The sequence below is a fragment of the Altererythrobacter ishigakiensis genome, from assembly GCF_001663155.1.
In the GTDB taxonomy this organism is placed as follows: Bacteria; Pseudomonadota; Alphaproteobacteria; order Sphingomonadales; family Sphingomonadaceae; genus Erythrobacter; species Erythrobacter ishigakiensis.
On record NZ_CP015963.1, the window covers coordinates 451798 to 910241 of the forward strand.

A 458444-nucleotide genomic window follows, 5' to 3' on the forward strand; every position below is an offset into this window, starting at 1 on the left:
GTATTGGAAGCTGTCATTGCCTAAGGTCTTTCCCGCAGCAGACAGATAGGCGACAACGATAGGGCGGCCCTTTTGCGGGGTGTGGACGACTGGGGAGTGAAACACCGCATCTTCGCGCATTATTGAAGCAAGAGCGGCGGGGTCACTTCCACCTTCGATTACCTCATGCCAGCGTGTGAGCCCGACGGCTGCGGGGCTGCTCACGCCAGATGCTCCGCGAAGAATTCTCTTGTTCGTCCGTCCGCAAGCTGCGCGCCAGCTTCATCACGGCGATTGCCGCTTTCGGTCGCGAATCCATGATCGAGTCCTTCGTAGTCATATAGAGTCACGCGGGGATGATCGTCTAATCCGGCATGCATCGCAGCTTGCGCTTCCGGACCAACAAAATGATCTGCGGTGGGAACGTGCAGCAAGAGCGGGTTCGCGATACCGTGTTTCTCATCCAGCATCTGGTCGATCATCACACCATAATAGCCGACCGATGCATCGATGTCTGTTCGTGCTGCGGTCATATAGGCAAGCTTGCCGCCTAGGCAGTAACCGACACAGCCAACCTTTGCGACGCCGGCTTCCTGGCGGATCCAATGGATTGTTGTCTCGATATCCTTTACGCCGTCATCGGGATTATATTTGCCAAAATATTCAAGTGCTTCATTGAATTCAGCCTCGACATCTGGGTCCAGTTCAATTCCCGGCTTCATGCGGAAGAACAGGTCTGGTGCCACCGCGAGATACCCTTCGGCGGCCCAGCTTTCGCACTTGTTGCGGATGCCAGGGTTCACACCGAAAATTTCCTGAATAACGATTATGGCGGCCTTGGGCGCGCCTTCAGGCCGGGCGACGTAAGCGCTGAAATTGGCGTCGCCATCAAGGGTGGAAATGCTAACCATCTCGGACATTTGGGGGCTGCTCCTTTGATTCTTCGTGAAAGCGGCTTATCGCTTGGCAGGTAGAATTGCCAAACCCAAATGTAACAGGGTTATAGCGCGTTGTAGCACGGAGATGATGTCATGAAGGTCAATATTGAGATCGACTGTACGCCGGAAGAGGCGAGGGCCTTCATGGGTTTGCCCGACGTGTCTGAAGCCAACAAAGTCTATGTGGACACCATGACCAAAGCGATGAAGGGTGTTTCAAGCCCCGAACAGTTGCAGGAGTTTGCCACACAACTGGCCCCGATGGGGCAAGCTGGTTTGAAAATGTTTCACAACTTTATCGAATCTGGGCTGACAGGTGGATTCGGAAAGTCATCAACCCGAAAGTCGGGCGACTGAAGCCACTGGAAACCGTTCGCTTATGAATGACACTGTCTTCGCTTTGTCGAGTGGGGCACCCCCCGCCGCGATCGGTGTGATCCGCATCAGTGGCCCTCAAGCCGGGGCTGTGTTGCGCCAACTCATTCAGCGCGAGATCGAGCCTCGCAGGGCAAGCTTGGCTAAATTGCGCGGTCTGGATGGCGCCTTGCTAGATGAGGCCCTGGTGCTTTGGTTTCCGGGTCTGGAGACAGCGACTGGAGAGGATCTGGCCGAGCTCCATTGCCATGGCGGCCGAGCTGTGATCGCAGCGGTAGAGGCTGAGCTCGCAGGCATTGATGGTCTTCGCAAGGCGGAGCCGGGTGAGTTCACTCGCCGCGCCTTTACCAATGGCCGGATCGATCTGGCCGAAGCTGAGGGTCTTGCGGACCTCCTGAACGCTGAGACAGAGCTTCAACGCAGCGCCGCTATGGCTATGGCGGGAGGGGGCTTTTCGCGCCAAGTTGAGTGTTGGCGAGACGCACTGTTGCGGCTGGCTGCAGAGGTTGAAGCGGCGCTTGATTTTTCGGACGAGGATGATGTCGCCGGTCTTTCCGATGACTTTGGTGCGCGTTTGAGTGACCTGTCTGGCGAATTGGCCGATTGGCTTGCGCGCCCGAGGTCGGAGCGGCTGGGTGGAGGCTATCGAGTGGTGCTGGCGGGTCCACCGAATGCAGGAAAGTCCACTCTTTTCAACGCTTTGATTGAAAGTGAGGCGGCGATAACGTCGCCGATTGCGGGGACAACCCGAGATGTAATTGAGCGTTCGGTATCAATTGCCGGTATCCCGTTCACTTTCATCGATACCGCAGGTCTCCACGAGGGTGTTGGCGATGAAATTGAGGCTATCGGCATCGACCGCGCGCGAATGCAGCTGGAAAGTGCCGATCTGGTTCTTTGGCTGGGTGCTGAACACGAAGGGCCGGAAGGTGTTTGGGAGATTGAAGCACAGGTTGACCATAGCGCGCATTTGGTTAAATCTGATCCGAAGTTTCGTGTTTCTGCGCGAACGGGCGAGGGACTTTCAGAGTTGAAGCGCGCCTTGGTTCAATCTGCGCGGGCCAGCCTTCCAAAACCGGGAGAGGCGGCGCTCAACACCCGACAGCATGCTTTGTTGAATGAGGCTATGGGGGGTCTGAGCGATGCAGGCTCATCTGCCGATCCCTTGATCATTGCAGAATGTTTGCGCCGGGCGAGGGTTGCGTTTGATCGCTTGATTGGGCGGGCAACGACCGAAGATATGCTCGATGCGCTGTTCGGGCGCTTCTGTATCGGCAAATAGCCAAGAATGTGGGGCAGTGTTCCACGTGAAACATGCCGGGAAAAGAAAGTCCTTTGACCCGCGGGTGTGCTGCGAGTATCGGGCGGCGCATGCTAGACTTTGATGTCCTCGTTGTCGGCGGTGGTCACGCCGGTGTCGAGGCGGCCTGCGCAGCCGCCCGCATGGGCGCGCGTGCTGGCTTGGTAAGCTTCGATCTCGAAGCCATCGGGGCAATGAGCTGTAACCCTGCGATTGGCGGTCTGGGCAAAGGGCACCTCGTACGCGAAGTCGATGCACTTGATGGGGTTATTGGCCGGGCTGCTGATGCCGGCGCGATACATTACCGCATGCTCAACCGGTCAAAGGGTAGTGCGGTATGGGGTCCGCGGGTTCAGGCGGACAGGGTTTTGTTCAAGGCCGCCGTTCAGAAGGTGGTGACGGCGCAAGCAGGCCTGACTCTGATCGAAGGTGAGGCGGCGGCATTAAAGATGCGCGGCGAACGGGTTGCTGGTCTGGAGCTGGGCGACGGAACTGTGCTTGAAGCGCCCACGGTTATACTTTGCACCGGTACGTTTCTGGGTGGAACGCTGTTTCGCGGCGAAGAGCGGTTTGAGGGCGGGCGGATCGGCGAGAGTTCAGCCCGTAAGCTCGCCGAGCAATTGCGCGGTGCAAACCTACCCATGGCACGGCTGAAGACGGGCACGCCTCCGCGTCTTGATGGTCGCACTATCGATTGGGCGAGTTTGGAAGAGCAGCCCTCTGATACGGATCATTGGACGATGTCGCCACTAACCGAGCGACGTATCAATCCGCAGGTCTTTTGTGCAATTACTCGCACGACCGAGGCTGCGCATGAGGCAATCCGGGAAAATCTTCATCGTTCTCCGATGTTTACCGGTGCAATCGGGGCGGCGGGGCCGCGATACTGCCCCTCGATTGAGGACAAGATCCATCGTTTCGGGGATCGTGATGGGCACCAGGTTTTTCTTGAGCCGGAGGGCTTAAGGACGCACCTTGTCTATCCCAACGGGATCAGCACATCATTACCGGTTGACGTTCAACTCACGATGCTCCGCGCCATGCCTGGGCTTGAGCGCGTTGTGATGGAAGTGCCCGGCTACGCGGTTGAATATGATCACATCGACCCGCGTGCATTGACAGCGGATCTGCAGTTGCGCGTCATTCCCGGACTTTATTGTGCAGGCCAGATCAATGGTACGACCGGGTATGAAGAGGCTGCAGCGCAAGGGCTTGTTGCGGGCCTTAATGCGGCTTCAGCTGTGTTAGACAAGGAGCCACCAAAGCTCGATCGTGCGAACAGTTATATCGCGGTGATGGTCGACGATCTGACGCTACAGGGTGTAAGTGAGCCCTATCGTATGCTCACCGCGCGTGCCGAATACCGCCTGCGGCTTAGGGCGAACAATGCAACGACTCGCCTGACCCCGCTGGGCATGAAGGCGGGTAGTGTCGACAACGAACGGGCGGAATGGTATGTTTCACGTGAAACACGCCGCGCTGAACTCGCACCGCTGTTTGAGGTGGAGCTGAGCGCGAAAGACCTGAACGACGCGGGGCTTAATATCCGGCGTGACGGCGGCATGAAGCCCGTGGCCGAGTGGCTGAGGCACGATGGTGTGGGCCTTGACGATCTGGCCCCTTGGCTAGACGCGGATCTGGACCCCAGGGACGCTCTGGTTTCTGAAATGGCGGAGGATGCCGCCTACGCGCCCTATCTGGCGCGTCAGGACGCGGAGCTGCGGGATCTGCGCGCGAGCGAAGCTTTGGAGCTTGGCGCGAACTTCCCTTTCGGTGATGTCCCGGGACTTTCCAACGAGATGGTGGAGCGCCTTCAGGCGGCGCGACCGGCAAGCCTGGCTGCTGCGGGCCGGGTTCCTGGCATCACGCCAGCTGCACTCTCTGCTTTGCTTGTCCACGCACGCCGAAGGCAGCAGGCCGCGTGAGCCACAGGATCCTGATCAGCGAAGCTGGTGCCCGTGATTACGTGGCCGGCCTAACCAATATGGATGGTGTGGAGCGTCTTGAAGCGCTGATCGCGGCGCTAATCGAAGAAAATCAACGACAGAACCTTATTTCCAAGCCATCCGAAACCCAAATGTGGGTGCGCCACATAGCGGATAGCGCGCAGCTGTTGCGGTTTGTTCCACGTGAAACATCCGGCTCCTGGCTCGACCTTGGGACCGGAGCTGGATTCCCCGGTCTGGTAATCGCGGCGCTTCAACCGGAGCGAGAGGTTGTTCTGGTGGAATCGCGTGCGCGACGGGTCGAATGGCTTGAGCGTATGACGGAGGAATTGAGTTTGCCTAAATGCCGGGTGGAGGGGCAGCGACTTGAGCTTGTTACACCCTTCAAAGCCCGTATCATTTCGGCACGCGCCTTCGCCCCGCTCGAAAAACTCCTCCGTTTGTCCGCACCCTTTTCCACAAAGGCAACCACCTACCTGTTGCCCAAAGGACGTTCCGCGGCGCAAGAATTACAAGCGATGCGGCGCAAGATTCGCAAGATGTTTCACGTGGAACAGTCCTTGACCGATGATGAGGCGGGGATCATCGTAAGCACATAGCTGCACAGAAAGGCGGGTAGGGCCCATGATAACGATCGCGATTGCCAATCAAAAAGGCGGTGTGGGCAAAACCACGACCGCGATCAACATTGCCACTGCCATGGCAGCTATCGGCTGGCGCACGCTGTTGATTGACCTCGATCCGCAGGGAAACGCCTCGACCGGCCTGGGTATCGGCAGCGAAGCCCGTACGGCGTCAAGTTATGATGTCCTGGTTGATGGCATTCCTCTGGCAGAGGCTATGGTGCCGACCAGCATTCCAGGCCTCGACATTGTACCGGCAACTGTCGATCTTAGCGGGGCAGAGGTGGAACTTGTCTCTATGGAAGAGCGTACTGCGCGTCTGTCACAAGCACTGGCTCAACACCGCGGTCATGACATTTGTTTTGTCGATTGCCCGCCGTCACTGGGTTTGCTGACGCTTAATGCACTATCTGCGGCCAATACATTGCTGGTCCCTCTGCAATGCGAATTCTTTGCATTAGAAGGGCTTAGCCAACTTTTGCAGACGGTCGAGCAGGTGCAGCAACGCTTCAACCCCAGGCTTGGCATCGTAGGCGTGACGTTGACCATGTTTGATCGACGCAACCGCCTTACCGATCAGGTTGCAGAGGATGTGCGTGAATGTTTGGGCAATCTTGTGTTTGAGACCGTCATTCCTCGCAATGTTCGATTGTCCGAGGCGCCCAGCCACGGCCTGCCAGCGCTGGTCTATGATCATTCCTGTGCGGGAAGCCGCGCCTATATCGCTTTGGCGCGAGAGTTGATTGGCCGCCTGCCCGAAGAGAGGAAAGCCGCGTGAGCGACTCAACTGACCCAATTCGATTCTCCGTACCGGCACGCAGCCCCGCCGATCGAAAGAAGAAGCTGGGGCGCGGCCTGGGGGCCTTGCTGGGTGAAACTAATCGCGAGGAGCCACTTGCGCAGCCAGAGACGAATGAGTCTGGAGAATCATTCGAAAATTCAGATGTTTACTCCAAATCAGGACTAAGCTCACTACCGATTGCCTCAATCGAACCATTGCCCGGGCAGCCCCGCCAGCGCTTTGATGAAGGCGCCCTTGACGAACTGGCTGCCTCGATCGCGTCGCGTGGCGTGATCCAGCCAATTATCGTCACGGCCAAGGGGCAGGGGCGGTATCAGCTTGTGGCGGGCGAACGGCGCTGGCGTGCCGCACAGAAGGCGCGCCTGCACGAAATTCCCGCTCTGGTGCGCGAGCTCGATGAACGTGAAGTCATGGCGTTGGCTTTGATCGAGAATATCCAGCGCGAAGACCTGAATCCGGTCGAAGAGGCGCGAGCCTACCACCGGTTGAGCGAGGATGAAGGTCTTACACAGGCCGAAATCGCGCAAATGGTTGAAAAATCGCGCAGTCACGTTGCTAACCTGCAAAGATTGCTCGCATTGCCGGAGGGTGTTCTTGCCCTGGTCGAAGGCGGCGAGCTGTCGATGGGTCATGCGCGCGCGCTGATCGGGAATGATGATGCGGTAAAAATCGCCAGGCAGGCCGTGCGCGAAAAACTGTCTGTGCGTGAGGTCGAGGATCTCGCGCGCGGTGATGCAGCTCCAAAAGCCCGCAAATCACCCAGGCGCAGCACGCGTGACCCGGCGAAGGATGCGGATATTGCGGCGGTTCAGGCCCATCTGGAAGAATTTCTGGGGCTGACAGTGCGGATCAAGACCGAGGCAGATCCACGCAAGGGCGCTGTTACGATCAAATACCGCACGCTCGACCAGCTTGATCTGATTTGTCAGCGGCTGACTGGTGGCGATATCTAGAGCAGAGCTAGTTGCGCCGCGCGACTTCAAGGGCAGTTGAAGCGGGGCGAGAAGTTGCGCCGCGCAACTCTCGTGTCCCTAAATCTCTGATTTGTCGTGTGAAACTAGATTCTGTTGGCCATAATGCCGGCCAAGTCTTCTAGACCGGTCGCATCGTCAGCGGTGAACCTCGCTGGTTCAGGAGAATCAAGGTCAATAACCGCGATGACTCGCCCGTCGCGTTTCACAGGAACAACCACTTCGGATCGGCTGGCTGCATCGCAAGCGATATGCCCCGGAAACGCGTGAACATCTTCCACCAATTGCGTCTTACCCGACTGTGCCGCTGTGCCGCACACCCCGGCACCCATCGGGATGCGGATACAGGCAGGTCGGCCTACAAACGGGCCGAGGACGAGTTCCTCGGCTTCGTTCCCTTTAGGAACCACCCGGTAGAAACCAGCCCAATTCAACTCTGGCACAAATTCCCAGATTAGCGCGGCAACGTTGGCCATATTGGCGACGGAATCGCTCTCGCCTTCGGTTAGGGCATCGGCAGCATCGCGCAACTGCCGATAACGCTCGGCGGGTTCCAGATCGGCATCGGGTCGAAAATCATACATCGCTGGTGAACTAAGGCGGTCTTCGCGAATAACAACCCTCAAATGCCAAACCCATTGCCGCCGGCGAGCGGCTCGCTTATGCCTCTCTTTCATGAGCATTCTCAAGAAAACCCTGATCACGCTGCTTGTTATCCTGGTGTTGCTGGCAGCTGCCTTGTGGTGGTTCTCTCGCGGAGACACCGCCGATCTATCGGTCGATGAAGTCGCGGGTACAGAGCCCACGCTGGAGGAACCCAATGCGGAAAGCTTCCCGACAGTCCAGATCGCCAAACCCGTAGGCTGGGAAGATGGCGATGCGCCGCAGGCTGCCGAGGGTCTGGCGGTGGGACGTTTTGCGCAAGGGCTCGATCACCCGCGTGTGCTGCAAGCACTCCCCAATGGTGACATTCTTGTTACCCTAACCCGGTCCCCCAAAAGCGAAGAGGGCGGCGGCATTACCGCCTGGATTGCGGAATGGCTGATGACCCGCGCCGGAGCAGTGGGAGACTCCGCCAATGAAATCGTACTTCTGCGTGATGAGGATTCCGATGGAGTGGCGGAAACGCGACTCACAATTGCCAATGAAAGCAATGGTTTGAATTCGCCATCCGGTATGGGATGGCACGAGGGCAAACTCTATGTTGCGAACCACAACGCTCTGCTCGCCTATGATTATGAACTTGGCGCTGAAAGTGTCTCTGGCGAAGCAACCAAGCTGATGGATCTTCCGCCGGGCGGTGGCCACTGGATGCGCAATCTTGAACTAAGCCCTGACGGCACGCGGATCTATGTCGCTGTCGGATCAGTCTCGAACATCGGTGAGCAAGGCATGGAAGTTGAAGCCGGTCGCGCGATGATCTGGGAATATAATCTGGAGACAAATCGTCAGCGTCAATTTGCTGCCGGCCTGCGCAACCCGAATGGTTTGGCGTTCAGCCCGTGGTCCGGCGAACTTTGGACCACTGTGAACGAGCGCGACATGCTGGGCAGTGATCTGGTTCCTGATTACCTGACCAATGTCCCGGTCGGTGCGCAGTATGGCTGGCCATGGGTATATTGGCGCAACAATATCGATGAACGCGTCGATGCACCGCGGCCGGCCTATCTGGCTGAATATGCGCGCGAGCCTGTCTATGCCCTCGGGCCGCATGTAGCGGCGCTGGGAATGGTATTTACGCAAGATGGCCATTTGATGGGGACTGAATTTGCCAGTGGCGCATTTATCGCCCGCCACGGCTCATGGAACCGCAAGCCTCCATCAGGCTATGACCTGATTTATGTGGACTTTGATGAGCGTGGCAACCCCCAAGGAAAGCCGGTGCCTGTCCTCAGCGGCTTCCTGAACGACGATGGCACGACCAAAGGCCGCCCGACCTGGGTTGAATGGGCGGGTGATGGCTCTTTGTTGATGACCGACGATACCGCGGGAATTATCTGGAGGGTTCACGCTTCAGGCGCAGAACCCGGTCCGGGCATCGCCCGGCTGAATTCAGAGCGATTGCCTCCGCGCAACCAATTGACAGGAGAAGCGCGGGCAACATTCGCTGAAGACGATTTTGCGCGTGAAGTACCCGCGCAATAGTGTGCGTTAAATCCGCTTTCCGGCGCGCCCGGCGATCTCGACTACAAACTGCCATGCGGCGCGCCCTGAGCGCTGTCCACGCTGCATGGCCCATTCGAGCGCTTCCTCCTCGCTGAATGTAAGCTCCAGCGGGTCGGCATATGCTCGTACGATCTCGATGTAGTCCGTCTTGCTACACGGGTGGAAACCTACCGTCAGACCAAAACGGTCCGCCAGTGCAAGCTTATCATCGGTCGCATCGCGGCGATTGAGCGGGCTTTCGCCGGAATCGGTGCTTTGTTCATTGGCTTGACGGACCAGAATAGCCCGACGGTTTGAAGTGACTGCCAATCGGCAGTTTGCTGGCCTCGCTTCGACACCACCTTCAAGCCAGCTGCGCAGACGCCTCGGGCCGACGGTATCTTCCTCCGCGAAACCCAGGTCATCGATAAAGATCAGAAACCGGCGCCTCTCTTCGCTAAGCCGCGAAAACAATTCCGGAATGGTGTCTAGCGCATCTGGTGCGACTTGAACGAGCCCCAGCGCCATCGGTGCGCCATCCTGTACCCGCCGCGTGGCAGAGCGGATCAGCGCGGATTTTCCCATCCCGCGCGATCCCCACAGCAACATATCATGCGCTGCCTTGCGCCATGCAAACCGGTCGATGTTCTCAAGAACCCTCTCCTTCTGGCGGTCAATCCCGCGCAACTTGTCAAGATTGGGTGCCGTAATCTTGTCAAGCTCTCGTGCATTGCGGCCATCCCACACATATGCCGGCTGGGTCCGCCAATTGGTTGTTACCGGAGCGGGAGGAGCCAATCTCTCCAGAGCATTCGCAATACGTCGCAGTGCATCGCGATCAGAGGCTTGGTCGTTGTCCACGCATATCTACCTAGCTTGCGAACGCCTCCGCCGGAAGAGCGTATAGCAGGTCGGCTCCCGCGGTCGCCGCTACCTTCAATCCGCTGGCTTCAGGCACGATCCGTTCAAGGAAGAAACGCGCGGTGACCGGCTTGGTCCGTTCAAGGGCCGGCGCTGTACCCTGCGCCACTGCGTCTGCCTGTCTCTTGAGCTGCCATCCAGCTACAGCAACCGCAAACATGGTGCAGAAAGGCACGCTGCCAGCCAGCCGGTCATCCAGGCTTGCTTCAGATGTCATCCATTGCGCGATAGCCACGCAGTCCTGTGCGAGAGCCTGCAATTGCGGCTCGTCGCTTGAATCCCTCACGATATCCGCGATCAGCGACTGCACGACGCCACCTGCTTCAAGCCCCAGCTTGCGCGTAACCAGATCGGCGGCCTGAATGCCGTTCGTACCTTCGTAGATTGGCGCAATCTTGGCATCGCGCCAGTGTTGGGCCGCGCCGGTTTCCTCGATGAAGCCCATCCCGCCGTGAACCTGAACACCAATCCCGGCGACTTCGATGCCGACGTCGGTGCCCCATGCCTTGACCAGTGGAACCAGGACTTCGGCGCGAAGCTTTGCGGACTGGTCGCCCAGCGTCCCGCGATCGACCTGCCCTGCACAGTAGTAAAGCAGAGCGCGTGCACCTTCGGTGAGCGCTTTCATACGCACCAGCATGCGCCGTACATCGGGATGCTCGATGATCGCGACAGGGTTCTTGTCAGGCGATCCGGCGCGAGCTGACTGGACGCGATCTGTCGCGTAAGCGATGGCCTGTTGGGTTGCGCGCTCGCCGATCTGCACTCCCTGGTTGCCGACATTGATGCGCGCATTATTCATCATAGTGAACATGGCCATCAGGCCACGATTTTCAGCACCAACCAGTTCGCCAATACATTCGCCATTGTCGCCATATGACATGACGCAGGTCGGCGATGCATTGATGCCCAGCTTGTGTTCCAGGCTGACACAGCGCAGGTCATTCTTGGGCCCCAGCGATCCGTCATCCTTCACGTGATACTTAGGCACGAGGAATAGCGAGATGCCGCGTGAGCCTTCCGGCGCGTCCGGCAGACGCGCGAGCACAAGGTGCACGATGTTCTCTGCCAGCTCGTGCTCCCCCCAGGTAATGTAGATCTTCTGGCCCTGAATTCGATATTTTCCCGCGTGCTCGCCTTCCTCAATGGGCGTGGCTGTGCTGCGCAGCGCGCCGACGTCACTGCCCGCCTGCGGTTCCGTCAGGTTCATCGTCCCTGACCATCTGCCACTGACCAGATCCGGCAGATATTTCGCTTTTTGCGCGTCTGAGCCGTGGTGCTCCAGCGCTTCGATCGCACCCACACTCAGCATTGGCAGCAGGTTGAACGCCATGTTTGCGCTGCCCAGGTTTTCCAGCACGTTGCAGGCAAGTGTGAAGGGCAGGCCCTGCCCGCCGAACTCTTCAGGCGAAGCAATGGCGTTCCAGCCTTGCTCCACATACGCGGCATAGGCTTCCTTGAAGCCTTCGGGCAATCGCACCACCCCGTTCTCAAGCTTCGCACCTTCCAGATCGCCCAAGCGATTCAGCGGCGCGAATTCGCCGGCAGCAAACTGGCCCACACCTTCGACAATCGCTTCGACCAGATCAGCTTCTGCAGCGGCGAAATGTTCGCTCTCGGCCAGCTCTTCGATCCCCGCATTTACGCGAATGGCTAACAACTGGTCCTGTGTTGGCGGTGAATAGGGTGTCACGTCTCTTGGTTCCTTGGGTTCGGGAATCTCTTGGCAATTGGTGGCGCTCTCTATAGCGGGCAGGCATGGCAACGAACAAGAACGCTACGGAAGTGCTGCATGCCGATGCTCAGGGCATTGCCCGTGCAGCTGCGATTCTTGAACGTGGCGGGCTTGTCGCGGTTCCGACTGAAACAGTTTACGGGCTTGCAGCACGCGCGGACAGCGCTGATGCAGTGGCGAAGATCTACAAAGCGAAGGGGCGGCCAAGCTTCAATCCACTGATCGTCCATACCCGCGATGCAGAGCAAGCAGCTGACTTTGCGGAGTTTGGCAAACAGGCTTTGGCGTTGGCAAACGCGTATTGGCCGGGGCCGCTGACCATGGTTTTGCCCTTACGGTGCGATGCGGGATTGGCACCTGCTGTAACCGCCGGTCTGCCAACTCTGGCAGTTCGATGTCCTGAACATCCGGTGATGCAGCAACTGCTCAGTACAGTGTCATTCCCGCTCGCCGCACCCTCAGCCAATCGCAGCGGGTACATCAGTCCCACCAGCGCTGCGCATGTGCTGGAAACACTGGAGGGCCGGATTGACGCGGTGATCGACGGGGGCCGATGTGTAGCTGGTCTGGAATCCACTATCGTAGCAGTTCGCGAAGACGGTTCGCTTCACGAGTTGCGGCCAGGCCCGATCGAAATTCGCGGAGCGCACGGCCACAGTGGCGGTCCGGTCGAAGCTGGTATCGAGTCTCCAGGCCAACTTGCGAGCCACTATGCCCCAGGCAAGGACCTAAGGCTCAATGCAACCGACGCGGAAGATGACGAATTTCTGATTGGCTTCGACACAATCGATGGTGATTGCAACCTGTCGAATTCGGGCGATCTTACAACCGCTGCTGCACGGCTATACGACTGCCTGCATCAGGCAGCCGCCAGCAAGAAACCTCGGATCGCTGTTGCACCGATCCCTGATCAGGGTGCCGGAAAAGCGATCAATGACCGGCTCAAACGGGCGGCTACGCCCGCCGACTGATCAGTCCGCTTCAGTCGGCGTATCCGCATTGCCTAGGGCTGGATTGTTTCTGAGCAGAATCTGGATTTCTGAATAGGTCTCACGCGCAGCAAAGCACTCGCGATCATCGCCCTCGCGGCAATTCTCCATCTGGCGCTCATAGCGACGATTGAGTTTGCCCAGCTGCTCCTCGGCCTCGCGCAACTCGCGGCCCCGCTTTGCATCAGCTTCGGACTGGCTGGTGGTCGCAGCATCAACTCCTGCGCTCACCACTTTGACTGGTGCCGTCACGACGTCGGCCGCTGCACGAACCAGACATCCATTGAGCATGAAGGAAGAGAACACGAGTGCAATACAGGAAAGGCCGCGCATGAGCATTGGCTTCTCACACGCGGCCTGCAAATGTCCAGCCTCAGCCGTCGCGCCTGCGACCAGCCGCCCCTGTTCGGGGGTTATTCTGCTGTTTCAACCGTTTGGCACTTGAGCGTGCCAGACCCCATCGAGCTGATTTCGCAGGTCGCATTGCCGTTTACGGTGACATTGCCGGAACCAACGATATTGGCTTCGACGGTCCCATCCGATGCGAACTCTGCGTCACCCGATCCGGCAACGGTAACCTCCGCATCGTCAACGCTCAGGCCGGCCATCTCGCTTTTCCCTGAGCCAACGATGTTCAACTCCATGCGTTCGGCGGTACCAGCTGCTGACATCGAGCCGGAACCGGCGATGGTCACTTCGAGCTTGCTGGCAGAAAGGCCAGAGACATCAGCCCGGCCAGAACCGGCAATCGTTATGTCGGCGTCGTCCGCCATGGCTGATGCTTCAACCTTGCCGGAACCGGCGATCACGATTGTTTTGGGAGCAGGCATGGTGACCCGCACGATTGCTGTACCGACATCGCTCCATTTGCCGTTGGCCCTCGAGACAGCAAGTGTGCCATCCTTATTCGAGAAGCGCACCAGATCCACAGCCTCGCTGTCACCCTCTACATTGATATCAAGCGTGTCACCTTCGGTGAGGACAACCTGATCAGGGCCAGCAAGCACCAATTCGTTGGGCGGCTCGCCGGACATGTCGAGTTCTGCGAGGGGCACACCCTCTTCACCATTGATTTCGATATTCATGTCGCCGCAACCGGCAACAGTAGCTGACAACGCGATGGCGGCCACAGGGGCCAGGCCTTTGACGAGTTTCTTGAGCATTTCGGTGGTTCTCCCAACTTTGCGTGTTGCTGATGTAATACACCTCAACGCCAACTTCAACTGCGCAACGAAAAAGGGCCGCCGAGATGGCAGCCCTTGATCGATTTAAGAATGCGTTTGGTCGAGTTACGCCTCTTCGGCATTCTCGTAATATTGCGGCGCATGCTCACGCAGCACTTCGAGGATCTTCTCAAGCGCCGTCGGTTCGTCCGTCTCTTCCATCGCGGCCAGTTCACGGGCAAGGCGGCTGGAGGCTGCTTCGAAAATCTGGCGTTCTGAATAGCTCTGCTCGGGCTGGTCATCCGGACGGAACAGGTCGCGCGTTACTTCGGCAATCAGAACGATTTCGCCTGAGTTGATCTTCGCTTCATATTCCTGAGCGCGACGCGACCACATGGTGCGCTTTACCTTTGGCTTGCCCTTCAGGGTTTCCATCGCCTCTTTCAAGGTCTTGTCCGATGACAGCTTGCGCATGCCGATAGACTCAACCTTGTTGGTGGGCACGCGCAATGTCATGCGCTCTTTCTCAAAGCGCAGAACATAAAGTTCCAGCTGCATTCCGGCGATCTCTTCGTTCTGAAGCTCGATCACACGGCCTACACCATGCTTGGGGTATACAACGTAGTCGCCGACACTGAAGGCGAGAGCCTCGTTTGCCATGCAGAATCCTTTCATGTGGTGCGACCTTTTCAGACAGTCGACGGGGCCTTATCGGGCCTGCCGGGGCAGACGCCGCACGAGCTCTATCGATGTTTGCTGTTGGCCGTACCTTCCTAGTTTCACCCGAACGCCGGGACCAATCCGGCGCGATTGTTTGATTATATAACACAATTGCAACAAAATTGCGAGTCGCAACCTAATAGGTGCGAAAAATCGCTCGAGCGGGGTGATTTGGTGCTGAAGGCCGGTTGCAGCGAGGGTGATTGCCGCTGATTCGAATCAGTCGCCTTCGCCGGGCTCTTCGCTGAAGTATTTTTCGAACTTGCCTTCTTCACCCTTGTGATCATCTGCGTCAGCAGGCGGTTCCTTCTGGCCGGTGATGTTGGGCCATTCAGCAGAAAACTTGGTGTTGAGCTCAAGCCACTTTTCCAGACCGTCTTCGGTATCAGGAAGGATTGCCTCTGCCGGGCATTCAGGCTCGCAAACGCCGCAATCGATGCATTCGGAAGGATTGATGACGAGCATGTTCTCGCCTTCATAGAAACAGTCGACCGGACACACCTCTACGCAATCGGTGTATTTGCATTTGATGCAGGCCTCGGTGACGACATAAGTCATGTGGCGATATTCCCTTTTCAGTCGCGGTCTTTGTTGCTTGCTATGGCGTTTTTGTCGCCGCGGTCAAGCTCGCGATAGTGAGAGCGAGCCATTCCAGGCGGCCCGCGTCGGTCAGGCAATCCGAGTACTTCAATAATCTTGACCTTACTGCCCATCATGAAAGTCAGTACGTCGCCGGCCCGCACTTCCTCGCTGGCCTTGCTGATATGTGTGCCATTGCAGCGCATATGACCTTGCTCGACCATTGCAGAGGCCCGGCTGCGGGTGCGGGCAAAGCGCAGATAGACCAGCAACCGATCGATCCGCATTGCGCCCTCGTGCATCAGCCAAGCAAGTCCTTGAGCGCATCAAACGCACCGCTTGCCTTGGCGGGTTGATGGGCGGGCTTACCGGCATGCTTGCCGCTTCGCGTGTGGGGCTTTCGTTGCCTGTCGCCGCGATCGCCCTGTTTTCCGCGATTTCCAGTCTCACCACGCCGGTGCGGCTTTTTTCCGTTAGCGCGCCTCGGGCGCCAGCTCCAGCTATCGGGAGTGGCGGGGCCGAATGCACCTTCGGCCAAGCCAGGGGCTGCGAAGCGTTTGAACCCAGCGCTGCCTAGCAGGCGCGGCACATTGGACGCCTCAAGCCCGATCGAGATTGGCAAGGCCGTGTCGAAAAAGAACCGCTGAGGGGGCTTGCCATCTTTCGGCGTTGCCTTGGCGCGCGCATCAAACGCGGCGCGCAAGACCTTCTCGGCCAGATCGACACGAATCATTTGCGAACCGGCCGGGCGGTAACCGGCGGGGGTTTGCTTCACGTCTTTCAGCACCGGCAGCATCGCGTCATTGAGAGGCCGTTTGTCGATCCCCAATGTATGGAGCAACTGTCGCGGCGCAGGCTTGAGCAGAGCGTGAGCAAAGATGTCGAGCGCGCCAAACACAACTCCTAGCTTACGCAAATAGGGGCGCATTTCCTTGGGAAGATGTTGCAGCCCGGCGTCTTCGCGCGACACCACACCGTGACCTGCGATGACCGCGTGGAGTAATGCACGGGCCTCTGAACCCGCGTCCGGGTCCTGCGCGGCCGCGGCCAGTTTGCGCAGCGGCTCCAGCGGTTCAAGCTTTTTGTCGAGCCAGTTTTGCAGGGCGGCCTCGAAGCTCGTTCTGGCGGCGTCGGGCAGGGCGCTCAGTTCGCGTACGAACACAATGCGCGCCGTACCAAAATCATCGGAAAGCTCGATTGAGGCCAGTCTGTGCTCTCCCCACATGATCGCGCCTTCGGCGATACTGAGTTCGCTCAGGCCCTCGCTTGCGAGCCATGCGGCCCGCTGAGCCAGGATCGAAGGCAGCGCCTTCTCGCCCGCAGCAAGCAGCATCTTGCGATCCGACACGGTCGCATCCGAATCAACTGCAAAGCGGAAGCCATCCAGTCGCCCGATTGGCTCACCATCAACTGTCAGCGCACCGTCTGCGCCAAGTTCGACAGGCAATGCACTTCCATCCTGACCCAGTGATTTCATCAAAAGCGACGTCCTTCGGTTTACAAATCGTTCGGTTAGCTGCGCGTGGAGCGCGTCCGATAGCTTGGCCTCGACCGCGCGGGCACGGGCAAACATTTCATCTCGTGCCAGAACCCAGTCAGGCCGCTGGCAGATATAGGCCCATGATCGGATCGCGGCTATCCTTCCTTGCAAAGTATCTATGTCACCTTGCGTCCGATCAAGATCGGCAATCCGGGCAGCAACATAGTCTGCACCCAGATAGCCTTCGCGCAAGTCCTGCCACAGCCGCTTTACAAAACCGGCATGGACGCCTGCACCAACAGAGCGGAAATCGGGCAGCGAACACGCCTCCCAGAACCGCCGGACAGAACCTGCTCCAGATACGCTTTGTGCAACAGGATCATCGGCAAGGCGTTTCAGAACAGCCAGATCTATCGCTTCAGGAGCAGGGCGGAGCTCGGGCTCGTCCGGCTTGGCCTCCAGATCCGAGATCAGGATCGACAGACTATCAAAACGCGGCTCCGCCTCACGCCAGAACAGATGTGTCAGCGGGGCAAACTTATGCTCTTCGATCGCATAGATCTCTTCGTCGGTGAATTCGGGGGGAGAGGCGTTGTTGCCGCGCATGCCCGTTACCGTGCCAAAAGTGCCATCACGCTGATGCCGCCCAGCGCGCCCGGCAATCTGCCCCATCTCGGCAGGGGTCAGCCGGCGCTTGCGTTTGCCGTCGAATTTGGACAGCCCCCCAAATGCGACATGGTGCAGGTCAAGGTTGAGCCCCATACCGATTGCGTCGGTGGCAACGATATAATCCACCTCACCATTTTGGAACAGTTCGACCTGCTTGTTGCGCGTCTCAGGTGAAAGTGCACCCATGACAACTGCAGCGCCCCCCCTGAAGCGGCGCAAAGCCTCAGCCATGGCGTAGACCTGCTCTGCACCAAAGGCCACGACCGCGCTGCGCGGAGGCAGGCGGGACAGTTTGCGGCTACCGGCATGTTTCAGGGTCGAAAACCGTGGGCGTTCCACCATTTTGGCACGTGGTATCAGCGCCCTGACGAGTGGTTCGAGCGTGGCGGAACCCAGAATCATTGTTTCTTCCCGGCCGCGTGCATTCAGCAGTCTGTCTGTGAATATATGACCGCGCTCCGGATCAGCCGCGATTTGCGCTTCATCAAGCGCGACAAAGGCATGAGGGCCGTTCTTGCCGGCGCCCAGACGATCCATCGCCTCGGCTGTGCAGCAGAAATAGCGGGCCTTGGGTGGTTCGATCCGCTCTTCTCCGGTGATCAATGCAACTGCCTTGTCACCTTTGATCGCGCGCACCCGATCATAGACTTCGCGCGCCAGCAAGCGAAGCGGAAAGCCCATCATCCCGCTCGAATGGCCACACATCCGCTCGATGGCCAAGTAGGTCTTGCCGGTGTTTGTGGGTCCAAGAACCGCTTTGATGGTGCTGTCGCTCACGGTGTCGTAGTGGCACCGCGCAGCAGGCGCGGCAACCGCATCGAGAGCGTGCGGGGCTGCTTCTCAACATTTCGCCGCTTGAAGGACTCGCTTGATCGCTGCTTAAACCGAAATTTACTTTGATTTGAGACGATCTTCAGCCATTTAACAACACGGGATGCGGTGCCTAGGCACCACTTGGGAGTTTTGGGTCAGTTGGATCATTTGCGCGACATCGACAGCCAATTGGGCGAGCCGATTGATGAGCCGAAAACCGATGAACCCATGCTCGATTTCGGCGAGCCGGGCGCGGGAGATCGTTCGCGAGAATCGAAAGCGTATAGCTCCCGCAGGATCATGCTCAAGCGAGTGAGTGACTGGCGCGCGCGCTACGAAGACTGGCGCGATGAAACTTCACGCAAGCTGGATAGTGTGGATCTCGCACCCGACCTTGCGCAAGATATCGGCAGTGGGCGCTGGTTTCGGGGATTGGGCACCATGCTTGGTCTTGGGGCCGTTGCATTGTTTCTGTGGCCGGACCTCGCCCCGCTTGAAGCGCGACCGGCAATGGCGATTGACGATGTAGCGCGCGATGAGTTTCGCAGCCATATGATTATGCCGCTGGCACTGGGTGCGGACAGCGGCCGCCAGATGGGCGCAGGCCCCAATGTGCGCGCACTCGAAGCTGCGCCTGAACGCCCGCAATTGGAACTGGTGGCCACCTTGGGTCGAGGCGACAGCCTTGACCGTATGTTGCAGCGCGCTGGTTTGCGCACAGCCGATGCGGAGCGCGTTGAGGAACTGATCGGCGGTGCGATCGTGCTTGACGAGCTTGAGCCCGGGACGCGCTTCGACATCGTTCTGGGCCGGCGCGACGAGCAAGGCGGGCCACGCCCGCTAGAACAGCTGTCCTTCCGCGCAAAATTTGAGCTTGAGCTCCGGGTCGAGAGCAACAATGGCAATCTCTCACTTCGCCGCAACACAATCCGAGTGGACGACACGCCGCTGCGCATCCGTGGCCGGGTCGGTTCAAGCCTCTATCGCTCGGCGCGTGCGGCTGGCGCGCCTGCCAGCTCGGTTCAGGATTTCATCAAGGCGATGGACGGATATATCAATCTGAACCGCAATGTCGGCTCGAACGACGAATTTGACATGATTGTCGAATACCGCCGCGCTGCGACAGGCGAGCGGCAGGCTGGCCGTGTGCTCTATGCTTCAATCGAACGCAACGGAGAACCGCGGGCGCAGATAATGCGCTGGGGGGAAGAGGGTATCTTCTATGACGCAACCGGTGAAGGTGAGCAGCGCAATGGCCTGATCGCACCAGTTCCAGGAAGAATGACCTCCCGATACGGAATGCGGCGCCACCCTGTGCTTGGCTATCGACGCATGCATTCAGGCGTAGACTTCCGCGCGCGAACAGGAACGCCAATTGTTGCAGTCACTGACGGGCGTGTTAGCGGTGCCGGCCGAATGGGTGGCTGCGGCATCGCCGTAAGGCTTGATCATGGCAATGGGCTGGCGACACGTTACTGCCACATGAGTCGCATGGCTGTCAGTCGCGGCCAGCGCGTGCGCCGCGGCCAGGTAATCGGATATTCCGGGTCTACCGGCCTCGTTACAGGGCCACACTTGCATTACGAGATGTATCGCAACGGGCGCGCGATTAACCCCGAGAGCGTGAAGTTTGTGACGCGCGCCCAGCTTGAGGGCGGAGAGCTGATCGCTTTCCGCTCTGCGCTCGCGCAATTGAAAGAAATCGAGCCAGGTGCTGCATTGGAAGATCTGGAGCAGCGCCCGAGCGAGATTGAAGAACCACAGCGAGAGATCGAAAAGCTCGATAACCGCCGCGAAGTGCGCTGATCCGTTGCTAACCCGGCAATAATGCGGCAACAATCAGCGGCATGAGTGGATCGTACCCCAATCTGCGCATGCGGCGCACAAGAGCTAGCGGCTGGAGCCGCGCAATGTTTCGTGAAACCGTTATGACTCCGGCCGATCTGATCTGGCCGCTGTTTGTTACCGATGGGTCAGGTGTCGAGGAACCGATCGCCACGCTTCCAGGTGTATCGCGTTGGTCAGTTGACGGGATTGCGACACGTGCAAAAGAAGCGGTGCGACTAGGTATACCGTGTGTCGCGCTATTCCCCAACACCCCCGCTGATAAGCGCAACGATGACGGGGCAGAGGCGCTCAACCCGGACAATCTTATGTGCCGCGCGATCAAGGCCATTCGCGACGCATGCGGGAACGATATCGGCATTCTCACCGATGTTGCGCTTGATCCCTACACAGCCCATGGTCAGGACGGGCTGATCGACGAGGCGGGATATGTGGTCAATGATGACACAGTCGCGGTGCTGGTAGACCAGTCGCTCAATCAGGCGGAGGCAGGCGCTGACATCATCGCGCCGTCTGACATGATGGATGGGCGTGTGCATGCGATCCGCATGGCGCTTGAGATGAATGGCTACCCCAATGTCCAGATCATGAGCTATGCCGCTAAATACGCCAGCGCGTTCTACGGCCCCTTCCGCGACGCGGTTGGATCAAGCGGCCTGCTGAAAGGCGACAAGAAGACTTATCAGATGGATCCGGCCAATAGCGATGAAGCGCTGCGTGAAGTGGCGCTCGACATTGCCGAAGGAGCCGATAGCGTAATGGTGAAGCCGGGGCTTGCCTATCTCGACATCATCTATCGGGTTAAACAGGAATTCGGCGTGCCGGTCTTCGCGTATCAGGTGTCTGGTGAGTATGCGATGATCGAAGCAGCAGAGGCTGCGGGCATTGGTGATCGTGACGCGTTACTGATGGAAAAACTGATCGCATTCAAACGCGCCGGCTGCAGCGGCGTGCTAACCTACCATGCGCCGATTGCCGCGCGCATTCTCAATGGCTGAAACTGAGGCAGAGTTCCGGCACGAGACCGAACGGCTAATCCTGCGCGATTGGCGTGAGGCTGACTGGGTGGATTTCTGGGAAGGCACCAATACACCCAATGTCATGCGCTGGCTTGGCGGGGTGTGTGACGCGGAAAAGCGACAGGCAGCGCAGGACCGGCTTTTATCCTACACCTTGGATCACGGGCACACTTTCTGGTGTGTCGAGCGCAAGGCTGATGGTGCCATACTGGGCTTTTGCGGGCTCAAGCGCTGCAATCAGAAGGGTGGCCCAATTGGCATGATGGAGGTCGGCTGGCGATTGCGCGAAGATGCCTGGGGGCAGGGTTATGCGAAAGAGGCGGCGCTTGCCTCGCTAGATCTGGCGTTCGACCGTTTTGGCGCGGATGAAGTGATTGCGCTGACCGTTCAAGGGAATGCGCCAAGTTGGGGTTTGATGATCAAGCTTGGCATGCGGCGGCGCGAAGACCTCGATTTCGAAAACGCCGATTTCACGCCCGATACTCCCGTGATCATCGTCTACTCGATTGATCGTGCAAGCTGGGAAGCGCAGCATGCCTGATATCGTGATCGAAACCGAGCGGCTGATTCTGCGAAAGATCGGGGAAAGCGACGCCGCCCTTCAGTATGAATTGCTCAATACTCCAACGGTGATGGAATACCTTGGTGGAGTGAAGGAGCTTCACGAGATCGAAGCCAAGCATGCCAAGTCAATGAGCTGGTTCGCGCGCGAAGGGTTTGGTTTCATGATGCTAATCGAAAAATCGACCGGCGAGCTTGTTGGCCATTGCGGCATGAAGCGGATCGACAATCCGCTTGCGCCTAACGTTGGTGATCATGAGATCGGCTGGCTGGTGCGCGAAGACCGTTGGCGCCACGGCTATGCAAACGAAGCCATGCGCGCGGTGATTGATTGGGCATTTCAATCGATTGGTGTGCCGCATATTGTCGCATTGACTTGTGAACGCAACGTTCCGAGCTGGCGTTTCATGGAAAAGCTCGGGATGGAACGCCGCGGGGATCTGGACTTTACCGATCCGTCCTATGATCTGCGCGACAATCCGACGATTCAGTATTCGCTTACCAGGGCTCAATGGGAGACAGTACAATGCACCGACCAGGCGTAAACATCATCCCGATTCATGGCAAAGTGCCACATATTCACGACACCGCTTTTATCGCGCCGGGCTGCACGATCATCGGCGATGTCACGATCGGGGCGGAAAGCTCGGTCTGGTACAATTGCGTGCTGCGCGCCGATGTCAGCCGGATCGAGATCGGGGAGCGTACAAACATCCAGGACGGGACGGTGTGTCATTGTGACCCGCCGCGCCCGGGAGATGAAGATGGCTCCCCTCTGATCATCGGTGATGACGTGCTGATCGGGCACATGGCGATGGTGCACGGATGCACGATCAAAGACCGCGGCTTCGTGGGCCTGGGCGCGATTGCGATGAACAAGGCGGTGATCGGCCATGATGCGATGCTGGCCGCCGGCGCGATGCTGACAGAGGGTAAGGTCATGGAAGACCGCATGCTGTGGGCAGGCCGACCGGCCAAACCGATGAAAGAGCTCTCCGAAGCGGCGATCGCCGGCATGCGTATGGGCGTGGCGCATTACGCCGAGAACGCAAGGCACCACGCGGTCGCTGTATTCGAGGCGGGGCTCGACTAAGTCAGCGATTATTCGTTATTATCACCGCTGCGGTACTTATCGAACCACTTGATAACCGAATCGGTCTTCGCGGCGAGCTGGCTCGGTGACATCGTAAGATCGCCGTGGCTCCCGCCGGGCGTGACCAGCAAAGCTGTGTCTACGCCCAGCACCTGTAATGCGCCGTAGAGCTGTTCAGCCTCGCTGCGCGGTGTGCGATAGTCTTCCGCAGCCACCAATACCAATGTTGGTGTCTTGATGTTCGCTGCTGCGGCCAATGGGGAACGCCGCCAATAGTCGTCCGGGCGTTCCCATGGCTGACCCTTCATCCAGTACTTGCCGAAGAAGGCATACCCGTCGCTCATCAACGCCATGCTGGTCCAGTTGATCACCGGCTTGTTGGATGCGGCCGCCGCAAATCGGTCCGTCTGGCCAACAATCCACGCGGTCAATATCCCGCCGCCAGACCCGCCTGTCACAAACAGATTATCAGGATCCGCATAGCCGGCTGCGATTGCGGCATCGGCCGCAGCCATCAACTCGTCGTGGTTTGAAATCGGGTAGTTGCCTTCGATCCTGTCGGCGAAAGCATGACCATACCCGGTTGATCCGCCCGGATTGGTGAATAGCGTTGCGTAGCCGGCGCTGCCGTAAAGCTGATAATCTGTGCTGAAATGTGCACCGTAAGCAGCATAGGGGCCGCCGTGAATCTCAAACACCAGCGGCACGCGCGTACCCGCCTCATAGTTAGGAGGCAACGTGATCCAGCTGGGAATTCTCGTTCCGTCTTCTGCCGTTACGTCCAGTTCAATCGTCCGCCCCAGCGTTTTCCCGGAAAGCCAGGTTTCGTTGAGCGCCGTCAGACGACGGGCATCGCGTCCGGTCAGAACGGATACGTCTGTGGGCCGGGTTGCTGATCCAGATGTAAAGGCCAGTTCGCCGCGATCTGCCACGCTCCATTGCCCGCCAACGTAAGGTCGCGAATAGCCAGGGTCGGCGATCCGCGCATTCAGCATATCGACCTTTCCGGTCGATGAAACCCGGGCAACGCGGTAGACGCCCTCATCCTCAAACCCGGCGTAGAGGCCGCTTTCGGTCCATTCCAGACTGTCAAAACTGCGGTCAAAACCGCCTGTAATCCGCCGCTTTCCCGAACCATCGCGGTTCATCAGGTAGAGTTCGCTTTGCTGATATGCCATCGAGCGATCATCGAAACCGAGATAGGCAATCTGCCGTCCGTCCGGGCTGATCTGCGGCGCATAATCCGGTCCGTCGCGATCAGTGAGTGCGGAAATCTTGCCCGAAGCCAGATCAATCGCGTAGATCTCGCTATCAACGCCTGAGAGCTCCCAGTCGTCATCGCGGTTGCCGCTGATCAGGATTGTTTTTCCATCGGGCGACCATTCCAACGCTCCGCCGTGATGGCGGTCCCCAGATGTTAGCTGGCGCGGTGCCCCTCCTTTGGCGGAAACGACGAATATCTGAGTGAAACCTGGTTTCAGGTAGCCGCCGCCATCGATGCGATAGGTGACTCTTTCGGTAATACTGGGCGGGGATTTCCACTCAGCCCCCTCAGGTTTTGCCGGTGCGCTGCCGAGCGTTGCGGCCTCGCCTGCAACGCGCGCAGAATATGCAATTTGTGATCCATCGGGGGACCAGCTGATCCCCCCGGGGCTTTCGGGAAGCGCTGTGATGTTCGCTGAAACGCCGCTATCCATCCAGCGCACGTGGAGTTCAGGCCCGCCGCCGCTTTCAGTCGAAATATAGGCGAGCCGCGCTCCATCAGGGGACCAGCGTGGCGAGAAATGTGCGCCCGTTCCGGTAACCAAAGGCGTTTCGACCCTGCTGGCAATGTCAATCAGCCAGATCGACGTGACCGCACTATCGGTCATGATGTCATTCGCTCTGCGGACATAGGCGATCTTGCGCCCGTCCGGGCTGATCTGCGGATCTGTGGCGACGGTCAGATTGAACAGATCTGCCCCGGTAAAGAGGGCAGGATCCGATTTGTTTTCAGCATGATCGTCGCCAGCCAGCGGCGCCAATGGCGCGGCGAGAATTAGAGCAGCGGCAGAGAGTTTGAATGAGTGCATGAGGGGCCCCTGAACACATAAGATTGAGGGACGCACTCATGCATATCTGTGGCCTGAATGCCAGCGAAGAAAGATTAGGACTTGTCGCCCTTGTCGCCATCCGCACCGCTACCGGCGTCTGCATCAGGCTTCTTCTTGGTCGGGGCCTTCTTTGCCGCCGGCTTCTTCTTCGTAGCCGGCTTGCGCTTCGGCTTGGCCTTAGGCGGCGCAGGCGTCAGCTCGAAACTCGGCTTGCCATCCTTGATTGTGACATGGACTTCCCCGCCATCGGCCAGCTTACCGAACAGTAACTCTTCGGCGAGCGGTTGCTTGATACGGTCCTGCAACAAGCGGCCCATCGGGCGCGCACCGTAAAGGCGGTCATAGCCTTTGTCCGCCAACCAATCACGCGCATCCTTGTCAAACTGGATGTGCACATTCTGCTCAGCCAGCTGCAACTCAAGCTGCAGAATGAACTTGTCGACCACACGGGCAACGGTGCTCTTGCCGAGATAGGCAAAGGGCACAATCGCATCCAGTCGGTTGCGGAATTCAGGGGTGAACATCTTCTTCACCGCTTCCTCGCCCGCGTCCTCCTTCGACACATCGCCAAAGCCGATACCTTGCGTCGCCATCATCGCCGCGCCGGCATTAGTGGTCATGATCAACACGACATTGCGGAAGTCGACCGTCTTGCCATGATGATCGGTCAGACGACCGTTATCCATCACCTGCAGCAGGATGTTGAACAGGTCAGGGTGTGCTTTCTCGATTTCGTCGAGCAGCAGCACGCAATGCGGGTTCTGGTCGATCGCATCGGTCAGGAGACCGCCTTGGTCGTAACCAACATAGCCCGGAGGGGCACCGATCAGGCGTGATACGCTGTGGCGCTCCATATATTCGGACATATCGAAGCGCTTCAGTTCAATGCCCATGATTGACGCGAGTTGGCGAGCCACCTCTGTCTTGCCGACACCGGTCGGGCCGGAGAACAGGAACGAACCGATTGGCTTGTCCGGATCACGCAGGCCAGCTCGGCTGAGCTTCATCGCGGTAGAGAGGCGGGTAATCGCTTCATCTTGTCCGAACACAACGTGCTTAAGATCGCGTTCGAGATTCTCGAGCGCCTTCTTGTCATCCTTGCTGACCGATTTTGGCGGAATGCGCGCCATAGTTGCAATGACTGACTCGATTTCGCGCGCAGTGATCTTCTTCTTGCGGCGGCTGGGCGGGACCAGCATCTGCATCGCGCCGACTTCATCGATCACATCGATGGCCTTGTCGGGCAATTTGCGGTCATTGATGTACCGGGCCGAAAGTTCAACCGCAGTCTTCAATGCATCGGGCGTGTATTTGACCTTGTGGTGGTCCTCGAAAGCGGACTTCAGACCTTTCAGAATTTTGACAGTCTCTTCGATGGTCGGCTCATTCACATCGATCTTCTGGAACCGGCGTAGCAGTGCGCGGTCTTTCTCGAAGTGATTGCGGAATTCCTTGTAGGTTGTTGAACCGACACAGCGGATCGCACCTGAAGACAGCGCCGGTTTGAGCAGGTTGGACGCATCCATCGCACCGCCGCTGGTTGCGCCAGCACCGATGACCGTGTGGATCTCGTCAATGAACAGGATTGCGTCCGGCATTTGCTCAAGCTCGGCGACCACCTGCTTCAAACGTTCTTCGAAATCGCCGCGATAGCGTGTTCCGGCGAGCAGCGCGCCCATGTCCAGCGAGTAGATCACTGCGTCTTGCAGAACTTCAGGAACGTCGCCTTCCACGATCTTACGCGCCAGGCCCTCTGCGATTGCGGTTTTGCCCACGCCCGGATCGCCGACATACAGCGGGTTGTTTTTACTGCGGCGGCACAGAATCTGGATCGTCCGATCTACCTCCGGACCGCGGCCAATCAGTGGATCGACCTTGCCGGCCTCAGCTTTGGCGTTGAGATTGACGGTAAACTGATCAAGCGCGGTCTCTTTCTTCGTGCCGCCTTCCTTGGCCTGATCGCCGCCTTCAACTTGCGGATCTTCCGCACCTTGCGGTGTTTTGGCCTCCAATTGACGACCGCCCTTGCCGATGCCGTGACTTATGTAACTAACGGCATCCAGGCGGCTCATGTCCTGCTGCTGCAGGAAATACACAGCGTAGGAATCGCGCTCGCTGAAAAGAGCAACCAGAACATTGGCGCCGGTTACTGTATCCTTGCCCGAAGATTGCACGTGCAGGATTGCACGCTGGATGACCCGCTGAAATCCAGCGGTCGGTTGCGGGTCTGCGCCATCTTCTGTTTTGAGCGACTGATATTCCTGATCGAGGTACTGCTTCACCACTTCGCCCAGCTCGGCCAAGTCCACACCGCAAGCTGCCATGACTTGCGCTGCATCCTCATCATCGATCAGCGCCAGAAGCAAATGCTCTAGCGTGGCATATTCGTGCCGACGCTCGGAAGCATTTCCAAGAGCATTGTGCAGCGTTCTTTCGAGGTTCTGGGCAAAACTTGGCATGTGTCGACTCTATATCGGGGGTTGGCACTTCTCCCTTGAAGGAGAGAGTGAAGTGAGTTGGTTAAACGATCTTAAGCGCTTGCCCTTGATATGGGCAGTGATTGCATGATTGCGAATCTGGAACGCGTGAAAAGCCTTCATGGGTCCGATTTCTTGAAAAGGGCGTCGGCGGCGCTGCGATGCGCTGCAGCTTTACCATGGTGGGCTTTGACGCGCGCGATCTCGGCTTCGAGCAGCGCGACCCGCTCTTCCAGCTCGTCTTGTGAGTAAGGTGAGAGATCTTCCATCGCGAGCTTGCTCGCGGCATCGCCCTTGGGGCGCGGAAGGTCCTCCAGATCCATCGTGTTCCTAACATCCTGCGATGGCGGCTTGCTGTCAATGCACTGCGCCGCTAGTTCACAGCGCAATTTCGACAAGGGCTACCAGGTGTCGCCATGGAGACACAGCAGTCCTGCCACAGGAAACGCGGGGGCTTTAGGGAAATGGCCGGACAAGTTCTGCCGGAAATGATGCAAGCGGTCGGATTTGATACGCCGGGCGGACCCGAAGTGCTCGCGTTGCGAGATATGCCTCTCCCGGACATCAAGCCTGCCGATGTCTTGATCAAGGTTGCCTATGCCGGAGTCAACCGACCTGACTGCATCCAGCGCGCAGGCCACTATCCGGCGCCTCCTGGCGCATCACCACTGCCCGGGCTCGAGGTTGCTGGCGAAGTGGTGGCCATCGGCAGCGAAGTGCCTGAGGAGATGTTGGGACAGACTGTCGCCGCGCTGACGCCAGGCGGTGGGTATGCCGAATATTGCACCGCGCCTTGGGGTCATTGTCTATCCGTACCGGAAGGCATGCCACTCGCAGAGGCTGCCGCGCTGCCGGAAACGCTGTTCACCGTATGGCATAACGTATTTGAGCGCGGCATGTTGCGTGATGGCGAGACATTGCTGGTGCATGGCGGCACATCGGGCATTGGAACAATGGCGATAATGCTGGCGAAGGCTTTCGACGCGCAGGTCATCGCGACCTGCGGCGATGAAGCGAAGTGCCGCGCGGCGCGAGAATTGGGCGCGGATCTGGCAATCAACTACCGCGAGACAGATTTCGTTGATGCAGTCACAGATTTCACCGACGGGAAAGGTGTCAACGTCGTGCTCGACATGGTCTCTGGCGACTATGTTCCGCGCAATCTCAAATGCTTGGCGCAGGATGGTCGCCATGTGACTATCGCGGTTCTGGGTGGGCCTAAGGCAGAACTCAACATGGCCTTTGTCATGATGCGACGCCTGACGCTGACCGGATCGACGCTCCGCCCGCGCTCGGACGGGTTCAAGACTGCGCTGGCAGACGAGATCGCGCAGGCTGCCTGGCCGCTGTTCACTTCGCGCGAATTGCAGCCGGTGATGGATCAGGTTTTCCCTTTGGCCGATGCCGCTGCGGCGCATTCGCGGATGGAAGCCGGCGATCATATTGGCAAGATCGTGCTAAAGGTCGGGCATGGCCAATAAGGCGCCCTGAAATGGGTAGACGCACCTGTCTTTCAGATGTCGCAGTTACCCCAAACAGTCATCTAAATGTGAATCGGCTGTAACAATATGCTGCCATAGCTCCTGAGCGAGAAGCCTTGTTTGGGCCAAGATCGCAGGAGTTCTCATGGACGATCTCGCATCCTCAGCTTTCCCGTCGTTTTCAGTTGACAGCGGCTTGGGCTCCGTCGCCAAACTTCCCACCAGGCGACTGCAAACGCCCGAGCCCGAAGGTATCAAGCGTCGCAAGTATCGGACCATCTGGATCAGCGATGTGCACTTGGGCACCAAGGGCTGCAACGCTGAGTTGTTGACCGACTTTCTCGACCACACCGACAGCGAGACCATGTACCTTGTTGGCGACATCATTGATGGCTGGCGTCTCAAGAAGAAGTTTTTCTGGCCGCCTGAGCACAACGATATCTTCTGGCGCGTACTAAAACGCGCCCGACGCGGAACGCGGATTGTCTATATTCCAGGTAATCATGACGAGATGTTCCGACAGTTCACTGGGCTGAACTTTGGTGGCGTCGAGATCCGCCGCGCGGCGTTCCACGATACTGCAGATGGTCGTCGCCTTATGGTGCTGCATGGCGACGAGTTCGACGCTGTAATGCTCGCCCACCGTTGGCTCGCTTTCGTTGGAGACACGCTATACCACGTGATGATGGGGCTTAACCAATGGGTCAACAAGGCACGCCGAGCGCTGGGTCTGCCCTATTGGTCGCTCTCAAAAGTGGCCAAGCACAAGGTTAAGAATGCAGTTGAGTTTATTGGCCGCTACGAAGAAGTGGTTGCCAAAGCCGCGGCAGAGCGCGGTGTCGATGGTGTGGTGTGCGGGCACATCCACACTGCCGAGTTTCGCGAATTCACCTACAGCGGCAAGACCATCGAATACTGGAACGATGGTGACTGGGTCGAGGGCTGCAACGCGCTGGTGGAGCACTTTGACGGGCGAATGGAGATTCTCAACTGGCCCCAAGAGATCGCGGCGCGCGATGGCCAGAACAACCCCCACATCCAAAGTGAGCCTAAAGAGTTGGAGGCAGCATGAACGCGTTTGGTGCTTTCGCCTCTGACAGCTTTATTGCTGCCCCCCACTCCCCGCACACAATTACAATTGTGACTGACGCATGGCATCCGCAGACGAACGGCGTCGTTCGTACGCTTTCCACCACTTGTGACATCCTGCGCCGCTGGGGGCATGATGTTACGGTAATTTCGCCTGATAACTATGCGTCGGTACCATGCCCGACTTATCCAGAAATCAGGTTGGCAATTACTTGGCCGGGCGCAGTAGGGCGCCGCTTGGCGCGACTCAACCCTGACGCAGTGCACATTGCAACCGAAGGTCCACTCGGTCTTGCCGCACGTAAATATTGTGTGAGGCGCGATATTCCTTTCACCACCGCGTATCACACGCAGTTTCCCGATTATGTCGCTCGGCGCACCGGTCTTGATCCGGATCGAATCTGGCCGTTCATCCGCTGGTTCCATAAGCCTGCGCAGCGCGTGATGGTGGCGACGGGCAGTATTCGCACCCAGTTACGGGCACAGGGCTTGCACGAGCTGCATCACTGGAGTCGCGGTGTTGACCTGAAGTGTTTTACGCCCGATGCGCCGCCCCCGCCCGAGTTCCGCAATCTCGAGGGGCCAATCCTGCTCTACGTCGGGCGGGTCGCCGTAGAAAAGAATATCGAAGCATTCTTGTCTTGCGACTACCCCGGAAGCAAAGTTGTAGTCGGAGATGGCCCGGCGCGGACTGAATTGGAAGCGAAATTTCCAGATGCGATATTCCTTGGGAAACGGACTGGGCGCGAATTGGCAGGATGCTATGCCGGGGCGGATGTGTTTGTCTTTCCCAGCAAGACCGACACGTTCGGCCTGGTCATGATCGAAGCACTGGCCTGCGGTACACCGGTGGCCGCATTCCCTGTCGCTGGCCCGGTCGACATACTGACCGAGGAGGTCGGCGCGATGTGCAGCGAACTCGCGCGAGCAATTGATGTTGCTCGATATTCTGATCGCGCAGCTTGTGCCCGTCTTGGCGCCAGCTACAGCTGGGAAACAGCCGCGCGACAGTTCATCTCAGGTCTCGTGCCGTTGGAGGAGCAGGAAGCGGAAAGCGCTGAAGTTATACTCGCCTGAACGGCCGGCCTAATTGGCTTGCCGAATCCGAAGGTTTTCCCTATCTAAGCTGGTGCAACGGCCGCTCCGAAAGGGGCGGCCCTTCTATTTTTACGCCCGATCTGGATCGCGGCGAGACTGTCTGAGGAATTTTCATCATGGCCCAACCAACACCGTTGATGCCGCACGCGACCGCCACCTGGCTGGTCGATCACACTGGCCTGTCGTTTGAGCAGATTGCCGAATTTTGCGGCCTCCACATTCTGGAAGTGCAAGCGATGGCAGACGATCTGGCAGGCAGCAAATATACCGGCCGTGACCCTGTGCACTCTGGTGAACTGACGCAGGAAGAGATTGCGCGCGGCGAAGCCGACGCGAGCTATGAACTCAAGATGCAAAAGGCGCCTGTTGAAGTGACCCGCACTAAGGGGCCGCGCTATACGCCGGTGTCAAAGCGCCAGGACAAGCCGGATGGCATCGCCTGGATCCTACGGAGCCACCCTGAAATGTCCGACGCTCAGATCTCGAAGCTGATCGGCACGACGCGCAACACGATCAATGCGATCCGCGACCGCACGCACTGGAATATTCAGAACATTCAGCCGAAGGACCCGGTCACTTTGGGCCTGTGTTCGCAGCGCGAGCTTGACGCTGTAGTCGCAAAGGCAGCGAAGCGGGCCGGTATCGAAGCAACCGAAGCTGCAGAAGGCGACAACCGTAGCGACAAGGAAAAGCTGATCGAAGAGCTGCGCGCAGAGCGTGAGGCTGCCACAAAAGCCGCTAATGAAGCCGCGCAAGAAGCCGAAGCTGAAGCATGGCTGGAGGCGAAGCGCGCTGCAGAGGCAGGCGAAGCGACAGACGGCGGCGAATAAGCGCTGAATTGGGGCGTTTTCGCTTGTCTGGTGGGAACGTATCGGCCACCATGCTTACATGGATGTAAGTAGGTCGCACTATCATCACCCCACGCCTTGGGATACGCAGTTCACACCCGTGACACTGCCAGAAATGTTCGCGCGTACCGCTGAGGTGCGCGGTGAGGCAGCATTCCTGCATTTCCTTGGCCGGACTTACACCTATTCCGAGGTGTTTGCCGAGGCGCAACGCTTTGCCGCAGGCCTTGTCTCTGCCGGGATCTCCCCGGGGGACAGAGTCGGGCTTTTCCTTCCCAATGTGCCGATTTACGCCAGCGCCTATTATGGCGCGATGATGGCGGGCGCCATCGTCGTGAACTTTTCTCCGCTCTATTCGGTCGAGGAACTGTCTTGGCAGGTTGCAGATTCAGGCACCAAGCTGCTCGTGACAGTGGACGTGCCTGAGCTTTTCCAGACGGCCAGCGAAGTTCTTGCAGCCTCCGACCTTGAGACGCTGGTGGTGGGTTCGCTTGCAGACATGCTGCCAACGCTGAAGGGTCTCGCGTTCAAACTGTTGAAACGGGACCAGATCGCAAAGGTCAATTTTGGTAATACGATCAACCGCTGGGATGAGGTTGCCAGGACCGGACAGCCGGCCCCGCAAATCTCAGTCACAGCTGAGGATGTGGCCTTGCTTCAATACACTGGTGGCACAACGGGTCGACCAAAAGGCGCGATGCTGACACATGCGAACCTGTCGGTGAATGCGCAGCAGGTTGTTGCGATCAATCCTTTCGAAGATCCATCAACTGAAGTGTTCATGGGTGCGCTGCCGTTCTTCCATGTCTTTGCGAACACGGCACTGCTTAACCACGCAGTTGCAAGCGGCGCTTCAATCGCGATGGTGCCGCGTTTCGATGCGGGTCAGGTCCTGAAAACCATCGCCAGGCACAAGGCGACTGGCTTTCCCGGCGTGCCGACCATGTTTCAGGCGTTGCTTGATCACCCTGATCTGGCGAAGACGGACCTGTCATCGCTGAAGGTTTGCATCTCCGGCGGCGCGCCGATGCCAGCCCCGGTTCATGAGAAGTTCGAAGACGTCACAGGCGTTCGGCTGGTAGAAGGCTATGGCCTCACTGAAAGTTCGGGGGTCGTTTCGGCCAACCCATACGAAGGAACACGCAAACGGGGCACAATCGGGCAGCCGGTCGCTGGCACCGAGTTGCTTCTGCTCGACAAGGAGGATCACACCCAACTCGCACCCGAAGGCGAACCGGGTGAACTGGCGGTGCATGGGCCGCAGGTCATGCGCGGTTATTGGAATCGTCCGGAAGCGTCGGCTGATGTTCTGATTGAGCGCGACGGTAAGGTTTGGCTTCGTACCGGCGACGTGGCGGTGATTGATGAAGACGGCTTCCTGAAGATCGTCGATCGCATCAAGGACATGATCACGGTCGGTGGTTTCAAGGTATTTCCCAGCCAGGTCGAAGACGTGCTCCTGCAGAACGACGCAGTTAAGGAAGCTCTCGTGATCGGAGTTCCCGACGACTATCGGGGCGAAGTGCCGCGCGCTTTTGTGACTCTGAACAGTGACGCGACTGCTACCGCAGAAGACCTGGGTGATTGGCTTAACGATCATGTTGGAAAGCACGAGAGAGTGGATGAAGTGGTAATTCGCGAAAGCCTGCCGAAAACGCTGATTGGCAAGCTTGATCGCAAAGCGCTGCGCGCCGAAGTCCTTTAGGACTGCTCAAACAAATGTTGGTCCAGCAGGCACCGGCGACCCATTCGGGTACGTAAAATGGCGCTGAAAATTAAGCGCCCTAACCTCCCGTCAGAAATCCGACTTAGTTGCTAACCAGACCCAACTTGGGTTCATCGCCTTCCGATTTCGGCTCATCACCCGCAGGCTGCGCCGGCTTGGCGGCAGTCTTCACCGCTTCGTTGGCCTTGGTGCCATGTGCGAAGCGCCCATCAACTTGAGCGCCTTGCTCTATTGTTAGCGCTTCGTATTGAACGTCGCCGTGGATCTGCGCGCTACGCAGAATCACAAGCTCCCGCGCGCGGATCGATCCATTGACTTTACCGGCAAGCCTTGCGGTCTCTGCGATTACCCCGCCTGCGATGGCACTCGTCTCGCCCTGCACAAGCGAGGAACATTTGATGTCGCCTTCGATCGTGCCGTCAACATGAAGGTCGGCAGATGCTTCAACATCCCCTTTGATCTTCACATCAGAGCCGATGACGGAAAAGGTCGAGCTGGAACTGCTGCTGGCCATGGTATTACTTACCGGTGCCGGCCGCGTCGGATTCGCGGGCTTCTTTGAGAACATCTTGCGCTGTCTCCAAAAAGGGGCGCGGATTGACCGCGCGATCATTGATGCGCACTTCGAAATGCAAGTGCGGGCCTGTTGAGCGGCCAGTATTGCCTAGCTTGGCGATTTGATCGCCCGCTTCGACTTCGTCACCGACTTGTGACGTGAACCCAGAAAGGTGCGCGTAGCGGGTCAAGACACCATTGCCATGGCGAATCTCGACCACCTTGCCATAACCGGCCTTGCGGCCGACAAAGCTGACCCGGCCATCGGCTGCGGCATAGATCGGCGACCCGCGTGGACCCTTGAAGTCCAGGCCGCGATGCATCGCGCCGCGGCGGGTAAAGGGGTCGCGGCGATAGCCAAAACCAGATGACATGCGGGTTTGCCCGGGATTGGTCGGCGTCACCTGCGGAATGGCGTCAAGGCTTGCCTCGAGCGCTGCCATACGCGCCAGGCTGAGACCCAAACGCTCGAAACGCGGGTCAACCTCTCCGCTGGCCGATGTCGCCAATATTTCAAGCGGACCACCCATGGCCTCTCGTTCAGCGCGGCGCAGCGTTGCCTGCGGGTCGAGGCCCAATTTACGCATCGCGTCTGCGGTACGCTCAGCCCGGCGGTCAGCAAAGCGGGTCAGGCGTTCCACAAATGCAAGCTGTCGTGCTTCGATTTCAGCCAGACCACGCGCTTCAGGGATCAGCGCACCGACCTTCTCGATTGTCGCCGCCGCCTCACTCGTCGAATCTGATACAGTCTCGCCTTCGCGAATATCTTCCGGCAACATCGGTTCGATTGCTTCAAGGAAGTCTTGCCGGGCCTTCAGGTCCTCAACGACGCCTTCTATGTCACCGCTATAGGCATCCATCCGCTCTTGCCAGGTTGCGACGGTTGCTTCGCGAGCCAGCAATGAAGCACGGTCAGCCGATGCGCGATACTGCGTCCATGCCATCGCCGCCATCGAAATACCCCAGCCAACGAGCAGCGCGAGCACGATTGATGCTGCAGCCATCTGCACACGAGAGGATATCTTGATGAAGCGGACTTGACCCTGTGACCGCATGAAAAATTCGCGGTCTGGGAACCATCGACGCAAGCGGTTGCCCCACCCGCTTACGGATTGTTCGTTTTGCAAAGCGACCCCTCTTCGTGGTGCGTTATTTTTACCCTCTACGATGCGTATCGGGGCTAATCGGAAAAATCGAATCAAATCTTAACGTCCACGTCGAATCGATATGATGCTGCGATGAACTGCACCGACACGGGAAAACCTTAAGCTTTGGCGCGATTTGATTCACCAAAGAAGCCCGCGAAGCCAGAGTTTCTGCGGCGTAAGGATTCGCGCGCTGACAGCAAGAGGCCGCGCTGCTATTGATGGCAATATGGCCAAAGACTTAGACTCCGGTAAGACAGATTTTACCAGCCTTGTTGAAGGTCTGGCGCGCAAAGGGCGTGCCGCGCAACGTATGATTGCGGCGATGCCCAGCGCCAGCAAGGCCGATGCCCTGATGCGCGCAGCATCTGCTATCCGCGAATCTGCCGAAGCCATCCTCGCCGCCAATGAACAGGATTACGCCTCAAGTGAAGCGCGGGGTCTCGCGCCAGCGATGCTTGATCGGCTGAGGCTGGATACGGGCCGTCTGGAAGACATTGCCGCGGCGGTTGAGGCTGTTGCGCAGCTTCCCGATCCGGTTGGCGACATCATTGATGAATCTGAGCGGCCGAACGGTTTGCGGATGCGCCGCGTAAGGGTTCCAATCGGCCTGATCGGCATAATTTACGAGAGTCGGCCTAATGTAACTGCTGACGCGGCGGCGCTTTGCGTGCGTTCTGGCAATGCTGCTTTGTTGCGCGGTGGCAGCGAAGCCGTTCACACCAACCGCGCCATTCACGAATCGTTTGTTCGCGGACTGGGTGACGCGGGTGTCTCGCCCGAACTGGTACAGTTGATGCCGACACAGGATCGCGATGCGGTGGGTGCCATGCTAATGGCGTCAGGGCTGATCGATATGATTGTGCCGCGTGGCGGTAAGAGCCTGGTCGAAAGGGTGCAGAATGACGCCCGCGTACCGGTGCTCGCTCATCTTGATGGCATCTGTCACACCTATGTGCATGCCGCAGCCGATCCGGCAATGGCACGCAGGATCGCCGTCAATGCGAAGATGCGGCGCACAGGCATTTGCGGTTCGATGGAAACACTTTTGATCGATCGTGGTTATTCAGCGCCGGCAGAATTGATTGGCGATTTGATTGATGGGGGCTGCGAAGTGCGCGGCGATGCACAGGTTCAGGCACTCGACAGCCGGGTTATGCCAGCAAGCGAAGATGATTGGAGCACTGAATATCTGGCCGCGATCGTGTCCGTTGCGATGGTTGAGGATATCGATGCAGCGATGCAGCATATCGAGCAATATTCCTCGAGCCATACCGAGGCGATCATTACTGACGACCAGTCAGCTGCTGAGCGTTTTATGGCGCAAGTCGACAGCGCGATCGTGATGCACAATGCTTCAACCCAGTTCGCAGATGGCGGGGAGTTTGGGCTGGGCGCAGAGATAGGCATTGCCACCGGCCGGCTGCATGCGCGCGGCCCCGTCGCGCTGGAAGGACTTACCACCTACAAATGGCAAGTTCGTGGCGCCGGGCAGGCGAGGCCTTAGGCTCTGCGCAGCATGACCCCCATCCGCACAGGCTTGCTCGGCGGCAGTTTCAATCCTGCACATGGCGGGCATCGCCGGATTTCGCGCTTTGCGATGGAGGCGCTTGGCCTGGATGAAGTCTGGTGGCTTGTTTCCCCCGGCAACCCCCTGAAGCCGAAGAAGGGAATGGCGCCGCTAGCTTTACGGCTCAAATCGGCTCGAGATCAGGCGCGCCGGCTGCCAATTGTGCCAACCGCGATCGAGCGCGAGTTGGGCACACGCTACACAGTCGAGACGCTGCAGGCACTCAAGCGGCGATACCCGAAGCGCGAATTCGTCTGGTTGATGGGGTCAGATAATCTCGCGCAGTTTCACCTCTGGCGCAAATGGCGCACAATTGCCCGCACAATGCCGATTGCGGTCATCGCAAGGCCCGGCTATGATGCGGATGCTATGGCGAGCCCCGCCATGGCCTGGCTAAGGCGCTATCGGGTGCCGAAGGCCAGTCTCTTTAACGGGGGCAATGGGAGCGCACCGGCACTGGTGTTATTGCGTTTTGATCCCGATCCGCGTTCGGCCACGGCGATCCGCCGCGCCGTTCCAGATTGGTCTACGCACTACGCCGGAGCTCCTCCTCGCGATCCGCTGACCCATCGCCTGGTGCATACCAGGTGTGAAGTTATGGCAGAGGAGGGTTCATGATAGAGCGCATGGGCGTTCCATCTGATCCCGTGCGGCTACTCGCACCCGTTTCCACTAACAGGAGTATCGCAATCGCCTATGAATCAGGCGCAAACCACTTCGGCATCTGCCGATCACGCCAGCCACGGGATGCAGCCCATGGCTAAACCCGATCTTTCATCAGATGCACTTCACGACCTCGTGATGGGCCAGCTTGATGATGATCAGGCCCAGGAAATTGTCTCGATTCCGCTTGAGGGGAAGAGCTCGATTGCTGACCATATGGTGATCGCCTCGGGTCGTTCGACCCGTCAGGTTGCCGCAATGGCGCAGAAACTGGCTGAAAAGATCAAGCAACAGGGCTTTGGCTCTGCGCGCGTTGAAGGACTCCCGGCCGCTGACTGGGTGCTCATCGATGCGGGCGACGTTGTCGTGCATCTGTTCCGTCCGGAAGTCCGCAGCTTCTATAATCTGGAACGCATGTGGGGTTTCGGCGAAGCTGAGCCGGCTGCCGGCACGGCATAAATTGCTTCGCCGCAAGCGCTGGCGGACGCATTGGTTGCCTTGAGCTTACGCGCCAGTCGGCGCGTCGGGCAGCCACCCATTGGCTCGAGACTGCATGTCAGCCGTTCAGGCCTCCCTTCGGAGGCATTGGTTAAGGCCAAATGCCGTTAGAGAAAGGAAGTCCATGCTTCTGCACGTTATCGCACGCGGCAAGATCGCTCGTTCGCCAGAGGCCGATCTTGTTGCAAGATACGAAAAGCGCCTCACCTGGCCGGTCAAGCTGACAGAGTTGCCTGAAACAGGCGGTCGCATTCCTGATGCGCAATCACCTTTCAAGACTGTTCTTCTTGATGAGCGTGGCAAAAACCTGAGCTCTGCCGAGCTGGCCTCAACCATGGATAAGTGGCGCGACGACGGCATGCGCGAAGCGCGTTTTGTGCTTGGTGCAGCCGACGGGCACAGCAAGGGGGAGAGGGCCGAAGCGGATCTTTTGCTGGCATTCGGCAAAGCGACATGGCCGCATCTGATGGCACGCGCGATGCTGATGGAGCAGCTCTATCGTGCGACGACGATTCTTGCCGGCCACCCCTATCATCGGGCATGAATGACGCCATGGAAGGGCTGACATCACGACTGACTGCAATGGCCGTCTCGGCATTGGGCCTGACGCTGGCTGGATGGGGCGCTGTGACTGCCCAATCTCAGCTCTTTGTGAGCACAGCTGCTGTGTCCGGCTTTTCCAGTCAGAATGAAGCCCGCGAGGCACTGGAGCGAGCACAAGCGTCAGCAGGTTTTGCTCAGCAGCGCGCACAGCAATTCTCTGAAGCAGCCGCCAGTGCAACAGCTGAAGTGGATCGGCTGGCTAATGAAAGCGCGGCGCTTGCGGCTCAAATACAGCAAAGCGAAGCGGACATTCTTGTCGCAACCGCTCAGCTCTCTCTGATCGCGGATCAACGGCGGGCGCTGGATGCACGGCTGGCAGAAAAGCAGCAGCCCTTGGTCAAGCTGACAGGGGCAATACAGAATATGGCCCGCAGACCTGTCGTCCTCTCCGCCTTTCAACCCGGATCGCTTCGCGAGACAGTCTATGTGCGCGCGGTGCTGGAAACCACGCTTCCCACTATTCGCGAAAAGACCGCGGAATTGCGCAGTGAAGTTGAGCAAGGCCGCGCGCTGGAGCGTGACGCGGCGCGGACGCTAGCCAATCTTCAAAGTAGCGAAGCCGCACTGCAGACGCGCCGCAACGAATTGACGGCATTAATCTCGCAGCAGCAACAGGCTTCGCGCAGCAACAGCGCGATGGCTCGCCGGGAAGCGCAACGAGCGCTCGCCTTGGCCGAAGAAGCCCGCGATCTGGATGAATTGGTCGGCGAGTTTGATCGTGCAGGATCGGTGCGTAGTGCGCTGGCGGCACTTCCCGGCCCGATTATCAGGCCCGAGCGACCCGATGCATCGCGCGTTATGCCCGCAGCGGTGCAGTCTGCACGATCGCAAGACACCTCGCCCCCGGGCGAATTTCAGTTGCCGGTCCAGGGCCGTACTCTCGCGGGGTTCGGTGCGACAGACGGGGCGGGGATGCGAAGCAAAGGCCTCACGATTGCACCTTCACCTGGTGCGCAAGTGGTTTCTCCGGCTGCGGGTCGCGTTTCCTTCGCGGGGCCTTATCGCGGATTCGGGCGAATCGTGATTATTGAGCATGCAAATGGCTGGACCAGCCTCATCACAGGTCTGTCCCGAAACAGCATTGAAACAGGCGATCTGGTTATCGCGGGCGCACCAATAGGCACTGCCGGTCTTAGTCAACCGGAAATCGGATATGAAATTCGCGAAAGCGGCAATCCTGTTAACCCTCTGAACTTACTATAATTATCGGGCTGTTTGCGTCGGGAAATTACACGCAATTCGGCTGCTCCAATTAGACTTTGTATCGAATTGCGAACCATTGCGGGACGACCTTTCATCATCATCTGGCATTCAGGCGCACTGCGCGATACTATGTGCATATAGCTTTGGAGAGCACGACTGATGAAGATGGCTAATCTGCTGCGTAGCGCTGCTTTGGTGACAGCGGTGGCTTTGATCCCGGCGACCACGGCCGGAATGGCTCAGATTGATGGGCGCGCGGGTCCGGAGTTTGCCAAGCTTTTTGCCGCTTATCAGCAAGTGAAGGCCAACTATGTTGAAGACGTCGAAGATGATCAGCTGATCCGTGGTGCCATCAACGGTATGCTCGGTTCGCTCGATCCGCATTCGTCTTACGTTGATGGCAGTGCGCTTCAGCGTCTTACGACAATGATTGACGGCAATTATTCCGGACTTGGTTTATCAGTCGTGCTGGATGACGGCGCGGTGAAGGTTATCTCGCCATTCAAAGGCAGTCCTGCGGACAAAGCGGGCATCAAGGCCGGCGATTTCATCACGCATCTCGATGGTGAACTAATTTACGGCAATGATCTTGATTCCTCGGTTGCGCGGATGCGCGGTGAGGTGGGTACATCGATCGAGCTGACAGTTTTCCGCCCGGGCCGCGAAGAGCCGCTTGAAGTCAGTGTGACGCGCGGCGTAATCGAGCTGGAGCCGGTTACCTATGAATTGCAAGGCGGAAATGTAGGCGTCATTTCGGTCAACGAGTTCTCGACCAATGTCGGGCGCGATGTTTACACGGCATGGGAAGCGCTACAGCGCGAGGCAGGCGGGAGCCTTTCCGGTCTGATCCTCGATCTGCGCTCAAACCCGGGCGGATCGCTTGACGAAGCGGTTGGTCTTTCGGACCTGTTCCTGAGCGAAGGGCGCATCGTAACCCAGCGCGGCCGTGCACGTGGAGAGAACGTGCACTACGATGCGGACAAGCTGTCGAACTATCGCCATTTGCCGCGTCAACAGGCGCAACGCTACATGGGCGAGATTGCAGCTGACCTGCCATTGATCGTGTTGATCGACGCGGGCTCAGCGTCCGCTTCTGAGATCGTTGCCGGCGCATTGCAGGATCATCGCCGCGCTCTGGTTATGGGTGAACGCAGTTTCGGCAAGGGCAGCGTGCAGTCGCTGTTACCGCTGGGCCGTGATGCCGCGATCAAGTTGACGACCGCACGTTACTATACGCCCGCCGGTCATTCAGTACAGGAAGGCGGGATCAAACCGGATATCGCTGTGCCTCAACTGTCTGATCCGGATCTTGAACTCCGCAACAAGTATCTGATGCGCGAAAGCGATCTGCGTGGTCACCTGGTCAATGATCTTGGCATCGAAGTGGAAGCGCTCGAAGATGATACGATCGATGATCCGCGCTTCAAGATCACCGCCGCTGAGCTTGAGGAGCAGGGGGTTAAAGACTTCCAGCTGCATTATGCAGCGGAAACTTTGCGCCGCACTACGCTGGCAACGGTTGCGTTGCGCAATACAGTGGAACTCAGAAACTAATTGAGCTAGCGGCCTCTGCATGGACCACTCGCAAGCGGAAAAACCCGCCGACCTTTTCGCACAACACCTGGCGCTGAGCATTCCCGCTTTGTTGCTGGGCGGTGCCTACCTCTCTCAATACGGCTTCGGTCTTTATCCATGCGAGATGTGCTGGTGGCAGCGCTACCCGCACTTTGCCGCCCTGGCCCTCGCATTTATGTCATTCTTCGCGCCGCCCCGCAGCCTTTGGATCGCACTGGCGGGCCTTTCGATCTTTATCTCGGGCGCTATTGGCGGTTTTCATGCAGGCGTCGAATACGGTTGGTGGGAGGGCCTCACCTCTTGTTCAAGTGCAGTGCCTGCAGATGTTGATCCGATGGAAGCAATCATGAGCGCGCCGATCATCCGCTGTGACGCATCGCCATGGGACCTTTTCGGAATTTCACTGGCAGGTTGGAATTTTCTGATCTCATGCGGAACCGGCGTTCTGATCTGGGCGCTTCTGGCAAAGAGCAGCAAGGCATCTTAAGTAGGGCAAATGACTAAAGACGAAATGCATCGCATGATCCGTGTTGACCAAGCTGGTGAGTTTGGTGCGACCCGGATCTATGAAGGCCAACTGGCGGTAATGGGTGAACGCGGACCGCACGCTCAGGAAATCGTCCATATGGCGGAACAGGAAAAGGTTCATCGCGAGAAGTTCGATGCTCTCATGGCAGAGCGCGGTGTTCGCCCCACCGCGCTGCAACCGTTCTGGTCTGTAGCAGGCTACGCATTGGGTGCGGGAACGGCATTGCTGGGCCCGGAAGCAGCCATGGCGTGTACCGCGGCTGTCGAAGAAGAGATCGACAAGCATTATTCGGAGCAGCTTGATCGATTGGCGGAGACCGGTGAAGATCCTGAGCTCGCCGAGATGATACATCAATTTCGCGAGGAAGAGCGCGAGCACCGCGATACCGCGCTGGAGCATGGCGCAGAGAAAGCTCCCGCATATCCATTGCTGTCTGGCGCCATCCGGCTGGGTTGTCGCGCGGCGATCAAGCTGGCTGAACGCATTTGATTGCAATCAAAGCGCACGCCTGCGCTTAATATGCTATTCAACTGTGCGCCGCTTTAAACGGTTATTTATTATCGACTCAGAAAAGGAACGCTCACCATGAAATGCGTGGCTTCACTCGGTGTATTGGCAATGGCTGGAGTGGCTTTTTCTGCCGCACCCGCATCCTCTCAGGAAGAGGGCGGCGACCGCGTCAATATGGTCATTGCTTATGCTGAAGACGAGTGCCCTGAGCCGGTAGACGACGAAGAGATCGTCGTTTGTCAGATCCTGGTTGAAGCGGAGCGCTATCGCATTCCGTCCAATTTGCGCACCAGCTCCAGCCCTGAGAACACGCCTTGGGCGGAACGGGTTGAGCAATTCAAGATGATCGGTGCGTTTGGAACAATGTCATGCAGCCCAACCGGTGCGGGCGGTTTTACCGGCTGTACGCAACAGATGATTGATGCGGCCTATGCCGATAAAGCAGAAAGCTCACGTGTCCGGTTCAGCCAGCTTATTCAGGAAGCACGCGAAGAGCGTCTTTCGACCATCGATGCTGATGCAGCGGCAGAGCAGGAGCGGGTTGAACAGATCGAGCGTGAGTATCTTGAGCGGCTCGAGCGAGAGCGACAGCAACCCCTGCCGGGCGAAGAGGCTGAGGCCCCGCTGCCAGATCTCGGTCCCGAGAATGCAGAGGAAGCGCCTTCGGACCCGAATAACGGCTGACCTGCGTTTGAGAGATGAGCGCGTTCGCGCTATGACTGATGTGAAGTTCGCATGCTTCGCAGGAGTTCATCCATGATTGAGCGCAATCCTTTTCTGGCACTGGCGCTGACCACATTGGTCGGAATTGGCATCATCATTGCGCTATATATTTCGCTGAACGATCCGGGTCCTCCGCCAGAAACCGAGCAAGAGCGCTTTGATCGTGTGCACACGGTATTTGTAGAAGCTTTGGCAGGCGGCGCGGCATGGTCGGGCCGGGTCGAAATCTTAGGGCTGCAAACCAATCGGACGGCTGCGCATACGCCTGGCTGGCAGGTCACCGGGACTGGCGGCGCGTGCGACGCCTCGGGGAGCTACACAATCCGCGATCGTCCCGCCAATCCACTGGCTATAATGGCTCCGCATAGCCAGTCAGACGTCAATACGGGCGAATTGGCGCAGCTTTTGTTCGAACAGGCCAATGCTCGTGCTGTGGCGTTCAACACAGCGCCGCGCAGGGCAACAGATGAATGCGAATCCGGCCTTGATCTGACGACCGACCGTTGGAACCCATTCTCTGCATTCGCATTGGCATTTGCGGATTCGAACCGAGACGGGCTTGTTGTGCAGCTGCATGGGTATGAGGAATCTGGCGGCAATGCCGGCCAGGGAGTGGAGGTCCTCATTGGCGCAGGGTTGGGCGCTTCGCAGCCGGTGAATGCGTCCCTATCTTCGTGCTTTGCCGAAGTGCTTGGTGGAGGCGATATCAGGGTTTTGGCCAGTGATGCGGCGGCAAACAACGCGCAAGGCAGGGTGCTACAAGTGCGGGGGCACCGCAATTTCGTCAATATTGAGCTGTCAGAAGAACTGCGCCAAGCCATGCTCTCTGATGCAGGCTTACGAGGTAGCTTCGCAAACTGCCTGGTCGCCGCAACCAATGCCTAGACAGAATAATACTCGCGGTACCAGTCGACGAATTTTTGCACGCCCTCGCGCACTTCAGTTTCCGGAGTGTAGCCGGTTAACGCCCGCAGAAGCGAATTATCCGCCCATGTGGCCGGCACGTCCCCCCTTTGCATGGGCATGAAATTCTTGATGGCTTTGCGCTCGCATGCCGCCTCGATAGCCTCGATGAAATCGAGCAGCCTGACTTTGTCGCCATTACCGATATTGACCACACGATGGGGTGCATTGGGAGATAGGCTGTCGCCTTCGATTGCCCGGCCGCGGGCGCTAGGGGCCTCGGGCGGTTGATCGATCAACAGTTCGATACCGCGCACCAGATCGGTTACATAGGTGAAGTCTCGGTGCATATTCCCGTCGTTATATACGTCGATCGGCGTGCCCTCGAGAACCCCCTTGGTGAATTTGAATAGCGCCATGTCGGGTCTTCCCCAAGGTCCGTAGACTGTAAAAAAGCGAAACATGGTGGTGGGGATGCCATGCAAATGCGCGTAGCTATGCGCCATAGCTTCGTTTGCTTTCTTGGTCGCTGCATAAAGCGTCATTGGCGCATCGGCTTTGTCGGTTTCCGCAAAAGGGATTTTCTCGTTGGCGCCGTAAACCGAACTGGTCGATGCCATCAGCAGATGCGCGACTGAAAGTTCGCGCGCCACTTCGATCACGTTGAAGGTGCCGACCAAATTGGCGTCAACATAGGCGCGCGGGTTTTCCAGGCTGTATCTGACGCCGGCTTGCGCAGCGAGATGGACGATGACATCGGGCTGTTCCTCAAGCGCGATGGCACGCAATCGATCATAGTCTTCGAGCATACCCTCTTCACGTCGAAACTGTTCGTGCTGTGAGAGCAATTGGTGGCGACGCTCTTTGAGCCTCACATCGTAATATGATGTCATGCCATCATAACCGATGACGCGGTTTCCCGCTTGAAGCAAAACTTCGCTCAAATGAAAACCGATAAACCCTGCAGAGCCAGTGATAAGAACTGTCATTTTGGCCTTTGCTCTGTGACTAAAGTCATCAGGCTATTTCATAATCTTGGGCCTTGGCAAGTGATCGACATAATTCTATCTCTCGCTTCGCCATTAGGCGCTTACTTCTTAAGCTAAATGAAAAAGATGGAACCGACCCGTTTGATCAGCCGATTAACTTAGGTGGAACGATAACGCTCATTCTTTGACAATGGAAAGCGCCCGCCAAGTAGCTCCTCATCTAGCTCCCATGCTTCAGGCCAGACGAGAATTTTTTGAAAGTGCATCAAGTGGAAATAATCCAATGAGCGAAGCAGCGCTCCTAACTCGCAAGGCCGTCGCAAAGCCTTGGGGGCGTACTGCTCTGCCTCCTCCATTTGATATCGCACAATCTGGAACAATTGGCGAAATTTGGTTTGAACACGCAGGCAAGCCGCTCGACTTGCTAGTCAAATACCTTTTCACCAGCGAGAAGCTCTCAATACAGGTTCATCCATCCGATGAACTGGCTGCCGTCAAGGGCTTGCCTTCAGGTAAGGAAGAATGCTGGTTGGTGCTCGATGCTGAGCCAGGTGCAGTGCTGGGAATTGGAACGCTCGAGCCGCTATCCTCTGATGAGCTGCGCACTGCAGCGCTCGACGGCTCCATTGAACACATGATCGACTGGAAACCTGCAACTCGTGGAGATTTCTATTACATCCCCGCCGGAACTGTGCATGCGATCGGAGCGGGTGTCACCCTGGTTGAAGTGCAACAGAACTCCGACATCACTTATCGATTGTTCGATTATGGCCGGCCTCGCGAACTCCATTTGGACAACGGCGTTGAGGCCGCATCGGCCGCACCCTATCCGGACAAGTTGGGAGCAAAGATTGATCTTACTGTTGTGCAGCAACTTGTCGCTGGGCCCAAATTTGACTTATGGCTGGGCCATGGTTGGCCGTCACGGGGGCTGACCGGAGAATTGGCGCATTTGGTCCCGCTCACCGGTTCAGTCACTGCGGACGGAGTGACCGCTCGGGCTGGCGAATGTCTGATCTGTTCACCCTGCTCCGAACTTCGGATAGGGCACGACGCCCAGCTTTTAATTGCGCAAGCGCGCTGCGACAATCGAGGCGCAAATGCCTGATAGGATCACCCCTCTTGTGCTGTCAGGCGGCTCCGGAACACGTCTTTGGCCGCTTTCGACTCCCGAGCGCCCCAAGCAATTTCTACGCCTATATGGTGATGAGACTATGATCGCTCAGACGCTGCGACGGGCGGAGGGTCGCGATATGTTTGCGCCACCAATTATTGTTGGCGCGGCGCGGCACAAACCTCTTCATCTCGAGGCTCTTGCTGAGGTAGGGGTGGAGGGTGGTGTAGTCATTCTGGAGCCGTGTGCCCGCAACACCGCTCCCGCCATTGCCTTGGGCGCGATGGAAGCAGGTGATGACGCTCTTGTACTTGTGATGCCCAGCGACCATGTCATTCGGGACGTCCAAACCTTCCATGCGGCTATCGAACGGGCGTTGCCTGCTGCAAAAGAAGGGTGGTTGGTGACTTTCGGAATTGAGCCCACCGGCCCCGAAACGGGCTTTGGATATATGCAGGTAGGTGATGCGCTCACCGGTATGAATGGCGTTTTCCGATCCCAAGGTTTTACCGAGAAGCCCGACCTAGCGCGGGCGCAGGCTATGTTGTCTTCTGGCGATTATTATTGGAACGCTGGCATCTTCCTCTTTCGAGTTGATACGTTTCTTTCTGTCCTCGAACAATTGCAGTCGGAAATGTTTGCCGCTGTCAAGGCAGCCATGGCCCGGGCGAAAAGGCAAGGCGCAATCATTATGCCTGATCAGGGTGAATTTGCTTTGTCACCCCCGAACTCGATCGACTACGCGGTGATGGAACATGCTCCAGAAGTTGCCGTGGTGCCGGTATCTTGTGGCTGGTCTGACGTTGGCAGTTGGGACGCTCTTGCTGATATTTCCAGTACCGACGAAGAGGGCAATGTGTTTTTCGGCGAAACCAACGCGCTCGATTGTTCGGGCACCTTTACAAACGCAGATGGCATGCGGATCAACGCGGTGGGCTTAAGAGATATGATCATCGTTGCAGCGGGCGGTGAGATTTTGATCATGCCGCGTGGGGCATCGCAGCGCGTCAAGGACTTGCTGTCATGAGCAATTATTTAGAAAGCCTCACTATTGGGCGGATTGGAGCGCAAAGCGCAATTTTAGGCGATCTGACATGAGGGTTTTTGTCACGGGCGGTGCGGGCTATATTGGAAGCCACACCATTCTCGAGCTGCTGCGCGCAGGTCATGAAGTGCACTCCTGCGACAACTACTGCAATAGCTCCCCTGAGGCGCTTCGCCGTGTTCGGCGGCTTGCAAATGCGGATCTAGGCGAAGCCAATATTGATGTGCGGGACTGCGAGAAACTGACGCAGGTTCTTGCGAATTTCTTGCCAGAGGTCGTCATCCATTTTGCAGGACTAAAAGCGGTCGGCGCCTCAGCAGAGGAGCCGCTCAACTATTACGACAACAATGTCTCCGGGACGCTGAGCCTTCTGAAGGCGATGGACGGCGCCGGTTGCGAAAAGATTGTCTTCTCTTCCTCGGCGACCGTCTACGGTGCGCCAAGGTACTTGCCTTACGACGAGGCCCATCCGCTCGCTCCAGCCAATACCTATGGGCGCACCAAGCTCATGGCGGAACAGGTCATCAATGACTGGCATGGCTCGACGCCTGGCTCATCAGCCGCGCTGTTGCGCTACTTTAACCCGGTGGGAGCGCATCCGTCAGGCGAGATTGGAGAGGATCCCAACGGCGTTCCCGACAATCTGATGCCATATATCGCGCAGGTGGCCGTCGGCAGGCGTCTTAGCCTCAGTATATTTGGCAATGATTATGATACGCGTGATGGGACAGGCGAGCGCGACTATATCCACGTGGTTGATCTTGCCCGCGCGCACGTCGCTGCGATAGATTTTGTATCTGCAACTGCGGTCTGCGAAGCCTTCAATATTGGTACCGGTACGGCCTATTCGGTGAAGGAAGTCGTCAAGGGATTCGAGGCTGCCTCTTCGAGGACCATCCCGGTCGAGGTTGCGCCGCGCCGAGCTGGAGACCTTGCAAGCTATTATGCCGATCCGAGCAAAGCCCTGGATCGCCTAGGCTGGCGGGCTGAATATGGCCTTGAAGATATCTGCGGATCAACTTGGGCTTGGCAATCGCGCAATCCTCAAGGGTATCAATAGTTTGCAATACAGAGCATTTGCGCAGCTCTTTGCGTGTTGGGAATTTTTTGAAGCCATCCGGAGAGCATCGCCGAAAGTGCGGGTTGCAATGCTTCAAGACTTCGCCATTCAATCTGACCTTGCGTGGCGAACGGCCGACTGCGTGTTCCTGGATCAACTGCGCGCCTCGTGCTAGTCAAGGTAGGGTTAGCTTGATCGAATCAATCGAGAGGTCTGAACGACGATCGCCCGACTGAGGGCTGCCGCCTATGAGGAGTTCAGGATAGTCGCATGGGGCCCCGGCTTCCGCTTGGTAGTAAGCGGAGCGGCGATCCATACCCGGGCTACCTACTGAGCCAGCCATTTTGCGCACAAACAATACTTCCCGCTCTCCAGGGCAGGCAAGGGTGAAGCGTAGAGATTCCAATCCGCGCAACTGGCTGCCTGCGCTGAGCGCAACCTCAAGTTCAGGTCGCTGGCCCTTGATCAAGAAAGTCATGGTTCGTGCAATTGTGGGCGCACCACGGCCGCTCCAGCGAAGGACAAGGCGGCTGCCCCATTCTTCGCTAATAATTTGGGTCGAAAGCCCCGACTTGTTCGTCAGGCGCCAATCTTGGGGTGCAGTCGCCCAGCGAGTTTCGGATGGCTCTCCGAGCCATTGATCGAAACCCGGATCAAAGAGGAGCTGCGATTTCCTTTCTGTAGGAAGTTCAGACCTGGCTAAATCTGCAATGGCTTTTCTCCGGCCTGCAGCAAACAAGGCATAGAACGTCGCTTGCCTCTCGACGCGGCTGACCGAAATGTTTTGGTCAGACATATATCGCAAAAGCCGCAGGCGCGCATCGAGAACCTCTGGGTCAGCAAGCGGTTCGGCGAAGCGAAAGTAGCGCTCACGCCATATTGGATCCTGCGCTAGCCAATCGACCATAATTCTTGTTCCAGCGGGATCGACTTCGATTTGTGTAAGCAGAGGCATGATCTGCTCGACCAATTTGTCCCGTCTTAAGAGAGCATCGATGTGATTTAGCGCGGCTTCGAGATCATTGCGCTGGGCCGCTTCATACAAAAGGTTCTGCTGGGTTGGCGTGTTACGCCACCCCATCTTGCTGAGGGTAGAAATATAAGCGCGGCGCCGAGTGTCATCTAGCCCTCTTTTCACTTCGCTTGCAAAGATTGCATTGAGAAGTGACTGGTCTAACGGCTGGCGATTAAGTGCCCGCATCGCGGCGCTAAGTTGGGCAGTGCTCATAGCCTCGCCCTCAGAAACAAACTGGTTGACACCAGAGCGTTCGACTACGTCCGGACCCTCTTTCTGATAAAATACAAGAAATACCAGTGCGGTTATCGCCAACGCCCCGCCTGTGAGGCCAATCGCCTTTAGTCTGACAGTGCGATCGCTCCATACCGGTGACTGGCTAAAGCTTTTATTAGAGGACGGACGCTTGCGATGGAGAGAAAATAGAAATCCGCAAGACATGGCGAATAGGACTGCGTGGCTCTGCGTGCGAAGCGGATAGTCTACTATTGAATGCAATGCGACTAATCCAATGCTCACTGCGGCCGGTAGCGCGAATACCCCTATGTCAACACTGCTCCGTAACCCCTCCAAAATTCGCCTCAGATAGAGAGCGGCGAAAAGCAGTAATAGGATCAATCCGGGCACGCCAAATTCGATTAAGACTTCGAGGTAGTCGTTGTGGATACGATTGAAGTAGAGCGGATTGACGTCTTGCAGCCGTTCGATCACAGGATAGACGCTGGTATAGCTCCCAAGACCGGCACCCCAAGGTAGGTACTGTTCGATGAGCGGCGAGGATTTCTGCCAGATCTCCAGACGGCCGTTTTCCTCGATTTGCGAGAAGCGATCGAGTGCGGTCTGTGTCGTTGAGCTGAAGGTCACAAAGTAGAGCGCTAAAGCTGCGGCGAACCCACCGGCAGCGACGTAGGGCCATTTTAGCTTGTCGTGTTTAAAGATCGCAAAAAGCGTGATACAAAGTCCAAGCATAGTGAGGCCAATGCCGGCACGCGACAGCGTTCCCACAGCGGCTGTGAAAAAGACTATTGCTGCGAGAGCTGCGAGAGCAATTGTTAGCCGATGACTGTCGAAGCGTTCCTTGATGGCTGCGACGGCAAATACGCCCCCAATAGCCATGAGTAGGCCTTGATGATTGCGATTCGCAAAAAAGCCCAGAAAGCTGCCGCGATGACGAGAGTTGTATATATCAAGTGCAGAGCCATTAGACCCAAATTGGATCAGGCCGACTAACAGCGAAATCATTACAACGATTATCATCGCCCATACGACCTGTCTGCGTCCGCTTCGGTCTAATGTTATAGAGGCAAGAAAAGCTGCAGCGGCAGGCAAGATCATCGCAAAACCGAACAGGGTGTCCCGGGGGACGAGAGAAAGCCCGCGCCAGTCACTCGAGGTGCCAAGCAGATCGAAAATCTCGCCCGCAAGTTCGCGACCGTGCAATGAACGCCAAACTTCGGGTGGCAATGGGGCCAGTTGCAAAACCGGCAAGAGCACAATGGAAAGCGCCAATCCCCTTGCTGCCAATGGCATCGACGCAAATTGAGCGCTGCCACCGGCCGCTAGCGCGATTGGCAGCAGAATCGCGGCTAATATGCAAACGAGAAGAACCAACCAGTTGGCGTCATTAGGGGCGCCCCCAAAGGCAATTGCCGCAGAAATTAATCCGCACAATAGGTATTTGGCGACTGATTGCCATGGGTTCTCAAAGTGCGATTGATTCGCTTTTTCCTGAGCCAACAGTTCTTCTCACCATTTGAGGCCGATTACGGGACAAACCAAGCCGACCAAATCCAAATTTTCAGCGTCTTAGGGTATCGGTTATGGTCAGTCCAGCTGGCTGGTTTAGGGCAGTGGCGCTGCATTGCATCTATCCGTCCGGTTGAATTCCTTGCCATGAATAACCAAACAGCTACGAAGTCGTCGACGCCGCAGGGTGTGACTATATACTTGTAGAACAACGTTAGGGGAGCGCCCATTTCGGCCGAACATCAAAATCCCGATCATTCAATCGGTGGTCTCGAACCTTTGCTCAGCAATCTTCGGGCAAAGCGCTCTCTCCGCCACAGAGTCAGTATGATCGCGATCTTTCTCGACTTGGTTGCTATTGCAACGGCGTACATCGTGGCTAGCATTGTGTACTTAGCAGACATTGACGCAGAGCTACTTGTCCGAAGCTTGGCTGCGATAATCCCGATCTTCTTTCTGTTCGCCCTTGCGACGCAGAGCTACCCCGCGAACATACTATTGGACGGCTACCGCAGCGCGTGGCGCGCCGCCTCCGCCCTCGTCTGGGCCTCACTCTTGATGCTCTTGATTTTCTTCTTTCTCAAGATCAGCGATGAATTCTCTCGGGTAGTGCTGGCTCTAGGGACTGTATTTTCTGCCATTCTTATCAGCGCTACTCGGATGAACGTGGCTCGGTCGGCAGCACAGGCGCTAAGCTCCAAGCCCTTTGCGCACCTCTATCTCTTTGATGACGTTCCAGTTTCTTCGCTTGAGACCGAAGAGTCATTGAAAACCGGCGATATCGGATTGGAGCCAATGCCGGACAGCCCCGCTATGCAGGATCTATTGGGGCGCCTAGCGCGGGGTCTTGACGGTATCGTAGTTCATTGCTCGCCGGAGAAGCGCGAGCAATGGGCTTTTATGCTTAAGTCACTCGACGTGCGTACAGAAATTGTGGTGCCAGAACTGAGCGCATTGAACCCGTTGATGATCGAAAGTCGACAAGGGGAAGCCAGCCTCGTCCTTGGTAGCGGACAGCTTTCCTGGAGCCAGCGAGCGGTCAAACGCTGCTTCGATCTGATTGTTACCATCTCACTGTTGCCGGCTCTGGGCACATTAGCGATCATGATTGCCGTATTGATCAAATTAGATAGCAAGGGGCCGGTCTTGTTCAAGCAGGACAGAATCGGACTTAGCAACCGCAAATTCAAGATCCTGAAGTTCAGGACAATGCGAATCGATATGCTCGATGCAGAAGCCAAGACTCTTACGAAACGCGACGACCCAAGAGTAACGCGCCTGGGGAGTTTCCTGCGTAAAACCAGCCTTGATGAGTTACCGCAATTTCTGAATGTTCTGATGGGAGATATGAGTATTGTTGGCCCTCGCCCGCATGCAGAGGCCGCGAGAGCCGGCGGCTCACTTTACTGGGAGGTCGATCAATCTTATTGGCACCGACATGTGGTTAAACCTGGGATCACCGGGCTAGCGCAGATACGCGGGTACCGAGGGAATACGCTTGATGAGAAGCACCTTCAGGACCGGCTGAACGCCGACTTGGAATACGTGTCAAACTGGTCGGTGACAAATGACCTAGTGATTATCTTGCGCACATTGGGCGTCGTCGTACACCGGAATGCTTTTTGATCATCGCGATTGGTACTAGGAGCAGGGACGCGTGGCACGAAACAGGGTTTCGCCCAGTCCAAATCTTCCTATATCTTGATCACCCAGATCGCTACTTTCGAATAACTCGACATCGAAGCCGGCGGCTCTCAAACGACTGACGATGTCGCGGCCATACTGCCTAACATGGTCCCATTGCCCAAATAGCTCCTCTCTGACCTTGGGGGGCATTCCTAAATCGCCGTCCTCAGTAGGCTTTTCCCAGAGCGGCACTATCAACCAGGCTTCGCCTCCAGGTTTTAGCGCATTGAATATGTTGGCAAGCACAATTGCGTCATCCGGAACGTGTTCAAGAACATGGCTTGCATAGAAAATATCGAACTCTTCAATGCCGAATGGCTCCATCAGATCAATCCGCTTGATCGACGGTACCGGATAGAGTTCGGGGGAGAGGTCGGCCGGAATATAGTTTGTAGATTTAGCGCGAAACCTGTCGACGAGACTTGGCTCACCAGGCGCGACGTGCAGGACCGATGCTCCTTTGGGTATCGAAAGTTGGCCCTTGCTAAGAAGGAAATTCACCAGTCGTTCCCGAGGAGACGCCTGACATAGCGGACACCCCCATTCACGAACGCCGCCATATCGAAAGAAGCCAACTATGGGCTTCGAACATGCCGAGCAGAACTTTTGCTTTTCAAGGACGAGCCCACCGAGGCGCAATGTGGCCAAGCTTAGCCGTTTTGATGCGGCCTTTTGAATTCGGTTTATTGTTAACATGATTCAAACGTCCAAATAGGTCAGTTAGGGCTACAGGACGACAATTTGTTCGTCGAGCTCAATTGGTTTTCGTAGTACCTGGGCAAGGCTTGAGCCACCAGAGGGTTTTCAGAAAGGCGACCATAGAAATAGATGCCAGCTGCCGCGTCGAGTTGAGATCTTTTGGGGCCGAAGCGATCCAAAAATCGCAGCCAGAAGAATGGTAAGGTAAAACAAAGCGCGAGGGCCCCGCTCCCCGTCCAAGCGCGTATCGCGTACCGAATGGCCAGGAGCAAGTTTTGGCCAGCACCGCTCGAATAGCCGCTTTCGATTTCATCGAAGTCTCTAAGCAACCAGCGGTAACCGTTCATCGTCCACCGCGTGAAGTCATAGGCGCCCTCGTGTACGGGCCACAGAAACGGGGTGTCGGCAAAGATCACGCCGCCAGGTTTTAGAATGCGCTTGATTTCGGAGACTACTTGCTTCGGTTCGAGAACGTGCTCGAGGACGGCCTGTATCCAAACTGCATCAAAAGCTTCGTTCGCAAAAGGAAGTTTATGCGCATCAGCGACAACGTGAGTCAGTTCTGAGGCATAAATATCCGTCCCAAATAGCTCTAAATGATCCGAGCTATAGATAGCGTCTGTGCCCTTCCCCTTTTCCCCACCACCAATAACCAGCAATCTGGGGTTCGACAGGCCGCGGAGATCCGCGTCCAGCCGAGCGGCGAATCTAGCAGCAACAGGATTCCCACCCGACAAAATTCGACTCAGCAATTTTGGCAATCCACCGCGCCTTAATACCGATCCGCCTTTGCGCTGAAATAGAGCCAGCTCGCTGACAAGGCTATTTGAAAAGTCAATTAGGACAGGCTGCCCCATCACGTTTCGAAATTGCCGCCGACATTTACCAGCGCACTTTGACTCTTCGCTGGATACTTTCATCATGCCGCCGCACATGGGGCAGGCCAACAGCTCTTCGATCTTTGTCTCTCTTTCTGATTGCACTTTAGGGCTATCCCTTTCCAGACGCATCTTTGGATTCCTCTTGTCCTGGATGAGTTGGCCCGGTCAAACGGTATCTCCAAGCAAACAGGGCGAACAAGAATAATCCTTCGACGATAGCGCCGACCAAGACTATATCGAAAAGGTCACGAGAGAATGCGAACGTCGCGATCCTCCAGCAATTTGCGACTACATATGCCGTGATCATTACCGTAGTGTAACTCACTTCGTTGCCGGCGGCGAAGGACGAACGTGAAATGATCGTGTTAAGCCCAATAGGCACCAGCCACGCTGCATATGCAGGCAATATAGAAAGCACCAAGAGAGCTTCCTGCGAGGTTTTGAAGTCCGGGAAAAGCAGCTTCGCAGCCTCTCCCACAGTGACAATTACGAGGGCAAAGGTGCAAAGAAACGCAGCACCCAGCATGATACCCTTGCGAGCCACTCTGAACTTTTCTTCTCCGCTTTTCATTATTTTGATCATCAAGAGAGTGGCAAACGGAGAAACGACCAGACTCAAGACAGAGAAGGCTATCCGCTGTGATAAGGCAACCGCAGAAACCCAACCAGTTCCAACCAGCCCAGCCAATGCGACTATGAGAGCCTGGGTTGCGATGAACGCAATTGATTCGCCACCAGCAAGAGAAAGTGACTTGGGCAAGTCCGGTAGCGGCTTCCGAGGCCTTGACTTCAAAGGCGCACCCCTCCCATTTTGCGATCGACAGAACAAGAAGCCACTCAGGGCTGCGATGCCGGCAGATGAAGAAAGTATGGCCGGAAGGGCCAAATCACTATCAGTGAAGTCGAGATGCCAGCATAGCAGTAACGCTAAAAGGAAAATGCTGCTCATGAGCAACTGCACGGTAGCGGCGATAGCGATACGGCCATGAGCCGACAGCTCAGCAAGAAAGTACCCTTGTAGTACAGCGAATGCGGCGCCAGGTGCAATAACCGCCATCACAGGCGCAAGGTCGCCCCCAAGGCCTCCGAGTCCGACTACTATCGCCAGCGCCAAGTAGGCCAAGCTGGCAGCAAAGGAGATGCGCAACAGTAGATGACGGTAATACCCTAAGTGACTGCCGCGATTGGCCTCTTCCGATTGGCCAAGCTTAGCGGTGAAAGCTGTCGTAAATGGCCCAGCGAATACTGCCAAAACAGCAAAAAGAGGGAAAGAAACAAGGTAATACAAGTCAGTACTTGCAGTAAACCCAATCAAGAGGGCAATAGAAAGTTCTCTCGCAATTCCAACAAGGCGAGAAATTGCGATTACAAGAAAACCTATGGAAAATGCGCGCTTCACGGTTCCATCGGCCCCTAGTGCGAGGCGGAATACTTAAGCATATGGGTCACTTGGCGCGTCTTGCTAGTTCTGCCGCGAGTTGGCCAGGCAATTTTGAGCGAGACGGGAAGAAAAAGAAGTTGTTTATATAGTTCCTGTCTTTCTCACTCCCTTCGAGATCGATTGCGTCAGGGTTCTGATGGTCTTCGATCTTGAACTCCGAAACCGATTTAAGGTTATTGCCCAATATGAAGAATCCTTCATATCCGATTTCCGCGAAGAACTCGAACACGGAGAGCGGGGCTCGTTTGGCGTGCCTCGCCTCCGACTCGATTAGGAACGCTGGAGCATATGCATCGATCGTTCCCAATGTTCCTCGCAGTACATCAAGCTCATGACCTTCGACATCGATTTTGATGAAAGAGCAGCGTTCACGGATCTCATTATCAATGGTTGATACAGGTACATTATGGACAACGAAGTCAGGACCAAAGAAGTTTTCAGGAGCCATGCTGGCATAACCGTAGACCGGTCTATTGTTTGAAATTGGCACCCGGATCTCAGCTTCGCCACCGCGATTGGAGATCGCCTTTTGTCGCCATTCGACAGAACGTCCGGTAGTGCGCTCGATCACCAGACCGACTTCCGGGAACGGCTCAAACGCTAAGACTTGAGCCCCAGCGCGCTCAAGCGCCCTCGTATAGAGCCCGTTATGCGCTCCAACGTCAATTGCTACGTCGCCAGGTTTGATTATTGCATTTAGGAACAATCGCTCACGCTCTTGATTTGGCGAGCGCAACGCATCTGAAATCTTCGCCCAAGTTATCGGGGCGAGAGTGTATAATAGTCGGCTTAATAGATGAAGTGATCTCCGCGTCAATTCCCTTTTCCTTGCCAAGTGGACGATCGAACCCAACTGGTTGAGTCCCAACTTCTTTTAACTGATTGCTAGCGATCCGAAGGAGGCTGCCAAGTCTGGTACTTTCTCCCGCGCAATGCATCCATAACCCCAAGTTGCGTTGCGGTGAAAGATAGGACGATATCGCCGATTTGAGCAAAGGTCTTTGGTCCAAACAGACATAGCAGTAAGAGCAGGCTTCCGATAGCTCCGACGGTTAAGCCGGTTGGAGCTCCTGCGAAACTCACTATCCATGCCAATCCGAAAATGCCTGACAAGCTGAGCCAAAGCCCACTGTTCCATCGCAACCACCGATGAGAGTAGTACTTGTACTGGTCCAACAAAGGCAGTGATCTGACTTCTTTCGATATATGTCGGTGACTAGAGAACGCGCGACAAGCAATCCGGCGCTTTCTGCGAAATTCTTCCGAACTTTTGGCTGCTGTTTGCTCGTATGCGAGCGCGTTTGGCGCTGAAACAAATCTCTTGCCTGCGAACACAACACTCATCGAAACGATGAAATCGTCGAGCAGATGCGACGGTACATCGGGGTATAGAGATCTCCGAACGGCGAAGATCGACCCGTCCGCCCCTAATGTTGAGCCGGTACGACCCTCTTCTCGCTTTATGAACTCCTCGATCCGCCAGTACGCGGAATTCGCTTGAGCCATCGAGCTATCCCTACTGTTGGTGTAGACTAGTCGGCCACAAACACCACCAACGTCTGGATCAGCAAAGCATTTTAATAGCTCGGCGGGTGCTTCGGGTGCCATCTCCACGTTGGCATCAGTACAAATTAGAATATCGGAGTTAGCCTGTCGCGCCATCTTTCCCATCCCGACAGCCTTGCCGGTCCGCTCGCTTGCCGCAACGACCCTAACTACGTCGGGGTGCGCCTGCCACATCTCAAGTGACCCATCTGAACTCTGGTCAACATAAACCATGGCATCGATATTTGAAGTGAGCTCCCGAATTCGACGAATGTTTTCAACTTTCTTTCTAACCGCCCCAGCTTCGTTGAAGGCCGAGAAAATGATGGTTGCAGTCAGATTTGGTTGTGCATTCTCAGCCCTTATTGGCATGGTTCGCAACAGCCGCAACGAACACGGATAAACTGTGAATGGGAAGATGAGAAGGAGGAAGAAAATCGCAAAAAGAGCAAAAAGTACGATATTCATGCCAGTTCTTTCCTAGCAATATCACCAGCCGAAGCCTTTTGATTGCGCTTCTGAGATGGCTGTTGATGAGATGTGCGAGAATGGGTTAGCACCCAGGCGAAAAGGACCGTCACAATAAGATCCTCGGCTGAGTTGGCACCCCCAAAAACTCCGCTCGCCTCGACAAAGCTTCGCATGAGAACCAAGACTATCAGTATTTGCAGGTAGGCGAAGCGCACTCCAAAGCGAAAAGTCGCAACGATCAGCCCGACAGCAGAGAGGGCCGTGCCAACGAGACCGATAGTTCCATAACGGACCAGCCCTTCAATCCAAATGCTATGGAATCCCCCGCCGGAGAGATTCGAGAGAACCCTGAGCTCCCATGAATAGAGGAAAGATAACTGTCCTGCATTCCGGCTTAAGGCCTCCGATACTGAGGTCGAGTAATCGCCAACTAACCACGCATCCCTAGATTCGATTAGTCCCGCTTGCCACATCGGCACACGGCCAGTGAAGAGACGCGCAACGTTCGGATCGCTAAGCGAATTTGAGTTAAGCTGAGCCAGAAGGAGCACGGCAAAGATACTTACCGTAATCACCGCGCCCAAGATCCAGGATTTTCGCGAAGCTTTATAGTGTCGACCGAAAACCAGCCTCTGAGCGACGATCCCCATGCCGATAACAGCAGTGGCACCAACAAAAGCAATAATTGGCGTCCTCGTAGCAAGTGCGAAACTTGCGGCAAGGACAAATAAGGAGAGCAGGGCTAGCGGTATTCGCGAGCGATTCTTGCTAGGCCAAAAGTAAAGGAGTCCACACGCAAGGAGGAAAAGCGCAGAATTTGCCTGAAAGCTATCTTCGTTGAGCTGCGCCTTGACTAGCCGGGCCTGCCCCCAATTCCAATTGCCCAAGTCTCCGATGGCGAACACGAGATAGGCGCAGATCAAGATTGAGCCGACAAAAACAGCTCTCAGGAACCCCTCAACCAACGCAAAGCCCTGCCGAGTAGCGATTAGGATGGCGGCAGAGCAGCCGGCCAGCAACATTATCAAGGCCCTTACTAACTCAAGCCAGGCTTCGCTATTGGAGAATTGTAGAATCGTTGCAGTCGCGATTGCCAGGAACCATGGAATGAATGGCCACAAGAACTTGTAGGCAAGGCTTAGGCTTCGCGCTGAAAAGAATGCAAGGATGACTAGAATGACTTGGCTCAACCTCCACGCGGTGCTGTCGAACCCACCTTCTGGTGACGAAAAATAAAGGCTTGTAAGCACCGGAATGGAAAGAAGGAGCCCCACAATCTGCGGCCACATTATATTGACGGAGCTTAATTTGATGGAAGTTGCGCTCGATCCTAATCCAATGGGCGGCCTTTTATTGAAGACGAATCCGCTCACGATTGAGTCCTGTGCCAACCCAGAATCTTGCTGGCTGCGTCTCGCCAAAGCTCAGCAGCGCCCTTGTTTTGCTTTATTTCTCTTGCCGTCTCGAGGCGCTGTTCTCGCGGAACTTTGAGGAAACCTCGCACCGCCTCAACAATATCTTTGGTTCTAGCCTCTGCGTTTATCATTGGCCAAGCAGCCGACACGCCGCCCGTATTTCCAGCGTACGAAGAGGGTGTTCCTATAACCGGAATTCCATTGGACATTGCCAACGCGGCTACTCCGCTTTGAGAATCGAATCCGTGATAAGGGCACAGCATTCCGTCCACTCCGGATAAGATGATCGGTAATTCTTCTTCAGGTACGAAGCCAACCCTGACCTCGACGTCCGGCAAGCCGTCAAGAATCTCAGCGCACTTGTGCCAATAGCTACCTTCTTCTCGATGCGGAGTGACACAAACCCGTAAATTCAGCTTTACCCGCTCCGCCTTCAGCTCTTTGTAAGCGAGCAAGCTCTCCTTGATGCGTTTATTAGCGCGAACTGCACCAAACAGCATGATCGTTGCGTTTTCGTTAGCACTAGGCGGCAGTATTCCTTCGACAACAAATGGGCCGTGATCTATCCGGGTGATTCTTGATGGCGCCACCTTAGCTTCCGAGGAGAGGCGCGACACCTGAACATCTGTCATAGCGAAGATTTGGTCAAATCTCCGGTATATCCAGCGCCGCAATGACTTCTCAAGCCAATGGAAACCGTAAGGATAGCGCATTCGGTGTGCATAGAAATCGTGTAGGTTCAATGACACCTTAGCCCCTTTAAAACTTGCAATCAGAGCGGGTAAAAAAGAAAATGGGATAAATGGGTGTAAATCTATAAGTAAAAATGTCGAATGGGCATGCAATTTCTTCCAAACATTGAACGAAATTTGGAAATTCATCTTAATCATCACGGCAATTCGGATGAGGAAGAATTGTTCCCGTTTTGGCTGTGAGATTACAATTCTTTCAGAAACTTGCGGCTCCAGGTCCATCTTAGGCGCGACAAGCGTAACACTTTCGCCTTCGGCAAGCACTTGAGTGAGCTCGCTCGCGAAACGGCCCATGCCCCCCTCCCAAGCCATTGTGGCGACCAGAATGGGCATCCGCTCAACGATTTTTTTGGTTGGCGCGGCCTTCGTCATCCTCAGCCCACCAGATCGCGTGATGTCGATGGGAGTGATTCGGCGATTCTACGCCGCAATCGAGCCGCACACGCAGCGATGCTGAACTCTTCGCTGACCTTCACTCGACCGGCCTTCGCCTTCCTCTCTCTGAGCGTCTCGTCTTCGCATAGCGCCTGGATCGCATGGGCGATGCTCATTGCGTTCTTCTCAGGAACTAGGGAGCCGGAAGTGTTGTCGATAAGCTCGCTGATGCCTCCGTTAGGCGTTGCAATGACGGGGACGCCCGCCGCCATGGCTTCCATTAAGAAAACTGGAATACCTTCTTTGTCTCCATCAGATGCTGTGACACTGGGCAATGCGGCGATATCAAACTCTCCGCCCTGCAGCTGTCTCAAAAGCTCGCTGTGTGAAACCGGCCCGGCGAAGAAGACGCACTCATTTAGATTGAGTCTATTCGAAATTTGGAGGAGCGTTTCCTCCAATGGGCCGTCGCCATAGATTGTAAGTTTGGGCTTCAGTCCATTGCTCCGCAACTTGGCGATCGCCTGGAGCAAATAGACGTGCCCTTTCTTCTCGATCAGACGTGCCCCAATCACGATTCTTGGGTCGTCCAGTCTACCAGTCCGGGTAGGAGCTGAAGTCTCATCGACCTCAACTCCCATCCTGATGATTTCGGGTGGTGTTTGGCCAGGTTGAAGCTGGGCTACGAGCTCATCATGACCCGGTTTATCAATTGCCCGAACGAACTCTGCCGAAGCGAATTTTCTAGATATTAGGTTTCCTTGTGCGATGTCATATCGGTGAGCTGTAATGCTCCAAGGTAGTCCGGCAAGCTTTGCCGCGATCATGGCCATAGTCGCTGGAACTGCGATCCAATGTGCGTGGATGTGATCGACCATTTGTTCTCGGGCATAACCGGAAAGCCAAACTGCCTTGGGCCAAACTGCAAGATTCCGCAAAGTCAGTTTCAAGCTCCGAGGCTCGACGGCGACCACCAAGCTCCTTAGAACCGCGATTGGTTGTCGGAGTATCTCGTTTAGAAAGCCCCTTGAGATATCCCAAGAAAACAGATCGGGAGAGACGGATTTTTGGTAATACGGCCAATCATGGGTCTGCCCCGCCGGAAGTGTAGGGCAAATCAAGACCTCGACACCGCTGTTTAAGTGCTGCTGAATCTCAGGTGCAATAAACGCCTCTGCAGAACCGAAAGGCATACTTTTTGTAATGTAAAGTATTCTCATGTCGATTGGCGCTGCCTGCGGCGGTCAATTAGCGTGAAGAGTATTCGTAGCTGTAGGCATAACTATAAGAATAGCCAGCTGACTTGGCATCAAACTTTGTCATGAGCACACCCAAAACCTTAGCACCGCCTGCCTCCAAACGATTAATTGAACTACGAACATTATTGGCTCGATTTCGACCAGCCTCGGTAACGAAAAGGCAGCCCTCCGTTGTGCTCGCGATTTCGATTGCATCAGCCAGCCCCAGTGTTGGCGGACTATCGACCAGAACGATGTCGTAGTGGTGCGTTAGGCTTTCCAGTACTGTGCGTAAAGCAGGGCTAGCCAGCATGTCGGTTGGATTGGGTGGGATACCGCCACTGGCAATAAAGAAGAGCCCATCATGCTCGGTGGCATGCGTTACATCCTCCACTTGTTTGTTCCCGGTTAGAAGGTCAGACATACCTTTGCCGTTTTCGACGCCAAACATTCTATGCTGGTTGGGGCGTCGCAAATCCAGATCCACCACCAAAACCCGCTTGCCAATTCGGCTGAGAGCCAACGCAGTGGCGAAACAGCTAGATGATTTGCCTTCTCCCTGCACCGCGCTAGTAAAAGCCAGGGTCCGTGGAAGCCCATGCGAAGTCGATAGGATTAGTGAAGATCGAAGACTCGCATAGTGTTCCGATACTTCAGTCTTGGGATCGAGTATAAGATCCTGCACTGCCTCACTTTCATCAACTCTTGGGCTTGCGCCGAGCAACGGAACATTGAGTTTGCGCGCGACATCATCAGGCGTTCGGATAATGTCAAAGAACTGCTCGCGACCAAATACAAACGCCCCCGCGAGCACAAGCCCCGATAGTAGAGAAAGCGCGATGTTGAGTAGGATGTTCGGGCTAAATGGCTCGATTGGTCGAGTTGCTCGATCGATAATCGAAACATTGTTGGCTTGGACGCCCGCTTCTGCATTGAGCTCATTGAAGCGGGTTAGAAGCAAGTCATACAATTCCCGATCGTTTGCGATTTGGCGTTGGAGAATTCCAAGTTGCACGCCGCGCTCCTGCTCATCAAGCGTTTCAGATTTTAGTTGGGAAATCTGACTTTCGAGAGCGAGCTCTTGCTCGAGGGCGATCTCGTAGTTCGCTTTGATTGTTTGCTGGATACTTGTGGCAATTGCAGCGATCTGCCGGTCTAGTTCATCGAGGCGCGCCCTCGCTTGCTTGACGCTAGGGAACTCTTCTTTGCGGCGCTGGAGTTCCTGTTCATATTCTGCTTGTACTTTAGCGCGCTCCTCCAGCAGATTCTGCACAGCGAGGTTGTTGAGCGCCTGAGGCAAACTGATAGGATCTTGCTCGCGTGCAGTTTCCCATGACTTTTGCGCCGCAATCCGGCGCGACAATGCCCCTGCATAATCCTGATTTAACTGTACCAAAGTAGCAGTTATCAATGAACGTGGCGTCGCTGCAGAACTGCCGGTGGCATCGGCGGCATTGGAAGCATCAATGACACGAGTACGCCGAGCATACTCGAGGGCAGCTCGTTCGGATTCAGCTAGACTAATCGCTGCTTCCTGTAATTGTTCCCGCAGAAACTCGCGAGCATATGAAGATGTATCAAATCGCCGCTGAAGATTATTGCGGATGTAGTTCTCTGCGTAACTGTTTGCGATCCTTGCAGCCAACGCGCCAACAGGACTCTCGAAACTAATTGTAGCTATCCTAGAGTCGATCGGCAGCGTGACATCTAAATTCTCTTCAATAGTATCCAAAACAAGTTCTCTCTCTGCCTCTTCTCGCGGGAGAACACTTGATTGAATATTGCTTGGGTCAATTTCCATCTGCTCCAGGAAGCCGACGTTGTTAAACAACTGAAGATCCTCTGCCACCGCTTGTGCGAGCGAGCGACTGCGAATTACGTCCAATTGAGTTTTTAAGAAACGATCAGAGTCAAATATTGATGCCGTAGCGTCGGCATCTTCAGTGCCTAGGACCTTGGCGGCTTCCTGATCAATCTGGACTGTAGCTTCGGCGCGATAGATAGGCGTCGAAAGAATTGTGACCACTACGCCAAGCAATAGACAGCCAAGCACTATGCCCGCGATCCAAAAGCGAGAGCGATAGACTGCAGCCCAGATGGCCTCGAGGTCGATAGAGATCAGGCCTTCGTCATCATAGCTGGTCTGATAACGATCGCCGAACTCCGACGATACGCGACCGTTGCTTCCACTAGTATGCATATTGTCTTCCGGACTATTCATTGGCGTGGGCAATCCATTCGATTTGGCTAGCGCTGCTCATCCAAACGCACGAACACTGTCGCGAGCAACGGGGATAGCTGCAGGAAGTCGCGGAAAAGCGCCTTAGCGAAGGAATTGCCAACCACAACAATGTCTCCCGCAACAATTTCCGGGTTCGCCGCCTGGCCTTTTCTGATGTCGCTCAAATTGAACTGAGCTGCATAAAGTCCATCTTCTTTCCGGCGGAAGACAATCACTTCACTAAGCCGAGCAGTTTCTGTCGGTCCTTGCGCAAGCGCCATTGCCTGGAGCAGGTTGGACTGGCCCTGTATCTCGAAAATGCCCGGCTGGTTTACAGCGCCTTCGACCGTAATGTTCTGCGAAGCTGATTCCGAAACGATGATCGAAACTTGCGGATCAATCAGATAACGCTCCCCAAGGCGAACAGCGATGTCTGACGAGAGTTCTGTACCAGTTTTTCCGGCTGCCTCGACTAAACCAATCAGGGGTAAGAGTATGTCGCCGCTGGCATCGACCGGAACTTCTTCCAGCGAAAGATCCGGCTCCTGGAAAACGGTAATCTTTAGAACGTCGAGCGGACCGATCTGATACTCACTAATCGATGTTTCACCTGATGGCGGTGGGAACATTTCGTAAGCCTGTGGCCCGCGCGGCAAGTTGGAAGACGCGCAAGCGGCAAGCGCGAAGAAAGCAAGCCCGCAGATGCTAGCCTTAAGCAAGACGTGAGACTCCTCGTTAGATTAAAGCGCTCTCAGTGCGCCGCAGTGAGAGCGCGAGTAGTGCCACTAGCTGATTGATTGCGATAATGAAACCGTTCTCATCCGAAAATCCTCGTAATGCCCAGCCATTCTCGCACGAGCTGCTCGCGGCTCGTAGTTTGAACAAAGGCCAACTAGCTCGCTTTCGCCAGTATTTCGAATAAGCAGACATCGATCTTTAGGCGCTGCCATCATAATCGGCCTGTTATTCGCACCTGAAAGATCAAAGGGCTCTTATTTCTCTGCCCGTGAATCCAAGAAATCGTCGAGTATCTGCTCTCCGTGCTTAAGCAGAGACCGCATGCGCGCACTGCGCACCTGCGCCTCTCGCGCATAAACTCCGTGCTTGTGTGCGTTCCGGTTGCCTATGGGCGCGCCTGATCCTTGGGCTCCGCCATGCATGCGGCAGCGTTTCTTCCCCCTGACCGCTGGCGCCTGGCATGGCAAGCCCATTCGAGTTCTTGCCCCGCAGCGCAGGCTCTGCCGCATTGGCCTCGTGCTGCGCCTATGCCCTTTCTTCATCGCGCGTCTGCTGCCGCATTTGGACCTTATCGGGAATGTCGATCGGGACGAAATCGTCGGGTTGGTATTCGAACCTATCTGGCCTAGACTCAGCTTGCGTCCTGCCGCTAGTCTCCACATTCCCAACAATGGCCTGTCCGCCCTCACCAACGCAAACATGCTCTACCGTGACGGTTTGCTGACCCTTACCGCGATGCTTGTCGAGCGCTTCGGACAGGCGAACGGTCAGCCCTCCAAGCCGTTCTGCGTGCTTCAGCTCCTCAGGCCGCAGGCGCGGGTCGATATGAGGCTCGTTAGCCCGCATGAGGCAATCCATGACATGATCATGCATTATGACCATTTGCGAACATAGGATGCGCTCCTGCTCGTCCTGTGGGTCGAAAGCCTCGTAGGCAGCTACAGTTGACTCTTTAGCGAGAGGTTCGCGACAACACATGAGCGCGTTTGCAGGCATCGCCTCCTTTACTAAGTTGAGATGGTGGCGGCCACGGTGTTGGTTTGAAAGGTTAAGCGCCTTGCAGGCGTGCCCCTCAATATCTTCGCGCTCGTCGGGGACGTAGAGGTCGTTCTCGCGGTCTTCAAATTCGTTTTCCATGGCGAATGCCTTTCAATAAAGCTTCACCCTCCCTGCCGACCCTTCTACCGTGCTCGCGAACACACGCGGAACCCCCTAATTTTCCGGCCGGGGTCTTTTCGAACTTGTCCCCTCTAAGTTCACGATCGGCACGCGGAATCCCCACTGCTTTCTACTTTGCATAGGGTTGAATCGCGAAAATCGCTCTGACCCCCGGTTCTGGTTTTCTAACCGCATGTCCGCCAGTGTCCCCGGGTACAATTCCCGGCTTCCCAGACAGGGCCAAGAGGCAAGGGAATTTATACCCCCCAGGCATTCATAGTTGAAGCCGCTACATAGTTGTCGAACACAACTTGGTTATCAGCCTGCAATCGGAACTAAAGGCTTGGATGACGCTCCCCGCCCGACAGCGCATCGAGCTTGCAGTATATGGAATGAGAGCTGAGCAGATGCATTCTTCTCGAACGGCTTGAGCGGCAGTTTCCAACTGCACGAAGCGCGCAAATGCCTGAAAACGGGAAGCATAATTAAGCGCGGAGAAGCAAGCCAGGCACATTGTTATTTGCACGAAAGGTCAATAACCAGATGCTACTGGCTACTGGCTACTGGCTACTGGCCAAGCGGATTTGGATTTTAGGGGCGGCATATTGATCCAGACAAGCCATTGGCTTCTGAGCCGAACAGCGGGTCTTTTAATCCTGCTTGCGGTCACGCTTTGGCTGTTAGTTCCTGAGTTTTCTGGGCCGTCGTATTACTACTTCAGCAACCAGGATCTCCCAGCGACACTTTTAATCCTGCCATTTATTGCCCTTGCTGCATTTTGGTGGCCGGCTGTCCGTCTCCCGGATCAGTTGCCGTCTCCCAAAACTGTACTAACAACGGCACTTCTGTTGGTAGGAATACTTTGGGCTGGCACCCAATGGCCCATGCTCAACTATCCGCTAACCCGCGATGAGCACATGGCGATCTTTGATGCACAAACCTTCGCTACGGGCAAACTCGCACAACCTCTTGCAGCTGAGTGGCGCGAATATTTCCGTGCTATCTCACCGGACTTTCTACGCGAGGTTCCCGAGAACGCTCTGCTAAGCTCCGGCTATTTACCCGGGCATTCAATGATGCGAGCCTTGTTTGGGGTGATTGCCGATCCGGCCTTGATGAATCCCATTCTTTGGGCAATCGGATTCTTGGCGCTCTATGATATTGCGCGCCGGCTCTTCGCTGATACACCGGGGGCCGTCTGGATTGCCCTGGCCACCTATCTATTCTCAGCACAGGTGCTGGTAAACGCAATGACCAGCTATGCGATGACCGCTCACTTGGCGCTCAATCTTGTTTGGCTGGCGCTTTTCGTGCGGGGTAAGTGGTGGCAGCACGTCTTGGTCCTCGCCATAGGATTCTTGGCCCTCGGCCTGCATCAGCTGACCTATCACCCGCTATTTGCGGGCCCATTCATTCTGATGCTTCTCGTTGAGCGACGTTGGCCGCTCTTTACCGTCTACGCCTTGTTTTATTCCGCCGCAGGTCTTTTCTGGCTTTCCTACCCCTCGATCGTTTTGTCGTCTTTCGACATCGAAGCTAGCAGCGGTGCAGCCTCCGGGATAGCCGGCTACCTTGAACGCATTTGGGCTAAGGCCGCAGCAATTAACCTGGCCCAATCTGCACTCATGGAATTCAATATTCTGCGCTTCATGGTCTGGATGCCGATCTTCGTATTACCATTACTCGTTCTCGCTTGGCCTGACGTGCGCCGCTTCGACGCCATCGCCTTCCCTCTACTCTTGGGTATCGCGCTGATGTTGTTGATGCGAACAATATTGCTTCCTTACCAGGGGCACGGTTGGGGCTATCGCTCGCTTCACGGACTAATCGGGAATGTCGCCATCCTATCGGGCTATGGTTACGTCCATTGGGCCAAGCATCAACGCGAGCGTGCGGACGGGACACTGGCCCTCTTGGGCGGCGCAACCGCCTTTGTTGTCCTGCCTTTCCTCCTTTGGTCCGCGCATCAGTTCGTTGCGCCTTATGCCAGGCTATCGGCGGCTATTGAGCGACAACCGACAGACTACGTTATCATCGACACGGAGACTTCACTGGCCGCGATCGACCAGGTGCGTAATCGTGCTGACCTGAGCAACCGGCCGCTCGTTCTTTCTAGCATTCACCTTGATAATGCCAGGCTGGTTGATCTGTGCGCCAAGGGCAGCGTAACATGGGTCGACGCTGAAGATATCGCCGCAGCAGAACTGCCCATGCCTGCGTTCAAACCATTTAATGCCATGAGACTGAATGCCAAGCTTCTTGAGGAGTGCGCCCAGCCCTTCGATCCGTCAATGCGTTGACGGCGGCCTGTTGGCGGCTCTCGATGAGATGGTTCAGGCTGGTTCGGAGACAAATGCCTGATAGCGCCCCCCTCCCAAGCCTAACCCAACGCAATATCAGGCGCATCTTCCTGCTTCATACCGACGACATGGTAGCCGGCATCGACATGATGGGTCTCGCCGGTCACGCCGGAGGACAGGTCAGACAGGAAGTAAAGCCCCGCGCCGCCCACATCATCAATCGTGACATTGCGCCTGAGCGGTGAATTCAGCTCGTTCCATTTAAGGATATAGCGGAAATCGCCGATCCCGCTCGCGGCCAGAGTCTTTATCGGCCCCGCGCTGATTGCGTTGACGCGGATGTTCTTCGGCCCAAGGTCATTGGCAAGGTATTTGACGCTGGTCTCCAATGCTGCCTTCGCAACACCCATAACATTATAATGCGGCATGACTTTCTCAGCGCCGTAATAAGTCAGCGTGACAATCGATCCACCGCCGTTCCCGTCCTCATCGACGGGCGGCATCATCTCGGATGCACGCTGCGCAACGGCGACAAGCGAGTAAGCAGAGATGTTCATCGTCAAAAGGAAGTTGTCGAGCGAGGTGTCGAGATACTTTCCGCGCAGCTCGTTCTTGTCAGAAAAGCCGATGGCATGGACGACGAAGTCGATTGTGTCCCAGCGGGCCTTGAGTGTGTCGAATGCGGCGTCAAGCGCCGCCATGTCCGACACATCGCATTCGATCAGGAAATCACTGCCAAGCTCTTCGGCAAGCGGTGCGACACGCTTCTTCAGCGCATCACCTTGATAGGAAAACGCCAGCTCGGCGCCCTGTTCGCGCAGCTTCTTGGCGATCCCCCATGCGAGCGATTTATTGTTGGCAAGCCCCATGATGAGGCCGCGTTTGCCCTGCATCAATCCGTCCATGACTGGTCCCTTCCTTCAGTCTTCCTGCGTCTGGTCCGCCGCCTTTTCCTCCTCAGGCGTGACAGCAAGTGCAGCATTCAATTCAGCGCCGATAACCATTCCCAGCCCGATGAGCCAGAAAAAGAACAAGGCGATCATGATCCCTGCAAGACTGCCATAAGTCAGGCTGTAAGTGAAAAAGCTGCGCAATACGTGCGGCAATGCCGTTGTTACAAGCAGCCACCATCCCGTTACAAATGCCACGCCTGGCCATTTGGGATAGCGCCGGCTGCGATAGGCCATCGGGGTTAGAGTATAGAACAGCAGGTATAACGATCCGAACAAGCCTGCGGTCGTGACCGCACGTGATAGTCTCAATTCGGATAAAGACCCGGCCAATTCCGGAAAGCGGAGCTCGATAATGTGCTCTGCTGTGCCCAATGCAACTTGCGCAAAAAGCGAAAGCACGAGCAGTACCACCGCCCCGAGAGTAAATCCTGTGGAGATCAGGCGATATTTCCAGAAGGCACGCGTTGCCTGAGTACCATAAGCCCTGCGCAAGATATCGCGGATCGTTTCAACCAGGCTTGAAACTGTCCACAGTGCCACAGCCGCACCGATCCACAGCAGCCATCCCTGACGTGCATCCATTACATCGCGGGCCACTGGCTCGATCGTTCCGGCAACGGTTGGTGGAAATGCCGCAACGATGGTCTCGACTAATGCGGCGCGTTCACCAGCCCCCCCGATCAGCGCAAACAGAGCCGCGCCAAGGATGAAAAAGGGAAAGATCGCCAACATGGCAAGATAAGCCAGGTTGCCAGCATGGATGAAGCCATCATTGAACGTGCCGACCACCGTGCGCTTGACCACCGCGAATGCACGCGTGCCCGGTCCCAGCCGCTCAACCACACGTCCGCGTAGGGTTTGCGCCTCGCGCCTTCGGGTCTCTGGAGAAAGCGAGTGAATTTCACGCTCTTTGGGATCGGGCAGATGTCCCACGCTCACGTGTTACATGCCCAGTTTGGCGCGCGGATTGCCGGTGTCTTTCCAGCCCTCGAGGCGCTTGGCCAGCTCATCCACATCCTCGGGCATCTGAATCTCAAGCGTGACCAGCTGGTCTCCCCGGCCTCCGCTCTTTTTGCTCCAGCCCTTACCCGCGAGCCGCATCACCGTGCCGCCATTGGTCCCTGGCTTGATGGTCAGCATAACTGGACCATCGGGGGTGGGGCATTTGACCTTCGCTCCAAGCAACGCTTCGTCGAGCGTGATGGGCAGGTCCATACGGATATTGTCACCGTCGCGCCTGTAGAATGGATGCGGGCCAACTTCGACAATGACCAGGCCATCACCATTGCCGCCGGGACCGGGTTTCCCTTTGCCTTTCAGGCGCATTTGCGTGCCATCTTCTACGCCTAGGGGCAATTTGACACTGATCGTCTTGCCGTCTGCCAGCGTTATGCGTTGGTCCTCACGCGTGGCTGCGCTCACGAACGGTACGGCAAGCCTGTATCGGACGTCTGCGCCTTTCTGCGGAGGAGGGCGCCGCTGACTGCCGAATCCGCTGCCCCCACCCATTCCCGATGTCCGGCGCTGGCCGCCACCTCCGCCGAACAGCCCATCGAACAGATCGCCAAGATCCAGCCCCTCGCCGCCAAATCCCTGAAAGTCTTCGGGGCGAAAGCCCTGCTGACCGCCGCCTCCGCTGTAGCCTCCTCCTCTGCCGAAGCCGCCACCCATTCCTGCAAATGGGTTGGCTGGATTGCCATCGGCATCGATTTCGCCTCGGTCAAATTGCGCGCGCTTTTCCTTGTCCGACAAAAGGTCATAGGCCTTGGTCACATCCGAAAAACGTTCGGCGGCGTTGGGCTTGTCTTTGTTGCGATCAGGATGCAGTTCCTTGGCGAGCTTGCGGTACGCGCTCTTGATCTCTGCTTCGGAAGCAGAGCGCGCCACGCCGAGGGTGGAATAGGGATCAGCCATAGCCATAGCGTGTTAGCTAGTTATGACAGCGCCTGCTGGCAAGCGTTCTGGTGCTTCCTTATCGATCGAAGACGGGTTAAGTGCGCCAGCCATGAGCAAGCTTGAAGACAGCGAGATCCCGCAGACTGACCCTTTCGAACTATTCGAAGCGTGGTTTGAGGAAGCGAAAGAGTCGGAACCCAACGATCCCAACGCCATGGCGCTTGCAACGGCGACGCCAGAGGGCGCGCCGTCGGTTCGCATGGTGCTGTTGAAAGGGCACGGGCCGGAGGGATTTACCTTCTATACCAATGCGCAAAGTCGGAAGGGCGGGGAAATTCGCGCCAATATGCAGGCTTCGCTGCTGTTTCACTGGAAGAGCCTGCGCCGCCAGATCCGCATCGAAGGGCCCCTGACAGAAGTCTCAAGCGAAATGGCCGACGCCTATTTCCATTCGCGCCCTTTCGTGAGCCAGGTGGGCTCTGCTGCAAGCGATCAATCGCGTCCGCTTGATACCAGAGCGACCTATGTAAGACGCGTCGAGGATATGGAGGCCGTGTGCAAGCAAGCGGGCGAAGTGCCGCGACCGCCGCACTGGACCGGTTTTACGCTCAATCCAAAGTGCATCGAATTCTGGCTTGATCGGCCCAATCGCCTGCATGACCGGCGGCAGTTCACCCGCACTGAAGACGGCGGCTGGACCAACACATTGCTGTTCCCGTGAGTAGGGGATCGCTCACCCGTAGTGCGGCCTACGCGTCGATAGCAACGGCGCTGTTTCTGGTCGTACTGAAGCTGTGGGCGACATGGCGAACCGACTCCACCGCCATGCTTGGCAGCTTGGCGGACACCGCGTTGGACTTGGTGGCAAGCGTCGCGACCTTGATCGGTGTTTGGATTGCCGCGCAGCCGGCCGATCACAACCATCGCTTCGGACATGGAAAGGCGGAAGCGCTCGCCGCGGTGTTTCAGGTCATGCTGATAACGCTTTCAGCGGGCGGCATTGCATTGCGCGCGATTACTCGCTTGATCGAAGGGGGTGAAACTGCGGCAGCTGAAGAAGGCATTGCCGTGTCAGTGATTGCCATACTGGCGACGTTCGCTCTGCTTGCCTGGCAGCGTCACGTCATCCGCAAAACCGCGTCTTTGGCGATCAAGACCGATCATTTGCATTATCAGTCCGACCTTTTGCTCAATTTGGCGGTAATCGCTGCTCTGGTGCTTGACCAATATGCCGGATTTGGTGCCGCTGACCCCTTAATGGGTCTTGCTATCGCGGCATGGCTCGCGTGGGGTGCATGGCGCGCCGGGGGCGAGGCGATCGACCATTTGATGGACCATGAATGGCCCGAGGAACGGCGCGATGAATTCCTTGCCGTTTTGGCCAAACATCCTGATATCCGCGGTGTCCACGACCTACGGACGCGCACTAGCGGCGCGGATGATTTTGTGCAGTTTCATATGGCAGTCGACCCGCATCTTACCATCGTTGAGGTCCATGACCTGATGGATGATGTGGAAGCGCGAATTGCGCGGGACTTTCCCGATGTCGAAGTGCTGATTCACCCTGACCCCAAGGGGCTGGTCGATGAGCAGGGCCCCGCCGCTGAAGAGCTACTGCCGGACCGCAAATGATCGAGCGCGACACGATCGCTTTCATCGATGCCTTTGCGGGCGAGGATGCGCGGGGGAACCTAGCAGCTGTTGTCGAGCTGGACGCTTTTCCTGATGATGGGGAGCTGCAGGCCCAGGCGGCTGTGATCGGCGCCCCGGCAACGGCTTTTCTGCGTGGACGGGCTACGCAAGACGCGTTCGATGTGCGCTGGTTCAGTCCGGAACAGGAGATCCTCCTGTGCGGCCATGGTGCATTGGCCGCAGGACATGTGGCGTTGTCGCAAACGCATGCCCAGAGCGTGAACCTGCATACGGCATCCGGCAAAGTGCTGGGCATTTCGAACAGCGGGCCAGACCCCTCTTATGAGCTGTCATTGCCCGCCCTGCCGAGCCAACCGCACGAATGGCCAGAGCTTATCGCTGCGTTAGGCGCAGAGCCGCGCGAGCTGCGCTGGAATCCAGCAGGCTATGCATTGGCTATCTATGATCGGCCTGAGCAGGTTGCGGGGTTGAAGCCGGACATGAGTGGTCTGGAAAATCAAGGCAAAGTGCAAATTACAGCCAGCGCGGCGGGATCCCTGCACGGCAGGGAATCTGACATCACAAGCCGCGTTTTTTCAGGCACCGGGCGCGAGGATGCAGCAACCGGGTCTGCCCACGCAGTGCTGACACCATATTGGTCGCAAAGACTTGGCACGCCGCAACTTCGCGCCTTTCAGGCGAGCGCGCGAGGCGGTGTATTTGTTTGCCGGATGACAGCCGACCAAGTGGTGCTGAGCGGCCGGTGTAGGGAAGCCCCTGATGCTATCTGACGGGGTATAGCTCCATCACGTCTGCCACTTGTTGAAGCATGGCGATGCGTTCCTCGCGGTTCGAATGGCCCAGTCTCACCACAGTCAGGCGTTGCTCAGGCGAGACAATCACATATTGTCCCATATGTCCGATCAGCGAATACATCGAATGTGGAGCGCGATCAGGGAACAACGGGTGTTCAGCCTCGGCGTCCTCCAGAGGACGGTTGAGCCAGGTCTGCAGGCCATAATGGGGGCTGCGCGGGCTGGGTGTAATCATGGCATCGACCCAGCGGCTGGGGACCAGTTGCTCGCCGCTAGGGGCTGACCCCTTACGGCGCAGAAACTCGCCCAGCTTGGCCCAGTCGCGCGCGGTGCCGTGTATCAACGACCCACCGATGAGCGTGCCCGATGCGTCAAATTCGGGTACCATGCTGTCCATGCCGAGCGGGCCGAACAGGCGGGCCTCGAGATAGTCTGCCACCGCTGCCCGGCGAACGTCCGGGTCTTCGCTGTCGGTCAGAGCGCGCGCGGCTATGTCCGCCAGGATTACGCTGGTGTTCGAGGAATATTCGAATTTCGCCCCCGGCTCAGCTTCCAATGGCTGCTCCTTCGCCCAGCGTGCCATATCGTCGCGCCCGTCAAGGAAAAGCATGCGCACCTCGCTCGACTCATAGGGCGGGTCACCAGCTTCGGTGTGGCGCAGACCGCTGCGCATCTGCAGCAATTGGCGCAGAGTGATCTCGCCGCGAGGGTCGCCGGGCCGCTGCCACAACTCGATCGGCGCGCTTTGATTCATGCTTAGACGCCCGTCAGACACCAGCATACCAATCATGATTGCAGAAATGGTCTTGGCCATCGACCAGCTAACCATCCGCGTATCCGGCCCATATCCTGCGCCATATCTCTCGGCAGCAATCTCGCCGTCATGCATGATGATGAATGCGCGTGTCTCTCCCAGCCCCTCCAAAGCGAACAGGTCATCGACTTCGCGCGCAAGCTCTTGCGTGGGCGCCCCTGCACTCGCGGTCACTGCCGCCAGGGCCCGCTCACTCAGTGGTGCGCGTTCTGGCGGTAATTCGCCGCATGCAGAGAGGGCTGGCAGGACAGCAATACTGGCGATAGGAAGCAGCGACCGGACATAATTCATTGCGCTTCATTCGCGCACAGTATTGGGATTGGCAATGGCAAAATCTTCCGCACGCACAAGCGGCAAATCTTCAAGCCGCGGTTGGCTGGTTCTGCTGGCTATCCTTGCAATGCTTTTGGCCACAGGATGGTATTTCCGACAGCCTGCAGCGGGTTATGCGCAAACCGCTACTGCTTATTCTGCACGCGTCGCTTGCTCGTGCCGGTTTGTCGCTGGGCGCGATCTTGAGGATTGCACCAAGGATAAGCTGGCCGGGATGGAACTGGTCACGCTGGTAGAGGACGTTCAGGCCAAGTCTGTCACAGCGCGCTTCCCGCTGATCGCAGACGACACCGCGTTCTATCGCGAAGGGTATGGTTGCGTATTGGAGAAGTGGGACAGCTGAGTGTCTAAGCCGCGCTGGTAGTGCTCTCTATCCAGCCCCCGCCGACCACACGTTCGCCAGCATAGATTACCGCTGCCTGCCCCGGTGCGACGCCAAACTCTGGTTCAGCGAAACGGATGATTGTGGTCGCGCCATCGCCAAGCGGACCTTCCAGTGTGACAGGAACCGGCTTGGCCAGACTGCGAACCTTGGCCGTCAGCGGAGCATCGGGAATTGGACCGATGCGATTGGTTTCGATCAATTTTGCATCTGACACCGCCAGCATCAGCTTGGGGCCGACCATGACCGCGCGATTCGGCGCATCCAGTCCGACAACATAAAGCGGTTCTGGCTGGCCGCCGATTTCCAGCCCGCGACGCTGGCCAACGGTGTAGTGGATGATCCCCTTGTGCTCACCCAGCGTCTCACCGCTCTGCGCATGGAATATCGGCCCGGGAACACCGCCTTCTGGGCGCATTCTCTTGACGATCTTGGCATAGTCACCGTCTGGGACAAAGCAGATGTCCTGGCTGTCTGGCTTGTTCGCATTGCGCAGCCCAGCCTGCTCGGCAAGTTCGCGAACCTGCGCTTTCGGCAAGCCGCCCAGGGGGAAACGCAAATAGTCAAGCTGGTCCTCGGTCGTTGCATACAGGAAGTACGACTGATCGCGCGCCGGATCTAGCGCGCGGTGCAATTCTGGTCCTGCAGCGCCCATGACGCGGCGAACATAGTGTCCGGTTGCCAGGCAATCCGCGCCCAGCTCGCGCGCCATCTTGAAGAGGTCTGTGAACTTCGGCCCCATGTTGCACCGGATGCAGGGCACTGGTGTGCGCCCCGCCATATATTCATCGGCGAACTGCTCGACCACGTCCTCGCGGAAAGCGCTTTCATGGTCGAAGACATAGTGCGCGATGCCCAAACGGTCGGCGACATTGCGTGCATCGGAAATATCATCGCCCGCGCAGCATGCCCCTTTGCGCCCGGTTGCCGCGCCATAGTCATAGAGCTGCAATGTGATGCCGATCACTTCCGCGCCACTGGCGGCCGCCAAGGCTGCCACAACTGACGAATCGACTCCGCCGGACATCGCCACGACGATGCGGCTTTCGCTTGCCGGTTTGGGCAAATCGAACAAGGCCTCAGGCGTCAGCCCGGCTTCCAGGGTCATAGCAATGCTCATGATCGAGGCGCCCCTTACACGGGGTTTCGCGCCAGTTCCAGAGTTAGTACGCCTGCTGGAAACCGCTTCCTTATTCCTAACACAGGGTAAACTGCGGGTTTACCTGATTTTGACGAGCTCATGTTTATAGCTTTCAACATGATGTTCGATTCACGCATCCCCAGTGCTTCTGCCAATGCTGTTTCGCGGCGTTCGGCATTGCGTGCGTTCGGTTGGCCAGAGCTGACCGCGCGGATCAATGCCGCGCGTGATCTGCGCCATGAGCTTTCCCGGGATTCGAGCTTGATGACGACCAGCTTCATGGATGCAGCGGCAGGCTATTTCGCCAGCGGCACGCAAAGCAAACGGGTCGTTAACCCAAATGCTTTAGAGGCAGGAAAAGCTTGTGATGGCATGGGCATAGCAGCCGAGTGTGATGCGAATGCAAGTGATGCAAGAGAGATAAATGATTGAGAACCAAGATATCAGACCTGCTCAGGTGATCGGCCCCCTTGGAGAGCCGCTGACGCTTGACGACCTGCCGTCGCCCGAAACCAAACGCTGGGTTGTGCGCCGGAAGGCGGAAGTGGTTGCTGCGGTCAATGGCGGGCTGTTGACGATTGATGAGGTTCTCGAACGCTATGGGCTGACTCTTGAAGAGTTTGCTTCCTGGCAGCGGGCGGTTGATCGCTCCGGCATGCAAGGCCTGCGCGTCACTCGTATCCAGCACTATCGCGATCTTTATGAGCGCCAGCTGAAGTACTGATCAAGACTGCCCGACAAAATGAAACACGCGCGCAGCGCGGGAGGCAAATGCCCTTCCGCGCTGCTTTTGCGCAAGTGGACGATGGGCAACCTTGCTTTGATGCCTGATGACAGTCCATAACCCTCTGATCAATTCAGGGAGGAGTGAAAAATGGGTTGGATCGCGACTATCATACTTGGCGGCATCGCCGGCTGGCTTGCCAGCTTGGTCATGAACCGGGATGCGTCGATGGGCATATTCTGGAACATCGTGGTTGGCATCGTTGGCGGCATGATTGGCAGTGGTATCGGCAATGTAACCGGATTTCTGACAACCGATGCTGGCTGGGTCATGTACCTGATCACAGCCACGGTAGGGGCAGTTGTTCTGCTTGGAATCGTGAATATGGTGCAGCGCGGCAAAATGCGCTAAGCTGATCGTACCGCCAAGTGGCTGAAAATGAAGGGCGGGGCGACTTAGGCTGCCCTGTTTTTCATTGCACAGGGGCAAAACCGGGCGCAAAGCCCCTCGTCGTTACACGATGTCGCTGGTCGAGATGCATATTGTCGCGCAGGCGGGACCGATTATTGCATATTGCGCAGGGTGAGTTATCCATGTAACACACTTCGCGCAAAGGGAGCGCCATGAATTACGAATCAAACATCCGGTCCGAAACTGTCGATCAGATCCAATCGGACTATGACCTGTCTGGCCAGACTGAGCGGCCTTCGCGTCTGAAGTGGGTGATAGGGGCCACCGTGTTGATCATCGCGATCCTCGCGGCGGCATATTTCTATTTTTCCAGCGGGAACAGCGGGGCCGTGGGCGCGGGCGATGATCGCTCTCAGGCGCCAAGCGTCACAGTCATCGCTCCGGGCAGAACCGAAGTGGCTGGTTCGCTGGTGGCAACAGGCACTTTGGCCGCCCGGCGCGAGATGCCGGTGGGTGTCGTGGGCGAAGGCGGCCGCGTGGTGTCTGTTCCCGTCGAACAAGGTCAATGGGTGCGTGCAGGCCAGATTCTTGCGTCGATCGACCGCTCTGTGCAATCGCAACAGGCGCGCAGTTCGGCTGCCCAGATCGAGGTTGCACGCGCCGATGCAGAGCTGGCCCAAGCGAACCTTGATCGCTCTTTGCAATTGGTTGAGCGCGGATTTGTTTCACAGGCCGATGTGGATCGCCTCACTGCAACACGCGATGCTGCGGTTGCGCGCGTTAGCGTCGCACAGGCCCAGTATAACGAATTGTTGGCGCGCAACGCGCGTCTCAACATTGTGGCCCCCTCAGATGGCCTTCTGCTTGAGCGCAATGTTGAGCCTGGCCAGACAGTCAGCGCAGGCTCAGGTCCCCTGTTTCGCATCGCCAAAGGCGGCGAGCTGGAATTGAACGCGCAAGTCGGTGACAGCGATCTCGCGCGGTTGTCTGTCGGCCGCGTGGCGCAAGTTCAGCCGGTGGGATCGGACAAGAGTTTTGAAGGCCAGATCTGGCAGATCGCACCATTCATTGACGAGCGCACCCGCCAGGGCACCGTGCGCATCGCATTGCCTTATTCACCCGAATTGCGCCCCGGCGGCTTTGCTACGGCGCAAATCAACAGCGGTGTCGTGAATGCACCCATGTTGCCTGAATCGGCAATTCTGTCTGATGATGAGGGCAGTTTCGTTTACGTGATCGATGAAGAGAAGAAAGCGCGGCGGCGCGGAATCGAGATCGGGATTGTGACCGACAGTGGCATCACGGTAATGTCCGGACTTGATGGTACGGAGCAGGTTGTACTGCGCGCTGGTGGCTTCCTGTCTGATGGCGAAACAGTCTCGCCGCAACTGCAAGAAGACTAGATCGAGGCATTTTCATGAATTTCCGCAATATCTCTGCCTGGTCGATCCGAAACCCCACCATTCCGCTCGTCATATTTGTGTCGATGCTGCTGGCTGGCATGCTTAGCTTTGCGCGCATGGATGTTGTTAACAATCCGGATGTCGAATTTCCCGGGGTCCGGGTGAATATTTCGCAGCCCGGCGCTGCTCCGACTGAGATCGAGAACCAGATTACGCAGCAGGTTGAATCGGCGGTGCGCTCGCTCAACGGCGTGCGCAACATCAGCTCGACGGCTAGTGAAGGCAATTCAGGCACCTTTGTAGAATTCGAAATCGGAACCGATCCGAATGTGGCTGTTGCCGACGTCAAGAACGCAGTCGACACGGTTCGTGGCAGCCTGCCTGACGGTATTCTTGAACCGCGGGTCAGCCGCGTTGACATCGCCGGCGGTTTCCTGGGCATCTATGCCGTTGAAGCCAATGACATGACTATCGAGCAATTGAGCTGGTTCATTGATGACACAGTGGCCAAGCGCTTGCTTGCAATTCCCGGCATGGCTGAAGCCGGCCGTTTTGGCGGTGTGAATCGAGAGATCGAAGTCACGCTGGATCTGCAGAAGATGCAGTCATTGGGCGTGACCGCCAGCCAGATCAATCAGGTGCTGCGCGCAGATAATATCGATGCTGCTGGTGGCATGGCCGAAGTTGGCGGGACACGGCAATCGGTCCGCGTGCTTGGCAATAATGAAAGCGCCTTTGAATTGTCACAGCGCCAGATCCGGCTGGCCAACGGCAGTACGATCAAGCTGTCTGACGTAGCGCGGGTGCGGGACGGCTATTCCGAACGCACGTCGATCAGCAAGGTGCGCGGCAAGGAAGTGGTCAATTTCTATATGTCGCGCGCCAAGGGCGCATCCGACGTCACTGTCTTTGAACAGGCCAAAGAAGTCATAGAGGAAATCCAGGCGGAAAATCCCGATGTTCGGTTCATTCCGCTGTTCAACACCGTCAAATATACCGAAAGCCAGTATCAGAGCTCGATCGCGGCTATGGTCGAAGGCGCGATCCTGGCTGTGATCGTGGTCTTCTTCTTCCTGCGTGACTGGCGGGCAACGATGATTTCCGCTGTTGCCATTCCGTTGTCGGCCATCCCGACCTTCTGGTTCATGGATTTGATCGGGTTCAACCTCAACTTCCTGTCGCTGCTTGCGCTCGGCCTTGTGGCCGGGGTGCTCGTCGACGATGCGATTGTGGAGATCGAGAATATCGTGCGGCATATGCGGATGGGCAAATCGGCCTATCAGGCATCTATCGACGCGGCGGACGAGATCGGATTGCCGGTTGTCGCGACCAGTTTTTGTATTGTTGCAGTCTTCCTGCCAGTTGGCTTGATGCCGGGTGTGACGGGCCAGTTCTTCAAGAACTTTGGCCTCACTGTCGTGATCGCGGTGCTGATGAGCCTGGCGGTCGCGCGTATGATTACGCCGATGCTGGCGGCCTATTTCCTTGAGGCAAAGGGGCATGCCGCGCATGGCGAAGGCAAGTGGATGGACCGTTATATGGACGTCCTGCGCTGGTCGCTTAACCGCGGGAAAATGCATGCGCGGCGCGAGGGGTTGCCGGGGCCAAAGCGCCGTTGGCTCTACGTAATTTCGTTCATCCTGCTTATCCCTGTCCTATTGATCGTTTCAGGCGCGGCAGTCTTCATGTCGTTCGGAGCGATGGATGGGCTGCAGGTTGCACCGACGATCGCTGGTGGCCTGACCCCGGGGGAACATTCTTTCTTCTATGGCTGGATCGAAAAGCCAATTTTGATCCTTCAGCTCGCGATTGCGACCGGGCTTGGGTTCCTCGCGATTCTGGCGGTCTTTGGCGTGCTCAGGCTTGCCACTCGCGCTTTTGGTTCGAGGATGGCCCAAAGCTGGCAGTACCTCTACGCTCGCTTCTTCGATCACCGTGTATGGATGCTGGGCCTTGGGTATTTTTCCTTCCTGCTCACGATCTTGCTGTTCGGGCAGACGCCGTTCCAGTTCAATCCCGAGATTGATGACGAGAATGCGCAGATCGAGATCGAGATGGTGCCCGGCACGACCTTGGAGACGACCGAGCGTGTAACCGAACAGGTTGCTGACCTACTCTATGAACAGCAAGAAGTGTTGCGGGCGCTGGAGCGTGTGAATCAGGGCCAGGCTACAATCTACATCACGTTGAGGGAAGACAGGGAGCGGTCTTCGATCGAATTCCAGCGTCAGATGACGCCGATACTTTCCCAGATCCCCGACGCCCGTGTGCGTTTCCAGAACCAGAACGGTCCGGGCGGCGGCGGCAGCGGGCGTGATCTGACGATCATGTTGGCCGGGTCTGATCCCGTCCTTCTCAACCGCACGGCCGCAAACCTGGTGGAGGAGATGAAGGGTCTTTCATCGATAGTCGCGCCGCGGATCAGCGCCGATATTCCGCGGCCTGAGATTATCATCCGTCCCCGCACCGAACTCTTGTCTGAACTGGGTGTATCTACCATCGCCTTGAGCCAGACGATCCGTATCGCGACAATGGGTGAGATCGAGCAGAACACCGCCAAGTTCTCGCTCTCGGACCGCCAGATTCCGATCCGTGTGCGCTTGCCAGAGGGTGACCGGCGTGACTTGACGACGCTGCAGAACCTGCCTGTGCCAACCAACAGCGGCGCTTCCGTTCCGCTAGGCACGATTGCCGATATCTCATTCGGTGCAGGCCCGACGCGGATCCAGCGCTATAACCAGAACCGCCGCGTGTTTGTTGGAGCTGACTTGGCTGACGGCGTCTTGCGCGGAAACGCGATGGAGCAAATCAACGCACTGCCGACGCTTCAGGACCTGCCGCAAGGTGTGATCCGTGACGCAGTTGGTGAAGACGAACTGCAGCAGGAACTGCTCGACAACTTTACCACCGCGCTGATCGCTGGCGTGTTGCTGGTGTTTGGTGTGCTGGTCCTGCTCTACAAACGATTGATGAGCCCGCTGGTCAATATGACATCGCTGGCGCTTGCTCCTTTGGGAGGTATCTTCCTGGTCTGGGTTGTCGGACAGCCGCTTTCCATGCCGGTGTTGATCGGTACCTTGCTGTTGCTCGGCATCGTCTCCAAAAACTCCATCCTGCTGATCGACTTTGCGATTGAGGAGATGGAAAAGGGCACGCGTAAACTCGATGCGATCATGGAAGCCGGGCACAAACGTGCGCAGCCGATTGTGATGACCACTGTCGCGATGACGGCAGGCATGGTCCCGACTGCCATTTCACTGACCGGCGACGGCGCATGGCGCGCACCCATGGGCACTGTGGTGATTGGCGGCCTGATCCTGTCGACGCTGCTGACGCTGCTGATCGTTCCGGCGGGCTTCAGTCTGGCTGATGGTTTGGAGAAACGCATTGGGCCATGGATGCGCCAACGTTTCCTGACCTATCGTCCGGACGAGCATGGCGAGGGTACCGGCGGCGACGCCGTTCCAGGGGTGCAACCTGCAGAGTAATTTACGAATAGTTGTGCTAGGCGGCTGAACATGGCGACCAGCGCACCTGCTTCATATAAGTTTGGCGGCGAACCGCTGACGGCGGATCGTGCGCGGCGCATGCGCTGGACGGCAACGGGACTGCTGGGCGCGATGGCGGTGATGTTCTTCACCACCCATGGTCTGGTCGGCACGCATCCTGCCTGGGGCTATGTCAACGCCTTCGCCGAAGCAGCGATGGTGGGCGGACTGGCAGACTGGTTTGCGGTCACCGCGCTGTTCCGCCATCCGCTGGGCATCCCGATCCCGCACACCGCCATCATCCCTGAAAACAAAGACCGGATCGCGGACACCATGGCGCAGTTCTTGCGCGAGAATTTCCTCACGCCTGCAGTGGTCGCGCGGCGCATGGCGGGCATGAACATCGCAAAGGCGGTTGGCGAGTTCCTGACCGCGCCGCCTCTGCCCGTACAGGATGGGGACGGCCCATCCCGCCTGACTGGTGGTGTGTCCGAACTGCTCGCCGAAGTGCTTGAATCGCTCGATCCTGACCGATTGGGCAACCAGGTGCGCGCAGGGCTGGGAAATCAGTTTGCCAAGATCGATGTCTCCCCGCTGCTTGGCCGCATGCTCGAAGGTGCGATTGCCGATGGGCGGCACATGCCGCTGATGGATGGATTTATCCGCTGGGCGGGCCTGACGCTGGAAGACAATGAAGACACGATCCGTGACATCATCGAATCGCGCGCCAATGCGGTGATGCGCTGGACCGGGCTGGATGAGCGGATTTCCACCTCCGTGCTCGATGGTCTCTATAAGCTGCTGGCGGAAGTACTGGTCGATCCCGAGCATCCGATCCGTAGCAAGATTGAGGAAGGCCTCGAGAAACTTGCCAGCGATCTTCAGCATGATCCCAAGACGCGCGAGCGGGTCGAAGCGATGAAGCGTGACCTGATCGAAAATCCTGCCGTGGCCGAATGGTGGATGGGCGTGTGGGAGCGTATCCGGCAATCGCTGATCCGCCGGGCGCGCGATCCCGAAAATGCGCTGGGCGAGGAGATGCGCAAGCTGCTGGGTGAGATGGGCAGCGCGCTGCAGCAGGACCAGCGATTGCAGTTGCAGGTTAACCGCCTCGCGCGGCGCACCATGGTGGGTGTCTCCACGCGCTATGGCGGACAGATTGTTCAGCTTGTGTCAGAAACGGTGAAGCGCTGGGATGCGGTTACGATTACGGGCCGGATCGAGAGCGCGGTTGGCCGAGACCTTCAATTCATCCGCATCAACGGCACCATAGTAGGTGGCCTCGTCGGGATGACGCTACACTTTATTGTTGGTTTCATCTGATAACAAACTCGATAGAACTATTGTAATATGAGCTTATTGGCTCTCTGTTCTCGTCAAGTGCGGGCTCAAACTTCGCTTTCTTGATCGTCCTGCCCGATCAACGGTGCTGCCAATGTCGCCAACCAAGCTGCGAACAACAGTATGAAAATTCTTCGCGTTTCTTGTTAGCCCAATTTGTAGATAATGTTAGTCATATAGAAAGAGCGCATTGGTCTCCCCTCTTTGTCGAGCGCGGGCTCGAATTTGGCTTGCTGCATTTCGCGGCACGCCGGAGAATCGAGCGATTTTGCAATAGTTGCCTTTTGCAGCACGCATTCTGAAACCGATCCATCGGTCTCCACTATAACGCGCATGCGGATGACCGCGCTCTCTCCACGCCGCAACGCCTTTGATGGGTAGTTCGCAGCAATCTTCTTCGCCACAGATTCTTCGTTCATCCAGATTGGGCTCCTGGTCATGCTTTCATGAGCGGCACGATCAAGGCCCCATTCGTCGACGAAGTTGAGTGAACACTCGTTGAGGACGGCTATCGCTTCGCCAAGGTTACCAGTTTCGAACACAACAGCACGTTCGCCGTATCGCAAGGTGATAAAGTTTATTGCATTGGCAGCCTCGACGTCCAGACGGGGTAGTGCTTCTGGATCTTTGACTTCTCCAGCGTCTCCCTCGACCTCCGGAGGATCGTAAAATTTCATCTTTGAGTAGATCAAGGAAGAGCCGAAGTCTTCCGTGCTCCCTAACAGCGGGATGATCTCTTTGATCGGATCAAATTCACCGAACTGCACCGAAATCCGATCGGGTCGTCTAAACCTTTCGAATGCATCTCCAATGACTACGAACCCGAATCTTGAACCGGGCCCTCCTTGTTCGATGAAAAGAAGGTGTCTGTTCTCAGGGTCGCCGAAAGCACGTGCGAGCCTACACTTATCCTCGGCGAAATCCACATTCCAGTATGTGCTGGGCTCTAGAACCACATAAGCCTTATGATTGTCCGCCGAGGCTGGCGAATTCAGCCCGATTGTTGCCGCACCCAAGGCTAGCCTGACAGAGAGCATAGAAAAACCTCCAGCAGGCACGATAGCCCGCCGGAGGTTCTTATCAACCCTAAGGTTTTCTGAAGGTTACAGCTTTTCAGTCAGCTCCGGCACTGCCTTGAACAGGTCAGCGACAAGGCCCACGTCCGCCACCTGGAAGATCGGTGCGTCTTCATCCTTGTTAATGGCGATGATGGTCTTGGAATCCTTCATCCCTGCCAAGTGCTGGATCGCACCGGAAATACCGATGGCGATGTAGACTTCGGGGGCCACGATTTTGCCGGTCTGGCCGACCTGGTAGTCGTTCGGCACATAGCCGGCGTCGACCGCAGCGCGCGATGCGCCAATCCCTGCGCCGAGCTTGTCAGCTAGCGGCGTGATGGTTGCTTCGAAAGTTTCCGCATCCTTCAGCGCGCGGCCACCCGACACGATGACTTTCGCGCTAGTCAGTTCGGGACGCTCGCTCTCGGCGATTTCCGCACCAACGAAGCTGGACGTTCCGGCATCACCCGTCCCGCTGACCGCTTCAACGCTGGCCGAGCCGCCGTCAGGCGCGGCCTTGTCAAACGCAGTGCCGCGAACGGTGATTACGAGCTTCGGATCAGAGCTTTCGACCGTTGCAATTGCATTGCCGGCATAGATCGGACGGGTGAAGGTCTTCTCGCCTTCGACCGAAAGGATGTCCGAAATCTGCATCACGTCGAGCAAGGCCGCAACGCGCGGCGCGATGTTCTTGCCGGTAGTGGTTGCCGGCGCGAGGAAAGCGTCATGGCTGTCCATCAGGCCCGCGATCAGCGGAGCGACATTTTCTGCCAGCGCGTGCTCATAGGCCGCATCGTCTGCCACGTGCACGGTGCCAACGCCTGCGATTTTGGCCGCTTCGTCAGCTACGCCAGCGCAGCCTGAGCCAGCGACCAGCAGGTGCACTTCGCCCAGTTTTGCCGCCGCGGTGACCACAGCCAGCGTGGCGTCCTTAACGCTTGAATTGTCGTGTTCGACCCAAACGAGAGTTTTCATGGTTCTGTCTACCTTTCCTGTCCGGGTTTCTTACGCGATGCCGAGCGCTTTGATCTTGGCGACCAGAGCATCAACATCTTCAACCTTCTCACCTGCCTGGCGAACCGGCGGTTCGGAGACATTGGTGGTTGTGAGGCGCGGGGTGATATCCACGCCGTAGTCACCGGGCGCCTTTGTATCGAGCGGCTTCTTCTTCGCCTTCATGATGTTTGGCAGCGAAGCATAGCGTGGTTCGTTGAGGCGCAAGTCAGTGGTGATGATGGCTGGCAGCGAGAGCTTCACAGTCTCGAGACCGCCGTCGATCTCGCGCTTCACAGTCACGCTGTCACCATCCACTTCGACGGTGTTGGCGAAGGTGCCTTGCGGGCGGCCCATCAGCGCCGCGAGCATCTGACCGGTCTGGTTGCTATCATCAGAGATCGACTGCTTGCCCAGCATCACGATGCCGGGGCCTTCTTCCTCTGCGATGGCTTTCAGGATCTTGGCAACAGCCAGCGGCTCTACGTCGACGCCGTCTTCCACTTCGACCAGGATCGCGCGGTCTGCGCCCATAGCGAGCGCGGTACGCAGTGTTTCCTGAGACTTGGCCGGGCCGACAGAGACAGCAATGATCTCTTCCGCCTTGCCCGCTTCCTTGATGCGAATCGCTTCTTCAACCGCGATTTCATCGAAGGGGTTCATGCTCATCTTGACGTTGGCCAGGTCTACGCCTGAACCATCCGCCTTGACGCGCGGCTTCACGTTGTAGTCGATCACCCGTTTGACGGGGACGAGGATTTTCATGGGATTTCCTTCCTCTCAAATAGCGTGGCGCCCACCTAGCTTGCGTTTACGTAAACGTCAAGCGGGGTGGGGTCACGAGAATCTCTCTAGATGCGCGGTATTCACTCGCGCTCACGGCGCGTCAGGTCAAGCGATTCCGCATGATCGCTGGACTAGCCAATTGAGGAGGGATAGCCTTCGGTTGCAGAACAGGAGAGTGTCATGAAACCTGCAAAACATCTGCTGGCTGCTTGCGCCGCGCTCATCATGGCGGCGCCTTTGGCGAGTGAAGAGCCGGTGATGGAAACGCGGGTTGGCGAGCAGGGTTTTGTGTCTCCGCCCGCGACAATCGACCAGCTGGACTGGCTCGTCGGCCAATGGGCAGGTGAAGGCATTCAAGGGGCACCAGCGATGGAGAGCTGGCTACCTCCGATTGGCGGTACGATGGTGGGCACCTTCGTGCAGGAGACCCCCGATGGTGGGATCATGTTCTCTGAGCACCTGTACATTTTGCCTCAGGACGGCAGCCTTGCGCTGAAGCTGAAGCATTTCAACGCTGACCTGACCGGTTGGGAAGAGAAAGATGACATGCTCACCTTCCGCTTGGTCGCAATCGAGCCTTGTGCGGCTTATTTCAATGCGTTGACGCTGCGATGTGCAGATCCGGACAGTCCGGGCGAAGGGTTGGTTGCTGCTGTGCGGATGCAATCCGGCGGGGAGCTGAGTTTCCGGTTCTCAGCGATCGATTGAGACCGGCCAAGCAAAAAGCCCCGCCAGCGAATGCCGGCAGGGCCTTTCAACTGCTTCGCGCAATCGGTGCTTAGGCCGCCTGCTTCACCTCAGCGACGATCTTCTTCGCGGCATCGCCCAGATCATCGGCCGGAACGATAGGCAGGCCGGAATTAGCGAGGATTTCTTTGCCTTTCTCGACGTTGGTACCCTCAAGGCGAACCACCAGCGGCACGCTGAGATCGACTTCCTTGGCTGCGATCACAATGCCTTCTGCAATCGTGTCACAGCGCATGATGCCGCCAAAGATGTTGACCAGAATGCCTTCAACCGCGGGGTCTTTCAGGATGATCTTGAATGCTGCGGTTACCTTCTCAGTGGTGGCACCGCCCCCCACGTCCAGGAAGTTCGCCGGGAATGCACCGTTCAGCTTGATGATGTCCATCGTTGCCATGGCGAGCCCCGCGCCATTGACCATGCAGCCGATGTTGCCGTCCAACTTGATGTAGGCGAGGTCATACTCGCTCGCTTCGACTTCGGCTGGGTCTTCCTCGGTAACGTCCCGAAGTGCTTCGACGTCCTTGTGACGGAACAGCGCATTGCCATCGAAGCTCATCTTGGTGTCGAGAACCAGCAATTGGCCGTCATCTGTTTCAACCAGCGGGTTGATCTCCAGCATCTCGCAATCGAGGTCCATGAACGCGGTGTATAGCTGTTTGGTCAGCTTCTGCGCTTGCTTGTTGAGGTCACCCGTCAGCTTCAGAGCGAACGCAGCCGCGCGGCCATGATGCGGCATGAAGCCTTGGGCCGGATCGATAGTGATCGTGGTGATTTTTTCAGGCGTCGAATGCGCGACTTCTTCGATGTCCATGCCGCCTTCGGTTGAAACGATCATCGCCACGCGGCCTGATGCGCGGTCAACCAGCATCGACAGGTAATATTCCTTTGCAATATCGACTCCGTCGGTGACATAGAGACGGTTCACCTGCTTGCCAGCATCGCCCGTCTGGATCGTCACCAGTGTGTTGCCGAGCATCTCCTTGGCATGCGATTCGACTTCCTCGATGCTCTTTGCCAGGCGAACACCGCCGCCGGCGTCCGGCCCCAGTTCTGCGAACTTACCCTTGCCGCGCCCACCGGCGTGGATCTGCGCCTTCACGACGTACAGCGGCCCGGGCAGTTTCTTCGCGCCCTGGACAGCCTCTTCGACTGTCAGAGCAGCGTGACCGGCCGGAATGCCGATGCCATATTTCGCTAGAAGTTCTTTTGCCTGGTATTCGTGGATATTCATGGGGAGGCCGTTTCCTTTGTGAGTGGCTTTCCGTTGGAATTGTGCGCGAGACGCATAAGCATGGATTCGCCGCCTTGAAAAGCAGACTTTGGACGTGCAGTGCCAAGACTGCCAATTTGAAGGGTAGTCCACAGAGTTGATCGATAGCGAACGCCTTGATTCAATTATCCGCGAAGCGGGCAGGATCGCGCACGACCTTTGGCCCGGAGCGGGCGGTAAGGTCAAAAGCTGGGAGAAAGAGCCCGGCTCGCCCGTTTGCGACGCCGATCTTGCAGTTGACGCGTTCCTTAAGCGTGAACTGGGCGCTCTGTTGCCATCGGCAGGCTGGCTATCGGAAGAGACCGCTGACGCACCCGAACGGCTTGATCGCGGCCTTATCTGGCTGGTTGATCCGATCGACGGCACGCGTGACTTTGTGCGTGGCCGCAGCGGTTGGTGCGTCTCGGTGGCACTGGTAAGTGAAGGCAGGCCGCTGATCGGAATGTTGTGTGCGCCCGCCCGGAACGAAAACTGGTTAGGCATCGCGGGCAGGGGAGCGTGGCGAAACGGCGAGGGTCTGGTCGCTTCGCGCCGGGATCAGTTTGCCGGATCGCGCGTCCCGATCGATCAGTTACCCAATGCAGACAGCGATCTTGTGATGGTCGACAAACCCAATTCGATTGCGATGCGGATCGCTATGGTTGCCGCTGATGAAGCCGATCTGGTCGCTACATTACGATGGGGGTACGAGTGGGATGTTGCCGCCGCTACGCTGATCGCACGCGAAGCTGGCGCAGAGGTCACAGACACCTTCGGCCAGCCGCTCGCTTACAACAAACGTGACCCGCGTGCCTTTGGAGTGCTGGTTTGCGCACCTCAGATCCACGCAGAGGCGGTCGCACGGCTGGCGGGCCGGGCGGCTGAGCTTGCGCCTATAACAAAGGGCCAACCCTGAGGCCGGCCCTTCGCTTGTTGCAAGAGCTGTAAGCTTAGTAGCCCTGCTGGGCTTGCGCCTCCTGCACATCCTGCTCGTCGAACGGGATGATTTTGATTTCGACACGGCGATTACGAGCACGGCCTTCGGGTGTGTCATTGGTCGCGATGGGAAGAGTTTCCCCGAAGCCCTGCCAGCGGATACGCGCCTGCGAAACGCCTCGGGACTGGAGGTAATTTGCGACCGTTTGTGCGCGGCGCTCTGACAGTGTCTGGTTGAATGCATCCGAGCCAGTCGAATCGGTGTGGCCATACACATCCACCAGACTGTTGGGATATTTGACCAGATTCTCGGCAACGCCGTCCAACGTGCTGCGGAAGCCAGGGTTTAAAGTGGCACTGCCCACGTCAAAGGTGACATTATCTGGCAGGTTGAGCAAAATGGCTTCGCCATTATCGACCTCAGTCACTTCAACGCCGGAACCTTCGGTCTCTTCCTTAAGCTCACGGATTTGCTGGTCCATCGTGTAGCCGACATAGCCGCCCGCAGCGCCGCCGGCGACCGCGCCTACAATGCGCCCGGTCTTGCCGCCAATCGCACCGCCGAGCAATCCGCCCAGCACGGCCCCGCCTACGCCGCCGATTGCCGTGCGAGAGACTTTACGTTCACCAGTATTGGGATCTGTTACACATGCACTGGTGCCGAGCAGTGAGGCTGCCGCCAGGCTGGAAAGCATAATACGTGATGTCTTCATCAAAATTCTCCTCCAAGAATGCCCGAATGTCTCAAGCATCTCGCCCCGCAATCGCGACTCATGCCTTCCCCAAGACATTGATCGCTATGTGATCTTTCTAAAGCTTTACGGCTGGCTGTGCAATGAAGCTGGCAAGTGCGAAGATTTATGCTAGCGAAGTGAGTGTGACACCGTTTCCCTGGCCAGATGCTTTTATCATCATCGGATTGATCGTGCTCAACGGCGTGTTCGCCATGTCAGAGCTGGCGATAGTATCCGCAAAGCCAGCGCGCCTTAAGGCCAAACGTGACAAGGGTTCGGTGAGCGCAAAGACCGCCTTGCAACTGGCTGCTGACCCGGGGAAGTTTCTCTCGACTGTTCAGATCGGCATAACGCTGGTGGGAATTATTGCCGGTGCGTATTCAGGTGCCAGCCTGGGCGAGCCTGTTGGCGAAAGGCTGGCGGCATTCGGTGTGCCTACCGATTACGCAAGCGATGCCGGCTTTGTCCTGGTGATTGCGTTGACCACTTACCTCAGCCTGGTGGTTGGCGAACTGGTTCCCAAGCAGTTGGCGCTGCGTCACGCAGTGCCGATTGCGCTTGCGATGGCACGGCCGATGGCGATGATCGCGAAGTTCGCTGCGCCGCTGGTTTGGGTGCTGGACACTTCATCCGGAGTGCTGATCCGGATGCTAGGTGTCCGGCCCGGCGGGCAATCATCTGTCACCGCTGAAGAGCTGCAGATGATTTTTGCCGATGCCACTCGCTCTGGTGCGATCGAGGAAGATCAGCATCAGATCCTGACGGGCGTTGTGCGGCTGGCTGAGCGTCCCGTGCGCGAGTTGATGACGCCACGCACAGAACTCGACTGGATTGAAATTGCCGCCAATGAAGCGGAAATCCGCAAAACAATCGAGAACAGCCCGCACTCGCTCTTGCCTGTCGCTGATGGATCAGCGGACAATGTTCTAGGCGTAGTCAAAGTGCGTGAAGTATTGGGCGCAATGGTACAGGGCAAAAAGGTTTCGCTGAAACGGCTGATGCGAAAGGCTGAAGTCGTGCCCGATCAGCTGGATGCAATGGATGCCCTACGTGTACTCCAGCAATCCGAAATTGCCATGGCGATGGTGCATGATGAATACGGTCATCTCGACGGGATCATCACACCAGTTGATCTGCTTACTGCGATGGCCGGTGAATTTGCCAGCGACCAGGACGAAGGCGATACGCCGCTTCTGGTAGAGCGCGAGGACGGCTCGCTGCTTGTTTCAGGCGCTCTCTCTGCTGACGCTCTCGCTGACCGGTTAGGTATCGAGTATGACGAGAGCCGCGAGTTTGGTACCGCCGCTGGCTATGTTTTGTCAGTGATGAAACGACTACCGGTTGCGGGCGATCATTTCCACGATCAGGGCTGGCGTTTCGAGGTCGTCGATATGGACGGACGCCGGATCGACAAATTACTGGTGTCTCAGGAATAGCGCGGGTTTGTACGCTTGGTCGCGGTAGCCAAAGGCCAACCGGCCGTCCGTGGCGACGCGATACAAGACCGCATGAGCGAGGAAATCGCGAGCGCGGATGCGCTTGCGGAAATCAAAAATTACCCTGGAATCACAGCCGTAGCGCTGGCGCCGGCGCCTTCGGGCGCAGCGATGATATCACGCGTTACCGTGCCTTTGGCGACAGTGTTGGTTTCCGGATCACCCACTGAGGAGCGGATACCAGGAGCGGCCTGACCCGCTCTGTCGAGGGCACTTGTTTCGACCTGGCTGCGCGGAGCGGGGCCACCGAACAGCGCTTCCAATGCCTGTTCCTGAGTCGAACCGTCACCCGGACGGGGAGCGCCTGGAGCAGGCGGGACCAGGTTGAAGTCTGGCGGTACAACCAACGGGGCTTGCCGCTGAACAGCGAATTCATCCGGCCGCTCGCGATTGAGAATACCGCCGCCGCCGCACCCGGCCAGCATTGCGCTGGTTGCGATCAAAAGAATGGGCGTCTTGAGACTAGGCATTTCATTCACTCCATTGGCCGCATTGGCGGCATCTATTCTTGCTATTCAGCTTCGGCCTTACGTGCATTGTCGCTTACGAAGAAGCTGCGCACAAGGATTATCACCACACCGATGGTGATAGCGGCGTCGGCGACATTGAAAATAAGGAAGGGGCGAAAATCCCCGATATGGAAATCGGCATAGTCGAGGACATAGCCATAGCGTGTCCGGTCGACGATATTTCCCAGCGCGCCGCCCAAAATCATGCCCAGGCCGATGATGTCGCCCAGCAATCGCTCGCGGAACATCCAGACGGCAACCACAACCGCGATCAGCGCGGTAACGCCTACCAGAATCCAGCGGGTCTCATCGCTGGTGGCTTCGAACAACCCCAGTGAAACGCCGCGGTTATGCACCCGGGTGAAATCGAAGAATGGCAGCAGGTCAAGTTTGTCGCCTTCGCGCATCAGGCCAAGCGGGCCATCGACCAGCCATTTGACGAACTGGTCGCTGACAAAGATCAGCGCGGCAATGCCCAGACCAATCCAACGGGCGCGGGTAAACATCGCGCTATTCACCAACGACATCCTCACAGCGATTGCACAGCTCGCCATCTTCCGAAACTTCTGGAAGCAAGCGCCAGCAGCGGCCGCATTTGTGATGATTGGTTTTGGTGACGGTCACGCTGTCGCTATCGCTGCGCGTGACTGACGCTGTGATGAACAATTCGGCCAGATCTGCGTCGCTGAAGCCTTCAGGCACCGCATCGGCGGGCACAATGACTTCTGCTTCAAGGCTGGAACGGATCACTTTTTCGCGCCGCAGCGGCTCAATCGCTTCGTTCACGCGTTCGCGCAGGTCGCGTAGCTTGCCCCACTTCGCGCCATCGGCGGAGATTCCCGGTACGGCTGGCCATTCGAGCAAGTGGACGCTGCCGCCGTCCGGATAGCGTGTGCTCCACACCTCTTCTGCGGTGTAGACCAGCACCGGCGCGGCATAGCGCACCAGCGCGTGGAACAGCAGGTCCAGCACCGTGCGATAGGCATTGCGTGTGTTGCTGTCCGGCCCGTCACAATAGAGCGTGTCTTTGCGGATATCGAAGAAGAACGCGGAGAGGTCTTCGTTGCAGAAATCGACCAGCAGGCGAGTGTAGGTGTTGAAGTCATAGTCATCCACGGCTTTGCGCAGCTTGCCGTCAAGGCCAGCCAGCAGCGCCAGAACATAGCGCTCAAGCTCGGGGATTTCGCCCGCATCGCCCATGTCGCCGACAAACCCGTCAAGCGCGCCGAGCAGATAGCGGAAGGTGTTGCGCAGCTTGCGGTACTGGTCGCCTACGCCTTTCAGGATTTCATCGCCGATGCGGTGATCCTCGGTGAAATCGACCGAGAGCGCCCACAGCCGGATGATATCGGCGCCATATTGCTCCATGACCTTCAGCGGATCGATGGTGTTGCCGAGCGACTTCGACATCTTCTTGCCCTTGGCATCCATGGTGAAGCCGTGGGTCAGCACTTCGTCATAAGGCGCGCGGCCGCGGGTCGCGCAGCTTTGCAGCAGCGATGACTGGAACCAGCCACGGTGTTGGTCACTGCCTTCGAGGTAGAGATTGGCTGGCCATTGCAGGTCCGGCCATTTGCCGCTTTCGAGCACGAAGCTGTGCGTGCAGCCCGAATCGAACCACACGTCCAGAATGTCGGTGACCATCTCGAAATCATCGGCGTTGTAATCGGGGCCGAGGAATTCCTGCGCGCGATCCTGTTCCCACGCGTCAACGCCTTCCTTGTGCACGGCGGCAACGATGCGCGCATTCACGGCTTCATCGCGCAGGTAGTCGCCGCTCTCGCGATTGACGAACAGCGTGATCGGCACACCCCATGCGCGCTGGCGGGACAGCACCCAGTCCGGGCGACCCTCGACCATGCTGCCGATGCGGTTGCGGCCTTTTTCCGGCACGAAGCGGACGCGAGCGATTTCCTCCATCGCGCGTTCGCGCAGTGTGGGTGCTGCGCACGGCTTCTCATCCGCGGGATCGATTGCGCCACCTTCGGCTTCCCAGCCCTTTTCCTCGGCAGTCTTGGGGCTGAGCCAGTGCAGGCTCTTGTCCATCGGTACGAACCACTGCGGCGTGCAGCGATAGATGACCTTGGCCTTGGAGCGCCATGAATGCGGATAGCTGTGCGCGTAATCGGCAGAGGCGCTTAGCAATGCGCCCGCTTCGCGCAGGTCGCTGCAGATCGGGCCTTCTAGTGAATTGAACGGTTTGTTGATGACGCTGCGGCGGCGCTCATCCGCTCCGCCCAGCCACAGCCAGTCGTCGCGATAACGCCCGTCATCCATCACTGCGAAAACCGGCTCGATGCCATGCTCCTTGCACAGCGCGAAATCGTCTTCGCCATGGTCAGGCGACATATGGACCAGGCCAGTACCACTATCGGTGGTAACAAAATCGCCAGCGAGGAACGGGCGCGGTGTCGCGTAAAACCTGCCGAGGTGGTGCATGGGGTGGCGGGCTTTTGTACCTGCTAGGTCGGAGCCTTTGATGTTGTTGGCAGGCATTTGTTCGATGCCGGCACTAGCATCTGGATGGCGGTAGCTCAGTCCCGTGCGCTCCAGAAAGTCATCAATTAAGTCGAACGCGACAAGGTACCGGCGCCCGTCGCTGGCCTTGATGTGCTGGTAATAGACATCCGGCCCATAGGCCAAAGCCTGGTTCACCGGGATCGTCCAAGGCGTGGTCGTCCAGATCACCGCATGCGCGCCGACGAGTTCCTCAATCGGCGATTCTGTGATCTCAAATGCCACATCGATCTGCGGGCTATCGGTCAAATCTTCATATTCGACCTCGGCCTCGGCGAGCGCGGTCTTCTCCACCGGGCTCCACATCACCGGCTTTGACCCGCGATAGAGATTGCCGCTTTCAGCAAATTTCAGCAGCTCGGACACAATCGTGCCTTCCGCCGCGAAATCCATGGTCAGATAGGGATTGTCCCAATCGCCCATGATGCCCAGCCGCTTCAGCTGCTCACGCTGCGTATCGACCCAATGCTGCGCATAGGCGCGGCATTCAGCGCGGAATTCCCTGGGATCGACTTCGTTCTTGTCGCGCTTCTTCTTGCGGTACTGCTCTTCGATCTTCCATTCGATCGGCAGACCGTGGCAATCCCAGCCCGGCACATAGGGCGCGTCCTTGCCTGCCAGATTCTGCGTGCGGCAGACCATGTCTTTCAGGATATGGTTCAGCGCATGGCCGATATGCATATCGCCATTCGCATAGGGCGGCCCATCATGCAGGATGAACTTCTCACGCCCCGCGCGCGCTTCGCGCAGCTGGCGATAGAGTCCCTCGGATTCCCAGCGCGCCTGAATGCCCGGCTCCTTCTGAGGCAAGCCGGCTTTCATCGGGAAATCGGTCTTCGGCAGGAAGACGGTATCTTTATAGTCGCGCTTTTCGGTCATCGTGCTCTGATTCAGGTTTGGGGGGCGCTTAGAAGCCTCTTCGCCTCGGCGCAATCCTTCTCCATCTGCGCGGTCAATTCATCAAGGCTGTCAAACTTCGCTTCGCCGCGCAGGAAATGATGGAAGGCGACTTCTATCTCTTGCCCATAAAGGTCACCGGAGAAGTCAAAGAAATACGGCTCGAGCAATTCCTTCGGCGGTTCAAACTGCGGGCGCACGCCAATATTGGCGGCGCCATTCAGTTCCTCGCCAGTGCTCAGGATGCGGCCCGTCACGGCATAGACGCCGTATTTGGGACGCAGGTATTTATCGATCGCCAGATTGGCGGTGGGGTAGCCGAGCTTGCGGCCGTTCTTGTCGCCATGTTCCACGATGCCGCGGATCGCGAACGGGCGGGTGAGAAGCTGGGCGGCAAGCTGCGGATCACCATCGCGCAAGGCATCACGGATGCGGCTGGAGGAGACGACTTCGCTGCGATCTTCGACCACATCGACGACGCGGCTCTGCAATCCATGTGCGCCGCCCAGCTCGCGCAGCAGATCAACATTGCCCTTCGCACCTTGGCCAAAGCTGAAGTCGCCACCAGTCACTACACCGTGCGCGCCAAACCGATTGATCAGGATCTCTGTAATGAAATCTTCCGCGCTGGTGCTGGATAGCTCACGATCGAAGTGGAACACCAGCATCGCGGTTGCGCCTGCGGCCAGATATAGCTCTTGCCGCTGCTCAAGCGTGGTCAGCCGGAAGGGCGGGACATCGGGGCGGAAGAAACGCACCGGATGCGGATCGAAAGTGGCGATGATCGAAGGGCGGCCCTCGGCATGCGCCCAGTCGATTGCCTCGCCCGCTACCGCCTGATGTCCTTTGTGAAAGCCATCAAAATTGCCCAGCGCGATAATCGCACCGCGCAGCGCGTCGGGCACAGTCTCGCGATGGTCGAGCCAGCGCATCAGCTCTCCTCCTCACGGCGGTGGTAGGTCACGAAGGAGTACGCTGGCAAATCGCCCTCTGCCGGGAAATCCTCCCGCGCGGTCACCTCCCATTCTGACCCGATTGGCTTCACGAAGGTATCACCTTCGAACTCTGCGTGCACTTCAGTCAGTTCGATCCGCTCAGCCAGTGGGCGAAACACATCGTAGATCGCTGCGCCGCCGACCACAGCGATTTCTCCGCCGCCGTTATCTTGGCGAGCGAGCGCGATGGCTTCCTCGACACTGCGTGCGACTTCCGCGCCATCACTGTCCCAGCTTTCGCGCCGAGTGAGAACTATGTGCCGCCGCCCTGGCAACAGGCCGGGCAGGCTTTCAAACGTCTTACGGCCCATGATCATTGGCTTGCCCATGGTCAGCGCCTTGAACCGTTTCAGGTCAGCGGGCAGATGCCAGGGCAGCGAATTGTCCTTGCCAATCGTGCCGTTTGCGGCGCGCGCATAGATCAGGAATAGCCCCTCTTCCATCGGATCAGCTTTTGCAGCCGCTCACACGGGTGACATGGCCCATCTTGCGCCCCTCGCGCGCCTCGGCTTTGCCATAGAGATGCAGGTGCGCCTCAGTATCCTCGCTCAGCATTTCGTAGGCGGTGAGCGCATCCTCGCCCACGATATTGCGCATCTCGATATTGGCGAACCGTGTTTCGGTTGAGCCCAAGGGCAAGCCGCAGATCGCGCGAATGTGGTTTTCGAACTGACTGGTGGCCGCGCCTTCGATGCTCCAATGGCCCGAATTATGCACCCGCGGCGCCATCTCGTTGAACACCGGGCCCTGCGCCGTCGCGAAGAACTCCAGCGTAAGCACGCCGACATAATTGAGCGCCTCAGCGGTTTGCCGGGCGATCTCGCGCGCGGCTTCGACGTGTTGATCTACCGCGTCTCCAGCGGGCAGAGTCGAAGTTTCCAGCATGCCGCCCTTGTGGACATTGGCGGTCGAATCCCAGAAGCGCACCTCGCCGCCAGCAGCGCGCACCAGGATTACGGAAAACTCAGCGTCAAACTCGACCATGCCTTCATAGACGCAGGGTTTGCCCGGAAAGCGGAAGCTGTCGACATCGCGCAGCGATGCAATGCGCCACTGGCCCTTGCCATCATAGCCGTCGCGCGCTGTCTTAAGGATGCCCGGCGTGCCGATGCGCTCTGCCGCGGAGGCAAGATCAGCTTCTGAATCGACTGCCATATAGGGTGCTGGTTTGCCGCCGAATCCTTCGACGAAGCGCTTTTCTTTCAAGCGGTCCTGTGCCGCTTCAAGCGCGCGCGAATGGGGCGTGAGCAAACTTTCCGGGATCATCGCGACTGCACTCAGCGGCACATTCTCGAATTCCCAGGTCACTACATCGCACTTTGCGGCAAATGCAGCGAGAGCCTCTTTATCGCCCCAGCCTTTCTCGAAGAAATCGTGGCACAAATCGGCCGCAACATTGTCGCCCGGCGGGGAATAGCCAATCACGCGGTAGCCCAATTGTGCAGCCGACATCGCCATCATCCGGCCAAGCTGGCCGCCACCTAAAATGCCGATGGTGCTGCCAGGCTTGAGCATCAGTCCGTCGGATGCTCCGCCACCGCCGCGCTGCGTGCCGCGCGCCAATCCTGCAGGCGTTCCGACAGGTCTTCATCCTGTAGGGCGAGGATCGCGGCTGCCATCAACCCGGCATTCGTTGCACCCGCTTCACCAATCGCCAGCGTGCCAACGGGAACGCCCGCCGGCATCTGGACAATCGAAAGCAAGCTGTCCTGCCCGCTTAGTGCTTTGGATTGCACTGGCACTCCCAGCACCGGCAGATGGGTCATCGCGGCGATCATTCCGGGCAGATGCGCCGCGCCGCCTGCGCCTGCGACGATGACATCAAAGCCTTCGCCTTCCGCGCCTTTGGCAAAGGCGCTCATGCGGTCTGGCGTACGATGCGCGGACACGATGCGTGCTTCGTGCTCGACTTCGAGTTCTTCCAGCACTTCGGCGGCGCGCTTCATGGTGGGCCAGTCTGACTGGCTGCCCATCACTATGGCAACTTTGCTCATAACAGCGCCCCCTTAGCTGTCTTTCAGATAATACCGTTCGCCCGGCACCATGTTGTCATCAAAGTCATAGATGATCGGCTGGCCGGTGGGAATCTCCAGCCCGGTGATGTCCTCATCTGAAATCTTCGAAAGATGCTTCACCAGCGCGCGCAGACTGTTGCCGTGCGCTGAAATGATCACAGTCTCACCGCTCGCCAGCACGGGCAGGATATCGCTTTCCCAATAGGGCAGCACGCGTTCGATCGTGAGCTTCAGGCTTTCGGTATAGGGCACATCAATGCCCTCATAGCGCGGATCGTTGCCCGGATCGAATTCACTGCCCGGCTCCATCGGCGGCGGCGGAACGTCAAAGCTGCGGCGCCAGATGTGCACCTGCTCATCACCGTGTTTCTCGCGCGTTTCCTGCTTGTTGAGCCCAGTCAGCCCGCCATAGTGACGCTCATTAAGGCGCCAATCCTTCGTGACTGGCAACCATAGCCGGCCCATTTCTTCCAATGCGAGATTGAGGGTCTTGATCGCGCGGGTTTGAACCGACGTGAAGCAGGCGGTGGGCAAAACGCCCTTCTCTTTCATCAGCGCGCCGGCGGCCTTTGCCTCGGCAACGCCCTGCTCTGTCAGGTCAACATCCCACCAACCCGTGAAACGGTTTTCTAGGTTCCACTGGCTTTGGCCATGGCGAACGAGAATAAGTTTAGGCATTATCTCTCCGGCGGTCCGGGCCACCCGCTCCCTCCACCCTTACACCCGGATTGTCCCCCGGTAGGCTCCGGGCGGAAGGGTGGAGGGTGAGGGTGGCTTGGCACCCTACGAATAAGAGCAACACCCGTTAGCTCCCCTCTCCCTTTTTGGGAAGCACTTCTCCGCCTGATTCGGTCATTTCGCGCGCCTGCGCTTTGCGGCGGCGCAGGTTTTCGCGCAATTTTGCCGCCAAACGCTCTTCCCGCGACATTTTCTTCTCGGTTTCTTCACTCATGCGAAACGCAATGGCGCTAAGCGCATTTCACTTCAAGCTTGGCTTGACATTGCGCCCGCGCAAGACAATAGGCGCGCGGCAACCGAGCGCTGCTGTAGCTCAGTGGTAGAGCGCACCCTTGGTAAGGGTGAGGTCGAGAGTTCAATTCTCTCCAGCAGCACCATTTCCAGAAATTCGACCAATGGCCGACACGTCACGCGAGCGCGACGTGCCGTTTCATGTGATGATCGACATTGCCAAATTCAGAATCGAAGATCGTCAACCGCTTGAAATAGTGGCCGATCGCGTATTCATCGGTCATGCCGTTGCCGCCGTGGATCTGAATTGATTCCTGACCGATATGATGCGCGGCCTGCCCGATCCGTACCTTGGCAGCGGATACAGTCCGTTTGCGCTCACTCTCGGACGCATCAAGCTTGAGAGTCGCGAGATAGCTCATAGAAACTGACTGCTCATACTCAGTGAACATGTCCGCCATACGGTGCTGCAGCACCTGGAACTTACCGATGGGCACGCCGAATTGCTTGCGCTGCTTTGAATATTCCAGCGTCATGGCATTGGCGACTTTCATCGCCCCGCATGCCTCCGCGCATTGCGCGGCGATGGCTTCATCCGTGACCCGCTCGATCAGCGGCAGAGCGCCGCCTTCTTCGCCGATCAGCGCGTCAGCAGGCACGCGCGCATTTTCGAAATACACCTCGGACGCGCGACGCCCGTCGACGGTCTCGTAATCGCGTGTGACCACGCCATCGGTCGATTTGTCGAGCACGAACACAGAAATGCCATCCTTGTCGCGCTGTCCGCCGCTTGTGCGCGCGGTGACAATCAGATGGCTCGCCCAAGGCGCCGCAATCACGACTGCCTTGTGGCCGTTCAAGACATAACCATCGCCGTCTTTCTTTGCAGTCGTCTGCAAATCCGACAGGTCATAGCGCCCGCGCGGTTCAGCATAGGCGAAGGCATAGATGCGCTCGCCAGAGACGATGGCACCAATATGCTCTTCCTTTTGTGCCGCAGTTCCCGCGTGCTTGAAAAAGCCGCCTGCGCAAACAACAGTCGGAACGAAGGGCTCTACGACCAACCCTTTGCCAAACTCTTCCATTACGATCATCGAATCGATCGCACCGCCGCCGAAGCCGCCATCTTCCTCGGAAAACGGCATGCCCAGAATGCCTAGCTCCGCAAGCTGCGCCCAGATCTCAGGCCGCCAGCCAGCTTCACTGGCGATGACTTCGCGGCGCGTCTCTGCGCCATATTGTTCGCGCACCAGTCGCGACAATCCGTCGCGCACCATTTCCTGTTCTTCAGTGAAGTTGAAATCCACGTGTCTCTCTCCGCGTATCGCTCAGGCCTTAAAGGCCGAGGATCATTTTCGTGATAATGTTGCGCTGAATCTCGTTCGATCCGCCATAGATCGATGTCTTGCGCATATTGAAATAGGTTGCGGCTGAATGCTGCGCATAGTCGGGTCCGATCGGGTATTCATTCGATCCGGCATCAGCGATGCTGCCGTACATTGGCGTGCCATAGCTGCCGACAGCTTCCAGCGTCAGCTCGGTCAGGCGCTGCTGTATCTCCGTCCCTTTGATCTTGAGGATGGAGCTTTCCGGGCCAGGGCCCTTGCCTGCCTGTTCGCCGGCCAGCGTGCGCAATTCTGTGATTTCCAGAGCGGCCAGATCAATCTCGAGCTGGCTTACTTTGCGCGCGAAATCGAAGTCATTGATCAGCGGCTCACCGTCGAGCAGCTCGCTCCCGGCAATCTCACGAAGCTTTTCAACGCCGCGTTTCGAGCGTGCAACACCAGCGATGCCGCTACGCTCATGTGCGAGGAGGAACTTGGCATAGGTCCAGCCCTTGTTCTCTTCGCCGACAAGGTTTTCTACCGGCACACGAACATCGGTAAGCCAGGTTTCATTGACCTCGTAGCCTCCGTCTATCAGCTTGATAGGCTTAACTTCGACGCCGGGTGTCTTCATGTCGACCAGGATGAAGCTGATGCCTTCCTGCGGCTTGGCTGCATCCGGATCAGTGCGGCACAGGAAAAATCCCCAATCGGCGTGCTGCGCCAGCGTGGTCCACGTCTTTTGCCCGTTGATTACATAGTGATCGCCATCACGCACCGCGGTTGTCTTGAGCGAGGCAAGGTCCGATCCAGCGCCGGGTTCCGAATACCCCTGACACCACCACACATCGCCGCTGCGGATACCGGGCAGGTGCCGCGCCTTCTGCTCTTCATTGCCAAAGGTGTAGATCACCGGGCCGACCATGGAGACCCCGAATGGCAGCGGCATCAGCGCGTTGATGCGTGCATTCTCTTCAGACCAGATATAGCGCTGCGTTGGGGTCCATCCGGTGCCGCCATATTCAACCGGCCAAGCCGGAGTTGACCATCCCTTCTCACCCAGAACCTTGTGCCAGGCGACGAAATCTTCCGGTTCCAGGTCTTCGCGCAATCCGGTGTCGCCCAGATGCTTGGGATAGTTTTCCGCGATAAAGCTTCGCACTTCTTCGCGGAACGCAATTTCTTCTGCTGTGAATTCCAGATTCATCAGAACCCTCTCTCAAAACGAGTCGTTGTTTGCCTGTAATTGTGGCACGTGAATGTGCAGGCTTAAAGGCCAAATGGCAGTAAATTGTTCCAGCCAGCGCGCGGGCTAGGATGCCCTAGCGGCAAGTAAAGCAATATTGGGGCCTGACCCTCAACACTTTTGACGATTACTGCGCTTGGCGGGCTTCGCTATCGCATTCCTAACGATCAATCAGTTGGGAGAATTTGCGATGGATCTCGGACTTAAGGGCAAGAAAGTCATCATGAATGGCGGTGCGCATGGCCTTGGCCTCGCATCGCTCAAGCTGTTTGCTGCTGAGGGCGCAGATGTCGCTTTCATGAGCCGCAAGGAAGACAAGATCGAAGCTGCAACGAAAGAGATCGATGCGGCTGGCCCCGGCAAGGTCCATGGCTCGGTTGTCGATATGGCTGACGGTGCGGACAACTATAAGAAATGGGTTGCGGACGCGGCAGAGGCGCTGGGCGGCTGCGATATCTTTGTCCACATGGCCAGCTCGTCTGGAACAGGCGGGACCGGCGATTGGCAGAACGGCCTTGATATGGACATTCTGGGAGCGGTCCACGCTATCGAAGTGCTGACCCCGCATCTGGCCGAATCAGATGCCGGCTCGATTGTCTTGATGTCATCGACCGCCGCGCTGGAAACTTTTGTCGCACCGCAAGCGTTCAACGCGCTGAAGGCTGCGCTGATCACACACGGCTCACAATTGTCGCAGGCTCTCGCGCCTCAGGGTATCCGCGTAAACTGCGTCAGCCCAGGTGCGATTTACTACCCCGGCGGTAATTGGGAAGTGATCGAAGGCGCTATGCCAGAATTGTTCAATGCGACCCTCGCGAGAATGCCGATGGGCCGCTTTGGCAATGACGAGGAAGTCGCCAAAGCGGTTGTCTTCGTTGCCAGCCCGGCGGTGCCGTACATGACCGGCGCGAACATCGTCGTCGATGGCGGCTTTACTCAACGTGTTCAATTCTAGGGCGCGTTCAATTCTAATCACAGTTTACGAGAAGGGCTCCCCCAATGGCTGAGATCGATCGCGACAAGCTGCTCGATGTTTATACTCGCACGATGAAGGTGAACCGCACGGATGAAAAATTCCGGGAGCTGCTGATGCAGGGCAAGGTTGCCGTCATGTATTACTGCGTGCGCGGGCAGGAGCTTGTCTCCGCCGCCGCTATGGCTGCGCTGGAGAATGACGATTACGTCGTCTGCACCTATCGCGGACAGGGCGAACAGACCGCCAAAGGCATCCCGATCGAGAAGTGGTGGGGCGAATGCCTGGGCAAGGCAACGGGCACTTGCAAGGGCAAGGGCGGCACCATGCATATCACCGATCCCGATACCGGGATCATGGTGACGACTGGCGTTGTCGGATCAGGTCTGCCGATTGCGAACGGCCTTGCAATGGCGAGCCAAAACAATGGCGACGGGCGCGTGACTTTGGTCAGTTTCGGCGATGGCGCCGCGAACATCGGCGGCTTCCATGAAGCGATGAACATGGCGCAGCTCTACAAGCTGCCTGTGATCTTCCTGTGCCAAAACAACCGCTATGGCGAACATACCGCCTATGCCGATCACACCGACAGCCCTGACATTTCCAGCCGCGCGGCTGGCTATGGAATGAAGGGCATCAAGGTTGACGGAAATGACGTGAACCAGATCTACCCAGCGATGGAAGAGGCCGTTGCGCATGCCCGCTCGGGCAAGGGGCCGGTTCTGGTCGAAGCCATGTGTTACCGCATGATGGGTCACTTTTTCGGCTCGGATTTCTCTTACATGCCGCCTGAGCATATCGAGGAGATGAAGCGCGAAGATCCGCTGCCGAAACTGCGCGCAGTCATGCTGGAGCGGCAGTTTACCGAAGAGGAACTGGACAAGATTGTGGCCGATATCGACGCGGAGATCGACGCCGCGATTCAGCACGCGCTCGACGCGCCGCTGCCGGACACCGATGAAATCTACAAAGACGTGCTTGAGGAGACGGCGTAATGGCTGAGATTACCATGACGCAGGCTCTGAACCTCGCGATTGACGAGGCGATGGCCGAAGATGACGGCGTGTTCTGCCTGGGCGAAGATGTTTCTGCCAAGCAAGGCGGGGGGGTGTTCAAGGTCACGGCTGGCTTGACCGAGAAATATGGCGAGCATCGCATCCGCGCGACGCCGATATCCGAGACCGCGATTATCGGAGCGGCGGTGGGGGCTGCATTAGCGGGCCAGCGTCCGATCGCTGAGATCATGCTGATGAACTTCGTTGGCGTGTGCATGGACCAGATCGTCAACCACGCAGCGAAACTGCGCTTCATGTCCGGCGGGCAAACCCCGTGCCCGATCGTGATCCGCACTACAACCGGTGTAGGCGTGGGTTTCGGCGGTCAGCACTCTGACATGCTGGAGGCATGGTTTGCCCATGTTGCGGGCATGCATGTGGTAACACCATCCAACGCGGCTGATGCGCGTGGGCTGATGCGTTCTGCCATCGATGCCAATGACCCCGTGGTCTTTATCGAGAATATCCTGTGCTACGGCCTCACGTCAGAGGACCCGGGCCCGGGGTATCGGGTACCATTGGGCAAAGCTGCCATCGCAAAAGAGGGCACGGATATTTCGCTGATCACCTATGGCCGCACGGTGCTAGATGCGCTGGAGGTTGCAGGAGAGCTTGAGAAGGAAGGCATTAGCGTAGAGGTCATCGATCTGCGCACCATTGCACCTTACGACGAAGCCACAGTGCTTGCCTCGGTCAACAAGACTGGCCGCGCGTTGACATTGCACGAAGCGGTTCGTCCGTTCGGGACCGGTGCCGAGATCGCCGCAAACATCCAGGAGAAATGCTGGGACAAGCTCAAAGGCCCGGTACGCCGGATCGGCGGGACGTTCTCAGCCGTTCCTTTTGCGACGCATCTTGAGCAAGCATGGATCCCGCAAAAGAGCGATATCGTGAACCAGATCAAAGCGAGCGTAGGGAAAGCGTAAATGGCCGAGGAAATTCGCATCCCGAAACTGGGTATGAGCGCGACCGAAGTTACCCTGTCCGAATGGATGTTCGGCGATGGCGAAGTTGTTACAAAAGGCGACGTCATCTACACCGCTGAAACCGACAAAACGACAGTCGAGATCGAAGCGCAGGCGTCTGGTGTGATCCGTCCGACTGGCGAAGAAGGCGTCAAATACAAGGTCGGCGATGTAATCGGCACTATCGAGTAGGGCGGGTGACTAGTCCTCGCGAGATACAAGCCGCCGTCTATGCCGCCGCTGGCGCGCGCGACTGGGACAAGGTGGAGTCGCTGCTCCATCCCGATTTCGTGCTCTATGAAGCTGATTGCCTGCCATTTGCGGGCGAGTGGCGCGGCAAGGACGCGCTACAACGCTGTGCTGCGGCGATGTATGGCACCTGGGCCGAGGCCAAGGTCGACATTCATGACATCACCGGCGGTGACACGCATGCTGTGACGATTCTGACGCTGACCATGACACCCAAAGGGGGCGGCGAGACCTTTAGCCAGACCGTGTGCGAAATGGGTGAGTTTGAAGACGGACTGATGAAGAGTCTGAAAATCCATTACTTCGACGCGGAAGAGGTTTCGCGGAAAGCGAACAGCTGATGACAATCGAAAAGGTTTGCGTTCTTGGCGCGCCTGCCGATCAGGGGCAGCCGCTGGTGGCTGAGCTGCTGGGCGCAGGATTCGCGGTAACAGCGGGCGTACGGCGCGATGACGCAATGAAGGATGCGCCGTGGCCAGACTTGCCTACAGTCCACGCGGACATCACCGACGCCGATGCCATGGCGCAGTCCTTTGCCGGACAGGATGCAGCGGCGTTCCATCTGCCGTTCGAGTTTGACCGAGAAAAGGCCGCGCATTTCGGGCGCTCGATTGCCGAAGGGGCAAAGCGCGCGGGGCTGAAGAAAATCGTGTTCAACACCGCGTGCTACGTCGCTGATCACGATCTTGACCTGTCCGCGCATGATGGGCGGCGCGATATCGAGCGCGCGCTGGAAGAAACCGGTATTCCCTGTGTTTTCATTGAGCCGACTGTGTTCATGGACAATCAGTACCGCATCTGGACGCGTCCTTTGATCATGCGTGACGGGATCTTCGCTTACCCTGCCAAGCCTGACTTGCTGATCAACTGGGTGTGTCTGGAGGATGTGGCGCAGGCGATGCGCCGTGCATTGCAGACCGATGCTGCTGACGGAAAACATGTTCCACTAGGCGGGCCTGAGGCGCTGACCGGCGATCAGGTTGCCGCCAATCTCACCGAAGCAATCGGCAAGCCGGTGCGTTTCCAGAGCCTTGCGCCTGAAGAGTTTGCCGCACGGATGAGCGAGCTGGTCACCGGTTCGCGCGAGGTGCAGCCGCTGTCGATCTATGATGGAATGGCGAAGTTTTACGCCTTCTATAACAGCCAGCCTGTTTCACCCCTGCTGGTCGATCCGCAAGATGCGCGCGATCTACTGGGGATGGAGCACACCTCGCATCTGGACTGGGCCAAATCCAAGGACTGGATGGAGGGGCTGGGTTAGAGCCCGTCCATCACCATCACTCAGTCTTTCTCTTTGAGCGTCTCGAGATAGGCCAGCAGATTGGCGATATCGCCGTCTTCGAACACGAAGGCCGGCATTTCCATTGAATGTCCGATCTGAACGCCGCGCTCGAACGACGCCTCTATTGCCCAATCCGGCAATCGGTTGGCGGCACGGCGCAGGCTGGGAGCGTTCGGATTGGGCGAAACTCCGTCTTCCAGCGCATGACAGCTGGCGCAGTTCGTTTGGGCGAAGGCTCTGCCTTCCGCTGCACTTTCCGAAAGAGCGTTCGCATTGTGATCGGTCACGCACGCCGCGATGAGGAGCGGCGTTACAAGAATGAACAGGCGTTTGATCAGCATATGGCCCCCTTTCCAACAGTGTACTGCAGCGTTGCAACCAAACACAACCAAAACCCCTACCGCTACGGCCAAGCAAAGGTGCCGGAGGGAGGGGTGCATTTGCCGGTTACGATGGCACTTCGTGTAGCACCAGCGACATGTCCGATGCTTCTTCGCGCAGCGGGATGATCTGCTGATATGCGTCTGAGGCGTACCAGCTCTTGGCGGCTGCAATATCGGGAAACTTGATCACCGCCATGTTCCGCGAGGTCTGCCGCGTCCGTGCGGCTGATCCGGACGCCAAGGGCTGCATGATCGTCAACGCGATTTGTGAGCTACCGGCCGCGGATCAGGGCCTGTCGCAGGACATGACTATCCTGTTTGGTAAATCAGTTCGCGATATCGAAGCGCTGTTGGGACAGGCCGTGCGCGATGGCGAGTTGTCGCAGGATACCGATGTCCGCGGATTGGCGCTCGCGGTAAAGAACCAACTTCTCGGTTTGAATCTCATGAGCAAGACAATTAGCGAAGAGAGCGAATTGTGGTTGGCTGCCAAGATCAGCCTGTCTGCCCTAGGACTTTATGACGATCGCGGCCTTGCCAAGGCTTGAAATCTTCTAGAGCGTCTGCCCGTCATCAAGGACGAAGTCAGCGCCGGTGATGAACTCTGCTGCGTCCGAGCACAGCATCAACAGCGTCGCATCCAGCCCTTCCATTCCCATCAGGCGCTTTCGCGGGAAGCGCTTCATGTGCCGCTGGCCGGCATCTGTATCGAACCATTCTTCATTGATCGCGGTGCGAATATAACCGGGTGATATGGTGTTGATCGAGATGCCTGTGCGCGCCCATTCGCGCGCCATACTGCGCGCCGCCTGCACGACACCGGCTTTGCTGGCGGAGTACGCCACCAATGTCGGCGAAGGTTCGAATGCTGTAATCGAAGCAATCATTACGATCCGTCCGTTCGGCACCTTGTTTGCGATCATCCGCCGGGCACCTTCACGCGCGGTAAGGATCGCACCTTTCAGATTGACGCTGAGTGTGCGTTCGATCTCTTCTTCAGAGACGTCGGTTGTCAGCCCGCCTCCGTCAATTCCTGCATTCGCTACTACCGTATCGATTGTACCGAACGCCTCTTGTGCTGCATCGAAACCAGCAATGATATCGGCTTCAAGCATGACATCCATTTGTACTGCACGCGCACGATCGCCGATTTCGCTGGCGAGTGCTTCCAGCTTGTCGATCCGGCGCGCGCCTAATGCGACATTCGCGCCCGATCCTGACAGCAAGCGACCAAACCGCTCTCCAAAGCCTGAAGAAGCGCCGGTGATAAGCGCGTTGCGCCCGGTCAGGTCAAAAGAGAACCCCGCCACCTAAGCCGGCAACTCGCCGTTGATGTATTTCATCAGCGTGGTCTGGAAATGGCGCACGCGGCTGTCCTGATAATGGCCCAGCTCCATCAAGCCATCCTTCATCGCCTTCATGCCGGTCTGGACATGCGGCAAGTTCGCCATGTCCTGATCGAACACGCCGGCGAGAGCTTCGCCCATGGTGTCCTTGGCCCAGGCAAAGGGCTCGTCATCGGGGATGTAGAGCCGCTCGACAGACTTGGGTCGTTTCTCGCCTTTGGGTGTCGGGAACAACAGCCGGATTTCCATGATGCACCAGTCTGGCGTGTCGCCCGGCAGCCAGCGATAGCACAGCGTCGGCAAGTAACCGATCCACGGGCTGAAATTGGGGAAGATATTGTAGGTGAAGTTGTCGAGAATCTCCGCGTCAGACGCATCGGAATAGTCATAGCCATACTGCTCGGCAAAGCCCTTGCGCCCTGCATCGGCGAGCACCTTGCGCGCCATCAGAGGATCGTTCTCGTCAAAATCGCTGCCTTCTTCGCTGGCTGCAAATCGGCGATTGGTATCGGCATCCGATCCGCCTGAGAACTGGTTCATCTTGTCGAGTACATAGTGCTGATCCTTGCCCGCGAGGTGCGGTGACAAAACGCCAGATGGCGTGATCGCACGGTTAAAGTGGTCGCCAATATGGTCATAGCGACTGTTCGCATCACCCAGGAACGGCAACAGCTGCGGGTGCGTGGTGATCGAATGCCAGGCTTCCATGAAAGCTTCAGCAGTCGCTTTCCAGTTGGCCGGGATCTTCTTTGCCACCCACATACCGGTGTAGCGGTTCTCCATATCATAGCGATCGTAATGCGATGCAGCCGGACCGAGCCAGGTCTTGAAGTCCGGCAAATCGGGATTTTCCGTGATCATCACGAAGCCTTGCCACAATTCCACACGTGCTTCGGGCAGGCTCATGTCCTTGTTCTTGAGATGCTCGAAATCCCATTCACACGGGATTTCCTTCAAGCTGCCGTCGGTCTTCCAGGTGAAGCCGTGGAAGGGGCAACGGAATTGAGTTGTTGTTCCGCTTTCCGTCCGCAGTTTGCGTCCGCGGTGCAGACAAACATTGTATAGCGCCTTTACGCTGCCATCGCGCTGACGCGTGATCAGGAAACTCTTGTCATTGATCTCGAACACAACGGTATCGCCGGGCTCGGGCAATTCGTCTTCGCGCGCCGCAAACAGCCAGACGTTGGGCCACAGCTTTTCACGTTCAAGCTTGGCAAACTCTTCGCTGATATAGGGATCAACCGAAATCGGATCATCGCCCATATCTGCCACGGTCTCCTCGAACAAATAGTCGGGCGGAGTGCGGGTATCTGCTTCGAGCATATCGGTATAGCTCATGCCCGGACAACGCGGTTCGTTAGCGATGTTCTTGATCTCGTTCATGGCGCTTCTCGCCTCTCCCTCGCAATTTGCGCAGTGTCTTGAGCGGTTTTTATCGCACAACCTGCTGTCCGTTCATCCTATCGGATTGGAGAGGAGTGGGAAGCCATGGCGCGCAGCGAAACGATTTCAGCCTTGGGCGATGTGATGCAGCTGGCCTTTGTGCCGGATGATTTCGATGCGGCGATCAAGCATTGGACCGAAACCATGGGGGTGGGGCCGTTTTACCTCATCGAGAACATCCATCTGGACGGCATGAAGTACAAGGGCGAGCCGACTGATGCGGTGTTCACGCTTGCGCTTGCCTATTGGGGCGACTTCCAGATCGAACTGATCAGGCCGGAGAATGACGCACCTTCAATCTATTCGGATGAGTATGCCGCCACAGAAGGGCTGCATCATGTCTGCATGCTGGTTGACGACATTGCTGAAGCCCGCCGCGTTTGCGCCAAGCAAGGCGCGGAGGTCGTAATCGAAGGCAAATTCGGCACAAGCGAAGTGATCTATGTCGACTCCGGGAAAGGGACTGGCCATCTGGTCGAAATCCTGCAGCAGGACCCTTCAGGGCCTGACCTCTTCGGGATCATCAAAGCCGCCAGCGTCGATTGGGATGGGAGCGAGCCGGTTAGAAGGTTTAGCTAGCACATAGAGCTTCGCCCAGCCGCTTGGGTCTTGGTCACGGCAGTCAAAGGGCGACCGCCCGTCCGCAGCGATGCGATCTTTAGGTCGCGTGAGCGAGCAGTTCGTACGCCGGATGGCGTGCGGAAATCAAGAATTCGCCCCCAAGTACCCCAACTGACCCGCCTTGAAGATGGTCTGCGCACGATTGACACTGTCCAGCTTCTCACCCGCGCGATGAATGTGATAGCGGATCGTCGCGTGGGACCGCTCAAGGATCATGCTGATTTCCTTGTCGGTCTTGCCAATTGCAGCCCAGCGCAGGCATTCGACTTCGCGCTTTGACAGAACGCAGTCTGACGGAATGCGGCGTTTCGTGCGATGCGCTTGCACATAGCCGGCGATGAATCGACGTGTGATCTGCGAGAACAGCGAACCATGCTGCGCAAACTCCACGGATAGATCGTCTTTGCTGCGGTCCAGCGCGATGAAGCTGTTCGCGGAAATCTGACCGAAGGGCAAGTGCACCGGTATCACGATTGCTGCCTTGCACATCGATCGCTTTTCGAAATCCGAAAGGTCAATTTCTTCAAGGTAGGAGTTCTTCCAACGGGTATGGAAGCCATGCTCGTTGACCCAGAACGGCTCGCTTTCATAGCGGCAGGCGCGCGGCAAAGGTGAGCTGAGCGCGAGACGATGATCTTCCCACCAACGCTCTCCATCGGCGACCCAACCGAACACGTCAGCGTTGAGGATGGTACCGTCCGTATCCAGCATGGTTTCCTTGGACGAGATATCGTCGCACATGGAAACCTGCATGCCGTAACTCTCAGCGATGCGAGCGATCGCAACCGCAGCATCGTGAATGTCTTCCGCGCTGCGGATAGTAACCTGTTCAAGTAAGTCGTTCAGCCCTTCGCTGTCGCGGGGGGCGCGCAATTCGACAACATTGGTAGCCATGGGCAATTCTGTTCCTCTGCACTGCGATTGATCCGGTGAGCCTGGACCCGCCTGCCAATCGCCTCCCATTTTTTGCAGGCACTCTTTGTGGCGCCTTGCGTTAGGCAGGGCACTTACCAGAGAGTCACAGCAGAGGCGAGTCATGGTTTGGCAGGGTGATAATTTTGGCATTGCTTTGAAAGCTTTAGCCAATGCGATCGAACCCGAACGAACGGCGTTGATCCATGGGTCGCGCATTGTGACGTGGTCAGAGCTTGATTCGCTGACAGATCGGATCGCAGCGGGGCTGCATGCAAAGGGGCTCAACCCCGGAGACGTTGCCGGGCAAATGCTGCGGAACACGCCAGAGTATATCCTTGCCTATTTCGGCTGCATCAAAGCGGGCGTGACTCCGGTCAATGTGAACTACCATTACAAGGACCGCGAACTGTCAGACATCTTCGCGCGGTTCGGGCTAAAGGCGTTGTTTGTTGAAAGCGACTTTGCTGACACGGCAAGTACCGCCATGCCTGAGGGATCTCTCACAATCGATGTCAGCGGGGCAGATTGGGCAGCGCTTCAATCGACTGAACCGCCAGGCGATTTCGCCCCGCATGATGACAGGCAGGCTTTGTTCTTCACCGCGACCGGCGGCACAACCGGCATGCCCAAGGCGGTGATGTGGCCGTTTGAGGCTGCATGGCAGGCATTCGGCATTTCAGTGTGGCAGCGCGGGATGGGTGAGCCGCCATTCGTCGCGTCCTCATTGGAAGAACAAGTCTCCGAAGCGGCAAAGATCGCCCCGGATCATCCAGCCTCGACATCGCCGCTCTTGCTGCTCAGCCCGCTGATGCACGGTGCGGGGCAGTTTTCGGCTGTCATCCATCTGCTGAAGGGCGGGACGCTGGCGATGCTGCCATCGGAGAAATTCGAAGCTGATCTGACGATTGATGAGGTCAAGCGATTGGGCGCCCGCAACCTCTTCATGGTGGGCGATGCATTCGCCTTGCCTTTGGCAGACGCGCTTGATGCGCGCGAGGACGCCGCCGATGCGATCAAGAGTCTGCGCATGATAACTTCATCCGGCGCGGTATTCTCGGAAAGCAACAAGATGCGGCTGATCAAACACAATCCGCAATTGATGGTGTTTGATGCGCTTGGCTCGTCGGAAAGCTCAGGCACGGCGATTGTCATTACCACTGCCGCTGGCTCCAGCGGCGGAGGCAAGTTCCAGGCGCTGCCCGGGCGGGAGACAAAGCTGTTCGACGCGGATCTTAATGAAATCAAACTGGGCGAAGATGGCATTGGCATTGTTGCGCGGTCCGGCCCTCTGCCGCTGGGCTATCTGGGCGAAGACGAGAAAAACGCGAAGACTTTCCCTGAAATCGATGGCCAGCGCTATCTGATGACGGGCGATCAGGCCCGCTGGGGCGCGGACGGCACGATGGAGTTCATCGGGCGTGACAATATGTGCATCAACACCGGCGGGGAGAAAGTCTTCCCAGAGGAAGTCGAAGCGGTGCTGCAAGAGCACGCGGGCGTGAAGGATGTGCGGGTCGTGAGCCTGCCCGACCCGCGCTTTGGCCGAAAGGTTGTCGCAGTGGTGCAGCCGGAAGGCGAAGCGGCAGGGTTGGAGCAGGCGCTGGACGCTGCAGCGCGCGAAGGATTGGCCGGTTACAAAATCCCGCGCACGTATTTCTTCACGGAGCAGTCATTGCGGCTCAACAATGGAAAACCCGATTACAAAGCTGCGCAGGCTCTCGCTGAAGCCCACGGGACCTAACTCTCGCAACACGCTGCTATTCCAGGCGACGTACGGACACGATGTTTACTATGTCCGGCTTGTGTTTTGCTTTCAAAGACGCTCAATCCGATTAGCTCTTGGCTCGGCCAAGAAAGGAACGGTTATGAATGACACAAAATCAGACCAGTGGGAGAAGAAGAGCGAGCGGTTTGAAGTGCGGCTTCCGCATTCAAAAAAACTCGCGTTTCAGGAAGCCTGTGATCGTCAGGGTGATACGCCAAGCGCGGCTGTAAGGCGCTCAATCGAAAGTTATCTGATTCGCTCAGAGGTGGATGATTTCAGGCATGCCCTGCGCGGGCTCAAGCGTTTAGCGTTCCAGAACTGGAAGCCGACTTTGGCGGCATTTTGTATAGGGTTCCCGATCGCCTACCTTGCCGCCTCTTAATAGGGTTTTGTTGCGACTGACGGTGCCAGCTTACCCCGTCGCGCGGTCCGCCTTGTCAGCGGCATTGGTGCCTTTGATCATCGCGCGAAGCTGTTCCCACTCAGCATCGCCCAGCCCTTGCAGAGTGCTCCAGAAAGTGCCGCCGGTTGCCTGATAGCCGGCGCCGTCAATCGCGATGGTCTGGCCGTTCACATATTCCGCGCCCGGCCCCATCAGGAAGACCGCGAGGTTGGCGAGCTCGTGCATCTCACCATGGCGGCCCATCGGGTTGATCTCATTATTCGAATTGCCACCGCGTCCACCGGGTGAAAGCCGCGCGCTCATGCCCTTGGTGGGGAATAGCCCCGGTGCGATCGCATTGAAGCGCATGTTGTGACGGCCCCATTCGACCGCGAGGCTTTGCGTCATCGTGTTGATTGCGCTTTTTGACATGGCGGACGGCACGACAAATGCCGACCCGTTCCACACCCACGTGGTCAGGATCGAAAGGACATTGCAGCGCCCCCTTTCAGCAATGATCCGCTTACCAACATTATGCGTGACATAGAATGTGCCGCGAAAAACAATGTCGGCAATCGCGTTGAAACCGTTGACCGAAAGATCTTCAGTGCGGCTGATGAAATTGCCTGCTGCATTGTTGACGAGCCCGGTCAGCGGGCCATCGGCCCAGATCTGGTCGATCATCGCGTCGATCGCATCGGCATCACGGATGTCGCAGGCAATGCCCACGACCTTGCCACCATGTGCATCCATCAGTTCCTGCGCCGTTTCCTCCAGCTTGTTCTGCCGCCGCCCGCAAATGTAGACCGTCGCGCCCAGCTTCAGGAACGCCTCGGTCATCTCGCGGCCCAATCCTGTGCCGCCACCCGTCACCAGAATGCGTTCCCCTTCCATAAGGCCGGGGCGAAACATTAGTTGCGATACATCCATGGAAATGTCTTTCTATGTGAGAGTGGTCAGAGACCTAGGACGGTCTTTGCGATGATATTCTTCTGCACTTCGTCTGATCCGCCAAAGATCGTCGCGGCGCGATTATTGAGGTATTTGCCCATCGCGGTTTGTGCCAGTTCACTGCCCACTGGTTCTGGCGCTTCATTGCCGTAAAGCGGACGGTCGACCGGCAATTGCAGCGCGTCATAGCCGAGCAGTTCAAGCCGCAGCGTGTCGATTTCCTGCCCGATGTTCGAGCCCAGCAGTTTGACCAGCGACGTTTGCGGGCCGGGCGCACGACCTTTGGCCAGATCGGCCAGAATACGCAGCTCGGTGACTTCAAGTGCCTCTGCATTGAGCCGCGCGCGCGATAGCCGGTCACGGAAACGCGGATCGTGTGCCACGGCGCCATTGACGCCGGAGGGTTGCGTTTCGGCCAGTTCGCGCAGCCGCTCGATACTTTGCAGCAGGCGCGGCGCATAACATGATCCGCCGCGTTCGTTTTCCAGCAGGAACTTGGCGATCGACCAGCCTGCTCCCTCCTCGCCGATGCGGTTCTCGACCGAAGTCACCGCATCGGTGAAGAACACCTGGTTCACTTCGTGGTCGCCCGACATCGACAGGATCGGGGACACTTCAACGCCCGGCTGGTCCATCGGGATCAACAGGAAGGTGATTCCTTGCTGCTTCTTGCCGCTGGAATCGGTGCGCACCAGCGCAAATATCCAGTCGGCATGATGTGCATGTGTAGTCCAGATCTTCGACCCGTTAACGACGTATTGATCGCCTTCAAGCCGTGCCGAAGTCTTGAGCGAGGCAAGGTCAGAGCCTGATCCCGGCTCGGAATAACCCTGACACCAATAGTCTTCGCCGGAAAGAATGCGCGGCAGGAAGCGGGCCTTTTGCTCAGGCGTGCCGAATTCGCAGATCACCGGGCCGACCAGACGCAGGCCCAGAATCGAAATCGCAGGCGCGCCGGCCAGCGCACATTCCTTTTCAAAGATGAACTTTTGCGTCGGCGTCCAGCCGGTGCCGCCATCTTCCTTCGGCCAGTGATACGCGACCCAACCCTTGTCATTCAGGATACGGTGCCATTCCATCCCGATATCGGGCTCGACAAATACGCCGGGCGTGCGCCGTGCACCGTCTTTCAAATGTTCAGGTAAGCTTTCCTTCAGGAAGGCACGCACTTCGTCACGAAATGCCAGGTCTTCGGGTGAGAAATCCATGTCCATGGCCTATTCCCCTTCTCTCATGGCCCATGCGATTCCCCGTCGCAGCAGGTCATAATAAACGTCATAGTTCCAGGCGCACATTTCCTTGTGAGGGTAGAAATCCGCCATGCCGGGTAGATCGTAGTGCCCGCGGCAATGGCCCAGCGCGTTGTAAACGATGCGCCCTTTGCCGATGTCGCGCGTGTACAGGATCGGAACGGTCGTCTTGTCCCATTGTTCCTTGGTGAAGCCGGTCGCTTCGCCTTCGAACGTCGTCTGCATCAGCGTGTCGATCGGCGCGGTGGTGTCTGACAGATAAAGCTCGTCGACGATCTCGAAATCGTCGATCCCGCGGGTCATCTCATGGTCCTTGTTGACCACTTCCACGGGGAAGGGACCAATCGGCGGGTGCGCCTTAAACTGCGTGCCGAGCATTTCCATCAAGCCGGTGGTATCGTCGGGCGCATCGACCAGCCCGCTCTCGGTAAAGACCAGGATCGAATTGGTCCCATGCAGCGCCAGCCATTTTCCGCCCGCTTCCAGCCAGCTGCGCAGTTGCTGTGCCTGTTCTTTGGTCGGGAGAAGGTCGCAAGTGTAAGTGACCAGGAAACGGCACTGGTCAAGCCGATCTAACCCTGAATAATCCGCCGCTACTGTGGTGCGGATATGCGGATGCTCCATCAGCAGCTTGAGCACTTCCAACCGCGCATAATCGATGTCGTGATACTTCCCCGCCGCAATGAAATGCGCGTCGATCCGGGTTGCTGGTTGTTCTGCCATATTAGCTCCTTATCGACCCGCCGCCATCAACCGTGATGTCACAGCCGGTGGTGAAGCTTGCTTCGTCGCTGGCTAGCCAGACCACAGCGCGTGCGACTTCCTCCGGCTCGCCGATACGGTTCATCGGATGGGTCGCAGCGAAGTCGCGCTCGATATTCTGCGGCTCATCCGCGCCTGAATATTTGTAGCGATTGTACATTGGCGTGCGGATTGCACCCGGGTGCACCATGTTCGCCCGGATCGGAACCCCGCGTTCAGCGCAGTCGAGCGCGACGGAGCGGGTCAAGCCTAGCAGGCCCGCTTTCGATGCGCTGTAAGCGGCAACAAAGGCCGCAGCGCGTATCGCGATCATTGATCCGATGTTGACGATGGCGCAGGGCTCGCCGCTAGATTCCATCGCGGGCAGCGCAGCGCGCATACCGTAATATGGCCCGTTGAGGTTGATATCGATGGTGCGTTCCCAGGTATCGAGCGTGCCGTCGACGACATTTCCGGGCTCCGAGATTCCAGCGATGTTGCACAGCACGGTCAGCTTGCCGAAACGTTCCTGCGTCGCTTTCACCGCTTCATGCCAACGGTCGAGATTGCGCACGTCGAGCTCGAATGCTTCGGCATTGTCGCCCAGCTCCTCGGCCAGCTCGCGAGCCTTGTCGATCTGAACATCGCACAGCATGACGCTGCCGCCTTCGTCCACGATCATCCGGCCAACCGTGGCGCCTATCCCTTCCGCACCGCCGGTGACCAGCGCAACCTTTCCGCTCATGCGTCCCAAAAGCGTCTCTCCCCTCAGCTTTGCAGAATTGCGACAGCGCTAAGCCCCGGCGCGCCATAAACATGGCTGTATCCGGTTTTCGCCCCTTCAACCTGCCGCTCGCCTGCGCGTCCGCGCAATTGCTGCACGTTTTCATAGACTTGACGCAGACCTGATGCGCCGATTGGCTCGCCGCAGGCTAGGCATCCGCCGTCGGTGTTCACCGGCAGCTTGCCGCCGATTTCGGACCAGCCATTGGCAAGCCATTCTTCCTGTTCGCCATCTTTGCAGAAACCGTTTTCGGCCATGTGCATGATTTCCGCGCCGCTTTCGGTGTCCTGCAGCTGCGCCACATCAATGTCTTCCGGCCCGATGCCTGCTCCTTCGAACGCGGCTTGTGAAGCAAGTACGGTCGGCTTTCCGCCTTCCTTGATGCTGACACCTGCCTGAAACACCTCGAAGCTGTCAGGCGGGCGAGTCTTCACCGCGACCTTGGCGATCTTCACCCCGTCCGCGCCCAGCTCCTTCATCTTCTTTTCAGATGCCAGGATCAGCGCAACGCCACCTTCGGCCGGCGCGCAGAACATATATTTGGTCAGCGGATCATTGATCATCGGCGCGTTCATGATCGTGTCGAGATCAATCGGGCTGCGCCGCCACGCATGCGGTGTGATCGTGCCGTTCTTGAACGCTTTTTCAGCTACGCGGCCCAGTGTCGTGCGGCTGATCCCGTGCAATTGCATGTAACGCTGAATTTTCAGCGCGAAGAATTGCGTGGTCAGCATCATACCCGTTTGGCCATACCATTCGGGCAGGCCATAATCGGATGGCTTGGCGTTGAACGCGCCGCGCGGGTGCTTGTCGAAACCTACCGCCAGCGCGAGATCATAGAACCCGCTGGCGATTGCCATCTGCGCCGAAACCAGCGCGCTGCCGCCCGTCGCGCAGCCATTGGCGACATTGGTGAAGGGCAGGCTGGTCAGCCCCAGCTCATTGACCATGATGTCAGCATTGCCTGCGGCCGCTGACCCGCCATAGGCGCATTCGATATCGGTCCACTCAAGGCCCGCATCGGCCATGGCTTCGCGCACCGCAAAGACACCCTGTTCGCGGCCTGATCGACCGTCTGTGCGCCCGAAGGGATGGATGCCTGCGCCGATGATATAGACGTCTTCACTCACGAGCTTTTCTCCGGACGATAGGCAAAGGTGCAATGCGTGTCGCTGAACGGCGTGAGGCAGAACTCCATCGGCATGCCCAGCTCCAGCTGTTCAAGCGTTGCATCGACAATGCGGCTTTCGACAATCACCTCGCCGGGCAATTCGATATAGCCAAGCAAAAATGGCTTGAAGTCAGGCGGGCCTTCGCCTTCGCCGCTGCCCCAACCTTCATAGGGTTCTTTTGGCAGGAAACCCTGGGTGGTCCAGCTCCACAGCTTGCCATGGCGCGACAGCTTGACCGGCTCGACACCGTCTGCCGCATCGCCTTGCGGCATGGGAAACACGATCTCGCCCGAAGGCAAGCGGCCACCCATCAGATGCGGTTCGCCATCATGGCTCCAAAGCTCTGGATCAACTGGTGCAAGCGCGCCCATCACGCCGCCTCCGCATATTCGACCAGGTTGGAATCGGCATCGCCAAACAATTTCGACAGCAGCAACACGCGCTTCATCGCATGGCCGATGGCGAGCTCATCCGTGACGCCCATGCCACCGTGCATCTGCACGGCTTCGCGCGCGATATGATCGGCGTTCTCGGTTATATAGGCTTTCGCACCTGCTACATTGCGCTGCCATGAGGCTACATCTGCGTCATCGCCCAAAGCAGCCCGGTAGAGCATCGAGCGTGCCTGCTCGATCCGCGCATAGCAATCGACCAAGCGGTGCTGCAGCGCCTGAAAACTGCCGATAGGCACCCCGAATTGTTCGCGCTCTTTGACGTAAGCCACTGTGTCATCAAGCAAACGCTGCCCCAGACCGGCAAGTTCGGCTGCGGCCAGCAAGCGAATTTGCGCGACGATATGCTGCAGCGCCTCGGATGATATGTTTAGCTTCTCGCCTGTAACACGCGTAAAGCGCAGCTCGCCGGCCATGCTGCCATCAGCCATGCGATAAGAACGAACCTGCAGGCCTTGTGCATCGGCGGGGATCAGAAAGAACTCTGTCGCGTCACCGTCGCGCGCGGACACGATAAACTGGTCAGCCAATGCAGCGCCGAGAACAAATGTCTTCTCGCCGGTGATTGCGCCGCCATCGCACCTGGTCTGTTTCGCTTCCAGACTATAACGCTGATTGCGCTCAGCCCACGCAAGCGCGACGAAGCTTTCGCCGGACAGCACGCCTTCCAGCGCTTCGTTTGCGCCAGCCGCACCCAGCAGCAAAGCGGGCAATACGCCATTCTCTAGCCAAGGGTCAGGAGCATTGGCCTTGCCGATCGCCTCGCCAACCAGCGCAAGATCAAGGATCGAACCGCCCATGCCGCCTACTTCTTCGCTTGCAGCCAGCGCGATCAGCCCCAGCTCTGCCAGATCTTGCCAGCGCGCCATGTCATATCCGCCTTCATTCATGCGCAGTTTGCGGCGTGCCTCTACATCGATGGGCGCAGTGAAGCGCTCGACAGTGGCGCGGAACAGTTCTTGTTCTTCAGATAGGTCGAAGTTCACTTGGCCACCTCGTAGGTAATGGGCAGCTTGGTCACTCCGCGCAGCATGATGTTAGGCAGGATGGTGATCCCGTCTTCATCAGCCAGCTGGAAGTTGTCGAGCCGCTCAAGCAGCTCGTCAAAGGCGACGAACATCTCCTTGCGGCTGAGCATATTGCCCACGCACATATGCGGGCCCTTGCCAAAGGCGAGATGCGCGCGCGCGTTTTTGCGATCAATCAGGAATGCGTCCGGGTCTTCGAACTTGGCCGGATCGCGGTTGGCCGCGGCATAGCGAACCTGCAACATTGAGCCCGCTGCGATCTTCTCACCGCCCAGTTCAACGTCTTCTTTGACCACGCGCCAGATGCCCGCGCTGGGCGATTCATAACGTAGCATTTCCTCGACCATGTTCTGGATCAGCTTGGGATCGCGCCCGCCCGCTGCCGCCTTGGCTTTTGCCATCTGCTCGGGATTGCGGATCAACTGCAGCAAGCCACCAGCGATGGTCGATGTCGTCGTCTCGTTTCCGGCGACCATGAATTGCTGCATGATCGACATGATTTCTTCGTCGGTCAGCGGGGTTTCGCCTTCGACACGAGCTTCGACGAGGTCAGTCAAAAGATCGTCGCCGCCATTGGCACGGCGATCATCGATCAGCCCCTTCATGTAACGCTGATAGTCAACGAAACTGCGCACGCATTCGAGTTGGCGCTCGCGGTCAATCAGCTGGCTGAAACGGTCAACCGCTGCATCGGACCAGTCCTTCACCTGCTTGGGATCGTTATCGAGTCCGATCTGCTGCGCGATCATCGCAACGGGCAAGGGGATCGCGAAATCCTCCACAAAGTCACCGCCGCCTTTTTGCGCCATCTTCTCGATCAATTCGATCGACTTCTTGCGCATGTCGGCTTCGATCGCGTTCACACGCGGTGCGGAGAATGCCAGGTTCACCAGCTTGCGGTTACGGGTGTGGACCGGATGGTCAGCGGTCAGCAGTGTTGGCGGATTGTCCCATCCTTCCGCCAGAATTGCATCGATCTCTTCATCGGCAGCGCCCATCAGTGAAGCAAAATCGTTTGAATAGATTTCGGGCTTGGCGGTGACTTCTGAAACCAGCTCGTAGGAATAGACGACCCAGGCATTGGCTTCGGCCACAAACTCAAGCTTGACGTCCGCTTCGTGCGCCTCACGATAATAGTCAAACGGATCAACCAGAGTTTCCGGTGCGAACAGATTGCCGGCAGGCTTGTTCATTTATGCTGCTCCAATGCTCCCAAACTAGCTGAGTAAACTAGCCCCGCAGGCAGCACCGGCGCACTGCGTGAAAGTGTTAGGAACGGTAGGGATCGAGCCTCTTGACCCTATCCAAATGAGCAGCTTTTCGGGTCTTTAGCCGCCGCCAAATTCGCGCTGAAACGTCGCCATGTCGAAATAGTCGCGCCATTGGGCAATTTTGCCTTCGCTATCGAGTTCGAATGTGCCCATCACCGGCAATTCGGCTCGGCGTCCGTCTTTGAGAATAAACGCATCGGTTCGTTCGGTCAGAACCGTGTTTCCATTGGCGGCAATGGCATGAATTTCCCATTCACAGGTCTCCACGGGCCCCATGAAGCCATCAACTGCGCCGCGCATGGCGGCAACGCCTGTGATCGGTTCCATCGGAATGTTGTGCCAGACAACGCCTTCCGCGCACATGGCGTACATGGCGTCGAAGTCTCCGCTGTTCCAATGGCCGACAAAGGCTTCGACGGTTTCGATCGGGTTCATGACGTTCCTCCTGCAGTAAAACGCAGCGCGTTCACCAAGACGCGCTGTACGTGTGGGCTGGCGTAGGTTTCAGGCCCATCGCCGAATTGGCAATAGACGAGCGGCGCGTTTCCAACTTGCCGCCACCACGCGACAAGATCGCTGCCATCGGGATGTTCCCAGCCTTTGTTGGCGAACATCTCGCCTGCGACCGCCAGCGCCGCGGAATAGAAATTGTCGCGGGTGAATTCATGGCGCGCGCGGATCAGGGGATGCACCGCGCCTTCGTCAATTTGGCAAAGGTAAAGCTCGTCGGTGAAAGGGAATTGGTCCGGCAGCCCAGCAGTTACCGCGTGTTGGGCCACCACCTCGGCATTGTAAGTGATATCGTGGCGATAGCCGGAATCGGGCACCGACTGCCCTTGCCATTCGCCGGGCTGATAAAGGAAACGTCCGCCAAGCATCTCCGCCCATTCGGGCCAGTCGGCCCACCCGGCGAGCGCGTGATGCATCGCGACCACACCTTTTCCGCTGTCAAAGCGGCGGGCAATGGCTTGTTTGAAGCCCTCGGATGGTGGGCGGCTTGTTACAACTCCGTCGCCGAACGTGTAGCCACCCATGTCGTAGAACAGCAGTGCATCGGCTTCATCCACCGCGCCTTTGGCGACAGCTTGCTCCGCTTCCGGATGGATGAGGTGAAATACGTCCCAATCGCCTAGCTCGCGGCCCAGCAGCCGAATCAGCGTGTCGAACGGCTCTTCCTCGTAAGGGTGCCCGCCAGACAAGACGAGCAAGCGTTTCATCAGGCGATCTTCAGGATCATCTTGCCCTGATTCGTCCCCGCGAACAGGCGCATGAAGCTGTCGAACGTGTTTTCCAGCCCTTCGTCGATGTGCTCTTCGATGGTGAGCTTGCCTTCGGCGGCCCACTGCCCCATCTGCGCCGCGCCTTCGCCAAAGCGCTCGACATAATCAGCTACCAGTAGACCGCGAATCTGCGCGCGCTTGACGATCAGCTGCCACAGATTGCGAATACCCCGCGGCTCAGTATTGTATTCACTGATCAATCCGCACAGCCCCACGCGGGCGTAAAGGTTGAGGTTCATCAGCCCGGCATCCAGGATAATCCCGCCGACATTTTCGAAGATCACATCGACGCCATCGGGCGCTGCTTCGGCGATTGCCTTGGTCAGCGCAGCCTCATCTTTGCCGCGATAGTCGATCGCTGCGTCATAGCCGTACTTCTCAGTCAGCTTGGCGCATTTCTCAGGCCCGCCTGCGATCCCTATCGCGCGGCAGCCCTTGATCTTGGCAAGTTGACCGACGAGCGAACCGACTGCGCCCGCAGCCCCTGTCACCAGCACTGTCTCACCTTCTTTCGGTTCGCAGACCTCCAGAAACCCGAAGTAGGCGGTCATGCCCACTGCGCCAAAAATCGAGAGGTAATTGGTTACGCTAGGCACTAGCGACGGGTCGATGGGCTGAGTGAAGCCGCCGACTTCGCCGACAGAGTAGTCTTCCAGCGCGTTGAGCCCCATGACCCATTGACCTTTTTCAAAGCCGTCCGCGCGGCTCTCCTCGACCACGCCAATGGTACTTGCCCGCATCGCTGAACCTAGTGGGACCGGGGGCATGTAGTTGCCGCCCGCGTCCATCCAACCGCGCATCGCAGGATCAAGCGACGCGTAGTGATTACGGATAAGGAACTGCCCGTCAGCCAGCTCAGGCGTCGGCTCGGTGACCAGCTCAAAGTCTTCTGGTACCGGCTCGCCATCGGGCCTGCGCTGGAGAAGAAAGCGCCTGTTCTGCGGCATATTAGGTTCCTCGTTGCTTGGCTTTATGCCGCTTCGATCCGCACCGGAATCGCACTTTGCAGCGCTTGCCCGGTAATCGGATCGTAATCGACTTCGTCGCTGGTCAGCCGGTTGGTAGAGCCGCCCATTTCATGGACATTGTGCTTGCCCGCCTCACTGTCCCCGAAGGCATGCGCCATGGAGATCAAGCCACGCCTCACCCGGTCGCTGCCTTTGGCAACGCCGTGGATCGAGGCATGGGCAGAGGCGATTTCGATCACATCGCCATCTTTCAGGCCGCGTGCCGCCATATCGTCTGGATGGATATAGGCGGGGTTCGTCGTGACTTTCTTGCCGAGGTTCTTGAGCGGTTGACCAATCGAATTGAAGCGCCCCTTTGACCGCCGCGAAATCAGGCGGAAGTCGAAACCCGCTGCGCGCGCTTCGTCAGCACCGTATTTCTCCAAGTGCTTTGGCATATCGCCCGCTGCCAGCTGGAACCGATTGTGCTCGTCTGCATCTGCTGGTTCGATGACCGGGTGCAGATCATCATAGATGACGGCTGCACCACCATTGGCTTGCACATCCTTGCGGACCTGACTGGGCGGGACAATGCATCCTGCAACCATCAGGTCGAGCACGGTTTCCTTGGGCGGCGGAGAGTCGCCGTCCATCGGCACTGGCCCGCCGGCAAGCTGAAGTTGCAGGCCTAGGTTCTTCGCCAGATGCCAGAACATCTCATACTCGTCGATCACATCGCCCGGCGGCGTCGCCAACGCCTCGGTGTAACGCGCATAAGCGGTCTCGTGCCACCATTCTGACAGGTTGGTGATGTCTTCACGCTCCAGACATTGGCTCGGCGCAAGCACGACATCGGCGCGCTTCGCGCTGGCGCTCATCCATGGGTCGATCTGAACAAACAGTTCCAGATCATCGAGCGCCTTGCGCATCTTCAACTGGTTGGGGAAGCCGACCTCGGGATTGCCGCCAACTGAAATCAGCGCGCGAATCTGCCCTTCGCCGGGGGTGAGAATTTCATCTGCCATGACATTGCATGGCATCTCCATCAGCAGTTGGCCGAGCCCGCGGAAACGTGACTTCGCCATGCCTTCGACACCGAACATTGGCGCAGGCGGCGCGACTTGTGCGCGTTTCTTGCCCATCTGGATCGTGAAGACGCCGGGCACTCCGCACTTTTCGCCTTCCTGCTTGAAGCGCGCACAAACAGTGTTGAGGCACGTGACGAGATACTCGGTGAGGGTGCCGTTACCCGCCATCTCTGGGCCGGTGCCGGTAACTGCGCAGCCTTTCGAGCCGCCAGCGAACATGCGTGCGGCGCGCACGAGCTCGTCTTTTTCTACACCCGCGCGTTCAGCGGCGACATCAGGCGGAAATGCCTGCACCGCTTCGGCCAGCTCTTCGAAGCCATCAACATGCGCGGACACGAAATTACGGTCGTAAAGCTCTTCATTGATGATGACGTTGAGCATCCCGGCCAGCAGCGCCGGATCTTCGCCCGGCTTCACCGGTAGATAGATATCTGCCAGCTGGCCTACCTCCGCCAGACGCGGATCAGCGACGATCAGCTTGAGGCCCTCTTTCTTGCGGTCGCGAATACGCTTCGACGGGCTGAATGGCGGCACACCGCCAACCGGCGCATAGTGAGAGACGATCGGATTGTTGCCTATAAACAGAGCGACATCGGCCTGTGAGAAATTGTTTACCCCTCCTTCCCATTTGCCATAGCGCTCAGTGGTGAAGACCTTCGCCGGTTGATCTAATGTGACTGAAGTGAAGAAGTGCTTTGAGCCTACCGCTTGCGCAAAGCTGTGGCTCATCGCCCAGGCTGACGAGTTCTGATACCCCCCCGAGCCCATGAAAACGGCGACGCTGTCAGGCCCATATTTGTCGATGATGCGCTTCAGTTCGCTGGAGACATGCGCCAGCGCTTGCGGCATGGGTGTTTCCTGAAAATTGCCGTCTGCATCGCGCACCAGCGAGTGGTGCAGACGGTCTTCGGAGTTATGCGAATCTGGCAGTTCGCGGCCCTTCTTACAGGTATAGCCGCCATATTCCGGATCATCCGGATCCCCACGCACTGCTTTCACTTTGCCATCTTCGATATCGACCAGCATCGCGCAGTTCGCATGGCAAAAACGGCAATATGTCTTGTGCGTTTGAACGCCCATTTCACTCTCCTTTGACCGTGAAGATACCAGATGCCGTAAGGTCATCGACTGATACTTTTGCGCGTAGCGAGCGCGCGCTGCGCACCGCATTAGGCAGCCACACAGCAATCGCAGTCGGAGAATTCGCATGCCCACCATGACCCGCCAATGGCTTTTGAACGGACATCCGCGCGGTCGCGGCATTGAGGACGGTGATTTCAAGCTGGCAGAAACCGAGCTGCCTGATCCGGGCGAAGGCGAGATGTTGCTGGCCACTCGGTATCTAGGGTTCGACCCTGCGCAAAAGGGCTGGATGGAAAACATCGCGGACTATGTCGCGCCGATGGCGATTGGCGACGTCATGCGCGGCAGTGGTATCTGCGAAGTGATCGACAGCAATGGCGGCCGCTTCCAGAAGGGCGACTGGGTATTCGGCACGACGGGCTGGACCGAGCATCTTGTCACCGATGGCAAAGAGCTGACCAAGGTCGAGACCGAGCTTTCGCCAACCGCTGTTCTGTCTGTGCTCGGCACCACCGGGGTCACTGCCTATTGCGGGCTGTTCAAAGTGGGCAAACCAGTGGCGGGCGACACAGTGCTGGTTTCCGGAGCGGCTGGTGCGACCGGATCAGTCGTTGGCCAATTGGCTAAGATCGCCGGATGCCGCGCGGTTGGTATCGCAGGTGGGCCGGAGAAGTGCAAATGGCTGGTCGAAGAAGCCGGCTACGATGCGGCGATCGACTACAAGGCAGGCGACGTAAAGCGCCAGATCAGAGAGCAATGCCCGCGCGGGGTTGATGTCATCTTCGACAATGTCGGCGGTTCGATCTTAGATGACATGCTTGCCAATATAGCTACCGGCGCGCGCGTAGTCGTGTGTGGCGGCATCAGCCGGTATGAATCGGGCGGCACACCCACGGGGCCAGGCAATTACTTCAACTTGATCTTCCGCCGCGCCAGCATGGCAGGTTTCATCGTGCTCGATTGGGCGGCAGAGTTTCCGCAGATTCGCAAACGTCTTGAGGGCTTCGTCCAGGATGGCCGCCTGCGCTATCAGGAAGACATTCAGGAAGGCTTTGAAAACGCGCCTGAGACGCTGAAGCGGCTGTTTGTCGGCAAGAACCGCGGCAAGCAGATGCTCAAGCTTTAGTTATTTGGTCAGCGGCTCAAGCACAGCCATACCCGTCATGACCTAAGCTAAGTCTTCTGGCCGATTGACGTTCATCAGCGGTGTATTCAGCGTTACTGGCCTTGCGCCGATGCTATCGGCAAATCCGTAGAGTGCGCGTCCCCCGTCACGTATGAAGATGTCAAGTCGTGGCGCTAGCGATGCAGGCCACAGGCCTACCACCGGTTGATTCTGTACGATAGCCGCGGTGTCACCGGACAAGGTCTGGGCCAGATCTTCGGGTAGGTTGGGAATGTCGCAGCCGGAACTGAGAACCCGGTCAAAACCATTGCTTCGAGCAAAATGTAGAGCTGCGTTCAGACCCCCGAGCGGACCAAGTCCTTCATTCGGCAGGTCCGCGATGCAATCAAAGCCTTCCTCCGCTCGCCCGCATACAACCAACCCGCTGCATTGCGCGGCCAGCGCAGCCCCAACATGATCGATCAGGCGCCTACCTATATAACGCGCATAGGCCTTGTCGCTGCCAAACCGCGTGGCTTTTCCGCCCGCGATTATGGCGCCGAGCAGTCTCAGCCGAACTTCTCTGTCGGCACGCCTTCCTCATTGTAAACCGGGCCTTCGGCGTCGACGCGGTATTTCCGGCTCACGGCGTTCTCTATCCCGAATGAACCCAGATGCCCGAGCATCCCGGCATAATGCTTGTTTGCAAAATGGCTCGCGAGAGCTTCTTCGCTGGTCCATTCTTCGAAAACATTGATACGGGTCGGGTTGTTGAGGTCCGCACTCCAGTCATAGTGAAGGCACCCCTCTTGCGAGAGCGCGCCGTCGATGAATGGCTGCGCTGTCTTCAAAGCTTCTTCACGCTTGTCTGCCGGCAGGTCGATCTGTGCCGAGATAACGATTTTCGCCATGTCTTATCCTTCTTGCGGATTGTATTCGGCGACAATTCCGAACTTGCGGTGGGTAAAGACCCATGCACCGTCGATCTTCGCCAATTCGTCTTCGTAAAGCCCGCCAACAACGCGGGTGTTGCCATCTTTCATATGCAGGATTTCCTGCGTCTGGACCCGGCTGGTTGCTGTGTCTCCGGTAACCTCGATCATGCAAGGCACGCAGTGAAAACTGACCGCTTCAATCCCGCTCATCGCCTGGCTCCAGAAGCCGACGATTGCCTCTTTGCCTTCGAATAGATTCCCGAAGAAATCCCAGGTTGCGTTGTCTGCCCACACGCTGCCCCAAGTACCGGGATCGTTGCGCACGACGCCGTCGGCATAGGTGCCGTTGAGTTCGGCAATCATTTGGCGATCTTCTGCGGGTCCTCGGAACATGACGCTCTCCTTGTCTCTGACTGAGGCTATCAACCTGTGAGCCCCCGGCTTCAATGAACACTTTTGGGAAGGGTGTTTAGGCTGGCTAGCGCCTAGAGATGGAGGCGAGATTACATTTAGAAGGGAGCGAGACATGGGCCTGCTGGAAGGAAAGAAAGCCGTTATCCTGGGCGCTGCAAGCGCTGGAAACATGGGGCAGGTAACCGCGCGGCTTTTCGCAGCTGAAGGTGCCGAGGTGTTGGTGGCGGGCCGCAAGGATGGGCCTTTGTCCGAACTCGCCAGCGGGATCGGCGGGCACTATGCGCTGTGCGATATCACCGATCACAGTCAAGTTCATGCGCTGGCGAAGACGGCGGCTGACAAAATGGGCCGGGTCGACGCGGCGATCAATTGCACAGGCTGGGGGCTGCTCGCCAATCTGCTGGAAACGACGCAAGAGCAGCTGGATCAGATCTGCGAGTTGCAATTCAAAGGCGTGCATCATTTCTTGCAGGCCTTTGTCCAGCAGATGAAGGATCAATCCCCGCAAGGCGGGTCGCTCATTTCATTGAGCTCAGCCACGACCAAGGCGCTGATCAACAACCACGCAGCCTACATCGGAACCAAGACCGCGGGCGAAGCGATGATCCGCTGCGTTGCCAATGACTTCGGGCAATACGGGATCAAGGCCAACACCGTCTCCCCAGCCTTCACGGAAAGTCCGATGACATCGGAGAGTTTTCAGGTGCCAGGGCTGGTCGATGCCTTCATGCCGAAATATCCGCTCCGCCGCTTGAACACGAGTGAGGATGTGGCGGAAGCCTGCGCGTGGCTATGCAGTGATCGCGCCTTTGTTACGGGCCAGAATATCCAGCCAAACGGCGGTCTGACTTTGCGCGGTAATCCGCAAGCGGTTGATATCGAAGCGGCTGTTGGCGCAGCGATGGCTAAGATGCAGGAGGGCTGATCGCCGCTAATACTGCGCGGTACCGCCATCCACGCTGATCGCGGCACCGGTGATGCCAGCGCCCTCGGGTGAGGCCAATAGCATGGCCACGGCTGCAATCTCTTCGACGGTGTTGGGCCGCTTGATCGCGGCTTCGCTGGCGAACATCGCGATCATCTCGTCAAACTCCATGCCCATCGCTTTCGCGGTCGCCGGGCCATTGTTCTTGATAATATCAGTGACGACCAGACCGGGGCAGATGCAGTTTGCCGTGATACCCAGCTCGCCCACTTCGCGCGCCAGCGATTTGGTCATGCCGGTCACCGCGTGCTTCGCAGCGGTGTAGGCAGTGAACACCGGTTTGCCGTGTTTGCCTTCCATGGAAGACATGTTGATAATCCGGCCAGTCTTGTTCGCGATCATGGTCTTCAGCGCGCGGCGGCTGGCCCAGAAGGTCGAATAGACATTCCACTTCATCGCTTCGTCAAAGGCTTCATCTGACAGATCAACCATCGGCTGTAGATCGCCAGCGCCGCCAGCATTGTTCACGAGAATGTCGATAGTGCCAAAGTTGGCGACTGTCTGATCGATGAAGCCTTCCACGTCGGACTGGTTCATCACGTCGCCAGCAACAAAAATCGCCCTGTCACCGGCACCCAGCTCGTCCAGCACTTTCGCGCCCTTTTCGGGATTGCGCGCGAACAGCGCGACCTTCGCGCCTTCAGCCAGAAACGCTTCAGCGATCCCGCGCCCCAAACCTGCGGTTCCGCCTGTAATTGCTGCGACCTTGCCTTCCAGTTTCATGCGTCTCTCCTGAACTCTGCAACCTCGATAGCGAGCACGGAACGGCAGCACACCTTGCTAAAATGAGGAATTGCCGCGCGCGGCCCAAGCGCCTCTTGTCAGGACATGGAAAAAACAGATGTGATCATCCTTGGATGCGGAGCGGCCGGAATGGCGGCGGCGCTGGCGGCGCATGAAGCAGGCGCGAAAGTCGCACTGATTGAACGGTTTGACCGCATCGGCGGGACAGCGGCGATTTCAGGCGGGGTGATCTGGGTGGCGGACAATCCGCGCCAACGCGCCGCAGGGATGAGCGACAGCCGCGAAGAGGCGCTCGCTTACTTCAAGGCGCTCGATCACGGCGATCTGGTCGACGATACGTTGGAAGCGTTCGTTGATCGCGGGCCGGAAGCGCTGGAATTTCTGGAAAATATTGGCGCGCTTAGTGTGTCCCTGCTGGATGGCTATCCAGACTATTACCTCGATCGCCCGGGCGCGAAGCCTGAAGGTGGGCGCGCACTGGACCACGATCTGTTTGCTCTGGGCGAGCTGGGCGAATGGGCCGGGTGCATCACTGCGATTGAAGAGATGAAACCGATGATGCTGCGCGAAACGCCTTTGGGCGGCGGCACGGGTGTCGTCGAGCCTGAGGAAATGCAGCGCCGCGTGGCGAATAATGAGCGCGGCTTCGGCCAGGCCATGGTCGGGCGTTTGCTCAAGGCATGTTTGGATCGCGGAATCGAGCCGATGCTGGGTGTCGAAACGCGCGAGCTGATCCGTCGCGGCGGCCGGATCACGGGGATCAAAGCCAGAAAGGATGGTAACGAGTTTGAGCTACACGCCAATCAGGGTGTCATCATCGCCACCGGCGGATTTGAGTGGGATGAGGACAAACGTCAGGCCTTCCTACGTGGACCGATGGATGCACCGGCCAGCCCGCCGACCGCACGCGGCGATGGTTTGAGCTTGGCGATGGCAAATGGTGCAAAGCTCGGCAATATGACGCAGGCGTGGTGGGCACCAACTTTGGTCACGCCCGATATGCCTTGGCCGGGTGGTGAGCAGCGCGCGCAGCCTGTGCTGATTGAACGGACGGTGCCGCATTCGATCATGGTCAATCGCAAGGGTGAGCGTTTCTGCAATGAAGCGGCGAACTATTCCGCACTTGCCGGCGCGTTCCACGCGTTCGACCCGCAGACTTATGATTACCCGAACCTGCCTGCATGGCTGATCTTTGATGAGGACTATGTTGAGCGCTATCCCATCGGACCTCGATTGCCGGGGCAGCCGGTGCCCGAGTGGGTTATGCGTGCAGACACACTGGAAGAGCTGGCCTCGCAGCTCGGTCTTGAACCCGAAGCATTGGAGGCGACTATAGAACGCTTCAACGGCTTCGCGCACGCTGGCAATGATCCGGATTTCCAGCGTGGCACGTCGGCCTATGACCACTTCTATGGCGACCGCAGTCGTGATGGGACCGCGGTGACGCTAGGCCCGATTGCCCGCGCGCCTTTCTATGCGGTGGAAATTCGCATGGGCTTGCTCGGCACCAATGGCGGGCCGCGCACCGATGGTGCAGCGCGTATGCTTGGCCATGATGGCGCGCCGATTGCAGGGCTTTATGGCGCGGGCAATGCCATCGCGTGCCCAACCGGCGGAATATATGCTGGCGCGGGCGGTACACTGGGTCCAGCGCTGACCTTTGGCTATATTGCGGGGCGAAGCGCGGCCCAGGCTAACACTTGAAGCCGAACGTTTAGGCTTTATTCGGCTCGAACTCGATATGCAGTTCTTTCAAGGACCGCAGCAAGAAGTGTGGGTGATAGCTGAAGTCATTCTTGCCTTCCGCAAACCACATGTCTTCAAACCGGTCGACGACCGCCGTGAAGCCCCAGATCAGCTCGCGCCGAGCCAATGGCGCGCCAAGGCAATGATGCGTACCTGATCCGAAACCCATGTGGCTGCCCGCCTTCGGGCGCTCCAGATCGAGCTTCTCAGGGCATTCGAACTGGCGCTCATCACGATTGGCGGCGGCGTAGCGTACATTGATCATCGCGCCGCCGGTTATGGCCACGCCTTCCAGCTCGGTGTCATCGGCGACAAAGCGCATCAGGCTTTGCACCGGGCTTTCCAGCCGCACCACTTCCTCAACGAATGTGCGCATGTATTTGTCGGGATCAGATTTCAACTGACGCCAGACATCCTTGTTTTCGATCAGCAGTTTCATGCCCGCCGCCAGCGCATTCGTAGTGGTTTCGCTGCCGCCCACGAACGTATCCGCCATCATTTCCGCATGCAGTTCGTTATCGGTTAGCGTCCGGCCCCAATCCTCGATCACTGTGTTCACGAGTACGCTGATCAGGCTGTCATCGGGCTTCTCACGCAGCCGCTCGAAGATCGGCTGGAAATAGTGCTGCGCTTCGATTTCCCTGTCGACCATCTCCATGTGGCGATCTTCTGGCAGCATGAAGGAGATGCGATGGAAGAAAGCCTCGGTCCAGCTCTTGATCCGCCAGATGTCTTCCTTCTTCGCGCCCATCTGCTCGCCGATGATGTAGAGTGGCAACGGCACACAGAACTGGCTGACCCACTCGCATTTGCCGTCATCCAGAAATCCGTCGATCAACTCATAAGCGAGCGTCTCGACTTCGCCATCGATCTGCTTGATGCGGCTGGGCTTGAACGCTTCGTTGAACATCGCGCGCATCTGCTTGTGGTTGGGGTCATCGCGACCGTTGAGCGTCGCGGCCGGAACCCAGCCCTTTTCCTCAAACCGCTTGGCGACCATTTCGCCGCGTTCCATGTCTGCTGCTGACGCGCGAAAGCGGCCTTGCGGCGCAGAGCTTGGAAAACGCTGCGGGTCCATCAACACTTCGCGCACAGTGTCATATCGTGTCACGACCCACATTTCCGTGCCGGGAATATTGTAGACCGGGGCTTCGTCTCGCAGCTCCTTATAAGCTGGATAGGGGCACTTCTGTGTCTCCAGATCGAACAGATTGACTTGTGGTTCGCTTCCCAATGCGGCCTCCCGAAAATGCGAATGGGATTTCAGCCAAGCTGCGCGGATAGTGCGTTCGCCACAACTCGCGGAATTGAGGAGAGAGCAATGGATCCGGCGCTTCAGCAGTTGATCGACAAACAGGCGATTTGTGACGTGATCCAGCGATATTCCCGCACGCTCGACTGGCTTGATGATGACGGACAAGCGAGCTGCTACTGGCCCGATGCCGAGATCGACTATGGCTTCTTCAAGGGTTCAGCCGAAGAATTCTTGCCCATCGTCATGGAAATCGAACGCGGCTCTGATCGGCGCTGGCACATGCTGTCGCAGCCGCTGATCGACTTCCACTCATCCGCCAGTGCCAGCAGCGAGTGTTACGGCGTTTTTGCCGGTGCAAGCCGTCAGGATGACGGAACGCTGGCAGGCAATCTTTATGGCGGGCGCTATCTCGACGAGTGGGAGAAACGGGAGGCAGGATCAGGGCCCGAGTGGCGCGTTTCCAAGCGCCTCTACATTGTCGATTGGCAAAGTGATCTGGTGAACCAGCCAGTGTTTACGTCAAACCCCGACTTTCCGCTGCCGACGGCTCAAATCGATAAGAGCAATCATCCGCTCTATCGCGAAATGTAATCACTCCTCAGCCGGCGGGTCCATGTAATCGCGATAGTAGGTCAGCTGCCCGTTTGCGACTTTGTAAATCCCTACGCCGCCGCGCGAACCCTCCGGCGAATGCATGGTCCAGCGTGCCCAGACAGCATGATCATCGCCGTAAATCTCATCGACTGTGAAGTTGATTTGGCGCTCCTCCATTTCCTTCACCATTGTGGTCATGAAACCAAGGATGGCGTCGCGGCCTTTGTGCGTGCCCCAGACGGGGTCTTCGAGCAAAGCATCTTCTGCAAAGAGCGGCGCAAGCTTGGTGTAATCCCCTTCGTCCTGGATGCGCCAGAATTCCTCAATCACGCGTTGAGCTTCGCCGGGCATTGCATTTCTCCTCAGTTCAATGTGCGGATCGGATCGCTGCCGTCCCAATCTTTGGCGGCATCGCGCACCATCTCGTAAAATCCGGTCAGCTGATCGCTTGGCTCGTAAAGCTCAAGCATATGCCCCAGCGAAGCGGTTGCATCGACAAAGGCATAGCGTGTGCCGCTGGTGACCTCGGACAGCTGCGCGAGCGGCATTCCACTTGCGCCGAAGTCTGCAATCGCTGTGTCCAGATCGTCGACCCACAAGGCCATATGGTGCAATCCTTGCGCACCGCCGCCCGCTGGAAACATGTCATGAAACGCGCTGGGGTTGTCGCCATGCTGAGTGACGAATTCCACCATCACATCGCCCCATTGGCCATATGCGCTGGAATGGTCATGGCTCACGCGTTTGCCTCGGTGCTCGCTCCAGTTGAGCGGCACATGATGAAAGGTGAAGAACGGGCCAGAGCCAAAATTTGCATTATGCGCGCGCGCCGCGCTCTCAATGTCAGGCACGAACCAGGCGATTTGCCGGATCGGCAGGCCGCCCAACCGCTTAGTTGACGGCACGATCCTTACCTTCCCAATAGGGTGCGCGCAGGTCCTTGCGCAGGATCTTGCCGCTTGGATTGCGCGGCAATTCGGGAATGAAGTCGACCGACTTGGGGCATTTGTAGCCCGCGATATGCTCGCGTGCGTGGGCGATCACTTCGGCTTCGGATAGCTCCTCGCCACCCTTCACCACGACGCAGGCCTTCACTGCTTCACCCCACTTTTCATCGGGCACGCCGATCACTGCCACGTCGGCAACCTTGGGATGCGCATAGACCGCGTTTTCGACTTCGGCGGGATAGACATTCTCGCCGCCGGAAATGATCATGTCTTTCACCCGGTCCTGAATGTAGAGATAGCCGTCTTCATCCAAATATCCGGCATCGCCAGTGCGCAGCCAGCCATCGGCATCAATGGTTTCTGCGGTCGCTTCCGGCCTGTTCCAGTAACCTTTCATGTTCTTCGGGCTGCGTGTGGCAATCTCGCCGATGGTTCCGGCCGGCACCTCTGCCCCATCATTGTCGATAATCTTGATTTCAACATCTTGCAGCGGTGTTCCCACGCTGCGCATGCGCGGGCTGCCTTCAGGGACATGGTCCTCTGGATTGAGCGTCACGATGGTGCCTGACGTCTCAGTCATGCCGTACATCTGAACAAAGCCGCACCCCATTACATCCATCGCCTGCTTCATCAGCTCAAGCGGAATGGGCGAGGCGCCATAGGTGATGTATTTGAGATTGGAGAAATCGACCTCGCCGATACGCGGATGGTTGAGCAGGATTTGGATCGCGGCGGGCACCATGAACATCTTGGAGATGTTGTAGTTCTCGATCAGGTCGAGCGCTTGCGTCGGGTCATATTCGGGCAGCACAATCGCTTTGGAGCCATTGAACATCGTGCCTAGGCCCGTGCCGGTCCCACTGATGTGGAAACATGGCATGGCAAGGAGCGTGATTTCGCCAGGGACGGTCTTTTGCCAGTCCATCTTTTCGCTCTCATCGACATCGTTCATGCGCGAGGAAAAGATCGAGCCATGCGTCAGAATCGCGCCCTTGGGATGGCCAGTTGTGCCTGATGTGTAGAGCTGGATCGCGTCATCTTCGACGGTGCATTCGACCATCGGATCAGTGGCGGGAAATGTCCCGCGCCATTCGGGATATCCGGGGAATGCACCTTCCGGACCCTCGGAGCCGTATATGCGAGTGACATGTTCCAGCTGAGCTTCGATATCGCGGACGAAATCCGCAAACCCAGGCCCGACAAACAGAACTTTGGCCTGACAATCGTTGACCACATAGGTCACTTCGGGGCGGGCCAACCGCCAATTGACCGGAGTCATCACCGCGCCCAGCTTCGCCGCACCTGCCAGTATCTCGAAATAGATATGCGAGTTCTTGCCAAGGTAAGCGACGCGGTCACCCTTACCAACACCCAGCGAAGCCAGCGCATTGGCACAGCGATTGCTGCGGCGGTCCAGTCGGCCGAAAGTCATCTCATCGCCAGCGAATTCGAACGCAATGTCTTGCTCGTGCTCGCGGCCGTGATGCCGGATAATGTCACCAATCACTTGCGGGTTGTCGACGCTCGACATGATCTTCCCCTTCGCTCTCCATAGACCGGTCTAGTCGGAGCGCACGCGCGGACCATTGGCACAATTCATAGCGGCACTCGTACGCGCATGCGCTAGGGTCACTTGCATGAGCGATGCGAACCCGCCCGAGGGCTTTGAGCCTGCCAATTTCTCGCCCGGCTTTCTGGACCATGGCGGGCCCTATTTTCTGCGCGCCCCTACGGAAGGCCCAAGAACAGTCGGCCTGCGGATCATGCCACATCACATCAACTATCAGGATGCGGCGCATGGCGGTGTGCTGACCACACTTGCTGACGTGGCGCTTAGCCATGCCGTCTTCGATAGCGAGCAGCCTCATCCCGGTGTGGCGACAATCTCGCTAACGACGAATTTTCTTGCCGGAGCGAAGCTGGGCGACTGGCTGGAGTGCGAAGTCAGCATAGACCGAATGGGTGGGCGTGTAGCCTATACCAGCGGGCATATAACGCGTGATGGTGCTCCCATCGCAACAATGAGCGGCGTGTTTGCGGTGAAGCGCAAGGGAGAACCGAAATGAGCAAGGAATTGCTGATCGAAACACGCGGAGCGATAGAGATCGTGACACTCGACCGCCCTGAGAAACTCAACACCATGAGTGCGTCGTTGATCGCAGCATTGGACGCCTATTTTCGTGGGCTGCAAGAGAGGCTCGATATACGCGTCATCGTGCTTCGCGGGGCAGGGCGCGCATTCTGCGCCGGGCTCGATCTGACGCCCGGCTCCTGGCCCTCTGATCCGGGCGAGGGCGGGATTCAGGCCGGGTGGAAGACCCAGCGCGCAATTGCAACGGTTATGCAATTGATGCGGCAATGCCCGCAGCCGATCATCGCCTTGGGTCAAGGCGCGGCCTGTGGTGGTGGCTTTTCGCTTTTGCTTTCAAGCGACGTCCGCATCGCTGCGTCCAGCCTGAAGATGAATGCGGCTTACATCAAGATCGGGCTTGGTGGCTGCGACATGGGCTCAAGCTATTTTCTTCCCCGGCTGGTCGGCGCGTCCGTTGCGGCGGAGTACATCCTGACCGGCAAATTCATGCATGCGGACAAGGCATTGCAATGCGGTCTGGTGAGCGAAGTTGTTGCGGAAGATGCGTTGCTGGAACAGGGCCTGAAGCTGGCGGAAGAGATGCTGGCGACATCGCCGATGGGTCTGCGGCTGACCAAGGACGCGCTTAATCGCAATATCGATGCGCCCAGCTTCGAGGCAGCACTGGCAATCGAAGACCGCCAGCAAGTGTTGCTTGCGCAGACCGAAGATTTTGGAGAGGCCAAGCGCGCCTTCGCGGAGAAGCGAGCGCCAGTTTACAAAGATCGTTAGCTAGCCGCGCCAACGACTGACCGTCGGCGTTGACGGGTCGCGATCATCGTGGAATCCGGCCATGCCTTCAGGTAGCTCTGACAAATCCACGCCTTCGACTTCGCGGAACTCGCGCCAGTCATAAAGGCCGGTGCGCTCAGCAATACGCCATGCGCCATCGCGATTTTCAAACCGGTCAACATAACGGCCGGCAATCACCGCTGAATAGATTTTCCCCTTGTCAGGAAACACGTCCGGCACGGGATAGCCGGCCGGGATCGTGTGCATCGCAGTGAAATAGGTTTCCGTGTGGCAGCTATCGTTCTCAAATCCGAACTGAGTTTGGCCCAGCTGATGCTGAGTGGCGAGGCATGGATTGATGATTGCCTGTGCTTGACCGACAAATTCCTCCCAATTGCCTTGCACCGGACCGAAGCCAAATGTCGCATCCGAATGGAACAATTGCGGCATCATGTCCCACCGGCGCCGATCAATCGCATGGGCATAGGCAGCGATCACGTCGCGGATCGCTTCACGGTCTTCCAGGCGCATGCTCATTGCTCCAACTCCACAATGACTTTCCCGATATTACCGCCGGTAAACAGCTTGGAGTACGCGGAAAGAGTGTTTTCCAGCCCCGTCGTCGTATCATAGGGCATGGCCAGTGCCTTGCTGTCGACCCATTCTTTGAGTTGTGCAGTCAACCGCTCTCCTTGATCCATGAAGTCAGGTGAGAAGAAGCCTTCGATGCGCAATCGCCGCATCAGAACCTGGTCAAATTCCTTCGGACTGGTGCGCGTGCCCCTGGAATAATCGGACACCAATCCGCACACCGCCACGCGGCCATAGTGGTTCATCCGCGTCAGGACAGAATCGAGCATTGGTCCACCCACGTTGTCGAAATAGACATCGATTCCACCAATCTGATCAAGCTGCGCGTCGACGTCTGCAGCCTTGTAGTCGACCGCTCCATCGATCCCGATCACATCGGTCAGGAAACGGCACTTATCTTGCCCGCCTGCGATACCCCAAGCCTTGCAGCCAAGCAGACCAGCAATCTGCACCGCCAGAATACCGGTCGCCCCTGCGGCGGCAGAGACAAGCACGGTTTCGCCTTCCTTGGCTGCGCCGGTTTGCTCAACACCCCACAGCGCGGTCCACCCGTTCATGCCGAGCGGTCCGAACCAGGCGCGCTTGTCCTTCACGGCCGGATCCAGCTTTACCGCGCCGGCCAGTATGGGATCGACCAGGCTGTAATCAGCCCATTGGCCGAAAGCGCGCACCAGTGTCCCTTCAGAGAAATCCGGATGCCGCGAAGCGGTGATTTCGCCGATCACTAGGCCGGTCATCGGCGTTCCGGTTTCCAACGGCGGCTGATATCCATCCGTGCGATCGGTCAGCCACATGCGCGTGCCCGCGTCCATCGACAGCATGGCATTGCGAATAACAATTTCACCTTCTTCAGGGCTGGGAACAGGCGCTTCGACCAGCTGCAAAGCATCGCTGAAATCCGTGCCTTGAGGCCGCGCATCGATACGCCAGAAACGGTTTGTCATGATCGCGTTTTCGATGTGACGACACGCCACGGCAACGGGTGCTTTTGCTAGTACTCCTGATAGGGCTATCACTTTGGCGCGGTGCGTGGGAACGGTGCAATTCCTAGTCTGGCTGCAACAGATTGGGAGAGCAGAAATGGCATTGATCACGGTTATCGGCGCGTCGGGCCGGCAGGGAATGGCGCAAGTCAAACAGGCACTGGCCGCCGGCTATGATGTTCGCGCAATTTCGCGGCAGCCAGAACCCTTTGCAGGCGCCAAGATTGAAGGGATCGAAAGTGTCGAGGTCCGTCCGATGGACTTATACGACACGACGTCGTTCAAGCCTGCGCTCGAAGGGTCAGACTACATCTTTTACACGCACCCGCTCCAAGCACGTGCAGACCGTGCCGTTCTGATCGGTGATCTGGGCAAGGTTGCTGCAGAGCTCGACGTGAAGCGCGTTGTCTGGAACACCTCCAGCTGGATTCCGGACAAGCCGGGTGACCCGTTCACATATGGTGAGAACACAAAGGGCATCAATGCGCTGTGGCGTTCCGGTGCGCCGGGCACTGTGTTTGGCTCCGTCCTGTTCATGGACAATCTGCTGACCAATTGGGCGCGGCCATTTATCGTCAACGAAGGACGCTATGTGTATCCACATGCCCCGCATCTGGAGGCGAACTGGATCAGCCTGGATGATGTGGCGAAGTTCATGCTCGCCAGCCTTGAGCGACCTGACATGGAAGGGGCCTGGCTGAATATCGGCGGGCCAAAGCGGATGCGCGGGCCCGAGGTCGCAGAAGTGCTTACCGACACTCTGGGCAAGCCGATCACTTATGATCCGTGCACCCCGCAGGAATTCGGCGATTATCTGGTGCGCGCGGCGGGTGACAGCATGCCGGAAGAAATGCGCACCGAGTTCGCGGCCGGTATCGCCGCGTTCTATGAATACAACAATACTGCGCCGACCAAGCCTTTTGCGGTCGATATGGACCATGTCTATGAGCGCTTCCCGGAGCTTGAGGGCAAGCTGGAAGACATGGCTGAATGGGCACCAAAGCAAGATTGGGGCGAGTCCAATTTCCGTCCTGCGTTTGGGTAATCGAGAGTGAGCACGCGGCGGGTTGAAGGCAAGGTCGCACTCGTTACAGGTGGGGCTTCGCGCCCCGGCCTCGGCTATGCCATTGCAAAGCGGCTCGCCGAAGAGGGTGCCGAGGTCATTCTGACTGACGTCGATGCGCAAGGGGTTGAAGAAAGCGCGGCGCTGATCAGAGAAGCAAATCTTTCAGCCACTGGTATGGTACATGATGTCTCCTCACAAGCCGATTGGGATCGGGTTGTCGATCAGATCCTGACAGACTTTGGTCGGATCGATATTCTGGTCAACAACGCCGGAATCCTCGACATTGGCGAGATTGATTCAGAAGGCGCTGTCGCCGGATTAAAGCGTCAACTCGCAGTGAATGTCGAGGGCGTCTTCATGGGTACGCAGGCAGCGGTGAAAGCCATGCGCTCTGCGGCCAACGGCGGCTCGATCATCAACATCTCATCCGTCGCCGGAAAAGTTGGTTTCAGGGGTAGCGCTTCCTACGCTGCAACCAAAGGCGCGGTGAAATTGATGGCCAAATCTGTCGCCCTGGAAACAGCGGCGGAGGGCATTCGCGTGAATTCGGTGCACCCTGGCATCATCCGGACCAATATGGCGGCGGCTGGCCTTGAGGATAACGCGGAGAATTACGAAGCAATAGAAGCGACAATTCCGATTGGGCGCTTGGGCGAGCCGGAAGACATTGCCAATTGCGTGCTGTTCTTGGCCTCTGACGAAGCCAGCTACATCACCGGCGCAGAATTCGTCGTCGATGGCGGTTATATCGCGCAGTAAGCGGCGCGCAGAGGCTTACTCCGCCGCTTCGCGTTGTTCGGCAGCGAAGATGTCTAGCAATTCCTCATCGCTCGCATTGGTGAGCTTCTCCACCCATTGGTGGAAGACTTGCCCGCCGCGCTCGTTCTTCCCGAATAGCACTTCCTTCAGCAGCCCTGATTGCAGAGCCTCATGCTGACGCTTGCCCGTCTTGTAGTCTTCGTCGCGCACAACGATCTCAAGAAAATCGAACTGTTCGTGCGCTGACTTTACATCGGCATCCGTCTCTGGCTTGTTCTCCATCACGTAGAACTGCGTGGTGTAGCTTTCGCCCACGCCATTGCCGGGGAACAGCTGGCTGATCATCGCGCCGCGCTGTCCGCCGCCGTAGAAGCTGGCGATCGAGATGTGTGGAAAGATCGTCCAAACCCCCTGGACCAGTACTTCCTGCGGGATCTCGTCATCTGAGAGATGTTCCAGATCCAGTTGCTGGTCATCGTCACCCGACACCTTGATCGCGAATTTCGATGGGGTCGACAGCCGCTGGTGCGGGCCGAACGCAAAGTAGTTCGCGCGGTTATAGAAATCTGCGCCGAACGTGTCTTTGTGCAGCACAGGCAAGTGGTAGAAATCGAGGTAGCCGTCATAGGCCGTCTTCCAGTTCGGCCCCGGCAAGGTGCGCTGCGCGAACAAGGTCCAGCCATCGAATTCAAACGCCTTCAGCAGATCATCATAGCCGCACAGATAATCGGCAATATCGAGCTTGGAATCGGGATCGAGTGTTGCCCAGATCAAACCGGCGCTTTCGTAAACGGGAAAGCGGGTGAGGCAGAATTCCGCCTTGTCGATCGCGCCGAAATCCTGCGGGCTGGCTACGCCCACCAGATCGCCGTCATTCTTGTAAGTCCAACCGTGATAGCCGCACATCAGGCGTGTGGCATTGCCTGTCCCTTCGGCCAGCGGGTTGCCGCGGTGCTTGCACATATTTAGGAATGCACCGACGCTGCCGTCTTTCTTGCGCGTCAGCAACAGCGGCACACCGCAAATGTCCATTGCTTTGTAGTCACCCACATTCGGGATCTCACAGCTCGGCGCAACCATTAGAGGTAGACGCCGGAAGATCTGCTGCTTCTCGCGCTCGAACAGGGCTTCGTCGGTATAGGCCGAGGCAGGTACACGCACAACATCGTCGGCATATTCCATCGTATCCGCCGCACCATGCGCGATCAGATTGCGGGTCATTTCGATCAATTGTTCGCGTGACACTAGGCTTTCCCTCCGGTTGCATCACTGATTATTGGTCATTGTGTAGCGGTGCCGCCCCTCGCGCAATTCGCGTTTTTGGATAGGGCTCGACCGTTCATGCCGACAAAAGAAAAGGGCGGACCTGACGGCCCGCCCCATTCGATATTCAGCTTGCCTTTAGAAGCGGACGCTGCCCTCCACAAAAATCTGTCGGCCGCGGTTCTGCGTGACAACCAGATCATCGCCTACGCCTGGCTCAAGGAATGGTCGTCCACCAGAGGTGTTGACCCAAATCTCGTCGGCTAGGTTTGTACCGATCAGCGAAAGCTTCCACTTGCCATCCGCGTCGCCGATGGAAATCTGCGCATCGAATGTCACGTAGCTGTCCTGGCGAAGGTCAGTCAGAGTATCTTCATTGGTGAAGTAGCTGCCCGAATAGATCGCGTTGCCTGACAGATTAAGCTCAAGCGAATCGCCGACAGGGATCGACCAGTCCGCCGCGATATTGCCTGAGAAATCAGGTGCACGTGCCACCTCGCGTCCGTCAAGGTCTTGCCCAAGGCCTGCCACGAAGGTGTCAGAGAATGCCGCATCAAGATACGACAGGTTGGATGAAATCGCGAGGCCTTCAACCGGGGTATCCCAACGGAACTCCAGATCGACACCTTTCGATGTCACTTCACCTGCATTGAGCGTTTGGAACTGGATCGCAACAGCATCGAAGTTCTGTACCTGGAGATCGTCAAATACATAGTAATATGCGGTTGCGTTCAAGGTGACAGAGCGGTCATTGAATTGCGACTTGATGCCAATCTCGCCGCCCTTAGCTGTTTCCGACTGATAGATCAGTGCATCGGCTGTTGCTTGACGAATTGCCGGATCGGGATCGTCAAAGCCAAGCAGTGACGCTGAAGGCAAGGCCGAGTTATCGATACCGCCTGATTTGAAGCCGGTCTTGAACGATGCAAATACGTTCACATCATCCGATGCTCGATATTTCAACGTAAGTTCAGGCGACCAATTGCTGTCGCTGAACTCGATTGGGCCTGAGAAGAAGCCGCTGTCGATAAACGCCGGGCCTGCAGACAGGAACGCATGCACGTACGGCACCGATATGCGCGATGTCTTGGTTTCATCGGTCCAGCGCACACCACCCGATAGCTCCAGATCGTCGCTCAAATCTATAATCGCACTTGCAAAGAGAGACGCGGCATCGGTCTTGGTTTCCTGTGCTTTGTCCCAGTCAAACGTGAAACCTGTGATCGGGTCTGGAGCAACAAAAGAAATGTTCACCGCCTGCTGGGATGTATCGAACAGGAATTTGCGCCATTCGTAGAAACCACCAATCATGAAATTGACAGGTCCGCCAAAGTCAGACTGCACACGAATTTCCTGAGTATATTGCTTCAGCGTATTGCGTGGGTCGCTGGTCCCGACGCCACCTGGTACACCAGGGCCGAGCAAACCGACATAGGAATAGTTGTCGAGGTCAGTCGCATCCAGATCGACGAAACCAGTTGTTGAGATCACGCTCAGAGATTCGGTGAGCTCCATGTCCATTTTCAGGCGGCCAAACCACAGTTCGGTGTCGCTGAAGGGAACGCCGTTGAAGCCCTCGGCAAGCGTAGGACCAGTCGCAGTCGGAACTGAAACCGCAAGTGGCGGAGCGGTGTCAGGCAGGTAGTATTTGCTATCCCGGTCGTTACAATCGTTGCCCGCTGGAATGACCAATCCGCCGCCCAACAGGAAAACCGAGTCCGCAACGCCGTTGGGGCCGCAATTGATGTCCGAATGCTGGATCGCACCGTCGCCTTCGTTCTTGACATATTGAACCTTCAGGTTCGCATTGAAGCCCGGTGTCGGCTCCCAATCGATAGTCGCGCGGCCAACGAAATTGGCCTGTCCGCGGAACTGATTGACCGCTGGTGTGCCCGGCTGCAACTCAACATATTCGTCAATGTCATTGTATTGAGCGGCCAAACGAATACCCAGGCTGTCGCTCAGCGGACCAGAGATATAGCCACCGATCACATAGCCCTTTTCTTCGAATTCGTACGAAGCTTTGGCTCCGATTTCCCATGTGGATGTTGGGTCAGCTGAACGGATCGAGAAAACGCCTGCAGAGGCTGATTTACCGAAGAAGAGTGACTGCGGCCCCTTAAGCACGTCAATCTGTGCGGTATCGAAGAAGCCGGCTTGCACAAGCCGCATTGTCGAAACCTGCACCCCGTCAAAATCAAACGCGACCGCAGAGTCGAACGCAGCTGAAATGTTTGAAGAGCCAACCCCGCGCAAACTTAGCTGACCGCCCGAGCCGGAACCGCCGACCTGAACGTTTAATGTTGGAACCCGGCCAACAACGTCTGCCACCTGATCAACACCGTACTTCTCCAGCACCTCTCCGCTGATTGCGGTGACGGTAACAGGAACCTCTTGCAGGGTTTCTGCCTGCCGCCGGGCTTGCACGATAATCACATCGCCTTCGAACTCATCTTCTTCAGCCGCAGGATCGGCATCTTGCGCATGCGCCACCGCGGGCATTCCCGCGAACGCGAATAGTGCCGCCCCACTCAATAGCGCAACGCGCATTGCAGACGGACTCCGAGTCATAAGCTTGGTCATTATCGCTCTCTCCCAAAGTGGCCCGGCTGTCTTGCCGCTGCCATCTGTCCCTGAACCGAGGCATTTCGCCTTCATTATTCAAGCTAAAGTCTATGGTGCACCCTCTGCGGAGACACTTGGCAAAAGGAATAGGCAGAAATTACTAGTGCGACCTTTGCGTCACACGCCATTCCGTAGCGTTATTCGGCTGCCTGTGTTGTGGTGGCTCGTTCTTTTTCCATCTGTGCGCGGCGCGGGTCATTGGGCCAGACCCACGCTTCATCTATTACTTGTTCGACGCGCAATTCTTCCTGCACGTTCTCGACGCCGATCATGCGATCGCAAGACTGATGGAAACTATAGATGCGTGCTTCCTGATACGATAGCGGGACGCTTCGAAATGCCGCGCTTTGCATCGATTTCTGGATCGCTTCGCCAAACTGCGTGTCTTCCAGAATGATCGGCGACATATCGCGGCCATTGGGCTTGGTGGCATCGGGGACGGTCCAAAGGTCAGGCGCGGGCCCGTCTCCCCAATCTAGTGCCATGGTCACCAGCTCGAGCCTTGTCGTGTTCAGTCCGCTTGGCCAGAATATGAGCGGCGGCACGAAATAGTTCGACAACGGCGAAACCCAATTGGGAAACAGCGTGTAGCTCTGCGTGCATGTGCGCCCCAGTTCACCGACGCTTTCGATTTGCTGCCATTCGGGCGGGCTGTCGATGGCGCGGACATGCTCCCGGTCGGTCTGTTCGGGCGCCGGGGCCAGCATGCGTGCATGCCCGTTGGGATAGATCGTATTGTAGTTGCGTTTGCTGTCGACCAGCGGAGCTACGGTTGTGGGGTGGATAAAGGGCACATGGTAAACTTCCATGTTGGCCTCCATGGCCACTTTCCAATTGCAGTTTAGCTCAAAACTGTGCCGTGCAGCCAGCTTGACGCGGTCAAAGGCAAACTCGTCCCATTCGTTCATGAGCGGGCCAAGCCATTCAGTCAGCGGCATCGCATTATCATCGAAATTGACGAAGATGACATTGCCAAGCATTTCGCAGCGCACCGGGATCAATCCGCGGCAACTCATGTCGAAATCGGCCGGAAAATCCTGCCGCTCTGGCACACCCACCAGCGTGCCGTCTGTTTTGTAGGTCCAGTTGTGATAGCCGCACATGAGGCGCGAGGATTTGCCGCGATCTTCGGTTACGACTGGCGCGCCTCTGTGGCGGCATGTGTTGTAGAACGCGCGGACTTCGCCATCCATGCCGTGCACGATCACGATCGGGTCACCCGCATTGTGCCAGCGCATGTAGCAGCCGGGTTCCGGGATCTCGTCAATGTGACCTGCGAAGAGCCAGCTTTTCCGGAAGATATGCTCTTGCTCGAGCGCAAAGTACTCTGCCGAGGTGTAGCGAACCGCTGGCATATCAGGCAGCCTGGGAAAGCTGTCTGGCGGCGCGCTGCGCTGCCCCTCCCACTCCATCAATGCTTTCAGGCGCTGTACCTCTGCGTCGCTGATCATTTGCGCTCTCCCTGTGTGGCAACTTAGCGTGCGGGACCGGTCGCGCGACTGACACTTTGATCGAAAACTAAGCGCTTCTGACAGTGGTGTGCGCAATCGCTGCCGATAGTTTGGCGCGCAGAAAACAGTGTTGGGAGAGCAGGATGGCAGGCAGAGTCGCAGGGAAGGTGGCGCTGGTAACCGGAGGCGCGATGGGGCTGGGCAAGGCGGATTGTTTGCGCCTTGCTGAAGAGGGCGCGCATGTAATCGTGACCGATCGTGAGATCGATCTGGCGCACGAAGTGGCGCATGAAATCCATGGCGATGCCTACGAACTGGACGTCACCGATCCTGATCAGTGGCAACATGTGATTGATGCGGTGGAGCAGCGCCACGGCGGGCTCGATATCCTCGTCAACAATGCAGGCAATGTCATCTTCGAAAGTATTGAGGAATGCTCGCTGGAGCATTTCCGCCTGCATATGGCGATCCACGCCGAAGGGACATTTCTGGGCTGCAAGACGGCTCTGCCTTTGATGAAGAACCGTCATGAAAAGAATGGCGGAGCAGGCGCTTCGATCGTCAATATGGCGTCTACTGCTGCGCTGATGGGTTATGGCAACATACCTGCCTATACCGCTGCGAAAGGCGCGATCCGGGCTATGACCCGCTCTATCGCGATGGATTGTCAGGACAAAGGATATGGCATTCGCTGCAATGCTATCGCGCCCGGTGGCATCGAAACGCCGATGGTGCGCGACATTTCAGGGCGGGCCGGAGAGGATTTGATGGAGATCCCTGACGGGCCGCTGCCGGTTGATGGCTTGGGCGCGCCAAAAGATGTCGCGAACGCGGTTCTCTATCTCGCCAGCGACGACTCACGCTTTATAAACGGGATCGTACTTCCGGTGGACAATGGTCTCGACGCCCGACCCCATCACTGAGGGCGCTAAGTCCGAGGCAGAAACGGACAAGCCGGGCAAGTATCGCTGGTACGTTCTGTTCCTGCTGATCCTGACGCTGTTGTTCAGCGTGGCCGACCGGCTGGTCTTCTCAATCCTGCTGGAGGACATCAAGGCCGAGTTTGATTTCAGCGATACGCAGTTGGGCTTGCTGGGCGGTGTTGCCTTTACCGCAACCTATGTGATCATCGGGTTTCCGGCCGCGCGGCTGGCTGATCGATCTGTGCGCAAGAACATTGTTGCAGGTGCGATCAGTTTCTGGAGCTTGATGACCGCGCTTTGCGGCATGGCGATCGGTTTCTGGTCGCTGTTTTTTGCGCGCACGGGCGTAGGCGTTGGAGAGGGTTGCTCGGGCCCCGCGTCGCAATCGATGCTGGCGGATTTCTTCCCGCGCAAGGAACTGGCGCGCGCGATGGGTTTCCTGACGCTGGGATCGACGCTGGGCACAGTAACAGGCCTGATGGCGGGGGGCTTGCTGGCCGAGGAGTTTGGCTGGCGCAATGCCTTCATCCTGATGGCGATCCCCGGCTTCATCATCGGCGGCTTTCTCTATTTCACGGTGCGCGAGCCGCAGCGTGGGCGCTACGCCCCGAAAGGCGCGCGCGTAGAACAATTGCCATTGGGCGAAACCATCCGGACTTTGCTTGCCAACAAGGTATTCCTTGGATTGGCACTCGGCTGGGCGGTGCAGATCATGATCGGATACGGCATGGCCTTCTGGCTCGCGCCAGCGATGATCCGCCTGTTTGAAGTGTCGGTTGGAGACGTTGCACTTTATCTTGGCCTGGCTTTCCTGATTGGCGGCGTTCCAGGGCCGATCTTGGGCGGTTTCATAACAGACTGGCTCGTGAAGCATGATGAACGATGGCGTGCCTGGCTTCCGGGTATTGTCAGCCTGGGCGCAGTCCTCCCGCTATGGGTTGCCTTCGAAAGCGGCAGTTTTGCGCTGTTTTTGGGTATCTTTGCACTGGCATACGGGATCTATGTCGCCAGTCAGGCTCCGATCATGTCGGGCATTCAGTCGGCTGTTGAGCCATCGCAACGCGGTTTCGCGGTCGCCGTTGCGCTGTTCTTCAACAATCTGATCGGGCAGGCATTCGGGCTGGGCGTAATCGGATGGCTGAGCGATACGCTTGAGCCGACGCGGGGCAATGCTGCGCTGGGCGATGCGGTGCTTTTTGTAAGTCTTGGGGCAGGTATGGTTGCGCTGGCCATCTTTGCGTGGACGGCACGACAGATGCGCGTGACCGGTTATCTTGAGCGGATCGCTGCAAGTTAGAACCCGCTGCTAGAAACCCGGATGGATGCTGAGCGCACCGCCGTCGACCAGCATATCCGCCCCGGTCATGAAGGGACATTCATCGCTTGCTAAAAAGGCGATCGCAGCGGCGGTTTCTGCCGGATCGGCCAGCCGGTTTATGGGCGAGGTAGCTGCAACCGCTGCCTTCAAACCCGGGGTCACTTTTTCTGCTGCATTCAATATCCCGGTTTCGGTGGCTCCCGGAATCACGCTGTTGCAGCGGATTGCAAGCCCTTGCTTGGCACACCATGTGGCGACCGATTTGGTCAACGCTCGCACGCCCGCCTTGCTGGCTGAATAGCCAACATCGGTCGGAAGCGGCGTGATCGCGGTAGTCGAAGCAATGTTGATGATAGAGCCAGATGCGCCGCCGGGATTGCCCTTCATCGCAGCGATCGCCGCGCGGCATCCCGCCATGGTGCCGGTCAGGTTGACAGCAATCACCTGATCCCAGGCGGCGAACATTTCTTCGTCAGAGCCATCGCCGATGCTTGCGCCAGACACCATGCCGGCATTGTTCACGAGTATGTCGAGCCCCCCGAGCTTCTGCACGGCGACAGCGACAATCTCGGCCCAGCGCGCACGGTCCGACACGTCTTGTTGCAGAAAGCTCGCGCCAACTTCATCGCAAAGCGTCTGGCCAGCTTCGGCGTTGAGATCGGTGCCAAGCACTTGCGCGCCATCAGCGGCCAGACGCCTGACTGTTGCGGCTCCGATCCCACTGGCACAGCCAGTAACAATCGCTGCCTTGCCGGACAGGTCTGGCACTATTCTGCCTGCTGCCAGATCGCGGCACATTCACGCTGATTGTGGGTCTCTACGAAGCGCGCGAGATTGTCCGTCCCCTCGGGCAGCTTCCAACCGATGGTGAACCCGAAATTGGCAAAGGCAAACATCAGCAAATCCGCGAAGGTAAAGCGGCCCAAAGCCAGATGATTGCTGTCGCCGAGTGTCTTGTCGAACCAGCGCCACTTCTCATCAGACATTGCTGTGAGCTCAGCCCCGGCTTCAGTCGACACGACCGGTATGCGCGGCTCGAACATCGGGCGGCCGCCGGTTGCGCGGAAACCCATGGTCATTGGCACCACCACTTCCTGATCAAACAGCCGCGCCCATTTACGTACTTCTGCGCGTTCATGCGCGGTCTCGCCAAACAGATTGGGCGCCGGATGCATCTCTTCGATAAACTCGCAGATCGGCCAGCTTTCGGTCAGACAGGTGCCATCATCGAGTTCGAGAACTGGCAGCGTTTGCAGTTCGTTCTTGCCGGTCAGGCTGTCGCTCTGACGGTTTTCGCCCGCGATAATATCGTAGTGCACGCGCTCGAAGTCCTCACCCTCTTTCAGGCCCTTCTCGACTAGGAACATGCGCACCAGGCGGGGGTTCGGGCCGAGGCTGGAATGAAGCTTGGTCATGGGAGTTCTCCTTCGCGAATGTCTGATTGCGCCAACCCTATGCGAGCGGGCGGTTTCTGCCACCCTCACAAATGCGCTAGGCAAACAGGCTGCAAGATGCGCTAGGGGTAGCGCGACAAACAGACGACAGGATCAGACCCAATGGACTTCCGCCTTACCGACGAACAGCGCGAACTGCAGGATGCGGCACGCAAATTCGCCCGCGCCGAATTGCCAGAGCTTGCGCGCGATATGGAAGAGAAGGACTATTCCGTTCCCGCTGACATGCTGCGAAAATATGGCGAGCTGGGCTTCCTGGGTGTGAATTTGCCAACCGAATATGGCGGGCTAGGGCTGGGGCATGTCGAAGCGCTGTTGGTGCTTGAAGAGTTTGCGCAGATTTCCAACGCGGTCGCTTTTCCGGTGTTTGAGGCCTTGGTTGGGCCGGTGCGCACGATCGAGCGTTTTGGTTCAGCCGAAATGAAGGCGCGTATTCTGCCCGAGGTGATCAAGGGCGAGAAGATTGTTGCGGTTTCCATGTCTGAACCCGACGCTGGCACCGCGCTGACCGATCTCAAGACGCGCGCGGTCGCCGATGGCGATGATTATGTCGTCAATGGCTACAAGCGCTGGACTTCTGGCGGTGGGCATTCGGACTATTACGTCACCTATTGCCGCTACAATGATGAGCCCGGCGCCAAGGGCATCGGCGCTATCCTGCTTGAGAAAGACGCGCCCGGAATGCAATTCGGCAAGCGCGAGCAGCTGATGGGTTTCCGCGGCATCGACACAGCAGACTTCGCGATCGAAGACGTGCGTGTGCCAAAGGAGAACGTGATCGTTGGCGCGGGCGGGTTCGGCAAGTTGATGAGCGCGTTCGGGCTGGAGCGCTGCGGCAATGCGACGCAAAGCCTGGGAGTGGCCGCAGCTGCGCTCGAACAGGCCACCCAATATGTTCAGGAGCGCGAAGCTTTCGGAAAACCCATCGTTGAATTTCAGGCTGTGCAATTGAAGCTGGCTGAAATGGCTATGAAGGTAGAGGCATCACGCCTGCTGATCCATCGCGCGGCTGCCAATGCCGCACATCAGGATGACGGTTTGCCCACTGTCTATGAAAGCTCGGTCGCCAAATGCTACGCCAATGAAATCGTGCGCGATGTGACCGCCATGGGGCTGCAGGTCATGGGCGGGTATGGCTATCACAAGGACTATGGCATGGAGCAGCGTGTCCGTGATGGTTTTGCTTGGGGGATCGCTGGCGGTACCACAGATGTCCAGAAGACCAATATTGCAGCTTCGCTGATCGGGCGCAGATTCGACCAACGCCGCTAAGACATTGACCTGAAGAGCCGTATTGCCCATCTAAGTCACTATGGATGAAAACACAGAGGCAGAACCATCTGCCGTCGCTCCCGCAACTGAGCAGACACCCAACGTTTCGGGGCCCGGCGATGATCAGGCGCTGACTGAACTGCATCCCAACTACAAGTCGGCTTTGCGGTTGCAGGCAATACTCACATCGCTCCCGTTCATCGTGGCTGCATTCGTTTTGGAAGGCCGGGCAATTTTGCCAACGGCGACCATAATGATCCCGGTCGTCTTGATCGCTCTTGCCTTCATCATTCGCTTGCCTTCGCGGCGCTTCCACGCGCGCGGCTATGCGATGAGCACAGATCGCCTGCGCGTTGTGCGCGGTATCTTGTTCCGCCATGATACTGTCGTGCCGTTTGGGCGGGTCCAGCATATTGACGTCAATCAGGGACCCATCGACCGCTTCTTCGGGATCGCTACGCTGACGCTGCACACGGCCGGTTCGCACAATGCCTCGGTGCATTTGCCGGGTCTTGGCGAGCTGTTGGCGCGTGATATGCGCGAGGAAATCCGCAGCCACATCAAGCGTGAGGCGCTTTGATCACGATGTCTGGCGAGATTGCCACTTATCCCGCTGACGGGACACAGCCGCAACGTACGGCGCCCATCGGCTTGTTGGTCAGCGCGATTGCAAGCATTCGCCAGCTTGTCGTGCCGCTGGTGGTTGCTGGCGTTGCCTTGCGCGACAACCCCTTTGGCTTCGGCGGTTTGGCCGGAGTCTTGTTTGTCATCCTGTTGGCAAATGTCGGCGCGGCCTATCTGCGTTGGTTACGTCTGACTTACACCACCGGCGCAGAGGATATTCGCGTCGAAAGCGGGATTATCAGCCGTGCTGCGCGATCCGTCCCCTATGAGCGCATTCAGGATGTCAGCCTTGAGCAGAAGCTGCTGCCGCGGTTATTCGGACTGGTTGAAGTCAAGTTCGAAACAGGTGCCGGAGGCGCAGACGATCTGAAGCTTGCCTATCTGCTGGAAAGCCAAGGCGAAGAGCTGCGTCAATTGATCCGTGAGCGCCGGGATGAAGCCGAAGCAGCGGCCGAAACTGGCAGCAGCGGGGGCACTGATACTGTTCAGGACGATCAAGGCGACACGGTCTTTTCCATGGACACCAAACGCCTCACGACCTTTGGATTCTTTGAATTCTCGCTCGCGGTATTCGCCGTGCTGGGCGGCTTGCTGCAATATGTCGACACCTTTGTGGGGATCGAGCTGTGGGATGTGGACCTTTGGCAAGGCTGGATCGAAAGCCAGAGCGGCTGGCTCTCCAGCTTCGGCTTCATCGCTCAGATCGCCGGCGTCGTGGCGGGGGTCATCACTTTGCTGATTGTCGGATCGGTGACCGGACTGGTCCGCACCTTCCTGCGCGACTGGGGGTTTGTGCTTGAAAAGACTGCGCGCGGTTTCCGCCGCCGCCGTGGACTCTTCACGAAGACCGATGTGGTCATGCCGGTACACCGAGTGCAGGCTTTGGTGCTCGGTACTGGCTGGCTGCGCTATCGTTTCGGCTGGCATAGCCTGAAATTTGTAAGCCTTGCTCAGGACGCAGGCTCAACCAGCCATGTTGTTGCGCCTTTTGGGCAGATGGAAGAGATCGACCCGATCATCCGCGCGGCGAAGTTTGAACCGCCATCTGAGGACCTAGATTGGCGGCATGCCAGCCGCAAGTACCGCGTTGACAGTGCGGCGATCGAAGGCGGAATCTTTGCCCTTATCGCGCTGCTTCTTGCCATTTTGATTGGTACTGGAACCATCGGAAGCGGGTTCGCATACGCTGCATTCATACCGCTCATTCCAGTGGCGTTGTCGATCTTCTTCACTCTTGCGAATCTATACGCTTGGCAGTTCCAGCGCCACGCCTTGAGCGCCAGCCAAGTGTTCGGGCGCAAAGGGCTGCTGTCGCCAGCCACGCGGATTGCATCGCGGGTGAAGCTCCATTCAGTCGAGATTGTGCAAGGCCCGATTGCGCAACGGCGCGGCTATGCGACCCTGCATCTGGGTCTGGCCGGCGGAACGTTCTCGATTCCGGGTTTGCCGATCGAGCGCGCTCGCGACCTGAAGTCTGCAATATTGCACAGCATCGCGTCGCGCGATTTCTCCGCATTGGCTTGATCTCGCTGTCATCCGCTTTACAGGCGATGGCAATGAGCACGCGCAAACCCTTTCTCTCTGACAATGCTGCAACAGTGCATCCCAAGCTGTGGGAGGCGATGCGCGCGGCAGACGCGCCGGACGTCCCCTATGATGGAGATACCCTGAGCGAAGCGCTAGATGATCGCTTCTCGGAAGTATTCGGGCGCGAGTGCGCGGCGATATGGATTGCGACGGGTACCGCAGCAAACTGCCTCGCGCTCGGTACAATGGTGCAGCCGCATGGCGGGGTTGTCTGCCATGAAGAGGCGCATATCGAAGTCGATGAGGGCGGGGCTCCGGGCTTCTACCTGCATGGTGCGAAGCTGATGCTGGCCAAGGGTGAAAGCGCCAAGCTGACACCTGCCAATATCTCCGCGGTCCTCGATCCGATCCGTGATGATGTCCATCAGGTGCAAGCACACGCGATCTCCATCACTCAAGCGAGTGAATATGGTTGTTCCTACCGGCCTGGGGAATTGGCGGCGCTGGGTGATCTGGCAAAAGCGCGAAAACTGGGCCTGCATATGGATGGTGCGCGGTTTGCCAACGCTGTTGCATATCTTGGCAGATCGCCTGCAGAGGCTGTTGGCCCATGTGACACATTGGCGTTCGGCTTCATAAAGAATGGCGGAATGAGCGCAGAGGCGCTTGTGATGTTCGAGCCTGCGCAGGCCGATCTGGTGAAGTATCGCCGCAAGCGCGCGGGTCATTTGCAGTGCAAGGGCCGCTATCAGGCTGCTCAGATCCTTGCGATGCTGGATGGCGATTTGTGGTTGGAGAACGCAAGAGTAGCCAATGCGGCAGCTGCAGAGATCGCTGGCGCATGTGGAGATCGCTTGCTGCATCCGGTTGAAGCCAATGAGCTGTTCGTGCGCCTATCCACGGATGAGCGCGAGGGACTGCGCGCTCAGGGCTTCGATTTCTATGACTGGGGTGAAAACTCGGCCCGGTTCGTAACGGCCTGGAACACGCCACAGGAAGACGCGATGGCTCTGGCAAAAGCGATTGTTTCTTTATGAGCGGGGCTGAAGCGCAGAGCATGCTGCGCCCCGGTGTCATCCTGCCATTCCTGATCACCGGCACAATCTGGGGCTCAACCTGGTTTGTGATCACAGGGCAAATCGACGGCGTGCCAGCGGCGTGGTCGGTTTTCTATCGCTTTGCGCTGGCGGCACCGGCCCTGTTCCTTGTCGCCTTCCTGATGAAGCGGCGGATCAAGCTTGCGCGGCCTGAACATGTGCTTGCCGCAGTCGTTGGCATCTTTCAGTTCAGCGGCAATTTCCTGTTCGTCTACCATTCAGAGCTTTACGTGACGTCCGGAATTGTGGCGATGATGTTCGCTCTACTGATGGTGCCGAATGCGATGTTCGCGCGGATCTTTCTTAGGGAGCGCGTGCAAGGTGGGTTCATGCTGGGGAGCGCGGTTGCGATTATTGGTGTGTCCTTCCTGCTGGTGCATGAATGGCGGGCCAATCCCGATGCAGGCGTTATTGGCGGCAACGTAGGGCTCGGGATTGTGCTGGCGATGCTCGGCATTCTTTCAGCCTCGGTCGCCAACGTGGTTCAGGCCAACCCGACTGGCCGCGCAGTCCCGATGGTCAGTCTGCTGGCATGGGCCATGCTTTATGGGACAGCGTTCGACGGGATCTTTGCTTTGCTGACCGCTGGCGCGCCGCCGTTGCCGACCAACATCGAATATTGGTCAGGCATCATCTATCTCGCGCTGATCGGTTCCGTCGTAACGTTTCCGCTGCATTATAATCTGGTCCGAGAGATTGGGGCAGGCCGCACCGCGTATAACTCGATCGTCACGATCTGCGTTGCGATGCTGATTTCGACTTTGCTTGAGGGTTATCGCTGGACGCCATTGACGGCAGGCGGGATGACGCTGGCGATACTGGGCATGGTTCTGGCGCTGAAGGCGCGCAAGCAGAAGACCATAAAGGTTGGGCAAGCCACAGCCTTCCGGCATGACGTCGATTAGAGAAGGCTGAGTAGGCCTTCCTTGTAAGTTGGATGGGCAGGCTCCCAGCCAAGCACCCGCTTGGCCTTGCCATTCGCGACGCGGCGATTCTCTTCATAAAATCCACGCGCCATTTCACTGAGGTTGGCCTCTTCCAGCGTCTGAAGCGGAGGCGGGGCGATGCCCAGCAATCGGCAGGCTTCCTCGGTCACGGCGTTGCCGCTGGCCGGCAGATCATCGCCAAGATTGTAAGCGCCTGCAGGGGCTTCTGTCGCGATTGCCGCGACCACGCCGGACACAATGTCATCGAGATGCACGCGGCTGAAAACTTGTCCCGGAATATCTATCCGGCGCGCCTTGCCTGATCTGACGCGATCAAAAGCGCTACGATCCGGACCATAGATGCCCGGCAGGCGGAAAACGCGCGCACCCAACTTCATCCATCTCGCATCCGCTTCGGCGCGCGCATTGCGTCGACCTTCGCTCGCGCCAGCTACGGTGGGGGTGCTCTCATCGACCCATGCGCCTTGCTGGTCGCCGTATACTCCAGTGGAGCTTAAATATCCGATCCAAAGGTCAGACAGCGCCTCGCCATAGCGGGCCAGAACCGGATCTTCGCCCGTTTGTAGATCCGGCGGAACAGATGACAGCACATGACTGGCATCGCGCAGTGAGGCGCGGACCGCATCTTCGTCATCGAAGGCGATATTACCTGAACTGCCGGTTGCATCGATTGTCCATCCGTCGGCTGTGAGCACGTCGGCCAGACGCGCAGCAGTGTATCCCAAGCCAAAGATCAACATTTGTTTCATTCGATTTGCATCTAAGCGTTGGACAGAGGCGCAAAGCAACCTAAATCGGCCAGCATGGATATGCAGCGAAATCCCGAGATGGCGGATGCCGCCCCGACCCCGCACGAGCCGCCGGTGATCCGGCGGGAGGATTACAGACCCTATCCGTGGCTGGTCCCGGAAATTGAAATGCATTTCGATCTCGGGTTGGATGTCACTCGGGTTACCTCCAAATTGACGGTCGCGCACAATGCCAAGGCTGCGCGGGCAGATTCGATCCGGCTGGAAGGCGATCATCTCGAACTGCTTTCGGTCAAAGTAGACGGCGAAGTCCGCAATGATTTCTCCCGCGATGGAGGCGATTTGATCATTCCATTGAGCGGCGACGCGCATGAGATTGAAATTGTTACGTCGATCAAGCCAGCGGCGAATACCCGGCTCGAAGGCCTCTATGCCTCCAATGGAATGCTTTGCACGCAATGCGAAGCCGAAGGGTTCCGCAGCATCACCTTCTTCCCGGATCGCCCGGATGTGCTGAGCACCTACCGCGTGAGGATGAGCGGCTCGAAAGAACAATTCCCGATTCTGCTGTGCAACGGCAATCTGGAATCAGCGGGCGAAAGAGAAGACGGTACGCATTGGGCCGAGTGGTATGATCCCTGGCCCAAGCCGAGCTATCTCTTCGCGCTGGTGGCAGGCGATCTAGTCGCGAAATCGAGCACGTTCACCACCATGTCCGGCCGCGAAGTCGAACTGAATGTCTGGGTGCGTGAAGAGGACTTGCCGCGCACTGACCATGCGATTGAAAGCCTGAAGAAGTCGATGAAATGGGATGAGGAAACTTTCGGCCGCGAATATGATCTCGATCTATACAACATAGTCGCTGTCAGCGATTTCAATATGGGGGCGATGGAGAACAAGGGTCTCAACGTCTTCAACACCAAATATGTGCTGGCTGACGCCGATACCGCGACGGATGCCGATTTCGACGCGATCGAAGGTGTTATCGCGCATGAATACTTCCACAATTGGTCAGGCAACCGAGTAACCTGCCGCGATTGGTTCCAGCTGTCTTTGAAGGAAGGATTTACTGTCCTGCGCGATCAGTTGTTCAGCCAGGATGTGCAAGGCGAAGCGGTGAAGCGGATCGAAGATGTACGCATCCTGCGCGCTGCGCAATTCCCCGAGGATTCGGGCCCTCTGGCGCACCCAATCCGACCTGACAGTTATCGCGAGATCAGCAATTTCTACACCGCGACTGTCTATAACAAGGGCGCAGAAGTGATCCGCATGATGCGGACAATGGCTGGGACGGAGCGGTTCCGAAAAGGCACTGACCTCTATTTCGACCGCCACGATGGCGAAGCGGCGACATGCGAAGATTTTGTCCGTGCGATCGAGGATGGGGCTGAACTGGATCTGGAACAGTTCCGCTTGTGGTACCGTCAGGCGGGCACGCCTCGCGTAAAGGCCGCGATGGAGCACGAAGGCGACCTAGTAAAATTGACGCTGAAACAAACGGTTCCCGCAACTCCGGGGCAGCCGGACAAGCAACCCATGGTGATCCCGCTTCGTATCGCATTGCTCGATGCGGAGACAGGCGCGCACAAAGGTGAAGAGCTGATCGTGCTTGATTGTGCGGAGAAGACCTTCTCCTTCGAAGGCTTTACCAGCCGTCCTGCGCTGTCGATCAATCGCGGCTTTACCGCGCCTGTGATGATAGAGCGCGCCGCGTCGCTTGAGGAACTGATGCTTCTCGCTGCGCATGACGATGACAGTTTTGCGCGCTATGAAGCCATGCAGGAGCTGATGGTGGGACATTTGGTCTCGGCGGCCAAGGGTAATCTGGCGGAGGGAGCCCGCGCTGCGGGTCAGCAGGCCATTGCAGCGGCCATGCGCGCTATCCTGACCGACGCAGACCTCGACGATTCGATGCGTGGTGAGCTGATGAGCTTGCCGACGCAGACATATTTGTTCGAGCAATTCGACAAAGCTGATCCCGATGCGATCCATCGCGAACGTGAAGGACTGAAAGCGATGCTCGGCTGTGATCTGGCACGCGAATTTGGCGAACTATATGATCGTGTAGCCGGTGTCCCTTTCGATGGCGAAGGGGCACGCGGCGCGCGCAAGGTTAAAACGCTGGCGCTAGGTTATATTGCAGCGAATGATTCCTTGCATGCCGCCGGGCTGGCTGCTGCACAGTATGACGCGGCGGATAACATGACTGATCGCCAAGGTGCGCTCGCAGTGCTTGCGGGGCTCGAAACGCCGCTTCGCACCGAGAAGCTGGCGGCGTTTTATGACCGCTATCAAGGCAATGCACTGGTGATCGACAAGTGGTTCACGATGCAGGCTTGGTCAATGCACCCGCAGGTTCTTGATCATGTGAAGTCGCTTGCCGAGCACCCCGACTTTACGTTGAAGAATCCCAATCGCGTGCGCTCACTCTTTATGGCTATGGCCGGCAATCCTCCAGCTTTCCATCACGCAAGCGGCGAGGGCTATCGAATACTCGCGGATCTCATTTTGGCGCTCGATCCAATCAACCCGCAAACCGCAGCGCGGTTCGTGCCCGCGCTGGGGCGCTGGAGGCGAATCGAAGATGGACGTGCTGCGATCATGCGGGTCGAGCTGGAGCGAATCAAAGCCGCGAAGGAACTCTCGCGGGATACTTTTGAGCAGGTCACACGCAGTTTGGATGGATAGCGCGGCGACCTTCGACATTGTGAGGTGCGCTGCGCTCGATGGCGTGCCACATGGATTCTTCGGCCACTCTGATGGCGAGCACCAGTTTGGCTATGGGGGCGAAGGCGCGGTAGCGAATATAGCGAAAGTGCGCGCTGCGGGAGCAGATGTCATTTTGCCTGATGGCAAGCTTGTTGCGCCGCATCAGATGCACTCGCCTGATGTTCTTGCTGTCACTGAACCATGGGAAGATGCCGCTACCGGGCGCCCCGAATACGATGCGCTTGTCACCGCAACGCCTGGCCTTGTTCTTGGCATAGTGACTGCCGATTGCGCGCCTGTCTTGCTTGCGGACAAGGATGCGCGCGTTGTCGGCGCGGTACATGCTGGATGGCGTGGTGCGCATGGTGGTGTTCTTGAGAACACTGTTGAAGCTATGAAAGTGCTTGGAGCGTCCTGCGCGAATATTACCGCAGTGATTGGGCCAACCATCGCGCAGGCCAGTTACGAGGTCGACGCGAGTTTTCGGGAGAATTTTGCTGAACAGGACGATGCACATTTTTGTCAGGGTCTGGAAGGACATTGGCAGTTTGATTTGCCCGGCTATGTGAAACAACGCCTGCAATATGTGGGGATAATGCGTGTCGAGGATTGCATGCTCGATACCTACACACTTGAAAACTCTTATTATTCCTATCGCCGTGCAACGCATCGAGGCGAGCCGAACTACGGCCGTCAGATCAGTATGATAGGACTAATGTGAGCGCAGCAGCGCTTGCTTGCACGAAACCGAACAATAGATGCCCAAAACACGGTTGGCATTACCCATCTTTGCGTCTATCAGCGCCGCCAAACAGGCGTAGCCCGATTAGACCGGGGTAACGTCGGGGCCTTTCGGGATACGAATCACACTCACATCGTTTCCTTGTCAGGTCCAATTCAATGGATCCTAAGCGCAAGGGTCTGCGCAAGGGCAAAAAGCAGGGTTAAGGCTAATGGCTGATACGACTGGCACCGCAACACCCGATGCCGCCACTGTGGCGGGCGAAGACGGGGTACGCCGGCGCGATTTCATTCACATTGCGGCAGTAAGCTTTGCAGGGGTTGGTGGTGCTTCGGTGCTCTACCCGCTGGTAAGCCAGATGGCGCCGTCGGCAGACGTACGCGCTGCGAGCAGCACAGAGATTGATGTTTCGGCAATTGAACCCGGACAGGCGATCAAAGGCGAGTTTCGAAAGCAGCCACTTTTTGTTCGTCGCCTGACAGCAGCTGAGATCGATGCTGCTAATGCGGTTGACGTTGCGACGTTGCGTGATGCTGAGTCACTGGCTGACCGGACAAAGCCCGGTCGCGAGGATATGCTTGTCACCATGGGCCTATGCACGCACTTGGGCTGTGTGCCATTGGGTGCAGCAGAGGGTGAGAACAAAGGTGAGTATGGCGGTTATTTCTGCCCTTGCCACGGATCGCACTACGATACGGCCGGTCGGATCCGCAAAGGACCCGCTCCGACCAATCTTGCTGTTCCCGATTATGAATTCACGTCCGACACTGTGATCCGCGTCGGTTAATTTCTGAGAGATTTGCGATGAGCTTTGCCTGGGCACGCCAGTACGAACCGCAGAACGGTTTCATGAAATGGATGGACGAGAAGCTGCCGCTTCCGCGTCTGGTCTATAATGCAGTCGGCGCCGGCTATCCGGTCCCGCGCAACCTCAACTACATGTGGAATTTCGGCGTCTTGGCCGGTTTCTTCCTCGTATTCCAGATTGTGACCGGCGTCGTTCTTGCGATGCACTATGCCGCGAACCAGCTGGTTGCTTTCGAGACAGTTGAGCACATCATGCGCAACGTCAATTGGGGCTGGCTGGTCCGTTACGCACACGCCAACGGCGCCAGTTTCTTTTTCCTAGTGATCTATCTTCATATCTTCCGCGGCTTCTTTTATTCGTCTTACAAGGCGCCGCGTGAAATGATCTGGCTGCTTGGCGTGGTCATCTTCCTGTTGATGATGGCAACTGCATTCATGGGCTATGTTCTGCCGTGGGGGCAGATGAGCTTCTGGGGCGCGCAGGTGATTACTGGCTTGTTCGGGGCAATCCCGGTCGTCGGGGAATCTATCCAGGTTTGGATCTTGGGTGGATATGCGCCCGACAATGCTGCTCTGAACCGTTTCTTCTCGCTTCACTTTCTGCTGCCATTTGTGATTGCCGGAGTAGTGATCTTGCACATTTGGGCGTTGCATATTCCGGGATCGTCAAACCCGACTGGTGTTGAAGTGAAGAGTGAAAGCGACACAGTGCCTTTCCACCCGTACTACACGGCAAAGGACGGTTTTGGGCTGGGCCTGATCCTGATCCTGTTCTCAATCGTGGTGTTCTATTTCCCGACCACGCTTGGTCACGCGGAAAACTACATTGAGGCGAACCCGCTTTCGACCCCGGCGCTGATCGTTCCGGAATGGTATTTCTACCCATTCTACGCGATCCTCCGCGCCTTCACTTTTGACTTGGTGATTCCGTTCACCAGCATTGTCTTGATCCCGGCAAAGCTGCTCGGTGTCATGGCTATGTTCGGCTCGATCCTGATCTGGTTCTTTCTGCCATGGCTGGACAAGGGACCAGTTCGTTCAGGCCATTATCGCCCGACATTCCGTAAATTCTTCTGGGCGCTGGTCGTCTGCATGGCGGTACTGTTCTACGTTGGAGGCATGCCGGCTGAAGAGCCCTACGTGATGATCAGTCAGCTCGCCACCGCATACTATTTCTTGCACTTCCTGGTGATTCTGCCGCTGCTGAGTTCGATCGAGAAGACCGAGCCATTGCCATACTCGATCACTGATGCGGTGCTGGGCAAAGACGGCGCTACGGCGCAACCGGCTGAGTAAGCCCGACGAAGACTGGATAGAGAGAGACACGAACCATGATCCGTATCGGTGCAATCTTAATCGGCCTGTTTTTTTCAGGGATCGCCCTGTGGTCACTCGGTAAGGGTGCTTATGCCAATTTTACCGAACCTGGTGAGAAGCCTGCCTACTACGCATTTAAGAAGAAGGCAGAGGGTCCCGACGAAGCGTTCAGCTTCGAAGGGCCGTTTGGAACCTGGGACTATGCCCAGCTTCAGCGCGGTTATCAGGTCTACAAGGAAGTTTGCGCGGCATGTCACTCGATCGAGTATGTTGCGTTTCGCAATCTCGCAGAGCTGGGCTACAACGAAGCCGAAGTCAAACAGGAAGCTTCGACCTATAACATTCCTGTCTATGATGCTTCGCTTGCCGAAGTGGAAACCCGTCCGGGCCTGCCAACCGATCACTTCCCTGCAGTGCCGTACTTCGGTGCAGGCGAACCGCCTGATCTTTCACTCATGACAAAGGCGCGCAAGAATGGCATCGATTATGTCTATTCGCTGCTGACTGGATATGGTGAGCCCGATCCAGAGCTGTTGGCCGCGAACCCCGATTTCGAAGTGCCGGCCGGCCTCTATTTCAACCCATATTTTGCCAATGTGAACCTGTCGATGGCGCCGCCGTTGGTTGCGGACGGTCAGGTTACGTACAATGACGGGACTGAAGCGACTGTCAGCCAGATGGCGAAAGATGTGACGGCGTTTCTAACGTGGACCGCAGAACCGCGCCTGATTGATCGCAAGCAAACGGGTATTCCGGTTCTGGTCTTCCTGTTCTTCGCTACGATCCTGGCATATCTGTCGAAGAAACAAATCTGGGCTTCGGTGAAGCCACGCAAAGACTGATCATTGCCACTGCGTATTTACAAAGCGCTCTGCCATCCGCGTGATGGTGGGGCGTTTTGCTTCTGGGGGCTTGTATGACGCCTGAAGAGCTTAGGGGCCTGGTCCGGACCGTACCGAATTTTCCCCAACCGGGTATCCAGTTTCGTGACATCACAACGCTGATCAGCCATCCATTGGGGCTGGCAACCAGTGTGCGGCTACTGGCTGACCGCGCGCGCGAGCTGGGTGCAGAGGCAATCGCCGGGATGGAAGCGAGAGGGTTTATCTTCGGTGCCGCCGTTGCCGTCGAACTGGAGCTGGGTTTTATTCCGGTGCGGAAACCGGGCAAGCTTCCGATTGAGACAATCGGTATCGATTACGCTCTTGAGTACGGGACAGACCGCCTGGAAATTGATCCCGGTGCCATTTCGCAAGGGCAGACCGTGGTGATCGTCGATGATCTCATCGCAACCGGTGGTACAGCGCTGGCGGCGGCAGAATTGCTGCGTCAGGCGGGCGCGACAGTCGACGATGCGCTGTTTGTTATCGACCTGCCCGATCTAGGCGGCGCGCAGAAACTTCGCGATGCCAGCGTGGAAGTCAGCACATTGATGGAATTCGAAGGCGATTGATCCGCCTTAGCTGAGCTTGGCTACCTCGTTCAGCACGCGCTCTGCCCATTCCGGACGGCAGATCAGCAGGTCCGGCAGATACGTGTCTTTGTTGTTGTAAGTGAGAGGGGACCCATCGATCCGGCTACAGTGAAGCCCATGGGCCTTTGCCACCGCCACAGGCGCGCAGCTGTCCCACTCATACTGTCCGCCAGAGTGGAGATAGATTTCTGCCTCGCCGCGTACGACTGCCATCGCCTTGGCACCGGCGCTGCCCATCGGCACCAACTCGCCGCCAATCGCCTTTGAAACTTCGACCGCTTCCTTGGCCGGGCGTGTGCGGCTAACCACCAGACGCGGAACAGGTGCGGCCTCTGGCAGAGGCGCAGGTTGGTCGGTCCGCAGCACTATCCCGCCATCAAGCCCGGGCAATGCAACCGCGCCAGCTTGCGCTTCTCCGTTTATCGCAAGGCCAACATGCACAGCCCAATCGCTACGTGCTTCGCCATATTCGCGGGTGCCGTCGACGGGATCGACGATCCAGACCCGGCTCATCGAGCAGCGCGCGACATCGTCGTTCTCTTCTTCCGACAGCAGTCCGTCGTCAGGCCGCTCTCGCCTCAAGGCTTCACATAGAAAAGCATTCGCCTGCCGGTCGCCTTCCTTGCCCAGCGCCTTGCCTTCGAACGCGCCGGAGGCTCGCACATCAAGCAGTATCTGCCCGGCTTTTAGCGCCAACTGCGCTGCGAGTTGTGCGTCTGTCACGTCAGCCTTGCTCACTTCAACGGCATGAGTTGTTCAAGGATGTAATCGGCGGCTTCGGCAGGCGTCATGTGCACGGTGTTGACGCGAATTTCGGCAGTCTCCGGCTCTTCATAGGGGCTGTCGATCCCGGTGAAGTTTTTCAGCTCGCCAGAGCGCGCCTTCTTATAGAGGCCTTTCACGTCACGCTGCTCCGCAACTTCCAGCGGTGTATCGACAAAAATCTCTATAAACTCGCCTTCTGGCAGCATCTCGCGCACCATGCGGCGTTCTGCGCGGAACGGTGAAATGAAGGCTGTCAGTACGATCAGTCCGGCATCCGCCATCAGCTTGGCGACCTCGCCAATGCGGCGGATATTCTCGATCCGGTCCGCTTCGGTAAATCCCAGATCCTTGTTCAAGCCGTGACGCACATTGTCCCCGTCAAGCAGGAAGGTATGCCGGTTCATCAGATTGAGCCGCTTCTCTACTTCATTGGCAATGGTCGATTTGCCAGAACCTGACAGACCGGTGAACCACAACACTCGCGGTTGCTGGTTCTTTAGCGCCGCGTGATCTTCGCGCGTGATCTCAGTCGGCTGCCAATGCACATTTTGTGCGCGGCGCAGGCTGAAGTGGATCATGCCGGCTGCAACCGTTGCGTTGGTATACTTGTCGATCAGAATGAAGCCGCCAAGCTGGCGGCTCTTTTCATAGGGTTCAAAAGTGATTGGCCGGTCTGTGCGGAGTTCCGCCACGCCAATGCCGTTCAGCTCGAGCGTCTTCGCGGCCAGATGTTCGAAGGTGTTGACGCAAATCTCGTACTTGGGAGGCTGCACATTGGCGGTCACCATTTGCGTGCCGAGCTTGAGCCAATAGCCGCGCCCGGGCTTCATCGCCTCTTCATCCATCCATACGATTGTGGCTTCAAATTGGTCAGAAGCCTCTGGCGGGTCGTCAGCGGCTGCAATCACATCCCCGCGGCTGCAATCAACCTCGTCTTCAAGGGTGAGTGTGACTGACTGGCCAGCGACCGCTTCTTCCAGCTCACCATCAAAGGTCACCACGCTTTTGATCTTGCTGGTCTTGCCTGAGGGGACAATCCGTACCGGGTCGCCCGGTTTCACCGTTCCGCCTGAAACCAGCCCGGCGAAACCACGGAAGTCGAGATTGGGGCGATTGACCCATTGAACCGGCATGCGGAAGCTGCGTTCCTGTGCGCGCGTATTCGCCAGCTCGACTGTCTCAAGGTGCTGGATCAGGCTCGCCCCGGCGTACCACGGCGTGTTGGCCGATGGCGCGGAGGTGATATTGTCGCCCTTGAAGCCCGAGATCGGGATGGCGGTGAACTCCTCAACGCCGATCTCGTCCGCAAAGGCGCTGTAGTCTGCAACAATCCGATCGAAGGTTGCCTGATCATAGCCGACCAGATCCATCTTGTTCACGGCAAGCACCAGGTGCTTGATACCCAGCAGGTGGACAAGGAAGCTGTGACGCTTGGTCTGTTCCAGCACGCCTTTTCGCGCATCAATCAGGATCACCGCCAGATCTGCGGTGGAAGCGCCGGTGACCATGTTGCGGGTGTATTGCTCATGCCCGGGCGTATCTGCGACGATGAACTTGCGTTTCTCTGTCGCGAAAAAGCGGTAAGCGACATCAATCGTGATGCCTTGCTCACGCTCAGCGGCTAGCCCATCGACTAGCAGCGCAAAGTCAATTGCTTCGCCTTGCGTTCCGTGTTTCGCGCTATCGCCCTCAAGTGCCGCCAACTGGTCTTCGAAGATCATCTTCGAATCGTAAAGCAAGCGCCCGATCAATGTGCTTTTGCCATCGTCAACCGAACCGCACGTGATGAAACGGAGCATTTCCTTGTGCTGCTGCGCATCAAGATAGGCGGCAATGTCTTCCGCGATCAAAGCTTCAGGAGTGTACACTTCTGACATCAGAAATACCCCTCCTGCTTCTTAGCTTCCATCGAAGCGCTTTCGCCCTTGTCAATTGCGCGACCTTGCCGTTCAGACCCAGTCGCGAGCAGCATTTCCTGGATGATATCGGAAAGGTCGGTCGCCTCGCTTTCAGTCGCGCCGGTCAGTGGATAGCAGCCCAGCGTGCGGAAACGGACCGAGCGTTCGATCACTTGCTCTCCATCTTCGAAGCGGAAACGTTCGTCATCGACAACCAGCAGCAATCCATCGCGGGTAACAGTGGGTCGCTTGGCTGAATAGTAGAGCGGAACGATGTCGATCTTCTCAGCAAGAATATACTGCCAGATGTCGAGCTCGGTCCAATTGGACAGCGGGAAGACACGGATGCTTTCGCCATCTTTCTTCCGCGCGTTGTAGAGATTCCAAAGCTCTGGCCGCTGGTTCTTCGGGTCCCACCGATGTGCAGAGTTGCGGAAACTGAACACACGCTCTTTTGCGCGCGCCTTCTCTTCGTCACGCCGCCCGCCGCCAAACGCCGCATCAAAGCCGTGTTCGCTCAGCGCGCGCTTCAAGGGGTCAGTCAATTGAGCCTGCGAATAGAGCGCGCTTCCAGTGTCGAAGGGATTGATGCCTTGCGCCTCAGCCTCTTCATTCTCTGCAACGATCAGCTTGAGGCCATACTCCTCCACTGTCTTGTCACGATGCGCGAGCAAATCCTGAAAGTCCCAGCCGCTCGCCACATGCAGCATCGGGAAGGGAGGCGGCGAAGGATAGAATGCCTTTCGCGCCATGTGCAGCATGACGGACGAGTCCTTGCCGACCGAGTATAGCATCACAGGGTTGCTGGCCTCGGCCACAACTTCACGCATGATGTGAATGGCTTCGGCTTCCAACCGTTCTAGGTGAGTCAAGCTATGCATGGATGGTCAATTAATAATTTGCAGCCATTCGGGTAACCCCAAAGCGTGGCCAACCGGGACAAGAATTCGTTTGCTGCTGACAATCGGATGCTTGCCTCCCTTACAATCGCCAAACCATGCGTATTTGCATTGACGAGACCCACTGAACCGTGGCAATTGCGCGCCGCGCTTCAAATGGAGTGCCAGCGGGCGGGTATAGCTTAGTGGTAAAGCCCTAGCCTTCCAAGCTAGTTATGCGGGTTCGATTCCCGCTACCCGCTCCAACTTTGCTTCCCAGTATTACACCATTTTCTTGCGGGGCTTGATTGTTCTGTCGGTAAAATTTGGGCTGAGCGCGTGACGCAGATTTCAAATTGCCGCAGTGAGAATTCGAGTCCCCGCTTGCTCGCGGAATCAAAATGCCGAGCGCCCCGTACTCAGGGCCGCTCGGCATGAAACCCGAAAGGCTCTTAATGCCAATCTTGGAATTGGCCGTAGCATTACTGTAACATACTGGCTTGTCCCCTAGTTGGGGGTCAAATGAACGTTCACACGCCTTGCGAGGTGACAGTCACGTCAACCAGCGGGGACGATGCGCGGCCTCGCGGAAATGCTTGCCTGGAGAGATCAGGCCGAGCGATACTGCGCGTACCGCCGCGGCAGTCCGATCAGACACACCAAGTTTGCCAAAAATTCGCTTCACGTAACTGTCGACCGAATTCTTGGTTATGCCTAGAATCTCGGCGATCACGGCGTTACTTTTCCCTTCGCCAATCCAACGTATGACATCGAGTTCGCGCTGGGAGAGGTCAGGCACGTGTTCCTTAAATGCGCCCACGAGCCGGCAATATTGTAGGAAGCACAGTTGTGCTGCCATCTGGATTCGTCGAACGGCTTCGTCGTCGAGCAGTCCGGGTTCTTCCGGCATTCCAACGCCCACAAATCCCGAACGCGCATATGGTCCGGTACAGTGCGCGGCGACACCTTCGCCCATGCCATCGTTGCGCAGCTTCGCAAGATAAGCCAGTCCGCGCTCATCCACGTTGCCAACGCTTTCAGCATCTGACCATTTGAATGCCGATCCTCGATTGAGTGAGAGGTTAGGCAGCGGATCGTCCCAGCGTCCCGAGTCTTTGTAGGCTCGCTCCCACACTTTCGGGAAGCCTACATTCCAGAACACGCGGCCCACTCGGCGGTCAGCCACGACCGGTGCGAGAAAATACACCCCGCCGAAACGGATCGCCTTAAGGGTTTCGTAAATCGCGCGGCGGAACGACACGATCGTATCCGCTCCCGCGATTAGCCCCAGAGCCTCCCAATAGTCCAAACGATCCTGCGCCATGATCTCCCGCCCAAGCGCCTTCATTAGAAGTAAGGCTTAGCCGCTTTGCATTCCAATTTCCAAACAGCTGATTAACTTCAATTGATTACGTAACTTGGGATACAGCATTCAACCTACCTGCATATTGTCGATCAATCGCGTTCCACCAATCCGCGCGGCAACGAGAAGACGAGCGGGCCGCTCTAGAAAAGAATCTATTGGATTTAGTGACTTAGTGTCTACAAATGCCGCATAATCAACCGAATCAAAGCCACTTTCAAGCAATACTCTCTGCAAGGTTTGGAGCGATACAGACGGGCTTTGCCCGGCTTCAATCTCTGCAATTGCAAGCTGCATTGCGTTAGGTAAGGCAGCTGCTGCTGCACGATTTTCAGGTGAAAGGTAACGATTTCGGCTGCTCATCGCCAATCCATCGGATTCGCGAACGGTCGGTACGCCGATAATATCCTCTACATGTGGGCGCGTTAGATCGAGATCGCGCGCCATCGCGCGGATTACAGCCAGCTGTTGGAAATCTTTCTCGCCAAAGAAGGCCACATCCGGCGTCACCTGATTGAACAGCTTGCAGACAACGGTTGCCACCCCATCGAAATGGCCGGGTCTGAAAGCCCCACAAAACCCCTCACTCACACCGCTAACAGATATATTCGTGACGAAACCATGCGGGTACATTGTTTCGATTGCGGGCGCCCACAGCAACGCCACGCCCTCGGAATCAAGCATGCTCGAATCTTCAGCCAATTGGCGCGGATAGGCATCAAGGTCTTCATTGGGGCCGAACTGGGTTGGATTAACGAAGATTGACGCTACCACATGATCACACATCGCCCGCGCCTCGCGCACCAGTGTCAGATGCCCCTCATGCAGCGCTCCCATCGTCGGGACTAGCCCGATGCTGCTCCCGTCGGCACGAAGCTCTGCGAGCGATTTTCTCAACATGTCGAGTGATTTGACGGTTTGCACGGCAGTGCCCCCTCAAGTATGATTTACCGTGTTCCCTAGCGCGCCAGATATGCGCGAGACAAGCAATTCGAGAGGCTACTTACCTTTATGTCTGCACCCGCTCCGCACCGGATCGTATTTGCCAATGAAAAGGGCGGGACGGGCAAATCCACCACTGCCGTGCATATCGCCATCGCGCTGGCCTATCGCGGTGCGCGGGTCGTCGCGATCGATCTGGACCAGCGCCAGCGCACGATGGCGCGCTATCTGGAAAACCGCGGAGACACTGCGGCGAAGCGCGGAATTGCTCTGCCGACGGCAGATTGCCGAGTTTATGAAGGCGATATCGAAGGTCTTGAAGCGCTTAGCCGTGATCTGGGCCAAAACGCGGATTACATTGTCTTTGACACGCCGGGTCGTGACGATGAGTTGGCGCGTCATGCTGCGACAGAGGCGGATACGCTGGTCACACCGATGAATGACAGTTTCGTCGATTTCGACCTGATCGGTCAGGTTGAGGGCGAGACGTTCAAGGTCAAGAAGCTTTCCTTTTATGCAGAGTTGATCTGGGAAGCCAGAATCAAGCGTAGCCGGGCAACGATCGACCAGCATCGCCGCGAAATGGACTGGGTGGTTGTGCGCAACCGCACGGGCCACGTTGAAGCACGCAATATGGCGCGTATCGAACAGGCTCTCACCGAGCTGTCGAAGCGGGTGGGTTTCCGGGTTGCGCACGGCCTTAGCGAACGCGTGATTTACCGTGAACTTTTCCCTTCTGGCCTGACGCTGCTGGACAAGGGTCATTTGGGCGAGCTGGGTACAAGCCATTTGGTCGCTCGGCAGGAACTACGCGAATTGGTTGGCGCGCTTGCGTTACCCGAGTTCCTTCCGCCGCAGCCAAAGCTGGAGCTTGCATAAGCCATGATCCGTTTGCTGGTCATTGCGCTGATCCTGTCGCTGGGTGTGAAGCTGATTTTCGGGCGTTGGCCATGGGAATACCTGCGTGGGCGCTCCACCCGAGATAAGGCAATTGATCGGGCTCGGCAGTTGCTGGGTGTAGCGCCGGGTGCGAACCGACTTCAAATCATGGAAGCACATAAACGGCTGGTTGCTATGGTTCACCCTGATCGCGGCGGGACCAATGAACAGGTCCACGAAGCAAACGCGGCTCGCGACCTGCTGCTCGCTAACCTTCCGCCTGAAGTACCATCAGGCCAGTGACATTGGCCCAGGGGATCGGCTAAGGCCTGTCCAGAAATTCAGACAGCAACAGGCCACCTCTCATGACCCACAAATTCCACTCCACCGTGTTGCGCGAATACGATATCCGCGGGATTATCGGCGAAACACTCGGGCCAGATGATGCGCGCGCTATCGGCCGCAGCTTCGGCAGCCTGTTGACGGAAGCAGGTGGGCGGAAAGTTGCAGTGGGATATGATGGGCGCGTCAGCTCTCCTATGCTCGAACATGCGTTGATCGAAGGATTGACCGCGAGCGGTTGCGACGTGGTACGCATAGGCATGGGCGCTACCCCCATGCTCTATTATGCAGAGGCATCACGTGAAGATGTGGACGGCGGTATTCAGATAACCGGCAGCCATAATCCCGCCAATTACAACGGCTTCAAAATGGTATTTCAAGGCCGTCCGTTTTTTGGGGCCGATATCCAGAAGCTGGGCGAAATTTCTGCCAATGGAGAGTGGGTCGACGGTACGGGTAACGTTGAAAGCCACGATATCCTTCAGGAGTATGTCGATCGCATGCTCCAAGGGCTTAACGGAATAGATCCGGATTTGCTGACCGGGCTGAAGGTGGGCTGGGACGCTGGAAACGGTGCGGCGGGTCCTGCGCTGGAGTTGCTTGCTGCGCGCCTGCCAGGAGAGCATCATCTGCTCTACACTGATGTCGACGGGAATTTTCCAAACCATCATCCTGATCCCACTGTTGAAGCCAATTTGGCGGACCTCAGGGCGCTTGTCGCGGAGAAGAAGCTCGATTTTGGCATAGCTTTTGACGGCGATGGCGACCGCATCGGCGCAATCGATGGGGAAGGGCGCGTGATCTGGGGCGATCAACTGCTAATGATATATGCCGAAGATGTTCTGAAGGACCATCAGGGCGCGACTGTCATCGCCGATGTGAAGGCCAGCCGCGCATTGTTTGACCATGTTGCGAAATGCGGTGGTCAGCCGCTGATGTGGAAGACCGGCCATTCGCTGATTAAGTCCAAAATGAAGGAAACAAGTTCGCCGCTCGCAGGTGAAATGAGCGGTCACGTCTTTTTTGCTGACACATATTACGGGTTTGACGATGCGCTTTATGCAGGTGTTCGCCTGATTGCGGCCAGTGCTCGACTGGGTAAATCGGTCACGGAGCTGCGCGGTTCGATGCCTGACATGCTTAACACACCTGAGATGCGCTTCCAGGTGGATGAAAGCCGCAAATTCGCCGCGATTGATGAAGTCAGCGCGCGCCTCGCCGATAGCCCGGCTGACGTGAACGCCACCGATGGTGTGCGGGTCACGACAGCCGACGGTTGGTGGCTTCTGCGGGCATCGAACACTCAGGATGTGCTGGTCGCGCGCGCAGAAAGCGATACTCAGGACGGGCTTGAGCGTCTGTTGGCGCAGATTGACGAACAACTGGCCTTGAGCGGGCTAGAGCGCGGAGAGAGTGTAGGGCACTAGCCGCGAGGTTTTCGTGACTTGACGGAACTGCCTTGGGGCCTGAACGATCCCGCCTCGTGAGTACGCCTAAGCCTGTTCCAACGGTTCCAACCGAAATATCCGCTTGGTTTTCCGGGCGCGGGTGGCGTGTGCGGCGCCACCAGGCAGAGATGCTGGCCGCTTCGGATGCGGGCAAACACGCGCTGCTGGTGGCGGATACCGGTGCAGGTAAGACGCTGGCGGGGTTTCTGCCGACATTGGCGGATTTTGCGCCTTCCCGGCTCGCAGGTAGCGAGCTGCATCAGGGCCTGCACACACTCTATGTTTCGCCATTGAAGGCGCTGGCGCATGATGTGCAGCGCAATCTGCTGACACCGATTGAAGAGATCGGCTTGCCCATCCGGGTCGAAACGCGCAGCGGCGACACGCCGTCTGATCGAAAGAAACGCCAGCGGGTAAAACCGCCGCATGTCTTGCTGACGACGCCGGAGAGCCTCTCACTGCTGTTGAGCTATCCTGACAGCTTCGAGATGTTCAAGGGCCTCAAGCGGGTGGTCGTGGACGAAGTGCATGCCTTCGCGACTGGCAAGCGTGGCGATCTGCTCGCGCTCTCGCTCAGCAGACTGCAAGCTATCGCGCCTGACATGCAACGCGTGGCGTTGTCGGCCACAGTCGCCGATCCCGAAAGGTTTTGCGGGTGGCTCGCGCCTTGGGGCGATGTCGATTCGATCCAGCTGGTCGAAGGCGAGCAAGGCGCAGAGCCCGAGGTCGATATCCTCTTGCCGTTCGAAGAGCGCGTACCGTGGGGCGGGCACGCCGGGCGTTGGGCGATCCCGCAGCTGTACGAAGAGATCAAGCGCAACAAAACCACGCTCGTCTTCACCAACACGCGCTTTCTGGCGGAGTTCATTTTCCAGTTGCTGTGGGATGTGAACGAGGATAATTTGCCTATCGGCATCCATCACGGCTCACTCGCGGCAGAGGCCCGGCGCAAGGTTGAAGGGGCGATGGCACGCGGCGAGCTGCGGGCTCTGGTCTGCACCGCAAGTCTGGATCTGGGGATTGACTGGGGCGACATCGACTGCGTGGTGCAGATGGGTGCGCCCAAGGGGTCATCGCGGCTGCTGCAGCGGATTGGCCGCGCCAACCACCGGCTGGATACGCCCAGTCGCGCGATCCTCGTCCCCGGCAATCGCTTCGAATTCCTTGAGGCCACCGCCGCCAAGGATGCGGTTGATGCGGGTCAACGCGATGGTGAGGATTTTCGGGCGGGCGGGCTCGACGTGTTGGCGCAGCATGTGATGGCCTGTGCATGTGCGGGGCCGTTTCAAGAGGACGCGCTGCTTGGCGAAGTGCGCTCGACGCTGGCTTACAGTTGGGTCACACATGAAGATTGGCAGCGCGTGCTCGGCTTCGTTGAGAATGGCGGATACGCCCTGCGTGCGTATGACAAGTTCAAACGGATCGTAAGGGACAGGCAAGGCGTCTGGCGGCTGACCCATCCCGAGCATGCCCAGCGGCACCGTATGAATGCCGGCATCATTATCGACAGCGAAATGTTGACTGTGCGGTTCAAGAACGGGCGCAATCTGGGCCGTGTGGAAGAGCGTTTCGCGGCTACGCTATCTCCCGGTGACACCTTCTTCTTCGCGGGTCTCAGCCTGGAAGTTGAGCAGCTCAAGGATATGGACGTGATCGTGCGCGCAGCGAAGAAAAGCGCCACGATCCCGAGCTACGGCGGTGCGCGTATGCCGCTGACCACACATCTGTCATCGCGGGTGCGGGAAATGCTGGTCGATCGTGCGGGCTGGGCACGTTTCCCAAATGATGTGCGCGAATGGCTGGAAGTGCAGGACTGGCGCAGCGAGATGCCCGGGCCGGGCATGCTGCTGGTTGAAAGCTTCCCGCATTACAAGAAGCACTACAGCGTCTATTACACGTTCGAAGGCTGGAACGCGAACCAAAGTCTCGGCATGCTAATCACGCGGCGGATGGAGGATCGCGGGCTGCAACCGGGTGGCTTCGTTGCGAATGACTACTCGCTGGCGGCGTGGGGGTTGAAGCCCGTCACCGATCCCGCACCGCTGCTCTCGCCCGATATCCTCGAGCATGAATTTGTCGAATGGATTCAGGAATCGCACTTGCTCCGCCGCGCATTTCGCGAAGTTGCAGTGATCAGCGGACTGGTCGAGCGCCAGCATCCGGGCAAACGCAAAACCGGCAAACAGGTCACCTTCTCGACTGACCTGATTTATGACGTGTTGCGCAAGTATGAGCCCGATCATGTGCTGTTGGAGGCTGCCTGGGCCGATGCGAAGGCGCGCATGACTGACGTGGGTCGGCTTGCTGATCTGCTCGAACGCTCAGAGCGTGAATTGCGTCATGTCGAGCTTGACCGGGTCAGCCCGCTCGCGGTCCCGGTGATGACGATGATCGGCCGCGAAGCCGTGCCGCAAGGCGCAATCGACGAGGAACTGCTGCTGGAGGCAGAGACGCTTGCGGGCGAGGCGATGCGGATTGATATTTAGACCCGAAAGCGGATTGTTGCTTCACTTCATTGTCTAGAGCTGAGCATCTGCTCTTCCCGATCAGGGCAAACTCTCTCAAGCGCGTTTCATTGAGATTCAGAGCCCTACTATCGAGGGATCGATACCTTGTGCTTCTAGAGCTTCGACCAGATTGCGCTGAGTTCGCGCAGTATCGTGTTGCGCCGCTTGGACCAGATGAAGATCCAAGGCCGCTCTGTCGATCCATTCCCCACCCGCGACGACGGCGGAAATCGATCTCATTGCGGCAAGCTCCTCGGTTGGATCGTCATCCAGTAGAACAATATCCGCCCGGAATCCCTCGGCTATCCGACCTGACGAATCTGCCTCATCCAGCGCGATCGCCGCATTGATGGTCGCAGTGCGAAGAACGTCGACTGGAGCAAGCCCCGCTTCCTCAAGCAATTCGAGTTCGTCAATCAATGAGACACCGGGGATATTTGTGAAGATCCCGGCGTCGCTTCCCGCCACAATGAGAGCACCTTCTTCCAACAGCATCCGAACCATGGTCTTGTAAAATTCGAAGGCCGCTCGGTTCCGGACAACATCCTCGCTTGCCCACCGCTCATATTCGGCCTGGCTAAGAGCGACCAGCAAAGGGTTGAGACGCTCTGTGCCTGGCCGCTGAAGATATGCGCCTTTGGTCTCGGCTACTTTGAGGAGATTGTAGAACGCGAGCAGTGTGGGGTCGATTGGGACCCCGGACGCGGCAACCTTGCGTGCCAGCACTCTGCCGGCATCCTCATCATGGCGATCTCTGAGGCCGTGCCAGACAATCGATTCAACGTGCTCGATTGTGACAAATCCGTCGTCGAGGATTTCCTCAAACGCAATTTCGAACGGGACTTCGCGCGGCACTCCCGCCGCTCTGACACCCTCCGGCGTATGACCCATGACGCTCATCCCCAGCCGATTTGCTTCGTTCAGCACCGCCTCATACGCTTCTCTTGTCAGGTTCGAATAGACCTTCAAGCTGCGATAGCCTGCTTGGTGCTGTTGTTGGACCGCCGCGCGTGCCTCATCGGCTGTTGTAACGATCTGGTGATTTACTTGTTCGTTCGGGCCTGGGCTGTTTAGGATGGGACCTGTCGTAATCAGCCGAGGAGCTGCAATTGCTCCCTGATCTATCTCTTGGATCAGGCGAAGATGAAATGGCATCCCCGATGCGTTGCGAATTGTGGTGACGCCGGCCGCCAAATATGCGCCTAGAGATGCCCGGTCCCAGACATGCACGTGCATGTCGACCAGACCAGCCATGGCTATGCGACCATTGCCATCAATGACTCTTACAGAGCTGGCCCGTTCGGTTTCTTGAGTCGGTCTAATTCGAGCAATTCGACCATTTTCTACAAGGATCGACATATTGCGATCGAGCCGCGCATTCTCTTCATCGATGTGAAGTATTTGCACGTTCTTGATGAGAATTGATTCGCTGTCTCGTGCGTGGGAAGGCGCTGCCACGATCGACAGAAGAGCCACAAAGCTGAAAAGAGAAAGGGTTCGAAAAAGGGCCACGGTATTCCTCGCCAAGAGCTATCGCCCTTAGCCTTGCGTAAGCGCCTTCTGCAACTGTATCCATCGCAGATATGAGAGCTCTGCTAAGTGTTCACTCCAAGATGTGTGATGACATCGCGGCGGTAACCTGCATTCAAGCTGCGCGTAAAAAAAAGGGGCGGGATAGTCCGCCCCTTTCTCATCTTTGTCTTGTAGCTAGCGTTTACTGCTGGCCGCCAGAGCCAAAGGTGCGATATTTCTCGTTCCCGACGAAACCGAACTTGGTCACGCCCGAAGCTTTGATGACATTCAGCACGCGCGCCGAAAGGTCATAGCTGGCCAGCGCTTCCGGCTCGAACTGAAGCTCGGGTTCAGGATCGATCGTCAGCGATTGCTGCAGGTTCGTAGCAAGCTCGCTCATTGTGATCGGCTGTGCGTTCCACAGGATCTCGTTCTGTTGAGTCAGAACCAGCTTGTTCTTGATCGGATCGATCGGTGGTGGGTTGTCGTTCGGGGTAGGCTGCGGAAGGTCGATATCGACCGAGTGCGTGGCCACCGGGATCGTGATGATGAACATGATCAGCAGAACGAGCAAAACGTCGATCAACGGCGTCATGTTCATTTCCATCATCGGCGAGCCGTCGTCTTTACCGCCTGACATTGCCATAGGTGCGTACTCCTAAATCTTATTTGGGCGGATCAGATACCCGGTTCGACCGGGTTCGAGATGAAGCCGACCGTTGGGTAACCAGAAGCCTGAACATTGTAGATGGCACCAGCCACACAACGCCAGGGTGCATTCACGTCACCGCGGATGTGGACCTGCGGAATGCGCTCTGGATCTTCCATGATGGCTTCGGGGCCGCCAGCGGCAGTCACGATTGCGTCGAGACGGGCGAAAGCTTGGTCGTAGAGCTCTTCAGAAGTCACCGGGGTGATGTTGTTGAAGTAGATACGGCACTCGCCGTTCCGCGATGCACCTTCAAAGCCAGGCTCGCCTGCGCTCCGGCCGGCAGCATCTGTCGTGCTCACGGTCAGCAGAAGGTTTTCGACCTTATCCTTCGATTCGATCGATTCCATCACCGGAATCTCAAGCTTCTCGATAGTCTGGATTGCCACCGGAACAGCGATGAGGAAGATGATCAGAAGCACCAGCATCACGTCCACCAGAGGCGTGGTGTTGATGTCCGACATCGGGGTTTCGGCCCCACCGCTCATCGAAATAGCCATTGCTAAATCCTATTCGTAATTTTCGCCAAGGGTTGTTGATGGCGAGGGCCAAGGGCCCCCGCCTATCATCAGGCGATTAGGCCTTCGGTGCAGTCTTTACGCCAGCAGCAGTCGTAGCCGGCTTTGCAGCGGCGCGAGCAGGTGCTTTGGTTGCCGGACGAACTGCGCCGTTCGAGCTAAGGTTTGCCAGAAGGTCAGTCGAGAAGCTTGAAAGCGCCTCCGCGATACGGCGGTTGCGGCTCTGAAGCCAGTTGTAAGCAAACACGGCGGGAACAGCCACGAACAAACCGATGGCGGTCATGATCAGCGCTTCACCAACCGGACCTGCAACCTTGTCGATCGACGCTGAACCGGCAATGCCGATGTTGATCAGCGCGCGGTAGATACCGATAACCGTACCGAGCAGACCAACGAACGGCGCGGTTGCACCAACCGTTGCGAGGAACGGCAGGCCGCCGGCGAGCTTCGCGTTGATGGCGTCTTCCGAACGCTGCAGCGAACCGTGCATCCAGTCGTGTGCTTCGAGCTTGTCAGTCATCTTGCCGTGCTCGTCTTCAGCCTTGAGCGCGTCATCGGCAACCTGGCGCCATGCGCTGTTCTTCTCAAGCTTCGTCGCGCCTTCCTTGATCGAGCCAGCCTGCCAGAACTTGCCCTGCACGTCGCGCTTGTACTGCTTCATCACTTTGTTCTGCTCAAGCAGTTTGGTGATGAGGATGTAGAACGAACCAACACTCATGATGATCATGATGGCAAGAATGAACCAAGCGACCGGGCCGCCCTGTTCCATGGCTTCCATGAAACCAAAGCTGTTTTTAACTTCAGCCGCATTTGCAAGAAGGTTGATAGTCATTGCGAATAGTCCTTTTAAAAATAGTCCCCAAGGGGCGCAGGCTCTCTCTGATCCTGGCTGTCCCTTAATTCAGTCGATAAACAATACTGGTGCTGTATGAGCCGGTTGTCGGGTTACCCGCTGCATCAAGTGCAGGGTTGAACCGCGCATAGCGCTCCATCCCGCGGCACGCTGCGTCGTCAAGTACGCTAGAACCACTTGAACGGGAAACACGGCAACTACCAACGCGGCCATCAGGTGTTACGCTGACACTCACGCCGACCACACCTTCTACCTCTTCACGCAGTGCACGCGACGGATAGTTTTCCTGAATGCGGGCCGCCCAACGGCGTTCGCCGCGGGTCGTTGCGCCACGTGCCATAGATGGCGGCGCGGGCGGTGCCGGCGGCGGAATTACCAGCGCAGGCGGTGCCGGCGGCGGAATCGTCGGCTGCGTTTGAATTGGTGGTGGCGCCGGCGCGATATTGATTGGCGGCGGCGGAGCAACAGGCGGCGGCGGTGCCGTTTCCTGCGGCTCTGGCGGAGGCGGTTCATCCTCCGGCTCGGGCGGGGGCGGCTCCTCGACGTCGATCGTAGTCACGCGTTCGACTACGTTCTTCACCGCTGAAACTGCCAGACCACTGATGAAAAGGTAACCGACGAACACGTGGATCAGGGCGACAATTACAATCGCCGTGATACGGTTGCCGCTTGTTTGTTGGTCAGCGTAGGCCATCCAGTCGCTTCTCTCCATTCACTTTGCCGGGGTTGGGCCCGACAACTTGTTGCACCGCAAACCGTAATTTGTTTGCGGAGCGAAAACTCCAATTTGCTCCCTGACCGGGCTGCTCGCCGGCGACCCGGAAGTTTGCAGGGCGTCCCCCCAAGGGAACCTGCACGGAACCGAAGCTAATTAAATCCCCAACTTCGCATCAGTCCCTAAAAACGCGCTTTAACGGGCAAGCCTTGCCCGCGCAAACGCTTTATCAGTTAATTGCCGATTCACACGTGATTGTCTGCTATCTATAGGCCCATTGCAAGTGTGCTGTTCCGCAACGACTAATGATTATCGCGATATGCGATGCAATCTTTTTCGAGAATGATATTATGCTTCAAATCAGAAACTTGATCCTCTGGGCCTTAGGAGTGGCGGCGATTCACGTGGCGCCTGCTACGGCGCAAGATGGCGCGGCGCCCGTGCTACCCTCTTACGCAGAATTTGTTGAGATGGCAGATAGTGCGGAGCTGGTGGTACGCGCGAAAATAAGTCGCGCGATCGCTCTGGAGCCTGAGCGCGCACCCGATGTCGCACCCGGATTCGTTCGGCTCTATATTGAGGCAGAAACTCTAGCATTGCTGTCGGGCGCGGCCCCGCTCGGCGAGTCTCTGCGCTACCTTGTCGATGTGCCCTTCGATTCGCGCGGCAAGGTGCCCAAACTGAAGAACCGCGAAGTCATACTGTTCGCCCGCAGCGTCCCAGGCCGTCCTTCCGAACTTCAATTATCCGGCGAACCGGCGCAGCACTTTTATTCGCCTGAGTTTGAATCGCGTCTACGCCCAATCCTAACCGAACTGGCCGCGCCTGATTCGCCGCCGGTTGTGACGGGTGTGCGCGATGCCTTATCGGTACCCGGCAATCTGACCGGCGAATCAGAGACGCAGATATTTCTAGATACGCAAACTGGTGCGCCTGTATCGATCGCAGTTCTGCGGCGGCCGGGGCGTCCGGTAGCATGGGGCGTTTCCTGGGGAGAGATCATCGATCAATCCGCCCGCCCACCAGCTCCCGAATCGCTTGAGTGGTATCGGCTCGCCTGCGCATTGCCCGCGCGCTTGCCGTCCGAGGCCAATTTGTCGTCCAATGGCGCTTCGCGGACACAAGCTGAGCGTGACTATCAATTCGTGATGGGGGCATTGGGGCCCTGCTCGCGCGGTTGAGAGAAAGCTGACCTAGCGCGTCGCCAAGACAAATTGGTTCCCACAGGCCCTATGCCCGCGCTAGAGCGGTACGCGATGAAAGAGCCCTTCAAATATACATTTCGTGTGCGCTATGCCGAAGTCGACCCGCAGGCGGTCGTCTTCAATTCGCGCTATCTCGAATATGCCGACATCATGGTGACGGAATTTTTCCGTGATGCACGCAGTCGCGGCATGCCGGAAGATCTGGAATTCCATGTCCGCCGCGCCGAAGTGGATTACCTTGCGCCAATGCGAGTCGATGAGTTGATCGAGGGACGCATCAGCATTCCCAGGATCGGCAATTCGAGCATGGAACAACATATCACTTTGCACGGTGCTGACGATGATTCGCTCCGGGCAGAGATAAGGCTGGTTGCGGTGATGGTCGATTTGCCGACCGGCAAGCCAGAGCGTATTCCTGATAGTGCACGCGCAGCCTTTGGGCATCCCGTGACGGAGAATGTCGATGGCTGATACCTTGCGCATTGGGCTTGCGGGCCTGGGAACCGTTGGCGTGGGGGTGATCCGTCTTCTTGAGAAGAACCGCGAATTGCTGACGGCGCGTGCGGGAACGCAGTTGCAAGTCACAGCCGTCAGCGCAAAAAGCCGCGGCAAGGACCGGGGGGTCGATCTCTCAACATATGCGTGGGAAGACGATCCGGTCGCGCTTGCCGGGCGCGACGATGTCGACGTGGTCGTAGAACTGATCGGCGGTTCGGATGGACCAGCTCTGGCGTTGGCTGAGACCGCTCTGGCGTCTGGCAAGGCCTTTGTGACTGCCAACAAGGCAATGATAGCACATCACGGGCTTTCGCTGGCGACCACTGCCGAAGCGCAAGACGTCGCGTTAAAATTTGAAGCCGCGGTTGCTGGAGGTATTCCGGTGGTGAAGGGTCTGCGCGAAGGCACTTCGGCCAATGAGTTGGCGAGCATATACGGTATCCTCAACGGTACGTGTAATTACATCCTGTCTACCATGGAAGACACGGGTGCTGACTTTGCCAACGTTCTGGCCGAAGCGCAGGCGAAGGGCTTTGCAGAGGCGGATCCTACTTTCGACATCGAAGGAATTGATGCGGCCCACAAACTGGCCATTCTGGCAGCCATCGGCTTTGGTGCGAAACTGGATTTCGACGCCGTCCGTGTCACCGGTATCACGCGTGTTGGCGCAGCCGACATCGCGCAGGCCGATGCGCTTGGTTTTGTTATCCGTCTGATCGCTCAGGCGGATGTCGAACACACGGCAGAGGGCGACCGTTTGCTGCAGCGCGTGAGGCCATGCCTCGTATCGAAGGCGCATCCGCTAAGCGGCGTTGATGGCCCCACCAACGCGGTCGTGGCCGAGGGCAATTTTTCTGGCCGTTTGCTGTTCCAGGGCGCAGGCGCGGGCGAAGGTCCAACCGCCAGCGCGGTTGTGGCTGACCTGATCGACATCGCTCGCGATGAAGTTGGGGCGCCTTTCTCTATTCCGGTGGCAAACCTCTCAGCCATGGCACCTGCCGAATCGGGCGAACGGCTGGAGCGTACTTATCTGCGTTTCACTGTAGCCGATCGTCCGGGCGTCTTGGCAGAAATCACCGCTGCGATGCGCGATGCAGGCGTCTCTATCGAAAGCCTCATTCAGAAAGGCCGCGCTGAGGAAGGGGGCGAAGTGCTGGTTGCGATGGTCACGCATGAGGGCCCCGAACGTTCAGTGCGAAAAGCGATCACTCTTCTCGAAGGCTCTGACAGCCTGACAGCCCCGCCTCTGGTTCTGCCTATTCTTCCTGATTAGGATTGGTTTCGGACTTGTTTGCGTCTTCTGCGCTAGTAGCGATTGCCGTTCCTTCAGCATTACCGAGCGGGGGCAAACCTCGGGCAATGCGGTCCGCATCGGATCCGGCAGGGGCCTGAGGCAACGCAGTTACGTCAATGATGAGAGCCGGCGGTGGAGGGCACTTTTGTATCCCCGGCAGGCAACCGCGAATCGTCCCTCCACCACCTGGCGCGTGTTTGCCGGTGATACCTTCACCAGCGACTTCGACGGGTTGCTGCCCTTGCGTGCGCTTGGCATAATCCTTTTCCCACTTCTCCTTGTCGAAACCGCTGGCCGCCGCGTCATTGCGCTTGCGACACACGACAATCGTCCTTGAAACAGTAGCCGCGTCAATCTCTTCTTCGCATCTTTCCAAGTCGAAAGAATCCATGTCGCTATTGTCGCGAAGGGTCAGGTCCAGCACCCCGCCTTCGGGCTGAGTGACAGCGTCTTCCTGATCGGGAGGACCGGCTTGTTGCCCGTTGTCTTGAGCCCAAGCGGCTTGGCTCATCCCTGCCAGCAAAGGCAGAACATACCTTATGAGATACTTCATCTATTCAGGTGCCGATGCGTCAGCGTTCTGATCAGATGGGGGGGGCTGAAGGATCACGCTGGGAGCAGGCAAGCCAAGGTCGGCTTGGCTGACAACTCCATCTTCGTCATCATCATTCTCGATTGGCTGAAGTCCGCGCGCGATTCGGTCTGCATCAGAGCCAGCCGGCGCCTCGGGCAAGGCCTCTACATCAATGATCAGAGCCGGCGGCGGAGGGCATGGGGGGATGATGCAGCCAGTAATTGTCACGCCTGTCCCTATTAGTGCTGGATGCCCAGTGATGCCCTCGCCCGCTACATCGGGGGTGGGAATGGCGTCAGCATATTGCGTTTCCCGCGCGTAACGGTCGCGTGCACTATCGCGGCTCCCGCTGTAATAATTCGAATTGTCTTCCACGATCTCGCGGCAAACCACAATCGTGCCAGAGATCGTTGAAGCGTCCTGCTCCTCCTCGCATTGCTCGATACGTCGCTTATCGACAGGGCCGTCAGGAATCTCGACCAACAGGTCGACTTTTTCGGTTCGTTCAATCGGTTCGATATCGATTGGCTGCCGGACGGGGGGAGGGGGTGGTGTGTATTCAGGCGCAACTTCTTGTGCGACTGCCGGAGTCAGAATAGCCCAGACCAAAAGCAATGGGGTGCTTTTCCCGGTCCACCATGCGGGTCTGCTCGACAAGCGCCGCTCCTTCTGTTTAGGGCATCTGCCAAGACACACGTCAGGGACTGAATTGCTCATGAACACCGATCTTCTCGCTCAAAAGGAAACTGGAAGCAACGCGCTTGATCGCGTTTTGGTGCTGGAAATGGTACGCGTCACCGAAGCGGCCGCGGTTGCAGCATCGCAACTGATCGGGCGCGGCGACGAAAAGGCAGCGGATGCCGCTGCTGTCGAAGCGATGCGACGCGCATTCGATACGCTCTATATGGACGGAACGGTTGTGATCGGCGAAGGCGAGCGAGACGAGGCGCCAATGCTATATATTGGTGAAAAGGTTGGTGGCGCTCCCGGAAAGGGGCCGAAGATCGACATTGCTTTGGATCCGCTCGAAGGCACAACCATCACAGCTAAAGCTGGCCCGAACGCGCTTGCGGTTCTGGCCGCGGCAGAAGAGGGCAACCTATTGAACGCGCCCGACACCTATATGGACAAGATCGCGGTCGGCCCTGGCTATCCCCCCGATGTGATTGATCTCGCGAAATCGCCGACGGATAATGTGAAGTCGGTCGCGGCAGCAAAGGGAGTTGAGCCGCACGAAATCATTGTCTGTGTGCTTGATCGTCCGCGTCATGCAGACCTGATCGCAGAACTGCGTGGCCTCGGTTGTGGCGTAGTGCTGATCGGCGACGGCGATGTCGCTGGCGTCATCGCGGTGACGGACGAAGATACCACGATCGATATGTACATGGGCCAGGGCGGTGCACCTGAAGGTGTATTGGCGGCGGCTGCGTTGCGCTGCGTTGGTGGACAGTTCAATGGCCGGCTCGTGTTCCGCAACGAGGACGAAAAGGCGCGTGCGCGCAAATGGGGCATCGAAGATCTGGACCGGATCTACAAGCTTGAAGACCTCGCAAAGGGCGACTGCATCTTTGCCGCGACGGGGGTCACATCCGGATCTTTGCTGGACGGCGTTAAGCGACTGCGCGGGGGCAAGATGACCACCCACAGCGTCGTGATGCGGGCCAGCTCTGGCACTGTCCGTTGGATCAGAGGTGAGCACCGCGTGAAATAACACGCACTGATCTCAATGATTCAGCCCCCTTTGCGGCTTGGGCTTTGTCTGCCAAATAGCGGGCATGACAGGGACAAGTTCGCTCACTCCGATACCGCAACCACCCGGCAAGCCGCTGGTCGGCAATGCTTTGACGGTTGATGCCAATCGGCAGATCCAGTCGTTGATGGAACTGGCCGATGAGTATGGTCCTATCTTCCAGCTCGATATGATGGGCACGCCGCTCGTTATCGTGTCGGGAGCTGATCTGGTTGCCGAAGTGTGTGATGAGAAGCGCTTCGACAAATCGGTGCGCGGCCCTTTGAAACGACTTCGCCTGATTGGCGGTGACGGGCTCTTTACTGGAGATACCGACGATCCGAATTGGGCCAAGGCACATAACATCTTGCTGCCGTCCTTCAGCCAAAAGGCAATGGGCAGCTATCTGCCCATGATGACCGACATCGCCAGCCAGCTGGTCATGAAGTGGGAGCGGATGAATTCGGACGACGTGATCGATGTACCAAAGGACATGATCCGTCTGACGCTCGACACGATCGGCGTGTGCGGTTTCGGATATCGGTTCAATTCCTTCTACCGCGAGGATTTCCACCCTTTCATCGCAGCGCTCACCCGCACGCTTGAGACGACGCAGAAGCTGCGAGGAATTCCGGGCGAAAAGCTGCTGAAGCGGCAGCAGATTGAGCAGCTGCACGTAGACGCGCGCTACATGAACAATCTCGTCGACGAGATTATTGCAGAGCGCCGGAACGCTGGCAGCGAGGGCCCAGAAGACCTGCTCGACTTCATGTTGTCAGGGCGCGATGCCCTGACCGGCGAACGCTTGTCGGACGAGAATATCCGTTTTCAGATCAACACTTTCCTGATCGCCGGGCATGAAACGACATCGGGCCTCCTGTCATTCACGCTCTATTACCTGCTGAAGAACCGGGACGTGCTGAAACGTGCCTATGCCGAAGTGGACGAAGTGCTGGGCCGGAATATCGACCAGACACCAACGCTGAAACAGATCGGCCAGCTGCCCTATATTCGCGCGATCCTGTTCGAGGCATTGCGGCTTTGGCCAACCGCACCCGCTTTCGGCCTGGCGCCGTTCAAGGATGAGCTTCTGGGCGGAAAATATGCGATTCCGCAGGGCACGTTTACCACTGTGCTGATCCCATCACTGCATCGCGACAAGAGCGTGTGGGGTGACAATCCGGGGGAGTTCAACCCGGATAATTTCAGCGCTGAGGCAGAGGCTGCACGGCCAGCGCATGCTTACAAGCCATTCGGTAATGGCCAGCGCGCCTGCATCGGACGGCAATTTGCGATTCAGGAATCGATTCTGGTGCTGGCGATGATCCTGCAGCGCTTCCAGCTGTTCGACCACACCAATTACCAGCTCGACATCAAGGAAACGCTGTCCATCAAGCCCGACGAGTTTTTCATCAAGGCGCGGCTGCGGGAAGATGTCGAACGCGGCGGGTCAACTGCCCTGACTGACGATGAGAAGGATTCCGGCGCTGCCATCGCCGCTCCCGTACCTTCCCACGGTACGCCGCTGTTGGTGCTCTACGGCTCCAATCTGGGCTCAAGTGAGAGCTTTGCGCGCGAACTGGCGCAGCGCGGCGAATTTGGTGGCTTTGACGTAACCTTGGCAGAGCTTGATGCATTCGTCGGCAAGCTGCCGGACGCAGGCGCGGTGGCAATAGCGTGCGCGTCCTATAATGGCATGCCGCCAGACAACGCGGCGAAGTTTGTGAACTGGTTGGAGGATCTCGAAACGACATCAATACCGCTCAAGGGGGTCTGTTATTTCGTTCTCGGCTGCGGGAACAGCGATTGGGCGGCAACCTTTCAGGATGTCCCGCGTAAAATCGACGCAGCGATGGAAGCTGCCGGTGCGAAGCGGATCGTCGTCACCGAAGAGCTGGATGCGCGCGGCGACGTCGACACGCAGTTCCATGATTGGCTGGATGATCTGTTGCCGAAAGTCGCCGGCGCATTCGGCATTGATCTGGAACTGGCAGCCGTCGAGGACGCCGAGCCGCTTTATACTGTCGAGATAACTGACAGTGTCACTGCCAACCCCGTGGCAGAGGGGCTGGGCGCGCACGAAGTTACCGTGCTCCGCAATGTCGAGCTGAAGAATCTCCAGATCGATGATCCCCGTTCGACCCGTCACATTGAGGTGAAGCTGGCAGAGGGCATGAGCTACCAGCCGGGCGATCACTTATGCGTCGTGCCGGTCAATGACGAAAAGGTTGTTGAACGACTGCTCAATCGTTTCAACCTCGATCGGGACACCTACATCCGGGTCGAATCGCGCAGCGAAATGCGCGGGCCATTCCCCAGCGGCAGCACCTTTTCCGTGTTGCGACTGGCGGAGAAGGCAGGCGAGCTGCAAGCCGTCGCGACGCGCAAGGATTGCGCGATGCTGGCCCGCTTTGTCGAATGTCCAAACTCGAAATCGGCGCTCGAGGCACTAGCTAAGCCAGCCGGTGAAGACGGCACCGATCTATACGCGACCGAAGTGCTGGCAAAGCGCAAATCGGTGCTCGATCTGTTGGAAGAGTTCCCGGCATGCGATTTACCGCTCGGCGTATTCCTCGAACTCATTCCCTATATGAGCCCGCGTTATTATTCGATTTCGTCGGCGCCCGACGCCGCGCCGGGACAGTGCTCTATCACTGTCGGCGTGGTGAAGGGGCCTGCACTGTCGGGCAAAGGCACGTTCAAGGGAACATGCTCGAATTACCTCGCAGAGCTTCAACCTGGGGATACGTTTAGAGCCATCGTGCGCAAGCCAACGGCGGATTTCCGGCTGCCAGACGATCCTGCGCAGCCTATCATCATGGTCGGCCCCGGCACCGGTATCGCGCCGTTCCGCGGCTTCCTGCAGCAGCGTGCTTTGATGAAGGAGCAGAGCAAGGCGCTGGGAGATGCCATGTTGTTCTTCGGCTGCCGACACCCCGATCACGACTTCCTCTATCGTGAAGAGCTGGAGCAATATGCCGCAAATGGCATCGTCAATTTGCAAACGGCTTTTTCCCGTGCAGAGAGCGGGCGTACCTATGTTCAGGATCTGATTGCGCAGCAGGCCGATCAGGTGTGGGATCTGATTGAGCGGAGTGCGCGAATCTACATCTGCGGCGACGGAGCGAAGATGGAGCCTGATGTGCGGCGCGCACTGGTCGCGATCCTCGCTGACAAGCGCGATTGCAGCAGCGAAGAGGCCGCCGCTGAAGTCGACAAGATGATTGACGATGGGCGCTATGCGCTCGACGTGTGGGTCGGTTAAGTCATCAATCAGGGCGCGCAGTTGAGGACAAGTCTGTGATGCACTCTGTTGCGTTTCCATGACTCTCCGCTAGGCGGGTTCAACCAGATGTTTTGGGGGATTCGCGACTCATGAAGATCATGTCCGGCAACTCGAACTTGCCGCTCGCTAGGGCGATTGCCGCCTATCTGGAACTCCCGCTTACGGATGCTAGTGTCCGCCGGTTTGCCGATGAAGAGGTCTTCATCGAGATCAATGAGAATGTTCGCGGCGAAGATGTGTTCATCCTTCAGTCGACAAGCTTTCCGGCCAACGACAACCTGATGGAATTGTTGATCGGGATAGATGCGCTACGTCGTGCATCGGCTCGCCGGATCACTGCGGTAGTCCCTTATTTCGGTTATGCCCGCCAAGACCGGAAACCCGGACCGCGCACGCCGATCTCTGCCAAACTGGTAGCGAACCTTATCACAGAAGCCGGTGCGGATCGCGTGCTGGCGGTGGACCTGCATGCGGGGCAGATTCAGGGCTTTTTCGATATTCCGACTGACAACCTCTATGCTGCGCCAACTATGGCGGCTGATATTCAAGCCCGTTATGGCGACCAGGACCTGATGGTGGTCAGTCCTGACGTCGGTGGTGTGGTGCGCGCACGGGCGCTGGCCAAACGCCTCGACAACGCTCCGCTTGCCATCGTTGACAAACGCCGCGATCGTCCCGGCGAAAGCGAAGTCATGAACATCATCGGCGATGTGAAGGGCCGACACTGTATTCTGATCGACGATATCGTCGACTCAGGGGGCACGCTCTGTAACGCGGCGCAAGCGCTACTCGATCAGGGCGCCAACAGCGTCGCTGCTTATATTACGCACGGCGTTTTGTCTGGCGGTGCTGTGGCTCGTGTCGATGGCTCCGCCTTGAAGGAACTGGTGATCACTGACACAATCCGCCCAACCGAAGCCGCCGAGGCGTCAGAACGTATTAGGGTTCTGACAATTGCTCCGCTGATCGGTGAAGCGGTGCGCCGGATTGCTGACGAAAGCTCGGTCAGCTCTTTGTTCGACTGACCGGCCACCAAGAGAGCCGGAACCAACATCAACCTTGTTTCGGCAGGAACGGCTTACGCATCCAAGGCCGCACTGCCCCCGGGGCGATACGGTCAAGTAGTTCAAGCCGGCGCGCTTGTCGTATCTCGAGACTAAGCGTGAGAAGGGCATTTCGTTCCGCCCGAAATGCGTGTGGTGTTAACCCGAAAAAGCGTGTGAATTCATGAATTTGATGCGACTGGTCGAAGAAGCGCAAGAAGATCTCCTCTTCCGCCTCATCTGCCACGCCGCACAATCGTGCCGCGAGATCAAGAATTCGCGCTCGCCGCAAGACTTGCTTGGGTGTCAGGCCAAAGTCGCGTCGGATCGTGCGTTGTAGCGTTCGCGTGGTGACGCAATGTTGGTCTGCAAAGTCAGTCACAGACTGGTTTGGGTCTGCAAAGGCAGCTTCTTCAAAACGTTGTGACAAGGGGTCAGGCAGTGGGGCTTCACTGCGAACAATGTGCTGCCGCAGCCAATGCTCGAGTTTTTCCAGCCAAGTGCTTGCCTCAATTCCCGGATGATAGAGCCCTGTCACCTCTTTGTCGGGAATGCCAATCTCATTAAAGTAACTGATCCGTTGCAACATTGTGCCATCATTCACCCCGAACAAAGCGCGCATTGCCCCTGGTCGCAGCATCATGCCAGCGACCTTGATGGGGCCTTTGTATTGGAGGGGCATGGCATGATCATGCTGGCCGCACAGAAACGTCTGTCCGGAGATGTCCATCGTTCGATCAGCCGTTTCGACGGTCCAATGTGCGTCGACTGCAGTGCGAACATAGGCGGCATCGTTGCACAGTACACCGTTCGCAGCGGCATCAGGCGTGGCATGAGTGATCGCCACCATCACGCGGCCAACCCAAGGCGAAAGATCATCCGCTGGTGAGCGGTTGAAAGACAAGGGTACGCCTTCGTTGCTTTCCCCCGTTTCAGGGAGATGGGCTTGATTGTCGTTGGGTGCCAGTGTCAGTTAACCTCTAAAACAAACCACGGGCGGAGCTCGCCCGGGGCAATTCGGTGAAGCTCTTCCAGTCGCCGCGCTTGCCGCTGTTCCAGTGTGATCGTCAGCAGCGGACGAGGCTGCGCGCGGAACTTGTGCGGCGTCACGCCAAAGAACGATGTGAAGTCGCGGATAAAATGCGACTGATCGAAATACCGCAGCATCATTTCGTTTTCCTCATCCTTGTCTGCCACGCCGCAAAGCAACGCTGCCACATCCAGGGCACGCGCTCGGCGCATGACGGTGCGGGGCGTCAGACCGAAATCGCGTTTCACGACACGCTCAAGCTTGCGCAGACTAATGTTGTGGCTTTCGGCAAAATCGGCCAGCGACTGGTTTGGATCTTCGAAAGCAGCGAGTTCGAATGCAGTGGCAATCGGGTCGGGCGGATCAGGGTCGACGCGCGCGATATAGCGTCGCAGCGCTTCTTCCATGGCCAAGTTCCAGTCCGTTGGCGCATGCTTATCGGAGAACACATCTTGAATGTCGTTGGCTAGCAATCCGAAGATATCAACGCGCTCAATATGATCCACGATGTCGTCAGCTCTGCGTCGGGTAAGCGCATAGAAAGCACCTGCGCGCAGGCCAAATCCGGCCGACATGATATCGCCGGTGCAGGAGAGCGGCATGAACTTCGAATGCTGACCGAATTGCAGCACTTCATTTTCGTAGGTCCCATGCCCTTCAGCAGTCATCGCTGTCCATCGGCCATTGAAGATGTAACGGGTATAGACCAGGTCATTACACATCCCGCAGGCTATTAGCATATCGGGATCGTTTGTTGCCTTGGCAGAGACCAGGCGCGCGACCCATGGGTCAAGGTCTTCACTGGCCGCTCGGTTCTCCGACAGTGGCAAACCATCGCGTGACGCACCAGAAAGAGGTGCCAGATTTCGACGCCAAATTTCGGCGTCCTTATCCTTTGCCATCGGATGCGCCCCCCCAACTACATCGAACCGGGCGTATAACCGATTCCTCGGAATTTCTCCTAAAACCCGGACTTTGCCTCTTTATCAGCCCAGTTTGCGCCAAGGCAAGTCACCACCCGGATCGATCCGGCCCAGCACTTCCATCCGCCTTGCCTGGCGGGCCTCCAAAGCGATCGCGAGCAATGGGTGTTTGTTGGCTGCAAATCGCTTCGGCGTGTTATTGAAAAAGGCGCTGAACTCCCGGATCATGTGTGACTGATCATAATAACGCAGCGCTATGTCCTCGGCTTCGGCTTCGTCCGCCACGCCGGCCAGATGGGCGGCAATATCCAGAGCGCGCGCGCGGCGCAGGACCTGCTTGGGCGTTTGGCCGTATGCTTTCTTGATCATCCGTTCGAGTCTGCGCCGTTCGATCGCATGTTCGCGTGCGAAATCACCCAGCATTAGATTGGGGTTCGCGAAGCAAGCCTTGTCGAAAGCCTCGACGATGGGATCGGGCTTTTTCGCGCGGGTGGATTCGACCAGTTGGATCAGTAGTTTTTCGGCAACCCTTAGCCATCGCTCAGGTGGGCCTGCCGGGTCGAACCACTCGATCAGCTGGTTGCTATTACCCCAGAGCTGATCACCATAGATGTCATCAAAATAGATGATCCGGTCCAATGTATCTGAGAGCTTCGGGCCGTGAAAAGCGGCAACCGCGCCCGGTTTCAGCGCAACGCCTATCGTGGCAAAACCGCCTCTGATCTGCACCGGCATTATTCTGGACTGCGGACCGAAGAAGGCGGCAGCCCTTTCGTAACGACCGGTGCCATAACGGGTTTGGGCTGTCCATTTACCCCGGAACAATACGCGCAAGATCGGCGTATCGGCGCACAGCCCGCAATCGATCAGGTGATCGTCTGATGCTTCGACATCGACTACGAAAAGTCGGGCCACCCAAGGTGCCAACTCGTCACAGGGAGCCCTGTTGAGTGAAAGCGGTCCGCCCGCCTTGGTCATGCCAAAGCGAGAGCGCATAGCTGTTTCATCGCCGCAGCGATTGTCATCATCAGCCATTGCTTTATCTGTGTCCCCGGTTTCGGATTTTACCCCAAAGTGCGACCCGGTTAATCGGGCTCTATATGATTTGAAAGGCTTTGTCATGAACCCGTCTGATATTGCATTGGCTCAGCGCCTGGCAGATGCTGCTGGCAATGCGATACGCCCCCTATTTCGCGGAGATTGGCGCGAAGAGACAAAGGAAGATCACACCGCAGTAACCGAGGCAGATCGCGCCGCCGAAGCGGCAATGCGTGCGATCCTCGAGACCGAGCTGCCCGACGATGGCGTGATTGGCGAAGAATACGGCACGCGAAATGAAGGGTCCGGGCGGCAGTGGGTCTTGGACCCGATTGATGGCACGCAAAGCTTTGTCGCTGGTCGCCCGATTTTTGGCACTCTGATCGCGCTGATGGAGGACGGCTGGCCGGTGCTGGGTGTGATTGATCAGCCGATCTTAGGTGAACGCTGGATCGGTGTGATAGGTGAGGGCACGACTTTCAACGGCAAGCCTGCGGCCACACGCCGCTGCCGTTCGCTTGAGGGTGCGAGCATCGCTACCACTAGCCCGCATGCCTTCGCAGAACAGGAAGTCGACGCTTACTTGCGCGTCGTAGCCAAGGCGTACCCCAAGCGCCCCTATCCGGTATATGGCGGGGATTGCTATAACTATGGCCTGCTGGCTTCTGGCCATTTGGATATCGTGATTGAAAGCGGTTTGAAGTTACATGACTATGCCGCGCTTGTACCAATAGTCGAGGGCGCTGGTGGGCAAATGAGCGACTGGCAGGGCAACCCGCTGGACGCGGATAGTGACGGCAGCGTGTTGGCTCTGGGCGAACCGGCGCGGCTGGAAGAGGTGCTAGAGGCAATGGGCGGGGTTTAGCCGCTCGGCCCAAACCGCTTGCATTCTGCGACAGAATCGCTATTCCGCGCGCCTTCACTGACACGTGATCATCTGCCGGTCTGGCCGTTAGGGCTGCCAGGGCTGGTTGGACGTGTCTCTGTATTAGGAGATAGAAATGCCCAAGCTGAAGACCAAAAGCGGTGTGAAGAAACGCTTCAAGATCACCGCAAACGGCAAGATCAAGCACGGTGTGGCCGGTAAGCGTCACCGCCTGATCAGCCATAATGCGAAGTACATTCGCCAGAACCGCGGCACCTCTGTTCTGTCGGAAGCCGACACGAAAACAGTCAAGAAATGGGCCCCCTACGGGCTCGATTGAGCGCGCTGGTTTTAAGGAGAATTTGAAATGCCTCGCATCAAACGCGGCGTGACCACTCGCGCCAAGCACAAGCGGATTTTGGACCAGGCCAAGGGCTATCGCGGTCGCCGCAAGAACACCATTCGCATCGCTCGCCAGGCCGTCGAAAAGGCTGGCCAGTATGCATATCGCGATCGCAAGGTTAAGAAGCGCAACTTCCGCGCTCTCTGGATCCAGCGCATCAACGCTGCGGTTCGCGCTGAAGGCCTGACTTACTCGCAGTTCATGCATGGCGTTAAGCTCGCCGGTATCGAGCTGGACCGTAAGGCCATGGCGGATCTCGCCATGAACGAGGAAGGCGCATTCAAGGCGGTTATCGCACAGGCGAAGTCTGCACTTCCTGCGTAAGCAAATAATTCGCAACCGTATTTGAGGGGCGCCGGAGGATAACTTCCGGCGCCTTTTCATTTGTATCTTCGCACTAATTGCGCCAAACCCTTGCTCAATGTGGGGGTCGCAGCAAAACGAGGGGTCTGAGCCCGAGTATAATGTGCGCAGCCGTTTTTTTGCGCCACCGCCGGAATTCGATGGTTGCTTCACGACCTTCTACCATCTCGATCTGACTGTCGAAGATAGCGCGACGATCAGCGATCATTTGCAACCGGAATGGGCTGGCATCCGTTTTTTGTGCGGTTCGTTGCCGACTGCGCAGTTGGGGAACTTCTCGGTCGACCGTCCGCGCTTCGTCGCAAGCGGCCCCAGCTCTTTGCCAACCCATTTCGAGATCGGAACGACTCGGTTGTGGGGTATCGGATTTCTGCCGCTTGGCTGGTGTCGCTTTCTCGACGTTGAGGCTGCGAGCTTGGCTAACACCGTTCACGATGGCGAAGCGCACGCGACCTTTGCCAAGTTCGCCCCGCTCACGGAAATACTGTGCGATCCATCGATCGATGATCAGACACAGTTCGAAGCTATTTCAGAGACCATGCGCCGCCTCATGCGTGAAACCCGAGATGACGATAAGGTGATTCGGGTGCATCGAGCCATGGTCGATGAGAATGTTGCTTCCGTGACCGATTTTGCAGAGGCAGCGGCTGTCAGCATTCGTACGCTGGAGCGGATTTGCGGGCGCCACTTCGGGTTCGCCCCAAAAATTCTGTTAAGGCGACAGCGTTTTATGCGTAGCTTGACTACATTCATGCTGCATCCTGGTGGCAGATGGACCGAGGCCATGGACGAGCACTACCATGACCAGGCTCAGTTCACTCGCGAATTTCATACCTTCATGGGTATGCCACCCAGCGCCTATGCATCGATGGAACATCCCATTCTGTCTGCCTTTGTTGAAGCGCGGGCGCGGATTTGGGGTTCTCCGGCGCAAACTTTGGACAAACCGGACTGATTGCGCTTTGCCATAAGGCGCATTTCCCGCTAGCGGAGCGCCCTTCAAACGCGAAATATTAGCAATGACAGATTTGACACCACAAAAAGAGGCAGCACTGGCTGCCATCGACAGTGCGGAAACGCTTGATACGCTGGAGGAGCAGCGCGTTGCTGCGCTCGGCAAAAAAGGCTGGGTGAGCGCGGCCTTGAAAACGCTTGGGCAGATGAGCCCGGAAGAACGCGCGTCTGCTGCGCCCGCTATCCAGGCTGTACGCGGCGAAATCGCCGATGCGATTGCTGCGAAAAAAGGCTCATTGGAAGCTGCCGCATTGGAAGCACAACTTTCGAGTGAAACGCTTGACCTGACGTTGCCCGCGCCTGACGCGCCGAAGGGATCTGTCCATCCTGTCAGCCAGGTGATGGACGAACTGGCAGAGATTTTTGCCGACTTGGGTTTCGCCGTTGCAACCGGTCCAGAGATCGAAGACGACTGGCACAACTTTACTGCGCTCAACATGGATGAGAGCCATCCTGCGCGCGCGATGCATGACACCTTTTATTTCCCTGACAAGAACGCTGACGGCAATTCTATGCTGCTACGCACGCACACTTCGCCTGTGCAGATACGTTCTATGAAAGAGCACGGCGCGCCGATCCGCATTATCGCGCCGGGGCGTGTCTATCGCTCTGACAGCGACGCGACGCACACGCCGATGTTTCACCAGGTTGAAGGCCTGGTGATAGACAAGGATATTCATCTCGGACATCTCAAGTGGACGCTTGAGACTTTTCTCAAGGCCTTTTTCGAGCGCGACGACATCGTGCTTCGTCTGCGCCCCAGCTATTTCCCATTCACGGAGCCCAGTGTCGAAGTGGATGTTGGCTACTCGAAAGAGGGTGGCCGCTGGGTTGTCGGCGGCAATGGTGATGACGATGGGCATGACTGGATGGAACTGCTCGGCAGCGGCATTGTGAATCGCCGCGTAATCGAGATGGCCGGGCTCGACGCAGACGTCTGGCAAGGCTTTGCGTTCGGCGTCGGTGTCGACCGCTTGGCCATGCTTAAGTACGGCATGACCGATCTTCGTGCCTTCTTCGATGGCGATGTACGCTGGCTGCAGCACTATGGGTTCAGTCCGTTCGACCAGCCGACGCTTTCCGCAGGTGTAGGAGCGAAATCATGAAGTTCTCGCTCACTTGGCTCAAAGACCATCTCGAAACCGAGGCTTCGGTGAAGGAGATTGTCGATACGCTCAATGCCATCGGACTGGAAGTCGAGGGTGTTGAAGACCCGGCGGAGCGGCTGGCTGGCTTCACCGTCGCCAAGGTGCTGACAGCTGAAAAGCACCCGGACGCTGACAAACTGCAAGTGCTCACTGTCGACACGGGTTCGGGCGATCCGCTGCAAGTCGTTTGCGGGGCGCCGAATGCGCGCGCAGGCATGAAGGGCGTGCTGGGACAGCCTGGTGCAGTTGTGCCATCGAATGGCATGGAGCTCCGCAAAAGTGCGATCCGCGGCGTCGAATCAAATGGCATGATGTGCTCGGTGCGCGAGCTTGAGCTGGGCGATGAGCATGATGGCATCATCGAACTGCCTGAAGACGCACCGGTTGGCCGCAGCTTTGCCGATTATCACGGGTCTTCACCAGTGATTGATGTGGCGATTACGCCGAACCGCCCTGACTGCATGGGGGTTTACGGGATTGCGCGCGATCTGGCGGCGGCCGGGCTTGGCAAATTGAAGCCGATCGCGATGCCGGAGTTTGCCGCCGATGGCGCATGCCCCGTCGAAATTCGCACGGACGATCCGGAAGGATGCCCGGCATTCTATGGCCGCGTAATCACAGGCGTGAAAAACGGGCCGTCACCAGACTGGCTGCAACAGCGGCTGACCAGCGCAGGTCAACGCCCGATCTCGCTCTTGGTCGATCTGACCAACTACGTCATGCTCGCCTACGGCCGACCGGCACACGCCTATGACCTGGCAAAGCTAACCGGCGCGGTGGTCGCCCGCCGGGCAAAGAATGGCGAGCAGGTGCTGGCGCTGAACGAGAAGACGTACACGCTCGACGACAGTATGACGGTGATCGCTGACGATGCGGGCGTGCACGATGTTGCCGGCATTATGGGCGGTGAAGACTCGGGTTGCTCGGACGAGACGACCGACGTGCTGCTTGAGATCGCCTATTTCAATCCGGCGCGCATTGGCGTGACAGGCCGCAAGCTTGGCCTCGCCTCTGACGCGCGCACGCGTTTTGAACGCGGAGTGGATCCGGCGTTTCTCGATGACGGGCTGGATCTGCTGACCGGGCTGATTGTCGAGCTGGCGGGCGGAGCCGCGAGCGAACAGGTACATGCCGGATCGCCGCCGAGCGAACCAAAGGTCATCAGCTTCGACACGGGCCTTACCGCTCGTTTGGGTGGTGTTGATGTGCCTGCCGGGGAGCAGAAGCGCATTCTGGAAAGCCTCGACTTTGCGGTCGATGGCAGTTGGAATGTTACCTGCCCCACGCGTCGCCATGATATCGAAGGCGCGGCTGATCTGGTCGAGGAAGTCGTTCGTATTCACGGCCTCGACAAAGTCGAAAGCGTTGCGTTGCCTCGGGCAGATGGCGTTGCGAAGCCGACCGCTACCCCTGAGCAATTGACCGAGCGCAAGCTGCGCCGCGCAGCCGCTGCGAGCGGGCTCAACGAAGCGATCACCTGGTCGTTCATTTCTGAAGCGCAAGCAGAAAGCGTGGGCGGCGGCAAATGGGTGCTCGATAACCCGATCAGCGAAGACATGAAGGTCATGCGGCCGTCATTGCTACCCGGATTGCTGTCAGCGGTTCAGCGCAATCTCGATCGCGGCGCCTCCAGCGTACGCTTATTCGAAATCGGGCGGCGCTATCTGGAGGATGGCGAACGGCCAACCTTGGTTTGCGTCTTGGCGGGAGACAAGCTGCCGCGTGGCTGGGCTTCGGGCAAAGCTACATCTTTTGACGCTTACGACGCGAAGGCAATCTGCCTTGAACTGCTTGAGGCTGCAGGTGCACCTGTAAGCAATCTGATGGTGATGGGTGAAGCGGGCGATGCCTATCACCCGGGCCAATCAGCGACACTACGACTGGGCCCGAAGAACCGGATTGCAAGCTTCGGCATGATACACCCGTCAATGCTCAAGGCATATGATATCAGTGTTCCCGTGGCGGTGGTTGGTATTCATCTGGATGCGGTACCGGCGAAGAAGAATGCGGACTTTGCGCGCAAGCCTTATAGCCCGCCAAGTTTGCAAGCAGTAACGCGTGACTTCGCCTTCCTCGTTCCGGCGGAATTAGCAGCGAGCGATCTGGTGCGCGCGGTGAAGGGTGCGGACAAGACAAACATTGTCGATGCGCGCGTGTTTGATGTGTTCGCGGGACAAGGCGTGCCTGAAGGTAAGAAATCGGTCGCTGTCGAAGTAACGCTTCAGCCAATCGAGAGAAGCTACAAGGATGCGGATCTCAAAGCGATCTCTGACGCGATCGTTGCCAATGCGGCCAAGCAGGGGGCGGAACTGCGCGGATAATCCGCGTTCCGGCAATCCATGTCCAATCCAAATGAGTCGAACAGACGTACATTCGCGATCATCTCGCACCCTGACGCGGGTAAGACCACGCTTACGGAAAAACTGCTGCTGCAAGGCGGCGCGATCCATCTTGCGGGCGAGGTCAAGGCGCGTGGGCAGGCTCGTCGTGCGCGTTCGGACTGGATGAAGATCGAGCAACAGCGCGGTATCTCGGTCACGTCGTCAGTCATGACGTTCGAGAAAGAGTATGATGGTGAGACGATCACTTTCAACTTGCTCGACACGCCGGGGCACGAGGATTTCTCTGAAGACACCTATCGCACGCTGACAGCAGTCGACAGTGCGATCATGGTGATCGACGCGGCCAAGGGTATCGAGCCGCAAACCCGCAAGCTGTTCGAAGTGTGCCGCCTGCGCAGTGTCCCGATCATCACCTTCGTCAACAAGGTCGATCGCGAAGGGCGCCCGGTCTTCGAACTGCTTGACGAGATCGCGGACATGCTCGCGCTCGACGTGTCGCCGCAGATGTATCCTGTGGGCATGGGCGGCCAGTTTGAAGGCATTCTCGACTTTGCCAGCGGCACGGTTGCTCGACCGGAAGGCCCCTCGAAGGAGTTCACCGGCAAGCGCGATGCCGATGCTCAGCTGCCTGAAGACATCGCGGAGAATGTCGAACTCGCGCAGATTGGCTATCCCGAATTTGACCTGGAGGCATACCGCAACGGCGACCTAACACCGGTCTATTTCGGTTCGGCGCTGAAGAATTTCGGGGTTGAAGAACTGATCGATGCGATCGCGAAATACGCCCCGCCGCCGCGCCCGCAACCGGCAGGCGATGAACAGATTCCGCCTTCGCGCGACGAGGTGACCGGCTTCATCTTCAAGGTTCAGGCGAACATGGACCCGAACCACCGTGACCGGATCGCTTTCATGCGGCAGGTGTCCGGCACCTTCAAACGCGGGATGAAGCTGACGCCCTCAGGGCTGGGCAAGCCAATCGCGGTTCACTCGCCGATCCTGTTTTTTGCGCAAGACCGCGAAATTGCGGACACAGCCGAAGCGGGCGACATCATCGGCATTCCCAATCACGGCACCTTACGCGTGGGCGATACTCTCAGCGAAAAGAACACTGTGCGCTTCACCGGTCTGCCCAACTTCGCGCCGGAAATCCTGCGCCGCGTACAGTTGAAAGACCCGACCAAGACCAAACAGCTTCGCAAAGCGCTGGACGATCTCTCCGAAGAAGGCGTGATCCAGGTCTTCTACCCAGAGATTGGCGCACAGCACATTGTGGGCGTAGTCGGTCAACTGCAATTGGAAGTGTTAATCTCGCGGCTTTCTGCGGAATACAAAGTCGAAGCCGGGCTGGAAGCATCCCCCTTTGCCACCGCGCGCTGGGTCAAGGGGCCAGCCGCCGCGCTTAAGCAGTTTGAGGATTTCAACCGCGCCAATCTGGCAAAGGACCGCGACGGCGATCTGGTGTTCATGGCCAAGAGCCCGTGGGACGTGAACTATCAGGCCGAAAACAACGCCGAATTGACCTTTTCTGCGACGAAGGAACGCTAAAGCTCAGGCTGGGCTTGCATGGCGCGCAAGCTTGGCTCAAAGCATGAGCCATGAACGGTTCAGGACCAACTTCCCAGACATTCATCTCGCAGCGTTTGCGTCTCAATTACGAGGATTGGGGCAATCAGGACATGCCGCCCCTGGTGCTGGTCCATGGCGGGCGCGACCATGCGCGCAGCTGGGACTGGACCGCAGAACAGCTTCGCAAAGACTATCACGTTGTGGCGATGGATCATCGCGGACATGGTGACAGCGATTGGGTGTCTGACGGCAACTACCGGGTCAATGACATGGTCTATGACCTCGCGCAGCTGATCCATCAGCTCGGGCGCGGTCCGGTGACCCTTGTCAGCCATTCGATGGGCGGCAACGTCGCGCTACGCTATGCGGGCGTGTTCCCGGATATGGTCAAGAAGATTATAGCCATCGAAGGCCTTGGGCCTTCGCCCGACCGCCAGGCTGAAATGCGCAGCACCCCTTATCCCGAACGCTTTGCCGAATGGATCGGCAAGAAACGTTCTGCATCGGGCCGCACGCCGCGCAAGTATGAAAGCATCGAATTGGCTTTTGCGCGGATGATTGAGGAGAACAGTTACCTCACCGAAGAGCAGGCGCGCCATCTCACGATCCACGGTATCAACCGGAACGAGGATGGCACCTATAGCTGGAAATTTGATCCGCACCTCAACGTCTGGGCAGTTGAAGATGTTGCGGATGAGTTTCTGCAGCAAATCTGGGGAGCGATAACAGCGCCAACGCTGCTGCTTTACGGGGCTGATAGCTGGGCGTCGAATCCGGCGAAGGATGGCCGGATCAAATACTTCAACAACGCTGAAGTGATCGAATTCGAACAGGCGGGCCACTGGCTCCACCATGACCAGTTTGATCGCTTTATGACGGTTCTACGGGAATTTCTGTGATGGCTGACTTTTTCGACGCATTGGAAGACAAGCACGTTGAGATGATTAGCAAGCAGCCGGTGTTCTTCGTCGCAACCGCGGCTGAGGGCGCGCGGATCAATCTAAGCCCTAAAGGTTACGATGCGTTCCGGGTGCTATCAGCGACGCAAGTTGCCTATCTCGACCTTGGCGGCTCAGGCAATGAGACGCATGCTCATCTTGCTGCCGATGGGCGCATCACGATCATGTTCTGCAATTTCCAGCAGCCCGCGCTGATCCTGCGCATCTATGGCCGCGGCCGGGCAGTGCTGCCGCAGGATTCGGAGTGGGACGATCTTGTTTCACATTTCACATTGCTTCCGGGAACACGCCAGATCTTCGTGATCGATGTCGAGAATGTTCAAACCAGCTGCGGTTGGGGCGTGCCCTTTATGGAGTATCAGGAAGAGCGGCAGACACTGAAGAAAGCGCATGCGCAGTCGAACCCCGATGAATGGGCGGCAAAGCACGCCTTGCGCATTTCCAGCATAGACGGCCTGCCAACACGCGCTACTGACCGCTATATCGCGGGTGAATAAGGCGGCACGGGCGGGTGCAGCTCACCTTCGCCAGCTATAACATCCACAAGGCTGTCGGCCTTGATGCACGGCGTGATCCGGATCGCATTATTACTGTGCTGCGCGAAGTCGACGCGGACATCATCGCGCTGCAAGAGGCGGATCGACGAATTGGGCAACGCGCGAGCGTTCTCCCGCGGGCCTTGCTGGATGACACAAGATGGCGGCCACTTGCCGTTGCGAAGCGCGCCCGCAGCCTTGGCTGGCACGGCAATGCATTGCTGGTTCGGCGGGACTTTGAATGCAGCTTTGCGGAACCGCTAGACTTGCCGACACTTGAGCCGCGCGGAGCCGTGATGGCAGAGTTGCAGCTTGGCGATCAAAAGCTGCGTGTTGTCGGCGCGCACCTGGATATCTCTGGATTGCGCCGGCGCGATCAGGTCAAGGCAATTCTCAAACATTGTGCTCGAAGGGAACGGATGCCGACCGTTATCATGGGCGATTTCAATCAATGGGGTAGGCTGTCTGGTGCTATGCGCGCGTTCGGCATGGCGTGGCAGCAAATCACGCCAGGTCCGAGCTATCCGGCGACGAGACCGATCGCGCGTTTTGATCGCATCGTCACTACGCCCGATTGGGGCTATCGCGATAGTGGCGTGCACCATAGCGCAATAGCGGCGGTCGCCTCTGACCATTTGCCTATTTGGGCGACGCTTGATCTGCACAAAAAACAAGCGACCGATTAAAAAATAGGCAATATTTAACTTTTTAGGTAGGGCTAGGGTGCTCTCTCTCGCTGGTTAAAGCGGGATTCCGAGCCTTTAGGGATTCTGGCACGCCTCTTGCTGCACCTGCGAAGCCGGGAATGTGCCCGGTGAGCTGTAGGGGGCAAAGATGAAGTTCATCATCGCCGTAATAAAACCGTTTAAGCTCGATGAAGTCCGCGAAGCGCTGGGCGGCATCGGGGTCGCAGGGATGACTGTTTCCGAAGTAAAGGGCTTCGGCCGCCAAAAGGGTCAGACCGAAATCTATCGTGGTGCAGAATATTCGACCAACATGCTTCCTAAAGTGAAGCTGGAAATCGCAGCGGCTGACGACATCGCCGCTCAGGTGGTCGAGACCATTCAGCAAACGGCCAGCACTGATGCCATCGGCGATGGCAAGATATTCGTGCTCGATCTGGCTTCCGCCACGCGCATCCGCACCGGCGAGACCGGCGAAACAGCGCTGTGATCAAGGGGACAAACAAGATGAATCGTAAACTTCTAACCCTCGCGACTCTCGGGCTCGGTGCGCTGACTATGTCGCAGCCAGCTTTGGCAGCTCCCGTTGCAGACGCTGTAACTGAAGCGGTTGAAGCAGCGGCTGCTGGCGATACTGTTAGCGCTGGCACTGCTTACATTCTCAACACTCTGCTGTTTTTGATCGGCGGCTTCCTGGTCATGTGGATGGCTGCTGGTTTTGCCATGCTCGAAGCTGGCCTGGTTCGTGCAAAGAACACCAGCGTTCAATGTATCAAGAACATCGGACTCTACTCGATCGCCGGCCTCATGTTCTGGGTTATCGGCTATAATATTGCCTATCCTGGCTTTGCAGAGGGCTCATTGGGCCTGTTTGGCGTGGCAGGCGGGCCTTACACGATGCAGGGCGTTGGCGAAGCAGACCTAGAAACAGGTTATTCAGTTGCATCAGACTGGTTCTTCCAGATGGTGTTCTGCGCTACCACGGCTTCTATCGTGTCAGGCACCATTGCCGAACGCGTCAAGATCGTTCCGTTTTTCCTCTTCGTGGTTGTTCTGACCGGCGTAATCTACCCGGTTGTTGTCAGCTGGGAGTGGGGCGGTGGCTACCTTGATAGCGTCCACGGCTTCAGTGACTTTGCCGGCTCAACTCTGGTTCACTCGACTGGCGGCTGGGCAGCACTTGTCGGTGCTCTGATCATCGGCCCGCGCCTCGGTCGCTATGGCGCTGACGGTAGGGTCAATGTCTTCCCGGGCGCGAACATTCCGCTTGCTACACTGGGTACGTTCATCCTGTGGCTTGGCTGGTTCGGCTTCAACGGCGCGTCGCAGCTCGCGATGGGCACAGTTGGCGACGTTTCCGATGTCTCGAAGATTTTCGTGAACACCAACATGGCGGCTGCTGCCGGTGTTGTTGCGGCGATCGTTGCAACCCTCGTCCGCTACAAGAAGGCTGACGTGACCATGGCTTTGAACGGCGCACTGGGCGGTCTGGTGGCTATTACAGCTGAGCCACTCGCCCCAACCGTCGGCGGATCGATTTTCATCGGTGCTGTAGGCGGCCTGATTCCGGTCATCTTCGTGCCGATCCTCGACAAGATGAAGATCGACGATGTTGTTGGCGCGATCCCGGTTCACCTGATTGCAGGTATCTGGGGCACCATGATCGTCCCGCTGTATGGCGATGCTACCTACATGGGCCAGTTCGTCGGCGTTGCGCTGACAGCTGTCTGGGTATCGCTTGCCTCGCTCGTTGTTTGGATCGCGCTGAAATACACCATCGGTGTCCGTCCGAGCGCAGAGGAAGAGACCGCTGGTCTCGACCACAGCGAAACCGGTATCGAAGCCTATCCGGAATTTGCCCGGACGGCCTGATCACAAGTTTGGCGGGGTGAGGAACCTCTCTCCTCTCCCTCCTCCCCCCGCCTCACATCGTTCCTCCTGCGAACGAACAGACTAAGTAGGGCCGGAGCCACTCGCTCCGGCCCCTTTTTTCGCCAAGAATCCGATGTCGCATTTCTGCAACATAGCTCGACCGTTCGTCGCATATTCTCCGCAGCTCTATTGTCTGAAAAGAGAAACGGAATCACTCTGTGATTGATGCGGGCAAAAGCCCGGTCTTGCAGGAGGATGTCTATGTTTGCTTTCAAGAAAACACGTGCTTTACTTTTGACCGGATGCTCGCTTGGTATGATGGCGACTCCCGTGATGGCACAGGATGCCAGCTCGGACGGTGCTCAAGCACCCACGATCATTGTTACAGGTACACGTCAGTCAGACCGTTCTGCAGGTGACACCGTTGCCCCTGTTGACGTGGTGTCAGGAGCAGAGCTCACCAATCAGGCGGACAACGATATTTCGAACCTTCTGCGTGTCGCGGTCCCATCGTTCAACGTCAACACACAACCGATTTCCGATGCTGCGACGCTGGTACGACCAGCCAACCTGCGCGGCCTATCACCTGACAACACATTGGTGCTGGTCAATGGCAAGCGTATGCACCGCGCAGCCGTGATTGCCTTCCTTGGTGGCGGCATCGCCGATGGTTCGCAAGGTCCAGACGTATCGACCATACCATCGATTGCCATCAAGCAACTCGAAGTGCTGCGCGATGGCGCGTCATCGCAGTACGGTTCTGACGCGATCGCAGGCGTGATGAACTTCATCATCAAGGATGACGCTGAAGGCGGCTCGATCTCCGGTAAATGGGGCTCGACCTATGAAGGCGACGGTGACAATTATCAGATCGCTGCGAACATCGGCCTGCCAATGGGCGATGCTGGCTTTCTTAACCTCAGTGCCGAGTATCAGGAATCCGACGCTACCAGCCGTTCGGTTCAACGAACTGATGCAGCGAACCTGATCGCTGCTGGCAATGCTGCAGTTGCTGATCCCGCGCAAATCTGGGGTCAGCCCAACGTCAATGATGACATCAAGCTGTTCGCGAACTTCGGTATTGATCTCACTCCGGAAATTTCGCTCTATGCATTCGGCAATTACGCCGAGCGCAATGTTGATGGCGGTTTCTTCTTCCGCAACCCGACCAACCGCGGCGGCGTCTATGCTGGCCCACTGGTTGATCCGGTAACCGGCTTTGCAGATCCAGCAGGTGTAGCTTCGGTGTTGGTCGGCGACCTGTCGATTAATGACACCGGCGACTGCCCGGCAGGCATCCCACTGACCGGAACAAATGGATTGATTCCTGACCCGACTGTCCTGGCAGCGGTGACAGCTGACGCAAATTGTTTCTCATTCGTAGAGTTGTTCCCGGGCGGCTTCACGCCGCGCTTCGGGGGCGATCTGGAAGATTACTCTGGTGCCGTTGGTATTCGCGGCCGACTGCTGGATAGCATCGACTTTGACCTAAGCTATCGTCATGGTCGGAACGACATCAGCTTCTTCATCCGCAATACGATCAACGCGTCGCTCGGGCCGAACACGCCGACCGAATTCAATCCGGGCGGTTACACCCAGACTGAAAACGTGTTCAACCTCGATCTTGGTTATGAACTCGCTGTTGGCGAAGGCACAGTCTATATCGCCGCCGGCGGTGAATATCGCGATGAGGAATTCACTATCACTGCGGGCGATCCAGCCAGCTTTGCGCTCGGCCCGCTTGCCACGCCGACTGCTGCCTATCCCGTTGGTCAGGGCTTCTCCTCCAGTTCGAACGGTTTTGGCGGTTTCGCCACCAATGCTGCCGGGTCGAGCAAGGAAGACAACAAGGCTGCTTACATCGATATTGAAGCTGACTTGATCGATTCCCTGACGTTGCAGGCTGCGGTTCGTTATGAAGACACCAAGACCTTTGGCGACACTACGACCTGGAAACTGGGGGCCTTGTATCGACTGTCGGACGCGTTGCGGGTTCGCGGCACATATTCGACCGGCTTCCACGTACCAACTGCCGGTCAGGCAAACGTGATCAATGTGACCACGCAGTTCTCTGGCGGCATGTTGCAGGACGAGGGTACATTCCCGCTCTTCAGTCCCGCAGGTCTGATCGCCTCGGACTTTGTTGCTGACAGCGTGGCCAACGGCGGACTTGGTCTTGATCGTCCGACGCTTGGACCGGAAGAGTCCGACAGCTTCACGCTTGGTCTGGCCGGTGATTTTGGAAACATCACCTTCACGCTTGATTACTTCAACATCAAGCTGACTGATCGTATCTCGCGTTCTTCAACGATCGACTTCACAGCCGCTCTGCAATATCTGGCAGCGCGCGAAGGCGTGGCGGTAACCAGCACAGATACATCGGGCCTGCTGGCCGAACTCGGCACAGCCGGTGTGATTGATCGCGCTGACTTCACCGGTTTTGAAGACCTGACAGCCTTTGCGTTCTTCAACAATGCGTTCGATACGCGCACGCAGGGCGTCGACTTTGTGGCGAATGCCGATCTCAACGTGACCGAGGGCGGACGCACGAAGGCAACGCTGGCAATCAACTACACGAAGACCAGTGTGCTGAATGCCGATCCGACAATTTCGGACACGCGTATTCAGCAGCTTGAAGAGAACCTTCCGCAGTGGAAGGGCTTCCTCAATCTGACCCACGAAGAAGGCCGGGTTCGCGGTCTGCTGCGCGCCAATTATTACGGCAGCTTCTACGAAGCACACCTTGATGATGGCACGCTGCCGATCAACGCGGGTTCACGGGTCACTTTCGATGCCGAACTGGGCTATGAAGTGATCGACGGTCTGGAGATCGCAGCAGGTGCGCAGAACCTGTTCGACACTTATCCGACACGCAACCCTTGGGACTTCGTGGCCGGTGCAAAATACGCTGTGACCTCGCCATTCGGCTTTAACGGTGGCAGCTACTACCTTCGGGCACGTTTCCAGTTCTGATTGGACGCAATCTCGTATAGAAATGGGGGCGGCCTGCGGGTCGCCCCTTTTTGTTTGGAGCTCAATGTTTGATCGAAATCCGTATTGCCAGACAGTCCGATGCACCGGCGATCAAGGCGCTGATGGATTTGGCAATCAGCGAACTGCAAAAGGGGTTTCTGACACCTCAGCAGGTCGAATCCTCTCGCGCAGGTATGGGACTTGATCTGCAACTGATCGAGGATGGTACCTATTTCTGCGTCGAGGAAGATGGATCGCTCGTTGGCTGTGGGGGCTGGTCGCGGCGTGCCACGCTATATGGCGGCAATCACTCAGCTGGCCGGGACCCGCGATTGCTCGATCCGGCGACCGAGCGTGCCAGAATCCGCGCGATGTACACACATCCTGAACACACGCGCAAAGGGATCGGTCGCTTGATTCTCGACACTGCCGAAGCAGCCGCACGCGCGGCAGGCTTTTCCGCGATAGAGATGGCAGCGACGATGTCGGGCAAGCCGCTGTACCTCGCTTGCGGCTACGAAATTGAAAGCGAGTGGTTCGACGAGAATGGTGCGGTGCCCGTCCCGCTCGCGACAATGTGGAAGCAACTGGACTAGGCAGTCGCGGTCTTCACGAAGTCGGCACACCGTTCGCCGATCATGATACTTGGCGCGTTTGTGTTGCCGCTTACGATCTTGGGCATTATCGAAGCGTCGGCAATCCATAACCCTTCAACGCCGCGTGCTTTCAATTTCGTGTCCACCACGCTTTCTTCGTCCGCGCCCATGCGGCATGTTCCAACCGGGTGATATACGGTGTCCGCACGATTGCGGATCAACTCATTGAGCTCAGCGTCATCGTCCAGATTGATGGGGTGACGATCGGTTGGCTTGTAGTCGGCAAGCGGCGGCGCATCGACGATCCGGTGGGACAGCCGAACGCCAGCTCTCATCACCGCCAGGTCTCGCTCATCATCCAGAAAATTTGGATCAATCCGCGGAGCGTCGGCCGCGTTTGACGAACTGAGCCGTACTGTACCGCGGCTCTCCGGCCGTAAGGCGCAGGCATGAAGCGAAAATCCGTGGCCGCTTACTTTCTCGCGGCCATGGTCTTCGAGTACGGCCGGAACAAAGTGCCACTGCACGTCTGGAGCTGGGCTGTCAGGCATAACCTTCCAAAAACCCCCGCTTTCCGCGTAGCATGTTGTCATGATTCCCGTGCGTTTACGCCTATGCTCGAATATAGCCTTGATCATACGCCACGTACCCGTGAGCGAATTTCCGATAGGATCAGTGGACTGAGTTGCCCAGCCGGATACATAATCAATGTGATCTTGCAGATCACTGCCCACCGCGGGTTTATCTATCGCGACATCGATACCGTGCTGCCGCAAATGCTCACCCGGACCGATGCCCGATAGCATCAGTATCTGCGGAGAATTGAACGCGCCGGCAGACAGGATCACTCCGCGCCGCGCTTTCACAACCTCGCGTTTTCGCCCGCGCTTGATGGCAACACCGGTTACGCGGCCGTCTTCGATCACCAGCTTTTCGACCAGCGTGCCGGTACGGATTTCGAGATTGGGCCTGCCGCGCAGCGGCTCGACATAGGCGCGCGCTGCAGACCAGCGTTCGCCGCCCTTTTGCGTCACCTGATAAAGGCCGAAACCTTCCTGGCTGTCGTCGTTGAAGTCCGCGTTGCGTGGCAATTGGAGCTGCGCAGCACTTTCGACAAACGCGGTGCTGGTGGGATTAGGCCATTTCTGGTCCGATACGGAGAGGGGGCCGTCGCCGTTGTGGTATTCATCACTTCCGCGGACATTGCCTTCGCTACGTTTGAAATAAGGCAGCACATCGTCGTAGGCCCATCCTTCACAACCCATCGCAGCCCAATTGTCGTAATCCCAGGCGTTGCCGCGGATATAGACCATGGCATTGATGGCCGATGATCCGCCAAGGCCCTTGCCGCGCGGTTGATACCCGATGCGACCATTAAGGCCCTTTTGCGGCACGGTCTCGTAGCGGTAATTGGCGTTCTTCAAAAGGAAAGGCATCATGCCCGGCGTCTTGACCAGAAAGTTGTCATTCTTCCCGCCCGCTTCGAGCAGGCAAACTGTTTTTCTGCCGTCTTCGGCAAGCCTGCCGGTGGCTGCACTGCCGGCGCTACCACCGCCAATCACGATATAGTCGAAGGTATCCATTCTCTCTCCTCTTGGAAGAGAGTGTTACGCAGGCTCTTGCTCGCCTGCAATCGGGTTTTCGGATGCAACCTGATTTTCTTGAGCCTTGCGCGCCAGCCAGCGCGCGCGAATTGTGTCGGATGTGTCGCGGCTGCCATCGTGCGACCAGCCGGGTTCGCGCAGCAGGTAGGATAGCTTGTGCTTCCAGGGGCTGCGCCAGATATCGCCCAGCATACCGATCCATTCATGGAACACCGCCCACAACAGGTTGAAGCTACCCAGCTGCTTGATGATCCCATAGCGGATATTCTCATCATCGCTTTCAGGCTCAAACGTTCCAAACATCTTGTCCCAGACGATGAAGACACCTGCATAATTGCGGTCAAGATAGCGTGGATTTGTGGCGTGATGAACGCGATGATGGCTAGGGGTGTTCATTACAGCTTCAAACCAGCGGGGCATTCTGTCGATAGCCTCGGTGTGGATCCAGAACTGGTAAATCAGGTTGAAGCCGCCGCAGATGGCGATCATCAAGGGATGAAATCCAAGCAGCACCAGTGGCACCGCGAACAGGAACCCGAACGTAAACGGCCCGGTCCAGGTTTGTCTCAGGGCAGTTGAAAGATTGTAGTGCTGGCTTGAGTGGTGGTTCACATGTGCTGCCCACATCCAGCGAATACGGTGCCCTGCGCGGTGCACCCAATAGTATTTCAGATCGTCCAGAACGAAGCATAGTGGCCAAGCCCACCATACTGCCCACCATTCAGGACCCAGATCGAACAGGCGATACTCCCAAACGGTAAGAAACAGCAGGAAGAAAAAGCCACCGAAGATCAGGCCGGACACCGTGCTCCCGAGGCCAAAAGCAAGACTGGTCAGTGTGTCGCGCGGTTCATAGGCGTCGGGCCGATTGCGCCATGCCCAGATCATCTCGATCAGGACGAGCAATACAAAGCCGGGCACGGCATATTCGGTGGGCGAGAAATCAGGCATCGGAACTACTACTTAGGAGATTGATCGCGTCGGCCCAAGCCTCAGGATCGTCAATCGCGAGCGAAACCAACCCGTAGCGCTTCTCTCCGCTATCGATTTGTAACGAGCCATTTGCAACCAAGGCATTGGCCTCGTTGCGCAAAATGCGCCCGGCAAACTTGTTTCCATGAGGTTTCAGTACCAGCACACGGCCGGCCTGATCGCGCATAATGGCCCCTCGCCCATCGGCGTCGATTGCAACACTGACTGGCTCGAAACCGTCAACCGCTTCGTTTGCCGCTATCCTCGCTTCGGCTTCACTCGCGAGTACTGCTGTTCCCCCCAACTTTAGCCACCAGGCAAGCCCGGCCAACGCGCAGATAGCGACAAGCGAACCGAGGAATTGGAGGAGTTGCGGTGCAAGATTCATCGAATTGGCAATTGGCATGCGGCGCGGTTTGCGGCAAGCAGGCAATTAAAGAGAGGAGTTTCAGTTGATGAAATCATTCGCGAGCCTGATGGTGATTGCAGTGCTTGGTGCCAGCCCTCTGGCAGCGCAGTCTGCAGACCCGATTGCCAATGTAGAAGCGCAAACAGAGCGTACAGAGCGTGTTGCACAGCAATTGTGGGACTTGGCTGAGCTGGGATACCTTGAAGAACGCTCTAGCGCGCTGATGATGGACGAGCTTGCCGCGGAAGGATTTGTTATCACCGGCGGCATCGCGGAAATTCCTACCGCATTTGTGGCCGAGTGGGGCGAAGGCGGACCTATCATTGCAATTTTAGCCGAGATGGACGCACTGCCCGGCATCAATCAGTCGGCTGAACCAACCCGTGATCCTATTGAAGGAAAGGGCGCGGGGCACGCTTGCGGACACAATCTGTTTGGCGCTGGTTCATTGACTGCGGCGATCGCAGTGAAGAATTGGCTAGAGGCAACAGGAACTCCCGGACGAATTCGCCTTTACGGAACCCCTGCGGAAGAGGGCGGTTCTGGCAAGGTCTATATGACCCGCGCGGGCATGTTTGATGATGTAGACATCGCAATTCATTGGCATGCTGATGATGAAAACAGCGCTGCGGCGCGCACTAGCCTCGCCAATCGGTCCGCGAAATTCCGTTTCACCGGCATCTCAGCGCATGCTGCCGGCGCGCCAGAGCGCGGCAGATCCGCGCTCGATGGTGTTGAAGCCATGAACATGATGGCAAACATGATGCATGAACATATTCCGCAGCAAGCGCGCATGCATTATGTCGTGACAGCAGGGGGCAATGCACCCAACGTTGTCCCTGACTTTGCGGAATCGTTTTACTATGTTCGCCACCCCGACCCGGAAGGTGTCGAGGCAATCTGGTCACGTCTGGAAGACGCAGCCCGCGGCGCGGCGCTCGGTACCGGGACGAAAGTCGAATGGGAAATCATTCACGGCAATAATCCATTGTTGGTAAACGAGACTCTGGCCAAGGTAATGGATGCCAAACTACGCCAGATTGGCGGCGTTGAATACACCGCTGAAGAGCGGGCATGGGCAGAGCAAATCCAGGAATCGCTGGGTGATGCGGCAAAGCCCCTGGAAAGTGCAGCTGAAATCGGGCCCTACAATAAGAGCCTAGGCTATGGCTCGACCGATGTAGGGGATGTTAGCTGGGCCACGCCCACAGTCGGTGTGCGCACCGCCACCTGGGTTCCGGGCACAAGCGCGCATAGCTGGCAAGCGGTTGCCGCCAGTGGCCATTCGATCGGTCACAAGGGAACTGTGGTTGCGGCTAAGGCGATGACGCTGATGGCAGTTGAGTTGTTCACCAATCCGGACCTGCGCGAGGCCGCCCGGGCCGAATTCGATCGATCGCGTGGTCCCGATTACGAGTATCGCTCGCTACTAGGTGACCGCGCACCGCCGCTGGATTACCGCAAGTAGGCCTCGCGCAGGTCAGGCGTTGGCCTGCGCTGACAACACGTCCATTGCGGCGCGCACCGGTGCGACATCGTAGCCAGCGCTGCGGGCGGCTTCGGCGATTTCGTCTGGGTCACCGCCTCCGCGCGCCTGCGCCAGAGACCACAGCAAAGTGGATCTTGTACCACTGCGGCAATAGCCGAGCACCTTGCCTTCAGCATTGGCAAGCGCATCCTGCATGGCTGCGACTTGTGGCTCGCTGAACCCTGACTGTCCGATCGGAATTGCCAGATAGTCCATGCCAGCGGCGCGAGCGGCCGCTTCGATCTCTGCACCTTGCGGTTCGCTGGGTGATTCGCCGTCAGGGCGATTGTTGATGATGAGTCTCACGCCTTGCTCTGCCGCGTCAGCGATGTCTGCCGGTCCAATCTGCGGACTTGCCAACATCTCGGCGCTCAACTCGCGAAAATCACTCATCCTGCTGCTCCTCGTAATCCTTCACCAACAATGCGAAAATGTCACATTTTCAGGTCTACATATGCCGTATCGCTAAATCATTCGCATAAAGCATCTTTGTGCGCTATGCTAAGTGATTGTGAGGTGGGGTCTGGCGTTTCGCTATGCTGCCTGCTGCGTCAATTCGGTCGGCCGTCCACGGCTTTGACGTAAGTTATGAGGGGCGGAAGTGATAAGGTACGTACTAGATTATGGGTTACGATAGAGGACGCCGCCGCGGACGGGACAAGCGCGACGGGTTCGGTGAAGATAGCTTCGATCCTTTTGGCGGCGGTGACTTTCCGCCCCGTGATAACTTCGGACAACAAGATCGTTTTGGCGGCGGTGGTCGCGGGTTTGGCGACGATCGTGGCGGCGGCAGTGATCGGTTCGGCGGTGGTGGTCGCGGCCCAGGTGGCGGCGGACGCGGGCCTGGCGGCGGGGGCGGTGGTTTCAACCGCATGCCTGCTCAGGTCGTTGGTACCGGAAAAGGCACAGTGAAGTTCTTCAACAGCCAAAAAGGCTTTGGCTTCATCCAACAGGAATCGGGCGGCGAAGACATCTTCGTTCATATCAGCGCAGTTGAACGTGCCGGCCTTGAAGGTCTGGCCGAAGGGCAAGAACTCGAATTCAATCTGGTTGATCGCGGCGGCAAGGTTTCCGCCCAGGATCTCCAAGTTGTTGGGGAAGTGATCGCAGTTGAGCAGCGTAGCGCTGCGCCTCAGCGTGAACTGACAGGAGAGAAAGCAACCGGCACAGTGAAGTTTTTCAATTCGATGAAGGGCTTTGGCTTTCTCACTCGCGACGACGGACAGCCGGATGCTTTCGTGCATATCAGCGCGGTCGAGCGTTCCGGACTACAGGAAATCAACGAAGGTGAACGCTTCGAATTTGATCTCGAAGTCGATCGACGAGGCAAGTATTCGGCGGTCAACCTCGTTCCCGTCCAAGGTTGATACGTTCCTGCCAGTGGCGCATTTGACCGCTGATTGGCAGAATATTAGATGACGTGGAGATGGCGGTCCGACGGGCCGCCATTTCTCTTTTCGAACGCGCACATGACTTGAGGATTTTTGCGATGTCGATCTCTCCCCTAATGCCAGTCTATCCCCGTTGCGGCGTACGTCCTGTGCGCGGCGAGCATTGCCATTTGATTGATGAGGACGGCACGCGTTACCTCGATTTTGCAAGCGGGATTGCTGTGAACCTTCTGGGGCATTCGCATGAAGGCCTGATCTCTGCGATCCAGAAGCAGGCCGCCACTCTCATGCATGTTTCAAACCTGTATGGCAGCCCGCAAGGGGAGAAGTTGGCTCAGCAGCTCGTCGACAACACCTTTGCCGACACAGTTTTCTTCACCAATTCCGGTGCAGAGGCAGTTGAAACCGCGATCAAGACGGCGCGTGCGTATCATCAGCATGAAGGCGATACGACACGTTTCGAATTGATCACCTTCGCCAATGCATTTCATGGCCGCACGATGGCAACAATCAGTGCGTCAAACCAGGAAAAGATGCACCACGGCTTCTCGCCGCTGCTTGCGGGGTTTAAATACGCGGAGTTCGACAATCTGGAATCCGCCAAGGCGTTGATGGGGCCTAATACGGCGGGCTTCCTCGTAGAGCCTATTCAGGGCGAAGGTGGGATTCGCCCTGCATCCGAAGAATTCATGCAGGGATTGCGTCAACTTGCGGACGAAAATGATCTCATGCTCGTGCTTGATGAAGTACAGTGCGGCGTTGCACGAACCGGCACGCTATATGCCTATGAGCAATATGGCACCACGCCTGATATCGTGGCGACCGCAAAGGGCATTGGCGGCGGTTTTCCGTTGGGCGCATGTCTGGCCACAGAGAAGGCCGCACGCGGAATGACCTTTGGTACGCACGGCTCCACTTACGGTGGCAATCCACTTGCGATGGCAGCTGGCTCAGCCGTGATGGAGGCCGTCGCCAACGACGAATTCCTCGGCGAAGTCCGGGAGAAAGGTGACCGTCTACGAAGCCGCCTTGAACAGTTTATCGGTAACTATCCGGAGCTTTTCGAGCTTGTCCGTGGAAAGGGGCTGATGCTTGGTATCAAGATGAAGGTCGAGAGCCGTCCATTCTTTGTGCACCTGCGCGACAACCATCAGCTTTTGACTGTTGCGGCCGGAGACAACACACTTCGTGTCTTGCCACCTTTGGTAATCGGCGATGCAGAGATCGAAGAATTCTTCGAAAAGCTCTCCGCAGGCGCAGCGAGTTACGAAATCCCGCAGGCAAGCTGATGACAGCACCGCTTGATCTTGCGCCTGAGGTGCGCAGTTTTCTCGATCTTTCTGACGCGGGCGGTGAAGCAATCGCGGCAATGATTGCCGATGCCATCGATCGCAAAGCGGCTCGCCAAGGGTGGCCAAAGGGCAAGCCCGACGCAGATCAGCCGCTCGCGGGACATGTTCTGGGCATGGTGTTTGAGAAGAACTCTACGCGGACCCGGGTCAGTTTTGACATTGCAATGCGGCAATTGGGGGGATCTTCACTGATCCTGGACTCAGCTTCGAGCCAGCTAGGGCGCGGTGAGTCCATTGCGGATACAGCGCGTGTACTTAGCCGCATGGTGGATGTGATCATGATGCGGACAGATGATCACGCGAAGGTGGAAGAGATGGCGCACTATGCCCATGTGCCGGTCATCAATGGTCTGACAGATCGCTCACACCCATGTCAGATAGTAGCCGACCTGCTGACCATAATCGAACACGGAAAGCCTCTACCCGGGCTTGAATTGGCGTGGTTCGGTGATGGCAACAATGTTCTGCATTCCATTCTGGAAGCCGCTGGGCTGATGAAGTTCAATGTACGAGTGGCCACACCTGACGGTTATCAGCCGGAAAGCGAATTCATTGAACTGGCAAGAGCCGGCGGATCAAATGTAACCTTGACCCAAGACGCGGCACTTGCCGCCGATGGTGCTGACATCATTGTTACCGACACATGGGTATCGATGGGCCAGGATCACGCGCACAACAAGCTTGCCGCAATGGCACCCTATCAGGTCAATGAAGCTTTGATTGCGAAGGCGAATGACGATGCGAAGTTCTTGCACTGTCTGCCGGCACACATCGGCGAGGAAGTGACCGAAACTGTATTTGAAAGCAGTCAATCAGTTGTTTTCGATGAAGCAGAAAATCGTATCCACGCACAGAAATCAATCTTGCGATGGTGCTTTGGTCAGATTTGACAAGTGAAGGGCTCGCGCTCTTTCAATCGCTGACAATGGACCCATATCTTTGCGCATGAAAAAGCACGTCGAAACCTTTCAAGACCAACTGCTGAATTTCAGTATACCGGATCGCGACGCCCGCGGCCGAATAGTGCGTCTTGATCGGGTGGTAGGAGAAGTCCTCAGCGCGCATGATTATCCTGAACCGGTCAGGCACTTGCTTGCCGAGGCCCTGATACTTGCTGCATTGATGGGCGGCTTGCAGAAAGACGATGGTGCACAACTGACGATGCAGGCGCAAACGCAAACCGGGCCTGTCAAGCTGCTGGTTGCGGATTTCCGGATGGGAGAACTGCGCGGTTACGCAGACTTCGATCATCATGCATTGGCTGACGTAGGTGCGAATCCGTCGCTTAAGCGGCTATTCCGCAGCGGCTATCTTGCGATTACTTTCGAAACCGGGAAAGGGCAGCGCTATCAGGGGATTGTGCCGCTTGAAGGGGCGTCCCTGTCGGAAGCTTGCGAGCACTATTTTGTTCAGTCCGAACAGATCCCGACCTTGTTGCGGCTCGGAATCAGATTCCAGGGTGAGGCGTGCCTCGCTGGCGGGATACTCGTTCAGCATTTGCCGCAAGGTGAAGTTGGTCGAGCACGATTGCATGCCGAAATGGAGCACCCCGATTGGGAGCATGTGTCGGCGCTCGCCGGCAGCATGAGCCATGCCGAACTGGTTGATCCGAAGCTTTCGATGGAGGCGCTGATTTGGCGCCTGTTCCACGAAGAGAACAAAATTCTGATCGAGAAGGGTGTTAAGCTTGCCAAAGGCTGCCGATGTTCAGTCGGGCATTATGACAGCGTTATCTCCAGGTTTCCAGAATCCGAGCGCGACGAAATGCGCAATGAACAAGGTAATATCGTTGTCGACTGCGCCTTCTGCTCGAAAGAGTTTATCTTGAGCATTTAACGGCAACTTGTCGCTGTTCAGCAACGGTTTATCGCTTGCAAGCTATCGATCTAACCCATTCTAGGCCCCATGGCCTCAAGCAATTGGCGCAGGAATCTATGAAAACAATTCTCGCGATTATTGGAGTCCACGCTGCTGCTCTGGCGGCGGCATACGCCGTTCCTGGAAGCGCACAGCCGTCGGGTTTGGCGATGATGGACGGGCTTGAGAAAGGCGAATGGACGATCACATTTCGTGATGGGACGCCTGGGCGCCGGATATGTGTGCGGAGCGGCAACGAATTGATCCAGCTTCAGCATGAGGGTGAAGAGTGCAGCCGGTTTGTAATTGAAGACAAAGCTTCTGATGCGACAGTGCAGTACACGTGTCGCGGAAACGGATATGGCCGAACTACAGTCCGACGCGAGACAGGATCACTGATCCAGATCGAAAGCCAGGGCATCGCCGGCGGCCGGCCATTTGAAATAAGCGCTGAAGGAAGGCGAACTGGAACCTGCTAAAGTGTCGCCGCGCTTTGCATGAAATGATTGCAAGAGAGAATTGAGCGGCTAAGCCAGCTGCATGTCTGACAATTCACCCAAAGCCGAAAAATCTGCGGTAGTGCTGCTGTCTGGTGGCCTGGATTCGATGGTGACGGCTGCGCTAGCGCTCGAGCAAGGTTTTGCGATCCATGCTTTAACCATCGATTATGACCAGCGGCATCGTCGTGAACTTGAAGCAGCACGCCGCATTGCAAAACAACTAAATGTGGCGCGACATATCGAGTTGCAGATGAATATGCGAGCGATCGGCGGATCCGCTCTAACCGATTTAATGGACGTGCCAAAGGACGGTGTAGGAGATAGCATCCCCGTGACCTATGTACCGGCCAGAAACCTTATATTCCTCTCAGTATGTGTTGCAGCTGCGGAAGCTGCAGGCGCGAGTGATGTCTTCATTGGTGTCAATGCGCTCGACTACTCAGGTTATCCGGATTGCCGGCCTGAATTCATCGCGAGCTTCGCCGAAACTGCCCGCCTGGGAACAAAATCTGGTGTCGAAGGAGAAGCATTTGTGATTCACGCGCCGCTGCAGGAAATGACCAAAGCGGATATCGCGCGCGAATGCGTTCGCTTGGGGCTCGAGCCATCGAATAGCTGGTCATGCTACGACCCCACTGAAGACGGTCTGGCTTGCGGGCTGTGCGATTCTTGTCGCCTCAGAAAAAAGGGCTTTGCCGAAGCAGGGCTAACAGATAGCACCGCTTACGCGGATTGACCCGCAGTTTGGCGAGAGGCATTTAAATGAGTGATCCTGCGCAGTTGCAGATAGAGGAATCTGCAGGCGACCAAAAGGTACCTGCATACAGCTGGTATGCGCTAAGCATTCTGGTCGTTGTTTATGTGCTGAACTTTGTTGACCGCAATATCATTTCGATACTCGCTGAGGACATCAAAGCTGATTTGGGGCTTCGTGACGACCAAATCGGATTTCTCTATGGTACTGCGTTCGGAGTGTTCTACGCGCTTTTCGGCATCCCACTCGGCAAATTGGCCGATAGCTGGAACCGGGTACGCTTAATGACGGCTGGTTTGGCCATCTGGTCAGCATTCACTGCCTTGTCCGGATTTGCCAAGAATTTTGCGATGTTGAGCGTCGCGCGAATTGGGGTCGGCGTGGGTGAAGCAACTGCAAGTCCCAGTGCTTACTCGTTAATTTCTGATTGGTTTCCAAAGAAAATGCGAGCGACTGCTTTGGCAATCTACTCGTCTGGGTTGTACGTTGGCGGTGGTGTTTCTCTCCTGATTGGAGGCGCGATCGTTGAGCGCTGGAATGCCGCTTATCCAATGGATGCACCTTTGGGACTGGCCGGCTGGCAAGCTGCTTTTATTATCGTAGGTCTACCAGGGCTGCTTCTGGCGGTATTGGTCGCGACCTTGCGAGAGCCGTTGCGAGGCCAGAGCGAAGGCATAACTACGCCACCTCCAAAAGATCCGTTCCGCGGCTTTTTCCGGGAACTCGTAGCCGTGATCCCTCCATTCACTTTGATCGGAGCAGCGCAGGCGGGCGGCCGTGGAATTGCCCTTAACCTCGCGGGTGCATTGGTAATCGGCGGGATCGCCTACGCAATGGCTGTTGCAACGGACAACTATCAGCAATGGGGAGCGGTTGGGATCGGATATTACGCGATCTTCAGTTGGGCATCTACGCTCAAGCGCCGCGATGAACCTACGTTTCGCCTTATCTGGGGAACGCCAGCGTTCCTTACAACAATTCTTGGATACGGTATGGTCGCCTTCATGTCCTATGCGGCATCGTTTTGGGCCGCGCCTTACGCCATCCGTATTCTTGAGGAAGCACCATCCACTGCCGGTTGGTGGATCGGTGGGCCAGGGGCCGTCGCCGGTTTTCTTGGTGTCATCTTCGGAGGGCGGGCTGCCGACTGGCTGCGGGAAAGAAACCCTGCGGGTAGATTGATTGTCGTTGCATTCGGGCTCACGGCGGCTGCGCCGTTTCTCTTCCTGATGTTCACCACCGATGATCCCACCATCTTCTACATCGCGGCCTTCTTCCAATCGCTTTTCGGCAGCTCGGCGCTAGGGGGTGCGGCAGCAACAACTCAGGATCTTGTTTTGCCACGTATGCGCGGGACAGCTACGGCGACCTTCTTCCTAGCGACTACGCTGGTCGGCTTGGCGCTCGGACCCTATATGGCGGGTCAGGTTTCGACGATGACTGGCAGCCTGACTACTGGCGGGTTGAGCCTGTTGGTAGCTGTGCCGATTGGCCTGGTATTGCTGGCGATTGCTTACCGCACGGTACCCTCCGCTGAGCAAAGCGTCATTCAACGGTCTGTCGCAGCTGGGGAAACAATACAGAACTAATCGACAAAGCCTTAGTTGCTGGCGCCCGGAGCAACATTGTCCTCTCGCAGAGGCTGAACCACTAACGCGTCGGTTTGCTTGCCCGCACGACCGGCCATGGCCGGTGCATCAAAAAAGGCCTGCCGGCTTATTTTGATACTACCGTATTTAGTTTCGGCGCTGGGCACGCTGAGATTAGAGCTTGGCGATGACCGAGCCCGGTTGTCAGGCGAAGTTCATGGAACTCTGCGTCATGTGGACTCATGCTCATCTGAATCCTTGTGTTCCTTGCGCCGCGAACGATTCAACGCACCTTCATTTCGCCAATAAGAAAGGGGCCGGATCGCTCCAGCCCCTTCCTTTTATTCTGCCGAGTGCGGAAGCTTACATTCCCGAACCTGGGCCGTAAGTCACTTCAACACGGCGGTTCTGCAGCTCACGTACGCCATCTTCTGTAGCTACGCGAGGCTGTGATTCGCCAAACGCTTCGCTAGAGATCCGGTCATCAGGAATACCGCGCCCATTCAGGTATTCGCGAACTGACGCGTTGCGGCGCTCTGCGAGACCCATGTTGTAGGTTGTGGTACCTGAACGGTCAGTGTGACCAGCGAGCATTACGCTAGCAGTGCCGCAATCAGCATACGCTGTCACCGCATTATCCAGAACCGTAGCCGCCTCTGGGGTCACATCTGATTCGTCCCAGTTAAAGAACACGATGTACGGGCCAGTGTTGCACACCGGTGCCGGAGGCGGCGGCGGCGGCGGAGGCGGTGGTGGCGGCGGAGGAGGTGGTGGTGGTGGTGGTGGCGGCGGAGGCGGCGGTGGAGCCGGCTCTTCACCAAAGTTGTATGTCAGAGTACCCAGCAAGGAATGGGTCGAAACATCAGTTTCAATGCCTGTCCCATCGCGCAATACGATGTTGATACCCGGCGCATTGAAGTAGCGATACTTCAGGCCAACATCCCAGCGATCTGTAAGCGGTGCACGTGCACCAGCAAGGAGCTGCCACGCGATGCCCGTGTCTGAATCGTCATATAGACCCTCTTCGTCGGGCAAACGAACTAGACCATTCTCCAATGCTGAGCGTGCAACACCCACGCCGCCCCCGAAGAAGCCTTGAAGTCCATCATCGGGCCCGAAATCGAAGAGGCCATTGAGCATAAAGCTCAGGAAATTGCCTTCGCCATTGGCAGCGACATCGGTAACACCGAAATTGATCGATTCAAGATTGGCTTTCTTATAAGCCACCTCAGTTTCGAGGCGGAAAGCTCCAAAATCGTGTCCAACAACGGCGCCAAAATCATAGCCTTCATTGTGGTCTACTGAGATATCAGTGCCATCAACGGTGGCATCATCAACAATCATCGCACCGCCATCGACGCCAATATACCATTGGCCTTCTTTAGCGAGCGCTGGTGAGGCGAGAGCGGTCGATGCCAACGCCATTCCCATCGCGAGTTTACGCATAGGTATAATCCCCTTTAGATTGAGCGAACTTCGAATTTGTCACGTTTTTATCTGCTTAAACGCTCTGAGGCAAGAAGACATTAGATAGAATGTGTTGTAATTTCGCCGCTAGTATCAAGTCATCTCACCTCGTCGCCACAAACAAACGTTTGGTCGGCATAGATTCCGACACTTGGTCTGCCTGGTGTACGCGCGTAACCTAGCGTTCGGTGGTGTGCTGCTTGCTCATCCAGCGCGCCTCGCTTAGATGGAGCTTCGTAGTTCAAGGCAATTCTCCGATATGATGCGAATGTTGCGCGGTCTTTATGACTGGACCATGGATAAGGCCGCTCACCCGCATGCGGTGTGGTGGCTGGCTTTCTTCTGCTTCATTGAAGCGAGCTTTTTCCCGATACCGCCACATCCCCTGCTGGGCTTGATGTGTCTGGCTCAGCCTTCCAAGGCGATCCGCTATGCTTTGGTAGCCACCCTGGCTTCAGTTGCGGGTGCGTTGCTGGGATATGCGATCGGCTGGGGGCTTTATGACACCATCGGGCAGCCGCTTTTAGCGCTGCTTGGCTTAACTGACAGTTTCCCTGTCGCGGCCTGCTATTTGCGCGAATACGACTGGGAAGCGATCGTGATCGCAGGTGCTACTCCTGTACCCTTCAAGTTGCTCACCATCACTGCCGGATTCATCAGCATGAATCTGATGACTTTCCTCCTCGCCAGTTTAGCCGCACGCGCGTTCATTTTCATGACGGTGGGGCTATTGTTCCGCGTGTTCGGCGCGCCGATCAAGGCGATCATCGACAAATACCTGGGAACTGCGACAACGCTTTTTGTGGTACTCGTTGTGGGGGGCTTTATCGCGCTGAGCCAGTTCTCGAGCGATGACGAAGCAGTTGCTGACAAGTGCGAGAATGCAACTCTGGTTCAACTGGAAGGTTCGGCGAGCTAGCCCAACGCAGCCAAGCGGACTGCTTCAAGGCTGCGAATTTCGATATGGCCGTAACGCCGGGTGATCGCGCCGGACGTCTCCAGTTCTTTCAGCGCTCCGCTGACCGTCATCCGCGTCAAGCCCAACAGCTCGCCAAGCTCTTGCTGTGTGATCTCAATGGGTGCTGTCTGTCCAGAGGATCCGGCGAGCGTCGCAAGCAGGCCGGCAACGCGGGTATGTGCTGTGCCACGTCTGATCCCCGCCATGATATCGAGCGTGTCCTGAAGCTGCGCGGACAATACACCTAGCATTGCACGATACTCGTATGGATTTTCGCCGAGAGCAGCGTCAAAGTCGCTCTGCCGGACAAAGCGCACCGCGCAACTGCTGCGCGCCACCGCATCGACGACGCGTACACGCTCAGCAAACATGGCCAGCTCGCCCCAAGAATCGCCTGGACCCAGAACCGCAACACCCCGGAAGTCACCGGATTCCAGATAGCGGCCAACCGCGACCGATCCGGTCTCAATCAGGTAAAAGCCATTGGCGCGCTCACCGCGTTGCTGGATGATCTGCCCGACACGGTATGGTCTGGCTGGCGATGTCGTTATCAATTGCTGCTGAAGCTGCGGCGAAAGAGCAGCAAACAGCATCGGGCTTGTGATCGAGCGCGGGCCGGAATGTAAAATATCTGACATTCTGATGGATGGATACAGATTACCGATCTTTCCAACAAGTGGAGAGAGCCATGCCATCATCGACCATCGCAGTTTTAGCCATCTTCCTCGGCTTCGCTTTGCTGGAGCTGTTCAGCACCAAGCTGTTCGCGAAGAATGAGCAGACCCGTGATGACGGGATTGTCGAAGGTGTCAGCATGACCATGTTGTTGGCAGTTACGCAGCCGGGTATCGTTTTTCTGTCGGCTGCGATCATGGGTGCAATTGCTCCGGGTCTCGAAAGTGCGTTGGCTGGCATCAACATCTTCTTCGCGATTGCGCTATTCCTCGTTCTGGAGGATATGACACAGTATTGGTGGCACCGCGCCAGCCACACTTTCCCGTGGCTCTACAATCTTCACCGCGCGCATCACAATGCGAAGTACATGAGTGTCCGTCTCGTGTACCGAAACAACATCCTTTACTATATGATGATGCCGGGTCTGTGGACCGCCGGCGCGCTGCTGTATTTGGGACTTGGCTGGGTCTATGCAGGATACCTGGTCGTCAAAATGGCCGTTATCATTGGCGCACATTCTGACGTTGCTTGGGACAAACCCCTATACCAAATCAAATGGCTTTCGCCGGTCATGTGGTTGGTTGAGCGCACAATCTCCACCCCCGCAACGCACCATGCGCACCACGGCCGCCATGCAGATGATCCGGCGGTCAACTACAAGGGCAATTACGGGAACTTGCTGTTCTTCTGGGATGTCCTGTTTGGCACGGCCAAGATCACTCGCACATATCCTGAAAGCTATGGCGTGGAGAACCTCGCGCCAGCAACGCTGGGTCAACAGCTGCTTTGGCCAATCTTTCCGGAGAACAAGGAAATAGATGCAGAGGTTGGGGAGCAGGTGGCGGCTAAAGCCACCTGATAAAAGGGCCGGCGGCCGGGAAAGAGAGGGCCTGGCCGCCGCCCGCAAACAAAGGTCGTCTGCTTAGATAATTCCTGTAGCCTTGCCTGCGCGTTCGAACATACCGAGGATGGTGCGCACTTCTTCTTCGCTATGTTCCGCGCATAGCGAACAGCGAAGCAACGTCATGTTCGCAGGTGTCGCTGGAGGACGAGCAAGGTTGACGTAGAGCCCTTCCTTCAAGAGCGCTTGCCACATCGCGGCGCCACGCTCCAGATCGGGCATGATCACAGCGATGATCGCGCTTTGCGGCTCGTCCGTACCCAACTCGAAGCCCAATTCAGTGAGCCCACGATGGAGATTCTTCGAATTTTCCCACAAATGCGCGCGCTTGTTTGAACCGTGCATCAGCTTGCGGATAGAAGTCGCGGCGGTCGCGACCACGCTGGGCGGTAGCGAAGCAGTGAATACATAGGGGCGACAGACAAGCCGCATCACTTCGAACTTGGGGTGGTTCGATACGCAGAAACCGCCGACCGTACCAACGCTCTTCGAAAAGGTTCCGATGATGAAATCGACATCGTCAATCACACCTGCTTGCTCAACCACGCCGCGGCCGTTCTCACCGATAAAGCCCATTGAGTGCGCTTCATCAACCAGCACCATAGCGCCATATTTCTTGGCGATGGCGACCATTTCCTTAAGCGGTGCAACATCGCCCAGCATCGAGTAGACGCCCTCGAGAACCACCAGCTTGCCGGCGCCTTCAGGAATGCGGCGCAGGCGCTTTTCCATCGCTTCGATATCGTTGTGACGGAACGGAACGATCTCCGCATTGCCCATTGCACAGCCATCATAGATCGAGGCATGGCTGTCGATATCGAGAATGATGTAATCGCCCTTGCCAGCGATGGTCGAAATGATGCCGAGGTTTGCCTGGTATCCGGTAGAGAACACCATGGCATGATCCATGTCGTAGAATTCTTTGAGTGCCTCTTCGCATTCCTTGTGACCTTGATATGTCCCGTTCAGAACGCGACTGCCCGTGGTTCCGGACCCGTAGTTCTCCAGCGCATCCTTGCCTGCTTCCAGCACATCGGGGTCAAAGGTCATGCCCATGTAATTGTATGTGCCAAGCAGGATAGTGTCGCGGCCGTTGCAAATTGCGCGGGTTGGCGAAAGAACCTTTTCCATCACCAGATTGAAAGGGTCCTCGACGCCCGTTGCTAACAGGCCCTCGCGCATTGCGATGAGTTCGTCGAACTTCGAGAAAAGGTCAGTTGTGGGCACAGCGTTCTCGTTCATTCTGGCAGCTCTTACTGATCCTGCAATTTGGAAACAGCGTCGATCAGCTGGCCGAAATTCTCGATCTCTGCCTGCTGGTTCATGCTGATGATGATGTCGAATGCATCTTCGATCTCTGCGACGAAATCCATGACAGTCAAACTGTCAAACTCAAGATCATTTGCGAAAGTTGTTTCCTCGCTGATCTCAACCCCCTTCTTGTTGAAGGGCTCGATCAGTGAGCGAATCTTTGTGTCAACATCAGCGCGGTCCATTGGGATGACTTACCTTCCTTGGATGCAGTTTCGCGCAGGGATTTCCGCGCAAGTTTGAGAAAAATCGGTCTTTACCCGCGATTTTCAACCATCGCCACTCCCATTGGGCAAAACCTTATTAGGGCAGCAGCTCATTCACCGCTTTCATGAATGGACCGATCGACACCGGTTTGGCCAGATAGCCTGATGCGCCAGCGGTGCGAATGCGCTCTTCATCTCCCTTGGCCGCATAGGCGGTTACGGCAAGGACGGGTATCGCCTGCAACTGCAAGTCCTGCTGCGCCTGCTCGATCAGATCAACACCTGAAATCTCGGGCAGTTGAATATCCATGATAATCAGATCAGGAGATAATTGGCGTGCGGTATCAAGCGCAACTGTACCATCGGCCAATGGCTCGACTTCGAACCCATTCGCTTTCAGTACGTCGCAGAACAATTTCCGGTTGAGGTCGTTATCCTCGACAACAAGGATTCTCTTTGCCACTTGGCTCTGGCACTCCCACGTCTTGATCCCCAGATAGTCGAGCAGAAAGGCGGCTGACAATTCTAAAACAATCCACATCCCCTGATGATCCCGGGATCGATCCACAAACCCTTATTCTTGCCGCGCTCGGCTGGATTCTGGACGAGGAGTCGCGTGCGCAACGCTTTCTTGACTTGACCGGGCTTGATCCAGACACTTTGAGGGCAGGATTGAGCGATCCGGCAGTGCTCAGTGCTGTTGTCGAATTTCTTGGCAATCACGAACCGGATCTGATCCGTGTATCCGAAGCTTTGGCGGTAACGCCTGAACAAGTTATCGCTGCCGGGAGGGAACAAAGGACATGACTCGCCCCCTGGTGATAAGCGACTGCGATGAGGTGCTGTTGCATATGGTCGCTCCGTTCAAGCAATGGCTTGAGGAAAGTCACGGCGTACGCTTCGAGCTTAAAGGCAACAGCTTCGCCGATGCGCTGACATGGGCCGCGACTGGGGAAGCGCTGGCACAAGAGGATGTGTGGAAGTTTCTGGGAGGGTTCTTCGATACGGAAATGCATCGGCAAATGCCCATCGATGGTGCGGTCCACGGGATCAATCAGATTGCCGAGCATGCTGATGTCGTGATCCTCACTAACCTGAACGATGACAGGCAAGCGAAGCGTACAAAGCAGCTGGCCGAATTCGGCATTCATGCACGCGTGTTTACGAATCAGGGGCCAAAGGGCCCGGCATTGCAAAGCATCATGGAAGAACTGCAGCCCAGCAAGGCCATCTTTATCGACGACCTGCCGCAGCATCATCACTCTGCATCGGAAACCGTCCCGGGTATCCGTCGTTTACATATGTGCGGAGAGCCAATGATCGCCGATCATATCGAATGTGCCCATAAAGCGGGTCACGCTCATGCCCGGATTGATCGTTGGGCGGATGCCGTGCCCTGGCTGTTGGAAGAACTGGAAAAGGATCCGCGATGAGTATCGAAGCACGTCTGCAGGAATTGGGTATTGTTTTGCCGGAAGCAGCGGCACCCGTCGCAAGCTATGTGCCGGTGGTGGTACACGGCGGATTTGCGCATGTGTCCGGCCAGTTGCCGTTTGTTGACGGTAAGTTGGTAACTGGCCGATTGGGTGAAGACGTGTCGCTCGAAGCTGGTATTGATGCTGCCCGCGCCTGCGGCCTGATGATCCTGGCTCAATTAAAGGCGGCGCTGGTTCCGCTCGACAAGGTGGAGCGGGTCGTGAAGCTAGGCGGGTTCGTCAATTCGACTCCTGATTTCACTGACCAGCCAAAGGTGATCAATGGCGCGTCCGACCTGATGGTGGCTATGTTTGGCGAGAAAGGTCGCCATGCGCGTGCAGCCGTCGGGGTTCCTGCGCTGCCACTTGGCGCAGCGGTTGAAGTCGACGCAATTGTCGCGATTGCCGACTGAAGGCACTGGATGGTGAAGCGCGCCGCTCCCGAATGGCTAACGCAATGGGAATATGCCCATCGCGGGTTGCATGGGAGGGGTGTCCCTGAGAACTCGCTATCAGGAGCGCGGCTGGCGATCGAAGCTGGCTTGGGGATCGAATGCGATATTCAGCGCAGCGCCGATGGGCGCGCAGTGGTGTTCCATGACTGGGAGCTTGATCGACTGACAGGCGGGCGAGGCCCGTTCGAAAAGCGTAGCAAGGACGAGCTTCAGACACTCAACTATAGTGGCAGCGAAGAGCGTATCGCGACGCTGCCAGATTTACTTGGGTTGGTCGCGGGCCGGGTACCGCTACTTATCGAGATCAAGTCGAAGCCCGGCTATGATGTCCGTGCAAGCTGCGCTGCTGTGGATTGCGATCTGCAGGACTACACAGGCGAATTTGCTGTCATGAGCTTCGATCCGCGTGTTGCGCGTTGGTTCAGGCGCAATTCGCCGCGAACCTGCGTCGGTTTGGTGATCCGGGAAGACGAGCACGGCTATACACAAAAAGCGTGGCAGCGCCGCCTCGCATTCTGGATCGCGCTGCCCGACTTTGTCGCTTACCACATCGCAGCATTGCCAAGCCGCTGGGTTGATCGGCTGCGGCGCAAGGGGCTGCCGGTGCTGACTTGGACGGTGAACTCGCCCGAGACGCGAACCCGCGCTCTCTCACGCGCGGACGCATTGATCAGTGAAGGCGAAGGCTTGGCGTGAGCGATCGGGAACTGACCGTCCGCATGGTTCCGTCAGTCGGCTCGCTGCCGGCAGACCAATGGAATGCGCTGGGCGGAAACCGCAACCCCTTTGTCAGCCATGAATTCCTGACCGCGTTGGAGGATTCGGCCAGTGTTGGCCCTGGTACCGGCTGGGAGCCTGCACCAATTATCATCACCGATGACGCAGGGGATTTGCTTGGAGCGCTTCCAAGCTATGCCAAAGGACACAGCCAAGGCGAATATGTATTCGATCACAGTTGGGCGGACGCTTTGCAGCGGGCAGGTGGGCGATACTATCCCAAGCTGCAGATTGCGGCACCCTTTACACCGGCAACGGGTCCTCGGTTGCTCATGCGCGATGACCTGTTGGCTCCTCACCTCCTGCACGCCGCTGAAGCTGTTTGCTTGCAAAGCAATCTTTCGTCAGCCCACGCGACTTTTGTCGAACCTGAGCAGCTGCCATACTTTGAAGAAGGTGGTTGGCTGCTGCGCAGCGATATTCAGTTTCATTGGGAGAATCGCGGGTACGCCAATTTCGATGAGTTTCTGGGAGAGTTGGCTTCCCGGAAGCGTCGCGCTCTGCGCAAGGAACGCAAAAGCGCACAAGAGGGCGTGCGTATCGTCAACCTCACCGGTGATGGCATCAAGCCCGAACATTGGGACATCTTCTGGATATTCTATCAGGATACCGGCGCACGCAAATGGGGCTCACCCTATCTGACGCGCGAGGCCTTCACGCTGTTAGGCGAGAGGATGGCAGATCGAATGGTGCTGGGTCTCGCTTATCTTGATGACGCGCCTATTGCAGGCGCGTTGCACTTCATCGGTCAGGACACGCTATATGGCCGATACTGGGGGTGCAGCCAGGACAAACGCTTCCTGCATTTTGAGATGTGTTACTATCAAGCCATCGATATTGCGATCGAACGCGGCCTGAAAAGGGTCGAGGCAGGTGCCCAAGGTGGGCACAAGCTGTCGCGCGGATATGAACCTGTCCAGACGTGGTCAGCCCATTGGATCGCTGATCCGGGATTTCGCACGGCGGTATCCGATTTTCTCGAACGCGAGCGCGAAGGTGTGGCCACTGATCAGATTTATCTGGATCAGCGCACGCCTTTCAAGAAGTCTTAGGCGGCTTTGCGACGTTCTGCTGAAAGCCATTCGCGCGCTTGACGCTGAGCTTCGGCAATTTCGCGAGCGGTCATTTCGTCAGAGATATCTGCGCGGCAGTATGCTGCCTCTTCATGACCTTTGGCAGCAGCCAGATTGAACCACTTGTGCGCTTCGATCATGTCGCAGTTCACCCCGTGACTGCCGGTCGAGAAAGCAACACCAAGGTCAAAGTAGGCGGCGATCTCGCCATTAGCAGCCGCAGCAAGGCACTGCGCAATCATCATCTCGCCTTCCGGCGATACGGCGGGTTTTGCCTCAGCTGCCTCTATCGTTTTCAGTTCCATTGTTCGGTCCCCCAGTTTGCCGCAGCGAGAATTTCCGCCTTGGCTTGGGCCGAATTCGCCAGAACAGTTTCAACAAATGGTTAACGCGCAGGCCAGTTTTATTCACCATTTCCAGTTTTCCACTGCGGCTCTGGTCACAACCTGTTCATTCTGCAGCATTATTTATTCATCAGAGGAAACGCCTTGTGCGCTCAGGATCAGCCGCCTATAGGCGCGCTCATACAGGTCATTCATTGCCACCGTAGTAGCGGGGGAGCAGGAACGGAACGGCTGAACGGGAAGTGACTGAGTTGAGAGGAATGCATGGCTACTGCCGCTTCTGAAGAGATTGATATCCTCGAAAAGGCTAAACGGATCATCGGGCCCGACTACGTCCCGAGCGAAGACGAGCCTTATATGAACGAGAAGCAGCAGAACTATTTTCGAATGCTGCTGCTCGAATGGAAACGGTCGATCCAGAATGCTGCTGGACAGACTCTTCAGTCTTTGGCTGACGGGCCGATCCGTGAACCCGATTTGAATGATCGGGCATCGAGCGAGACCGATTGGGGTATCGAACTTCGCACGCGTGATCGTCAGCGTAAACTGACCAGCAAGATCAATTCGGCACTCCGCAAGATCGATGAAGGTGAATACGGTTATTGCGAAGTGACCGGCGAACCCATTGGCCTCAAGCGCCTGATTGCACGGCCGGTCGCGACAATGACCGTCGAAGCGCAGGAAGCGCACGAGCGACGCGAGAAGATATCGCGCGACGACTAACGCCGGCATCTAGGTGCATTTTAACTTTTCGTTAGCTGTATATTCCTATTTTTTGATCGAAGTCGCCGCGCAAGGGACGACTCGAAGCAACGGGTGATACATGGCGGAAACAGTTCAGCGCAGAGCCGAAGACAGGGTCGAGGTGATTCACCGCGCCCAAATGCGCGTAGAGCGCGACACGCTGTCCTACCCCGTCACCGTCCGCAATCTATCGACTCAAGGCATGATGGGCGAAGGCCCTGTTCCACTGAGCAGCGGGACAAGGTTGACTGTAAGCCTGCCTGATCAAGGTGAAGTTGCTGGCACTGTGGTGTGGGTTCAGAAACCTCGCTTCGGCGTTGCATTTGATCGCTCCGTCGATCCTTCATTTGCTTAGATCCGCAAGGCATCGCGATATTCCCCGCTGCGTCAGTTTTTTCCTGACCTCTTCCCCATGACCTGCTAGCTCAACCGCGTGATGCGGATTGCTCTCTTCTCACTTGCGGCCTTTGTCGTGGCTTCGTGCGGCCCAGCGGCCCCTGATGGGCCGGTCAATGTGGCGATCATCGGCGATCCAGATGGGCTTGTTTCCAATGGTATGCGACTATCCCCGGCGGGCCAGCATTATCGCGCTGCCACTGCAGAGGGCCTTGTTGCAATTGATGAGGCTGGCAATGTCGTCCCTGCTTTGGCGGAGCGCTGGATCGTCACAGATGACGGACTGAGTTATATCTTCCGACTGCGCAATTCTGACTGGCCTGACGGAGTGGCCATGACTGCGGACGATATCCGCACCGCACTCCGCAGGAATTTGCGTGATTTGAGGGGAACTTCACTAGGTCTCGACCTCTCCAAGGTGGACGAGATACGCGACATGACAGGTCGCGTAATAGAGATTACGCTGACCAGCCCGATGCCGGACTTCTTGCGACTTCTTGCTCAACCCGAGATGGGCATCTTTCTGGACGGTTCGGGAGCCGGCCCCATGGTGCGGTCGGACGAATCTGATGGGCAACCATTACTGCTAACACCGCTACCACCGGAAGCACGCGGTTTTCCTGCCCGCGAGCAATGGCAATCAAGAGCCCGCCAGGTTGCCGTTTCGGCGATGCCTGCAAACAGCGCGGTCGATGCTTTCGCTGCCGGGGAAGTCGATCTGGTTTTGAATGGCCGGCTTTCAAACTTACCCCTTGCCGATACAGGTCCTCTGACGCGGGGCACGATCCGGCTGGACGCGGCGCTGGGCGTGTTCGGACTGGTGGTAACAAGTGATGACGGTTTTCTTGCTGAGCCTCTTAACCGCCAGGCCTTGAGCCTTGCGGTCGATCGCAGCAATCTGCTCCAACCGTTCAATGTGGGCGGCTGGCAGTCCACCAGCTGGATTGTTCCGCGGGAGCTGGCGACCGGCGCAGCAGCGCAAGGGGAAAGATGGCCAAACCTGTCGCTTGAGCAGCGCCGTGACATCGCAAGCCAGCGCGTGGCCGCATGGGAGCGGGCTGAAGGGGAAGAGCTGGTGCTCCGGATCGGCCTACCCGACGGGCCGGGGAGTGATACTCTTTTCACGCAGCTGGCCGGAAATTTCACTCAAGTCGGGATCACTGCAGTACGCGCTGGTTTACGCGAGGGTGCCGAGCTTGAACTGCATGATCGGCTGGCACGATTCTATTCGCCCCGTTGGTTTCTCAACCAGTTCCACTGCCGGTTGGAGCTTGGCCTGTGCTCTGAGGAAGCCGACGATCTGGTCGAACAATCCATTGTCGAAAGCGATGCTCAGTTGAAGGCCCAGTTCTTGGCGACGGCGCACAACCAACTGATCGAATCTGAGATATTTATTCCGTTGGGTGCACCTGTGCGTTGGTCGCTTGTTCGCGGAGACATAACCGGCTTTGAAGAGAACCGCTGGGGGCTGCACCCCTTGTTCCCGCTCTCGCAACCTCCCACATAGGCTTTGAAGGAGGCGCGTATGCCCAATCCAGATCAGCCGCAAGTGGTGGGGATTTCTCTGCCTACGGGCACGGATGCTCAATCGATCCACCAACGGGTGGAAGCGATGGAGATGTTGCTGGAGCGCAGTTTCAAGGTGCCCGGCACGAATATACCGATTGGCTTGGATGCGATCATTGGGCTAGTTCCGGTTCTGGGCGATATCGTGACGACAGCCTTGGGTGCCTACTTGGTCTGGGAAGCGCGAAACCTGGGCTTGCCCAAGTGGAAGCTTTGGCGGATGGCAGGGAATATCGCCTTGGATACTGCTGTTGGTGCGGTCCCCGTTGTAGGCGATGCAGCCGACGTGTTGTTCCGTTCCAACACGCGGAACTTGCGGATCATCAAGAAGCATCTGGATAAGCATCATCCCGAGACACGGATCATCGAGGGATAGTTTCCATTGTGACCATTGCGCGCTAGGGCTGCGCTCATGGCAAATTCGGATGTCACCTATACAAGCTACCTTGATCTGGAGCGCATTCTTGGCGCGCAGCATCCTGCTTCACGTGCGCATGACGAAATGCTGTTCATCATCGTCCATCAGGCAAGCGAGCTCTGGCTCAAATTGTGCCTGCATGAGTTGACCGCAGCGCGTGAACATATCGCAACGGACAACTTGCGTCCGGCATTCAAGATGCTTGCCCGTGTCGCTCGGGCACAAGGGCAGCTGATCCAGAGCTGGGATGTGCTGAGCACCATGACCCCGCATGACTATTCGACCATTCGCCCGCATCTGGGCACATCAAGCGGGTTTCAGTCGCCACAATACCGCATGATGGAATTCATGTTGGGTGGCCGCGATGCCAAGCACATCGCTTTGCATGAAAAGACTGCTGATTGGTCTCAGCGACTGAGCGCCGAAATGCAGCGTTCGAGCATCTATGATGATGCAGTCAAACTGCTCGCGCGTCGCGGATTTACGATTGACGCAAAAGCGTTGGAGCGCGACCTAGCCGCGCCGTATGAACACAATGCGAGCGTCGAAGCCGCTTGGGCGCAGATCTACCGCGATCCGCAAAAGCACTGGGACCTTTATGAGTTGGCGGAAAAGCTGGTCGATCTGGAATACCATTTCCAGCGCTGGCGGTTCGGCCATTTGAAGACAGTAGAGCGCATCATAGGCTTCAAGCGTGGAACTGGTGGGACACCCGGCGTTCCTTATCTTGCCGGCGTATTGAAGCAGGCGTTCTTTCCTGAACTGCTTAGTGTCAGGACAGCGATCTGATGGCGCCCAAGCACAAACAGCGCCTGTGGGATATTTCGCAGAAACTGCACGCGGGCGTGCCTGTCTGGCCGGGCGACACCGCGTTCGAACAGGTTGGAACTTGGCAAATCGGGGATGGTTCGCCGGTCAATGTCTCCACGCTCACGATGTCGACCCACACAGGGGCGCATGCCGACGCGCCACTGCATTACGATGCCAGTGCGCCCGACATCGCTTCGGTCGATCTCAACGCCTATCTCGGGCAATGCATGGTCATCGATCTGCGGGACAGTCAGCAGGCAATTCAGCCTGACGAACTGCCCGATCTTTGTGGCGCAACTCGTGTGCTATTTCGAACCTATGAACACTTCCCCCATGATGCGTGGACCGAAGAATTCAAAGCGATTGCCGCGGAGACTATCGTCCGACTTGCGGAATCTGGAGTGAAACTGGTCGGGATCGACAGCCCGTCAATCGATCCGCAAAATTCCAAGACTATGGATGCGCATAAAGCTGTCTTGAAAGCGGACATGCGGATCTTGGAAGGGCTTGTCCTAGATGATGTGCCCGAAGGCCGGTATGAACTGATCGCTCTTCCACTGCCAATCGTGAACGGAGATGCATCGCCGGTTCGGGCCGTGTTGCGGGAACTGAGCGATGCTTGAACGCGCACGCGGACTCGACTCGACGGACCCGCTTGGTCACTTTCGTGATCGTTTCGTCTTGCCACAGGACGTGGTCTACCTTGATGGCAACTCGCTTGGTGCGCTCCCGAAGGAAACCGCTGAGCGGGTGAATCAGGTCGTAACCGGTGAATGGGGCGATGGATTGATCCGTAGCTGGAATGACGCCGACTGGATCAATTTGCCACAGCGCATTGGCAGGAAGATCGCGCCGCTGATTGGCGCAGATCCGAGCGAAGTGATCGTGGCGGACAGCGTTTCGGTCAATCTGTTCAAGCTAATCAGCGCTGCCTTGAAAATGCGTCCCGAACGCAAGGCAATTCTGTCCGAGCCGGGCAACTTCCCAACCGACCTCTACATGATTCAAGGTTTGCAAGAGCAAGGTTTGGCAGAGCAAAAGCTGATAGACCGATGTAACGTCGCCGAAGCTTTGGATAACGATGTTGCACTGCTTCTGCTGACGCATGTGCATTACAAGAGCGGCGCGATGCATGACATGCAGACGCTGACCAAGGCAGCTCATGATGTGGGCGCCCTGGTCCTGTGGGACTTGTCGCATACTGGCGGTGCGATGCCGGTCAACTTGAATGAAGTGGGCGCGGATTTCGCAGTCGGTTGCGGCTACAAATATCTATGCGGCGGGCCGGGCGCGCCGGCATATGCCTATGTTGCGGAGCGCCATCACAAAGCGCTGTCCCAGCCATTGTCAGGCTGGATGGGGCACGCACAGCCTTTTGCATTTCAAGATGAATACACTCCTGCACCGGGAGTGGACCGACTGCTTTGCGGGACACCTCAGATCGTTTCGATGTCGGCATTGGAAGTAGGCGTTGATCTGATTGCAGAGATCGGCGTTGATCGGCTTTATGCGAAATCTCAGGCGCTATCGGAATTCTTTCTCGAGTGTCTGTCTGCGGGTGGCATTGACCTTGAACTCGTCAGCCCGGCCAAGAGTCCTGAGCGCGGTAACCAGCTCAGCTTTCGTCATGAGAATGCCTATGCGATATGTCAGGCGCTGATCGCGCGCGGTGTGATCGGCGATTTTCGTGATCCGGATATCCTCAGGCTGGGCTTTGCGCCCGCCTATCTGCGTTTCGAGGATATGGCGGAAGCCGCGCGGCATCTGACCGAAGTTCTGGAAAGTGCCGAATGGCAACGTGACGAATTCAATCAGAGGGCAGCGGTAACCTGAACATAGCCCCCCTTGATCTTGGCAGCATGCCAAGCTAGGCGCCTTGTCTCAACAGGAGTGGTATGAAGTGAACAACTAAGCCAATCGTTCGTCTGCAAGGCAACTTTTGCTTGGGTGCTCTCATGTCTCATATCCACTTTGATGGCGTTTCCGTAGGCGCCAATAACCAAAACTCTCTGTTTCCCCCGTTCTCTGAATCAATTTCGCATGAGGTTGTAGGCCTGTTCGGTCGCAATGGTTCGGGCAAGAGCAGTCTGCTGTCGGTGATTTCCGGCGAACGTTCGGCTGTGCAGGGAACGGTCACTGTCGATGGCAAGGTTGGCTTCATGCGCCAGGGTGCCTTTGATCCGGGCATATCTGTTGCAGAGACGTTGCGAGTGCGCGAGCATTTGCGCCTGCTGGCGCGGATCGAGGCAGGTGAGCCACTGCCGACAGATCTGGATGACGCCGATTGGACTCTTCCGGCAAGGCTGGAGGCTACCTTGGCGAAGATGGGATTGCCTGATCTGAATCTTGAGCGTGAAGCGGCCGAACTAAGCGGGGGCGAACAATGCCGGTTGAGGATCGCGGCGCTGTTGCTGACAGAGCCCGATATTCTGCTGCTTGATGAGCCAACCAATGACCTGGATGACGCAGGACGCGCAATCGTTGCAGACTTGCTGCGCGACTGGAAAGGTCCGGCGTTGGTGGCGAGCCATGATCGCACCTTGCTTGAAGACACGGACCGGATCATCGAGCTTTCGCCCGCTGGCGTGCTGAGCGTTGGCGGCGGCTGGAGCGCGTTCAAGGCGCAGCGCGACACGATCAGAGCGCAAGCGATCAACGCGCTTGAAGAAGCGGAGCAGAATGCCAGGCAAGCCCGCGCAGTTCAGCAGGCCCGATCTGAACGGCATGCCCGGCGCAGCAAGCAAGGCAAGCTGTCATCGGCACGCCGTGATGCTTCCAGGCTGGAAATAAACGCCCAGAAAAGCCGCGCGGAAAAAACCTCTGCACGCACTGCGGCGATCGGACAAGAACAGGTCTCGCAGGCGAAGGCAGCAATCGAGGAGGCTTCGGCCCGCGTCGAACGGATCGTGCCGGTTCGGATTAAGCTCCCCGCGTCAGGTCTACAGCGCGGACAAAGGCTATTGGCTGCATCACAGATCAGCTGTTCCTTTTACCAGCGCACCATTTTCGGTCCGCTTGACATAAACATCACCGGGCCGGAGCGGATCGCGCTGACCGGTGCAAACGGCAGCGGCAAAAGCACTCTCCTGAAGGTGATCTCCGGCGGGCTTTCTCCAGACACTGGTACAATTCGGAACGAACCGGATCGGACCGCCGTGTTGGACCAGCACCTGTCCCTGCTTGCGCCGGATGAAGATGCCTTGACCGCGATGCAGCGCCACAATCCTGCTTTGACCAAGCACGAAGCGCACGCGGCGCTCGCGCAATACGGGTTCAGAGCGGATTGGTGCGCGCGCGTGGTGGCCAGCCTGTCTGGCGGAGAGCGGGTCAGGTTGGCGCTGGCCTGTCTTTTCACCGGGCCGACACCGCCGCAATTGCTGCTGCTGGATGAGCCCACCAACCATCTGGATGTCTATGCAATCGAGATGCTGGAGCAGGCGCTGTGCGAATATGACGGTGCCATCGTCTGCGTGTCGCATGACGCGGCATTCCGTTCAGCGCTAAAACTCGATCGCACTATCGATCTTGGGTGAGGTGGAAAAGCTCTGGATAGAAGGGGGGCAGCGCGTTGGAATTGAGCAAACAGCGCAAGTGACCTTAAAATCCGATTGTGGGTGGAAAGCGACCTATGTCAAAAGCGTGTTGGTTTGCGAGGGATTGCGACTTGAGCCTTGCTCCAAGCACAGGCTGCGGCGGCGCCCAGCCCGTGCTGGAAGTCACTTATACGTCCAGCGATGCAAGAGGCTGTCGCAAGCTTGGCTAAGCGATCATCATCGCTTGCAGCGCAGTCGGCCTTCATAAGGGCGCGCTGATGTTGGGCATATTGACGGTTCAGGTCCATGTCGGTTCTCCTACTGTAGCGAGAATGCAGATGCACGACCGCGATAAATGCTTGTCGCTCAGTCGATCATCTCTGCGACAAGACGCCGCAACTCGGCAGTCGGTATCAGATCGGGACTCGCTCGTTCCGGATCCGTCCGTTGTGCATGGACTGCGTCATAGCGCAGGGTAAGTTTAGGGCGCGCGAATTCGCGCAGGTTCATTGTATTCACTATTTTATCTCCGGCAGGTTCGTCCTGCCGCCTTCTTGCAAGTCTTAGCGCCTGTATCCGCGTTTGCGAGTACAAGCGGGCGTTTGCCCCAGTGTGCGTTCGCGGAAAACGATCCGGCCTTTGCTCAGATCATATGGCGTCATTTCGACGTGTACGCGGTCTCCAACGACCGTTCCGATGCGATAGCGACGCATCCTGCCAGCAGTGTAGCAGATGATGCGATGCTCATTGTCGAGGGTGACGCCTAAGCAGCCATCGGGCAGGATCTCGTTGATCGAGCCTTCCATCTTGATGAGCTCTTCTTTCGCCAATCAATCCATCCTTACGTACCAAAAACCATCCGCACAGACGAATTCCGCTGCGGAGCCAAGTAGGATGAAATGGAAGTGGTGCCGCTACCGCGCTCATGCGGTGAATGTGGCAATCAAACTCCGTCGCAAACGACGATAGGCAATTTTTATATAGCGTCGTGCAAAAATATTACAAGAGGTGCCGGCAAGAGATACCGAAGTTACGCCTTAATCAAGTAGCCCCCCCAACCTTAGGTTGAGAAGAGATTGAAGGAGACATTGCAGCAGATGAGCCGATCGAAACCGCTCAGCTCCTGTTTGATAAGCCTTCGTTCCAGCTTACGCGCGGTATCCCTGCTTCGTCCCGCGATTTACGTATGCGCTTGGCATAGTATTCAACTAGGTCGAAATAGGTGTTCCGATCATCGACCGACCTTGCAGTATTGCTGTTCATTATTGCCAGCTGGTGATGAAAATATAGTTCATTGAGATCCATCTGTGTGATCCCTCCATCATTGTGGGCCATGCGAAGGCCCTGTGTTCAATGGCCTAGTGACAACTATCGTTGAAGCTCCAACCTGATTGCTTGTTTTTCGCCGCAATCATCAATCTCGACTTCATAGCTCAAACGCTGGCGCTCGAAGATTGCTTGGTCTGAATCTCGCAGAACATCGATTTGGCGAAAGGGAAGCAGTTCTCCACCCCCGGATGGACTGATAAAACCGGTGCCTGAGCGGCGGTTGAAAGTCCTTACCTTACCATAGTTCCTCTTCATCGATTCCTTTCCGCCAGCAGGCAGCACCAGCCAAGAGCGGCTGTACGACTAAAAGGCGAAATGGAAGGAGTAGGATCGACTTAAAATGATCCAAGACCGTCGATGACGACTGGTAGCAAGACGAACTATGCGCCACATTGGGAAAGAATGCAATTTGTGCGTCGTTCTGCGATCAGAAGGGGCGGGCCCCGAACTCCGTGCAAATGGTAACTGAGCCTAGCAATCTCACTGTCTAATGTCCGCAATTGGGTCGTTAGGAGACATTTAGTCTCACGTTCCAGTACGATTGTCCTAAACCCTGACAATCAAGTGATCCATCAAGGTTTCCAATGACCCGAAGCCCAGGATCACCCGGCCCGCCATCAGGGACATCAAGATGACCAAGAGCAGCAGCCAGATCAGCACGATACCGGTCGTCATCCTCCAGTTCTTGGGCGGCAGGCCCTGAAACAGGAACATCGTTATCCCGGACACATTCACGCACACCAGATTGATCGCAAACAGAAACAGAGCGCTGGCACCGGCTACCGGCAAACTTGCTCCAAAATATATCCCTGCTGCGGTTAGTGGTGGAACAAGGGCGACTGCAATCATCACCCCGACCAGTGCGAGCGATGCCCCGCGGCTGAACGCGAGCACACCTGCCGCGCCGCATGCCAACGCGAGCGCTACATCAGCGGGTTGAACCAGAGTGCGGTTCTGCAGCTCTGGGACCGTCGGATCGATATCAATTATTGCGCCCAGCCCAAACCCGGCGAGCACAGCCAATGCGCATCCGACCGCCAACGTTGTCATTGCCTGTCTGCCCAGCTGCCAGTTCCCCACCGTGGCCGCCAGAGCAATTCCCATTGTCGGGCCGAGCAATGGTGCGATTATCATCGCGCCGATGACCACTGCGGTCTGACCGCTGCGCATCCCCAATCCGGCAATTATGGCTGACAAGACGACAGTCAGGATGAAGGAAGGACGCAGATGCAAACTCTCTTCAATGTCGTCGTACAGTTCGTCAGTGCTCAGGCGATCACGGCTGAAGAACCGTTCCAGCCTGGTCGGTGGCGGCAGATAGGCTGGAAGGTTGAGTTCTGTAGCCGGTGTTTCCTCCACCGCGGGCAGCACCGCTTCAAGTTGCCCTACATGCGCGGTAAAGCTCGGGATTTCACAGAACGCGTCGTCAAGTTCATTGAGGAGCCGTTCAGTGTACCGCTGTTGTACAATGCAGGTGTATTTTTCCTGTTCTCCAGGGATGGTTTCACGCCAGAAACGCCGAGAATGCCGGGGCAAGATCTCTTCGAGCGTCTTGACCTGATCTTCGGGTAGATAGACCTGAACAATACGAGCTGACATTCAGCCCCCTATCCTCAACAAGCGCCCAGCCAACGCAGCACCAAACCGATTGACCGATCGATCATGACTTCCGATCGATATCGGGCCCTGCTTACTCTTCCAGCTCGATGTCCCAATAGAGATAATCGCGCCAGGTTTCGTGCAAGTGGTTGGGCGGGAACAGCCTGCCACGTTGCTGCAATTGCCAGCTCGTCGGGCGGATTGGCCGCTCGCGCAGATGCATATGCGCCTGCTGCGGCGTGCGCCCACCTTTTTTCAAATTGCACGGCGCACACGCGCTGCTAATATTTTCCCACGTGGTCTTGCCGCCCAAGCGGCGCGGAATCACGTGGTCGAAGGTCAGATTGTCACTGCTGCCGCAGTACTGGCATTCAAAACTGTCACGCAGGAACACGTTGAAGCGGGTGAAGGCCGGAAATTCGTTCTGCCGGACATATTGCCGCAATGCGATCACGCTGGGGATTTTCATATCCAGCGAGGGCGAGTGCACTTCGCGCTCATAGCTCGCAACAATATCCACCCGGTCCAGAAAGACCGCCTTGATCGCGGTTTGCCAGGGCCACAGGCTCAAGGGATAATAGGATAGGGGTGTATAGTCCGCATTCAGCACAAGTGCAGGACATGCCGACAGATTTCGTGTCGGATCCTCTTCCGTGCTCCGGAAGCGTGCGGCAGTCTCGATCAGTTCGGAATTGAACACGGTTTGCGTGCCTCCCTGATTGATTGCAGAGAATCATTTGCTGACAAAAGCGTCAACCCCGTGACAAATGCGCTTTCCACAAGCATGATTTGACGCATGCGCGGTCAGGCAGGGAATTTGAGTCAATAATGGTCGTCACCAGATTCGCTCCAAGCCCCAATGGCATGCTGCATTTGGGCCATGCGTATTCCGCAATCATCGCGCATGATCTGGCGCAGGAGAGAGGCGGGCGGTTCCTACTGCGAATAGAGGACATTGATGGCGCGCGCAGCCATCCTGAACTGGCGGACGAGTTCCGCTGTGACCTGGAATGGCTTGGGTTGGAATGGGAAGAGGTGCCAGCGCAATCGACGCGACTGGAAGGCTATACCGCCGCCGCCAGGCAATTGCTGGATGCGGGCCTGCTCTATCCGTGCACATGCACCCGCTCAGAAATTGCCGCCTCGGAGCCGCGCACTGGACCAGAGGGCTTGGTCTATCCCGGCACTTGCAAGGGCAAGAGCGTGGATGAAAGCAAGCCCGCGGCGTTGAGGCTGGACGTTGAGAAGACGATGGCGTCCGTCGGAGAGATCGTCTGGGAAGACGAAATCGCTGGCACGGCATTGGCTGATCCGCGGCCTTTCGGGGACATTGTTCTGGTGCGCAAGGAAGAGCCGGCAAGCTATCATCTTGCGGCAACTCTGGATGATGCAGCGGACGGTGTGACGCTGGTAACACGCGGTTCCGACCTATTCAGCGCGACTCATATCCATCGCGTCTTGCAAGAGCTGTTGGATCTGCCGGTGCCGAAGTGGCATCATCACAGGTTGCTGCTGGACAAGAGTGGCGAGAAGCTGGCCAAGCGTCGCGATAGCGCGTCCTTGGCGGATCGGCGTAAGGCGGGAGAAGATGGACGTAAACTGGCGGATAGCTTGCGATCCGGGAACCTTCCGGCTGGCATTTCGCTGTCTCAGTATTAGGTAGGTAACATGAACTATATTCTCATTCCCATACTCGTTGTCCTGATGGGGCTCGTTGTATTCTCACTGGTTCGCGGCGTGATCGCTTTCCTGAAGACGACCAAGATTGATCTTGAATCAGGCGAAGGCGAAACCGTCACTGAAATGCAGCTGATGCAGAACAAGGCGATGTTCGCACGCATCAAGTATCAGGCATTGGCCATCGTTGTGGTCGCGATCATATTGGCCTTCAGCCAGTAACGCGCTGGTACTGTTTTCATGGTCAAACTGAACAAGATTTACACCCGCACGGGTGATGATGGCACCACCGGGCTGGTCGACGGTTCTCGTGTGGCGAAGGCGTCTGCGCGGATCGAAGCGATCGGCAAGGTAGACGAAGCCAATAGTGCCATCGGTGTCGCAGCAGCAGCGGTGGCGGGCGGCGAACTGGCCGCAGCTCTCTACCGCGTTCAGAACGATCTGTTTGACCTTGGCGCTGATCTGGCAACCCCGGCAGAAGACGGAGACTTCGCACCTTCGGAAATGGTTCTGCGTGTTACACAGGGGCAGGTCGACTGGCTCGAACATGCGATTGACGGACTGAACGAAAACCTTGAACCGCTGACAAGCTTTGTCTTGCCTGGCGGCAGTGAAGCTGCAGCACGCACCCATGTAGCGCGCGCCGCCGTTCGCTCCGCTGAACGCGCGCTGGCGGCGCTGGCAGCTGGAGAACCCACCAACCCGGCGGCTGTCGCATACATAAATCGGCTGTCGGATTATCTCTTTGTGCTGGCCCGCTTGCTCAATGACAATGGTGCAAGCGACGTAAACTGGGTGCCGGGCGCAAATCGCTGACATCTCGGCGCTAGCCAAGCGCGCAATCCCCCGCTAACAGCCCTCGCACAGCATATGCTGCAACTGCGAAGGGGTCGATCATCATGCAGACAATTGGCGTAATTGGCGCGGGCCAGATGGGCACTGGCATCGCCCAGACAGTGGCCCAGCATGGCATGCAGGTTCTGTTGTCCGATGTTGATTTGGCACACGCTGAAGCTGGCAAGGCTGCCATAGAAAAGGCGCTGGGCAAGCTGGTTGGTCGCGGCAAGATCGAGGTCGATCAGGCCGAAGCCACATTAGCGCGTGTCACGCCGATTGCCGATTATCAGCCGATGACTGATGCCTGTCTGATCATCGAAGCCGCGACCGAGCGTGAGGAAATCAAGAAGTCGATTTTCGAAGCCGCCGGCAAGATGCTCGCATCTGCTGCGATCATGGCGAGCAACACGAGTTCGATCCCGATCACCCGCATGGCGAATTACTCGCCAGATCCCACGCGCTTCATCGGGCTGCATTTCTTCAACCCTGTGCCGGTTATGGGGCTGATCGAAGTTATCCCGGGGCTGGCAACGGCCCAGGAAACTACCGATCAGATCACAGCGTTTGCGAAGGGACTGGGTAAGGAAGTCGTCCTCAGTCAGGATGAGCCTGGTTTTGTCGTCAATCGCATCCTGTTGCCGATGATCAACGAAGCGGTATTCGTGCTGGGTCAGTCAACCGCCGGGATCGTCGATATCGACAAAGGCTGCAGGCTTGGCCTCAACCACCCCATGGGACCACTGGAGCTTGCAGACTTCGTGGGGCTCGATACCTGTCTCGATATCATTCGCGTCCTGTACAAGACTACGCGCGACACCAAGTATCGCCCGGCGCCATTACTCGTGAAATATGTTGAAGCAGGATGGCTTGGCCGCAAGACCGGGCGCGGATTTTACGACTATTCAGGCGATGCTCCGGTCCCGACACGCTAGCGGATTCTACTGGCCTTCGTGAAGCACCCACAAGGCGACAGCAAGCAGTAGCGCGCCAGAACCGACGCCCCAGCCCATCCAGCGCAAACTGGGTACATCGGGTGCATCCGCTTCGTGGGATGTCAGGCGACCCAATGTCTTTCGCGCGCGTCTCTCCGCCGTAAAAGCCACTGCTGCGCCCAGCAAAATGAAGCAAGTGGCAATTGCGCGCGCCAGCCACGGCGGATCAAATTCGCCGAACACGGCGCGGAACGCCAAGCCAATCCCGATCGCGGCGAATGCTGTACGCATCCACCCTGCGAAAGTTCGTTCGGTTGCCATGATCGTCCGGTCTTCAGCCAGACCGGTACGCTCCTCGGCCAGCTCGTTGGAGCTTGCCTGCTCGGACTTGTCAGTAGTCATCCTCGACGTAGTAGACATCGCCTTCGGAAGGATCAAATTCCTCCGGGGTCGGATCAATGCCAGAGGTATCATCGACCAAGTCCTCATCCTCGGCCCACGTTACCGGCTCAGCCTGTTGTTCGATCTGCTGACTAGGGCGCTCAGGGCTGGGATTGGGCCGGAATTCGCCATCCGATGGTGTTGCAGATGTGGTGCTCTCGACAGTCGCGGCGGCTTGAACCAGTGCGCCTTCATGGTCCTCAGAACCCACCAGCAGCATCACGACGACCATGGTCGCTCCGACAAAAAGCCCAGCCTTCTTCGGGTCTTGAAATATGCTCTTCGACATAATGCGCGAATGTAGCGCAATCAGGGTTAACTTTTGGTAGCGCGAGCCTGCGCGGACAATTCATACAATAAATCCAGTGCCTCACGCGGGCTTAGCGCGTCCAGATCGATTTCTGCCAATCGATCTGTGAGCGTTTCTTCGGCGCCTGGTTCACTCTCTTCGATCGCCGCAAACAGTGGCAATTCGCCCAAACCGGCAGCCAACCCACCAGATTCGGTGCGATTCTTCTCAAGCTGGGCGAGCACTTGCTTTGCCCGGTTAACAACAGCATCGGGTACACCTGCCAGCCGCGCAACGGCCAAGCCATAACTCTTGTCTGCCGGTCCTTTGCCCAGCTCGTGAAGCAGAACGAGATCGCCTTTGTATTCGCGTGCGCGCACGTGATGCAGCGATAGCGCCTCGCACCGCTCTGCTAGCCGGGCAAGCTCATGATAGTGCGTCGCAAACAGGCAGCGGCACCCGATGTTGGAGTGCACCGCTTCGACGACTGCCCATGCCAATGCAAGCCCGTCATACGTCGATGTACCGCGCCCCACCTCGTCGAGAATGACGAAGCTGTGTTCGGTGGCTTGACTCAAGATTGCTGCGGATTCGACCATCTCGACCATGAAGGTTGAACGTCCGCGCGCCAGATTGTCAGATGCGCCAACGCGGCTGAACAAGCGATCGACCAAGCCGATCTCGGCCTTGCTTGCCGGCACAAAGCCGCCTGCTTGAGCCAACAAGACAATCAAGGCGTTCTGCCGCAGAAAGGTCGATTTGCCGCCCATGTTGGGGCCACCGATCAGCCAAAGACGATCGTCAGATGACAACACGCAATCGTTGGCGACAAAGCGATCGCCGGCCTTTGCCAGCGCAGCTTCAACGACCGGGTGGCGTCCACCCTCGATCACAAGCGCGGCCTGCTGGGTGATTGCGGGTCTGCACCAACCGCCCTCGGCAGCTCGCTCTGCCTGGCCTGCGCTGACATCGATCCGAGCCAGCGCCGCTGCAGCGCGCGCAATCGCCTCGCGCGCTGCGCCAATTTCACTGACAAGTTCTTCGAAATGCGCTTCTTCTGCCGCAAGCGCTCGTCCGCCTGCTTCAGCGATGCGGTTGGCTTCCTCGTGCAGGGCAATGGAATTGAACCGCACTGCGCCGGCCATGGTTTGGCGGTGGGTGAATCCGCTGTCAGGGGCCATCAGCGCATCTGCATGTTTGGCTGGCACTTCTATGAAATAGCCCAGAACGCCATTGTGTTTGATCTTAAGAGCGCTGATGCCGGTATCGTCGCGGTAGCGCGCTTCCATGGCGGCAATCGCACGCCGCGCATTGCCAGAGGTTGCACGCAATTCGTCGAGCGCCGCGTCATATCCTTCTGCGATAAACCCGCCGCTGGTGCGTTCGGTGGGCGGCGAAGGGACCAATGCTCGCGATAACAGATCGGTCATTGCGCCATGCCCGCCAAGGTGCGGCAGCAGATCGGACAGCATGGAGGGGTAGTCAGGGAGATTGCCGAGGAATTGCTGCAGGCGTTTCGCCTCGATTAACCCGTCTCGTATCTGCCCAAGATCGCGTGGGCTGCCGCGGCCGGCAACGATTCGCCCCAATGCGCGGCCAAGGTCGGGAAGATTGCGCATTGCTTCGCGCAGTTCCGCCCGGCTGAGTGGATCGTTGTGAAGCCAATGAACCAGCGCCAGCCGGGCTTCGATGTGATCGCGAGACAACAGCGGTGCTGACAGGTCATCTGCGAGCAGTCTTGCGCCGGCCCCCGTCACACAGCGATCAATCGCGGCGATCAGACTACCGTCACGTTGCCCCGATTGACTGGCCAGAATCTCCAGGCTGGCACGCGTTGCTTCGTCCATGGCCATGGTTTGCCCTGCATCACGCTTTTGCGGAGGCAGCAGCAGAGGCAATGATCCGCGGCCGACATGTTCTAGATATTCGATCAGCCCGCTCGCTGCGGCCAGCATTGCGCGTGAGAAATCGCCAAACCCGTCAAGCGTAGCGACACCGTGAATGCGCTGCAGCTTGGCCTTGCCGTTTTCGCTATCGAACTCAGAGGGCGCCCGTTCAATCGCGCCTTCTGGAACGTGTTCTGAATTCTCGGGAATAACGACTTCGCTAAACTGCAGGCGCGCGAGGGAGGCATTGATCGCTTCGGGTACACATTCCTCTAGCACCATTTGCCCGGTCGAAATGTCGCAGCTTGCGATCCCAATTGCGCCGCGTACTTCAGCGAGCGCCACCAGCAGGTTGGCCCGGCGCGGTTCAAGCAGCGCTTCTTCGGTCAACGTGCCCGCCGTGACAAAGCGCACGATATCGCGTCTTACCAGTGCTTTGCTGACGGGACGCCCTTCGGCCTTGGCGCGTGCCTTTGCCTCTTCGGGTGTTTCGACCTGTTCGGCAATTGCAACCTGGCATCCCGCCTTGATCAGCCGCGCCAGATATCCCTCTGCGGCATGGACCGGCACACCGCACATCGGCACTGGATCGCCGCCGTGTTCGCCGCGGCTGGTCAGCGCGATATCGAGAACGCCGGCCGCAACCTTTGCATCCTCGAAGAACAGCTCGAAGAAATCGCCCATTCGGTAAAAGAGCAATGATCCACCTGCCTCGCGCTTGAGCGCCAGGTATTGCTCCATCATCGGGGTGACCTTTGCAGGTTTTGGAGGGGCGGTTTTGCTCGCAGCCATGACTTTTGACTAACGCGGAGCTGGCCGATTCGATACGGGCGATAGGCAGCTTTCCCCTATCGCTCTCTTGATTGCTGGTTTAGAGCACGCGCAGGACACGGAGGTAGGCCTTGGCCGATAAGAAGAAACTGAGTTTCACGACCCGCGAAGCGCTATTTTACCATGAGACAATCCGTCCGGGTAAGATCGAGATTATTGCGTCCAAGCCGATGGCGACGCAACGCGATCTCAGCCTGGCCTACTCGCCGGGGGTTGCCGCACCGGTTGAAGCGATTGCTGAAGATCCGCAATTAGCGGCGAAATATACTGCGCGATCAAACCTGGTTGCGGTGATTTCAAACGGCACTGCAATCCTTGGCTTGGGTAATCTTGGCGCCTTGGCGTCAAAGCCGGTGATGGAAGGTAAATCCGTCTTGTTCAAGCGGTTCGCCGATGTGGACTCGATCGATATCGAGCTTGCAACTGAAGATCCGGACGCTTTCATAGAAGCAGTCGCGCTGATGGAACCCAGCTTTGGCGGGATAAATCTGGAAGACATCAAAGCGCCTGAATGCTTCATCATTGAACAGGCGCTGCGTGAACGGATGAATATCCCGATCATGCATGATGACCAGCACGGGACCGCAATCATCTCGGCCGCGGGCCTGATCAACGCATGCCATCTTACCGGGCGCGAGCTGAAGGACTGCAAGATGGTGGTTAACGGGGCAGGGGCCTCTGCGCTTGCCTGTACCTCGCTCGCCAAATCCATGGGTATCAGGCACGAGAATGTGATCGTGTGCGACCGCTCCGGCCCGATTTATCCGGGGCGCGATAATGTCGACCAGTGGAAGAGCGCGCATGCCGTCGAAACAGAGGCGCGCAGCCTTGAGGAAGCGCTTGAAGGGGCGGATATCTTCCTCGGCCTATCCGCAGCCGGGGCGCTCAAGCCCGAGTGGGTCGAGAAGATGGCTGACAAGCCGATTATCTTCGCCATGGCCAATCCCACACCGGAGATCATGCCCGATGAGGCCAAGGCTGTGCGGCCTGACGCCATCATCGCCACTGGGCGTTCGGACTTCCCGAACCAGGTGAATAACGTGCTTGGCTTCCCCTTCATTTTCCGCGGCGCGCTGGACGTGCAAGCCACGACAATCAATGAAGAGATGAAGATCGCCGCTGCACGTGCAATTGCGGAGCTTGCGCGTGAAACCGTGCCCGAAGAAGTGGCGGCGGCTTACGGGGAAACGCAATCTTTCGGCGAGGATTACATTATTCCTGCACCGTTCGATCCGCGTTTGATGGAAGTGGTGTCATCAGCGGTGGCACAGGCCGCGATGGATTCCGGCGTCGCGCTGGCGCCCATCGAGGATATGGACGCCTATCGCCATTCTTTGAAGGCACGCCTCAACCCGACCACGTCCGTCCTGACGCAGGTTTATGAGACAGCCAAGGCGAATCCCAAGCGCGTGGTGTTCGCAGAAGCCGAAGAGGATGTGGTGCTGCGTGCCGCGATCCAGTTCCGTGATTTCGGGTATGGCACGCCGGTTCTGGTCGGACGGACGGAGAAAGTGAAAGCGAAGCTGGCAGAACTGGCCGTCGATGACATCGACAGCTTTGAAATCCAGAACTCGAAGACGTCCGAGCACGTCCCGGCGATGAACGATTTCCTTTACGAGCGCCTGAAGCGTCGCGGATATACCGAGCGCGACGTGGGACGCCTCGTCAATCAAGAGCGTAACGTTTTCGCCGCGCTGCTGGTTGCGCTCGGCCACGGCGATGCGATGATTTCTGGCCTAACGCGAACCTTCGCGCAGACCGCGCGCGAAGTGAACCTGGTGCTTGATCCGAAGACTGACGAAATCCCGTTCGGCATTCATTTGATGATCGGCAAGAACTACACAGTGTTTCTGGCCGATACAACGATCAATGAACGACCCAGTTCAGAGCAGCTGGCCTATATTGCCCGAAAGACAGCGAAGGTCGCACAACGTCTTGGTCATGAGCCACGCGTGGCGTTCCTTAGTTATTCGACCTTCGGCAACCCGTCCGGCAAATGGCTCGACAGTATTCGCGGAGCGGTGTCGATTCTGGACGAAGAGAAACCGGGCTTTGAATATGAAGGTGAAATGGCGCCTGATGCGGCGCTCAATCCAAAGGTCATGGAACTCTACCCATTCAGCCGGCTGTCTGCGCCCGCCAACGTGCTGGTGATGCCTGGCCTGCAATCAGCCAATCTGTCTGCCAAGTTGCTGCGCGAATTGGCGGGTGCATCGACCATTGGGCCAATGCTGGTGGGGATGCAGAAGCCGATCCAGATCGCACCCATGACGGCAATTGCGCCCGATGTGCTGACGCTGGCGGTACTGGCTGCGGCTGGTGTGGTGGATTGAGCCTATGAGCGAGATCACACGCATAGTCTTATCTGTAACGGGCAGCGATCGCCCTGGACTTACCTCGGCACTTTCCGAAGCTGTCTTGGCAGCGGGCGGCAATTGGAAAGAGGGGCATTTGAGCCGGCTGGGCGGGCTTTATGTCGGTTCGGTTCTGGTAGAGCTGGAGCCGGGCAATGTCGCCAAGCTGGTTGACCAGGTTCAAGCGATCGATGCTGCGGGCCTCAATGTTGTCATCAACCCTGCAGGCGCTGCGCCTCAAGACAATCGGTCGCGGCTTCTGTTCGAATTGGTGGGGCAGGACCGACCTGGTATTATCAAACAGGTGACGGCAATCCTGGCCGAGATGGGCGCCAATATCGAAAGCCTGTCCAGCGGAGAAGCCTCTGCTGCGTGGAGCGGGGAGCATCTCTTCCGCGCTGAAGTGTCAGTGACATTGCCCGACGATGTCTCCCCCGAAGACGTTCAGGAGGCCTTAGAGGCGATCTCCAGCGAAATCATGGTCGACTTCACATTTACGTGGAGCAGTGAGTGAGCGTAGTTGGCTGGCCTAAGCGAACTCGTCTTCGCTGATCCATTGGCTCAGATCGACAAAGTAGTGTTTGGGGTTTGAAGGATCGACCCGCACAGGCACTGTCTTTCCCCGAAGGACTGGTGTGAGGTCCTTCCAGATTGGCAGGCTCTTGAAACGTGCGATCTCTCCGGTTGATGGATTTCTAGCCTGAGCGAATACGTAGAAGGGGCTGTCCTTGCCCTTTTTGGCGCGCTTATCCCTGATACAATGTTGAAACTCAGCCTGAACCCGCAAGCCATTTCTCATCAGTTCATCAATCACGCGGAGGCGACGACGATAATAACCCATGCTCGCGACACCGACGCCTGCGAACAGCAAACCGAAGCCCAATGTCCAGATCGAAAAGAGATAGAGACTACCAAAGGAGTTGATCCTGGCGTCGCTAGGTGACCCTGGACTGTAAATGACTCTAACGCGTTGCCCGCGGGCATAGTCAGGGTCTCCCAAACCGAGGGCTCCAGTAAAAATGTGTTTCGCACCGCTGGCGTCCCGAAATTCGATTACCGGTAGATCTCTTCCCCTCGGCCTTTTGTGCTGGCGAATGGTCCGTTTCAATCTGATAACCGTACCCGTCGCCTGCGAGCCCTCAGCTGCAATCTGATAGTTCGATACTAGCTTCCAGCCGCCGATGCTGGCGGGGATCAAACCGATGACCAGAAAGAAAATTCCGACGTTGCGAACTGCTTTAAGCATAAGATGCGGCCCCATTCCGGAACAGGTTTGATCCGGACACGGGCTCCATGCCCAGATTGACTGGTCACGTCGGCTAGGGGTAATTGTTGAATAATTAGAAACCCTTGGGCGATCTATGATGCGACGCGCAGTCGCAAACTAGGGCAACCTTCGATAGCGGAAATACCACACCTCGTGCCCGTAGACCGTGCGCGCCTTGTGCTCGTAACGCGTCTCGCACCAGCCCGACGGGCGGTTTTCCCAGCTCTCGCGCCCTTTGACCTGCCATTCGAATTTGTCCGTATGGCGCTGCATCACCATCAGGGCGTGGCGCAGGTAGACCGGGTGATCGGTGCCAAAGCGGAACTCGCCGCCCGGCTTCAGCTTGTCCGCGAACAGCTTGACCGGGCCGTCATTCATCATTCGGCGCTTGGCATGTTTGTTCTTGGGCCAGGGGTCTGGATGCAGCAGATAGAGCATGGTCAGCGCACCGTCGGGAATCCGTTGGAGCACGTCGATGGCATCGCCCCAATGCAAGCGGACATTGGGTAAGCGCTGCTCTTCAACATGGGTGAGGGCTTGTGCAACGCCATTCACGAAGGGCTCTGCACCGATGAAACCGTGATCGGGTAGCAGATCGGCGCGATAGGCCAGGTGCTCGCCTCCGCCAAAGCCGATTTCCAGATGCAACGGGCGATCATGTCCGAACAGGGTCTCGCTTGTCACCGGCCCTGCCGCCGGCACTGCTATTTGTGGCAAGAGATTATCCACGAGCGCCTGTTGCCGGGCGCGCAGCGGTTTGCCCTGGCTCCGTCCATAAAGCCGGTTGAGAGTTGTCGGATCGCCTTCCTTAAACGCTGACATGGCGCAGCCGATTGGCGAAGCTTGAGCGAATTGTCCAGCCATCACGCAACGTGGCGGGTTGAGGCGTGCGGCCAAGAGCCTATATCGCGAGGCACATGGAACAGATCACCACTTACATTTCCGAGCTCGCGCCTTGGGTGCAAACGGCTATCGGGATCCTGGCGCTCGCGCTGATCTCGCTCACTGTGAACTATGTGCTTAAGGATGTGATCCTGAGGATTGCCGAGCCATATCTCGACGGCAAGACCAACACGATCGACAAAGCGGCAGCCTGGCTTGCAACTGTTGCGCCCTTGCTCGTCATATCGCGCGGAATTACATACGTTCCGCACTTGTCGGCCGAGGTTTACGATGCGGTCAAGAACATCGCGCAAGCGCTGATTGTGGTGTCAGTTGCGATGGCGATCGTGCTTGCTCTGGCTTACGCCAATGAGCTCTATGAACGGCTTCCTCGCTCAAAGAATCGCCCGATCAAGGGCTTTATCCAAGTCATAAAGATCCTGGTCCTTTGCGGCGCTACGATCATCATGATCTCTGTCCTTATCGACGAGTCACCGCTGCTGCTCTTGTCAGGGCTTGGTGCCGTTACTGCAGTGCTTCTGTTGGTATTCAAGGACACGATTTTGTCATTGGTCGCGTCGGTACAACTGACCACCAACGATATGCTGCGCGTGGGCGATTGGATCGAAATGCCCAGCATGAATGCCGATGGTGATGTGATCGACATCTCACTGCACACTGTCAAAGTGCAGAATTTCGACAAGACCATCACCACGATTCCGACGCACCGCCTAGTCTCAGATGCCTATCGCAATTGGCGCGGGATGAGCGATGCCGGGGGGCGCAGGATAAAGCGCTCTTTGACCATCGACCAAAACTCGGTCCGCTTCTTGAACGACGAGGAAGTCGTTGATTTGTCGCGGTTTCGCGTTTTGCGCGACTATCTGGAAACGAAGAAGCAAGAGATTGCCGATTGGAACGAGAGTGAATTGGCCGGTGAGGACGCTGTCAATGCGCGCCGGATCACGAATATCGGGACGCTGAGGGCGTACATTATCGGCTATCTGCAGAGCCATCCCAAGATCAATGATCAGGGCTTCACACTGTTGGTTCGGCAATTGCCGCCCGGACCAGAAGGGCTGCCGATAGAAATCTACTGCTTCACAAATACGACCAACTGGAATGAATACGAGGGCATTCAGGCAGACATTTTTGATCACTTGCTGGCGATATTGCCAGAGTTTGACCTGAAGATTTTTCAGCAGCCGAGCGGCGCCGATTTCCAGCGTGCACTAACTAACTAAACCTATAAACAGCGAGCGGCCCGCCTCTCGTTTGAGAAGCGGGCCGCCTGTTTCCCGTCCAATTGTGAAGACTTAAGCTGCCTCGGCAGCCTCTTCCGGATCGCGCAGCACATAGCCGCGGCCCCAAACGGTTTCGATGTAGTTCTCACCGCCGCATGCCAGGCTCAATTTCTTGCGCAGCTTGCAGATAAAGACGTCGATGATTTTGAGTTCCGGCTCATCCATCCCGCCATAAAGGTGGTTGAGGAACATTTCCTTGGTCAGCGTCGTGCCCTTGCGCAGCGAAAGCAGCTCGAGCATCGCGTATTCCTTCCCAGTCAGATGGACCCGCGCATTGTCGACTTCCACAGTCTTTGCGTCGAGGTTCACCGCCAGCTTGCCAGTGCGAATGATCGACTGGCTGTGGCCCTTCGAGCGGCGCACCACGGCATGGATACGTGCAACCAGTTCTTCGCGGTGGAATGGCTTCGTGACGTAATCGTCAGCACCAAAACCGAATGAACGGATCTTGCTGTCCATTTCGGCAATGCCTGAGAGGATCAGAACCGGCGTCTGCACCTTGGCGACACGCAGTTTTTTTAGCACGTCATAGCCGTGCATGTCCGGCAGGTTCAGGTCCAGCAGGATGATGTCGTAATCATACAGCTTGCCCAGATCCAAGCCTTCTTCGCCCAGATCAGTCGAGTAGACATTAAAACCTTCAGTCGTCAGCATCAGCTCGATCGCCTTTGCTGTTGTCGGTTCGTCCTCAATCAATAACACGCGCATGGGTGGTTTCCCCCTTTGCCCCAGACTTGTGGTAACCCTTCCTAAAGAGTGGTTGCCGTGAATTAACCACACGAGGTCTCAACGAAAAAGGTTAATTTACCGTAAACGGGGATCGCGCATGACTTCGGATAAACACTGAGTCTTTTGAGTCACAGGGGGTAATTCAACCAAAGTGGAACAGAATGGCGTGCTGTCCCCTTGAAGATAGCGTTTCAGAGACCCGCCAGTTTCTTTTGTCTGCGCCGTTGAACAGATGATCCGATCCCCATCGCTTCGCGATATTTGGCAACGGTACGACGGGCCAGATCGAAGCCTTCGGCCTTAAGCATTGTTACCAGAGTGTCATCGGACAGGATCTTTTTCGGATCCTCTGCATCGATCAACGCCTTGATCCGGGCTTTGACCGCTTCGGAGGAAGCCCCTTCGCCGTCGCTGGAGGCCACTCCACTGGTGAAAAAATACTTGAGTTCAAACGTTCCACGTTCGCAAGAAAGGAATTTGTTGCTGGTAACGCGGCTGACCGTGCTTTCGTGCATGTCGATTTCATCAGCGACCATTTTCAGCGTAAGCGGTTTAAGCTCGGATACTCCTCTTAGAAAGAAGCCCTCTTGTCGTTTTACGATTTCGGCAGCGGTCTTGAGTATCGTCTTCTGCCTTTGATCGAGTGCCTTGATCAGCCAGTTGGCATCAGCGAGTTTTTCATTGAGCCAGCGCTCTGCATCCTTATTCGCGCCGGCGCCTTGCTGCAGCTCCAGCATATAGCCGCGATTAACAATCAGTCTGGGCAGAGTGTCCTCGTTGAGCTTTATGTCCCACCCGCCAGTTTCCTTCGCCGAAATGAGGACGTCGGGCACAACCGCACCTGCATTGCTGGATCCGTGCGCCAACCCCGGCTTTGGGTCATAGCTGCGCAACTCGCTCAGCATATCCGCGAAGTCTTCATCATCGACGTCGCACATGCGCTTCAGTCGTGGAAGCTCGCCACGCGCCAGCAAATCGAGATTCTCGATCAACCGCTGCATACAAGGATCATAGCGATCGGCTTCACGGGCCTGTATGGCCAGGCATTCGCTCAAGGAGCGCGCACCAACACCTGTCGGTTCAAGTCTCTGGACCCGAGCCAGTGCCTCTTCAGCGTCCGCCAAGGTGACCCCGAGATCACCTGCCACTTCGCCAAGCGAAAATGACAAGTAACCCGCGTCGTCGAGCAAGCCGATTATGTGCCGGGCAATAAATTCCGTTTTCGGATCATCGCAGTAGGCGCCGATCTGCTGCTGAAGATGTTCCTCCAGACTAAGTTCAGCGGAATTTCGCTCTTCGATGCCTAGTGAGTCATCGCCTGTCCCGCCGCTTATGTGAGCAGAGCCCCACTCTGCATCGCCTGTGTCATAATCCCGATCGAGCGCATGCACGTCCAGGTCAGTGGGTGCCTCTGCTTCGCCTTGGCCCTGGCCGATCAGCACATCGGCGGTCATTTCGTCGCGCGGGATATCATCGCCTGGCTCATTACTGTCCGCTTCGCGCGAGACTTCGCCGGCTTTCAACAATGGATTGTTTTCCAGCTCCTGGCCGATGAAGGCTTCAATTTCGAGATTGGACAGCGCCAGCAGCTTGATTGCCTGCTGCAGCTGCGGCGTCATCACCAGCGATTGTGATTGCCTGAGGTCTAGGCGAGGACCCAAAGCCATGGGAACTAAAGCGTAAAGCCCTCACCAAGATAGAGTCGGCGAACATTCTCATCCGCAACAAGATCCTGCGGAGACCCTGCAAACAGCACCTGTCCGCCATAGATAATGCATGCGCGGTCAACGATATCCAGCGTTTCGCGCACGTTGTGGTCGGTAATCAGAACCCCGATACCGCGCTGCTTCAGGTCTTTTACCAGATCGCGAATGTCACTGATTGAGAGCGGATCGATCCCGGCAAATGGTTCGTCGAGCAGCATGATAGATGGCTTGGCCGCGAGAGCTCGCGCAATTTCGCAGCGTCTGCGTTCACCGCCGGATAGTGCCATCGCAGGGCTTTCGCGCAACCGGGTCAGACCAAAATCATCCAGTAGCCTCTCCAGCTCCTGCGCGCGGGTTTCGGCATCGGGTTCCACCATTTCCAGCACGCAGTTGATGTTCTGCTCTACAGTCATCCCGCGAAAGATGCTCGTTTCCTGCGGCAGATACCCCAGGCCCAAGATTGCACGACGGTACATCGGCAGGTTGGTGACGTCTTCACCGTCCATCAGGATCCGACCCGAATCCGGCCTCACCAAACCCATTATCGAATAGAAGCACGTTGTCTTGCCGGCGCCGTTCGGGCCTAACAAGCCGAGCACTTCCCCTTTGGCCACATGCAAGGAGATATCGGTAAGAACGGCGCGTTTGTCATAGCTTTTGGCGATAGAGACCACTTCGAGGCCACCGTTTGGCATGACGACACGCGATTCGGCGTCCGAACTGGCTGCGCCATCAACCTCGTCCAATGTCTCTATCTTGTCCATGTGCGCCAGCTTTAGCATTCCCGCACACCCAGAAAACCCCCGATTTCGCGGATTTGGCAAGATTTATGCATGTAGCGTCAGATTTGCTGCAGCGATGTCTTGGTTAGCGCCCTTGCAAAGATGGCAACACTCTGTGATATTCCTCAAACATTGAGGAGCTTTGGGGAGAGCCTTTGCGATGAACGACACGTACTCGAGTCACGAGACGGCTTCAGCGGGGAAACGCGAATACGCGCATGACTGGCGCAAGAAGATGAGCGACCATGTCGCTTATGCGCTTTTGGTCTATACCGGCCTGCAGATCTTTGCGACGATGGGCGCAATGAAAGAAACCGGCATGAAGATGTTGGCGCTGTTCGCGCTCGTCGTGCTGGTGGGGGCGATAATTCCGGCCTGTCGAAAGTTCGAACGGCGCTGGCGGAACCTGACCGATGAGCAAGCAGCGGACATGTCCTATGAAAGCGCATTCAAGCGCGATCTGACTATGCTCTGGCTTCTCGCGATCGGATTGCCTTTTGCGCTTACGATGCTGTTCAAAGGTATCGCTGCGCTGATGTGAGCTTCAGCGTGATCAGGCTTTTGCCGATTGCGCCCGCTCAATAGCTTCTACAACCACCTGGCGGGCCTCCTCTGCGTTGCCCCAATTGCCCACGCGCACCCACTTTTCGGCCTCGAGATCTTTGTAGTGCGTGAAAAAGTGCTCGATTTGCTGGAAGATAATTGACGGCAAATCCTTGGTTTCACCCACATCCGAATAATACGGGAAAGTCGTGTCGACCGGCACGCAGATCAATTTCTCGTCACCGCCATGCTCGTCTTCCAGATTGAGCACCCCGATCGGGCGTGATTTGACAACGCATCCCGGAATGAATGGCGAGCGAGCAATGACCAGCGCATCTAGCGGGTCACCGTCGGGCGATAGGGTGTGCGGGATGAAGCCGTAGTTCGCCGGATAGCGCATCGGCGTGTGCAGGATACGGTCCACGAACAGTGCGCCCGATTCCTTGTCAAACTCGTACTTCACCGGTTCGCCGCCGGTCGGAACTTCGATGATGACGTTGAGGTCTTCTGGCGGATTGGCGCCGGCGGGGATCTTGTCGATACGCATAATGGTCTCGTGTTTGCAGCGCTGCCCCTCTCCCCAAATGCAGCGCAAGATTGAATGTGAGCGGCCTTTAGCGACAGATGCGCCATTGCGAAAGCCATTCCTTGGTCGTAATCGCGCAAACCATGGGAAAGAACACTCCACAAGCTATTCGCGGCACACAGGACATTTTCGGCGCAGATGCGGAAGCTTTCGCCTTCGTGGTCGAAACCTTCGAGCGTGTGCGCAAGCTTTACCGGTTTCGCCGGGTCGAGATGCCCGTGTTCGAGAAAACCGAAGTGTTCAGCCGCGCGATCGGTGAGACGACAGATGTCGTGTCGAAGGAGATGTATTCGTTCGAAGATCGCGGCGGGGATTCGCTCACCCTGCGCCCTGAATTCACCGCAGGGATTGCGCGCGCTTTCCTGACCAATGGCTGGCAGCAGCATGCCCCGCTGAAAGTCGCAACTCACGGTCCGCTGTTCCGCTATGAGCGCCCGCAAAAGGGCCGCTATCGCCAGTTTCACCAGATTGATGCGGAGATAATCGGCGCGGCGGAACCTCAGGCCGATGTCGAACTGCTTGCAATGGCGAATCAAATTATTCGCGAACTGGGGATCGAAGGCGTAACGCTGCACCTCAACACGCTGGGCGATGCGGAAAGCCGCGATGCCTGGCGTGCGGCATTGGTCGAGCACTTCCGAGCCGTGAAGGACGAACTCTCCGAGGATTCGCAGGAGCGGCTGGAGAAAAACCCGCTGCGAATTCTCGACTCAAAGGATCGTCGCGATCAGAAATTTGTAGCTGACGCTCCGAAGATCGACGCGTTTCTGTCCGATGAAGCGAAGGCATTCTTCGAGGCGGTGACGTCTGGCTTGGATGCAGCGAGCGTCAAATGGACCCGCGCGGAAAGCCTGGTGCGCGGGCTCGACTACTATCGCCACACGGCGTTTGAATTCATTCCTGATGAAGGTTCGGAAGCGGCTGGCAAGCTCGGCAGCCAGAGCACGATCCTTGGTGGCGGGCGCTATGATGGGCTGATGGAAAGCCTAGGCGGCGCGCCGACACCTGCGGTCGGTTGGGCAGCCGGAATCGAACGGCTGGCGATGCTGGTGGGTGATCGAGAACAAGAGAGAGCCGACGTTGTCGTCGTAGTTGAGGACGATGAGATGACTGGTGAAGGTCAGGCTGCAGTTTCGGCAATCCGCAAGGCGGGACTATCCGCTGAATTCATCGCTTCAGGCGGCAAGAAAAAGCGTTTTGACAAAGCGGTCAAAGTAGGAAGTCGCGTAATCCTGGCGATGAGCGATGGGGAACGCCGGCTGCGCTATGATGAGGCGGCTGCCAACAGTGATGAATTGGCGGCCTCGCTGCGCGAGCTGAATCTCGACTAATGCAAATACCCGCGGAACGTCTTGACCAGATTGCGCATCGCTTTGCCGAGCTTGAAGCGCGCATGGCCTCGGGCACGCTCGAAGGCGAAGCCTTTGTACAGGCAAGCCGCGACTATGCCGAGCTGGAGCCGGTCGCGAAGGTCGCGGCAGACGTAAAGTCGATGCGCGAGGAGATCGCGGGCCTCGAAGAAATGCTTGGCGATCCCGAAATGAAGGCGATGGCCGAGGAAGAGCTGGCGGAGATCCGCGCGAAGCTGCCCGAAGCTGAGCGAAAACTCGCGATCGCCATGCTTCCCAAGGACAGCGCCGACAGCAAGCCTGCCATGCTGGAAATTCGTGCAGGGACTGGCGGTGACGAAGCTGCTCTATTCGCAGGCGATCTCTATCGCATGTATGAGCGGTTCGCAGCGGAGCAGGGTTGGCGGGTCGAGCCAGTCAGCATGAACGCGTCCGAAGTCGGCGGCTTCAAGGAAATCGTTGCCAATGTTACCGGCACCGGCGTCTTCGCGAAGATGAAGTTTGAAAGCGGGGTGCACCGCGTGCAGCGGGTGCCCGTGACCGAAAGCGGCGGGCGCATCCATACCTCGGCGGCGACCGTGGCGGTGCTGCCCGAACCCGATGAGGTCGATGTCGAGATCGAAGACAAAGACCTCAAGATCGATATCTACCGCGCCTCGGGCGCCGGCGGTCAGCACGTCAACACCACTGACTCTGCGGTTCGGATCACGCACCTGCCAACCGGGATTGTGGTGCAACAGCAGGATGAGCGCAGCCAGCACAAGAACAAAGCCAAGGCGATGCAGGTCTTGCGCACGCGGGTGTACGATCACTTGCGCGAACAGTCACAGGGCGAAGAAGCGGCTGCCCGCAAGGCGATGGTTGGATCGGGTGACCGGTCCGAACGCATCCGCACCTACAATTTCCCGCAGGGGCGGGTGACCGATCACCGGATTGGACTGACGTTGCACAAGCTTGACGAGGTTCTGGCGGGGCCCGGTCTGGGCGAATTGGTCGATGCGCTGATCGCCGAGGATGAAGCCAAACGCTTGGCTGCGATGACCGAATGAGCGTTGCAAACGCCCTGCGCGAAGCAACGGCAAAGCTGACAGAAACCAGCGATACTGCAAGGCTTGATGCTGAACTGCTGATGGCGCATGCCTTAGGCGTTACGCGTTCGGACATGCTTCTGAGGCACATGAAGGATGCGGTACCGGAACAATTCGTGGAACTGGCCAGCCGTCGCACAATGCACGAACCTATCGCTTACATATTGGGCGAAGCATGGTTATACGGCCGTTCATTCATCGTAACACCCGACGTACTCATCCCGCGCAGCGACAGCGAGAGCGTGATTGATGCAGGCCTTCAGGAGGCTCCTCAGGCGGCCCGGGTGCTCGATATGGGGACCGGATCAGGCGCATTGCTGCTTACGATTCTGGCTGAAACGCCTGGACTGGAAGGTGTAGGGATCGATGCATCGCTAGGGGCAGTTGCCGTTGCTGCTGCCAATGCGGGCAGGCTGGGGCTGCAAGAGCGCGCACATGTTCTGCATGCAGACTGGCACCAGCCCGGCTGGTCCGATGGCCTGGGCCAATTCGATCTCATCATTGCCAACCCGCCCTATGTCGAAACCACGGCGCAACTCGCGCCGGATGTGCGAGATTTCGAGCCTGCCAGCGCATTGTTTGCCGGCGAAGAAGGGCTTGACGACTACCTGGTGATTATCCCGCAACTGCGTCAACTGTTGACAGAAGGAGGGATAGCTGTGCTTGAGATCGGGGCTTCCCAAGCGATGCAGGTCACTCAAATTGCTGAGGAAAGCGGCTTTCAAGTGGAACTTCGGCGCGATCTGGCAGATCGCCCACGAGCGCTGATTCTCAGATAAACACTTGGCAAATGTCTTTGCGCGGGTTACCCACGAATCAGCTCCCGGTTCGCGTGGTCGCAAACCGAAGGGCTAAGCTCCACATTTTCAACCAGTTGAGCAGCGCGGATACGCCTGCGGGATCATGTGGATAGGATTGCTCCGTCCATGGACAGAGCGCACATAAAGGGGTGAGATGACCCTGCGTTACATTTTTAGACGCGTAGGGGCCTCCAAACAGGATGGAATTCCTTGAATAACAATCGCAACAATCGTCGCCGCGGTCGCGGCAACCGCAATCAGGGCGGCAAGAATAGCGCTAATCGGATTGATAGCCGGGCGCGGGGTAATGCACCGCAGCTTCTCGACAAGTACAAGAAGCTGGCACAGGATGCACAGCACAATGGTGACCGGGTGCAGATGGAATATTATCTGCAATTCGCTGACCACTATTTCCGGGTGATCGCCGACAACAAGGCGCGTCAGGAAGAAGCCAAGGCAAAACGTCAGGAAGAGCGCGGCCAATCCGGCGACGATAATGACGATGATGACGATGGCGATGATCGCGGCAAACGCAACAATCGCCGCTCGCGTGGTGGCCGTGATGACGGTCCCAGTGAAGGCAGGCGCGGCCATGAAGGTGAGAGCTCCGATCAGCCTGACGATGCGAACGAGAAGAAACAGCGTCGACCGCGTCGCAAGCCTCGCGAAGAAGCCAATGGCAGCTCTGACGGCGAAATCGATGCCGCCGTTTTGCCACCGGCAATCGCTGCGTCGGATGATGATAGTGACGAATCGCCCAAACCGCGCCGCAGACGCCGGACCTCACCAGAAGACAGTGAACAGGTTGCCGGTTAATTCCGGCTAGCCGAAATCGTCAGGAAGGGGCAGCACCGGACCATGACTGAGAAAGTCATCCGGCTGTGGGAAGCTCTCTTGGCTTGGCCGCGCCTGTTTGCCTTGCTGCTGGGCGTTGTCTCTGCGACCGCCTATCCGCCATTGGGACTATGGCCCCTGGGCCTGGCATGTTTGGTGGCGCTTACAATATTGCTACATAGATCGAATGGCTGGAAGCGGGCGACAGTGCTTGGCTGGTTATTCGGCTTCGCACACCTGACGGTGGCGAATAACTGGATCGCGACAGCCTTCACCTATCAGTCTGACATGCCCCAGTTTCTTGGTTGGCTGGCGGTGCCGCTGCTGTGCCTGTACCTCGCGGTCTATCCTGCGCTGGCGGCGCTCGCGGCGCATATGATCGCGCGCAACGGCACCGTTTGGATCAATTCGCTGGCTCTTTCCGGGGCGTGGATCGTCACCGAATGGCTGCGCAGCTGGGTGTTCACCGGATATCCGTGGCCCCCGCTTGGGATGATGTTGCTGGGCGATTTTGACAGCCCGGGCTTGGCGCTATTGCTTCCCTGGATTGGAACTTATGCGCTTTCCGGCCTTGCGATTGCATTAGCTGGAATTTTGGCTGGTCTTCTGATCGCACGGAAGTGGTGGCAAGCTGGTTTCTTGTCGACGCTTGTTGCCGCGGCGATGCTATGGCCAGCAGCACCATATTTCGACAACGAAGGCTCCACCCCATTCGTTTTGGTCCAACCACTTATTCCACAGGACGAGCGCGAAGATCCGACGAAATTTGAGGAACAGTTCGAGCGTCTGGCAGAGTTGACCATGCCGGGCCGCGATGGACCTCGCCTCGTGCTTTGGCCCGAAGCTGCGATCCCAGACTATCTAGAAGATGGCTACCCCGACCGTTACTATCGCGCGCGAACTGCCGGACGCGACCCAGGGTTTGCGCGGGCTAGGATCGGTGCACTGATCGGTGAGCAGTCGATCCTACTGTCCGGTCTCGTCCATTTGGACATAGGGCAGTCAGATGGCCGGATTCGTGCAGTCAGCGCGCGCAATGCGGTGAGCGCAATTGACGGGCGCGGTGATATATTTGCGGATTACTCGAAAGCGCATCTGGTGCCCTATGGAGAGTACTTGCCGATGCGCACGATTCTCGAGCCGCTTGGCCTTTCGCGACTCGTTGCCGGGGCAATCGACTACGTCCCAGGGCCTGGTCCGCAAACGCTGGAACTGCGGCGTTTCGGCAGGGCCGGAATTCAAATCTGTTATGAGATTGTCTTCTCAGGCCAAGTGGTCGACCGTGCCAACCGCCCGCAATTCATATTTAACCCGTCCAATGACGGCTGGTTTGGAAAATGGGGGCCGCCGCAACACCTTGGCCACGCAAGACTGCGGGCGATCGAAGAAGGACTGCCCGTGCTCCGATCCACGACAACCGGGATCAGCGCGGTGATCGATGCACATGGCATTGTGCGTGATCATGTGCCGAGCAATGTTTCTGGCCGTATTGACGGTTACGTTCCGCAGGCCAGCGCGCCGACGCTCTTTGCACAACTGGGCAATTGGCTTCCTGTAAGCTGGGCTTGTCTGCTGCTCATCGCTTCTTTTGTTGCCATGCGGAGAGCGCGCGTTTAGGAGCATGCGCAACACATAAAGAACTCTTTATACCGAGGTATCATGCGCAGCGATTTTCTCTTCACCTCTGAAAGCGTTTCCGAAGGTCATCCGGACAAGGTTTCTGACCAGATTTCCGACGCTGTCGTTGATCTGATGCTTTCGAAGGACCCGGAAGCGCGCGTTGCATGTGAGACCATGACCACCACGCAACGCGTGATCCTGTCAGGCGAAATTCGCTGCGCCCCGATGTATGACGAGAATAACGAGGATTGGGCAGTCAACGGCGGCTGGGCGCCCGGCGCGAAGGAAGAGATTGAGCAAGCCGTACGCAGCACTGTGCGCGATATCGGTTATGAGCAGGACGGCTTTCACTGGAAGACGCTGAGCTTCGAAAACCACTTGCACGGACAGTCTGCGCACATCGCTCAAGGCGTAGATGCCGGCGATGAAGGCTCGAACAAAGATGAAGGCGCCGGCGATCAAGGCATCATGTTCGGCTTTGCCTGCGATGAAACGCCTGACTTGATGCCGGCGACACTCGACTACAGCCACAAGATCCTCGAAAAATTGGCTGAAGATCGCCATTCCGGCACGGCCCCTTTTCTAGAACCTGATGCCAAGAGCCAGGTCACTCTGCGCTACAAAGATGGCAAGCCTGTTGCCTGCACCGCCGTTGTGGTAAGCACGCAGCACGCAGAGGGATATGACGAAGGCGACAAGGAAGCCGAGCTCAAAGCCTATGTGAAGGGTGTGGTTGCAGACATCCTGCCTGACGGTTTCCTCTCGGATGAAACGCAGTGGCACATTAACCCGACCGGTAGTTTCGTGATCGGCGGACCTGATGGCGACGCCGGCCTGACTGGCCGTAAGATCATCGTCGATACCTATGGCGGCGCGGCGCCGCACGGCGGTGGTGCCTTCAGTGGCAAAGACCCTACAAAGGTCGACCGTTCAGCCGCCTATATCACCCGCTATCTGGCGAAAAACGTCGTCGCGGCTGGTCTTGCCAAACGCTGCACGATCCAGATCGCCTATGCGATTGGCGTTTCGGAGCCGCTGTCGCTCTATGTCGATACTCATGGTACCGGGACAGTCGGTGACGACCAGCTTGAGGCGGCCATTAAGTCGATCGGCAAGCTGGGCGGCCTGACCCCCCGCGCGATCCGCACGCATCTGGGACTTAACAAGCCAATCTATCGCAAGAGCGCGGCCTATGGCCACTTTGGCCGTACGCCAGAGGGTGATTTGTTCCCTTGGGAGCGGACCGATCTGGTTGAAGATTTGAAGGCAGCGTTGGCTTAGCCGTCTTCGCCCAGAATTGGCGATGGTCGGTCCAGTGCCAGCTCTGCACCGGAGAAATTGAACGGGCTGCGCACACCGGGCATCCCGCCGAGGTCTACGCGCAACCCGCGCGCGGCGACTTGCGGGTCGGCAAACACTTCATCCAGATTGTTGATTGGCCCGGCAGGAACGCCTGCTGCGTGACACGCTTCAATCAAGTCTGACTTGCTCCATTGCGCACTTGCCTTGGCGATTTCCGCATCAAGAGCAGCGGCGTTCTCGACCCGCAAACCATTGGTCACGAAGCGAGCGTCCTGCGTCAGCTCGTCACGCCCCATCAACGTCATCAGCTTGGCAAACAGCCGATCATTGGCAGGGGCCAGGATTACATGCCCGTCGCTGACCGGGAACACGCCATAGGGCGCAACTTGCGCATGCGCATTGCCCATGCGCGGCGGATTCTCCCCGGATGTGAGATAGTAGGTTGCTTGATTTGACAGCAGCGCGACCGAGCAATCAAGCAGCGACATATCGACTTGTTGCCCTTTGCCGGTGCGCTCGCGCATCAGCAGCGCTGCTTGAATGGCATTGGCGGCCCAGACACCGGTTGACAGATCGGAGACGGAAATGCCCATTTTGACCGGCGCGCTATCCGGCTCTCCGGTCAGCGACATGAAGCCGCTCATACCCTGGATCACAAAGTCATATCCGGCCTCATGCGCGCGAGGGCCGTCGTGTCCAAAGCCGGTGATCGAGCAATAGACGAGGCGGGGGTTGTTTTCGGCAAGGCTGGCATAGTCGAGCGCGAACTTGTCGAGCGAGCCGGATTTGAAATTCTCAATCACGACATCGGCATCTGCGGCGAGCTGCTTCACCCTCGCCAGATCGTCTGGACGCTTGAAATCTGCGACGATCGAACGCTTGCCGCGATTGCACGCGTGGTAATAGGCCGCCTCACGATGGACTTTGCCATCCGGTCCCTCGCGCTCGACCCAGGGCGGTCCCCATAGCCGCGTTCCATCGCCTTCCGGGCTTTCCACCTTGATGACGTCCGCCCCAAGATCAGCCAGAATCTGCCCAGCAAATGGGCCGGCCAGCACGCGCGCGAGCTCCAGCACTTTCAGCCCTGCCAGCGGAGCGTTCGGATTACGAGGCCGGTCGAGCCACACAGTGCTATCCGCCTAAAGCGACTTCGTAACTTGCGGTGGTCAGCGCCGCCACATCCCCTTCGGTCACGCCCGGTGCCAGCTCGATCAGCCGGAATGGGCTGTCGTGATCCTTACGGTGGAACACACCCAGATTGGTGATGATCATGTCGACCACATTGGTCCCTGTCAGCGGCAGTGTGCATTCAGGGATGAATTTGGGATCGCCCGCCTTGCTCGCTTGATCCATCACCACGATGATCTTCTTGACGCCCGCGACCAAGTCCATCGCGCCGCCCATGCCTTTGATCATCTTGCCCGGGATCATCCAGTTGGCGATGTCGCCATTCTCGGCCACTTCCATAGCGCCAAGCACTGTCAGGTCGATGTGCCCCCCACGGATCATCGCAAAGCTGGTTGCGCTGTCGAAATAGGCGCTGTGGGGAAGTTCGCTGATCGTTTGCTTGCCCGCATTGATCAGGTCGGGATCGACTTCATCGTCGTAAGGAAATGGGCCAATGCCTAACATGCCGTTCTCGCTTTGCAGCGTCACATGCATGCCATCAGGTATGTGATTGGCGACCAGCGTCGGAATGCCGATGCCAAGGTTGACGTAATAGCCGTCTTCCAGCTCTTGCGCCGCACGTGCGGCCATCTGGTTGCGGTCCCAACCTTTTGCTTCAGTGGTCATCAGTTGGCCTCCTTCGCCGCAAGATCGGCCGGCACAGGCAATTCGTCATTGGCCGCTTGCCATAGGATCGAGAAGACTTTCCAGCCATCCTCGGTCTTGACCAGTTGGAAGCTGTTGATGCCCGTGACGAACACTGGGCCATCGGCACTGCCGGTACGTCCTTCGTATGCGGACCAGACCTGTGCCAGATTACCAAAAATCTCGATCCGGTTGCCGGTTTCGATTTCGAAGAAGCCCTGCTCAAGCAGAAAAGGTTCGGATCGCTCAATATAGCCGTCAATGTCATGAGAGCGATGACCATTGGGTCCGATTGGAGTCAGCCGTGCGTCTTCAGTCATGAGGCTGCGCATGCGATCCCAGTCCCGCGGCGCACCGACTTGGCCGGAGATCACATCATAGATGCCTTCAATGGCCGCCTGAACGGCCGCTTCTTCAGCAATCACGCCATCCTTGGCCATAGCTTCGGTTCCTTCATGATGATGGGCGTACGCCGCGCAAGCCGGAGCGACGGCAAGCGAAATTGCCAGAGAAAGTTTCCTCATGCGCTTGCCCTTTCACGAACAGTGCGGAACTCGATCTTCTTGTCATAGGGCGCGCCCACGATCATTCGGTTCACGAACACCCCGGGTAAGTGGATGCAATCAGGGTCAAGCTCTCCAACGGGCACGATCTCTTCGACTTCAGCGATGCAAATCTTGCCGCAGGTTGCCGCCGGCTGGTTGAAATTGCGCGCAGTCTTGCGGAACATCAGATTGCCAGTCTCGTCGGCTTTCCATGCTTTCACAATCGACAGATCGGCGAAGATTCCACGCTCAAGGATATAGGTTTCGCCGTCAAAATCCTTGTGCTCCTTGCCTTCAGCAACCTGAGTGCCGACGCCAGTTTTGGTGTAGAAGCCTGGAATACCAGCGCCGCCTGCGCGCATGCGCTCAGCCAGCGTGCCTTGCGGGCAAAATTCAACCTCCAGCTCGCCGGACAGGAACTGCCGTTCGAACTCCTTGTTCTCGCCAACGTAAGAGCTGATCATCTTGGCAACTTGCTTCGTGCGGAGCAGCTTGCCGATGCCTTCATTGTCGATTCCGGCATTGTTGCTGGCAAAGGTCAGGCCGGTGACGCCGCTATCGCGGATCGCATCAAGCAGTCTTTCAGGAATTCCGCAGAGGCCAAAGCCGCCGCTAGCAATCAGCATATTATCGCGCAGCACACCTTCAAGGGCAGCGGCGGCATTTGGGTAAAGCTTTTGCATAAGCTCCTCAGGAATAGTGGAGACCCGTTTATGGCGCTGGCGCATAGCGGTTCGCTGCAAGGCTGTCATCCGCTGTATGCATCAAGCCGAGGGCAAATTACGGCGTGTTGGTCGAAAGGACAGTGCGATTAGTCGGTCACGCGTTGCGTCATGCGCAAGACTGATCGCATGTGTAGTTTGCGGTCGAATTCTTGGAGGGCGGAATACATGAGAGAATTGCTTACCGGTCTAAGCGCATTGGCAATGCTAGCTTCAAGTCCGGCCCATGCCGACAGAGTTGAGGATGCGATAGAATCGCAGGATCGCACGGATGCGGACAGAGCCTTGGACGAAGGCCGAATGCCTGCTGAAGTGCTGCATTTCGCGGACATTCAAGATGGCGAAACGGTTGCCGACTTCATGGCTGGTGGCGGGTACTATACCGCGATGATCGCTGACCTGGTGGGGCCTGAAGGAACCGTCTATGCGCTCAACCCAGCCACTTTTCACAATGAGGAAGAATGGACCGCGCGGACCGCGAGCCACTCAAACATTCGCCCGATTGCGACCGGCAATCGCGCCCTGGTGCTTCCGCCAGACAGTGTGAACACAATGTTCTCACATCTCACTTTTCATGACATCTATTGGAAGTCTGAGCGCTTCCAGATGGAACGGATCGACGAAGGCGCGATGTTGGCAAACTGGTTCGCTGCTCTCAAACCGGGCGGACAGGTGATCATTGTCGACCATGTCGGTCCGAGTGGCGATACGCGCGAAGTCGTTGACGCCTACCACCGGATCAATCCGGCGGCAGTGATCGCGGATATGGAGGCGGCGGGATTTGTCCTGGCTGGTCAGTCTGACATGCTGCGACGCAGCGATGACAATCCGACAATCAGCGTTTTCGATGCAAGTGTGCGCGGCAAAACCGATCGCTTTGTCATGAAATTTCACAAGTCAGTAAAGTAGTTAAGAGACACTTGTTGCATGTTACGCAACAAATCATGTTCTTTTCGCACTTGCGAAAAGTCATGCTGCAGTGCACATAAAGCGGGCCTTTATAGGCATCCTCTCCCAAAAACTTTTCCAGCCCGGCCATTTTGGTCGGGCTTTTTTCTTGCCTCCTACCCTCGCGCAAAGGGGGATGCTTGGCTCGCGAAAGCATAGATTGATTGCGATTGGCTGCAGAGCTTCCTAGCTTGGTTGTACCAACAGCTGAGCAAGCGAAGAAGAAGAGAGCGCCACATGGCCGATGCTGACCCCTCATCCAAGAAGCGGAACAAGAAGGAAGAAAAGTCAGTGCGCTTGCAGGTTGCGGCGGCGCGACAAGAGGAATCAGGGCAAGGGATCGCCCGGCTCCCGCGTTCCGCGTTTCAGGAACTTGGCATCACGGAAGGTGACGTAATCGAAATCACCGGCAAGCGCAGCACACCTGCGATTGCAATGGCAGCCTATGCCGAAGATGAGTCACTGGATGTGATCCGGCTCGACGGGCTTCAGCGGGGCAATGCCGAAGTGGGTTCAGGCGAGCATGTCAGAATCGTTGTGGCCGAATCGCGCCCGGCGACACGCGTGGTCTTTGCACCGGCCCAGCGCGAAATGCGCTTACAAGGTCCGGGACAAGCGCTGAAGCGCAACTTTTTCCGTCGCCCGGTTGTGGCAGGAGATCTTGTTGCGACCACTGGTCAACAGCCGGTGCAGAACATGCCGCCCGATGTTCGGCAGCTGCTCCGCGCGCCCGCATACGCCCTAACACAGATCCGCCTGTCAGTCGTTTCAACGGTGCCTAAGGGCATCGTCCATATCGACGAAAGCACCGAGGTCGAACTGCGTGCCGAGTTTGAGGAGCCGCGTGATGCCCGCGCTGTGGTCAATTATGATGATGTAGGCGGGATGTCGGACACGATTCAGGCTCTTCGCGAAATGGTTGAGTTACCGCTGCGTTATCCTGAACTTTTCACCCGGCTTGGGGTTGATCCGCCCAAGGGCGTTCTGTTGCATGGCCCTCCGGGTACAGGGAAGACCAGGTTGGCACAGGCAGTCGCAAACGAAAGCGATGCAACCTTTTTTACCATCAACGGTCCCGAAATCATGGGCTCGGGCTATGGCGATAGCGAGAAGGCATTGCGTGAAGTCTTTGAAAATGCCGCCAAGTCGTCACCCGCAATCATCTTCATCGATGAGATTGATTCAATCGCGCCGAAGCGAGACCGTGTGGGCGGTGAGGCGGAGAAACGCCTTGTTGCACAATTGTTGACGCTTATGGACGGCTTGGAAGCACGCGCGAACCTGGTCGTCATTGCAGCGACCAATCGTCCAGATGCGATTGACGAAGCGTTGCGACGTCCCGGCAGGTTCGATCGCGAGATCGTGATCGGAGTCCCTGATGAAAGCGGCAGGCGTGAGATTCTCAGCATCCATACGCGCGGCATGCCGTTGGAGGAGAAAGTTGACCTTGGTGAGCTCGCGCGCACAACCCACGGGTTTGTCGGCGCTGATCTGGCCGCGCTGACGCGCGAAGCGGCGATTGATGCCGTGCGCCGGATAATGCCCAAGCTTGATCTTGATGAACGCACGATTCCACCTGAGGTACTCGAAGAGTTATGTGTCACGCGCAAGGACTTCGTTGAGGCGTTGAAGCGCGTCCAGCCCAGCGCAATGCGCGAAGTAATGGTGCAGATGCCGCGTGTTAGCTGGAGCGATATTGGCGGGGTCAGGGATGCTATCGACAAGCTCAAGGAAGGCATTGAGCTGCCGATGAAGAACCCTGAAGCCTTTGCGCGGTTGGGGATCAGGCCAGCGAAGGGATTCCTGCTTTATGGTCCGCCAGGCACGGGCAAGACCTTGCTTGCAAAGGCTGTTGCGAAGGAAGCCGAAGCCAATTTCATTTCAATGAAGAGCTCTGACCTACTCAGCAAATGGTACGGCGAAAGCGAACAGCAGATTGCGCGAATGTTCAAACGCGCACGTGCGGTTGCGCCGTGCGTCATCTTCATTGACGAGATCGACAGCCTGGTTCCCGCGCGCGGATCAGGACAAGGAGAACCTCAAGTCACCGGCAGGGTGGTCAATACAATTCTGGCTGAACTGGACGGTCTGGAAGAATTGCAGTCGATAGTGGTGATTGGCGCAACCAATCGCCCGGGCCTGATTGATCCTGCGCTGCTGCGCCCGGGCAGGTTTGACGAGTTGGTATACGTTGGAACACCCGATCAGTTGGGCCGCGAGCATATTCTGGAAATTCACACCAAGAGTATGCCGCTTGCTAAAAATGTAGACCTCTCAAAGATTGCTGCACAAACCGAACGCTTCACCGGCGCAGATCTGGAAGATGTGGTCCGAAGGGCCGGGCTTAACGCGTTGCGCCGCGTTGGCCGCGACGTCCGCGAAGTAGCGATGGAAGATTTTTCCGAAGCATTGAAAGATTCACGTGCGACTGTAACGCCTCGGATGGAGGCGGAGTATCGCAAGATGAGTGGCGAACTGAAGAAACGCGCGAAGGAAGTTCAACAGATCGGATTTGTGCATGAAGGCATGGTCGAATCGACGCGCGCTTCAAAGCATGGCAGTTCGCCCGAAGAAAGTGGGATCGAATAGGAAACCGGCGACTTAGGGTTCGCCTGCCTTTGGGTGCCCTTTCGGTACTTCCAGTCGATGCCGGATCAGGGCCTGCTCCTGATTCTCCCGGATCCATTTGAGCATATGTTCGCGAAGATCACATCGCAGCTGCCAAAGTTCGCCAATAGTATTGGCGCTGACCGATAGTCGCAGCTCGATGCTTTCAGGATAAGCCTCTGTCATGAGCAGAGCCATGTGGCGCCCGTCGAAAAGCTCATGCGCCTGAACGAAGCGCTCAAATTCGGCTCGGATCGGTGCCACATTGGTGATCGGGTCAAGGTGCAGCATGACGGGACCGGAAAGCTTTTCATTTTCGCGTGACCAGTTCTCAAAACTGGCATCCAGGAAGCGCGAAGTAGGCACAATGATCACTCGTTCGTCCCATGTGCGAACAGTGATGAAGCTCATGCGGATTTCTTCGACGCGCCCCGCATCTCCGTCGACCTTCACCAGATCGCCGATACGCAGCGGTTCTGTGAGTGCAATCTGAAGCCCTGCGATCAGCGATTTGAGAGCTGGCTGAGCAGCGGCACCGATCGCCAGAGCAGCCAAACCTGCAGAGGCAAGCATCGTCGTGCCGATGGTGCGTACAGAGGGGATCGTGAACAGCATCAATCCGACAGTGATCACAATGATCCCAAAGGTTAGCACGCGTGACAGCACAGCGATCCGTGTGCGTCTGCTCCGCATGGAAACCGGATCATCGCTGATTTCAATCCGCGCTTCGAGCGCAGCAGTGAAGCCTTTTACCGCATTATAGGCGATCCAACCCAGCAATGCCGGGCGCAAGAACTGAGCCAAAGGTTCCCACAGCAGGCCGAGTGAAGCATCAAACTGTGCTGCGAGCGTAACGGCTATCGCAACGAAGGACCATTTTATCGGCGCGCGGATACGGCCGACAATTTCATCGTCCACGTTGCTTTCGGAAACGCGAGTGATGCGACTGATGACGTGGAACACTGCACGATAGACGAGATAAGCAATAATGACTGCGACAGCGACAATCAGGGCAGACAAGGCGACATCGTAAGCGAGGACATTCCAATCAATGTCCCAAGTGGTTGGATCCAGACCTTCAAACATTACCCGTCTCGTATGTTTGGAACCGGGATATTGCAACAAATGCCGGTGGTAGATCTCGGGGCGCGATCAATGCGCCGCATCCCAGCTTGCCCCTGTTCCAATCTCGATACCCAGCGGCACATCCAATGTCACGGAAGGCCCAGCGGCTTCAGCCATGACCCGCTCAATAACGGGTGAAGCGGCCTCAACATCACATTCAGGCAATTCGAAGACCAGTTCATCATGTACCTGAAGCAGCATCCGAATGTGACCGAGGCCTGCCTCCTCAAGCGCGGGCATCATGCGCACCATTGCACGCTTGATGATATCTGCGCTGGTGCCTTGGATCGGCGCGTTGATTGCTGCGCGTTCGCTGCCCTGGCGTTCAGCCTGGTTCTTTGAATTGATCCGCGGAAACCATGTCTTGCGACCAAAGAGAGTTTCCGAATAGCCACGCACACGAACGGTCTCTAGCGTTTCGTGGATGTAACGCTGAATGCCGGGAAAACGCTGGAAATAGGTATCGATCATCGCCTGCGCTTCTTCGGGCTCTACCTCCAGACGTCCCGCAAGTCCCCAGCGGGAGATGCCATAAAGGATGGCGAAGTTGATGGTCTTGGCGCGGGCACGGGTGTCGCGATTGACTTCGCCAAACATTTCGTTTGCGGTGCGCGCATGAATGTCTTCGCCATTGGCGAAGGCCTCTTTCAGTGTTGGCACATCGGCCATATGTGCAGCCAGCCTCAGTTCGATCTGGCTGTAGTCAGCCGCAAGCAACACATTGCCCTCTTCAGGTACAAAGGCCTCGCGGATTTGTCGCCCGATCGCCGTGCGAACAGGTATGTTCTGCAGGTTCGGATCGGTCGATGACAAGCGCCCGGTCTGCGCCCCGACCAGCGAATAACTGGTGTGCACGCGGCCTGTCTCGGGATTGATCGCTTCCTGAAGCGCGTCTGTATAAGTGGATTTGAGCTTGGCAAGCTGGCGCCATTCGAGCACCTTCTTGGCTATGTCCGCTCCTTCACTGGCCAGCTTTTCAAGCACGCTATGGTCAGTCGAATATTGCCCGCTCTTGCCTTTCCTCCCACCTTTGTACCCGAGCTTGTCGAATAGTATGTCACCCAATTGCTTGGGGCTGCCAACAGTGAACTCGGTGCCGGCCAGATCATGAATTTCGCCTTCAAGCCGAGCAGTCTCGTTGGCAAACTCTTCAGACAATTTTGCAAGGCGCGTGCGATCAACCTTGATCCCGTGTCGCTCCATCTGGGCAACGATCGGGATCAGCGGCCGATCAACCCGTTCATAGATACGTGTCCCGCCTTCCTCGCTTAGTCTTGGCTTGAGATGAGCGTGAAGCCGCCAGGTTACATCGGCATCTTCCGCGGCATATTCCGTTGCTTTGCCGAGTGGAACTTCACCAAACGGGATTTGCTTCTTGCCGGTGCCGCACACATCTTTGAACGATAACGGCTTGTGGCCAAGATGCCGCTCGGACAGTTCGTCCATCCCGTGTCCGCCTAGACCCACTTCGCCGCGCCCGGCATCCAATGTGAAGCTGATGATCATTGTGTCATCGACCGGCGCTACTTCCACGCCATAGCGCGCCAGTACATTCATATCATATTTGATGTTTTGGCCGATCTTGAGAACGGCCCCGTCCACAAGCAGCGGTTTTAGAGCTGCGATAGCTACGTCGCGGTCGATCTGTGCGGGCCTCTCGGCGAACATGTCAGTCCCGCCATGTGCGAGCGGGATATAGCACGCATCATTGGGCGCCAGCGCCAAACTAACACCCACCAGTTCTGCGCGCATCGCGTCCAGACTACTTGTCTCGGTGTCGACAGCGACAAGTCGAGCAGCTGAAGCGCGCGCGATCCATTCTTCGAGCCGTTCCATTGTCTGGACCGTTTCGTATGTGCTGCGATCCGGCGCAGGCATGTCTGGCAGCGGCTGTTTTGTGCTGCCTTCGGATGCCGAGGTGCCTTCGGTCTCTTTTTTTGCAGGATTGAGATTATTGGCGCGTTCCGGGCTGCCCTTGCCATCCCCCAGGCGACGTAGCAGCGATGTGAAGCCGTGTTTTTCCAGAAATTCGGCAAGCGGCTCTGACGGTACACCGTCGAGCTTGAGGTCATCCAGACTTTCAGGAAGATCGCAATCTTGTTTGAGTTCTACTAGGACACGGCTCATCTCCGCGGCTTCGCGTCCCTCAAGCAAACGCTCTTTGAGTTTCGATTTCTTCATCTCGGGTGCGAAATCGAGCGCGGCGGAAAGCGATCCATGCTCGCTGATCAGTTTGCTCGCGGTCTTTGGCCCGACGCCATAAATGCCCGGGATATTGTCGACACTGTCACCCATCAGCGCCAAGACATCGCCTACAAGCTCAGGCTTGACGCCAAACTTCTCTTCGACTTCGTCGATATAGATACGCTGACTCTTCATCGTGTCGAGCATATCGATGGTCGCACCATCCTTCTCGCCGACCAGCTGCATCAAATCCTTGTCAGAGGAAACGATTGTTACGTTCCAGCCCTGCGCTTGCGCTGCGCGGGCGTAGGACGCGATCAAATCGTCAGCTTCGAGCCCTTCTTCTTCTATGCAGGGAAGGCTGAAAGCGCGTGTGGCATCGCGAATCAGCGGGAATTGCGGGATCAGGTCTTCGGGCGGAGGTGGACGATTGGCCTTGTATTCGGGGTAAATTTCATTGCGAAATGACTTGCCTGACGCGTCCAGAATTACTGCAAGATGCGTAGGCCCGTCGGCTTCGTCGAGGTCAGTGGCCAGCTTCCACAGCATAGTCGTATAACCATAAACCGCGCCGACAGGCGTGCCCTCAGGATCGGTCAGCGGCGGCAGCCTGTGATACGCGCGAAATATGTACGAGGACCCATCGACGAGATAGAGATGTTGCTGCTCTGCCATAAGCGGTTGCTAGCAGTGGTTTGGCTTGCTTGTAAGCCACAGGAGGAGCGATTTTCCCACACCTATCCGGTGCGATGAGCCGGTAAAGTCGCAGGACCAATTCAGGCGGAAAAAAGGCAAGATTGTGCAAATTTGCTTGCAGCGCCACAAAATGGCCATTATTTAGAAGCTCGAAGCGATGCGAGAGGCTCGCTTTGGCAGGACCAATTTTTGGGATTGCCTTAAACACTCGCTGATCGAGGATTTATATTATGCGTAAGATCGTACTCGTAGCTGCTGCTGCTTCGGCTCTTAGCCTGGCTGCTTGCTCGGAAACTGCTGAAACCACTGAAGAAACTGCAGACGCAATGGCTGCAGACGCTGAAGCAAATGCAGACGCAATGGTTGAAGCTGCTGAAGGCGCTGCAGACGCGACGGCTGAAGCTGCTGGCGACGCTGCAGACGCTGTTGAAGAAGCAGTTGCAGACGCTGAAGAAACTGCTGAAGAAGCAGCTGAATAATTTCAGCCTGATCGATTTTTCGATTTTAAGAGGGGCGGTGCCGATCGGCGCCGCCCTTTCTTTTTATACCAAATGAATTGTTTTGTGGTTCAGCCACCCGGGCGTGCAGTGCTGGTCCACACACGGGGCTGTGAGACCCCGGCCTTTTCTGCAAAACCATCATACAACGCGCGCGCGATACTGGCGATGCGCGCCTCTCTGGCCCGCCGCGCGCCTTGTCCGGTTACATAGATGGCGACTGCAATCGCATGACCATTGGGTCCCTCAAGAATTCCGATATCGCTAGAGGTGTTATTAAGCGAACCGGTTTTGTGCATCACTTCAACATAGTCCGGCATCTCTGCAGGAATTCGGCGCTTGCCCGTTCGCGTCTTGGCCATCGCATCGAGAATGACCTGACGGCTTTCATCCGAAAGGAATTTGCCTTGATAGAGACCCTGCAGCAACTGGATCATTGCCCTTGGCGTCGCAGCATCACGCCGGTCGATATGCATTGACGGGTCAAATTCACCGTCATCGCGCACCAGTGTGGCGATGTCGCGATCAATGCTGAACTCTTCGATACCCTGTCGGCGTACCCAGTTATTGACCGCTTCAGGACCGCCAACGGCCCGCAATAATGCGTCAGTCGCCGGGTTGCTTGACCGTGCTATCATGATCTCGATCAGTTGATCGGCGGCCATGTAATTGCCCTCGCGCACAGGCGCAGCGGGCGAAGAAAACCTTGCAGAACGAAGCGGGATCAGCAGAGGAAATTCACTGGTCAGAGAGTATTTGCCCTGCTCGACCTGCTCCAGATAAGCTGCTGCGACCGCTATCTTGCTGGTCGAAGCCATCGGGAAAAGCTGATCGCCCAGAACTGAAATTTCTTCGCCGGTTGTAAGGTCGACAGCAGCAACGCCAATGCGCCCGCGGCTGCCATCGGCCAATTGCGCGATCCGGCGTTCAAAGGAAGTCTCATAGACAGCTTCAAAGCTCTCCGGAGCGCGAATTTCAGTGCCGAAAGCGTTGTCGAACTCGGCTTCCAAATTCGTTGTTTGAGCATGAGCAGGGACACCCGCCATCGCAATTGCGGCGGCGATGCCCATCAATGTTTTACGCAAGGAAACGCTCATCATGCGAAAATACCCTGATTTTGATTGTCGTATGCTTAACAGCGCTGGATTCTCCCATGCAAGGTACGAAATCGCACGTCACGACCAATTGTTCCACACACAAGACCGGATTCTTTCCAAATCATAGGAACCCTCAGCAAGTCGATGTCGTTTGCAGATTGAACAATGCGGTTCGCCTAGTCGTAAGACTGGCACCGTGAGGTTTGATTTAGTCGATTGGCGGGGTTAGCCATCTCGGCTTGCAAATATGATGCGCACTCGCGGCGCAATCTGAACACTGATTTGAATTGGGGTAGAACTACATGAGTTTTGATCGCGTAGGCCTGTCATCCGCAGGCATGAAGTCCGTTATCGCAATCCTGATGGCGGGCTGTTCCTCTGCAGTACTGGCGCAGGAAGTCCCGATTGTGAAGCCGGGCGCGCCAGGCGAAGCAAACACCGTTCTTAGCGTTGAACAGGCGAGCCAACTGGCAGGCGCAACTTACACGCCCGCAGATGTCGACTTCATGCAAGGCATGATCGTACACCACCGACAAGCGGTCGAAATGGCAGATCTCGTCGAAGGCCGAACCAACAATGAGGATATAATTGCACTCGCTGGCCGGATCGATGCGAGCCAAAAGGACGAGATGGAGTTCATGACCGGCTGGCTCACTGATCGCGGCGAGCCGTTGGCGATGCAAATGACGCATGGCGGTGGTGACCATTCGATGCACCACGGGCACCATAATATGATGGGCATGGCAACACCGGCTCAAATGGCAGAGCTTGCTGCGTCCAACGGCACTGCCTTTGATCGCCTGTTCCTGCAGCTTATGATCAGGCACCACGCCGGCGCGGTCGACATGGTTGATGATCTGCACAGTCAGCCAGGCGCCGCCTACGAGCCGGTCATGTACGAATTCACAAATGATGTCGCTGGCGACCAGAAGACAGAGATTGAGCGCATGAACGTCTTGCTCGCCGGACTATCAGACGATCCGCGAGCAACACTGACTGCCGGATTCCGAGATGCCGGCGAAGCGATCAGCAATCTTCGTCTGGTTACGGCGATGCCGAAGCCTGCTGGCTTTTTTGATCCGGAGAATCCGGCCGGTCTTCAGCCGCGCATTGATGATGAAGAAGAAACCAGCGATGAAAGCGTAGAGGATGGGGAAGAGGAAGAACCCCGCTTCAGTCGCCGCCCGTCTCCGCTGTCTTTTGCCAACACCGACATTGCCTTCTCTGGCGATTTGATGGTCGCAGGAAATTACCACGGTTTCAACGCCTATGAATTGGGCGAAGATGGCGTTCCGACGCTGATCAGCTCGATTGTTTGTCCTGGCGGACAAGGGGACGTTTCCATCTTCGGCGACATTCTCGTGATGAGCGTGCAAGACAGCCGTGCCCGGCTTGATTGCGGGCTTGAAGGCGTTCAAGGCGACGTCAGCGCGGATCGATTCCGAGGCGTTCGTATCTTTGATATTTCGGACATTAGGAACCCGGTACAGGTCGGCCAGGTACAGACCTGTCGCGGCTCACACACGCACTCTATTGTCGATGCCGATGATGAACGCATCGTGCTCTATAACTCAGGAACATCTTATGTTCGCGACGATGAGGAGTTAGAGGGCTGTTTCAACACTGCCGGTGATGAAACAGCGCTTTTCAGCATCGATGTCATTGAGATTCCGCTTGCTGATCCATCCGCTGCCCGCATTACGTCAAGCCCGCGCGTCTTCGCCAAGGATGGCAAGATCGCAGGCCTGTGGCGCGGCGGCGACCATGGTGACGGGACGCAGGAAACCTACCGCACCGATATGTGTCACGACATAACCGTTTTCCCGTCACTTAACCTCGCGGCCGGAGCGTGTTCGGGCAACGGGATCATCATGGACATCTCCGATCCCTACAATCCGCAGCGCATTGACGATGTCACTGACACAGGTTTCGCCTATTGGCACTCAGCCACATTCAACAATGATGGCACCAAGGTGCTGTTCACAGACGAATGGGGTGGCGGTGGCCGTCCGCGTTGTCAGGCCGGCGATCCGATGAACTGGGGGGCCAACGCGATCTACGAAGTTGTCGATGGCAAGCTGGAGTTCCGCAGCAATTACAAGCTGCCTGCACCGCAAGGTGACAAGGAAAACTGCGTCGCACACAATGGTTCGATTATCCCGGTGCCGGGGCGCGATATCTTTGTTCAGGCTTGGTACCAGGGCGGCATTTCCGTGATTGATTTCACCGATGCTGCGAACCCGATCGAAATTGCTTACTTCGACCGCGGTCCGGTCGATAAGGACCAGCTCACAACAGGCGGTTATTGGTCAGCCTATTGGTACAATGGCCGTATCTATGCGACCGAGATCACTCGTGGACTTGACGTGTTTGCGCTTGAGCCGAGCGAATTCCTGACAGCGGAGGAAATTGCTGCTGCTGAGGCTGCTCAGTATCCGGGCGATGTGTTCAATCCGCAAACGCAGACGCAGGTAACATGGTCTGACGAAGTGCTGGAGATGGTCGAAGCTAGTCGCAAAGGCGGTTGATTTCACCAAGCAGCAATTGAGTTTTTAAGGGCCGGAAATTTCCGGCCCTTATCTTTGCGAACTCAAGTGTTAGGCCGCGTCGATCGCGGCTTCGACCTTATTGATCGGTTGACCAGTCAGTGTCTTGTCGATTTCGCCAGCCAGCTTGCTGCGAAGCTCAGCGTGATAGTGCTGCCGCATCTCTCCAAGAGTCTTGGGGTCTGCAATCACGAGCACTTGCTCAATCTCATTGGTGATCGCCTTTTGATTGAGCCATTCTGCAGCAGCAGCGCCATGCGCCAATTCATCAAGCTGCGTGCGTCCCAGAATCTTCCCCAAATGATCCTGGTGCCTGACGCCTGCGCTGAAATTCGTGGCCTTCAAATCGGGCGTTTCGACCAACTCAAGCTTTGGATCGAATATCTGACCCCGGTTTATGAACAGACTGAAGCTCTCACCATCAACCAGCGCAACATGTGCATTGTGAGCCAATTTCATAGACGCAACTCCTCTCGTGATCAGCGTACATTCGACTCGGTGACACATTAGCGTAGCATAAGAAGAGGCCTCGCGGGAGCGATCTGCCGCAGGCCCCTTCTATTGCTCGTCTTGTTGGAGGCTAACTGGATCTGACCGAATTTATCCAATTATCGACCCGCTTTTCCAGGATCGTCAATGGCATGTCTCCGCCGCCAAGCACCGTATCGTGAAATCCGCGAATGTCGAAGTCCTCGCCTAATTCTTGTTCGGCTTTACGGCGGAGCTCCTGAATCCGGATCATGCCGATCTTGTAACTGGTCGCCTGACCAGGAAGCACAAAGTAGCGCCGCACCTCTGAGCGTGTTGCTTCCAGCGGATTGGCCGAATTCGCTTGAGCAAAATCTATAGCCTGCTGTTCTGTCCAACCCTTGGAGTGGATGCCTGTGTCCAGAACGAGCCGGATAGCGCGCCATATCTCATTCTGCAGCCGCCCGAAGTCTTGATACGGATCTTCGAACCCGCCCATTTCCTTAGCCAGCCACTCGGAATACAATCCCCATCCTTCAGCAAAGGCAGGAATGTATTCGCCATTGGCTCGGAACCTTGGCGTGTCTTCCAGCTCCTGTGCGATAGAGATCTGCATGTGATGCCCAGGATTGCCTTCGTGATAGGCAATCGTCTCGATCTCCGGGATGGGCATCGTCGTCATGTCGGACAGGTGCGCATAGTAAATGCCGGGGCGTGAGCCATCAGGCGTGCCCTGCCGGTAATGCTGTGCGGCACCATCCTGTTCGCGGAACGGTTCGACGCGCCGGACTTCCAGCGACGCCTTTGGCAGGCGTCCAAAAAACTCCGGCAGTCGCTTGGTCAGCTGTTCAATATAAAGCGTGGCCCGATCGATATACATCTGCGCACCGGCATCATTGTTTGGGAAAAAGAACTGCTGATCCGACCGTACGAAATCGAAAAACTCTTCGAGAGTTCCGTCAAAACCCACCTGATCCTTAATTGCCTCCATCTCGCCGCGAATACGCGCCACTTCAGACAGACCCAGTTCGTGAATTTCGTCTGCGGTCATGTCGGTTGTCGTCATTTCCGCGAGCATGAACTTGTAATATTCCTCGCCATTGGGGAGCGCTGACACCCCTTGCGCCTCTGCATCGGAATTCGGGCGGTCCTGGCTCATCCAGTCAATAATGCGCTGATAGGCCGGCGCGGTTTGCTCGATCAGCGTCGTGCGGGCCTGTTCTTCCAGTTCATCGGCACGTTCCTGTGAAATCGCTCCCGTCTCGACCAATGATGCCAGGCGCTCCTGCGTGCCTTGCCACAGTGCTGAGGGAGGACCATCGGTAAATGGCGCCCCGGAAATCAGCTTTCTCGACTCTTCGATAACGAAGTCATAGGCGAAGCGAGGAGGCCGTACGCCCTTTTGCGCATTCTCCTGCGCGCGTACCAGCGTTTGATCCATGGCTTTTCCGATGCCAGCCAAACGAGAGATGAAAGCTTCCATCTCAGCCTCGTCTTCGACCGTATGCTGACTTAGGATATTGGAAGGTAGATCGGTGTGTGCGCCGTCCATTTGTTCGAGAACATACTCGTGATCCAAGAAGTCTCGTGACAGTGAGGCGCGCTCCGCACGATACTTGAACATGTCATAGGAAATCTTGGCTTCTTCGCTCAACTCATCATAGTCGAAATTGGCTTCCATCTCTGCCGAGGCATTTTCCCACCACTCGATCTGCGCGAGCTGTCCAGCGGCGCTAAAGTCGTCGATCTTGTCATAGTTTGTTTTCAGGCCAAGTGCGGTCTGGCGCAAAGGACTGAACGCGAGCTCCTCCTCCCATTTCTCAGCGAACCACGTTTCGAGGCATGCTGCTTGTTCCCCGTCGCATTGAACCGTTGCGACGGTCGAAGTCATCGCGTCGCAACCAGTCAGCGAAACGGATGCCAAGAGCAAGGCGGCAAATTTCACTTTCAATGTAGTTCCCCTTCAAAAGTTGGAGGAGACCATGCCCGCGCATGTTTGAAAAGGGAACCCGTCCATTCGACCAACGAAAAACCCCGGGGGACGAACGGCCCCCGGGGTCCATTATCGTTTGGTAAGATGGGCTTTTTTAGAAGCCGCCCATTCCGCCCATTCCACCCATGTCAGGCATTGCCGGGGCCGCTGCCTTGTCTTCAGGCTTATCGACAACGGCTGCTTCGGTGGTGACGAGCAGGCCGGCAACAGAAGCTGCGTCCTGCAGCGCGGTGCGCACAACCTTGGTTGGGTCAATCACACCAGCTTCTACGAGATTTTCATACACGTCGGTCTGTGCGTTGAAGCCCAGGGTTTCGTCATTGCCGTCGATCAGCTTGCCGGCAACAACTGCGCCGTCATGGCCTGCGTTCTCAGCGATCTGGCGAACCGGAGCCTGCAGCGCGCGACGAACGATGTCGATACCGCGGGTCTGGTCGTCATTGTCGCCGGTTACACCTTCAAGCGCCTTCGTAGCGTAAAGCAGAGCGGTACCGCCACCAGGGACGATGCCTTCTTCAACGGCAGCGCGGGTTGCGTGCAGCGCGTCGTCAACGCGGTCCTTGCGTTCCTTCACTTCGACTTCGGTTGCACCGCCAACCTTGATAACTGCAACACCGCCAGCGAGTTTCGCCAGGCGCTCTTGCAGCTTTTCCTTGTCGTAGTCGCTGGTGGTGGTTTCGATCTGCGCACGGATCTGCTCAACGCGTGCCTTGATGTCTTCCGCCGCACCTGCGCCGTCAACGATTGTGGTGTTGTCCTTGTCGATGGTGACAGTCTTCGCTTCGCCCAACATGCCGACAGACACGTTCTCAAGCTTGATGCCGAGATCTTCGCTGATCATCTCACCCTTGGTCAGGATCGAGATGTCCTGCAGCATGGCCTTGCGGCGATCGCCGAAGCCAGGAGCCTTCACCGCAGCGACCTTCAGGCCGCCACGCAGCTTGTTGACCACGAGCGTTGCGAGCGCTTCGCCTTCGATATCTTCTGCAATGATCAGCAGCGGACGTCCGGCCTGCACTACAGCTTCCAAGATCGGCAGCATCGGCTGCAGGTTCGAAAGCTTCTTCTCGTGGATCAGGATGTACGGGTTCTCGAGCTCAACCGTCATCTTTTCAGGGTTGGTCACGAAGTATGGGCTCAGGTAGCCACGATCAAACTGCATGCCTTCAACAACATCAAGCTCAAACTCGAGGCCCTTGGCTTCCTCGACGGTGATGACGCCTTCCTTGCCGACCTTGTCCATCGCTTCTGCGATCTTCTCACCGACTTCCTTGTCGCCGTTCGCAGAGATGATGCCGACCTGAGCAATTTCGTTCGAGCCCGATACGTCCTTAGAACGGCCTTTCAGGTTCTCGACCACCTTGGTTACCGCGATATCGATGCCGCGCTTAAGGTCCATCGGGTTCATGCCAGCGGCAACCGACTTCATGCCTTCGGTCACGATGGCCTGAGCCAGCACCGTTGCAGTGGTAGTGCCGTCACCAGCGGCATCGTTTGCCTTGGAAGCAACTTCCTTCAGCATCTGTGCGCCCATGTTCTCGAACTTGTCCTTGAGTTCGATTTCCTTGGCAACGGATACACCGTCTTTGGTGATACGCGGTGCGCCGAAGCTCTTGTCGAGCACGACGTTACGGCCTTTCGGGCCCAGCGTCACTTTTACAGCGTTGGCGAGCGTGTCTACGCCCTTGAGGATGCCTTCGCGGGCATCACGGCCGAACTTAACGTCCTTAGCAGCCATTGTAGTTTCTCCTGGAATTCAGATAAGTGAGGGAAAAGCGTTCGGATATCAGGCTGATCAGCCGATGATCCCCATGATATCGCTTTCCTTCATGATCAGCAGGTCTTCACCGTCGATCTTGACTTCGGTGCCTGACCACTTGCCGAACAGGATGCGGTCGCCAGCCTTGACGTCGAGCGGGATACGATCACCGTCGTCGTCACGGGCACCTTCGCCAACGGAGACGATCTCGCCTTCGCTTGGCTTTTCCTGTGCGCTGTCAGGGATAATGATGCCGCCAGCAGTCTTCTGGTCGGCTTCGATGCGACGGACCAACACGCGGTCGTGCAGCGGACGAAATGCCATTGTAATGACCTTTCTCTTCAGTTGATAATCACGATTGGCACTCTCCCCTTGAGAGTGCCAGCGGGAGCGCAAATGGGTGTGGGGGCGGCCCGAGTCAACAGGCGGCAAAGCAAATTCTCGGATTTTTTTGGCGTTCAAGCGGCGCGTTTGGTTAGGCCGAGCTGCTCGCGCAGCATCCACCGCCAAATCAGCAGCAAAGCCGCGCATGCTAGGCCTGTAGCGAGACCGATCCAAACGCCTACGCCTTCGAGTCCAGCGAAGAAGCCCAGTCCGATCGCTAGCCCGAAACCCGGAACCCAATAGCTGAAGATCGCGATCCACATCGGGATGCGCGTGTCCTGCAGTCCTCTAAGCGCACCGGCGGCTACCGCCTGCACACCGTCCACAAGCTGAAATGCCGCAGCAAGGACTAAATACTGCAAGGCGAAGCCGATAAGCGCAGCGTTCTTGGGATCATTGATGTCGACGTAGATTTGCAAAAGATATTCAGGAACCAGCACCATCGCTGTGGCGGTGAACGCCATAAAACCTGTTCCAAGGGCCAACGCGACCCAACCGGCAAGCTTCATTCCGTCGCTGCTCTTAGCTCCGTAGGCATAGCCGACACGGATCGTAGCGGCTTGGCCGACGCCGAATGGCACCTGAAATGCCAAGGCGGCGATATTGAGGGCAACGATGTGGCCGGCCAGCTCCGCGGCGCCGATCCGGCCCATCAGGAAAGCTGCCGCGCTGAATATGCCAGCTTCCGCGGCAACAGTGAGTCCGATCGGAGTGCCGATGCGAAAGATAAGCCAGAAACGAATCCAGTCGGGCCGCCAGAAGCGGTAGAAAATGCGATAGCGTGCCAGGCGCGGGTAAATCAGGATCACTGCAATGTAAGATGCTAGCGTGATCAGGGTGGTTATGATTGTCGCGACGGCTGCGCCCGTCAGGCCCATCCCCGGCGCGCCAAGGTTACCGAAAATGAAGGCGTAATTCGCGATCGCGTTTATCGGTATGCCAAGCGCAGTGATGGCTGTCGCAAACACCGGCCAACCGAGCGCCGATACATAATTACGAAGGACAGACGCGAGCAACATCGGCACCATCGAGAAGATCACAAGTGAGTTATACTCTATCGCCAGCGCGATAATGTCCGGCGATTGGCCAGTCGCGCGCATCACCGGGCCAAGCAGCGAGGCTAGGACCATGCCGAGCAACCCGGTTACGGCCGCAACCCACAAGGCCATGCGCGTCGCGCGGCGCACTGGGCGCAATGACGGTCCTTTAGCACCAATCGCTTCCGCGATCAGCGGAGCGACCGCGCCGGAGAGCGATGATAACGACCATACGACCAGGCCAAACAGGCCGGCTACAAGGCCTGATGCGGCAAGTGGCGCTTCTCCCAGCCGCGCGATGAAAATGACATCCACCATGTAGATGCCCATTTGCAAAAGGTTGGCGAGCACCAGCGGCCATGCGAGCCTGAATGTCTCCCCGGTTTCCCTGCGCCATGAAGGCGTTTCAAGATACTCTGTCTCGCGCATGAAGCCGGCCCGGATATATGCGAAGATGTGCCTGTCAAAGCGCGAACTAAACCCGGCGCGAAGTTAGCCCGGTTGCTGAGGCATCGGGGTTACACTGCTCGGCTTGAAGCACATGCCTGAAAGTAGTCGATCAGAACCCTTTTCGTTCACTCAGATTAACAGGCCGGCGCTTTCAGATTAGTCCTCATTTTGACATGGCCCATAGTCTGCACCTATTCCTGCGTGATGGTGATCATGAAGCTTCGACCCGCATTCTGTATGACTGGGCATAAAACCGGCAAGGGGTTCTGACCAGTTGGCCAACACCATCAAGACCGCGAAAGTGCCGGGACGCAAGCTAGGTCTTTTTGCGGCAATCGCGCTGGTGATGGGAAACATGATCGGCTCTGGGGTTTTTCTTTTGCCGACCAGCCTAGCGCCCTTCGGCTGGCACGCAGTGCTCGGCTGGATCATTTCCATTTGTGGCACTCTGGTGCTTGCCTGGGTGTTTGCCGCTTTAACCAAAGCAAATCCTGCTGCCGGCGACCCCTCCGGTTTTGTCACAGACGCATTTGGCAAATTGCCAGCTTTTCTCGTCACGTGGGTATTTTGGGTATCGGTGTGGACGGCGGTTGCTTCAATTTCTGTGGCCGCTGTCAGCTATCTGTCGATGTTTATTCCGGCCATTGGCGAAACCGCTTTGGCGCCGGCAATGTGCGCGATTGCCGTGGTGTGGACAATGACTCTGATCAACTTGCGGGGAGTGCACGCTGCGGGACGTTTTCAGGTTGCGACGGTGTTGCTCAAGGTGACGCCGCTTGTCGCGATTATTGTCATCGGCGTGATTGTGATGGGTTCAGGCAACGGCGAGATCCGACCGCTCGATATGCGCGAAATCAACGGTGTGGACCTTCGCGGGGTGGCTGCTCTGACGCTGTTTGCACTGCTTGGTTTCGAGTGCGCTAGCGTCGCAGCCGCACGGGTGGAAAATCCGGAAGTAAATGTGCCGCGCGCGACAATGTGGGGGACGGCGCTCACAGGTCTGCTCTACTTGCTTGTATGCAGCCTTGTGACACTCATGCTGCCAGAAGCTTTGGTCGCTTCCTCGCCCGCTCCGCTGGCTACATTTGTGGAGTATTATTGGTCTGCGGAAGCCGCTGCGCTGGTATCGGTCTTTGCTATCATCAGCTGTGTGGGTGCAGTGAACGGCTGGGTGCTGATGCAGGGGGAGTTGCCGCGCAATATGGCGGATCGCAAAATGCTGGCCTCCTGGTGGGGGCAAACCGACTCCGCTGGAACTCCCCGTAGAGCACTGATTGCATCCTCAATGATCGCTACCGTCTGTCTGATCCTCAATTCTAGCCGTAGCATGCAGGGGATCTATGAATTCATGCTGTTACTTTCGACCTCGTCAGCGCTCTGGTTGTATCTCGCATGTGCCTTGGCGGCATGGCGGATGAAAGTGGTGCGTCCGTTCGCGCTAACCGGCGCCGCTTATGCAGTATGGATGCTTTGGGGCGCGGGGCTGGAAGCGAGCGGGTGGAGTCTGGTTCTAATGGTTGCTGGTTACCCGCTCTACTGGTGGGCCGGGCGCGATGGTTCGCCACAGCGCATCGCCAGAGCTGAATAGTACTGCTAAGACCGAGGCAATGGCGACGCACATAAATCCGGTGAATGACATTGATCCGCTTGATGGGTGGAGCTTGCCCGCATGGACCTACAGCGATCCTGAATTCTTTGCGCTTGAGAAAGAACGCGTCTTCGCACCCAGTTGGCAGATCGTTTGTCACGCTAGCGATATTCCGGGAACTGGCGACTGGCACACGCTGGATTATCTGGGTGAGAGCGTCATCGTAATGCGAGGGCGCGATGGAGAATTGCGCGCCTTCACTAATGTCTGCCGCCACCGTGGTTCACGTATCCTTGATGGCGCGAGAGGCTGCGCGAAGAAACTCGTGTGCCCCTATCACGCCTGGACTTACGAGCTTGACGGACGGCTGATCGGCGTACCCGACGCTGCGAGCTATCCGGCACTCGACAAAACCGCACTGGGTCTGGCGCCGGTGGCGATGGAGGTTTGGCGCGGCTTTGTGTTCGTGCGTCTTGTGGATGAGGGCCCATCGGTCGCCGAGATGATGGCTCCATATGAAGACATGGTTGTGCCCTATCGCCTTGAAGAACTCAAAGCGCTTGGCCGGGTAACGCTGCGTCCGCGTGACGTGAACTGGAAGAACGTTGGCGACAATTATTCTGATGGCTTGCATATTCCCGTCGCGCACCCGGGCCTGACACGACTGTTCGGTAAAGGGTATGGTGTAGAGGCCGCAGATCATGTTGACCGCATGTGGGGCGCAATAGTTGATCAACCGTCTGACAACTGGTCCGAGCGGTTGTATCAACGATTGTTGCCACCGGTGCCGCATTTGCCAGAGGAGCGGCAGCGCCACTGGCTCTATTTCAAGCTATGGCCCAACGTGGCCTTCGATATCTATCCGGATCAAGTGGACTTTATGCAGTGGTTGCCAGTCAGCCCGACTGAGTGCCTGATTCGCGAGATCAGCTATGCGCTTGACGACGAGCGGCGTGAAATGCATGCCTCGCGCTATCTCAATTGGCGCATAAACCGGCAAGTCAATGCAGAGGATACCGCGCTCATCGCTCGTGTGCAGGAAGGAATGGAAAGCCGCAGCTTCTCAGTCGGCCCCTTGTCCGTCAAAGAAGTGTGCCTCAAGCATTTTTGCAAGCGGATGCGTGAACTTATTCCTGAAGCGCGGCTTGAACAGAAACCCGCCAGTCTGAAATTTGCCCGTTAGCGGACACGCGACGAAAAAAGGGCGGCGCCATTGCTGGCACCGCCCCTTGTTTGATCTCGCAGGGAGATCGAAGCGTAAGCTTTAGACTTACTTGAGCTCGACGGTACCGCCGGCTGCTTCGATCTTGCCTTTGATTTCTTCTGCTTCAGCCTTGTTGACGCCTTCTTTGAGAGGCTTAGGCGCACCTTCAACGAGACCCTTGGCTTCGGTGAGGCCCAGGCCAGTGATGGCGCGGACTTCTTTGATGACCTGGATCTTCTTGCCACCGTCGCCGGTGAGGATGACGTCGAATTCGTCCTTCTCTTCAGCAGCTGCGCCGGCATCGCCGCCGCCAGCAGGTGCAGCAACAGCAACAGCAGCCGCGGCGCTAACGCCCCATGCTTCTTCCAGTGCAGTTGCGAGTTCTGCTGCCTCAAGGACAGTCAGCTTCGAAAGTTCTTCAACAAGCTTGGCAATATCAGCCATGATGTTCACTCCAATACATTTGGGCGGCCTATCTAGGTCACACCCGAAAACGTGGTTCTAAATCGCGTTTGCGAATTGACGTCTCTTAAGCAGCTTCGCTGGCGCCATAGGCACCAAATACGCGGGCGAGCTTGGCAGCCGGCGCGTTAACGACCTGAGCAACCTTGGTTGCCGGTGCGTTGACGAGGCCAACAATCTTGCCGCGCAGCTCGTCGAGGCTCGGCATCGAGGCAAGTGCCTTGATCCCAGCTTCGTCGAGCACTTGCGTACCCATCGAGCCACCAACGATTTCCAGCTTGTCGTTCGACTTGGCGAAATCGACAGCAGCCTTTGCAGCTGCGACAGGGTCTTCAGACCATGCCAGCGCGGTCGGGCCAGAGAGAAACTCTTCCAGGCCGACGTAATCGGTGTCTTTCAGGGCGAGCTTTGCGAGACGGTTCTTCGCAACCTTGTAAGACGCACCTGCTTCACGCATCTTCCCGCGCAGTTCAGTGGACTGATCCACTGTCAGGCCGAGATTGCGGGTGACAACCACCACGCCAACCTCGTTGAAGACCGAGTTAAGCTGTGCGACCGCTTCGGTTTTTTGCGAACGATCCATGCTATGCTCCTTCACTATGATCATCTGTGCCTTGCGGGCGCAGACGACCGGCTCAAATAGCCCCGAAGCTCATGCTCCGAAGCGAGTCCGTTGATGGGGAAGGAGTACCTGCCTAGCAGGCAATGGCGACACGCAGAGGTATCGCAGGAATTCTCGTTTCCCCGTCTAGGCTGGAAATTAAGACCGACAAATTCCGGTCACCAACTGTCTCGGACGGATGACCTCGCGAAGAGGTCGGTGCGCGCAATTAGCGGCATCGCGCACAGAGTCAAGCGAAATGCCTTCTGTCGGGTCAATTCGGCGGGTCAACGAAAGACAGTTTCCCAAAGGTGCCATTAGTCGTTTAACTGCCAACTATGCCGCAGAATGAAATCGCACCTGTGCACCAAACCGGGTCTTACCGAGCCTGGGACATTGCTGGACCGGATAGGATCGCTGACCTTGCCTGGTATTGCCGGGTTGAACATGGCCGACCGGAGGCTCACCGCCTGCTGCCGTTTTGCGAGCCCTCTTTGGTTATTCGCCGCCGGTTTGATCGCAAAGGACGGACACAGGATTGCCGCTTGCTGATCAGCCCGGCAATGCCGGACGGCGGAGAATATGCCCCGGAACCGGGCGAGGAACAGATTGCGGTGCGGCTGGCACCTGAATTGATGGAAGCGACGTTGGGTCTGCGCGCAGCAGAATACTCAGAGACAGATCGCGATTTGCCGTGCCGCCTACAGCTCGCCTTCAACAGCGCTGTCTCGGAAGCAGCCAAGGGCGAAGCCTGCAACGCCATGCGCGCGCTGCTTCGCGGCGTCGAAAGCGCTGCGGCATCGCCGGATGCTGACCGGGTCACGCATGCCACGCGTATGATGCGCCAGTCATCGGGTCGCATTCCTGTTCGAAATTTGGCTGAAGCTTCAGGTGTTAGCTCGCGCCATTTGCGACGCGAATTTGCTGCACGATTTGGCCATTCTCCGCGTGCCATGACACGCCGTTTGCGGCTGGCATCGGCCATGCTCGAGGCCGAGCAACAGGACCGGCCTGAATGGGCCAGAGTTGCTGTTGGGCACGGATTTAGTGACCAGGCCCATATGATCCGCGAGTGCCGAACAATCATGGGCGAAAGCCCGCGGGAGCTGTTTCGATTAAGACGCCCCTTGGCCGTTTCGTTCAATACTTAAGCGACACAACATGTTTGCGCTGCCTTCAGATTAGTCATCTGGAGGAATACATGTTTCGAACCGCCAGCCTTGCCGCAGCTTTCGCGGCTTCTGCGTTATTCACGGCTTCCGTCACAGCACAAGACGCTCAGTCGACAGAACAATCGGTGCAGTGGGGAGGGTACAGCGTCATTTTCGAGGATAATCCTGCGCGTCTCGCCAGCGGCCGGCCGGGCGGGGTTTCGGTCCGCACACTCAATGGAGCTGAAGTGCTGACAGTCACCCGCACAACAGCCATGCTGGAAGGGGTCGATTTTTCCGAAGGCGTGATCGAGTTTGATTTGGCGCTGGATGACAAACGGGGGTTCGCCGGGCTGCTCTGGCATGCGAACGGGCTTGATGCGGAGTACTTCTACCTGCGTCAACACAAGTCGGGTTTGCCCGATGCTGGCCAATACACGCCAATTCGCCACGGCCTGACATCCTGGCAAATCTATTCGGACCGCAATGGAATTGCTCCGTTCACATTCACCCATGAAGGCTGGAACCGCTTCAAGATGGTCGTCAAAGGCGACACGGCGGACATCTATCTGAACGGCAGTCAGCGGCCGGTACTGCAAATTCCTGACCTTGCAGCAGATCAGGGTTCAGGGGGCCTCGGCTTTCGTGCTGCTGGTCCCAATGGTGAAATTCGGATTGCGAACCTCAATGTCCGGCCGCTTGCTAAAGGCGAGCAAATTGTTGGCGCCCCGGCTGAAGATCGTGCGGCGCCTGAAGGCACCATTGCGCGCTGGTTAGTATCAGAGCGATTTGCGGAAGCGGATGTGGCCGGTCAACTCGAATTGCCGGATGAGCTCGGATCGTTGCAGCAACTCGGCACGATTGAAATTGAGCCATTTGGTATCGCCGATATATCGCGACTAGCCGGGCCTGATGATGGCGCAGACACTGTGCTGGTTTCGAGCAAGATCACCGCAGAAAACGCTAAGCGAGTACGCCTGCAGTTTGGCTATTCGGACCGCGTGCGATTGTTCCTGAATGGCGAGTTGATTTTTGATGGGTCTGCTGGCTTCCGCGCCCGCGACTTCTTCTTTCTGGGATCGGTTGGCTTTGAAGATGCCGTCGTGCTGAATTTGCGAGAAGGTCAGAACACTCTCACTGCCGCTGTTTCAGAAACTTTTGGCGGATGGGCGTTCGCCGGAGCGATTGCGGATCGCGAAGGGCTGATAATCGAGCCCTGATGCGAGAAGGGGCCGCCTGGTGAGAGACGGCCCCTTCCTTGTCGCGGATCTTATGGGGGTCAGTCCGCTTGATAACTCAACAAATCACCCGGCTGGCATTCCAGCTCGCGACAAATGGCTGCCAAGGTTGAAAACCTGATCGCTTTGGCCTTTCCGGTCTTCAGGATTGACAGATTGGCGAGGGTAAGCCCAACGCGTTCTGCCAGTTCTGTCAGCGTCATGCGCTTGTCGTGCAGTAGATCATCAAGCCTGACCATGATGGTTGCTCCTTCTTTGTCAGCTGGCATCACACTGTTCCTTCCAGATCTTCGCGCATTTCTGCGCCATGGCGGAACACACGGGCGAGTATGAACAGGACGACCGCGAGCAACAAGCCAGTTAGAGAGAAGTCATAGTCTATCTTGAGATTCTCGGCTGGAACGTTGTGTGCGAGGAAGAGGACCAGTCCTCCAACCGGGATTGTCGCAATCTGGAATATCAGCGCAATCCAACCCATGCGGGAAAGTCGTCCTGCATTCTCAGTTGTAAACGGATCGTGATTGCCAACCGTATCGATGATGCGACGCAACAACTGGAAGAAGTAAGCGGCCATCGCCGTGATGGCAGCAGCGATCAGCAATAGCGCAATGGTCGCGGCGAGTGCCGTCGAAACATTAGCCCCATTCGCCAGTTCGATACTGGCAGCGAAATCTTCCTGATTGAACAAGATGACCGGGATTAGAGCAAGCAGCAGGGCGCTGACCAAACTTGTCAACGCCGTGAGTAGAACGGTCATGACTTTTCCGGCGGCTAGCAGTGGATCTCTTGGTTTGATTGCCATGGTGGGTCTCCTTTGTGGCCTCGTCCTAGGCAAGCTCGACAGCAGCAATATGCTGTGCCTGAACCGGCGGCGCGTTGAACATTGCGGCGAATGACGCTGTCACGATCAGGACAGCAGCAAAAGCCGAAGCGAAATGTGTCTGGAAGCGGATCATTTATCGTTATCCTTTATGGTTCGTATTGCTAATCGATAATTCTCATCTAGGCGCGATTCGATTTATTGTCAATCAATAATATTGAAAAACAATAAGTGTCTTATTGAAATGCAGAAAATTTCCCGCAGTGCTCAGCTCACTGAAGAATGTCTGCAGTTCACATTTGCCGAGTCCTGCGATAGCAGGATCGTATCTCTGTTCGGGGAACACGCGTCACATGACATTTCTGGCCCAAATGGACCCGTATACAGGGCTGATGGATAAGGAAACCGATCTCACGTCAGGCAGTGCTTTGTGTGAGCAATATCAGTCGGGCAAGCCATTCCCTCATATTGTGATCGATGACTTTCTGCCTGAACCGGTCGCGCGGCGTTGCCTGTCGGAGTTTGATCAGTTGGCGGGTCATGCTGACATTGCCAGCGTGTCCTTCGATCGCGAGCAAGAACGCGCCAAACGACAATATTCGCCGGAGGTACTCAACCCACCGGTACGCAGCCTGTTCTATGCGTTCAACTCGCGTCCATTTATCCGCGTTCTGGAAAGCATTTTGCGGTATCAACGGGCTAATCCCAGATCCGCATTTTCGCGGAGGCGGTCTGCATGAGATCTTCAATGGCGGGCACTTGTCGGTGCACGCCGACTTCAATCATCACAAGGAGCTCAACCTAGAGCGAAGGATCAATCTGTTGATCTATCTCAATGACGATTGGCGCGACGAATACGGCGGTCATCTGGAGCTCTGGTCTGACGATATGTTACGCTGCGAGCATTCGCTCTTACCGATATTCAATCGTGCGGTCATGTTCAACACCAACAGCACGAGCAATCACGGCAATCCCAAACCGGTTACTCATCCGGCTAACGCCTCTCGAAAATCGATTGCACTTTATTACTATACAGCAACATGGGATAGCACAAAGAGGGCCCACACTACCCAGTTCCGTGCGAGGCCTGGTAGTTCAGATACCACAGACTGGAGCGTGAAACTCCGCGAACTGGCAAAAGATATTCTGCCACCGGTTGTCGTCCGCGCAATAAGCAAAGCGAAGAAATGAGCGCCCGAAGCTGAAGCGGCCCGGAACCTGAGTTTTACGGTCCACCCAAACTGCCGTTTGAAAGGTTGGAGGGCGGGTTTGGATTATCGGTGTTACCCCCTCCCGGCAGTGTTCGGCCGATCCCTCTCCGAACCCCATTTGACAAGGCGCGCGCCTGTTCCTAAATGGCTGTCAACCGATAGCTTCGAGCAAGTCCGATTCATGCGCGGGAATTGGTCTTAAGAATGGAAGCGTCGGGCTCCATATTCGCGACGCTTGATTGTGCTGCAGCAGCGCACCGGGGAAGGTGCGCCATTCGCTGCGGCCTTTTCGCGTTATATAGTTTGGAGCCAAGTTTCTCGCGTGATCGTTTGAGTTCACGAACGCCGGCGGCATTTGCCTCCGGCCTACAATTAAAGAGGCACACCTCTCCATGGCGACCAAGGCGAAGGCCCCCAAGGCATCGGGTACGGCTAAGAAGCGTATTCGCAAGATTTTCGGCGACATCCACGAAGTAGTCGACATGCCGAACCTGATCGAGGTTCAGCGCGAAAGCTACGAGCAGTTCCTGCGTTCGAACAAGGAAATTGACTACGTATCGGGTCTGGAAAAGACTCTGCGCAGTGTGTTTCCGATCCGTGATTTTGCCGGTACGGCGGAACTCGATTTTGTTCATTACGAATTGGAAGAGCCCAAGCACGACACAACCGAGTGCAAGCAGCGCGGCATTACTTATGCCGCCCCGATGAAGGTGACGCTGCGGCTGATCGTGTTTGAAGTCGACCAGGAGACAGAAACCCGTTCGGTGCTCGATATCAAGGAGCAGGACGTCTACATGGGCGACATGCCGCTCATGACAGAGAACGGTACTTTCATCATCAACGGCACAGAGCGCGTTATCGTGTCGCAGATGCACCGTTCGCCGGGTGTTCTGTTTGACCATGACCGCGGCAAGACCCACAGCTCTGGCAAGCTGCTGTTTGCGGCACGCGTAATCCCGTACCGCGGTTCGTGGCTGGACTTCGAATTTGACGCCAAGGATATCGTGAACGTCCGTATCGACCGCAAGCGCAAGCTGCCGGTCACAGCACTTCTATATGCGCTGGGCCTCGATAGTGAAGAGATCCTGCATCACTTCTATAAGACTGTCACTTGGAAGCGTGCATCGGGCAAAAAGGGTGAAGGTTGGACTATCCCCTTCAGTGCCGAGCAGTGGCGTGGACAGAAGCCTGCGTTCGCGCTGGTCGACGCCAAGACTGGTGAAGAAATCTTCCCGGCCGGCCAGAAGATCAGTCCGCGCGCAGCCAATAAGGCAGAGAAAGATGGCCTGAAGGAGCTGCTGCTTCCGACCGAAGAAATCTTTAGCCGCTATGCTGCGAACGATCTGATCGACGAGAAGACCGGCCGCATCTACATCGAAGCGGGTGACGAAGTTGACGCAGACAATCTCGAAGCGCTCGATGCCGCCGGTATCGACCAGATCGAGCTACTCGATATCGACGAGATCAACACCGGTCCTTGGATCCGCAACACTCTGAAGGTTGACAAGGCCGAGAACCGCGAAGAGGGTCTGGAAGCAATCTACAAGGTTATGCGTCCGGGTGAACCGCCGACACTCGAAACCGCAGAAGCGCTTTTCGAAGGCCTGTTCTTCGACGGTGAGCGCTACGACCTTTCAGCGGTTGGCCGCGTAAAGCTCAACATGCGTCTGGACCTTGACGCTGAAGACACCGTCACGACGCTGCGCAAGGAAGACATTCTTGCCGTGGTCAAGGAATTGGTCGGTCTAAAGGATGGCAAGGGCGAAGTCGATGATATCGACAACCTTGGCAACCGCCGTGTCCGCTCGGTCGGGGAGCTTCTTGAAAACCAGTACCGCGTTGGCCTGCTCCGGATGGAGCGTGCGGTCAAGGAGCGCATGAGCAGCGTCGACGTATCGACTGTCATGCCTAACGATCTCATCAATGCCAAGCCGGCCGTCGCTGCTGTACGCGAATTCTTCGGCTCTTCGCAGCTATCGCAGTTCATGGACCAGACCAACCCGCTGTCGGAAGTCACTCACAAGCGTCGCGTATCTGCGCTTGGCCCGGGTGGCCTTACCCGCGAGCGTGCAGGCTTTGAAGTCCGCGACGTACACCCGACCCACTATGGCCGTATTTGTCCGATTGAAACGCCGGAAGGCCCGAACATCGGTCTGATCAACTCGCTGGCGTCGTTCAGCCGGGTGAACAAGTATGGCTTCATCGAAACGCCGTACCGCCAGGTAAAAGACAACAAGGTCACCGGTGATGTGATCTATCTCTCCGCAATGGAAGAGCAGAAGCACACCGTTGCGCAGGCATCGGCAGAGCTAAACAAGGACGGTAGCTTTGTTGAAGAGTTCGTTTCTGCGCGCCAGAACGGCGACTATTTCATGGCGCCGCGCGAGCAGATCACGCTGATGGACGTTTCGCCCAAGCAGCTTGTTTCGGTCGCAGCTTCACTCATTCCTTTCCTGGAAAACGATGACGCGAACCGCGCACTCATGGGTTCAAACATGCAGCGTCAGGCCGTGCCGTTGGTCAAGGCAGAAGCGCCTTGGGTCGGCACGGGTATGGAAGAGACTGTAGCGCGCGATTCGGGCGCTGCAATCACTGCCAGCCGCGGTGGTATTGTCGACCAGGTCGACGCGACCCGCATCGTGATCCGTGCTATTGGCGATGTCGAGCCGGGCCAATCGGGTGTGGACATTTACACCCTTCAAAAGTTCCAGCGTTCCAACCAGAACACCTGCATCAACCAGCGCCCGCTGGTGAAAGTAGGCGACGTGATCGAAGAAGGCGATATCATCGCTGACGGTCCGTCAACCGATCTGGGCGAGCTGGCGCTAGGCAAGAACAGCCTCGTCGCCTTCATGCCTTGGAATGGCTACAACTACGAAGACTCTATCCTTATCAGCGAACGCATCGTGAAGGATGACGTATTCACCTCGATCCATATCGATGAATTCGAAGTGATGGCGCGTGATACGAAGTTGGGGCCGGAAGACATCACGCGCGACATTCCCAATGTCGGTGAAGAAGCTCTTCGCAACCTTGATGAAGCAGGCATCGTATATATCGGAGCCGAAGTGCATCCAGGCGATATTCTGGTGGGCAAGATCACACCGAAGGGCGAAAGCCCGATGACGCCGGAAGAAAAACTTCTGCGCGCTATCTTTGGTGAGAAGGCGTCCGACGTTCGTGACACCTCGCTGCGTCTGCCGCCGGGCGTTGCCGGGACCGTTGTTGAAGTGCGTGTGTTCAACCGCCACGGTATCGAAATCGATGACCGTACACGTGCGATCCAGCACGAAGAGATCGAGCGCTTGCGTAAGGACAGCCAGGACGAACGCGCGATTCTCAATCGGGCGACCTATAACCGCCTCAAGGATATGCTGGTTGGTCAAACGGCTTCTGCAGCGCCGAAGGGCGTGAAGAAAGGTGAGAAGATCACTGAAGATCTGCTGGAAGGTGTCGAGCGCCACGAATGGTTCAAGTTCGCGGTCGCCGATGACAAGCGTCAGGCACAGATCGAAGCGGTCAAGAGCCAGTATGACGAAGCCGTGAAGGGTATCGACGACAAGTTCGAAGACCGCAAGGAGAAGCTGGAGCGGGGTGATGAACTCGCACCTGGCGTTCTGAAGATGGTCAAGGTTTTTGTCGCGGTGAAGCGGAAGCTTCAACCGGGTGACAAGATGGCCGGTCGTCACGGCAACAAGGGTGTGATTTCGCGCATCCTGCCGGTCGAAGACATGCCGTTCCTTGAAGATGGTACGCCGGTCGATATCGTTTTGAACCCGTTGGGTGTGCCTTCGCGTATGAACGTCGGGCAGATCTTCGAAACGCACCTTGGTTTTGCTGCGCGCGGACTGGGTCACCAGATCGCAGCTGATTTGGAGCAGTGGAAAGCTGACAATCCGAATGCAGCCGAAGACTACAAGAAGGCCAAGCCTCCGCAGGCGGTCATCGATCGCTTGAAAGCGGTTTATGGCGAACAGTACCACGATGAGATCGAAGCGCGCAGCACTGAGGAAATCGTCGAGCTTGCTGGTAATCTGACAGCAGGTGTCCCGATGGGTACACCGGTGTTCGATGGTGCCCGCGAAGGCGATGTTACGACTGAGCTTGAGAAAGCCGGTATTCACAGTTCGGGTCAGTCGGTCCTTTATGATGGCCGCACCGGTGACGCATTCGACCGCCGCGTGACAGTGGGCATCATCTACATGCTCAAGCTGCACCACCTGGTCGATGACAAGATCCACGCTCGATCGATCGGTCCGTACTCGCTCGTCACTCAGCAACCGCTGGGCGGTAAGGCGCAGTTCGGCGGACAGCGTTTCGGCGAGATGGAGGTCTGGGCACTGCAGGCATATGGCGCTGCCTATACCTTGCAGGAAATGCTCACCGTCAAGTCGGACGATGTAATCGGCCGTACCAAGGTTTACGAAGCGATCGTCAAGGGTGACGACACCTTCGAAGCTGGCATTCCGGAGAGCTTCAACGTGCTCGTGAAGGAAATGCGCAGCCTTGGCCTCAATGTCGAACTCAAGTCGCTGAGCGATGGAGATGAAGACGAGGACGAATGGCCGGAGGCGGCGGAATAAGGGAGTGGGCGAAATTCGCCCCTCCATCATCCGCCCCAAAGAATTCACCCGTAAGGGAATGTGAAAAATGAACGAACTGACCAAATTCACCAACCAGCTCGCAAAGCCGGAAACATTCGACCAGATCCAGATCGGCATCGCTTCACCAGAGCGTATCCGTTCGTGGTCCTTCGGCGAGATCAAAAAGCCGGAAACGATCAACTACCGCACGTTCAAGCCTGAACGCGATGGCCTGTTCTGTGCGCGTATCTTTGGCCCGGTAAAGGACTATGAGTGCCTTTGCGGCAAGTACAAGCGCATGAAGTACAAAGGCGTCGTTTGCGAGAAGTGCGGCGTCGAAGTAACTGTGACCAAGGTGCGCCGTGAGCGCATGGGTCACATCGAACTGGCAGCCCCGGTGGCGCACATCTGGTTCCTGAAGTCGCTGCCTTCGCGCATCGGCCTGCTGCTGGATATGCAGCTGAAGCAGCTGGAGCGCGTACTCTACTTCGAGCACTATGTTGTGATCGAGCCGGGCCTGACTCCACTTGAGAAATTCCAGCTGCTGACCGAAGACGAACTTCTAGAAGCGCAGGACGAGTATGGCGAAGACGCATTCAGCGCCGGTATCGGTGCTGAAGCGGTCAAGGCCATGCTGATGGATCTGGACCTTGAGCAAGAGCGTGAAGATCTGTTGGAGGAGCTTGCGACCACCAAGTCAGCTCTGAAGCCGAAGAAGATCATCAAGCGCCTGAAGGTTGTCGAGAGCTTTATTGAATCGGGCAACCGCCCCGAATGGATGATCCTGGAAGTTATCCCGGTCATTCCGCCTGAACTACGCCCGCTGGTGCCGCTGGATGGTGGCCGTTTCGCGACATCCGATCTCAACGATCTTTATCGCCGCGTCATCAACCGTAACAACCGTTTGAAGCGCCTGATCGAACTGCGCGCGCCGGACATCATCGTCCGCAACGAAAAGCGAATGTTGCAGGAATCGGTCGATGCCTTGTTTGACAATGGCCGCCGTGGCCGCGTCATCACTGGTGCGAACAAGCGCCCGCTGAAGTCGCTCTCTGACATGCTCAAGGGCAAGCAGGGCCGTTTCCGCCAGAACCTGCTTGGTAAGCGCGTCGACTACTCAGGTCGTTCAGTCATCGTGACCGGCCCTGAGCTTAAGCTGCACCAGTGCGGCCTGCCAAAGAAGATGGCGCTCGAGCTGTTCAAGCCGTTCATCTACGCTCGTCTCGACGCGAAGGGTCTTTCGATGACCTTGAAGCAGGCGAAGAAGTGGGTCGAGAAAGAGCGCAAGGAAGTCTGGGACATTCTTGACGAAGTGATCCGAGAGCACCCGGTTCTGCTGAACCGTGCGCCGACGCTTCACCGTCTGGGTATTCAGGCATTCGAACCTGTGCTGATCGAAGGTAAAGCTATCCAGTTGCATCCGCTCGTATGCGCGGCGTTCAATGCCGACTTTGACGGTGACCAGATGGCTGTCCACGTGCCGCTGAGCCTGGAAGCGCAGTTGGAAGCCCGCGTGCTGATGATGTCGACCAATAACATCCTCTCGCCCGCGAACGGCAAGCCGATCATCGTTCCGTCACAGGATATGGTCTTGGGCCTCTACTACCTTTCAATGGAACGTCAGGAAAAGACGCCAGAGTTCATTGAAGAAAAAGACGGCACCAAGATTGAGAAATTGCCGCGCTTTGCCGATATGGCAGAGGTGCACCAGGCGCTCGAAACCAAGTCGGTTACGCTACACAGCAAGATTATCGCTCGCGTTCCGCAGGCTGATGAAGACGGCAACATCGTGATGAAGCGCTTTGTCACGACCCCTGGCCGTATGCTGATCGGCGAATGCTTGCCCAAGAACCACAAGGTGCCATACGACATCATCAACCGCCTTCTGACAAAGAAGGACATCGGTGACGTGATCGACGAAGTGTACCGTCACACGGGTCAGAAAGACACTGTGCTGTTCGCTGACGCGATCATGGTGCTGGGCTTCCGTCACGCATTCAAGGCCGGCATTTCTTTCGGCAAGGATGACATGATCATCCCGGCTGAGAAGGATGGCTTGGTTGATCAGACCAAGGCGCTGGTTGCTGACTATGAGCAGCAGTATCAGGACGGCCTGATCACGCAGCAGGAAAAGTACAACAAGGTGATCGATGCCTGGAGCCGCTGTGGTGACCAGGTAGCCGATGCCATGATGGAAAAGATTAAGGCGCAGCCGATCGGTGACGATGGTAAGGAAGCGCAGATCAACTCCATCTACATGATGAGCCACTCTGGTGCGCGTGGTTCGCCGGCACAGATGAAGCAGCTGGCGGGTATGCGCGGCCTCATGGCCAAGCCGTCGGGTGAGATCATCGAGACCCCGATCATCTCGAACTTCAAGGAAGGTCTGACCGTTCTTGAATACTTCAACTCAACCCACGGCGCACGTAAGGGTCTGGCTGATACCGCGCTCAAGACAGCGAACTCGGGCTATCTGACCCGCCGTCTGGTTGACGTGTCGCAAGACTGCGTGATCGTTGAGGAAGACTGTAAGACCGAGAACGCGTTGGAAATGCGCGCCATCGTTCAGGGCGGTTCGGTTATCGCATCGCTAGGCGAACGTATTCTGGGTCGAACGACCGCAGAGGACATCATCAACGCATCGACCGACGAAGTTATCGTTCCGGCCGGCACGCTGATCGATGAGCCGATGGTGAAACTGATTGAGGAAGCTGAAGTTCAGTCCGCCAAGATTCGTTCGCCATTGGTCTGTGAAGCGGCGCAGGGCGTTTGCGGCACATGCTACGGACGCGATCTGGCTCGCGGTACGCCTGTGAACATCGGCGAAGCTGTCGGCGTTATCGCTGCGCAGTCGATCGGTGAGCCGGGCACGCAGCTGACCATGCGTACCTTCCACATCGGTGGCGCGGCACAGCTCAATGAAACCTCGCACCTTGAAGCGATCTCTGACGGTAAGGTCGAATATCGCGACATGCCTACGATCACTGACAAGAAGGGCCGTATCCTCTCGCTTGCTCGCAATGGCGAGATTGCCGTGATCGACAAGGAAGGCCGTGAGCGTGAAATCCACAAGGTGCCTTACGGTACCGTGCTGATGCACAAGGATGGAGCGAAGGTGAAGGAAGGCGATCGTCTGGCGGAATGGGATCCATTTACGCTGCCAATCATCACCGAACAGTCGGGCGTCGTGAAGTATCAGGACCTCGTCGAAGGCACGACCTTGGAAGAGCGCACTGACGATGCGACAGGCATTGCACAGCGTGTGGTGACCGAGAACCGGGCGACCGGCCGCAAGAAGAAGGAAGACCTGCGTCCGCGTCTGACGCTGATGGGCGAAGAATCTTCGGGCAAAAAGGGCGAGGAAACCGAGGCACAGCGTTACATGCTGGCTCCGGGTACCACGCTCTCTGTCACCGATGGTCAGGAAGTTCAGGCGGGTGACATTCTCGCCCGTGCTTCGCGCGAAGCAGCGAAGACCCGTGACATCACGGGCGGTCTGCCGCGGGTGGCCGAACTGTTTGAGGCACGCATGCCGAAGGACGTCTCAGTCATCGCCAAGATATCGGGCAAGATCGAATTCGTCCGCGAATATAAAGCGAAGCGCAAGATCGCGATTGTTCCCGAGGAGGGAGATCGCGTCGAATATCTGATCCCGAAGACCAAGGTCATCGACGTTCAGGAAGGCGACTTCGTGAAGAAGGGTGACACGCTAATCTCCGGCTCGCCAAACCCGCATGACATTCTGGAAGTTCTTGGTGTCGAGGCACTCGCTGAGTACCTCGTTAACGAAATCCAGGAGGTTTACCGACTGCAGGGCGTTAAGATCAACGACAAGCACATCGAAGTGATTGTTCGACAGATGCTGCAGAAGGTCGAGATCACCGACGGTGGCGATACAACGCTGCTGCCGGGTGAGCAGGTTGACCTTGAAGAGATGAATGAAGTGAACGCCAAGCTGGGCAAGGGTAAGAAGCCTGCGCAAGGCAACCCTATCCTGCTCGGCATCACCAAGGCGTCGCTGCAAACACGCAGCTTCATCTCTGCTGCATCGTTCCAGGAAACTACACGCGTGCTGACGCAGGCGTCGGTTGAGGGCAAGAAGGACACGCTGATCGGCCTCAAAGAGAACGTGATTGTGGGCCGTCTGATCCCAGCTGGTACAGGCGCTGGTATGAACCGCATGCGTGTCACTGCATCTGCCCGCGACGCAGCGTTGCGTGCCCAGTGGAAGAAGCAGCAGGAAGCGCTTGCCGCTGCCAATGCTTCCGAACCTGAACCGGCAGCTGACGCGATCCCATCAGAAGATGCGATGAAGGCCGCGATGGGTGGCGGGGACGCTGCCGAATAATAACGGCTGACCTCAGCACCGTTTCAACGGACAGAAGCCCCGCCGGATAGAACGTCCGGCGGGGTTATCTGTGCCTGCCCTGATTAAATGATATTGCGAACTATTTGCAATTAGGATAGTGGAGTCACCATCACATTGAGGATGGAGAGCGATGAAGGGCAGTCAGTCAAAGCAAACCGATGAGGCAGCGGATTGGGTCACACAGCTGCAGAAGCCAACCAAAATCAGCGAGCTTTCGCCCCTTGCGCAGCGCCTGATTTTCAGTCTCCGTCTAATCGCTGTGTATCGCAAGGCAGGCAAGGATCCGTTCGCAGAGCTTGCTTCGCGGCTGGGCAGCTTGGTGGTTGCAGCGAAATCGCTCCAACTGGTCGAGGCTCTCGCGTATGCCTGGCCAGACCCTGTTCAGGTGCGCCGATGCTGTTGCCAGCTTGTCAGCCATGACGAATTGACGATCGCGCGTGCATTGCAGGCGGTCGCCAATCGTGAACGGGCGAACTTTGACCGTCAACTGGTCGGCTTGCTTCCGCATGAGGCCCAAATTGACATCTGGACAGCCGCAAACGAACTGGTTGCAGCGGAATTCGCATAGACTTTTTTGGAATCACTTCTCAGTTGCAGGCTTGCCCCCTATAGGGGCGCGCATGACAACAACCCGTTTCGCACCTTCGCCCACAGGCCGCTTGCATGTCGGCAATATCCGCACCGCGCTGCACAACTGGATGCTCGCGAAAAAGGAGGGCGGGCGTTTCCTGCTACGTATCGACGACACCGATGCTGAACGTAGCAAGGAAGAATATGTCGAGGCGATCCGCAAAGACTTGGCCTGGCTAGGGATCGAGCCTGATGGCGAAGAGCGTCAGTCTGCCAGGCTCGACCGGTATGAAGCTGCGTTCGAGAAGTTGAAAGAAGCTGGTCGTGTCTATCCTGCCTATGAAACCGCGCAGGAACTGGAGCTGAAACGCAAAGTGCAACTCGGGCGCGGCTTGCCGCCCATCTATGACCGCGGCGCCCTGAAGCTGAGCGAAGCTGAACGCGCGGCCAAGGAGGCCGAAGGGATTGCCCCGCACTGGCGCTTCAAGCTCGACCATGACGAAGCGATCGCATGGGAGGACGGCGTGCGCGGCCCATCCAATTTTGATCCGAAGCTGCTGTCTGATCCTGTGATCCGGCGTGCTGACGGCAGCTGGCTCTATATGCTGCCCAGCACAGTCGACGATATCGATATGCGTATCACGCAAGTGCTGCGCGGCGAAGACCACGTTTCGAACACCGCAGTACAGATCCAGATGTTCACCGCGATGGGCGCGGAACCGCCTGCATTTGCACATGAGGCGCTGCTGGTGGGTAAGGAAGGTAAATTGTCGAAGCGGTTAGGCTCACTCGGTTGCGATGCATTCCGCGAAAAAGGCATAGAGCCGGACGCGCTCGTCGCCATGTTGGCTCGGCTCGGTACATCGTTGCCGGTTGAGCCGATCACGGATCGCAACACCTTGCTCGATACGTTCGATCTAAGCACGTTCGGACGCGCACCCGCGAAGTTTGACGATGCAGAGCTGGAGCGGATCAACACAGCGATTGTCCATGCGATGCCTTTCGAGGTGGCCAAAGGTCGCTTGCCCATCGGCATGGATGAAGCAGGATGGCACGCAGTCCAACCCAACGTGGCCACCATTGACGAAGTTGCCGACTGGTGGCGGCTTGTCACAGGGCCAATCGACAGGATTGAATTTGAAGCGGAAGATCGCGCCTATCTGACTCAGGCTGCCGAAATACTTACCTGGTCGGATGATCCCTGGCATTCCCTGACCGATACATTGAAGGATGCCACCGGCCGCAAGGGAAAGGCGCTGTTCTTGCCGCTGCGCCAAGCGCTGACCGGCATGAACCACGGCCCTGACATGGGCGAACTTTTACCACTGATTGGCGAGGCCGAGGCGCGGGCTCGGCTCCAACGAGCGGCCCATTCCAGCTAACCCGAGGGCCGCAGCAACGCCATCTTAACCATCCTGCTTCACCAAATATCCGCTATGATTATAGGCGGTTTCGCAAGCCTGCTGCGTTACTCCAAAGCAAGCAAGAAACCAGAGAGCGGGATCAGACATGGAGCGCAGGCAGAATAATCGCTACACCGCCGCATATGATGCGGAAGTGCGCTATCACAATGGGCGCAAGCTGAAGCTGCCGGTGCTGGATATCAGTCTGGGGGGCTGTATGGTTGATGCACGTTCCTGGTCGATCCGTGAAGGTGAATTGCTTTCGGTCAAACTTCCCAGCCTCAGTTGGGCACCGGCGAAACTGGTCTGGATCGAAGACGGCAAGGCGGGGATCGCCTTTGACGAAATGCTCTACGAGCCGACGCTGGAGCACCTTAATTCGCTTAGTCGGATGGCGGCTTAGTATCTGAACTTGGGTGGCAATCTGGCGAGCCGACTCTAACAGACTTCACTACTTTCATTCGGCCGGTTCATCCGACTCCAAAACCGCCGCCATCCCGAAATTCGTCGGATCTTTTCTCTCACTCAGGCAAACGCTGATCATACCACCGACGTTCGACCGAAATGAAGCAACCAGCGTATGGGTGTCGATCAAACGGCAGGTCTCGGACGATGGCATCGGTCAGATGGAAACCGCTGAATTGTCCGATTTCCTCGTTTGATTCACGCAACTTTCTTCGCCCCATGCCACTGACCAAGCACACGTTGTGCGTAGGGGCATGGCCTTCGTTCTGCGTGATTCCATGAAGTTGACCGACCTGCTGGCGGCCTGGCTTTGGTACGACTAAAGTTATTGGCTGGAAACTTTGAGTTTGATGACCGGTTGGCACCGTCAAGTGACTAGTCAAGGGAACCTGCGCCGTACCTATTGTTGGTTGTGGTACTTGCTGCGGTGGGAGCACCGGCTGCGGTACAGCGATCACCGGATCAGGCGGCACCTGCTGTGCGGGTGGCTGCGGCGGGACGACCATCGGTTGTGGTACTTGCTGAGGTGGGAGCACCGGCTGCGGTACAGCGATCACCGGATCAGGCGGCACCTGCTGTGCGGGTGGCTGCGGCGGGACGACCATCGGTTGTGGTACTTGCTGCGGTGGGAGCACCGGCTGCGGCACAGCGATCACCGGATCAGGCGGCACCTGCTGTGCGGGTGGCTGCGGCGGGACGACCATCGGTTGTGGTACTTGCTGCGGTGGGAGCACCGGCTGCGGTACAGCGATCACCGGATCAGGCGGCACCTGCTGTGCGGGTGGCTGCGGCGGGACGACCATCGGTTGTGGTACTTGCTGCGGTGGGAGCACCGGCTGCGGCACAGCGATCACCGGATCAGGCGGCACCTGCTGTGCGGGTGGCTGCGGCGGGACGACCATCGGTTGTGGTACTTGCTGAGGTGGGAGCACCGGCTGCGGTACAGCGATCACCGGATCAGGCGGCACCTGCTGTGCGGGTGGCTGCGGCGGTATCGGATACTGTGGGCGATTCTCATTAACCGAGTTCACTGTCACAACCGGATTCACTGTCTGTGGCGGGATAGTTGGTAATCCGCCACAGCCAGTGGAATGGTGTTTGTTGCCAACTCCATTGCACCATCCGTAGTGATTTCCACCGCCTGGATTGGCTTCTGCGGGTGCCGCGATGCAAACCGATAGGAGCAGGGTGGTTGCGAATGGTACAGCAATTTTGCGCATCGTCACCACCTTTGCGCTAACTGCAAATAGATGATTGGATCACCAGCATCGGTTAGCCTACTGTCAAGTACAGGCATCGCCAGCCAGCCTGTAAGCGAAAAACCAGATCTGTGTGCGACTGCGGCCCCCAGACCGAACGATGCGATGTCCTCATCAACAACATATGGGGGATCGCCAGCTCGTCTACGAACGAAACCAAAATCGCTAAAACCCGAGACTGTGAGCGATGTTTCCGGTGAAAGTTCGACTAGCTGATCAAACTGAACTGTGGCGGCGGCCCCGGAGTCAGCTTCCACCGCGCTCTGCGCGTAGCCTCTCACCAACGGTAGGTGTCCGAGGAAGAAATGTTCGACTTCGGGCAAGTCTGAAAGCGCGAGTTGTCCTTCGGTTTCGACACGTAATGCCAGCCTATTGGCAATTGGAGTGACAACCCCGGCTTCGGCGCGAACACTGGCAAAGGTACGGTCGCCATCAGAAAGCTGCCCTGGGTACGGTTTCCTTCGCTGGCCAGCGGAAAGCCGCAATGACCCTTCAAGCTGCGTGCCGTTGGGAGAAGAGTAAGCGCCGATCAGGTAGCCACGCGCGGCGTCTACGCCGCTTCGCGTTTCAGTGGGACCGAAACGAAATCTCCCCTGACTGTGTTCAATTTCGCCAGCTACAAACAGGGATCCTTCCATACTCCTTGCTATCGGATAGCCGACCAGAACTCCGAACTGGCGACCTCGCTGCTCGTTTCTGAGCCTTGGATTGTTGAATTCGCGATCAGACAGCGCCGTACCGGCAAACAGCTCGCCAAATACACCGTGGCTTCCTATCGCTGTGCGATAAGATACTCGTCCTGCGAACCCTAGATCACCGCTAGGGGCACGGGAAACGACGCCGAGGCCGCGCAGTACGTCTCCTCCTTCGAGCACACCATAGAAGGATTGGTCGAGGACGAATCTACCGATGGTCCCTGGTCGCTGTGGTACCACGTCGAGAGAGGCAGATCCGGATTGGCGTGATTGTGAAATAATCACGTTGAGCCGGGTATCAGCACTCGGATCGGGGTGGTCAAGCGACGCCGATACATCGAGGCCACCCTGATCTCCGGCCAGCAGCATTTGCCTTTCTAGCCTGCTGATATGCAGCGGTGTGCCGTCTGCCAGGGGCTTCAGGAATCGTCTGATCGTGCGCTGGGCAACTTCGTTGCCGCCTTCCAAATGGATCGCGCCGACCCTGCCCTCGTGTACGAGGATCACGCGTTTTCCGTCCGCATCCACAGCAACGATTGCTTCCGCAGCGAGAAATCCGTCGCTGTGATAAAGCCTCTCGATAATTGCCGCCTGCTGTTCGCTGTCAGCGTCCCGGCCAGCGATTTCCTTAATCCAAGCTTCAATCTCTTCCGGATCATACAACGACATTCCGACAATAGGATCCGCCATTGCGGTGCTTGGCATTGAGGCAAGAAAGAAACTTGCCGCCAAAGTTAGGATCAATTGAAGACGCAAACGTAAGACGGGCTTCAGATTGACGATTGTATTCGCGCTAACGCCGGGCATAAAACCATTATTTCGCAAAAGCCGAAGAAAGAGAATAGAAAATTCCAAAAAAGCGAATAAGCACACCAGCATACGGTCAGTGTGCATGGTTGGCACATATCGGTTCTTCGAACTCTGGCTCTGATGAAATGCTAGAACGAAGTATCCAACGAGAGCGAGAGTTTGGACATGGATGCAGTATTGAAGGGGGTGTTACAGCCAACGACCCGTTTTGTGCTGGGCTTGCTGCTGATTGCAATTGCTGCAATTGCTTCTCACGTTATCTTGGTGAGTTCACTGTCCGAAATGGAAATGGATTCCATCGATATAAACGACAGCGGTCGCCAGCGAATGCTCTCTGAGCAAACCTTTAGGTTGGCCGGTGAGTTAACAAGGCCGGGTGGGACAGGCGAAGCAGTTGTAAAGAAAGAGCAGTTAGCATCGTCCCTTGTACTTATGCGTTCAACCCATAAGCGGCTAGCATCTGAAGTGGGACAAGCTGCAAATCCAACGCAGTGGGATTTGGAATTGAGATCGGCCTATTTCGATGGCGATCCCTCACTCGATGACCGAATTAGCCATTACATCGCCGCGCTCGAGGCACTAATTGACCCCAGTCCCGCCGCGCCCAATTCAAACCTTAGCGACTATCTTTCCGTCGCCTCAACGCACCGAGCAGGGCTCTTGAGCGATCTAGATAAGGTGGTGAAGATCTATGAAGAGAAAGCCCAGGCGCGCCTTGCAAAGGCTGAGGAGCTGCATGGAAATTTAATGCTTGGATTGTTGGTGCTGTTGCTGTTTGAAGCGATTTTCGTTTTTGGGCCGCTGATCCAAAGTCAATCGCGCGCCAATGCCGAATTGCGGGAGGCCCGCGACAAGGCGCAGTCGGAGTTGGCCGCACGAACCAGTGTTCTGGCTGCGGTTTCTCATGAAATTCGAACTCCGCTGGGAGGGGTACTCGGCATTATCGATCAGCTAAGACGCGAGAGATCCCCCGCAGAGCAAGAGCGCGCGCTCCAATTGATCGAGGATTCCAGCCAGGCCTTGCTAGAAACCTTGGACGGGATCTTACAACAGGCGGGATTGTCACAGGACGCCGCGGTCCGAGATGGCAAGAAATTTCGACCCCGCGCAGTTGCGCAGCGGGTGGCCGAGCTGTTCCGGCCCTTGGCGAGGCGCAAATCAATCCAGATTGAGCTTCTGGCAAGTTCTGACGCCGAAGTCATGGGCAAGCCCGGTCAAGTTCAGCAAGTTCTGGCAAACCTAGTCTCGAATTCCGTAAAGTTCACTCAGTCGGGTTCAGTGACAATCGAAGTCCGCCACCCACAAGCAGCAGAGGCAAACTGGACATTTGTCGTATCGGACACCGGCATCGGCATTGGTGAGAAGCGAATTGAACGAATTTTCGAACCCTTTGACACCAGCGGCGCGGACTCGCTTGGCAAATCGGTTGGTGCGGGTCTGGGGCTATCGATCACGCGGGACATTGTCGACGCAATGGACGGCCAGATTACCGTTGAGAGCAATCCTGGATGGGGCACAACGTTCACGATCGAAATGCCTTTGGCCGAAGTCATCGAAGATGGCCCACAGGCTGCTCAAACCAGTGTAGTAGGCAATTTGTATCTAGCGCTCGAAAAGGCGACTGAGCAAATCCAAGCAGAAGCTACCGCGAGCAAACTTGGCTGGAATGTGCTACGGTCCGAGGACCACCCTAACGAGCACGCCTCTGAAACCATACCAATGATGGGTCTCGCTGACAGCTCCAGTCTGGCTTCGATTCCTATTGGATGGTTGGATGCATTTGACCGCATCTATGTTATTGGCGAGACCGCTGGGGCTGGCGCCAATATGAGCGAACATCACAAGAAAACGGTATATTTCCAAACAGACCATCTCTCCAAAGATCTGAGAGGAATTTTGGAGCGCGAGAGCAATGGCATCGCTTGAAGATCTGCCACCGGAAGAACAGGCTCGAATCCTAAAGATTCGGCTTGAGCGCGCTGAACGCGCGCTGCACGATGCCGAAACCGCTCTCGAAGGACGGATGAAGGAACTGGACCGAGCGAATACAGACCTCAGTCGACGCGAAAGCGAGCTCGCCAAAAAGCTGGATATCGAGAGCAGAAAGCTTCTCGCCGCACAGTCGACTGCCCAGATGGCAACAATCTACGGCGAAAAAGGGAAGCCATTCACTGCATCTGAAGGTGCCGGGGTGCTGCTCGGCCTGCCAGATCATGAAGAAGGCTCGCTTGAGAATTTGGTCGCAGCCCTTCACCCATTAGACAAAGACCGGATCTTGCGGGTTGGCGTTGAGTTCTTCACGACTCTGAAACCGGGAATTGACCACGAGTTCGAACATCGCATCATTCGTTATGACGATGGATCAACACGTTGGTTGAGCTGGGTAATCCGCCGGGAAACGGCTATCGGAGATCGCCCTTCTGTGGTCTATGGCGCTGTCCGCGACATAACGCTTAGCCGAGCTAACGCACGCGCCGTCCGCGCATTGCAATTGCGGGCCGAGCGGCGCGTCGCCGAACTCGATAGGCTTAGTCAGCAGCTTTCTACAGAACAGGTAAAAACTGCCGAAGCGCTCGCTGTAAAAACTCGGTTCCTCAGCGAAATGGCGCACGCGATCCGCACGCCGCTCAATTCTCTAAACGGCGGACTGGAATTGCTCGGTGAACATTTCCCTCGTCAATCGCCGGATTTTGAAGTCGTGAAGGAAGCCACCGATCAGTTGATGCAGATTGCGTCTAAGCTTATTGAACAAGCCGACACAGGCGAGTTTCAAGGTTTTGAAGTGCAACTCGAGCCGGCGACCGAGCAATCCAATAATCTCGATCAAAGCACTTCAGCTCCTAAAGTACTGTTGGCAGAAGATACAGTAAGCAATCGCTACGTGATCGAGCGGCTGCTAAAATTGATCGGCTGCCAGACAACCGTTGTTACCAATGGTGTGGAAGCCGTAGAGGCGGTTCGTGCCGGTTCATTCGATGCCATTCTTATGGATGTGATGATGCCCATCATGGATGGTGAGCAGGCCACGCAGGCTATTCGCGCCATGAGCGGATCTGCTTCGCAAATCCCGATAATTGGTGTCACGGCTCACGGCCTTCAAGCTGAACGTGAGCGGCTTCTTTCGGCCGGGATGACAGCTTGTCTATCCAAGCCGATCAGGCGTGAAGAGCTTCAGGCGGCAATTAGGACTGCGGTGATAGGGCGCGAAGCAGTAGAACCGTTGGCCGCACGTTTCGACCACGAGCTGTTTCAACGAGCATTCCTCGATTTGCCCGAGTCATATCGGGATCGCATGCGGGACGCAGCAAAGAAGGACATCAGCGACTACGGAGAGGAAGTCTTGAGGGCCGCCAAATCCAAAGATGACGAGGCGCTTTCGAGAGCCGCGCACAGCCTGAAAGGGGTCTCCCTAAATGTGGGCGCGGTCGGGATTGTCGAAGAATTGAGCCTTTATCGGGAAACTTTGGCGAAAGATCCCGGCTTTTCCAGCGCTTCGCTGCGCCGAGAGATCGCCTCAAGCTTGCTGGCTTTCGACGATCTCTACAAAGCATTGGTCAGCAAGAGCTAGTAAGCGCCGCGGCCGCTAAAGACTGCCCCCGGAGTGCACAGCAATAGCTTGAGATCAACCCACAGGTTGGTGCGCTTCAGATATGCGCGGTCCATAATTGCCTGGCGTTCGAATGGTATCTCGGCACGGCCACGCACTTGCCATGTGCAAGTAATGCCGGGTTTGCCTTGCAGCCTTTGCCAATGGCTTCCGCGGTAAGTCGTCACTTCGCTGGGCAGCGCGGGTCGCGGTCCGACCAAAGACATACTGCCGCCAAGAACGTTGAACAGTTGCGGCAGTTCGTCGATCGAGAACCTGCGAATAAAGCGGCCCGTGCGCGTGATCCGCGGATCATTGCGCATCTTGAAACATGTGCCGTCGCGTTCTGACTGAGCTAGTAACGCGTTGCGTCGTTCTTCCGCATCGGTGTACATCGAGCGAAATTTGATCATCGAAAAGGGGCGTCCGTCTTCGCCAATGCGGGTCTGACGGAACAGCACTGGGCCTCTGTCTTCCGTGCGAATTGCAAAGGCCGTTACAATGAGGATCGGTAGCAGGGCCATAATGGCCAGACTTGCAAGAACGACGTCGACAACCCGTTTGCCGGCAGCATTCAGTTTTTCAAAGACACCTCGGTTCGCAGCCCCAGTTGCCGCGGCGTAGGCCAAGAAGACTGCATTGCCCCATATGTAGCGCTTAGCCATCCGGCGCGGCTCCATAGCAAGCCGCCAGACCCATTCGCTCTTGCAGGCTCGGACTAGTTTCGGCGCGCGAGGAATGCGGCCGGAGTAATAATCAAACAGCCCCCCTACACCCATAACCACCGGAGCTGTGATCCGATGTCGATTGCGAGCGATCCACTTTTCTTGAAGCGGGACACCAAAACCGACCAGCAAGATTCCGGCGCGCGATCGATTTATTCGCTCGATCAGTAGCTCCTCTTCCTCAGGTGAAAAATATCCAGAATGAGTGCCGGCAACTCGTAACGCGGGGAAATGCGTGGTTGCCCAATCAGCAGCGCCATCAGCTGCGCCAGGCACTCCACCAAGCAGGAAGATCCCCGTCCCTTGCGTCGCAGCTTCGCGGCAAAGCGCTGGAAACAGGTCGGTGCCATTCAGGTTTTCGCCCAATTTCAATCCACAAAGCTTCGCGCCAATCTCCATCCCGATACCGTCGGGCAACAAAAGGTCACTTCCTTCAAGCGCATCGCGATATTCGCGATCACGTCGCTGCTGATTCACGCAATGCGCATTGATGAAGTTAATCGTCGAAGCTCTTGAGGCTCCAACGCGGGATACAATATGACGAGCCATCTCTTCGCGCGCACCGCAAACAAGCGGCAGACCGAACAGTCGGGCAACGGGCCACTCATGACCGGCCTCAATGAAATCGGATAAGGCAGCGCCTGATACGGTATCGAAATTCTTTAGCGGGGTGTGCTTCATCGGACAAATTCCTCAATTGAATCTGCCATGCTCTCCGCAACACCCGTGCCAAACCCATAACATGCTGATTTATCGTATTATTTAAGATGCCTTGCTTGAGCTGATCGTGCTGAAGTAGTCGATTTTCGCAAGATGGGTCACAATTTCTTCGCAAATTGCGAAATTCGCGGATCGAGAGACGGACTTTCGCTCGAATTTCGGACGAAACCCCTGATTTCCGACGTTTTCTAAGTTGGCACGATTATTGAATTTCTTATCCCGCAACAATTGCGAGGAAAGAATGTCCAACAAATTTCAAATGCTGATCAAGCCAGATCGCTGGCCAGCGTTTGCGCGTGGCATGCTCGCTTACGGTTCGGCGGAAGCGGTCACGCGGATCGTGCGCCTGGGTTCGATTCTGATTGTAGCGCGTCAGATTTCTCCCGAACTCTTAGGTGCAGCCGCCCTCGCACTCAGCCTGTTTGAACTGACCCGCGTCTTGTCCAATGTCGGGATCGGTCAGCGCATCATCACTGCGACCGAAAGTGAACTGGAGCCCATTTGTAATCGAGCCAGCCAGCTTTTCTGGGTTGTGTGTGTTGGCGTGACAATTGCGCAGCTCATGGTCGCGACTAGCGCATGGTTGCTGTTCAACTTGACCGACGTCGCTGCGATGCTGGCCGTACTTTCGGCTGTCTACTTCTTCATGCCGGCAGGCCTGGTGCAGATATTCCTCGCCATGCGAGCACAGCGTATGGCGGCAACAGCGAGAGTGGCGGCCACGCAGAATATCGCAGATTGCGTTTTGACGGTTGTTCTGGTGGTTGCTTGGCCGAGCGCATGGGCTATCATTCTGCCGAAGCTTTTGACCGCGCCATTATGGCTCGTCATGGCTCGCGCAACCTATCGCTGGACGCCCGATCGCGGCGCTAGCTTGGCCCAGATTTCCGAATTCGCGACATTCGGTCCGGCTATTCTTGGTTCTGAGCTTCTCACTGCTGCGCGGCTGCACGCGGACAAACTGCTGGTCGGCGCCCTGTTGGGTACTGAAGCGCTGGGGCTCTATTACTTCGCTTTCAATGCCGGGCTCGGCATCACGCAGGCGCTAGTCACGGCTTGCAGTTTAGTCTTGCTACCAATTCTTGCGAAGGCCGATGGGGAACTTCTCGAGCGCGAATTCAAGCGCGCCTTCGTCATGGGCCTTTCAGTGGTCGTCCCACTGGTCAGCATGCAGGCACTGCTCGCCCCGTACTACGTGCCTGTCATTTTCGGCGAAAACTGGGTTTCAGCAGTTCCTAATCTGGCCTTGCTGGCATGCGCCGCTGTCCCCTTGTTTATGGCGGCGGTGATTGGCGCGAGATTCCGGGCAATCGGAAAACCCCTCTCGGAAACGCTCGTCATGTCATGCGCGACCATCACCGCGCTCAGCGGCCTTGTGGTCGGCGCTCAATTTAGCCTCGAAGCGGCGTGCATTGGTTTCGGTCTGGGTCTCAGCGTGGTCTTGATCCCCGTCGCCGCCCGCCAACTCTTCTCACCTTACTGCTCTTCATCCGTCCCATTGAAAGGAGACCTCTGATGTCTGACCTGCACTTCTCTGTCGTTATCCCAGCATACAACGCGGCCGAAACCCTGCGGTCGACTGTAGCCAGTGTCCTGAGTCAAACCGATCAGCGGTTCGAAATCATCATCATCGATGACGGATCAACGGACGACACGCCGAAGGTGATGCTCGAACTGGCCGAGGTGGACTACCGGATCAGAGCTGTTTCAAAGCCGAATTGCGGCGTGTCAGCCACGCGCAACTATGGCGCATCGCTTGCCTCTGGTGAGTGGTTGGCTTTCCTTGATGCTGACGATCAATGGCATCCGCAGAAGTTGGAGAGGCACAGCGAACTGCACTCCTTCAACAAACTCGCTGGAGCAAGCTTTGCACAGGTTGAATTCGCACCAGAGCAAAACGGCAAAATCAAAGCTGGGCGGACATTCTCAAGCGTTCCAGCCGATTATCTCGGACTGAAGGACGTAGTGGTTGAAAATGCGGTTTGCACAACTTCAAACCTCGTTATCCGCAGGGACATTTTCCAGGCACTTTCGGGCTTTGATACAGACATGCGGTACGCTGAGGATCAGGATTTCCTTGCCCGCGCAATCGACAAGGGTGTCCTGATTTGCGGGATTCACCAAGCACTGGTCCGGTACCGGATGAACGAGAATGGTCTCTCCTGCAATTTTGGCGCGATGCTGGAAAACTGGCGCGGCTTTGCGTCGAGCTGGCTCTTTGGACGTGAACTGGCGCAAGCAGAAGCAACCTACTGCCGATATCTCACACGCAGGGTTCTTAGAGCCGGTGCGCCAATCGGCGTTGCATGGTCATTCATGCACCGCGGGCTTCGTGCTGACCGCAAGGCATACATGGTCGACGGAGCGCGCGGCTTCTTAACTCTTGGCGGTGTCATAGCGGGTGGAGCGCTGCCTGCTTCACTTCGCCGAACTGTCTTTGCCTAAATTTTCAATCGCTGGAGCATTCCAATGTCACTTCCCAAAGTTTCAGTCGTCATGCCGATTTACAACGTCGAAAAGTTCGTCGGCGCAGCTGTACAATCGGTTTTGAATCAGTCCTTCGAGGATTTCGAGCTCATTTGCGTCGATGATGGAGGCGATGACCGATCGATGCAGATAGTTCGCGAATTCATTGATCCACGAATTCGCATCGTCTGCCAGTCAAATCGCGGCCTTGCAGGAGCAAGAAACACTGGGATTGCGCATACTAGCGCTGATTTCGTTGCGCTTCTTGATAGCGATGACATTTGGCACCCTGACAAACTGGCGCTGCATTACATCCACTTGAATGCGAACCCTGATATTGGCGTGAGCTATTCGGGATCCAAATTGATCGACGGCGACGGAAACGCCTTGGGCATAACGATGCGGCCAAAGCTAGGCCGGATCACGCCAAGAGACATTCTATGCCGCAACCCGATCGGCAATGGCAGCGCTCCGGTCATTCGCAAGTCAGCACTCGATCGGGCGGTCTTTCGCAATCCGGACGACTCAGCGCGACTTTGCTGGTTCGATGAAAGCTTCCGTCAGTCGGAGGATATCGAGATGTGGACCCGGCTTTCCGTAAAGCACAGTGTAGGATTCGCGGGTATCCCGGGCCAATTGACGGAATATCGCATTATTCCCGGCGCCTTGTCCGCCAATGTCGTAAAGCAATACCTCAGCTGGACGAAGATGCTACGCAAGCTTCGCAGCTATGCGCCCGAATTCGTGGCAGAGCATGGCGACATGGCTCGCGCCTACCAGCTGCGCTATCTTGCGCGCCGATCAGTGCAACTCGGCAACTTTGAGCTTGCGCGCGACTTCTTGTCCAAAGCGCTCAGCTTGAAACCGCATATCCTCGTCGAGGAGCCACGCAAGACCATCGTAACTGCGGGAGCAGTCGCTGTCGGAGCCGCCGTGGGGCGCGATCGCTTCGTCGCTTTGACGCGGCCATTATTGCGGAATGCAGCGTGATTAAAGTCGCGCATCTGCTGGACGATTTCGCGATGGGCGGCGTGACACGTGCTCTCACGCTGTTTGATGAGCCAGCACTCGCCGCCCGCGTACATTCCAAGGTGACACCAGTCAATTCAGACGCCAGACTTGCGCCATGCATCAAAGCGGATCTGATTGTCGATCATATGGCACTTTCCTGGAAGCGATTGGTCTTCCTGGCCAGCCTTCGTGCTCGCAATCCCAAAGCACGGATCGTGCATGTCGAGCACAGCTACACAGCCAGTTTCGAACGAGTGCACGTGACATCCAAAGCACGATTTCGAGCGATGCTGAAGTTCGCTGCGTCCCTTGTCGACGAATTCATCTGCGTATCAAATGCGCAGAAAAACTGGCTTGCACAGGTGGTCGGAATCAAGGCGGACAAGCTTTCTGTGATATACCCTTGGACTGATCGCACCGAATTGTTCGACATCGATACCGCGCGCAAGCATCGCGGCCCAAAGATGCGGCTGCTCGCCTATGGTCGGTATGCGCCGGTCAAGAATTTCGACGCACTCATCGAAGCAATGAGACACGTGCCGCCTGATGTCGTTGATCTGACGATCTTTGGCGATGGGCCTGACGGGGAAAAGCTTGAGGAATTGTCGGCTGATCTGGGCAACGTCCGCGTCCTTGGCCCCTGCGATACGCCGGGTACCTACCTGGCTGAATGTGACGCTGTCATCATACCGTCAAAAAGCGAAGCATTTGGCCTCGTCGCAACTGAAGCGCGTATGGCAGGTCGCGCGATAATCGTAGCCAATGTGGACGGCCTACCTGAGCAAGTTGGCAGCGGCGGTTTTGTAGCGACCATGGGCAATGCTGGCGAGATAAGCCAAGTCATCCACGATGCTGCAAAGCGAGACCTTGTTCAGATGGGCATTCAAGGGCGCACTGAAGTTCGCGGACAGTCTGAGGAAATCATCCTTCGCTGGATACGCTTGTTCGAACGCGCAGCCGATCAGCTTGCAGGCGGCGCAAAGACGTTCGGAGGGCGCGAAATGATCGAAGCCGCAAGTTAATCGACCAAGCTTGAAGGTTGGGGAAGGAAGAGGAGCCGTTAGCTTGCGCAAGCATGTTGGCGGCTTCTTAATGTCACAAATCAAGCAGGTTCAGACAATGCATTCTCTGAAGCAGGCTTTAGCGCGATGCCGATCATCACCAGCGCTGGCCAGTAAAGATAGGCCAGAATTTCCAGGTTCTCACCGAACGAATACAGCGCCAATGTCACCGTTAGGCCGAGCCCGGCGCGAGCCATTTTTTCCGACTGAGCCTTCACCAGCAGAAAGATAAAGGTGATCGCCAGCGGCACGGCCAAAGCAACTGCGCCGAGCAGCCCCTTTACAAAAAGCAAGCCGTACCAGGAGTGGTGACTGCCAATGGGCATGTATTCCACTAGGTGCGGACCATTCTCGACGATGCCATGCCCGAACCAATAGGCTTCGGTCTCCCAACGATGGATAGCGATCCGACCAAGGATGGCACGTACCCGGCTGGAATCGGCACGTGCGGAAGCGAATTCGGTCATTGCCGTGTTGACGAACTCAATGATGACCGGGCCGAATGTCCCAAGAGCCAACACTGCTGGGGCCGCGATCAACCACAGATGACCCTTGCCCATGCGGCTTGCTCCCCAGACAAAGGGAATGACAAACAGCAGCGCGACCAATGCGACGCGCGATTGGGAAAGGATGGCGAGCAGCAAGCCGCCCACAATGCCGATTGTCTTCCAGCCGAAGTGTTTCTCTTGTGCAGACAAAAGCACATAGATCACCCCGATCATTCCGGCAGCTGGTGACCAGGGCGCAAAGAATTGCCACCGCGGCGTGCCAGCGCCAGGCTCAATGGTATAGAGCTGCGCGGCAAAGTATTCGGGCCCAGAGCCCCCAAGGACTTTGAGCGGGGAGACCCAGAGCTGCTCTGGCAGTCCAATGAGCGGTGCGGCAATGAATATTGGCATGACAATGACTGTTTGCAGACCAAGCTGACAGACCGCCCGATAGATTGGTTCCGGCCTGACCTGCAGCATCGCCCCTGCCAAAGGAAACAGCGCGATTAGCGCCCACCCCTTCGCCCAGCCAACGCTTGATTTGATTGTCTTGCCTAGTCCCAGCTCAAAATTGGCATGGCCAATCCAAAGGATGATGAGCATTGCCAGCATTCCAGCTATCCAGACCCAGATGGTGGCGGGAACAGCCGATGCCTTAATCCTGTCTAGGTAAAGCCCAACAGCAGCCATGCCGGACAAGACCCACCCCAAGGCTGGACCTGCGATATATAGCCCGCCGATCAGCCACAGGATCCAGGTCCACTGGATCGTTCTGACGATCAGGCGTTCGGCAGCAGTTTGCGGATGATGGGCTGTCTCAGCCATAGCAGCAGAAATCCGATAAGAATAAAGAGTGTGGCGCCCATCGCTCCCGCAATTGCGAACACCGGACTGGGTGCGGACTTCGCGCGGGGCAGTGAAGGCGCCTCGAGAGTTTGGACCAATGGATAGGATGCGAAAGGGTCTGACTTGTTCGTGTCGAGCCGCGCGAGAGCCGAGCTGAAGACTGCCTCTGCAACGCGAAGATCTCTCAGCAGGTCGGCAAGTGTCGCAGCTTGCTCAACCTGAGCGTCAGTGTCCGCCGTTTGTGCGGCGATTTGCCTGCGCAGCTCGGACAGCGCGGCGCCGTGACCCGTACGATCGCTATCGCGCTCTGAAAGGCTCGCGAACAGGCTTTCCCGCGTATTTGAGACAGCCAGATCTGCCAGCTCGATGACCTTTCCACCTTCGAGCCCGGTGAGTTCGCTACCGCGGCTCGCTAAGCTGGTTTGCAGCGCATCTTTTTCAGCTGATAGTTCTTCGATGGTCGCATGAGCTTCGCCCAGCGTTCCAGAGCTTTCGCTATGCTCTGCGCTGATCTTCGCATAGCGGCCAAGCAGTTCCTGAAACTCCGGATCAGCCTTGAGCTGCATCGCACGGCGAGCCTCAGGCAAGGTTACATCAAGCGTGCTGGCAAGACGCGATGCCGCAGCGCCGGTCTCTGACAAGCGAACGCGCCGATCACGCTCATTCGCCTTTAATTGGTCGAGCGCGGTGATGCGGCCAGCGAACTGATCGAGTGAAACAAGACCTGTCCTGCCTTGAAAATCGAGCAGCGCCTGCTGCGCCTCGTCAACCTTACGCTCAAGCTCTTCAATACGGCTTGCGTCTGCTTCTTCACGGGTGCGTGCTTCGTCTTGGCGCAGATCATTAAGCGCGAGACGAAAAGCTTGTTGTAAAGCGGCCATGCGCGTTTGTGCCTGCTCAGGCGAAGCCGCTGGCATGCGCATTTCGATGAGGTTTGTCTGGTCGATCAGCTTAATGCTTGGCTGGGGGAAAGCGTTCTCATCTTCCTCAGCAATACGTGCCGCTTCGCGCAGTACTAGGTCGGACACTAGAAGGCGCTTGTAATTCTCTGTGGGGCTCAGTGAGGGGGAAGAGAATGCCGAGGAAGTACTAGTTGTCGCTTGGCCAATCGATTCCAAATTCATGCTCGCGCCCACACCCGTGCCGGGCAGGATCAACGTCATCTTGCTGTCAAACCGGTCGGGGGCGATCAGCAGATAGCCGAGCGCTAGGCCCCAAACGAGAGCCAGCGGACCAGCCAACGCGACAAGATACCGCCGATATCGGCCAACGGATGGCAGTCCGTCGCGCACAACAACCCACAGGCGCAGCAGGAAACGTGGCGGAGCGGTCCCCGCTATATTGGGTGCGAATGTTTTCACAGCGCGTTGTCCAACAAGATTGCTGGAGTGGCAGTATTTACCGCATCTGTGACCAGTCCGACCGCTTCGCGGAAGTTAGTCCAGCGGCTATCGTAGCATGCGATGGCATCGCCCGGCATAAGGTAGGGGTTGAGCGCATCGCGGTTCGCGTTGCGCACCAGTTTCTCGATATCACGCTCCACAACGATGCTCTGACCATTGATTGGATTGCGCGAGATCAGAACGGCGCGGCGATCTGAACTCATATAACTTCCCCCAACACAGTTGGCCGCAACCAAGCCCTGAAGGAAACGAGTGCCATAAGGCAGCGAAGTGGTCTGTTGGCCAATTGCCGCGCCGGCATTGTTCATCGCGCTGCGAGTCAGGTTCGACATGAATACACGAATGCCTGGTGCGGTAAGTGGTGTTGGCCTGACCAATTCAGCATCAAAGCAGCTTCGGCTGGGAACTAACACACGATCGCCCGTAGCAACGGCGACGTCACGGCTTGCCCAACCGTGAACGAGCCCGGACAGATCGAACTCGGCGTAATTCCCATCTCGGATCACGTAGATTCGTTGGACGTCAGCATCAGGCCGCACGCCGCCCGCTGCGCGGATTGCTCCTGCAATTGTTCGACTGACGTTATCATCGCCGCTGACTGCACCTTCCTTAAGGCCAATCCGGCTCTCTGGGGTGCGCTCGCCGGCCCTCACTGCGCCTGGTTGGAATACGGCCCCTCCAACAGATACCGACGCGCCAGCGTTTTCTATCAATGCCACGCGCACCGCATTTTGCAGCGGGCGCACGATGCTTTGTGTGATCAAATGATTGCGTAGCTCTTCGGTAAGTGCGGCGATCGTCAGGCCACTCGCCCGCACTGGCTCTTGGCCACGCAGCGCGAGCGAGCCGTCGCTTTCAATGACATATGTACCTGTCAGCCGATCTTCGTCGCCCAAAACCATAATTTCCAGCCGGTCACCGGCACCGAGGGGGGCAGTGCGATTGAGAAACGTCGCCGGAGAAACCCGCTGATAGGTGTCGAGTTCTCGCGGCGCTTCCCAACTGCAAGTTGGCGCGCCGCGTTCGACAGGAGCTCGCACGATCCAATCACCCTGCGGCTGCTTGCTACCTTCCCATGCAACCTGGCCCGGAGCGTAGACTGACGTTTCCAAGTTGGTCGGGGCTGGCCCAGCGACGCATGCGGACAAAGTCAGGCTGAGGCCGGCGCAGGTGAGGGCAATTGAGGTAAGCGGACGTGACATTGATTACTCCAAAAAAGGGCATTCGGAGCAAACCAAATCAAAGATCGTGCCAAACTGCGGAACCAACGGTTTTGTGCGGTTTGCAAACGATCAGTTGCCCCAAATTTGCAAAATGCGTCATGTTTCTTTGCGATTTGCAAAGATATTCGCATTATGAGAGGGGTGTGACATCAATATGTGCTCTCAGAACGCGAAAATTCCGGCACGCTATTTGCATTATGCGGAGCAAATCCATTTTCTGGAGATGCGAAAAATGAAGGGTATTATCTACTCGGAGCTGGTCGGCTTTCTCGATGTGAAGGGCGGCCCCAGTTTCACAGAGGAGGTGCTAGCGGGCGCAGAGCTTCCTCATGGCGGCGCGTTCTCTCGTGTTTCTCGATACCCATGGGAGCAGGCTGTGCAGGTTGTGACTTCCGCTTCGAAAATCAGCGGCGCAGATGCGAACGATCTGTGCGAGGAGTTCGGCAAATTTCTGTTCGATCGTTTCACCGTTCTCTACACAGAGATCGTTGAGCGATATCCGACAGCTGAAGGCATGTTGGCGCACGTTGAAGATCATATCCATGAAGAGGTCAGAGTGCTTTATCCAGACGCTGAGCCGCCGCACGTCGCATCATGGAAGGACGATGATGGGTTCGTTGTCGAGTATTCTTCGCATCGCCCATTTGCGCATATCGCCTTTGGCCTGGTGCAGGGATGCATGAAGCATTTCGGGGATCCGCGTTCGATCAATTGGGTCGATCGCGATCCGACCGGCAAAACCGCATATTTCAGGATTCAATGATGCCTTCAGCTAAGGTCCTTATTGTTGAAGACAGCGCCTCATTGGCGCTTGGATACGCCGCGCAACTCGAAGACGCCGGCCACGAGGTGAGCCTTTGCGAAACGCTAAGTGAAGCGCGCCGATCTTTGTCCAGCGAGACCATTGATGTGGTCCTGCTCGATCTCCAACTTCCCGACGGAGACGGCCTAACCTTGTTTGAGGCGTTGCCCACCAGCAAGAGCCAACCATCCGTGATCGTGGTAACCGCAGACGGTTCGCTCAATCGGGCAATCGCGGCCATGCGGCGGGGCGCGTATGATTTCCTGGTTAAGCCCGTTTCCGGAACGCGCTTGCTCAGCACGGTAAGCAATGCTGCGGAACAGACAGGGCGCTTGGAGGTTGACGCAATTCCGCCTTCTGCTGCTGAAGGTGATGAAGAGACCTTTCACGGTTTCATCGGCAAATCCCCTGTAATGAAAGCGGTTTTTCGAACGATCAAAAGTGTCGCAGATTCCAAGGCGACTGTTTTTGTGACTGGAGAAAGCGGAACGGGTAAGGAAGTTACCGCGGAAGCCGTTCATTCAGCCAGTAAACGACGAGGTGGCCCTTTCGTTGCCATTAATTGCGGCGCTATCCCTGAGAACCTGTTGGAATCTGAGTTGTTCGGCCACGTCAAGGGCGCGTTTACGGGTGCGATCGAGAACCGGATTGGTGCTGCTAAGGCCGCCGATGGAGGAACGCTTTTTCTCGATGAAATTTGCGAGATGGACCTCAAGTTGCAGGTAAAGCTCTTGCGCTTTCTACAGACTGGGATGATCCAACGTGTTGGAAGTTCGGCGGCCGAACCAGTTAACGTTCGGATTGTGTGCGCAACAAATCGCAACCCGGAACGCGAAGTGGCCGAAGGTCGTTTTCGCGAAGATCTTTACTACCGACTAAATGTGATTCCGATATCGTTGCCCGCATTGAGAGAGCGCGGCGATGATATCGCGCTCATCGCTTCAAGCTTGGCTCAAAGGATCGCCGATGAAGAAGGCCGCAAGTTCTCTGGCTTCACTAAGGCAAGCGAGACCTATCTGCAGCGTCATGACTGGCCTGGAAACGTACGCGAGCTTCAGAATTCGTTGCGTCGGGCAATCATTACGGGTTCGGGCGGCAAAGTTGAGCTTGCTGGCGCGGCGCAACCGGTAGCAAGAGCGACCTCTGTGTCACATCGAACTGTTGTGACAGCCGACGAAAACTTTTTGCCATCGCCCGTTCATGAGTCGGAGAGTGCCGCAGTCGCGGATTTCACAGGAATGACTCTGGAACAGATTGAGCGTCTGGCGATAGAGCAAGCGATCGCGAGAAGCTCAGGGAATATCGTACAAGCTGCCCGGGATCTGGGCGTCAGTCCATCTACCATTTATCGCAAGCTTGATCGCTGGTCTGCGTAGACCAAGCTCATTTAGCCAATCAAGTGATCGCGGAACAGCGATGCGGTACGCGATCAATCTCTACTCGTGAAAGTGACCCTTGAAAATGCATTCCTGCGAATTTGAAGAAGGATCATTGCGGCACGAATATAAGATTGTCGGTAAATAGAACAGAAACTTATCGCGATTCTTAATCGAATACTAACCTTCTCTATACGTTGCATTACGTAGACGCGATCAACTCTGATTTCGTACGACGGGCATATGCAGTCGATATGGTTTTGGAACAAAGATCTTTGGCTTCGTTGCTGGTTTTTGCTGGCTCGGCGATGGTCGCGCTCACTGGGGTCGCGCAAGCCGTCCTTTTTTCGTCGACCGACGCGTTTGCCGACGGCATTTGGACACAGCTTATCGTAATGTGCGGGACCTCTAGTTGTGCGACGATCTTTGTTCTTGGATTGCTGCACAACGACCTCGACAAATACTATGCCCAAATCTTGGAGCGCCAAGAAGAAGCGCAACGCGAGGCTCGAAGAGATGAACTAACTGGTTTTGGGAACCGAAAGGCCCTGATCGAATGTCTTTCTGATGCCAGATCAGATCTGCCAACTGCTGAGCCGGTTTCGTATCTGGGAATAATGGACCTCGATCACTTCAAAAACATAAATGATACACTCGGCCATGAAGCTGGGGACGCTCTATTGCAGCAGGTTGCAGAGCGCATACAGGCGGTCGCTAAGTCTAAAGCAAAAGTATATCGTCTAGGCGGCGATGAGTTTGCTGTGACCTTTCTATCTTGCAAGTTGAAGGAGGTCTTACGCATTTGTTCTGAAATTCGAAGCCGCATTCTCGACGAATTTTTGATCGGCCAAACGCAAGCGCTCGTAGGTTGTAGCATTGGCATCGCCAAGACTGACAAGCGTTACCAGGAAAGCGAGTGGCTTCGCAGGGCTGACATGGCCATGTACAAGGCAAAGAATGGCGGCGTTGGGATAGCATTCTTCGACAAATCTATGGAGCTTGAAGCCAAGAGGAAGACGGAGCTTTCTCTGCGCCTGACACGTGCATTTGAAGAGAAGGAAAACCTATCTGCGAAGTATCAAGCTATATTCTCTACTGACAAGAGGATCGTGGCGGTTGAGGCACTTTTCAGATGGTTTGATCCAGATTTTGGAATGATCGCTACAGACGAAGCGATTAAGATTGCTCGCCAAAATCGATTGCTTGACCAGATTAGTCTTTTCGTTGCTGAAAAGGCTGCAGCGACCGTATCAGAAGCTGAGGACCTAGCTTTGTGCGTCAATGTCGAAGCTATCCAGCTTCTCGACGAGAATTTCACCAGGCAACTTTATGCTTGTTTACTCGAAAATGGTCTCGATCCGATACGCGTGCAACTTGAAATCGGCGAAGCGGACTTCGTTGAATACGCCGACCAATTGGTATCGCCACTTTCGCGGTTGGTGGAACAGGGTTTTACGATCGCGGTCGATAATTTTGGCTCGAGTAATGCCTCGCTGACGCATCTCAAAAAGATTGGTGTTAAGGCTGTCAAATTCGATCCAAGCATCTTGCAGCATGCCAGGGAATCCGACAATCCAACTGTTCTCAAAGCAAAGACTAACTTGGCTAAGAGCCTCGACATGGTCGTTACTTGTAAAGGGATTTCAGACAAGGTTGACGAAGACTTGGCTATGAGCGCTGGTTGTGAGTGCCTGCAGGGCTTTTACTATGGTCGGCCGGACGCGATATCGTCGTTCACGACCCACATCGAAACGATTAACTCAATGGCTGCCGCGTAAGCGAAGCGTCGATACAAGCAGACGTTCGTAGAGCCTATAGGGTTGATCGTCTCTAAGCAGTCCTCAGTTCGGCTACCGCTACAATCCCCACTAGTTCGGCTATAGTTTTTGCCCCAACCTTTTTCATTAGGTTGGTGCGATGTGTGTCGACCGTTCTCGGGCTAAGCGAGAACCGCTCTGCGATTGTACGGCTTGTTCCACCTTCAGCAACGGCCTGAAGTATTTCGCGCTCTCGATTGGTCAATAGCGCAATCTTAGATCTCATCTCTGCGCTTCGGACTGCAATCTCTGGCTTGGGACCCGCCTCGCCATCATTCAGCAATAATTTTTGGGTCAGGGCATCGGCAGCTATTGGCCATTCGATGTAGTTGCTGACCTGCTTTCGCATTGCGCTTACGACACGATCCACGTCGATATGGTCGCAATAAGCGAATATCGGCATCCAGGATTGCGATTTATCCAAGAATTTTAGCGCCTGATCAATAGCTCCTTCCTCATCGTAAACTAGGAGTTTTGAAGCGCTGGGGGAAAACATTGTGACCTCGTCCATCGCTTCGCAAGGAATTGCTCCGAAGCCTTGGGAGTAAAGCATCCTGCATAAGGAAGCTCTTCTGCTAGCTATTGAGTCAACTACAAAGATCTGAATCCGAGATCCCATATGCATCTCCTGGTCTAGAGAATTTGCAATGAGAGTATGGAAAATTCCGGAGTATTGAATCTCCTATTTGGTCCAATTTGGACTAAATATCACTAGTTTCAATTGAAACCGTCCATTCGAAGAGTTCTATTGGGACGTCAAGAAACCGTCATATATGGCACTATAAGAATTAATTTTTTTCAGCCCGATGAGAACGTTCATTTTTCGCATTTTATACCATCTGATACATAGCTCCTTATAGTTTCCTTCAATCCGTATTTGAACGGAGGGATTTCCCATTAAAATTAGAGTCGATTTCTCGCATTTTGCCACTTTGTAACCGGTCTTGATTTTCTCGCGAATACTTGATTAATGCTTGCATCCATTTTCGGCGTGGGTGGGCGCCGTCGGATCAACCCGAACTCTAAGTGAGCCGGTTCGCATGGGGAGGCGAACGTGAACAAGTTGAATTCACGATCTAGTGTCGATGATCGGGTGGTCGAAAACGATTCCGGCGGCCATGAGAACCTAATCTTGGCCATCCAAGAAATGGAATCTGCCTTGAAGCGGCTAGATTGCGGCGGACATTTGATTTGTGCCGCTGAGCTGAGCCGCGCGATCGAAAGCGCAAAGGCACACGTTCGGTCCGAATAGTTATCTCGGCCAGACAAAAAACTACCCTCATCTCAATGTTGTTGGTCGGTCCAAGAGGTGCATTGGTCGACTGACCCGCATATATTTGTAACTTTATTACAAGAATATGCGCATTTTTGTCGTGTTTCTACAAATCTAGTCGGTACTTGTCGTGTTTGTACAACCGCTTGATCCCTTGCTCTGATATTCTGTCCCTCAAATGGGGGGGTAAGTTTAGCTAAAGTATCAAGATTGGCTCTGATATGACGCAAATGACTTACAGCCAGGGCATTGGCTCTGGGAAAAAAAGCGCTGACACACTCAAACGCGTAAAGCGGCAAATGCTTGGGCGTCAGCAGCGCTATTTGGTTTTCCCGAAATCGATTTTTGGGGAACCTGCTTGGGACATGATCCTTGAGCTCTACGTTTCGAACCAAGAAGATCGTATCTTAACCGTAACCGATCTATGTCGTGCGTCATTTGAAGCGCAATCCACAGCGCTTCGTTGGATCGCGATTTTGGAACAGCATGAGTATCTCTCGAAACTACAAGACTCTTGTGATGGGAGAAGAGTCTTTGTTCATGCCACAAGTAAATTGATTGAAGCCGTTGAGCGTATTTACGAAGCTCGCTGGAAGCCTTGGTCGCGCGATACAGAAGCTGATGCTTCGATGGTTGGTACTCTGCAAATGTTCTACTCAGGGATAGGATTTGTTGAGGCTGGATCGGTCGTCCCTGGAACAAAGTCGATCGGCGCGTTGACCGGCGTAAGACAAATGCAGATCGGACGGAAAAAGCGATATGCCATTTTCCCGAGCTCGTTTCTTGGAGAGCCGGCTTGGGAGATGTTGCTTGAAGCGTATGTATCCAAAATGGAAGGGGACGCGTTGGCGGTGACCGATCTATGTGTTGCCTCTGGTCAACCGCAGAGCACCGCGCTGCGATGGATCACCATTCTAGAGCAGCATGAATATCTTACCAGGTCGCAAGATCCTTACGATAAGAGGAGAACTTTAGTGCATGCGACTGAGAAGGCTCTGGAATCGATCGAGCGATTGTTTGCTATACACAATGCTGAGAACAGAATTCCGGCCGCTTCTGCTTTTCCCAATTTTATGGATTAGAGAATTGGTTAACGAACCCTCAACCCTAACTACGGGTTCACATTGAACTTGCCGTCAATTTCTTACTTTACACTTTGAGCTATTTAGGCACCAAGTCAGGCAGTTAGGGATGAAAAATGGAACGCCGATTGGAGGGCCGGACAGGCAATGTATACCGGCCCGCACTGATCACTAGTGAAAGCGGTCGCGCATTTGTGACCCAAAAAAACGTCTCTGAGAGCGGCGCATGCTTTCGTGGCGATGTTCCTGTTCAAGTGGGCGATACGATTGAATACAGCTTCAATGGCATGGAAAACATTAGAGCGATCGTAAGATGGTGCGAAGGCGATCTGTTTGGCGTTGAACACCTTGAAAGCGCGCAGTTTTGGGATGATGCTTCAGTCTCTCACCCCTTCCGCCCGCTTCGAGTACCGTTAGAACATTTTGCAAAGATCAGTTGTGCGGAGTGGATGGCCTTCTCCTCGGTCAAGAACATATCTCAGTCAGGAGCCTGTCTCACGAAGCCAGCAGAGCTCAATGTAGGAGCATTGATAACCGTTGAATTATTGGGGCTCGTGTTTGAAGCGGCGACGGTCAAGTGGGTCAAAGGAGAACGTTGTGGGATAAAGTTCGCGAGGCGCTTGAGCGCTAGCGAGTTGAATGAGATCCTTATTCGGAAAGCCAATTTGGAATTGCGCACTGGCTTTGAACGAGCAACTTCAAGCTAGTCGCAGGTTGTACTGGGTATCCTAAGTGGATCGATGGCTAGAATTTTCCGAGCAGATTCAGGAATGGGCCATGGCTTGAATAGCTTTGGTCAGAGAGATCGTCCGAGAAGTCGGATAGCGAGTATCCGACGCCTATTTTCACATTATTGTCTATGTGCCTGTAAGCAGCTGCCAATGCCCCAGTCCGCAGATCATCTGCTGCGGTCACCCAAAGGACCCGACCTTCGAGCAGCACATCCCATTTCGTGACAACATTATAGTCAGCTCGAATTACAGCGAGGTGCGCCGTTGAACTGACGAATTGGTTGCTTTCGCGTCCAAGCGAGACCTTACCCGTCCTGTAGCCGTATTTGCCGCCCAAGGTCAGTTTTTGTGAAGCATCGTAGTTGAAGTCGATCACACCGATGTGACTGACCTGCTTCGGGCTTTGTGTCTGGCCACCGCCGGTAATTTGGCCAACCGGACCAAGATCCTCAAAGTAGGAGAAGCGCAGCAAAGCATTGAGCTTTTCATTGTCTACTGGGCGATAGGCAAAGCCCGCGACTGCTTCTGTAAATTCCGCGGCAAGTACTGAGTCCGACGATTTGTCTGCTCGCGCGAGGTTCACGCGGCCAACAAAGCGCCAATCAGGATCGACTGCGTAGTTAAAGTCGTTGCGCAGCAGCCAAACAGTTTGATCAAGTCCAGCTGCGCTGGTCTCACGCCGCATCTCAACTGAGCTGCCTAACCGGAAATCTTCGCGTGCGTAGCCAACGCCGAAGGTGGCCGCAGTGCGGCGGAAGACACCGGTTGTGGCATCGTCAATACGCCCCGCTTCGAAGCTACCAGTGATGGCCAGGTGCTCAATCGGTTCGAAAGTCAGGCCAAAGCTGCGCGTGAGGGACGGCGCAACACCGCCAATACCGACACGATTTTCACCATACACGGAAAGCGCATCCGAGAAGCGCTGGCGCGCACCGAGCACCAATGTGGCTCGGTTGGAGCGCGTAAAGATGTTCTGGCTATCGAGCCCCGTGTCTGTCCGATCAGCGAACAGGCTATAGCCGATATAGGCTTCAGATCCTTCGCTCATTTGACGGTTGAGCTGAATGTCTGCTCCCGCACCGCCGTTGCCTTCGGAAACCTCGCCAGAGATCGATATGCGCTGTGTGATTTGCGCCTTAAGGCCGACACCAGCCCGATTATTGCGTTGACGCGCAACATCGCGGTCGAGAGTTATTTGGCCAAAGCCATATGTCGACCAGTTCTCGCCGCCTGGCGCATAGCCAATTTCAAATGCAAGATCCGTGCGGCTGCCGTCCTGCACACTGTTGAATAGCAGGCCAGGTGTGCGATCCTCATGGCGCAACCCAAGTTTAGAGGTGATCGTACCCGTGCCTGAGGCAAAGGCATTTTCAAGGTCTATAGTGCCCGTCTCACTAGAACCTGTATCGCTTGATGAAAGCGACTCATATCCCGCTGCGATTCGGCCATTCACTAGACGTATTTTGGCAGTGACGCCCCAGCGCTCAGTGTCAGCGGGTGTCAATCGACTGGCGGATGAGAACCCTTGATCTTGATGCTCGAAATAGCCGCCAAGAACAGCCCCTTCGCCAGCGTTGCCGGTGAGCTCATTCACATTGATCGCTGCTTCCGTGCGCCAGGCCTTCGCTGTGACGCCTGCGACACCCGGCGTAACGATATCTGTGAAAGACAGGCCACCATCAACCGAGTTTGACTGGCCAAACCCCGGTCCTTCGCTTTGGGCAATTTCAGCCTTGAAGTAAGTACCAGCGGTCGCCCGTAACAACACGTCAGCGCCTAGGAGAGTTTGTGCGGCTTCTTCAACCGTGTCACGCTGCGCAGAGACACCAAAGCGTACTGCTTCGTTTAACCAGCCAGACGCACGCCCCCCTAACGTGTAGCCGTCAAGGCTGCCTACGGTTGGAGTGTACTCGTAGCGAACCACCAGCACAGGCACGTTACCCGTTGAACTGCCTTCGCGCACAACGCCACTGTTAGCGACAGTCGAAGCTAGCGGCTTGAGCAAAGTGACGCGGCCCTGGAACGGATCAAAGTCATAGTCTTGCTGCGGATAGAGGTCGCGAGTTTCGATTACGATGCCCGTTTCGCGATCGCGTACTTCAATCCGGATGCGTTCAGACCCAATTGAGACGTCCTGGCGTTTCAAGAAGTAAAGCGAGCCACCAGTGCCGCGAAATTCCTCGCGCGCAGGTACTGTGCCAGGATCAGAGGCAAAACCGGTAAGCTGGAATCGGCGTTCTCCGAATTCGGTCGTAGCCTGACTATTGATATCTACCAGCGCCCCAAACAGGCCACGATCAAGTTGCGCTAGCTCTGCGGCGTTGATGGCGGTTGTGAAGTTGCCGACGACGAACTGGTTCGCATCTTTGTTGACGCGCAGATAGAAACTGCCTTGCGTCGGCGCATCTTCGACCAAGGTCGAATCGTCGCCGTAAGTGGGATAGAATTGCTCACTGTTGAGACGGCGCAGCAACTGGCCTGGGTCTTTGCGATCGAGATTGCTGAAAATATCCTTTAGCAACTCTTCTCCGGTGTCGAGCGATGAGGTGATCCGCCAATCATCACCGACCACACCTTTTGCATAGAATGCGCCGCGGCCGATGGCGTAGCTGCCGTCCGGCAGAGTGTCGCCCGAAACATCGCGCGAAGGGCCACTGCCAAAACTCTTGCCTAGCAGCACATCGCCTTGGCCAACCACAAACCAATCGTCGCTTTCGATCGCAAAGCTTTGCTTGGCCTCTTTGGTGACTTGGCCATCGCTCTTGATCACAACGAGCAGTTCGCCGTCGTCGCGTGAGACGATCTGTTGGGCTGCGAACCTGCCATCTTCAGCTAAAGGTACGGTTTGCCCGCCAACGAATACACGCTCTATTTCAGCATCGGCACGCCCGGTGACAGTCGCCATGATACCTTTCAGATCGATTGTTCTGCGTGCTGCTTCGTCAATCTGACCAAACTCAATGCGCGGCTGGGCCGTTTCAGCTCCGATTAGCTCGGGCACTGGCTCATCAAGGAGCGTGAGTTCATGTGCGGCAGTCTCGTCAAACTTCCCTTTGCCGTCGTAGACGCGCAAAACGAAATAGAGCTCACGCGGACTCGCCTCGTCTGCTTGCCAAGTTGCTGTTCCATCTTCCTCGACATCAAGCTTGAAGAGCGGCTCGCTGTCGGGCGAAGCGCCGGCTGAGTGAATACGGACCTCTGCGCGTTCTATGAAGGATGGATAATTGGTGTAGGTCTGGAAGCGCGCGTACTCGCCGCGCACGACTGTTGCGGCGCTATCGACCAAACCAACACTGATAACCGGGCTCACAATCAGAGTATCCGCTCGGAAGCGGATCTCATACCGATCCTCGCCGAAATGTTTTGTTCCGGCTTGCGTAGCTGGAGCGACTTCTTCTTGGCCCTGTGCACTCGCTGGCCCGCTAATCGTTGCAATCGCGATGAGCGCAGATCCAAGACAGAGGTTGGTGTGCAAAGGCTTGAGAGACTTATTCATTATTCGCCTCCCTCTTCGCTAGCATTCATTGTCGTCGCGACATCTCGCTCCTGAGGAGCGACGCCGAAATTGAGTTCACTCATTTTGCCTCGTGTGAGGCGAATAGAGCGTGGATTGTCGGTGGTTGGCTTCCAGCCCAACGGCAGCGTGCGCGGGTCAAGCTTCAGGACGAAATTGGAGCCGATCCGGGCATCAGGCACGGCGGCGCATGTGATGTGGTAGCGCCCAAACTCATCGGTGGTGACCAGAAGGCCGTTGACCGTTGCCAATCGAACGCCTGGAACTCCGGGTTCACCCTTGTCCTGATAGCCATTTCGGTTGGTGTCTTCGTAGACTTTGCCAATCAGCTCAGAGCAATCGAGCACGTTGCTAGGTGCGATCCGGACAGCGGCTGAACTGCGGTTCGAAATCGGTGCGCCGGTTGGGCCGTCCAAAACGAAGCCTGTATTGACTTTGGTTCCTTCGGTGACGCCTGCACCAACACTAAGCACCAAGTTGTATGTGACTGTCGCATTCGCGGGAATGATCTGGTTATGCCATTCCAATTGGCGGCCTGAATTTGCTGCCACTGGCTCATTTGCAATACCGTTTACAGTGGCAGAGCCTAGAACATACTTGAAACCCGCTGGCAGCAGATCGACAACCGTTGCTCCTGCGCGTCGCGCAGTTTCTCTGTTGCGAACGCTGATCTCGTAAGGGACTAAATCACCCGTGCTCACATTTCGTTTGGTGCTGGTTTTTGTTACCATCAATGGATCGCGCGATATGAACGGATCAATTGGAATGTGATTGAAGATCACGTCCGGATCGCCCGCTTCAAGAAGGAACCTTAGGTAGTAGGTTGGATCTTCAGCCTGCGGCGCGTTCGGAGTGGGTGATATCAAAACAGGGCTATCTTGACCTGTTGGATCAAATGCCTCGTCATTCGGCAATAGAACTGAAGACTCAAAGCTGTAGCCGCCAGGCGGTGTGATCTCGATCCGATACTCTGTTTCGGCTACTGGGCATTCAGTGGAGTTCCCAAGAACAAGGTCGAACTGGTATGCGCCCGAAGCGTCGGTGACTTGGCCTTGTTGTGACGTGTCGAGAAAGCAATCCCCCGGGAGCGCTATCCCATTTGCGCCAACTAGAGTCGCAAAGGCGCCGGCAATCGGCTCGCGAGTAATGCTATTGTAAACGATGCCTGATGGATCAATTGGCCCATCTTGATCCGATTTCGTCAAGTTAGGTTCCAATGAAGCATTCTCGATTGTGCCGTAAACAACCGAGTTTTCCGGGTTCACAAATCGAATCGAATAACCATCACCTGCAGGCAAATTGCCAAACCGGTAGTCACCGCTTTGCTCAGTGCGCGACGATCTGATGGTTTGTCCGTGGCGGCGGAGCTCAACTATCCAACCAACTTGAGGTCGCTCACCAATATCGTAATTTTGATCACCGTTCTCATCGAGAAAAACGGTACCTTCTACTGAGCTGGTCGGAGCTATTACTGCGAAAGAAAGGGATGCGGTTGCACAGTTTGTAGGATTCAATATTTCGCAGATCTGATACCCAAGGGTGTAGGTGCCTTCCGGCACATCCGAGCTAACCGAGATGGCCCCGGTCACTCGGTCCAAGACGACACCCGGATGACCTACTGGCCCCGTAACAGTCAGGGCGATTTTGGCTGGGTCAATCGGGTCACCATTCAATGTGTCATTCTCAAGCACATTGACGATGTCATCACTGCCAGTACCTGCCGGTACGTCGATGCCTGTATCGTCGTTGGCAACGATTTCAGGCGCTTCTACGTTGATTTCGACGATGGCCGTCGCACAATTGGTTGGGTTCAGGGTTTCGCAAATTTCGTAGGCGATTGCGTAGGTGCCAGCCGGTGTGCCTGCAGGTACTTCGATAAGACCAGTTGCCGGATCAAGCACGGGCAATGGATCGCCCGGTTTCGCTGGCGTTGCAGGACTAGACACAGAAGCGATGACATCGTCGAGCGATATTGCTGTTCCGTTCAATGTGTCATTGTCGAACACATTGATGGCAGCAACGGCACCATCAAAACCATTCACCGCGGAAGCGGTGTCGTCTTCGGCTACGATCACAGCAAAAACACTATCGCTATCAATGGCAATATTGTCTTCGGTATTGGGATCGGTCGCAGTTGAAGGTGCGCTGATGGTAACTGTGTTGGTTGCTACGCCAGCAATCAATGCTGCTGGCGTAGCAACCGCAACAAATGGGAGGATGCTGGTCAGCATCCGCGCAAGCGGTAGGCTTGAAGGTCCTTTATGATCGAAAGGATCTGTCATGAGATTACCGCTCGCGCCGCCCCCTCAGCTTCAGTCGACAGTACAGTCGTAGGTGACGGTCAACGAACCACCGTTCGGGATCGTACCGAGCGTTATGCCGCTCGTGAGACTACCGAATGTGAAGGATCCGGTTGGGATGCCGTCGCCGCCGAATGTCAGCGGGTTGGTTGTTGGACAGGTGAGACCTGCGCCTGGCGTATCGGTAAGGACAGCGCCCGTTGCGGCATCAGGTCCAGCATTGCTGACTGTGATCGTGTAGGTTACCGTGTCACCTGAAGTTACTGTAGTGACACCGTTATCCTTAGTCACAGACAGGTCCACGACAGCGCCAACGACAATTGTCACGGTTGCTGTATCGCAGTTGTCTGTGTCGGCAGCTTCGCAGATCTGGTAGGTAACCGAGTAGCTGCCTGGTGTTACGCCGCTTGGCACATCGATCGTACCATCGGCATTGATCGTGACGCCAGTCAGACCGCCATCATTGGTGATGCTTGCAACCACATCGGTGTTAGCAAAGCCCGCACCGTTGAGCGTGTCATTGCCGAACACAGAAGCGGTTGTTCCGCCGGTTGATGGGATCGACGCCGATGAGAAATCATTGTCGTTCGCAACGATCGTATTGATCACAGTGACGGCTTCGTTGAGATCATCGCCTGTAGTGCCAGGGTCGGTCTGATCGCTAGTCGCAGCCGTCGTGGTGTTGGTGATCGTGCTACCCTCAGTGCCAGCGTTCACCGTACCTTCGATGGTCAGCGTAGCGCTTGCACCATCAGCCAGGCTCGGGATCGTCCAGACGCCCGTTCCTGCGACGTAAGAACCAGCTGTGACAAAGCCATTGTTGCCTGTCGCAGTGAGACCAGCAGGCAGGCTGTCGGTCAGCGTAACATTGGTCGCGGTGTCACCGCCGTTGTTGGTCACAACAATCTGGAAGGTGACTGTATCGCCAACTCCTGGCTCCGATGTGCTCGAAACAAGCGTCTTGACTGTTTGAAGATCAGCGACGCCACCAATTGTCACTTGGACATTTGCAGTATCGCAATTGTCTGGATCTGCAGTTTCACAAATCTCGTATGTGATTGTGTAGCTGCCTGGGGTAGCGCCGGATGGAATGGTTAGCGTACCATCGGCATTGATCGTGACGCCAGTCAGGCCCCCATCATTGGTGATGTTCGCCGAGACATCTCCGTTGGCGAAAGCGACACCGTTGATCGTATCATCGCTGAAGACGCTCGCCGTATTACCACCTGTCGATGGAACCGAAGTAGCCGAGAAGTCATCGTCTCCAGCCACGATCGTATTGATCACAGTGACGGCTTCGTTGAGATCATCGCCTGTAGTGCCAGGGTCGGTCTGATCGCTAGTCGCAGCCGTCGTGGTGTTGGTGATCGTGCTACCCTCAGTGCCAGCGTTCACCGTACCTTCGATGGTCAGCGTAGCGCTTGCACCATCAGCCAGGCTCGGGATCGTCCAGACGCCCGTTCCTGCGACGTAAGAACCAGCTGTGACAAAGCCATTGTTGCCTGTCGCAGTGAGACCAGCAGGCAGGCTGTCGGTCAGCGTAACATTGGTCGCGGTGTCACCGCCGTTGTTGGTCACAACAATCTGGAAGGTGACTGTATCGCCAACTCCTGGCTCCGATGTGCTCGAAACAAGCGTCTTGACTGTTTGAAGATCAGCGACGCCGGCTACGAGAACCGTCGCAGTTGCTGTCGTGCAGTTCGTCGGGTTGGCTGCCTCACAGATCTGATAGGTAATGCTGTAGCTGCCTGGGGCGGTATCTGCCGGCACTGTCAGGGTGCCATTGGCGGCGATCGAAACGCCCGTTAGACCGCCATCGTTCGTTACTGTTGCAACGACATCGGTATTTGCGAAGCCTGCACCGTTCAAAGTGTCATTGGTGAAGACAGTCGCGGTCGATCCACCGCTAGAAAGGATGGGCGAACCTGAGAAATCATCATTTGTCGCAACAAGAGCTGCAAACACCGTATCGGTGTCTGTCGCGCTGTTGTTCGCTGAATTTGAATCGGTTGCACCGGCAGGGACGCCAATGGTCGCCGTGTTGACTGCTTGCTGTGCGAAGGCGGTACTCGGCACAGCCAGCGCGGCAAGTGGAATTGCCGTGCCAAGCAGCATAGACAGGCGAACCTTTGTCGCCTTTGAAGCATAATTTTCCATAACGTTTTCCATGGCTTAAAGTCCCGATTAGCTCACTAGGCATGAGTAGGTGAGTGTGGCCGATTGGCCGGTTGCAAGTATTCCGAGCGGGATCCCGCTCCCTAGGAGATCTGCGAAGGTGTAAGAGCCGGCGGGCACCCCATCGCCCGTGATGGTCACGGGTTGAGTGGCTTCGCAGGTGATGCCTGCGCCGGGCGTGTCGGTCACAACCGCGCCAGCAATTGGGTCAGGCCCGTTGTTGGTCACAGTCGTTGAGTAAGTTGTTGTGGTCCCAAACAGGACCTGAGTGGTCCCATTGGTCTTGGTGATCGCAAGGTCGACGTCAGCAGCGACTATCGTCACTGTGGCGGTGGCGACATCGCAGTCAGTCGGATCGGCGACGCTGCAAGTCTGGTAGTCAAAACTGTAGGTGCCTGGCAGTCCAAGCGATGTGATGCCTACATCCCCTGTAGCTGTATCAAAGCTCAGCTCTGCTGGCAGCGAAGACGACGATGCGACGGAGAGAGTAGTAGTGCTTGGTGTGGTTTGTGACCCGTCCAGCGAGTCGTTGTCATGAACATTCAGCACCGCAGGAATATCGAAATTCTGGTAAGTGACCGTGGAACTGTCGTTGTTGGCGGCAAGTCCTGTGATGTTTATCGTGACTGTCGAGGTGTAACTTGAACAGTCGGTCCCCGTGGCAGCGTATGTGAACGTATCAATGCCCGTGTAATCGCCGTCTGGGATGTAGGTGATTGTACCTCCTACATTGATTGTTGCCGTTCCATGCGACGGCGGACTTGTAATGATTGCAGTGGACCAATCGATCCGACTGCTGTCGTTCGCGTACGCGTCCACATTCACTGCGACATCAACGTCGGTTGCATCGTTGTCGCTCGATGTGAATGCTTGTCCGATCGCGAGCAGCGTATCTTTGGGATTGGAGGCTGCGCTGGAACTCGGGATGGTAGTGACGTTCAAGAACTCGACGTCGGTAATCGAAACGCCGGCGTCCGCAGCAATAGCGGAAAGATCTAAATTTAGATCGATACTGGTGTCATCTCCGCCATCGAACGGATTAATTGCAATGGAGGTGCCCGAACTTGATGTGCCAATTCCTAAGGAAGTTCTGGGTCCCGTAATCTTGGTAGGAGACGTATCGTTCTTCCCTCGTTGGAGGTCGATCGCACCGACTGTGAATGGATCGCCTTGCAGGGTGATCACATAGGAGTAGTTTGCGAAACCATCATCGTCAGTGTCGAACAAGATCGAGATGTCAGACGAATTGCCTCCAGGATTCGAAACTGGGTCCAGTTGGACCGACAGAGGCAGATCTGTGATTGAATTGGCTGAGCATGAGATCTCGATAGCGGTTAGGTCAGACTGTTCCTGCTCATCATTGGGCCCGTCTCCATCTGAAGCGCCCACACTGCTACTCTGTGCCAACGCCATACTGGGGATCAGGGAGGTGCCCATAAGCATGCACGCTGCGAGCCTCGCAGTTGCATTCATCACCCTTCTTTTCCGCAAGATGGAAAATCCCGACACCGTTAATTCCCATAGTTAATCACTACGGGCGATTTCGTAGATCGAGGTAAATAGGTGGTTAAGAAGTCCTACTTCTTTGGGTGACCAAGTTTAAGAAATCTGATCGAAAACCATCCCAGAAGGCAAAAATACATAATAAAACCAGTATGATAAGGTCTATTCAGCATCTAACTTGGCGTTAACCATGACTTTCGCCATTGGTAAAGGTTCGGTCATGAAATGCCTCGACCTTCACAAGCTTTTAACCTTCGTTGGAGGTGATTTAGGCCGAATTCTGCAAAGTTGATGGTGGTAAAACTTGGCTCGCTGTTTCACCAACTGGTAACCTGCAATCCGGACGAGAAACACTTGTCACTTAGGCTGCGAAGCGGCATGCGAGCTATGTGAGAGGAGTCGTAGTTTATGTCGCTATCAAATGGTCCATTAACCGGTCTTAGAGTTGTTGAGTTCGTAGGGATCGGGCCTGGCCCCCATGTGGCGATGTTGCTGGCCGATCTGGGCGCAGAAGTTGTCAGGATCGAGCGCCAGGGCGGTCAAATCATGAACCCGGTGGTTGAACGCGCGCGGCATCGGGTCGCGGTCGATGTGAAATCAGACGAAGGCAAGAAATTCTGCCGCGACGCGGTGGCTAAGGCCGATGTCCTGCTGGAAGGGTTTCGCCCGGGCGTCATGGAGCGCCTTGGCATGGGTCCAGATGAGATGCTCTCGATCAATGAGCGACTGGTCTATGCCCGCATGACTGGCTGGGGTCAGGAAGGCCCGATGGCGCAGGCTGCCGGTCACGATATCAACTACATCGCAATCACCGGTGCGCTTTCTGCTGTCGGTAAGGCCGGTGGAACAGCGACCCCGCCGCAAAACCTTGTCGGCGATTTTGGCGGGGGCTCAATGTATTGTGCGTTTGGTATTCTTGCAGCGCTTTATGAGCGCGAACGTTCGGGCAAAGGCCAAGTCGTCGACGCGGCCATTGTGGATGGTGCGACAAGTCTGATGAGCTTCTTCTTCGGTGTGCGGTCTCGACCGTATCTCACGACAGAACGTGGGCAAGGCATGCTCAGCGGCGCGGCGCATTTCTATCGGTGTTATGAATGCGCTGACGGGAAGGAAATTTCAGTCGGCGCGATTGAACCCCAGTTCTACGCCGAGCTTCTTGAGAAGGCAGATGCTCCGCCTGAATTGCGCGAAGGGCAAATGGATCCGCGCAATTGGGATGACTATACCGGTAAACTTGCAGCGCTGTTCAAGACCAAGAGCCAGTCTGAATGGAGCGAACTTCTGGAAGGAAGCGACGCTTGTTTTGCACCAGTCCTGTCGCTTGATGAGGCGCGCGACCATCCGCATATGAAAGCGCGCGGGGCATATGAAGAGCGCGATGGCATTTGGCACACCGCACCGGCGCCACGCTTCAGCCGAACTCCCGGCACGATCCGTGATAGCGCTGAGGATGGTGCAGACGTCGTGGCACGCTGGAACAGAGAAGGGTAGAGGCCGTGGCGGGTAGATACTTTGATGAATGGCAAGTCGGTGACCGGATCCAGCATGAGATTCGCCGCACTGTAACTGAGACCGACAATCTGTTGTTCTCGACCATGACTCACAATCCGCAACCGCTCCACTTGGATATCGAAGCGGCCAAGGAGAGCGGTTTCGGGCAGATCTTAGTCAATTCTACCTTCACTTTTTCGCTGCTGGTTGGGCTTTCGGTCGGAGACACGACGCTAGGCACGCTGGTCGCCAATCTTGGCTTCAACAATGTCGTGACGCCCAAGCCGGTTTTCATCGGCGACACATTGCGAGCGTCGAGCGAAGTGAAGGAGTTGCGGGAGAGCAAATCGCGCCCGGAAGCGGGAATCGTTACCTTCATACACGAGATGCACAACCAGCGGGACGAAGTGGTGTGCCGCTGTGAACGCTCTGCCTTGTTGCTGCGCAGCTCAGGCTGACGCTACGGCAAAGGCGGGCTGACCGCCTCTCTCTTGACGCATTCCCCCTGATGCGCGCACACTCCTGCATTGGAGAGGGAGAGAGCGCATGCACAAGCAGGCTGGGCGATATATTCTATTGGGGGCCGTAACGTTCGCACTGGCTGCTTGCAGTCAAGGCGTTGATGATGATCAGACGGGAACCGGTGAAGGAACGATTGATCTCGCAGAGTTTCCCGATCGGCCCTATTGGGGCGACACTCACCTTCACACCGATCAGTCAGTCGATGCATTTGGTTTCGGCGTTCGGTTGGGCCCAGAAGAGGCTCTCCGCTTCGCCAGTGGCGAGGAAGTCACATCGACAAGTGGCATCAAGGCGAAGCTCGAGCGCCCACTCGATTTTCTTGTGATCGCAGACCATAGCGACGGCTTCAATTCAATGCGCGCTTTGTATGATGCGCCGCGCTTGGGTGTAGTTGCATTGCGCGACGAAACGATGCTTCGCTGGTATGACATGATGCACGAAAGCCCACGGCAGTCGCAACTGGCGGCTGGTGAGATTGTGGCTGCAGCCGCAGCTGGTACAATCCCTGAAGCGATGCGCGATCGTATTGGCGACCCGGAGATCATGCGCGACAACTGGACCGCGCATCTGGAAACCCTTGATCGCTACAATAAGCCAGGCAAGTTCACAGCCTTCGCCGGATACGAATGGACATTGATGCCATCTGGCAACAACCTGCACCGAGTGGTGATGTTCCGCGACGGGTTCGATAAGGTAAGCAAGGTCTTACCGTTCCCAGGAGTCGGCGATTGGCCGGTCGAACAATTGTGGGATCATATGGATGGCTACGAACGAGAAACGGGCGGACAAGTACTTGCGATCCCGCATAACTCTAACCTTTCCAATGGATTGATGTTCGAGCTAACGATGCCGGGCGGTGGACCGATGACCGCTGAATATGCGCGACGCCGTGCAAGCCGAGAACCGGTGGTGGAAGCGACGCAGATAAAGGGCGACAGCGAAAGCCATCCCTTTCTCTCACCAAACGACGAATTTGCCGGCTTCGGCGATAAAGGTTGGGACATCGGTAACCTTGATGTGTCACTGCCATCAACTCCCCAGATGCACAGCGGGAGCTACATTCGCGAAGCGCTTAAGCGTGGCTTGACGCTAGAGGATAAGCTTGGCGTGAATCCCTATGCCTTTGGCATGGTGGGTTCGACGGACAGCCATACTGCCTTTGCAACAGGTGATGAGGACAACTTTTTCGGCAAACACACAGGGAACGAGCCGAACGACAAGCACCGCTCTATTAAACAGCAAAACCTCGGGACGCGAGAGGGGCGGTTTGGTTGGCATTATCTGGCCGGCGGTTATGCCGCCGCATGGGCGCGCGGCAACACGCGTGCAGAGATCTTTGACGCGTTCAAGCGGCGCGAAGTCTATGCCACCACCGGCCCGCGCATGATCGTGCGCATGTTTGGCGGGTTTGATTTCTCTGAGGATGACTGGGACGGAGACTGGGTGCGCGCCGGTTATACGCGCGGGGTGCCGATGGGCGGAGAACTGGAGAGTCGAAGCAAGGCACCCACATTCCTGATCTCTGCATTAAAAGATCCCGACGGAGCCAATCTTGATCGCGTGCAGATGGTGAAAGGCTGGATCGATAGCTCGGGTGAACTGCAGGAGCGGGTCTACGATGTCGCTTGGAGCGATATGGAGGAACGTGTCCGCGTGGGCGGCAAAGTGCCTGCGGTTGGCGATACGGTGGATCGTGCGACGGCCACGTATACCAATGATATTGGCGCTGCTGAGTTGAGAGCTACGTGGACCGACCCTGACTTTGCGAGAGGGCAGCGAGCTTTCTATTATCTGAGAGTGATTGAAATCCCGACACCGCGCTGGACATTGTTCGATGCCGTTCGTTTCGGGATTGAACTGCCTGCTGAGGCTATGGCGGATGCAGTAGCGCAAGAACGCGCTTACTCCTCGCCGATCTGGCTGAAGCCAGCACCACCAGCGATAATGGAGGAGCAGTGACGCTTCAAAGCTGGGCGCGCGAGCCTCTCGTCCATTTCCTGATTGGCGGGGTTGTCATATACGCTGTGCTTACGTTGCGCGGCGGTGATGTTGATCCGGCGAGCCGTTCGATTGTCATTGATCGGGACCAGCAGGCGCAGATTGCGCTGGTGTTCGAGCGGACGATGAACCGCCCGCCAACCGATGCAGAGCTTGATGCGCAGATCGAACGCTTTATCCGCGATGAGGTTCTCTATCGTGAGGCCTTGCGGCTGGGACTCGACCAAGGCGACGCGGTGGTGCGCCGCCGGATGGCGCAAAAGATGGATATCCTGGCGAGCTCGCAAGCCGAGACTGTCCAGCCTTCGGAACAGACTTTGCGCACGCATTATGAAGCGAACCCTGAGGCCTTCGCGAACCAAGTCGCTTACACCCTAGATCAGCTCTGGTTTGAAGAAAGACCAGTGGCGCAGAGCATATTGCTACGGATTGACGAGACAGGTGATTGGGAATCTCTCGGGCAAGAGATCAGCCTGCCCACTTCGATTGAGAGTACGGCGCGAGATGAGCTTGCCGCTCGTTTTGGTCAGCAATTTATGCAGGAAATCGATAGACTTGATCTTGGCGAGGGCTGGCAAGGACCGATCAGTTCCGGTTTTGGCTGGCATTTGGTCCGTTTGCGAGCCCGTGATGCCTCTGAAATACCGGAATTCGATGACGTGCGGCAAGAGGTCGAAAGCCACTGGCGCACGCAAACCATCGCGCAGCGAAAGGCCGATGCTTACCAGCTGTTGCGCGATGCCTATAGCGTGACGATCGAAAATTGAGATTTCTGCTGCTTTTAATCGCTGCTTTCTTCGCTGCGACCCCAGCGGTTGCAGACGAAATCCGACCTTTCTCCGTCGAGTTTTCCGAACAGAGTGACAGCTATTGGACACTAGATTGGAAGCAGCCAGTCTCGGCGCTCAATGGGACAGAAATCATACTACCGGAACTGCCGAAGAGCTGTGCGGTCGAAGGCGATCCCGTGGTGAGAACTGTCAACCTTGCCTACATCGGGCATGCAAAGGTCTTGTGCGAGGGAGACATTGCTGGAGAGACAATCGCACTTCCGCAGTTGTTAGGTGGCGCAGATGCATTGGTGCGCGTGTTGCCGCTTGAAGAACCCGTGCAAACCTATCGGCTCACTGCAAGTGAATCATCGGCAAGAATAGTTGCTCAGCCTGGCACTATGCAGGTGTTCTGGACGTATCTCATGATTGGCGCAGAACACATTCTGTTGGGCTGGGATCATTTGCTCTTCGTCATCGCGCTAGTACTATTGGTACAAAGGGGGTGGGCGGTGGTCAAAGCCGCGACCGCTTTTACCGTCGCGCATTCGATTACTTTGGTTGCATCCACACTTGGCTATGCCGGCCTACCGCAAGGACCGGTGGAAGCGCTGATTGCGCTGTCGATCATCTTCCTTGCAGTTGAACTCACCAAAGCAGGCAGCGAGACATGGACGCGGCGTTGGCCGTGGATCGTAGCTTTTGCATTTGGGCTGCTTCACGGATTTGGCTTTGCCGGAGCCTTGCGGGAGATTGGCTTACCAGAAGGCGAAGTTCCTGCCGCGCTGTTAGCATTCAACCTCGGCGTTGAGGCAGGCCAATTGCTGGTTATCGCGGCCGTGCTTGTTTTGCTCGCAGCCATTCAAAGGCTGGTGCCAAAGGCTGAAGCACCCGCGCTGAAATTCACGACCTATGCGATAGGAATAACCGCGGCCTACTGGCTGGTGGACCGTGTCGTTTCGTGACTGTCTCCGCCCAGCGCGAGCCATAGCTGTACGCGTGCCCGGTTGGCTTGGCCAACTGTGATGGCAAGCCGCTCTCCACTGGCGTCAGCAGCTCGGCGCGCCTCCAGAACGGTAAGGAAATCAGCCAGACCCGCGCGATAACGTGTCTCTGCTAGCACGAAGGCTCTCTCGAGCTCCGCATTTTCGCGCGAAGCTGCGTCTACTTGAGCATCGCTTCCTGCGACGGCGCCATAGGCGGCTTCGGTCTCGCCCAGGGCATTGAACACTGCACCTCGATAGGCCGCAAATGCGGCGCGCTTGCCCGCAGCGGCGCCATCGATTTGCGCTTCGATGCGTCCGAAATCGAGCAATGGCGCGGTCAGGCTGCCAGCTGCTGTGTAGACATCGCTTCCGTCGTCGAACAGTTTGCTGAAATCGAAGGCTAATAGGCCCAGCGCACCAGACAAGGTCAGACGGGGAAAGCGCAACCTTGCCGCAGCGGCAAGGTCAGCGTCTGCTGCGGCTAGCTCAGCCGCTGCAGCGCGGACATCGGGCCGGTGGGTCAGCAAAAGTGAGGGAAGCGCGGCAGGGGGTGTCGATATCTGATCTGCTTCGGGCTCTTCGAGCAGCTGGCTGCCAACAAGAAGCGGCGACTGGGCAGTCAGTGCCACCAGTCGGCCGAGAATGCGTGCTCTTTCGCCCGACAATGCAGCGATGCGTGAGCGTGACTGACTAGCGGCCGCTTCAGCGCGAACTCTGTCAAAGCCCGGTGCGAGGCCTGCGTCTTCGCGTTTAGCGGCAAGATCAGCCAGTCGTTCAGCTGCGGCAAGATCCTGCGCCAGGGCTCGCATCCGTGCATCGTTCGTGCGCCAATCGATCACGGCACCAGCGATCTCAGCGAGCAAGGTAATCCGAACAGCTTCCGAATTGGCGCTGGCTGCATCAACCCGCGCGAGCGCTGCGCGTTTGCTTGCCTTCAGGCGACCGAAGACATCTATCTCCCAGCTAGCCGTCAGATTGCCTGCATAGGATGTGCGCTCAGTGTCAAACGCCGCGCCTCCGGGCAAATCGACACCGAATTGCGCTGGATTGGTGCGGTTCGCGGTCACCGTTGTGGACGCGCCAACCGACGGGAGACGGGCGGCCCCGGCTCCATTTGCGGCAGCACGGGCGGCATCGACGCGCGCCATAGCTTCCGCCAGACTGGGCGCCTCTTGCAGCGCGAGCTCAGCGAAGGTTTCGAACGCGGGGTCATTCGCTGGCAACAATTGCGCCAAGTTGGCCGCTTCGTCCGTTTCTGGCGAGTAGATGAACTCATCCGGCAGTTCGGGCACCGGGGTCGCGATTTCAGGCGGCGGGCCTGCAACGCAGCCCGCGAGGGCAAGCGAAGCAGCGGCCAGGAGGGGATACGCCCGGCGCATCATTGTTCCTTCGCTTCCACTGCCGGAATGAAGGCATCGACCTGCTGACCGACGCGGAAGACCTCGCGAGCCTCAGCGGGCAAGGCGAATATCATCTGCAGCACCCGAACATCGACGCGTTCAGCCGCTGAATTGGTCAGTGAGCGCTTGGGGACGACAAGTGGCTCGGCTCTTACAAAAGTCGCTTCGAAACTCTGTCCGGCGGCGCCTCTTGGAGAGACGATAGCTGGCTGTCCTTGAGCGACGCGGGTCGCTTCATCCTCGTCGATGTCGATGCGGATGTGCAGCGGGCGGGTTTCGCCCATGCGAATAAAGGGCTCGCTGTTTCCACCCATCGTAGAAACGAACTCGCCTGGACGAATGTTGACCGCCAAGATTTCACCCGCAATCGGCGCGCGCACGGTCAATCGCTCCAGCTCTGTGCGAGCGCTGCCAGCGGCGGCCTGCGCAGCAGCCAAGCGGGCTTGCGAAAGCTGGAGGCGTGACGCGGCGGATGCAGCGGATCCTTCTGCGCGGATCACTTCGGTGCGGCTAACGGCGGCTGGATCTTCGATTGCGGCATAAAGGTCGAGCTGCTGCTGAGCAGTGTCGCGCGCAGTCTTCGCTTCAGCAATAGCAGCCTTCGCTTCAGCAATGGCGGCGTTCGCTTCGCTTAGCCGCGCACGCGCCGCGCGCTGGTCCACGACGAACAAAGGCTCGCCCATGTCGACAAAATCGCCGGGTTCGACACGCAGGTCTGTCACCAGCCCCGATAGTGCGGTGCCGATGTCGATAATCTCGCTCGAAGGTTCGACGATGCCTGCACCCGCAACACGCGGCCCCTTTGCGAGCTCGCCTGTCGCAGTGAGGGGGGTTTGTTCCGGCTCTGTCAGTTCGCGATCAGGCAGATCTCTGAAGATGAAATAGGCAGCGACGAGCACTCCGATCAGCGCAATGATCGGCAGACCCATTCGAGAGAAACTGAAGTTTTCAGGGAGAAAAGACATCACAAAAGTCCTGACATTTAGTGGTCTTGCGGCATTTCTGTGCCGTCATGTGTTACGCGACCGTCTTCCAATACGAGGATACGGTCAGCGAGATCGAAAATTCGGTTATCATGGGTAACGATGACACAAGCCCGGTCCTTGGCGACCGCGACCTCGTGCAAGAGGTCCATAACGCGGCGCCCTGACTTCGCATCAAGGGCAGCAGTCGGTTCGTCACAAACCACCAACCTGGGCTCGTGAACCAACGCGCGCGCAATCGCGACGCGTTGCTGTTGTCCGCCGGACAGTTGATTGGGCAGCTTGTCAGCTTGGTCAGCTATATTGAGTTTCTCAAGCATACTGACGGCGCGTTCTCTTGCTTCAAGCCGGTCAACACCTTGCGCGATCAATGGCACTGCAGCGTTTGATGCAGCGTCGATTGAGGGGATCAGATTGTACTGCTGGAAGATAAACCCGATGTTCTGGAGCCGGAAATTGACTAACTCGTCATCGGACAAGGCGTAGATATCAGTTCCGAAGACGCGCACATCACCATCTGTCGGCCACAGGATGCCGCACATGATCGAAATCAATGTTGTCTTGCCAGAGCCGGACTCGCCGACAATGTAAGTCATCTCTCCCGGCAGGATATCAGAGTCGATCCCGTGAAGGACGCGCATCGTTTCCTGGCCAGCGGGAAAATCACGAATAATCCCGCGCGCGCAAATTGCGCTGTCTGGCGAGCAACCGCCGATCGCTGTTGTATCCATCATCATCTGAACACCGCCGCTGGTTCTGTGCGCAGCACATTGCGCAGGGCGATCCATCCCGTGAATGCAAGAATGATGACTACAGACACTAGGCTGACAACCGGGATCTGCCAGGGGATGTAGAAGCCCTTGAAGAACGGATTTGAAGAGAAGGCATAAATCGAAACGACGGTGCCCAGCACGCCAAACCCGTATCCGATCATGCCAACCATGCCCGCTTGCACAGCTACCATTTTGCGGATCACGCTGTTCTTCACTCCAATGGCCTTGAGCGCACCGAATTGTTTGATGTTATCGCGGATGAACAGGCTGAAAGTCAGGCCGACAATCGCGACACCCACAATGAAGCCCAATACCACAGTGATCCCGAAATTGATCGGGATGCCGGTGTTCTCCATGATGAAGTCGACCCCAGCCTGAGCAAACTCATCGCGGGTTTCTGCCTTCAAGCCGGTTTGTGCTTCGATGCGGTCTGCAAGCTCTGCAGGCGAAACGTCATCTGCTGAACCGACCAACACAAAGCTCATTCGGTTCCGTGTTCCGGGCACGAAATTCAGAGCGTTGGCATAGCGGGTGTAGAGCGTAACAGTGCTGGTAAAGCTGGGTACCGAGTCCGCTATCCCCAAGATGACCGCACGCTGATCGTTTAGCTCAAGCCGCTCACCTATCGGAGATTGCCCGGGTGGGAAGAACCGGCGCGCCCCCACGTCATCAATGAACACTGAATCCGGTGCAGCCAGCAACGTCTTGTCGCCTTCAACCATGTTTTTAGGCAGACCAATCAGTGTAGAATCGTCGACCCCGATCACAGCCACGCCCTCAAGATCGCCTTCCTTGTTGCGCACGCTTGCCTGGGCGCGCAGCATGGGAACGGCCCATTGGACACCGGGCACGGAGCGCACACGGTCAAGCGCGGTTGCCGGCATAGCGTAACTCACGTCGGTCGTGCGGCTGACTTCGTCCATCACCCAAACTTCAGCGGTAGGCACGTTGTAAACGCCGCTTGCGCCGCGCTCGACCAGATTCACGAAGATCGTCAGCTGTTGCGTGATCAGCAAGGCAGAAAACCCAATGCCAAACACCAGACCATAAAACTTGGTCTTGTCTCCAGTGAGCATACGGATGGCGATCCACAGCATTGGGGGCCTCTGCGGTTGAGTTGCGACTCTGGTGGGGTTGCCGAATCACTTCGACTCGCCCATTAATGAACGGTATCGTTTAATTGAACGGAGGCGTTCAGATTGTCAACTCGCGTATCTCAATCCGGTTCCAGCGATGGTTTGGTCGCTCCGGCCAGGGCGCGCGGGCGACCTATCGACAAGTCAAAACGCGACGCAATTGTTGAGGCAGCTTCTCGCGCTTTTTTCACTATCGGCTACGCCGGATCATCGATTGAGCAGATCGCGGCCGATGCGGGCGTTTCCAAAGTTACTGTCTACAATCACTTCGGTGACAAGCGCGCTTTGTTTGCAGCTTCAGTCGAGCTGGAATGTGAAAAGATGCGCGGGTATTTCCAGATCGGCACGATCACACATGGTCAAACTGTGCGCGAACGATTGACGACGATTGGTCACGCCATGTGTGCCTTCTTGTCCAGGCCAGAAATGGTTCAATTTGAACGACGTATCGCTGCTGAAACCGAGCATGAGCCAACCCTGGGCCGGGCGTTTCTCGAAGCGGGCCCGTGGCGGATGAAGGCCGCGTTCTCTGCCTTTCTCGCTAACTGCGCAGAGCGCGGAGAATTGACGATAGAGGACTCCGGTCTGGCTGCTGAGCAGTTCGTGTCCATGTGTAAGGGAATGGGCGATCTTGAGCGGCGCTTTGGCGAGCCAGCCGATCCAGAGATGAGAGATGAACGCATTGAGAGCGCCGTCGAAGTTTTCTTGCGCGCCTATGCAACCAAATCTGACCTAAATGCGTAATTCCTCATATGGCAGGCATTATCTTGCCATTCGCCCCTGCAATCCTACATTGAGGGGCTAGAAAGGACATTTCTCATCATGAGTGACCAACACGATCCGCGCGATCCGAACGGACAGCCAGGTGGCCAAGGCCCGGAGGGTCCCAATCCGATGATCAAGACTTTGATGATCTGGGGCGGCATCTTCATGGCGTTGCTGCTGACAGTTTCGATGTTCAACGGCGGTTCGCAGACCCCCAGCACCCAAATCCCGTATTCCGATTTCCGGGATAAAGTCGCCGAAGGTTCGGTCGAGAAAGTCCAGGTCGCGCCAGACAGAATTTCTGGCGTGATGAAGAACAGCGAAACTTTCACTACTGTTCCTGTCGCCAACGATACCAGCCTGACCAAACTGCTGGATGACAATGGCGTGGAGTACTCAGGTCAAGCAGCTGAAGAGCCTAATGTACTGCTTTATATTCTGATCCAGTCGCTGCCATTCCTCTTGATCCTCGGCATCGCATTCTTTGCCTTGCGCCAGGTGCAAAAGGGCGGCGGAGGCGGCGCGATGGGCTTTGGCAAATCCAAGGCCAAGTTGCTGACCGAGCGTCAGGGTCGCGTTACCTTCGAGGACGTAGCGGGTATCGATGAGGCGCGCGAAGAGCTGGAAGAAATTGTCGAATTCCTGAAAGATCCCCACCGCTTCTCAAAGCTGGGCGGGCAGATTCCGAAGGGCGCGCTGCTGGTCGGTTCGCCGGGTACTGGTAAAACGCTCCTTGCGCGCGCGATCGCGGGCGAAGCTGGCGTACCATTCTTTACTATTTCAGGTTCTGACTTTGTTGAGATGTTTGTCGGTGTCGGCGCGAGCCGTGTGCGCGACATGTTTGAACAGGCGAAGAAGAACGCGCCCTGCATTCTGTTCATTGACGAGATCGATGCTGTGGGGCGGTCCCGCGGACATGGTCTTGGCAATTCGAACGATGAGCGCGAGCAAACGTTGAACCAACTGCTGGTTGAAATGGACGGCTTTGAAGCCAATGAAGGCATCATCATCATTGCGGCCACTAACCGTCCGGATGTTCTGGACCCTGCATTGCTGCGCCCGGGTCGTTTTGACCGTCAGGTTGTGGTTCCCGTTCCCGATATCGACGGACGGGAGAAAATTCTTGGCGTCCACATGAAAAAGGTGCCGCTGGCACCGGACGTGAACCCGCGCACAATTGCGCGCGGCACACCGGGTTTCTCTGGCGCAGATCTGGCCAACCTCGTGAACGAGGCTGCTTTACTGGCAGCGCGCCGGAACAAACGGCTGGTCGCCATGCAGGAATTCGAAGACGCCAAAGACAAGGTGATGATGGGCAGCGAACGCCGCTCTATGGTCATGACTGACGATGAAAAGAAGATGACCGCCTATCATGAAGCGGGCCATGCTCTCGTCAGCATCAATGAACCGGCCTCCGACCCGATTCACAAGGCAACCATTATCCCGCGTGGCCGAGCCTTGGGTATGGTGATGCGACTGCCAGAGCGCGATAACTATTCATATCACCGCGACAAGATGCACGCGAACCTGGCCGTTGCGATGGGTGGCCGTGTGGCGGAGGAGATTATCTTCGGCCATGACAAGGTTTCTTCCGGCGCGTCGGGTGACATCCAGTATGCAACAGATCTTGCACGCAACATGGTCACCAAATGGGGTATGTCGGACAAGCTTGGCCCGCTGCAATACGAGCAGAGCCAGGAAGGCTACCTTGGCATGGGGCAAACAGCGCGTACCATGTCTGGGGCCGAAACAAACAAGCTGATCGATGAAGAAATCAAGCGTTTGGTTGAGGAAGGCCTCAAGCGCGCAACGGATGTTCTAACCGAGCAGGAAGATAAGCTTCACCTGCTCGCTCAGGCGATGCTGGAGTATGAAACGCTTACGGGTGATGAGATCCAGCAATTGATGAAGGATGGAAAGATTGACCGCCCGGACCAGCCTTCTGGTCCAACGCCTGCCGCGCCGACCACGGGTTCGACGGTTCCGAAGGCTGGTAAGAAGTTTGGCGGCGAAGGCGGCGCAGCACCTCAGGGCGCCTGATCAAAATCAACTAGCACATGGACGGCGTCCGGAGCGATCCGGGCGCCGTTTTCTTTGCTCAGAACCCACCGAGAAGCAGCAGGACCTGGAAGAACAGGAGCAATATCACGAGGATAAACACGTGAAGAACAGTCAGCCGCCAAATCGCCCCGAAGCGTGACAGGTCATAGGCATATTTCAGATGTTTGTAGAGGTGGAGTGGCGGCAAGATCGCCAGAGCCAAGAACACCCACCCTCCGCCAATGCCAGCTGCGGCTAGCAAGGATAGCGTGATAAACAGAAGTGATACGAATGTAATAGAATAGGTGACGAATATCGCGTGGTCATAGGCTTTGAAGCGTCGTTTCCAAGCAAACAGTAGCCATACGAAAGGTATCGAAAGCGGGATTAGCAGCCAGCTGAATTTATAGGCATTGGCCTGCAACTTGTAGAGCATCAGGCCCGGATTCGTACGCCATTTCTCAAACGCTTCATCGATCCAGTCGACCCCTGACCTATCGATGGTCATGCGAGCTGTTCCGTCGTCATTTAGCGGTACTGAAGTGTCCCCATCTGCCCCGGTTTCAACACTTGCAGGATTCCTGCCCTCAGCGTCGCCATTCTTAGGTCCGAAGATAGTATCGAGGAAAGGAAGCTCTTCCTGTGCTTGCCTAATGCCCTCCAATCGTTGATCAAAGTCGGACACTTGCTTTTGAAGCTCTTCTCGCTCTGCCGCCGAAACCCCCTCTTGTGAAAGCATTTCCAGCGCGTCTTCGCGGTTCTGTTCAAGATCACGGATTTCCGCAGCTGCGAGCGCTCTCATTTGCGCTGCAGTGTCACCTCTAATGTCAGTAGGTGTGCTGATTCCCAGCGCTTGAAACACCGCGAACATCAGAAAGACGCTGAACAGGAACAGCGCCATCGGGCTGACGAATGATGTGCGCTCGCCCTCGATATAGCGCCGCGTCAGTTTGCCAGGTTTCAGGATCAGCAATGGCAATGTCCGCCAAACCTTGCCGTCCAGATGCAAGGCGCCATGCAGTAAATCATGCACGAAGGCGCCAATGGTGCGATGCAGGTGGGCTTTCTGCCCGCATTCGTGACAGTGCTTACCGTTCAGCTGTGTGCCGCAGTTAAGGCAGGCGCCTTCGGCAAAGTGCCCCTTTTCAACTGGAGTGCCACCTTTCGACACAGCTTTCGCTAACAAGCCGCCTTCTGCCGCTGTCCCTAGCGCTTCGGTGATGTCGCTCATGGATCCCCCGTCTGCATGTCGAACGCAGGAACGATGATAGGCAGATTTCGCGCAAACAAAAAGGCCGCCCTTTCAGGCGGCCTCTTTTCAACTCTCGATGTCTGTAAAATCAGCCGGCGTCGAAATCGGTCGCGATCGACGTTGTGCGGGTTGGCGCAGATGCGGTGATACGCAGCGCTTCGGCCGACTGGCTGAGCGAACCGATTTCATCGGCATCGTCTTCGTCATCCGGCAGGATCTTCTGCAAGTTGGTGACAACTGCTTCGTGCAGGTCCTTCGGTTTGATGGTCTGCTCAGCAATCTCGCGCAGAGCAACAACCGGGTTTTTGTCACGATCGCGATCAATGGTCATTTCAGCACCACCGGAAATCTCGCGTGCACGCTGGGCAGCCAGCAGAACGAGATCGAAGCGGTTTGGAACCTTGTCTACGCAATCTTCAACGGTAACGCGTGCCATGAAGGCCTCTCAAGCAAATAGGTTTGCGGGAAAGCGCGGCGAATAGGTTGCACAGGCGTTCGAGTCAAGAAATTGCGCAAGTGGCCCGCCATTGATTAAAGTGGATGCGATGACCGAGCCTGACGGAACATTGACCAAGCCTGATCCCGAGGTTGACTACCGCGACCTGCCGGGCTTCGCAGTCCAAGCCGAAGGCCATGATCTGCGCTTCATGCTTTCCGGGCAAGAGCGGCTGGACGGGCTCATGGCCTTGATTGACGGTGCAGAGACTTCTTTGAAACTGTGCTTCTACATGTTTCAGGCGGACCATTCGGGGACGAAGGTACGCGCAGCATTGATCCGTGCCGCCCAGCGCGGTGTGTCCGTTCATCTGATTATCGATGCCTTTGGCAGTGATGCACCGCAAAGTTTCTTGGAACCGATCATTCGCGCCGGCGGAAAGGTAAGCGTCTTCCAGCCGCGTTGGAATGTGCGTTATCTTATTCGCAATCATCAGAAATTTGTCGTCGCTGATGACGAGAGCGTGATCACCGGTGGTTTCAATGTCTCTGACCATTACTTTGCTACACCCCAGGAGAACGGTTGGTGCGATCTGGGTGTCGGGATCACCGGCAAGGTGGTTGAAAGGTTTGTCGAATGGTTCGTCGAATTGGAAAAGTGGGTCGGTAATGGCGATTCACAATTCTTCGCCATCCGCCGCATGGTCCGCGATTGGAATGAAGGCGGGGATGACGTTCAGCTCCTGCTTGGAGGGCCATCCAAGATTACCAGTGCATGGGCGAGGATAGTCAAGCGGGACCTGGCTCAGGCGGAGCGGCTTGATCTGGTTATGGCGTATTTCTCCCCTCCGCGCAGTATCAGGCGTTTGATCCGCATGGTGTCGCGCAAGGGAAGGGCGCGGCTGATCACCGCAGGCAAGTCAGACAATACCACAACGATAGGGGCTTCGCGCGCGCTGTACGGAGCGCTGCTGGGCGATGATGTTGAGATCTATGAGTTCGACGCCAGCAAGCTGCACATGAAACTGTTGGTGATTGACGATGTGACTTATTTCGGAAGTGCAAATTTTGACTTGCGATCTATCCGTCTCAATCTTGAGTTGATGGTGCGGGTGAAAGATGCGCAGCTTGCCGAGAGGATGCGTGAGGTGGTTACGCATATGACCAAGGGTTCAAATTCGATCACGCGCGAATGGCATCGCAAGCGCGGCGGCTGGATCAATCGGATCCGCTGGAGGATGTCATGGTTTCTGGTCTCCGTGCTTGATTACACGGTGGCGCGCAGGCTCAATCTGGGCCTCTAACCTTCACCCCAATCCGAATAGTCGCGGATATTGGGCGAGGTGAACTTCGTAATCTCGCTTTGGAAATGCAGCGGCACATTACCGGTTGAGCCGTGGCGTTGTTTGGCGACGATTAGCGTCGCTTTGTTTTTGAGCTCAAGGAAGCGCTCTTCCCAGATACGGTACTTCTCGGTGTCTTCCGCCGAGGTGGTTTCGGTTGGCATGTCTGGCCGCGTGTTTTCGTGATAGTAGTCCGCGCGGTAGATGAACCACACCATATCGGCGTCCTGCTCGATCGAGCCCGATTCGCGCAGGTCGGACAATTGCGGGCGCTTGTCCTCGCGCTGTTCAACCGCACGGCTGAGCTGCGACAAAGCGATCACCGGCACGCTCAACTCTTTCGCAAGTGTTTTCAGGCCACGGCTGATTTCCGATATTTCGTTGACACGATTATCGTTGGCGCGGCCAGAGCCCTGCAAAAGTTGAAGATAGTCAACCACGACCAAGCCAATGTCGTGCCGTCGTTTCAGGCGCCGCGCACGTGTACGCAATGCCGCAATCGTCAGCGCTGGCGTATCGTCAATATAGAGCGGAAGGTCAGCCAGCTTCTGACTGGCAAAAGACAGCTTCTGGAATTCCTCGCGGGTCAGTTTACCGCTGCGTAGAGATTCAGAGCTGATCTCTGCCTGCTCTGCCAGAATACGTGTAGCAAGCTGATCGGCGCTCATTTCCAAGCTGAAAAAAGCCACTGGCGCGCCGTAGTTGAACTCGCCACCATCGCGTTGCCAGTTCAGATGCTCTTCCGCGCAGTTGAAGGCGATGTTGGTTGCAAGCGAGGTCTTACCCATACCGGGGCGGCCAGCCAGAATGACCAGGTCCGAGTTGTGCAGACCTGATGTCTTGCGGTCGATTACTTCAAGGCCTGTCGTCTTGCCCGACAGGCCGCCACCTGAATTCATCGCGGCTTGCGCCATCTCAATCGCGGTCAACGCTGCGTCTTTGAAGCTTGAGGCTTCGCTGCCAGTCGCGGCGCCTTCTGCCACGTGATAAAGCCGGGCTTCGGCTTCCGCGACGCGGTCCATCGGGTCCACTTCATCGCTAGTGTCGAGCGCATCTTCGACCAGTCCACGTCCAACGCTGACCAGCTCACGCAGCAGCGCCAGATCGTAGATCTGTTGCGCCAGCTCGCCAGCCGCCAGCAGACCAAGCCCGTCCTGTGTCAGTTCGGCCAGATAAGTCGTGCCGCCCAATTCCTTTAGCGCTTCATCAGATTCGAAATAGGGCTTCAGCGTGACCGGGCTGGCAGTTGCATTGCGCTCCAGCAGCTTCAGGATGCGATCATAGATCCGCCCGTGCAGCGGCTCAAAGAAATGATCCGCGCGCAGCGGGGTGCGTAATTCTTCGATCACGCGATTGTCGATCAGAACCGCGCCCAGAAACGCCGCCTCGGCTTCCAGATTAGATGGCAGGCGGCTCGCGCCCTTTGCGTTGTCGGCTTCGGGCCGCTCGAGGAGATCGCTTGTTGACATGAGCCCTCCTATTGCGCGTCGAAGCGCCTGCAACGCAAGACCCAATAATGGCAAATTTGACGCAGCAGCTTGTGGATAGCGGGGATGGTTGTTCGAAAAGCTTGAAACCTGTGCGCTGCATCTGCGAAGGCGGCTTTGTCATGAATGGCAAAGCAACCGATTCTTCTGTCGATTATCGCATCGCGCATATCGCTCTCGACGAAGAGACGATTATCTGGCGCAATGCCGATATCGAGCAAGAGCGAAGGGTGGCGATTTATGATTTGATTGAAGAGAACAGCTTCAAGCCCGTGCGCAGCGCGGAACGCGGCGCAAATGGGCCCTATCGGCTTAGCTTGTCGGTACAGGATGGCCGACTGTTGCTGGAAATTCGCGACGAGGATGAGCAACTGCTCGAAACGCTGCTCTTGGGTTTGGCCCGATTTCGCCGCCCTATTCGCGAATATTTCGCGATTTGCGACAGCTATTATCAGGCCATCCGCAAAGCCACCCCCAGCGAAATCGAGACCATCGATATGGCGCGGCGCGGCATACATGATCAGGCGGCTGAGCTGCTGCTTGAGCGTTTGCAGGGCAAGGTCGAGACTGATTTTCCAACTGCGCGGCGGCTGTTCACATTGATCTGTGTGCTGCACATCAAGGGCTGATCGGAAACTGTGGCTCGCAAGCGCAAACCGATAAGGCAGCGATGGTGGATGCGGTTGTTCGCCATGGCTCTGCTTGCGGCAGCCGGATCAGCGATCTGGTATTGGTGGGATATTCAGCACTATGCGCCCGATGCCGCAGTTTACCCTGAGCAAGGTATTGCCGTTGACGATCAAAATGGCCGCGTGGGTTTCGACACCGCGCGGGCTCTGGGCGCCAGCTTCGTCTATATAGAAGCTAGTGCCGGGGCCGGGATACAAGCCAGCCAGTTCGGGCAGAATCTGGCGAATGCGCGCCGGGCCGGGTTACTAGCTGGCGCCATCCATCGGTTTGACCCTTGCACCAGAGCTGATGCGCAATCCGCGAATTTCGTGACTATAGTGCCGCGTGAAGAGTCGCTCTTGCCGCCTGCAATCGCGCTCGAATGGACAGCGGATGATTGCGAGACAAAAGTCAGCGATGCTGCGCTGGAAAGCGAGTTGCTGACCTTGATCAATCAGGTCGAGATGCATTCGGGTAGGCCTGCCATCATTCGCATTTCTGAGGAATTCGAAGCGCGCTATGGGTTGGCTGGAACGATTGATCGTGATCTTTGGCTAATACGCGATCGCTTTATTCCGCGTTATGCCGGTCGGCCGTGGCTACTCTGGACAGCCAATGGCGCGCGGCGTAGCGAGATTGCAGAGACACCTGTTGAATGGGTGGTGATACAACCGTGAAGGAGCGCGCGCGATGAGCGAAGACAATAAACGCAACAGCCTGATTGCATGCGCCAAACACGCGATGGAAAACTCCTATTCGCCCTATTCGAAGTTTCGCGTGGGCGCTGCGCTGCGTTTTGCAGATGGAACAGTCGTAACAGGAACCAATATTGAGAACGCGAGCTACGGTCTGACGCTGTGTGCGGAAACGGTCGCCATCGCCAAGGCCATGGATGATGGCCATCGCGGAGGCCTGGAAGAAGTTGCGGTTATCGGCGACACCGAGACGCCAGTCACGCCGTGCGGGCGGTGCAGGCAGGTATTGAACGAAATGGCCGAGTTGGGTGAAACCGATCCCATTGTTTATTGCGCAGGTTCAGATGATGTGGTCGAAACTCGACTATCCGAGCTGCTTCCGCGTGCATTTGGCCCGGCAAGCCTCGCCTGACGATCAGAACAGATCGCCGAGCACCTTGCCCACGCCATCCAGCGGGTTGTCGCGAAACTTGAGCTCTTCGCGGCCCATATAGGCGAATATTCCATCAAGGGCCTGATCGGTAACGCTCTTGTTGATGCTCTCCCGATTGAGTCCTGCATCGCGGATGAAGCTGTGCTGCTCCGCCAGCCCGTCAAATTGCTCATAAACCCCGATCTCGCTGAGGGCCGTGTCGACAAGCGGGCTGACCATGGTGTGCAGTTCATCATTTGCGCTGGATCGCAGATATTTGCTGCCGCCTTCCTTGTCGCGGACGATGCCGGGAACATCACTGAAGGATAGATCATCAATCGCCGCGCGGAATATCGGCTTGGCTTCGCCAGCCGCAGCGCCCGCTGCATCGTTGATCTTGCGGGTAATCCCTTCGAGTATCCCTAGCGTTCTTCCCGCATTGAACAGCGAACCAAGCAGGCCGCCACGCGGGTTGCCCACGATCGGCAATCCGATACGTACATCCTCGTCATTATAGAACGCGCCGGGTTGGGCCAGCTGATCGAGCGCGCTGTCTGACGCTTTACCAAGAATACTGCCTATCCCTAGTCCTTGAGCATAAGCTCTTGCAGGAACCAGTGAGGATGCGGCAACGGCGCTCGCCCCGATCAAGGCCTTCCGCCGGGTGAACAGAAACTGATCTCGCATCGCTAATCTCCCGCTAAACTGGCAGGATAGCACATATTTTCAGAAAGTTGCAGTGAAGCGCGGTATTCAGCGATCAAGCCATTCAAGCAGCGCAGCGAGGCAATCGCGGCCCAGCAATTTGCAGCGCTCTGGGCTCCAGCCTTGTTCGGGCTCAGGCGTGTCGAACAAGTCCTTATAAGGCATCTCCAGCGTCATCGCAGTGGCTTTGTATCGATGCGCGACCTGTGTGGTACACATGCTGAGGTTGGCCTTGCCGGCTGCTGCTTTGGGATAACCCAGCTTGGTTTGAAAATCGGGCGTACGGCGATCCAGGATCGCTTGATAGCTGTTGTATCCTTCCAGATGATCCTCGGTCAGGTCAGGTATGCCCTCATAGCCCGCCAAGAATACCGCCGGAATTGCCTCGTCGCCGTGCACATCCATTGCGAAGTCAACACCAGTCGAATCCATGTGATTGCGGATTGCGAGCACTTCTGGAGAGCTTTGCGCGGTCGGCTCATGCCATTCCCGGTTGAGGTTCACGCCCAGCGCATTGGTGCGCAAGTGACCGCGGCGTGAACCGTCAGGATTGCAGTTTGGCACAATGTGGAACCGGCAGCGCTTGCGCAGCGCCAATGCGACCGGATCGGTTGGATCGGTCAGGCATTCCAGCGCACCTTCCATCCACCATTCGGCCTGCGTTTCGCCCGGATGTTGGCGGGCAGTAAGCCAGACTTCTGTTTCCCCTTCACCCATCGTCAGGCAATCGATAGGCTGGCCATCGTGTGTTGTGCCAAGGCGCAAATATTCGACACCCTCGCAAGCCGCTGCTTCTGACACCAGATCATGATGGCGTTCCATCGAATAGGGCGCGAAGTAAGCAAACCAAGCGAGATTGCTGGCAGGCGTGTATCTGATCGTCAGTGTGCCGTTATCTTCGTCCTTGTCGAAGCTGCTTGCCGCGCGCGCCCAATATTCGCGGTCTTCGGACACGCAAGCATCGTAGCCCGGCCAACCACCGGTGTAAGCGGAATCATTCAAATTGGCGATTTTGAACGTCAGTTCCTCACCTGCCGCGCCTGACACACGAAAGTGAAACCACTGTGCGAACTCGCTCATATTGTCCTTGCGCAGTGCGAGCTTTGCTACCGCGCCGTCTACAGACAGAACTTCGATATTCCCGCTGTCGAACGCAGCGTCGATTGCAATGTGGGTCACTCAGGTACCTTTACTTCGATGGTTTCGCCGTTGTTGCCCGGATATTCGCTGAATAGGGCTTCAGCCAGCACTGCTGCGCTGTGGGCCGGACTGGCAAATTCTGATTTGGGAGAAGCGGTGAATTGTGCGCGGCCTTCCCAGATGGTTTGATTTGTCTCCGCCTTGCGGATCATGACGCGCATTTCATGGCCAACGCGTTCGCGCGAACCTCCACCGCCGAGGTTGATACCGATGCCCAGGCCAACGCCTGAACCATAAGAACCGGTCGAGCCGCCCATACCAACGCTAACCGGACCACGCTTGCCGCCATCTTCGCCAATTCGAAAGCTGTCCGCACTGACCTGTGCGGTATAGGTTGCATCGCTTGCGCCAGCTTCGCTGAATCCAAGTCGCGCCATTTCGCGCGCAACGGCAGCCTTATAGGGTGCCAGCTCAAGCGAGGAGTCTTCGCTTCCCGGAGCATTGGCGACGAAGACAGTGCCTGCCTCGGCTGCGCTGATCGCTGCCACATCGTGAAAGCGAGTGACCTCGACCGGGCTTGGGCCGGGTACAGTCGCACAGCCAGCCAGACCGCCAATGACCGCGAATGTTTTCAAATTGCGAACCCAATGCGCCATAGCGCTCTCCTTTGCGACACGCCCTTAGCGGCACAGCCAGTCTGATGCCAGCTTTGTGCGCCGCCTCTAGGCGTACAATCTGACCGCTGAGTTAATTTTTTAGCACTTTCGCCGCGTATCTTGCTAACGGTGCGGCATGAGTAATGACAACAAGGTTCCTGTCCTGGTCACCGGCGGCGCCGGATATATCGGCAGTCATGCAGTTTTGGCGCTCAAGGATGCTGGCTGGCCAGTCGCGGTGATCGACAATCTTTCGACCGGCTTCCGTTTTGCAGTGCCAGATGATGTGACGCTTTATGAAGGTGATATCGCCGACGCGGATTTGCTCGCGCGCATTTTCGCGGAGCAAGGTACGCAGGCGATCATGCATTTCGCCGGATCGATCATCGTGCCTGAGTCAGTCGAGAACCCGCTCAAATATTATGACAACAACACCGCCAAGAGCCGCACGCTGATCGAGTGCGCGCTTGAGGGCGGTGTTAAGCATATGATCTTTTCGTCCACTGCCACAGTTTACGGCGAGCCTGAGGTTAAACCGCTGACCGAAGATGATCCGCTTCAACCGGTTAATCCGTATGGGATGAGCAAGTTGATGACGGAACGTATTCTGGCCGATGTCAGCAGGGCGCATCCGCTCAACCATTGCGTGCTGCGCTATTTCAACGTGTGCGGGGCTGACCCTGATGGACGCAGCGGGCAATCGACCGAAGGCGCGACGCATCTGATCAAGGTTGCGGTAGAGACCGTGCTGAGCAAGCGCGATCATGTCGCGGTGTTCGGTGATGACTACCCGACGCCCGATGGCACGGGGATCCGCGATTATATCCATGTCAGCGATCTGGCCTCCGCACATGTGCATGCACTCGAGGCGCTGATTGCAGAGCCGGAGCGCTCGCTGACGATGAATGTCGGCTATGGTCGCGGGTTCTCGGTGCTCGAAGTGCTTGATGCAGTCGATCGCGTCACCAACCAGCCGATCGAGCGGCGGCAGATGCCGCGCAGGGCCGGGGATGTTGCTTCGTTGGTTTCCGATCCTTCGCTTGTAAGGGCCACCATTCCATGGGAACCCAGGTTTGATGATCTGGATACCATCATCACCCATGCGCTGCAGTGGGAGCGAAAACTCTCTGAATTCCGCGGTGATGCTTGACCCGAATCTTATCCCGCGCTAACGGGCCGCAACGAATTGGCCGCGTCGGGGGCATCTCCGGCGCGTTTACTTTTGGAAGTTAGAACCATGAAGATCCGCAACAGCCTCAAGTCGCTGAAGAACCGTCACCGCGATTGCCGCGTAATTCGCCGCCGCGGACGGACGTATGTCATCAACAAGACCAACCGTCGCTTCAAGGCTCGTCAGGGCTAATTGCTGCGTTTGGCCGGTCACGATTTGTGACCGCGCAACATCACCGGCCCGCCTCCAGACAGGAGTGCGGGCCGTTGCTGTTTGAGGAGCAAATGAATTGAGCAAGCCGCTAGAAGCAGTCGTGTTCGATGTTGGGCGCGTGATCGTCCAGTGGGACTTGCGGCATCTGTTTGCACAGTTGATCGACGATCCAGCGGAGCTCGATTGGTTCTGTGCCAATGTTGTGACTGAAGAATGGCATTTCGAACACGATGCCGGGCGCCCATTGGCAGAGATGGTCCCAGAGCGAAAAGCGCAATTTCCCGGTCATGCGCATTTGATCGATGCCTATGCCAATCGTTTTCTCGATACGATTCCCGGACCTGTGCCGGGAACTGCTGCGTTGATTCAGCGGCTGGCGAGGCGGGAGGTCCCGCTGTTTGCGATTACTAATTTCGGCGCGGAGTTCTGGCAGCAATTCCGTCCGACGGAGGCTGTGCTTGACCACTTTCGCGACATCGTCGTGTCGGGGGAAGAGAGGTTGGTCAAACCCGATCCGGCGATTTTTCGTTTAGCTGAGCGACGGTTTGGTGTTGAGGCAGGCGCGATGCTGTTCATTGATGACAACCCGGACAATATTGCTGCGGCGCATGCGCTGGGCTGGCAAACGCATCAGTTCTTCGATGCGAAAGCACTGGAGGAAGATCTGGCCGGTCGAGGGCTGATCTAAAGGGCAAATAGAAACCCCCGGCCTTTTGGGGGAGGCCGGGGGCTTGGGGAATGCCGGCTAATGGAGAGGGGCCGGCGGGGGATAGTTAGCTGTTTACTCGCCGTTGCAACGCGCCAGCTTGTCTTCAGCCAGCGATTCGCCTTTGGCGGTAAAGCTTACGACATTGCCGAATTCGCGCTGCAAGCTGCGGCAGATGCGCAAGGGGCGCGAGTTGCCTTTGGCGGCGCGACAGGTCGTGCCTTCGCAGAACCAGGCGACGCCGCCCGCAACGGTGCGACTTTCGCTGGCAGGCGCTGCCAGTTCGGCCACATAGTAGGGACCGCTTTGAGCTGCCAATGCCGGGGCTGGTGCAGTCAATGCGCCAAAGGTTACGCCTGTATAGGCCAGAGCAAGTGCGAGAACGCCGAGACGATTTGCACGGGGGATGGAGAGGGTCATCGTCGCTTCCTTTATTATTGTTCAATTGCTGCGATCAGGTTTCGAATCAAAACCAGTTGCGAATCACTACCTATGTGATTAGGTTTCAGGTTGCAACTAAAAACTGAAATCTTTTTTGCGGGTGATCCAAAAGCGCGCTAGATAGGTTTCGGGAAGAGGACTTATCTATGGGTGAATTGAGAGAACCACTTAGCGAACTGCTCAAATGCGGATTGCCGCAAGCGCTTGAAGTTATGGGTGAACGCTGGTCATTTATGATCTTGCGTGCCAGTTTCAACGGGCTGCATCATTTCGAAGAGTTCCTGAGTGAACTTGGCATTGCCCGCAACATTCTCTCGAATCGACTGGCCAAACTGGTTGAGCACGGAATTCTGAAACGCGAACCGTGCGCTGATGACCGCCGCAAGATCGAGTATCGCTTGACCGAGAAGGGATTTGACCTGCTTCCGGCAATGCTTGCTCTGCGTCAATGGGGCCAAAAGTACGGTGCCGAGTTTGAAGAAAACCCGGTTCTGGTCGATGAGCGTGACCGGATGCCGATCGGCCCGGTGTCGATCTTGGCGCATGACGGACGGATTCTCTCGCATGAGGATCTATGGATGACGATGCGCGAAAATGTCGGCAAACGTCCCGATCATCCCGAATTTATTCCGCTTGAAGCCAGATCTGCTGGTTCGGCAACCGATCTGGTAGAAGCGAGGAAGCGCGCAGCCAGCTGATCGCGCGATCACCACTGCGCCGGGTCAAGCGCCAGTAGCTGTGCCAGTTGGGCGTAGAGCGCTGGCTCCTCACAGCGCATCGCCCGGGGTTTCTCGAAGAAGGTAACGATCGCTTCAGCGAAGAACTCTTGGTGATTGGTCGCTCCATATGGATCGATCAGAGTATGATACCCGTTCTCGACCCTTTCAACATGATCGTGAAAAGCGTCCAGCATTGCCGCTTCCCAGCTGTGATAGGCCTGTCCTTTGCGCAAGATCGGGATGCCGTTGGTGTGGCCTGTCAAACTGTCCAACTGGTGGGCAAACTCGTGGATCACGACGTTTTGGCCGTCGTCTGCATTAAGGCCGCCATGTAGCGCATCGTCCCATGACAAAACGACTGGGCCGTGGGCCCAGCTTTCACCTAACATGCCATGGTTACTTTCATGGACTACAAATCCATCATGGGTTGCGCGCCGGGCCCGGAAAGCTGAGGGGTAGATCAGAACATTTCTCAGCGTATCGTACCAGACAGTGCTGTTGACGATCAGAAGGCAGGCCTGCGCTGCGATAGCAAGCCTCATGTCATCATTCACCTCCAGTCCCCTGTTGCCGCGGAACGTCACCTGATCAAGGAAGAGGTTGATTTTGCCCTCAAGCTTGGGGCGCAATGGCTCAGGTAATCGCGCGACAATTGGCACGAGCCGCTCCAACAACTCGCGTTGCTGGAGGCTCAGCGGTGTCGCCAGAAGTTTCTTCCGCTTCTGCTGCCGCATTCTGTGCCGATACAGGAAAGCCGCGAGCACTAGCAGGGCAACAACAAGAATATGCCATATCGTCATATTCCATAGATAAGAAGAGCCCCCACCATTTGCCATGTCGCGCCGATGATGCTGCGTTGCCGCATATATCTTGACTCATCGTGACCCTTCGCCTACCCGCGCGCTCTGAATTTCGGTCGCCCGCATTTCGGCGGCTTTTTTTGATGGCGTACTATGCAAGCGCCGGATTTGATTTCGAGGACGATATGAAGCGGACTTTTCAGCCTAGCAATCTCGTGCGTGCCCGCCGTCACGGCTTTTTCGCACGCAAGGCAACTACCGGTGGCCGCAAGGTCCTGCGCGCACGCCGCAAGCGTGGCCGCAAGAACCTTTGTGCGTAAGTCGCACGGCTGAGCCACAATCCATCGCGGTGATGCGTCGCCGCGCTGATTTTCTTTCTGCGAACCGGGGTCTGCGCGTAGCACGCCCCGGTTTCGTGCTTTTGGCGCAGCCCAATGGCGGCAAGGGCAAACGTTATGGTATCACGGTGACCAAGAAGGTTGGCAATGCTGTGGTCCGTAACCGGATCAAACGTCGATTTCGTGAATTGCTGCGTTTTGCTTTGCCTGACAAGGGACTGCCCGATCATGATCATGTGCTGATCGCTAGAGATGGCGCAATTGAGCGCGATTTCGCGAAAATGGCGGCCGAACTGGATGATGCTTTGACGCGGGCTGCTGAGGGTAAGGGCGATCCGCCGCGCCGCAGGCCGCGCAAAGGGAATCGAGGTCGCAAATGAAGCATATTTTCATCTTGATGGCTCGCCTATGGCAATGGGGACCAAGCCGCATTTTGCCACCAACGTGTCGTTATGCGCCGTCTTGCAGCGAATATGCAATCGAGGCATTGAACAAGCATGGTGCGATCAAGGGTGGATGGCTGGCGACAAAGCGGCTAATGCGCTGCCACCCGTGGGGCGGGCATGGGTATGATCCGGTACCCTAGCGCGCCGCACTGTAATACCTATATAAGACACTCTTGAGTTTCAGACGCACGGACTTTCATCTTGGACAATCAGCGTAATCTACTGCTCGCCGTAGCACTCTCGGGCCTGCTCATCCTCGGTTGGGACATGGGCATGCGGTACTTTTATCCGCAAGCCTCGCTGACCGGGCAAGCCGAAGAAGTTGTCACCGCAGGCGAGACGCCTCCAACTGCGACAGCTACGGCGCCCGGGGTCATTGATGCTGATTCATCGCCCGCCGCTCCGATTGACCTGGCCACGGCTCTCGCTGCCCCGGAACGCGTGCGCATCGATGCCCCCCGCGTCGAAGGATCGATCAATCTGGTAGGTGCAAAGATAGACGATATCGAGCTGAAGGATCACCGCGCTACTGTAGATGAAGAAAGCGGCCCGGTTCAGCTGTTCGCACCGCAAGGCACCGATGGACAGTATTTCGCGCAGTTTGGCTGGGTCGGCCAAGGTGTTGCACTGCCGACGGCAAACACACTGTGGCAGGCATCCGGGGATACTTTGACTACGGGTGCGCCCGTCACTCTGACGCATGACAACGGGGAAGGGCAGACCTTCACGATCACGCTGTCGATTGATGACAATTACATGATCACCGCTGAGCAGACTGTGACGAACAATGGCGCCGGCCCTATCGTGGTCCGTCCATTTGGTTTGCTCAATCGGACATCAGCAACCGCTAGTGCGAGCACGTTCATTGCACATGCCGGCCCGATGGGCGGATTTGGCGATACGATCGAGTACGGCCCTGACTATGCGGATCTCATCGACGATGGTGCACATACTCCTGAAGGAGGGGCGCCGGACTGGCTTGGATTCTCCGACATCTATTGGCTTGGGGCTTTGATCCCCGGTGCCAGCGGAGAAGCCACTGCCGGCTTCCGCTCTCTGGGCGAGAACATTTTCCGTGCTGATCTGATCTACGCGCCGGTCACGGTACCCGCTGGGGAAAGTGTTACGAGCTCGTCAATGCTATTCGCGGGCGCCAAGGAAAGCGCGCTGCTCGATACATATCGCGATGATTTGGGTATCCAGAATTTTGGTAAGGCGATCGATTGGGGCTGGTTCGAATGGTTCGTGAAACCGATGGTCTGGTTGCTTCGCACTCTGTATGATTTTCTTGGCAACTTCGGTTTGGCGATCATCGGTCTGACCATACTGATCCGCGGTCTGCTGTTCCCGATTGCGCAGAAACAATTCGCCAGCATGGCGGCAATGAAGGCGGTCCAGCCCAAGATGAAGGCGATCCAGGAACGCTACAAGGACGACAAGCAGAAGCAGCAGCAAGAGATCATGAAGCTGTATAAGGATGAGGGGGTAAACCCCCTTGCCGGATGTTTGCCTTTACTCATTCAGATTCCGATCTTCTTTGCGCTATACAAGGCGCTGATTCTGGCCATCGAAATGCGTCACAAGCCGTTCGTATTGTGGATCGAAGATTTGTCCGCGCCCGATCCTGCCAAGATTCTGAACCTTTTCGGCTTGCTGCCCTTTGACCCGCCGGGCTTTCTGGGCATCGGCGTTCTCGCAGTTCTGCTGGGCATAACGATGTGGGCAACTTTCAAGTTGAATCCTTCAGCGATGGACCCGGTGCAGCAGCAGATCTTCAACTTCATGCCTTGGATCCTGATGTTCGTGATGGCGCCGTTTGCCGCTGGCCTGTTGCTCTACTGGGTCACCTCAAACATCCTGACGCTGGCACAACAAAGTTATCTCTATTCGAAGCATCCGCAATTGCGTGCACAGGCAGAGAAAGACAAAGCCGATCAGGATCGCGCGAACTCTCTCAGAGGCAAGTAGTCCGTGACGCCTGAGCAGCAGAAGGAGCAGGAATACCGCGAACGGGCAGCGTCAAAGCTGTTTTCCGGTCGCGTAGACTTTCTGCTGTCTGCCCCGCAGCTCAAGTTCCTGCCTGACCCGACCGTGCCGGAGATCGCCTTTTGCGGACGTTCAAACGTTGGCAAAAGCTCGCTTCTGAACGCGTTGACGGGGCGTAAGGCAATCGCGCGTGCATCAGTTACGCCGGGTCGAACACAAGAATTGAACTTCTTTGAAGTTGGGGAGCCCACACTTTTCCGGCTGGTCGACATGCCCGGCTATGGCTTTGCCAAGGCCCCGCCCAAAGTGGTTGAGAAATGGAAGCGGCTCGTGCGCGATTACCTGCGCGGGCGGCAAGTGCTTCAGCGCAACCTTGTGCTGGTCGATAGCCGCCATGGCCTGAAAGATGTCGATCGCGATATGATGAAAATGCTCGATGAGGCAGCAGTTGGCTATCGCGTGGTTCTGACGAAGGCGGACAAGGTCAAAAAATCAGAGCTCGACAAGACAGTCGAGAAAGTGGCTGCCGAAGCGAAGAAGCACGTCGCGGCCTATCCTGAAATCCACGTCACCAGCAGCGAGAAGGGGATGGGAATCGCCGCGCTTCGGGCTGCGGTGATTGAAGACGCACTGGGCGCCGATTGGGCCAACAGCTAGGTCGCGAACAACATAGCATCATCCGCAAAGGCTTTAAACTCCAGCGCGTTGCCTGCTGGATCACGAAAGAACATCGTCGCTTGTTCGCCCGACTGACCCTTGAAGCGGATCGTTGGCTCAATCACAAACTCGGTTCCCGCCGCGCGCAAACGATCCGCCAGCGCCTGCCAGTCCTCCATGGTCAGAACGATCCCGAAATGAGGCACGGGTACACCATGTCCGTCGACGTGATTGCTGGCTCGGTCGCCCGAGCCGCCGGGCGCGAGATGTGTCACGATCTGATGCCCGTAAAAGTCGAAATCGATCCACTCATCTGAAGCTCGTCCCTCTGCACACCCCATTACTCCACCGTAGAACGCGCGGGTTGAGGCAAGGTCATCGACCGGGAAAGCAAGATGAAACGGGCGAAGTGACACGGCTGAGCGCTCCTTTTTACGGTGTCGGACCCGTTCAGGCTCGACAGCGATTAAATGAATTCCTAGGGCGGAATAACATGGAAACGCAAGGTGGAGCTTTCTTCGATGAAGCTGATTATCGGCAATAAGAACTATTCGAGCTGGTCGCTGCGAGGCTGGCTCGCTGCCAAACAATCCGGCTTGCATTTCGAAGAGATCATCGTGCCGATGTTCGGCGAGGAGTGGCAGCATAAGCGCCAAAGCGAAGACAGTGGCATGATGCCATCACATGGCCGCGTTCCAATCCTGTGGGATGGCGACAATGTCGTCTGGGACAGCTTGGCGATTCTCGAGTATCTCAGCGACAAGGTTGGCCGTGATCGGTTCTGGCCCAAGGACGAAAGCGCGCGCGGGATGGCGCGCGCCATGGTGGCAGAGATGCACAGCTCCTTTCCCTCGTTGCGGCGCGAGTTACCAATGAACGTGCGCCGTCGTATTCAGTTGGAATCGGTCACCGAAGATACCAAGCAAGATGTTGTTCGGGTCCTGCAATTATGGGCGGAGGCGCGCTCTCGCCACGGGAACGGCGGCCCGTTCCTGTTCGGTACCTATGGCGCAGCGGATATTTTCTATGCGCCGGTCGTTTCTCGCTTCATAACCTATGGCATCGCCGTGCCAGGGTTCGCGCAAGCATATATGGAAGCGATCTGGGAACATGAGTGGACGCAGGAATGGATTGCCGCTTCGGAGAACGAAGAATGGGTGATCGAGCAATACGAGACAGTCGGCGCATGAAGCAGCGCGCAATCGGTCGATGGGTAGCAGCGCTGGCTCTGTTGTTGGCCCCTGTACAGGCCGGTGCATGGGGGTTCTACGCGCATGGTGTGACGGCTGACATCGCCTACGCGAATGTCAGCCTGCAAACGCGTGCAAAGATCACCGAACTCTTACGGCAGGAAGCGATGCTGGGCACGCCTGAATGCCGAATTCGCAACATTGCTGAGGCTTCGGTCTGGCCAGATTGTGTTAGGCGTACGTTCTGGCGTTGGGGCTACACTGCTGCGTGGCATTATCGCACAACGCCAATTTGTGAGGCTTATAATCCGCGTGCCAATTGTTCTGGGGGCAACTGTGTGACCGCGCAGATTGAGCGAAGCCACCGGATCCTCGCCGATGAAAGCCTGCCCGCCCATGTTCGCTTGGAAGCGCTCGCATTCATGGTTCACTTCGCAGGCGACATTCACATGCCGCTGCATTCCGGAGATAAGGATGATCGCGGCGGCAATGATCGTGTTACCGACTACGGAATTGTGCCGGACCGCAACTTGCATTCGATCTGGGATGGCCCACTGGCAGAACGCGCCATCACTACCGGGCCAGACAAGGTTTTGCGGCGTTACTCGGCTGAGGAACGCACCGCGCTAGGCGGGGGAACGCCAGCGGACTGGGGGCGCGAAAGCTGGCAGATTTCCCGCGATATCGTCTACCCTAATGCATTCGATGTGGATGACCCCTGTGCGAGCGATTTGCCCGGGGAAACCGCGCTGACACAAAAAGACATTGTCGAAGCTGTGCCTGTCGCGCGCCGCCGCGTGCAGCAAGCGGGTATCCGGATCGCGGAACTACTTGAAAGTGCCTTTGCACCAGGACCATTGCCTGTCGAGGATCGCCAATGAGTGCCGCGCTGGAGAATGCAAAACGATTGATTGCGGCTGAAAGCGTTACGCCCGCGACAGGCGAGGTTTTCGATGTGCTTGAGGCGCAACTCACTCCCCTTGGCTTTGAGGTTCAGCGCTTCACGTGCGGAGAGGGCGATGAGGGGTCAGACGACGCCCCGGTCGAGAACCTCTTCGCAATTCGGACTGGACCTGAAGGATCGAAGCACTTCTCCTTTGCGGGGCATCTGGACGTAGTGCCGCCTGGTGAAGGCTGGAGCAGCGCACCGTTCGATCCAGAAATTCGGGGTGATCTGCTTCACGGGCGCGGCGCGGTAGATATGAAGGGAGCGATCGCCGCGATGGTGGCCGCCGTTGCCGATGTACCTGCAGAAACGGGTACGATCAGCTTCATCATTACGGGCGACGAGGAAGGCCCTGCACTGCATGGCACGCGCGCCTTGATCGATTACATGAACGCTGAAGGCATCCAGCCTGAGCTGTGCCTGGTGGGAGAGCCCACCAGCGTCAACAGATTGGGCGACATGATGAAGATCGGGCGGCGCGGCTCAGTCAACATCTGGCTGGAAGTTGACGGCACGCAAGGCCACGTTGCCTATCCGCACTTGGCGGACAATCCGTTGCCGCGCATGGTTTCGATGCTGTCAGAGCTCAACAATCTGCATTTGGATGATGGCACAGACTGGTTTCAACCGAGCAATCTTGAAATAACCGAGATCGATATTCCTAACCGCGCGCATAATGTCATTCCGGCCAAGGCCAAGGCGCGCGTTTCGATCCGCTTCAATGATCAGCACTCGGGTGCATCGCTGGCCAAGCAGGTTATTGAAATTGCAGAGAAGCACGGCGGGACTGCCAAGCCTGTCATCTCCGGTGAGCCATTTCTCACGCCGCCTGGGGAGTTTTCGCAGATCATCTCCGATGCGGTCGAGGCCGAGACAGGTTTGAAGCCGGAGGCTTCGACAACCGGTGGCACATCCGATGCGCGTTTCCTGCGCGCGGTTTGCCCGGTCATCGAATTCGGTCTTTGCAACGCCACGATGCACAAGCGCGATGAAGCGGTTGCAGTGGCAGACTTGGACACGCTAAGCCGCATTTACGCACGCATCGCGCAAGCCGCGCTGGCATAAAACACAACGAGAGGGGCGCTCATGAAAGCCTGGTTTGCAATTCCACTCTGGCAGCGCGTGATTGGCGCGTTGATCCTCGGCATCCTGACCGGCTGGTTCTGGGGGGCGGGCGCAGAAAGCATCAAGTTCATCGGCGATATCTTTGTCGCCTTTATCAAGATGCTGGTGGTTCCGTTGATCTTCTTCAGCCTGGTCGCAGGCGTTGCCAGTATTGGCGATTTGCGCAAGCTGGGCAGTGTCGGCTGGCGCGCGTTGCTGCTGTTCGTGGTCAGCGGGCAGATCGCGGTTTGGCTGGGGCTGGGCCTTGGCACTTTCGTGATGCCCGGCGCAGGGGTGGATACCTCTGCCATTGAGATGGGAGCGGTGCCCGCTCCCAACGAGACGACGTGGCGTGAAATGCTTTTGGGCATGGTCCCGCAAAGCCCGGTACAGGTCATGGCAGACGTTAATGTGCTGCCGTTGATCATATTCTCGCTATTGCTTGGCATCGGCATTTTAATGGCGAAGGAAGATGGCGCACCGGTTCAGCGTATCTTCGATTCCGGCGCGGTCATCATGCAGAAAGTCACGATGATTGTTATGGAACTCACGCCATTCGGTGTCTTCGCCTTGATGGCGTGGGTGGCAGGAACGCTGGGGCTCGACGCGCTCGGTGCGCTCGGCAAGCTGGTGTTCCTGAACTATCTCGGTTGCTTGCTGATAATCGGCATCATCTATGGGGGGATGATCAAATTCATCGCCAAGCTGCCTGTCATCGACTTCTTCCGCGGGATTATCGATGCAATTGCCGTCAGCTATTCGACCGCCAGCTCCAACGCGACGCTGCCCGTGACGCTGCGCTGCGCGGAGCGCAATCTTGGGATCAGCAACTCCGTTGCCAGTTTCGTGATCTCGCTGGGCGCGACGATCAACATGAACGGCACGGCGATGTATCTGGGCCTAGCGACACTGTTTGGAGCGCAGATTTTCGGTGTCGACTTGAGCTGGGGGGATTACTTCCTGATCTCTATCCTTGGCACGCTCGGCGCCATCGGGGCGGCAGGTATTCCAGGCGCAGGCCTAATCATGATGGCGCTGGTATTCGGCGCTGTGGGCGTACCGTTGGAAACCATCGCATTCGTGGCGGGTGTAGACCGTATCATGGACATGATGCGCACGACCACCAATGTCAGCGGTGACGCAGCGGTGGCAACAACCGTAGCCAGCCTGACGAATGAGATCGACCGTGCCGAAATGATCAGCGCGGATGACGTCTAGCGCTTAGTCGGGCTTTGAGGCCTCAGCCTCAAGGCGTGTCGCTTCGGTTTCTTCAGCTTCGACCAACGGAGCGTCGTTGTTGGATGGCAAAGGCTCATCTTCCTTGGCTCCGCCTTTGAGGCAGTTGAGTTTGCATTTTGCAGAGGCGGAGTTGCGCATGCCGCCGCTTACGCGGATCGTTGCGCCATTGCTCAACTGATAGGCGGGCGCATTAGTGTTTTCGAGCGGGTCGGAATCAGCGGCAAGCGGACCATCGACTACAACACCGCCACGGGAACGTCGCGGAGAACCACGAGGTGCGGCCCTTGGAATGGTGCTGATAGCTCTGGTTGCGCCACGAATACTGCCCCCGACTGCGTTGCCCAAGTCGCGAGAGGCACGGCTTGTACCGGCGCTTGTGCCGGACAGAACGACGGCTTCTTCGGCCGCGGCCTGAGCGCGGGCTTCGCTGGCTGCTGTGCCGGACACGGTCAATGCCGCAGCTAAAGCAAGAATACGCAATTGCATGGTTCTGCCTCCCTCACGCTGCTAAACATTGTGAACCTCAAGTAAGAGTTTGGCAAATCGGGTGCTATCTAACGCCCTTTCGGTTTCTCCAGTACTTTCTTCCTGTAGCTACAAAGATCTGTGAGCTGACAGCGCCAGCACTCGGGCGTTCGTGCCTTGCAAGTATATCGCCCATGCAGGATCAGCCAATGATGCGCATGCAGGCGGAACGGCTGAGGCACGCGCTTTTCTAGTTTCGCTTCTACGTGCTCCGGAGTCTTTCCTTTTGCGAGGCCTGTCCGGTTGCCGACTCGCAGGATGTGGGTGTCGACCGCAAAGGTTTCCTGTTTGAACCAGCAATTTAGCACCACATTGGCAGTCTTTCTTCCAACGCCGGGAAGCCGGACCAGATCTTCGCGTGTATCCGGCACTTCGCCGTCATAATCGTCGATCAGCAGCTGGCTCAGCGCGATCACGTTCTTCGCCTTGGAATTGAACAGTCCAATCGTCTTTATGTGCTCGATCAACCCATCGAGCCCAAGGTCGAGCATCTGCTGCGGAGTCTTCACCTTCTGGAACAACGCGCGTGTTGCTTTGTTCACGCCAACATCAGTTGCCTGTGCCGACAGGGCGACTGCCACAACAAGCTGATAGGCATTGCCATATTCCAGCTCAGTTTCAGGCTCGGGGTTGTCCTCCGCAAGTCGGCGGAAGAATTCAAAAATCTGGTCTTTGGTCATGCTGTCAGATCACAACCCCAGAACTTGCGCCATGGAGTAGCGACCCGGCTCTTTGCCGATCAGCCATTCTGCGCCACGCACTGCGCCGCGCGCGAAAATCATGCGATCCTCTGCGGTGTGAGACAGCGTAATGCGCTCTTCATTGCCGGCAAAGATCACGCTGTGCTCGCCGGCTACAGTCCCGCCGCGCAAGGTGGCAAAGCCTATGGCGCCCTCGCGCCGCGCGCCGGTTTGCCCATGCCGTCCGCTATCCATCGCATCTGATAATGCGACGCCTCGCGCTTCGGCGGCCGCTTCGCCTAAAAGTTTGGCTGTGCCAGAAGGCGCGTCGACTTTGGTTCGGTGATGCATTTCCAGGATTTCGATATCCCAGTCCGGGCCGAGCCTTGAGGCAGCTTCGCGGACCAGATGTTCCATCAGCGCCACACCCAAGGACGTGTTCCCTGTCTGCAAAACCGGGATCGCCTGCGCCGCATCGGCGAGCAAAACGAAGTGCTCCTGTGCAAGGCCGGTTGTTCCGACGAGAATGGGAATGCCGGCATGTTTCGCAGCGTTTAGATTGCCTTCGAGCGCGTCAGGAGCTGAAAAATCGACCATCACGTCGCATTGCGCGGCAAGCGGGCCGGGATCGCCACCTGCATCGATGCCCACTCGCATGACATGGCCAGCCTCCTCGATCGCTGTCGTGATCGCGCGACCCATCCGCCCTTTGTGTCCAATGATTCCAAACTGCGCCATTGCGTGAACTCCGTTGCTCGTGCTTCATGGCGTGCATGAGTGACATTCGCAATATCGTGATCCTGACAGGTGCAGGAATTTCTGCCGAAAGCGGGATCGATACATTCCGTGATTCTGGCGGCTTGTGGGAGCAGCACCGGGTCGAGGATGTAGCGACACCAGAGGGTTTCGCACGCGATCCAGACCTTGTGCTGGGCTTTTACGATATGCGTCGCGAGGCACTGTCAAAGGTGCAGCCGAACGCGGCGCATGACGCGTTGGCACGGCTTGATTTGGCTTGGTCCGGAGAGCTTCTGATCGTCACGCAAAACGTCGATGATTTACATGAACGCGGCGGCGCACAACGCGTGCTCCATATGCATGGCGAGTTGAAGAGCGCGCTGTGTCTTTCGTGCGAGATGCGCAGCCCGTGGTATGCGCCAATGTCCGACCGTCCGGCATGCCCGGTCTGCCAAGCGCCCTCGCTGCGGCCCGATGTCGTGTGGTTCGGCGAAATGCCTTACCAGATGGAACGGATTTACGCTGCGATCCGGGATGCTGACCTATTCGTCAGCATCGGCACTTCCGGCGCAGTTTATCCGGCGGCCGGGTTCGTAAGTGATGCGCGCGATTTGGGCGTGCAGACGCTGGAGCTCAATCTGGAACGTAGCGAGGGCTCACATTGGTTCCATGAATCACGCCAGGGACCGGCCGGCGAACTCGTACCCGCTTGGGTTGAAGAGCTGCTCGACACTTGAAGCTGACTATTGGGTCAATTCGCGAACGAACGGGATCAAGCCCGTTTGGCGTGTACGTTTCATCCTCTCGGCATGCAGGATCTCGCGGACTTTGACGAAGCATTCGTCGACGTCGTCATTGATGACCACGTAGTCGTACTCCGCCCAATGGCTGATTTCCGCTTTGGCTCTCTCCATCCGGTTGTCGATCACCTCAGGGCTGTCTTGCGCCCTTGTTTCAAGGCGGTTGCGGAGTTCGGCTAAGCTAGGCGGTAGAATGAAAACAGTCACGACGTCCTGATCATCCTTCTGCTTTAACTGTTGCGTACCCTGCCAATCGATGTCGAAAAGAAAATCACGTCCTTCTTTCAGGCCTTTGCGAATGTAGCCTTTGGGCGTGCCGTAGCGATTGCCGAACACTGTCGCCCATTCGTAAAACTCGTCCTTCTGGACCATCTCTTCAAACTTCTCGGGAGAGACAAAATGATAGTCAACGCCATCGATCTCGCCTTCGCGGCGAGGTCGCGTTGTAGCGGAAATTGATAGGTCAATCTCGTCGTCGGCATTGAGCAGCATGCGCGAGATTGTTGTTTTCCCGGCTCCTGATGGTGAGGAAAGAATGAACAAGAGCCCACGGCGTTGAAGAGTCGATTGGTCAGCCATGTGCGCTGTTGGCGCAATGCGACGGACTAAATCAAGTGGTTGATGACGGAAAACCGCCTATTTCTTGCGTCCGAAGTCGACTGTGACGACGTTGGAGCCGTCGTCAGCTCCTTTGGGCGGATTGCTATCATCACCATCGGTGGAGCCATCGTTCTCTGCGTCTTCATGCTCTTCCGGCGGCAAGTTATCGCTGGTTGCCTGGAACTGAAGGCCGAAGTCAACCGCTGGATCGACAAACGCAGTGATCGCGCTGAAGGGAATATCCAGCTTTGCCGGAACCTGATTGAAGCTGAGACCGACCGAAAAACCGTGATCGGTAACTTCCAGGTCCCAGAATTTATTCTGCAGAACGATCGTCATTTCATCGGGGAAACGCTCGCGCAGATGCGCCGGGATTGAAACCCCCGCGGCCCCCGTCTTGAAGGTGATGTAAAAATGATGCTCGCCAGGTAACTCGCTGCCACCTGCGACAATCTCGCCCAACACACGACCGACCACCGCGCGCAAAGCTTCTTGTACGATCTCATCGTACGGGATCAGACTATCTGGCGTTTCATCACTCATGGCAGTGTGAATCGTGGCGCTGGATCATGCCGCGGTCAAGCCGCAATCGACATCCCTGACATGCTTGTGAACGCTTGCACACAGACGAAGAGCGCTTATAGCGCCCTCATGCGTACTGGCAGGATTGAGCGAAAGACAGCGGAAACAGCGATTCTGGTTGAGGTGAACCTCGACGGTACTGGAAACTATGAAGTTTCCACGGGAATTGGATTTCTCGACCACATGGTCGAGCAGTTTTCGAAGCATTCGCTGATTGACGTGACTATGAAGGTCGACGGCGATCTGCATGTCGATCAACATCACACGACTGAAGACAGCGCGATAGCCTTGGGCCAAGCCATCTCTGATGCGCTAGGCGATAAGGCCGGGATTGGCCGTTATGGCAGCGCCTATTCGCCGATGGATGAGACTTTGGCGCGAGTGGCGCTGGATATTTCAGGTCGCCCGTACTTCGTGTGGAAAGCCGGTTTCACGCAAGAGAAGCTGGGTGAATGGGACACCGAGCTAATCGAGCACTGGTTCCATTCGGTGTCGCAGACGGCCGGCATAACGCTGCATATGGAGCTGCTCTACGGCACTAATAACCACCACATTTGCGAGGCGCTGTACAAGGGGTTCGCGCGCGCGATGCGCATTGCGGTCGAGCAAGACCCGCGCAAAGGCGGGGCAATTCCCAGCACCAAAGGACAGCTAGGTGGCTGAAGCGCTTGCGCTGATTGATTACGGCGCCGGAAATCTGCATTCCGTACACAATGCGCTGAAGGCAGCGGGTGCCGAACATATCGCGGTAACCGCCGACCCTGATTTGGTACGCGGCGCTCGCCGTATCGTTCTGCCCGGTGTCGGCAGCTTCAAGGCTTGCGCCAAGGGGCTTGGTGCGATCCCCGGCATGGTTGGAGCACTTGAGGAGCGCGTGCTTGAAAAAGGCGTGCCGTTTCTTGGGATTTGCGTCGGAATGCAGCTGCTCGCGACACGTGGGCTTGAGCATGGCGAAACGCCCGGGCTTGGCTGGATCGAAGGCGATGTTCGGCTGATTGAGCCATCCGACCCGTCGATCAAAGTTCCACATATGGGTTGGAACGATGTTGCCATGCTTCCGCACGCAAAGCGGCATCCGGTGATCGAGGAGGGCGAGGCGTACTTCCTGCATTCTTACCACTTTGCCGCCAACAACGGATCGGACGTTGCCGCGATGACAGACCACGGCGAAGGACTTGTGGCAGCGGTTGCGCGTGACAATATTCTGGGCGTGCAATTTCACCCCGAGAAGAGCCAAGCCTATGGGCTGGCGATGCTTGAGAGATTTTTGGAGTGGAGACCGTGATGTTCGCGCGGGCGGCATGGCCATCGGAGAAAACTCCATGATCGTATTTCCAGCCATCGATCTGAAAGCTGGCGAAGTCGTGCGGCTGGCAGAAGGCGACATGGATCGCGCGACCGTTTACGGCGATAATCCCGCGGCACAGGCCATGATCTTTGCTGATGCGGGCGCGCAGCACCTGCATGTCGTCGATCTGGACGGCAGTTTTGCGGGCGAGGGGCGCAATGTAGAAGCGGTCAAAGCCATCATTGAACAGTTCCCGGGCTATGTGCAGCTGGGCGGCGGTATTCGCGACGCGAAGGCTGTTGAGGCTTGGTTCAATCTAGGCTTAGCGCGCGTGGTGATGGGCTCGGCCGCGCTGAAGGATCCCGAATTCGTCAAAGACATGGCGAAAGAATGGGAAGGCGGCATCGTTGTCGCGGTTGATGCCAAGGATGGCATGGTCGCAACCGAAGGTTGGGCTGAAGTCTCGGATGTTCCGGTTGTCGATCTTGCCCGCAGGTTTGAGGACGCAGGCGTTGCTTCGCTGCTGTTCACTGACATTGGCCGCGATGGAATGCTGAAAGGATGTAATATCGACGCGACGCTCGATCTGGCGCGGCGCGTGGACATTCCCGTGATCGCCAGCGGCGGGGTGAAAGGGCTGGATGACATTCACGTGCTGTCGCTTAACGCCCATGAAGGGATCGAGGGCGTAATCACTGGCAGGGCACTCTACGAGGGCCGGCTCGATCTGGCTGCAGCAATTGCATTGGCGGGGCGAGAATGACCGTCCGTATCCGCGTCATACCCTGTCTCGACGTTGCCGATGGCCGCGTGGTCAAGGGCGTCAACTTTGTCGACCTGAAGGACGCCGGTGATCCGGTCGAACAGGCCAAGGCCTATGACGAAGCGGGCGCGGACGAGCTGTGCTTCCTTGACATTTCCGCCAGCCATGAAGGGCGCGGGACACTGCTCGATATTGTCCGGCGCACTGCTGAAGTGTGCTTCATGCCGCTGACCGTCGGTGGCGGGGTACGCTCGGTCGAAGACGCGCGCGCGCTGTTGTTGGCAGGGGCGGACAAGGTCGCTGTGAACAGCGCGGCGGTAAAGCGCCCCGAGCTAGTTGCCGAGATTGCTGAAAAGTTTGGCAGCCAGTGCATGGTTGCGAGTGTTGATGCGCGCCGTGTCATTGCCCCAAACGGTGAAGAGGGCCCAAGATGGGAAATCTACACCCACGGCGGGCGCACACCGACCGGGATCGACGCGATAGAATTTGCGAAGAAGGCTGCAGAATTGGGAGCAGGTGAGCTGCTCGTCACATCAATGGACGGCGATGGAACTAAGGCAGGTTACGACCTTGAATTAACCCGTACCATTGCAGATGCGGTCAATGTACCGGTGGTTGCGAGCGGCGGTGTCGGCACGCTGCAGCATTTGGTTGAGGGAGTGACTGAGGGGCATGCCAGCGCGGTGCTGGCGGCCAGCATCTTTCACTTTGGAACCCATTCGATTTCCGAGGCACATGCTGCTCTGCGGGCAGCAGGCTTGCCCGCACGCGGGGTTTGAGCGAGAATATTCTGATGGATACAAATCTTGATATATTGGCGCGTCTTGAGCAGGTGATTGCTGACCGTAAATCCGCTTCGCCCGACAGCAGCTATGTCGCCAGCCTCTATGCCAAGGGTATCGATAAAATCGCGCAGAAACTGGGCGAAGAGGCCACAGAAACTGTGATCGCCGCACTTTCGGGCGGGCGCGAGGAAGTGGTCGGCGAGGCTGCCGACCTAATCTTTCACTTGCTCGTGCTGTTGCAGGCGCGCCGCGTTTCGCTCGACGAAGTTATGGCAGAACTCGATCGCCGCGAAGGCACCTCTGGAATTGAAGAAAAAGCGAGCAGGAGCGAATAGCCATGCCGATCGATGCAACGCAGCCCTATGATGACAACAACATCTTCGCGAAGATCCTGCGCGGCGAAATTCCCTCGACAAAGGTCTATGAAGACGAATGGGCCTATGCGTTTGAGGACATCAATCCGCAGGCCGACATTCACACCCTGGTGATCCCAAAGGGGCGCTATGTCAGTTGGGAAGACTTCTCCGCAAAGGCTACAGCCGAAGAGATTGCGGGATTTGTTCGCGCGGTGGGCGAAGTCGCCCGGGCAAAGGGTCTGGTGGAGCCTGGATATCGCTTGCTCGCCAATATTGGGGGACATGGGCATCAGGAAGTGCCGCATTTGCACGTCCACATTTTTGGCGGTCACCCATTGGGCCCGATGCTGGCACGCTGATCGCTGCTGATCGCACGCCAGACTCGTTTTGCCGTCGTTCAGGTGTGTGAAGCAATTGGGGCCTTTGCAGCGAATCGCCGTTGCTTTAGGTGGCTTTCTTGATGGTTAAACCTGTTCCTCCTGGCGGCGTATTCGACGGTGCTCGGCACCTCTACGCTGTGCGTGTCTATTACGAGGACACAGACCTCTCGGGCATCACCTACCATGCGAACTACCTTCGCTGGTTTGAACGCGCGCGCAGTGACCTCTTGCGAATGCTGAAAATCGATCAACGTGAAGCGATTGAGGGCGAGGAGGGCGCGTATGCGGTATCAGAGGTCAATCTCAAATATCTGCGACCGGCCAAGCTCGATGATGACGTGGTGATTGAGACGACTTGTACAGAGCTGGGCGCGGCCAGTTGCCGCATGCACCAAATTGCCACCCGCGATGGAGAGCCGCTTTGCGAAGCGTCATTGCGCGTTGGCTTCATATCACTTGACGGGCGGCCGCGCCGCCAACCGGCCGAATGGCGCAAGGCATTCAAGGATTTCATGGAAGACAATCTCGCATGAACATTTTTCTGAACTTCGTGGCAGCGGCCCCGACACGGCTCAATCCGCTGGACCTATTCATTCAGGCGGACATTGTTGTTCAAACAGTGATGATCGGACTGATACTTGCCAGTGTCTGGGTGTGGACGATCATCGTTTCTTTCAGCTTGCGCATGGGAAAGATCGAACGTCGTAGCAACGATTTCGAGGCGGATTTCTGGGAATCGGATGATTTCGACGCGCTCACCACTGGCCGTGCGCGGAAGGACTTGCCGCCCGCGCGTGTTGCCGCAGCGGGGGTAAACGAGTGGAAACGCTCGGTTCAGCATCCGCCAGTTGATCGCGAAGGGACGCGCAGCCGACTTGCGGGCATGATGGAAAGCCAGGTGGCGCAAGAGGCAGACGAACTTTCTTCGCGATTGGGCTTTCTCGCCACCACTGGTTCTGTTGCCCCGTTCGTGGGTCTTTTCGGAACCGTTTGGGGCATCATGAACAGCTTCTTCCAGATAGGTATGCAGGAAAGCTCTTCGCTGGCTGTGGTCGCACCGGGCATTGCGGAAGCGCTGTTCGCTACGGCCATTGGCCTGTTCGCTGCGATACCGGCGGTCATTGCATACAACCGATTAAGCGACCGCGTGAACCGCTATGAAGCCAAGCTTCAGCGCTTCGCCGACAAGTTTCATGCAAGCCTTAGCTACGAGCTGGATAAGGCATAATGGCAATGTACGTCCCCTCTTCCGGCAGAACCGGGCGACGCCGCAAACGTGCACCGATGGCGGAAATCAACGTCACGCCGTTTGTGGATGTCATGCTGGTACTGCTGATTATCTTTATGGTGACGGCACCTTTGCTTGCTTCTGGGGTGCCGGTTGAACTTCCGGACAGTCGCGCCAATCCGATTAACCAGACGCCCGATCAAGTCACCATTACCATCGATCCCACCGGAACGATCTTCATCGGAGATGCGCGGGTTGAAACGGGCGGGTTGCCAGAGGCGCTGGCGGCAATTGATCGCGGGGCTGACGGTCAGGGGCCGGTGATTGTGCTGCGTGGTGATCGCAGCCTCCAATATGCCCGTGTCATGGCGGTGATGGGCGAATTGAATCGTGCTGGGTTCAATTCAATCTCGCTGGTCACCAATAGTTCACAAACAGTACCATAGTCAGAACACCGCAATGGAAACGAGAGCGCTTCGGCAAGACGAAAAATGGGGCCTTGGGGTCGCCATTTCGCTGCATCTTGCGCTCGCTGGCGTCTTGCTGTTTCAGCCTGGGCCGGGCGAGGGGCTGGAAGTGCCGGAGCGCATGACAGTCAGCCTTGCAACCGATGTGTCGCTCACTTCGACTGCGCCTCAAATCGCGCCTGATAGTCGCGCTGCGATGGCTCCCACGGTGGCAGAAGAAGTTCAGGCCGAAGTCGAACAGGCGGATAGGGAGACTCCGACAGAACTTACCCGCGAGCCTCCGCGCAACAATTCACAAACAGCTGTGACTGCGCAACCGAGGCAAGCCGCGCAAACACCGCCGCGCCAGGCGACGGGTACACAAGTGGGTGATAATTTCCTTGAGGGCGTTGGCTCGAGCGCGTCTTCTGACGATACTCGAATTCCGGCTGACGAGATCGGCAGAAGCGCCCGGGCCAGTCTGGTCCAGGCCATCTCGCGCCAGATAAAGCCGCATTGGAATGCGCCTTCTGGGGTCGATGCAGAATTGCTGGTTACCGAACTCGCGTTCAACCTCAACGAAGATGGTACATTGGTAGGCCGCCCGCGTGTGCTCCGCCAATCCGGGATCAACTCGTCAAATCGTCCGCAGGCGGGTCTTCATGCTGAGCGCGCAATCCGTGCAGTGCAACTCGCCGCGCCGTTTGACCTGCCTGCCGAGTATTATAACGCGTGGAAGTCGATCCGAGGCGCGCGTTTCGATAGGAATCTCTCTCGATGAAAAAACTCATTCTTGCCCTTGCATTTGTCTCTGCGCCTCTTGCTGCACAAGACTTGGCTCAACCTGTCGCCGAAGGAGGTCAGGTTGAAACCACGGGAACGCAGGACTCCGGCGAAGATGCTGAAGGCGGGCTCACCTTCACAGTTACTGACGAGAATGACTGGTCTGACCTGTCCATTGCTATCCCCGGATTTGCTGCAGATCGCGATGTCGATACGCCAGCTAACTCACGCGGGACAGCGGCACTAGGGGTAGAGATTGCCAATGTTATTACCTCAAATCTTGAAAACAATGGCTTGTTCCGCCCGATCGGACCAAACCGGTTGCCCCAGCCGGAATTTGCGCAGATTACGGATCCCGTTTGGGGAAGCTGGCGCGGGCGCGGCGCAGAGATGCTGGTACACGGCTATGTCAGGGCACGTGGAGACGGCAGGCTTGTCGTCGGCTGTTACCTTTATGATGTCGCTTTGCAGGACGAATTGGTCCGCGAAGGCTGGGTTGTTCCTCCTGCCGATTGGCGCAGAGCGGCGCACAAATGCTCAGACATCATTTACGCGCGACTGACCGGGGAAAGCCCGTTCTTCGACAGTCGCATTGCTTACATTGCGGAGACCGGCCCTAAAGACCGGCGTGTAAAGCGGCTGGCGATTATGGACAGTGATGGTGCTAACCATCGCTTTTTGACGCTGGGCAGCGCGACTGCACTGACGCCGAGGTATTCGCCTGATTATTCCCAGCTTCTTTATCTGTCCTACGTCGATGGTAACCCCCGGCTCTATGTCTATGACATCGGTACCGGGCGTCAGACGCTTGTCACGCAGAGCAGCAATCCGACCTTTGCACCGCGCTGGAGCCCGGATGGTCGTACGATTCTCTATTCGATGGCGGTGGCGGGTAATACGGATATCTATAGCGTACCTGCCTCCGGCGGACGCAGCGTGCGTCTGACCGATACACCGGGGATCGACATCGGCGGGTCCTATTCACCTGATGGTTCAAAGATCGTGTTTGAAAGCGACCGTTCGGGTAGTCAGCAGTGCTACATCATGGACGCAGATGGCACAAACCAACGCCGCATCACGTTCTTTGGTGGGCGTTGTGCGAACCCTGAATGGAGCCCGCGCGGTGATCAGATCGCCTTCACGCGGATCGCGGGCGATTTCAACATTGCAGTGATGAGCCCGAATGGCCGAAACCTGCGCGTCTTGACGAGCGGCTGGCAGGATGAGGGGCCTACGTGGGCTCCGAACGGCCGGATAATCCAATTCTTCCGAACGGAGCGGAACTCCGGCCGTTCGGCCCTTTGGCAAGTCGACCTGACGGGTCGCAATGAAAGGAGACTGCCGACGCCGGTGGACGCGTCGGATCCGGCGTGGGGACCAATACTCCCCTAAATCTCTTCTTTTGTGTTATTATTTGGTGGCAAAACCCATCTCCCGAGAGGAAAAAGCAATGAATAAACGTTTTGCAACTGTCGTTTTGCTGGCCTCGGCCACAACTCTGGCTGCTTGTGCGAAGAAGGCTCCGGAAGAGCTGCCTCCACCGCCGCCATCCACAAGTGCACCAACGCAAACTCCGGCGGCGACACCCACGCCAACTGGCCCCTCCGTGGGAAGTCAGGCGCATTTCGAAGACGCGGTCAACGGACAGAACGTGATTTACTTCGATACTGACCGCTTCAACATCGATAGCGCGGACGCGGCGGCCTTGCAGTCTCAAGCACAATACCTTGCCCGCTATCCTCAGGTGCGTATCACCGTCGAAGGACATGCCGACGAACGCGGCACCCGTGAGTATAACCTCGCTTTAGGTGAGCGCCGTGCCAATGCAGCGAAGAACTATCTTGTGGGTCTAGGTGTTGACGCCAGCCGTATAGCCACAGTCAGCTACGGCAAGGAGCGGCCTGTTGCCCTTGCGTCAAACGAGCAAGCCTGGGCACAAAACCGTCGCGCGGTGAGTGTTGTAATCGACTAATCGCGAAAGAAGGAAGGAACCTGCAGGTCGAGAGAAGTGCTCTCGGCCTGCACAACCATGAACGGATCACTGCCGTGCAGGCTGCTTTGGTCCGGTGACGCAAACAGAACCATCGCGGTAAGCGCGAATGTGCAGAAGCTGCTGGATATGGCGAGTTGTTTGCTCATGATCTTGTATTTCGGGTCTTCGCATTGAGACGGCCGGTTAGCCGCAATTCATGAATGATGTGTTGCAATGCAACATTTCAATTCGAAATTGGTTCCCATGCATTTGCAATAGCCGCAACCATCCCTAGACTAGGTGTCATGCCAATCCGACCAACGACACATTATGCCTAAAGCTACGCGATCCAATGATTGGGGGTTTCCCCGCTGGCGTGGCTATGGCTCGGCGCGCGAAGCCACCACAGTGCGACTCTGCGACCGACACGGGTGCGAAGAGCCGGGCGATTGCCCGGCGCCCAAATCGCCCAACAGCCCAGATCGTTGGTACTTCTGTCAGGCACATGCGGCCGAGTACAACAAAGGCTGGGATTATTTCGAAGGGCTGGACAAGGAGCAGAAGGAAGAGCGCGCGAAGGCCGAAAGGCAAGAATCTGCCGGCTATGCCGAAGCTTCGCATTACGGTTGGGCCGGAGCAGGCGATGGCTCTCGCAGCGCAGACGAAATGCGCGCGCTAGATGTTCTTGAACTTGAGGCCGATGCTGAATTCGCCGCAATCAAGAAAGCCTGGCGCGAAAAGGCGAAAGAGGTTCATCCTGACGTCAAGCCAGGTGACAAGGAAGCCGCGGCCGAGTTCCAGAAACTGCAATTAGCCTATGAGGTGCTGAAATCGGCAGAAGAACGGAGAGAATGGCGGGGCTAGCGCTACACCGGCCCACGATTATCAAGGCAAGATTGAGATTGCCGAAGACAAATCCTTACAAGCCAACTCCCCCTTTTCTCTTGCCAAGAACGTAACTTAGGCTCAAGCATGGTGACCAGGGTCGAGCTTGCCGTGGGGGGCGGTAAAAATGGCAACGACCTATTCCGAAAATTTGGAGCACGCGCTTGGCGAACCTGCTGTTGCGCCAACGAGGAGCAACGAACGGATCGGCGCGCTTGACTTTGTGCGTGGCTGGGCACTTTTTGGCATACTGCTGATGAACATCACTGGGTTCGGGCTTTCGAACGCCTATTACAACCCGCTCAATAATGGCGGTGCGACAGGCGCTGACCTGATGTCATGGCAAGTCATCCAAATCTTCTTTGATGGTACTCAGCGAGGGCTTTTCTCGCTCTTGTTTGGCGCGGGCATAATCTTGCTGACCTCCAAGCTGGAAGAGAGGGATCCAGTGAATGCCAGCGACATCTATATGCGCCGCAACCTTTGGCTGATCGGGTTCGGCATGGTCAATGTCTGGATTCTGCTGTGGCCTGGCGATATCTTATACACATATGGCGTCACCGCCTTGTTTGCTTACGGGTTTCGCAAGCTGATGCCGCGCTGGCTGATTGCCATCGGACTGGCTTCTCTCGCGCTTGTCGCGTTCAATAATTACAGTTTTGCGCAAGACAGTCTTGAATCGTACGAACAAGCGCAAGCAGCGCTGGCAGTGGAAAATGCAGGCGGAACCCTTACTGAGGAACAGACCGCTGCCATTTCCGCGTGGAGGGCCGCTGAGGCCGAGCACACCCTGTCCGCTGAAGCTGTCGCAGCCGATATCGCAGCGCACAGGAACGGTTGGCGCTCAACGCAAGAAGCCATCGCGCCCTTGGCAGTATGGTTGCAAACCACTCATCTTTATTATGCCTTTGGCGACGTCTTTGGAATGATGCTGATCGGAATGGCGCTGTTCAAACTGGGAGTCTTGACGCTCGCGCGGCCAGTCGCACTTTACGTAGGAATGGTTCTAGTAGGATATGGCATCGGTCTGCCGGTCAACGTAATGGAAGCCCGATGGATCGTGGACAATAACTTCAGTCTTCTCGCTTTCAGTCAGGCTAATGTTACCTTCGATGTCGGTCGCCTTTCCATGACACTGGGACACCTCGGCTTGCTCCTGCTGTTGTATCGATCGGGGTTGTTCGGCTGGCTGCGCAGATCAATGGCTGCTGTCGGCCAAATGGCGCTGACCAACTATCTGACACATAGCGTTGTGTGCGCGATAATCTTTACCGGCTTCGGGCTTTTCGGTGCCCTTCAAAGACATGAACTTTACTATATTTGGGCTTCGATCTGCGTGGTTCAGCTTGTCATCAGCCCGATATGGCTCAGGCACTACCGCTTTGGCCCGCTTGAGTGGTTCTGGCGATTGCTGACCTACTGGCAGAAACCCGGCTTTCGTAGACCGGCTGCTGCTTAAGCAGCTAGTTCGGGGAGATAGTCTTTAGCCGTCACTTGGCCCGGCAAATCCCGGTCTCGATGCGCTTGAATTGATCTCAGGGTTCGGATTGTCATTCCACCATGCGACGTCAGTCCACGGTCGCGCATCGATCTCATGCGTCCAGCAATTCTTAGGTTGCTGCGCCAGATGCCAGTATGTTTCCGCTAGCGATGCAGGATCAATCACACCTTCCTCGCCCTTCATGGCTTTGAACGCTTCAAATTTGTCACCCAGCAACTTGCCCAATGTGTCAGGTGCATCAACAGCACCATCAACCACGATATGCGCGATATGAATTCCCTGCGGGCCAAATTCAGCGTTTAATGTCTGGCACAGCATGCGCCGTCCGCCCATGGCGGCGGCATGACTATGCTGTCCAGCATTACCGCGGACTGCCGAAGTGGCTGATGTAACGAGCAGGCTGCCCCTGCCACGTTCTACCATCGCCGGGAACATCGCATGGGCGAGACGAAACACGCCGTAGCACCCGAGCCGCCATCCCAACTCAAACGTCTTGTGCGGCGTGTCATGCAGTTTGCGGTTACCGATTTGCGCGCCGAGATTGTAAAGCGCGCATTCGATTGGACCGATGTCGCTTTCAATTCGCTCGACCAGATCCTCGATAGTGCCATCTTCGGATGCATTGAGCAGGGCGCCGGTCGCGGTGCCGCCCGCTTCCTCGATCTGGCCGACAAGCCGCGCAAGCCCTTCTTCGTCGCTGCGCCGCGCCAGGACCGCATGATAGCCGCCGGCTGCAAATCGTGCGGCGGCATGTCCACCGATGCCAGCACCCGCACCGATGACAAGGAATACGGGTTTCTTTGAAGCCACTACGCTGCCCTCCCAATCGCGTGAGAGGGCAGTGTAGGCGCAGTCTCAGACCTTCGCCAGTGCCTGATCAAAATCCGCGATCAGGTCGTCCGGATCTTCAATTCCAATGCTGACTCGCACCAGGTTATCCGTGATGCCAAGCGCAGCCTTGCGTTCATCCGGAACACTCAAGTGCGTCATCGATGCAGGATGACTTGCAAGTGTCTCTGTGCCGCCAAGGCTTACAGCCAGCTTTGCCACCTTCAACGCATCAAGGAAGCGGAAGCATTCAGCCTCGCCGCCCTTGATAAAGACAGAGAAGGTGGAGCCCGCACCAAGGCAGTGGCGAGCATAGATGTCTTGCTGTCGCGGATCCTCGATCATGCCGAGATAACCGAGACCATCCACCTTCGGGTGGTTCTTCAGAAAGGCGCAAACCTTCTCGGCATTTTGGCCGGCGCGCTCCATGCGTAGCTCAACTGTCTCAAGCGAGCGTAGCAACATCCATGCGGTGTTCGGATCGGTGATTCCACCCATGGTGTTGCGCAGCGCGCGGATCGCATCAATGAAACGTTTCTTGCCTGATACACTGCCTGCAACAAGATCAGAGTGTCCGCCCACATATTTTGTCAGCGAGTACACCACCAAATCCGCGCCATGCTCAAGCGGGCGCGACCACAGCGGGCCAAGAAAAGTGTTATCGATCGCTATCGGACAGCGAGCCGGGTCAAAATGTTTGTCACGCGCCGCCTTGACGGCCTCGACATCGACGAGTGCATTCGTGGGGTTGGCGGGGCTTTCGAGATAAATCAGCGGCACTTCGCCGCCTTGCTCCTCGGCTTGAGCTTTGGCCTTCGCCAGCACAATGTCCAGTTCCTCAGGCGTCGCGCCAGCCGGGAAATCGACATATGTAACGCCGTATTTTGCCATGATCTTCGCGACGAAACCTTCGGACGCTGCATAAAGCGGTCCCGAATGGACGATCACGTCGCCTGCCTTGCATGCAGCTAGCATCAGAATTGCGATCGCGGTCATACCGCTGGAGAAGCTCAGCGCTTCTTCTGCGCCGTCCCAGATCGCAAGGCGATCTTCCAGAATCTCTTGGTTGGGCGCATTGAATCTCGAATAGACTAGGCCTTCTGCACCGCCTTCGCGTTTGCCGGTGATGCCTTCAAAATGTCGCTTGCCTGCCGCCGCGCTCTCAAACGCGAATGTGCTGGTGAGAAAGATCGGGGCTTTGAGAGAGCCTTCGGACAGAACAGGGTCATAGCCGTGGCCCATCATCAGCGTTGATGGCTTCATCGGCCGGCCATTGATGGTTGTGATCGGCTCTTTGGGCTTACGGCGAGGGGTTGGTTGGTCAACCGGGTCGATAGCGTCTGTCATTGAGGTCTTCCCATTGCGCGGGCGCTGCCGAAATGCTTTGCGATTGGCAAAGCCCGCAACGCTCCCAGGAAGGCAGGAGCTGAAATGTGGCGATCGGGCCCCCCGCTCCTAACCTCCGCAGGAACGCATCTGCATCGATGCCAAAAAAGATCACTCGCGCAGATACCGAGAAGTGCAATGCGCTTCAACCGGTTTCAGATGTAATCAACTGGCAATTGCAGCGATGCCCCAAACCATGAAGACGATCAGGAATATTCCCACGATGTCGAGCAGAGCCCCGGCCTTGACCAGACGTTGAATTTTGAGCCGCCCGGTCGACCAGGCAATGGCATTGGGCCCGGTCCCGGCTGGCAGGATAAAGCCCCAGCTGGCGGCCAGTGCAGCAGGCATGGCAAGCAGGATCGCTTGCTCGCCAAGGCCAAGCGCAGCGGCCAAACTGGCAATCACCGGGATGATCGCGCTGGCGGTTGCGACATTGCTGGCAAATTCGGTCACCAGCACCACCATTGCGACAATTGCGAGCGCGATCACAATCAATGGAACCACTTCCAGCGGCAGAAGCGCATTGCCAAGCCATTCTGCCAGTCCGGAGGCCTGCATGCCGGCGGCAAGTGCCAATCCACCGCCGAACATCATGATGACTCCCCAGGGCGCCCGATTTGCCTCGTCCCATCTGAGCATGGGGCGACCCTTGCCGTCTTCCTTGGTGCCGTCGGGCAGGAGGAACAACGCGAAGCTCGCCAGAATGGCGATTGTACCATCGGTCCAACTGCCCTCTGGCAGATAGGGTGCGACCCAACGCCGTGTCATCCAGAACAGGAACGTCACGACAATAACCGGGACAAGCCGTTTCTCGGCACTCGTCCATGGAGCATTGTCGCTGATCGCATTTCGCGCCGCGGCCATATCAAACGGATGCTCACGCACATTCTGAACCCAACTGATCAGAACTGCGGCGACGGGAACGCCAAGTATTACGACAGGCAGACCATAGAACATCCATTGCGCAAAGCTGATCTTGAGACCAATCATGTCATCCAGCAGCGCGACCGCGATGCCATTCGTTGGCGAGCCAACGATCGTGCCAAGTCCGCCGATACTTGCGGCAAAAGCGATGCCCATGGGAAGAGCGCCCGAAAGGCCTTCTTGTAGGCCTCCCGTTTTACTACCTGAGGCGTAGTTGGCTTCCGCTCCAGCCAGAACTGCTAACGCCATGGGCATCATAATCAGCGCGGTTGAAGTGTTCGAGATTAACATCGAAAGCAACGCGGCGCTGATCATGAAGGCGAGAAGAAGACGCGTTTGGCCGCCGCTCGTTCCAATTGCATTTAGGATCGCCAATGAGAGCCGTTTGTGCAGCCCGGTTCGTTCGATTGCTAACGCGATGAAAGCGCCGCCGAGCAAAAGAAACAGGATTGGTGCGTAGTAGGCGCTGGCTGTCTCCCGCGCATTCATTACCCCTGAAAGCGGCAGCACCACGAATGGCAGCAGGGCGGTGGCCGTCAGCGGAATCGCTTCAGTGATCCACCAGACAGCCATCCATACAACCAGTCCTGCTACGAGCCAGGCCTCTGTGCTCATGCCCGCTGGAGGTGCCGACAATGCGGTGATCGCAAAGGTGAGCGGGCCAAGTATCCGGCCAATCGATTGTGCTGTCATGCGGCGCTTTCTCTCCTTGCGCCTGCTCTAGCGAATTGGGCCTGCCAATGCGAGTGCACTGACAGGCCCTGCGTCAAGAAACGGGAGCAAACTAAATCTGCCCACGCCTTGAAGTGATTAGTTGGTCGATAGACATCCGTACTGTATCACAGCGACATAATTCGTCGTTTTCAAAATAAAGAAGGCGCAACCATCGCTGGCCGCGCCCCTTATTCAATGCAATTAAATTTCAGGTGAACAGGTTACTCGACCTCGCCGTCATTGTCTTGCCCTGGAAGGCTGATTGGATTGAAGATGACGGTTCCTGTGCGCGGCTTCGTTTGTTCGCGCGCGTTTTCGACACGCTGGGCTTGCTCACGCAGCAGACGCGCGGTGCCTTGGGGAATGCGGAAAGACTGTGTACGCTGGATACCATCGCGGCCATTAGTGACCACTTCGGAATAAGTCGGTTCGCGTACGCCGCCGGCTAGGTCAGCAATATCAGCTTCGTAAATCACGCTCTCAGTTGAAGCGGTCTTTGCAATTATCGCACCTACCTCTTCATTAGCATAACCATTGAGATGCGATCGGATGTCGCTGGGCCAATCGGCGAAAAAGTAAGGTCGGGCTTCGTCATAGATCGTGCTGATCTGCAGTCGCTCGCCGCGGTTCTGAGTCCCGCGAAGCGAATTGACAAATTCGCGGGCGTTGCGCTCGAGTATTTGCGACACGTTCATGCCGGTAAAGGCGTCGCTGGGCAGTGAAGGCCCGCCAATGTCACCGCGCCAGAAACCATAGATGACCTTTGGGTTTTCCCAATTGCGAAATACAATCTGGTGTCGGATGTCGTGCGGACTCATACGAACGCCGCGCACTGTGATGAATTTCGCCTGGTCGAATGGAATTCCATCGATCTCGATCTCGCGCGGTTGGCGGATCGGCCATTCATGCGCGATCGTCTCCATGACTGCGACGTTGTGCAGGTTCAGCCAGTAAGCTAGCTGTTCATTACGCGACAACGTTGTGATGTCGATCTGGTTGCCAAGTTGCTCCAGCTCGGCGCGATAATCTGATACCATCTGACGAAGTTCATCGGTGAAGAACGAAAACATCACCCGATTGCCTTCCATCCGGTAGCGGGAATCATGACCGTAGATGCGGCGCGAACCTGTGCCAGCCTGTGGCCGAGAAGGAGCCTCGCGTATCGCGGGACCCATGGGATAGACGAGATAATTCATCGCTGATCCCCAGGCCGTATAATCGATACGGTCTGCATTGGTGCGTTCGCGAGGCGCAAAGATATCGAACTGGGAATTTGCCGGTGCGGCATTGGTAGAAGTCGAAACAGCGGAGAATTCGGGGGAGTCCGCTAACGCATTTGTCGGCGACAGGGCGATGGCCGCAAGGCTGGCGCTAGCGAGAAGGGACTTCAACATAACGGGGCTCCGATCGGGAATTTCTCGGCAAACAACGCATGAAACACTTTGCGGTGCCCGCCCGGGGGAAGAAATTTACTGGCGAGACAATACTATAAGTCCATGAACGTTCAATGACGCTCGTCGAATAGAAGTGGTGTTTTGTCGAAGTAAGACACCAAATTGTTTATACTGGTGAAGAGAAAGGGGCACGCAAATGCGTCCCCCTTCATGATTCAAAATGGCGGAGTGCTTACTTAGGCGCCAGAACCATCAGCATCTGGCGCCCTTCAAGCCGCGGAAATGCTTCGACCTTTGCGATCTCAGCCATGTCTTCCTGCACGCGTTTCAGCAGGTCCATGCCTAATTCCTGGTGCGCCATTTCGCGCCCACGGAAGCGTAGGGTGACCTTCACCTTGTCGCCATGTTCAATGAACTTGTTCACGTTCCGCATCTTCACATCATAATCATGTGTGTCGATATTGGGACGCATCTTGATCTCTTTGATGTCCTGCGTCTTTTGCGTCTTGCGCGCCGCGTTGGCTTTCTTCTGCGCCTCGTAGCGGTGTTTGCCGACGTCCAGGAACTTGCACACTGGCGGGTCCGCGTTAGGCGATACTTCTACCAGGTTCAGACCTACTTCGGCCGCCTGTTCAATCGCTTCGCGCGTATACATGACGCCGAGGTTCTCGCCCTCATGGTCAATCACGCGCACTTTGTCGGACTGAATGAAATTGTCGTAGCGAGGGCCGCTTTTTACGGGCGGGGCCATCTGTCGCCGGGGTGGACGGGCTATGTGTTTTCTCCTGTTACAGCCGTGATTCTGCGTGCGGGTCGCTATGTAGGGACTATCGAGCGCGAAGGCTAGGGGTTAGGCGGCTTGGCGCCACAACGGTAATTGCACCAGCTTTCCTTTTGCAGGCAGCACCGCGTCGATGGTGCCTGCGGGGCTGAGCGCAGCGCGGATTTCAGGCGCGGAGGCATCCATTCCGCCGGTCAATGCCCCGAATGCGGGCAAGATCATACGATCGCCACGATCAGCGCTGCGGCTCAGCACGCCGCATGGCCTGCTGATATGGCGCTGCCGGACTTTCACGCGTACCTTCGGATGGAAGTGTCCCGACAGCTCCGGACGCGCCTCGCCGGTCTGCGCGATATGCCGAAGCACGATCCCGCCGATCTCCAGTTCTTCCGTCAACTCGCCGCCGAATGAACGATGCATCGCTTCGTCATGATTGCCGGTGATCCAGACCCAGTCGAGCGCGCGGGTCAGCCCCTCAAGCATGCCTGCCGCAAAAGGGTCGAGCCGCGAAGTACCTTCATCATCGTGGAAATTGTCCCCCAGCGTGATTACGCGGCAGGCGCCGGTTCGTTTGACGGCATCCGCCACCCGCTCGAGCGTTTCGCGGCTGTCATAAGGCGGCAGCATCTGGCCGCCCATGGCATACCAGCTCGCCTTTTCCAGATGGAGGTCCGCGACCAGCAAGGCTTGCTCGCGCGGCCAATACAGCGCGCGGCCATCAACCAGCAGCATTTCCTGACCTGCGAACGAAAGGGGAACCATGATCATTACTTGCCGCGCCTCCAATGGTTTGGCAAGACGGGACATTGGACGGATGAGGGAAATTTATGGCCGATTGGACATCACACACTGCACGCGCGAAAGAATGGTTCGAAAGCTTGCGTGATTCCATATGCGCAGAGTTTGAGGCGATTGAACGCGAGGCGGGCTCTAATGCTAGTTTCCAGTACACGCCATGGGAACGTGAAGAAGAAGGAAACTCAGACCCTGGTGGCGGTGTGCAAGGCCTGATGAAAGGCAAGGTGTTCGAGAAAGTCGGCGTCAATGTCTCTACGGTCAAAGGCAATTTCGCACCAGAATTCGCAGCCAGCGTGAATGGAGCGTCACCAGAGAACCCCGGCTTCACCGCCACGGGCATCAGTCTGGTCGCGCATATGGCGAACCCGCATGTGCCTGCTGTGCATATGAATACCCGTTTCCTGACCACTCAGGCGGCATGGTTTGGCGGCGGTGGCGATCTTAATCCGCCAATCCCTTATGAAGAGGATACGGCTGACTTTCATGCGCGTTTCCGTGCAGCATGCGCAGCCCATAACCCGACTTACTATGAGCGTTTCAAGAAATGGGCGGATGACTATTTTTTCATTCCACATCGCGGCGTGCATCGCGGAGTGGGCGGCATATTCTATGACCACCTAGAATGCGAGGATGACGCAGCGTTCGATCGCAATTTTGCTTTCACACAGGATGTCGGCAAGGCGTTTCTGGATATCTATCCGCAGTTGGTACGGCGCCGGATGGACACCGAATTTACTCCGGAAGATAAACAGACTCAGCTTGAATGGCGCGGGCGCTATGCAGAGTTCAATCTGGTCTATGACCGGGGCACGCTGTTTGGCCTAAAAACCGGTGGTAACATCGATGCGATTTTGATGAGCTTGCCGCCTGAAGCGGTATGGACTTGACTATTCGTCTGGCGAGGTCACCTCAGGTGCATAGACCCGCACCCAATCGACCAGCATCGCAATCTCACCTGTTTTGATCTTGTCGACTGTTTCTCTTGGCACACCGACATAGGGTTCTGTAATACCGTTGGTCTTCAGCGGATAAATACCGCCGACCGCGAAGTTCAAAATCAGATGCTGCGGCGTGTCAAATAGCCATTCACCATAAAACCCTACCATGGGCTTGGTTGCTCGATAAATCAGCTTCCCATCCACCTCGAAGGTTATCGTTTCTGCGGTCCATTCAACAGAGTAGATGTGCCAATCGGTGGCATCGGTGCCGGCTGGAAAGAAATGTTTGTTCACGAAGGGCGTTTCGCCGGAGTAGTTCGTTCCGTGCAGAGCCACTCCGATCCAGTCTTTCTCACCAACATACTCCATAATGTCGATTTCGCCGGTCGTCGGCCATTTGCCATTGCCCAGCAGCCACCATGCCGGCCATACACCTTCCGCATCGGGCAGCTTGATGCGTGCTTCCGCGCGGCCATGCGTAAAGTCGAACTTTCCTTTGCTATCAATTCGACCGGATACGAAGTCGGCCTGGCGCTCGGGATTGGGATCTATGCCAGGTCTGAATATCGGCCTGAGCACCAGTACGCCGCCATCGGCGCCCTCAACATCACTCCTAAATTGAATCGTGTCTTCGCTGTCGATATAGACTTGCTGCTCGTTATTAACCCAGAAATCCACGCCTACCACGTTCCATTTTTCGCGGTCCAACCTGCCTTCGTTGAACTCTTCACGGAATATGGTCTCGTGTTCTTCAGAATCTGTCGTAGAAACTGCGTGATCGTGTGCGGTTGCAGCGAAGTTCGCCGTCCCTAGTCCGAAGGCCATTGCCAAAATTTTAGCGGCGGAGTGGAATTTAAACTGCATAGGCTTAATGCATCCCTTCTGTTAACGTTCACATTAATGCGTTCACCTGTGAAGTCTAGTTTGTGGTGGCCAGAATACGGATGAACAGTTTTTGCGTTGCAATAATGCCCGCCGCACCGCACATTCATCTCTAGTATGCTACGCCAATACGAACTTGTTGAGCGGGTCCTTGACTATGACCCTGATGCCGATGAGGCGGTGCTTAACCGAGCGTATGTCTATACCGTACAAAAGCACGGCTCCCAGATGCGCGCGAGCGGCGACCCCTACTTCAGTCATCCTGTGGAAGTGGCCGGGCTCATGACGGACCTAAAGCTTGATCAGCAAACGATCATTACCGCGCTGTTGCATGATACCGTTGAAGATACGCTTGCGACGATCGAAGACATCGAGTCCAACTTTGGCGAAGATGTCGCGCGGCTGGTCGATGGAGTGACCAAGCTTTCAAAGATTGAACAGATGCCAGAGAACGAGCGCGCGGCGGAGAACTTGCGCAAATTCCTGTTGGCGATGTCAGAGGATATCCGCGTTCTGCTGGTCAAGTTGGCTGACCGGTTGCACAATATGCGCACGCTCCATTTCATCAAGAAGCCGGAGAAGCGGCAGCGGATCGCGCGCGAAACGATGGATATCTATGCCCCGCTGGCCGAACGTGTGGGCATGTATGAGTATATGCGGGAGATGCAGCTACTCGCTTTCGAACAACTCGAGCCCGAAGCCTATGCAACGATCACCAAGAAGTTGGGGGAGTTGCGGAACCAGGATGGCGGGCAGGTTGATGCGATCGCATTGAAGATCAAGCAGCGGCTGGCCGAAGCCGGACTAAATGTCGAAGTTTCAGGGCGAGAAAAACATCCGTACTCGATCTGGAAAAAGATGGCTGAGCGGCACGTTTCGTTCGAACAAGTCACAGACATCATGGCGTTCCGCGTGATCTGCGAAAATGAAGCCGATTGCTATGCCGCCCTGGGCGCGCTGCATACTACGTGGCAGTTCCTGCCGGGCAAGTTCAAGGATTACATCTCCACGCCCAAATCAAATGGCTACCGTTCTCTGCACACATCATTGATGTATGAGAATTCGATGCGGGTTGAAGTGCAAATCCGCACGCGCGAAATGCACGGCCGCAACGAGTTCGGTCTGGCAGCGCATTGGGCTTACAAGCAAGGCGAAAGACCCGATGGCGAAGTCGGCTGGCTGCGAGATTTGATCGAAATCGTTGATGCAAGCCATGACGCTGACGAGCTGCTCGAGCATACGCGTATGGCGATCTACCAGGATCGGATATTTGCCTTCACCCCAAAAGGCGGGCTGTTCCAATTGCCCAAAGGAGCATCGCCGGTCGACTTCGCGTTTGCCGTCCATACCGACCTTGGTGCGCAGGCGGTCGGCGCAAAGATCAACGGTCGTCATATGCCTTTGCGTACGCCTCTGGAGAACGGTGATGTCGTAGAGATTATTAAAGGCAAGGAAGCCGAGCCTCAGCTATCTTGGCTTGGCTTTGTCGTAACAGGTAAGGCGCGCGCTGCGATCCGGCGCGCCGTGAGGCTGAAAGAACGCGCCGAGATTGCCGAGATCGGGAAGAAACTGTTTGATGAGATAGCCGCTAAAGTGCCAGCCCGGATCGGCAAAAAAGCACGCGGTTTGGCGGTAGAACGGCTTGGCCTGATGGATGAAGAGGACATGATGTTCGCTATCGGCGCAGCCAAGCTTTCCGATCGCGAAGTGATGGAAGCGCTGGTTCCAGGGTGCACGGTCGACATCGATGAAGAAGATGACTGGACCAAGCGCGAGCATGCAATTTCTATTCGTGGACTGACGGCAGGCGTGGGCTTCCAGCTTGCCGAATGTTGTCACCCGGTACCGGGTGACCGCATTGTTGGCCTGCGGAAAAAGGGCGAGGCAGTGGAAGTGCACGCCATCGGCTGCTTTGAGTTGGCGAGTGGCGAAGATGCCGATTGGCTGGACCTAAGTTGGGGCTCGCGTTCGCAAGGGGCGATCGGGCGGTTGCGCGTAACGCTCTATGACCGGCCCGGTACACTGGCGGAAATGGCGGGCATTTTCGCGCAGAACCACGTGAATGTGAAATCGCTGGACCAGGTTGAGACTGACCATCCATTCACAACCTATGAAATCGATAGTGAAGTCCAGGATCTGGCCCACCTGACACGAATCCTCAGCGCATTGCGCGCCAGCGACTCAGTGGCGCAGGCGGAGCGTATCTGATGGGCGTTACGGCAATAGATCACGTCCAGCTTGCGATGCCGCACGGTGGCGAAGACGATGCTCGGCGCTTTTTTGTCGATGTGCTGGGCATGGCAGAAGTGCCAAAGCCCGCTCATCTGGCGGTCAGCGGGGGGTGCTGGTTCTCCGCAGGCACGGCGCAGATTCATTTGGGCGTGGAGCAAGACTTTATGCCGGCGCAACGCGCGCATCCCGCTTTGCTGGTCGACGATCTGGTCGAAATGGTGCGCAAGCTGGAGATGGCGGGGGTGTCGTTTGCCCCTGGCAAACCTTTGGAAGGCTACAAGCGGGGTGATATTCTCGACCCCTTCGGAAATCGGATCGAAATCATGGAGCGGGTTTGATCTTATTCTGCGCTATCGCTTTGCGGTTTGAGCACTAGAGTAGCTCCAATTCTAGCTCGACCAGATCGCCCTCGGCGAGATCTTCTGCCCGCATCACCTTTTTGCTGACGAGCAGCCACCAATCGCGTTCTCCTTGCCCTGTCGCTTCGCGAATTGCGGGTTTGGGCTTGGTTGGGAAGACCGAAGTTTTCCATTCCGTCTCACCAATTCGCGCCATTATCTTCACCGAGCCGAACCCGCGGCGAGTTCCGTACTCAAGGCGTTGCATCAGGGCATGCGCGGCAATGTGCTCGGCTTCATCACCGGTGATCGAGACCAGGCGATAGACTGCCTTCTCACCGCGCCAAATCTTTAGAGGTGTTTGCAGTGTCAGTTTGTCAGCCATTGGGGGCAGGTCGGATTGGCACAGGAATGTTGCAGATATCCGCGCCGCCAGCGGGATGGATGAAGAACGGATCGCGGCGGTTGGCGCGCGCATCAGCATACTTCGCGAAAGTCTCGCTTTCGGTGCTGAGATATTCGTAAGCGTATGTGAGGCCTGCAGGCTCGTCGTCCGACTCCAGCAGATCAGCCGCTACATCAATCGAATGGATCGGCATGCGCTTGTCTTCTTCATCCTCGGCATAGAAACCCAGTACGCCGTTGCCGCGCGGCAGGCTGGAAAGATGTTCCATCCCTTCGATGATCCGCCCAACCAGCGCGATATTGCGATCCAGGTGCCGCGGCGCATGGCCGATTACGGTATAAAGCTCCGCTCCGCTGCCAGTGTCGGGCGAGTAATTGCGGCCCACGCCGACCATGCCGTAGCAGTGGACGGGCCAAGCCTTCGTATCTTCGTGTGAATGCCCTCGAGTGAAAGTTCCGGCAATGGGCCAGCCTGAAGAGAAGCCTGTCATGCCAGGGTACCCCTCAAAGCGATCAGAAAGACTCTTCAAGCCAACTGGGAGCAGGTCCAGCGGCTGTCCTCCGGTCAGGCTAATCCGGGGTTCACGATAGTAAACGTGGGCGACCTGATCTTCTAAACTCATGTTCCATTCGACCGAGATGACGTACTGATCTTCTCCCATCACCTTCAGTCCTTCTGGCAGCGTCTTCACCTCGCCGTCAGCTTCGGGATTGTCGTAATTGGGATCGCCCCATTGGACGACATAATTATCCTGTACGCGGTTGACGCTGATCTCGTCGTACCACCCCTCACGCGCGAGCAGTTTGATATTATGGACCCATCCTTGGCTGAAAGGCGCGGGCATCAGCTGGATGATGACTTCGCGCGGATTACCCTCGGCATCGGGAGCTAGCCGCATCACCAGCAGGTCTTCTGCTGGAATGGCGACCCAATCCTCCGGCGCGGCGTCTTCGACGATCTGATTGGGCGAAGGAGCCGGCGATTCTGTTTGCGCGAATCCAAAAGCGGGAAGGGTGAGGGCCACTAGGCAAGTCATGATTTTCTTCATGTTTTCAGACCTGCCATCTCACGCCTTGCGAAGCAATCGTTTCAAAGCTAGAGCGCGCGCTTCTTGTTTGCACTATCGCTTCGCTGCTTGAGTGGAGGGGGCGATTAGATCTTCAAACGGCCTCAAGTAGCGCACCGCGCGGTAGGCCAACAAGAACGCGGAGCAGTGGCCGAGTGGTCGAAGGCGCACGCCTGGAAAGTGTGTATACGGTAACCCCGTATCGAGGGTTCGAATCCCTCCTGCTCCGCCACCTAGTCTTGGGTATCCCTGACATGTGAGAAGATACCTCCGAAAACCGCGCAGTTCTGCGGGCCTTGGCGTGTGAGGCGGTACCACGGAGAGCGCATTGGAGAGAGAATTTGCGCCCGTTTGCCCCGTTTTCTCCGTGCGCCTTTTGCGAGGTACCGGATTGGGTAATTGGCGCTATTTGACCGCCTCTCCTGTTATTCCCGCAAAAACAGGGCGATTGTCACCGCCCCCAGGTGCTGCCGATCCCAGATTCTATTGGAGAAGCAGAGAGTTGCTTATTGCGCGGGCTTCGCCTGTTTCCGAATAACAGGGCGATGAGCACATCTGGCCAAGCCATATGTACGATCCTTTGTCAATAATAGCTATAATTCAATGGGTTGCGATGCTCGGTGAATTATGCTCTAACCGAGTCGCACCTGGCCCCAAAGGCAGGCAAAGGTGAGCAGCACGAGGATCATTCGGATCCGTCGAGCAGCAGGATGAAGAGCTCAGCCGCATTGCGGCTCGCAGCCCTGTGTCATCCGGTTGCCGGCATCCGGAAGGATCCTTCCAATGAAAATCCGAAATCGCACCCGCGGGCGCAAAGTCGACCTGCAAAGCACACCCTCACCTCAAGCCATAGAATCTGCCCGGCCCAACGACCCTAATGACGGGCTCGAACTCGTTATTGAGTACCGCCCAACGGAAGAACTGACACCGCCGAACCGGCGGTTGCGCAGGGCGAACAAAAGACGAGCTAATGCGATCCGTGCCAAGGTACGATCGTTTGGACTGAATCTTCCGATCATCGTCGACGCTGAAGCGCGTATCGTCATTGGATACGGTAACTGGCAGGCTGCTCGAGATCTGGGGCTCGAACGGGTTCCGGTCATCTGCATCACGCACCTCACGCAGGAACAGCTGCGGCTCTTCGCCCTCGCCGAGACGAAGATCGCCGACATGGGCGAATTCGACGAAGAGGTGTTGCGGCTTGAGTTCAAGGAACTGAGCGACCTCGATCTCGGCTTGGACTTCAATCTCGAGCTTTCCGGCTTCACGATGAGCGAGATCGACGACCTGCTGATCGAGCCGGATGAACCCGGGGACACTCTTCCGGGTCTTCCATCACGTCCGCCGGTCTGTGTCCCCGGGGACACCTGGCAGTTGGGAGATCACCGGCTCCACTGCGGCGATGCGCTTGAAGAGCAGAGCTACATCTCCTTGATGGGCGATGAGCGCGCTCAGGTCGTAGTCAGCGACGCGCCCTACAACCAGCCGATGGCCAACATCTCCGGCCAGGAGCGCGAGGAGTTCGCTTTTGCTTCAGGCGATATGGATAGGCAAGAGTTCACGTCCTTCCTGCGCACCTCCTTTGATCTGATGGCGCGCTACAGCGAAGATGGCGCAATCCATTACCAGTTCATGGACTGGCAACACCAGCGCGAGATGCTCGATGCAGGCGAAGCGGTCTATTCGCGGCTGCGTAACCTGGTGGTGTGGAACAAGGGCATGGGCGGCCAGGGAAGCTTTTACCGCTCACAGCACGAACTCATCTACCTATGGCAGGTAGGGGAAGGGCCGCCGATCAATAACTTCGGCCTGGGCGAGACCGGCAGGTATCGCACCAATGTGTGGGACTACCAGGGCAACAACTCGTTCCATGCATCCCGCGATGACGAGCTGGCTCTCCACCCGACGGTCAAGCCGGTAGCGCTGATCGCTGATGCGCTGCGCGATTGCTCGCATCGCGGCGGCATCGTGCTCGATGCTTTCGGTGGGTCTGGCTCAACGCTGATGGCGGCTGAGCACACTGGCAGGCGCGCCCGGCTGATCGAGATCGATCCTGGCTATTGCGATGCGACGATCGAGCGCTGGCAGGCGAGGACCGGCCAGGAGGCTGTACATCTCGAAAGCGGCAAGAGCTGGTCGGAGATCGCTGAGGAGCGCGGGGTCGATCTTGCTGTACCCGAAACCGCTGATCGGGAGGAGGTGAGCAATGGCTAAGCGACCTTCCAAGCCTGCCAGCAAGCCGGTTCGCGAGCGCAAGCGCAAGAAGACCGAGTCGACGCCGAACGACCACGCCAATGCGGACGGACCTACACGGGACACCCGCTTCCAGCCTGGCCAGTCGGGTAATCCCAAAGGGCGTCCGCGCAAGGACAGGAACCTCCTCAAACTCATCGAGGAGGAACTCGATGCCGAGATGCAGGTCACTGAGGGCAGCAGAAGCATTCGCCTGAGCAAGCGCGAAGCGCTGGCAAAGTCGATGGTCAACAATGCCATCAAGGGTGACCAGAGGGCGCTCAACAATCTGCTCAAGCAACTTCCAAAGCCCAAGCACGACGAGAGCGAGGAATACGCAGCGGTGCCGCTGGAGGCCATACTGAACTTCCTCATGCGCAAGGGCCCTAACCCAGACGGCGGGGAGACGGACAATGACTGATCCTGCAGAACTGGTTGGCCTGCCACGAGAGATATTCGACTCCATGATCCGCGAGGATTTCGCGACCTTCCTGGCGCAAGTGATGGCTGAGTTGGAGCCGGGGACGGACTACACGGAGAACTGGCATATTGAGGTGATGGCGAATGCGCTCGAAGACGTGAGGCGGGGGGAGACCCTCCGCCTCATGATCAACTTGGCGCCGCGCAGCCTCAAGACGATTATTACCAGCATAGCCTTCCCAGCCTTCATCCTCGGTCATGATCCTACAAGGCGGATCATGTGCGTCACTTACAGTAAGGAAGTCGCCAAGGCCCAAGCGGTGTCGTTCCAGCGCGTCATGCGTTCGGGATGGTTCCGCCGGGTCTTTCCCGAGTGCCACTTTCCGGTCCATAACCGCCAGCTTGAATGGCAAACCACGGAGGGTGGCTTTCGCCTTGCGACGTCTGTCGAGGGCAGCATGCTCGGGCGCGGAGCAGACTTCATCATTCTCGATGATCCTAACAAGGGGCAGGAGATCTTCTCAAGCGTTGCGCGCAACAAGGTCATCAGTACTTGGGATAACGTCATCTCAACCCGGCTCAATCATCCGAGGGAAAGTGCGATCATCTGCGTCATGCAGCGTCTCCATGAGCAAGACCTCGCAGGACATTTGCTCGAACAGGAGGAGTATCGTCAGATCCTGATACCCTCGATCGCGACCGAAGATGAGGAATGGGATCTGGGCAATGGCCGGGTTCATCTTCGCGCCAGTGGCGAACCGACTCAGGCTGATCGCATGGATCATCGCGAATATGAGCGACAAAGGCGGATCATGGGTGATCTTACCTTCAGTGCGCAATACCAGCAGCAACCCGTTCCGGATGATGGTATCGTCATCCGCCGCGAATGGCTGCGCTACTATGAAGAGCAGCCGCGAGAGTTCGAGACCACGCTCGTGAGCTGGGACACCGCATCGACGCTGGGTGAGAATAGCGACTGGTCGGTGGGTACCGTGTGGGGCTGTCACCGTGGCCAAATCTATCTGCGTGACGTGATCCGCATCAAGATGGAAAGCCCCGAGCTGACGCACCTCATCGAGGACACACATTGCTCCTATGGGGGTGATCTGACGCTGATCGAGGATGGTGACCTGGGCCGGGCGATCGCGCAGTCGCTGCGCAGCAGCTCAATGCTGTGTCGACCGAATATCGTGAGGCCGAGGCTGGCCAAGATCGAACGCATGCAGGCCCGGGCGGTGCTGTTCGAGACGGGCAAGGTGCTCTTCCCCCGCGAGGCGCCCTGGCTTGCGACCTATCAGCAGGAACTGCTCGGCTTTCCCAATGCGCGCCACGATGACCAGGTCGACAGCACCAGCCAGGCGCTTCAGTGGTTCCAGCGCAGGCTGCGCCAGGAGATGGCGGCCGAGCGGCCCGCAGGAACGCGACCAAGGGGCGATCGCCGGCCACAGGGACTGTCGTTCGAGACGGGTAGCCGCCGATAACCATCGTAGCGAGGGCAGGGCCTCACGGTATGTCGATGCGTTCCCATCCAACCCAGTGAGGCTCTGGCTCGCCCTTGAAGTAGCGCTGCATGGCATCGCACACGAGCGCGAAAGTCAGGGTGTAGGATGGCTGCTGCTGCGGTGAGAATATGCGCGGCATGAGCGGCTCCTGTTCGCCGGCTTGCCCGTCAGCCATTGCGGCCGCTTCGACAGGGCTTAGCATTGCCCGGAAATGCGCGTCCTCGCTGCCTTCCTGCTTCTCGAGTATCCAGTGATCTCCCTGGCACAGGCACTGCATGAAGTGCTTGTAGGATCGCTCAATGATGACGAAGCGGTCGGCCGGCGCGCTTCGCGCAGCTTCGAGGGCGGGAGGCACATGCTCGATGCGGGGATCATATCGGCCACCAACAAGGATGTGTGGGCCTCTTCCACCTCTCCTGCTTCCACCGAGCGGAAGTCGCCTGACCATAGGCGGCGAGGAACTGCTGAAGATCAGCAGGGCTTCATCGTCGCTCCAGGCAAAGCGCTCCGGGCGGACGGCAGCCGGAGCATCTTCTGGGTGAGCTGGGGGTCTTGATGAATTAGAAATATTACTCATGGGTGGTCTCCTTGAATTTGCGCAGCTGAATGCTGCTCCCACCACCCAAAGCCCCGATGCCTGGTAAATCAGCGTTCGGGGCGCCTTGATCGAGGCATCAATCCTCTCTCATCCGGCATGGACAGCAATGCTTACTTTGCAGCCGAAGTCCAATGGAAAGTGACCAATCAGGCCAAGTATCTGCGCAATGTCTGGAATGCGCCCCAGGATTGGACATCAGACCAGGAGCAGTTCTTCTCGCTGCTTCACCCAGTCGGAAGTTATCGCGCTAGCTTTGAGAAGCCTTTCTGCTGTCAGATCTGCCGGTGTGTTCCCTACGAGGATTGTGTCGACCATATCAGGCGTGAGGAAGGCAAGGCGCACAACTCGGGTCATGTAGGAAGCAGTGACATCTTCGGCTCTGGCCAGCTCCGCGATCCTGATGTCGCCCTGGGCGAGTTTGTCCCACCAGCTGCGTGCCTGGTGGATCAGCTTCACGAGGGCCATGTCAGGTGTAGTCGCGCCAGCGCTGGTGCCATCGGCTTGAATGAGCCGAACGGCGAGGCCCGATCGCTTGAGCCTGGCGGTGACTGCATGTTCTAAGTGTTCGGAACCGCTGCATCCCGAAGGCAGTTCCAGCAGCCTGGCTATTCCGCTTCTCGCGAGTGTGAGAACGAGGCGGTCCGGATAGACCGTGACCTTGTGCAGAACTTGCCGGACAATATTACGTCCATTGCGCACGAGGTCTGAAGCCATCCGACCGCACTGAACTTCGATTGTTGGCAACAGAGACGCCGGCACATCGAACTTCGCACGCTCAATCAGTGTAAGCGGCTTATCGAAGAGCGCCTTGAGCTCCTTTCGCACGAGCGGTTCGATCTCGCAGGCTGGAATACGTAGGGCTGGGGGACGGTTGCTGCCCTCGCCGCGTGGTTCGCTCGGCTGGATATAGTAGCGATAGCGCCGCGAAGCGCTTTCAGGCTTGCCGGGTACAGGCTTCGTGGTGTGGACGGGTTGGAGAACTTGGCCGTCCTCATCGAACAACAGACCAGCGAGCAGTGCACTGCTGCGTTCGTTACGGGTGCTGCGCCGGTGGCGCTTCTCTGCCAGCTTCATTTGGGCATATTCAAATGTGTCTTCGTCGATGAGTGCTTCGTGCTGGCCTTCGAAGACTTCGTCCTTATGCGCTATCTTGCCGCGATAGATCGGATTGGAGAGGATCTTGTAGATCTGGCCGCGGGTAAAGGCGCCGCCGCCTATTGATTTGCCGGTGGTAAGCGTACGCTCGGGAACGCGGATCCCTTCGCGGAGCAGTTCTTCCGCCAGGATGCGGACATTGCCGACTTGGAGATAGCGCGCATAGATATCGCGTATCAGCGCGGCATGCTCGTCGACGATTTTGAGGCTTCGCCCATCAGGTTCATATCCCAATGGCGGTATCCCGCCCATCCACATGCCCTTGGCTTTGGAAGCTGCCAGCTTGTCTCTGATCCGCTCGGCTGTCACTTCACGTTCGAACTGCGCGAAGGATAGAAGCATATTGAGCGTGAGCCGCCCCATCGAGTTGGTGGTGTTGAACGACTGGGTCACGGAGACAAAGCTGACCTCTGCATCATCAAAGGTTTCGACCAGCTTGGCAAAGTCCAGCAGTGACCGGGTCAGCCGATCGACCTTGTAGACGACAATAATATCGATCCGGCCTGCATCGACATCAGCAAGTAGCCGCTGTAGGGCAGGGCGCTCGAGCGTTCCACCCGAGATACCGCCATCATCATAGAGCTCAGGCAGCAGGCTCCAGCCTTCCGAGGCCTGGCTCAGGATATAGGCAGCGCAGGCCTCACGCTGTGCATCCAATGAATTGAAATCCTGCTCGAGCCCCTCTTCAGACGACTTGCGGGTATAGATAGCGCAGCGGATCTTCTTCATGCTGCTTGCCGCTTCTGCTTCAAGCCAAAGAAGGCAGGGCCTGACCAGCGGGTGCCGGTGATAGCGCGGGCAACTGCGCTCAAACTCTTCCAGGTTCGGCCATTCCAATGGATCGCGCCATCTTCATCGATCACAACTACATGGAGCTTGCCGCCATATTCGCGCGCCAAGCGCATGCCGGGCGCGAGGCTCTGCGTTTGCGTCTTGCCCGCGGCCAATTGTTCCAGTCGCTGCAGGCTTTGCCGCGACAAGCCTCCATGCACCGCGACCTGCAATTCCCAAGCGAGCGCCAGGCGCAGCAATGCGGCGCTCACCTTAGGCAGAGGCCGAGCGGTGAGAGAGACCCACCGCTCGGCCAGCTCAGCCGTGTTCATGTCATCGAGAGCAGCGAGCTCTTCGGCGAGTTTGCTCTTCGTGCTCATGAGCGTGCCTTGATCGTGTAAACGCTGACATCGTTGCGCGTGCTTCGCTCGATTACGTAGCCGCGTTTCTTGAGGCCGGTCAGTGCAGCGCGGGCAGTATGCACCTGCCAGCCCGTAGCTGCGACCAGCTCATCCAGCATCGCGCCTTCCTTGCGCTCCAGCAGCGCGACGACCTTGCCGATCTTGCTGTCGGGTCTTGGTGCCGAGGGCGTAGTTATTGGTGCGACCTTGGCGGTCGTGGCGTCCTTGGGTTTGCTCTTTGTGCTCGTCGTCATGGGTGGGTCCTTTCCGGTCTGGAGCAGCTCCATTGCTGCTCCCACCACCCAAGGCCCCGTGTCGCATCAGGCGATGGGGCAGCGACCAATTTCGGGGCCGCGATTCGGTAAGGACATGAATGCTTGCCTTGGGCGGCAAGTCCAATGGAATATGCTCTAAAGGCTCGAGAAAGTGGCTGTCAGTCTAGCTTACGCTTTGGGAAGCCAGAATGATAAAGCGATATATGTGAAGGCGTACCTAGCAAAGCATACCTCGGACTGTTCCGTGAGTAGCTGATCGGCGGGAGCAGCTACTCACGCTGCTCCGACCGCTGCTTGTGCCTTAAAACCGAGCAGTCACTCTTACCCAGCCGCCGACGCCTGCGCCGGGCAGGCGCTCGTCAACCGGCACGTCGGATGCTCCGACGCGGCTGCGTCCGGCAAGATGCGGCTGGTATTCTGTGTCAAAGAGGTTCTCGAGCCCGGCCTCTATCGCCAAGCCATCGGAGGCCGCATAGCGTCCGAACAATCCGACCACCGCGTAGCCATCGCTTCGCTCTTCGTCATTCGAGAGCGACACCTGATTCTGATCCCCCGCAGCGACGAGTTCCCCGCCGAACGAAAATCGATCGCCAAGCCAGGCCGCCGAAATACGCAGATTCGCAGGAGCGATCCGATAAAGGTCATCGTCGATGTCGCGCCGTTTCCCTCGCACGTAACTGGCCGTGCCAGATATCTCGAAGCGCTCGATCGGGCGAACACTGAAGTCGAGATCTGCGCCGTAGAGCTCCGCGTCAACATTGCTGAAGCGCAGCGGTGTGGTGTCACCGTTCATAGCGGCAATCATCTCGACCGGGCTGTCGACGACACCAACCGTCGCATCGAATGGCACACCCTGGATGAAGTTATCGACCCGGCGATAAAACAGCGTTGGCCGGAGTGAAAACACGTCATTCTCGAGATCGAAGCCCACTTCCGAGATCCACGCGGTTTCTGGGGCAAGCTCAAGATTGCCGACATAGATATTGCCGTCGGCAAGGCCGAAACTCGCCTCCGTCGGGAGCCAACCGAAGCGCTCGAGCAGGCTCGGCAGGCGCTCCTTGCGGGCCAACGTCACGCGAGGGGTGATGTCCCCAAGCGGCATCCACACGCGCAGCGCTGCATCCGCGACCGTTTCGGAGCGGTCACGATCCGCCGCGCTGAAAGCCGCTGCAATGCCGCGTGGACCCATCGGCACTGCTGTGCCCAATTGCGGGTCTCCGGCCGATTGGCTCGTGTGATCGAGGCGCCCCCCAAGCTCAAACTGAACCGCTCGGAGTGCACCGCGCCATTGCGCGAATGCTCCGAACCGCTCGGATTGCACATTCGGCTGTGCATCGATGAAGAAGGCCTTATTAAGAGGATTGGTGATCCGCACATATTTGTCGGTCAGTTCTGCGTCCGCACCGATCTGGAGATAGACGGTGCTGGTACCGAAGCGCACCGAAGCCTCCGCCGTCGTGGTATCGGCATCCGCAAAGGTCGCTCTGGCTCGCATTGGCGGAGCCGCCGGCTGCCTCGAAGTCTGATTGTCCATCAAATGGCGAACCGCAACGTGGCCTACACGCCCGTCGAGATAGATATCCGGAGCGATTTCACCGCGGAAGCCGCCCTGTATGAAGTCGGTGTCGAAATAGACGATGTCTAGCGCAAAGGGCGGATTGCCAGTCGGGTCGGTCTCGCTGCGTCGATACTCAACAAACAGCTCGCCAGGTCCAGTGCGAAAGCCAGCATGGGCGCCGTAGAGGTTACGCTCAAACGAGGTCCCGACCGCTGTTCCGCCGGGAAAGTCGTAGTCATCCCCTTCCTCGCGGCTTGCGATCAAGCCGAACCGGACGCTTTCATTCGCGAGGCCTGCCATTCCACCAAGTGCATAGCTGTTATCAACGCTGCGATACTGGCTTGTGAAGCGCAGCTGGGGCGAAAAGCCCGAGCCATCAGAGAAATCCGTTTCTACCAGCTGCGCGTTGACGGCACCGGCAAGCGATGGTCCTTGTGAAACAGGCGCAACGCCGCGGGCAATGTCGATGCGTTCGACAAGTATAGAAGGGGCATAGTGAAGCGGCGGGTCCATCGCATTGGGTCCACCTGTGGCGAAGCGCTGGCCATTAACCCGACCAAGCACGCGTTGTCCGGCGAGACCGCGATAGGAAAGCTGGCCTGAGAGCGCCCCGTTCCCGACAAGCGCACCACCTGGCGCACGCGCTGCGATAGAGACAGCGTCTGCTGGAAGGGCAATCTGCTCAGGCGGCGCGATCTCGTCGCGCGATATTGTCTCGGAGCGCGTCGCGGTAACAACAATCGTATCGGTCAAAACCGAGTCGGTTTCTTGGGGGTTTTGGCCGTCTTTTGCGAAGAGAGGCTGGGCGGCAAATATCGGGCAGGATGCCAGAAGGGCGGCCCTGTGAAGAGCTTTGGCGTTCATGGTTTACTCGTATGTTCGGTTTGCACGCGACCAAGGGCAGCGGCTTCACGCCGCGCCTAGGGTCCGGTTTGTATCGGAATCAGCCGTGCGCAGGCGGGCCGCGAAGCGGCGGTCGCAGGCGGCGGTTTGTCGTAACCGAGAAAGCCTCAAACTGCGCCAAGAGAATTTGGCCGCGTTCGAGAGTGATGGTGTCGGAACTTGGCTGTTCGGGCACGTTGCCCGCACATGCCAGCGCCGAAAACGCGCAATCGACTTCCGCACGACTTGCCGTGGGGATATCGTCATCAGACGCTGGAGCTTGATGGCCCATCGCCGCGTGGTGTGATGCCGCATCTTCGAGCTGGGCATGTCCTTCTGCAGCCATAACGGCACGAGCGAGAGGGTTCGTCTCGGGGCACAGCGTTATCGCGAAAACATGCGATGACGATGACGCAACCATATAGCCCGCCGGAACGAGGGCATTCATCCCCAGTGCGATCAGGGCCAATGCCAACAGAAGGCGGCCTCTGATCGGGGAAGGTTTGCGCAGCTGGGTCATTCTGAGTGGAAGCATGAGAAGTCTAGCGCTCGATACAAATCGTCGTGGCGCTTTCGAGGGCAATCACAACCGAGAATGGAGCGATACCTGTCATGCCAGATCCATTCAGGATAGCCGTGCGAAGTTGGCAACACCGGGCGCCGGGGTTCGGGCAGGCACATTCTTGGCAGTTGCGCGTGGATCAAGCCCGCCAATCAGCGTTCCCAGCTCGACCAGACGATCTTCGTTGAGCGTGTAGTAGACAAGTTTCGCATCTTTGCGGGTCTCGACCAGCTCGGCTTTTCGCAAAACACCAAGCTGCTGTGAAAGCGCCGGTTGGCCTATGCCGGATGCTGTTTCGATCTCACCCACATTCAATTCGCCGCCCCGAAGCAGTTGGACTATCTGGAATCGCAGCGGATGCGCGATTGCTTTCAACTCTTCGATGGGCGCGTCGTCGGTCATTGGCCTTTTCCTTTGCTGGCCTCACGCAAAAACCATGCGGTTTCATCTCCAGCCTTAAATACTTCATCGAGTTCCTGCGTGGGCGGCTTTAGCAGCGGCTCTCCCGGCTGCCAGTTTGCAGGGGCAAGAGCGTCCTTGGCGTCAATCGCCTGCAATGCATCGAGCATGCGAAGCATCTCAGGGATCGAGCGACCCATATTGGCGGGATAGCAGGTGATCGCGCGGATCACGCCCGTGGGATCAATGAAAAAGGTGGTTCGCACGGTGGCGCTGTCGTTGTCTTGCGGCGCCACCATTCCGAATGCGCGGCCGATGACGAGCGTTGGGTCCTCAACAATGGGGAAGCGTACTTCGATATCGAAGCGGTCTCTGATCATGCGCAGCCAAGCAAAATGCGAGAACAGGCTGTCGACCGAAAGCGCCATGAGCGCGCAATCGCGCTTTTCGAACTCGCCCGCCTCCCGCGCCAATTCGACGAACTCGGTCGTGCAAACGGGCGTAAAATCCGCCGGATGGGAAAACAGGATCAGCCATCGTTTCCGGAAGCTGGAAAGTCGGACCGGGCCGATCGTGCTCCGAGCCTCAAAGTCTGGCGCTGCATCGCCAATACGAAGGTTCCGCGAACCCCCTGCCTGATTGTCATTGATATCCATGGTCATACTCTTAGCACTTGACTCCGATAAAGCAATATATATACACAATTTATGTAATCAAAGGAGTAAAGCATGACTAGCGCAGATCCGAACCTTCGGGCGGCGGCTGATCAAATCAGGCGTGCGCAAACCGAGAAAACGCTTCGCCCGTCGGTTGCAGGCTTTTTCGACGAGGCAACATTTACTGTAAGTTATGTCATCCACGATCCTCAGACATTAGAGGCTGCCATCATCGATTCGGTCCTCGACTATGAAGCCGCAGCCGGTCGGACGTCTTATGGCTCGGCAGATCGCATTATCGAATACGTGAATTCGAATAATCTGAAAGTGACCTGGCTGATCGAGACGCACGCGCATGCAGATCACATCTCTGCCGTTCCTTACCTTCAAGAGAGGCTCGGTGGGAAACTCGCGATAGGGGCGGAAATCGTCCGCGTGCAGGAAGTGTTCGGCAAGCTGTTCAACGCGGGAACCGACTTCGAGCGAGACGGATCGCAATTCGATCACCTGTTCAGCGATGGCGAGACGTTCCATCTCGGCAAGATTGAAGGTGTTGCGCTGCACGTGCCCGGCCACACCCCGGCAGATATGGCCTTCATTATCGGTGATGCTGCGTTCGTCGGGGATACGATCTTCATGCCGGACTTCGGGACGGCACGCGCAGATTTTCCCGGAGGCGATGCACGGCAACTATTCCAGTCGATTCGTCGCCTGCTTGCCTTGCCCGACGAAACAAGGCTGTTCCTTTGCCATGATTACAAGGCGCCGGGACGTGATGAGTATGCGTGGGAGACAACGGTCGGTAAGCAGCGTCGCGAGAATGTTCATGTGAAAGATGGCGTGAGCGAAGATGACTTCGTTGAAATGCGCACATCGCGTGACAAGACACTGGCCATGCCTAACCTTATCATGCCCTCAGTGCAGGTGAATATTCGCGGCGGCCGCTTGCCCGACCCCGAAGACAATGGGGTGAGCTACATCAAGATTCCGGTGAATGCGGTATGATGTCGCCCAACTCGCAATGCGTGATTTTGTCGGCGCATGTGGAAAGCGTCCATTTGTCCAAAGGTGATGTGTGATGGATATTCGCAGCGCAGGACCAGCCTTTGCGGTCGCGCCGCAGATTGATCCTTCGGACGTCGTCGCTCTCAAAGAGCGCGGATTTGTTGGGCTGATATGCAATCGCCCCGATGGCGAAGAGGACGGCCAGCCGACAGTCGCTGAGATGCGCGAAGCCGCCCAAGCTGCCGGTATGGCTTTCCACCATATCCCGGTGTCCGGCGGTGAGTTCCCGGATGGAGCGATAGCAGCATTTCGCGCTGTCCGACGCGGCACAGAGGGACCGCTGCTGGCCTACTGCCGAACCGGTACGCGTTCAATCACTCTCGATACGCTCGCAAACCCGGATGACACAGACCCATCCGAACGCCTCTTGCGTGCCGCAAATGCGGGCTACGATCTAACCAAAATGAGCGACAAGCTCGTGTAAGAATTCCGGGAGAGAGAATATGTCCACGTCACACAAGGTGGTGATCGTCGGCGGCGGTGCCGCCGGGATTGCCACTGCCGCTTCGCTTCTCAAGCGCCGCTCAGGTCTTGACATTGCGATCATCGAGCCTGCCGATTCACATGCCTATCAGCCGGGCTGGACGATGGTTGGTGGCGGCATATTCGAGCCTAAGGTCACTCGCAGAACCATGGCGAGCGTAATGCCGAAAGCGGTCACCTGGATCAAACAGGCAGCGAAGTCCTTTCAGCCCGACAACAACGAAGTCACGCTCGAGGATGGCTCGACTGTCCGTTATGAGGCGCTCGTCGTGGCTCCAGGTATCCGCCTTGCCTGGGAGAAGATCGATGGTCTGGAAGACGCGCTCGGCAAGAACGGTGTTACTTCGAACTATCGTTACGACCTTGCTCCCTACACCTGGGAGCTGGTTCAGAAACTAAAGAACGGTCGCGCTATATTTACGCAGCCCCCCATGCCGATCAAATGCGCAGGGGCTCCTCAAAAGGCGATGTATCTCTCCTGCGACCACTGGATGCGCGCTGGCGTGCTCGACGATATCGACGTCGAGTTCTGCAATGCTGGTGCAGTGTTGTTCGGCGTAGCCGATTACGTTCCCGCACTGATGAGCTATATCGAGAAGTACAGCGTCAACTTGAGCCTTGGCCACACGCTAGTATCGGTCGATGGCCCCGCGCAGAAAGCCGTTTTCAAAACCGAAGACGGCGAGGTCACCCGCGAGTTCGACATGCTGCACGTTGTGCCGCCACAAGTCGCGCCAAAATTCCTGGCCGACAGTCCACTGGCTGCAGAGAGTGGCTTCACCGATGTCGATCAGCATACCTTGCGCCACAACCGCTACGATAACGTGTTCGGGCTGGGCGATGCGGGTTCGATGCCCAATGCGAAAACTGCAGCGGCGGCGCGCAAACAAGCGCCCGTTGTAGCAGTCAACGTGCTGCAACAGCTCGACGGTCATGGCCCGAAGGCGGGTTATGATGGCTACGGTTCGTGCCCTCTAACGGTCGAACGCGGCAAGATCGTGCTCGCCGAGTTTGCCTATGGCGGCAAGCTCGCACCGAGTTTCCCGACTTGGCTGATCGATGGGACCAAGCCGCAGCGTTTGTCTTGGATGCTGAAGGCTGACGCGCTTCCCTGGATTTACTGGAACGGGATGCTCAAGGGACGTGAATGGCTGGCCGGTCCGGGCGGCCTGATCGCCCAGTAGGGCGACGGATAAGGGGCCTCCAGAGATGCTTTCGCGCTATCTTCCGATCCTTGAGTGGGGGCGGACCTACAATCGCAACGTCCTGACGGACGATCTGATGGCGGCGGTCATCGTCACTATCATGCTGATCCCGCAGAGCCTTGCCTATGCGCTGCTTGCCGGGCTCCCGCCGGTTGTCGGCCTGTATGCCTCGATCCTGCCGCTCGTTCTCTATGCGATCTTCGGAACAAGTCGGACGCTCGCGGTGGGTCCAGTCGCGGTAATCTCGCTGATGACGGCGTCGGCTGCAGGAGCGGTCGCGGCGCAAGGCACGGCGGAATATCTCGAAGCTGCAATAACACTGGCGATGCTTTCAGGCGTGATGTTGGCCATTCTGGGTTTTTTGCGCGCCGGCTTCCTCGCCAATCTGCTCTCTCACCCTGTCATCAGTGGCTTTATAACAGCATCGGGGATTCTCATTGCCACCAGCCAGTTGAAGCACATTCTCGGTATTCAGGCGGGCGGCGACAATTGGCCCAATATGCTCGGATCGCTCGCCGTCTCGATTGGCGACACCAATGTCTGGACACTCGCTATCGGTATCCCGGCGACGCTTTTCCTGTTCTGGGTGCGGAAAGGCGCAAAGCCTGCCTTGCAGCGCATCGGACTTCCAAAGCGTGCAGCAGACATGACTGCGAAAGCAGGACCAGTGGTCGCGGTCGCACTCACGATATTGGCAGTCCTCGCGCTCGATCTTGGCGAGAAAGGCGTCAGCTTGGTTGGCGCGATACCCCAGGGCCTGCCGCCCTTTGCGCTGCCGAGCACCGACCTTTCTCTGATCGAGAAGCTATGGGTTCCTGCTCTGCTCATCTCGATTATCGGCTTTGTGGAAAGCGTATCGGTCGCGCAGACGCTTGCAGCCAAACGGCGCCAGCGCATTTCGCCGGACCAGGAACTTATCGGTCTAGGCGCGGCTAACGTCGCCAGTGCGTTCTCAGGCGGTTACCCCGTTACAGGCGGATTTGCTCGCTCGGCGGTGAACTTCGATGCCGGGGCGCAAACACCCGCCGCCGGAGCCTACACCGCCGTCGGGATTGCGCTCGCGACGCTGTTTCTGACCCCGCTCCTTTTCAATCTGCCTATCGCCACGCTCGCCGCGACCATCATCGTTGCGGTCCTGAGTCTCGTGGATATGAAGACGCCGGGACGGCTCTGGCGCTACTCAAAGGCTGACTTCGCGGCGCATGTTGCGACCATCGGGATTACCCTGCTGGCGGGCGTGGAGATGGGCGTGATAACAGGCGTCGCGGTGGGCCTGCTCCTTTACCTTTGGCGTGCAAGCCGCCCACACGCTGCCATCGTTGGACGCGTCCCGGAAACGGAACACTTTCGCAATGTCGAGCGGCACAAGGTCATCACGGTTCCGCACATCCTGTCGATCCGGATCGACGAGGCGCTGACCTATCTCAACGCGCGCTGGCTCGAAGAATATGTGCTGGAAGAAGTCGCCGATCGTCCAGCCGTGCGCCACGTGATCCTCATGTGCAGCGCTGTGAACGAGATCGACGCATCTGGTCTCGAAAGCCTCGAAGCAATCAATCACCGGCTTGGCGATGGCAAGATTGGTCTGCATTTGTCTGAGGTCAAAGGGCCAGTGATGGATCGCCTGAAGCGCTCCCATTTCATCGAAGAGCTCAACGGAGAGGTATTCCTTTCGCAGTCGAAAGCTTTCGAGAAGCTGGTCTTGGATGACGGAACCCCTCCAGAACCACACGATCACTATCTCGCCCGAGGTCTGATCTGATGCCCGAGATCACAAACAAAGACGAGAAATGCCGCCGCATCGAAGCGCTGATCGAGAGCGGCAGGGGAGTTTGCGAGAGTTGCCGCGAAATTGGCATCTCGGAGAAGACCTTTTATCGTTGGCGGAAAGCACAATCCTTGGGGGAGGATCGAAATGCTTAGATCGATTGATCTGGTGCGCGAGCGCGTGCCCATAGCGAGACAGTGAAGAAGGAAAGGACCTATCTATGGATATCGACATCGGGATCGATCACGCAGCACGCGAGAAGTCATCGAACGCGCTGAAGAAGCTGCTCGCGGATACGTACACGCTTTATCTCAAGACCCATGGCTATCACTGGAACGTGGAAGGGCCGCATTTCCAACAATTGCACCTTCAATTCATGGAGCAATACACCGAGATGTGGACGGCCGTTGACGAATTGGCAGAACGCATCCGTGCGCTTGGGCACTATGCGCCCTCATCATACTCCGAGATGAGCGGTCTCTCATCGATCAAAGAGGAGGCCGGAAGTCCGAATTGGCAGGAGATGGTGACCAATCTTGCCAAAGGTCATGAGCAGGTGGCGAAAACCGCACGTGAAGTGCTCCGGGTAGCCGAGGAAATCGGCGATGAGGCAACATCCGACGTGGTCGCGCCAAGGCTCACCCTGCACGAAAAAACCGCGTGGATGCTTCGTGCCACCGCGAACTAGATCGCGGCAAGGTACAAAGACGCCGGAAAAGCGCGCCACCTCGAGAGCCATCAAGCAAACACATTTACATTATTTTTGATATTGAATGGGTCCCTCGCCGTCTTTGGGGACGGAATAGGTCCATTTTCGCATATTCGATACTGAATTCAGAATATCGATTACATTAAGTGATAAATTGTAATTGCAGTCTCTAGCCGCCGCTGTTAGACCTTCCTTCAAGAAAGGAGGTCTCAATGGCCTGTTGGAAATCTCTTCTCACACTGGGTGCGCTCATGCTTGGCGGTGGGTGCACGAACGCCATCGCAGCGGACCCGCCAGGCATTGACGGTGCGGCCTTGTTGCAGGCCCTTGACGATGAGTATCGTGCCGAGGCCACCTATGCCGCCGTCATAGAGAAGTATGGCGAGGCTCGGCCTTTCATCAATATCATCGAAGCGGAGCGTCGCCACGCGAGCCGGGCGAAAGCCGAATTGGATCGTCTTGGCATAAGCTATGATGCAACCAACCCGTATCTCGGCAAGATAGAAGCGCCAGCGACCCTGATTGCAGCGTGTGAGCAAGGCGTCACCGCAGAGATCGAAAACATCGCACTCTACGACCGCCTTCTCCCGACCGTTCGTGACGACGACGTCCGCGAAATCCTCGGTCGACTGCAATGGGCTTCGCGCGAACGTCATCTACCCGCATTCCAGCGCTGCGTTTCGCGCGGTGGTCAGATGGGACAGGGACGCGGCAGCGGGCACCACGGTCGCAACTGATCCCAATTATCACACTCTCAAGAAAGGAAATCCCTATGTCTCTTCACATCGGCGACACCGCCCCCAACTTCACCGTTGCCACGACCAAGGGTGAGATTGATCTCCACGAATGGTCGGGTGACAGCTGGGTCTTCTTCTTCAGCCATCCGGCGGACTTTACTCCAGTGTGCACCACCGAAATGGGCATGACCGCAAAGCTCGCCGCGGAGTTCGAGGCGCGCAATGTCAAGCCGCTCGGTCTCTCGACCGACACGGTCGAAGAGCACCTCGAATGGGTCAAAGATGTCGATGAAACGCAAGGTGTCACTCTCGACTTTCCCATCGTTGCGGATCCCGACCTCAAGATCGCCAAGCTCTACGACATGATCCACCCCGACCAGAGTGAAACCGCGGCGGTCCGGTCGGTCTTCATCATCGATCCGGCCAACAAGATCCGCCTGGTGATGACCTATCCTATGAGCGTTGGTCGCAATTTTGACGAGATCCTGCGGGTGATCGACAGTCTCCAGCTATCGGACCGCTGCACTATTGCCACGCCTGCCGACTGGCGGCCCGGCGATGATGTGATCATCCCGCCTTCGATCAATGATGATGACGCGAAGACAATGTTCCCCCAGGGTTTCACCACCATCAAACCATATCTACGGACGACGAAAGTCGCCTGAGGGTCGCGGGGCGCATTCGCTGTCAAGCGGACGCGCCCTTAGTCTTTTGCTGCGAAACTTTCACAACTGAGGGATCACGGTTTCCACCATGTTTGACCAGCTCGACGCCCTACTGCTGGCGCGCGTCCAATTCGCCTTCACGGTCAGCTTCCACTTCTTCTTCCCTGCCTTCTCGATCGGGCTCGCGAGTTACCTCGCTGTTCTTGAAGGGCTGTGGCTGAAGACCGGCAAGCAGGTCTATCTCGATCTGTTCAAGTACTGGCTCAAAATCTTCGCCATTGCGTTTGCGATGGGCGTCGTTTCGGGCATCGTGATGAGTTATCAGTTTGGCACGAACTGGTCTGTGTTCTCAGACGTAGCCGGGCCAGTCATCGGGCCGCTCATGGCGTATGAAGTGCTGACAGCCTTCTTCCTTGAGGCTGGTTTCCTCGGTGTCATGCTGTTCGGCATGAACAAGGTTGGGAAGAAGCTGCATTTCACCGCGACACTTATGGTCGCGCTTGGAACCTTCGTTTCGGCCTTCTGGATCCTCTCGGTGAATAGCTGGATGCAGACGCCCGTGGGCCATGTCATGGGCGAGAACGGCCAGTTCCTCCCCGGCGATAGCTGGTGGGACATCGTCTTCAACCCCAGCTTTCCGTATCGCCTCGTGCACACGGTAATGGCAGCCTATCTCACCACGGCCTTCGTTGTCGGCGGTGTGGGAGCGTGGCACCTTCTGAAAGACAAAGCCAACCCGCATGCGCGCAAAATGTTCTCGATGGCGATGTGGATGGCTGCACTCGTCACGCCACTGCAAATCTTCGCGGGTGACATGCATGGCCTGAACACTCTCGAGCATCAACCCGCCAAGGTCATGGCGATGGAGGGGCATTTCGAAAGCCACCCCGATGGCGCGCCGCTGATATTGTTCGGCGTTCCGGACAGCGAGAGCAAAACGGTGCGCTATGCGATCGAGATTCCGAAGCTGTCATCGCTCATCCTCAAGCACGATCTAAATGCACCGATGGACGGTCTCGACACCATCGCGGATGATGAAGAGCCGCCGGTGGGCATGGTTTTCTGGTCCTTTCGCATCATGGTCGGGATTGGCTTTGCGATGCTCGGTATCGGTCTTTGGAGCCTTTACGCTCGAGCCCGCAAGCGCCTGTATGACGCTCCTTGGCTACACCGCGCAGCGATCCTAATGGCGCCGAGCGGATTTGTGGCAGTACTCGCGGGTTGGATTACGACCGAGGTCGGCCGACAGCCCTATGTGATCTACGGTCTGTTGCGCACAGCCGATGCGGCAAGTCCACTCGATGCGCCCGCAGTCGCAGCTTCTCTGCTTGCCTTCATTATTGTCTATTTCACAGTCTTCGGGATCGGTGTTTGGTACATCCTGCGCCTGATGGGCAAGCCGCCCCAAACTGATGAGGTTGGTGCAAAACGCGGTGATACTGGCCCCATCCGAACTGCTGGTATCACGCCGGGCCCGACTCAGAACCCGATTGGTGAAGAGCCACTTCCAACGACGAAGGAGCCAGCCTGATGGACCTCACTGTAATCTGGGCGTTTATCATCGCTTTTGCCGTCTTTGCTTATGTCGTGATGGACGGGTTTGATCTGGGTATCGGCATTCTCTTCCCGACCTTACGTTTGGGTAAGGGACGCGACCGGGCCATGAATTCGATCGCTCCGGTTTGGGATGGAAACGAAACATGGCTTGTGCTCGGCGGCGGTGGATTGTTTGCCGCCTTCCCGTTGGCCTACGCGGTAATTCTTCCCGCCACCTATCCACTGATCATTGCCATGCTGCTGGGCCTTGTGTTTCGGGGTGTCGCATTCGAATATCGCTGGCGCGATCCCAATCATCGGGCTTTCTGGGATGCAGCGTTCTTTGGTGGTTCGCTTGTAGCGGCCATGTCTCAAGGCATGACGCTCGGCGCTCTTCTACAGGGCATCGAGGTAGCTGATCGCAGTTACGCAGGCAGCTGGTTCGACTGGCTCACGCCTTACACTTTGCTTTGCGGATTGGGCGTTGTCGCAGGCTACGCGTTGCTTGGCAGCACGTGGCTGATCTGGAAGCTGGATGGCGGGGTCCAGAGGCACGCGCGTTATCTGGCATTGCGGGCGGCCATCGCGACAATCGTCCTGATGGGAGCGGTCAGCCTCTACAACATCTTCCTGAACGCCGAATACGCTGATCGCTGGCTAACCGCGCCGGAGATATATTTCGCAGCGCCTGTGCCTATTCTGACCGGGATAATCGCTCTCTCGATGATTCAGGCGATCAGGAAGGAACGCAAAAGCAAACCGTTCTGGCTCGCAATTGCGCTCTTCTTCTTCGGAATGGCCGGGCTCGGTGTGACAATGTGGCCTTACGTCGTGCCTCCTGGGGTAACGATCTGGGATGCTGCCGCACCCGAAAAAAGCCAGATATTCATGCTGGTTGGTGTGGCGCTCACCATGCCGCTCATCATCGGATATACCGCTTGGGCGTATTGGGTGTTCAGGGGTAAAGTGGCCGACGAGGGATATCACTGATGCTCGCACCACCTGAACCCCAGCAACCGCTTTGGAAACGGCTCGCGTGGATGGCCGGAATTTGGCTAGCGAGCGTCACTTTGCTCGGTATCGTGGCTATGATCATTCGGTTCTGGCTGAAGGCATAAGCCAAGGAGGCGAGCATGAACCCAGATAGATATCGAACCCTTCTCCTTTTTGTAGCAGCATGCGCGGTGGGCGCTTGTTCGCAAGGTGACAGGAGTGTGGCGGAGGAAGCCGAATTCCTGCTCCAATCTGAAAAGTTGACTGCTCGATTTCAATCCGAACTCCAGAGAGAGCTTTCCAATGCTCTCAGCGAGGTTGGCCCCGTGGGGGCGATCGGCGTTTGCCAGTCGGCGGCACCCGCAATCGGGGAGCGCCTTTCAGAAAACAGCGGCTTCAGAGTAAGTCGCATCGCGCGTCGCAACCGCAATGCAGGCAACGGGATACTGCCAGACCTTGAGCCGCTGTACAGCGAGCTAGAAGCATCACCGATGCAAGATGGTTTCCCTCGATCCGTGCACGGCACAGTTGACGGCCGGTTGGTCTACCTCAGGGCCATTCCCATGCAGGAGAAACCCTGCTCGGCATGCCACGGATCGAACATCGATCCTGCGCTCTCGAAAGTGATCTCTCAAAGCTATCAAGACGATCGTGCCGTGGGTTTTGAACCGGGCGAACTTCGCGGAGCATTCCTGGTGGAGCAGTCGACAACCTTGCCGATCTTGCTGCCGGGGTGACCCGCTGGGTCGTTGTCTGCTTTGCCCTGAGATTCGCTCTTGGTCCTTGTAGTCATGGGTGGTTCCCCTTGTTCGGAGCAGCGACACGCTGCTCCCACCACCCAAGGCCCCGTTCGCGCTACGCGATGGGGCACCGACCGCTTCTAGGGCTGCGATTCAGTACAGACACCAATGCTTCCTTTGCCGAGCAAGTCCAATGGAATATGCTGTAAGGGGTAGGAAATTATGCCATCACACTGGTCCACTCTATCGGAGACGTAGAGAGCGGCCGTGACCAATTCCTCTCGGACCAGTGCAGTCATGCGGTCAGGTTCCTTTTCAAGAACTCCCGTTTGCACTTCAATCCTTCAAGGCAATTCTGTGTTTGCTACAAAGCCTAGGTCGCGCGCAAAAAGTGCCTCGACTTGCTGATGTGTGTGTTTCATCCGATCATAGTTTTTTGCCGCGTGATCTCGATCAGGATAGGGCCATTCTTCCAACCGGCCAGAATATCGCCCTAAAAAGCCTATTCCCTTTTCGAGTCCTCGCCCGTCATCCAGCTGTTCAGCCCACAAGTTATGATCCACACACTCGGCGATAGTCGCCAGCCTGCCGGCCCCCGCCAAGACGTAATTCGAATAGTGCCAGCTCCGCGTGCGATTGAGTTCAGACGTGAAACGTCCGTCTTGATCCATTTGCTGCGCGAGGCGCTTGTTGAGAAAATCACTCGAGACATTCCTTGCGAGTTCCTCGTTTCCCGCGAAAAGCGCGAAGTGAGAAAGATAGAAGTCATAGAAGATAGCGTGATTGTTGGTCTTGTTCCTTGATGCCTTGCCATTTTCGCTCGTCTGAAGCCACGAAACGAATTGTGCATACCAGTCTTGGAGGTTGGCATGCTGCGATGAAGAAAGGGCTCCTGATGGCAGGATTAAGCCTACGCTCTCGATGACGGTCGAAAAATCGGATGCTTCGATTATACCTTCGCCACGTCCATTTACTCGCCCTGGAACACCCTGAGCGAAATCCATGTTGGGCGACATTCGCGTGTCCGGGTCAAGAAACCAGATGTCCACAAGCATTGCCGCGCGCGTGGCATAGCGAGCATCCTCCGTAAGGAAATAGCCAAGCGCCAGTGCTTCCAAATCGGCACCTAACTGGCTCAAGCGGCCCTTGTCGAAATCAGGTCCGTTGCGCTCGGGATTCACGACACCATCGCGCCGAATATAGGGTAACCCGTCTGCCTGGTCGGGGTTGGGCCACCAATATGGCCCGATAGAAGCGTAGTCATTCGATGAGGCACCTGGAACGTTCTTGCCTTTGTCGGTCACAGAATAGGGCCCACGATGCAAAGCCTCTTCGGCTTGCGCAAGTCGTGCTTTCCGTTGTTCCGGGTCGGATGCGATTGCCTCGAGCCATTGCGGACGCCAGAGAAATGTCTTCCTTCCGTTAAAATCGCTGGAATAGCCAAGCGAGCCTCGGCATTCGTAATTTGCGTAAACGGGCCCGTCTTCGGTCAGCGCCGATACGGAGTCTGGCGAAGTGAACATTGCAAAGAATGCACTCATCAGTGTGAGGGTACGTATTACAAACTCCCTGGATACTAGAGTGAGTCCGCGCTTATCTGACGGGAGATAGAGAGACCAGAATTTTCGCATGGCAATCCGATCTAAGTTTTTGACGTCACCTGTCTACTTGCTCTGACCACACCATCCGGTCATATTTGGATCGATCAATATCCCATCCAACAAATAGGCGGGCGTCCATAGATGAAGCTAGGTGTGATAGGTGCGGGGCGAATTTTGTCGGCGTATCTGGAAGCCTCGGATCCATCAGGTATCGAGATTGCCGCAGTGTGCGATGTGGGCAATCCCATTCTACCCGACGACATCAAAGATGTGCCCTTCTTTGCTGACTTTCGCGACATGGCAAAGTTGGCTCAACTCGACGCCTTTCTGGTAGCCGTGCCCAGCTCGAAACATTTCGAAGTTACCAAACTCGCGTTAGATGCGGGCCGACCTCTTCTAATTGAAAAGCCGGTTACATTGAATTCTGCTGAGTTCGGTCTGCTGCGCGATGAAGCTTGCGCGCGTGGGACCCCTGTCTTTTCCTTGCTTCACGCCCAGTATGGGTCCGAAGTGATTGCAGCGCGGAAGTATTTCCAGCAGGTCAAGGCATCGAGCCGGACCCCAGTCACAGTGCATTGGCAAACATTGCTTTGTGATCCCTACGAAGAGAACCCTGCTGCGCAGGCCTCATTGATCAATGCCTGGGCGGACGGCGGAATAAACGCCATTTCCATTGTGCTGGCGGCTTTTCCTGGAGCGCAACTGAAAAGAGTTACCGGACAGCACATTCCCTCAGAGCGCAATTGGGCTGAGATCAGATCGCGCCAAACTTTCAAACTGTCAGGAGATTGGGCTGGTTCAGTTACGATCGAGACAGACTGGTCTCAGGGTCACGGACTCAAGACATCCAAAGCAGAACTAAATGATGGGGTCAGAATTGAGCTGCATCATACCAATGAGACATTCGAGATCACGGGTGACGTTCACGACACCGTTCAATGCTTCCAGAACGAGCGCTCTCGTCTTGCAAATCATTATGTCGAAGCATTCAGAGACGCGCGTGAACACATTGAGCAGGGGCGGTCGAACTGGGAATTCAGCCAAGCTTGTCATGCCAGCTATTTTTCCTGCTTCCCTTGAAGCTCTGTGGCTTGGCAAGGATAGTGGTCAGCTTCGATTGCACGGAATCTCTTGAGTTGGGCCAACAACACTCTCGGCAAACCTATGCGATTACTTGCTGCCGTATCGTGACCTAGGTTGAGAGTAGCGTATGAGGCCAGGCACCTGGCCAAGCGCACGGTGAGCTTCGTGTATTAACTCGGCTGCGGTAAGACATACAGTTGGATATTGATGTGTGGCGGCAAGCCGATCACAACAGGGAGGGAAATCGATATGACCAAGTTCCGCAATGCAGCTTTTGGCGGGATGCTCTTGTTCTTGGCATCGTGCGCAACTTTCACCCCCCAAAACAAGAAGCCCACTCCCTACTTTGCCGACAATGGGTTTGGCGAAGGGGTGGCGGTTGTCCAGCATCCTGCAGGCGAGTTCCTCAACGGGGTCACTTATGTCTCTTATCAAGGACCCAATGAAGATCCTTATGTTGCCGCCTATAACCACGAGACGCATGAGTGGATTGGCCCCTTCAAGGCTGGCACTAGCATCTTGGGCAAAGACCCGGCGAAGAAGATTGACAGCCATGGCAAGCCCACCATGATCATTGATGATGCAGGTTACATCCACATTTTCTACGGCGGGCACGGTGGAGTGACGGATCTGCACGGTGCGAACCCCATCGGCGATGCTCACTCAGGCGAAAATCGCCATGCCGTCTCCCAAAATCCTTATGACATTACCAGTTGGAGAGACCTCAACAACGTCTCGCCTTTTGGCACGTACAACCAGGCTATCAAGATGGATAATGGCGATATCTACCTGTTCTATCGCCACGGAGCCCATCGCAGCAACTGGGTCTATCAAAAATCGACAGATGACGGCCTAACCTTTGCCGAACCGGTTTCGTTCCTGAAAACCAAACGCCGAGATGACGGCATGGGAACAGACAGCTGGTATGCTAGCGTCTCCAAAGGGCGAGGTGACGAAATAGTACTGGGCATTGATTACCACTACTGCTGGGACCAAGGCGCTCCGCGCAACAATCGCGGCGGGCATTCAACCGAGCGCAAGAACCTCTACTTCGTTAGCTTTGATACCGAGGAAGATCGCTGGAAGAATGTTAAGGGCGAAGAGTTGACCCTTCCCATCACCAAAGAGGTCGCCGATCATAAAGCGCTGGCGGTTGATACTGGCGACTTGTGGACGTTCAACGGCATCACGCGGGTGGACGCAGAAGGCACGCCGCATATCAACGCCTATATCGGCGAGGATATCGGCTGGCAGATTGGCGGCCCCAAACAAGCCAGCTATTTCCGCTGGAATGGTCAAGCATGGGTGGGCGAATTCAAAAGCGGACTGCCAATTGGCCGAGGTGACTATGTGGTCGATGGCCAGAATGTGAGTTTTCTCCTGAGTGGGATAAAACCGGATAGCGACATTACCCAAGTGCGTTGGTGGGAAAGCCGCGATAGCGGAATGAGTTTTGGACCAGGCAAACTGTTGCTTGAGTTCAAAGGCTCAGACGCCCCGCCTAATAGAGAAGCGCCCGACAGGCCAGCCTCGCTCAGCAATCTCGACAGCCCAGGTTCTGCCGCCAGCGCTTTCATTCGCAATGCCCATCCCGACGCACGAATGATCATTGCAGAGAAGCCGGAAGGTTCTGATTGGCGCCGCATGTATCTTGTTGGCGACAACGGACCAGTTATGCGTTCAAACTAGAGGCAAGCATTATTGCTGACTTTGCCAGAGCAATGCTCTTATTGGCAACGAAGGCCAGAGAACACAGAGTGAATTGTACGAGAGCATGTTAGCCGACACTAGCGCACTCAGGCTTGGTTGAGCGCTACAAACGCGGTTTGATTGCTCTTGCTCAAGATTGATCACAAGAGCTGGCTTTTGCTTGAGCCTTTGCTAGTTTGTCGACTATGCGAACCGTCCTACTCATTGCATTTGTTGCCTTGGTACAGGCGTGTACTCATTCCGATTTTGGGCCTCGCAATCATGAATTGCGAACGTCCGTTCAGCCCAACATAATTCTTGTCACCGCGGAGGATCTCGGGCCACGTTTGGGGTTCATGGGGGATCGAGCCGCGGTCACTCCCAACCTGGACCGTCTCGCATCGCAAAGTGTTGTATTCACGCGAGCGTTCACCACAGCTGGTGTCTGCGCGCCATCAAGAGCTGCGCTGATTACTGGGGTGCACCAAACTACGCTCGGTGCGCATAATATGCGAACCGCGAGTTACGGTGAGAACATGGGCGAGGGTGCGCCCTATCGCGCTGTTCCTCCGCCAGAGGTGAAGGCATTTCCCGAACTGCTGCGTGCCGCAGGATACTTTACTGTGAATGACTTCAAGACCGACTACCAGTTTGGCGAAGTCTTCACCGTGTGGGACGAGAACGAAAAAGGAGCGGATTGGAATTCGCGCAAAGAGGACCAGCCATTCTTCGCGATGCTCAATTTCGAAGTCACGCATGAAGGGCGCATCTGGGCACCCGACACCGACCCTGCCCTACATCCCATTGTGCCGCGCCGTCTTGCGCTGAATGCGGAGATCGACGCGGCTAAAGACTTCCCTCCCACTGATCCGGCCGCTTTACGCATTCCTCCCTACTGGCCGGATACGCCGGTTGTACGGGCCAATCTTGCGCGGTTCTACGACAATATCCGATTGTTGGACCGACAAGTGGGCGAACTATTGACCCGGCTCGAGGCGGAAGGACGTTTCGAGGACAGCATCATCATCTTTACTACTGATCACGGTGACGGCTTGCCGCGACACAAACGCACGATCTTCGACAGCGGGACACATGTTCCCTTGTTGGTACGATTTCCCGATGGGTTTGGGGCTGGGACCAATCGCGGCGATCTCGTCAGTCTTATCGATCTTGCGCCGACCATCTTGGATTGGGCAGGCGGAACTATTCCAGAGTATATTCAAGGACGTCGCCTGTTCGATGATCCGGCACCCGATGCAATCTTCATGGCGGGCGACCGGTTCGACGAAGTGCCACAGCGCTTTCGCGGCGCGCGTGAGGAGAGGTGGCACTATATCCGCTATTTCAGTGATGAGCCGGTGATCCCCTCTCTCAGCTATCAGAACGTCAATCCGATTATGCGGGAGATGCGGCGTCTTCATACAGAAGGCGATCTATCGCCGTTGCAGGCTTCTTATCTCGCGGACGTTGCGCCTCGCGAATTCCTGTTCGATACCGAGGCCGATCCCGATGAGGTGCGCAATGTCGCTGATAGTCCGGGCTTTGCAGCTATCAAACACCGGCTGTCAGCCCGGCTAGAGAATTGGATCGAAGAGAGCGGCGATATGGGCCGTATCCCGGAGCGCGACCTAGTCGCACGTATCTGGCCGCGCGGGCAGCAACCGCAGACTGCGATAGTGGAAGCGTGCTTGAACTCTGATGGCAATGTCTTGCTCACGTCTGCAACCATTGGCGCATCGATCGGCTATGGCGGGGTAGACGGCGAGGCGCTGCTCTATGTGCGGCCTATCGATGCGACATCACCGTTCAAAGCTAAAGCGGTCCGCTATGGATACAAGCCATCGCGGATCGAGGATTTCGATCCAGCCATGCTTCCCATCTGCTAGCAGGGGATCAGTCAGCGGACTCGATCTCGATATGCATCCATGCCTGCATGGTTTCGCGCGGAGCCAACGCCGCCATTCCGCCAGGCTTCATATTAATCGCATCGGTTTCATGACTTACGGGTTCGACGCAAAAGAAATCCCGCCCGTGTGGCGAATAGACGACGGTGAACGGCAAGTTTTCTGACGGCTTAATGGTCGCCTTCGCGGCAATATCGGGCCAGATCAGCGTAAGCGGTCCATGTCGGCCAGTATAGACCGTATCGACACTGCGCGAGCCAACCGGCGCGCCTTTCCACCAATCCGCGGGCTCTGACAGCTCAACCAAGCGGGTCGGCAAACAGCCATTATCGACAGACCACTCGCCCAGATGCAGGCCATGATAGAGAGCCTCGGCCCGGCGCGGAAAGTAGGGATGGAAACCCAGGCCCGCCGGCATCACTGTCTCGTCAAGATTGGTAACTTCGAGCTGAAGAAGCAAGCCATTCTCTCCGAGCAAGATGTATTGTCGCGCGCGATACCGCCATGGCCACTCGCTGGCGTCATGAGTGTGCTGGATGACAACACGCGTCGCATCAGCGTCGACAACTTCCCACGCGCTTAGCCAGCCAAAGCCATGGATAGGATTGTTGCCATCAAGGGATGGCGCGTTCGGAGCAAGCTGGAAGGTGTTCCCGTCCATTTCGAATTGGCCAGCTTCGATCCGGTTTGAGAACGGCACAATCGGGAAACATGCTGTTTCGGACATTGTACCAGGCTTTGAGGCACGAAGAATCGCATGCCCCGCCCATTCGAATGCAGCAAGCGAGCCACCCCGTTCAGGATCAATAACAACGCGATAGTCGCCGGAATTCAGCTCGAGCATCGCGCCCGATTTACAATGTTCTCGCACCATTCTTGTTGTCCCGATCTAGGGTCAGGGGCGTGGTTGGCAGCGATCGCATGCTCAGCGACGCTGGCAAGAGTAGCGCCTTCTGCATGAATTGCTTTGCCTAACGCTCCTTGCCAGCCGGAATACCGCTCAGCACGAAAACGCTCGAGCTCGCCATTTTCGATAATTGCCGCGGCGTTCAGCAGTCCTTGCGCGATCGTATCGACGCCGCCGATGTGCCCGTGGAAAAGGTCAGCTGTATCGATCGACTGACGACGGACCTTTGCATCGAAATTGAAGCCACCGGTGGTAAACCCTCCAGCACGAAGAAACTCAAGCATCGCGAGTGTCCATTCTTCGGTCGAATTCGGGAATTGATCAGTATCCCACCCATTCTGCGGATCACCGCGATTGGCGTCGACAGAGCCAAAGATTCCGAGCGCGCGGGCCATAGCCAATTCGTGCTCAAAGGAGTGCCCGCCGAGAGTGGCGTGGTTCGCCTCGATGTTAACTCTCACCTCTTTCTCTAGACCGTAGCGGGCCAGGAAGGCGTAGACGGTTTGCGTGTCGAAATCGTACTGATGCTTGGTTGGCTCATGCGGTTTAGGCTCGATCAGGATCGTGCCCTTGAAGCCAATGCGATGCTTGTGATCGACTACCAGCGAAAGGAAGCGACCGAAATTGTCCTGTTCGATGCCAATTTCGGTGTTGAGGATGGTGTCGTAGCCTTCGCGGCCTCCCCACAGAACATAATTTTCGCCGCCCAATCGGTGAGTGGCATCGAGCGCATCGCGTACCTGCATAGCCGCCCAAGCGTAGACCTCTGGATCGGGATTGGTCGCAGCCCCTGCCATGTAGCGCGGATGGCTGAAGAGATTGGCTGTGCCCCATAGCAGCTTGCGACCGTGCCTTTCCTGAAGCTCTCCCAGATGCTCGACAGCTTCGGCAAAGCTTGCACGGAAGCCTTTCGCATCGCCCGCATCAGCCATGACATCGACATCGTGGAAACAGTAGAAAGGTAGGTCGAGCTTTTCGACGAAAGCAAGTGCAGCTTCGCGTTTGGCCCGCGCGGCCGTGCCATCATTGGCTCCGGAAAGCCAGGGCCTGTCGAATGTGCCGGCGCCGAAGACATCGCTTCCGGGCCAACAAAATGTATGCCAGAAGCAAACGGCAAACCGCAGGTGGTCTTCCATCCGCTTGCCCATGACCAGCCGATCCTTGTCATATACGCGGTAAGCGAGGTCCGAGCTCGCGCTTGGGTCAAAGCGGATGGTATCGAATTGAGAAAAGTAGTCGGCAGACATGGCAAGAACTTTCAGCGTGATTTGAGAAGGTCGATGGATTGGCGGTATTGAGTGAGCTTGGGGGTCAGAAGTTCGACAAGCTCTGGGTCAGGATCGATGGTTTCGCGAATTTCTGGACGTTTGCAGACATCCGCAGGCGCTTCTGAAGTTGCGGCCATTCGAGCCAGGTGGGCTGCACCCATTGCTGGCCCGACGTCGCCTCCTTCCAGATAGTCGAGCCGGACATTGAGCGCCGACGCGAGTATGCGGCCCCAAAAACGCGAACGTGAGCCCCCTCCGATGACCGAAAGCCGTTCAACTCTGGTTCCAGCCTCGCGCAAGACCGCCAGCCCGTCTGCATGCGCAAAAGCAACTCCTTCGAGCACAGCACAAGCCAGGCGCTCGGGCCTTGTAAGATTGTCGCATTCGAGCCATCCTGCGCGGAGATGTGGGTCATTGTGCGGGGTTCGCTCGCCGCTCAAAAAGGGCAAGAACAGTTCTGGACCAGACCCGGCACCGGCCTCCTCAGCCAGTGCAAGGAAGTTAGCAACGTCTCCAATACCTAGCTGTTGCGCCGCCCACTCGATGCATGATGCAGCCGAAAGGTGTACGCTCATTTGTTGCCAGGTATCAGGCAAAGCGTGGCAGAAGGCGTGAACGGCGTTGGCCGGATTGGGGCGAAAGCTATCCGTTGATACAAATATTACTCCGGATGTACCCAATGAGAGTAGGCCGTCTCCATTTGAGATGACGCCCACTCCGATCGCCCCAGCCGCATTATCTCCGGCTCCGGCCGCGACTGGCACTCGCTCCATGCCCCATTGTTCGGCAATTTCGGTGAGCAACTTGCCGGTGGCTGTGCTCCCTTCGAAGAGAGTCGGCATGTGTTCTTGCGTCAACCCGGTTGCATTCAGCATTGTGTCTGACCAGCATCGTTTCTCGACATCCAGCCAAAGCGTACCTGCGCTATCTGACATGTCTGATGCTTTGTCGCCTGTCATCAAGAGGCGAACGTAGTCTTTAGGCAGCAGGACGCTGCGTACATTCGCAAAGACTTGAGGTTCATGCTCGCGAACCCAGAGCAGTTTGGGTGCGGTAAATCCGGGCATCACTAGATTTCCCGTGATTACGCGACTTTCAGGAACCGCACTTTCGATTGCATGGCATTGCGCGGTGGACCTCCCGTCATTCCAAAGGATTGCAGGGCGTAATGGCCGATCCTGCCCGTCAAGAAGAGTCGCGCCGTGCATTTGGCCGCTGAGCCCAATCGCTTCAACCTTAGCCCGGATGTCAGAGTCCAATTGCATGACGGCCGCGCAAGTGGCGCGCCACCAGTCTTGCGGATCCTGCTCCGACCAGCCTGGCACGGGATTGGACACCCTTAATGCGCTTGTACTTCGTGCGACGACGGCACCGGTCCGGGAGGCAACGATCACCTTTACCCCAGATGTTCCTATGTCGACGCCCAAATACATTTGCATATCCCCTCAAAATCGATCATTAATGCTCAATAGCAATAAAGTCATCTCAAATTTTTGAGGGCTTGGCAGGTGATCGCGGATGGTGGCTGCGCTCAATTGAGCGCGCGCCGGAAAAGCCGGTCATCGAAGGCAAGGGGGGGAATTGACGGTGACATCAGAAGCCCGGGCGAACCTAGGCATAATCGGCGTCGTTGTTTCGATCGCGACGATCGGCGGCTTCATGTTTGGCTATGATTCCGGTGTTATCAACGGGACGCAACGCGGCCTTGAATCTGCGTTCGATCTTGGCAGTCTTGGCCTTGGGATCAATGTCGCTTCGATCCTGATCGGTTGTGCGATCGGTGCCTTCGGCGCTGGTCGCCTATCTGACGTGATAGGCAGACGCGGGGTTATGTTAATCGGCGCAGTTCTGTTTTTCGTCAGCGCCATTATGACCGGGTTAGCTGACACTTCTGAAGTGTTCATCATTGGGCGTATCATCGGTGGACTTGGTGTCGGTGCGGCCAGTGTTATGGCGCCGGTCTATATCTCGGAAGTGGTTCCAGCTGAGTGGCGTGGCCGTCTTTCAAGCATCCAGCAGGTTATGATCATCATTGGCCTGACTGGGTCGTTTCTCGCGAATTTCGCGCTCGCTCGCTACGCTGGTGGATCGACAGAAGAAATTTGGCTTGGATATCCGGCTTGGCGCTGGATGTTCATGGTCGAAGCGCTGCCTGCGTTGATCTATTTTGTGGCTTTGCTGACGATCCCAGAGAGTCCAAGATTTCTCGTAATCAAGGGCCGCAATGCAGAAGCGATTAGCGTCCTGTCACAGCTCTTCGATCCGGAAACAGCCCAGCGCAAGACGCGCGAAATCGAAGCAAGTCTCGCAAGTGACCATCATCGCCCAAAGCTGTCCGATTTGATATCGAGTTCAACCGGCAAGATACGTCCTATTGTCTGGATCGGGGTTGGCCTTGCCGTCTTCCAGCAGTTCGTCGGGATCAACGTTGTCTTCTATTACGGAGCCACGCTCTGGGAAGCCGTAGGGTTTACGGAGGACGAAGCTCTTCTGACTAACGTTTTGTCCGGTTCCTTATCGATCGGCGCCTGTCTGGTCGCTATTGCCTTTGTCGACCGGATAGGCCGCAAGCCGCTGCTCGAAATCGGATCTATTGGGATGGCGCTTTCGCTAGCAACGGTCGCTTATGCATTCTCGACTGGCGTGGCGGGCCCCGACGGTTCGCTTGTTTTGCCTGACAATAGCGGCATCATAGCGCTGGTTGCGGCCAATCTTTACGTAATATTTTTCAATGCCAGTTGGGGCCCAATCATGTGGGTCATGTTGGGAGAGATGTTTCCCAACCAGATCCGCGGTTCGGGCCTTGCTGTGGCCGGATTTGCGCAGTGGATTGCCAATGCCATTGTTTCGGTCAGCTTCCCATCGCTGGTCGAATGGCCCGGGCTGTCGATTGCCTATTTCGGATACGCCTTCTTCGCCATCGTTTCGTATTTCTTCGTCCGCGCGGCTGTGCATGAAACGAGGGGCGTGGAGCTCGAGGATATGGAAGGCTGACGCACTGTTTGGACTGGGATTTAGAGGCAACATTTTTGTTGAGACGTGGGGCGCATGACCAATGATTTGCGAGATTGCTCAGAGCGCGAACCCACCGCAGGAGACTTACGGATATGAAAATTGACCGTCGAACGACGCTGGCCGGATTTGCAGGCTTGGGATTTGCTGCAGCTGGAAACTTCAGCAGTGCTTTGTATGCTCGTGAGGGCGATGATTTTCGCGACAAGTCGCTCTCACCAGCACGCCGTGCAAAGGCTCTCGTCGCGTTGATGACGCTTGATGAGCTTGGCGCGCAGCTCAATTGCCCGCGTGCAGCGGATGTTATGGCCGACGCAAAAGCATTTGAGGCGGACTTTCCATATTTTCGACATGGCATCGGGGGCGTCTATTCAGCAAGTCTGGAAGCTGGTCCGGCTGACAATGCCCGTGCGGTACTCGCACTCCAGCGCGAGGTCGTCAGTCGCAGTCGGTTCGGTATCCCCGCCTTCATTTTTGAAGAATGCCTTGCGGGGCTGCTAGCAGACGGTGCGACCCAGTATCCACAAGCGATGGCGATGGCCTGCGCCTTTAATCCTGAGCTTGTCACACGTGTGTTTGCGGCGACCGCCAAGGAAGCGCGTTCGCGCGGCGCGCAAGCATGCTTTTCGCCCAATATCGACATCTGCACAGACCCGCGTTGGGGTCGGTCAGAAGAAACGTGGGGTGAGGACCCCTATGTCGTTTCAGTTTCTGCGCGAGCGATTGTCGCGGGATTGCAGGGAGCACCAGCCGAGTATCTGCCTCCTGACCGAATAGCGACCAGCGTCAAACACTTCGCTGGCTATGGACAGGGCATCGGTGGACGGAACTTCGCGCCTTCGCATATCGGCCCGGTCGAGTTGCATAACGTCGTGCTGCCGCCATTCCGGGCTGCCATAAAAGATTCTGGCTCGGTCGGCCTGATGGCATCGCATGGAGAGATCGACGGCGTACCTGCTCATGCCGATAAGGCACTTTTGTCAGACTTGCTGCGCGACGATTGGGGCTTTGACGGTTATGTCGTTTCCGATTGGGACGACGTCCGGCGCATTCATAGCCTCCACGGCGTTGCCAAGGATGAAGCCGAAGCGGCAATCATGGGCCTAAAGGCTGGTGTCGACCTCGAGCTCGCCAATAACGGCGTTTACCTGATGCTGCCTGATCTTGTTCGTCAAGGTAAGCTTGAGGAAAGCTATGTCCGCCGTGCGGCTGAACGTGTGCTCGCTGCGAAATTCAAATGCGGCTTGTTTGACCAGCCCTGGGCTGAGCCGGCGAAAGCGGCGGCTCTGGCGCGCAGCAAAGAGCACCGAGCCTTGGCACGCAAGATGGCTGAGGAATCTGCGGTATTGCTGAAGAACGACGCGGGCCTGCTGCCGCTTAATAAGCGCGAGACCAAGAGAGTTCTCGTGGTCGGTCCTAATGCTGCTTCTGTCCATCTGGGGGGATATTCTCCGAAGCCCTTTGTGGGCGTTAGTGTGCTGGACGGGCTTCGCGACTACGGCAGGCGTGCAGGTTTTGAGGTCGATTACGCGCCAGGTTGCCGGATTACAGCGGGTGATGAAGGTCAAAACGAGATCGAAACCGATGCCGCGGACGAGAGTGTCCAGGCAGATCCGACACTCAATCGCCAATTGATCGCGGAAGCAGTTGCCGCTGCGGGTGATGCAGACGTGATCGTGATGTGCCTTGGCGGCAACGAAGCCACGGCTCGTGAAGCCTATTTCGCGGGGGATTCCCGCGGTGATCGCGACGACCTTGAGTTATTGGGTGAGCAGAACGAACTGGCTGAGGCCTTGCTAGCCTTAGGTAAGAAGACAATTGCTGTTTTGATCCACGGAAGGCCGCTCTCTCCGCAATTTCTGGCAGCGGAATGCCCGGCTATCCTTGATGCATTCTATCCGGGAGAGGAGGGCGGACTTGCGATCGCCGGTATCCTATTCGGTGATGTGAATCCAAGCGGAAAATTGCCCGTGACGATTGCCCGGAATGTGGGGCAGTTGCCGGCGTTCTATTATCAAAAGCCGACCGGTAAGTTCCGCAACTACGTCTTCTCAGATTCTACCCCGTTGTACCCCTTTGGCCATGGTTTGAGTTACACCAGCTTCGACACCGGCGTTCCGGTCGCAAGCGCTAATATGATCAAACGAGGCGACGCAATTAGCGTCTCTGTCGCCGTCAGGAACACTGGCACGCGCAGAGGAAAAGAAGTGGTTCAGCTCTATCTGCGTGACGAAATCGCCAGCCGCACCCAGCCGGTCAAACTTTTGCGCGGCTTTGAAAAGGTAGCGTTGGATCCAGGGCAAGAACGCCGAGTCCAGTTTCGGCTTGCTCCCGAAGACTTCGGGTTCCGCGATGCCAACGGCGACCTTGTACTTGAAGCTGGCCGGTTCAGCGTCATGGTGGGAACGGATAGCGAGAAACTGAAGACTACATCAATTGTGATGACCTAATGGAATCAGAAGCGGACCATGAACAATTCTAGCTTTGTGAATGCGCGGTTTGCCCTGCTTCTTACTGTTTGTCTGCCGCTTTCGGCTTGTGGAGGAGGCGGTAGCTCGGCGCCCCCGCCATCTGCGGGCGGGGGAACTCCAACGCCATCGCCTACACCAACACCGACTCCGACCAACACTTTTCCTGCAACAGGCGGAGAGTGTGATGGAACGGCTGGTTGGCAGGCAATTGCCGATGACGGGATGGACGATACGGCGGCGATCATGACCTCGCTACAGCAGGCGGCCAACAAGGGCGACACACTCACAATCCCGGCTGGCACATATAACATTGACGATCCCGATGGTGTTTCGGTTGTCATCCAGAATCAGGACTTTGCCATCGTGGCCACCGGTGCGATCTTTGTCGCCGGACCAAATGTTAACTCGGACCTGATCGACTTCGATGCGACCTCCAACAGCTTTAGTGGCAATTGTGGTGGCAGCGGTTTGGTCAATATCGCTTGGACCGGCGGTGAGCTCGATATTAGCCGGGCTCATCTTTCGGGAACTGTGCCGCAAGGCACTTCAGTCGGTGGCACGACGACCGGCAATCCGGTCGCTGGCACGACCGATGGCCTGTCCATTCGCGGCGCGACGGGCGGCACGAGCCCGCGGCAAAAAGTCGATGCTGTCACTATCACTGGCCTTACAATCGTTGGCGCGCCTATCACCGAGGCAAACCGCACAGCGTATCTGACCAACGCCGATACAGCTCCTGCGGTAGACAGTGAGAATGACACCTGGCGCAACGCAGGGGGCGATAGCGGGGTGTTTGTGATGGGCGCGCGATCCGCTTTGATCGAGGATTCGTCGTTCTTTGGGATCCGTGATGCTAGCATTTATATGTCGGCTGCACCCTATGACGCTTCGCTTGGCGGAAACTATGTAGTGCGGGGCAACCGTTTCTACGGGGGGTTCGACGGGATTTCCTCAAAGCGTGGTGCACACAACATCACAATGGAAAACAATGTCTTCGTCAATGTTGTCCGCGCGACATCGCTTGAATCTCTTAGCCAACCGCTCAGAGACACGAATAATCAAACGGCCGAACGCATTGTTGAACCTGTCGTGATATCGAACAACGTTTTCAACGGAGTTCAGCGCGCGATCCAGGTCGAATCAGCTAGCAATGTGACCGTTTCTGGGAATCTCATTCGCAATCTTGGAGCACGGGTGGCCCAGCAGAACGATCCTGTCAGATACAGCCGCTATGAAGGGATTGTGCTTGAAGGAGTTACGAATGCCTCAATCGCCGATAACCAGATCATCGGAGTGGACGGCGCGCGCAGTACAGCGTCGACAACAGTCGGGATCACAGTCGGTACGCATTCAGGAATTGTTGGTCCTATCCTCTCAGCGAATGTTGATGTCGCTGCCAGTAACGTTCTGACCAATCTCGACAACAACGTGGAGTGAACGGAAATATCTGGTCCCACTAACTGACATTCGACCATTACGAGAAAGGGACGCCAAACTGGCGTCCCTTTTCATTCTTTGTTTGTTGGACTTGAGCTAGAATTTGAAGCTTACTCCGCCAACAATCCGGCGATCTGCGAAGTCCTGTTGGCAGAGCAAGCTGCCATTTGTGATGCAGTACTCATCGTTACGCTCACGCAGTAGATTGATGCCATCTACGCCAACAGTGATTTGATCAGTTAGTTCATAGCTGAGGCTGGCGTTAAGCTGGCCACGGCTATCGACAATGCGAGGAAGGCCAAATCGACGAGTGTCGGTGCTGCGGAATGACGAACGCCAGCTGTACCGCGCGCGGAAGTTGATTCCGTATTTGTCGTAGAAAAGCGTAGCGTTGTAGGCATATCTAGACAGGTTGGGCAGCGTAACAAGCTGCTGTACGACATCGTCATCTAGCGTTGCAGTTGACATGTCAGAGTCAGTACGCCCCAGCAAGAGATTGAGGGCGTTACCGCCGCCGCTTCCGTTGAAGAAGTTGCTAACATTGCCTCCATCCTCTTGATAGGTGAAGTTGCCGATGAAGCCAAAGCCAGAGGCAAAGCCAAGTGTATCTTCAAAGTCAGAAAGGTCATATTGGAACGCGACCTCGACCCCAGTTTGCGTGGCAACGCCAGTTGAGTTGATCGTTGTCGCTACAGGTACGCAGATACCGATGCCCTGAACCGGCGAGAAAACGTTTCTATCGGCAAATGGGTTGAAGATACCGCCACCTTCACAAGGTGGTGAGATATCACGCTCAATGCCATTGGGTCCATTGACCTCAACCGGGAACTCGGTCTCTTGCGCGAAGAGATTGGTTCGACGCTTATGAAAGAATCCAAGGCTAAAGAAACCGGTATCGGAGAAGTAGTATTCTCCAGAAAGGTCAAATGACCAGACAGTTTCGGGTTGAAGGCCAGGATTGCCAACACCAACAGCCGTAGATGCGTTTCCGCCGAACGAGACCGAGGTCGACAGATTGTCGAAATTTGGTCGGCGCAGATCACGCGAGACACCCGCGCGGATCAAAAGATCGGTTGCGGGTTCCGCCACCAGGCTGAAGCGAGGCAACCAGAACTCATAGCTCGAAGATTGCCTGATTTGTCCTTCAACAGCCCCGTTAACAACATTGTTGCCCACTGAATCAATCTCAGTTGAGACCCAACGAACACCAACATTCCCGCGGATCGGCATTCCAGCGAATTCGGTATCGTAGTTGCCTTGGAGGTAAGCGGCGAGTGTACTTTCCTCAATGTCGAAAAACGCGGAGAGTGTTTCTGTGGGTTGGCTAATCAGAGGCAGGCTTACGCCATTTGCATTGTTTTGGGCTTCGATTGCGGCATTGACCGCGGCCAGCACGCCGTCTGGATCATTGGCGGACGCTCTTGGGTCGATCTGCAGGTAGTCCGGGACGAACAGTGTGCGATTGCCGCCAGCCGCATCAAAATCATTAACGCCGGGCACCACGAGATCGCCCAATTGGTCAAGTGTAGGTCGGAAGAAGAACGGAGAGCTCGTGGACGTGAAGTTATTCCGCAAGCTGCTGTCGATGTTTTCCGCCTTGGACACGCTGTAGCGCCAGCCAGCATCAATGGACGAGAAAAATGGCAAGACGTCATATGAGTCAAAATTCAAATCAAGCCGATATGCCATTTCGCTGTTGTCGTTGCTGTTGGCAGTACGGTTTACTTGCCGAATTCGATAGTTTGCAGGGTCGAGCAGTTGTGCGGTCGTGGGCGTTTCAGCCAGACCTTGCGCGATGCCCCACTGCAAAATTCCGCCAGTCAGGTCAAATACCGCCGGAACACCGTTGTCGCTGCTTTGTCCAAGCGATGGCTGCGGGCCGTTTGGGTTGATAAAGTCAGTTTGGAACCCGAGGCTTGGGAAGTCAGACTTGGAAGTTGAACGAGCGATCTCGGCATTTACTGTGAATCGATCCTGTTGCCATTCCAGACCACCGGCAAAGACTGAACTGTCAGTCTGGCGTGATCCAGTCGTAGTCGACGTACGCAAGTTCGGGTCGATTGTACCGTTCGCTGTGACACCCACTCCTAGGACACCCGACGTTACAGATTGTACTTCGCCAAGCACGAGGGGGCCATTGGGGCCCTGAACCGTGCCGAAATCGACAGTCTCGAACGATGTATTATCAGTATTGTTGACAACCGCACTGGAAGTCGTGCCGGAGAAGAAAGCACGTGAGCCTTGCTCTACCCGTTCCTGATCGTTGATCGTAGCATCGACGTACAAGCGGAGATTGTCTGACGGTTTCCATTCAAGAGAGCCCGTCCAGTTAATGGTCTTGTATTCCTGATTGCTAATGTCCTGGTCCAGGAACTGAACGCGCAGGAAAGGAAACGATTCCGAACTAGCAGAGGCGCCCGGCAACACTGTGCGGTCCCGGTCCACGCGTGCAAAAAACTCCGAGACATCCAGTTCAGCGTAGCTGGCGCTCATAACGACACCGAACTCTCCAGAACCTGTGTCCCAGCTGTTGCCGACGGTTGCAGAGAAACGCGGTGTAATGGTGTCCGAGAGACTGCTGTGCTCACCCTGTGCGCGGAACGCTAAAAGTGGTTCGTTAATATCGAGAGGACGCAAAGTGCGCAGATTGACTGTTCCGCCAACAGAGCCTTCGATCGTCTTGGCTTCTGGCACCTTGACCACTTCAACGGCAGCAATCAGAGCAGCTGGAAGATCCTCAAAACTGATGCCAGATCGGCCTGTTCCAGAGCCCACAGTTGACACGCCGTTGATTTCAACACGGTTTGCGCTCGTGCCGCGGATCTGAACTCCGGTGCCGACACCGGCGTCACGCGTGATTTGAACGCCCGTCACGTTCTCGAGTACTTCCGCGAGGTTTTGATCGGGCAGCTTACCGATATCTTCTGCCTGAATGACCTCGATGATATTGTCTGTTGTGCGCTTCTCGTCGAGAGCACTGGCCAGCGATTGACGAATACCGCTGACGATGATGACGTTGCCATTGGCACCGGTGTCATCTTGGGTCGAAGTTACCGCGTCCTCGCCATTAGCGTCCTGCGCCGAGGCAATTGACGGAGCGGCCAACATCGCCGCGACAACTGCCGTCGAGGTAGCCAAACGAAGGTTCGTTGTTACAGATTTTCTCATATCCCTCTCCCTGGGCTTGTGGGCCCAAAGGCCCAACATATTGATCGAATAATATACTTATTTCAGCGGTATTGTAATAAAATGATCGATTATGATTGTATTGACTATTTTGATTATCGTGCCAGCCATCCGCCATCGACAGCCAGAATGTGTCCCTGAACATAGTCTGCGGCCTTGCTGGCCAAAAACACTGCAGCTCCACCAATGTCTGAAGGTTCACCCCAGCGCCCTTCAGGAATGCGCTCCAATATTTGGCGATTGCGCGTTTCGTCGGCTTGCAATGCTGCTGTATTGTTGGTCGCGATGTAGCCGGGCGCGATCGCATTAACGTTGATACCCTTCGCAGCCCATTCATTGGCAAGTAGTTTTGTGAGACCACCAACTCCACTTTTGGAAGCTGTGTAGCTTGGGACTCGAATTCCTCCTTGAAAAGTCAGCATCGAAGCGATGTTTATGATCTTCCCCCGGTCGCTATCCTGACTGGCCCATTCGACCATATGCCTGCCGACCGCCTGACAAAGGAAAAATAGGGTCTTCAGATTTGTGTCGACCACCGCATCCCAGTCTTCTTCGGAAAATTCGAGTGCATCGTCGCGCCGAATGATACCTGCATTATTCACGAGAATGTCTATCTTCCCCAGCTCGGCGGCGACCCGAGTGACCACGTCTTGAACGGGATCGATGCTGGATAGGTCAGCGCCGATTAGCATCGCGTTTCGACCTTCCGCCTCGACCAGCGCCTTGGTCTCTTCCGCTGCGCTACGCCCAACAAGAGCCAGATCGGCACCGGCTTGCGCGAGAGCCACAGCGATCCCTTGGCCTATTCCGGTATTTGCTCCTGTTACAATGGCCGTTCGGCCAAATAGACTAAACATGCTCATGCTGGTGCACTCAATTCCTTCTTGAATTCATAACTAAGATTGGGGTCGAAACCGACCGGCGGCTCAAATGGGTTTTGCCTGAATATCTGTGAGCGTTGCCATGCTTCACGAGAGTGGCCCCTGACGCGTCAGCTCGAGATCAATTTCACCGAGCTCCGCAAAAGATATGCTGCTTCGCGCGCCGACGTTTGCCTCATGTATGCCCGTAATGGCACCGGTCGAAATGAACGTTCCGGTTGAAAGAGCGCGGCCTGCTCGCGCAGCGTGATCAATGCAAAAGTCGCGCGCAGCCAAAGCCTGATCGCTCAATCGGTCTAGCGTCCGGGTGCCGATTAGTTCTCCATCGACTGAAATAGAGACCGTGATAGGCTGATCGTAGTTCGCCCAATCCATCACCTCTGGCCCGATCAATAGACCGTTGTTGTTGCCAAAGTCACAGACTACCGCAGTCGGACCATACCCGTTGATGTCCGGGACAGGGCTGCTAGCGATCTCGGCACCAATAAATACTCGGTCTTGATCGCGAGTTGCGCCAAGCTTCACCACTAGCTCAGGTTCGATAGCGCCGAACCCGCCATCAAAGATTGGCATCGGGGAGCTCACACCAGGCGTCGAATGGCTAACGTTCTGAGAAAAAATCGGACCCACGAGCCAATCAGCTCCAAGCTCTTGCCGCAAGGCTTCCGGGATTCCACCCACCTTCCAGCCAACGATCTGATCTGGCCAGTGTTGGATCGAACGATTTTGGATGGCGTAGGCTTCAATCAGGCTTGAAGGAGGTACGCCGGGAAAACGGTTCAAGGCAATTCCAGCAGCGCGAGCTTCGAGTAAGCACTCTGAAATGCGGATTTCGGGTTGGCTTAGTGTCGCACCCGAACCGCCGTTTGCCAGAATGATTCGCTGATCGAGCGTCATGCGCTCGTCGCAAATTTGAAATGAACATCGAAAATCTTACGCATCCCATCCCTGCATTGCGCCACCTGCCCGATTCCGAGTGTGTCACATAGGTCCCTCTGCCGACCATTATTGACACCGGTATCATCTGAGGTCAATACCGTCGCTGATTGATCTATATCGGGAGTGAATAGTGATGATCGCTAGGCGAATTGTTCCAAGCAAAGTCAGAGTGTTATCATTGCTAGCAGTAGGCCAGGTTGTATTGACGAACCCCGCCGCAGCGCAAAATTTTCCTGAAATAATTGTCGATGAGTCGGTGCAAGCAGAACAACCGTTGCCAGACTTTTCATATGCTGGCTACGAATTCGGCCTAGAGGCGATTCCTCACATTGAACAAGTTATCGACGTCGCGGATTACGGCGCGATCCCCGATGATCGGAAGGACGATAGCAGCGCGCTGCTCGCTGCCCTGAAGGCTGCACATTCTAGCACGGGGCCTGTTCGTGTTCAGCTGCACTCTGGTCGCTATCTTTTGAGCGAAATTCTTTGGATCGAGCGAAGCGGGATCGTGCTTTCGGGCATGGGTATGGGGGAGGGCGGAACAGAGCTCTTCATGCCACGGCCCCTGAACCAGATCGATGACGGTGGCGCCCTCGACGAAATTCGCATTTATTTGAAGGAAAACGACAAATACGAACGCATCAAGGACGCCAATCTGGAGGTACTCTTCTCGCCGTACAGTTGGAGCGCCGGATTTATATGGACTCGGGTTCCCGATGGTCGTCACGCGACATATCTTGAGCGCTATGATCGCCCTATCAGCAGGGTCACGGAGATTGCTTCGGGCGTGCAGTTTACCCGTGAGCTCATCGTTTCGGATCCGAGTCGCCTGACGGTTGGCGACGTCTTGCAGATCAATTGGCATAACCGCGAAGGCCCCGATGGTCCCCTGGTGAAATCACTTTACGGAGATACGTCAGAGAAGATCGGAAGCAGGCATTGGGAGTTGCCTGATCGCCCGCTTGTGCGGCAAGCCACGCGTATCGAAGCGATCGAGGGTGATCGCGTTGTAATCGCAGACCCACTGCTTCACTCAATCAACAAGGAGCTACCGGCCTACTTTTCATCGTGGGAGCACCTATCCGAAGTAGGAATACAGGACATTTCGCTCGTCTTCCCGGACAATCCGGATTTTGGGCATCACAACGAGAGCGGTTTCAACGGAATCTACTTCACTGGTGTCCACAATGGTTGGATCCGCAATGTCAGGATTGCGAACAGCGATAGCGGAATTCTGACGGACGATCTTGCGAATGTCACGATCGGTAACATTGTGACTGAAGGACGGCACACAGCGCACTATAGCGTACACATCGGCAATGTTCACAATGTGCTTGTCGATGGGCTCAACGTTTTCAATCCAACTGTTCACGCACTCAGCTTCAACACACAGTCGACCAAGTCGGTCTATAAGGATGCAGTAGTTTGGACCACTCCGACGCTCGACCAGCACGCAGGTGCGAACCATCAGAACCTCTATGACAATGTGACTGTCCACGTGAAGCCGGATCAGACAGCGGAAGATGGGACACCGATGTATGATCTCTACAAAGCCGGTGGGGCTGGATACTGGCTCCCTGGGCACGGGCGCTATAATACCGCATGGAATGTCAACGTGGTGGTTGGGAGCGGAGTGGAACCGGGTGGCGAAATCGTGATCCTGGGCGGTTCCGAGGGTCCTGATGCGAGGATTATTGGGTTGCATGGCAATCGAACAATTCGGTTAGATCACACACCGGAGCCCTATCTGGAATGGCTGAACAAGCCAGTTTTGGCGATACCTTCGCTATACACGCATCAATTGGGCAAACGAATAGAGTCTGCCGACTCAGATCTAAATGACTGACAAAAAACACTATTCTCGGCGCCCCATATCGATCGCTGAGCAAAAATGCGCAAAAGCAATCAGTTCGCACTTGATACTATACTGAGCAACATGCAGGGAAATCGCGAAGATAGTTTTGCGCTCATCGGAGCGTCGAATAGCGACACAGGATTTTCGCATGCACGCAGCCGAACGCGAAGAAATCATTCTTGAGGCCCTAAAAAAGAAGGGCTTCACGACCTATCGCCATCTAGAGGCTAACGTAAAAGCTTCGCCCGCGACAATCAGACGGGATCTCGCTCGTCTCGAGAAGCAAGGTAAGATAGTTCGCCTTCATGGAGGTGCAAAAGCGATTGATGCAGATTCCGCAGGGGTCGGAGCGCCGCCAAGCCTAGCGGGAACGCCCTTCGAGAAATCGCTTAAACAGAACATCACCGCCAAGCGAGCGATCGGCAAAGCAGCTGCGAAACTTTGCGCGCCTGGTGAAGGCGTCATAATCGATGGCGGGACGACGACCTACCAGATGTGTGAGCATTTGGACGACCTCAATCTTCAAGTCCTTACCAACTCGCTCCACATCGTGAACGCATTGCTGCGCCAGGAAACAACGCAGCTACTTGTTCCATCAGGACCGATCTTTCGAGAGCAGAACATTATTCTCGCCCCGGCAGGTGAAACCACAATGCCGAACTTTCATGCCAGCAAGCTTTTTCTTGGCGCGGCGGCGGTGAGCGCTAGGGGCATTTTTCAAGCGGATGCGTTGCTTGTCGCAAGCCAGCGCAGGTTCCTTGACAGGACCGATGAGGTTATCCTTGTCGTTGACAGCAGTAAGTTGCACTCATCCTCGGGTGCGATTGTATGTGAACTTGATCGCATCGACCGTATGATCACTGATGATCGCGCTGATCCGAAAGCTATCAATCAATTACGCGACGCCGGCTTGAAACAGATCGACCTTGTCGAGCCTGCCAGCTAATCTGTAGCAATAGTCATCAGAATATCGGGTGTGATATCCTCGATTGAATTCACCCCGGTCAGAGACATAGCCACTTTCATTTCAGCTTCGATCAGCTGAAGCACATGCGAGACGCCGCTTTCGCCTCGCGCGCCGAGAGCATAGGCCCAAGCACGGCCAAGTAATACGCCCTTGGCGCCAAGAGCTATCATTCGGACTACGTCCAGCCCAGATCGTACTCCGCCATCGGCCAGAACTGTCAGGCGATCGCTCACAGCCTGTGCGATTGGCGGGAGGGCCTTTGCGGTAGCTGGCACTCCGTCCAGTTGACGACCACCATGATTTGACACGACCAGTCCATCTGCACCTAGGTCAGCAGCTCTTTCGGCATCCTCCGGGTCGAGTATGCCCTTGATAATTAGCGGACCTTTCCATTCGCTGCGAATGAAGTCTAGGTCATCCCAGGTCACGCTGGGGTCGAAGTTATTCCGCATCCAAGCGAAAAAGTCCTCGATGCCGGACTTGTCGCCCAGGACTGGTGCCACATTGCCAAGGTTATGTGGACGACCATTGATACCTACGTCCCATGCCCAGTTGGGCCTCAAGGCTCCCTGCCAGGTCCGTCGGATCGCTCCAGCAATTCCCGGCGCGCCGGCCAACCCGGAGTGATAGTCGCGATAGCGGCTGCCAGGTACTGGCATATCAACGGTGAACACCAATGCGGTGCAGCCAACCGCTACCGCGCGGGCCATCAATTCGCGCATGAACCCGCGATCGCGGATCATATAGAGCTGGAACCAGAAGGGCTCGCTGCTGGCAGCTGCGACTTCTTCAATATTGCACGCTGACACCGTTGACAGAGTGAAGGGAATACTCGCCTTGTTCGCGGCGCGCACGGCCTGGCATTCACCGCGCCTTGCATTCATTCCGGCCAGTCCAATCGGCGCAAGCGCCACCGGTAGCGCCAAAGTTTGATCGAACAATTGAGTCGATAGATTGATCTGCGAGACATCGCGCAGCACCCTCTGGCGCAAGGCTACATCTTTAAGCTCGGCCATGTTGCGCTCGAGCGTGACCTCAGCATAGGAGCCTCCGTCAATATACTCGAACAGAAAGTGTGGCAGGCGCCGACGTGCCAGTTCGCGATAGTCGATTGCGCTCGCGGCGATCATGCGGCGGCCATCTGAGCTTTGAGCCACGCTGCGCGATAACCAGTGAGATCTTCTCCCAATGGTTCGATCTGCGTCAGCCCGCCTAACGGGCGTATGCTCGGGTCGATCAGTCTCAGTGCACCGAAGCTCACATCATTGTGCGCGTTTGCAACAAAGACTTTTGTGTCGGGCCTAAGGCTTGCGAGCGCTCGAACAAATACCTCTGCCTCTGCAAAGCGCCCTTCGACCAACAGGCATTCCTTAGAGCCAATAAGATCGAGTGAGGTGTCTGCAACCAGGGCTGCATAGAGACAAGCGCCTGCACGCCTCGCAAACCAATCATCAGGTCGGTTTACCCAACCACCTTGCCCTTGCGGGTATGGACCGTTGCCGGGCGCGAGGGTCGGCAAGACCATGGCGGATTCGGCAATTACCCGGGGCACTGCCTTGAGCAGACGAGGTTGGTCGGGCTTGATATCAACTTGCCGCGTATCAATTTGAATCAGAGTCTCGATTTCACGCCCGCCCATGAAGCGGGCTGATGGCACGGGATTGCCGAATGCGTCGACATTGACCAAGCAATCGCGCGCCTCAGGCAGCCCGGCCAGATTGATCCCGCTCTCAGCCAAACGCATCGCAATGAACCATGTGCCGGTCGAAAGTATCGTCGCTTCACGATTCTCGATTTCATGAAACCCGCGTGCCGCGTTCAATGCTGCGTTTGAGTCATGCAAACCTGCCAAGACCTTTGCTGTTTCAGGTAGTCCGGTCTTCTCAGCCAGGTTCGAGCGCAAGGAACCTATGACATCTCTTGCCTCTACAACCGGCGCGAAGCGTTCCGCCCAGCCTCGCGCCATAGCAAGGCGGGAGAAGTCCTTGCTTGCTGGCGCCCAGAGGTCTGAATGGCAGCCCATACTTGTTGCCTCGGTGCGCGCTTCACCTGACAAGAACCAGCCCCAGTATTGAGCCCAAGGTAGCAACGTCGACTTGGATATCAGTTCCGGATGAAGGTGTTCCATCCAGAACAGCTGAGCTCCAAAATTGAGCCCAGCGGGAAGTTTTGGTGACCCCGTTTCCACAAAAGGTGTTCTGACCGCATCGTACTGAGTACGTATTGTTGCCGGCAGCTCTTGTTCATAGTCGATTGGAGGGAAGGCCAGTTCGTTTTTGCTGAGAGCGGCTACACCTGCGCCATGAGCAACAGGCACAATGTATTCTACAGGATGACCTGCAAAGCTGGACAAGGCAGAGGTAAGCCATTCTCCTATGCCTTTGGCATCCAGTCGGCGTATCCCGTCGACCTCTACAACTTCATTGGGGCGAGTCTCTCGAGCGACCATTTCGCCATCGCGAGACCATAGGCTAACCTTGGCTAGCGTCTTGCCGATATCGACAACTATCGCAAAACCGTGCTTCAAAACAAACTCCCAAGGTCCCGTTGTGAACTTTATTGATTGCGGATTAGCGAAAATGATTGATTTTGAAAAGACCGAATGATAATGATTGGATCATGAATATGCACGCCTCCTTGGCTGACGCAGCCATTCCGTTCGCTATCCCTGTCAATCGCTGGGATGAGCAAGTTGCATCAAGTATGACGGAATCGGAGCTTTTGCTCTATCGGTCAAATCTGTTGGGTGCAGACTTAACTGTCACAAACTTTGGCGGTGGCAATACGTCAGCAAAGGTGATGGAGAGCGATCCACTTACAGGAAGTGACGTTGAGGTGCTTTGGGTCAAGGGGTCTGGCGGCGACATCGGTTCCATGGGGATGGATGGCTTTGCCACACTATATCAAGAAAAACTGCTCGCCCTTGAGTCGCATTATGAGGGAGAGGACGATGACGATAAAATGGTCGGGTTCCTCCCTCATTGTACTTTTAATCTGAACGGTCGTGCGGCCAGTATTGATACGCCGCTTCACTCGCTTCTACCCTACAAGCATATAGATCACGTGCATCCCGACGCCATTATCGCTTTGGCTGCATCCAGCGGTGGTGAGGCGGCAACAAAGGAGTTGTGGGGCGACGAAATCGGCTGGCTGCCATGGAAGCGGCCGGGTTTCACGCTGGGCGTGCAGATCCGCGATTTTGCGAAAGCGAATCCGCAAGCAAAGGGCGCGATGCTTGCGGGTCACGGTATCATCTGCTGGGCGGATACGGCCAAGGAATGCTATGATCAGACTGTTCGTTTGATAGCCGAGGCTGCGGATTACTTGAATTCCAAACTTGCGGGTGGCCCTGCTTTTGGCGGTGCAAGCGTAGCGCCTCGCGAAGACCGGGCCAAGGTGGCGGCGGACTTGATGCCGCGCCTTCGGGCTCTGATGGTTGGTGATCGTCGGAAAGTTGGCCATTTTTCTGACGATGAAGCCACGCTGGAATTCGTTGGCAGCATTGATTTCGCGCGCCTGGCCGCGCTCGGAACGTCGTGTCCTGACCATTTCCTTCGCACCAAGATCGCTCCGCTAACATTGGATGTAGATCGGCTAGAAGATGATGCTTATCTTGAGAAGTCGATCGCTGACTATCGAGAGCTGTATGCGGCCTATTATGAGCGCTGCAAGCGTGACAATTCCCCTGCCATGCGTGACGCAAACCCGGTTGTCGTTCTTGTTCCGGGCGTCGGCCGTATGACCTTCGCCAAGGACAAGGCAACGGCGCGAATTGCTGGCGAATTCTATCTCAATGCGATCAATGTGATGCGCGGAGCAGAGGCAATTGGAGACTATATAGCGCTTGATGAGCAAGAAGCCTTCGACATTGAATATTGGCTCCTTGAGGAAGCCAAGCTGCAACGTATGCCAGCGCCCAAAGAGATGGTCGGCAAGATTGCACTTGTGACTGGGGGTGCCGGCGGAATTGGCGCAGCTGTGGCTGAACGGATGCTTCGCGAAGGTGCTTGTGTCATGTTGGCTGATCGCGACGAAAGCGCGGCAAGGACAATAGAATCAGATTTAGCAGAGGTCTTCGGCAAAGACGTTGTTCGTTCTGTTACCTGCGATGTCACTGACGAAGATCAAGTCAGTGCAGCCCTCGATACGTGTGCGCTGGAATTCGGTGGCCTTGACGTTTTGGTCGCGAACGCTGGGATCGCCTCATCAGCACCAATTGGGGAAACCACGACTGAGCTCTGGAGCAAGAACTTTGATGTGTTGGCACAGGGCTATTTCTTGACAGCGAAATACGCGTGGCCGCTGTTGCAAGGCATGTCACAGCAGGGCGGCTCCAGTGTGGTGTTTGTTGGTTCAAAGAATGCTGTCGCTGCTGCGAAGAACGCGAGCGCATATGCAAGTGCAAAGGCGGCGGCGAATCATTTGGCCCGTTGCTTGGCGCTGGAAGGCGCTGACGATGGCATCCGCGTAAACATCGTCAATCCAGATGCTGTGATCAAGGGTAGCCGGATTTGGGATGGTGATTGGCGTCAGGAACGCGCGGGCGCGCATGGCATCGACTCAGGCGACGAGCTCGAGGAACACTACCGCCAGCGGTCAATGCTGAAACGGTCTGTCTTGCCACAAGATATTGCCGAAGCGACCTATTGGTTGGCAAGCGACGCCTCCGCGAAGTCGACCGGCAACATGATAAATGTCGATGCCGGCAATGCTCAAGCATTTACGCGATAGATTGAGCGGCGGAGAGGAAACATGACAGATTTGCCGATTTCTGCCGATCTGGTGGCGGACCTCAACGAGCGATCGCGCGAAGCGGTCGCCGAAGATTACTCCGCACTAGGGCGCAAGCTGGAAAGGCGCGGCATCGCGATTGATGCCGTTAAGGACAAAGTTAAAGCGTTTGGTGTCGCCGTGCCGAGCTGGGGGGCTGGGCGCGGCGGCACCAGATTCGCGAAGTTTCCGATGGCAGGTGAGCCCACAAATATTCATGAGAAGCTTGAAGATTGCGCGGTCATTCATCAGCTCGGTCGCTCTACACCGGCGGTCAGCCCGCATTTTCCGTGGGATTGCGTGGATGATTATGCTGCGCTGAAGCAGGAGGCCTCGGACTACGGACTAGTTTTCGATGCGGTGAACTCCAACACCTTTCAAGATCAGCCAGGCCAAGCGCAGACCTACGAGACTGGGTCGCTTTCTTCCACGGTTGCCGCAACCCGGCAGCAGGCGATCGATCACAACATTGAATGTATTGAAATCGGAAAACAGATCGGGTCCGAGCGACTGACTGTTTGGGTGGGTGACGGCACCAATTTCCCAGGTCAGCAAGATCTGGGCCGGTCGCTTGATCGCTACTTGGATGCGGCCGCAGAAGTCTATTCCGCGTTACCCGACGACTGGACAATGATGCTCGAACACAAAATGTTCGAACCGGCATTCTATTCCAGTGTGATCTCTGATTGGGGCAGCTCTCTCATGGCGGCGCAGGAACTGGGCGAGAAGTGCAAATGCCTGGTTGATCTTGGGCATCATGCGCCAAATGTGAATATCGAGCAGATCGTGGCGCGGCTTCATCATGCTGGGAAACTCGGCGGTTTCCATTTCAATGACAGCAAATATGGTGACGATGACCTGGATAGCGGCAGCATCAATCCTCACCAGCTATTCCTGGTTTTCAACGAGCTCATCGAAGCGGAGCTGAACCCGCGCCACGGCTTTGATCCTTCCTACATGATCGACCAATCGCATAACGTGACGGATCCGATCGAAAGCATGTTGTCGTCCGCAGAAACTATTGCGGGATGTTATGTGCGCGCTGCTTTGGTCGATCGCGATGCATTGCACGCTGCTCAAAACGACAATGATGTGATGCTTGCATTTCGAACTCTTCGGACTGCTTATGAGACGGATGTCGCCCCAATCCTCGCCCAGGCGCGTGACGAGCAGGGCGGCGCGATCGATTGGCTAAATGTCTATCGAGCGAGCAAGTATCGCGAACGCAAGGCGCAAGAGCGCAAGGAAGTTGGCCTCGGTGCCGGCATCGTCTGATTTCTGAAAACATGATCTATGGGAGCCTCCCGATGACAGTTCTTCGATCGATTGCTGCCGGCCTTTTGCCGCTTGCTGCACTGACTTCAGGTTGCGCGTATGCGCCACAAGTGGAATCCGCTTCCAGCTCGGTGGCGGCGAGTTCAGAAACGGAGATCGTTGCACTGGCCAACAACGTGGCTGATTGGCAGCTGGCCAACCTTGAAAATCTCGAGAGCTACATTCGCTTCATTTCGCGCGAAACTCCAAATCCACGCGGCTGGGTAAAAGGCACTTTCTTCCTTGGATTGATGGATTACGCCGAACAAACCGGCCAGCAGCGTTACATCGATGCGCTCACTGCAATCGCAGAACGCGAAGAATGGCGCTTGGGTGATCGACTCTACCACGCGGACGATCATCTTGTCGGTCAGGTCTATTTTCGGCTTCATCGAAGTGGCGTTGCGTCAGCAAATCTCGGCCCAACACAGCAAAACCTCGATGCTATTCTAGCTGACAAACCTAACACTCAGATGATGCACCCCGACAATCACAATGACCCGGGTTGCGCCAAGCGTTGGTGCTGGGCGGACGCGCTCTTCATGGCGCCTGCGACTTGGTGGGATGCACACGAAACCTTCGGTAAAGAGGAATATGCAGACTATGCACATTCCGAATTTCAGGTCGCGACCGATTTGCTCTTCGACAAGGACGTCGGTCTTTACTACCGCGACAGCCGCTTCTTTGATCGCCGCGGGGCAGATGGAGAGAAGCTATTCTGGAGCCGCGGCAATGGATGGGTTTATGGTGGCCTTGTAAATGTCTTGCGGACGATGTCAGCCGACGATCCTCGCAGAGACTATTATGTTTCGCTGTTTCGCCAAATGTCGGATCGCCTGGTCGCGATCCAGGCTGAAAATGGAATGTGGCGTGCGTCACTTCTAGCATCAAGCGAAACACCTCCAGAGACGAGCGGAACGGGCTTTTTCGTCTACGGTCTTGCCTGGGCGCTGAACGAAGGTGTCCTTGAGGGCGAGCAATATTCTGCCGCGGTCGATGCGGGTTGGAAGGCGCTGGTCGCAAATGTCGATGATGAAGGCCGGCTAGGCTATGTACAGCAGGTCGGCGATCGACCGGAAGGCGTACAGCCAGATGATCGACAGCTCTATGGGGTAGGAGCCTTCCTGCTCGCTACAGGCCAGATTCTCAAACTTGAGCAAGACTGATCGATTCGCCTTCTGCACATCTCTTGGTGCTTTTGAGCGGGTCACGCCGGTGCATTCTTGCACCTTCCGACCTTAAAATGATCAAAAAATGTCACGAAACGTCATAAATGCGCATTGACTTAGTCGAAAACAATCGGCCATATGTGACCAAATGAAGACTCTGTGAGGGGAGAGGTAATGAAGAACGATCAACCAGCACGTGTGATGCGCGGGTATTCGGCCAGCCTGAAGGCTGGTGTCGCAGCCATCGCGATGTGTTTTCCATCGATCGCTGCAGCGCAAGACTCCGATGCTGAAAACGCAGAGGGGGCGGGTGACCAAGATGCGCAGGTAACCAGCCAGCAGCCTAATGAAGAAGGCGTGATCGTTGTTACGGGCATTCGCGCCAGTCTTGCAGACGCGCTGCAACAGAGGCGAAAAGCCGATGTATTTCTTGATGGTATCTCTTCAGACGACATTGGTTCGACGCCGGATTTGAACTTGGGTGAGGCGTTGGCGCGTATCCCAGGCGTTCAGATTAACCGCGAGGGTGCGCGTCGTGATGCGACTATCTCCATTCGCGGCCTGCCTGGTCGTTTTACCAAGACGACCGTGATGGGGCAGACGATTGCCTCGACTACGCGCGGCAACAACACGGGTAACCCGTTTGGTATCTTTGAAAGCGCGATCTTTAACGGTGCGAATGTCATCAAGTCCTTCACACCGGATACACCCTCCGGTGGTTTGGCGGCGCAAGTCGATTTGCGTCTCAATGGTGCATTGCAGCGCCGTGAAGGATTCGTAGTTCGCGCTGAAGTTGATCATGAGGAGACGACTGGAGACGAACTTCCGAAATTCTTTATCTCCGGCGCTCAGCGTATCGGTGATCGCTTTGGCATCTACGGTAACTTTGCTTATTCTGAGCAGAGTTTCCGGCGTGATACGCTCCGCCTCAACAATTATCGGCAGTTTACCAGTGCGCAAGTCGCGGGCTTTGCTGATGGGACTCGGGCTAGCGGTATAGGTGCTGATCAAAGCGCTGTGTCTGGCACACCTAATCCGGCTTTCGATCTTCCGGCCGTTGGAGAGAACGGGCTGGACAACGCAGTGATCTATCCGCGCGCCATGCGTCAATTTGTTCAGAACAATCGGGGGGAGCGGTTCTCAATTTCTGCTGGCATGGCCTATGAGGTTTCGGACAATCTCGAACTGCGTCTCGATGGCATTTTTACCCGCCGGAACTTGAGTGAATCCAATCAGGATATCTCAATATTCGAGGGGCATAACGGTTTTAACTCACTAGTTTCGCCGCTTTCCGCTCCTGTCAATGTGGGTGTGGTTGACTGGGACGAGAACGGTACAGAGGAGAATGTTTACCTCGTACCGCGCGTCTTGATCAGTGACTCGCAAACCGCAATCGAAAATCGTAGTTTTCCTGCACTTGACGAATCCTGGGCGATTTATCCGCAGTTCAACTTCGAGAACGATGTCTGGCGCTTCAAAGGCGTCGGTACATATTCCGAAGCGCGCGGCCGGTCGAGCTTGAACCAATATAGCTTGCGGGTTCGGTTCCGTGGAGGCGGTGCCTCCACCCGTGATCTCGACTCCAACCTTGATGGCATTGATGATCGTGGCAACGACTCGATCCTGATTTTGGACAATGGCCTCGGCAGCCTCAACAGCATCTTTGTTGACAACATTGTTAACCCGTTGCTGTATGAACTCGATCAAACGCGCGGCTCAACTCGTGTTGAAACCGGTTCTGGTATTGGCGCTCGGGACGACTTCGCTGGCTTCGTCCCTCCGGGGCCGAACCAGAACCCGTTCAATCAACCAACCTCGATTTTGGCATTGGGATTCACCGAAGGAGTGGATCGTGACCTGAAATCTTTCGACTTCGAAACGGCGCGCAAGTTCGAGGGCGGCCTTTTCTCGGAAGTAGAGGTTGGCGGCTACTACAGTGATGAGACCTCTCGCCGTTACCGCTCGGAATTTGGTGGTCTTGGCTTGAACTATGCCGCAGCTTTTGACCGCAGCATTCTTGTGCCGAACGACGGCGTGGCCGAAGGCGGTGCCTATCTCGGTGGTGACATCCCGGGCGTTGAACTGGACAATTTCCTCTCGCTCGATATTCCAGTCTTGGAATCTCTGCTTGGCTCCGCAAGTCAGGAACCACGGTCTGATCTGCGGTTCACGCCTTCGGCCGGCAATATCCGCGGGTATTTTCCGCAGTTGACGCCTGAAAGTGCGGCGACAATCACACCGGAAGAAATTCTTGCTGCATTGCCGTTGGTCGAAGCACCTGGCGGGAACACATACCTTGCCCGGCCGCAGATTTCGCGCCCGACTATTGTAGACAACAACTTCGATTCATCGCGTGAGACGATCGAGTTGTATGCGATGGCCAAGTTCGATTTTTCGCGCATGTACGATGCCCAGCTACGCGGCAATTTCGGCGTTCGCTATGTAAAGACTGACTTGGTTGGCCAAACGAATCCAACTTTCCTGCAGTTCTATGACAATTTGAATGCAATTCGCGCAGCAAACGGTGGGCCAGCGCTTGAATTCAAGGATGCGAGTGACAACGATGCCTTGGTGTTCGGACAGGCGAAGAATAGCTTCGAGCGTTTCCTGCCGTCCATGAATTTGATCTATGAGATCACTCCAGATATCGTCGCTCGAGCGGCGTTCTACGGCACGTTCGAAGCACTCGATCTTGCAGAGTTCACTCCGACGCCAACGCTCATTGTCGAAAATGACACTTCGGGCGATATCGACGATCTGGATCCCGAGGATCGTATTCTCGGCTCGGACGGGAATCCAATCCCCCGGACCTCTATCAACATCTCGACACTCGATGTGCAGCCTCGGCGTTCAACCGGCTTCGATCTGGGATTGAGCTGGTACAACAAGCCCGGGAGTGTGGTGTCGATCGGCTTCTTCAGAAAGTCTCTGGTCGGTGACATTACCCGTCAGCGGAATTTCTGTCCGGAAGGTGAGAGCCTTACGGTCGAAGGCCGGACTTTCAATGATATTCGCTTTGCTGACATCAACTCGACTAATCCGATTGAACAGTCTTATGCTGGACAGTGTGTCTTCACCAATGACAATGGGGATCCGCAGCGAATTCGCGTCAGCCGGACTGTAAACAATCCGGACACAATCAACGTCACGGGCTTCGAGGCGCAGATTCAGCAGACACTCGACTTCCTGCCAGGCTTTCTCAAGAATACGGGCGTTGTCTTGAACTACACGCGTGTCCGTTCAGGCGGTGACAATGATGTCCAGCTCTTCAACGTTGCCGAAGATACCTACAATATCATCGGCTACTATGAAGACGACTTCCTCGAGGCGCGATTGGCGTACAACCACCAGTCGGAGATTCAGCGGCAAGGCGGCTCTTCGTTTATCGGTGGTAACACCATTATCGCCCCGCGTGGTCAGTTGGATTTCTCCGGCGCCATCAAGCCTATGAGAGGCTTGGAAATCCGCGCCGAAGTGTTCAACATCACGCAAAGCTCGCGCCGCGAGTATCTCGGTGTCGAAGAGCTTTTCCGCCTGTATGAATATGATGGGCGGACCTATTCGCTCTCCGCAACTTACAGGTTCTAATGATTTAACGATCCTCCCTGTGGGCCGGTGGCTAGCTTCAAGCTCGCTGCCGGCCCGTTCCTTTTGGGGCAAGGTGATGAGCACGAAGATTATGAAAGCATCGAAGTCAGGAATTCAGATTGCGACAGCCGTGCTGCTGTCTCTTTGCATTGCCACGCCAAGCGCCTTTGCACAGCCAAGTGACAGGCTAGCCGACGATCAACTAAATCTGGCGAGTGAAGTGGAGGCAATTGATTTCCATTGGGCCGGCAATCGTGTCTGGGCGCAAATGATTCAACGCGGCGAACACCAATTCATCATTTACTACGATGCCAGCCGACAAATGAGTGTGGCGCATCGCGCGCATCAACGAACCCCATGGCGCTACCACAAGCTCCCGAGCTTTCTGGGTTGGGACAGCCATAATTACGCGACTGTCGATGTGGATGAGGAGGGCTACATCCATGTAATGGGCAATATGCACAATGACCGGCTGGTCTATTTCCGTTCGACGGAGCCATGGGAAGTGCGCTCGCTGAGGCAAGTCGATTACCTTATCAGCCGCGAACGCGACGTTAATGTCACCTATCCCAATTTCATGCATGATCGTGACGGTCGCTTGATCGCGATCTACCGTCTCGGTGGGAGCGGAAACGGGCGGTACTATTATCACCGATATGACACAGAGTCGAAGACATGGGCGCTCATGCATGATGGCCAGTTCTTCGACGGCGAAGACGAGCGGGGCGCCTACTATATTGGACCCGAACTAGGTCCAGACGGCAAATTTCACATGGTTTGGGTATGGCGTGAAACACCGTCCGCAGCCACAAACAACAACCTTTCCTATGTTCGGAGCCCTGACTTGGAGAACTGGGAAGATTCGAACGGCAATCCTGTTCGTTTGCCGTTGATCCGTTCGACTGGCGAAGTTGTCGATCCGGTCCCGACCTTTGGCGGCATACTGAACGGGCAGAAAAAGCTCGGCTTTGATGCGAGCAACCTGCCCATGATTTCGTACTACAAGAATGACGGGAACGGCGACACGCAGATAATGCTGGCGCGCAAATCGGGCGAGGGGTGGTCGACCCACCAAATAAGCGATTGGACTGACAGCAAGCAGCTTCTGGACCGTGGAGGAAGCCTTAGCGTTTCAATTCTTGTGCCTGAGGCTCCTTACGTAGCGGAAGATGGAACAATCCGGGTTAGAGCAAAGCGAGATGGCGATGAGATCGAGTTTGTCGTCGATCCTGAAACCACCCGCACCGTTCGAGTGGGCAGCTATCAATCGGTTCCTGATATTATTGGCACTTTCCAAGATAACGACCAGCTCGTCCAGTTTGTCAAAAAGGCAGAGGGCATCCCTGAAGACAGTGCGTATGATTTCTATCTAAGTTGGGAAGCCAACCCGCCTGCCCAGGACCAGGCGCGCGGGCAGATTCCGCAGCCCTCAACGCTGCGTCTGCATAAGATTCCACGCTAAGGGGAAAGCGCGTTGTTGCGGGTCTTGGGTGAATCACGGTTTGCCATTGCTGCAACAATAGGCGCTGCCCTCTCACTGGGATCGCCCAGTGCGCTGTCTGCCCAGCCAACTCTCGACGAGCTGCGCGAGCAGTTCGCGCAGCCCCCTTCAGATACCCGCCCATGGGCTTGGTTCCATGTGATGAGCGGCAACATGTCGCGAGAAGGAATCACGACAGATTTGGAAGCGATGGAGCGTGTCGGTATCGGCGGAATTGTACTGTTCTCCGTGACCCAGGGAATCTCCTATGGCCCAGTGAAATTCAATTCTTCTGAGTATCATGATCTGGTCGCCCATGTGGCAGCCGAATGCCAGCGGCTTGGTATGAAGTTCTCGTTCCATAACAGCGATGGCTGGTCGTCGTCTGGTGGGCCGTGGGTGACGCCCGAACAGTCTATGAAGCGACTGGTCTGGCGCGAGATGATCGTAGATGGCGGTCGGCTAGAATTGCGTTTGCCACAGCCCAGCACTGAGCAGGGATTTTATCGCGATGTAGCTGTAATTGCTTATCCGGCCTTGAAAGCAGAGCTCGCCGATAAGAGCAGCACTCCGATCGTAACCAGCTCCGATCCAACGGTTGATTTGGATCGACTGATGGATGGCGATTTTCTCACATCAGATTCAATAAATGTGCCCGAAGGTGGGACGGGTTGGATCCAGTTTAGCTATAGCCAATCAGTACCGATCCGGCATTTGCGTCTCGCCAATATTCCTGAGCGAGATGTACAAATTTCACTCGAAATGTCTCTCGATGGTCAGGAGTTCCTGCCTGTCCGCGATTTTGGCAAAACTCGCATCCTGCGCGATGAATGGGAGATCGACACCGCCTTTACGCCTGTAGACGCGCGCCACTTCCGCCTGAAGTTTAACGAGAGCACGTCGATTGGCGAAATTGAGCTTTCGCAATTGGCGCGTATCGACAACACGTCAGGCCAAAGTGCGCTGGGATACGTTTCGGGCAACGAGCTCCCTTCGCTTTCAGACGTACACACGGATGCAGTGGTCGATCCCGAAAGCGTTGTCGATCTGACTGCCAACCTGTCAACCGACGGTTCGCTGCGCGCGAAGCTTCCCAAAGGTCGCTGGACACTCTTGCGTTTTGGCTACACGTCGACCGGTGCCCACAATGTAATGCCATCGCCTGAAGGCAATGGGCTGGAAGTCGACAAGTTCAGTTCGGCTGCGTTTCAGGCGCACTACGACGACTTTATTGGCCCGGTGATTGCGCGCACGCGCGCGGTCGCGCCAGATGCACTCAGTGGCGTCATGATCGACAGTTACGAGGTCGGTGGGCAGAATTGGACAGCTGGATATGAGCGCAAGTTCGAACAGGCGACGGGCATCGATCTTATACCTTGGTTGCCATTGTACGCCGGCCGCTTCGTTGCTGATAAATCGCGAACGGAGGCGATGTTCAAGCGCATTCGCAAGTTTAGCGCACAGCTCATCAATGAAAATTACTACGGCAAATTTGCCGAGTTAATGGACGATGAGGGACTCGAAAGCCTGATCCAACCTTATGGAAACGGGCCGTTTGACGAGATAGCCGTAGGCTCAGTCGCTTCCGTGCCAGCAGGTGAGTTCTGGGTGCGCCGCGATGATCTCAGCAACCTCAATGGCGCCGTCTCCGCAGCGCGGATTTTTGGCAAACCGATCGCAGCAGCCGAAGCCTTTACAGCCACTTGGGACGATAACTGGAATTTCTCGCCCGAGTTCGGGAAAAAATGGGGCGACCGAGCTTGGGTGGCTGGCGTCAACCAGTTCTTTTTTCATCGTTTTGCACATCAGGCCAACACCCATGTGATGCCCGGTATGACCATGAACCGCTGGGGGTCGCATTTTGACCGTAGTCAGCCGTGGTGGGAAATTGGTGGAGCGGCCTGGTTCCAATACATGGCACGTGGGCAGCATTTGCTGCGTCAGGGCCATGCCGTTGCGGACATTGCGATGGTTGTCGGATCAAACAGTCCCGTCGTTTGCCCAGAGAAGAACTCGATGATTGACGTATTGCCGAAGGGTGTCGAGTTCGACTGTCTTGATACGCAGACCTTGCTGACACGAAGCCGCCTTGAGGATGGCGCCCTCGTGCTTCAGAATGGCGCACGATACGCAATGATTTGGTGGCCGCACACAGTCAAGCCAAGCGCGCGCGAAATGGCGCGACTGGCAGCTGCAAGAGCGGCAAGTGTTCCTGTTGCGATGGCCAATTTGGGGGAAGACGTAGAGGGCATCTTTTTTGCTGCAGGTTTGCAGCCACGCCTTTCCAGTGTGGGCGACATTCCTTCATTCACGCACCGCCGGGTAGGCGGAACAGACATTGTCTTCGTATTCAATGATGCCGATCACGCTAGACAGTTCGATCTGTGCGTGAGGATGGATGGCAAGCACAGCGAAGCATGGAACCCCATCAACGGGAACATGGAGTTCCTCAGCGGAACTGTCGATGAAACTGGTTGTTCGCGCTTGAAACTAAATCTCGCGCCTTATGAATCGCGTTTCCTGTTGTTCGATGACCATCTGCGATTTCGAGATGCACCAGAAGCCACCCTCATCAACGAAGTGGTTCTATCAATTGACGGAAACTGGGCGATAAGGTTCGATGCACATGATGGCGTCACTACCAATATTACGGGATCGGAGCTGTTCGATTGGTCGAAGAATGACAATCGCGAAATCCGCTATTTTGCCGGTACCGCTACTTATCAAAACGCATTCACCCTTCGACGCGAAGACCTGCAACATAGAGAGCAAATCTTGCTCGATCTTGGCCAGGTGGAAAGTGTCGCGAGCGTGCGTGTCAACGGCAATGACATTGGCACATTGTGGACTGCGCCTTTCGCTATCGACATTCGTTCTGCGCTCAGGCCGGGTAAGAACTCAATCGAAATCAAAGTCTCTAATCTCTGGGTCAATCGCCTGATCGGTGATGCGGCATTGCCAGATACTAGCGGCTACGAGCCAGAGGACAAATTTGGTTACCGCGCCGAAGACAATGTCCCCGACCGCTCCATGCCTGATTGGTACATCGACAACCAGTCTCCACCACCCGGCCCGAGGCGGAGTTGGGCGACCCAGTATTTTCAGGAAGCGGATGATCCGCTGATCCCGTCTGGTCTCATCGGGCCAGTGACGCTTAAACGGAAAGAGTTCTGACATGTTGATGCCGTCCTATCGCTGGCTCATCGGGGGCTTGCTTCTGTTGATGATAGGAGCGCCCCTCTCGGCGCAAACTGTAGAGGGAGCGGGCTCGCCTTTTGAGCTTGTTACGCTCGAATTGGAAGGACCGGCGCTTGATGAGCGCTCCGGCGTAAATCCGTTCGCCGATGTCCGTCTCGACTGGACGGTCACCCGTGGCGATGAAAGCTGGACCATGCCAGGATACTTTGCCGGATGCGGCGACGCGGCTGATACCGGATGCACCGGAGGCAATGTATGGCGAGCCCATTTCGTCCCGCCGCTCGAAGGCGAATACAGTTGGAAGGTTGAGTTTCGTCGCGGTGCAGACATGGCCATTTCGCCCGCGCCAGGAGAACGACTGGCGGGCAATGGGGCGCAAGGAAGCTTCTCGGTCTCCCGTCAGTCTGAAGACCCGGTCCGTGGGAGAGGACTGCTGCAGTACACCGGCGAGAGCTATTATCGCTTCTCGGGCGATGGCAGCATCTTCTTTAAGTTTGGACCAGATGCACCGGAGAACATGCTCGCCTACGATGGCTTCGATGCAACGCCCAACTACAAAGACTTCCGCAAATCCTGGGACGCGCACGCAGCGGACTTGAGAACGGAAGGTAGGGACTACCTTTGGGGCAAAGACGGGTCTGGCAGCGGCCTGCTAGGAATGTTCGACTATTTGGTTGAGGCGGGCGCGAATTCGGTCTCTATGTTGCTTTGGAACGCGGGTGGGGATGACCGAAACGTGTTCCCGCATCTGATGGCTGTAACTGCTGAAGAATACGAGCAGATGGAGCCGCGCGCGCAGTGGAATGAGGGGCTGCTTCAGGATCGGTTTGACATTTCGAAGCTAGCTCAATGGCAGCGAGCACTGTCCTATGCCGACAAGCGCGGCTTGCATATGCATTTTAAGTTGCAGGAGACTGAGAACGATTCATTCATGGATGAAGGAGCGCTGGGGCGCACCCGCAAGCTGTTCCTGCGCGAAATGGTCGCGCGTTTCGGACACTTCCTCGCGCTTACCTGGAATCTCGGCGAGGAGAATGTCCAACACCCAGGCGATGTGCGGCACATGGCTTCCTATCTCGCGGCACTCGATCCTTACGATCATCCGCTAGTGTTGCACTCCTACCCTGATCAGAAGCAGCGTTATCGCGCGTTTCTTGGCCCGGATACCGCGCTAAACGGGCTGAGTTTGCAAGGTCGAGAGGACGATATTTCCGACCTTCGGTTTGATGTAATCAATTGGATCACAACAGCAAAGCTGGCAGGTAAACCGCTTGTTATGGCCTATGACGAGCCCGGAAGGGCCGACGGTGGCGCAGGCGTTGATCCCGATTACCCAGACGATAAATTACCCAGCAAACGCGAGCTTGAACTCGATCCCGAACTGTTCATTCGCGACGGGCTCTGGAATGCTTTGACTGCCGGGGCGAACGGCGTTGAAGCTTATTATGGCTACAAGACCGGCTGCAGCGATCTCGATTGTCAAGATCATCGAACCAGGGCAAGGCTATGGCGCGAAGGCCAATTGGCTCTCGATTTTTTCCGTGATCACGTCGGCGAGCGCGCAGCGCGCATGATTGCCGCAGATCATCTCACCAGGCCTAGAGACGACTTTGTCTTCGCTGAACCCGGCGAATTTTTGGTCATTGTGCCTGGCGACGAACAGAGTGTGCTCGTAACCGGCGGTATCGAAGGCCGGTTCAGGATCCGATGGTTCGACCGCGCGAATGGTGGAGCCTTGCAAGTCGGTTCAGTCAGTGAAGTCGAAAACCGCCAACGCAATACTCCGATCGGTTCACCGCCCGAGGGCGGCAGCGGCAAATGGGTGGCAGTCGTCGAGCGGGTCGACACTGGCATACTAGTGGAGGCGGAGGACTTCGTAGAACAGCGCGCGAATGATGTTCGCAGCTGGTGCCGATCTGCGGAATGTCCCGAGGGATGGGAGCGAGATGGCGCTGACGACTATGTCGTGCTCCTCCCTGATACCCGCGTCACGCATGATGATGAACTCGTCCACGGTGAGAACTTCAGCGCTGAGCCCGGCAAGATGGCGATCCTTTCATATGATGTGGAGTTTCCGGCTGCGGGGCGCTGGTATCTGTGGGTCCGCACGCATGCACTCGGAACAGAGGACAACGGCATTCACGCCGGCTTGAACGGCGAATGGCCGGAAAGTGGTGCTCGCGTGCAGTACTGTGAAGGGCGTGGCCGTTGGCATTGGGACAGTCGCCAGCGCACCCGAGACAACCATTGCGGCGTCAAAGGCGGCCTCTGGCTAGATGTGCCAAGCGCCGGGAAGCACCGGGTCGAATTCTCGATGAGAGAGGACGGCTTTTCGTTCGACGCCTTCTATCTCACTCTCAGCCCTTACATGCCCGATGCGCTCAGGCGAGCGAATGAGGAAACGAAAACTACGCCAAGAACACAGGGAGCACATTAATGATTGCGTCATTTAGGCTGATGGCTAGCGCGTTTTCAGCGGTGCTAATGTTTGGATCTATATCTACGCATGCAGCCGGCGCGGAAAATGCCGAGCGCGCTTACATTACCGGCTGGGACGAACTGGCCGCTCAATCGCATACGTCGGATGGGATGGAGCGTTCGCGTGATGGGAAACCGCGATTTGTGGGGCCGTTGGGAGCGCGAGCGGTAAGCTACAACGGTTTCCAGTATGTGGTCTTCTACTCCGGGCGAGATCGGACAGTGCCACGTGAAGAAGCGGCGTCCTATGTGGTTG

432 protein-coding genes and 3 tRNA genes (2 of these 435 only partly in view) are annotated in these 458444 nt (G+C 56.8%); 240 read left to right on the plus strand and 195 right to left on the minus strand.

From position 1 onward, the window contains the following. Positions 1–204, minus strand: partial view of a nuclear transport factor 2 family protein gene (locus tag A6F69_RS02205; RefSeq protein WP_067596862.1) — the 5' end (the start) only. It extends 204 nt beyond the left edge of the window; the window shows 204 of its 408 coding nt (coding positions 1–204); it begins with the start codon at positions 202–204; its stop codon lies off the left edge, out of view. Beyond that, positions 201–899 (minus strand): dienelactone hydrolase family protein, encoded by a 699-nt coding sequence (locus A6F69_RS02210; RefSeq protein WP_067596864.1) that lies wholly within the window; start codon positions 897–899, stop codon positions 201–203. Before A6F69_RS02210 ends, A6F69_RS02205 begins: the two co-directional genes overlap by 4 nt. Positions 900–1010: 111 nt before the next feature. Here A6F69_RS02210 and A6F69_RS02215 point away from each other — a divergent pair, with 111 nt between their 5' ends. The 6 genes from A6F69_RS02215 to A6F69_RS02240 all read left to right on the plus strand — a co-directional run bounded on the left by A6F69_RS02215 (position 1011) and on the right by A6F69_RS02240 (position 6916). Next, on the plus strand, positions 1011–1274 hold the full coding sequence (locus A6F69_RS02215; RefSeq protein ID WP_067596866.1) for a DUF6489 family protein: 264 nt from the start codon (positions 1011–1013) through the stop codon (positions 1272–1274). A 22-nt stretch (positions 1275–1296) separates the two neighbouring features. After that, positions 1297–2574 (plus strand): tRNA uridine-5-carboxymethylaminomethyl(34) synthesis GTPase MnmE, encoded by a 1278-nt coding sequence (gene mnmE / locus A6F69_RS02220; RefSeq protein ID WP_067596868.1) that lies wholly within the window; start codon positions 1297–1299, stop codon positions 2572–2574. An 89-nt stretch (positions 2575–2663) separates the two neighbouring features. Further along, complete coding sequence (gene mnmG / locus A6F69_RS02225) at positions 2664–4517, plus strand: tRNA uridine-5-carboxymethylaminomethyl(34) synthesis enzyme MnmG (RefSeq protein WP_067596870.1); 1854 nt, start codon at positions 2664–2666, stop codon at positions 4515–4517. Positions 4518–4525: 8 nt separating this feature from the next. Beyond that, positions 4526–5137, plus strand: a complete 612-nt coding sequence (gene rsmG / locus A6F69_RS02230; RefSeq protein ID WP_067602248.1) for a 16S rRNA (guanine(527)-N(7))-methyltransferase RsmG — start codon at positions 4526–4528, stop codon at positions 5135–5137. Positions 5138–5162: 25 nt separating this feature from the next. Next, positions 5163–5939 carry a ParA family protein gene (locus A6F69_RS02235; protein ID WP_067596872.1) on the plus strand — a complete coding sequence of 259 codons (777 nt, stop codon included), beginning with the start codon at positions 5163–5165 and terminating at the stop codon, positions 5937–5939. Continuing rightward, positions 5936–6916 (plus strand): ParB/RepB/Spo0J family partition protein, encoded by a 981-nt coding sequence (locus A6F69_RS02240; protein ID WP_083984638.1) that lies wholly within the window; start codon positions 5936–5938, stop codon positions 6914–6916. The genes A6F69_RS02235 and A6F69_RS02240 overlap by 4 nt, the downstream gene beginning before the upstream one ends. Before the next feature lie 104 nt (positions 6917–7020). Here A6F69_RS02240 and A6F69_RS02245 read toward each other — a convergent pair whose 3' ends face one another. After that, positions 7021–7518, minus strand: coding sequence for a GAF domain-containing protein (locus A6F69_RS02245; RefSeq protein WP_067596874.1), 498 nt, complete (start codon positions 7516–7518; stop codon positions 7021–7023). 91 nt (positions 7519–7609) lie between these two features. Here A6F69_RS02245 and A6F69_RS02250 point away from each other — a divergent pair, with 91 nt between their 5' ends. Continuing rightward, complete coding sequence (locus tag A6F69_RS02250; protein ID WP_067596876.1) at positions 7610–9079, plus strand: PQQ-dependent sugar dehydrogenase; 1470 nt, start codon at positions 7610–7612, stop codon at positions 9077–9079. 6 nt (positions 9080–9085) lie between these two features. Here A6F69_RS02250 and A6F69_RS02255 read toward each other — a convergent pair whose 3' ends face one another. Continuing rightward, positions 9086–9940, minus strand: coding sequence for a DUF815 domain-containing protein (locus tag A6F69_RS02255; protein WP_067596878.1), 855 nt, complete (start codon positions 9938–9940; stop codon positions 9086–9088). A 10-nt stretch (positions 9941–9950) separates the two neighbouring features. Then, the gene (locus A6F69_RS02260; protein WP_067596880.1) at positions 9951–11693 is read right to left on the minus strand and encodes an acyl-CoA dehydrogenase family protein; all 1743 of its coding nucleotides are present in this window, start codon (positions 11691–11693) and stop codon (positions 9951–9953) included. Positions 11694–11758: 65 nt separating this feature from the next. Here A6F69_RS02260 and A6F69_RS02265 point away from each other — a divergent pair, with 65 nt between their 5' ends. Next, positions 11759–12706: an L-threonylcarbamoyladenylate synthase gene (locus A6F69_RS02265; RefSeq protein ID WP_067596882.1), complete on the plus strand. Its 948-nt coding sequence runs from the start codon at positions 11759–11761 to the stop codon at positions 12704–12706. Here A6F69_RS02265 and A6F69_RS02270 read toward each other — a convergent pair whose 3' ends face one another. The 6 genes from A6F69_RS02270 to A6F69_RS02295 all read right to left on the minus strand — a co-directional run bounded on the left by A6F69_RS02270 (position 12707) and on the right by A6F69_RS02295 (position 18112). Further along, entirely contained in the window at positions 12707–13057 is a 351-nt protein-coding gene (locus tag A6F69_RS02270) for a hypothetical protein (RefSeq protein ID WP_067602251.1), read from the minus strand. 80 nt (positions 13058–13137) lie between these two features. Then, on the minus strand, positions 13138–13887 hold the full coding sequence (locus A6F69_RS02275) for a head GIN domain-containing protein (RefSeq protein ID WP_067596884.1): 750 nt from the start codon (positions 13885–13887) through the stop codon (positions 13138–13140). 126 nt (positions 13888–14013) lie between these two features. Then, positions 14014–14547, minus strand: a complete 534-nt coding sequence (locus tag A6F69_RS02280; protein ID WP_067596886.1) for a CarD family transcriptional regulator — start codon at positions 14545–14547, stop codon at positions 14014–14016. A gap of 279 nt (positions 14548–14826) precedes the next feature. After that, positions 14827–15165: a ferredoxin FdxA gene (fdxA, locus tag A6F69_RS02285; RefSeq protein WP_067596888.1), complete on the minus strand. Its 339-nt coding sequence runs from the start codon at positions 15163–15165 to the stop codon at positions 14827–14829. Positions 15166–15182: 17 nt separating this feature from the next. Then, entirely contained in the window at positions 15183–15488 is a 306-nt protein-coding gene (locus A6F69_RS02290) for an RNA-binding S4 domain-containing protein (protein ID WP_245638269.1), read from the minus strand. Further along, on the minus strand, positions 15488–18112 hold the full coding sequence (locus tag A6F69_RS02295; RefSeq protein WP_067596890.1) for a helicase-related protein: 2625 nt from the start codon (positions 18110–18112) through the stop codon (positions 15488–15490). The genes A6F69_RS02290 and A6F69_RS02295 overlap by 1 nt, the downstream gene beginning before the upstream one ends. Positions 18113–18307: 195 nt before the next feature. Here A6F69_RS02295 and A6F69_RS02300 point away from each other — a divergent pair, with 195 nt between their 5' ends. The 5 genes from A6F69_RS02300 to A6F69_RS02320 are packed head-to-tail and all read left to right on the plus strand — an operon-like array spanning position 18308 to position 22666. Continuing rightward, positions 18308–19954, plus strand: a complete 1647-nt coding sequence (locus A6F69_RS02300; RefSeq protein WP_342669867.1) for a peptidoglycan DD-metalloendopeptidase family protein — start codon at positions 18308–18310, stop codon at positions 19952–19954. Between the two features lie 41 nt (positions 19955–19995). Next, on the plus strand, positions 19996–20991 hold the full coding sequence (gene hemB / locus A6F69_RS02305; protein WP_067596892.1) for a porphobilinogen synthase: 996 nt from the start codon (positions 19996–19998) through the stop codon (positions 20989–20991). Next, the gene (locus A6F69_RS02310; protein WP_067596894.1) at positions 20984–21553 is read left to right on the plus strand and encodes a GNAT family N-acetyltransferase; all 570 of its coding nucleotides are present in this window, start codon (positions 20984–20986) and stop codon (positions 21551–21553) included. Before hemB ends, A6F69_RS02310 begins: the two co-directional genes overlap by 8 nt. Then, positions 21546–22118 carry a GNAT family N-acetyltransferase gene (locus A6F69_RS02315; protein ID WP_067596896.1) on the plus strand — a complete coding sequence of 191 codons (573 nt, stop codon included), beginning with the start codon at positions 21546–21548 and terminating at the stop codon, positions 22116–22118. Before A6F69_RS02310 ends, A6F69_RS02315 begins: the two co-directional genes overlap by 8 nt. Continuing rightward, the gene (locus A6F69_RS02320; RefSeq protein WP_067596898.1) at positions 22100–22666 is read left to right on the plus strand and encodes a gamma carbonic anhydrase family protein; all 567 of its coding nucleotides are present in this window, start codon (positions 22100–22102) and stop codon (positions 22664–22666) included. Before A6F69_RS02315 ends, A6F69_RS02320 begins: the two co-directional genes overlap by 19 nt. An 8-nt stretch (positions 22667–22674) precedes the next feature. Here A6F69_RS02320 and A6F69_RS02325 read toward each other — a convergent pair whose 3' ends face one another. The 3 genes from A6F69_RS02325 to A6F69_RS02335 form a co-directional block, all read right to left on the minus strand. Continuing rightward, on the minus strand, positions 22675–24738 hold the full coding sequence (locus A6F69_RS02325; RefSeq protein WP_067596900.1) for an alpha/beta hydrolase family protein: 2064 nt from the start codon (positions 24736–24738) through the stop codon (positions 22675–22677). Between the two features lie 74 nt (positions 24739–24812). After that, the gene (clpA, locus tag A6F69_RS02330) at positions 24813–27218 is read right to left on the minus strand and encodes an ATP-dependent Clp protease ATP-binding subunit ClpA (protein ID WP_067596902.1); all 2406 of its coding nucleotides are present in this window, start codon (positions 27216–27218) and stop codon (positions 24813–24815) included. A 137-nt stretch (positions 27219–27355) separates the two neighbouring features. Beyond that, positions 27356–27559 carry a DUF1192 domain-containing protein gene (locus tag A6F69_RS02335; protein WP_067596904.1) on the minus strand — a complete coding sequence of 68 codons (204 nt, stop codon included), beginning with the start codon at positions 27557–27559 and terminating at the stop codon, positions 27356–27358. A gap of 141 nt (positions 27560–27700) precedes the next feature. Here A6F69_RS02335 and A6F69_RS02340 point away from each other — a divergent pair, with 141 nt between their 5' ends. From A6F69_RS02340 to A6F69_RS02360, 5 genes are all read left to right on the plus strand, one after another. Next, complete coding sequence (locus A6F69_RS02340) at positions 27701–28717, plus strand: NAD(P)H-quinone oxidoreductase (protein ID WP_245638270.1); 1017 nt, start codon at positions 27701–27703, stop codon at positions 28715–28717. Positions 28718–28913: 196 nt separating this feature from the next. Then, positions 28914–29789: a UDP-2,3-diacylglucosamine diphosphatase gene (locus tag A6F69_RS02345; RefSeq protein WP_067602280.1), complete on the plus strand. Its 876-nt coding sequence runs from the start codon at positions 28914–28916 to the stop codon at positions 29787–29789. Further along, on the plus strand, positions 29786–30883 hold the full coding sequence (locus A6F69_RS02350) for a glycosyltransferase family 4 protein (protein ID WP_083984641.1): 1098 nt from the start codon (positions 29786–29788) through the stop codon (positions 30881–30883). The genes A6F69_RS02345 and A6F69_RS02350 overlap by 4 nt, the downstream gene beginning before the upstream one ends. 137 nt (positions 30884–31020) lie before the next feature. Continuing rightward, the gene (locus A6F69_RS02355) at positions 31021–31734 is read left to right on the plus strand and encodes a DUF1013 domain-containing protein (protein ID WP_067596906.1); all 714 of its coding nucleotides are present in this window, start codon (positions 31021–31023) and stop codon (positions 31732–31734) included. A gap of 58 nt (positions 31735–31792) precedes the next feature. Further along, positions 31793–33457, plus strand: a complete 1665-nt coding sequence (locus A6F69_RS02360) for a long-chain-fatty-acid--CoA ligase (RefSeq protein WP_067596908.1) — start codon at positions 31793–31795, stop codon at positions 33455–33457. Between the two features lie 103 nt (positions 33458–33560). Here the strand turns inward: A6F69_RS02360 and A6F69_RS02365 are convergent, their stop codons facing one another. Further along, complete coding sequence (locus A6F69_RS02365) at positions 33561–33992, minus strand: bactofilin family protein (protein ID WP_067596910.1); 432 nt, start codon at positions 33990–33992, stop codon at positions 33561–33563. A gap of 4 nt (positions 33993–33996) precedes the next feature. Then, entirely contained in the window at positions 33997–35088 is a 1092-nt protein-coding gene (locus tag A6F69_RS02370) for a M23 family metallopeptidase (RefSeq protein ID WP_067596912.1), read from the minus strand. A gap of 319 nt (positions 35089–35407) precedes the next feature. Here A6F69_RS02370 and A6F69_RS02375 point away from each other — a divergent pair, with 319 nt between their 5' ends. The 10 genes from A6F69_RS02375 to A6F69_RS02420 all read left to right on the plus strand — a co-directional run bounded on the left by A6F69_RS02375 (position 35408) and on the right by A6F69_RS02420 (position 43937). Continuing rightward, a complete protein-coding gene (locus tag A6F69_RS02375) occupies positions 35408–36685 on the plus strand; it encodes a glutamate-5-semialdehyde dehydrogenase (protein ID WP_067596914.1) in 1278 nt (425 codons plus the stop codon). A 12-nt stretch (positions 36686–36697) separates the two neighbouring features. Continuing rightward, complete coding sequence (locus A6F69_RS02380) at positions 36698–37366, plus strand: nicotinate-nucleotide adenylyltransferase (RefSeq protein ID WP_067596916.1); 669 nt, start codon at positions 36698–36700, stop codon at positions 37364–37366. Between the two features lie 129 nt (positions 37367–37495). Next, the gene (gene rsfS, locus A6F69_RS02385; protein ID WP_425388072.1) at positions 37496–37870 is read left to right on the plus strand and encodes a ribosome silencing factor; all 375 of its coding nucleotides are present in this window, start codon (positions 37496–37498) and stop codon (positions 37868–37870) included. A 163-nt stretch (positions 37871–38033) separates the two neighbouring features. Next, positions 38034–38453, plus strand: coding sequence for a 23S rRNA (pseudouridine(1915)-N(3))-methyltransferase RlmH (locus tag A6F69_RS02390; RefSeq protein WP_067596920.1), 420 nt, complete (start codon positions 38034–38036; stop codon positions 38451–38453). Beyond that, entirely contained in the window at positions 38450–39715 is a 1266-nt protein-coding gene (locus tag A6F69_RS02395; RefSeq protein WP_245638271.1) for a murein hydrolase activator EnvC family protein, read from the plus strand. The genes A6F69_RS02390 and A6F69_RS02395 overlap by 4 nt, the downstream gene beginning before the upstream one ends. Positions 39716–39874: 159 nt before the next feature. Continuing rightward, positions 39875–41269 (plus strand): S41 family peptidase, encoded by a 1395-nt coding sequence (locus tag A6F69_RS02400; RefSeq protein WP_067596922.1) that lies wholly within the window; start codon positions 39875–39877, stop codon positions 41267–41269. 19 nt (positions 41270–41288) lie between these two features. Continuing rightward, the gene (locus A6F69_RS02405; RefSeq protein ID WP_067596924.1) at positions 41289–41777 is read left to right on the plus strand and encodes a disulfide bond formation protein B; all 489 of its coding nucleotides are present in this window, start codon (positions 41289–41291) and stop codon (positions 41775–41777) included. A 9-nt stretch (positions 41778–41786) separates the two neighbouring features. Beyond that, positions 41787–42308, plus strand: coding sequence for a demethoxyubiquinone hydroxylase family protein (locus tag A6F69_RS02410; RefSeq protein WP_067596926.1), 522 nt, complete (start codon positions 41787–41789; stop codon positions 42306–42308). A 96-nt stretch (positions 42309–42404) separates the two neighbouring features. Continuing rightward, on the plus strand, positions 42405–43013 hold the full coding sequence (locus A6F69_RS02415) for a hypothetical protein (protein ID WP_067596928.1): 609 nt from the start codon (positions 42405–42407) through the stop codon (positions 43011–43013). 72 nt (positions 43014–43085) lie between these two features. After that, positions 43086–43937, plus strand: a complete 852-nt coding sequence (locus A6F69_RS02420) for a hypothetical protein (RefSeq protein ID WP_067596944.1) — start codon at positions 43086–43088, stop codon at positions 43935–43937. Here the strand turns inward: A6F69_RS02420 and A6F69_RS02425 are convergent. After that, complete coding sequence (locus tag A6F69_RS02425) at positions 43934–44944, minus strand: NAD-dependent epimerase (protein WP_067596947.1); 1011 nt, start codon at positions 44942–44944, stop codon at positions 43934–43936. The genes A6F69_RS02420 and A6F69_RS02425 overlap by 4 nt on opposite strands. 283 nt (positions 44945–45227) lie before the next feature. On the opposite strand from A6F69_RS02425, the gene A6F69_RS02430 reads away from it, so the two are divergent. The 3 genes from A6F69_RS02430 (at position 45228) to galE (A6F69_RS02440) (ending at position 48163) form a co-directional block, all read left to right on the plus strand. Then, entirely contained in the window at positions 45228–46052 is an 825-nt protein-coding gene (locus tag A6F69_RS02430) for a class I mannose-6-phosphate isomerase (RefSeq protein ID WP_067596948.1), read from the plus strand. Continuing rightward, complete coding sequence (locus tag A6F69_RS02435) at positions 46045–47085, plus strand: mannose-1-phosphate guanylyltransferase (protein ID WP_067596950.1); 1041 nt, start codon at positions 46045–46047, stop codon at positions 47083–47085. The genes A6F69_RS02430 and A6F69_RS02435 overlap by 8 nt, the downstream gene beginning before the upstream one ends. Positions 47086–47152: 67 nt before the next feature. Further along, entirely contained in the window at positions 47153–48163 is a 1011-nt protein-coding gene (gene galE / locus A6F69_RS02440) for a UDP-glucose 4-epimerase GalE (RefSeq protein WP_067596952.1), read from the plus strand. Positions 48164–48338: 175 nt separating this feature from the next. Here galE (A6F69_RS02440) and A6F69_RS02445 read toward each other — a convergent pair whose 3' ends face one another. Beyond that, on the minus strand, positions 48339–50618 hold the full coding sequence (locus A6F69_RS02445; RefSeq protein ID WP_211352805.1) for an O-antigen ligase family protein: 2280 nt from the start codon (positions 50616–50618) through the stop codon (positions 48339–48341). A gap of 633 nt (positions 50619–51251) precedes the next feature. Here A6F69_RS02445 and A6F69_RS02455 point away from each other — a divergent pair. Continuing rightward, positions 51252–52550: a sugar transferase gene (locus A6F69_RS02455; protein WP_067596958.1), complete on the plus strand. Its 1299-nt coding sequence runs from the start codon at positions 51252–51254 to the stop codon at positions 52548–52550. A 15-nt stretch (positions 52551–52565) separates the two neighbouring features. Here the strand turns inward: A6F69_RS02455 and A6F69_RS02460 are convergent, their stop codons facing one another. From A6F69_RS02460 to A6F69_RS02515, 12 genes are all read right to left on the minus strand, one after another. Beyond that, positions 52566–53258 (minus strand): class I SAM-dependent methyltransferase, encoded by a 693-nt coding sequence (locus A6F69_RS02460; protein ID WP_342669868.1) that lies wholly within the window; start codon positions 53256–53258, stop codon positions 52566–52568. A gap of 68 nt (positions 53259–53326) precedes the next feature. Next, the gene (locus A6F69_RS02465; RefSeq protein WP_067596962.1) at positions 53327–54319 is read right to left on the minus strand and encodes a class I SAM-dependent methyltransferase; all 993 of its coding nucleotides are present in this window, start codon (positions 54317–54319) and stop codon (positions 53327–53329) included. After that, the gene (locus tag A6F69_RS02470) at positions 54300–55589 is read right to left on the minus strand and encodes a hypothetical protein (RefSeq protein WP_144573524.1); all 1290 of its coding nucleotides are present in this window, start codon (positions 55587–55589) and stop codon (positions 54300–54302) included. Before A6F69_RS02470 ends, A6F69_RS02465 begins: the two co-directional genes overlap by 20 nt. Before the next feature lie 46 nt (positions 55590–55635). Beyond that, positions 55636–56484, minus strand: coding sequence for an FkbM family methyltransferase (locus A6F69_RS02475; RefSeq protein ID WP_218916041.1), 849 nt, complete (start codon positions 56482–56484; stop codon positions 55636–55638). 32 nt (positions 56485–56516) lie between these two features. Then, positions 56517–57644, minus strand: coding sequence for a glycosyltransferase (locus A6F69_RS02480; protein WP_067596967.1), 1128 nt, complete (start codon positions 57642–57644; stop codon positions 56517–56519). Further along, the gene (locus A6F69_RS02485; protein ID WP_144573521.1) at positions 57641–59020 is read right to left on the minus strand and encodes an O-antigen ligase family protein; all 1380 of its coding nucleotides are present in this window, start codon (positions 59018–59020) and stop codon (positions 57641–57643) included. Before A6F69_RS02485 ends, A6F69_RS02480 begins: the two co-directional genes overlap by 4 nt. Beyond that, positions 59017–60186, minus strand: a complete 1170-nt coding sequence (locus A6F69_RS02490) for a glycosyltransferase (protein WP_067596971.1) — start codon at positions 60184–60186, stop codon at positions 59017–59019. The genes A6F69_RS02485 and A6F69_RS02490 overlap by 4 nt, the downstream gene beginning before the upstream one ends. 2 nt (positions 60187–60188) lie before the next feature. Further along, entirely contained in the window at positions 60189–61409 is a 1221-nt protein-coding gene (locus A6F69_RS02495; protein WP_067596973.1) for a glycosyltransferase, read from the minus strand. A gap of 28 nt (positions 61410–61437) precedes the next feature. Then, on the minus strand, positions 61438–63648 hold the full coding sequence (locus tag A6F69_RS02500) for a GumC family protein (protein WP_067596975.1): 2211 nt from the start codon (positions 63646–63648) through the stop codon (positions 61438–61440). Positions 63649–63674: 26 nt separating this feature from the next. Further along, positions 63675–64367, minus strand: a complete 693-nt coding sequence (locus A6F69_RS02505) for a polysaccharide biosynthesis/export family protein (RefSeq protein WP_067596976.1) — start codon at positions 64365–64367, stop codon at positions 63675–63677. A gap of 273 nt (positions 64368–64640) precedes the next feature. Further along, a complete protein-coding gene (locus tag A6F69_RS13305; RefSeq protein ID WP_067596978.1) occupies positions 64641–64928 on the minus strand; it encodes an HGGxSTG domain-containing protein in 288 nt (95 codons plus the stop codon). After that, the gene (locus A6F69_RS02515; protein ID WP_067596980.1) at positions 64912–65523 is read right to left on the minus strand and encodes a hypothetical protein; all 612 of its coding nucleotides are present in this window, start codon (positions 65521–65523) and stop codon (positions 64912–64914) included. Before A6F69_RS02515 ends, A6F69_RS13305 begins: the two co-directional genes overlap by 17 nt. A gap of 905 nt (positions 65524–66428) precedes the next feature. Between A6F69_RS02515 and A6F69_RS02520 the strand changes: the two genes are divergently transcribed. Next, entirely contained in the window at positions 66429–67844 is a 1416-nt protein-coding gene (locus A6F69_RS02520) for a hypothetical protein (protein ID WP_067596982.1), read from the plus strand. Positions 67845–67924: 80 nt separating this feature from the next. On the opposite strand, the gene fabI is transcribed toward A6F69_RS02520, so the two are convergent. From fabI to A6F69_RS02535, 3 genes are read right to left on the minus strand one after another with little or no spacing between them, the layout of a single operon-like run. Further along, entirely contained in the window at positions 67925–68749 is an 825-nt protein-coding gene (gene fabI / locus A6F69_RS02525) for an enoyl-ACP reductase FabI (RefSeq protein ID WP_067596984.1), read from the minus strand. 15 nt (positions 68750–68764) lie between these two features. After that, complete coding sequence (locus A6F69_RS02530) at positions 68765–69736, minus strand: YihY/virulence factor BrkB family protein (protein WP_083984644.1); 972 nt, start codon at positions 69734–69736, stop codon at positions 68765–68767. A gap of 3 nt (positions 69737–69739) precedes the next feature. Then, positions 69740–70711 (minus strand): DnaJ C-terminal domain-containing protein, encoded by a 972-nt coding sequence (locus A6F69_RS02535; RefSeq protein WP_067602289.1) that lies wholly within the window; start codon positions 70709–70711, stop codon positions 69740–69742. Positions 70712–70802: 91 nt separating this feature from the next. Between A6F69_RS02535 and pdxH the strand changes: the two genes are divergently transcribed. From pdxH to A6F69_RS02550, 3 genes are read left to right on the plus strand one after another with little or no spacing between them, the layout of a single operon-like run. Continuing rightward, positions 70803–71414 (plus strand): pyridoxamine 5'-phosphate oxidase, encoded by a 612-nt coding sequence (gene pdxH, locus A6F69_RS02540; RefSeq protein ID WP_067602292.1) that lies wholly within the window; start codon positions 70803–70805, stop codon positions 71412–71414. Next, positions 71411–72325 carry a cation diffusion facilitator family transporter gene (locus tag A6F69_RS02545; RefSeq protein WP_067596986.1) on the plus strand — a complete coding sequence of 305 codons (915 nt, stop codon included), beginning with the start codon at positions 71411–71413 and terminating at the stop codon, positions 72323–72325. Before pdxH ends, A6F69_RS02545 begins: the two co-directional genes overlap by 4 nt. Then, entirely contained in the window at positions 72322–73116 is a 795-nt protein-coding gene (locus A6F69_RS02550; protein WP_067596988.1) for a PhzF family phenazine biosynthesis protein, read from the plus strand. Before A6F69_RS02545 ends, A6F69_RS02550 begins: the two co-directional genes overlap by 4 nt. On the opposite strand, the gene A6F69_RS02555 is transcribed toward A6F69_RS02550, so the two are convergent. Further along, a complete protein-coding gene (locus tag A6F69_RS02555; RefSeq protein WP_067596990.1) occupies positions 73109–74245 on the minus strand; it encodes a serine hydrolase domain-containing protein in 1137 nt (378 codons plus the stop codon). The two genes, A6F69_RS02550 and A6F69_RS02555, sit on opposite strands and share 8 nt — an antisense overlap. 34 nt (positions 74246–74279) lie before the next feature. Between A6F69_RS02555 and A6F69_RS02560 the strand changes: the two genes are divergently transcribed. Next, positions 74280–74630, plus strand: a complete 351-nt coding sequence (locus tag A6F69_RS02560; RefSeq protein WP_179946164.1) for a hypothetical protein — start codon at positions 74280–74282, stop codon at positions 74628–74630. Positions 74631–74634: 4 nt separating this feature from the next. Here A6F69_RS02560 and mnmA read toward each other — a convergent pair whose 3' ends face one another. Continuing rightward, positions 74635–75789 carry a tRNA 2-thiouridine(34) synthase MnmA gene (gene mnmA / locus A6F69_RS02565; RefSeq protein ID WP_067596992.1) on the minus strand — a complete coding sequence of 385 codons (1155 nt, stop codon included), beginning with the start codon at positions 75787–75789 and terminating at the stop codon, positions 74635–74637. 138 nt (positions 75790–75927) lie between these two features. Between mnmA and A6F69_RS02570 the strand changes: the two genes are divergently transcribed. The 6 genes from A6F69_RS02570 (at position 75928) to A6F69_RS02595 (ending at position 83159) form a co-directional block, all read left to right on the plus strand. Then, a complete protein-coding gene (locus tag A6F69_RS02570; protein ID WP_144573519.1) occupies positions 75928–76242 on the plus strand; it encodes a hypothetical protein in 315 nt (104 codons plus the stop codon). Then, complete coding sequence (gene sciP, locus A6F69_RS02575) at positions 76235–76534, plus strand: CtrA inhibitor SciP (RefSeq protein WP_067596996.1); 300 nt, start codon at positions 76235–76237, stop codon at positions 76532–76534. Before A6F69_RS02570 ends, sciP begins: the two co-directional genes overlap by 8 nt. 150 nt (positions 76535–76684) lie before the next feature. Beyond that, entirely contained in the window at positions 76685–76945 is a 261-nt protein-coding gene (locus A6F69_RS02580) for a GlsB/YeaQ/YmgE family stress response membrane protein (protein ID WP_067596998.1), read from the plus strand. Between the two features lie 212 nt (positions 76946–77157). Then, entirely contained in the window at positions 77158–78348 is a 1191-nt protein-coding gene (locus tag A6F69_RS02585) for an efflux RND transporter periplasmic adaptor subunit (protein WP_067597000.1), read from the plus strand. 14 nt (positions 78349–78362) lie between these two features. Beyond that, entirely contained in the window at positions 78363–81836 is a 3474-nt protein-coding gene (locus A6F69_RS02590; protein WP_067597002.1) for an efflux RND transporter permease subunit, read from the plus strand. A gap of 30 nt (positions 81837–81866) precedes the next feature. After that, on the plus strand, positions 81867–83159 hold the full coding sequence (locus A6F69_RS02595; protein WP_083984645.1) for a DUF445 domain-containing protein: 1293 nt from the start codon (positions 81867–81869) through the stop codon (positions 83157–83159). Between the two features lie 164 nt (positions 83160–83323). On the opposite strand, the gene A6F69_RS02600 is transcribed toward A6F69_RS02595, so the two are convergent. The 3 genes from A6F69_RS02600 to A6F69_RS02610 form a co-directional block, all read right to left on the minus strand. After that, positions 83324–83944 carry an energy transducer TonB gene (locus tag A6F69_RS02600; protein ID WP_169816536.1) on the minus strand — a complete coding sequence of 207 codons (621 nt, stop codon included), beginning with the start codon at positions 83942–83944 and terminating at the stop codon, positions 83324–83326. Between the two features lie 336 nt (positions 83945–84280). Beyond that, entirely contained in the window at positions 84281–85210 is a 930-nt protein-coding gene (locus A6F69_RS02605) for an electron transfer flavoprotein subunit alpha/FixB family protein (protein WP_067597006.1), read from the minus strand. A 30-nt stretch (positions 85211–85240) separates the two neighbouring features. After that, the gene (locus tag A6F69_RS02610) at positions 85241–85993 is read right to left on the minus strand and encodes an electron transfer flavoprotein subunit beta/FixA family protein (protein WP_067597008.1); all 753 of its coding nucleotides are present in this window, start codon (positions 85991–85993) and stop codon (positions 85241–85243) included. Between the two features lie 201 nt (positions 85994–86194). On the opposite strand from A6F69_RS02610, the gene A6F69_RS02615 reads away from it, so the two are divergent. Further along, a complete protein-coding gene (locus A6F69_RS02615) occupies positions 86195–86722 on the plus strand; it encodes a DUF6265 family protein (RefSeq protein WP_067597010.1) in 528 nt (175 codons plus the stop codon). A gap of 70 nt (positions 86723–86792) precedes the next feature. Here A6F69_RS02615 and sucC read toward each other — a convergent pair whose 3' ends face one another. Next, a complete protein-coding gene (gene sucC, locus A6F69_RS02620; RefSeq protein WP_067597012.1) occupies positions 86793–87992 on the minus strand; it encodes an ADP-forming succinate--CoA ligase subunit beta in 1200 nt (399 codons plus the stop codon). A 136-nt stretch (positions 87993–88128) separates the two neighbouring features. On the opposite strand from sucC, the gene A6F69_RS02625 reads away from it, so the two are divergent. Further along, a complete protein-coding gene (locus A6F69_RS02625) occupies positions 88129–88926 on the plus strand; it encodes a 3'(2'),5'-bisphosphate nucleotidase CysQ (protein ID WP_067597014.1) in 798 nt (265 codons plus the stop codon). Between the two features lie 34 nt (positions 88927–88960). Here A6F69_RS02625 and A6F69_RS02630 read toward each other — a convergent pair whose 3' ends face one another. Then, a complete protein-coding gene (locus A6F69_RS02630; protein ID WP_067597016.1) occupies positions 88961–89659 on the minus strand; it encodes a YiaD family glycine zipper/OmpA-like lipoprotein in 699 nt (232 codons plus the stop codon). 164 nt (positions 89660–89823) lie between these two features. Between A6F69_RS02630 and A6F69_RS02635 the strand changes: the two genes are divergently transcribed. Continuing rightward, positions 89824–91116: a hemolysin family protein gene (locus tag A6F69_RS02635; RefSeq protein WP_067602302.1), complete on the plus strand. Its 1293-nt coding sequence runs from the start codon at positions 89824–89826 to the stop codon at positions 91114–91116. A gap of 119 nt (positions 91117–91235) precedes the next feature. Here the strand turns inward: A6F69_RS02635 and A6F69_RS02640 are convergent, their stop codons facing one another. The 9 genes from A6F69_RS02640 to A6F69_RS13125 all read right to left on the minus strand — a co-directional run bounded on the left by A6F69_RS02640 (position 91236) and on the right by A6F69_RS13125 (position 99061). Next, complete coding sequence (locus tag A6F69_RS02640; RefSeq protein ID WP_067597018.1) at positions 91236–91646, minus strand: DUF3035 domain-containing protein; 411 nt, start codon at positions 91644–91646, stop codon at positions 91236–91238. Positions 91647–91687: 41 nt separating this feature from the next. Next, complete coding sequence (gene lspA / locus A6F69_RS02645; RefSeq protein WP_144573517.1) at positions 91688–92212, minus strand: signal peptidase II; 525 nt, start codon at positions 92210–92212, stop codon at positions 91688–91690. Further along, on the minus strand, positions 92196–95081 hold the full coding sequence (gene ileS, locus A6F69_RS02650) for an isoleucine--tRNA ligase (RefSeq protein WP_067597020.1): 2886 nt from the start codon (positions 95079–95081) through the stop codon (positions 92196–92198). The genes lspA and ileS overlap by 17 nt, the downstream gene beginning before the upstream one ends. Before the next feature lie 11 nt (positions 95082–95092). After that, a complete protein-coding gene (locus A6F69_RS02655; protein ID WP_067597022.1) occupies positions 95093–96031 on the minus strand; it encodes a bifunctional riboflavin kinase/FAD synthetase in 939 nt (312 codons plus the stop codon). Then, positions 96031–96537: a dihydrofolate reductase gene (locus tag A6F69_RS02660; protein ID WP_067597024.1), complete on the minus strand. Its 507-nt coding sequence runs from the start codon at positions 96535–96537 to the stop codon at positions 96031–96033. Before A6F69_RS02660 ends, A6F69_RS02655 begins: the two co-directional genes overlap by 1 nt. A gap of 4 nt (positions 96538–96541) precedes the next feature. Further along, positions 96542–97609: a 5-(carboxyamino)imidazole ribonucleotide synthase gene (locus tag A6F69_RS02665; protein WP_067602308.1), complete on the minus strand. Its 1068-nt coding sequence runs from the start codon at positions 97607–97609 to the stop codon at positions 96542–96544. Continuing rightward, on the minus strand, positions 97609–98088 hold the full coding sequence (purE, locus tag A6F69_RS02670; protein WP_067597026.1) for a 5-(carboxyamino)imidazole ribonucleotide mutase: 480 nt from the start codon (positions 98086–98088) through the stop codon (positions 97609–97611). Before purE ends, A6F69_RS02665 begins: the two co-directional genes overlap by 1 nt. Before the next feature lie 12 nt (positions 98089–98100). Then, positions 98101–98787 carry a 2,3-diphosphoglycerate-dependent phosphoglycerate mutase gene (gpmA, locus tag A6F69_RS02675; protein WP_067602312.1) on the minus strand — a complete coding sequence of 229 codons (687 nt, stop codon included), beginning with the start codon at positions 98785–98787 and terminating at the stop codon, positions 98101–98103. A 127-nt stretch (positions 98788–98914) separates the two neighbouring features. Next, positions 98915–99061, minus strand: a complete 147-nt coding sequence (locus A6F69_RS13125; RefSeq protein WP_169816537.1) for a hypothetical protein — start codon at positions 99059–99061, stop codon at positions 98915–98917. Between the two features lie 88 nt (positions 99062–99149). On the opposite strand from A6F69_RS13125, the gene A6F69_RS02680 reads away from it, so the two are divergent. Beyond that, positions 99150–99224, plus strand: a tRNA-Thr gene (locus A6F69_RS02680). Positions 99225–99254: 30 nt separating this feature from the next. Here the strand turns inward: A6F69_RS02680 and A6F69_RS02685 are convergent. Beyond that, positions 99255–100385 carry an acyl-CoA dehydrogenase family protein gene (locus A6F69_RS02685; RefSeq protein WP_067597028.1) on the minus strand — a complete coding sequence of 377 codons (1131 nt, stop codon included), beginning with the start codon at positions 100383–100385 and terminating at the stop codon, positions 99255–99257. 28 nt (positions 100386–100413) lie between these two features. Continuing rightward, positions 100414–101610: an acyl-CoA dehydrogenase family protein gene (locus A6F69_RS02690; RefSeq protein ID WP_067597030.1), complete on the minus strand. Its 1197-nt coding sequence runs from the start codon at positions 101608–101610 to the stop codon at positions 100414–100416. A 229-nt stretch (positions 101611–101839) separates the two neighbouring features. Between A6F69_RS02690 and A6F69_RS02695 the strand changes: the two genes are divergently transcribed. Genes A6F69_RS02695 through A6F69_RS02720 form a run of 6 tightly spaced genes read left to right on the plus strand, consistent with a single transcriptional unit; the run spans position 101840 to position 106152 of the window. Further along, positions 101840–102604 (plus strand): SDR family NAD(P)-dependent oxidoreductase, encoded by a 765-nt coding sequence (locus A6F69_RS02695; protein WP_067602315.1) that lies wholly within the window; start codon positions 101840–101842, stop codon positions 102602–102604. 44 nt (positions 102605–102648) lie between these two features. Beyond that, entirely contained in the window at positions 102649–103617 is a 969-nt protein-coding gene (locus A6F69_RS02700) for a thiamine pyrophosphate-dependent dehydrogenase E1 component subunit alpha (protein ID WP_067597032.1), read from the plus strand. Continuing rightward, positions 103617–104603: an alpha-ketoacid dehydrogenase subunit beta gene (locus tag A6F69_RS02705; protein WP_067597034.1), complete on the plus strand. Its 987-nt coding sequence runs from the start codon at positions 103617–103619 to the stop codon at positions 104601–104603. The genes A6F69_RS02700 and A6F69_RS02705 overlap by 1 nt, the downstream gene beginning before the upstream one ends. Further along, the gene (locus tag A6F69_RS02710; RefSeq protein WP_067597036.1) at positions 104604–104834 is read left to right on the plus strand and encodes a biotin/lipoyl-containing protein; all 231 of its coding nucleotides are present in this window, start codon (positions 104604–104606) and stop codon (positions 104832–104834) included. 5 nt (positions 104835–104839) lie between these two features. Beyond that, on the plus strand, positions 104840–105232 hold the full coding sequence (locus A6F69_RS02715) for a nuclear transport factor 2 family protein (RefSeq protein WP_067597038.1): 393 nt from the start codon (positions 104840–104842) through the stop codon (positions 105230–105232). Continuing rightward, positions 105232–106152 carry an SDR family oxidoreductase gene (locus A6F69_RS02720; RefSeq protein WP_067597040.1) on the plus strand — a complete coding sequence of 307 codons (921 nt, stop codon included), beginning with the start codon at positions 105232–105234 and terminating at the stop codon, positions 106150–106152. The genes A6F69_RS02715 and A6F69_RS02720 overlap by 1 nt, the downstream gene beginning before the upstream one ends. Before the next feature lie 20 nt (positions 106153–106172). Here A6F69_RS02720 and A6F69_RS02725 read toward each other — a convergent pair whose 3' ends face one another. Further along, on the minus strand, positions 106173–106514 hold the full coding sequence (locus tag A6F69_RS02725; protein WP_067597042.1) for a c-type cytochrome: 342 nt from the start codon (positions 106512–106514) through the stop codon (positions 106173–106175). A gap of 106 nt (positions 106515–106620) precedes the next feature. Further along, positions 106621–106746 (minus strand): DUF1330 domain-containing protein, encoded by a 126-nt coding sequence (locus tag A6F69_RS12900; protein WP_211352804.1) that lies wholly within the window; start codon positions 106744–106746, stop codon positions 106621–106623. A 4-nt stretch (positions 106747–106750) separates the two neighbouring features. On the opposite strand from A6F69_RS12900, the gene A6F69_RS02730 reads away from it, so the two are divergent. Then, positions 106751–107104: a TetR family transcriptional regulator C-terminal domain-containing protein gene (locus A6F69_RS02730; RefSeq protein ID WP_067597044.1), complete on the plus strand. Its 354-nt coding sequence runs from the start codon at positions 106751–106753 to the stop codon at positions 107102–107104. A 6-nt stretch (positions 107105–107110) separates the two neighbouring features. On the opposite strand, the gene A6F69_RS02735 is transcribed toward A6F69_RS02730, so the two are convergent. Together A6F69_RS02735 and A6F69_RS02740 are read right to left on the minus strand one after the other, a co-directional pair. Then, entirely contained in the window at positions 107111–107866 is a 756-nt protein-coding gene (locus A6F69_RS02735) for an SDR family NAD(P)-dependent oxidoreductase (protein WP_067597046.1), read from the minus strand. Next, positions 107867–109285 carry an aromatic ring-hydroxylating oxygenase subunit alpha gene (locus A6F69_RS02740; protein WP_067597048.1) on the minus strand — a complete coding sequence of 473 codons (1419 nt, stop codon included), beginning with the start codon at positions 109283–109285 and terminating at the stop codon, positions 107867–107869. Between the two features lie 105 nt (positions 109286–109390). Between A6F69_RS02740 and A6F69_RS02745 the strand changes: the two genes are divergently transcribed. Further along, positions 109391–109924, plus strand: coding sequence for a VOC family protein (locus tag A6F69_RS02745; protein WP_067597050.1), 534 nt, complete (start codon positions 109391–109393; stop codon positions 109922–109924). A gap of 126 nt (positions 109925–110050) precedes the next feature. Here A6F69_RS02745 and A6F69_RS02750 read toward each other — a convergent pair whose 3' ends face one another. Then, the gene (locus tag A6F69_RS02750; protein WP_083984651.1) at positions 110051–110860 is read right to left on the minus strand and encodes a helix-turn-helix transcriptional regulator; all 810 of its coding nucleotides are present in this window, start codon (positions 110858–110860) and stop codon (positions 110051–110053) included. Between the two features lie 142 nt (positions 110861–111002). Between A6F69_RS02750 and A6F69_RS02755 the strand changes: the two genes are divergently transcribed. Together A6F69_RS02755 and A6F69_RS02760 are read left to right on the plus strand one after the other, a co-directional pair. Next, on the plus strand, positions 111003–112622 hold the full coding sequence (locus tag A6F69_RS02755) for an AMP-binding protein (RefSeq protein ID WP_067597052.1): 1620 nt from the start codon (positions 111003–111005) through the stop codon (positions 112620–112622). 124 nt (positions 112623–112746) lie between these two features. Further along, positions 112747–113028, plus strand: a complete 282-nt coding sequence (locus tag A6F69_RS02760) for a hypothetical protein (protein WP_067597054.1) — start codon at positions 112747–112749, stop codon at positions 113026–113028. Positions 113029–113058: 30 nt separating this feature from the next. Here the strand turns inward: A6F69_RS02760 and A6F69_RS02765 are convergent, their stop codons facing one another. From A6F69_RS02765 to A6F69_RS02820, 12 genes are all read right to left on the minus strand, one after another. Continuing rightward, positions 113059–113958 (minus strand): SDR family oxidoreductase, encoded by a 900-nt coding sequence (locus A6F69_RS02765; protein ID WP_067597056.1) that lies wholly within the window; start codon positions 113956–113958, stop codon positions 113059–113061. Between the two features lie 26 nt (positions 113959–113984). After that, positions 113985–115193, minus strand: a complete 1209-nt coding sequence (locus tag A6F69_RS02770; protein WP_067597058.1) for an acyl-CoA dehydrogenase family protein — start codon at positions 115191–115193, stop codon at positions 113985–113987. A 3-nt stretch (positions 115194–115196) separates the two neighbouring features. Next, on the minus strand, positions 115197–115952 hold the full coding sequence (locus tag A6F69_RS02775) for a ThuA domain-containing protein (RefSeq protein WP_067597060.1): 756 nt from the start codon (positions 115950–115952) through the stop codon (positions 115197–115199). Position 115953: 1 nt separating this feature from the next. After that, positions 115954–116715: an SDR family NAD(P)-dependent oxidoreductase gene (locus A6F69_RS02780; RefSeq protein ID WP_083984652.1), complete on the minus strand. Its 762-nt coding sequence runs from the start codon at positions 116713–116715 to the stop codon at positions 115954–115956. A 23-nt stretch (positions 116716–116738) separates the two neighbouring features. Continuing rightward, the gene (locus tag A6F69_RS02785) at positions 116739–117884 is read right to left on the minus strand and encodes a thiolase family protein (protein ID WP_067597064.1); all 1146 of its coding nucleotides are present in this window, start codon (positions 117882–117884) and stop codon (positions 116739–116741) included. After that, positions 117881–118297 carry a Zn-ribbon domain-containing OB-fold protein gene (locus A6F69_RS02790; RefSeq protein ID WP_067597066.1) on the minus strand — a complete coding sequence of 139 codons (417 nt, stop codon included), beginning with the start codon at positions 118295–118297 and terminating at the stop codon, positions 117881–117883. Before A6F69_RS02790 ends, A6F69_RS02785 begins: the two co-directional genes overlap by 4 nt. Continuing rightward, a complete protein-coding gene (locus A6F69_RS02795; protein ID WP_067597070.1) occupies positions 118297–119364 on the minus strand; it encodes an acyl-CoA dehydrogenase family protein in 1068 nt (355 codons plus the stop codon). Before A6F69_RS02795 ends, A6F69_RS02790 begins: the two co-directional genes overlap by 1 nt. After that, positions 119361–120599 carry a cytochrome P450 gene (locus A6F69_RS02800; RefSeq protein ID WP_067597072.1) on the minus strand — a complete coding sequence of 413 codons (1239 nt, stop codon included), beginning with the start codon at positions 120597–120599 and terminating at the stop codon, positions 119361–119363. Before A6F69_RS02800 ends, A6F69_RS02795 begins: the two co-directional genes overlap by 4 nt. Positions 120600–120734: 135 nt before the next feature. Then, positions 120735–121112 (minus strand): limonene-1,2-epoxide hydrolase family protein, encoded by a 378-nt coding sequence (locus A6F69_RS02805; protein ID WP_067597073.1) that lies wholly within the window; start codon positions 121110–121112, stop codon positions 120735–120737. Further along, positions 121109–121894 (minus strand): ThuA domain-containing protein, encoded by a 786-nt coding sequence (locus tag A6F69_RS02810; RefSeq protein WP_067597074.1) that lies wholly within the window; start codon positions 121892–121894, stop codon positions 121109–121111. The genes A6F69_RS02805 and A6F69_RS02810 overlap by 4 nt, the downstream gene beginning before the upstream one ends. Further along, positions 121894–122904, minus strand: coding sequence for an NADP-dependent oxidoreductase (locus A6F69_RS02815; protein ID WP_067597076.1), 1011 nt, complete (start codon positions 122902–122904; stop codon positions 121894–121896). The genes A6F69_RS02810 and A6F69_RS02815 overlap by 1 nt, the downstream gene beginning before the upstream one ends. A gap of 23 nt (positions 122905–122927) precedes the next feature. After that, complete coding sequence (locus tag A6F69_RS02820; protein WP_083984825.1) at positions 122928–125072, minus strand: molybdopterin-containing oxidoreductase family protein; 2145 nt, start codon at positions 125070–125072, stop codon at positions 122928–122930. Positions 125073–125199: 127 nt separating this feature from the next. Here A6F69_RS02820 and A6F69_RS02825 point away from each other — a divergent pair, with 127 nt between their 5' ends. Beyond that, positions 125200–126201 carry an NADP-dependent oxidoreductase gene (locus tag A6F69_RS02825; protein ID WP_067597079.1) on the plus strand — a complete coding sequence of 334 codons (1002 nt, stop codon included), beginning with the start codon at positions 125200–125202 and terminating at the stop codon, positions 126199–126201. 42 nt (positions 126202–126243) lie between these two features. Here A6F69_RS02825 and mobA read toward each other — a convergent pair whose 3' ends face one another. Genes mobA through A6F69_RS02840 form a run of 3 tightly spaced genes read right to left on the minus strand, consistent with a single transcriptional unit; the run spans position 126244 to position 127508 of the window. After that, a complete protein-coding gene (gene mobA, locus A6F69_RS02830) occupies positions 126244–126753 on the minus strand; it encodes a molybdenum cofactor guanylyltransferase (protein ID WP_067597083.1) in 510 nt (169 codons plus the stop codon). Beyond that, positions 126750–127091: a putative quinol monooxygenase gene (locus A6F69_RS02835; RefSeq protein WP_067597086.1), complete on the minus strand. Its 342-nt coding sequence runs from the start codon at positions 127089–127091 to the stop codon at positions 126750–126752. The genes mobA and A6F69_RS02835 overlap by 4 nt, the downstream gene beginning before the upstream one ends. Before the next feature lie 3 nt (positions 127092–127094). After that, positions 127095–127508, minus strand: a complete 414-nt coding sequence (locus A6F69_RS02840; protein WP_067597087.1) for a nuclear transport factor 2 family protein — start codon at positions 127506–127508, stop codon at positions 127095–127097. A gap of 133 nt (positions 127509–127641) precedes the next feature. Here A6F69_RS02840 and A6F69_RS02845 point away from each other — a divergent pair, with 133 nt between their 5' ends. Further along, on the plus strand, positions 127642–128454 hold the full coding sequence (locus tag A6F69_RS02845) for an SDR family NAD(P)-dependent oxidoreductase (RefSeq protein ID WP_067597090.1): 813 nt from the start codon (positions 127642–127644) through the stop codon (positions 128452–128454). 6 nt (positions 128455–128460) lie between these two features. On the opposite strand, the gene A6F69_RS02850 is transcribed toward A6F69_RS02845, so the two are convergent. Then, the gene (locus A6F69_RS02850; protein WP_067597093.1) at positions 128461–129237 is read right to left on the minus strand and encodes an SDR family NAD(P)-dependent oxidoreductase; all 777 of its coding nucleotides are present in this window, start codon (positions 129235–129237) and stop codon (positions 128461–128463) included. 105 nt (positions 129238–129342) lie between these two features. On the opposite strand from A6F69_RS02850, the gene A6F69_RS02855 reads away from it, so the two are divergent. After that, positions 129343–130962 (plus strand): FAD-dependent oxidoreductase, encoded by a 1620-nt coding sequence (locus tag A6F69_RS02855; protein ID WP_067597096.1) that lies wholly within the window; start codon positions 129343–129345, stop codon positions 130960–130962. Positions 130963–130972: 10 nt separating this feature from the next. On the opposite strand, the gene A6F69_RS02860 is transcribed toward A6F69_RS02855, so the two are convergent. Then, on the minus strand, positions 130973–132238 hold the full coding sequence (locus A6F69_RS02860) for a cytochrome P450 (RefSeq protein WP_067597099.1): 1266 nt from the start codon (positions 132236–132238) through the stop codon (positions 130973–130975). Positions 132239–132325: 87 nt separating this feature from the next. Here A6F69_RS02860 and A6F69_RS02865 point away from each other — a divergent pair, with 87 nt between their 5' ends. Continuing rightward, a complete protein-coding gene (locus tag A6F69_RS02865; RefSeq protein ID WP_169816538.1) occupies positions 132326–132850 on the plus strand; it encodes a nuclear transport factor 2 family protein in 525 nt (174 codons plus the stop codon). Here the strand turns inward: A6F69_RS02865 and A6F69_RS02870 are convergent, their stop codons facing one another. From A6F69_RS02870 to A6F69_RS02880, 3 genes are read right to left on the minus strand one after another with little or no spacing between them, the layout of a single operon-like run. Then, the gene (locus tag A6F69_RS02870; RefSeq protein ID WP_067597104.1) at positions 132851–133204 is read right to left on the minus strand and encodes a nuclear transport factor 2 family protein; all 354 of its coding nucleotides are present in this window, start codon (positions 133202–133204) and stop codon (positions 132851–132853) included. Between the two features lie 11 nt (positions 133205–133215). Next, positions 133216–133758: a VOC family protein gene (locus A6F69_RS02875; protein ID WP_245638272.1), complete on the minus strand. Its 543-nt coding sequence runs from the start codon at positions 133756–133758 to the stop codon at positions 133216–133218. Next, positions 133745–135331, minus strand: a complete 1587-nt coding sequence (locus A6F69_RS02880; protein WP_067597106.1) for a fatty acid--CoA ligase — start codon at positions 135329–135331, stop codon at positions 133745–133747. Before A6F69_RS02880 ends, A6F69_RS02875 begins: the two co-directional genes overlap by 14 nt. Before the next feature lie 106 nt (positions 135332–135437). On the opposite strand from A6F69_RS02880, the gene A6F69_RS02885 reads away from it, so the two are divergent. Next, positions 135438–135866 (plus strand): PaaI family thioesterase, encoded by a 429-nt coding sequence (locus A6F69_RS02885; RefSeq protein ID WP_067597108.1) that lies wholly within the window; start codon positions 135438–135440, stop codon positions 135864–135866. Then, the gene (locus tag A6F69_RS02890) at positions 135863–136663 is read left to right on the plus strand and encodes an enoyl-CoA hydratase/isomerase family protein (RefSeq protein ID WP_067597111.1); all 801 of its coding nucleotides are present in this window, start codon (positions 135863–135865) and stop codon (positions 136661–136663) included. Before A6F69_RS02885 ends, A6F69_RS02890 begins: the two co-directional genes overlap by 4 nt. On the opposite strand, the gene A6F69_RS02895 is transcribed toward A6F69_RS02890, so the two are convergent. Then, positions 136664–137200 carry a nuclear transport factor 2 family protein gene (locus A6F69_RS02895; RefSeq protein WP_083984656.1) on the minus strand — a complete coding sequence of 179 codons (537 nt, stop codon included), beginning with the start codon at positions 137198–137200 and terminating at the stop codon, positions 136664–136666. Next, complete coding sequence (locus tag A6F69_RS02900; protein WP_067597117.1) at positions 137197–138198, minus strand: NADP-dependent oxidoreductase; 1002 nt, start codon at positions 138196–138198, stop codon at positions 137197–137199. The genes A6F69_RS02895 and A6F69_RS02900 overlap by 4 nt, the downstream gene beginning before the upstream one ends. Before the next feature lie 136 nt (positions 138199–138334). Here A6F69_RS02900 and A6F69_RS02905 point away from each other — a divergent pair, with 136 nt between their 5' ends. Together A6F69_RS02905 and A6F69_RS02910 are read left to right on the plus strand one after the other, a co-directional pair. Beyond that, a complete protein-coding gene (locus A6F69_RS02905; protein WP_067597120.1) occupies positions 138335–139282 on the plus strand; it encodes an SDR family oxidoreductase in 948 nt (315 codons plus the stop codon). Between the two features lie 6 nt (positions 139283–139288). Further along, positions 139289–140062, plus strand: a complete 774-nt coding sequence (locus tag A6F69_RS02910) for an SDR family NAD(P)-dependent oxidoreductase (RefSeq protein WP_067597122.1) — start codon at positions 139289–139291, stop codon at positions 140060–140062. 15 nt (positions 140063–140077) lie between these two features. On the opposite strand, the gene A6F69_RS02915 is transcribed toward A6F69_RS02910, so the two are convergent. The 3 genes from A6F69_RS02915 to A6F69_RS02925 all read right to left on the minus strand — a co-directional run bounded on the left by A6F69_RS02915 (position 140078) and on the right by A6F69_RS02925 (position 145401). Then, positions 140078–141307, minus strand: a complete 1230-nt coding sequence (locus A6F69_RS02915; RefSeq protein WP_067597124.1) for an aromatic ring-hydroxylating oxygenase subunit alpha — start codon at positions 141305–141307, stop codon at positions 140078–140080. A gap of 156 nt (positions 141308–141463) precedes the next feature. Then, positions 141464–143908, minus strand: coding sequence for a TonB-dependent receptor (locus A6F69_RS02920; RefSeq protein WP_067597127.1), 2445 nt, complete (start codon positions 143906–143908; stop codon positions 141464–141466). Between the two features lie 179 nt (positions 143909–144087). After that, a complete protein-coding gene (locus tag A6F69_RS02925; protein ID WP_067597130.1) occupies positions 144088–145401 on the minus strand; it encodes an aromatic ring-hydroxylating oxygenase subunit alpha in 1314 nt (437 codons plus the stop codon). Positions 145402–145544: 143 nt separating this feature from the next. Between A6F69_RS02925 and A6F69_RS02930 the strand changes: the two genes are divergently transcribed. Together A6F69_RS02930 and A6F69_RS02935 are read left to right on the plus strand one after the other, a co-directional pair. Beyond that, on the plus strand, positions 145545–146324 hold the full coding sequence (locus A6F69_RS02930) for an SDR family oxidoreductase (protein ID WP_067597134.1): 780 nt from the start codon (positions 145545–145547) through the stop codon (positions 146322–146324). After that, positions 146296–147621 (plus strand): spinster family MFS transporter, encoded by a 1326-nt coding sequence (locus A6F69_RS02935; protein WP_067597137.1) that lies wholly within the window; start codon positions 146296–146298, stop codon positions 147619–147621. Before A6F69_RS02930 ends, A6F69_RS02935 begins: the two co-directional genes overlap by 29 nt. Before the next feature lie 9 nt (positions 147622–147630). Here the strand turns inward: A6F69_RS02935 and A6F69_RS02940 are convergent, their stop codons facing one another. Both A6F69_RS02940 and A6F69_RS02945 read right to left on the minus strand, forming a co-directional pair. Beyond that, on the minus strand, positions 147631–148440 hold the full coding sequence (locus A6F69_RS02940; protein WP_067597138.1) for an SDR family NAD(P)-dependent oxidoreductase: 810 nt from the start codon (positions 148438–148440) through the stop codon (positions 147631–147633). Continuing rightward, positions 148410–149057: a glutathione S-transferase family protein gene (locus tag A6F69_RS02945; RefSeq protein ID WP_067597139.1), complete on the minus strand. Its 648-nt coding sequence runs from the start codon at positions 149055–149057 to the stop codon at positions 148410–148412. Before A6F69_RS02945 ends, A6F69_RS02940 begins: the two co-directional genes overlap by 31 nt. A 141-nt stretch (positions 149058–149198) precedes the next feature. On the opposite strand from A6F69_RS02945, the gene A6F69_RS02950 reads away from it, so the two are divergent. Genes A6F69_RS02950 through A6F69_RS02970 form a run of 5 tightly spaced genes read left to right on the plus strand, consistent with a single transcriptional unit; the run spans position 149199 to position 154521 of the window. Next, positions 149199–150368 (plus strand): acyl-CoA dehydrogenase family protein, encoded by a 1170-nt coding sequence (locus A6F69_RS02950; protein ID WP_067597141.1) that lies wholly within the window; start codon positions 149199–149201, stop codon positions 150366–150368. Between the two features lie 40 nt (positions 150369–150408). Continuing rightward, on the plus strand, positions 150409–150948 hold the full coding sequence (locus tag A6F69_RS02955; protein WP_083984658.1) for a PH domain-containing protein: 540 nt from the start codon (positions 150409–150411) through the stop codon (positions 150946–150948). A gap of 5 nt (positions 150949–150953) precedes the next feature. Beyond that, entirely contained in the window at positions 150954–152516 is a 1563-nt protein-coding gene (locus tag A6F69_RS02960) for a PH domain-containing protein (RefSeq protein ID WP_067597143.1), read from the plus strand. A 32-nt stretch (positions 152517–152548) separates the two neighbouring features. Continuing rightward, positions 152549–153556: a threonine aldolase family protein gene (locus tag A6F69_RS02965; RefSeq protein ID WP_067602327.1), complete on the plus strand. Its 1008-nt coding sequence runs from the start codon at positions 152549–152551 to the stop codon at positions 153554–153556. Next, positions 153553–154521, plus strand: a complete 969-nt coding sequence (locus tag A6F69_RS02970) for a DMT family transporter (protein ID WP_067597146.1) — start codon at positions 153553–153555, stop codon at positions 154519–154521. Before A6F69_RS02965 ends, A6F69_RS02970 begins: the two co-directional genes overlap by 4 nt. Here A6F69_RS02970 and A6F69_RS02975 read toward each other — a convergent pair. Further along, on the minus strand, positions 154518–155312 hold the full coding sequence (locus A6F69_RS02975; RefSeq protein WP_067597149.1) for an SDR family oxidoreductase: 795 nt from the start codon (positions 155310–155312) through the stop codon (positions 154518–154520). The two genes, A6F69_RS02970 and A6F69_RS02975, sit on opposite strands and share 4 nt — an antisense overlap. Positions 155313–155366: 54 nt before the next feature. Here A6F69_RS02975 and pepN point away from each other — a divergent pair, with 54 nt between their 5' ends. The 6 genes from pepN (at position 155367) to A6F69_RS03005 (ending at position 162340) form a co-directional block, all read left to right on the plus strand. Beyond that, positions 155367–158000 carry an aminopeptidase N gene (pepN, locus tag A6F69_RS02980; RefSeq protein WP_067597152.1) on the plus strand — a complete coding sequence of 878 codons (2634 nt, stop codon included), beginning with the start codon at positions 155367–155369 and terminating at the stop codon, positions 157998–158000. Further along, positions 157993–158742: a peptidoglycan editing factor PgeF gene (gene pgeF, locus A6F69_RS02985; protein WP_067597156.1), complete on the plus strand. Its 750-nt coding sequence runs from the start codon at positions 157993–157995 to the stop codon at positions 158740–158742. Before pepN ends, pgeF begins: the two co-directional genes overlap by 8 nt. Positions 158743–158974: 232 nt before the next feature. Continuing rightward, entirely contained in the window at positions 158975–159550 is a 576-nt protein-coding gene (gene petA / locus A6F69_RS02990; protein WP_179946165.1) for a ubiquinol-cytochrome c reductase iron-sulfur subunit, read from the plus strand. A gap of 17 nt (positions 159551–159567) precedes the next feature. Beyond that, complete coding sequence (locus A6F69_RS02995; protein ID WP_067597158.1) at positions 159568–160866, plus strand: cytochrome b; 1299 nt, start codon at positions 159568–159570, stop codon at positions 160864–160866. 35 nt (positions 160867–160901) lie between these two features. After that, complete coding sequence (locus tag A6F69_RS03000) at positions 160902–161729, plus strand: cytochrome c1 (protein WP_067597166.1); 828 nt, start codon at positions 160902–160904, stop codon at positions 161727–161729. A 74-nt stretch (positions 161730–161803) separates the two neighbouring features. Next, positions 161804–162340 carry an adenine phosphoribosyltransferase gene (locus tag A6F69_RS03005; RefSeq protein WP_067597171.1) on the plus strand — a complete coding sequence of 179 codons (537 nt, stop codon included), beginning with the start codon at positions 161804–161806 and terminating at the stop codon, positions 162338–162340. Between the two features lie 6 nt (positions 162341–162346). Here A6F69_RS03005 and A6F69_RS03010 read toward each other — a convergent pair whose 3' ends face one another. Genes A6F69_RS03010 through cysD form a run of 3 tightly spaced genes read right to left on the minus strand, consistent with a single transcriptional unit; the run spans position 162347 to position 165905 of the window. Then, a complete protein-coding gene (locus tag A6F69_RS03010; protein ID WP_281179649.1) occupies positions 162347–163084 on the minus strand; it encodes a 3'(2'),5'-bisphosphate nucleotidase CysQ in 738 nt (245 codons plus the stop codon). An 11-nt stretch (positions 163085–163095) separates the two neighbouring features. After that, a complete protein-coding gene (gene cysN, locus A6F69_RS03015; protein WP_067597176.1) occupies positions 163096–165003 on the minus strand; it encodes a sulfate adenylyltransferase subunit CysN in 1908 nt (635 codons plus the stop codon). Beyond that, a complete protein-coding gene (cysD, locus tag A6F69_RS03020) occupies positions 165003–165905 on the minus strand; it encodes a sulfate adenylyltransferase subunit CysD (protein WP_067597178.1) in 903 nt (300 codons plus the stop codon). Before cysD ends, cysN begins: the two co-directional genes overlap by 1 nt. 189 nt (positions 165906–166094) lie before the next feature. Between cysD and A6F69_RS03025 the strand changes: the two genes are divergently transcribed. After that, positions 166095–166168 (plus strand) — tRNA-Gly (locus tag A6F69_RS03025). A 287-nt stretch (positions 166169–166455) separates the two neighbouring features. Here A6F69_RS03025 and A6F69_RS03030 read toward each other — a convergent pair. Both A6F69_RS03030 and panC read right to left on the minus strand, forming a co-directional pair. Next, a complete protein-coding gene (locus tag A6F69_RS03030) occupies positions 166456–167250 on the minus strand; it encodes a helix-turn-helix transcriptional regulator (RefSeq protein ID WP_067597187.1) in 795 nt (264 codons plus the stop codon). An 84-nt stretch (positions 167251–167334) separates the two neighbouring features. Further along, entirely contained in the window at positions 167335–168189 is an 855-nt protein-coding gene (panC, locus tag A6F69_RS03035) for a pantoate--beta-alanine ligase (RefSeq protein ID WP_067597189.1), read from the minus strand. A gap of 87 nt (positions 168190–168276) precedes the next feature. Between panC and A6F69_RS03040 the strand changes: the two genes are divergently transcribed. From A6F69_RS03040 to A6F69_RS03055, 4 genes are all read left to right on the plus strand, one after another. Next, entirely contained in the window at positions 168277–169086 is an 810-nt protein-coding gene (locus tag A6F69_RS03040; protein ID WP_067597192.1) for a division plane positioning ATPase MipZ, read from the plus strand. A gap of 3 nt (positions 169087–169089) precedes the next feature. Then, positions 169090–169389, plus strand: a complete 300-nt coding sequence (locus tag A6F69_RS03045; RefSeq protein WP_067597194.1) for a J domain-containing protein — start codon at positions 169090–169092, stop codon at positions 169387–169389. Between the two features lie 62 nt (positions 169390–169451). Continuing rightward, on the plus strand, positions 169452–170855 hold the full coding sequence (gene pgmG, locus A6F69_RS03050) for a phosphoglucomutase/phosphomannomutase PgmG (protein WP_067597196.1): 1404 nt from the start codon (positions 169452–169454) through the stop codon (positions 170853–170855). Positions 170856–170911: 56 nt separating this feature from the next. Further along, positions 170912–173362 carry a ligase-associated DNA damage response DEXH box helicase gene (locus A6F69_RS03055; protein ID WP_067597198.1) on the plus strand — a complete coding sequence of 817 codons (2451 nt, stop codon included), beginning with the start codon at positions 170912–170914 and terminating at the stop codon, positions 173360–173362. Between the two features lie 96 nt (positions 173363–173458). Here the strand turns inward: A6F69_RS03055 and A6F69_RS03060 are convergent, their stop codons facing one another. The 5 genes from A6F69_RS03060 to A6F69_RS03080 all read right to left on the minus strand — a co-directional run bounded on the left by A6F69_RS03060 (position 173459) and on the right by A6F69_RS03080 (position 177669). Further along, on the minus strand, positions 173459–174841 hold the full coding sequence (locus A6F69_RS03060) for an amidohydrolase family protein (RefSeq protein ID WP_144573513.1): 1383 nt from the start codon (positions 174839–174841) through the stop codon (positions 173459–173461). A gap of 256 nt (positions 174842–175097) precedes the next feature. Beyond that, positions 175098–175541, minus strand: a complete 444-nt coding sequence (locus A6F69_RS03065) for an ExbD/TolR family protein (protein ID WP_067597204.1) — start codon at positions 175539–175541, stop codon at positions 175098–175100. A gap of 32 nt (positions 175542–175573) precedes the next feature. After that, positions 175574–176104 (minus strand): ExbD/TolR family protein, encoded by a 531-nt coding sequence (locus A6F69_RS03070; RefSeq protein WP_179946166.1) that lies wholly within the window; start codon positions 176102–176104, stop codon positions 175574–175576. A gap of 76 nt (positions 176105–176180) precedes the next feature. Further along, a complete protein-coding gene (locus tag A6F69_RS03075) occupies positions 176181–176954 on the minus strand; it encodes a MotA/TolQ/ExbB proton channel family protein (RefSeq protein ID WP_067597207.1) in 774 nt (257 codons plus the stop codon). Between the two features lie 64 nt (positions 176955–177018). Beyond that, on the minus strand, positions 177019–177669 hold the full coding sequence (locus A6F69_RS03080) for a TonB family protein (RefSeq protein ID WP_067597208.1): 651 nt from the start codon (positions 177667–177669) through the stop codon (positions 177019–177021). Positions 177670–178079: 410 nt separating this feature from the next. On the opposite strand from A6F69_RS03080, the gene A6F69_RS03085 reads away from it, so the two are divergent. From A6F69_RS03085 to A6F69_RS03095, 3 genes are all read left to right on the plus strand, one after another. After that, positions 178080–178871 (plus strand): hypothetical protein, encoded by a 792-nt coding sequence (locus A6F69_RS03085; RefSeq protein WP_245638273.1) that lies wholly within the window; start codon positions 178080–178082, stop codon positions 178869–178871. A 75-nt stretch (positions 178872–178946) separates the two neighbouring features. Beyond that, a complete protein-coding gene (locus tag A6F69_RS03090; RefSeq protein ID WP_067602339.1) occupies positions 178947–179366 on the plus strand; it encodes an acyl-CoA thioesterase in 420 nt (139 codons plus the stop codon). Beyond that, on the plus strand, positions 179359–180666 hold the full coding sequence (locus tag A6F69_RS03095; protein WP_067602342.1) for a homoserine dehydrogenase: 1308 nt from the start codon (positions 179359–179361) through the stop codon (positions 180664–180666). Before A6F69_RS03090 ends, A6F69_RS03095 begins: the two co-directional genes overlap by 8 nt. Here A6F69_RS03095 and A6F69_RS03100 read toward each other — a convergent pair. Next, positions 180650–181198, minus strand: a complete 549-nt coding sequence (locus tag A6F69_RS03100; RefSeq protein WP_067597210.1) for a hypothetical protein — start codon at positions 181196–181198, stop codon at positions 180650–180652. The genes A6F69_RS03095 and A6F69_RS03100 overlap by 17 nt on opposite strands. Positions 181199–181240: 42 nt before the next feature. Further along, entirely contained in the window at positions 181241–181918 is a 678-nt protein-coding gene (locus A6F69_RS03105; RefSeq protein WP_144573511.1) for a hypothetical protein, read from the minus strand. A gap of 58 nt (positions 181919–181976) precedes the next feature. Here A6F69_RS03105 and glpX point away from each other — a divergent pair, with 58 nt between their 5' ends. The 3 genes from glpX to A6F69_RS03120 all read left to right on the plus strand — a co-directional run bounded on the left by glpX (position 181977) and on the right by A6F69_RS03120 (position 187301). Continuing rightward, on the plus strand, positions 181977–182972 hold the full coding sequence (gene glpX, locus A6F69_RS03110) for a class II fructose-bisphosphatase (RefSeq protein ID WP_067597219.1): 996 nt from the start codon (positions 181977–181979) through the stop codon (positions 182970–182972). Between the two features lie 64 nt (positions 182973–183036). Continuing rightward, positions 183037–186255 (plus strand): bifunctional cytochrome P450/NADPH--P450 reductase, encoded by a 3219-nt coding sequence (locus A6F69_RS03115; RefSeq protein ID WP_067597221.1) that lies wholly within the window; start codon positions 183037–183039, stop codon positions 186253–186255. Positions 186256–186365: 110 nt separating this feature from the next. Then, positions 186366–187301 (plus strand): ribose-phosphate pyrophosphokinase, encoded by a 936-nt coding sequence (locus A6F69_RS03120; RefSeq protein ID WP_067597229.1) that lies wholly within the window; start codon positions 186366–186368, stop codon positions 187299–187301. 28 nt (positions 187302–187329) lie between these two features. On the opposite strand, the gene A6F69_RS03125 is transcribed toward A6F69_RS03120, so the two are convergent. From A6F69_RS03125 to A6F69_RS03135, 3 genes are all read right to left on the minus strand, one after another. Further along, positions 187330–188223, minus strand: a complete 894-nt coding sequence (locus tag A6F69_RS03125) for a helix-turn-helix domain-containing protein (protein WP_144573510.1) — start codon at positions 188221–188223, stop codon at positions 187330–187332. Between the two features lie 65 nt (positions 188224–188288). After that, a complete protein-coding gene (locus tag A6F69_RS03130; RefSeq protein WP_067597233.1) occupies positions 188289–189251 on the minus strand; it encodes a helix-turn-helix domain-containing protein in 963 nt (320 codons plus the stop codon). Positions 189252–189335: 84 nt separating this feature from the next. Beyond that, the gene (locus tag A6F69_RS03135; protein WP_067597235.1) at positions 189336–190307 is read right to left on the minus strand and encodes a helix-turn-helix domain-containing protein; all 972 of its coding nucleotides are present in this window, start codon (positions 190305–190307) and stop codon (positions 189336–189338) included. Positions 190308–190392: 85 nt separating this feature from the next. On the opposite strand from A6F69_RS03135, the gene hisN reads away from it, so the two are divergent. The 14 genes from hisN (at position 190393) to A6F69_RS03205 (ending at position 205630) form a co-directional block, all read left to right on the plus strand. Further along, positions 190393–191175 (plus strand): histidinol-phosphatase, encoded by a 783-nt coding sequence (hisN, locus tag A6F69_RS03140; protein ID WP_067597236.1) that lies wholly within the window; start codon positions 190393–190395, stop codon positions 191173–191175. 136 nt (positions 191176–191311) lie between these two features. Beyond that, positions 191312–191515: a 50S ribosomal protein L35 gene (gene rpmI, locus A6F69_RS03145; protein ID WP_067597239.1), complete on the plus strand. Its 204-nt coding sequence runs from the start codon at positions 191312–191314 to the stop codon at positions 191513–191515. 27 nt (positions 191516–191542) lie between these two features. Further along, entirely contained in the window at positions 191543–191902 is a 360-nt protein-coding gene (gene rplT / locus A6F69_RS03150) for a 50S ribosomal protein L20 (RefSeq protein ID WP_067597242.1), read from the plus strand. Between the two features lie 97 nt (positions 191903–191999). Then, positions 192000–192896, plus strand: coding sequence for a helix-turn-helix domain-containing protein (locus A6F69_RS03155; protein ID WP_067597245.1), 897 nt, complete (start codon positions 192000–192002; stop codon positions 192894–192896). Between the two features lie 64 nt (positions 192897–192960). Continuing rightward, complete coding sequence (gene pheS / locus A6F69_RS03160) at positions 192961–194061, plus strand: phenylalanine--tRNA ligase subunit alpha (protein WP_067597248.1); 1101 nt, start codon at positions 192961–192963, stop codon at positions 194059–194061. Beyond that, a complete protein-coding gene (gene pheT / locus A6F69_RS03165; RefSeq protein ID WP_067597250.1) occupies positions 194058–196424 on the plus strand; it encodes a phenylalanine--tRNA ligase subunit beta in 2367 nt (788 codons plus the stop codon). Before pheS ends, pheT begins: the two co-directional genes overlap by 4 nt. 18 nt (positions 196425–196442) lie before the next feature. After that, entirely contained in the window at positions 196443–197990 is a 1548-nt protein-coding gene (locus A6F69_RS03170) for a peptide chain release factor 3 (protein ID WP_067597252.1), read from the plus strand. Positions 197991–198040: 50 nt separating this feature from the next. After that, positions 198041–198910, plus strand: a complete 870-nt coding sequence (locus A6F69_RS03175; RefSeq protein WP_067597254.1) for an alpha/beta fold hydrolase — start codon at positions 198041–198043, stop codon at positions 198908–198910. Then, positions 198910–199467: a pyridoxamine 5'-phosphate oxidase family protein gene (locus tag A6F69_RS03180; protein WP_067597260.1), complete on the plus strand. Its 558-nt coding sequence runs from the start codon at positions 198910–198912 to the stop codon at positions 199465–199467. The genes A6F69_RS03175 and A6F69_RS03180 overlap by 1 nt, the downstream gene beginning before the upstream one ends. 14 nt (positions 199468–199481) lie before the next feature. Beyond that, positions 199482–200192 carry an endonuclease/exonuclease/phosphatase family protein gene (locus A6F69_RS03185; protein ID WP_067597261.1) on the plus strand — a complete coding sequence of 237 codons (711 nt, stop codon included), beginning with the start codon at positions 199482–199484 and terminating at the stop codon, positions 200190–200192. Positions 200193–200340: 148 nt separating this feature from the next. Continuing rightward, positions 200341–200679, plus strand: a complete 339-nt coding sequence (locus tag A6F69_RS03190; RefSeq protein ID WP_067597264.1) for a P-II family nitrogen regulator — start codon at positions 200341–200343, stop codon at positions 200677–200679. Positions 200680–200696: 17 nt separating this feature from the next. Then, on the plus strand, positions 200697–202061 hold the full coding sequence (locus tag A6F69_RS03195) for an ammonium transporter family protein (protein WP_067602345.1): 1365 nt from the start codon (positions 200697–200699) through the stop codon (positions 202059–202061). A gap of 261 nt (positions 202062–202322) precedes the next feature. Next, a complete protein-coding gene (locus A6F69_RS03200) occupies positions 202323–205034 on the plus strand; it encodes a TonB-dependent receptor plug domain-containing protein (RefSeq protein WP_067597266.1) in 2712 nt (903 codons plus the stop codon). 122 nt (positions 205035–205156) lie between these two features. After that, on the plus strand, positions 205157–205630 hold the full coding sequence (locus tag A6F69_RS03205; RefSeq protein ID WP_067602349.1) for a GNAT family N-acetyltransferase: 474 nt from the start codon (positions 205157–205159) through the stop codon (positions 205628–205630). Here A6F69_RS03205 and A6F69_RS03210 read toward each other — a convergent pair. The 3 genes from A6F69_RS03210 to A6F69_RS03220 are packed head-to-tail and all read right to left on the minus strand — an operon-like array spanning position 205627 to position 208594. After that, positions 205627–207213 carry a GMC family oxidoreductase gene (locus A6F69_RS03210; RefSeq protein ID WP_067597268.1) on the minus strand — a complete coding sequence of 529 codons (1587 nt, stop codon included), beginning with the start codon at positions 207211–207213 and terminating at the stop codon, positions 205627–205629. The genes A6F69_RS03205 and A6F69_RS03210 overlap by 4 nt on opposite strands. Before the next feature lie 24 nt (positions 207214–207237). Next, positions 207238–208185, minus strand: a complete 948-nt coding sequence (locus A6F69_RS03215) for a sterol desaturase family protein (RefSeq protein WP_067597271.1) — start codon at positions 208183–208185, stop codon at positions 207238–207240. Then, positions 208178–208594, minus strand: a complete 417-nt coding sequence (locus A6F69_RS03220) for a hypothetical protein (RefSeq protein WP_067602352.1) — start codon at positions 208592–208594, stop codon at positions 208178–208180. Before A6F69_RS03220 ends, A6F69_RS03215 begins: the two co-directional genes overlap by 8 nt. A 67-nt stretch (positions 208595–208661) precedes the next feature. On the opposite strand from A6F69_RS03220, the gene A6F69_RS03225 reads away from it, so the two are divergent. Next, positions 208662–210083 carry an amidohydrolase gene (locus tag A6F69_RS03225; RefSeq protein WP_067597274.1) on the plus strand — a complete coding sequence of 474 codons (1422 nt, stop codon included), beginning with the start codon at positions 208662–208664 and terminating at the stop codon, positions 210081–210083. 12 nt (positions 210084–210095) lie between these two features. Here A6F69_RS03225 and A6F69_RS03230 read toward each other — a convergent pair whose 3' ends face one another. Beyond that, on the minus strand, positions 210096–210536 hold the full coding sequence (locus tag A6F69_RS03230; RefSeq protein ID WP_067597278.1) for a protein tyrosine phosphatase family protein: 441 nt from the start codon (positions 210534–210536) through the stop codon (positions 210096–210098). Positions 210537–210766: 230 nt separating this feature from the next. Here A6F69_RS03230 and A6F69_RS13240 point away from each other — a divergent pair, with 230 nt between their 5' ends. The 7 genes from A6F69_RS13240 (at position 210767) to A6F69_RS03265 (ending at position 217586) form a co-directional block, all read left to right on the plus strand. Beyond that, positions 210767–211510, plus strand: a complete 744-nt coding sequence (locus tag A6F69_RS13240) for a cold-shock protein (protein WP_067597280.1) — start codon at positions 210767–210769, stop codon at positions 211508–211510. Between the two features lie 122 nt (positions 211511–211632). Beyond that, positions 211633–212823, plus strand: coding sequence for an aspartate aminotransferase family protein (locus A6F69_RS03240; RefSeq protein WP_067602355.1), 1191 nt, complete (start codon positions 211633–211635; stop codon positions 212821–212823). After that, positions 212823–213776 (plus strand): ornithine carbamoyltransferase, encoded by a 954-nt coding sequence (gene argF / locus A6F69_RS03245; protein WP_067597283.1) that lies wholly within the window; start codon positions 212823–212825, stop codon positions 213774–213776. The genes A6F69_RS03240 and argF overlap by 1 nt, the downstream gene beginning before the upstream one ends. A 55-nt stretch (positions 213777–213831) precedes the next feature. Then, a complete protein-coding gene (gene hslO / locus A6F69_RS03250; protein WP_067597292.1) occupies positions 213832–214722 on the plus strand; it encodes an Hsp33 family molecular chaperone HslO in 891 nt (296 codons plus the stop codon). A gap of 98 nt (positions 214723–214820) precedes the next feature. After that, positions 214821–215222: a DUF3617 domain-containing protein gene (locus A6F69_RS03255; protein ID WP_067597294.1), complete on the plus strand. Its 402-nt coding sequence runs from the start codon at positions 214821–214823 to the stop codon at positions 215220–215222. Between the two features lie 61 nt (positions 215223–215283). Continuing rightward, positions 215284–215979 carry a 7-cyano-7-deazaguanine synthase QueC gene (gene queC / locus A6F69_RS03260; RefSeq protein ID WP_067597296.1) on the plus strand — a complete coding sequence of 232 codons (696 nt, stop codon included), beginning with the start codon at positions 215284–215286 and terminating at the stop codon, positions 215977–215979. Between the two features lie 26 nt (positions 215980–216005). Continuing rightward, positions 216006–217586: a spinster family MFS transporter gene (locus A6F69_RS03265; RefSeq protein WP_067597298.1), complete on the plus strand. Its 1581-nt coding sequence runs from the start codon at positions 216006–216008 to the stop codon at positions 217584–217586. A 363-nt stretch (positions 217587–217949) separates the two neighbouring features. On the opposite strand, the gene A6F69_RS03270 is transcribed toward A6F69_RS03265, so the two are convergent. Beyond that, entirely contained in the window at positions 217950–219032 is a 1083-nt protein-coding gene (locus tag A6F69_RS03270) for an OmpA family protein (RefSeq protein WP_067597301.1), read from the minus strand. A 289-nt stretch (positions 219033–219321) separates the two neighbouring features. Here A6F69_RS03270 and A6F69_RS03275 point away from each other — a divergent pair, with 289 nt between their 5' ends. Further along, positions 219322–219972: a YqaA family protein gene (locus A6F69_RS03275; protein WP_067597304.1), complete on the plus strand. Its 651-nt coding sequence runs from the start codon at positions 219322–219324 to the stop codon at positions 219970–219972. On the opposite strand, the gene A6F69_RS13035 is transcribed toward A6F69_RS03275, so the two are convergent. Continuing rightward, on the minus strand, positions 219969–220649 hold the full coding sequence (locus A6F69_RS13035; protein WP_067597306.1) for a Crp/Fnr family transcriptional regulator: 681 nt from the start codon (positions 220647–220649) through the stop codon (positions 219969–219971). The two genes, A6F69_RS03275 and A6F69_RS13035, sit on opposite strands and share 4 nt — an antisense overlap. A 50-nt stretch (positions 220650–220699) precedes the next feature. Here A6F69_RS13035 and A6F69_RS03285 point away from each other — a divergent pair, with 50 nt between their 5' ends. After that, on the plus strand, positions 220700–221545 hold the full coding sequence (locus A6F69_RS03285; protein ID WP_067597308.1) for a sterol desaturase family protein: 846 nt from the start codon (positions 220700–220702) through the stop codon (positions 221543–221545). 63 nt (positions 221546–221608) lie between these two features. Here the strand turns inward: A6F69_RS03285 and spt are convergent, their stop codons facing one another. The 3 genes from spt to A6F69_RS03300 form a co-directional block, all read right to left on the minus strand. Then, the gene (gene spt, locus A6F69_RS03290) at positions 221609–222829 is read right to left on the minus strand and encodes a serine palmitoyltransferase (RefSeq protein WP_067597310.1); all 1221 of its coding nucleotides are present in this window, start codon (positions 222827–222829) and stop codon (positions 221609–221611) included. An 11-nt stretch (positions 222830–222840) separates the two neighbouring features. Continuing rightward, positions 222841–223083, minus strand: a complete 243-nt coding sequence (locus A6F69_RS03295) for an acyl carrier protein (RefSeq protein ID WP_067597314.1) — start codon at positions 223081–223083, stop codon at positions 222841–222843. A 118-nt stretch (positions 223084–223201) separates the two neighbouring features. Beyond that, the gene (locus A6F69_RS03300; protein WP_067602358.1) at positions 223202–223567 is read right to left on the minus strand and encodes a response regulator; all 366 of its coding nucleotides are present in this window, start codon (positions 223565–223567) and stop codon (positions 223202–223204) included. A 113-nt stretch (positions 223568–223680) separates the two neighbouring features. Between A6F69_RS03300 and A6F69_RS03305 the strand changes: the two genes are divergently transcribed. The 5 genes from A6F69_RS03305 to A6F69_RS03325 are packed head-to-tail and all read left to right on the plus strand — an operon-like array spanning position 223681 to position 226863. Further along, positions 223681–223911, plus strand: a complete 231-nt coding sequence (locus A6F69_RS03305; protein WP_483756982.1) for a DUF3572 family protein — start codon at positions 223681–223683, stop codon at positions 223909–223911. Then, positions 223908–224537: a hypothetical protein gene (locus tag A6F69_RS03310; RefSeq protein WP_067597320.1), complete on the plus strand. Its 630-nt coding sequence runs from the start codon at positions 223908–223910 to the stop codon at positions 224535–224537. The genes A6F69_RS03305 and A6F69_RS03310 overlap by 4 nt, the downstream gene beginning before the upstream one ends. After that, complete coding sequence (locus tag A6F69_RS03315) at positions 224534–224992, plus strand: RidA family protein (RefSeq protein WP_067597323.1); 459 nt, start codon at positions 224534–224536, stop codon at positions 224990–224992. Before A6F69_RS03310 ends, A6F69_RS03315 begins: the two co-directional genes overlap by 4 nt. Positions 224993–225001: 9 nt before the next feature. Continuing rightward, positions 225002–225730 carry a glycerophosphodiester phosphodiesterase family protein gene (locus A6F69_RS03320; protein WP_067597326.1) on the plus strand — a complete coding sequence of 243 codons (729 nt, stop codon included), beginning with the start codon at positions 225002–225004 and terminating at the stop codon, positions 225728–225730. Beyond that, entirely contained in the window at positions 225727–226863 is a 1137-nt protein-coding gene (locus A6F69_RS03325) for a GNAT family N-acetyltransferase (protein WP_179946167.1), read from the plus strand. The genes A6F69_RS03320 and A6F69_RS03325 overlap by 4 nt, the downstream gene beginning before the upstream one ends. On the opposite strand, the gene A6F69_RS03330 is transcribed toward A6F69_RS03325, so the two are convergent. Further along, complete coding sequence (locus A6F69_RS03330; RefSeq protein WP_425388073.1) at positions 226860–227129, minus strand: hypothetical protein; 270 nt, start codon at positions 227127–227129, stop codon at positions 226860–226862. The genes A6F69_RS03325 and A6F69_RS03330 overlap by 4 nt on opposite strands. A 363-nt stretch (positions 227130–227492) precedes the next feature. Here A6F69_RS03330 and dksA point away from each other — a divergent pair, with 363 nt between their 5' ends. From dksA to A6F69_RS03370, 8 genes are all read left to right on the plus strand, one after another. Then, positions 227493–227951 carry an RNA polymerase-binding protein DksA gene (gene dksA, locus A6F69_RS03335; protein ID WP_067597332.1) on the plus strand — a complete coding sequence of 153 codons (459 nt, stop codon included), beginning with the start codon at positions 227493–227495 and terminating at the stop codon, positions 227949–227951. Between the two features lie 100 nt (positions 227952–228051). Further along, positions 228052–228327, plus strand: coding sequence for a PilZ domain-containing protein (locus A6F69_RS03340; RefSeq protein WP_067597335.1), 276 nt, complete (start codon positions 228052–228054; stop codon positions 228325–228327). Between the two features lie 81 nt (positions 228328–228408). Beyond that, positions 228409–229875: an ABC transporter substrate-binding protein gene (locus tag A6F69_RS03345; RefSeq protein ID WP_067602365.1), complete on the plus strand. Its 1467-nt coding sequence runs from the start codon at positions 228409–228411 to the stop codon at positions 229873–229875. An 18-nt stretch (positions 229876–229893) separates the two neighbouring features. Further along, positions 229894–230310: a DUF4112 domain-containing protein gene (locus A6F69_RS03350; RefSeq protein ID WP_067597338.1), complete on the plus strand. Its 417-nt coding sequence runs from the start codon at positions 229894–229896 to the stop codon at positions 230308–230310. Positions 230311–230346: 36 nt separating this feature from the next. Next, positions 230347–231141: a tryptophan 2,3-dioxygenase gene (locus A6F69_RS03355; RefSeq protein ID WP_067597341.1), complete on the plus strand. Its 795-nt coding sequence runs from the start codon at positions 230347–230349 to the stop codon at positions 231139–231141. Next, positions 231141–231785, plus strand: a complete 645-nt coding sequence (kynB, locus tag A6F69_RS03360) for an arylformamidase (RefSeq protein WP_067597342.1) — start codon at positions 231141–231143, stop codon at positions 231783–231785. The genes A6F69_RS03355 and kynB overlap by 1 nt, the downstream gene beginning before the upstream one ends. After that, positions 231778–232995: a kynureninase gene (gene kynU, locus A6F69_RS03365; protein WP_067597346.1), complete on the plus strand. Its 1218-nt coding sequence runs from the start codon at positions 231778–231780 to the stop codon at positions 232993–232995. The genes kynB and kynU overlap by 8 nt, the downstream gene beginning before the upstream one ends. A gap of 122 nt (positions 232996–233117) precedes the next feature. Continuing rightward, positions 233118–234695, plus strand: a complete 1578-nt coding sequence (locus A6F69_RS03370; RefSeq protein ID WP_067597349.1) for an ABC-F family ATP-binding cassette domain-containing protein — start codon at positions 233118–233120, stop codon at positions 234693–234695. Between the two features lie 366 nt (positions 234696–235061). Here A6F69_RS03370 and A6F69_RS13040 read toward each other — a convergent pair whose 3' ends face one another. From A6F69_RS13040 to A6F69_RS03400, 4 genes are all read right to left on the minus strand, one after another. Next, positions 235062–235214 (minus strand): hypothetical protein, encoded by a 153-nt coding sequence (locus tag A6F69_RS13040; RefSeq protein WP_157092817.1) that lies wholly within the window; start codon positions 235212–235214, stop codon positions 235062–235064. Positions 235215–235258: 44 nt separating this feature from the next. Further along, entirely contained in the window at positions 235259–235525 is a 267-nt protein-coding gene (gene infA, locus A6F69_RS03380; protein ID WP_067597355.1) for a translation initiation factor IF-1, read from the minus strand. Positions 235526–236570: 1045 nt separating this feature from the next. Further along, on the minus strand, positions 236571–237623 hold the full coding sequence (locus A6F69_RS03395; RefSeq protein WP_067597365.1) for a TIGR00341 family protein: 1053 nt from the start codon (positions 237621–237623) through the stop codon (positions 236571–236573). A 91-nt stretch (positions 237624–237714) separates the two neighbouring features. Further along, the gene (locus A6F69_RS03400; RefSeq protein WP_425388075.1) at positions 237715–238308 is read right to left on the minus strand and encodes an HNH endonuclease; all 594 of its coding nucleotides are present in this window, start codon (positions 238306–238308) and stop codon (positions 237715–237717) included. 143 nt (positions 238309–238451) lie between these two features. Here A6F69_RS03400 and gluQRS point away from each other — a divergent pair, with 143 nt between their 5' ends. The 4 genes from gluQRS to A6F69_RS03420 all read left to right on the plus strand — a co-directional run bounded on the left by gluQRS (position 238452) and on the right by A6F69_RS03420 (position 241069). Continuing rightward, entirely contained in the window at positions 238452–239282 is an 831-nt protein-coding gene (gene gluQRS, locus A6F69_RS03405; RefSeq protein ID WP_067597367.1) for a tRNA glutamyl-Q(34) synthetase GluQRS, read from the plus strand. Between the two features lie 9 nt (positions 239283–239291). Beyond that, on the plus strand, positions 239292–239522 hold the full coding sequence (locus A6F69_RS03410) for an HIG1 domain-containing protein (RefSeq protein WP_067597370.1): 231 nt from the start codon (positions 239292–239294) through the stop codon (positions 239520–239522). 18 nt (positions 239523–239540) lie between these two features. After that, entirely contained in the window at positions 239541–240116 is a 576-nt protein-coding gene (locus A6F69_RS03415; protein WP_067597373.1) for a cob(I)yrinic acid a,c-diamide adenosyltransferase, read from the plus strand. A gap of 83 nt (positions 240117–240199) precedes the next feature. After that, positions 240200–241069 carry a 3-hydroxyacyl-CoA dehydrogenase NAD-binding domain-containing protein gene (locus A6F69_RS03420; RefSeq protein WP_067597376.1) on the plus strand — a complete coding sequence of 290 codons (870 nt, stop codon included), beginning with the start codon at positions 240200–240202 and terminating at the stop codon, positions 241067–241069. 6 nt (positions 241070–241075) lie between these two features. Here A6F69_RS03420 and A6F69_RS03425 read toward each other — a convergent pair whose 3' ends face one another. The 3 genes from A6F69_RS03425 to mutS are packed head-to-tail and all read right to left on the minus strand — an operon-like array spanning position 241076 to position 244477. After that, on the minus strand, positions 241076–241471 hold the full coding sequence (locus A6F69_RS03425; protein WP_067597379.1) for a YidH family protein: 396 nt from the start codon (positions 241469–241471) through the stop codon (positions 241076–241078). Beyond that, positions 241461–241799 carry a hypothetical protein gene (locus tag A6F69_RS03430; protein ID WP_067597382.1) on the minus strand — a complete coding sequence of 113 codons (339 nt, stop codon included), beginning with the start codon at positions 241797–241799 and terminating at the stop codon, positions 241461–241463. The genes A6F69_RS03425 and A6F69_RS03430 overlap by 11 nt, the downstream gene beginning before the upstream one ends. 26 nt (positions 241800–241825) lie before the next feature. After that, positions 241826–244477 (minus strand): DNA mismatch repair protein MutS, encoded by a 2652-nt coding sequence (mutS, locus tag A6F69_RS03435; protein ID WP_483756980.1) that lies wholly within the window; start codon positions 244475–244477, stop codon positions 241826–241828. Positions 244478–244587: 110 nt separating this feature from the next. On the opposite strand from mutS, the gene A6F69_RS03440 reads away from it, so the two are divergent. Together A6F69_RS03440 and A6F69_RS03445 are read left to right on the plus strand one after the other, a co-directional pair. Further along, positions 244588–246849 (plus strand): NADP-dependent malic enzyme, encoded by a 2262-nt coding sequence (locus A6F69_RS03440; RefSeq protein ID WP_067597385.1) that lies wholly within the window; start codon positions 244588–244590, stop codon positions 246847–246849. Positions 246850–246853: 4 nt separating this feature from the next. Continuing rightward, entirely contained in the window at positions 246854–247384 is a 531-nt protein-coding gene (locus tag A6F69_RS03445; protein WP_067597389.1) for a glycine cleavage system transcriptional repressor, read from the plus strand. A 15-nt stretch (positions 247385–247399) separates the two neighbouring features. On the opposite strand, the gene A6F69_RS03450 is transcribed toward A6F69_RS03445, so the two are convergent. Continuing rightward, positions 247400–248116 (minus strand): DUF3592 domain-containing protein, encoded by a 717-nt coding sequence (locus A6F69_RS03450; RefSeq protein WP_067597392.1) that lies wholly within the window; start codon positions 248114–248116, stop codon positions 247400–247402. Between the two features lie 138 nt (positions 248117–248254). Further along, positions 248255–248959, minus strand: a complete 705-nt coding sequence (gene trmB / locus A6F69_RS03455) for a tRNA (guanine(46)-N(7))-methyltransferase TrmB (protein ID WP_067602375.1) — start codon at positions 248957–248959, stop codon at positions 248255–248257. A gap of 95 nt (positions 248960–249054) precedes the next feature. Between trmB and A6F69_RS03460 the strand changes: the two genes are divergently transcribed. After that, complete coding sequence (locus tag A6F69_RS03460) at positions 249055–250263, plus strand: mechanosensitive ion channel family protein (RefSeq protein WP_067597394.1); 1209 nt, start codon at positions 249055–249057, stop codon at positions 250261–250263. Positions 250264–250335: 72 nt separating this feature from the next. Here A6F69_RS03460 and ctrA read toward each other — a convergent pair whose 3' ends face one another. The 3 genes from ctrA to lptB form a co-directional block, all read right to left on the minus strand. Beyond that, positions 250336–251031: a response regulator transcription factor CtrA gene (ctrA, locus tag A6F69_RS03465; RefSeq protein WP_067597397.1), complete on the minus strand. Its 696-nt coding sequence runs from the start codon at positions 251029–251031 to the stop codon at positions 250336–250338. A 212-nt stretch (positions 251032–251243) separates the two neighbouring features. Next, a complete protein-coding gene (rpoN, locus tag A6F69_RS03470; RefSeq protein ID WP_067597401.1) occupies positions 251244–252719 on the minus strand; it encodes an RNA polymerase factor sigma-54 in 1476 nt (491 codons plus the stop codon). Positions 252720–252724: 5 nt separating this feature from the next. Further along, positions 252725–253453, minus strand: a complete 729-nt coding sequence (gene lptB, locus A6F69_RS03475; RefSeq protein WP_245638316.1) for an LPS export ABC transporter ATP-binding protein — start codon at positions 253451–253453, stop codon at positions 252725–252727. Positions 253454–253700: 247 nt separating this feature from the next. Here lptB and A6F69_RS03480 point away from each other — a divergent pair, with 247 nt between their 5' ends. After that, on the plus strand, positions 253701–254081 hold the full coding sequence (locus tag A6F69_RS03480; RefSeq protein ID WP_067597404.1) for a hypothetical protein: 381 nt from the start codon (positions 253701–253703) through the stop codon (positions 254079–254081). A gap of 12 nt (positions 254082–254093) precedes the next feature. Here A6F69_RS03480 and ppa read toward each other — a convergent pair whose 3' ends face one another. After that, on the minus strand, positions 254094–254630 hold the full coding sequence (gene ppa / locus A6F69_RS03485) for an inorganic diphosphatase (protein ID WP_067597407.1): 537 nt from the start codon (positions 254628–254630) through the stop codon (positions 254094–254096). 122 nt (positions 254631–254752) lie between these two features. Between ppa and hisS the strand changes: the two genes are divergently transcribed. The 6 genes from hisS to metK all read left to right on the plus strand — a co-directional run bounded on the left by hisS (position 254753) and on the right by metK (position 261641). Beyond that, the gene (gene hisS / locus A6F69_RS03490; RefSeq protein WP_067597410.1) at positions 254753–256000 is read left to right on the plus strand and encodes a histidine--tRNA ligase; all 1248 of its coding nucleotides are present in this window, start codon (positions 254753–254755) and stop codon (positions 255998–256000) included. Further along, positions 256000–257067 (plus strand): peptide chain release factor 1, encoded by a 1068-nt coding sequence (prfA, locus tag A6F69_RS03495; protein ID WP_067597413.1) that lies wholly within the window; start codon positions 256000–256002, stop codon positions 257065–257067. The genes hisS and prfA overlap by 1 nt, the downstream gene beginning before the upstream one ends. Then, positions 257064–257885, plus strand: a complete 822-nt coding sequence (prmC, locus tag A6F69_RS03500) for a peptide chain release factor N(5)-glutamine methyltransferase (RefSeq protein ID WP_067597416.1) — start codon at positions 257064–257066, stop codon at positions 257883–257885. Before prfA ends, prmC begins: the two co-directional genes overlap by 4 nt. A gap of 231 nt (positions 257886–258116) precedes the next feature. Next, positions 258117–258722 (plus strand): DUF4167 domain-containing protein, encoded by a 606-nt coding sequence (locus A6F69_RS03505; protein WP_067597419.1) that lies wholly within the window; start codon positions 258117–258119, stop codon positions 258720–258722. A gap of 42 nt (positions 258723–258764) precedes the next feature. After that, positions 258765–260357: an apolipoprotein N-acyltransferase gene (gene lnt / locus A6F69_RS03510; RefSeq protein WP_067597422.1), complete on the plus strand. Its 1593-nt coding sequence runs from the start codon at positions 258765–258767 to the stop codon at positions 260355–260357. 42 nt (positions 260358–260399) lie between these two features. Continuing rightward, on the plus strand, positions 260400–261641 hold the full coding sequence (gene metK, locus A6F69_RS03515; RefSeq protein ID WP_067597425.1) for a methionine adenosyltransferase: 1242 nt from the start codon (positions 260400–260402) through the stop codon (positions 261639–261641). Here metK and A6F69_RS03520 read toward each other — a convergent pair. The 4 genes from A6F69_RS03520 to A6F69_RS03535 are packed head-to-tail and all read right to left on the minus strand — an operon-like array spanning position 261638 to position 264702. Further along, complete coding sequence (locus A6F69_RS03520) at positions 261638–262789, minus strand: CaiB/BaiF CoA transferase family protein (protein WP_067597428.1); 1152 nt, start codon at positions 262787–262789, stop codon at positions 261638–261640. The genes metK and A6F69_RS03520 overlap by 4 nt on opposite strands. 4 nt (positions 262790–262793) lie before the next feature. Then, positions 262794–263456: a 3-oxoacid CoA-transferase subunit B gene (locus A6F69_RS03525; RefSeq protein ID WP_067597431.1), complete on the minus strand. Its 663-nt coding sequence runs from the start codon at positions 263454–263456 to the stop codon at positions 262794–262796. After that, the gene (locus A6F69_RS03530) at positions 263456–263998 is read right to left on the minus strand and encodes a YybH family protein (RefSeq protein WP_083984665.1); all 543 of its coding nucleotides are present in this window, start codon (positions 263996–263998) and stop codon (positions 263456–263458) included. The genes A6F69_RS03525 and A6F69_RS03530 overlap by 1 nt, the downstream gene beginning before the upstream one ends. Further along, positions 263995–264702, minus strand: a complete 708-nt coding sequence (locus A6F69_RS03535) for a CoA transferase subunit A (RefSeq protein WP_067597434.1) — start codon at positions 264700–264702, stop codon at positions 263995–263997. Before A6F69_RS03535 ends, A6F69_RS03530 begins: the two co-directional genes overlap by 4 nt. Positions 264703–264909: 207 nt before the next feature. On the opposite strand from A6F69_RS03535, the gene A6F69_RS03540 reads away from it, so the two are divergent. Together A6F69_RS03540 and A6F69_RS03545 are read left to right on the plus strand one after the other, a co-directional pair. Continuing rightward, the gene (locus A6F69_RS03540; protein WP_067597437.1) at positions 264910–265650 is read left to right on the plus strand and encodes a class I SAM-dependent methyltransferase; all 741 of its coding nucleotides are present in this window, start codon (positions 264910–264912) and stop codon (positions 265648–265650) included. Between the two features lie 276 nt (positions 265651–265926). Continuing rightward, positions 265927–268278 carry a CDC48 family AAA ATPase gene (locus A6F69_RS03545; RefSeq protein WP_067597440.1) on the plus strand — a complete coding sequence of 784 codons (2352 nt, stop codon included), beginning with the start codon at positions 265927–265929 and terminating at the stop codon, positions 268276–268278. 12 nt (positions 268279–268290) lie between these two features. On the opposite strand, the gene A6F69_RS03550 is transcribed toward A6F69_RS03545, so the two are convergent. Continuing rightward, a complete protein-coding gene (locus A6F69_RS03550; RefSeq protein WP_067597442.1) occupies positions 268291–269382 on the minus strand; it encodes a mechanosensitive ion channel family protein in 1092 nt (363 codons plus the stop codon). Positions 269383–269448: 66 nt separating this feature from the next. Next, a complete protein-coding gene (gene polA, locus A6F69_RS03555; protein ID WP_067597444.1) occupies positions 269449–272280 on the minus strand; it encodes a DNA polymerase I in 2832 nt (943 codons plus the stop codon). A 251-nt stretch (positions 272281–272531) separates the two neighbouring features. Here polA and A6F69_RS03560 point away from each other — a divergent pair, with 251 nt between their 5' ends. After that, the gene (locus A6F69_RS03560; protein ID WP_067597449.1) at positions 272532–272780 is read left to right on the plus strand and encodes a hypothetical protein; all 249 of its coding nucleotides are present in this window, start codon (positions 272532–272534) and stop codon (positions 272778–272780) included. A gap of 89 nt (positions 272781–272869) precedes the next feature. Here A6F69_RS03560 and A6F69_RS03565 read toward each other — a convergent pair whose 3' ends face one another. Next, positions 272870–273898: a serine hydrolase gene (locus A6F69_RS03565; protein WP_425388060.1), complete on the minus strand. Its 1029-nt coding sequence runs from the start codon at positions 273896–273898 to the stop codon at positions 272870–272872. A 299-nt stretch (positions 273899–274197) separates the two neighbouring features. Between A6F69_RS03565 and A6F69_RS03570 the strand changes: the two genes are divergently transcribed. After that, a complete protein-coding gene (locus A6F69_RS03570) occupies positions 274198–276423 on the plus strand; it encodes a DUF305 domain-containing protein (RefSeq protein WP_342669869.1) in 2226 nt (741 codons plus the stop codon). A gap of 69 nt (positions 276424–276492) precedes the next feature. Here A6F69_RS03570 and A6F69_RS03575 read toward each other — a convergent pair whose 3' ends face one another. From A6F69_RS03575 to A6F69_RS03595, 5 genes are all read right to left on the minus strand, one after another. After that, positions 276493–276900 (minus strand): baeRF12 domain-containing protein, encoded by a 408-nt coding sequence (locus A6F69_RS03575; RefSeq protein ID WP_067597452.1) that lies wholly within the window; start codon positions 276898–276900, stop codon positions 276493–276495. Between the two features lie 121 nt (positions 276901–277021). Next, positions 277022–278800 carry a DUF885 domain-containing protein gene (locus A6F69_RS03580; protein ID WP_245638274.1) on the minus strand — a complete coding sequence of 593 codons (1779 nt, stop codon included), beginning with the start codon at positions 278798–278800 and terminating at the stop codon, positions 277022–277024. 196 nt (positions 278801–278996) lie between these two features. After that, the gene (gene groL, locus A6F69_RS03585) at positions 278997–280640 is read right to left on the minus strand and encodes a chaperonin GroEL (RefSeq protein WP_067597458.1); all 1644 of its coding nucleotides are present in this window, start codon (positions 280638–280640) and stop codon (positions 278997–278999) included. Between the two features lie 57 nt (positions 280641–280697). Further along, positions 280698–280985 (minus strand): co-chaperone GroES, encoded by a 288-nt coding sequence (gene groES, locus A6F69_RS03590; protein ID WP_067597461.1) that lies wholly within the window; start codon positions 280983–280985, stop codon positions 280698–280700. A 134-nt stretch (positions 280986–281119) separates the two neighbouring features. Beyond that, positions 281120–282511: an MATE family efflux transporter gene (locus A6F69_RS03595; protein WP_067597464.1), complete on the minus strand. Its 1392-nt coding sequence runs from the start codon at positions 282509–282511 to the stop codon at positions 281120–281122. 295 nt (positions 282512–282806) lie between these two features. On the opposite strand from A6F69_RS03595, the gene A6F69_RS03600 reads away from it, so the two are divergent. Both A6F69_RS03600 and A6F69_RS03605 read left to right on the plus strand, forming a co-directional pair. After that, positions 282807–284120: an APC family permease gene (locus A6F69_RS03600; protein WP_067597467.1), complete on the plus strand. Its 1314-nt coding sequence runs from the start codon at positions 282807–282809 to the stop codon at positions 284118–284120. Between the two features lie 19 nt (positions 284121–284139). Beyond that, positions 284140–285303: an aromatic ring-hydroxylating oxygenase subunit alpha gene (locus tag A6F69_RS03605; protein WP_067597470.1), complete on the plus strand. Its 1164-nt coding sequence runs from the start codon at positions 284140–284142 to the stop codon at positions 285301–285303. An 87-nt stretch (positions 285304–285390) separates the two neighbouring features. Here A6F69_RS03605 and rplL read toward each other — a convergent pair whose 3' ends face one another. Then, a complete protein-coding gene (rplL, locus tag A6F69_RS03610) occupies positions 285391–285768 on the minus strand; it encodes a 50S ribosomal protein L7/L12 (RefSeq protein ID WP_067597473.1) in 378 nt (125 codons plus the stop codon). Positions 285769–285853: 85 nt separating this feature from the next. Next, the gene (gene rplJ, locus A6F69_RS03615) at positions 285854–286369 is read right to left on the minus strand and encodes a 50S ribosomal protein L10 (protein ID WP_067602385.1); all 516 of its coding nucleotides are present in this window, start codon (positions 286367–286369) and stop codon (positions 285854–285856) included. Between the two features lie 356 nt (positions 286370–286725). Here rplJ and A6F69_RS03620 point away from each other — a divergent pair, with 356 nt between their 5' ends. Both A6F69_RS03620 and A6F69_RS03625 read left to right on the plus strand, forming a co-directional pair. Then, the gene (locus A6F69_RS03620) at positions 286726–287538 is read left to right on the plus strand and encodes a helix-turn-helix transcriptional regulator (protein ID WP_067597476.1); all 813 of its coding nucleotides are present in this window, start codon (positions 286726–286728) and stop codon (positions 287536–287538) included. Between the two features lie 50 nt (positions 287539–287588). Further along, positions 287589–288758: a hypothetical protein gene (locus A6F69_RS03625; protein ID WP_067597479.1), complete on the plus strand. Its 1170-nt coding sequence runs from the start codon at positions 287589–287591 to the stop codon at positions 288756–288758. A 59-nt stretch (positions 288759–288817) separates the two neighbouring features. Here the strand turns inward: A6F69_RS03625 and A6F69_RS03630 are convergent, their stop codons facing one another. From A6F69_RS03630 to A6F69_RS13245, 3 genes are read right to left on the minus strand one after another with little or no spacing between them, the layout of a single operon-like run. Then, positions 288818–289045: a helix-turn-helix domain-containing protein gene (locus tag A6F69_RS03630; RefSeq protein WP_067597482.1), complete on the minus strand. Its 228-nt coding sequence runs from the start codon at positions 289043–289045 to the stop codon at positions 288818–288820. Then, positions 289045–289578 (minus strand): DUF2975 domain-containing protein, encoded by a 534-nt coding sequence (locus A6F69_RS03635; RefSeq protein ID WP_067597484.1) that lies wholly within the window; start codon positions 289576–289578, stop codon positions 289045–289047. The genes A6F69_RS03630 and A6F69_RS03635 overlap by 1 nt, the downstream gene beginning before the upstream one ends. Positions 289579–289603: 25 nt before the next feature. Further along, entirely contained in the window at positions 289604–289732 is a 129-nt protein-coding gene (locus A6F69_RS13245; RefSeq protein ID WP_281179653.1) for a hypothetical protein, read from the minus strand. A 217-nt stretch (positions 289733–289949) separates the two neighbouring features. Here A6F69_RS13245 and A6F69_RS13165 point away from each other — a divergent pair, with 217 nt between their 5' ends. From A6F69_RS13165 to A6F69_RS03665, 7 genes are all read left to right on the plus strand, one after another. Then, on the plus strand, positions 289950–290336 hold the full coding sequence (locus A6F69_RS13165) for a 2OG-Fe(II) oxygenase (RefSeq protein ID WP_211352803.1): 387 nt from the start codon (positions 289950–289952) through the stop codon (positions 290334–290336). Further along, complete coding sequence (locus tag A6F69_RS13170) at positions 290236–290787, plus strand: 2OG-Fe(II) oxygenase (RefSeq protein ID WP_245638275.1); 552 nt, start codon at positions 290236–290238, stop codon at positions 290785–290787. The genes A6F69_RS13165 and A6F69_RS13170 overlap by 101 nt, the downstream gene beginning before the upstream one ends. A 412-nt stretch (positions 290788–291199) precedes the next feature. Then, positions 291200–295390, plus strand: coding sequence for a DNA-directed RNA polymerase subunit beta (rpoB, locus tag A6F69_RS03645; protein WP_067597487.1), 4191 nt, complete (start codon positions 291200–291202; stop codon positions 295388–295390). A gap of 67 nt (positions 295391–295457) precedes the next feature. Next, on the plus strand, positions 295458–299738 hold the full coding sequence (gene rpoC, locus A6F69_RS03650) for a DNA-directed RNA polymerase subunit beta' (RefSeq protein WP_067597490.1): 4281 nt from the start codon (positions 295458–295460) through the stop codon (positions 299736–299738). Between the two features lie 151 nt (positions 299739–299889). Beyond that, entirely contained in the window at positions 299890–300327 is a 438-nt protein-coding gene (locus A6F69_RS03655; RefSeq protein ID WP_083984666.1) for a hypothetical protein, read from the plus strand. A gap of 52 nt (positions 300328–300379) precedes the next feature. After that, positions 300380–301711: a glutamate--tRNA ligase gene (gene gltX / locus A6F69_RS03660; RefSeq protein ID WP_067597493.1), complete on the plus strand. Its 1332-nt coding sequence runs from the start codon at positions 300380–300382 to the stop codon at positions 301709–301711. A 127-nt stretch (positions 301712–301838) separates the two neighbouring features. Next, entirely contained in the window at positions 301839–302135 is a 297-nt protein-coding gene (locus A6F69_RS03665) for a PilZ domain-containing protein (RefSeq protein WP_067597496.1), read from the plus strand. 118 nt (positions 302136–302253) lie between these two features. On the opposite strand, the gene A6F69_RS03670 is transcribed toward A6F69_RS03665, so the two are convergent. Next, a complete protein-coding gene (locus A6F69_RS03670; protein WP_067597499.1) occupies positions 302254–303417 on the minus strand; it encodes a hypothetical protein in 1164 nt (387 codons plus the stop codon). Between the two features lie 2 nt (positions 303418–303419). Then, positions 303420–304841 carry a ShlB/FhaC/HecB family hemolysin secretion/activation protein gene (locus A6F69_RS03675; protein ID WP_144573712.1) on the minus strand — a complete coding sequence of 474 codons (1422 nt, stop codon included), beginning with the start codon at positions 304839–304841 and terminating at the stop codon, positions 303420–303422. 624 nt (positions 304842–305465) lie between these two features. Between A6F69_RS03675 and A6F69_RS03680 the strand changes: the two genes are divergently transcribed. Beyond that, on the plus strand, positions 305466–306887 hold the full coding sequence (locus tag A6F69_RS03680) for a sensor histidine kinase (RefSeq protein ID WP_245638276.1): 1422 nt from the start codon (positions 305466–305468) through the stop codon (positions 306885–306887). Beyond that, the gene (locus tag A6F69_RS03685; RefSeq protein WP_067597508.1) at positions 306874–308529 is read left to right on the plus strand and encodes a response regulator; all 1656 of its coding nucleotides are present in this window, start codon (positions 306874–306876) and stop codon (positions 308527–308529) included. Before A6F69_RS03680 ends, A6F69_RS03685 begins: the two co-directional genes overlap by 14 nt. Here A6F69_RS03685 and A6F69_RS03690 read toward each other — a convergent pair. Then, on the minus strand, positions 308526–309953 hold the full coding sequence (locus A6F69_RS03690; RefSeq protein ID WP_067597511.1) for a WecB/TagA/CpsF family glycosyltransferase: 1428 nt from the start codon (positions 309951–309953) through the stop codon (positions 308526–308528). The two genes, A6F69_RS03685 and A6F69_RS03690, sit on opposite strands and share 4 nt — an antisense overlap. 280 nt (positions 309954–310233) lie before the next feature. On the opposite strand from A6F69_RS03690, the gene A6F69_RS03700 reads away from it, so the two are divergent. Genes A6F69_RS03700 through A6F69_RS03715 form a run of 4 tightly spaced genes read left to right on the plus strand, consistent with a single transcriptional unit; the run spans position 310234 to position 314491 of the window. After that, a complete protein-coding gene (locus tag A6F69_RS03700) occupies positions 310234–311508 on the plus strand; it encodes an oligosaccharide flippase family protein (RefSeq protein WP_245638277.1) in 1275 nt (424 codons plus the stop codon). Continuing rightward, complete coding sequence (locus tag A6F69_RS03705; protein WP_067597517.1) at positions 311508–312437, plus strand: glycosyltransferase family 2 protein; 930 nt, start codon at positions 311508–311510, stop codon at positions 312435–312437. The genes A6F69_RS03700 and A6F69_RS03705 overlap by 1 nt, the downstream gene beginning before the upstream one ends. Before the next feature lie 24 nt (positions 312438–312461). Further along, complete coding sequence (locus tag A6F69_RS03710) at positions 312462–313448, plus strand: glycosyltransferase family 2 protein (RefSeq protein WP_067597519.1); 987 nt, start codon at positions 312462–312464, stop codon at positions 313446–313448. After that, the gene (locus tag A6F69_RS03715) at positions 313445–314491 is read left to right on the plus strand and encodes a glycosyltransferase family 4 protein (RefSeq protein ID WP_067597522.1); all 1047 of its coding nucleotides are present in this window, start codon (positions 313445–313447) and stop codon (positions 314489–314491) included. The genes A6F69_RS03710 and A6F69_RS03715 overlap by 4 nt, the downstream gene beginning before the upstream one ends. Before the next feature lie 80 nt (positions 314492–314571). Here the strand turns inward: A6F69_RS03715 and A6F69_RS03720 are convergent, their stop codons facing one another. Genes A6F69_RS03720 through A6F69_RS03730 form a run of 3 tightly spaced genes read right to left on the minus strand, consistent with a single transcriptional unit; the run spans position 314572 to position 318469 of the window. Then, positions 314572–315843, minus strand: coding sequence for a capsular biosynthesis protein (locus A6F69_RS03720; protein ID WP_067597525.1), 1272 nt, complete (start codon positions 315841–315843; stop codon positions 314572–314574). Beyond that, positions 315798–317225, minus strand: a complete 1428-nt coding sequence (locus A6F69_RS03725) for a GumC family protein (protein ID WP_179946168.1) — start codon at positions 317223–317225, stop codon at positions 315798–315800. Before A6F69_RS03725 ends, A6F69_RS03720 begins: the two co-directional genes overlap by 46 nt. Continuing rightward, a complete protein-coding gene (locus tag A6F69_RS03730) occupies positions 317222–318469 on the minus strand; it encodes a polysaccharide biosynthesis/export family protein (RefSeq protein ID WP_067597528.1) in 1248 nt (415 codons plus the stop codon). Before A6F69_RS03730 ends, A6F69_RS03725 begins: the two co-directional genes overlap by 4 nt. Before the next feature lie 253 nt (positions 318470–318722). On the opposite strand from A6F69_RS03730, the gene A6F69_RS03735 reads away from it, so the two are divergent. The 3 genes from A6F69_RS03735 (at position 318723) to A6F69_RS03745 (ending at position 322446) form a co-directional block, all read left to right on the plus strand. Beyond that, the gene (locus A6F69_RS03735; protein ID WP_067602395.1) at positions 318723–319253 is read left to right on the plus strand and encodes a heme NO-binding domain-containing protein; all 531 of its coding nucleotides are present in this window, start codon (positions 318723–318725) and stop codon (positions 319251–319253) included. Next, positions 319250–320668: a sigma-54-dependent transcriptional regulator gene (locus A6F69_RS03740; protein WP_067597531.1), complete on the plus strand. Its 1419-nt coding sequence runs from the start codon at positions 319250–319252 to the stop codon at positions 320666–320668. Before A6F69_RS03735 ends, A6F69_RS03740 begins: the two co-directional genes overlap by 4 nt. A 275-nt stretch (positions 320669–320943) precedes the next feature. Continuing rightward, positions 320944–322446, plus strand: a complete 1503-nt coding sequence (locus tag A6F69_RS03745; protein WP_211352817.1) for a putative bifunctional diguanylate cyclase/phosphodiesterase — start codon at positions 320944–320946, stop codon at positions 322444–322446. Between the two features lie 52 nt (positions 322447–322498). Here A6F69_RS03745 and A6F69_RS03750 read toward each other — a convergent pair whose 3' ends face one another. Then, positions 322499–323038, minus strand: coding sequence for a response regulator transcription factor (locus tag A6F69_RS03750; RefSeq protein ID WP_170245181.1), 540 nt, complete (start codon positions 323036–323038; stop codon positions 322499–322501). A gap of 950 nt (positions 323039–323988) precedes the next feature. Between A6F69_RS03750 and A6F69_RS03755 the strand changes: the two genes are divergently transcribed. Next, positions 323989–324840 carry a helix-turn-helix domain-containing protein gene (locus A6F69_RS03755; protein ID WP_169816542.1) on the plus strand — a complete coding sequence of 284 codons (852 nt, stop codon included), beginning with the start codon at positions 323989–323991 and terminating at the stop codon, positions 324838–324840. Positions 324841–324956: 116 nt separating this feature from the next. After that, on the plus strand, positions 324957–325547 hold the full coding sequence (locus tag A6F69_RS03760) for a PilZ domain-containing protein (RefSeq protein WP_067597543.1): 591 nt from the start codon (positions 324957–324959) through the stop codon (positions 325545–325547). A gap of 37 nt (positions 325548–325584) precedes the next feature. On the opposite strand, the gene A6F69_RS03765 is transcribed toward A6F69_RS03760, so the two are convergent. The 4 genes from A6F69_RS03765 to A6F69_RS03780 are packed head-to-tail and all read right to left on the minus strand — an operon-like array spanning position 325585 to position 334967. Continuing rightward, on the minus strand, positions 325585–329067 hold the full coding sequence (locus tag A6F69_RS03765) for an LPS-assembly protein LptD (RefSeq protein WP_067597546.1): 3483 nt from the start codon (positions 329065–329067) through the stop codon (positions 325585–325587). Continuing rightward, positions 329067–331367, minus strand: a complete 2301-nt coding sequence (locus tag A6F69_RS03770; RefSeq protein WP_083984667.1) for an SdrD B-like domain-containing protein — start codon at positions 331365–331367, stop codon at positions 329067–329069. The genes A6F69_RS03765 and A6F69_RS03770 overlap by 1 nt, the downstream gene beginning before the upstream one ends. A 30-nt stretch (positions 331368–331397) precedes the next feature. Then, complete coding sequence (locus A6F69_RS03775) at positions 331398–333554, minus strand: DUF11 domain-containing protein (RefSeq protein WP_067597552.1); 2157 nt, start codon at positions 333552–333554, stop codon at positions 331398–331400. Positions 333555–333569: 15 nt separating this feature from the next. Beyond that, the gene (locus tag A6F69_RS03780) at positions 333570–334967 is read right to left on the minus strand and encodes an Ig-like domain-containing protein (RefSeq protein WP_169816543.1); all 1398 of its coding nucleotides are present in this window, start codon (positions 334965–334967) and stop codon (positions 333570–333572) included. Between the two features lie 504 nt (positions 334968–335471). On the opposite strand from A6F69_RS03780, the gene A6F69_RS03785 reads away from it, so the two are divergent. From A6F69_RS03785 to A6F69_RS03805, 5 genes are all read left to right on the plus strand, one after another. Further along, complete coding sequence (locus tag A6F69_RS03785; RefSeq protein ID WP_067597558.1) at positions 335472–336554, plus strand: CaiB/BaiF CoA transferase family protein; 1083 nt, start codon at positions 335472–335474, stop codon at positions 336552–336554. Between the two features lie 5 nt (positions 336555–336559). Then, entirely contained in the window at positions 336560–337012 is a 453-nt protein-coding gene (locus tag A6F69_RS03790) for a MaoC family dehydratase (RefSeq protein WP_067597561.1), read from the plus strand. 88 nt (positions 337013–337100) lie between these two features. Then, entirely contained in the window at positions 337101–339035 is a 1935-nt protein-coding gene (locus tag A6F69_RS03795) for a DUF3604 domain-containing protein (protein ID WP_067597564.1), read from the plus strand. Then, on the plus strand, positions 339032–339841 hold the full coding sequence (locus A6F69_RS03800) for a peptidyl-prolyl cis-trans isomerase (RefSeq protein WP_067597568.1): 810 nt from the start codon (positions 339032–339034) through the stop codon (positions 339839–339841). The genes A6F69_RS03795 and A6F69_RS03800 overlap by 4 nt, the downstream gene beginning before the upstream one ends. Beyond that, a complete protein-coding gene (locus A6F69_RS03805) occupies positions 339838–340809 on the plus strand; it encodes a HupE/UreJ family protein (RefSeq protein WP_067597572.1) in 972 nt (323 codons plus the stop codon). Before A6F69_RS03800 ends, A6F69_RS03805 begins: the two co-directional genes overlap by 4 nt. Here A6F69_RS03805 and A6F69_RS03810 read toward each other — a convergent pair. Genes A6F69_RS03810 through A6F69_RS03825 form a run of 4 tightly spaced genes read right to left on the minus strand, consistent with a single transcriptional unit; the run spans position 340779 to position 345083 of the window. After that, complete coding sequence (locus A6F69_RS03810; RefSeq protein ID WP_245638278.1) at positions 340779–342212, minus strand: efflux transporter outer membrane subunit; 1434 nt, start codon at positions 342210–342212, stop codon at positions 340779–340781. The genes A6F69_RS03805 and A6F69_RS03810 overlap by 31 nt on opposite strands. Next, positions 342209–343195 (minus strand): HlyD family secretion protein, encoded by a 987-nt coding sequence (locus A6F69_RS03815; protein ID WP_067597575.1) that lies wholly within the window; start codon positions 343193–343195, stop codon positions 342209–342211. Before A6F69_RS03815 ends, A6F69_RS03810 begins: the two co-directional genes overlap by 4 nt. A 17-nt stretch (positions 343196–343212) precedes the next feature. Continuing rightward, a complete protein-coding gene (locus A6F69_RS03820; RefSeq protein ID WP_245638279.1) occupies positions 343213–343950 on the minus strand; it encodes an ABC transporter ATP-binding protein in 738 nt (245 codons plus the stop codon). Then, on the minus strand, positions 343947–345083 hold the full coding sequence (locus A6F69_RS03825) for an ABC transporter permease (protein WP_067597578.1): 1137 nt from the start codon (positions 345081–345083) through the stop codon (positions 343947–343949). The genes A6F69_RS03820 and A6F69_RS03825 overlap by 4 nt, the downstream gene beginning before the upstream one ends. 102 nt (positions 345084–345185) lie before the next feature. Between A6F69_RS03825 and A6F69_RS03830 the strand changes: the two genes are divergently transcribed. Together A6F69_RS03830 and ftsH are read left to right on the plus strand one after the other, a co-directional pair. Beyond that, complete coding sequence (locus tag A6F69_RS03830; protein ID WP_245638280.1) at positions 345186–345866, plus strand: TetR/AcrR family transcriptional regulator; 681 nt, start codon at positions 345186–345188, stop codon at positions 345864–345866. Between the two features lie 78 nt (positions 345867–345944). Beyond that, a complete protein-coding gene (gene ftsH, locus A6F69_RS03835; protein WP_067597581.1) occupies positions 345945–347927 on the plus strand; it encodes an ATP-dependent zinc metalloprotease FtsH in 1983 nt (660 codons plus the stop codon). 58 nt (positions 347928–347985) lie between these two features. Here ftsH and A6F69_RS03840 read toward each other — a convergent pair whose 3' ends face one another. After that, positions 347986–349158 (minus strand): DUF3667 domain-containing protein, encoded by a 1173-nt coding sequence (locus tag A6F69_RS03840; RefSeq protein ID WP_067597584.1) that lies wholly within the window; start codon positions 349156–349158, stop codon positions 347986–347988. A 109-nt stretch (positions 349159–349267) separates the two neighbouring features. Then, positions 349268–349615, minus strand: a complete 348-nt coding sequence (rpoZ, locus tag A6F69_RS03845) for a DNA-directed RNA polymerase subunit omega (protein WP_067597587.1) — start codon at positions 349613–349615, stop codon at positions 349268–349270. A 109-nt stretch (positions 349616–349724) separates the two neighbouring features. On the opposite strand from rpoZ, the gene A6F69_RS03850 reads away from it, so the two are divergent. Beyond that, on the plus strand, positions 349725–350918 hold the full coding sequence (locus A6F69_RS03850) for a phospholipase D-like domain-containing protein (RefSeq protein ID WP_067597589.1): 1194 nt from the start codon (positions 349725–349727) through the stop codon (positions 350916–350918). On the opposite strand, the gene A6F69_RS03855 is transcribed toward A6F69_RS03850, so the two are convergent. After that, positions 350915–352426 (minus strand): replicative DNA helicase, encoded by a 1512-nt coding sequence (locus tag A6F69_RS03855; RefSeq protein WP_067597592.1) that lies wholly within the window; start codon positions 352424–352426, stop codon positions 350915–350917. The genes A6F69_RS03850 and A6F69_RS03855 overlap by 4 nt on opposite strands. 140 nt (positions 352427–352566) lie before the next feature. Here A6F69_RS03855 and A6F69_RS03860 point away from each other — a divergent pair, with 140 nt between their 5' ends. The 3 genes from A6F69_RS03860 to A6F69_RS03870 are packed head-to-tail and all read left to right on the plus strand — an operon-like array spanning position 352567 to position 354220. Then, complete coding sequence (locus A6F69_RS03860) at positions 352567–353073, plus strand: UPF0262 family protein (RefSeq protein WP_067602406.1); 507 nt, start codon at positions 352567–352569, stop codon at positions 353071–353073. A 48-nt stretch (positions 353074–353121) separates the two neighbouring features. Continuing rightward, positions 353122–353790 (plus strand): glycoside hydrolase family 25 protein, encoded by a 669-nt coding sequence (locus A6F69_RS03865; protein WP_144573716.1) that lies wholly within the window; start codon positions 353122–353124, stop codon positions 353788–353790. A gap of 13 nt (positions 353791–353803) precedes the next feature. Continuing rightward, positions 353804–354220, plus strand: coding sequence for a cytidine deaminase (locus A6F69_RS03870; protein WP_067597598.1), 417 nt, complete (start codon positions 353804–353806; stop codon positions 354218–354220). Positions 354221–354223: 3 nt separating this feature from the next. Here the strand turns inward: A6F69_RS03870 and A6F69_RS03875 are convergent, their stop codons facing one another. From A6F69_RS03875 to A6F69_RS03885, 3 genes are all read right to left on the minus strand, one after another. Then, complete coding sequence (locus tag A6F69_RS03875; protein ID WP_067597601.1) at positions 354224–354907, minus strand: DUF4197 family protein; 684 nt, start codon at positions 354905–354907, stop codon at positions 354224–354226. A gap of 66 nt (positions 354908–354973) precedes the next feature. Beyond that, complete coding sequence (locus A6F69_RS03880; RefSeq protein WP_067597604.1) at positions 354974–356104, minus strand: M14 family metallopeptidase; 1131 nt, start codon at positions 356102–356104, stop codon at positions 354974–354976. Then, the gene (locus A6F69_RS03885) at positions 356101–356721 is read right to left on the minus strand and encodes a DUF4136 domain-containing protein (RefSeq protein WP_067597614.1); all 621 of its coding nucleotides are present in this window, start codon (positions 356719–356721) and stop codon (positions 356101–356103) included. The genes A6F69_RS03880 and A6F69_RS03885 overlap by 4 nt, the downstream gene beginning before the upstream one ends. 136 nt (positions 356722–356857) lie before the next feature. On the opposite strand from A6F69_RS03885, the gene galE (A6F69_RS03890) reads away from it, so the two are divergent. From galE (A6F69_RS03890) to A6F69_RS03900, 3 genes are all read left to right on the plus strand, one after another. Beyond that, positions 356858–357871, plus strand: a complete 1014-nt coding sequence (galE, locus tag A6F69_RS03890; RefSeq protein ID WP_067597617.1) for a UDP-glucose 4-epimerase GalE — start codon at positions 356858–356860, stop codon at positions 357869–357871. A gap of 87 nt (positions 357872–357958) precedes the next feature. Beyond that, positions 357959–358084, plus strand: a complete 126-nt coding sequence (ykgO, locus tag A6F69_RS03895) for a type B 50S ribosomal protein L36 (RefSeq protein ID WP_007165381.1) — start codon at positions 357959–357961, stop codon at positions 358082–358084. 97 nt (positions 358085–358181) lie between these two features. Next, positions 358182–358793, plus strand: coding sequence for an HAD family hydrolase (locus tag A6F69_RS03900; RefSeq protein ID WP_067597620.1), 612 nt, complete (start codon positions 358182–358184; stop codon positions 358791–358793). Positions 358794–358886: 93 nt separating this feature from the next. Here the strand turns inward: A6F69_RS03900 and A6F69_RS03905 are convergent, their stop codons facing one another. After that, positions 358887–359231 carry a DUF8200 family protein gene (locus A6F69_RS03905; protein ID WP_067597623.1) on the minus strand — a complete coding sequence of 115 codons (345 nt, stop codon included), beginning with the start codon at positions 359229–359231 and terminating at the stop codon, positions 358887–358889. Between the two features lie 167 nt (positions 359232–359398). On the opposite strand from A6F69_RS03905, the gene A6F69_RS03910 reads away from it, so the two are divergent. After that, positions 359399–359950, plus strand: a complete 552-nt coding sequence (locus A6F69_RS03910) for a winged helix-turn-helix transcriptional regulator (RefSeq protein WP_067597626.1) — start codon at positions 359399–359401, stop codon at positions 359948–359950. Between the two features lie 8 nt (positions 359951–359958). On the opposite strand, the gene A6F69_RS03915 is transcribed toward A6F69_RS03910, so the two are convergent. Further along, entirely contained in the window at positions 359959–360705 is a 747-nt protein-coding gene (locus A6F69_RS03915; protein ID WP_245638281.1) for a M90 family metallopeptidase, read from the minus strand. Between the two features lie 251 nt (positions 360706–360956). Between A6F69_RS03915 and rpmH the strand changes: the two genes are divergently transcribed. The 5 genes from rpmH (at position 360957) to yihA (ending at position 364198) form a co-directional block, all read left to right on the plus strand. Next, positions 360957–361091 carry a 50S ribosomal protein L34 gene (rpmH, locus tag A6F69_RS03920; RefSeq protein ID WP_067602413.1) on the plus strand — a complete coding sequence of 45 codons (135 nt, stop codon included), beginning with the start codon at positions 360957–360959 and terminating at the stop codon, positions 361089–361091. A 32-nt stretch (positions 361092–361123) separates the two neighbouring features. Continuing rightward, the gene (rnpA, locus tag A6F69_RS03925) at positions 361124–361489 is read left to right on the plus strand and encodes a ribonuclease P protein component (protein WP_067597630.1); all 366 of its coding nucleotides are present in this window, start codon (positions 361124–361126) and stop codon (positions 361487–361489) included. Continuing rightward, positions 361486–361695 carry a membrane protein insertion efficiency factor YidD gene (gene yidD, locus A6F69_RS12915; protein WP_083984668.1) on the plus strand — a complete coding sequence of 70 codons (210 nt, stop codon included), beginning with the start codon at positions 361486–361488 and terminating at the stop codon, positions 361693–361695. Before rnpA ends, yidD begins: the two co-directional genes overlap by 4 nt. A gap of 61 nt (positions 361696–361756) precedes the next feature. Next, entirely contained in the window at positions 361757–363523 is a 1767-nt protein-coding gene (gene yidC, locus A6F69_RS03930) for a membrane protein insertase YidC (protein WP_067597633.1), read from the plus strand. Between the two features lie 3 nt (positions 363524–363526). Next, positions 363527–364198, plus strand: a complete 672-nt coding sequence (gene yihA, locus A6F69_RS03935) for a ribosome biogenesis GTP-binding protein YihA/YsxC (RefSeq protein ID WP_067597635.1) — start codon at positions 363527–363529, stop codon at positions 364196–364198. Here the strand turns inward: yihA and A6F69_RS03940 are convergent. Further along, positions 364195–364614 carry a VOC family protein gene (locus tag A6F69_RS03940; protein ID WP_067597638.1) on the minus strand — a complete coding sequence of 140 codons (420 nt, stop codon included), beginning with the start codon at positions 364612–364614 and terminating at the stop codon, positions 364195–364197. The two genes, yihA and A6F69_RS03940, sit on opposite strands and share 4 nt — an antisense overlap. 105 nt (positions 364615–364719) lie before the next feature. Between A6F69_RS03940 and A6F69_RS03945 the strand changes: the two genes are divergently transcribed. The 4 genes from A6F69_RS03945 to A6F69_RS03960 are packed head-to-tail and all read left to right on the plus strand — an operon-like array spanning position 364720 to position 368656. Continuing rightward, positions 364720–365388, plus strand: a complete 669-nt coding sequence (locus A6F69_RS03945; RefSeq protein WP_067597640.1) for a glutathione S-transferase family protein — start codon at positions 364720–364722, stop codon at positions 365386–365388. Beyond that, entirely contained in the window at positions 365385–366269 is an 885-nt protein-coding gene (locus A6F69_RS03950; RefSeq protein WP_067597644.1) for a S1/P1 nuclease, read from the plus strand. The genes A6F69_RS03945 and A6F69_RS03950 overlap by 4 nt, the downstream gene beginning before the upstream one ends. Continuing rightward, on the plus strand, positions 366266–367399 hold the full coding sequence (dapE, locus tag A6F69_RS03955) for a succinyl-diaminopimelate desuccinylase (RefSeq protein WP_067597647.1): 1134 nt from the start codon (positions 366266–366268) through the stop codon (positions 367397–367399). The genes A6F69_RS03950 and dapE overlap by 4 nt, the downstream gene beginning before the upstream one ends. A 21-nt stretch (positions 367400–367420) precedes the next feature. Further along, the gene (locus tag A6F69_RS03960) at positions 367421–368656 is read left to right on the plus strand and encodes a dicarboxylate/amino acid:cation symporter (protein WP_067597650.1); all 1236 of its coding nucleotides are present in this window, start codon (positions 367421–367423) and stop codon (positions 368654–368656) included. Positions 368657–368659: 3 nt separating this feature from the next. On the opposite strand, the gene A6F69_RS03965 is transcribed toward A6F69_RS03960, so the two are convergent. From A6F69_RS03965 to dapB, 3 genes are all read right to left on the minus strand, one after another. Then, the gene (locus tag A6F69_RS03965) at positions 368660–369163 is read right to left on the minus strand and encodes a hypothetical protein (protein WP_067597653.1); all 504 of its coding nucleotides are present in this window, start codon (positions 369161–369163) and stop codon (positions 368660–368662) included. A gap of 68 nt (positions 369164–369231) precedes the next feature. Next, positions 369232–369882: an endonuclease III gene (nth, locus tag A6F69_RS03970; RefSeq protein WP_067597656.1), complete on the minus strand. Its 651-nt coding sequence runs from the start codon at positions 369880–369882 to the stop codon at positions 369232–369234. Between the two features lie 9 nt (positions 369883–369891). Beyond that, entirely contained in the window at positions 369892–370620 is a 729-nt protein-coding gene (gene dapB, locus A6F69_RS03975) for a 4-hydroxy-tetrahydrodipicolinate reductase (RefSeq protein ID WP_067597659.1), read from the minus strand. A gap of 35 nt (positions 370621–370655) precedes the next feature. On the opposite strand from dapB, the gene A6F69_RS03980 reads away from it, so the two are divergent. Beyond that, the gene (locus tag A6F69_RS03980; RefSeq protein WP_067597662.1) at positions 370656–371357 is read left to right on the plus strand and encodes an NAD-dependent deacylase; all 702 of its coding nucleotides are present in this window, start codon (positions 370656–370658) and stop codon (positions 371355–371357) included. A gap of 6 nt (positions 371358–371363) precedes the next feature. On the opposite strand, the gene gmk is transcribed toward A6F69_RS03980, so the two are convergent. After that, entirely contained in the window at positions 371364–371999 is a 636-nt protein-coding gene (gmk, locus tag A6F69_RS03985) for a guanylate kinase (RefSeq protein ID WP_067597665.1), read from the minus strand. A 57-nt stretch (positions 372000–372056) separates the two neighbouring features. Further along, entirely contained in the window at positions 372057–372563 is a 507-nt protein-coding gene (locus A6F69_RS03990; RefSeq protein ID WP_067597668.1) for an SspB family protein, read from the minus strand. A gap of 108 nt (positions 372564–372671) precedes the next feature. Between A6F69_RS03990 and hisB the strand changes: the two genes are divergently transcribed. The 12 genes from hisB to pal all read left to right on the plus strand — a co-directional run bounded on the left by hisB (position 372672) and on the right by pal (position 380603). Then, positions 372672–373265, plus strand: coding sequence for an imidazoleglycerol-phosphate dehydratase HisB (hisB, locus tag A6F69_RS03995; protein ID WP_067602416.1), 594 nt, complete (start codon positions 372672–372674; stop codon positions 373263–373265). Then, positions 373258–373887 carry an imidazole glycerol phosphate synthase subunit HisH gene (gene hisH / locus A6F69_RS04000; protein ID WP_067597670.1) on the plus strand — a complete coding sequence of 210 codons (630 nt, stop codon included), beginning with the start codon at positions 373258–373260 and terminating at the stop codon, positions 373885–373887. The genes hisB and hisH overlap by 8 nt, the downstream gene beginning before the upstream one ends. 37 nt (positions 373888–373924) lie before the next feature. Continuing rightward, on the plus strand, positions 373925–374653 hold the full coding sequence (gene hisA, locus A6F69_RS04005; protein WP_067602419.1) for a 1-(5-phosphoribosyl)-5-[(5-phosphoribosylamino)methylideneamino]imidazole-4-carboxamide isomerase: 729 nt from the start codon (positions 373925–373927) through the stop codon (positions 374651–374653). Continuing rightward, the gene (gene hisF, locus A6F69_RS04010; protein ID WP_067597673.1) at positions 374650–375432 is read left to right on the plus strand and encodes an imidazole glycerol phosphate synthase subunit HisF; all 783 of its coding nucleotides are present in this window, start codon (positions 374650–374652) and stop codon (positions 375430–375432) included. The genes hisA and hisF overlap by 4 nt, the downstream gene beginning before the upstream one ends. 14 nt (positions 375433–375446) lie before the next feature. Next, complete coding sequence (locus A6F69_RS04015) at positions 375447–375773, plus strand: phosphoribosyl-ATP diphosphatase (RefSeq protein ID WP_067602422.1); 327 nt, start codon at positions 375447–375449, stop codon at positions 375771–375773. A gap of 2 nt (positions 375774–375775) precedes the next feature. Beyond that, on the plus strand, positions 375776–376153 hold the full coding sequence (locus tag A6F69_RS04020; RefSeq protein ID WP_067597676.1) for a histidine triad nucleotide-binding protein: 378 nt from the start codon (positions 375776–375778) through the stop codon (positions 376151–376153). A 101-nt stretch (positions 376154–376254) separates the two neighbouring features. After that, complete coding sequence (locus A6F69_RS04025; protein WP_067597679.1) at positions 376255–376707, plus strand: YbgC/FadM family acyl-CoA thioesterase; 453 nt, start codon at positions 376255–376257, stop codon at positions 376705–376707. Further along, positions 376704–377402, plus strand: a complete 699-nt coding sequence (gene tolQ / locus A6F69_RS04030; RefSeq protein ID WP_067597682.1) for a protein TolQ — start codon at positions 376704–376706, stop codon at positions 377400–377402. The genes A6F69_RS04025 and tolQ overlap by 4 nt, the downstream gene beginning before the upstream one ends. Beyond that, positions 377402–377848: an ExbD/TolR family protein gene (locus tag A6F69_RS04035; protein WP_067597686.1), complete on the plus strand. Its 447-nt coding sequence runs from the start codon at positions 377402–377404 to the stop codon at positions 377846–377848. Before tolQ ends, A6F69_RS04035 begins: the two co-directional genes overlap by 1 nt. 13 nt (positions 377849–377861) lie before the next feature. Next, positions 377862–378629, plus strand: a complete 768-nt coding sequence (locus A6F69_RS04040; RefSeq protein WP_067597689.1) for a hypothetical protein — start codon at positions 377862–377864, stop codon at positions 378627–378629. Beyond that, positions 378626–380023 carry a Tol-Pal system beta propeller repeat protein TolB gene (gene tolB / locus A6F69_RS04045; RefSeq protein WP_067597692.1) on the plus strand — a complete coding sequence of 466 codons (1398 nt, stop codon included), beginning with the start codon at positions 378626–378628 and terminating at the stop codon, positions 380021–380023. Before A6F69_RS04040 ends, tolB begins: the two co-directional genes overlap by 4 nt. A 58-nt stretch (positions 380024–380081) precedes the next feature. Then, positions 380082–380603, plus strand: coding sequence for a peptidoglycan-associated lipoprotein Pal (pal, locus tag A6F69_RS04050; RefSeq protein WP_067597695.1), 522 nt, complete (start codon positions 380082–380084; stop codon positions 380601–380603). Here pal and A6F69_RS13045 read toward each other — a convergent pair. Next, a complete protein-coding gene (locus A6F69_RS13045; RefSeq protein WP_157092818.1) occupies positions 380600–380770 on the minus strand; it encodes a hypothetical protein in 171 nt (56 codons plus the stop codon). The genes pal and A6F69_RS13045 overlap by 4 nt on opposite strands. A gap of 163 nt (positions 380771–380933) precedes the next feature. Here A6F69_RS13045 and A6F69_RS04055 point away from each other — a divergent pair, with 163 nt between their 5' ends. Next, positions 380934–381467: a J domain-containing protein gene (locus tag A6F69_RS04055; protein WP_067597698.1), complete on the plus strand. Its 534-nt coding sequence runs from the start codon at positions 380934–380936 to the stop codon at positions 381465–381467. Positions 381468–381615: 148 nt separating this feature from the next. Then, complete coding sequence (locus A6F69_RS04060) at positions 381616–382947, plus strand: DUF418 domain-containing protein (protein ID WP_067597701.1); 1332 nt, start codon at positions 381616–381618, stop codon at positions 382945–382947. Between the two features lie 24 nt (positions 382948–382971). Here the strand turns inward: A6F69_RS04060 and A6F69_RS04065 are convergent, their stop codons facing one another. From A6F69_RS04065 to pdeM, 6 genes are all read right to left on the minus strand, one after another. Next, positions 382972–383799: an SDR family NAD(P)-dependent oxidoreductase gene (locus A6F69_RS04065; protein WP_067597703.1), complete on the minus strand. Its 828-nt coding sequence runs from the start codon at positions 383797–383799 to the stop codon at positions 382972–382974. A 45-nt stretch (positions 383800–383844) separates the two neighbouring features. After that, positions 383845–385164, minus strand: a complete 1320-nt coding sequence (locus A6F69_RS04070) for a cystathionine gamma-synthase family protein (protein WP_067597706.1) — start codon at positions 385162–385164, stop codon at positions 383845–383847. A 204-nt stretch (positions 385165–385368) separates the two neighbouring features. After that, a complete protein-coding gene (locus A6F69_RS04075) occupies positions 385369–386823 on the minus strand; it encodes an SLC13 family permease (protein ID WP_067597709.1) in 1455 nt (484 codons plus the stop codon). A 242-nt stretch (positions 386824–387065) separates the two neighbouring features. After that, the gene (locus tag A6F69_RS04080) at positions 387066–388238 is read right to left on the minus strand and encodes a DUF547 domain-containing protein (protein WP_067597712.1); all 1173 of its coding nucleotides are present in this window, start codon (positions 388236–388238) and stop codon (positions 387066–387068) included. A 232-nt stretch (positions 388239–388470) separates the two neighbouring features. Next, positions 388471–388989, minus strand: coding sequence for a translation initiation factor IF-3 (gene infC / locus A6F69_RS04085; protein ID WP_067597715.1), 519 nt, complete (start codon positions 388987–388989; stop codon positions 388471–388473). 99 nt (positions 388990–389088) lie between these two features. Beyond that, positions 389089–389781 (minus strand): ligase-associated DNA damage response endonuclease PdeM, encoded by a 693-nt coding sequence (pdeM, locus tag A6F69_RS04090; protein WP_067602425.1) that lies wholly within the window; start codon positions 389779–389781, stop codon positions 389089–389091. A 65-nt stretch (positions 389782–389846) separates the two neighbouring features. On the opposite strand from pdeM, the gene hemF reads away from it, so the two are divergent. Continuing rightward, positions 389847–390704: an oxygen-dependent coproporphyrinogen oxidase gene (gene hemF / locus A6F69_RS04095; RefSeq protein ID WP_067597718.1), complete on the plus strand. Its 858-nt coding sequence runs from the start codon at positions 389847–389849 to the stop codon at positions 390702–390704. Here the strand turns inward: hemF and A6F69_RS04100 are convergent, their stop codons facing one another. After that, positions 390705–391619: a glycoside hydrolase family 16 protein gene (locus A6F69_RS04100; protein WP_067597722.1), complete on the minus strand. Its 915-nt coding sequence runs from the start codon at positions 391617–391619 to the stop codon at positions 390705–390707. A 135-nt stretch (positions 391620–391754) separates the two neighbouring features. Here A6F69_RS04100 and A6F69_RS04105 point away from each other — a divergent pair, with 135 nt between their 5' ends. Next, the gene (locus tag A6F69_RS04105; RefSeq protein ID WP_067597725.1) at positions 391755–393845 is read left to right on the plus strand and encodes a RelA/SpoT family protein; all 2091 of its coding nucleotides are present in this window, start codon (positions 391755–391757) and stop codon (positions 393843–393845) included. Continuing rightward, on the plus strand, positions 393845–394207 hold the full coding sequence (locus A6F69_RS04110; protein WP_067597728.1) for a VOC family protein: 363 nt from the start codon (positions 393845–393847) through the stop codon (positions 394205–394207). Before A6F69_RS04105 ends, A6F69_RS04110 begins: the two co-directional genes overlap by 1 nt. A 34-nt stretch (positions 394208–394241) precedes the next feature. On the opposite strand, the gene A6F69_RS04115 is transcribed toward A6F69_RS04110, so the two are convergent. Beyond that, positions 394242–394592 (minus strand): DUF1905 domain-containing protein, encoded by a 351-nt coding sequence (locus A6F69_RS04115; RefSeq protein ID WP_067597731.1) that lies wholly within the window; start codon positions 394590–394592, stop codon positions 394242–394244. Continuing rightward, positions 394585–395661 (minus strand): peptidylprolyl isomerase, encoded by a 1077-nt coding sequence (locus A6F69_RS04120; protein WP_067597734.1) that lies wholly within the window; start codon positions 395659–395661, stop codon positions 394585–394587. The genes A6F69_RS04115 and A6F69_RS04120 overlap by 8 nt, the downstream gene beginning before the upstream one ends. Before the next feature lie 159 nt (positions 395662–395820). On the opposite strand from A6F69_RS04120, the gene A6F69_RS04125 reads away from it, so the two are divergent. The 4 genes from A6F69_RS04125 (at position 395821) to terL (ending at position 399812) form a co-directional block, all read left to right on the plus strand. After that, positions 395821–395911: transfer RNA gene (locus A6F69_RS04125), tRNA-Ser, on the plus strand. A 551-nt stretch (positions 395912–396462) separates the two neighbouring features. After that, positions 396463–397893, plus strand: a complete 1431-nt coding sequence (locus tag A6F69_RS04130; RefSeq protein WP_083984670.1) for a DNA modification methylase — start codon at positions 396463–396465, stop codon at positions 397891–397893. Next, positions 397886–398332, plus strand: coding sequence for a DUF5681 domain-containing protein (locus tag A6F69_RS04135; protein WP_083984671.1), 447 nt, complete (start codon positions 397886–397888; stop codon positions 398330–398332). Before A6F69_RS04130 ends, A6F69_RS04135 begins: the two co-directional genes overlap by 8 nt. Then, positions 398325–399812, plus strand: a complete 1488-nt coding sequence (gene terL, locus A6F69_RS04140) for a phage terminase large subunit (protein ID WP_067597737.1) — start codon at positions 398325–398327, stop codon at positions 399810–399812. Before A6F69_RS04135 ends, terL begins: the two co-directional genes overlap by 8 nt. A gap of 22 nt (positions 399813–399834) precedes the next feature. On the opposite strand, the gene A6F69_RS13050 is transcribed toward terL, so the two are convergent. The 8 genes from A6F69_RS13050 to A6F69_RS04185 all read right to left on the minus strand — a co-directional run bounded on the left by A6F69_RS13050 (position 399835) and on the right by A6F69_RS04185 (position 407090). After that, positions 399835–400410 carry a hypothetical protein gene (locus A6F69_RS13050; protein WP_144573719.1) on the minus strand — a complete coding sequence of 192 codons (576 nt, stop codon included), beginning with the start codon at positions 400408–400410 and terminating at the stop codon, positions 399835–399837. 216 nt (positions 400411–400626) lie between these two features. Continuing rightward, positions 400627–402315, minus strand: coding sequence for a recombinase family protein (locus tag A6F69_RS04155; protein ID WP_067597746.1), 1689 nt, complete (start codon positions 402313–402315; stop codon positions 400627–400629). Continuing rightward, entirely contained in the window at positions 402312–402737 is a 426-nt protein-coding gene (locus tag A6F69_RS04160) for a DUF2924 domain-containing protein (RefSeq protein WP_067597749.1), read from the minus strand. Before A6F69_RS04160 ends, A6F69_RS04155 begins: the two co-directional genes overlap by 4 nt. Further along, on the minus strand, positions 402734–403012 hold the full coding sequence (locus A6F69_RS04165; protein WP_083984830.1) for a DUF3489 domain-containing protein: 279 nt from the start codon (positions 403010–403012) through the stop codon (positions 402734–402736). The genes A6F69_RS04160 and A6F69_RS04165 overlap by 4 nt, the downstream gene beginning before the upstream one ends. Positions 403013–403334: 322 nt before the next feature. After that, positions 403335–405344 (minus strand): TonB-dependent receptor, encoded by a 2010-nt coding sequence (locus tag A6F69_RS04170; protein WP_169816544.1) that lies wholly within the window; start codon positions 405342–405344, stop codon positions 403335–403337. Between the two features lie 190 nt (positions 405345–405534). Beyond that, the gene (locus tag A6F69_RS04175) at positions 405535–405993 is read right to left on the minus strand and encodes a hypothetical protein (protein ID WP_067597758.1); all 459 of its coding nucleotides are present in this window, start codon (positions 405991–405993) and stop codon (positions 405535–405537) included. 105 nt (positions 405994–406098) lie between these two features. Then, the gene (locus A6F69_RS04180; protein WP_067597761.1) at positions 406099–406437 is read right to left on the minus strand and encodes an ArsR/SmtB family transcription factor; all 339 of its coding nucleotides are present in this window, start codon (positions 406435–406437) and stop codon (positions 406099–406101) included. Continuing rightward, positions 406434–407090, minus strand: a complete 657-nt coding sequence (locus A6F69_RS04185) for a peroxiredoxin (protein WP_067602436.1) — start codon at positions 407088–407090, stop codon at positions 406434–406436. The genes A6F69_RS04180 and A6F69_RS04185 overlap by 4 nt, the downstream gene beginning before the upstream one ends. A 72-nt stretch (positions 407091–407162) precedes the next feature. On the opposite strand from A6F69_RS04185, the gene A6F69_RS04190 reads away from it, so the two are divergent. The 12 genes from A6F69_RS04190 to A6F69_RS04240 all read left to right on the plus strand — a co-directional run bounded on the left by A6F69_RS04190 (position 407163) and on the right by A6F69_RS04240 (position 416988). Further along, positions 407163–408095, plus strand: a complete 933-nt coding sequence (locus tag A6F69_RS04190) for an MBL fold metallo-hydrolase (protein WP_067597764.1) — start codon at positions 407163–407165, stop codon at positions 408093–408095. Between the two features lie 73 nt (positions 408096–408168). After that, positions 408169–408579: a protein tyrosine phosphatase family protein gene (locus tag A6F69_RS13160; RefSeq protein WP_067597767.1), complete on the plus strand. Its 411-nt coding sequence runs from the start codon at positions 408169–408171 to the stop codon at positions 408577–408579. A gap of 19 nt (positions 408580–408598) precedes the next feature. Beyond that, entirely contained in the window at positions 408599–409822 is a 1224-nt protein-coding gene (locus A6F69_RS04200) for an NAD(P)/FAD-dependent oxidoreductase (protein WP_067597769.1), read from the plus strand. 25 nt (positions 409823–409847) lie between these two features. After that, positions 409848–411605, plus strand: coding sequence for a SulP family inorganic anion transporter (locus tag A6F69_RS04205; protein ID WP_067597772.1), 1758 nt, complete (start codon positions 409848–409850; stop codon positions 411603–411605). Beyond that, entirely contained in the window at positions 411605–411766 is a 162-nt protein-coding gene (locus tag A6F69_RS13310) for a helix-turn-helix domain-containing protein (protein WP_083984672.1), read from the plus strand. The genes A6F69_RS04205 and A6F69_RS13310 overlap by 1 nt, the downstream gene beginning before the upstream one ends. A gap of 65 nt (positions 411767–411831) precedes the next feature. Then, positions 411832–412299 carry a Dps family protein gene (locus A6F69_RS04210; RefSeq protein WP_067597775.1) on the plus strand — a complete coding sequence of 156 codons (468 nt, stop codon included), beginning with the start codon at positions 411832–411834 and terminating at the stop codon, positions 412297–412299. 233 nt (positions 412300–412532) lie between these two features. Further along, complete coding sequence (locus tag A6F69_RS04215) at positions 412533–413057, plus strand: ferritin-like domain-containing protein (RefSeq protein ID WP_211352818.1); 525 nt, start codon at positions 412533–412535, stop codon at positions 413055–413057. Between the two features lie 35 nt (positions 413058–413092). Beyond that, positions 413093–413722, plus strand: coding sequence for a peroxiredoxin (locus tag A6F69_RS04220; protein ID WP_067597782.1), 630 nt, complete (start codon positions 413093–413095; stop codon positions 413720–413722). 88 nt (positions 413723–413810) lie between these two features. Then, the gene (locus A6F69_RS04225) at positions 413811–415253 is read left to right on the plus strand and encodes a cytochrome ubiquinol oxidase subunit I (RefSeq protein WP_067597785.1); all 1443 of its coding nucleotides are present in this window, start codon (positions 413811–413813) and stop codon (positions 415251–415253) included. Continuing rightward, positions 415253–416248, plus strand: a complete 996-nt coding sequence (gene cydB / locus A6F69_RS04230) for a cytochrome d ubiquinol oxidase subunit II (RefSeq protein ID WP_067597787.1) — start codon at positions 415253–415255, stop codon at positions 416246–416248. Before A6F69_RS04225 ends, cydB begins: the two co-directional genes overlap by 1 nt. Further along, complete coding sequence (locus A6F69_RS04235) at positions 416248–416376, plus strand: DUF2474 domain-containing protein (RefSeq protein ID WP_067597791.1); 129 nt, start codon at positions 416248–416250, stop codon at positions 416374–416376. The genes cydB and A6F69_RS04235 overlap by 1 nt, the downstream gene beginning before the upstream one ends. Before the next feature lie 15 nt (positions 416377–416391). Continuing rightward, entirely contained in the window at positions 416392–416988 is a 597-nt protein-coding gene (locus A6F69_RS04240) for a c-type heme family protein (RefSeq protein WP_067597794.1), read from the plus strand. A 347-nt stretch (positions 416989–417335) separates the two neighbouring features. Here A6F69_RS04240 and A6F69_RS04245 read toward each other — a convergent pair whose 3' ends face one another. After that, entirely contained in the window at positions 417336–418532 is a 1197-nt protein-coding gene (locus tag A6F69_RS04245) for an alginate lyase family protein (RefSeq protein ID WP_067597797.1), read from the minus strand. Between the two features lie 201 nt (positions 418533–418733). Here A6F69_RS04245 and A6F69_RS04250 point away from each other — a divergent pair, with 201 nt between their 5' ends. The 3 genes from A6F69_RS04250 (at position 418734) to A6F69_RS04260 (ending at position 423250) form a co-directional block, all read left to right on the plus strand. Next, positions 418734–419672 carry a Gfo/Idh/MocA family protein gene (locus A6F69_RS04250; RefSeq protein WP_067597800.1) on the plus strand — a complete coding sequence of 313 codons (939 nt, stop codon included), beginning with the start codon at positions 418734–418736 and terminating at the stop codon, positions 419670–419672. Positions 419673–419924: 252 nt separating this feature from the next. Then, the gene (locus A6F69_RS04255) at positions 419925–421364 is read left to right on the plus strand and encodes a BNR-4 repeat-containing protein (RefSeq protein ID WP_083984831.1); all 1440 of its coding nucleotides are present in this window, start codon (positions 419925–419927) and stop codon (positions 421362–421364) included. A 356-nt stretch (positions 421365–421720) separates the two neighbouring features. Then, complete coding sequence (locus A6F69_RS04260; protein ID WP_245638282.1) at positions 421721–423250, plus strand: sulfatase family protein; 1530 nt, start codon at positions 421721–421723, stop codon at positions 423248–423250. Positions 423251–423257: 7 nt separating this feature from the next. Here the strand turns inward: A6F69_RS04260 and A6F69_RS04265 are convergent, their stop codons facing one another. Genes A6F69_RS04265 through xylB form a run of 3 tightly spaced genes read right to left on the minus strand, consistent with a single transcriptional unit; the run spans position 423258 to position 426876 of the window. Beyond that, on the minus strand, positions 423258–424112 hold the full coding sequence (locus A6F69_RS04265; protein WP_067597807.1) for an aldose 1-epimerase: 855 nt from the start codon (positions 424110–424112) through the stop codon (positions 423258–423260). Beyond that, positions 424100–425422, minus strand: a complete 1323-nt coding sequence (gene xylA, locus A6F69_RS04270; RefSeq protein WP_067597810.1) for a xylose isomerase — start codon at positions 425420–425422, stop codon at positions 424100–424102. Before xylA ends, A6F69_RS04265 begins: the two co-directional genes overlap by 13 nt. A gap of 11 nt (positions 425423–425433) precedes the next feature. Beyond that, positions 425434–426876 carry a xylulokinase gene (gene xylB / locus A6F69_RS04275; RefSeq protein WP_067602443.1) on the minus strand — a complete coding sequence of 481 codons (1443 nt, stop codon included), beginning with the start codon at positions 426874–426876 and terminating at the stop codon, positions 425434–425436. Positions 426877–427030: 154 nt separating this feature from the next. Here xylB and A6F69_RS04280 point away from each other — a divergent pair, with 154 nt between their 5' ends. From A6F69_RS04280 to A6F69_RS04290, 3 genes are all read left to right on the plus strand, one after another. Continuing rightward, complete coding sequence (locus tag A6F69_RS04280) at positions 427031–428437, plus strand: sugar porter family MFS transporter (RefSeq protein WP_425388064.1); 1407 nt, start codon at positions 427031–427033, stop codon at positions 428435–428437. Between the two features lie 113 nt (positions 428438–428550). Then, positions 428551–430905, plus strand: coding sequence for a glycoside hydrolase family 3 N-terminal domain-containing protein (locus tag A6F69_RS04285; protein ID WP_067597816.1), 2355 nt, complete (start codon positions 428551–428553; stop codon positions 430903–430905). A gap of 18 nt (positions 430906–430923) precedes the next feature. Further along, positions 430924–432363: a right-handed parallel beta-helix repeat-containing protein gene (locus A6F69_RS04290; RefSeq protein ID WP_144573723.1), complete on the plus strand. Its 1440-nt coding sequence runs from the start codon at positions 430924–430926 to the stop codon at positions 432361–432363. A gap of 96 nt (positions 432364–432459) precedes the next feature. On the opposite strand, the gene A6F69_RS04295 is transcribed toward A6F69_RS04290, so the two are convergent. The 3 genes from A6F69_RS04295 to A6F69_RS04305 all read right to left on the minus strand — a co-directional run bounded on the left by A6F69_RS04295 (position 432460) and on the right by A6F69_RS04305 (position 437327). Beyond that, complete coding sequence (locus tag A6F69_RS04295) at positions 432460–435531, minus strand: TonB-dependent receptor (RefSeq protein ID WP_067597822.1); 3072 nt, start codon at positions 435529–435531, stop codon at positions 432460–432462. A 113-nt stretch (positions 435532–435644) separates the two neighbouring features. After that, positions 435645–436412: a 2-dehydro-3-deoxy-D-gluconate 5-dehydrogenase KduD gene (gene kduD, locus A6F69_RS04300; RefSeq protein ID WP_067597825.1), complete on the minus strand. Its 768-nt coding sequence runs from the start codon at positions 436410–436412 to the stop codon at positions 435645–435647. Between the two features lie 105 nt (positions 436413–436517). After that, positions 436518–437327 (minus strand): 2-keto-4-pentenoate hydratase, encoded by an 810-nt coding sequence (locus A6F69_RS04305; RefSeq protein WP_083984675.1) that lies wholly within the window; start codon positions 437325–437327, stop codon positions 436518–436520. Between the two features lie 316 nt (positions 437328–437643). On the opposite strand from A6F69_RS04305, the gene A6F69_RS04310 reads away from it, so the two are divergent. Next, positions 437644–439215, plus strand: coding sequence for a glycosyl hydrolase family 28-related protein (locus tag A6F69_RS04310; protein WP_169816546.1), 1572 nt, complete (start codon positions 437644–437646; stop codon positions 439213–439215). A gap of 157 nt (positions 439216–439372) precedes the next feature. After that, positions 439373–440170: a DeoR/GlpR family DNA-binding transcription regulator gene (locus A6F69_RS04315; protein WP_067597833.1), complete on the plus strand. Its 798-nt coding sequence runs from the start codon at positions 439373–439375 to the stop codon at positions 440168–440170. Here A6F69_RS04315 and lldD read toward each other — a convergent pair. Together lldD and A6F69_RS04325 are read right to left on the minus strand one after the other, a co-directional pair. Beyond that, positions 440167–441321: an FMN-dependent L-lactate dehydrogenase LldD gene (gene lldD, locus A6F69_RS04320; RefSeq protein ID WP_067597836.1), complete on the minus strand. Its 1155-nt coding sequence runs from the start codon at positions 441319–441321 to the stop codon at positions 440167–440169. The genes A6F69_RS04315 and lldD overlap by 4 nt on opposite strands. After that, entirely contained in the window at positions 441318–442718 is a 1401-nt protein-coding gene (locus tag A6F69_RS04325) for an FGGY-family carbohydrate kinase (protein ID WP_067597839.1), read from the minus strand. The genes lldD and A6F69_RS04325 overlap by 4 nt, the downstream gene beginning before the upstream one ends. A gap of 92 nt (positions 442719–442810) precedes the next feature. Here A6F69_RS04325 and A6F69_RS04330 point away from each other — a divergent pair, with 92 nt between their 5' ends. From A6F69_RS04330 to A6F69_RS04365, 8 genes are all read left to right on the plus strand, one after another. Continuing rightward, entirely contained in the window at positions 442811–444922 is a 2112-nt protein-coding gene (locus A6F69_RS04330; protein WP_067602449.1) for a bifunctional rhamnulose-1-phosphate aldolase/short-chain dehydrogenase, read from the plus strand. 21 nt (positions 444923–444943) lie between these two features. Next, positions 444944–446236, plus strand: a complete 1293-nt coding sequence (locus A6F69_RS04335) for a sugar isomerase (protein WP_067597842.1) — start codon at positions 444944–444946, stop codon at positions 446234–446236. Between the two features lie 32 nt (positions 446237–446268). Continuing rightward, positions 446269–447441: a glycoside hydrolase family 88/105 protein gene (locus A6F69_RS04340; protein ID WP_169816547.1), complete on the plus strand. Its 1173-nt coding sequence runs from the start codon at positions 446269–446271 to the stop codon at positions 447439–447441. Positions 447442–447618: 177 nt separating this feature from the next. Beyond that, complete coding sequence (locus A6F69_RS04345) at positions 447619–451032, plus strand: TonB-dependent receptor (RefSeq protein ID WP_067597848.1); 3414 nt, start codon at positions 447619–447621, stop codon at positions 451030–451032. Positions 451033–451108: 76 nt separating this feature from the next. After that, positions 451109–452494: a BNR repeat-containing protein gene (locus A6F69_RS04350; protein WP_067597851.1), complete on the plus strand. Its 1386-nt coding sequence runs from the start codon at positions 451109–451111 to the stop codon at positions 452492–452494. Positions 452495–452506: 12 nt separating this feature from the next. Beyond that, on the plus strand, positions 452507–455686 hold the full coding sequence (locus tag A6F69_RS04355) for a glycosyl hydrolase (protein ID WP_157092819.1): 3180 nt from the start codon (positions 452507–452509) through the stop codon (positions 455684–455686). A 1-nt stretch (position 455687) separates the two neighbouring features. Further along, positions 455688–458147 carry a DUF5060 domain-containing protein gene (locus A6F69_RS04360; protein WP_067597857.1) on the plus strand — a complete coding sequence of 820 codons (2460 nt, stop codon included), beginning with the start codon at positions 455688–455690 and terminating at the stop codon, positions 458145–458147. Next, a protein-coding gene (locus tag A6F69_RS04365) for a BNR-4 repeat-containing protein (protein WP_083984677.1) crosses the window boundary here: on the plus strand, positions 458147–458444 show its beginning. Its footprint extends 1163 nt past the window's final position; the window shows 298 of its 1461 coding nt (coding positions 1–298); it begins with the start codon at positions 458147–458149; its stop codon lies off the right edge, out of view. The genes A6F69_RS04360 and A6F69_RS04365 overlap by 1 nt, the downstream gene beginning before the upstream one ends.

What these genes read in the sequence shown, in the direction of transcription:
- A6F69_RS02210 (WP_067596864.1), bottom strand. Translation starts at nt 899, where the DNA reads ATGTCCGAGATGGTTAGCATTTCCACCCTTGATGGCGACGCCAATTTC.
- A6F69_RS02215 (WP_067596866.1), top strand. Translation starts at nt 1,011, where the DNA reads ATGAAGGTCAATATTGAGATCGACTGTACGCCGGAAGAGGCGAGGGCC.
- mnmE (WP_067596868.1), top strand. Translation starts at nt 1,297, where the DNA reads ATGAATGACACTGTCTTCGCTTTGTCGAGTGGGGCACCCCCCGCCGCG.
- mnmG (WP_067596870.1), top strand. Translation starts at nt 2,664, where the DNA reads ATGCTAGACTTTGATGTCCTCGTTGTCGGCGGTGGTCACGCCGGTGTC.
- A6F69_RS02235 (WP_067596872.1), top strand. Translation starts at nt 5,163, where the DNA reads ATGATAACGATCGCGATTGCCAATCAAAAAGGCGGTGTGGGCAAAACC.
- A6F69_RS02245 (WP_067596874.1), bottom strand. Translation starts at nt 7,518, where the DNA reads ATGTATGATTTTCGACCCGATGCCGATCTGGAACCCGCCGAGCGTTAT.
- A6F69_RS02250 (WP_067596876.1), top strand. Translation starts at nt 7,610, where the DNA reads ATGAGCATTCTCAAGAAAACCCTGATCACGCTGCTTGTTATCCTGGTG.
- A6F69_RS02265 (WP_067596882.1), top strand. Translation starts at nt 11,759, where the DNA reads ATGGCAACGAACAAGAACGCTACGGAAGTGCTGCATGCCGATGCTCAG.
- A6F69_RS02270 (WP_067602251.1), bottom strand. Translation starts at nt 13,057, where the DNA reads ATGCGCGGCCTTTCCTGTATTGCACTCGTGTTCTCTTCCTTCATGCTC.
- A6F69_RS02275 (WP_067596884.1), bottom strand. Translation starts at nt 13,887, where the DNA reads ATGCTCAAGAAACTCGTCAAAGGCCTGGCCCCTGTGGCCGCCATCGCG.
- A6F69_RS02280 (WP_067596886.1), bottom strand. Translation starts at nt 14,547, where the DNA reads ATGGCAAACGAGGCTCTCGCCTTCAGTGTCGGCGACTACGTTGTATAC.
- fdxA (WP_067596888.1), bottom strand. Translation starts at nt 15,165, where the DNA reads ATGACTTATGTCGTCACCGAGGCCTGCATCAAATGCAAATACACCGAT.
- A6F69_RS02290 (WP_245638269.1), bottom strand. Translation starts at nt 15,488, where the DNA reads ATGCACGAGGGCGCAATGCGGATCGATCGGTTGCTGGTCTATCTGCGC.
- hemB (WP_067596892.1), top strand. Translation starts at nt 19,996, where the DNA reads ATGAGTGGATCGTACCCCAATCTGCGCATGCGGCGCACAAGAGCTAGC.
- A6F69_RS02310 (WP_067596894.1), top strand. Translation starts at nt 20,984, where the DNA reads ATGGCTGAAACTGAGGCAGAGTTCCGGCACGAGACCGAACGGCTAATC.
- A6F69_RS02315 (WP_067596896.1), top strand. Translation starts at nt 21,546, where the DNA reads ATGCCTGATATCGTGATCGAAACCGAGCGGCTGATTCTGCGAAAGATC.
- A6F69_RS02320 (WP_067596898.1), top strand. Translation starts at nt 22,100, where the DNA reads ATGCACCGACCAGGCGTAAACATCATCCCGATTCATGGCAAAGTGCCA.
- A6F69_RS02325 (WP_067596900.1), bottom strand. Translation starts at nt 24,738, where the DNA reads ATGCACTCATTCAAACTCTCTGCCGCTGCTCTAATTCTCGCCGCGCCA.
- clpA (WP_067596902.1), bottom strand. Translation starts at nt 27,218, where the DNA reads ATGCCAAGTTTTGCCCAGAACCTCGAAAGAACGCTGCACAATGCTCTT.
- A6F69_RS02335 (WP_067596904.1), bottom strand. Translation starts at nt 27,559, where the DNA reads ATGGATCTGGAGGACCTTCCGCGCCCCAAGGGCGATGCCGCGAGCAAG.
- A6F69_RS02340 (WP_245638270.1), top strand. Translation starts at nt 27,701, where the DNA reads ATGGCCGGACAAGTTCTGCCGGAAATGATGCAAGCGGTCGGATTTGAT.
- A6F69_RS02350 (WP_083984641.1), top strand. Translation starts at nt 29,786, where the DNA reads ATGAACGCGTTTGGTGCTTTCGCCTCTGACAGCTTTATTGCTGCCCCC.
- A6F69_RS02355 (WP_067596906.1), top strand. Translation starts at nt 31,021, where the DNA reads ATGGCCCAACCAACACCGTTGATGCCGCACGCGACCGCCACCTGGCTG.
- A6F69_RS02360 (WP_067596908.1), top strand. Translation starts at nt 31,793, where the DNA reads ATGGATGTAAGTAGGTCGCACTATCATCACCCCACGCCTTGGGATACG.
- A6F69_RS02365 (WP_067596910.1), bottom strand. Translation starts at nt 33,992, where the DNA reads ATGGCCAGCAGCAGTTCCAGCTCGACCTTTTCCGTCATCGGCTCTGAT.
- A6F69_RS02370 (WP_067596912.1), bottom strand. Translation starts at nt 35,088, where the DNA reads ATGCGGTCACAGGGTCAAGTCCGCTTCATCAAGATATCCTCTCGTGTG.
- A6F69_RS02375 (WP_067596914.1), top strand. Translation starts at nt 35,408, where the DNA reads ATGGCCAAAGACTTAGACTCCGGTAAGACAGATTTTACCAGCCTTGTT.
- A6F69_RS02380 (WP_067596916.1), top strand. Translation starts at nt 36,698, where the DNA reads ATGACCCCCATCCGCACAGGCTTGCTCGGCGGCAGTTTCAATCCTGCA.
- rsfS (WP_425388072.1), top strand. Translation starts at nt 37,496, where the DNA reads ATGCAGCCCATGGCTAAACCCGATCTTTCATCAGATGCACTTCACGAC.
- A6F69_RS02390 (WP_067596920.1), top strand. Translation starts at nt 38,034, where the DNA reads ATGCTTCTGCACGTTATCGCACGCGGCAAGATCGCTCGTTCGCCAGAG.
- A6F69_RS02395 (WP_245638271.1), top strand. Translation starts at nt 38,450, where the DNA reads ATGAATGACGCCATGGAAGGGCTGACATCACGACTGACTGCAATGGCC.
- A6F69_RS02400 (WP_067596922.1), top strand. Translation starts at nt 39,875, where the DNA reads ATGAAGATGGCTAATCTGCTGCGTAGCGCTGCTTTGGTGACAGCGGTG.
- A6F69_RS02405 (WP_067596924.1), top strand. Translation starts at nt 41,289, where the DNA reads ATGGACCACTCGCAAGCGGAAAAACCCGCCGACCTTTTCGCACAACAC.
- A6F69_RS02410 (WP_067596926.1), top strand. Translation starts at nt 41,787, where the DNA reads ATGACTAAAGACGAAATGCATCGCATGATCCGTGTTGACCAAGCTGGT.
- A6F69_RS02415 (WP_067596928.1), top strand. Translation starts at nt 42,405, where the DNA reads ATGAAATGCGTGGCTTCACTCGGTGTATTGGCAATGGCTGGAGTGGCT.
- A6F69_RS02420 (WP_067596944.1), top strand. Translation starts at nt 43,086, where the DNA reads ATGATTGAGCGCAATCCTTTTCTGGCACTGGCGCTGACCACATTGGTC.
- A6F69_RS02425 (WP_067596947.1), bottom strand. Translation starts at nt 44,944, where the DNA reads ATGACAGTTCTTATCACTGGCTCTGCAGGGTTTATCGGTTTTCATTTG.
- A6F69_RS02430 (WP_067596948.1), top strand. Translation starts at nt 45,228, where the DNA reads ATGAGCGAAGCAGCGCTCCTAACTCGCAAGGCCGTCGCAAAGCCTTGG.
- A6F69_RS02435 (WP_067596950.1), top strand. Translation starts at nt 46,045, where the DNA reads ATGCCTGATAGGATCACCCCTCTTGTGCTGTCAGGCGGCTCCGGAACA.
- galE (WP_067596952.1), top strand. Translation starts at nt 47,153, where the DNA reads ATGAGGGTTTTTGTCACGGGCGGTGCGGGCTATATTGGAAGCCACACC.
- A6F69_RS02455 (WP_067596958.1), top strand. Translation starts at nt 51,252, where the DNA reads ATGATCGCGATCTTTCTCGACTTGGTTGCTATTGCAACGGCGTACATC.
- A6F69_RS02465 (WP_067596962.1), bottom strand. Translation starts at nt 54,319, where the DNA reads ATGCGTCTGGAAAGGGATAGCCCTAAAGTGCAATCAGAAAGAGAGACA.
- A6F69_RS02480 (WP_067596967.1), bottom strand. Translation starts at nt 57,644, where the DNA reads ATGAATATCGTACTTTTTGCTCTTTTTGCGATTTTCTTCCTCCTTCTC.
- A6F69_RS02490 (WP_067596971.1), bottom strand. Translation starts at nt 60,186, where the DNA reads ATGACGAAGGCCGCGCCAACCAAAAAAATCGTTGAGCGGATGCCCATT.
- A6F69_RS02495 (WP_067596973.1), bottom strand. Translation starts at nt 61,409, where the DNA reads ATGAGAATACTTTACATTACAAAAAGTATGCCTTTCGGTTCTGCAGAG.
- A6F69_RS02500 (WP_067596975.1), bottom strand. Translation starts at nt 63,648, where the DNA reads ATGAATAGTCCGGAAGACAATATGCATACTAGTGGAAGCAACGGTCGC.
- A6F69_RS13305 (WP_067596978.1), bottom strand. Translation starts at nt 64,928, where the DNA reads ATGAAGAAAGGGCATAGGCGCAGCACGAGGCCAATGCGGCAGAGCCTG.
- A6F69_RS02515 (WP_067596980.1), bottom strand. Translation starts at nt 65,523, where the DNA reads ATGGAAAACGAATTTGAAGACCGCGAGAACGACCTCTACGTCCCCGAC.
- A6F69_RS02520 (WP_067596982.1), top strand. Translation starts at nt 66,429, where the DNA reads ATGCTCAACTATCCGCTAACCCGCGATGAGCACATGGCGATCTTTGAT.
- fabI (WP_067596984.1), bottom strand. Translation starts at nt 68,749, where the DNA reads ATGGACGGATTGATGCAGGGCAAACGCGGCCTCATCATGGGGCTTGCC.
- A6F69_RS02535 (WP_067602289.1), bottom strand. Translation starts at nt 70,711, where the DNA reads ATGGCTGATCCCTATTCCACCCTCGGCGTGGCGCGCTCTGCTTCCGAA.
- pdxH (WP_067602292.1), top strand. Translation starts at nt 70,803, where the DNA reads ATGAGCAAGCTTGAAGACAGCGAGATCCCGCAGACTGACCCTTTCGAA.
- A6F69_RS02550 (WP_067596988.1), top strand. Translation starts at nt 72,322, where the DNA reads ATGATCGAGCGCGACACGATCGCTTTCATCGATGCCTTTGCGGGCGAG.
- A6F69_RS02555 (WP_067596990.1), bottom strand. Translation starts at nt 74,245, where the DNA reads ATGAATTATGTCCGGTCGCTGCTTCCTATCGCCAGTATTGCTGTCCTG.
- A6F69_RS02560 (WP_179946164.1), top strand. Translation starts at nt 74,280, where the DNA reads ATGGCAAAATCTTCCGCACGCACAAGCGGCAAATCTTCAAGCCGCGGT.
- mnmA (WP_067596992.1), bottom strand. Translation starts at nt 75,789, where the DNA reads ATGAGCATTGCTATGACCCTGGAAGCCGGGCTGACGCCTGAGGCCTTG.
- A6F69_RS02570 (WP_144573519.1), top strand. Translation starts at nt 75,928, where the DNA reads ATGATGTTCGATTCACGCATCCCCAGTGCTTCTGCCAATGCTGTTTCG.
- sciP (WP_067596996.1), top strand. Translation starts at nt 76,235, where the DNA reads ATGATTGAGAACCAAGATATCAGACCTGCTCAGGTGATCGGCCCCCTT.
- A6F69_RS02580 (WP_067596998.1), top strand. Translation starts at nt 76,685, where the DNA reads ATGGGTTGGATCGCGACTATCATACTTGGCGGCATCGCCGGCTGGCTT.
- A6F69_RS02585 (WP_067597000.1), top strand. Translation starts at nt 77,158, where the DNA reads ATGAATTACGAATCAAACATCCGGTCCGAAACTGTCGATCAGATCCAA.
- A6F69_RS02590 (WP_067597002.1), top strand. Translation starts at nt 78,363, where the DNA reads ATGAATTTCCGCAATATCTCTGCCTGGTCGATCCGAAACCCCACCATT.
- A6F69_RS02595 (WP_083984645.1), top strand. Translation starts at nt 81,867, where the DNA reads ATGGCGACCAGCGCACCTGCTTCATATAAGTTTGGCGGCGAACCGCTG.
- A6F69_RS02605 (WP_067597006.1), bottom strand. Translation starts at nt 85,210, where the DNA reads ATGAAAACTCTCGTTTGGGTCGAACACGACAATTCAAGCGTTAAGGAC.
- A6F69_RS02610 (WP_067597008.1), bottom strand. Translation starts at nt 85,993, where the DNA reads ATGAAAATCCTCGTCCCCGTCAAACGGGTGATCGACTACAACGTGAAG.
- A6F69_RS02615 (WP_067597010.1), top strand. Translation starts at nt 86,195, where the DNA reads ATGAAACCTGCAAAACATCTGCTGGCTGCTTGCGCCGCGCTCATCATG.
- sucC (WP_067597012.1), bottom strand. Translation starts at nt 87,992, where the DNA reads ATGAATATCCACGAATACCAGGCAAAAGAACTTCTAGCGAAATATGGC.
- A6F69_RS02630 (WP_067597016.1), bottom strand. Translation starts at nt 89,659, where the DNA reads ATGAAGACATCACGTATTATGCTTTCCAGCCTGGCGGCAGCCTCACTG.
- A6F69_RS02640 (WP_067597018.1), bottom strand. Translation starts at nt 91,646, where the DNA reads ATGCCTAGTCTCAAGACGCCCATTCTTTTGATCGCAACCAGCGCAATG.
- lspA (WP_144573517.1), bottom strand. Translation starts at nt 92,212, where the DNA reads ATGTCGTTGGTGAATAGCGCGATGTTTACCCGCGCCCGTTGGATTGGT.
- ileS (WP_067597020.1), bottom strand. Translation starts at nt 95,081, where the DNA reads ATGACCGAAAAGCGCGACTATAAAGATACCGTCTTCCTGCCGAAGACC.
- A6F69_RS02655 (WP_067597022.1), bottom strand. Translation starts at nt 96,031, where the DNA reads ATGCGCTGGCTCGACCATCGCGAGACTGTGCCCGACGCGCTGCGCGGT.
- A6F69_RS02660 (WP_067597024.1), bottom strand. Translation starts at nt 96,537, where the DNA reads ATGGAAGAGGGGCTATTCCTGATCTATGCGCGCGCCGCAAACGGCACG.
- A6F69_RS02665 (WP_067602308.1), bottom strand. Translation starts at nt 97,609, where the DNA reads ATGCTCAAGCCTGGCAGCACCATCGGCATTTTAGGTGGCGGCCAGCTT.
- purE (WP_067597026.1), bottom strand. Translation starts at nt 98,088, where the DNA reads ATGAGCAAAGTTGCCATAGTGATGGGCAGCCAGTCAGACTGGCCCACC.
- gpmA (WP_067602312.1), bottom strand. Translation starts at nt 98,787, where the DNA reads ATGCCTAAACTTATTCTCGTTCGCCATGGCCAAAGCCAGTGGAACCTA.
- A6F69_RS13125 (WP_169816537.1), bottom strand. Translation starts at nt 99,061, where the DNA reads ATGAGTGAAGAAACCGAGAAGAAAATGTCGCGGGAAGAGCGTTTGGCG.
- A6F69_RS02690 (WP_067597030.1), bottom strand. Translation starts at nt 101,610, where the DNA reads ATGAATCTGGAATTCACAGCAGAAGAAATTGCGTTCCGCGAAGAAGTG.
- A6F69_RS02695 (WP_067602315.1), top strand. Translation starts at nt 101,840, where the DNA reads ATGGATCTCGGACTTAAGGGCAAGAAAGTCATCATGAATGGCGGTGCG.
- A6F69_RS02700 (WP_067597032.1), top strand. Translation starts at nt 102,649, where the DNA reads ATGGCTGAGATCGATCGCGACAAGCTGCTCGATGTTTATACTCGCACG.
- A6F69_RS02705 (WP_067597034.1), top strand. Translation starts at nt 103,617, where the DNA reads ATGGCTGAGATTACCATGACGCAGGCTCTGAACCTCGCGATTGACGAG.
- A6F69_RS02710 (WP_067597036.1), top strand. Translation starts at nt 104,604, where the DNA reads ATGGCCGAGGAAATTCGCATCCCGAAACTGGGTATGAGCGCGACCGAA.
- A6F69_RS02720 (WP_067597040.1), top strand. Translation starts at nt 105,232, where the DNA reads ATGACAATCGAAAAGGTTTGCGTTCTTGGCGCGCCTGCCGATCAGGGG.
- A6F69_RS02725 (WP_067597042.1), bottom strand. Translation starts at nt 106,514, where the DNA reads ATGCTGATCAAACGCCTGTTCATTCTTGTAACGCCGCTCCTCATCGCG.
- A6F69_RS02730 (WP_067597044.1), top strand. Translation starts at nt 106,751, where the DNA reads ATGTTCCGCGAGGTCTGCCGCGTCCGTGCGGCTGATCCGGACGCCAAG.
- A6F69_RS02740 (WP_067597048.1), bottom strand. Translation starts at nt 109,285, where the DNA reads ATGAACGAGATCAAGAACATCGCTAACGAACCGCGTTGTCCGGGCATG.
- A6F69_RS02745 (WP_067597050.1), top strand. Translation starts at nt 109,391, where the DNA reads ATGGCGCGCAGCGAAACGATTTCAGCCTTGGGCGATGTGATGCAGCTG.
- A6F69_RS02750 (WP_083984651.1), bottom strand. Translation starts at nt 110,860, where the DNA reads ATGGCTACCAATGTTGTCGAATTGCGCGCCCCCCGCGACAGCGAAGGG.
- A6F69_RS02755 (WP_067597052.1), top strand. Translation starts at nt 111,003, where the DNA reads ATGGTTTGGCAGGGTGATAATTTTGGCATTGCTTTGAAAGCTTTAGCC.
- A6F69_RS02760 (WP_067597054.1), top strand. Translation starts at nt 112,747, where the DNA reads ATGAATGACACAAAATCAGACCAGTGGGAGAAGAAGAGCGAGCGGTTT.
- A6F69_RS02765 (WP_067597056.1), bottom strand. Translation starts at nt 113,958, where the DNA reads ATGGATGTATCGCAACTAATGTTTCGCCCCGGCCTTATGGAAGGGGAA.
- A6F69_RS02770 (WP_067597058.1), bottom strand. Translation starts at nt 115,193, where the DNA reads ATGGACATGGATTTCTCACCCGAAGACCTGGCATTTCGTGACGAAGTG.
- A6F69_RS02775 (WP_067597060.1), bottom strand. Translation starts at nt 115,952, where the DNA reads ATGGCAGAACAACCAGCAACCCGGATCGACGCGCATTTCATTGCGGCG.
- A6F69_RS02780 (WP_083984652.1), bottom strand. Translation starts at nt 116,715, where the DNA reads ATGAGCGGAAAGGTTGCGCTGGTCACCGGCGGTGCGGAAGGGATAGGC.
- A6F69_RS02790 (WP_067597066.1), bottom strand. Translation starts at nt 118,297, where the DNA reads ATGGGCGCGCTTGCACCAGTTGATCCAGAGCTTTGGAGCCATGATGGC.
- A6F69_RS02800 (WP_067597072.1), bottom strand. Translation starts at nt 120,599, where the DNA reads ATGAACAAGCCTGCCGGCAATCTGTTCGCACCGGAAACTCTGGTTGAT.
- A6F69_RS02805 (WP_067597073.1), bottom strand. Translation starts at nt 121,112, where the DNA reads ATGAACCCGATCGAAACCGTCGAAGCCTTTGTCGGCCATTGGAACAGC.
- A6F69_RS02810 (WP_067597074.1), bottom strand. Translation starts at nt 121,894, where the DNA reads ATGAAACGCTTGCTCGTCTTGTCTGGCGGGCACCCTTACGAGGAAGAG.
- A6F69_RS02815 (WP_067597076.1), bottom strand. Translation starts at nt 122,904, where the DNA reads ATGCCGCAGAACAGGCGCTTTCTTCTCCAGCGCAGGCCCGATGGCGAG.
- A6F69_RS02820 (WP_083984825.1), bottom strand. Translation starts at nt 125,072, where the DNA reads ATGGGCGTTCAAACGCACAAGACATATTGCCGTTTTTGCCATGCGAAC.
- A6F69_RS02825 (WP_067597079.1), top strand. Translation starts at nt 125,200, where the DNA reads ATGCCCACCATGACCCGCCAATGGCTTTTGAACGGACATCCGCGCGGT.
- A6F69_RS02835 (WP_067597086.1), bottom strand. Translation starts at nt 127,091, where the DNA reads ATGGCGAAAATCGTTATCTCGGCACAGATCGACCTGCCGGCAGACAAG.
- A6F69_RS02840 (WP_067597087.1), bottom strand. Translation starts at nt 127,508, where the DNA reads ATGTTCCGAGGACCCGCAGAAGATCGCCAAATGATTGCCGAACTCAAC.
- A6F69_RS02845 (WP_067597090.1), top strand. Translation starts at nt 127,642, where the DNA reads ATGGGCCTGCTGGAAGGAAAGAAAGCCGTTATCCTGGGCGCTGCAAGC.
- A6F69_RS02850 (WP_067597093.1), bottom strand. Translation starts at nt 129,237, where the DNA reads ATGAAACTGGAAGGCAAGGTCGCAGCAATTACAGGCGGAACCGCAGGT.
- A6F69_RS02855 (WP_067597096.1), top strand. Translation starts at nt 129,343, where the DNA reads ATGGAAAAAACAGATGTGATCATCCTTGGATGCGGAGCGGCCGGAATG.
- A6F69_RS02865 (WP_169816538.1), top strand. Translation starts at nt 132,326, where the DNA reads ATGGATCCGGCGCTTCAGCAGTTGATCGACAAACAGGCGATTTGTGAC.
- A6F69_RS02870 (WP_067597104.1), bottom strand. Translation starts at nt 133,204, where the DNA reads ATGCCCGGCGAAGCTCAACGCGTGATTGAGGAATTCTGGCGCATCCAG.
- A6F69_RS02880 (WP_067597106.1), bottom strand. Translation starts at nt 135,331, where the DNA reads ATGTCGAGCGTCGACAACCCGCAAGTGATTGGTGACATTATCCGGCAT.
- A6F69_RS02885 (WP_067597108.1), top strand. Translation starts at nt 135,438, where the DNA reads ATGAGCGATGCGAACCCGCCCGAGGGCTTTGAGCCTGCCAATTTCTCG.
- A6F69_RS02890 (WP_067597111.1), top strand. Translation starts at nt 135,863, where the DNA reads ATGAGCAAGGAATTGCTGATCGAAACACGCGGAGCGATAGAGATCGTG.
- A6F69_RS02895 (WP_083984656.1), bottom strand. Translation starts at nt 137,200, where the DNA reads ATGAGCATGCGCCTGGAAGACCGTGAAGCGATCCGCGACGTGATCGCT.
- A6F69_RS02900 (WP_067597117.1), bottom strand. Translation starts at nt 138,198, where the DNA reads ATGACAAACCGTTTCTGGCGTATCGATGCGCGGCCTCAAGGCACGGAT.
- A6F69_RS02905 (WP_067597120.1), top strand. Translation starts at nt 138,335, where the DNA reads ATGGCATTGATCACGGTTATCGGCGCGTCGGGCCGGCAGGGAATGGCG.
- A6F69_RS02920 (WP_067597127.1), bottom strand. Translation starts at nt 143,908, where the DNA reads ATGACCAAGCTTATGACTCGGAGTCCGTCTGCAATGCGCGTTGCGCTA.
- A6F69_RS02925 (WP_067597130.1), bottom strand. Translation starts at nt 145,401, where the DNA reads ATGATCAGCGACGCAGAGGTACAGCGCCTGAAAGCATTGATGGAGTGG.
- A6F69_RS02930 (WP_067597134.1), top strand. Translation starts at nt 145,545, where the DNA reads ATGGCAGGCAGAGTCGCAGGGAAGGTGGCGCTGGTAACCGGAGGCGCG.
- A6F69_RS02935 (WP_067597137.1), top strand. Translation starts at nt 146,296, where the DNA reads ATGGTCTCGACGCCCGACCCCATCACTGAGGGCGCTAAGTCCGAGGCA.
- A6F69_RS02940 (WP_067597138.1), bottom strand. Translation starts at nt 148,440, where the DNA reads ATGTGCCGCGATCTGGCAGCAGGCAGAATAGTGCCAGACCTGTCCGGC.
- A6F69_RS02945 (WP_067597139.1), bottom strand. Translation starts at nt 149,057, where the DNA reads ATGACCAAGCTTCATTCCAGCCTCGGCCCGAACCCCCGCCTGGTGCGC.
- A6F69_RS02950 (WP_067597141.1), top strand. Translation starts at nt 149,199, where the DNA reads ATGGACTTCCGCCTTACCGACGAACAGCGCGAACTGCAGGATGCGGCA.
- A6F69_RS02955 (WP_083984658.1), top strand. Translation starts at nt 150,409, where the DNA reads ATGGATGAAAACACAGAGGCAGAACCATCTGCCGTCGCTCCCGCAACT.
- A6F69_RS02960 (WP_067597143.1), top strand. Translation starts at nt 150,954, where the DNA reads ATGTCTGGCGAGATTGCCACTTATCCCGCTGACGGGACACAGCCGCAA.
- A6F69_RS02965 (WP_067602327.1), top strand. Translation starts at nt 152,549, where the DNA reads ATGAGCACGCGCAAACCCTTTCTCTCTGACAATGCTGCAACAGTGCAT.
- A6F69_RS02970 (WP_067597146.1), top strand. Translation starts at nt 153,553, where the DNA reads ATGAGCGGGGCTGAAGCGCAGAGCATGCTGCGCCCCGGTGTCATCCTG.
- A6F69_RS02975 (WP_067597149.1), bottom strand. Translation starts at nt 155,312, where the DNA reads ATGAAACAAATGTTGATCTTTGGCTTGGGATACACTGCTGCGCGTCTG.
- pepN (WP_067597152.1), top strand. Translation starts at nt 155,367, where the DNA reads ATGGATATGCAGCGAAATCCCGAGATGGCGGATGCCGCCCCGACCCCG.
- pgeF (WP_067597156.1), top strand. Translation starts at nt 157,993, where the DNA reads ATGGATAGCGCGGCGACCTTCGACATTGTGAGGTGCGCTGCGCTCGAT.
- petA (WP_179946165.1), top strand. Translation starts at nt 158,975, where the DNA reads ATGGCTGATACGACTGGCACCGCAACACCCGATGCCGCCACTGTGGCG.
- A6F69_RS02995 (WP_067597158.1), top strand. Translation starts at nt 159,568, where the DNA reads ATGAGCTTTGCCTGGGCACGCCAGTACGAACCGCAGAACGGTTTCATG.
- A6F69_RS03000 (WP_067597166.1), top strand. Translation starts at nt 160,902, where the DNA reads ATGATCCGTATCGGTGCAATCTTAATCGGCCTGTTTTTTTCAGGGATC.
- A6F69_RS03005 (WP_067597171.1), top strand. Translation starts at nt 161,804, where the DNA reads ATGACGCCTGAAGAGCTTAGGGGCCTGGTCCGGACCGTACCGAATTTT.
- cysN (WP_067597176.1), bottom strand. Translation starts at nt 165,003, where the DNA reads ATGTCAGAAGTGTACACTCCTGAAGCTTTGATCGCGGAAGACATTGCC.
- cysD (WP_067597178.1), bottom strand. Translation starts at nt 165,905, where the DNA reads ATGCATAGCTTGACTCACCTAGAACGGTTGGAAGCCGAAGCCATTCAC.
- A6F69_RS03030 (WP_067597187.1), bottom strand. Translation starts at nt 167,250, where the DNA reads ATGAAGGCGCTTGGGCGGGAGATCATGGCGCAGGATCGTTTGGACTAT.
- A6F69_RS03040 (WP_067597192.1), top strand. Translation starts at nt 168,277, where the DNA reads ATGTCTGCACCCGCTCCGCACCGGATCGTATTTGCCAATGAAAAGGGC.
- A6F69_RS03045 (WP_067597194.1), top strand. Translation starts at nt 169,090, where the DNA reads ATGATCCGTTTGCTGGTCATTGCGCTGATCCTGTCGCTGGGTGTGAAG.
- pgmG (WP_067597196.1), top strand. Translation starts at nt 169,452, where the DNA reads ATGACCCACAAATTCCACTCCACCGTGTTGCGCGAATACGATATCCGC.
- A6F69_RS03065 (WP_067597204.1), bottom strand. Translation starts at nt 175,541, where the DNA reads ATGGCAATGTCAGGCGGTAAAGACGACGGCTCGCCGATGATGGAAATG.
- A6F69_RS03070 (WP_179946166.1), bottom strand. Translation starts at nt 176,104, where the DNA reads ATGGCTATTTCGATGAGCGGTGGGGCCGAAACCCCGATGTCGGACATC.
- A6F69_RS03075 (WP_067597207.1), bottom strand. Translation starts at nt 176,954, where the DNA reads ATGACTATCAACCTTCTTGCAAATGCGGCTGAAGTTAAAAACAGCTTT.
- A6F69_RS03080 (WP_067597208.1), bottom strand. Translation starts at nt 177,669, where the DNA reads ATGGCCTACGCTGACCAACAAACAAGCGGCAACCGTATCACGGCGATT.
- A6F69_RS03090 (WP_067602339.1), top strand. Translation starts at nt 178,947, where the DNA reads ATGAAAGAGCCCTTCAAATATACATTTCGTGTGCGCTATGCCGAAGTC.
- A6F69_RS03095 (WP_067602342.1), top strand. Translation starts at nt 179,359, where the DNA reads ATGGCTGATACCTTGCGCATTGGGCTTGCGGGCCTGGGAACCGTTGGC.
- A6F69_RS03100 (WP_067597210.1), bottom strand. Translation starts at nt 181,198, where the DNA reads ATGAGCCAAGCCGCTTGGGCTCAAGACAACGGGCAACAAGCCGGTCCT.
- glpX (WP_067597219.1), top strand. Translation starts at nt 181,977, where the DNA reads ATGAACACCGATCTTCTCGCTCAAAAGGAAACTGGAAGCAACGCGCTT.
- A6F69_RS03115 (WP_067597221.1), top strand. Translation starts at nt 183,037, where the DNA reads ATGACAGGGACAAGTTCGCTCACTCCGATACCGCAACCACCCGGCAAG.
- A6F69_RS03120 (WP_067597229.1), top strand. Translation starts at nt 186,366, where the DNA reads ATGAAGATCATGTCCGGCAACTCGAACTTGCCGCTCGCTAGGGCGATT.
- A6F69_RS03130 (WP_067597233.1), bottom strand. Translation starts at nt 189,251, where the DNA reads ATGGCAAAGGATAAGGACGCCGAAATTTGGCGTCGAAATCTGGCACCT.
- A6F69_RS03135 (WP_067597235.1), bottom strand. Translation starts at nt 190,307, where the DNA reads ATGGCTGATGATGACAATCGCTGCGGCGATGAAACAGCTATGCGCTCT.
- hisN (WP_067597236.1), top strand. Translation starts at nt 190,393, where the DNA reads ATGAACCCGTCTGATATTGCATTGGCTCAGCGCCTGGCAGATGCTGCT.
- rpmI (WP_067597239.1), top strand. Translation starts at nt 191,312, where the DNA reads ATGCCCAAGCTGAAGACCAAAAGCGGTGTGAAGAAACGCTTCAAGATC.
- rplT (WP_067597242.1), top strand. Translation starts at nt 191,543, where the DNA reads ATGCCTCGCATCAAACGCGGCGTGACCACTCGCGCCAAGCACAAGCGG.
- A6F69_RS03155 (WP_067597245.1), top strand. Translation starts at nt 192,000, where the DNA reads ATGTGGGGGTCGCAGCAAAACGAGGGGTCTGAGCCCGAGTATAATGTG.
- pheS (WP_067597248.1), top strand. Translation starts at nt 192,961, where the DNA reads ATGACAGATTTGACACCACAAAAAGAGGCAGCACTGGCTGCCATCGAC.
- pheT (WP_067597250.1), top strand. Translation starts at nt 194,058, where the DNA reads ATGAAGTTCTCGCTCACTTGGCTCAAAGACCATCTCGAAACCGAGGCT.
- A6F69_RS03170 (WP_067597252.1), top strand. Translation starts at nt 196,443, where the DNA reads ATGTCCAATCCAAATGAGTCGAACAGACGTACATTCGCGATCATCTCG.
- A6F69_RS03175 (WP_067597254.1), top strand. Translation starts at nt 198,041, where the DNA reads ATGAACGGTTCAGGACCAACTTCCCAGACATTCATCTCGCAGCGTTTG.
- A6F69_RS03180 (WP_067597260.1), top strand. Translation starts at nt 198,910, where the DNA reads ATGGCTGACTTTTTCGACGCATTGGAAGACAAGCACGTTGAGATGATT.
- A6F69_RS03190 (WP_067597264.1), top strand. Translation starts at nt 200,341, where the DNA reads ATGAAGTTCATCATCGCCGTAATAAAACCGTTTAAGCTCGATGAAGTC.
- A6F69_RS03195 (WP_067602345.1), top strand. Translation starts at nt 200,697, where the DNA reads ATGAATCGTAAACTTCTAACCCTCGCGACTCTCGGGCTCGGTGCGCTG.
- A6F69_RS03200 (WP_067597266.1), top strand. Translation starts at nt 202,323, where the DNA reads ATGTTTGCTTTCAAGAAAACACGTGCTTTACTTTTGACCGGATGCTCG.
- A6F69_RS03205 (WP_067602349.1), top strand. Translation starts at nt 205,157, where the DNA reads ATGGATTTGGCAATCAGCGAACTGCAAAAGGGGTTTCTGACACCTCAG.
- A6F69_RS03210 (WP_067597268.1), bottom strand. Translation starts at nt 207,213, where the DNA reads ATGGATACCTTCGACTATATCGTGATTGGCGGTGGTAGCGCCGGCAGT.
- A6F69_RS03215 (WP_067597271.1), bottom strand. Translation starts at nt 208,185, where the DNA reads ATGCCTGATTTCTCGCCCACCGAATATGCCGTGCCCGGCTTTGTATTG.
- A6F69_RS03220 (WP_067602352.1), bottom strand. Translation starts at nt 208,594, where the DNA reads ATGAATCTTGCACCGCAACTCCTCCAATTCCTCGGTTCGCTTGTCGCT.
- A6F69_RS03225 (WP_067597274.1), top strand. Translation starts at nt 208,662, where the DNA reads ATGAAATCATTCGCGAGCCTGATGGTGATTGCAGTGCTTGGTGCCAGC.
- A6F69_RS03230 (WP_067597278.1), bottom strand. Translation starts at nt 210,536, where the DNA reads ATGAGTGATTTTCGCGAGTTGAGCGCCGAGATGTTGGCAAGTCCGCAG.
- A6F69_RS13240 (WP_067597280.1), top strand. Translation starts at nt 210,767, where the DNA reads ATGGGTTACGATAGAGGACGCCGCCGCGGACGGGACAAGCGCGACGGG.
- A6F69_RS03240 (WP_067602355.1), top strand. Translation starts at nt 211,633, where the DNA reads ATGTCGATCTCTCCCCTAATGCCAGTCTATCCCCGTTGCGGCGTACGT.
- argF (WP_067597283.1), top strand. Translation starts at nt 212,823, where the DNA reads ATGACAGCACCGCTTGATCTTGCGCCTGAGGTGCGCAGTTTTCTCGAT.
- hslO (WP_067597292.1), top strand. Translation starts at nt 213,832, where the DNA reads ATGAAAAAGCACGTCGAAACCTTTCAAGACCAACTGCTGAATTTCAGT.
- A6F69_RS03255 (WP_067597294.1), top strand. Translation starts at nt 214,821, where the DNA reads ATGAAAACAATTCTCGCGATTATTGGAGTCCACGCTGCTGCTCTGGCG.
- queC (WP_067597296.1), top strand. Translation starts at nt 215,284, where the DNA reads ATGTCTGACAATTCACCCAAAGCCGAAAAATCTGCGGTAGTGCTGCTG.
- A6F69_RS03265 (WP_067597298.1), top strand. Translation starts at nt 216,006, where the DNA reads ATGAGTGATCCTGCGCAGTTGCAGATAGAGGAATCTGCAGGCGACCAA.
- A6F69_RS03270 (WP_067597301.1), bottom strand. Translation starts at nt 219,032, where the DNA reads ATGCGTAAACTCGCGATGGGAATGGCGTTGGCATCGACCGCTCTCGCC.
- A6F69_RS03275 (WP_067597304.1), top strand. Translation starts at nt 219,322, where the DNA reads ATGTTGCGCGGTCTTTATGACTGGACCATGGATAAGGCCGCTCACCCG.
- A6F69_RS13035 (WP_067597306.1), bottom strand. Translation starts at nt 220,649, where the DNA reads ATGTCAGATATTTTACATTCCGGCCCGCGCTCGATCACAAGCCCGATG.
- A6F69_RS03285 (WP_067597308.1), top strand. Translation starts at nt 220,700, where the DNA reads ATGCCATCATCGACCATCGCAGTTTTAGCCATCTTCCTCGGCTTCGCT.
- spt (WP_067597310.1), bottom strand. Translation starts at nt 222,829, where the DNA reads ATGAACGAGAACGCTGTGCCCACAACTGACCTTTTCTCGAAGTTCGAC.
- A6F69_RS03295 (WP_067597314.1), bottom strand. Translation starts at nt 223,083, where the DNA reads ATGGACCGCGCTGATGTTGACACAAAGATTCGCTCACTGATCGAGCCC.
- A6F69_RS03310 (WP_067597320.1), top strand. Translation starts at nt 223,908, where the DNA reads ATGACTCGCCCCCTGGTGATAAGCGACTGCGATGAGGTGCTGTTGCAT.
- A6F69_RS03315 (WP_067597323.1), top strand. Translation starts at nt 224,534, where the DNA reads ATGAGTATCGAAGCACGTCTGCAGGAATTGGGTATTGTTTTGCCGGAA.
- A6F69_RS03320 (WP_067597326.1), top strand. Translation starts at nt 225,002, where the DNA reads ATGGTGAAGCGCGCCGCTCCCGAATGGCTAACGCAATGGGAATATGCC.
- A6F69_RS03330 (WP_425388073.1), bottom strand. Translation starts at nt 227,129, where the DNA reads ATGATGATTGCGCAGTGCCTTGCTGCGGCTGCTAATGGCGAGATCGCC.
- dksA (WP_067597332.1), top strand. Translation starts at nt 227,493, where the DNA reads ATGGCTACTGCCGCTTCTGAAGAGATTGATATCCTCGAAAAGGCTAAA.
- A6F69_RS03340 (WP_067597335.1), top strand. Translation starts at nt 228,052, where the DNA reads ATGGCGGAAACAGTTCAGCGCAGAGCCGAAGACAGGGTCGAGGTGATT.
- A6F69_RS03345 (WP_067602365.1), top strand. Translation starts at nt 228,409, where the DNA reads ATGCGGATTGCTCTCTTCTCACTTGCGGCCTTTGTCGTGGCTTCGTGC.
- A6F69_RS03350 (WP_067597338.1), top strand. Translation starts at nt 229,894, where the DNA reads ATGCCCAATCCAGATCAGCCGCAAGTGGTGGGGATTTCTCTGCCTACG.
- A6F69_RS03355 (WP_067597341.1), top strand. Translation starts at nt 230,347, where the DNA reads ATGGCAAATTCGGATGTCACCTATACAAGCTACCTTGATCTGGAGCGC.
- kynB (WP_067597342.1), top strand. Translation starts at nt 231,141, where the DNA reads ATGGCGCCCAAGCACAAACAGCGCCTGTGGGATATTTCGCAGAAACTG.
- kynU (WP_067597346.1), top strand. Translation starts at nt 231,778, where the DNA reads ATGCTTGAACGCGCACGCGGACTCGACTCGACGGACCCGCTTGGTCAC.
- A6F69_RS03370 (WP_067597349.1), top strand. Translation starts at nt 233,118, where the DNA reads ATGTCTCATATCCACTTTGATGGCGTTTCCGTAGGCGCCAATAACCAA.
- A6F69_RS03395 (WP_067597365.1), bottom strand. Translation starts at nt 237,623, where the DNA reads ATGTCAGCTCGTATTGTTCAGGTCTATCTACCCGAAGATCAGGTCAAG.
- gluQRS (WP_067597367.1), top strand. Translation starts at nt 238,452, where the DNA reads ATGGTCGTCACCAGATTCGCTCCAAGCCCCAATGGCATGCTGCATTTG.
- A6F69_RS03410 (WP_067597370.1), top strand. Translation starts at nt 239,292, where the DNA reads ATGAACTATATTCTCATTCCCATACTCGTTGTCCTGATGGGGCTCGTT.
- A6F69_RS03415 (WP_067597373.1), top strand. Translation starts at nt 239,541, where the DNA reads ATGGTCAAACTGAACAAGATTTACACCCGCACGGGTGATGATGGCACC.
- A6F69_RS03420 (WP_067597376.1), top strand. Translation starts at nt 240,200, where the DNA reads ATGCAGACAATTGGCGTAATTGGCGCGGGCCAGATGGGCACTGGCATC.
- A6F69_RS03425 (WP_067597379.1), bottom strand. Translation starts at nt 241,471, where the DNA reads ATGACTACTGACAAGTCCGAGCAGGCAAGCTCCAACGAGCTGGCCGAG.
- A6F69_RS03430 (WP_067597382.1), bottom strand. Translation starts at nt 241,799, where the DNA reads ATGTCGAAGAGCATATTTCAAGACCCGAAGAAGGCTGGGCTTTTTGTC.
- mutS (WP_483756980.1), bottom strand. Translation starts at nt 244,477, where the DNA reads ATGGCTGCGAGCAAAACCGCCCCTCCAAAACCTGCAAAGGTCACCCCG.
- A6F69_RS03445 (WP_067597389.1), top strand. Translation starts at nt 246,854, where the DNA reads ATGAGCGAGATCACACGCATAGTCTTATCTGTAACGGGCAGCGATCGC.
- A6F69_RS03450 (WP_067597392.1), bottom strand. Translation starts at nt 248,116, where the DNA reads ATGCTTAAAGCAGTTCGCAACGTCGGAATTTTCTTTCTGGTCATCGGT.
- trmB (WP_067602375.1), bottom strand. Translation starts at nt 248,959, where the DNA reads ATGTCAGCGTTTAAGGAAGGCGATCCGACAACTCTCAACCGGCTTTAT.
- A6F69_RS03460 (WP_067597394.1), top strand. Translation starts at nt 249,055, where the DNA reads ATGGAACAGATCACCACTTACATTTCCGAGCTCGCGCCTTGGGTGCAA.
- ctrA (WP_067597397.1), bottom strand. Translation starts at nt 251,031, where the DNA reads ATGCGCGTGTTATTGATTGAGGACGAACCGACAACAGCAAAGGCGATC.
- rpoN (WP_067597401.1), bottom strand. Translation starts at nt 252,719, where the DNA reads ATGGCTTTGGGTCCTCGCCTAGACCTCAGGCAATCACAATCGCTGGTG.
- lptB (WP_245638316.1), bottom strand. Translation starts at nt 253,453, where the DNA reads ATGCCAAACGGTGGCCTCGAAGTGGTCTCTATCGCCAAAAGCTATGAC.
- A6F69_RS03480 (WP_067597404.1), top strand. Translation starts at nt 253,701, where the DNA reads ATGAACGACACGTACTCGAGTCACGAGACGGCTTCAGCGGGGAAACGC.
- ppa (WP_067597407.1), bottom strand. Translation starts at nt 254,630, where the DNA reads ATGCGTATCGACAAGATCCCCGCCGGCGCCAATCCGCCAGAAGACCTC.
- hisS (WP_067597410.1), top strand. Translation starts at nt 254,753, where the DNA reads ATGGGAAAGAACACTCCACAAGCTATTCGCGGCACACAGGACATTTTC.
- prfA (WP_067597413.1), top strand. Translation starts at nt 256,000, where the DNA reads ATGCAAATACCCGCGGAACGTCTTGACCAGATTGCGCATCGCTTTGCC.
- prmC (WP_067597416.1), top strand. Translation starts at nt 257,064, where the DNA reads ATGAGCGTTGCAAACGCCCTGCGCGAAGCAACGGCAAAGCTGACAGAA.
- lnt (WP_067597422.1), top strand. Translation starts at nt 258,765, where the DNA reads ATGACTGAGAAAGTCATCCGGCTGTGGGAAGCTCTCTTGGCTTGGCCG.
- metK (WP_067597425.1), top strand. Translation starts at nt 260,400, where the DNA reads ATGCGCAGCGATTTTCTCTTCACCTCTGAAAGCGTTTCCGAAGGTCAT.
- A6F69_RS03525 (WP_067597431.1), bottom strand. Translation starts at nt 263,456, where the DNA reads ATGACCACTGAAGCAAAAGGTTGGGACCGCAACCAGATGGCCGCACGT.
- A6F69_RS03530 (WP_083984665.1), bottom strand. Translation starts at nt 263,998, where the DNA reads ATGAGGAAACTTTCTCTGGCAATTTCGCTTGCCGTCGCTCCGGCTTGC.
- A6F69_RS03535 (WP_067597434.1), bottom strand. Translation starts at nt 264,702, where the DNA reads ATGCAAAAGCTTTACCCAAATGCCGCCGCTGCCCTTGAAGGTGTGCTG.
- A6F69_RS03540 (WP_067597437.1), top strand. Translation starts at nt 264,910, where the DNA reads ATGAGAGAATTGCTTACCGGTCTAAGCGCATTGGCAATGCTAGCTTCA.
- A6F69_RS03545 (WP_067597440.1), top strand. Translation starts at nt 265,927, where the DNA reads ATGGCCGATGCTGACCCCTCATCCAAGAAGCGGAACAAGAAGGAAGAA.
- A6F69_RS03550 (WP_067597442.1), bottom strand. Translation starts at nt 269,382, where the DNA reads ATGTTTGAAGGTCTGGATCCAACCACTTGGGACATTGATTGGAATGTC.
- polA (WP_067597444.1), bottom strand. Translation starts at nt 272,280, where the DNA reads ATGGCAGAGCAGCAACATCTCTATCTCGTCGATGGGTCCTCGTACATA.
- A6F69_RS03560 (WP_067597449.1), top strand. Translation starts at nt 272,532, where the DNA reads ATGCGTAAGATCGTACTCGTAGCTGCTGCTGCTTCGGCTCTTAGCCTG.
- A6F69_RS03565 (WP_425388060.1), bottom strand. Translation starts at nt 273,898, where the DNA reads ATGATGAGCGTTTCCTTGCGTAAAACATTGATGGGCATCGCCGCCGCA.
- A6F69_RS03570 (WP_342669869.1), top strand. Translation starts at nt 274,198, where the DNA reads ATGAGTTTTGATCGCGTAGGCCTGTCATCCGCAGGCATGAAGTCCGTT.
- A6F69_RS03575 (WP_067597452.1), bottom strand. Translation starts at nt 276,900, where the DNA reads ATGAAATTGGCTCACAATGCACATGTTGCGCTGGTTGATGGTGAGAGC.
- A6F69_RS03580 (WP_245638274.1), bottom strand. Translation starts at nt 278,800, where the DNA reads ATGACTTCGACCGTCGCAACGGTTCAATGCGACGGGGAACAAGCAGCA.
- groL (WP_067597458.1), bottom strand. Translation starts at nt 280,640, where the DNA reads ATGGCTGCTAAGGACGTTAAGTTCGGCCGTGATGCCCGCGAAGGCATC.
- groES (WP_067597461.1), bottom strand. Translation starts at nt 280,985, where the DNA reads ATGGCATTTCGTCCGCTGCACGACCGCGTGTTGGTCCGTCGCATCGAA.
- A6F69_RS03595 (WP_067597464.1), bottom strand. Translation starts at nt 282,511, where the DNA reads ATGCGCGAGACAGAGTATCTTGAAACGCCTTCATGGCGCAGGGAAACC.
- A6F69_RS03605 (WP_067597470.1), top strand. Translation starts at nt 284,140, where the DNA reads ATGGCGACGCACATAAATCCGGTGAATGACATTGATCCGCTTGATGGG.
- rplL (WP_067597473.1), bottom strand. Translation starts at nt 285,768, where the DNA reads ATGGCTGATATTGCCAAGCTTGTTGAAGAACTTTCGAAGCTGACTGTC.
- rplJ (WP_067602385.1), bottom strand. Translation starts at nt 286,369, where the DNA reads ATGGATCGTTCGCAAAAAACCGAAGCGGTCGCACAGCTTAACTCGGTC.
- A6F69_RS03620 (WP_067597476.1), top strand. Translation starts at nt 286,726, where the DNA reads ATGCCGCAGAATGAAATCGCACCTGTGCACCAAACCGGGTCTTACCGA.
- A6F69_RS03625 (WP_067597479.1), top strand. Translation starts at nt 287,589, where the DNA reads ATGTTTCGAACCGCCAGCCTTGCCGCAGCTTTCGCGGCTTCTGCGTTA.
- A6F69_RS03630 (WP_067597482.1), bottom strand. Translation starts at nt 289,045, where the DNA reads ATGCCAGCTGACAAAGAAGGAGCAACCATCATGGTCAGGCTTGATGAT.
- A6F69_RS03635 (WP_067597484.1), bottom strand. Translation starts at nt 289,578, where the DNA reads ATGGCAATCAAACCAAGAGATCCACTGCTAGCCGCCGGAAAAGTCATG.
- A6F69_RS13245 (WP_281179653.1), bottom strand. Translation starts at nt 289,732, where the DNA reads ATGATCCGCTTCCAGACACATTTCGCTTCGGCTTTTGCTGCTGTCCTG.
- A6F69_RS13165 (WP_211352803.1), top strand. Translation starts at nt 289,950, where the DNA reads ATGACATTTCTGGCCCAAATGGACCCGTATACAGGGCTGATGGATAAG.
- A6F69_RS13170 (WP_245638275.1), top strand. Translation starts at nt 290,236, where the DNA reads ATGCGTTCAACTCGCGTCCATTTATCCGCGTTCTGGAAAGCATTTTGC.
- rpoB (WP_067597487.1), top strand. Translation starts at nt 291,200, where the DNA reads ATGGCGACCAAGGCGAAGGCCCCCAAGGCATCGGGTACGGCTAAGAAG.
- rpoC (WP_067597490.1), top strand. Translation starts at nt 295,458, where the DNA reads ATGAACGAACTGACCAAATTCACCAACCAGCTCGCAAAGCCGGAAACA.
- A6F69_RS03655 (WP_083984666.1), top strand. Translation starts at nt 299,890, where the DNA reads ATGAAGGGCAGTCAGTCAAAGCAAACCGATGAGGCAGCGGATTGGGTC.
- gltX (WP_067597493.1), top strand. Translation starts at nt 300,380, where the DNA reads ATGACAACAACCCGTTTCGCACCTTCGCCCACAGGCCGCTTGCATGTC.
- A6F69_RS03665 (WP_067597496.1), top strand. Translation starts at nt 301,839, where the DNA reads ATGGAGCGCAGGCAGAATAATCGCTACACCGCCGCATATGATGCGGAA.
- A6F69_RS03670 (WP_067597499.1), bottom strand. Translation starts at nt 303,417, where the DNA reads ATGCGCAAAATTGCTGTACCATTCGCAACCACCCTGCTCCTATCGGTT.
- A6F69_RS03675 (WP_144573712.1), bottom strand. Translation starts at nt 304,841, where the DNA reads ATGGCGGATCCTATTGTCGGAATGTCGTTGTATGATCCGGAAGAGATT.
- A6F69_RS03685 (WP_067597508.1), top strand. Translation starts at nt 306,874, where the DNA reads ATGGCATCGCTTGAAGATCTGCCACCGGAAGAACAGGCTCGAATCCTA.
- A6F69_RS03690 (WP_067597511.1), bottom strand. Translation starts at nt 309,953, where the DNA reads ATGAAGCACACCCCGCTAAAGAATTTCGATACCGTATCAGGCGCTGCC.
- A6F69_RS03700 (WP_245638277.1), top strand. Translation starts at nt 310,234, where the DNA reads ATGTCCAACAAATTTCAAATGCTGATCAAGCCAGATCGCTGGCCAGCG.
- A6F69_RS03705 (WP_067597517.1), top strand. Translation starts at nt 311,508, where the DNA reads ATGTCTGACCTGCACTTCTCTGTCGTTATCCCAGCATACAACGCGGCC.
- A6F69_RS03710 (WP_067597519.1), top strand. Translation starts at nt 312,462, where the DNA reads ATGTCACTTCCCAAAGTTTCAGTCGTCATGCCGATTTACAACGTCGAA.
- A6F69_RS03720 (WP_067597525.1), bottom strand. Translation starts at nt 315,843, where the DNA reads ATGGCTGAGACAGCCCATCATCCGCAAACTGCTGCCGAACGCCTGATC.
- A6F69_RS03730 (WP_067597528.1), bottom strand. Translation starts at nt 318,469, where the DNA reads ATGTCACGTCCGCTTACCTCAATTGCCCTCACCTGCGCCGGCCTCAGC.
- A6F69_RS03735 (WP_067602395.1), top strand. Translation starts at nt 318,723, where the DNA reads ATGAAGGGTATTATCTACTCGGAGCTGGTCGGCTTTCTCGATGTGAAG.
- A6F69_RS03740 (WP_067597531.1), top strand. Translation starts at nt 319,250, where the DNA reads ATGATGCCTTCAGCTAAGGTCCTTATTGTTGAAGACAGCGCCTCATTG.
- A6F69_RS03750 (WP_170245181.1), bottom strand. Translation starts at nt 323,038, where the DNA reads ATGCTTTACTCCCAAGGCTTCGGAGCAATTCCTTGCGAAGCGATGGAC.
- A6F69_RS03755 (WP_169816542.1), top strand. Translation starts at nt 323,989, where the DNA reads ATGACTTACAGCCAGGGCATTGGCTCTGGGAAAAAAAGCGCTGACACA.
- A6F69_RS03760 (WP_067597543.1), top strand. Translation starts at nt 324,957, where the DNA reads ATGGAACGCCGATTGGAGGGCCGGACAGGCAATGTATACCGGCCCGCA.
- A6F69_RS03765 (WP_067597546.1), bottom strand. Translation starts at nt 329,067, where the DNA reads ATGAATAAGTCTCTCAAGCCTTTGCACACCAACCTCTGTCTTGGATCT.
- A6F69_RS03770 (WP_083984667.1), bottom strand. Translation starts at nt 331,367, where the DNA reads ATGACAGATCCTTTCGATCATAAAGGACCTTCAAGCCTACCGCTTGCG.
- A6F69_RS03775 (WP_067597552.1), bottom strand. Translation starts at nt 333,554, where the DNA reads ATGGAAAACGTTATGGAAAATTATGCTTCAAAGGCGACAAAGGTTCGC.
- A6F69_RS03785 (WP_067597558.1), top strand. Translation starts at nt 335,472, where the DNA reads ATGTCGCTATCAAATGGTCCATTAACCGGTCTTAGAGTTGTTGAGTTC.
- A6F69_RS03795 (WP_067597564.1), top strand. Translation starts at nt 337,101, where the DNA reads ATGCACAAGCAGGCTGGGCGATATATTCTATTGGGGGCCGTAACGTTC.
- A6F69_RS03810 (WP_245638278.1), bottom strand. Translation starts at nt 342,212, where the DNA reads ATGATGCGCCGGGCGTATCCCCTCCTGGCCGCTGCTTCGCTTGCCCTC.
- A6F69_RS03815 (WP_067597575.1), bottom strand. Translation starts at nt 343,195, where the DNA reads ATGTCTTTTCTCCCTGAAAACTTCAGTTTCTCTCGAATGGGTCTGCCG.
- A6F69_RS03820 (WP_245638279.1), bottom strand. Translation starts at nt 343,950, where the DNA reads ATGATGATGGATACAACAGCGATCGGCGGTTGCTCGCCAGACAGCGCA.
- A6F69_RS03825 (WP_067597578.1), bottom strand. Translation starts at nt 345,083, where the DNA reads ATGCTGTGGATCGCCATCCGTATGCTCACTGGAGACAAGACCAAGTTT.
- ftsH (WP_067597581.1), top strand. Translation starts at nt 345,945, where the DNA reads ATGAGTGACCAACACGATCCGCGCGATCCGAACGGACAGCCAGGTGGC.
- A6F69_RS03840 (WP_067597584.1), bottom strand. Translation starts at nt 349,158, where the DNA reads ATGAGCGACATCACCGAAGCGCTAGGGACAGCGGCAGAAGGCGGCTTG.
- rpoZ (WP_067597587.1), bottom strand. Translation starts at nt 349,615, where the DNA reads ATGGCACGCGTTACCGTTGAAGATTGCGTAGACAAGGTTCCAAACCGC.
- A6F69_RS03850 (WP_067597589.1), top strand. Translation starts at nt 349,725, where the DNA reads ATGACCGAGCCTGACGGAACATTGACCAAGCCTGATCCCGAGGTTGAC.
- A6F69_RS03855 (WP_067597592.1), bottom strand. Translation starts at nt 352,426, where the DNA reads ATGTCAACAAGCGATCTCCTCGAGCGGCCCGAAGCCGACAACGCAAAG.
- A6F69_RS03860 (WP_067602406.1), top strand. Translation starts at nt 352,567, where the DNA reads ATGAATGGCAAAGCAACCGATTCTTCTGTCGATTATCGCATCGCGCAT.
- A6F69_RS03865 (WP_144573716.1), top strand. Translation starts at nt 353,122, where the DNA reads ATGCGGTTGTTCGCCATGGCTCTGCTTGCGGCAGCCGGATCAGCGATC.
- A6F69_RS03870 (WP_067597598.1), top strand. Translation starts at nt 353,804, where the DNA reads ATGAGCGAAGACAATAAACGCAACAGCCTGATTGCATGCGCCAAACAC.
- A6F69_RS03875 (WP_067597601.1), bottom strand. Translation starts at nt 354,907, where the DNA reads ATGCGAGATCAGTTTCTGTTCACCCGGCGGAAGGCCTTGATCGGGGCG.
- A6F69_RS03885 (WP_067597614.1), bottom strand. Translation starts at nt 356,721, where the DNA reads ATGGCGCATTGGGTTCGCAATTTGAAAACATTCGCGGTCATTGGCGGT.
- galE (WP_067597617.1), top strand. Translation starts at nt 356,858, where the DNA reads ATGAGTAATGACAACAAGGTTCCTGTCCTGGTCACCGGCGGCGCCGGA.
- ykgO (WP_007165381.1), top strand. Translation starts at nt 357,959, where the DNA reads ATGAAGATCCGCAACAGCCTCAAGTCGCTGAAGAACCGTCACCGCGAT.
- A6F69_RS03905 (WP_067597623.1), bottom strand. Translation starts at nt 359,231, where the DNA reads ATGACCCTCTCCATCCCCCGTGCAAATCGTCTCGGCGTTCTCGCACTT.
- A6F69_RS03910 (WP_067597626.1), top strand. Translation starts at nt 359,399, where the DNA reads ATGGGTGAATTGAGAGAACCACTTAGCGAACTGCTCAAATGCGGATTG.
- A6F69_RS03915 (WP_245638281.1), bottom strand. Translation starts at nt 360,705, where the DNA reads ATGCGGCAGCAGAAGCGGAAGAAACTTCTGGCGACACCGCTGAGCCTC.
- rpmH (WP_067602413.1), top strand. Translation starts at nt 360,957, where the DNA reads ATGAAGCGGACTTTTCAGCCTAGCAATCTCGTGCGTGCCCGCCGTCAC.
- rnpA (WP_067597630.1), top strand. Translation starts at nt 361,124, where the DNA reads ATGCGTCGCCGCGCTGATTTTCTTTCTGCGAACCGGGGTCTGCGCGTA.
- yidD (WP_083984668.1), top strand. Translation starts at nt 361,486, where the DNA reads ATGAAGCATATTTTCATCTTGATGGCTCGCCTATGGCAATGGGGACCA.
- A6F69_RS03945 (WP_067597640.1), top strand. Translation starts at nt 364,720, where the DNA reads ATGAAGCTGATTATCGGCAATAAGAACTATTCGAGCTGGTCGCTGCGA.
- A6F69_RS03950 (WP_067597644.1), top strand. Translation starts at nt 365,385, where the DNA reads ATGAAGCAGCGCGCAATCGGTCGATGGGTAGCAGCGCTGGCTCTGTTG.
- dapE (WP_067597647.1), top strand. Translation starts at nt 366,266, where the DNA reads ATGAGTGCCGCGCTGGAGAATGCAAAACGATTGATTGCGGCTGAAAGC.
- A6F69_RS03960 (WP_067597650.1), top strand. Translation starts at nt 367,421, where the DNA reads ATGAAAGCCTGGTTTGCAATTCCACTCTGGCAGCGCGTGATTGGCGCG.
- A6F69_RS03965 (WP_067597653.1), bottom strand. Translation starts at nt 369,163, where the DNA reads ATGCAATTGCGTATTCTTGCTTTAGCTGCGGCATTGACCGTGTCCGGC.
- nth (WP_067597656.1), bottom strand. Translation starts at nt 369,882, where the DNA reads ATGACCAAAGACCAGATTTTTGAATTCTTCCGCCGACTTGCGGAGGAC.
- dapB (WP_067597659.1), bottom strand. Translation starts at nt 370,620, where the DNA reads ATGGCGCAGTTTGGAATCATTGGACACAAAGGGCGGATGGGTCGCGCG.
- A6F69_RS03980 (WP_067597662.1), top strand. Translation starts at nt 370,656, where the DNA reads ATGAGTGACATTCGCAATATCGTGATCCTGACAGGTGCAGGAATTTCT.
- gmk (WP_067597665.1), bottom strand. Translation starts at nt 371,999, where the DNA reads ATGGCTGACCAATCGACTCTTCAACGCCGTGGGCTCTTGTTCATTCTT.
- A6F69_RS03990 (WP_067597668.1), bottom strand. Translation starts at nt 372,563, where the DNA reads ATGAGTGATGAAACGCCAGATAGTCTGATCCCGTACGATGAGATCGTA.
- hisB (WP_067602416.1), top strand. Translation starts at nt 372,672, where the DNA reads ATGCGTACTGGCAGGATTGAGCGAAAGACAGCGGAAACAGCGATTCTG.
- hisA (WP_067602419.1), top strand. Translation starts at nt 373,925, where the DNA reads ATGATCGTATTTCCAGCCATCGATCTGAAAGCTGGCGAAGTCGTGCGG.
- hisF (WP_067597673.1), top strand. Translation starts at nt 374,650, where the DNA reads ATGACCGTCCGTATCCGCGTCATACCCTGTCTCGACGTTGCCGATGGC.
- A6F69_RS04015 (WP_067602422.1), top strand. Translation starts at nt 375,447, where the DNA reads ATGGATACAAATCTTGATATATTGGCGCGTCTTGAGCAGGTGATTGCT.
- A6F69_RS04020 (WP_067597676.1), top strand. Translation starts at nt 375,776, where the DNA reads ATGCCGATCGATGCAACGCAGCCCTATGATGACAACAACATCTTCGCG.
- A6F69_RS04025 (WP_067597679.1), top strand. Translation starts at nt 376,255, where the DNA reads ATGGTTAAACCTGTTCCTCCTGGCGGCGTATTCGACGGTGCTCGGCAC.
- tolQ (WP_067597682.1), top strand. Translation starts at nt 376,704, where the DNA reads ATGAACATTTTTCTGAACTTCGTGGCAGCGGCCCCGACACGGCTCAAT.
- A6F69_RS04035 (WP_067597686.1), top strand. Translation starts at nt 377,402, where the DNA reads ATGGCAATGTACGTCCCCTCTTCCGGCAGAACCGGGCGACGCCGCAAA.
- A6F69_RS04040 (WP_067597689.1), top strand. Translation starts at nt 377,862, where the DNA reads ATGGAAACGAGAGCGCTTCGGCAAGACGAAAAATGGGGCCTTGGGGTC.
- tolB (WP_067597692.1), top strand. Translation starts at nt 378,626, where the DNA reads ATGAAAAAACTCATTCTTGCCCTTGCATTTGTCTCTGCGCCTCTTGCT.
- pal (WP_067597695.1), top strand. Translation starts at nt 380,082, where the DNA reads ATGAATAAACGTTTTGCAACTGTCGTTTTGCTGGCCTCGGCCACAACT.
- A6F69_RS13045 (WP_157092818.1), bottom strand. Translation starts at nt 380,770, where the DNA reads ATGAGCAAACAACTCGCCATATCCAGCAGCTTCTGCACATTCGCGCTT.
- A6F69_RS04055 (WP_067597698.1), top strand. Translation starts at nt 380,934, where the DNA reads ATGCCTAAAGCTACGCGATCCAATGATTGGGGGTTTCCCCGCTGGCGT.
- A6F69_RS04060 (WP_067597701.1), top strand. Translation starts at nt 381,616, where the DNA reads ATGGCAACGACCTATTCCGAAAATTTGGAGCACGCGCTTGGCGAACCT.
- A6F69_RS04070 (WP_067597706.1), bottom strand. Translation starts at nt 385,164, where the DNA reads ATGACAGACGCTATCGACCCGGTTGACCAACCAACCCCTCGCCGTAAG.
- A6F69_RS04075 (WP_067597709.1), bottom strand. Translation starts at nt 386,823, where the DNA reads ATGACAGCACAATCGATTGGCCGGATACTTGGCCCGCTCACCTTTGCG.
- A6F69_RS04080 (WP_067597712.1), bottom strand. Translation starts at nt 388,238, where the DNA reads ATGTTGAAGTCCCTTCTCGCTAGCGCCAGCCTTGCGGCCATCGCCCTG.
- infC (WP_067597715.1), bottom strand. Translation starts at nt 388,989, where the DNA reads ATGGCCCCGCCCGTAAAAAGCGGCCCTCGCTACGACAATTTCATTCAG.
- pdeM (WP_067602425.1), bottom strand. Translation starts at nt 389,781, where the DNA reads ATGGTTCCCCTTTCGTTCGCAGGTCAGGAAATGCTGCTGGTTGATGGC.
- hemF (WP_067597718.1), top strand. Translation starts at nt 389,847, where the DNA reads ATGGCCGATTGGACATCACACACTGCACGCGCGAAAGAATGGTTCGAA.
- A6F69_RS04100 (WP_067597722.1), bottom strand. Translation starts at nt 391,619, where the DNA reads ATGCAGTTTAAATTCCACTCCGCCGCTAAAATTTTGGCAATGGCCTTC.
- A6F69_RS04105 (WP_067597725.1), top strand. Translation starts at nt 391,755, where the DNA reads ATGCTACGCCAATACGAACTTGTTGAGCGGGTCCTTGACTATGACCCT.
- A6F69_RS04110 (WP_067597728.1), top strand. Translation starts at nt 393,845, where the DNA reads ATGGGCGTTACGGCAATAGATCACGTCCAGCTTGCGATGCCGCACGGT.
- A6F69_RS04115 (WP_067597731.1), bottom strand. Translation starts at nt 394,592, where the DNA reads ATGGCTGACAAACTGACACTGCAAACACCTCTAAAGATTTGGCGCGGT.
- A6F69_RS04120 (WP_067597734.1), bottom strand. Translation starts at nt 395,661, where the DNA reads ATGAAGAAAATCATGACTTGCCTAGTGGCCCTCACCCTTCCCGCTTTT.
- A6F69_RS04130 (WP_083984670.1), top strand. Translation starts at nt 396,463, where the DNA reads ATGAAAATCCGAAATCGCACCCGCGGGCGCAAAGTCGACCTGCAAAGC.
- A6F69_RS04135 (WP_083984671.1), top strand. Translation starts at nt 397,886, where the DNA reads ATGGCTAAGCGACCTTCCAAGCCTGCCAGCAAGCCGGTTCGCGAGCGC.
- terL (WP_067597737.1), top strand. Translation starts at nt 398,325, where the DNA reads ATGACTGATCCTGCAGAACTGGTTGGCCTGCCACGAGAGATATTCGAC.
- A6F69_RS13050 (WP_144573719.1), bottom strand. Translation starts at nt 400,410, where the DNA reads ATGAGTAATATTTCTAATTCATCAAGACCCCCAGCTCACCCAGAAGAT.
- A6F69_RS04155 (WP_067597746.1), bottom strand. Translation starts at nt 402,315, where the DNA reads ATGAAGAAGATCCGCTGCGCTATCTATACCCGCAAGTCGTCTGAAGAG.
- A6F69_RS04160 (WP_067597749.1), bottom strand. Translation starts at nt 402,737, where the DNA reads ATGAGCACGAAGAGCAAACTCGCCGAAGAGCTCGCTGCTCTCGATGAC.
- A6F69_RS04165 (WP_083984830.1), bottom strand. Translation starts at nt 403,012, where the DNA reads ATGACGACGAGCACAAAGAGCAAACCCAAGGACGCCACGACCGCCAAG.
- A6F69_RS04175 (WP_067597758.1), bottom strand. Translation starts at nt 405,993, where the DNA reads ATGACCCAGCTGCGCAAACCTTCCCCGATCAGAGGCCGCCTTCTGTTG.
- A6F69_RS04180 (WP_067597761.1), bottom strand. Translation starts at nt 406,437, where the DNA reads ATGACCGACGACGCGCCCATCGAAGAGTTGAAAGCAATCGCGCATCCG.
- A6F69_RS04185 (WP_067602436.1), bottom strand. Translation starts at nt 407,090, where the DNA reads ATGGATATCAATGACAATCAGGCAGGGGGTTCGCGGAACCTTCGTATT.
- A6F69_RS04190 (WP_067597764.1), top strand. Translation starts at nt 407,163, where the DNA reads ATGACTAGCGCAGATCCGAACCTTCGGGCGGCGGCTGATCAAATCAGG.
- A6F69_RS13160 (WP_067597767.1), top strand. Translation starts at nt 408,169, where the DNA reads ATGGATATTCGCAGCGCAGGACCAGCCTTTGCGGTCGCGCCGCAGATT.
- A6F69_RS04200 (WP_067597769.1), top strand. Translation starts at nt 408,599, where the DNA reads ATGTCCACGTCACACAAGGTGGTGATCGTCGGCGGCGGTGCCGCCGGG.
- A6F69_RS04205 (WP_067597772.1), top strand. Translation starts at nt 409,848, where the DNA reads ATGCTTTCGCGCTATCTTCCGATCCTTGAGTGGGGGCGGACCTACAAT.
- A6F69_RS13310 (WP_083984672.1), top strand. Translation starts at nt 411,605, where the DNA reads ATGCCCGAGATCACAAACAAAGACGAGAAATGCCGCCGCATCGAAGCG.
- A6F69_RS04210 (WP_067597775.1), top strand. Translation starts at nt 411,832, where the DNA reads ATGGATATCGACATCGGGATCGATCACGCAGCACGCGAGAAGTCATCG.
- A6F69_RS04215 (WP_211352818.1), top strand. Translation starts at nt 412,533, where the DNA reads ATGGCCTGTTGGAAATCTCTTCTCACACTGGGTGCGCTCATGCTTGGC.
- A6F69_RS04220 (WP_067597782.1), top strand. Translation starts at nt 413,093, where the DNA reads ATGTCTCTTCACATCGGCGACACCGCCCCCAACTTCACCGTTGCCACG.
- A6F69_RS04225 (WP_067597785.1), top strand. Translation starts at nt 413,811, where the DNA reads ATGTTTGACCAGCTCGACGCCCTACTGCTGGCGCGCGTCCAATTCGCC.
- cydB (WP_067597787.1), top strand. Translation starts at nt 415,253, where the DNA reads ATGGACCTCACTGTAATCTGGGCGTTTATCATCGCTTTTGCCGTCTTT.
- A6F69_RS04235 (WP_067597791.1), top strand. Translation starts at nt 416,248, where the DNA reads ATGCTCGCACCACCTGAACCCCAGCAACCGCTTTGGAAACGGCTCGCG.
- A6F69_RS04240 (WP_067597794.1), top strand. Translation starts at nt 416,392, where the DNA reads ATGAACCCAGATAGATATCGAACCCTTCTCCTTTTTGTAGCAGCATGC.
- A6F69_RS04245 (WP_067597797.1), bottom strand. Translation starts at nt 418,532, where the DNA reads ATGAGTGCATTCTTTGCAATGTTCACTTCGCCAGACTCCGTATCGGCG.
- A6F69_RS04250 (WP_067597800.1), top strand. Translation starts at nt 418,734, where the DNA reads ATGAAGCTAGGTGTGATAGGTGCGGGGCGAATTTTGTCGGCGTATCTG.
- A6F69_RS04255 (WP_083984831.1), top strand. Translation starts at nt 419,925, where the DNA reads ATGACCAAGTTCCGCAATGCAGCTTTTGGCGGGATGCTCTTGTTCTTG.
- A6F69_RS04260 (WP_245638282.1), top strand. Translation starts at nt 421,721, where the DNA reads ATGGGGGATCGAGCCGCGGTCACTCCCAACCTGGACCGTCTCGCATCG.
- A6F69_RS04265 (WP_067597807.1), bottom strand. Translation starts at nt 424,112, where the DNA reads ATGCTCGAGCTGAATTCCGGCGACTATCGCGTTGTTATTGATCCTGAA.
- xylA (WP_067597810.1), bottom strand. Translation starts at nt 425,422, where the DNA reads ATGTCTGCCGACTACTTTTCTCAATTCGATACCATCCGCTTTGACCCA.
- xylB (WP_067602443.1), bottom strand. Translation starts at nt 426,876, where the DNA reads ATGTATTTGGGCGTCGACATAGGAACATCTGGGGTAAAGGTGATCGTT.
- A6F69_RS04285 (WP_067597816.1), top strand. Translation starts at nt 428,551, where the DNA reads ATGAAAATTGACCGTCGAACGACGCTGGCCGGATTTGCAGGCTTGGGA.
- A6F69_RS04290 (WP_144573723.1), top strand. Translation starts at nt 430,924, where the DNA reads ATGAACAATTCTAGCTTTGTGAATGCGCGGTTTGCCCTGCTTCTTACT.
- A6F69_RS04295 (WP_067597822.1), bottom strand. Translation starts at nt 435,531, where the DNA reads ATGAGAAAATCTGTAACAACGAACCTTCGTTTGGCTACCTCGACGGCA.
- kduD (WP_067597825.1), bottom strand. Translation starts at nt 436,412, where the DNA reads ATGAGCATGTTTAGTCTATTTGGCCGAACGGCCATTGTAACAGGAGCA.
- A6F69_RS04305 (WP_083984675.1), bottom strand. Translation starts at nt 437,327, where the DNA reads ATGACGCTCGATCAGCGAATCATTCTGGCAAACGGCGGTTCGGGTGCG.
- A6F69_RS04315 (WP_067597833.1), top strand. Translation starts at nt 439,373, where the DNA reads ATGCACGCAGCCGAACGCGAAGAAATCATTCTTGAGGCCCTAAAAAAG.
- lldD (WP_067597836.1), bottom strand. Translation starts at nt 441,321, where the DNA reads ATGATCGCCGCGAGCGCAATCGACTATCGCGAACTGGCACGTCGGCGC.
- A6F69_RS04330 (WP_067602449.1), top strand. Translation starts at nt 442,811, where the DNA reads ATGAATATGCACGCCTCCTTGGCTGACGCAGCCATTCCGTTCGCTATC.
- A6F69_RS04335 (WP_067597842.1), top strand. Translation starts at nt 444,944, where the DNA reads ATGACAGATTTGCCGATTTCTGCCGATCTGGTGGCGGACCTCAACGAG.
- A6F69_RS04340 (WP_169816547.1), top strand. Translation starts at nt 446,269, where the DNA reads ATGACAGTTCTTCGATCGATTGCTGCCGGCCTTTTGCCGCTTGCTGCA.
- A6F69_RS04345 (WP_067597848.1), top strand. Translation starts at nt 447,619, where the DNA reads ATGAAGAACGATCAACCAGCACGTGTGATGCGCGGGTATTCGGCCAGC.
- A6F69_RS04350 (WP_067597851.1), top strand. Translation starts at nt 451,109, where the DNA reads ATGAGCACGAAGATTATGAAAGCATCGAAGTCAGGAATTCAGATTGCG.
- A6F69_RS04360 (WP_067597857.1), top strand. Translation starts at nt 455,688, where the DNA reads ATGTTGATGCCGTCCTATCGCTGGCTCATCGGGGGCTTGCTTCTGTTG.